The following is a 451,986-nucleotide window of genomic DNA, read 5'->3' as shown; positions in this document are numbered from 1 at the left end:
CTATTTTCCTAGCTGCCCATCTCGCGCTGCTGATCGGCCTCGCGACGCCGGAGAAGTTCGTCTTTGACGAGGTGCACTACGTGCCGGCGGCGCGGCAGATGCTGGCCCCGGCGATGTCGCAGCCGATGCTCAATCCGATGCATCCGCCGCTGGCCAAGGAGCTGATCGCGGCGTCGATCGCGGCCTTCGGCGACAACGCGCTCGGCTGGCGTTATCCCGCAACATTGTTCGGCGCATTGGCGATCGTCGCGATCTATCTGTGCGGGCTCGCGCTGTTCTCCGCGCAAGGGCCCGCGATCGCCGCGGCGCTGATCGCCGCCTTGAACCAGATGCTCTACGTGCAGGCGCGCATCGCCATGCTCGACATCTTTGCGCTCGGCTTCGGTCTGCTCGCGACCGCCGCCTTCATGCATGGTTTTCGACGAGAGCGGCCGCAGGCGCTGTTCGCGCTCGCCGGCAGCCTGTTCGGTCTGGCCGCTTCCTGCAAATGGAGTGGCCTGTTTCCACTCGGCGTCTGCATCGTCATCGTCGCGGTGATCCGCCTGATGCAGGGCTGGCGCACGCTGTTCGCCGACGCGAAGCCGGACGACTGGTACCGGCCGGACCTCTGGCCCGGCCTGAGGCTGCATCATGTCGCGCTCTGCTTCGCCATCCTCCCGGCGATGACGTATCTTGCGGCTTTCGTTCCGCTCTACGGCGTGTCGTTGCCGGATCTGATCGAGGCGCAGCGCCGGATCTTCGCCGACAACACCACGACCGCGATCGCCGGACACACTTATATGAGCGCGTGGCCATCCTGGCCGCTGCTCGCGCGCCCGGTGTGGTTCCTGTTCGACAAGAGCGCGGAGGACAACGTCTCCGCAATCGTCTTCCTCGGCAATCCGCTGGTGTTGTGGCCGGCTCTGCTCGCACTCGCGCTCGTGCTGCGCGATTTCATCGTGCTGCGCCGCTGGGATGCGTTCCTGATCGCGGCGTTCTATTTCGGTCCCTGGCTCGCCTGGGCATTGCTGCCGCGCACGCTCGGGTTCATCTACTACTATCTGCCGTCCGCCACCGCGGCGTCGCTCGCGCTGGTCTATGTGCTGCGCCGGGACGGCCTGCCGCGCTGGCTGCTGTGGGCCTATGTCGGTGTCGCCGCGATCGGCTTTGCGGTCATGCTGCCCATCTCTGCGGCCTTCATCGGCACGTCGATGCGGAGTTTTGGCCGGCTGATGCTGTTCCAGAGCTGGATATGACATCGCCGCCTGCCGGGGCGGCAGGCGGCGAGCCTTCTGTCGCGATCAAATCGAGATCATTTCGACGCGGTCTTGGTGTCCATGTTCACGACCTGGACGCGGCGGTTGACCGGGTCGGCGCCGTGGGCGGCATCCTTCAGCTTGGTCTTGCCGTAGCCGACGGTGACGAGATCGGTGCCGTTCAGGCCGTAGTTCTGCACCAGGTACTTCTTGATGGTGTCGGCGCGGCGCTCGGAGAGGCCTTGATTGTACTCTTCACCACCGACCGCGTCGGTGTGGCCGGCGACCACGAAGGTCGAGCCCTTCAGCGCCGGATCGGACAGCGCCTTGCCGAGCGCCTGCACCGAGGGCACCGAGGTCTTGGCGATGTCGGCCGAGTTGTAGTCGAACTGGATTTCCAGATCGATCTTCGGCTTGGTCGCGGCGAGTTCGGCAATCTGCTCGCGCTCACCCGTCGAGAGCGAACGGGTCGAGCGGTTGCGCACGGTGTTGAGGAATGTCGATTCCTTGGCCTGCGCCGCCGGATCGGCCTGCGGACCGGCGGACAGGCCACGGGTCGCCGGCTTCGGCTTCAGTGCATCCAGGATCTGGCCTGTGGAGACATTGTTGTCACCGGCTACAGCCAGGCCCGCCGTCATCGACAGCGCGGCGGAAAGAGCTATCGCCTTCAGTCCAAAGAACTTATCAAAACGGGTCATTGTCGTATCCTCGCTGTTACGCCTGATAGCGATTTGATGCTGCGAGCATAAGGCAGGTTCAAAGGTCCTGATGTGATCTTGGTCACGGTGGCTACAGCCGGTTCCGGGCCCATCCTAGCTCATTCCGGGTGTTTCGGGCATCGGACCGGCACGTTTCGCGATGGCCCCGGGGACAAGGGCCGATCGGACCAATAGCAGTCGTCGCACGCGCCGCGGCGTGGGTTCAAGCAGCGGCAATCCCCGGTGTGATTGGAATCACCTTGCGAGCGCATGCTCATTCCCCTCCGTACCGTGGGAGGTGGCTGACCAAGGGTTCCGGCGCTGGCGAGGGCCGGCAGACTCGGCGGCGGTGCACACCGATCGTCGCAAAGCCGTCGCCGCACGGCCCGGCCGTGAACAAGAAATCGGCCAGATGCGCGCCTAGCAGGACGTTGTCCCCGCCAATCTCCGAATGAAGGAGCCGAGTTCCGTCCAGTGCCGAGGCCAAGTGACTATCAGCGTGACTACTTCAATCGCAGCGGCCCGCCGGATCGGACAGTGTCCCTGAGCTCAATGTCCATCTATATCGGTGCGGCCATGATCGCGGTGGCCATCCTGCTGTCGACGCTGATCACCGGGCTGACCTCCCGCTATGTCGGACTCGAAGCGCCGACCGACGAGAACGTGTGGCTGGTCGACCGCCTCACCGGCAGCGTCTATCGCTGCCAGGCGGAGGGGCGCGGCAAGGCCCTGTGCGAGCCGGTTGTCGCCACCGGAAGCCTCGGGGACCGGCCCAAGACCCCGAAGGATGGCCGCTAGGCCCTCCGCCTTCGCACTGCAGCAAGAAAATTGTCTTCTCCGCGAAACGTCAGCGCGAGAGAATACGTAATTGCGAAGGCCGGCATGACGCCGGTTTTGTTTTACGGAGGAGACTTTTCGATGAAGATCTTGCTCACGTCTGCAGCCTTTGTCGCGTTTACCCTTTCGCTGTCCCCCGCATCTGCCGCGATGATGGCGTGCACCAAGGACAACATGATGAAATCCGCAGCCATGATGGGCGGCACGCCCGACACGCCGGCCAAGATGGCGGCGAACAAGGAAATGGCCATGGCCAACACGGACATGAGCAACGGCAAGATGAAGAGCGCCTGCATGCACTACATGAAGTCGCAGAAGGCGATGACGATGAAGTAGGCGCGAGGCGCGCCACCATCCGGCCGCGCTGTCAGCAGATGGCAGCGCGGTTTTTTTGACTGCTGCCTCGAGGTCTTCTTTTTCTTCTTCTTTTTCTTGGCGCGAATCCCGCTACATTCCTCCCCGCAATGTCACGCGCGCCAAAACCGCTCCACCTCACCACGACACAGGCCCGGCAGATCTGGCTGCATGCGCAGCGGCTGGATGAGCGCGCGCCGTTCGGCGACGGAGCTCGGGCCGTCGCGGACGCGGTGGCTCATCTCGGCTATGTGCAGATCGACACCATCAACGTCATCGAGCGCTGCCATCACCACATCCTGTTCAGCCGTATCCCGTCCTACCGCCGCGCCGATCTGCGCCACGCGCAGAGCGTCGACAGAAGCGTGTTCGAGTATTGGACGCACGCGCTCTCCTACGTACCCGCCGGCGACTTCCGCTTCTTCCTGCCGGCGATGCGCGAGCACCGCCGCGAAGGGCACAAATGGTTCGCCTCGGTGAAGCCTGCCGACACGCGCAAGGTGATGCGGCTGGTGCGCGCCGGGCCGCTGACGATCCGCGACATCGAGGACGACGTGCTCACCGAGAAGGAGCATCTGTGGCAGAGCCGCAAGCCCTCGAAGCGGGCGTTGCAGCTCGCCTTCTATACCGGCGCCGTGACCATCAGCGAGCGGCAGGGCATGCTCAAGACCTACGAGCTGATGACGCGGCATTTCGGCTGGGACACACTGCCCAGGCCAGCCTCAGCCAGGGAGATTACGACCTATCTGCTCGACCGCGCGCTGCGGTCGCAGGGCGTGGTGAGTCTGGATTCGATCTGCCACCTCGACGCGCCGCGCAAGAAGGCGGTGGTCGGCCTGATCGCCTCCCGCGTCCGCCGCGGCGAGCTCGTGCCTGTTGTGATCGACGGCGCCGGCAAGCAGGAGCATTGGGCGGCGCCGACCACGCTCGAGGCGAACGGTGAGGTAGTCTCGCCTGATCTCGTCCACATCCTCTCGCCGTTCGACCCGCTGATCATCCAGCGCAAGCGCACCAGTCTCATCTTCGGCTACAACCACCTGTTCGAGGCCTATGTGCCGAAAGCCAAACGCAAGCTCGGCTATTTTGCGCTGCCGGTGCTGGTCGGCGACGAGATCGTCGCCGCGCTCGATCTGAAGACCGACCGGCAGGCAAAGAAGCTGCTGATGCAGAAATGGACCTGGGTCGGGCAGGGCAAGAAGACGGCGGGGCGCAAGGAGCTCAAGCAAAAGATCGAGGACGAGCTCGATCGCTTCGAGCGGTTTCAATTGTCGGAGTGAACGCTGATCGGCGCGGCGCCGGTCTCGTAGGGTGGATTAGCGAAGCGTAATCCACCATTTCAGTTTCCGCGGATACAAACAGTGGCGGGTTACGCCTTCGGCTAACCCACCCTACGCAGCTGAACCAGCCGATCGATCCAGACGCCGAACTCAATCCCAACCGCATACGCCACCAAATTCCACAGCGAGAAGATGCGCCCGAGCAACAGCGCGCCGGCCGTCGTCAGCCGGAACGCATCGAGCCAGGGCGGATGCACCAGCCGGGAGAATTCCACCACGACCGCGATCACCGCTGCGATGGCTGCAATCTGTGTCCGCGTCAGCCGCGGTAGCAAAACTCCTCCCAGCAAGAACACCATCGTGGCCCACAACAGCGAGCCGCCATACTTCACGACGAAGGCGGGCAGGCCGAGCGGAAAGCCGTACCAGCGCAGCGACAGCCCGCAGACGATCATCGCGAGCGCGAGGGCGGCGCGGGTCAGCGATGTCTCTAACAGCGCAACAGGTTTATCCGGCTGCGTCCCGTGCATTGCTCGCTCCATTGACTCTTTGGCCGCGATGCTGAAAACCGCAACCAGCCCATAAAAGCAACAACCCTGGGGGAAGCCATGAGCCAGACCACGACCTATGCCGGTTCCGCCGGCGCGGCCAAGAACTTTAACAAGTCGGAAATCGAGACCTCGACGATCCGCGCCATCTCCTGGCGCCTGATCCCGTTCCTGGTGCTGGCCTACTTCTTCTCCTATCTCGACCGCGTCAATCTCGGTTTCGCCGCGCTGACCATGAACGCCGAGCTGAAGTTCACGCCTCTGATCTTCTCCTGGGGCGCGGGCATCTTCTTTTTCGGCTATTTCATCTTCGAGGTGCCGAGCAATCTGGCGCTGGAGAAGTTCGGCGCGAGCCGCTGGATCGCCCGCATCATGGTGACCTGGGGCATCATCTCGGCCCTGATGGCGCTCGTCAGCGGCGTCACGAGCTTCTATATCCTGCGCTTCCTGCTGGGCGTCGCCGAGGCCGGCTTCTTCCCGGGCATCATCCTCTATCTCACCTATTGGTATCCGGCCGAATATCGCGCCCGCTTCCTTGCGGCCTTCGCCATCGCCGTGCCGGTGTCGACCGTGATCGGTGCGCCGATCTCGGGCCTGCTGCTCGGGCTCGACGGTGCGATGGGCCTGAAGGGCTGGCAGTGGCTCTTCATCATCGAGGGCATTCCCTCGGTGCTGCTCGGCATCGTCACCTGGTTCTATCTCACCGACAAGCCGGAGAAGGCGGATTGGCTGTCGGCCGAGCAGAAGGCGTGGCTGAAGGCGAAGCTCGATTCGGAAATCGCCGCCAAGCAGGCGGTGAAGCATTTCTCGCTCGGAGAGGCGCTGTCTTCGCCCAAGGTGATCGCGCTCAGCCTGATCTATTTCGGCTTCGTCGGTGCGCTCTACGGCATGCAGTTCTGGCTGCCGCAGATCGTCAAGGCGTTCGGGCTGACCAACGCGCAGACCGGCTTCGTCACCGCGATCCCGTATCTGTTCGGCACCATCGCCATGATCCTGTGGGCGCGTCACTCCGATGCGACGCGCGAGCGCGTGAAGCATGTCGGTGCGCCGTTGCTGCTCACTGCCGTCGCGCTCGCCGTCTCCAGCTACCTCTCCGATCCCACCATGACGATGGTGGTGCTGACGGTCGCCGCGATCGGCGTGTTCTGCTGCTTTGGTGTGTTCTGGACCCTGCCGACCGCCTGGCTCTCCGGCACTGCTGCCGCCGGCGCCATCGCCCTGATCAACTCGATCGGCAACCTCGCCGGCTTCGGCGGGCCATACCTGATCGGCTGGGTCAAGGAAGCCACCGGCCAGACCTCGACCGGCTTGCTGGTGCTCGCTGTGCTGCCCCTGATCGCCGGCATCCTGGTGTTCGTCGGTGGCCACGACAGCACGCACGAGTTTGCCGAGCAGAACGAATAGAGCCGAGCAAACGGTTCCGTAGGGCGGGCAAAGCGGAAGTGTGCCCACCACCTCTCTCCGACCCAAACAGGTCGTGGGCACGGCGCTAGCGCGCCTTTGCCCACCCCACGGTGCCCAGCCTGAGGCGCCGGACCCGGGCTGTGAGCCTCAGCCCGCCCTGAAATTTCACCTTCCTGGCAACCCCTCTCAAACCTCACCACCCCCTAACGATCACGCATTCCTGATGACTGACGATTATTGACTTTTATCAGTGATTAGTCGACATTCCTCTCATTGAAGATGCAGGAGTGTCCTTTGATGTTCGTCCGGTCGGTTTTGTCGAGCTATTCCAGGCTGTTGGCAGGTGTGTCGTTGGCCCTGATGGCGGCTGGCCTTGCCGGGTGCAATGACACCGTCGCCGAGAAAGCCGAGCCGCCGCGGCCGGTTCTGGTCGCAACCGCACATTATGGTGCCGAAACCCCCGAGCGCAGCTTCGTCGGCACGGTCAGGCCCCGGATCGAGAGCGATCTCGGCTTCCGCGTCGCCGGCAAGGTCGCCAAGCGCCTCGTCGAGGTCGGCCAGACCGTCGAAATCGGCCAGCCGCTCGCGACTCTCGATGAGGTCGATCTGAAGCTCCAGGCCGAGCAATCCGTCGCCGAGCAGACCGCCGCGACCGGCGTGCTGGCCCAGGCCGCCGCTGCCGAGCAGCGCGCCAAGGATCTGAAGGCCAAGGGCTGGACCACCGACGCGCAGCTGGATTCGAGCCGGGCATCGGCCGATGAGGCCCGCGCGCGCCTCGATCGTGCGGTCCGCTCGGTCGAGCTGACCAAGAATTCCCTTTCCTACGCGACGCTCGTTGCCGACGCCCGAGGCGTCGTCACCGCAACGCTGATCGAGCCCGGCCAGGTGGTCTCCGCGGGCCAGGCTTCGATCCGTGTCGCCCGCTTTGCCGAAAAGGAAGCGGTCGTCGCGATCCCTGAGACGCTGGTCGGACGCGCCAAGTCGGGCGTCGCCAGCGTCACTCTTTGGTCGGAGCCGGACAAGAAGTATACGGCCAAGCTACGCGAGATCGCGCCGACGGCCGATCCGGCCACGCGCACTTATCTGGCAAAGTTCTCGCTGCCGGAGGCCGACGACAAGGTGGCGCTCGGCATGACCGCGACGCTGACGCTGTCGGACGCCGCGACCGAGCGCGTCGCGCGGCTGCCGCTGTCGGCCTTGTTCAACGAAGGCAACAAGCCCTCCTTCTACGTCGTCGACGACAACGGTGCGCTCACGCTGAAGCCGGTGGCGGTGAAGTCCTACGAGAGCAACGACGTCGTCATCACCGGCGGTGTGGAAGAGGGCGCCAAGATCGTCGCCCTCGGTGTGCAGAAGCTCGATCCGGCCCAGCGGGTGCGGGTCGTCTCGTCGCTGTCTTTCTAGTTCATTCCGGGATGGTCCGAAGGACCAGACCGCAGGTGCGCAATTGCGCACCGGGAATCTCGAGATTCCGGGTTCGCCCTGCGGGCACCCCGGAATGACAGGAGAAGTCGAGTTACGTCGTGTGAGGTGAGTTTCGGCCTTTGTCCCTAAGCAGAGGCTGAAGCGGCGAAGCGATCCAGAATCTGCCCAGCCCCCTGGATTGCTTCGCTGCCTCGCGATGACGGCCTGAACAGAGTGGCTGTCGTTTTTTGGCAACTGGATCGTCTTTTCGGAGAGAGCGATGAAGCGCTTCAACCTTTCGGCCTGGGCCGTCAGCCATCCGACGCTGGTTCTCTTCCTGATGCTCGTGCTCGGTGTCGCCGGCTTCTTCTCCTATGAGAAGCTCGGACGCGCCGAGGATCCGTTCTTCACGGTGAAGGTGGTCAACGTCTCCGTGATCTGGCCCGGCGCGACCGCGCAGGAGATGCAGACCCAGGTCGCTGATCCCATCGAGAAGAAGATCCAGGAACTGCCCTATTTCGAGAAGGTGCAGACTTATTCCAAGCCCGCCTTCACCGCGCTCCAGGTCACCTTCCGCGACTCTACCCCGCCGAAGGACGTGCCTTACCTGTTCTATCTTCTGCGCAAGAAGCTGGTCGACGTGCAGGGCCAGCTGCCCTCCGGCATCCTCGGTCCCGTCGTCAACGACGAGTTCTCCGACGTCGATTCCATCCTCTACATGATGACCGGCGACGGCGCCGACTATGCCCAGCTCAAGAAGGTCTCGGAAGGATTCCGCCAGCGCCTCCTGAAGGTGCCCGGCGTGACCAAGGTCGACGTCTACGGCAACCAGGATGAGCGCATCTTCGTCGAGTTCTCCCACGCCAAGCTCGCCACCCTCGGCATCACCCCGCAGGCGCTGTTCGATTCGCTCGCCAAGCAGAACAACGTCACGCCGGCCGGTACGGTCGAAACCTCCTCGCAACGCGTGCCGCTGCGCGTCACCGGCGCGCTCGACGGTGCCAAGGCCGTCGCCGAGACACCGGTCGAGAGCAACGGCCGCGTGTTCCGCCTCGGCGACATCGCCACCGTAACCCATGGCTATGTCGATCCGCCCAGCTTCGTCGTCCGTCAGGAAGGCAAGGCTGCGATCGGCATCGGTGTCGTCACCGCCAAGGGTGCCAACATCCTCGAGCTCGGCAAGGAGGTCGAGAAGGCGACGGCTGAGTTCATGAAGGCGGTGCCGCAGGGCGTCGACGTCAAGCTGATTGCCGACCAGCCCAAGGTGGTCGAGCACGCCGTCGGCGAGTTCGTGCACTCCTTCATGGAAGCCCTCGTCATCGTGCTGTTCGTGTCGTTCCTGGCCCTCGGCTGGCGCACCGGCATCGTGGTCGCGTTGTCGGTGCCGTTGGTGCTCGGCATCGTCTTCGTCGTCATGAACATGATGTCGCTCGACCTGCACCGCATCACGCTGGGCGCGCTGATCATCGCGCTCGGCCTGCTCGTCGACGACGCCATCATCGCGGTCGAGATGATGGTGGTGAAGATGGAGCAGGGCTGGGACCGCATGCGCGCGGCGTCTTTTGCCTGGGAATCTACCGCGTTTCCGATGCTCACGGGAACGCTGGTCACGGCCGCTGGCTTCCTCCCCATCGGCTTTGCCAATTCCGCGGTCGGCGAATATGCCGGCAGCATCTTCTGGATCGTGGCGATCGCGCTGGTCGCCTCCTGGTTCGTGGCGGTGATCTTCACGCCCTATATCGGCGTCAAGCTGCTGCCGGAGATGAAGGCGCACCACAACCACGATCCGCACGCGGTCTACGAGACCCGCATGTACCGGGGCCTGCGCGCCATCGTGCAATGGTGCGTCAATCACCGCATCACCGTGGTGGTCGCGACCGTCGGCGTCTTCATCGCCTCGGTCGTCGGCTTCGGCCATGTCCAGCAGCAGTTCTTCCCGCTGTCGGAGCGGCCCGAGCTGTTCTTCCAGCTGCGCCTGCCCGAGGGCACCGCCTTCAACGTCACCGAAAAGGCGGTGAAGAAGGCCGAGACGCTGCTCAAGGACGACAAGGACATCGAGACCTATACGTCCTATGTCGGCCAGGGCTCGCCGCGCTTCTGGCTCGGCCTCAATCCGCAGCTGCCCAACGAGGCCTTTGCCGAGATCGTCATCGTCGCCAAGGGCGTTGAGGGGCGCGAGCGCGTCAAGGCCAAGATCGAGAACGCGGTTGCGGACGGCATGCTGTCCGAGGCGCGCGTCCGCGTCGACCGCTTCAACTTCGGCCCGCCGGTCGGTTTCCCCGTGCAGTTCCGCGTGATCGGCCCCGACGCCAACAAGGTGCGCGAGATCGCCTACCAGGTCCGCGACGTCATGCGGCAAAACAAGAGCGTCAAGGATGTCCAGCTCGACTGGAACGAGCAGTCGCCCTACCTCAAGCTCGTCGTCGATCAGGACCGCGCCCGCGCCATGGGCCTGACCCCGCAGGACGTATCGCAGGCGCTCGCGATGCTGATCTCGGGCTCGCAGGTCACGACCGTGCGTGACGGCATCGAGAAGGTCGGCGTGGTCGCCCGTGCGATCCCGTCCGAGCGCCTCGACCTCGGCGGCGTCGGCGATCTCACCATCACCTCGCGCAACGGCGTCGCCGTGCCGCTGCAGCAGATTGCCAAGATCGAGTATGCCCATGAGGAGCCGATCATGTGGCGGCGCAACCGCGACATGGCCATCACCGTGCGCTCCGACGTCGTCGACGGTGTGCAGGCGCCCGACGTCACGGGCCAGATCACGCCGAAGCTGAAGGCGATCAAGGACCACCTCGAGCCGGCCTACCGCATCGAGCCGGGCGGCGCGTTCGAGGAATCCGCCAAGGGCAACGCCTCGATCTTCATCCTCTTCCCGCTGATGGTCATGGTGATGCTGACGCTGCTGATGATCCAGCTGCAGAGCTTCTCACGCCTGATCCTGGTGTTCCTGACCGCGCCGCTCGGCATCGTCGGCGCCTCCTTCGGACTCAACGTCGCCAACGCGCCGTTCGGCTTCGTGGCGCTGCTCGGCCTGATCGCGCTCGCCGGCATGATCATGCGCAACACGGTCATCCTGGTCGACCAGATCGAGACTGACGTCTCCCACGGCCTGACCCGGCGCGAGGCGATCGTGGAGGCCACCGTCCGCCGCGCCCGTCCGGTGGTGCTGACGGCGCTCGCCGCCATCCTCGCCATGATCCCGCTGTCGCGCTCGGCCTTCTGGGGCCCGATGGCGATCACGATCATGGGCGGTCTGTTCGTCGCGACCTTCCTGACGCTGCTGTACCTGCCGGGCCTCTACGCGCTGTGGTTCAGGAAGAGCCTGGACGAGGCGGGTACCCCCGAGCAGCCTGCCGCGCCGCAGCATGGGAGCAATGACCCGCACGCAATTCCGCTTGCTGAAGCGGCTGAATAAGTGAGATGAAGTGCTGATTGACGAGTCCTGACAGATGACACTGATTGCGGAACATATCGAAGGCGACACCCGGGATCGTATTCTCGAGGTGGCCGAGCGGCTGTTCCGCCAGATCGGCTACCAGAAGACCACGGTCGGGGACATCGCCAAGGAGCTCAGGATGAGCCCCGCCAACGTCTATCGCTTCTTCGAATCGAAGAAGGCGATCCATCAGGCGGTGGCCCGTTCGCTGATGGGCGAGGTCGAGCTGGAGGCGCAGCGGATCGTGGCGAGGCCCGGTCCGGTCAAGGAGCGTTTCCGGGAGCTGCTCACCACCATCCATCGCATGAACACCGAGCGCTATGTCGGCGACAACAAGCTGCACGAGATGGTCGCGATCGCGATGGAGGAGGACTGGGACGTCTGCGTCGCCCATATGGAGTGCATTGCCGGGGTGATCGGCCAGATGATCGCGCAAGGCGTTGCCTCCGGCGAGTTCGAGGCGCCGGACCTCCAGCTGGCCTCGCTGTGCGCCTGCACCGCGATGATACGCTTCTTCCACCCCCAGATGATCGCCCAGTGCGCCACCAAGCCGGGCCCGACCATCGACCAGATGATCGATTTCGTCATCGCGGGTCTGTCGCCGCGCCACTGACGGGCGGGGGCGTTTGCTCCTATAAGCACGATTGCCGTCATTCCGGGGCGGTCCGCAGGACCGAACCCGGAATCTCGAGATTCCGGGTTCGATGCTTTGCATCGCCCCGGAATGACGGATAGCGGAGAAGCAGCGCGTGACCGACAAAGACCTGTACTTCTACGAGCCCTCCAAGGGCCACGGCCTCAAGCATGATCCCTTCAACGCCATCATCGCGCCGCGGCCGATCGGCTGGATCTCCTCGCGCGATACCAAGGGTCACGTCAATCTCGCGCCCTACAGCTTCTTCAATGCGTTCTGTTACGTGCCGCCGATCATCGGCTTCTCCTCCACCAACTGGAAGGACTCGGTCGAGAACATCCAGCAGACCGGCGAGTTCGTCTGGAATCTCGCGACCATGGACCTCGCCAAACACATGAACGCGACCGCCGCGCATGTTGCCCCTGAGGTCGACGAATTCGAGATCGCCGGCCTCACCGCCGTACCCGGCAAGCTCGTCAACGTGCCACGCGTCGGCGAGAGCCCGGTCGCCTTCGAATGCAAGGTATCCGACATCGTCCGCCTCAAGGGCGCCGACGGCAAGGAGGCCGACGCCTGGCTGACGCTGGGCGAGGTCGTCGCCGTCCACATCGACAGGGCCATGATCAAGGACGGCGTCTACCAGACCGCCGCCGCCCGCCCGATCGTCCGCGCCGGCCGCCGCGGCGATTATTTCGAGATCAAGCCGGAAAACATGTTCGAGATGGTGCGGCCGGATTAGGCCAGGCTATCTCTCCGCCGTCATTCCGGGGCGACGCGTAGCGTCGAGCCCGGAATCCATAACCACCATCGGGAGTATGGATTCCGGGCTCGCGCCAAGAGGCGCGCCCCGGAATGACTGCCCCATTTTCCCCTCCCGGAACTGCCGCCGCACCCTGGCCGTTATGGTCCGGGGGCGCTTGGCCGCGTCAATGTCGCAGGCGAAGTCTTCACCGCCGCCGGCCGCTTTCCGCTAAAATGCCCGACAACCGCGCCGATGCATGAGGTCCGCCATGAGCTTCCGCCGCGACAAAATCACAAAGCCGATTTTTTCCTGGGCCCGCGGCGTGCTGCCGGCGATGTCCGATACCGAACGCGAGGCGCTGGAGGCGGGCGATGTCTGGTGGGATGCCGATCTGTTCACCGGAGACCCGGATTGGTCGAAGCTGCTCAAGGTTCCGCAGGCCGCGCTGACCGACGAGGAGCGGGCCTTCCTCGATGGCCCCGTCGACGAGCTCTGCGCCATGCTCGACGAATGGAAGATCTTCTGGGAATGGCGCGACCTGCCGCCGGATGTCTGGCACTTCGTCAAGCACGAAAAATTCTTCGGCATGATCATTCCGAAGGAGTTCGGCGGCCTCGGCTTCTCGCCTTATGCCCATTCGGAAGTGGTGCGCAAGATCTCGACCCGCTCGATCGCCGCTGCCGTCACAGTCATGGTGCCGAACTCGCTCGGGCCAGGCGAGCTCCTGATGCGGTTTGGCACGAAGGAGCAGCAGGCGCGCTGGCTGCCGCGCCTCGCCGACGGACGCGATATTCCCTGCTTCGGCCTCACCAGCCCGGAAGCCGGCTCCGACGCGGCTTCGATGGTCGACACCGGCATCATCTGCAAGGGCACATTCGAGGACCGCGAGGTCGTCGGCCTCAGGCTCAATTGGCACAAGCGCTACATCACGCTCGGCCCTGTCGCGACGCTGCTGGGCCTCGCCTTCAAGGCCTATGATCCCGACCACCTCGTGGGCGACCAGGAGGAGCTCGGCATCACCGTGGCACTGATCCCGACCGATCTGCCCGGCGTCGAGATCGGTCAACGCCATCTGCCGTCGATGCAGGTGTTTCAGAACGGCCCGAACCGTGGCCGCGACGTCTTCATTCCGCTCGACTACGTCATCGGCGGCAAGGAGCGGCTGGGGCAAGGCTGGAAGATGCTGATGACCGCGCTCGCTGCCGGCCGCGGCATCTCGCTGCCATCGCTCTCTGCTGCGGGGGCCGCCTATGCCGCGCGCACCACCGGTGCCTATGCCCGTATCCGCGAGCAGTTCGGCATCTCCATCTCCAAGTTCGAAGGCGTCGAGGAGCCGCTCGCGCGCATCGTCGCGACCGCCTACCAGCTCGATGCGGCGCGGCGGCTGACCTGCGCGGCGCTGAATGCCGGGGTTCATCCCGCCGTGATCTCAGGCATCATGAAGCTGCACGCCACCGATCGCATGCGCACCGCGATCGACGACGCCATGGACATCCATGGCGGCAAGGCCGTGATCGACGGTCCGCAAAACTATCTCGGTAATCTCCACCGCGCCGTGCCGGTCGGGATCACGGTCGAGGGCGCCAACATCCTGACCCGCAATCTCATCGTGTTCGGGCAGGGCGCCATCCGGGCGCATCCCTATCTGCTCGACGAGATGAATGCGCTGGCCGATATCGATCGCGAGCGTGGGCTCACCGCGTTCGACAAAGCGTTCTGGAAGCATGTCGGCCACAGCGTCCGGACCCTGTTCCGTGCCTTCGGCCGCAGCTGGACCTTTGGCGCTTTCGCAATGGCGCCGGACGCCGGCGATGCCACGCCGTTCTACCGCCAGCTCTCGCGCTACTCCGCGGCCTTCGCGCTCTGCGCCGACATGGCGCTGCTCACGCTCGGCGGCGCGCTCAAGCGCAGGGAGATGCTGTCGGCGCGCTTCGGCGATATCCTCTCCGAGCTGTATCTGCTCTCGGCCGCACTGAAGCGCTGGCAGGATGAGGGCCGGCAAAAGGAAGACTTTGCCGCGCTCGAATGGTGCATGGCGACGGGCTTCAAGACGATCGAGAACCGGCTGGCCGAAATCCTCGCCAATCTGCCCAACCGCTTTGTTGCCGGCTTCCTCAAGTTCCTGGTCCAGCCGTTCGGCGCCCGCGTGCTCGGCCCCTCCGACCGGGTCGTACACCAATGCGCTGCCATCGTGCTGGAGCCGTCGGCGGCGCGCGAGCGCCTCACGCCGGATCTCGCCCATGTCGACGACGACGGCGGCTTTGCCCGGCTGGAGCGCGCGTTCCTGCTGGTCGTAAGCACCGATGCCATCGCCAAGCGCATGCGCGCCGCGCATATCCGCGACTGGAAAGAGGCTGTTACAAAGGGCGTGATCACGCAGGTCGAAGGCGAGCAGCTGGCCGCGGCCCGCGAAGCCGTCACAAAGGTGATTGAAGTCGACGATTTTGCGCCGGAGGCGCTGTCGCCGATTTACAAGAAATCCGGCGACGTGCATCAGTTCTTCCAGGAACTCGGCGAACAGAGGGCAGCGAGCTGATGGCACGACCGGTTTTCATCGTCGACGGCAGCCGGACACCATTTCTGAAAGCGCGCTCGGGGCCGGGGCCGTTCACGCCGGTCGATCTCGCCGTGCAATGCGGACGGCCGCTCTTGGCGCGCCAGCCGTTTGCGGCTGATAGCTTCGACCAGGTCATCCTCGGCTGCGTCAACGTCATCGCGGACGAGATGAACCCCGCGCGCGTCGCCGCGCTCCGGCTCGGCATGGGCGAGGACATGGTCGCCTTCACCGTGCAGATCAATTGCGGCTCCGGCATGCAATCGATCGACACCGCCTACCGCTACATCCGCGAAGGCCATGCCGACTTGATCCTCGCCGGGGGCACCGAAGCGCTCAGTCATGCGCCGCTGGTTTGGCCTAACTCCGGCGTGCGCTGGTTCGCCGGCCTTGCCACCGCCAAGGGCGTGGCCGCCAAGCTCGCCGCCGCTTTCAAGCTGCGGCCGCGCGATCTCAAGCCGATCATCGGCCTCGAGCGTGGGCTGACCGATCCCGTCACCGATCTGAACATGGGCCAGACCGCCGAGGTCGTCGGCCATCTCTTCGGCATTACGCGCGCCGAGGCCGATGCCTATGCCGCCGAGAGCCATCGCCGGCTGGCGCATGCGCAAGGCACGGGTCATCTGAAGGGCGAAGTCGAGACCGCATTCTCTCGCGACGGCAAGTTCTTCGACCACGACGATGGCGTGCGTCCGGACTCCACGGCCGAGACGCTGGCAAAGCTCCGGCCGGTGTTCGAGCGCCCCTGGGGCCAGGTCACTGCCGGTAATTCCTCGCAGATCACCGACGGCGCGTCCTGGGTGATTTTGGCTTCCGACGCGGCTGTCGCAAAGCACAAGCTGACGCCGAAGGCTGCGATCGTCGACAGTAACTGGGCCGCGCTCGACCCCAGCATCATGGGCCTCGGTCCGGTGATGTCAGCGACGCCTCTGCTTCAGCGCAACGGCCTCACCATCAAGGACGTGGAGACCTGGGAGCTGAACGAGGCTTTTGCCACCCAGGTGCTCGGTTGTCTTGCGGCCTGGAACGACGAAAAGTTCTGCCGCGAGATTTTGGGCCTCGACGGCGCCGCCGGCGAGATCGACCGTGAGAGGCTGAATGTCGACGGCGGTGCGATCTCGCTCGGCCATCCCGTCGGCACCTCCGGCAATCGCATCGTGCTGCATCTGGTCAACGCGATGAAGCGGCTCGGGACGCGGCGCGGTGTGGCTACCGAGTGCATCGGCGGCGGGCTCGGCGGCGCCATGCTGATCGAGGCGGTGTGACCATGGACTCGAAGATCATGACCGTGCTCGGTGATCGCGTCCTGGCGCTCGGGCCCAGGCCAGCGACGGACAGTCCGTACAAAAACTTCAAGCTGACGCGCGACGAAGACGGCGTCGCCTGGCTTTTGTTCGACCGCGCTAATGCCAGCGCCAACACACTGTCCTCTGACGTGATGGAGGAGTTCGACGCCGTCCTCGCGGTGATCGAGACCGAACGCCCGGCCGGCCTCGTGATCCGCTCCGCCAAACCGTCGGGCTTCATCGCGGGCGCCGACGTCAACGAATTCCGCGGTGCCAGCGATCCCGACATGGTGGAGACGCGCATCCGCGCCGCGCATGCGGTGATCGACCATCTGGAGGCATTGAAGCTGCCGACGGTCGCTGTCATCCACGGCTTCTGCCTCGGCGGTGGGCTCGAGGTTGCGCTGGCCTGCCAATCGCGCATCGCCATCGACGGCGCGCGCTTCGGCTTCCCGGAGGTGATGCTCGGTCTGCATCCCGGCCTCGGCGGCACCGCGCGCTTCACCGCGCTGGTCAATCCCGCCCAGTCGATGGCGCTGATGCTGACCGGCCGCACCATTGACGCGCGCCGCGCCAGATCGCTCGGCCTCGTCGACACCGTGACGCAGGAGCGCCATGTCCGCGGCGCGGTGAAGGATGCACTGTTCGGCCGGCTGAAACGAGTCAAGCCTGGCCTGCTCACGCGTGCGGCCAATTTCGGCTTCGTGCGCGGTCTCCTGGCCAGGCGCATGCGCACGGAGGCGGCGAAGGCCGCGTCCCGCGAGCACTATCCCGCGCCTTACGCGCTGATCGACCTCTGGGAGACCCATGGCGGCAGCAGGGCCGCGATGCTGAAGGCGGAGCAGGCATCCTTCGCCAAGCTGATGGTGACGCCGACCGCCCAGAACCTGATCCGAGTCTTCTTCCTGCGCGAGCAGATGAAGAAGGCAGCCGGCAGCGGCAACACCATCAAGCACGTCCATGTCATCGGCGCCGGCGCCATGGGCGGCGACATCGCGGCGTGGGTAGCAGGGCAGGGGCTGCGCGTCTCGCTGGCCGACATGAAAGCCGAGCCGATCGCCGGCGCGGTGAAGCGCGCCGCCGAACTCTACGGCAAGATCATCCGCAAGCCGACCGAGGTGCGCGACGCGCTCGATCGTCTCATCCCTGACATGGACGGGGAGGGTGTTCGTAACGCCGATCTGATCATCGAGGCCGTGCCGGAGAAGCTCGAGCTCAAGCAGAAAGTCTATGCCAGCCTCGAGCCGCGCATGAAGCCGGGCGCGATCCTTGCCACCAACACGTCGAGCATCCCGCTTCAGGATCTGCGCACCACGCTGGCGCGACCAGAGCGGCTGGTCGGCCTGCATTTCTTCAATCCGGTGTCTCGGCTGCAATTGGTCGAGGTCGTCAGTCACGACGGCAGCGACCCGCAGGTGCTGAAGGACGCGCTCGCTTTCGTCGGCGCGATCGACCGGCTGCCGCTGCCCGTGAAGAGCTCGCCGGGCTTCCTCGTCAACCGCGCGCTGACGCCCTACATGCTCGAAGCCATGGTGATGCTGGACGAGAAGATCGACCAGCGGCTGATCGACGCCGCGGCGGAGCAGTTCGGCATGCCGATGGGGCCGATCGAGCTGGCCGATCAGGTCGGGCTCGACATCTGCCTCGACGTCGGTGACATGCTGCGCACCAAGTTCGGCGATTTCCTGCCGCCGACGCCGGCGTGGCTGCGCGACAAGGTCGCCAAGGGCGAGCTCGGCCGCAAGACCGGCAAGGGTTTCTACACCTGGAAGGACGGCAAGGCCGAGAAGGCACCGCTCCCCGAGACCGGCCCCCGCGTCACCGACCAGATGATCGACCGCCTGGTGCTGCCGATGTCCAATGTCTGCGTTGCTGCCCTTCGCGAGGGCATCGTCGACGACGCCGATGCGGTCGACGGCGCCATGATCTTCGGTACCGGCTATGCACCGTTCCGCGGCGGTCCTTTGAACTATGCCCGCACGCGCGGCGTGGAGAATGTGGTGTCCACCTTGCGCGGGCTCGCCGAGCGATTCGGCGGACGTTTCGCGCCGGATGCGGGCTGGGACAGTTTGCAATAGGGGGCTGTCGGTAAAAGGATGCTATCATGGGTGGTGGAGCCCGTGGGAGTATCGCCGATGCCGACGATCCCGTTCTTCAAGCACGCGACCCTGCGCGAGATCATCATCACGCGGCTGTGCTGCGGGGCCGATATCGTCGTGATCCTTTGTTGCGTAGGCTATCTCGTCGGACGTTATCCCGCGGTGGAATTGCGCTGGCCGTGGTTGATCGTGGCGCTCCTGGCCGGGTATTTTCTCGCTGACCTGTTTTCAGGGCTGGTGCATTGGGTGGTCGACACCTGGCTCGACGAGGGGATGCTCGGCCGCGGCATCGCGATCACGCGGGAGCATCACACTCACCCCGGCCACGTTTTGCTCTACGGATTCCTCGACCAGGCGTCTCTCGGTGCGGCGCCGAGCGCGGCAGTGGTCGGAGTCGCGGCCACCCTCACGGCGTTGTTTCCGGTTTCCGCGCTCACCTATGCGCTGATGATCGTCTGGTTCGTGATCGCGACCTGCATGCTGTTTGGCATGAGCTTTCACAATCTCGCGCACCGGCCGGTCCGCCCGCTGCTCCTGCGCATGGCGCAACGGCTGCATCTGGTCTGCTCACCCGAGCATCATTGGTGTCATCACCGTGACCACACCATCCGCTATTGTGTCATCAATGGATGGGCCAATTATCCGTGCGACCGTCTGCGGCTATGGAGCAGGCTGGAACTGTTGGTAACGGCAACGACCGGACGCGCGCCGCGGGCCGACGATGCGGAGTGGCAACGCAAACTGAACGATACCGGAATCTTCGTCGGGGCGCCGCGGCCGATTGGATAGCGCGAGCTTGCCTCGTGTCGATGTTGCGCAGGGCGCCGCGGCTTTGTATCCAGAGCCGAGAGCCGCGGGAGATCAACCATATGACCGACACGCACGTCCACGCCCCTATCAACTCCGACACCGGGCCGAGCGGCGATCTCTGCATCCGCACGCTGGCGATGCCCGCCGACACCAATGCGAATGGCGACATCTTCGGCGGCTGGCTGCTGAGCCAGATGGATGTCGGCGGCGGCGTGTTTGCGTCAAAGGCGGCGAAGTCGCGCACCGTGACGGTTGCGATCGAGGCAATGAACTTTCGCAAGGCGGTCTACGTCGGCGATCTCGTGTCGGTCTACGCCAATCTCGTACGCGTGGGCCGCACCTCGCTCACCGTGCATCTGGAAGCGTGGGCGCTGCGCCGCGGGGAGGAGCATCCCTTCCTCGTCACCGACGGCAACTTCACCTACGTCTCGATCGACGAGCACGGCCGCCCGCAAGCCGTTCGCTCGACCGACACGACGATCGCGACGTAATCGCGCGCGACGCTCTGCCTCATCTGGCGAACCCGTGCCGCGCTGCTTAACGTCGCGCGCGCGAGTCATTCTCGTGGCGGCTTCGCCAAGAACCAGTCAAGAACCAGTCATAAAACGGATGAGGTCTCGGCGTACTCAATTGCGTGTCGATTCGGGGTGGAAACGGCCTCAAAATGCCTGGGAACCTTTGGGCATGAGTGCCGTTATTTGCCCGCACTGAGGAAGCCACGGACCATGCCGGACAGCTACATCATCGAAGTCGATTCGCAGACCGCAGGTATCGTCGTTCGTTCTTCGGGAGGCTATTGCTTCTTTGCCTCGTCCCATCGATTCAACCGTCTCGAAGGCCAGCTCTTCCGCAACGCCCGCGAAGCCGAACGCGCCGCGCGCAAGCTGGTGAACGGTGATGTGAAGGAAGCGGCGTAAAGCGCCTGCTGGTGATTTCTGACACGCAATGCGTGGTCGGAATTTTTTGCAGCCCTTGATACTGCTGGTTTCTTCCTTCTCCCATTGCGGGAGAAGGTGGCGCGAAGAGCCGTACGCGTCATTCCGGGGCGCGCGAAGCGCGAGCCCGGAATCCATCTGCCACAGAGAATGCCGATGAATGGATTCTCAGATGCGCAATTGCGCACCTTGGCCCGCGCCTTTCGGCGCGAGCCAAAATGACGTCGTTGATCACAACTTCGTTGCTGCCCGCGACAGGAGCTTCCACTCGTCGCCCTGCTTCTGCCAGTTCATCAGGATGTGAAGGTTGGTCGATACTTTCTTCCCGTCGGCTGCCATCTCCTGTTCGCCCAGCCAGTGGAAGCGCACGATCGCTGCAGGACCGACGACCTTGATGGTGGGGTCCTTGTAGTCGATCGACAGGAATTTCGACTTGCCGTCGGTGGCGTTGGCGATGAACGTCGCCTTGTCCTCGACCTTGCCGCTGGAATGGCTGTAGCTGAGGTCGTCCCAGCACAGTGCGCCGAGCGCCTTCGGATCGGCCGCGATCTGGGCGAGGCGGAAGGCCTCGACCTTCTTCGCCACGGCGTCCTCGTCCGCCGAAGCGGCGAGCGCCGGTGTCGTGAGCGCAAGCGCGGAGACGGCAAGAGCTGAGACGGCCAGAGTCGAGAGAGCCAGATCGCGTCGGTTCATCGTCATCGTTTCCTCCTTTTTGATCTTGCGGCGAGTGTTGCAGCCGCGCGCGGCTTTGTCGAGTGTCACGTCGTCGTCATCTCCATGCGTCATTGCGCGGTCGAAGCCATATTGATACGTCTCGCGCATCAATGCGCCGTGGATTTGGGAAAGTACGGAAATGATCGAAGCCAAAACGGATGCGATGGGCAGGGCTTTGCTGTTCGACATCGACGGCACGCTGGCCGACACCGACCCGCTGCACTTGAAGGCGTTCAACCAGGTGCTCGGCCCTCGCGGCCACGTCTTCGATCACGCGCGCTTCTCCAGAGAGCTGCAAGGTTTCGCCAATGTCGCGATCGGTGAGCGATTCCTGCCTGACGAGGCGCCGGAACGGCGCGCCTCGATCCTCGATGAGAAGGAGGAGGTCTTCCGGACGCTCGTGGCCGGGCAGATCGAGCCGCTGCCGGGCCTGATGGCGCTGCTCGACCGGGCTGACGCTGCCGGCATTCCCATGGTCGCCGTGACCAACGCGCCGCGTCTCAATGCCGAGCTGCTGCTCTCCGGCCTCGGCATCTCTCATCGTTTCAAGGCGCTCGTGATCGGCGCCGAGCTGCCGCACGGCAAGCCGCATCCGCTGCCCTATCAGGAAGGGCTGCGTTTCGTCGGCGCGAGCGCAGAGGCCTCGATCGCATTCGAGGACTCCCGTACCGGCGTGCAATCGGCCACGGCGGCCGGCATTCCGACCATCGGCGTCCGGACCAGCCTCAGCCATGCTGACCTGGTTGCAGCCGGCGCAGTCGCGTCCGCCAGCGCCTTCGACGATCCGCAGCTGCTCGCGCGTCTCGCGAGCACCATGACCTGGTAAGAAATGGCGTGGTGACCGGCCGCATAAGTTAACCGTGATCGGCGCGCGCATTGACCGAAGGCGCGAACCGCAGCACCATGCATTCTCCTGATTTGAGGCCTTTGCCGTGACCGGATTGACCCATCGCCAAGCCGAAATCCTCAACATCGCACGGGCCTCGGGCCGCGTCATGGTCGAGGAGCTCGCGCGCCGCTTCGAAGTCTCGGCGCAGACCATCCGCAAGGATCTCAACGACCTCTGCGAGCGGAGATCGCTGACCCGCATCCATGGCGGCGCCATCATCGCCTCCGGCGTCGAAAACCTCGCCTATGAGGCAAGGCGCTTCGTCGCCGCCGACGAAAAGAAGGCGATCGGAGCCGCGGCCGCCTCGCTGATCCCGAACGGATGCTCGCTCTTCATCAATATCGGCACCACGACGGAGGAGGTCGCGAGCGCGCTGACTTCGCACGAGGATCTCCTCGTCATCACCAACAATCTCAACGTCGCGATGCTGCTCTACCGTCATCCCCGCATCGAGGTGGTGGTCGCCGGCGGCACGGTGCGGCGGGCCGACGGCGCCGTGGTCGGCTCCACCGCGACGCAGCTGATCGGCCAGTTCAAGGTCGACTACGCCATCATCGGCGCGTCCGCGATCGACGAGGAGGGCGCGCTGCTCGACTTCGACTATCGCGAGGTGCAGGTGGCCCAGGCCATCATCGCCAATGCCCGCAGCGTGATGCTGGTTGCCGATTCCACCAAGCTCCGCCGCAGCGCGCCGGTGCGCATCGCCCACATGACCCAGATCCAGACCTTCGTCACCGACCAGGAGCTTCCCGAGCGTCTCGCCACGATTTGCCACAGCAAGGGCATCGAGGTGATGGCGGCGATGCCCAAGGGCGCGGACATCGACGATGTGCCGGCCGATGCCCAGGAAGCCGCACCTGAAGCCGCGCCGGTGGTGCGGCTGAGATAGAGGCTTATACGTCGTCCCAAGGATTGAGCAGCGGGACGCCCGTAGGTTCAAAGTCCCCCACATTACGCGTAACGACGGTCAGGCCGTGGACAAGCGCGGTGGCTGCAATAAGGGCGTCGCGTTCGGCCCGCGGATTGGGAACGTGAAGTTGGGCACAACGCTGCGCCACGGCCGTATCGATAGCCAGGATCCGCCCTTCGAAGCGGGCCAGAATGTGATCGTCGATCCAGGCGCGCAGGACAGCACCTTGCACCGCGTCTTTGCGCTCGATCAGGCGCGCGCCAAGTTCAATTTCGAGAATCGAGATGACGGACATGAAGAAATTCGCCGCGGGCGCTGTATTGGCCCAAGCAAGCACGTTGCGATCAGCCTTATCAGGCCGCCTCAGTTCGGAAATGACGTTGGTGTCCAGCAGAAACATCAGTCGAGATCGGCTGGCCTGGAGATTCCGCCGGTGATGCGAGGCGGATCGAAATCGAAGTCCGCGTTCGCCTGTGCCAAAGCTTCGGCAAGGCTCATGTGCCCACCGCTCAGGCGCAGATAATCTTCGATGCTCAGCAGGACATGGGCTGGACGGCCGCGGTCGGTGATGAAGACGGGCCCCTTTGATGCTGCTTTCTTGGCGCCGCTCGTATCCTGATTGAACTCTCGGCTGGTCAGGGTGGTGACCATCGTTCGCGCCTCCTCGCCTGCAATGGGGTAAATTATATGTAGGTATGTTGCTACATTCAAGTTTTCGATCAGCTGAAGCGGTGCGGTGCACCCCCCGTGCCTCTAAACTTTGTCCGGTCTCCGCTGATTTCTCCGCCGTATTGGCGCTGAAAAAGTTTCGCTTTCACTTCCTTTCCTCCTCTCTTTCGTCTTGCTTTCGTTTTTCGGTGTGATCTAATCAAAAACGAAAGTAGCCGCTCGACGGAACGAGCGGTCGCCGGGGGATGCGTCTGTTGGAGCGTATTTTCGACCTCGCCATCATTGGAGGCGGTGTTAATGGCTGCGGCATCGCGCGCGACGCGGTGGGCCGCGGCAACACGGTTTTCCTGTGCGAAATGAACGATTTGGCGAGCGGGACGTCGTCCTGGTCGACCAAGCTGGTGCATGGCGGCCTGCGCTATCTCGAATATTACGAGTTTCGCCTCGTTCGCGAGGCGCTGATCGAGCGCGAGATCCTCTGGGGCATCGGGCCCCACATCATCCGCCCCTTGCGTTTCGTATTGCCGCATCACGCCGGTCTGCGCCCCGCCTGGCTGCTGCGGCTCGGCCTCTTCCTTTATGATCACATCGGCGGCCGTCATCTGTTGCCGGCGACCCGCTCGGTCGATCTGCGGCGTGACGAGGTCGGCAAGCCGCTGATCCCGAATCGCTACAGTCGCGCCTTTGAATACTCCGACTGTTTCGTCGATGACGCCCGCCTCGTCGTGCTCAATGCACGCGATGCCGCCGACAAGGGCGCCGAGATCCGCACCCGCACCCGCGCAACGGATATCAAGCAGTCCGACGGCCTCTGGACCGTGAGCATGGTCAACACGCTGACCGGTGAGCGCTCGCAGGTCCAGGCAAAGGCTCTGGTCAACGCCGGCGGCCCCTGGGTCGAGGACGTGCTTGGCCGCGGCGCCGGTGTCAACGCGAAAGCCAAGGTGCGCCTGGTGCAGGGCTCGCACATCGTGGTCAGGAAGCTCTACGACCACGACCGCGCCTACATGTTCCAGAACGCGGACGGCCGCATCATCTTCGTGATTCCGTACCAGGACGATTTTACGCTGATCGGCACCACGGATCGCGACTATGACGGCGATCCCGCCAAGGTGAAGGCGACAGCGGAGGAGATCCAGTATCTCTGCACCGCGGCGAGCGAATATCTGGCAAAGCCCGTGACCCCGGACGACGTGGTCTGGACCTATTCCGGCGTGCGGCCGCTCTATGACGACGGCGCCAGCGAAGCCAAGGCCGCGACGCGCGACTACGTGTTCGAGCTCGACACGCCCGGCGGCGTGCCGCTGCTGTCGATCTATGGCGGCAAGATCACGACCTATCGCCGCCTCGCCGAGGAAGCGCTGGAGCGGCTCGCGCCCTATCTTCGCAGCGCGAAAGCGCGGGAGGGGTGGACCGGCAAATGGCCGCTGCCCGGCGGCGACATGAATGTGTCCGACATCGACGGCCTGATCGCCGAGCTGCAGCGCGGTTATCCCTTCCTCAGCCACGAGCACGCCAGGCGGCTCGCGCGCGCCTATGGCACCAAGGCCATCAAGCTGCTCGGCGACGCCAAATCATCGGCCGATCTCGGCCAGGCCTTTGGCGCGACGCTGACCGAACGCGAGGTACGCTACCTCATGGCCAACGAATGGGCCGTGACCGCCGAGGACGTCGTCTGGCGCCGTTCCAAGCTCGGCCTGCGACTATCTGCCGATGAGATTGCTGCGCTTGACGACTGGATCAGGACCCACGCCGTGCCGCAAAGTCCTCTGCTGGAAGCGGGAGGACGCTCATGACCGTGACGCTCGATCACGTGACCCGAACCGTCGAGGGGGTCCAGCATATCCGCGACGTCTCGCTGACGCTCGAGAGCGGTACGCTGAACGTGCTGCTCGGGCCGACGCTGTCGGGCAAGACCTCGATCATGCGGCTGCTCGCCGGCCTCGACAAGCCGACCTCGGGCAAGGTGCTGGTCAACGGCAAGGACGTTACCGGCGCCGACGTGCGCCAGCGTTCGGTCGCGATGGTCTACCAGCAGTTCATCAACTACCCCTCGCTCACGGTCTACGAGAACATCGCCTCGCCCCTGCGCGTGCAGGGCAAGCCACGCGACGAGATCGAGACGCGGGTGGCGGAGGCCGCAAAACTGCTGCGGCTCGAGCCGTTTCTGAAGCGCACGCCGCTCCAGCTCTCCGGCGGCCAGCAGCAGCGCACCGCGATCGCGCGCGCGCTGGTCAAGGGCGCCGATCTCGTTCTGCTCGACGAGCCGCTCGCCAATCTCGACTACAAGCTGCGCGAGGAGCTGCGCGCCGAGCTGCCGCGCATCTTCGAGGCCTCGGGCGCGATCTTCGTCTATGCCACCACCGAGCCGACCGAGGCGTTGCTGCTCGGCGGCAACACGGTGTGCATGTGGGAAGGCCAGGCGCTCCAGATCGGCGAGACCGCCAATGTCTACCGCCGGCCGCAGACGCTGCGCGTTGCTCAGGTGTTTTCCGATCCGCCGCTCAATCTCGTCGGTATCGAGAAGAAGAACGGCTCCGTTCAATATGCCGGCGGCACTGCTTCGCCTGCCTCCGGCCTTTATTCAGGCCTTGCCGACGGCGCCTATCGCGTCGGTTTTCGCGCGCATCAGCTCGCGCTCGCCAATGGCGAGGCTGATCGTCATGCCTTCCATGCCACTGTCACGGTGACCGAGATCACCGGTTCGGAGAGTTTCGTGCATCTGACCCGCGAAGGATCGAACTGGGTGGCGGTGCTGCACGGCGTTCACGAGTTCGAGCCCGGCCAGATGCTCGATGCCGTGCTCGATCCGAATGATGTCTTCGTGTTCGACGCTGCCGACCGGCTGGTCGCAGCACCTGGATCGTAGGAGGGGATGCGCCATGGCCCGCATTGACCTCGTCGATCTCGCCCATTCCTACGGCGGCAATGATGCGCCGCAGGACAGCTTTGCGCTGAAGCCGGTGACCATGACCTGGCGGCAGGGCGGTGCGTATGCGCTGCTTGGTCCGTCCGGCTGCGGCAAGACCACGCTGCTCAACGTCATCTCCGGCATCATCACGCCGTCGCGGGGGCAAATCCTGTTCGACGGCAAGGACATCACACCTCTGTCAACCCAGAAGCGCAATATCGCGCAGGTGTTCCAGTTTCCGGTGATCTACGACACCATGACGGTCGGACAGAATTTGGCGTTTCCGCTGAAGAACCGTGGCGTGCCGAAGGCCGAAATCGACAAGCGCGTCGCCGAGATCGGCCGCCTGCTCGACCTCGAACCCTATCTAAACCGCAAGGCGACGCGGCTGACCGCTGACGCCAAGCAGAAGATCTCGCTCGGCCGTGGCCTCGTCCGCTCCGACGTCGCCGCCGTGCTGTTCGACGAGCCGCTGACGGTGATCGATCCCGAATTGAAATGGCAGCTCCGCTCCAAGCTGAAAGCGCTGCACCGTGAGCTCGACCTCACAATGATCTACGTCACCCACGACCAGACTGAGGCGCTGACCTTCGCCGACACCGTCGTCGTCATGCATGACGGCCGCGTGGTGCAGAGCGGTACGCCTGCCGAGCTGTTTGACAAGCCGGCGCACACCTTCGTCGGCTATTTCATCGGCTCGCCGGGCATGAACATCCTGCCGGCCGAGGTGAGGGGGCGCGAGGCGCGCATCGGCGGTCACGTCATCGCGCTGAACCGTGCCTACGACAATCTGCCTGTCGGCGCGAAGATCGAGATCGGCGTCCGTCCCGAATTCGTGGAGGTCGTGGCCCCCGCGCCCGGCCTGCTCACCGCGAAGATCGAGCGCCTCGACGATCTCGGCCGCATCCGTTTTGCGCGCGCTCGCTTGGGTGATGCAAAGCTCGCGGCGCGCGCGCCCGCGGGATTCACCAGCTCGGATGGCATGGCCGGACTGAAATTCGATCCGTCGCACGTCCACGTCTATGCCGACAGCCTTCTGGTGGAGGGGGCCGCCTGATGGACAAGACCGTCAACCAAAAAGCCTGGTTCCTGGTGCTGCCGGTGTTCCTGGTCGTCGCCTTCTCGGCGGTGCTGCCGCTGATGACGGTGGTGAACTATTCGATGCAGGACACCTTCGGCAACAACCAGTTCTTCTGGAACGGCGTCGGCTGGTTCAAGGAATTGCTCGATCCGTCGACCGATCTCGGCGGCCGCTTCCTTGCCTCGCTCGGACGCAATCTGTTCTTCTCGCTGGTGATCCTCGCGATCGAGGTGCCGCTCGGCATCGTCGTCGCGTTGTCGATGCCGCGCGAGGGCTGGACGGTGGCGGCCTGCCTCGTGATCCTCGCACTGCCGCTGCTGATTCCGTGGAACGTGGTCGGCACGATCTGGCAGATCTTCGGGCGTCCCGACATCGGGCTGCTCGGCTACGTCCTCAATGCCGCGGGCATCGACTACAATTACGTCTCCAACGACATCGACGCCTGGGTCACCGTCATCGTGATGGACGTCTGGCACTGGACCAGCCTCGTCGCGCTGCTCTGCTATGCCGGCCTGAAATCGATTCCCGAAGCCTATTACCAGGCCGCCCAGATCGACGGTGCCTCGCGCTGGGCCGTGTTCAAGGCGATCCAGCTGCCGAAGATGAACCGGGTGCTGTTGATCGCCGTGCTGCTCCGCTTCATGGACAGCTTCATGATCTACACCGAGCCGTTCGTGGTCACCGGCGGCGGGCCCGGCAACTCCACCACCTTCGTGTCGATCGAGCTCGTCAAGATCGCGCTCGGCCAGTTCGACCTCGGCAAGGCCGCGGCGCTGTCGCTGGTCTACAATCTGATCATCCTGATCGTCTGCTGGATCTTCTATACCGTCATGACCAATGCCGGCGCCGAGCGGAAGGTTCAGGCCGAAAGTGAGCCGGCGGCGGAGCCGAAGCCTGCGGCCGCGCTCAAGCCCGTGACCGCGCTCAAGCCAAAGGAAGGAGTGGCCTGATGCATTCGATTCCCGGCCGCCGCCTCATCATGGGGCTGTTCCTGATCTTCCTGCTGCTGCCGATCTACTGGCTCGTCAACATGAGCTTCAAGACCAACAGCGAGATCGTCTCGACGATGACGCTGTGGCCGCATACCCCGACGCTGCAGCACTACAAGCGCATCTTCACCGACGAGAGCTGGTATTCCGGCTACATCAACTCGCTGGAATATGTCGTTCTCAACACCATCATCTCGATCTCGGTGGCCTTGCCTGCGGCCTACGCCTTCTCGCGCTACCGCTTCCTCGGCGACAAGCATCTGTTCTTCTGGCTCTTGTCGAACCGCATGGCGCCGGCCGCGGTCTACGCGCTGCCGTTCTTCAACCTTTATTCGGCGATCGGCCTGTTCGATACGCCGTGGGCGGTCGCGCTCGCGCATTGCATCTTCAACGTGCCGCTGGCGGTGTGGATCCTCGAGGGCTTCGTCTCCGGCGTGCCGCGCGAGATTGACGAGACCGCCTTCCTCGACGGCTATTCCTTCCCGCGCTTCTTCATCAAGATCCTGGTGCCGTTGATCGCGAGCGGCATCGGTGTCGCCGCCTTCTTCTGCTTCATGTTCTCCTGGGTCGAGCTTCTGCTTGCGCGCACGCTGACCTCAGTGTCGGCCAAGCCGATCGCGGCGATCATGACCCGCACGGTATCGGCATCGGGCATGGATTGGGGCCTCTTGGCAGCGGCCGGCGTGCTCACCATCATCCCGGGCGCGCTCGTGATCTGGTTCGTCCGCAACTACATCGCGAGCGGTTTTGCGCTCGGTCGCGTGTAAGGAGGCATCAATGGAATCCATCGCATGGATGGCCTGGACGCTGCCGACGGCGATCTTCTTCGCCGCGCTCGCCTGCACGCTCGCCGTGATGACGTGGCTTGCGGCGGTCTATCCCGAAGCCGAGCGCGTCGGCGTGCTCCGAATTCCAACCACGCGCGGCGACCGCCTGTTCATCTCGCTGATATCGGCGGCGGTCATCCACCTTCTCTGGATCGGCTTCTTCGGCACCGATGCGATCGCAACGCTGCCGATCGGCGAGGAGGGCGTTGAAATCTCGCGCCTGTGGCTCGCAAGTGGAATTTCGCTGGTCACGGCCGTGCTCATTTTTCGCACGGTCTGAAGCTCGCGAAGGGACGGCCAGATCCGGGGGCAATCCGGGTCTGTATAAAAGTTTGTCGCTGCAACGGAGGAACAACATGCGACAGTTTAGGAGAAGGAAAGGTCCATTGGCCAAGAATAGCTTTCTGACCATGTCCAGCGCCGCCGCCATCATTGCGGTGTCGTTCGCCGTCTCGGCGCCGGTCCGCGCCGCCGACGACGCCGTGATCCAGAAGTGGATCGCGGAATTCACTCCCTCGACGCTGTCGAAGGAAGACCAGAAGAAGGAGCTGGAGTGGTTCGCCAAGGCCGCCGAGCCCTTCAAGGGCATGGAGATCAACGTCGTCTCCGAGACCATCACGACCCACGAATACGAGTCGCAGACGCTGGCCAAGGCGTTCTCCGAGCTCACCGGCATCAAGCTCAAGCACGACCTCATCCAGGAAGGTGACGTCGTCGAGAAGCTGCAGACCCAGATGCAGTCCGGCAAGAACGTCTATGACGGCTGGATCAACGATTCCGACCTGATCGGCACGCATTTCCGCTACGGCCAGACCGTCGTGCTCTCGGACTACATGACCGGCGAGGGCAAGGACGTCACCGATCCCATGCTCGACGTCAACGACTTCATCGGCAAGTCGTTCACCACGGGGCCGGACGGCAAGCTCTATCAGCTGCCCGACCAGCAGTTCGCCAACCTCTATTGGTTCCGCTACGACTGGTTCACCAACGCCGACTACAAGGCCAAGTTCAAGGCCAAGTATGGCTACGAGCTCGGCGTGCCCGTGAACTGGTCCGCCTATGAGGACATCGCCGAGTTCTTCACCAACGACATCAAGGAGATCAACGGCGTCAAGGTCTACGGCCATATGGACTATGGCAAGAAGGACCCCTCGCTCGGATGGCGCTTCACCGACGCCTGGCTGTCGATGGCCGGCAACGGTGACAAGGGCATTCCGAACGGCCTGCCTGTCGACGAATGGGGCATCCGCATGGAAGGCTGCCGTCCGGTCGGCTCCTCGGTGGAGCGTGGTGGCGACACCAACGGTCCCGCCGCGGTCTACTCGATCACCAAGTACCTCGAGTGGCTGAAGAAGTACGCGCCGCCGCAGGCGCAGGGCATGACGTTCTCCGAAGCAGGCCCGGTGCCGGCGCAGGGCAACATCGCCCAGCAGATGTTCTGGTACACCGCTTTCACCGCCGACATGGTGAAGCCGGGCATCGCCGTGATGAACGCGGACGGTACGCCGAAATGGCGTATGGCTCCCTCGCCGCACGGTTCGTACTGGAAGGAAGGCATGAAGCTCGGCTACCAGGACGCCGGCTCCGTGACGCTGCTGAAGTCGACCCCGGCGGATCGCCGCAAGGCGGCTTGGCTCTATCTCCAGTTCATCATCTCGAAGTCGGTGAGCTTGAAGAAGAGCCATGTCGGTCTCACCTTCATCCGTGAATCCGACATCTGGGACAAGTCGTTCACCGAGCGTGCGCCGAAGCTCGGCGGCCTGATCGAGTTCTACCGCTCGCCCGCGCGCGTGCAGTGGACCCCGACCGGCAACAACGTGCCCGACTACCCGAAGCTCGCGCAGCTGTGGTGGCAGAACATCGGCGATGCGTCGTCCGGTGCGAAGACCCCGCAGCAGGCGATGGACGCGCTGGCCGCCGCTCAGGACTCCGTCATGGAGCGCCTGGAGAAGTCCGGCGTGCAGGGCGCCTGCGGTCCCAAGCTGCACAAGAAGGAGACGGCCGAATACTGGTTCGCCAAGGCCCAGAAGGACGGCACGATTGCTCCGCAGCGCAAGCTCGCCAACGAGAAGCCGAAGGGCGAGACCGTCGACTACGACACCCTGATCAAGTCGTGGCCGGCCACCCCGCCCAAGCGCGCGGAAGCGAAGTGACGTCGTGAGACGTCATGGCCGGGCTGGACCCGGCCATCCATCAAAATCGAAAGGCCGGGAGCGATCCCGGCCTTTTTGTTGTGAGCCACTCTGTTCACCACACCGTCATTGCGAGCGCAGCGAAGCAATCCAGAATCTTCCGGCGGAGGCAGTCTGGATTGCTTCGTCGCCAGCGCAAAATTGCTTCGCAATTTTGTCGCCGGCTCCTCGCAATGACGGCGGAGAGCGCGAAGCCTTACTCCGCCGGCTCGGCCGCCAGCGTCGGGTAATCCGTGTAACCCTTCGCGCCGCCGCCGTAGAACGTGTTCTTGTCCCAGTCGTTCAGTGCTGCGCCCTGCTTCAGCCGCTCGACGAGGTCGGGGTTGGAGATGAAGGGCTTGCCGAAGGCGATGAGGTCGGCCGCATTGGTGTCCAGCACCTTGGTGGCGAGACCGAAATCGTAGCCGTTATTGGCGACATAGGCGCCGGCAAAGCGCTTGCGCAAGGATGCATAATCAAACGGCGCGATGTCGCGCGGGCCGCCGGTGGCGCCTTCGACGACATGGAGATAGACCAGCTTCAGCGCGCTGAGGCCGTCGACGATATGGTCATACAGGGCTTGCGGGTTGGAATCCGAGATATCGTTGGCCGGCGTCACCGGCGAGATGCGGATGCCGGTACGGTCGGCACCGGCCTCGGCCACCACGGCCTTGGACACCTCCAGCATCAGCCGCGCGCGGTTCTCGATCGAGCCACCATAGGCGTCGGTGCGCTTGTTGGCGCCGTCCTTGGCAAACTGCTCAAGTAAATAACCGTTGGCGCCGTGAATCTCGACGCCGTCGAAGCCGGCCTCCAGCGCGTTCTTCGTGGCGCGCTTGAAATCGTCGATAATCCCGGGGATTTCGGCGAGCTCGAGCGCGCGCGGTTCGGAGACGTCGGCGAAGCCGCCGTTCACGAAGGTCTTGCCCTTGGCGCGGATCGCGCTCGGTGCCACAGGGGCTGCGCCACCCGCCTGCAGATCGACATGCGAGATGCGGCCGACATGCCAGAGCTGGATGAAGATCTTGCCGCCGCGCGCGTGCACCTTGTCGGTGACCTTGCGCCAGCCGGCAACCTGGTCCTTGGAATAGATGCCGGGCGTGTCCTGGTAGCCCTGGCCCTGCTGCGAGATCTGGCTCGCTTCGGTGATCAGGAGCCCTGCGGAGGCGCGCTGGCCATAATAATCGGCGGCGAGCGCACCAGGCACGAATGTGCCGGGCACGGCTCGGTTGCGCGTCAGCGGCGCCATCACCAGGCGGTTGGCCAGCGTGATCGGGCCGAGCTTATAGGTCTCAAACAATTTGGTCGAACGGCTCATGGGGAATGCTTCCAGGGGTGTGAGGTCCCGAACACTTGTGCATCGCGACATCGGGCGCAAGGGAGAAGCCATACGGAAAGTGCAGGCGAGCTACGCGACGGGGCCCGCGTAGCATAATTCATGTGCGATTTTGGCCGTGACAGTGGATTACGACCGCCACGGCCGTGCAATTTCGCAAATCAGTTCGCGCCCATGAAATCCCGCTTGCCGATCTCGACGCCGTTGTGGCGCAAAATGCCGTGGGCGGTCGTGGCGTGGAAATAGAAGTTCGGCAGCGAGAACGCGCTGAGGAATTGCTGGCCCTTCATGGTGATGGATTTGTCGGGGCCGGCGGGGAAGGTGACGTCCTTGGTCTCGGCACCTTCGAACTGCTCGGGCTTGAACGACTTCACATAGTCGATGGTCTTGGCCAGCCGCTGCTTCAATTCCGCAAAGCTGGTCTCGGTGTCGGGTGTCGAGGGCACCTCGCTATGGGTCAGCCGGGCGCAGCCCTTGGCGGCGAAATCGCTGACGAGCTGGACCTGCTTCGACAGCGGCAGCATGTCCGGGAAGAGCCGCGAGCCGAGCAGGACGCTGGGATCGATCTTCCTGGCCGCGCAATGCGCCTCGGCTTTGGTGAGCAGGCCGGTGAGGCTGTTCAGCATTTGCAAATAGGCGGGGACGGCCGCGTCGTAGAGGGACATGTGATGCTCGCTTGTGAATGGGAAATCTCAGGAGAAAACCTGAGCTACTCACATGGGAGGCTCACGGAAAAATACAATCGCGGGAAGCCGCTTGTGCAGTGCGAAAATTCTACCTCACCATCCCCGCCGGCTGCGCCTGCGCCGTGGCGCCGCGCATGCGCGCCAGCAGGTCGGCGGTCGGCCAGGAATCGGCCGGCAGGCCGTGCTTGATCTGCATCGCCTTGACGGCCGCGCGGCTCTGCTGGCCCAGCACGCCGTCGACCTTGCCGACATTGAAGCCGGCACGCACGAGCAGTTGCTGCAATTCCTTGAGCTCGTTGAACGGCAGCTGCGCCACCGGCGCCATCAGCTTGCGCATCGGCGCGGCACCTGCAATGCGCGAGGCGAGATAGCCTGCGGTGGTCGAATAGATCAGCGAGTTATTCCACTCGGTGTAGGCCGCGAAATTCGGGTACGCCATGAAGGCCGGACCATTGCGTCCCATTGGCAGCAGCACGGAGGCTGCGAGATTGTCATTCGGCAGCGGCCGGCCGTCGGGATAGGTGACGCCAAGCTGCGCCCATTTCGAGCGCGGCTCTCGCACCGTGAGGTCGGTCTGCTCCCACGGCAGGTTTTGCGGCACCTTGATCTCTTCCAGCCACGGCTCGCCGCGCCGCCACTTCAGGCCGTTGGCAATGTAGTTCGCGGTCGAGCCGATCACGTCGGCTGGCGACCGCAACAGATCGCGCCGTCCGTCGCCGTCATAATCGACGGCGTAGTTGACGTAATGCACAGGCAGGAACTGGGTCTGCCCGAGCTCGCCGGCCCACGAGCCGATCATCTCGTCGGGATGCAGATCGCCGCGGTCGATGATCTTCAGCGCGGCGATGGTCTCGCCCACGAACATTTCCGAGCGCCGGCAGTCATAGGCCAGCGACACCAGCGATTTCAGCGTCGGCAGATTTCCCATGTTGGCGCCGAAGTCGCTCTCCAGCCCCCAGAACGCGGCGATCACCGCGGGCGGCACGCCATATTCCTTTTCGGCGCGTGCGAACGCGGCGGCGTATTGCTTGATGTGCTGCTGCCCGTTCTGCATGCGATAGGGCGCCGCCATGCGTCCGGCGAATTCGGTGAAGAGCTGGCCGAACACGCGCTGGCCGCGGTCGCGGTTGACGATGCCCTGGTCGTAGACGAGGTACGGCGAAGCCTCCGCGATCGTCCGCTGCGATACGCCGGCGGCCACAGCCTGTTGCTTCACGTCGGCGAGAAAGCGATCGAAGTTCGCACCGTTATGGCACGACGCCGCACGCGGCGAGGCTGCGGTGGTCCTGGGCGCCACGGGTTTGGCGGGCGGCGGCGCGAACTGGGCGGAGGCGGTGGCGGAGCATGCGAGGAGCGCGACGGCCGCGATCAGAAATCGGGTCTGGACCATTGGGGTTCCGGCGGGGAAGGGGCAGGCGTGGATTCGCCCGAAGTTTAGGTGAAGTGATGGCCTCAGGCCATCCTTTCCGTCCCATGCCAGCATACGGAATGCGAGTGGATGCCGGCCTAGCCGAACAGCCGCATCAGCAGCGCTTTCCCGACCGGGAGCGCCCTGACGCCCTGATAGGCGCGAACATACTCGCCAGCATAGAACGCCCTGATCGCATGCACGCGTGTATCCATGCCTTCCTCGAAACGCACCGCGAATCCATCCGCGGTCCGCCGCACCACGACCGCGGCGATCGGGCGGCCATAGATCCGGCATTCGATCGCGCTGCCGGGGTGCGGCGGATCGGGATCGATCAGGCGGGCGCCGGTGATCGAGATGTCGGCGAGCCGCGCGAGATGCGACTTGCCTTGCTGGCGCAGCAGCACCGTCTCATTGCGATCAAAACGCTCCGCCTTGCGCTTTCGCGGTTGCTCGATGCAGACGAAGCAGACCACTGTGAGGATGAACGCGTTGTAGAGGCTCCAGGTCAGAGCCAGCCCGCCGTAGGCGATGTTCTCGCCGCGCAGGTGCAGGATGAAGGCATAGGCGATGGCTGCGAGCGTGACGAGAAGCGCGGTGCCATAGAGCCGCAGCAGCGGCCATTCGACAAATCTCCTGTCCCGGTCCCCGCCTTTCGCCGTGACCTTGAACTTGTGTCCTTTCGGCCTCAGTAGACCGGTTGCCACCGCCCTCAGCACTGCGGGCGCGGCGATGAGTTGCGACACGTCCGTCATCATGGCCAGCGAGCGGCCGTGCGACAGCCAGGCCATGCTGAGGCTGTGCCAGACATAGAACGGCAGAAAGAACCGGAGCAACTCGGTCAGGTCGGCCCGGACCGCCTTGATGCCGAAGAGCAGGAACAGCCAGGGCACCACGAGGCCCGCCACCTTCGACGTGTAGACCGCGGACCAGCTCATGAAAGCATCGACCAGCGAGAGTCGGTCGATGAAGGAGAGCTTCGACTCCCTCGACAGCGGTCCGCTGCGGCCGCGCACGATTTGCATCAAGCCGAGGCACCAGCGGGCGCGCTGGGTGATGTATTCCTTCAACCCTTCCGGCGCGAGCCCGATCGTCAGCCGCTCGTTGAGATAGATCGTGTTGAGGCCGCGTTCCTTCAGGCGAAGGGTGACGAGATAGTCTTCCGTGACGGAATCGGTCGGAAATCCGCCGATCCGCACCAGTCCGTCGTAGCGAATGAGTGAGGAGGTGCCGCAGCAGAATGCGACGCCCCAGGCGTCCTTCGCCGGCAGCAGGATGTCGAAGAAGAAGCGTTGCTCGTCCGGCCAAACGTCGGTTGCAGCAAGGTTGCTCTGGATCGGGTCGGGATTGATGAAGTGCTGCGGCGTCTGCACCACCCCGACCGAAGCATCGTCCATGAGCGAGATGGTCCGCGCCAGGAAGTCGGGCCGCGGCACGAAGTCCGCATCGAGGATGGCCACGAATTGCGGCGGCTTCGGCATCGCACCGACATGTCGGAGCGCGTGATTGATATTGCCGGCCTTGGCGTGATGGTTGTCGGGCCGCGTGAGATAATGGCAGCCGAGTTCACCCGCGAGTCGCCGCAGCCAGGGCCGTCGGCCGTCGTCGAGCACCCAGACGCGGTAGTTGCCGTACGTCATGCCGGTCGCGCCGATGATCGTGCGCTCGAGGATCGATCGTTCCTCGTTGTAGGTGCAGATGAAGACGTCGATCAGCGGCGCGCCGGGATTGAAGGCGCGGCTATCGATCCTGGCTGATCTGGAACGATCGATTGTTCGGCTCAGGAACAGCAGAGACAACGTGACCGCGACGAGCGAGGCCGCTTCCAGCAGCATGAAGGGATAGCCGATCACGGCATCCGCGGTCAGATGCGGCGGCGGGAGAGTTGCTGTGACGCGCCAATGGAGATAGCGGAGCAGGAAAACGACTGACACGATGGCCAGGAACGAGCGTGCCATCGTGCTGTCGCGCCTGAGCAGCGGTACGATCGCCATGAAGGCGCCGAGCGCAATCAGGCCGGGCGTCAGCGCCGTCGTCACGGCGCGGTCTCTTGCCTTGCAAACACCACGCGGCCGGTGCGTCCCACCGTGCAGGCGTGGGCAGCGCCATCACCGAGCGCAACGGTCACGCGATAGGGCTCCTTGCTCAGCGCGTCGGGATTGATGGCGAGATTGGCGGGCGCGCCGGCGGCGCCGGTCAGGTTGACCACGGTGCCGGAAATCGCTGCGCCGCCGTCGTTCGGCTCGAAGGTAGCGTGGTCGCCGAGCTGCAAACGGTTGTAGACGCTCTCGGTGACGTTCGCGGTGATGACGGCGCCGCTGCAATCGAGCACCTTGAGCAGCGGTTGGCCGGCTTGCACGTCCTCGCCCGGCGAGGTCATCATCTCCCAGACGCGCCCTGTGACGGGTGTCGTGATGTTGGCTTCGGACAGATCGGCGAAGCGAATCTCTTCGGTGATGATCTCGCTGGCGAGCCAGGCGATCTCGGTGTCGGTGCGTGCGAGGTCAGCGTCGAGGTCGCCGGCACGCTGGCGCATCTCTTCCTCGCGCTGCACCGAGCTCGGCCGGTCGTTGTAGCTGTCGCCGAGGAAGGAGCCGTTCCGTGCCGCGGCAAGCTCGACCTTGGCCGCGTCCAGCCGCTTTCGCGCACCGAGCTCGGTCTGCTGCGATACGGAAAGCTCGCGCGTCAGCCGTGCCAGCTCGACGGTCGAGACGTTGCCGGATTTCGCCAGCGAGGATGCGCGCTCGACTGCGGCACTGGCTTCCTCCCGCCGCGCTGCCGCGGCCTCGATCGAGGTCTGGATCTCGGCGATCCGGGCCTCGAGCTGGAGCACGCGCCCGTCGCGGAATTGCGTCGCCTGCCGCGCCAGGTCCTTTTGCGCTGCCTGGGCCGAGGCAAGCTTGGCGGCAAGGCTCGGCCGCTCGTTCTCCAGGCGCGATTTCTGCCGCCGGAGATCGTCGAGCCGGGTGCGATCGCCGCGCGGGTTGACCACGCGCAGGACCACGGTCCCGGCGTCGAGCCTGGCCTGATCGGTCAAGCGCTGCGCGGCTGCCACACGGCCTCCGATCGGGGTGCGCAGGGTGACGAGGCGGGAATTCAACACGGCCTCGACGCTTGAATACTCCCAGACCGCGCGCAGCGGCAGCCAGCCGAAAATGGCGATGAGGGCAAGTCCGATCGCGATCTTCGCGCCGCGCCTCAGACGTGGCCAGCGCCGCTGCGATTCCGGCTGTGTCTGCGCATCGGGCGCGGGGCCGGGCTCGTCATTGGCGAACATCTGCTCGTACAACGCCTCCTGCAAACCCTTCGCGTCAGTCCTCGCGTCAGTCCTCGCGTCGATCTTGGCGTCAGTCTTGGCGTCGTGAGGGGAGGGAGCAGATGCGGGATCGACGGAGGCGGCGCTCGAGCGGTCCATCATGACGGTCACCTTGCTGACGGGGTGCCAACGGAACCGGTCAATGCGCCGCGACCGCGCGGCGTGCCCGGTTACCACGAATTAAGCCGCGATTGCGCTTTCCAGGTTGCTAAACTTATGCGGGTGTTTTTGCGCAAATCCCGCTCAAGCTTTAGCGGCACGGGAAAGGCTGACGCCGCAATGGATGTGCGGCCGGGCGACGCACGAACCTTGCGGTGGCAGGCAGCATTCATACCTCCGGGGTGCCGGCCAGAGGTTCGCCCGCGGCCGCCTTGGGAGACGGCCATGAACTATTTTCGTACCGCTATGCTGCTCGCAGGCCTCACCGCCCTGTTCATGGGCGTGGGCTATCTGATCGGGGGTGCCTCCGGCGCCATGATCGCGCTGGTCATCGCCGCGGCAACGAATCTCTTCACCTACTGGAACTCCGACCGCATGGTGCTCTCGATGTACGGTGCCCATGAGGTCGATCGTTCGACCGCCCCGGAGCTGGTCGGGTTGGTCGCGGAACTTGCGGGCCGGGCAGGCTTGCCGATGCCGCGCGTGTTCCTGATGGATGAGGTGCAGCCCAACGCGTTCGCGACCGGCCGCAACCCGCAAAACGCCGCCGTCGCCGTCACCACAGGCCTGATGCGCCAGCTCAGCCGCGAGGAGCTCGCCGGCGTGATCGCGCACGAGCTCGCCCATATCAAGAATCACGACACGCTGCTGATGACGATCACTGCGACCATTGCGGGCGCGATCTCCATGCTGGCGCAGTTCGGCATGTTCTTCGGCGGCAACCGCGAGAACAACAATGGTCTCGGCATCGTCGGCTCGATCCTGATGATGATCCTCGCCCCGCTCGGCGCCATGCTGGTGCAGATGGCGATCAGCCGCACCCGCGAATATGCCGCGGACAATCTCGGTGCGCGCATCGCGGGGCAGCCGATGTGGCTGGCTTCCGCCCTGGTGAAGATCGAGGGCGCCGCGCATCAGGTGCCGAACTATGAGGCCGAGCGAAACCCCGCGACCGCGCACATGTTCATCATCAATCCGCTGTCGGGCCATGGCGTGGACAATCTGTTCGCCACCCATCCCTCGACGCAGAACCGCATCGCGGCGCTTCAGCAGCTCGCGGCCGAGCTCGGCACGCGGCCGGCGCCGTCGGTTGGCGCCAACGAGAACTATCCCCCGCGCAGCCCATGGGGGCGCTCGTCCTCGCGTGGTCCTTCACGCGGCCCCTGGGGCTGATACGGAACCTGCGGCAATTTGCGGTCGGCTTTGTGACCTGGCGCACACAGGATCGTCGGAGCCGGTGTTAAGACCCCGGCGAGACACTTCCTTCGAAAGGGGATGCGTGACCGGCTCGCTGCCGGCCACCGTCGAAGATGACCAGAGCTGCCGTACCATTGCTGATCGTCCTGTGCGTGCTCGTCGGCCTGTCCACGCACATGGTCGTCAATTGCGGCGACGAGGACGATCCCGATATCTGCTCGGCCGTGATCGGCTTCTCGCCGCTGCGCGGCTCGCTGATCGCCTTTGCCTATGAGGGGCGCGGACGGATCGCGCTGCGCCATGGCGACTTCAGGCGGGCAGTCGCCGATTTCGACGAGGCCATTCACCTCAATCCCAATCGCGCCTCGCTCTATCGCGACCGCGCGCTCGCGCGCCGTCAGAACGGCGATCTTGAACTCGCCATCGCCGACTATGACGAGGCGATCGCGCATGATCCCAAGCGCGCTGCGCCCTATCACCAGCGCGGTCTCGCGCTCGCCGCCACGGGCGATCTCGACCGCGCGATTCTGAGCTACAACACGGCGGTCCGCCTCGACCCCTCGGATGCGCAGGCCCGCCTCGACCGTGGCCTTGCGTTCCTCGCCCGCGGCCAGGCCGACGATGCGCGCGCCGATTTCGAGGCGGCGCTGGCGCTGCCCGCCGGCAAGGACGGCCGCACCCGAGAAGCCGCGCGCGCCAGGCTCGCCGAACTCGCCAGCGCCGAGCCGACGCAGGTGTCAGTGCCGAGGCGGTGAGGGGGCTCTATCCACCGAATCCTGGAATCGTAGGGTGGGCAAAGGCGCCCTTGCGCCGTGCCCACGATCTCTACAATACGGCAACAGACGCGTGGGCACGCTTCGCTTTGCCCACCCTACGGCGCCGATTGTGCGGAGGGATACTCCTCATCCGCCTACTTCGCCTTCTTGGCTTTGGCCTTCTTCGCCTTCGCGGCCTTCTTCGCCGGCTTCTCTTCGTTCGCCTTCTTCTCGACCTTCGCCGCCACGGGGGTGCTGGCGGCAAGCCGCATTGACCGCGCGTAGCTGTCGGCGACGTTGTCGGCGGACATCTGCAGGCGCTTGGCGGCGGCGGTGGCCTGCTCCATGGTGGCCTTGGCCATCATCTTGAAGCGGTCGCCGGTCTCCTTGCCCTTGGCCTTGGCCGCCAGGCCGTTGAAGCGATCCCGCCGCTCCTTGGCGCGGGTCATCAGGCCCGTATGCAGCTGTCTGGCCAGTTGCCGGATCACGACATCCAGGTCGGCGTCCGCCATGTTGTTCTATCCTCTTCGAAAAATGGGTCTCGATGCGGGCGGGACTATGCAGATCGGGCCCCGCCTTGGCAATTCCCGCCTGGGCGTCATCCGCAGCTTCCGGCCTGCGAAACAAAAAAGCCGCGCATTTCGCGCGGCTCTTTGGCTGATCTGGCTGAGGCAGCTCTACGTTCGCTTCACTTCAGCGAGGCGACCGGGCCGTTTGCCGCCGCCGGCTCCGGGTCGAAGCCAAACACGCCGACCAGGTACTTGTAATAGTCCGGCATCTTCTCCTTGAGCGTCTCGCGCGACTTCGGATCGTGGAATTCGCTCTTTCCGGCCAGGAAGATGCTGGCGGTCACGGCGAAGAATTCCATGGGATTCTTCAACGCATAGGATTCCTTGGGGAGCAAGTCCTTGGACTTGGCAAGGGCGAAGTAGGCGATCACGCCCTTGTTGGCGTAGCCGTCCGGCAACAGCCGCGCGTGATAGGCGTGCAGGAGCTCGTGCAGCAGCACCGCCTCCTTTTCGTAGCGCATCATGTCCGGCCGCAGCATGATCACGCCGAGGCCCGAATCGACCGCGAGGTCGACGGCGTTCGGATTGGTCCAGCGCTGCTTGTCGTGGTCCCAGACCGTCAGCGTCCGCGGCACGCGGCGTTCGACGTTGGGGGCGACGCGGCCGTAGCAGGCGGTGGCGGCACCTTCGTCGAGGCAGGCGAGCTCGCTGGCGATGATCGGCACGGTGCGGAAGAAGCGCAGCACGCGCGGCGACAGGCCGGCCGCCTCGACCGCGTCGATCTGGCTCTTCAGATTGTCGGTGAGCTTGTCTACATCCTTGCGGTCGGAGTTCTCCGACAGGTCGAACATGTAGCCGCGATAGCTCTGGAAGCCCGGCGGCAGCGACTGCGCTGCATCGGCATCGAGCGATCCGGCTTGGGATGGATTGGCGAAGAGCGCGCCGACAATGGTTGCGGTCAGCAGCAACGCAATGCGCATGATGAACCCCCTGATGTCACTTCGCCCGGCAGAATAGGCCACCGTTGTTTGCGAAAAGTGAGTGGGGCAAGACTAAGGCACCGATGTTGAGGCGTGCTTAATCGGTGGTTGCAGATCGCTGCGGCAGATTAGTGCGGGGTTAACCAAGGAGGGTATCCGGGCCCGGCGCTTCGGCGTAACATCCGGTTCGGGCACAAAGCCCACATCAATAGCCGGGAGGAGGAAGTTATGTATGCCGCCATCCGTCAGGCCAAGGCAAAGAGCGGGAGCGCGGAAGAGCTGGCGCGCCGCATCAAGGACGGCGCCGTTCCGATCATCAGCGACGTCGACGGTTTCCGCGCCTATTACGTCGTCTATGCCGGCGACGACACGGTGACCGCGATCTCGATCTTCGACAAGTTCGAGCAGGCGGAGGAGGCGAACCGGCGCGCGATCGCCTGGATCGAGAAGGATCTCGGGCCGTTGCTTGCGGGCCATGCGAGCGCGGCTGCGGGGCCGGTGATCGTGCATACGCTGGCGTAGGGCCTTGTTTGCGATAGTGGCGAGCAGCGGCCGCATATTCGGTCGTCATGCCCGGGCTTGTCCCGGGCATCCACGTCTTTCCTCGCACGCTGAAGCGCGTGGATGGCCGGGTCAAGCCCGGCCATGACGGAGGAGAGAGTGCCCCTCACAACTCCCGCGCATTCGAGAACGCGAAGCTCGACACCCGCCGCGTCGTCTCGTCCAGGATGAGCGTGCGTGTGATCGGCGGCTCGGCGCGCTGGGCGCAGTTTTCGCGCTCGCACAGGCGGCAGTTGACGCCGATCGGCGTGCCTTCGGTTTTCTCCAGGTCGACGCCGGCGGCGTAGGTCAGGCGCGCGGCGTGACGGATCTCGCAGCCGAGCCCGATGGCGAAGCGCGGCTGCGGCAGCGGGTGCGGCGCAACGGGGCGGCGCACCATCTGCGCGATCGAGAAATAGCGCGTGCCGTCGGACAGCTCGATCACCTGCTTGAGCAGGCGATCGGGCGTATCGAAGGTCGAGTGCACGTTCCACAGCGGACAGGTGCCGCCGAATTTCGAGAACGGGAAGGTGCCGGAGGAAAAACGCTTGGAGACGTTGCCGGCATTGTCGACGCGGAGCAGGAAGAACGGGATGCCGCGCGCGTTCGGCCGCTGCAAAGTGGTGAGCCGGTGGCAGACCTGCTCGAAGCCGGAATTGAAGCGCTGCGCCAGCACGTGGATGTCGTAGTTGAGCGCCTCGGCAGCAGCGAGGAATGCCGGATAGGGCATCATGACAGCGGCGGCGAAGTAGTTGCCGAGCGTGATGCGGAACAGCCGGCGCGGGGCGTCCTCGAGCGGGCCGGCGCGGCCGATGATGGTCTCCAACTGCTGCGCGCATTCGCCGAGGCCCAGCTGGAAGGCCAGCTGGAAGGCGCGGCCGGGCGGGTCGACCAGCTCCGAGATCAGGAGCTGGCGGCGGTGGCGGTCGAAGCGCCGGAGCGTCTCGCGCATCACGTCGACAGGCATGATGCGGGTCTGGACCGAATGCTTTTCGCGCAAACGCGCGGCCAGCGCCGCATAGAGCCCTTCGGCCGGCACGTTCAGCTCGTCGCGCAAGGCTTCGGCGGCCTGCTCGAGCTCCGGAAAATAGTTGCGGTTGGCCTCGATCAGCTCGCGCACGCGCTCGACCGGATTGGTCTCGTAACGCGTGCCGACGTCGCGGTCGGCCATCTGGGCCGCGGCCAGCGTCTCGCCCTGGCGCGCCTCGGTATAGGCCGCGTAGAGCCGCTGCAGCGCATGGGTGACGCCGGGGCAGAGTTCGGCGAGGTCGCGCAGCTCCTGCTTGGGAACGTCGATCTGGCGGAATAGCGGATCGGAGAAGATCTCGTTCAGCTCGGCGAAGAATCGGTCCTCGTCGGCGGTCGCAAGGTCGCGCAAATCGAGGTCGTAGGTCTCGGCCAGCCGCAGCAGGATCTGGGCGGTCACCGGGCGCTGGTTCCGCTCGATCAGGTTGACGTAGCTCGGCGAGATCCCGAGGCCTTCGGCGATCTGGGTCTGGGACAGCCCCAATTGCTGCCGAATCCTTCGGAAGCGCGGGCCGACGAAGAGTTTCTTGCCGGATTCGGCGGCCATATCTCAGATCTCCGTGCACATGAAGGACAGCTTGACTGACCTATATTTTTTACAAACTTTACAAAATAACATCTGTTACATGTTCTGATGTTACATGACATCACCAATAAAAAACAAGCCATCTATACGAAGTTTCTGTTTTCGCGTTTAGCTCCTGACACGCATCTCGCAATGCATTGTCAAGAATGTCGATGGCCAGCCATCGGTCATCGTCAGCGAAAGGATAGGCACATGAATTACCAGCCCCGCGGCATCAACGCGCTTCAGCGCCCGGCCTCGTATCAAGACGAGATCAAGGCGGCCCAGGCGCTCCTCGAGACCCAGCCGACCTGGAACGGGGTGTCGGCCGAGGCCGTCGCACGCATGCGCCTGCAAAACCGCTTCAGGACCGGCCTCGACGTCGCCCGCTACACCGCGGCGCTGATGCGGGCCGACATGGCCGCCTATGACAACGACCCCACCAAGTACACCCAGTCGCTGGGCTGCTGGCACGGCTTCATCGCCCAGCAGAAGCTGATCTCGGTCAAGAAGCATTTCGGCGGCAAGACCGATCGCACCTATCTGTACCTCTCGGGGTGGATGATCGCGGCGCTGCGCTCCGAGTTCGGCCCGCTGCCCGACCAGTCCATGCACGAGAAGACCTCGGTGCCGGCGCTGATCGAAGAGCTCTACACCTTCCTGCGCCAAGCGGACTCGCGTGAGCTCAACGACATCTTCCGCCTCCTCGACAAGGCGCGCAAGGAAGGCGACAAGACCCGCGAGAAGGAGCTGATCGCGAAGATCGACGGCTTCCAGACCCACGTCGTACCCGTCATCGCCGACATCGACGCCGGCTTCGGTAACGCCGAGGCGACCTATCTGCTCGCCAAGAAGATGATCGAAGCGGGCGCCTGCGCGCTGCAGATCGAGAACCAGGTCTCGGACGAGAAGCAGTGCGGTCACCAGGACGGCAAGGTCACCGTGCCGCACGAAGTGTTCATCGCGAAGATCCGCGCCTGCCGCCATGCCTTCCTCGAGCTCGGCGTCGAAGACGGTGTCATCGTGACCCGCACCGACTCGCTCGGCGCCGGCCTGACGCAGCAGATCGCCGTCAGCCACAAGCCCGGTGACATCGGCGACCAGTACAACAGCTTCCTCGATTGCGAGGAAATCACCGCGGAGAACGCCCGCAATGGCGACGTCATCATCAACCGCAACGGCAAGATGATGCGTCCGAAGCGGCTGCCCTCCAATCTGTATCAGTTCCGCCCGGGTACCGGCGAAGACCGCTGCGTGCTAGACAGCATCACCTCGCTGCAGAACGGCGCGGACCTGCTCTGGATCGAGACCGAGAAGCCGCATATCGAGCAGATCGCCAAGATGGTCGATCGCATCCGCAAGGTCATTCCGAACGCGAAGCTGGCCTACAACAACTCGCCGTCCTTCAACTGGACGCTGAACTTCCGTTGGCAGGTCTACGACGCGATGAAGGAAGCCGGCAAGGACGTCAGCAAGTACAACCGTGCCGAGCTGATGAAGCCGGAATACGACGATACGCCGCTGGCGAAGGAAGCCGACGAGCGCATCCGTACCTTCCAGGCGGATTCGGCCAAGCGCGCCGGCATCTTCCATCACCTGATCACGTTGCCGACCTATCACACGGCGGCGCTCTCGACCGACAATCTGGCGAAGGAATATTTCGGCGACCAGGGCATGCTCGGCTACGTCAAGAACGTCCAGCGCCAGGAGATCCGTCAGGGCATCGCCTGCGCCAAGCATCAGAACATGGCCGGCTCCGACATCGGCGACGACCACAAGGAATACTTCGCCGGCGAGGCTGCCCTGAAGGCGGGCGGCGTCCACAACACGATGAACCAGTTCGGCTAACGCAGCACGCTATTGGACAGGAGACTGACAATGACCAAAGGCAGCAATTTCTGGGTGATCGGCGGCGAGTTCGGTTCGATGAACTTCCACAAGCTCGTGGAAGGCTCGGCCCAGGTGCAGGGTCCGTTCAAGACCCGCAAGGAGGCCGAGGACGCCTGGCGCACGGTCTCGGAAGAGAACCGCCACAAGGCCGGCGTCCGCTTCTCCATCGTGGAAGAGCCGTCGCGCGTCTCGGCCTAAGGGCTTGGCTGCCGACCTGAATTAAGAAGACGTCCAAGGACGGATGGTCCCATCCAGGCTCTGCCTGGGTGGGATCGTCTGTTTTTGGCACAGGTCAATCGCCTGTGGGCGCCGTAAGTATCTGGAATTATGGACCCTTTGCGGGCCTCAAGGTTGCTGATAGGTTAATGGAGAAAAGTCGAGGACGAGGCCGACCATGTCAGAGCCCGAGACCAGCGGGACCCATCCCGGCCAGCCGCGCCCGGTGCGGCTGCGCGATGCGCTGCTGCGCGCGCGGATCGAGGCCGCCGACCGAACTGGCGTCGTCGTCGATCTCCGGGACGCCGAGGTGGCGCGGCTCGAGATCCTCAACGACGCGCTCGATCCCCTGTTCGCGCAGGTGCCTGACAGGATCGATCTGTTCGATCGCGGCATCAGCCAGGGCGATACGCCCAGACTCTGGATCGACGTCGTCGCCCACATCGTGATGGGGCGCGACAAGCGGATGTACCGCTTCGTTCAGGACACACGCTTTGGCCGCATCGTGCTCGCCGAATCGCACGACACCACTGTGATCGTCGAGGCCGTCACCGACTATGTCGCGCGCCGCATGGTCGAGCGCGAGCATGCGATGGTGGTCCCGCCCGAACCGAAGCCCGCGGTCGCGCCTCCGCCGCGCCGCTCGCGCCTGTGGCCGTTCGTCTTCGGCTTCGTGCTCGGCGCCGCCGCCTTGTTCGGCCTCGCCGTGCTGGCGGCCTTGCGGAGCTGGTGAGGTATTCTCCGCCGTCATTCCGGGGCGCGCCAAAGGCGCGAGCCCGGAATCCATTCATCCACCAATTCTGCGGCCCGATGGATTCCGGGCTCGCGCATCGCGCGTCCCGGAATGACATCGAACTAGATCAGCCTCACATGCTTGATCTGCCCCATCTGAAATCCCGCCCCGAGGCTCCGTACCGTTTGCTCGCAGCGCCAGCCGGCATTGTCCTTCTCGATTCTGAAAAGATTATAGGCCGCCGCCGGGTAGCGCCCGTGCGCGAGCGCGGAGGCCGAGGGCACGCCGAGCGCGGGAATGTTGCCGTTGGGACCCTCGAACCACATCGTCGAATGAATGTGGTCGTGCCCGTGCAGGATCAGTTCGACGCCGTGGCGCTTGAGCAGCGCCAGCAGCGCGGCCGAATCTGTCATCCGCTTCTGCCGTGCATCGGACTTCAGGGGATGGTGCACCAGGAGCACGCGGAAGACGTCCTCGGCCGCGAGCCGTTCGAGCATTGCTGCAAGAGAGTCGAGTTGATCGCGCCCGAGCGTGCCCGTCGCCATCAGCGGCAGGGTCGGCACCGCCGTGGACAGGCTGATCAGCGCGAGCGGCCCGCGCCGGCGCACGGATGGAAAGCCGATGCCGCCGTCGTCGCCGGCGAGATAGGGCGCAAACGTCTCGCCGAAACGATGCGAGGTGGCGCGGACATAGGCGTCGTGATTGCCGGGAATCGCGGTGACGCGGTCGGGCGGGCCGACGCCCTCGAGCCAGGCGCGGGCAGGGGCGAACTCGGCTTCCAGCGCGAGGTTGACGAGATCGCCCGTCACCGCGATGTGGTCGGGCGCCTGCGCCTTCATGTCGGCGACCAGCGCATCGAGCACCTCGCGACGCTGGTACTTGTGGCGGTTGCGCGTCCAGTTGACGTAGCCGAGCACGCGCTTGCCGGCGAGCTCGATCAGCCGCGGTTTCGGCAAGGGCGCTAGATGCGGATCGGACAGATGGGCGAGCGTGAAGGGGGCCAGCGTGTTGGGAGTCATGGCGTGCGATTGCCTCGCTATTGCTCCGTTGTAATGGCAAGGTCGCGGGGACTGTGCAAGCGGGGCCGGGACAGCGGCCTCAAGGAAGCCTGATGGGAGATGGTCTGGACCGTATTCGACGAAAATTCGAGCCGCTGCTGCGGCGAGTCTTCCACGCCTATTTCCTCATCGTTCGCGGTATGACGCTCGGCGTCCGCGCCGTGGTGCTGGATGCCGAGAATCGGGTGTTTCTGGTCAGGCACAGCTACGTCAGCGGCTGGTACCTGCCCGGCGGCGGCGTCGACCACGGCGAGACCATGGAGCAGGCGATGCGGCGCGAGCTCAAGGAGGAGGGCGATATCGACCTCACTGGCGAGGCCGTGCTGCATGGCATCTTCCTCAACAGCCACGTTTCCCGCCGCGACCACGTCGCGGTCTACGTCGTCAGGCAGTTCAGGCAGGACCGCCTGCCCGAGGCCAACCGCGAGATCGTCGAATGCGGGTTCTTCGCTGTCACGGCGCTGCCCGACGGCACCACGCGAGGGACGCGGCTGCGGATCGCCGAAGTGCTGGACGGCCGGCCAATGGTTGCGACGTGGCGCTGAGGACGGCCTGTGCGAGTGCGTCAGAAGTTGGAGTTGAACGAATGCAAGCCGAGGGTTTCAGAACACCTCTCCCGTCGACCTTGAAAAGGAGCTGAGCGCCTTGTTGCCCGATGGACCGCGCTGCGTTCAGGTGCTATCCCGCGAATTGACATGACCGATCTCTCACTGACCATCCTCCCCGAGGCCGCTGGCGATGCCCAATCGATCGAGCGGCTGCACGAACGCACCTTCGGTCCCGGCCGCTTCGTGCTCAGCGCCTACAGGATCCGCGAGCACGTCGACCATCTGCTCGAATTGTCCTTCACCGCGCGCATCGGCACGCTGCTGGTCGGCTCGGTCAGGCAATTGCCGGTCCTGGTCGGCGAGACGTCGGCGCTGCTGCTCGGCCCGCTGACGGTCGAGCCGCCATTCCGCGGCCGCGGTGTCGGCCGTCTGCTGATGGAGCGCGCGCTAAAGGATGCGAAGGCGAAAGGTCACCGCCTCGTGCTGCTGGTCGGCGACGAGCCCTATTACAGCCGCGTCGGCTTCAAGCCGGTCCCGAAGGGCCGCGTCACCATGCCCGGCCCGGTCGACGCCGCCCGCATCCTGATGTTCGAGCTCGTCGACGGCGCCTTCGAAGGCGTGTCGGGCCCGGTCGGCCCGGACTGGAGCAAGGCGCGGAAGTAGTTCGGGTTACCACTCTGTGCACTACGAGACGACAGCGGCTCCGCAATGACGGGGTGAGAAAGCCGGTGTGCCGGGGCCCCCTGGCCCCGACGCACCCAAGATCAGAACTTGAAGTTCGCGAATGCGCGCACGCCGATGCCGGGCATCAGCACCTCGTCCTTGGTATAGGACACCGAGTTGCGGATGTTCTCGTTGAGGAGATTGTTGCCGACGATGCCGGCCATCATCTCGCGCGCGCCGAACCAGTTGCGGTCGAGCTTGGTCTTGTAGCTGACCTCGGCCTTCAACAGATTGTAGCCCGCCGTCGGCGTCTCCGCGATCAATGCGACGTTGTTCTGCGCGAAGGCGTGTAACAGGTTGACGCGCATCAGCCAGTTGTCGTCGCGCCAAAATACGCCGCCGCCCATTCGCATGGGGGGAATGCGCGGCACGTTGGTGCCGTCGCTGAAGGTGGCGCGGACGAAGTCGAGCTGATTCTCGATACCCCAGATGCCACCCTGGAACGCGCCGACGTCGAGCTGCGACTGGAATTCGCCGCCGCGGAAATTGGCATTGCGCTGCGAGTAGACCGCCTGGTTCAGCTCGGCGCCCGGCGTGCCGCAGGAGGCAAAGTCGTCATCGCAGGACACGCCGGTGAGGCGGCGATAGATGAAATTGTCGAAATGCGTGTAGTAAACGGTTGCCTCGAAGCGGAACGGCCCCGTCGCCCTGCGCACGCCGAGCTCGACCGATTTCGCGGTCTCGATGGTGAGGTTGGGATTGCCGATGTCGAAGGTCGCGGTCGCGTCATGGCCGCCGCGCGAGAACAGCTCGGCCGCCTTCGGCGCGCGCTCGACATATTGCGCGGTGATGCTGCCGACCATGCCGCCCGGCAGATCCTGCAGCAGGCCGATGCTGCCGCTCTTGGGCGTGAAGGACGGATTGCGCGCGATCGCCGCCTGCGGCGTGCCGTCGGGCAAATAATCGGCCGGGAAGTCCGGCGTCGTGCCGTGCAGCTCGACATGCTCGATGCGGCCGGCGATCTGCGCCCGCGTCGCCTCCGTGAACTTGACCTCGTTGAAGGCGTAGCCGGCGACGCGCGTGCTGTTGTTAGGGTCCCACAGGCCGTTGAACAGCGTGCCGGGATTGTCCGGGCTCGGCGCGCTCAATTCCTGATGCCCGACCTGGAAGCCCAGCGCCGTCGTCACTTCGGCGAAGCGCGCATTGAACGGCATCAGCTGCACCTCGGTGCGGATTTCCTGCTCCTTGTTGGTGAAGGTCTGCCTGATGCCGTCGCTGTTGAGGTCGGCGGGATCGGCAAGGCCGATCTCGTTGTGGCGGTAGTCGGTCGCGCCGGCCCAGAAGCGGACGGTGTCGATCGCGACGGCGTCGGGATGGTACTCGCCCTTGACGTTGATCTTGGTCTGGTGGCCGTCGATCCGCGTGCGGTGGTCGGCGCCGTCGATGCCGGGGATGTGGTAGAGCGAATCGTTCTGCGTGATCGACGCGCCGATATAGCCGCCCTGGAAGAAGTAGGAGCCGCCGATCGAGGCGCCGTCCGAGCGCGTCGCCGAGTTGGGCTGACGGCCGTTCACGGGGCGCGATTGATCGTTCAGATAGGGATAGCCCGGAATCGAATAGTCCGAGGTCGTGCGGCCATAGGCGTCGGCGTGGAACGCAAAATTGCCGCCGCCGGTGTCGAGCAGTACGCCGCTTTCCACGCCACGGTCGACCGAAGAGAACGCGGTACGGGTCTCGGCGGTGACGCAAGGCGATGTCGCTGCGCTCGCGAGCGGCGCCTTGGTCGGCAGGCCGTAAGCCTGGAATGACGGCGCGCAGTTCGGCACCGCATCCGGAATCCGGTTGTTGGTGGCGCTGACGACGCCGCCGATCAAGGTGGAGCCGTAGCGCAACGCGGCAGGCCCGCGCACCACTTCGATCTGGTTGGTCGCCAGCGGATCGATCGGAACGAAATGATCCTCGCCAAGATCGGACGCACCGCTCGAATTGGTGCCGTTCTCGACGATGCCGACGCGGTTGACGTCGAGACCCCGGATGATCGGCCGGCTGGAGGCGCCGGGCGCGAAGCTCGAGCCGGTGATGCCCGGCTTGGAGAACAGCAGATCGCCGAGCTGGCCGCCGCCCTCGCGGCGGATCTCCTCGTTCGGCACCACCGTGACCGTCGCGAACTGGTTGGTCACAATAGGCAGCACGCCCTGCTGAGGCGCGGCGGGCACGGCGGCTGCCGGCTCTGCTTCCGCCGCTTGTTGGCGGCTGCGCACCCGCGCGGTCCGCGTGCCGCGGCCGGGGTTGCGCGACGGCACCACCGCTCTGCGCACGATAGGGCTCGGCGCCGTCACGGTGACGGCGGGGATCTCGGTCGACGATTTGTCTTGCGCAGGCGTTTGGGCGAAAGCGGGCGTGGCGGCGGCGCCGAGCAGGAGCAGGCTCGCTCCGCCAAGACGCTGCGCGCGTCGCAATTTGAATGACATGGTCCTGATTCCAGTCAGGCGCCGTCCGCATGATTGTGTGCTGATCGGAGGCGGCCTGCCGTCGCGGCGCGACGGAATTCGACTTCAACGTCTCCCGGGCATTTGCCGATGCGCGGCGAGCCCGGGCGTGATCAAGCGATGTTGAAAGTCAGGACGCGGGAGGGGCGCGCGGTTGGAACGCCGTGCCGGCCGATTTCAGATGGAGAAATTCGGCATCAGTGGTGCGGTGGAGCAGCTCGATCGCCTGCGGCAGCAGCAGCACCGGCGGCGTCGCCGATATGACGGTGCCCGCCATCGCGACGACCGCGCAGATCGCGCAATTGTCCTCGCCTTGATGCTCGCGGTCGGGAGCGGCGGGCGATTGCTTCTGGACCGCGGCGCGGTCGACCGCAGCAACGCCGTTGGCGCCGTCGGTCTGCTGGAGCGAGGATTGGGTGAGCGGCGCGGCCTGCGCGAACCAGTGGCTGTGCCCGAACGTCAGCGCGAACTGCACCAGCATCGCGAACAACGCGAGCCGGGCGCAGTGCCTGATATTCGACCGGAACCACTTCATCTGGAAACGCCACCCCCACGTCGCGAGGCGCCAATCCCTGACGTCGCGATGTTATAATGTAACATCGCAGGAACGGTCAGCTTATGTCAACGGCGGTCGGGCGATCTCGCGCGGGTGGCCGCGCGATGTGTCGTTCGGGCAACTAGAGTGGGATGAGCTTTGGTTGAATGGTGCGCACCCAGAACTCGAAACACCTCTCCCCGTCGGGGGGAGGTGAACCGTAGCCGATTGGATCAACGCCCCTCGCGGACCCAGGTCGCCGCAAACGCGCCGAGCAGCAGCAGCAGGCCGATCAGGCCGGCGAAGATCGGCAGCACGCCGACGCCCTTGACGACGCTGGCGTCGCGCATCCGCACCCCCATCCAGCCGTCGCCGGCAAAGACGCTGGCCGAGCGCACCGGCAGGATGCGCGGCAGCTCGACGTCGGCGCCGCTCGCCACGCGCACGGCGTTGCCGCCGGTCGCCTGCGTCAGCGGCCTCAATGTATCGACGGTGGAGGTGACTTCCGAAAACTCCTTCGGATTGGTCGGGCCGACATTGATCAACGCCTTCAGCGTGCCGTCGGTAGCCTGCCACAGGCCGAGCTCGCTCGCGGGAAGGCTGGCGCGCCATTCGCCGGGATCGCCGGGGCTCAGCGTCAGATCCTGCGACGCGCCGGACGGCGAGGTTACGCTCACCGGCTGGACGCTGTCGGCCATGGTCTGACGCACCACGACGAGGTTCTTGCCCTGCACCTGCAGACGCAGCGCCTCCTCGTCGAGGTCCGGCTGCTTCATCAGCCAGTGCGACATCCGCCTGAGCAGGTCCAGGTGCGGGCCGCCGCCCTCATAGCCGCGCGCCCACAGCCAGATGTGGTCGGAAAGCAGAAGCGCGACGCGGCCCTCGCCGAAGCGCGACAGGAACAGAAGCGGCTTGCCGTCGGCCCCCGTCATCACCGGCGGGTTGACGGAATTGCGGGTGTCGACGGTGCGGAAGAAACGGCTCCAGCGCGGCGGCTCGCTGGCGGAGCCCTCCAGGGCGCGCGTGACGGGGTGGCGTTTGCCGATGTCGGACAGATGCGCATAGAACGGTTTTTCCGTCACGCCGACCGGCTCGGCCGGCAGCACCGAATCCAGCGGCGTGCGCCAGATGCTGGTGTTGGAGGCGTAGTCGGGGCCGGCCGAGACCAGCACCGCGCCGCCGCCGCGCACATAGCGCGCGATGTTGTCGAAATAGGCGATCGGCAGCACGCCCTGGCGGGCGTAGCGATCGAAGATGATCAGCTGGAATTCGTTGATCTTCTGCTGGAACAGCTCGCGGGTCGGAAACGCGATCAGCGACAATTCGTTGATCGGCGTGCCGTCCTGCTTCTCCGGCGGACGCAGAATGGTGAAATGCACGAGGTCGACGCTGGCGTCGGACTTGAGCAGATTGCGCCAGGTCCGCTCGCCCGAATGCGGCTCGCCCGAGACCAGCAGCACGCGCAGCTTGTCGCGCACGCCGTCGATGGCGACGACGGCGCGGTTGTTCACCGGCGTCAGCTCTCTCTCGAGCGGCGAGGCCTCGATCTCGACGATGTTCGGGCCGGCATGCTTGATGTCGACGTCGACGCTCGCAGCCTGGCCGCTCGAGAGCGTGCGCTCGTTGATGACCTCGCCGTCCCTGCGGATCGTGACCTTGGCGCGCTCGCCCGTGACGCCCTGGTCGTCGAGGCGGTAGCTGATGGTCTGGGTCTGGCCGACGATGCCAAAGCGCGGAGCGGCCGTGATCGCGATGCGGCGGTCGCGCTCGTCCTTCTGGCCGGTGATCAGCGCATGCACCGGCGCCTGGAAGCCAAGCGCCGTGGCGCTGGCCGGAATGTCGTGGACGCGGCCGTCGGTGATCAGGAACGCGCCGGCGACCCGGTCGACCGGCACGTCCGACAAGACCGAGGCGAGGGCGCCGAACAGCTTGGTGCCGTCGGTCTCGCCGTCGGCCTGTCCGGCCTCAACGACACGGACTTCGAGCCCCTTGACCTTCTTCAGGCTGTCGACCAGCGCTTCCTGCGCTTGCGCAGCCTCCCGATTGCGGTTGCCGAAATTCTGGCTCGGGCTCTTGTCGACGACGACAGCCGCGACCGAGGTGAGGGGATCACGGTCCTCGCGGGTGAAGGAGGGATTGGCGAGCGCGAGCAGGAACAGCGCCAGCGCGGCCACGCGCACGGCGGCGCCGCGCGCGCGCGCGACCAGCAGCACGATCGCGATGACGACGATCGCGGCGAGCGCGATCCACAGCACGATCGCGGGGACAAGCGGCGTGAATGCGATGCCGTAATTCATCTCAATCCTATTGCCCCAGCCGTTCGATCAGGGCCGGTGCGTGCACCTGGTCGGCCTTGTAGTTGCCGGTCAGCGTGTACATCACGATGTTGGCGCCGGCGCGGTAGGCGAATTCGCGCTGGCGGGTGTCGCCGCCGGTCACCGGCAGCATGGCCTGGCCGTCGGGCCGCACCGCCCAGGCGCCGGCAAGATCGTTCGAGGTGATGATGATCGGCGAGACGCCGTCGCCACCGCGCGCCGGCCGCTGCGCGCTGTCCTCGTCCTCGTCGCGCGGCAGGGTCTCGACCCAGGTCTGGCCGGTGACGAAGCGACCGGGGAAGTCGCGCAGCAGGTAGAAGGTCTTGGTCAGCACGTGCTCGCGCGGCACCGGCTCGAGTTCGGGCACGTCGAGCGACGACAGGATCTCGCGCAGCGTTTGCATGCCCGGGGTCTGCGCGGCGCCGTTGGCGCCCGGCGGCGCTTCGATCGCGTCGCGGGTGTCGAACAGCACGGTGCCGCCCTGCTTCATGTAGGCGTCGATCTTGTTGATGGCGTCCTGCGGCGGCTTGGGCGCGCCCGGCACGATCGGCCAGTAGATCAGCGGGAAGAAGGCGAGTTCGTCGCGCGCGGGGTCGATGCCGACGGGATCGCCGGCCTCGAGCGCAGTGCGCTGCGCCAGGAACAGCGTCAGTCCGGACATGCCGGCCCTGACGATGGAATCGACGTCGGCATTGCCTGTGACGACATAGGCGAGGCGGGTCTGCGACGTCGCCTTCATCGCGAAATCGTCCGCGGCGCTGTCGGCGCGTGACGGCGCGGGCGAGAGCGAGGCGAACAGCAGGCCAAGCACGATCATCGCGGGCGCGGCGCGGCGGCGCAGCAGCGCGGCGATCCCGCCGCCGAGCACCGCGACGATGATGGCGTCGATCAGGAACAGCGCGAGCGCCGTCGACAGCAGCCAGCCGCGCAGGTCCCGCGGCTCGGCATTGGTGTAGGTGGCGTGCCGGGCGCGCAGGCTCGTGGTGTTCAGCGCGGCGATGCGGTCGGCGCTGGCAAGCGTGTTCACGGCAAGCGGTCCTTCGGCCGGGCCATAGAAGCCCGGCGGATGATCCGACGTGGCGCGGTCGCGGTAATCCGCGGGCAGCGGCTTTGCGGTCGCCGGCGGCGGGCCGAAGGCGCCAAAACCGTCGAGAATGTGCAGCGGCGCCACCGTCTCGGTGGTCGCTTCGCTGGCAACGCCTGGGCCTGGCTTTGACGTGTAGCCCGACATGTCGACGACCCGCCGGAGCATTTCGACGAAGGTGCCCGACATCGGCAGATCCGACCAGCGCATGTCGGCGCTGACGTGGAACAGGCTGACGAGGCCCTTGCCGCGATGCTCGCCGGTGACCAGCGGCGTGCCGTCTTCCAGCGAGGCCCAGCTCTTGGTGGCGAGCACGGCATCGGGCTCGGCCAGCACCTGGCGGCTCACGGTGACATCCTTGGGAACGGCGACGCCGGCAAATGGGCCGTCGGCCGCGAAGGTCGCAAGATGCTGCGGCTTCTCCCAGGTCAGGCTGCCGCCGAGCGTGCGGCCGCCCTTGCGCAGCTTGACCGGCACGAGATCGTCCTCGGCCTGCGCCAGCCGGGGGCCGGCGAAGCGCACCAGCACGCCGCCCTGGTCGACCCAGGCATTGAGGCGCTCGCGCAGCTCCGGCGCGATGGTGCCGACATCAGCAAGGATGATCATCGGCAGTTTCTGGTCCAAAAATTGTGTGATGCCCTGCTGCGGCGAGCCCTTGTCGGCGAGCCTGACGTCGGCGAACGGCGCCAGCGCGCGGGTGAGATAGAAGGTCGGCGCCAGCAGCGGCTGCGCGGTCTCGCTGGTCGCACCCGAGACGATGCCGATGGCGCGGCGGCGCCAGCGCTTGTCGAGCAGCTGCACCGCGCCGGCGGAGCGCTCGCCCGAGATCTCGAGCCGCGTGATGTCGTTGCGCAGCTCGACCGGCAGATCGAACGCCGCGTCGGTCTCCTTGTCCTGCGGACCGAACGTATAGCGGGCCTCTCCGATCGGCGAGGCCTTCTGGTCCAGCGCGCGCACGGTGCCCATGGCGATGCCGCTGTCGGTGCGCAGCACCTTCACCGTCATCTTCGCCGCGGCGTTCTCGGCCGCGACCAGCGCCAGCGGCGAGGAGGTGCCGCCTTCGAACACGATCAGGCTGCGATCGCCGATGGTCTTGCCGAGGCCAGCGACGAAGTCCTCGCCGCGGCCGGTGTCGACGCCGTCGGACAGCCAGGCGATCTCGCAGTCGCCGGTGGCTTTCAGGAAGCGGTCGACCGCGGCCAGCGTCTCGACGCGGTCGATCGAATAGGGCTTTGGCGCGAGCTGCCGCAGCGCGACGCGCGCCGCGCCCGCCGGCATCAGGGTGATGTCGCGGTTCGGCTCGGATAGCGGCACCAGCGCGATGGCGCGGCGGTCGTTTTCGGCATTGGCGATCAGCTCGTCGGCGGCCCTGATCCTGACGTCCCAGTGCGACGCGGCGCTCCAGCCGTCGTCGAGCATGATCATCAGCGGCGCCTTGCTGTCGGCTGCGCCTGTTTGCGGATTCCAGATCGGGCCGGCGGCCGCGAAAATGACGAGAGCCGCAGCGAGGAGACGCAACGCGGTCAGCCACCACGGCGTCCGCGAGGGCGTCTCCTCCCGCGGCGCGATGTCGAACAGCAGGCGCGTCGGCGGAAACTCGATGCGGCGCGGCCGCGGCGGCATCACGCGTAAGAGCCACCACAGCACGGGCAGGCTGACGAGGCCGATCAGGAGCAGCGGTTCGGTGAAGGCGAGCGGCAGTCCCATCATGCGGCCGGCCCCACCTTGATCGTCGTGGTGCGGGCGCCCGACTTGCTCACCTGCATGCCGGCATGCAGGAACAGCAGCAGTTCGGCGGCGGAGCGGTCGGTGGCGTGCGTGGTGAACAGCCAGTCCAGCTTATTGGTCTCGGCGCGGATCTGGTCGCGGTGCAGCGCGAGCCGCGCGGTGTAATCCTGCGCCCAGCTCTCGGCGCGGCCGGCGGTGATCACGCCGAAGCCTTCCGGCTCGACGAACTCGACGCGGCCGGAATAGGGGAACGATTCTTCGGCGGGATCGACGATTTGCACCATGGCGCCATGCGCGCCGGAGCCGGAGAGGCCCGTGAGCGTCGTCTTGATCTCCGCGATCGGCGACCAGAAATCCGACAGCACGATGATCTCGGCCAGCGCCGCCGGCACAAAGGACGGTGGCAGGCTGAGGCGGTCGGCATCGTCATGCAGCATCGCCTGCGCCATCTTGTCGATCACGCTGCGGCTCGCGGTCGGCGCCATCAGGCCGGGAATGCCGACGCGCTCGCCGCCGGACACCAGCAGTTCGGCCAGCGCGAAGGCGACGATCAGCGTGCGCTCGAGCTTGGACTCGCGCGCGGTCTTCGAGGCGAACGCCATCGACGGCGAGCGGTCCGGCCAGATCCATACCGTGTGCGAGGCTTCCCATTCGAGCTCGCGGACATAGAGATGGTCGTCGCGCGCCGAGCGGCGCCAGTCGACGTTCTGCGCCGGCTCGCCGGAGACGAAGCGTCGGTATTGCCAGAAATTCTCGCCGGAGCCGGCGCGGCGGCGGCCGTGCAGGCCGTGGATGACGTTGGCGGCTATACGGCGGGCCTCGAGCACCAGGCGCGGCAAGGAAGCTGCGAGCGTGCGGCTTTCGCCATCGGCACGTCGGATCGCGATGATCTCCTTCGCTGTGTGCCCGTTCTCCGCTACCATCAACCGATCCGTGTCTTCAATTGCCGGATCACGTCCGGAATCGTGCGGCCCTCGGCGCGCGCCTGGAACGTCAGCGCCATGCGGTGCTTCAGCACGGGCTCGGCGAGGTCGAGCACGTCGTCGACCGACGGCGCCAGGCGTCCGTCGATCAGCGCGCGCGCGCGCACGGCCAGCATCAAGGATTGGCTGGCGCGCGGGCCGGGGCCCCAGGCGATGAACTTGCCGGCTTCGCCGGCGTCCGGACCGGGACGGGCCGAGCGCACCAGCGACAGGATCGCCTCGACGACGGAATCGCCGACCGGCAGGCGCCGGATCAGCCGCTGCGCCGTGATCAGCGCGTCCGCGGTCATCGAACCCCTCGCCAGCGTCTCCTCGGCGCCGGTGGTCTCGAACAGGATGCGGCGTTCGGCGTCGCGATCGGGATAGTCGACGTCGATCTCCATCAGGAAACGGTCGAGCTGCGCTTCGGGCAGCGGATAGGTGCCTTCCTGCTCCAGCGGGTTTTGCGTCGCGAGCACGTGGAAAGGCTTCGGCAGATCGTGGCGCGCGCCGGCCACGGTGATGTGCTGCTCCTGCATCGCCTGCAGCAGCGCCGATTGCGTGCGCGGGCTGGCGCGGTTGATCTCGTCCGCCATCAAGAGCTGCGCGAACACCGGACCTGCGATGAAGCGGAAGGCGCGCCTCCCCGCGGTGCTCTCATCCAGCACCTCGGCGCCGAGAATGTCCGACGGCATCAGATCGGGCGTGAACTGGATGCGCTTGGCATCGAGACCGAGCGTCACGCCGAGCGTCTCGACCAGCTTGGTTTTGGCAAGGCCGGGCACGCCGATCAGCAGCGCATGGCCGCCGGAGAGGATGGTGACCAGCGTGTTCTCGATCACGCGATCCTGGCCGAAGATGACGGACGCGATCGCATCCTTCGCCGCGCGAATCTGGCTCGACACCTGCTCGGCCGAACGAACGATCCCGTCCTCGAGTTTCTCGACACTCTCCGCCATCCGTTTAGCTCCTTCAGCCTGCCACGCGGCTTGCTTGCGCCGTCACGTCACCACGTCACGGATCATCACGTCAGATCATCACGTCAACTCATGGGCCTATGCTAGACTTGCAGGAAGGCCATGTATTCGTTGAATTAACCTATCCCCACCTTATCGGCTTCGGGTTATGTACGGCATCACGAAGTGGCGACCTCCCCCACCGGACTAATCCGGGGTGGAACCGTGCACCCGATTACAACGTAGACGTACAAGTCAGACTTGCACCAATCGTGCCAAAGGACAAAGTCAGGGCAAACCATGGCGAACCAAGGGCAGAGCGCCGATCGCGGTCTTGAGGGGCTGACTGCCGCCGCCAAAAGTGCTGCCAATGCCGAAGGCGCCAAGAGGGGGCTGCCTCCGGTGCATCTGTGGAATCCGCCGTTTTGCGGCGATCTCGACATCCGAATCGCCTCCGATGGTACTTGGTTCTACTTGGGGACGCCAATCGGGCGCCCCGCTCTGGTGCGGCTGTTCTCGACCATCCTCAAGCGCGAGGGCGACAAGCATTTCCTGGTCACGCCGGTGGAGAAGGTCGGCATCCGGGTCGACGACGCGCCCTTCATGGCGGTCGAGATGCAGAAGGACGGCGAGGGCAACCATCGCGTGCTGCGCTTCCGCACCAATGTCGACGACTGGGTCACCTGCGATGCCACGCACCGGCTGCGTTTCGAGCAGGCCAGGGACGGCGGGCTGACGCCGTATCTGCACGTTCGCGCCGAGCTCTGGGCCAAGGTCACAAGGGCGCTCTATTACGATCTGGTTGACATGGGCGAGGAGCGGATGGTCGATGGCCAGCCGATGTTCGGCGTCGAATCGGCTGGCGAATTCTTCGCCATGGCCGATGCGGAGCAGGTGAGGGCCGCGCTTTGAACAAGCCTATCTTGAAGAGCGATCCTGTCGCCGCCGGCGCGGCGGATTTCTTCGCCCGCTCCAGGGCGAAGCTCGGCTTCGACGTTCCGCTCGGCCTCTACGATCCGAACATCATTCCCGCCTCGGGCGATCCCGGCACCGACAAGATGCTCGAGATCGTCGCGCGCGAGCAGCCGGTGCGCCCCGCGGCGGTCCTGATCGCGGTGGTCGATCATCCCGAGCCGACCATCTTGCTGACGCAGCGCTCGGCGCATCTCAACGACCATGCCGGCCAGATCGCTTTCCCCGGCGGCAAGATCGACGCCACCGACGCCTCGCCGCTGGATGCGGCGCTGCGCGAGGCCGAGGAGGAGGTCGGGCTGTCCAGAGACTTCGTCGAGCCGATCGGTTATCTCGATCTCTACGGCACCGCCTTCGGCTTCCGCATCCTGCCGACGGTCGCCAGGGTCAGGCCCGGCTTCGAGCTCACCATCAACCATTCCGAGGTTGATGATGCGTTCGAGGTGCCGCTATCCTTCCTGATGAACCCGGTGAACCACCAGGTGCACAGCAAGGAATTCCGCGGCATGGAGCGGTTCTACTACGCGATGCCGTTCGCGGAACGCTACATCTGGGGTGCGACGGCCGGCATGCTGCGTGTGCTGTATGAGCGGATCTATTCATCATGATCCGGCCGGTTCTGACCGAGATCGGAATCTTCCTCATTCCCTTTGCCGTCTACGCGTTGTTCCTGGCCGCGACGCGGTCCGGCCTGTTCGCGCGTTCCTCCTGGCCGGTCGCGGTCGTCGCGCGTCTTGCGCTGGCGGCGATCGTGCTGGTCATTGCGGGCCTGATCGGACTTGCGCACTTCTCCGGCGCCGCTCCGGATTCGACTTACGTTCCCGCCCATATCGAGAACGGCCGGCTGGTGCCGGGCGTGGAAAAATAGGGGCCGCACGATGAGCGCGGAGCCGATCCTTGCCCCGATTCTTGCCGATGCGCCCTGGCTGACCGCAGGCGGGACCGCGCGCGTCCTGCAATTGCTCAACGTCGACGGCGAGGAAGCGCGCGTGGTCGGCGGCGCCGTACGCAACGCGCTGCTCGGTCTTCAGCCCGGCGACATCGACATCGCGACCACCGCGCGGCCGGAGGAGGTGATCCGGCGCGCCAAGGCCGCCGGCATCAAGAGCGTGCCGACCGGCATCGACCACGGCACCGTCACGTTGGTGATCGACAGCCACCCCTATGAAGTCACGACCCTGCGCGAGGACACCGAAACCTTCGGCCGCAAGGCCAAGGTCGCGTTCGGCCGCGACTGGGTCAAGGACGCCGAGCGGCGCGACTTCACCATGAACGGCCTGTCGGTCGATGCGCGCGGCGTCGTCTACGACCATGTCGGCGGCATCGCGGATGCCAAAGCGCGCCGCGTGCGCTTCATCGGCGATCCCGACCAGCGCATCACTGAAGATTATTTGCGCATCCTGCGCTTCTTCCGCATCCACGCCGCCTTTGGTGCCGGCGATCCCGACCGCGACGGCTATCTCGCCTGCATCCGGGGGCGTGCGGGTCTTGCCAGCCTCTCGGCCGAGCGGGTGCGCATGGAGATGCTGAAGCTGCTGGTGGCCGGCGGCGCATCCGCGGCCGTGCTGGCCATGGCCGAGGGCGGATTGCTGCAAGCGCTGATCGGCGGCGTTGCCTATACCGGGCCGCTGTCGGCGATGATCGCGATCGAGCACGAGCTCGGCCTCATCGCCAGCAGCACGCGGCGCCTCGCCGCGCTGACTGTCGCCGTGACCGAGGATGCCAAGCGCGTCGCCGCGCGTCTGCGGCTCTCCAATGCCGAGACCAAGGCACTGGATTCGATGGGCCACCGCTGGTGGCGCTTCGCCGCCAAGGATGAGGCCAATGCACGGCGGCTGCTCTATCGGCTCGGCCCCGAGCGCTATCACGATCGTGTGTTGCTCGGCTGGGCGCGCGCCGGTGGCGACGTCACCTCGATGCGCTGGCGCGCTCTCGCCGAGCTGCCGCAGCGCTGGATTGCGCCGAAATTTCCGCTGAAGGCCGCCGACTTCATCGCGCGCGGTCTGGCCGAAGGACCAGCGCTCGGACATGTGTTGACGCTCGCCGAGGACGCTTGGCTTGCGGCGGATTTTCCCCTAGAGGAAGCCGCACTTGCTTCCATCGCCGATCAAGCTGCGGCACGCATCAGCCGCGACGAGAGAACGTGACCATCGTCTCAGGCTTCGCCGACATCTCGATCTTTCAGCTCCTGCTGGTGGCGTTGATGGCGTTGTTTGCTTCGATCATCGGTGGTCTCGCCGGCTACGGCACCGGCGCCCTGATGCCGCTGGTGCTGGTGCCGCTGGTCGGCGCCGAGCCGGTGGTGCCGATCATCGCGATCTCCGCCATCTTCACCAATTCCAGCCGAGCCGTTGCTTACTTGCGCTACGCCGACCGCCGCCGCGCGCTGATCGTGCTCGCCTGCGCCGCGCTGACGACCGCACTCGGCGCCTACGGCTATACGCGTCTCACCAATGCCGGCGCGGCGCTCGTGATCGGCACCATGCTGATCCTGAGCGTGCCGCTGCGCCGCGTCCTCCGCCGCCGAAAGGTCAAGATCGGCGACAGCGGCCTTGCCGCCGGGTCGGTCGGCTACGGCGTGCTGGTCGGCGGCACCTCGGGCTCAGGCGTGATCCTGCTGTCGCTGCTGATGGCCGCAGGCCTCGAAGGCGCCGCCGTGATCGCAACAGACGCGATGATCTCGCTCGGCACCGGCCTCATCAAGATCTCGGTGTTCGGCCTCGCCGGTGCCGTGACCGCGCAGGTGCTCGCCTTCGCGCTGCTGATCGGAGCGATCGCGATCCCCGGCGCGTTCCTGGCAAAGGCCTTCGTGGAGCGGATGCCGGTGCACATCCACACCGTGATCCTCGATGTCGCCGTGATCACCGGAGGGCTGGTGATGATCTCGGCGGCGGTGAGGCAACTGATCGGGTAGCTGCTTCCTTCAGTGCCGAGGACCCGTCTGAATATCGTTGAAGCTTGAACGCAACACCTTTCGCTTCATTGCGTTGACTCTGGACTTTGGCGTCACAATCCTGGTGGCAGACCTGGTTGGTAGCCAAGTGCCAGACCTGGAGATTAGGCTATGCCCAAGCAGTACGAGACGCCGGAGCAGCGGGAGAAGCGTGAACTCGACGAGGAACTCGATCGACAATTGCAGCAGACGTTTCCAGCCAGTGATCCGCTGAAAATCACCCGGAGTCCGAACAAACGAACCGCACCAAGGTTGGCTGCCCGCGACGCCGAACGACGACGCCGCTAGGTTCGGCGCCCCTCTCGGCCCTGTGAACGGCACGGGGATGAGCCACGGCACGCCTCACGCCTTCGGTTCGGACGCGACTGCCTCCTTCGCCATCCCGAGCTTGGGGCTGGCGGGGGGGACGACCAGGACGTCCACGTTGAGCGAGCGCAGGACTTCCTCCGTTACGCTCCCGATCAACGCCCGAAGCAATCCGGATCGGCCGTGCGTACCCATCACGAGCATGTCGGGCCGCTTCTCCTCGACGGCACGGGTGATGATCTGCATGGGTCCGCCTTCGCCGACGCGAAGAGACCATCGTCGCGTGCCGAACTCGTTGGTCACCAGAAAACTGGTCAGTTCCTCCATTGCCCTGTGACGTTCGCTCTCGACATATCCGGTGATGACGGCCGAGCTAGCCCCAGAGCTGATCAATCGCGTCTTGGCCATCGGCGAGAAGGCGTGAAGAAGCGTCGCTCCGCCTTGTTCCAGAAGTCCGGTGGACAGGCCGATGCGGATTGCTTCAGCCGATGTTTCTGACATGTCGACCGGCACCAGAACCCGTTCATAGCGCCGCTGGGCCTCGTTGTTCACCATCAGCACGGGATATTTTCCACCGCGAATGACACGTTCGATGGTGGTCCCTGTAAAAATATCGCGCAAAAATTGCTTGCGATGGCCGCCCATCACGATGAGATCTGCGCCGACTGCTGCGGCCGCGCGCAATATCCCGTCGAAGGGATGGCCCTTGACGACGGTCGGATAGCAGCGAGCGTCATGCAGCTCGGGCATGGACCCGATCTGCTCCACCAGCACCCGCTGTGCCTCCCGCTCTTCCATGCGGACCAGATCGGCCGGCTGGTCTTCATCAACGACGTGAACAAGGTGCAGCTCGGCACGGCGGGAGCGAGCCAGAAGGCCAGCTTGCCGGAGCGCGCGATGGGAGCGCGTAGAGAAATCCGTCGCAGCGACGATGATCATGTCAGGACCCTCATATTGGCCAACGATGGCAAGTCGATTTCGTGCCAGCGGTGGAAATTCGATTGGCTTGGAAGCGGCTCATGCCCGCGAACGCGCGACGCGCCGCGAGAGGCGGAGCGCGGTAACGCGTCGCGGTAAAAAGCAAATGGTGTACACGGCGGCAGGGGGTGACAAAGCACCCTCCAAAGTCACCTTTTCGGATCGCGAGGAATCGGCGGCGGACGGCGCGCAAATGCCGCGCGGAATCCGTCGGGATCGCAAATCCAGATGAACATCATCCACGAGGTCAGGACGAGCAGCGCTGAAAATACCGACATGAGGAACTCCCGGCTTGGTTTGGAATCGTCGAGTTGCCGCACCCGGGCGATCCGCAATCGCCCGGGTCACCGGCCGATCTGCAGCCGGTTCCCCTGAATTCGATCTCGTGGCACTTTGGTCATCACGGCCTCTGTTTGGGATGCAGCCGATTTCCGAGCGGCATCCCGCATTGCTGGCGTGTCTGAAGCCTCGCCCCTCGGAAGCGCGGCGCGTGCCGAACGCGGAGCCAATTGCTCGGGTCGCACGGCCGGCTGAAGGTTGCGGCGAACTCGCGCGCAGCTCGGTATCATCCACGCGCTAGACGTAGGCATTCGCCGCGAGAATCAAATGCGACATTTAGCCGGCCTTGGCCGATCCGCAGAGCCGCCTGCAATCAGCGCGTGGTCGTTTGTGGCGCCGTGTGCTTTGTCCTAATTATTCTCTGGTTCGCGCGCTGGCGGACTTTGTTCGGCGGTATCGCGGAATCGGGCTGCGCCGACCAACACAGTCAGCGCGATAGGGGTGGTCACGACGCCAAGCCCTACAATCAGGATTTCGTGCAACACCGGTCTGCTCTGCAGGACCGAGAAGTAGACCATCGAAGCGGCCGCGATGAAGACGGTGCCGAGCGTCGTCCCCAGCGTCGGCGCATGGACCCGCTCGTAAAATGTGCCGAGACGCAACAGGCCGAGCGAACCGACAAGCGTGACGGCCGCGCCAGTGAGCAGAAGAACTGCCGTGAGAACCGCAGCCCAGGGCGGCAATTGTTCGATGCCGTTCATTCGATCACCTCGCCGCGGAGCAGAAACTTGGCCAGTGCAACCGTCGCGACGAAGCCGAACAGCGCCATGGCCAGAGCCGCCTCGAAATAAAGCGCTTCGCCGGATCGAATCCCGAACGTCAGAAGCAACAACATCGCGTTCACGGACAACGTGTCGAAGCCCAGGACGCGATCCTGTGCCCGCGGCCCTAGAAAGATGCGGAAGGCGCCGCAGCCGATCGCCAACCCGAGCAGCACTTGCGCGGCAACGAGCGAGTAGGTCAGCATGAGCTGGCTCATTCGAATATCTCCAGCAGATGGCGTTCGTAGCGGTCCTTGATCGTGCGGATCCACTCGTTTTCATCGACGAGGTCCAGAACATGGATCATCAACGAACCCTTCTGAGCGTCGAAATTCACCCACAGCGTTCCGGGGGTCGACGTGATGATGCAAGCCAATGAGGCCAACCCGTACGGGTTGCGCATGTCGAGGGGAATTTTCACGAAACCCGCCGTTCGCTGTCGGCGTCCAAAACCGAGAACGATTTGTCCAACCGCCAGATTGGAGCGGACGATGTCGACCGCGACCAGTCCCAACAGTCGCAGAATGACGCGGGGTCGTCTGACCAGCACGCTCGGTAACTCCAGCACGGTGAGAATCCGCCCGCCGACGAGCGCGACCATGCAGCCGAGGAGGATGTGCCCGAGCGTGGCTGCTTGATTGAGCAGCAGCCACAATGCGAGAAGGCAGAAGCTCACGATCGGAAAGGGCAGAAAGCGTGTCATTTGCCCTCCGCTTTTCGGCTGCCTTCGGGGGCGGCCTCCAGGACGTCGCTGACGTAGCCCGCCGGCGCGTGCAGAGATTGTGCCGTAGCCTGCATGAAACGGATCACGGGACCGGCCAGGACCGTTTGGGCGGCGCAGATGATCAGCAGGAACATGATCGGCGCCATCTCGATCACGCGCACGCGCGGCACGGTGCGATCGGGCGAGGCCCAGAAGATGCGGATTCCCGCGCGGGCGATCGCGACCAACGTCGCGAAACCAGAGAAGATCAGCACAACGAGGAGCGCCCATCCGCTGCCGGGAACGGCGCCGTTTTGATGCGTCTCTGTCGGATTGAGCGCCGCCGCGAGCAGCGCGAATTTAGCGATGAAGCCGGACAGCGGAGGCAGCCCGGCGATGACCAGCGCACAGCCGATGAAAGCGACGCCGAGTAAGCCCATCGTGGCTACGATGGCGGTGCCGACGTCCTCTTCCGCTTCGCCTGTCTCGTCCTCTTCTCCATAGGCTTCCCGGGTGACGGCGATCATGTCCGCTCCAGGTTCGCGGCCGCGTTCGATGAGCTCGACGAGAAGGAAGAAGGCGCTGATGCCGAGCGTCGAGCTGACCAGGTAAAAGAGCGCTGCACTGGTGATGCCGACCTGTCCCATCCCCGTGGCAGCGAGCACCGTTCCGGAGGATACGAGCACCGAAAAGCCGCCGAGGCGTGCGGTATCCTGCGATGCCAACGTGCCGATCGCTCCGAACAGGGTCGTCGCCAAGCCGCCCCACAATAACCAGTCGCTGCCGAAGCCGGCCGATGCGCCGGCGCCTTCGCCGAAAAGCAAAAGCGACAGACGCAGTAAGACATACACGCCGACCTTCGTCATGATCGCAAAGATCGACGCCACCGGCGGACTTGCGGCTGCGTAGGCCGTCGGGAGCCAGAAGCTCAGAGGCCACATTCCGGCCTTGAGCAGGAAGGCGACCGCCAGCACGCCCGCACCTGCTTCGAGCAAGCCCCGGCTCTCGGCGGCGATGGCGGGCACTCTTGCCGCGAGATCCGCCATGTTGAGCGTCCCGGTGACGCCGTAGATCAGGCTGACCCCGATCAGAAACAACAGCGACGCCGCCAGGTTCACGACGATGTAATGCAGCCCCGCCTTCACCCGTGCAATGCCGGAACCGTGCAGCAGAAGGCCGTATGATGCCGCCAGCAACAGCTCGAAGAACACGAACAGGTTGAAAAGATCGCCGGTGAGGAAGGCGCCGTTGAGGCCCATCAGCAGGAATTGAAACAGGGAATGGAAATGCGCGCCTGCCCGGTGCCAACGGGCAAGAGAGAACACCGCCGTGGCCAGCGCCAGGACGTTGGTCAGGAGCAGCATGAGGGCGGACAGCCGATCGAGAACGAGGACGATTCCGAACGGAGCAGGCCAATTGCCCAGACGGTAGACTTCCCTGGTTCCTGCACCGGACATTCCGAGCAAGATCACCGCGATGCAAACGAGTGCAACGGTTCCGGTGACATTGAGGCCTGCCACGATGGCTCGGTGTCTTTCTCCGTTGAGCAGCAGCATGCCGGCACCTGCCAGCAAAGGCAGGAGGATTGGCGCGATGACCAGACTTGCAGCGCCGCTCACGCTTCCGGCTCCTGACCGTCCACATGATCGGTCCGTGCCAGGCCGCGCGATGCGAGCAGAACCACCAGGAACAGAGCGGTGGTCGCGAAGCTGATGACGATTGCAGTCAGCACCAGCGCCTGCGGGAGCGGATCAGCATGCTTGGCGACATCGCCGATCTCCTTTGCGATAAGCACCGGAGCCCCGCTCCGCACCCGCCCCACGGCCACGATGAAGAGATTGACGGCGTAAGAGAGCAACGACAGCCCGATGATGACTTGAAACGTGCGCGGCCGGAGGATCAGCCACACGCCGGACGCCGCAAGCGTACCGATACCGATCGCCAGCACGAGCTCCATCAGACCAGTTCCTCCTTCGACCGCTCGCCGGGCAAGCGCTGGCCGGTCTGGAGTGGACCTCCGTAGCGACGCAACGATTGATGCGCGATTGCGATGAGCATCAGCACCGTGGCACCGACCACGAGCGAGAACACGCCGATGTCGAAAAGGAAGGCGCTGGCCATCGGGACACGGCCGACCAGAGGCAGCTCGGCATACGCAAAGTACGAGGTCAGGAAGGGGTATCCGAAGACGCAGGCGGCGGCTCCCGTGCCCCCCGCCAACAGAAGCCCGAAGCCCATCCAGCGCACGGGCATGACGTGAAGACGAGCTTCCACCCATGCCGTGCCGCGAGCCATGTACTGCAGGATGAACGCGGTCGCCATTGCGACGCCTGCCACGAAGCCTCCGCCTGGAAGGTCATGCCCGCGCAACAGGAGGAAGATCGCCACGACGCCGATCACCGGAAACAGCAGCCCCATCATCAGCGCCGCAGTCTCCGTTGTATCCTTGGCAGTGTCTCCCTTCTGTCGATCGGGATGCGCTTCGTCGTGGCTATCCTGCGCGTGCTGCTGTTCGGGAACGGGAATGCTCTCGGGCGCCGGACGGAAGCGGCGCAAGAGCGCGTAGACGGTCAGTGCAACGACCGCGAGCACCGTGATCTCGCCCATCGTATCGAATCCGCGGAAGTCCACCAGGATGACGTTGACCACGTTGGTTCCGCCACCTTTCGTGTACGCGTTTTCGACGAAGTATCGCGAGATGCTGTCCGTAGCCGGGTGCTGCATCACTGCCAGCGCGAGCGTGGCCAGCCCGACGCCGGCGAAGAGCGCGATAGCGAAGTCACGCACGCGGTGCCATCGAATCCTGCCGGCGGCCTGGCTCGCGCCGACCGGTGCGACGCGCTTCGGCAACCATCGCAAGCCGAGCAACAGGAGAACCGTCGTCACCGTCTCGACGACGATCTGCGTCAGCGCGACATCGGGAGCGGACAGCCACACGAAGCTGACGCAGGTCACGAGACCGGCAGTCCCGAGCAGGATCAGCGCGACGACGCGATGGAATTTAGCCTGGACCGCAGCGCCGATGGCGCAGGCAGCGCCCACCGCCCAGAGCAATGCAAAGGCGAGGTCAAACTTGGCCCCTAGGGGATTCGCCAGCATGATGCCACGTGAATAGAGTGGCAGCAGGGCAGCGACGAACGCCACGCCGGCCAGGATCCTCAACTGTGGCTGGAGATGTCTCGTCCCGAGCTTGCTCGCCAGCCAGCGTGCAAGTCGCCAGGATAACGTCACCATCATCCAGTCAAAGATCTGCTTGCCGCTGAAGCGGCCGAGCAAGGGCGGTCCCTCGTTGACGAGGAGGTAGGAGCGCAGCATCACATAGACGCCCACCCCACCCACCATCGCCAGGATGCTCATCAGCAGTTCGGGGGTAAAGCCATGCCATATTCTCAGGCTGTACTCCGGCATCCTGGAACCGAGAACTGCTCCAGCAGCGGTATCGAGGATAGGTGCAACGGTTAACGCGGGAGCGATGCCCACGACGATACATGCGAGCACGAGAAGCTCGGCCGGAAGTCGCATCAGGAGCGGAGGCTCGTGAGGCGTGCGCGGGAGGCCGACCGGGGCCGGGCCGAAGAACACGTCGCGAATGAACCGGAGCGAATAGGCCACGCTGAAAGTGCTCGCGGCGGTGACGATATAGGGAAGCGCTCGATCGACCAGCGAGTTGTCATGAATCTCGATCGTCTCGGCGAAGAACATCTCTTTCGAGAGGAATCCGTTCAGCAGCGGCACACCGGCCATCGACCCGGCGGCGACCATGGCCAGAGTCGCCGTGATCGGCATGAACGCCCAGAGACCGCTCAAGCGGCGAATGTCGCGAGTGCCGGTTTCGTGATCGATGATGCCCGCGGCCATGAACAGCGATGCCTTGAACGTGGCATGGTTCATGATGTGGAAGATCGCTGCGATCTGCCCGAACGGCGTATCCAGTCCGGTCAGGAGCGTGATCAAGCCGAGATGGCTGATCGTCGAGTAGGCCAGCAGCCCCTTCAAATCCTGCTGGAACACCGCGAGAAATGCGCCCAAGAGAAAGGTGATCAAACCAGCCGATCCCACCAGCCACAACCATTCGTTCGATCCGCCCAGGGCCGGCCAGAGCCTGACCAAAAGAAACACGCCGGCCTTCACCATCGTTGCCGAATGGAGATAAGCGGATACGGGGGTCGGAGCCGCCATCGCGTGCGGCAGCCAAAAATGGAACGGAAATTGGGCGCTCTTGGTCAGCGCGCCGAGCAGGACCAGCACGAGTGCAGGGACATAGAGCGCGTGCGAACGGATCGCGTCTCCGGAAGCGAGCACCTTGTCCAGGTCATAGCTGCCTACGATGTGACCGATCAGCAGCACGCCGGCGAAGAGGCAAAGTCCGCCGGTCGAAGTGATCACCAGCGCCATTCGTGCGCCGTCCCTTGCAGCCGAATTGTGATGCCAGTAGCTGATCAGCAAGAACGAAAACAGGCTGGTCAGTTCCCAGAAGAAAACCAGTTGCAACAGGTTGCCGGAGAATACGATCCCCAGCATTGCGCCCATGAACGCGAGCAGGAAGGAAAAGAAGCGCGGAACGGGATCGCTTGGCGACATATAGTAGCGGGCATACAGCACCACCAGAAAGCCAATTCCGGTGACCAGCATTGCGAAGGCCCATGCGAAGCCATCAAGTCTCAGCGCAAACGCGAGTCCGAGTTCGGGCACCCACTCCGTTCGCCACCCGATGACGCCACCATTCGCGACATCGGGATAAGCCGTGGCGATGAGGCCGAACGCGGCGAGTGCAACTCCTCCGGCGAGCCATGCCTCGGCGTTGCGCGCATTGACCTGCAACAGGGCGGCAATGAAGCTTCCGGCGAAAGGAAGGACGAGAACGGCAAGGAGGAACATTTGCGTTCATTGCCCCAAACTGCGAGGTGGCGAGAGGTCGTCCGCTGGTCCTCAATTGCTTAGCCGACGCGGGCGGATATCTCTACTGCTAGATTTTCGCGATGGTGCCGACTTGAGCGGGCGGAAATTGCGGCCGCGAGAGCGCCGCGCAGAGCATAGAAGCCCCGGGGCGCGATGTGCGCCAGCCACTCATCTCGACGTGGCGGAAATTCGGAACGGTGTCACGCTATCTGCCGGAACGTTCGTTGTTCCATCGCAGGTGCGCGTGGATGCTGCGTTCGACTATATCCACCGCGGTCCAAAATTGCGGCTCACAGTCGCGTCAAACTGTCGCCCCTGTCTGCTGGAGAGCGAATGATCGCCTTTAGCGACGCGCGCCCCAGCATGATTCGAAATCAGACGAGCTGTCTACAAAGGCCTTCATCGCAAGTCCCGCAATCATCTGGCGATGTCCGCTACCGCGCCGTTGTTGGCGGAGAAGCGGACATCACGAGCAGCCGGAGCGAAGCGCTCCGATCTAACGAGGATGCAGTCTTAGGTGTGCCTACTCCTCGTCTTCGTCGTCCTCGTCGTCATCATCCTCGTCCACTTCTTCCAGGCGCTCGAGCACGGCGAGCGGCAGCGTCTCGCGAAACAGGTCGCCTTCGACGCCCATCCAGAGACAGATCACGTCGTCGCCCTTCACGTTCGCGACGGTCAGCGGCTGGCCGCCGGATTTCAGCATGACGATATCGCCGGCTTTCAGTTCCATGGATGGTCCTTTCGGTTGATTGACTTAAGAAGCTAACAAGCCGGCATGACGCGCCGATCACGGGATGCGGGATCAGTGGATGTCCTGCGGCAGCGCGCATCCGCTGCCAGACTGCTGAAACGCCGATGATGGAGTGTCAAGCCGGAGCAGTCCCATTGCGAGAGGCAAAGGCGCTTCTCGGATGGGGTGCGCAGGGGGTACGTCCCGTGCGTCGCGATGATGGCATCATGCGCCTGTTTTGCCCGACAGGTCAAATCATTTCGTAAAATCAGAAATTCATTTTGCGCGTGCTGTAAGCCGTTGTAATTGCAGCAGCGCCCTACTGTGCATGGGGTTGTTTTCGATATTTTGTCTTCGGGCTCGGTTACGGCCGCTCCGGCACCAGCTCGGTCAGCGAGCGGATGATGCGGTCGGGCCTGACCGTCGAGCCTTCGGGCAGGCCGTCGCCGTGCACGTCGATCCAGATCGAATAGATGCCGAGGCGCTGCGGCGTCACCACTTCCCATTCCAGATTGTCGCCGATCATCCAGGTGTCCCTTGCGGAAACGCCCAGCGCCTCCATCGCGTGCAGATAGGCGCGCTCCTCCGGCTTGCCGAAACCGTGCTCACCCTCGATCTGGATATGGTCGAAGCGATGAGTCAACTCGAACCGCTCGACCTTGGCGCGCTGCATGTCGGCGGCGCCGTTGGTGACCAGCGCGAGCTTGATGCCGCGTGCCCTGAACGCGTCGATCGCATCATGCGCGCCGGGGAAGACGAAGATTGCTTCCTCGCGATAGGTGGTGAAGCGGTCGGCGATGCGATCGGCGAGATCGTCGGGCAGGGCGCGATGGCCGTTTGCGGCGAGCGCGGCGAAGCCGCCGCGCACGGTGAGCCTCCGCGCCTCGCCGAGCTTCATCCGCCAGATCGGCTCCGCAGTCGACCAGAACTGCCGCGCAAAGGCGAGCACCGCGGTTGCGACTTGCGCCGGCGGCAGCGGCGCCAGCTCTTCGGCAAACTCGTTCGCGATCGTGTTCCAGGCGATCTCGGGCCGGCCATAGGCCGACAGGATGGTGTCATCCATGTCGATCAGCATGGCGCGCGGCAGCGGCCTCGAAACAGTCATGGCCACTTCACCTCCGGCGGCATCGACGACAGGATCGAATCCACATTGCCGCCGGTCTTCAGCCCGAAGATGGTGCCGCGATCGTAGAGCAGGTTGAATTCGACATAGCGGCCGCGCCGGATCAATTGCTCCTCGCGGTCCGCGGCGGTCCAGCCTGCCGCGAAATTGCGCCTGACGATGTCGGGATAGATCTTCAGGAAGGCGCGGCCGACGTCCTTGGTGAAGGCGAGGTCGGCGTCCCAGTCACCGCTGTCGTGCCAGTCGTAGAAGATGCCGCCGATGCCGCGGGCCTCCTTGCGGTGCGGCAGGTAGAAATATTCGTCGCACCATTTCTTGTACTTGTCGTAGTCGGCAACGCCGTTCGGCTGGTTGCAGGCTTGCTTCATCGCGGCGTGGAAGGCGATGCTGTCGGCATCGTCCTGGGTGCGCCGTCGGTCGAGCACCGGTGTGAGATCGGCGCCGCCGCCGAACCAGGCTTTCGTGGTGACCACGAAGCGGGTGTTCATGTGCACGGCGGGCACGTTAGGATTGCGCATATGCGCGATCAGCGAGATGCCGGAGGCCCAGAATTTTGGATCGTCCGCGGCGCCGGGGATCTGGGCGCGAAATTCGGGCGCGAACTCGCCGTGCACGGTCGAGCAGTGCACGCCGACCTTCTCGAACAGGCGGCCGTGCATCATCGACATCACGCCGCCACCTCCAGCCGCGCCGGTATGGTCGGTGCGCTGCCAGGGCGTGCGCTTGAAGCGGCCGGCTTCGCCTGGATAAAGGCTTTGCGGGGCGTCGTCCTCGAGCCGCTCGAAGCTGGCGCAGATGTCGTCGCGCAAGGCTTCGAACCAGGTGCGGGCGCGGGTCTTGCGGTCGTCGATCGTCGACATGTCCATCTGCATTCCCAGTCGCGTCCTATCTGATGCCGAGCGATTTATGCGTCTGCACGCTGAGCCGCCATTGCGGATGATGCAGGCAATAGTCGATCGCGCGCGCGGTGTTCTCGATGACCTCCGGTCCGTCCATCGGCTGCAGCGAAAAGCGCTCGAAGGCGAGGCCCTCGAACGTCTCGGGCGCGGCGAGGGCCTGCGGATAGACCAGCTTCAGCTCGTGGCCCTGGCGCAGCACCAGCTCGCTGCCGCCCTTGGGACTGACGCAGATCCAGTCGAGCCCCTCCGGCGCTGCGATGGTGCCGTTGGTCTCGACGCCGATCTCGAAGCCGCGGGCGTGGAGCGCCTCGATCAGCGCGGCGTCGACCTGGAGCAGCGGCTCGCCTCCGGTCAGCACCACGTAGCGGTTGGCGGCGGCCGCAGTCCATTGCGCGGCGATGGTGTCGGCGAGCTCCGCGGCCGAGCCGTAGCGGCCGCCGAAGGTGCCGTCGGTTCCCACGAAATCCGTGTCGCAGAACTTGCAGGTGGCCTCAAGGCGGTCCGCCTCGCGGCCGCTCCAGAGGTTGCAGCCGGCAAAACGGCAGAACACGGACGCGCGCCCGGCATGGGCGCCTTCGCCTTGCAGGGTCAGGAAGATTTCCTTGACCGCGTAACTCAATCGTCTCTCCTCAATCTATCGGGCTTGCGGGTTCCGGATCTGCCGCAGCGCCTCGCCGGCGGCCATGGCCGCGGTCATGGCGACATTGAGCGACCGCAGCCCCGCCTTGATCGGGATCACCAGCCGGGCATCGGCGGCCTCGACCACCGCGTCCGTGACACCGGCGCTCTCGCGCCCGAATAGCAGGATGTCCGACGTCTGGTAACGGAAATCGCGGTAGTCGGTGGCAGCTTTCGTGGTGAACAGCAGCAGGCGGTAGCCATGTGCGGCGCGCCAGTCCTCGAATTTGGCCCAGGAGTCGTGTCTGATAAGGCTGACGTGGTCGAGGTAGTCCATTCCCGCCCGGCGGAACAGGCGGTCGGAGACGGGGAAGCCCGCCGGTTCGATGATATGGGCGGCGATGCCCAGGCAGGCGCAAAGCCTGAGAATCGTGCCGGTGTTCTGGGCGATGTCGGGTTGGAAAAGCGCTATCTGCATGGGCTGTGCGAGGGCTATATCGGGGGCGATGCGGGCCGGAAATGTCTCAATAAAACATCGCCTGCCCGGGAATTCGTGCATGGCACGCTCCCGCGCCGATAGCGGGCTTGCGCTCGCCCGGCAAGGGTGCCAATAGAACGATTCTGGACTGCTGTTTCACCCGTTTAGAGGTGAATGGGCGAAGTTCTGCCGCCGCGGGGGGCCGCGGGCGCCGGCAGACTGTTCCGGGGACCTTGGGGGCTCCTGGAGCGGTTCCACCGGTGGCGTAAGAAGAAAGGGTTGGAATCGTGACGACAGCGTCTTCGGCGGACCATCCGACACGCCGTGATTTCTTATTCGTTGCAACCGGGGCAGCTGCAGCAGTAGGGGGCGCAGCCGCGCTCTGGCCCTTCATCTCCCAAATGAATCCTGACGCTTCGACTATCGCCGCCGGTGCGCCGATCGAGGTCGATCTCAGTCCGGTCGCCGAAGGTCAGGACATCAAGGTGTTCTGGCGCGGCAAGCCGATCTACATCAGCCACCGCACCAAGAAGCAGATCGACGAGGCGCGCGCCGTCAACGTGGCGAGCCTGCCTGATCCCGAGACCGACGAGGCGCGGGTCAAGTCCGGCCATGATCAATGGCTGGTCGTGATCGGCATCTGCACCCATCTCGGCTGCATCCCGATCGCTCATGAAGGCAGCTACGACGGCTTCTTCTGCCCCTGCCATGGTTCGCAGTACGATTCGTCCGGCCGCATCCGCCAGGGGCCCGCGCCCGCTAACCTGCCGGTGCCGCCGTACCAGTTCGTTTCCGACACCAAAATCCAGATCGGCTGAGCCTCGGACCCTCGTCCGAAGCTTCGCGCCGTCTCGTCGTACTATTTCCTCAGGATCGCATCATGAGCGGACCATCCGACTACCAGCCGAGCAATCCGGCCCTGCAATGGATCGAGCGGCGCCTGCCGATCCTCGGCCTCATGCACTCCTCCTTCGTTGCCTATCCCACCCCGCGTAACCTGAACTATTGGTGGACCTTCGGCGCCATCCTCTCCTTCATGCTGGGGATGCAGATCCTGACCGGCGTGATCCTGGCGATGCACTATACGCCGCATGCCGATCTCGCCTTCAAGTCGGTCGAACTGATCGTCCGTGACGTGAACTACGGCTGGCTGCTGCGCAACATGCATGCGGTCGGCGCATCGATGTTCTTTGTCGCCGTCTATGTTCACATGTTCCGCGGCCTCTATTACGGGTCCTACAAGGAGCCGCGCGAGGTGCTGTGGATCCTCGGCGTCATCATCTACCTCTTGATGATGGCGACCGGCTTCATGGGCTACGTGCTGCCCTGGGGCCAGATGAGTTTCTGGGGCGCCACGGTCATCACCAACCTGTTCTCCGCCATTCCCTATGTCGGCGAGAGCATCGTGACGCTGCTGTGGGGCGGCTATTCGGTCGGCAATCCGACGCTCAACCGCTTCTTCTCGCTGCATTACCTGCTGCCGTTTCTGATCGCGGGCGTCGTCGTGCTCCACGTCTGGGCGCTGCACGTCGCCGGCCAGAACAATCCTGACGGCGTCGAGCCGAAGACGGAAAAGGATACGGTGCCGTTTACGCCGCACGCGACCATCAAGGACATGTTCGGCGTCGCCTGCTTCATGCTGCTCTACGCCTGGTTCATCTTCTACATGCCGAACTATCTCGGCGACGCCGATAACTACATTCCGGCGAACCCGGGCGTGACGCCGCCGCACATCGTGCCGGAATGGTATTACCTGCCGTTCTACGCGATCCTGCGCTCGATCCCGAACAAGCTCGCCGGCGTCATCGGGATGTTCGGTGCGATCATCATCCTGTGCTTCCTGCCCTGGCTGGACGCCGCGAAGACGAGGTCGTCGAAGTATCGCCCGCTGGCCAAGCAGTTCTTCTGGATCTTCGTCGTGGTCTGCATCCTGCTCGGCTATCTCGGGGCGCAGCCGCCGGAAGGCATCTACGTCATTGCCGGCCGGGTCCTGACGGTCTGCTACTTCGCCTACTTCCTGATCGTGCTGCCGCTGCTCTCGCGCATCGAGAAGCCGCGGCCGGTGCCGAACTCGATCTCGGATGCGGTGCTGGCCAAGACCGGCAGCCGATCGACGCCGATGGTTTCGACCGCGATCATGCTGGCGCTCGCCGGTTCGTTGTTCGCAGGCTCGGTCGACAGCGCGAAGGCGTCTGAAGGCAGCGATACGCCTCCGGGCAACAAATGGTCGTTCTCCGGCCCTTTCGGTAAGTTCGACCGCGGCGCGCTGCAGCGCGGCCTGAAGGTCTACAAGGAGGTTTGCGCCAGCTGCCACGGCCTGTCCTATGTGGCCTTCCGCAACCTCGCCGAGCCCGGTGGGCCCAGCTATTCGGTGGCGCAGGCGGCGGCCTTCGCGTCGGAATACAAGGTCAAGGACGGTCCGAACGATGCCGGCGACATGTTCGAGCGTGCGGGGCGTCCGGCGGACTATTTCCCCTCGCCGTTCCCGAACGAGCAGGCCGCTCGCGCGGCGAACGGTGGCGCGGCGCCGCCGGACCTCTCCCTGATCACCAAGGCGCGCTCCTATAAGCGCGGCTTCCCCTGGTTCATCTTCGACTTCTTCACCCAGTTCCAGGAGCAGGGCCCGGACTACGTCTCGGCATTGCTGCAGGGCTTCGAGGACAAGGTGCCGGAAGGCGTGACCATTCCGGAGGGCTCGTACTACAACAAGTACTTCCCGGGCCACGCCATCAAGATGCCGAAGCCGCTCAGCGACGGCCAGGTGACCTATGACGACGGCTCGCCGACCACGGTCGCGCAATATTCCAAGGACGTCACCACCTTCCTGATGTGGACCGCCGAGCCGCACATGGAAGCGCGCAAGCGCCTCGGATTCCAGGTCTTCGTGTTCCTGATCCTGTTCGCGGGGCTGATGTACTTCACCAAGAAGAAGGTCTGGGCCAGCTCCCACTGAGCGCTCTGATGCGACGAGAAATGAAGAAGCCCCCGCAAGGGGGCTTTTTTGTTGGGTCCGTGTCCCGGACGCGCGAAGCGCGAGCCGGGACCCAGAATGCTCGTAGCTGGACCCCCGGATCGGCGGCGCATCACGCCGCAAGGGGCGGCGCGCTGCGCTGCATCCGGGGCACGAGAGTTTGTTTGCGCGGTGATTGCGTCGTTCGCATGCACCCGCCAAAATGCAACCAACCGCTCCCCCAAGATCTCATCGGAGGACACCATGGGAACCGCCATCACCTTCAAGCGCCCGGACGGCAAGGACGCCTCGGGCTATCTCGCCAATGCCGCGCGCGGCAATGCGCCGGGCGTGGTCGTCATCCAGGAATGGTGGGGCCTGTCGGACCAGATCAAGGGCCTGTGCGACCGCTTCGCGTTGGCCGGTTTCGACGCGCTGGCACCCGATCTCTACAAGGGCAAGGTGGTGCCGTATCACGACACGGACAGCGCCAACAAGGAGATGAACTCGCTCGACTTCATGGACGCCACCACGCAGACCGTGCGCGGCGCCGCGCAATATCTGTCGCGTAACGGCGCCAAGGTCGGGCTGACCGGCTTCTGTCTCGGCGGCGCCGTCACCATCATCGGCTCGGTGCATGTGCCAGAGCTCGCGGCCGGCGTCGTGTTCTACGGCATCCCGCCGGAGCAGGCGGCCAAGCCCGCCGACGTCAAGATCCCGCTCCAGGCCCATTTCGCCAACAAGGACGATTGGTGCACACCGGAGCTGGTCAGCGGCTTCGAGAAGGCCATGAAGGCCGCCGGGAAGTCGCTGGAGTTGTTCCGCTATGACGCCGAGCACGCCTTCGTCAACGAGCAGCGCCAGGCCGTGCACGACCGCGAAGCCGCCGAACTCGCCTGGGGACGGGCGACGGAGTTTTTCAGGAAGCATCTGGGTTGAGATGGGAGCAATCGACCATGGGCAGCGAGGGAATGTCGACATCGTTTCTCACGCGCCGCGTGCTCGGCTCGATCGTTCGACCGGTGATCGTCCTTGGCGTCCTGCTGCTGACGGCAGCTCAGGCGCCGGGACAACAAGCCTTCGTCACGCTGAACGGTAATCTCAAAACGGAGGCCTGGTGGGTCATCGCGGAATTCCGACCCTTCACGGCGGAGGTTCGCGGTATCCCCGCGAACCAGATCCGCAAGAGCTGGTGCAAGGCGACTGAATTCCGCAAGGACCTGATCCCCAAAGAGCTGATGTTCGAGAACGGCACCGACGCGATGAAGGGCGCCGGCATGTCCTTTACCATCGAGGGGCGCTTCGACGGCGGCGCCACGAAGCAGATCGCCGTGGTCGGCGTGTTTCAGGAGTGTGCGGGTCCCAAGGGCAGGTTCATGCTGCTCCTCGATCAGGCGGACGGCGAGAAGCCGAAGATCCGCTTTGTCGACGCCATACGCACGAACCGCCAGTTCGCCGCTCTCTCGAAGGACAAGGGCGGCAAGCTCGTCCTTTGGGGATGCATGGAATGCGACGGCTATTCCGTCCTCAAATGGGATCGAAAGAAGAACCGGTTCGGCTGGGGGCCGCAGGCCGAGGAGCCCTGAGCCAAGCAGAAGCGGCAGCCGGACGCTGCGCGCCCGGTCGCGGGGAGTAGGTTTCTCACCTTGACGCCGCCCCCGCGCCATGGTGAGTATCCGCCCATGAGCACCGCAGCCTGCCCAGCCCGTCTTTGGTGGCGCACCTCCTAAGAGGTGGCCGGTGCGATTTACCTTTCCCAAATCGTCTGAGGTCGCCTGCACAGTGCGGCGGCCTTCTCGTTTGTCCTGTGTGGCGTTCCCTCGGCAAGTTTCGTAAGAGGACGACATGAACAGGACAGTCTTTGCCCTCCCGGCCAGAAGCGACTACGCGACCCGCGCGGGTCTGGCGATCACGCGCGTGGCGGAGCAGTTTACCGGCGGCGCCAACAGGCTCGACGACCTGATCAACCTGCTCGACCGCCGCCGCGGCGTGGTGCTGTCCTCGGGCACGACCGTGCCCGGCCGCTACGAGAGCTTTGATCTCGGCTTCTCTGATCCCCCGCTCAAGCTCGAGACATCTGGCGTCAATTTCAAGCTGGAGGCGCTGAACGCGCGCGGGCAGGTGCTGATCGCCTTCCTCGGCGATGTGCTGCGCGAGCCCTGCGTCGTGATCTCCGAGAAGAACGCCACGCGCCTTGCCGGCCACATCATCCGCGGCGATGCGCCGGTCGAGGAAGACCAGCGCACGCGGCGCGCCAGCGTGATGTCGCTGGTGCGCGATATCATTGCCGCCTTCTCGGCCAATGACGACGGGTTGCTCGGCCTGTTCGGCGCTTTCGCCTACGACCTCGTGTTCCAGATCGAGGACCTCGTGCAGAAGCGCGCACGAGAGAGCGACCAGCGTGACATCGTTCTCTACGTGCCCGATCGCCTGCTGGCCTATGACCGCGCCACCGGCCGCGGCGTGGTGCTGAGCTACGATTTTGCCTGGAAGGGCAAGTCGACCGAGGGCCTGCCGCGCGAGACCGCCGAGAGTCCGTATCTGAAGACGCCGCGGCAGGGGTTTGCCGATCACGCGCCCGGCGAATATCAGGCCACCGTCGAGACGGCGCGTGCTGCGTTTGCGCGCGGCGATCTGTTCGAGGCGGTGCCGGGCCAGCTGTTCGCCGAGCCCTGCGATCGCTCGCCTGCCGAAGTGTTCCAGCGGCTCTGCGTCATCAACCCGTCGCCCTACGGCGCGCTGATGAATCTGGGTGAGGGCGAATTCCTGGTGTCGGCCTCGCCGGAAATGTTCGTGCGCTCGGACGGACGTCGGGTCGAGACCTGCCCGATCTCAGGCACGATCGCGCGCGGCACCGACGCGATCGGCGATGCCGAGCAGATCCGCCAGCTCCTGAACTCGGAGAAGGACGAGTTCGAGCTCAACATGTGCACCGACGTCGACCGCAACGACAAGGCGCGCGTCTGCGTGCCCGGCACGATCAAGGTGCTGGCGCGGCGCCAGATCGAGACCTATTCAAAGCTCTTCCACACCGTCGATCATGTCGAGGGCATGCTGCGTCCCGGCTTCGACGCGCTCGACGCCTTCCTCACCCACGCGTGGGCCGTGACCGTCACCGGCGCACCCAAGCTGTGGGCGATGCAGTTCGTCGAGGATCACGAGCGCTCGCCGCGCCGCTGGTATGCCGGCGCGATCGGCGCAGTGAACTTCGACGGCAGCATCAACACCGGCCTCACCATCCGCACCATTCGCATGAAGGATGGTCTGGCTGAAGTGCGTGTCGGCGCCACCTGTCTGTTCGACTCGGATCCTGCCGCGGAAGACCGCGAATGCCAGGTCAAGGCCGCAGCCCTGTTCCAGGCGCTGCGCGGCGATCCGCCAAAGCCGCTGTCGACTTTTGCGCCGGATGCGACCGGTTCGGGCAAGCGGGTGCTGCTGATCGACCACGACGACAGCTTCGTGCACATGCTCGCCGATTATTTCCGCCAGGTCGGCGCCGACGTCACCGTGGTCCGCCATGTGCATGCACTCGACATGCTCAAGCGGAAGACATGGGATTTGCTGGTGCTGTCGCCGGGCCCCGGCAGACCGGAAGATTTCGGGATCAAGAAGACGATCGACGCGGCGCTGGAGCAGAAGCTGCCGGTGTTTGGCGTCTGCCTCGGCGTGCAGGCGATCGGCGAATATTTCGGCGGCGAGCTCGGCCAGCTCACCCATCCCGCGCACGGCCGTCCTTCGCGGGTGCAGGTGCGCGGCGGACGCTTGATGCGCAATTTGCCGAACGAGATCGTCATCGGCCGCTATCACTCGCTCTTTGTCGAGCGCGACAGCATGCCGGAGGTGTTGTCCGTCACCGCCAGCACCGAGGACGGCGTCGCCATGGCGCTGGAGCACAAGACGCTGCCGGTCGCCGGCGTGCAATTCCATCCGGAATCGCTGATGTCGCTCAGCAATGAGGTGGGACTACGTATTGTCGAGAATGCGTTCCGGCTGGATGCTGGGACGAATTGAGTGCAGGATATTTCACCTCGTCATTCCGGGATGGTGCGTCAGCACCAGATCCGGAATCTCGAGATTCCGGGTTCGATGCTGACGCATCGCCCCGGAATGACAACTGAGATGAGAACCGAATGACCTTTGACCACGACATCAAGGCGAGCGTCCGTACCATTCCCGACTATCCCAAGCCGGGGATCATGTTCCGCGATATCACGACCCTGCTCGCGGACGCGCGCGCGTTCCGCCGCGCGGTCGACGAGCTCGTCAACCCCTGGGCCGGCAACAAGATCGACAAGGTCGCCGGCATGGAGGCGAGGGGCTTCATCATCGGCGGTGCGGTGGCGCACCAACTCTCGGCCGGCTTCGTGCCGATCCGCAAGAAGGGCAAGCTGCCGCACACCACCGTGCGCATCGCTTATTCGCTCGAATACGGCATCGACGAGATGGAGATGCATGTCGACGCCATCCAGCCCGGCGAGCGCGTCATCCTGGTCGACGACCTCATCGCCACCGGCGGCACCGCGGAAGGCGCGGTGAAGCTGCTGCGCCAGATCGGCGCCAACGTCGTCGCCGCCTGCTTCATCATCGATCTGCCCGAGCTCGGCGGCGCCGCCAAGCTGCGCGCCATGGACGTGCCGGTGCGCACGCTGATGACGTTCGAGGGACACTGAGAGGTCGCCACGATCTTCAGATCGCCTCGGCCTTCAGTTCATCCCGCCAATGCAGCAGGCGCTCCTTCAGGAGCGCGTTCCTGACATAGGCGGTTTCCTCATCCTCCAGGCGCTCGCATTCGCCAAAGGTCAGGCCGGGCTCGCCATGCGCATTCCAGGCAGCCTGAAGGCTGCGGCAGGTGTGGCTGCCCTGGCGCAGCGAGAACCAGATGCGGTTCCGGATCGTCTCCAGGTTCGGCGCCTGGCCGACCCAGGCCTCGCCCGAGACCGCGCAACGCACGACGAAGATGCCCGCAATGGTCTTCCGCTCCTTGTAGGCGGCAATCGCTGCTTTCCGGTCGATGCTCACGGTGACGGGCCTTGCTGAGGGGGATATTGATGCCCGCCTCAATAAGCCCGCTCCAACCCGCAGTCAATATTATCCGGGTGAAATTATCTAGGATCGCTGAAGGATCAGGCTGAGCTCGAGCTCGCGGAAGGCAAAGTAATTCCGCCGGGTCCATTGGTGCAGCTCGGTGGAGGCGTCCTTCTCCTGGCGCAGATAGCCGGTGAAGGAGAAGTTCAGCCGGTCGACATAGGTCTTGAGGAAGCCGGGCAAGGCAGGCAGGCGGAACAGCCGGCCGCCGGCCATCGCGGCCGGCAGCTCACCGCGCACGACATATTCATTGTCCACGGTGATCAGGTTCATCCGCGGGATCTGCCCGCGCAGCATCTCGTGGGCGCGGGCGGAGGCGCGATCGGTGTCGGCGACGAACAGGATCTGAGGCGCGACATGGCGGCGGGCGGCCTCCTTCAAGAGGCCGATCTCGTCGGTCATCTTGAAGAACTCGTCGAAGGCGTGGAAGCCGAGGTCGATCACCTTGGCCATGCCATCATCGACGATGACGCGGTCCATCAGCTGCATCTTGCCGTAGGTGTCGATCACGTCGGCGGTCTCCGTGATCTTTGGCAGGTAGTCGAGCAGCGACGGTTCCTTCAGATTGACGTCGAAGGCCGCGACGTTGCCGTTCTTGAGCAGCAGAAATTCAGCGAGCAGCCGCGCCAGCAGTGTCTTGCCGACCTGCGGGCGGGGCGAGCAGATGATGTAGACGGGCGTGGCGGGCATCGGCAGCTATATCAGTCGAACCTGGCGACCAATCCAGCCGTATCAGCCCTGCTTGCGCAACTATTTTTCGCTGTTGCGGGTCGCGGGTTTCGAGCCGACGATGTCGGTCAGCCGGATCCGGTCGAACTCGCTCCAGACATTGGCCAGCCAGTGCCGGACATAGCCGCGCAGCACGAACGAATAGTTCGCGGCCTCGTCGCTGATGCCCTTGTTGGCGACGAATTTCAGGAACGGGACGGACGAAACCTCGACCTGCTCATAGGCCATTTCGTTGAGCTTGGGGATGGTCAGCTCGGTCGCGTCCTTGATGCGGTGGAAGTAGGAATTGTAGGTCGCCTGGTCCCATTGAAAGAACTGGGTGTCGTTGATGAAGTTCTTCACCAGGAAATATTTTGCGCCGGTCATGAAGCCCGCGGTTTCGGCGATCTCGTCCAGCGAGGCGATCGAGGGTCCGAGGATGTGGAACACCGCGAAGGTGATCTGGCCTGCCTTGGCGGCATCCAAGAAGCCGATGTCGCGCAGCGAGGCCAGCGCCGGCGAGAGCAGGCCGGCGCGGACGTCGATCACGGTGACCGACGGGCTGGTCGCGTTGAGCGTATCGAAGATCTTCATCTGATCGGCCGTCGTCGTCATGTCGACGATCTCGGTGATGTCGGGGTGGAAGCGCTTCAGGGTTCCGCGCGGCGATTCCGTGTCGAAGGCGCGCGTCGGCACGTTGTTGGCTGAGAAATAATCGAGCAAGGTGCGCGATACCGTGGTCTTGCCGACCCCGCCCTTGTCCGCGCCCACCACAACCACTGCCGGCTTTGCCATTGCTGTCCCCTAACGCGCGCCCCCGATCGCGAGGTCGCAATCGGCCGGGCCCCAAATCGATGTCCGAAGGATGTCCCAAGTCTGCTGTTGGGCGCGAACATGGCAGAAACAAGGGAGAATTCAATTCCTCGGCATGCCGATACGGCAATTCCCGAAGTTTTTCCCAATCGCGGCGAAACCCGCTGCGCGTGGCAGGACATCGCGTGCTTAATGACGGCCCCAGGGACCCATGAGATTGCCCGCCGGGTTGCTGCTCGCGGTCCCGGAGGGGCCGGGTGCGGGCAGGGGCGGCGGAGCGGCCGCATCGTCCCACGGGCCATGACGCAGCGGCGGTGGGGCGTCCTGCGGGTCAGCTTGCGCCTCGGGCTCGTCGGTTTCCTCGGTCGGCGGCAGCAGGCCCGGATCGTGGCCGCCGGCGAACTTGACGAGCGCGTCGACCCGGGATTGCACGGACGGGTGGGTCGCGAACAGATCGGCAAAGCCCTCGCGGGGATTGTCGACGCAGAGCTCCATCACGGCCGAGGTCGCGCCGGGCAGCTCGCCGCGATTCTCGATCTTGCGCAGCGCCGAGATCATCGCATCGGGGTCTTTCGTCAGCTCGACGGAGCCCGCGTCGGCGAGATATTCGCGCGAACGCGACAGTGCCAGCTTGACAACCTGGGACAGCAGCCAGGCCACCACGATCAGCACAATCGCGATGATGATGACGATCACCGCGCCGCCGCCGGAACTCTTGTTGTCGCTCGATGACGAGGACGACCGCGACGACGAGGAGGAGCCCGAGGACCATGAGCCGCCGGAGCCGGAGCTCCAATTGAAATTGGTGAACAGGCGGAAGAACAATTCGCCGAAGAAGCCGACCACGCCTGCGATGATGACGGCGACCACCATCAGCTGCACGTCGCCGTTCTTGATGTGGGTCAGCTCATGGCCCAGCACCGCCTCGATCTCCTTGTCATCAAGCGCATCGAGCAGCCCCGTGGTGACGGTGATCGAATATTGCCTGGGATTGAGGCCGGTCGCGAACGCGTTCAGCGCCGGGCTCTCCATGATCTTCAGCTTCGGCATGGTAATGCCGCGCGAGATGCAGAGGTTTTCCAGCAGATTGTAGAGCCGCGGCTCCTCCTGCCGGGTAACGTCGTGGCCGCCGGTCACCGCGTCGATCATCGACTGGTGGAAGAAATAGGCGATCACGACCCAGACCGCCGCCACGATTGTCGCAACCGGTGCGGCCACGATCAGATCGTGGAGGGCGCGCCTCAGGTAATAGACGACGGTCTCATTGCCGTTGATGACGACTTCGGCGACCAACGCGCCAGCATAGACCAGCACGTAGACCAGCATGAACAGGCCGGCGAGCAGCAGCATCGAACGAAACTTGTTCGAGGCGATGTGCGTGTAGAGACCATACGCGGCCATGACGCGGGTGCCCTGCCGGCCTATCGGCTCAAGATCAGAACTTCACCTGCGGCGCGGCCTCGACCTCGGTGCGGCTGGCACCGAGATCGAAGAAGTCCTTCCTGGTGAAGCCGAACATGCCGGCGAACAAAGCGGCGGGCAGCTGCTGGATGCCGGTGTTGTATTCCTGGACCGCGTTGTTGAAGAAGCGGCGGCTCGCCGCGATCTTGTTCTCGAGGTCGGAAAGCTCGGATGCGAGCTGCTGGAAATTGGCGTTGGCCTTGAGGTCGGGATAGGCCTCCGACAGCGCGATCAGCCGGCCGAGCGCGCCGGACAGCTGGTTCTCGGCCGCGGACACCTGCGCCGGCCCCTGCGCCGACATAGCCGAATTGCGTGCCTTGATGACGTCGTCGAGCGTGCCGCGCTCGTGCGAGGCGTAGCCCTTCACCGTCTCGACCAGGTTCGGGATCAGGTCGTGGCGCTGCTTGAGCTGCACGTCGATATCGGCAAAGGCCTGGCCGACGCGCTGGCTCAGCGCCACCAGGCGGTTGTAGGCGCTGAAGGCGAACAGCGCGAGGACGACGATGACGCCGAGAACGATCCAGCCGGTCGACATGGAGAACTCCTGAAGGGGGAAGAAGGCGGGCGCTAGCCTAGACCAAATTGGCGCAGGATGAGAGCCCGGCGCAGAGGAGAGGTAAGGCTTGGTCGAATGTGGAGCCGCCCGCGTTCAAGGCAAAAGTCTGGAACGAGGTTAACTTTCGGACAGAACGGCGTCGCCCCAGCGCCAGCGGCGTGCCCCGGCATAGGCGGCCTTGTCGCGACGAGGCACCCTCGTGATGGCGACGCCATCCTCGGTGCAGAGCTTGGCCGTGATCTCGGCCTTGCCGACATCCGGCGGCGCCAGCACGCGCGCGGCGCGCACGGCGGGCGGCGTGCGGGTCAGCGCGACGTAGATGAAGCGCTCGTCCTCGAATGGCACCTCCGCGCCCTTGATTTGCCGGTGTGCCTGCGAGCGCGGCAGGCGCTGGTTGAAATGGCACCAGTCGGGCGCGGTGAGCGGGCAGGGTTTTTCGTGCGGGCAGGGGGCGGCGACGAAGGCGCCGGCCGCGATCAATTGCTGGCGCAGCGCGAGGATGCGCGCGGTGCCGGCGGGTGTGCCGGGCTCGATCACGACCAGTGCGTGGCGCGCTTTCGCCCACATGGCCGCGGCGAGCGCGCGCTGCTCGCTTTCACTGAGCTCGCCGATGACATAGCTCGCAACCACGAGATCCGCTTGCGCGACCTCGGCGAGGTTGCCGCCGGCATCGCCCGGCAGATAGCGGCATTCCGCCAGCCGCGTGCTGTCGCGCGCGAGTTCGAGCGCGAGCCGGCTCAAAGTGGCATTGGCGTCGAGCAGCGTAAAATCCTGTAGCGAGGGAAAGGCCTCCGCGGCGGCCCAGCTCGCGGTGCCCGGACCTGCGCCGACGTCGAGCAGCGTTTCCGGAGCCAGATCCGGTGCGATCTCGGTCAGCGCATTCAGGCTTGCGGCGACGGCCGCGTAGGTCGCCGGCATGCGCGCGAGCGCATAGGCGAGCGCATCGGCGTCCGACTTGATCGTGCCGGAGCCGCCGCCGGCGCGGTAGCTGGTCGAGATTTTCTGCGAACGCTGTGCGGCGTCGGTACGGGAGAAGCCCTGCAGCCTGCCGTCAAGGGCGGCTTTCAATTCGGCGGGGAGGGTGGGTGAGATCATCATCAACCTCACATCATTCCGGGGCGCGCGAAGCGCGAGCCCGGAATCCAGAGATTGTGGTTCGAGATTCCGGGCTCGATGCTGCGCATCGCCCCGGAATGACGGTCAATCTTCTCAAGCCACGTTCTGGTCGAGAATGTCCACAGCCTCTGACAGGCTGACCGACACCAGCTGCGACACGCCGCGCTCGGCCATGGTGACGCCGAACAGCCGGTTCATCCGCGCCATCGTGATCGGATTGTGCGTGATGATGATGAAGCGCGTGTCGGTCGAGCCGGTCATTTCGTGGAGGAGGTTGCAGTACCGTTCGACGTTGTGGTCGTCGAGCGGCGCGTCGACTTCGTCCAGCACGCAGATCGGCGAAGGGTTAGTGAGGAACACCGCGAAGATCAGCGCCATCGCGGTCAGCGCCTGCTCGCCGCCCGACAGCAGCGACAGCGTCTGCGGCTTCTTGCCCGGCGGCTTGGCGATGATTTCGAGGCCGGCTTCCAGCGGGTCGTCGCTCTCGATCAGGTGCAGCGCGGCCTCGCCGCCGCCGAACAGCTCGACGAACAGGCGCTTGAAGTGGTTGTTGACGACCTCGAACGAGGTCAGGAGACGCTCGCGCGCTTCCTTGTTGAGGCTCTGGATGCCCTGGCGCAGCCGCTTGATGGCTTCGACGAGGTCGTCGCGCTCGGTGACCAGACCCGTGTGCTGGGTCTCGACCTCGCGCAGCTCTTCTTCAGCGCGGAGGTTGACGGCCCCTAGGCGCTCGCGGTCGCGGCGCATCTTTTCGAGGTCTTCCTCGATGTCGTGCAGCGGCGGCAGCTCCGCGCCGGGCTCGATCTCGGCGAGGCCGGCGACGGCCTGCGGCTCGACCTCAAGCATGTCGCGGATCTCGCGTTCGATGTCCTCGAGACGGCGCCGCGCGCCCTCCATGCGCTCCTCGGCGCGGGCGGTGGCCTCGCGCGAGCTGGAGAGGGCTTCGAGCGTCAGCTTGGCGACGCGATCGGTCTCCGCCATCGCGCTTTCCGCGGTGGCGAGCGCGTCGGCGGCCATGCGGCGGTCGTTCTCGGCATATTCGATCTCGGTGATCAGCGCGCTGCGCTTCTCGGCGAACACTTGCGGCGCGTTTTCGAGATCGCTGCGCTCGATCGTGAGTTCGGCAATGCGGGCCTGGATGGTGTCGATATGAGAGGCCGCGCTCTCCTTGCGGTTCGCCCACTCGGTGCGCTCGGCGAGGATCGCCTGGACGCGGCGGTCGGCAAGCTCGGCCTCGCGCGCCAGCGCCTGCGCCTCGGCGCGGACCTGCGCGGCCATGCGACGATGGCCTTCGATGTCGCTGCGGACCGCGGCCAGACGAGTCTCGGTATCCTCGCTCGACGGCAGCTCGGAGATGCCGGCTTCTGCGTATTCGTAGGCGGCCTCGGCCTCGGCGCGGTCGGCGGCGAGACGGCTGTGCGCTTCCGACAGCGTCGCCTTGCGCGCGGCGTGGCGGCTGATCTCGCGCTCGGCGGTGGCATGGCGTTCACGCGCGACGTTGAGCTCGCGCTGCGCGGCGCGCCAGGCTTCGCGGCTGGCGCCTTCGGTGCTCGCGGCCATCTGCAGCTCGGACTCGGCGTTCTCCAGCGCCTGACGCTTGATCTGCGCGTCGATGCGGGCCTGCTCCAGCTCGTTCTCGATGTCGACGAGACGGGCGCGCTCGGCGAGGCGGCGGGCTGCACCGGTCGGCGCATGCGCCGCCGCGACAAAGCCGTCCCAGCGCCAGACGTCGCCCTCGGGCGAGACCAGCCGCTGGCCGGTCTTGAGCTGCGAGACCAGCTCGGCACCGCGCTCGCGCGGAACCACGCCGATCTGGGCCAGACGGCGCGTCAGCTCGGCCGGCGCCTGCACATGATTGGCGAGCGGCACGGCGCCTTCCGGCAGCTCCGGATCGCCGTCGGTGTGTCCGACATTGGTCCAGCGCATCGGCGCCGACGGGTCGATCGGGGCATCGAGATCGTCGCCGAGCGCGGCGCCGATGGCCTTTTCAAAGCCCTTGTCGACGGTGATGCCGTCGATGATCGGCGGCCACAGATTCTTGGTCTCGCCGTTGAGGATCTTGGAGATCGTGCGCGCCTCGGTTTCGAGCCGCTGTGCGCGCTTGTCGGCCTCGACCAGCGGCGAGCGCGAGGATTCCAGCGTCTGGCGTGCCGCGACGTGGGCGGCTTCGCTCGCTTGCGCCGCGGCTTCCGAGGCGGCCAGCGTCTGCTCCGCGGTCTCGACCGTCGCGGTCAGCTCGTCGAGATCGCCAAAGCCGCCAGTCTCGGCGGCAAGCTTCTGCTCTTCCGCAGCGACGTTCGCGATCTCCTGGTCGAGCCGGGCCAGCTTGTCGCGGTGGGTGCGGACATTGGCCTCGAGCTGGTTGCGCTTGGCGGTGAGGTCGGCCAGCGCGGTGGTGAGCTCGGCGAACTGCTGTTCGGTTTCGGTCAGCACCGCCTCGGCTTCGCCGACGCGCTCGTCGACACCGGAGCGCTTCTCGACGCGCGACTTGATCTCTTCCTTCAGCTCGGAATCTTCGGTGTCGAGCCGCTGCAGCGCGACGTCGGCGTCCATGGTCTGCTGCTGGGCGCGGGAGATATCGCCTTCGAACTGGGCAAGGCGGCGCTCGAGCTCGGCGACGCGCTCCTTGGCGCGCTCCTCCTCGCGGTCGAGCAGCTCGCGAGCATTGGTCAGGCGCTGCAAGCCTGCGGCGGCGCGCGCCTCGGCATCGCGCAGCGCCGGCATTTCGGCGGCGCGGATCGCCTGGATGCGGGCGGCTTCGGCCTGGTGCTGGGTGCGCTCGGCCATCTCGCGCACCGCGAGATCGTGGGTCTGGCCGGATTCGTTGACGTCGGCATGGGCGCCGACCCAGCGCAGGTGGAACAGGGTTGCTTCGGCCTTGCGGACCTTGGCCGCGACCTCGCGGTAGCGCACGGCCTGGCGGGCCTGCTTCTTCAGGCCTTCCATTTGTCCTGCGAGCTGGCCGATCACGTCCTCGACGCGGGTGAGGTTGGTTTCGGCCGCCTTCAGCCGCAGCTCGGCCTCGTGGCGGCGGGCGTGCAGACCGGCGACGCCGGCAGCGTCTTCCAGCACGCGACGGCGCTGCTCGGGCTTGGCCTGGATGATCTCGCCGATCTTGCCTTGGTGGACGAGAGCCGGCGAACGCGCGCCGGTGGCGGCATCCGCAAACAGGATCTGCACGTCGCGGGCGCGCACGTCGCGGCCGTTGATGCGATAGACCGACCCCGCCTCGCGCTCGATGCGGCGGGAGATTTCGAGCAGCTGGCTGTCGTTCATCGCCGCCGGCGCGGTGCGATCGGCATTGTCGATCGTCATCGTCACTTCGGCGTGGTTGCGCGCGGGACGGTTGCCGGAGCCTGCGAAGATCACCGCGTCCATGTCGGCGGCGCGCAGCGACTTGTACGAGGTCTCACCCATCGCCCAGCGCAGCGCTTCGACGAGATTCGACTTGCCGCAGCCGTTGGGGCCGACCACGCCGGTCAGGCCGGGCTCGATGACGAAGTCCGTGGGCTCAACGAAGGACTTGAAACCGTGAAGGCGCAGGCGGGTGATTTTCATAAGCACGCATCTCTGTTGGCAGGCGCGAATCCCCCTGCCGGGACACTACCATGGAAGACAGTGTCGCTATCCGGGTGAGTCGCGCGAGGCGCCTCATGCGGCTGGACAATGGCCGCGGTGCCCCGCGAGGGCAACCGGCCAAAGCCGCTTTTCCCAAGGGATTTATGCCGGGAAAGATACGGATTTCGAGATGCGAATCAGAATCTTGACGAGCGAATCAGCTCTTCAGCAGCGGATTGATCTTCTTGGCGAATTCCTCGAACGAGGCCTCACCCTTGATCTTCTCGCCGTTGATGAAGAAGGTCGGCGTCGAATCCACCTTCAGAACGTCGCTGGCATATTTCTGGTCGGCGGCGATCTTGTCGAGCAGCGCCTGGTCCTTCAGGCAGGCCTCGACCTGCTGCTGGGTGAGGCCGGCCTGCTTGCCGATCCGCGTCAGGGTCTCGGTGGTGTTCTTCACCACCCAATCGTTCTGCTGGCGAAACAGCATGTCGGTGACGGCGAAGTATTTCGGCCCATCACCATTGGCGATGCAGCGCGACAGCATCGAGCCGGCGGCGGCTTTGATGTCGAGCGGGAACTCGCGGAAGATGTAACGCACCTTGCCGGTGTCGATGTATTCCTTCTTGATCTTCGGGAACACCTGCTCGTTGAAGGCGGCGCAGTGCGGGCAGGTCATCGAGGCGTATTCGGTGATGGTGACGGCGGCATCGTTCGGGCCGAGCGCCATGTCGGGCAGTGACACGGGCTTGGTGACGTCGGCGGCGGACTGAGCCGCGGCCTTCGAGATGAACCGCAGCGGCGACAGCCCGGCGAGCGCGGCAAGCCCGGTCAGCGACAGCATCGTGGTGAAGGCGCGGCGGGTGATGATCAAGGTCGGCTCCCGAATTGGCAAAAATGTCGCCCCAGGGGGTCTATGAGGTTCCCGCCCGGGCGGCCTGTCGCTAGCTTGAAACGTAGCTTGAGGCAATGGCGAGCGGTAGAGACGGGTCCAGATTGGCCGCGAAATAAGGCTCAATTTCGCTTGATGGCGGCCCCCAGCCGCGCCAGCGCCGTCTTCAGTTGTTCATCTTCGATATCGCCCAGGCTCTCCGCCACCTTGGCCACCGATTTGGGATCGGGCGGGCCGGGCCGGACCGGTCGGCGCGGGCGCGACAGTGGAGCCTGGCGGAAGGCGAGCTTGCCGACCGCGCTCCAGCCGAAGAAGCGGTTGACGCGCTCCAGGATCACGTCCGCGGAATGCTGGATCTCCAGCGCCATCGGCCCCTCGACCCGCAGCACCAGGGTCGCCGGCTCCTGCGGCTGGCCCTCCACCGGGCGCGGCCATTGCATCTTCAGCGGCTCGGCATGGGCCGCGATCTCGGGACCTGCAATCTGCGCCCACCGCGTCACCAGCTCACGCGCCGCAAAGCCCTGCTTGGCATAGGCCTCGGCAAAGACGTCGTTGAGCAGGATGCCCAGCGGCTTGGCGCTGATCGGACCGGGTTTGGGAGGGAATTTGGACATGGGTCCTTATAGCACTTCGGCGGGCGGGCCACAGACCCGCGGCGCGTCATGGCCGGGCTTAGCCGTCCGAAGGACGGCGTCGCTTCCGCTCGCCTATGTCCCGGCCATCCCGTTCTTCCCTCGAAGAAAGGCGTGGATGCCCGCGACGAGCGCGGGCATGACGTAGAGAGGCCGGTGCATTGCCGTTACAGTGCAGGAATGAGTTCCAGATCCGTCCGTAAGCCGAAGCCGGAACCTTCTCAGCCGGAGACATCATCACGCCCGGTGGCGTTGCTTGCCTGGTACGACCGCCACCGCCGCCGGTTGCCGTGGCGGGCCCCGCCCGGCGAGACGTCGGACCCATACCGCGTCTGGCTGTCGGAGATCATGCTGCAGCAGACCACGGTGAAGGCGGTCGGGCCCTATTTCGAAAAATTCGTCGCGCGCTGGCCGGATGTCACTGCGCTCGGACGGGCCTCGCAGGATGATGTGCTGCGGATGTGGGCCGGGCTAGGCTATTACTCGCGCGCGCGTAACCTGTACGCCTGCGCGGTCGCGGTGACGCGCGAGCATGGCGGCATCTTTCCCGACACCGAGGAGAGGCTGCGTGCGCTGCCGGGCATCGGGCCGTACACGGCGGCGGCGATCGCGGCGATCGCCTTCGATCGCCACACCATGCCGGTCGACGGCAATATCGAGCGCGTGGTGTCGCGGCTCTTTGCAGTTGAAGATCAGCTCCCGCAGGCGAAACCTCTGATCCAGCAACTAGCGGCGACGCTGCTTGCAAACTCCCGCGCCGGCGACAGCGCGCAGGCGCTGATGGATCTCGGCGCCTCGATCTGCACGCCGAAAAAGCCGGCCTGCTCGCTGTGTCCGCTGAACGAGGATTGCACGGCGCGCCTCCAAGGCACGCAGGAGACCTTTCCGCGCAAGGCGCCGAAGAAGAGCGGAACGTTGCGGCGCGGAGCGGCCTTCGTCGTCACACGAGGCGAGGATCTGCTGGTCCGCGGCCGGCCCGAAAAGGGCCTGCTCGGCGGCATGACCGAAGTGCCCGGCTCGGACTGGCTCGCCGGCCAGGACGACGCGGCGGCGAAGCTGCAGGCGCCGGCGCTGAAGGGGCTGTCGCGCTGGCAGCGCAAAATGGGCGTCGTCACCCACGTCTTCACCCATTTTCCGCTGGAGCTGGTGGTCTACACGGCGAAGGCCGCAGCCCGCACCCGTGCGCCCGAGGGCATGCGCTGGGTGCCGCTCGCCACCCTTGCGGACGAGGCGCTGCCCAATGTCATGCGCAAGGTGATTGCGCACGCGCTCAACCTTTCAGCGGGCTCGTCCTCCTGACAGCACGCTGGCAGCAGCGCTACGCTATCGGGGTGCGAAACGGAGGCTGCCAATGGTCAAGACCGCGCTCGACAATTTTCCCAGGCCACCCTCTGCGGAGCTCTTGGGATGGCGCCTGCTCGATGCCCGCCCCGAGGAGGGCTGGATCAAGCTCGGCTTCGAGGGCAAGCCGGAGTTCTGCAATCCGGCGGGCTTCATCCAGGGCGGCATGCTCTCGGCCATGCTCGACGACACCATGGGCCCGGCCGTGCTGGTGATGAGCGAGGGCCGGCTCTATACCACCACCATCAGCATGACCGTGAATTTCCTCAGCCCCGCCAAGCCCGGTCCGATCATCGGGGAGGCGACGGTGACGCAGCTCGGCAAGACGATTGCGTTCGTCGAGGCCAAGCTGATGGCGGAGAACGGCACGGTGCTGGCAACGGCAAGCGCGACCGAGCGGTTGCTGGAAGCGGCAAGGGTGGTGCGGTAGTCGTTACCGTCGGGGCCGTGTCGCGGAGTGCTGCGCGCAAGGCTTATACAGCGCCCGAAGTGCTTTGCCGCGCAGCAAGATGAGTTGCGGCCTCAACCCGCCGCGCGCCGCGATCCAACGCTGCACCGGCCCGGGATACATGGAGTATAGGTAATTGGTGGCGTCAGGGTCGGTAATCGTCCTTCCCTTCCGACCGAAATCCCAAGCAGCGTGGAAGCCGAGAGCGGCCTTCGAGGTTACACAGATTTTGTCAGCGGCAACTGCACCGAGAACGATGGTGCACGATGAGGCACAAAGTCCATCGATGATGACGGTCTCTCCGGAAGTGCGCAGGCGTTCATATCTGTCAACATAGGTGTCGATTAGCCCGCCACGATCGCCGGCGATCCGTATCGCCGCATGACTTGCGTGCATTTCGGCCAGCAAGATAGCCGCCGCAAGCAACCCCGCCCGGAACTTCATGATCGCAGCCTCGGTTATTCGCGTCTATCGAATGGACAAATTTCTCTCGCATCCAAGGATTGGCTTAGATCGAAGCGCACCAGCGGGCGGTTGCGGCCGCTCATGGTCTTCAGCCTCGGCCTGAAAGTGCTGGATCATCCCGGGTCTTTGAAACAGACAGGCGTTGATCTAGGTCAATCGGACATGCACGGCGCGCCAAATGATGGGGGCAAGTGCCTGTCCCGTTGACGGCATCACCCTGCGGATAGAACCGGCACTCCAATGACGGGAGGACGCCCATGTTTCGATATGCTCTGGTTGGCTTGGCCGCAGCCGCTCTTGTCGGCGCAAGCCTTGTTCCCGATGACGCACTCGCCCGCGGCGGCCGCGGAGGAGGTGGTGCCTATCGGGGAGGGGGATTTCACGGAGGAGGCGCGCATTACAGAGGCGGTGCCGTTCACGCTGGTCGCTACGGCGGCCGCGCTCACGTCTCCCGGCCGATAGCAGGGTACCCCGTAGCACGTACTGCGGCGCGTAGAGGCGTCTACCGGGGAGCCGCATACGGAGCCGCGGCAGTCGGAGTCGGAGCGGCGGCGGCTGGTGCATACGGCTACTACAACAACCGTTGCTACGATGCCTACGGCAACTGGGTGTGTTCCAGACAGTATGGATATTGATGGGCCGTGACGGACGCGGGGCGGTTGGACAACTCTTGCCGCCCCGCCTTCAGGCGCTCACGCGCTTCGCATCTCCACTGACGATCGGCGGCTTCGCGTTCAGCGCCTCGACCTGGAAGCCCGCAACGCGCTTGTAGTTGGCGGCGATGTCTTCCAGTTCCTTCTGCGACAGCACGTCGGTGACGACCTCAAAGCCGTCGGGCGCGCGCTCTTCGACCAGTTGCATGACCTGCTCGGGTCCGTTCTTGCGGTTGAGCAGGACGAGGTCGGTGGTCGCGGGGCGGCGCTCGGCCTCATAGGCGAGCAGCGCCGCGGTCGTCGGTCCATGCGCGAGAATCTCGCGGGTGATGGTGCGGGCATCGAGGATGGCCTGCGAGGCGCCGTTCGAGCCGATCGGGTACATCGGATGCGCGGCATCGCCCATTAGCGTGACCTTGCCGAAGGTCCATTGCGAGACCGGATCGCGGTCGACCAGCGGATATTCATAGGCGTGCGGGCAGTTCTTGATCAGGCCGGGCACGTCAAGCCAGTCGAACTGCCAGCTCTCGAACCAGGGCAGGAACTCCTCCAGCCGCGCGGTGCGGTTATAGTCCTCGCGCCGCCACTGATAGGTCGGCGGCATGTGGCGCTCGGCGACCCAGTTGATCAGATGTTTGCCCGCCGCGTCCGGCGCCTTGCTGATCGGATAGCAGACGAATTTCAGGATCTCATGGCCGGCCATGATCATGGTGCGGCCGGTCAGGAAGGCCTTGGAAGGCGTGACGCCGCGCCAGAGGATGCGGCCGTTCCAGATCGGCGGACCTTCATTGGGATAGAGCTTTTCGCGCGCGGCGGAATGGATGCCGTCGGCGGCGATCAGGATCGCGCCGTCGTAAGTCCCGGCGGCCTTGCCGGTTGCCCGGTCGATGAAGTCGGCGCGCACGCCATCTGCCGTCTCGGTCCAGCCGGTCAGATGGTGGCTGGTGAGGATGTTGTCGCGGCCGAGCCGCTCGATCGCGGTGTCGAGCAGGAGCTGTTGCAGCGTGCCGCGATGGATCGAGAATTGCGGCCATTTGTAGCCGGCCTCCAGCCCGCGAGGCTCGCTCCAGATCGGCTTGCCGTGCTTGGAGAAATAGGCGAGCTCGCGCGTCCGCACCCCGCTGGCGTCCAGTCTGTCCATCAGCCCGAGCTCGATCAGCTCGCGCACCGCATGCGGCAGCACGTTGATGCCGACGCCGAGCGGCTTCAGTTCCGCGACGCTTTCGAAGACTTTTGCGGGAACGCCGATCTGGTGCAGGCTGAGCGCAAGCGTCAGCCCGCCGATGCCGCCACCGGCGATGAGTACGGTCATGACAAAATCCCCCTCCGATTGACGGCGTCTTCGCACAGCCGGGCGGCGGTGGGCAACTGCGAAGAGGTCCCCTATGGACGGGGCGGCGGAGGGCCGTTAACCTCGGGCTTTCCCATGAGGTCCGACATGCTCAAGCTCTACTACGCCACCGGCACCTGCGCGCTCGCCACCTACATCACCCTGGAGGAGGCCGGCGCCGACTACGCGGCCGAGCGGCTGAGCTTCAAGGACAACCAGCAGAACAGCCCGGACTATCTCAAGATCAACCCGAAGGGGCGTGTGCCGGCGCTGGTGACGGATCGCGGCGTCCTCACCGAGACGCCGGCGATGCTGGCCTATCTCGCGCAGACCTTCCCCAAGGCGAAGCTCGCGCCGCTCGATGATCCCTTCGACTTCGCCCAGGTGCAGTCGTTCAACTCCTACCTCTGCTCGACCGTGCACATCAATCATGCCCACAAGATGCGCGGTCCTCGCTGGGCGACGCAGGAGAGCTCGTTCGCCGACATGAAGGCGATGGTCCCGAAGACCATGGCCGCCTGCTTCGCCCTGATCGAGCAGAAGATGTTTCGGGGGCCCTGGGTGATGGGCGATCAGTTCACGATCTGCGATCCGTATCTCTACACCCTCTCGACCTGGCTCGAAGGCGACAGCGTCGACATCAACGCGACCCCGAAGATCGCCGAGCATTTCAAGCGGATGTCTGACCGCCCCGCTGTGCGCAAGGTGATGGACGCGCAGAAGGCGTGACAAATACGCGGTGTCGTCCCGGGCAAGCGCAAGCGCAGACCCGGGACCCATACCGCGGAATCTATCGATTGCGATCGGTAGCAATCCCGAACGAGCAGTCTTCGCCAAACCGCATCCTGTGGTTATGGGTCCCGGATCAGCGCTCCGCTCCGCTGTGCTTGTCCGGGACGACACCGTGTCTGTTGAAGCTGCGTCCTACCCAGCCTTCCGCTTCTCCAGCTCCCGCCCCGTCTGCAGCATCAGTCGGCGCAGCCAGATCGAGCCGGGGTCCATCTGGGCGCGGGTCGGGTAGAACATGAACTGCTCGTCGATCCCGGGGTCGAGCGGTGGCGTCACGGTGACGAGGCCGAGCTGTTTCGACAGTGCCGCGATCAGCCGGCGCGGCACGAAGGCGACGAGATCGGTGCGGGCAGCGACGTGCAGCGCTTCGAGATAGCCTGACACGACCAGCGAAATGTGCCGCTCGATGCCCTTGGCGCGCAGCCAGGTGTCGATCAGATCCTCGTTGCTGCCTCGGATGATCACGCCGACATGGCGCGCGGCCAGGAACGTCTCGCGCCGCTTCAGCTTCGCCGCCAAGGGGTGGCCGCGCCGCACCGCCAGCGCGTCGCTGTCGACGTAGAGCAGCTGGCGGTGAAAGCCCTTGAAGGCGTTGCCGATCGAGATCACGAGGTCGATGGTGCGGGCGAACTCGGCGTGGAAGATCGCCGATCCCCGCCATGGCACGATGTCGATGCGGACGTTGGGCGCGGCCCGCGTCACCTTCTCCATCAGCGGCGGCATCAGCAGTTCGACTGCGAGATCCGGCATCATCAGGCGGAATTGCCGCTCGCTGCGTGCGGCGTCGAAGTCATCAGGCACGAACAGCCCGCGCACCTGATCGAGCGCCTGCGCCAGCGGCGCGCGCAGGGCCTGCGCCCGCGGCGTCAGCTCCATCCGCGCGCCCGTGCGCACCAGCAGCGGATCGCCGAGAATGTCGCGCAGGCGCTGCAGCGCGTGGCTGGCCGCCGGCTGCGACAGGCCCATCCGAAGCGCGGCGCGGCTCACGCTGGCCTCGCGCAGCAGGGCGTCGAGCGCGGTCAGCAGGTTGAGGTCAAGCGAATTCAAATTCATCAGGCGAATAGATATCATATTCTCTATCGATTTGAAGAATTCTGATGCTGCGGCGATCATCTCCGCGTTCCCACCAAACGGAGATGCCGCCATGAATGCGATCGCCAACAAGAAACTGATGCAGGATATTTTCGCCGCCGCCGCCAATCCCGATCCGAACGCGCGCGATCGAGCCCTGTTCGCTGCAAGCCTTGCCGAAGACGCCAAATGGGTCGTGACCGGCCAGTATTCCTGGTCGCGCACCTTCTCAGGCAAGGAGTCGATCCTCAACGATTTGCACGGCTATGTGCGCACCCGCCTGCGCGACCGCACGCGCACGGTCGCTCACCGCTTCATCGCCGACGGCGATGTGGTCGTCGTGGAGGCAAAGGGCGACAACGTCACGCCCGAAGGCGTGCGCTACGACAATGACTATTGCCTGGTGTTTCGTCTCGAGGACGGCAAGATCAAGGAGATCCGCGAGTACTGCGACTCGATCCTGACCGAGCGGGCGCTCGGTTCTTTTCCGCAGGCGCCGGTGAGGGCTGCGAGCTGAGTGGATTGCGCGTCGCGTCCGCCGGCGGGTTTCATCGGGCGGAGCCGGCGATGGTCGTGCGGGCGTGGCGGGCGCTGGTCGAAACGGTCCGTATCAGGCGCGAACGGTCCCGGGCCCGGGATCAACTCGCCGCCATGAGCGAGCGGGAGCTTCTGGACTGCGGGATGACCAGGGCGGAGATCGCGTACGAGCTGCACAAGCCCCGCCGGCGGAAATAAAGAGTCGAGGGTACGGTCCGCGCCTCTCCAGATATTCCAGTGCCGGCGGAACCTTCGGATTCCGCCGGCGTTTCCTTCGCTTCCGGGGCAATCGCGCCCCCGGCATTGCGCGCGTGTGGGAATTTCATGCTGGCTGGGGTTTCGGACGTCTCGACACAGGTGAACCCTGGCTTCCCTGGACTTCGTGAGCGACTGAGAGATGCGACTGCGGGTGCGCACCGGGAGCTCGATGCGCAACTTTCGTCGTTCGATCTCACCGTCTTGGCGGGCTATCGCCGCTTTCTTCAAGCCAGCGCCGGCGCGCTTCTTCCGCTCGAGGCCGCGCTCGTCGCGGCAGGCGTCGCCAGGATATTTCCGGACTGGCCGGAGCGGTCGCGCAGTGCCGCGATCGCGGCTGATCTCGGGCGGCTCGGCGGCGCCGCGCAATCCACCGTATCCGTGCCGCCGCTGACGCCCAGCGGCATGCTCGGTACGATGTACGTGCTGGAGGGCTCTCGGCTCGGGGCAAGATTCCTGCTGAAAGAGGTCGCGGAGGCCGCCGACCTGCGCATGACGGAGGCCACCAGCTATCTCAGCCATGGTGCCGGCAAGCGCCTGTGGCAGAGTTTCCTGTCGAAGCTTCAAGGCGAAGAGGCCTGCGACGAGGTCGAGGTGATCGCGGCGGCGCGGGTTGCCTTCGCCGCGTTCGAGCGGGCGGCGGAGCGGGCATGAACGAGGCGGTCAATCTCACCAATTGCGATCGCGAGCCGATCCACATTCCCGGCAGCGTGCAGCCGTTTGGCTTCATGCTCGCTGTGCTCTCGGATTTCACGATCTGCATGGCCTCGGACAATGTCGGCAGCTTTCTCGGAAGCGACGTCGCCGATCTGCTCCAGCAGCCGTTGACGAGCGCCATCTCCGAAGCCGCTGTCGAGACCATCCGCGGTCGCGTCGACTATTTGAGTGGGCCGGATGCGACCGAGCGCCTGTTCGGCGTCGAGCTCCAGGCCGGCAAACCGCTTTACGATCTCTCGATCCATTTCTCCGGCGTCTACCTCATCGTCGAGGCGGAGCCGAGCGTCCACGAGCCCGGCGTCAATTCCGGCGAGCTCGTCCGCCTGATGCTCGAACGGATCCGCAAGACGCGCGGCATGACCGAGCTCGCGCGGGAGGCCGCGCGTCAGCTCAAGGTGCTGACCGGATTCGATCGCGTCATGGTCTACCAGTTTCACCCGGACGGATCGGGCGAGGTGATCGCCGAGACCGCGGAAGCAGGGCTCGAATCCTTCCTCGGCCTGCGTTATCCTGCATCGGATATCCCAAGGCAGGCGCGCGCCCTCTACCAGCGCAACTGGCTGCGCATCATTGCCGACGTCAACGCCAGGTCGGCTGCCCTGATGTCGACCGCCACGCACAATGCGGGATTGCTCGACCTTTCGATGAGCGTGCTGCGCTCGGTCTCGCCGATCCATATCGAATATCTGCGCAACATGGGGGTGGCCGCCTCGATGTCGGTATCGATCCTGCGCGATGGCAAGCTGTGGGGTCTGTTCGCCTGTCATCATTATTCGCCGCGGTACATTTCGTTCGACAAGCGTACGGCCTCCGAGCTGTTCGGGCAGATGTTTTCCTGGATCGTCGAGGGACGCGAGCGCGAGGGCGATGTCGCCTATGAGGCGCGGGCCCATCAGGTCCAGGAGCGCTTGATCGAGATCGCTGCTTCGCACGACCACAGCCGCCGCGCGATCGTCGACTTTCTCGGCGACTACCGCAAGATGATCGACTGCGACGGCGTCGCGGTCTGGTCCGACAACAAGATCGCCCTCGAGGGAGACACGCCGACCGAAGACGAGGTGAAGGACCTCGTCGCCTTCATCAACCGGACCTCGCCGGGCCGGATCTTCGCCAGCGCCGAGATCGCCAAGGTCTATGCCGCCGGCCAGGCTTTTCGCGACCGCGCGGCGGGTTTTCTCGCCATTCCGATCTCACGGACCCCGCGCGACTGCCTGATCTTCTTCCGGCGCGAGGTCACGCGGGCGGTGAACTGGGCCGGCGCTCCCGACAAGATCTACGACGAAGGTCCGAACGGGCCGCGCCTGACGCCGCGCAAGAGCTTCGAGCTCTGGCAGGAGACCGTGGCGGGCCAGTCGAAACCGTGGTCGGCAGCGGACATCCGCATCGCCGAGAGTCTGCGCGTCACACTGCTGGAAGTGATCCTGCAATTGTCCGACCTCGCCGCGCGCGAGCGCCGCGGCGCGCAGGAGCGGCAGGAGCTGATGATCGCCGAGCTCAATCACCGCGTCCGCAACATCCTGAGCCTGGTCCGCGCGCTGGTAGCGCAGAGCAAGGACACGGCGATGAGCGTGGAGGAGTTTGCGAGCGTTCTCGGCGGTCGCATCCAGGCCCTGGCCCGCGCCCACGACCAGATCACCAATCTGAACTGGGCGCCGGTGGCGCTGCGGACCCTCCTCGAATCCGAAGCCGGCGCCTATCTCGGGGCGCGCGCAGGCCGGGTGAAGATGGGCGGGCCGGACGTCGCGCTCGATCCCAAGGCGTTTGCCACGCTGGCTCTCGTTGTCCACGAGATGATGACCAATTCCGCCAAATACGGCGCGCTCGCCGATTCCACCGGCAGCGTCGAGGTGGTCTGGCGCCTCGATCCCTCGTCGAGCCTCGTGATCGAATGGAAGGAAAGCGGCGGGCCACCGGTGCAGCCACCGTCGCGGCGTGGCTTCGGCACCACGATCATCGAACGCTCGGTGCCGTTCGATCTCAAGGGCGATGCCGAAATCCGCTTCGACCTTCTGGGCGTGCAGGCGACGTTCGTCATTCCCCCCAATTTCGTCGAGCTGGTGCCGTCGATAGCAGGAGCCGCCATGCGTCTTGAGGAACAGCAGTCCAGCCGACCCCGGATCTCCGAGACCGCGCTGATCGTCGAGGACAATCTGATCATCGCAATGGCGGCGGAGGTCATCCTGCTCGATCTCGGCGCGCGTCATGTCGACACCGCCGCGACCGTCGACCAGGCGCTGCGCTCGATCGAGCGGACCCGGCCGAGCTTTGCCCTGCTCGATCTCAACCTCGGGAGCGAGAGCAGCATCAAGGTGGCGCAGAAGCTGAAGGAGATCGGCGTGCCCTTCATCTTCGCAACCGGCTATGGCGAGCGCGCGCCGCTTCCGGTGGATCTGGCCTCGGCGCCGGTGGTTCAGAAGCCGTACACGCTGGAAGTGGTCGAGCACGCGCTCGGCAAATTGCAGCAGGCCGGCGCCCAATGGTCGTTCGTCCTGTGAACGCATGCAGCTCTGCGCATCCCGCTCGGGATTCGTACGCGAACTTTGCATAGCTGCTGACAAAAGCAGCAGTTTTCGCGCCCGCAGATCCAGATCGCGCGAAAAATTTGAAGGTTCAATTAACGAGTGTCCCCCATTGTGTCGCAGTGCAGCGTGGGTCGCAAAGACACGCGGCTGCCAGGGTGGTCGTGACGATTTGCCGGAATTGTTCGGCCGCTCGAAGTGAAATGCATCTGGGTGGACAGTGGGAATGCCGAAGTTTCGTTTGCGGATCAGGGGACGCCTGTACGCAGGCTTCATGGCCTTGGTGGTGGTTGGTCTCGTGATGGCGGTGGTTGCCGTCTGGAATTTGCGGGCGGTGCAGGATCAGGTCGCAAGACAATCCGCACTTTCGGACAGCACGGCGCGGGTTTTGGAGATATCGACCCAGCTTCAGGCGATCCAACGGGCCAATCTGCGTTACGTCTACGACGCCAACGAGCCCGCGATGAAGGAGGCGCAAGAGCGGGAAACCGCGGCGACCGAGCTGTTGCGGGTCGGCGCCAAGGGGACGCTCTCGGAGGATCGGCGAGTGCTCTACAACGGCCTCATCGACGACATTGCCAAGATGCGACGCCTGCGTGACAATCTCGGCGACGCCGTCAACGAGGCGAGAACGGGCAAGGCGACCTTGCTGCCGAGCGGCGAGGAGCTGGCCGTCAAGATGGGCAAGCTGGTCGATGCGGCGCGCGCCGCCGTCGACGAAGACACCGCGGCCCTCGTCGCCGACCTCGAATCCAGGATCCTCCTTGTTCGGGTCGCGAACTGGCGTTTCCTGGCGCTGCGCGACGCGCAGGGACCCGCGAATTTCAGGGCGAGCGTAGATAGGGCGGCGCAGCGGCTCGCGGCTCTCGAAAAGAGCCCGCAGGCGGCGGAATTGCGCTCCACGCTCGCGCCGGTGAAGACCTCGCTCGGAATCTACAAATCGGCGTTCGAGACGACCTCCGCCGCGATGCTTCAGGCCGACGAGATCTACCACAAGAGCCTCGCGCCCCTCATCGTCGACAGCGTCGGCAGGCTCAAGGCCGCGGAAGCGACCCTGAAGAAGGACTATCAGGAATCGCGTACGACCGCCGAAGCCGTGATCGCGGGCACCACGACCATTCAGGAGATCGCCGGTGGCCTCGCCGTCCTGTTCGGCTGCATCGTCGCCTTCCTGATCGCCCGCGGCATCGTCGGTCCGCTGGCCTCGATGACGCGCGCGATGGGGCTGATCGCGGGCGGCAATCTCGAGGTCGAGATCCCCGGCCGCGGCAAGGCCGACGAGATCGGCGACATGGCCAAGGCGATCCAGGTGTTCAAGGACAACATGGTCGAGACCGAGCGACTGCGCGCCGAGCAGACCGAGGTCGAGGCGCGGCAGGCGGAAAGCCGCAAGAAGGACATGGTCAGGCTCGCCGATCAGTTCGAGCAGGCGGTCGGCGAGATCGTGAACACCGTGTCGTCGGCATCGAACGAGCTCGAAGCCTCCGCCGGCACCTTGACCACGACCGCCTCGCGGGCCCAGGACCTGTCAACGGAGGTCGCCAGCGCCTCGCAGGAGGCCTCGGCCAATGTGCAGGCGGTTGCCTCGGCGACCGAGGAGCTGTCCTCCTCGGTGTCGGAGATCGCCCGCCAGGTGCAGGAATCCGCCCGTATCGCGGTCGAGGCCGTCGGTCAGGCGAGCAGGACCAATGACCGCGTCGGCGCGCTCTCCAAGGCCGCCGCGCGGATCGGCGACGTGGTCGAGCTGATCAGCACCATCGCCGGCCAGACCAACCTCCTGGCGCTGAACGCCACCATCGAGGCGGCGCGCGCGGGTGAAGCCGGCCGCGGCTTTGCCGTGGTCGCCTCCGAGGTCAAGGCGCTCGCGGAGCAGACTGCGAAGGCCACCGGCGAGATCGCCCAGCAGGTCTCCGGCATCCAGGCCGCGACGGAGGAATCGGTCGGCTCCATCAGGGAGATCAGTGGCACCATCGAGCGGCTGTCGGAGATTTCGTCGACGGTCGCGGCCGCCGTGGAGCAGCAGGGCGCGGCGACGCAGGAGATTTCCCGCAACGTCCAGCAGGCGGCCCATGGCACGCAGAGGGTGTCGTCCAACATCGGCGACGTGCAGCGTGGCGCCTCCGAAACCGGATCGGCCTCATCGCAGGTGCTGTCGGCGGCGCGCTCGCTGTCGGCCGACAGCAACCGCCTCAAGCTCGAAGTGGCCAAGTTCCTGAACTCGGTCCACGCCGCCTGAATCTCAAACGCAAAAGGCCACGCGCATGCGCGTGGCCTGAAAAGAACGGCGCGGTGCGATCAGGCGACCTTGGTCGCCATGTGCTTGAACATGTTGGCGCGGGCCTCGTCGTCCATCTCGGCCTTGAAGGTGAACTTGTCCTTCAGCGCGATCGCGCGTGCCGCCGCCGGCCGTGCCGAGATCTCGTCCACCAGCCGCTTCACGTTGGGGTAGCGCGCAAAGGCGTCGTCGCCGAGCTTGAACGGCAGCATCCGCGCCCAGCCCCACAGCGCCATGTCGACGATGGAATAGCTGTCGCCAACCATGTAGCTGCGCCCTTTGAGGTGACCGTCGAGAACCTTGTAGTGGCGATCCGTCTCGTACTGGTAGCGGTTATGGGCGTAATCGTGGTTCTGGTCCTTTGGCGCAAAATGCTTGAAGTGCACGGCCTGACCCGAATACGGCCCGACGCCGGTTGCGATGAACATCAGCCATGACAGCGTCTCGCCGCGCACGCTCGCGGCGGGCAGGAACTTGCCGGTCTTCTCGGCGAGATAGAGCAGGATGGCGTTGCTGTCGAACACGATGGTGCCGCCATCGTCGATCGCCGGGACCTTGGCATTCGGATTGATCTCGAGGAATTCGGCCGTGAACTGCTCGCCTTTGCGGGTGTCGATCTTCACCGGCTCGAAGGGCAGGCCGGACTCCTCCAGATAAAGCGCGACCTTGGTCGGGTTCGGCGATCCGTTGAAATAGAATTTGAGCATCGATCTCCCCAGTGTTTTTGCAAGGCGCGGACGCAGCGTCATTGCCGTGCGGCCTGTCTTGCCTGAACCCGTTGCGGGAGGGCAACCGGCGAGTTTGCCGGGCGGTATCTGCGCGCCACGCAGATCAGCCGGCGTAACAAAGGCCGATTGCCGCCGTAACGACCATCGCGGCGCCGACCGCTTCCAGCCGCAGCCCGAGCCGCGTGGCCAGATGCATGTCGGAGGCCCGCGCCGCGCGCTCCGATCCGCGCGCGTAGCCGTGAACGATGACGTCGTGATTGAAATTGTCGTGCGCCTCGTTGCTGCTGGCGAGCCCGACAGAGATCACGAGCACGCCGAACAGCGCGAGGCCGAAGAATCCGAGCAGGGCGATCAGGAACATCGGAAACATGCCGAGCAGGAAGATCGGCAGCAGCGGCACCAGCAGCAATGTCTCGGACTGTCGTCGCATGGGGCCCACCGTCAGGACGGGGCTGATCGGGCGAATCTAGTCCTGGCGGGGGCGACATTCAACCACCACTGCTGTCATTCCGGGGCGCGCCTCTTGCGCGAGCCCGGAATCCATTGGGCCGCATGTGCTGTGGTTGGGTGGATTCCGGGTTCTAGCTTCGCGAGCCCCGGAATGACGGCGGAGAGGATCACTCCGCCGCCATGCCGGCGCGGATTTCGGCGCGCAGCTCGTCGATCAGCTTGAGACCCTTCTTGGTCTCGATGTGCCAGAAGGTCCAGCCGTTGCAGGCCTGGGCGCCCTGCGCCACCGCGCCGATGCGGTGGATCGAGCCGACCTTGTCGCCGAACATGATGGCGCCGTCGGCACGGACCAGCGCGCCGAGCTTCTTCTTGGCGTCGAACAGCTTCGTGCCGGGCATGATCATGCCGCGCTCGATCAGTTCGGAGAACGCGACCCGCGGCGCTTCGCGCGCGGTCATGAACGGGGCAAGGCTTGCTTCCGGCAGCGGCTCGACCGCGGCGATGCGGGCTTCGGCAGCCTTGGCATACGTCTTGTCGCGCTCGAAACCGATATAGGAGCGGCCGAGGCGTTTGGCCACGGCGCCGGTGGTGCCCGTGCCGTTGAAGGGATCGATCACGAGATCGCCGGGCTTGGACGAAGACAGCAGCACGCGCGCGAGCAGGCCTTCCGGCTTCTGCGTCGGATGCACTTTCTTGCCGTCGGCGCCCTTGAGGCGCTCCTCGCCGGTACAGAGCGGGATCAGCCAGTCGGAACGTGCCTGCACGTCCTCGTTCGCGGCCTTCAGCGCCTCGTAATTGAACGTGTAGCCCTTGGCCTTTTCGTCGCGCGCGGCCCAGATCATGGTCTCGTGCGCGTTGGTGAAGCGGCGACCGCGGAAATTCGGCATCGGGTTCGACTTGCGCCAGACAATGTCGTTCAGGAGCCAGAAGCCGAGGTCCTGCATGATCGCGCCGACGCGGAAGATGTTGTGATAGGAGCCGATCACCCAGATCGTCGCCGACGGCTTCATCGCGCGGCGGGCGGCAAGCAGCCAGGCGCGGGTGAAATCGTCATAGGCGGAGAACGAATCGAACTTGTCCCAGTCGTCGTCGACGGCGTCGACATGGGATTCGTCGGGGCGCTTGAGGTCGCCCTTGAGCTGGAGATTGTAGGGCGGATCGGCGAACACGAGGTCGACCGAACCAGCCTGAAGCTTCGACATCTCGGCGACGCAATCACCGAGGATGATGCTGTGCGAAGCGGACTCAAAATTTGTGCGGGGCGCCCTTGCAGACGCCCCGCGACGCGACACTACCATGACTCAAGAACTCTGACTCAGGCGACGCTGTCGGCGACGCGGGACCAAACAACCGACTGACCGTTACAATGAAGCGGCAAAGTAAAAATCGACTTAACCCGCCGCTTTCGTGAGCAGGCCTCGCATCGCTCCCCGCGTGCGGTTCACTGCGCGCACTCGCCGTGTTTTGCAGTGTATTTCGCGTTTCGTCGCGTTGCGGGAGCGATCATGGCTCCAAAAAGGCGCCAAATTTCTCTCGGAAAAAATTGCTCGACCCTCGGAAAAAATTGCTGGCATCGGCATGCTGTCGCACTAGGCAATAATTGCCGAGCGGGATATTGATAAAAGCAACGGAAATTTTACGTGTGTGGCGCGTTGAGCTTTCGCGCTTCTGCGCCCAAATGATGCCAATCGAGGACTGAGGGAAACCCGCCATGCGCTACGATGATTTCCGCCGCAGCGACGACATCGAGGATCGTCGCGACGATGGTGGAGGCGGCGGTGGCGGAGGCGGGTTCGGCCTTCCGATGGGCGGCGGCGGGCTCGGCATCGGCACCATCATCGTGCTTGGCCTCGTCGGCTACGCCTTCGGCATCGATCCGCGCATCCTGATCGGCGGCGCCGAGATCCTCACCGGCGGCGGCCAGGCGCCGAGCTACCAGACCGATCGCCAGTCGTCTTCGACCGCCAAGCGCGGCGCCCCGACCGACGAGATGGGCAGCATGATCTCCGGCATTCTCGGCGAGATCGACGACCGCTGGAGCGAGATCTTCCAGGCCTCGGGCCAGTCCTACACCGGGCCGAAGGTCGTGCTGTTCCGCAACGTCACCAATGGCGGCCGCTGCGGCCGGGCAGAGTCGGCGATGGGGCCGTTCTATTGTCCGCCGGATCGTACCATCTTCCTCGACACCTCGTTCTTCCGCGAGGTCGAGACGCGCTTCCGCGGCTGCTCCGGCAAGTCCGCCTGCAACTTCACCACAGCCTACATAATCGCGCACGAAGCCGGCCATCACATCCAGAACCTGCTCGGCATCATTCCGCGCGTGACGCGGCTGCAGCAGCAGGCGGGCTCGAAGGCGGAGGCCAACGCGCTCCAGGTGAAGGTGGAATTGCAGGCCGATTGCCTGTCCGGCGTCTGGGTCAATCGCGAGTCGAAGAAGCGTCCGAACTTCCTGGAAGCCGGCGACATCGACGCCGCGCTGACCACGGCGAGCGCGATCGGCGACGATACGCTGCAGCGCCAGGCCACGGGACGCGTCGTGCCTGACTCCTTCACCCACGGCTCGGCGGCGCAACGCAAGCAGTGGTTCATGACCGGCTACCAGCAGGGCACGGTCCAGGCCTGCAACACGTTCGGCGGCGGGACGTAGTAGTCTCGCTGCCGTGCCCCGGACGCAGCGCAGCGCTACTTCAGCGGTGCGCTGCAGAGCCGGGGCCCACACCGCCGGTCTCCCAAGCCTCTAAATGGGTCCCGGCTCTGCGGCGCGGCGCTGTTGCGCCGCACCTAGTCCGGGACACGAGAGACGCATCATGGCCTCCATCGACGAAGCAAAACAGTTCATCCCGCTCGACATCGCGGTGCTCACCGTGTCCGACACCCGTGCGCTCGCGGATGACAAGTCCGGCCAGACGCTTGCCGACCGCCTAGCCGCGGCCGGCCATCGTCTCGCCGCGCGCGAGATCGTCACCGACGATGTCGAGGCGATCCGCGCCGTCGTTCGCCGCTGGATCGCAGATAGCGGCATCGACGTCGTCATCACGACCGGCGGCACCGGCTTCACCGGACGCGACGTCACGCCGGAGGCGATCGAGCCCTTGTTCGAGAAGCGCATGGACGGTTTTTCCATCGCCTTCCACATGCTGAGCCACGCCAAGATAGGGACATCGACGATCCAGAGCCGCGCCACCGCCGGCGTCGCGGGGGCGACCTACATCTTCTGCCTGCCGGGCTCGCCCGGCGCCTGCCGCGATGGCTGGGACGGCATCCTGGCCGCTCAGCTCGACTACCGCACACGCCCGTGCAATTTCGTCGAGATCATGCCGCGGCTGGACGAGCATCTGCGAAGGCCGAAGGCGCAAGGCGCGACGGTGTAAGGGCGGATCGTTCTCGGGGGGCTCTCCGCATCATCAGTATCGTAGGGTGGGCAAAGCGACTTGTCCGCCATAGCTCGAAGAGCGACGGCGGAAGCGTGCCCACGATCTCTGTCCGCAATGCAGGGGCCGTGGGCACGGCGCTCATGCGCCTTTGCCCACCCTACGATTCCCGACTTGTAGCGACAGCGCTACAGATCCCGCTCCCAGGTCTCGCCGACCAGATCGGCACCGAAGCTGTGGTGCTTCTCTTGCTTCACGAGCTTGAAGCCTGCGCTTTGATAGATGCCGCGTGCGGCAACCAGGATGCTCTGCGTCCACAGCGTCATCTTGCCGTAGCCCCGCTCGCGAGCGCCCTGGAGGCATTGCTCGACCAGCGCACGGCCGACACCGAGCCCGCGCGCTTTCTTCTCCACCTGCAACAGGCGCAGCTTGGCGATCTCGTCGGTGGCCTTGACCAGAAAGATCGAGCCGACGGGCTCGCCGCCCACTTCCGCGATCCAGCAGTGCTCGCGCGCGGCATCGTAGTTCTTGATGAACTGTGCGCAGATCTCGGCGACCAGCGCTTCGTAGCTGATGTCCCAGTTGTAGTCCGCGGCATAGGCGGCGGCCTGCTTGGAGATGACCCAGCCCATGTCGCCAACGCGATGGCTGCGCAGCATGAAAGCCGCAGGCTGGGTTCGACGTTGCTCCAGTAGGGCCTCGATGGTCGCCATGGCCTGCGTGAGCCGCGTTGCATCGCTGGCCGAAAGCTGAGCCAGCATTGCGGCGACCTCGTTTTGCGAGCTCAGGTTCAGCTTGGCGTAGGTCTGGCGGCCCTTGGCGGTGAGGCTGAGCTGGTATTGCCGGCGATCTGCGGGCAGGGGCCTGCGCGTGATCAGCCCCTTTTCGTCGAAGCTCTGCACGATGCGGCTGAGATAGCCGGGATCGAGGCCAAGCTCGATTCCGATCTCCTTTGCCGCCAGCTCGTCGCGATGCGCGAGTTCGTAGAGCACGCGGGCCTCGCTGAGCGAGAACGGGCTCTTCCCAAGATGCTGGTCGAGCACACCGAGCTTGCGGGTATAGAAGCGGTTGAAGGCGCGGACCGCTGCGATGCGATCGTCGGCGACCTGCTCGATTGCAAGGGGTAATGGGGAAGAGCTTGATGGCATGACGGCACCTCAATATTTGCCATTGTCAATTAATTATTTGACTTTGGCAAGTATCAGGTGACTTCAGCCGACCATGACGATCTGGCTGCGCAGCACGGTCCGGGACGAGCGGCCGAGCCGCCGGAGCAGCCGTGCCTCGGAACGGCGGGCCTGCGGCGGGTAGCCGCCGATCCGGTCGTAATGATCACGCGCAATCAAAAGGCCCTGATCGCCGAGCGGGCCGATCACCCTGCGCACCACGGCCCGGAGGATGTCGCGCAATCCGGTATCGGCGTAAGGCGAGCGCGCATAGCGGAACACGGCAGCACGGTCCCGTCCGCTGGTCGCGACGGCCTGGATGAACTGGGTGGTTTCCTCGATCCAGCCGGTTTCGAGCACGGCGCCTGCGGGCAGGAACATCAGCCACGGCGAGCGGGCCTGGAGCGCGCCGGCCGCGAGCGCGGCGCCTTGCGAGGATCCCTCGAAGCCGACGAAACGGCAGCCTGCGACGTCGGCAACCCGCTCGATGACGCCGTTGCGGGTGCCGTCGACCAGAAGCACCTCGCGGATGACGCCGGCGGCGGCCCCGGGGACCAGCGCGGCCAGAGTCGCCACCGCGGTCTGCTCGACGCCTTCGGTCGGAATGATGACGCTCAGCATGATTGAGGCTTCAATGTCTGCACTTCGGGAGAAGCGTAGCTTGTTATGATGTTGTCATAAACACGTGGCGTTGCCGAGTGCAACTTTCCGGCCGCGCTTCGGCGTGCGATGGTAAACTGCAGCCAGTCCTCGCAGCCAAATGTGTCACGCGCGGGTTGGCGATGTTGCCGAATGTTTCGGCACAAGCTCGTCCCGGGGGGATTGACCTGGAGTTTTACGGCGACATTGCGCGGCGCGCGGGTAGTTGGCTCCTGCAGGGACGGGGCGCCCTGCAAGAAAGGTTCGAACGGGACATGTGTGACTTTGGTGGCGGCGGAGGCTTCCTGTGAACGCCGATCAACTCGTTGTTGGCACGGCCTCGACATCGCCGAAGCCGGAGGCTGCGCCGACCTTGCGGATCCGCGCGCTGATGCTGGGCGATCGCATCAACGCCGCCGGTCTCGAGATCGGCACGCTGGTCTCGTCGACGCCCGCCGCCTTCCGTGTCCATGCCGGCCTCGCCGTGATCTTTCGTTACGGCGTCGTGGTGCTGATCGGGCTGCTCCCGTCCGAGGAGAAAGTGCTGATCGACAGCCTGAAGCCGCGGGTTATCGGCGAGCTCAGCCCGTATGAGGAAGAGATTGCGCAGGCACAGCTCTGCAAGGATGAAAGCACTGAAGCGATCCAGCCGGGCGGGCCGATCTGCCTCGCAAAGTTCTCCGACGACCGGCTGCTGCTTGTTGCGGACGCGCTCGCCAAGAGTACGTCGCTCGCGCGCGACGAGCGCCGCGTCGCCGCGGTCTTCGATGTGATCGAGCCGTTTGCGCGGGAGCTCGCCGAGCACGGACGCACGCCGCGCCGTCGCAAGGGCATCCTGCAACTGATCGGCAATGCACTGCTGGTGCAGCAGCGCGTCGCCGGGCGCGTCGCGATCGCCGAGAAGCCCGACGTGCTCTGGGAGAAGCCCGAGCTCGACCGGCTCTATTCGCGCCTCGAGGACGAGTACGAGCTGAAAGAACGCCTCGACACGCTCGAGCGCAAGCTCACCGCGGTGTCGGAGACCGCCAACGCGCTGACCGACATCATCGACACCCAGCGCTCGCTCCGCCTGGAGATCGCGGTCGTGGTCCTGATCGTGATCGAGGTCGCGATCGGGTGTTTTCAGATATGGTCGGGAACGCATTAGTTCGTGCGTGTCATTGTGCCCTCTTCTGTCCACACGAATCAGGAATCGTAGGTGGGCAAAGGCGCACTTGCGCCCTGCCCACCATCGACGCCACATTGACAGACGTGGTGGGCACGCTTCCGCCTTCGCTCTTCGAGCAACGGCGGACAAGTCGCTTTGTCCACGCTACGAGACTGACACGTTCTTTCAGTTGGGATGGCCTTGCTGCAGCAGCGCAGCGCAATGGCGCGCGATCGTCAGCTCTTCATTGGTTGCAATGACGAGCACATCGACCGCGCTATCGCTACCGCTGATCCGCTCACGTGTCTCCTCATTCGCCGCGGCATCGATGCGCACGCCCATCCATGCGAGACGTTCGCCGATCGCGCTGCGGATCTCCTTGGCGTGCTCGCCGATGCCGCCGGTGAAGACCAGACAGTCGAGGCCGCCAAGCGTGGTTGCCATCATCGCGACCTGCTGCGCCGCGCGGAAGGTGAAAAGATCGACCGCGTCTCGCGCGTCAATCTCGCCGCTCGCAAGCAGCGTGCGCATGTCCGCGGAGATGCCGGAGACGCCGAGCAGGCCCGACTGGTGATAGAGCAGGTGCTGGACATCCTCGATCGAGATCTTTTCGTGCTGCTGCAGATAGAGCAGCACGCCGGGATCGATCGTGCCGCAGCGTGTGCCCATCACGAGACCGTCGAGCGGCGTCAGCCCCATGGTGGTGTCGACGCTGCGGCCGTTGCGCAACGCGCACAGGCTGGCGCCGTTGCCGAGATGCGCGATGACGGTACGCTTGGCGATGAGCTCCGGCGCAATCTCGGCGAGGCGTCCCGCGACATACTCGAAGGAGAGGCCGTGAAATCCGTAGCGTCGGACGCCACGTTCCTCGTAGCGCCTCGGAATGGCGAAGCGGCTCGCCGGCGGCGCCAGGCCGTGATGGAACGCCGTATCGAAGCACGCGATCTGCCTCAGCGCTGGTCGAATCGCCGCGAGCGCACGAATTGGCGCGAGGCACCGCGGCTGGTGCAACGGCGCCAGCGGCGTCAGCGCCTTAAGCTTTCCGATCACGTCGTCGGTCAGCGCGACCGGGCCTGAATAATCCGGCCCGCCGTGAACAATGCGATGGCCGACGGCACGCAGGTGGTGTCCGCCGAACCGGTCGTCGATGAAGGCAAGCACATCGGCGAACAGATGGCCGCCGTCGGCGTCCGGCGCCTCGCTCCATGTCTCGAACAGGTCTTCGCCCGCGGGGCTCTTCACCACGAGCCGGGGTTTTGCCTCGTGCTCGTCGAGCAGTCCCTTGCAGAGCAGGCGGGGTTCAACAGCCGAGATCTCGAACAGGCCGAACTTGATGCTCGACGATCCCGAGTTGAGGACGAGGACCGTGTCCGACATGGCTAGTCGCCGGCTTCGGCCGGGGTATTGCCGCCGGAGCTGTTAGGCCAGACCCAGCCTTGGATCTCAGGCATGTCCTCGCCGTGCTCGCGCACATAGCGCGAATGCTCGATCAGCTTGTCACGGAATTGCTGCTTCGCTTGCGCAGCCTTGGCCGCGAGCCCGGGCACGCGTTCGATCGCCTCGATCGCGAGGTGGTAGCGGTCGAGCTCGTTGAGCACGACCATGTCGAACGGCGTCGTCGTGGTGCCTTCCTCGGCAAAGCCGCGCACATGCATGCCGGCATGATTGGTGCGGTTATAGGTCAGCCGATGGATCAGGTAGGGATAGCCGTGATAGGCGAAGATGACAGGCTTGTCGCGCGTGAACAGGCTGTCGAAGTCGCGGTCGGACAGGCCGTGCGGATGCTGGTCTTTCGGTTGCAGCGTCATGAGATCGACGACGTTGACGACGCGGATCTTCAAATCCGGCAGCGCCTTGCGCAACAGGTCGACGGCGGCGAGCGTCTCCAGCGTCGGTACGTCGCCGGCGCAGGCCATCACCACGTCGGGCTCCTGGCCCGCATCTTCCGTCCCCGCCCAGCTCCAGATGCCAATGCCGGCATCGCAATGCGTGGCAGCGTCCTGCATCGACAGCCATTGCGGCGCCGGCTGCTTGCCGGCGACGATGACATTGATGCGGTTGTAGGTCCGTAGGCAGTGATCTGCGATCCACAGCAGCGTGTTGGCATCGGGCGGGAAATAGATGCGGACGATGTCGGCCTTCTTGTTGGCGACGAGATCGACGAAGCCGGGATCCTGATGGCTGAAGCCGTTATGGTCCTGCCGCCAGACATGCGAGGTCAGGAGATAATTGAGCGAGGCGATCGGGCGCCGCCATGGCAGATCGCGCGTGACCTTCAGCCATTTGGCGTGCTGGTTGAACATGGAATCCACGATGTGGATGAAGGCCTCGTAGCAGGAGAAGAAACCATGGCGGCCGGTGAGCAGATAGCCCTCGAGCCAGCCCTGGCAGAGATGCTCGCTCAAGACTTCCATCACGCGGCCGTCTTGCGCGAGGTGCACGTCATAGGGCTCGATCGGCTCCATCCAGACCCGCTCGGTCTCCTCGAACACCGCGTCCAGCCGGTTTGACGCGGTTTCGTCCGGGCCCATGATGCGGAAATTGCGCTCCTTCGCATTGAGGCGGATGACGTCGCGCAGGAATTTGCCGAGCTCGCGCGTCGCTTCCCCGATGGCGCCGCCGGGCTGCGGCACCTCGATGGCAAAGCTGCGGAAGTCCGGCAGCCTCAGCTCCTTTTTGAGCAGGCCACCATTGGCATGCGGATTGGCGCCCATGCGGCGAATGCCTTCGGGCGCGAGCGCCTGAAGTTCTGGAATGAGCGCGCCGCTCTGGTCGAACAGCTTTTCGGGCTCGTAGCTGCGCATCCAGTCTTCGAGAACTTTGAGGTGCGCCGGGTTCTCGCGACAGCCCGCCACCGGGACTTGATGCGCGCGCCAAAAACCCTCGACCTTCTTGCCGTCGACCTCTTTCGGACCGGTCCAACCCTTCGGACTGCGCAGCACGATCATCGGCCAGCGCGGCCGCTCGACGCTTTTGCGCCCGTCCCGTGCGTGCTGCTGGATCGAGCGGATGCTGGCGAGCGCGACGTCGAGCGCGTCCGCCATGGCCTGGTGCATCAATTTGGGATCATCACCCTCGACGAACAGCGGCTCGTGGCCGAACCCGCGGAAGAGATCGCGGATCTCGCTGTTGGGCATTCGCCCGAGCACGGTCGGATTGGCGATCTTGTAGCCGTTCAGATGCAGGATCGGCAGCACCGCGCCGTCATGCGCGGGGTTCAGGAACTTGTTGGAGTGCCAGGACGCAGCTAACGGGCCGGTCTCGGCCTCGCCGTCGCCGACGACGCAGGCCACGATCAGATCGGGATTGTCCAACGCCGCGCCGTAGGCGTGCACCAGCGCGTAGCCGAGTTCGCCGCCTTCGTGGATCGAACCCGGCGTTTCCGGTGCCGCGTGGCTCGGAATGCCGCCTGGGAAGGAGAACTGCCTGAACAGCTCGCGCAATCCGTCCTTGTCGCGCGCGATGTCGGGATAGATCTCGCTGTAGCTGCCCTCCAGATAGGTGTTGGCGACCATGCCGGGACCGCCATGGCCGGGACCGCAGACATAGAGCACGCTGATATCGAGCGCGCGGATGACGCGGTTGAGATGGGCGTAGATGAAGTTCAGGCCGGGCGTCGTGCCCCAATGGCCGAGCAAGCGCGGCTTGATGTGCTCGGCCCGCAGGGGCTCGCGCAGCAGCGGATTGTCGAGCAGGTAGATTTGCCCGACGGAGAGATAGTTCGCGGCGCGCCAGTAGCGATCGAGGAGGTCGAGGTTGCTGCTTGCCGCGGCCGATTGTTGTTGATTTGCCATGTTCCTGCTGACCTTCACCCGGCGATCGTCACCAACATTGTTCCGCGACGATTGATCCCTGGCCGGCATCAAACGAAATCGTTGCGACGGGCATGTTGCGTGAGGTCAAAGGACCGCGCCCGAAATTTGGGCGGCTACTGTGCATGGGGTTGTTTTCCCATCTTTTGTTTGTGTTCTTGATTTGTTCCGTTGTCGTGCTATCCTGGCTTCATGAGTCCAGCAGCATCGTCTCATGCTCTCAAGCACCCGCCGGTCAAGGCGCCCTCCGAGCCGGCGGGTGTGGACTCTGACTTTCCAGAACTTGGCGTCGCCATCGACCGCGCGCGCAGGCGAGGGCGGGGCGCACAGTCCAATGCCAGCGGCCGCTATGAGGCCGAGGCGCGCGTCGCCTTCGACGACGGCTGGCAGAGCCTGGAAGAGCTGCCGCCGTTCAAGACCAGTGTCGGGGTCGACACCTCGCGGAAGGTGATCACCCGCAACGATTCCCCCGATATCGGCTTCGATCGCTCGATCAATCCCTATCGCGGCTGTGAGCATGGCTGCGTTTATTGCTTCGCGCGGCCGACCCATGCCTATCTCGGCCTGTCGCCGGGGCTCGACTTCGAGTCAAAACTGTTCGTCAAGCCCGAGGCGCCGGCGCTGCTGGAGAAGGAGCTCGCCGCGACCGGCTATGAGCCCCGGATGATCGCGATCGGCACCAACACCGATCCCTATCAGCCGATCGAGCGCGAGCGCAAAATCATGCGCGGCATCCTCGAGGTTCTCGAGCGTGCCGGCCATCCCGTCGGCATCGTCACCAAATCGGCGCTGGTGGTGCGCGACATCGATATTCTCGCGCGGATGGCCAAGCGCAACCTCGCCAAGGTCGCCATCTCGGTCACCTCGCTCGATCCGAAGCTGGCGCGCACCATGGAGCCGCGCGCCTCGACGCCGCCGAAGCGGCTGGAAGCGCTGAAGCAGCTCTCGGACGCCGGCATCCCGACCACCGTGATGGTCGCGCCCGTGATCCCCGCGCTGAACGATTCCGAGATCGAGCGCATCCTGGACGCGGCCGCCCATGCCGGCGTCAAGGAGGCCTCCTATGTGCTGCTGCGGCTGCCGCTGGAGGTGCGCGATCTCTTCCGCGAATGGCTGATGGCGAACTATCCGGACCGCTATCGCCACGTCTTTACGCTGATCCGCGACATGCGCGGCGGGCGCGACTACGATGCGAAATGGGGCGAGCGGATGAAGGGCACCGGACCGATGGCCTGGACCATCGGCCGCCGCTTCGAGATCGCCTGCGACAGGCTCGGCCTCAACAAAAGGCGCTCCAAGCTGACCACGGATCATTTTGCCCGGCCGAAGCGGAACGGCGATCAGCTGAGCCTGTTCTGAGCGGGAAGTGTGGAAGAGGTGTCGTATGAGTAAGCAAGTTTCGGCTCCGGTGCCGCGGCTCACCGTCATCACGCTCGGTGTCAGCGATATCCGCGCCAGCATCGCCTTTTACGACGCGCTCGGGTTCTCGCGCCGGCTAAAGGCGACCGGCGAGGCGGTGGCGTTCTACGATACCGGCGGTCCGGTGCTCGCGCTGTATCCTTGGGATCAGCTCGCGGCCGACGCGGCGTTGCCGGACCAGCCGAGGCCATCGACCTTCCGCGGCATCACGATCGCCTGGAACTGTCGGACCCGAGAGGAGGTCGATGCAGTGCTGGCCTTTGCCCTCGGCAAGGGGGCAAAGCTCGCGAAGGCCGCGCACGAGACCGATTACGGCGGCTATTCCGGTTATTTTGCCGATCCCGACGGCCATCCCTGGGAGGTCGTGGTCGCACCCGGCATCGAGGTCGGCGAGGACCGGCGGGTGCATCTGGCAGAATAGGGCGGCCTGAATAACGGGAATTGCGCCGGGTTCCCGGTTGCGCCGGCCGGGCCGCTTGCGCACGATCCCCGCCATGATTCGGGACAAGTCCGCCAAGACACCGGCCAAAGACGCGCCAAGGAAGGACGCTGCGAAAAAGGCAGCGCCCGCCAAGGCCGGCAAAGCGCCTGCGACCAAAACAACGACCGTTCCCGCAGGCAAGAAAGGCATCATCGCGGTCGCACCGCCGAGCTTCCGGCGCGAGCGCGCGCTGATCAAGTGCGGCGTCTGGCCGGTCGCCGGCTGCGACGAGGCCGGCCGCGGGCCGCTCGCCGGCCCCGTGGTGGCTGCAGCCGTGATTCTCGACCCCGACCGCATCCCGCGCGGCATCGACGATTCCAAGCGCCTGACGGCGGAGGAGCGCGAAAAACTGTTCGACAAGATCTGCGCCACCGCCCAGGTCTCGGTCGCCGTCGCCTCGCCCTCGCGAATCGACCGCGACAATATATTGCGCGCCTCATTGTGGGCGCTGAAGCGCGCCGTCGTGGCACTGCCGGAGGCGCCCAGGCACGTCTTCGTCGACGGCCGCGACCGGCTCGACACTCCTTGCGATTGCGAAGCCGTGATCGGCGGCGATGGCATCGTGCTGTCGATCGCGGCGGCCTCCATCATCGCCAAGGTGACGCGCGACCGCCTGATGTGCGCGCTGGCGCAGGACTGCCCCGGCTACGGCTTCGAGCAGCACAAGGGCTACGCCGTCCCCGAGCACCTCGACGCGCTCGACCGCCTCGGCCCCTCCGTCCATCACCGCCGCTTCTTCGCCCCGGTCGCGGCCGCACGCGCCAAGCACATGCCGTGGACCGTCGAGCCGGTGCCGGATCTGTTTGCGGTGACCGAGGTCGAGGTGCCGGTGGAAGCCAGCGTCGGAATCGACGCGTCGGCGAATCTCTAGAGTTAGCCAGGCGGGACAAGCCCGGGCATGACGAGGAAACCGTCGTTGCCACAACGCGCAGCGCCCCTTATCAAAGTGTTTGTGAGCGAATAGGGCCGGCTGGACGGGTTGGCTGCATCTTTCGGGCGTTGCATGCGGTTTACCTCCCTGGTCATCGAGCTCATTCGCGCCCGGCCGCGGCTGATCGTCTGGATCGCCGTGCTGCTGCAGGCCGCGATGTGGCTGTTCGTGGCGCTGGTGTTCTACCGCAGCCCGCCTGGCAGCCTTGCGACGCTCTTGGCTTTCGGACGCGAATACCAGGTCGGCACCGATCTCGGTCCGCCCTTGCCGGTCTGGCTCGCCGACATCGCCTATCGCGCCGCCGGCGGCCACATGTTCGGCGTCTATGTGCTCGCCGAGCTCTGCGAGATCGCGACGTTCATTGCGCTCTATCATCTCTCCCGCGCCGTGGTCGGCTCGCAGCAGGCGGTGCTCGCGGTGCTCTTGACCATGACGGTGCTCGCCTTCTCCTCGTCGGCGCTCGACTTCGGCCCGCTTGTCCTGGCCCGGCCGCTCTGGGCGCTGCTGCTGTTGCACTCCTGGCAGATCATCGGCCAGCGTCGCGGCAATGCCTGGTTCGCCTGGTCGATCGAGGCCGGTCTCCTGCTGCTGACGACGCCTGCGGCGATCTTCCTGCTGCTGCTGCTCGTCGTCTTCGCGGTCTCGACCGCCGGCGGCCGCCGGACGCTGCGCGCGCTCGATCCGCTGTTCGCGCTTGTTGTCGTCGCGGTACTGGCGCTGCCCTACGCGGTCTGGCTGATGCGCGCCGAGACGCTGGTGATGCCGGCCTTGCCGCAAGTTGCGGAGCTGGATGCCCGCGCCCTGCATGCGGCGTGGCTGTTCGGCGGCCTCGTGCTCGGGGCCGCTGCGATCCCGGCGCTGACCTTCCTCAACACCGGGCTGTTCGCCGGCAAGGGCGAGGAGCCGCCGATCATCTACCGACCACCGGTCGAGCCGATGGCGCGCAACTTCGTCTATTTCTTCGCGCTGGCGCCGGCGCTGGGCGCGGTGCTCATCTCCGGCCTGCTCGGGCTCGACTCCGTCGTCGGCGGCGCCGGCGTCGTGCTGGTTGTGTCCGGGCTTGCCGTGGTGGTCGCAGCCGGCGATCTCATCGCGATGCGCCGTGCGCGGATGCTGCGGACGGTCTGGGCCGCCGCCGTCGTGGCGCCGGCCGTCGGCGTCGTGCTCGCCGTCCTGCTGCTGCCCTGGACCGGCACGAACGAGATCGCGACCTCGATGCCGGCGCGCGCGATCTCGGACTTCTTCGACGAGAGCTTTGCCCGCCGCACCAACCATCGCCTGCGTGCGGTGGCCGGCGAGACCTCGCTTGCGAGCCTGATCACGCTGCATTCCGGCCGGCCGCATCTCTTCATCGACGCCGACCCTGCGCGCACGCCGTGGATCAATCAGGCCAAATTCAGCGAGACCGGCGGCGTCGTGGTCTGGCGCGCTTCCGATACCGCCGGCACGCCGCCGCCGGACATCCTCAAGCGCTTTCCCGGCATCGTCCCGGAAGTCCCGCGCGCCTTCGAATGGCTGGTGACCGGTCGCCAGCAGCTCCTGCGCGTCGGCTGGGCCATCGTGCGGCCGAAGGGGACGTGAGGACGTAGGTCTCGTGCCCCGGACGCTGCGCAGCGCCTCTTCGGCGGTGCGCTGCAGAGCCGGGGCCCATCTCGCCGCATCGTACTGTGTTGCTTTCTGGGTCCCGGCTCTGCGGAGCGTCACTGCGTGCCGCACCGCGTCCGGGACACGAGAGCTCGCTAGCCCGCCAGCACCTTGGCGATCGCGCGCAGATCCTGCCAGGCCAGCCGCTTGTAGGACGGCGAGCGGAGCAGATAGGCCGGATGGAACGTCGGCAGCGCGCGGATGGTGCGCGCCCCCGTCTCGTAGTCGAACCAGCGCCCGCGGGTGCGCATGATGCCCTCGCGCGTTCCGAGCAGCGTCTGCGTCGAGGGATTGCCGAGCGTCACCAGCACGTCGGGATTCACCAGTTCGATCTGGCGCTGGATGAAGGGCAGGCAGATTTGCGTCTCCTGCGGCGTCGGGGTGCGATTGCCGGGCGGCCGCCACGGAATCACGTTGGCGATGTAGGCCGTGCTGCGGTTGAGGCCGATCGCGCCGATCATGAGATCGAGCAGCTTGCCGCTGCGCCCGACGAAGGGCAGCCCCTCGATGTCCTCGTCGCGGCCCGGCGCCTCACCGACGAACATGATGCGCGCCTGCGGATTGCCGTCGGCAAATACCAATCGCGTCGCGGTGTGCTTCAGCGCGCAACCCTCGAAGCCTTGCATCAGCTCGCGTAGCGCGTCCAGCGTGGGCGCAGTGCGCGCAGCCTCGCGCGCCGAGGCAATCGCGATGTCGGGCGCAGGTGCGGCCTCGCCGCGCATCACCGCCGGCGCGGCGACCGGCCGCGGTGCCTCGACCGGAGGCGCCACGCGCGGGGCAGGCGGCGGGGCATCCAATTCCGTCAGGCGGTCGATCGGTTCCTCCGCGAGCGCGCAATCGACGCCGGCCTCCAGATAGAAGGCAAGAAGCTCGCGGACGGTGGGTGCGGGTTCGGGTATCATGGGAAAGTCTGACTATTATAGCATAGCGTTTTCGAGCGAAGTGGGCACCCGGTTCGCGTGAAGAAAACGCGTCAAAAAAGATGGGACTTCCCCGGTTCTGGCCTACCAGAACCGGGGAAGTCCAGTTTAGGGCGCCTTGCACCCCTTTGCACCCCGGCGAAACGCATTTCCGTGGTTGTCCTACCCGGAAAAATCGGAAACAAGAGGGCGCAAATGACCAAGGACCGTCTCAAGGGCTGAGATCAGATGAGCACCGAAGAACTTCCCCCGCGCGAATCCATGGAATTCGACGTCGTCATCGTCGGCGCCGGCCCCTCGGGCCTGTCGGCCGCGATCCGGCTGAAGCAGCTCAACGCCGATCTCAATGTCGTCGTGGTGGAGAAGGGCTCCGAGGTTGGTGCGCACATTCTTTCCGGCGCCGTGATCGACCCGGCCGGGCTCGACAAGCTCGTTCCAGACTGGCGCGAGGATTCCGACTGCCCGCTGAAAACGCAGGTGAAGGACGACCGCTTCTACTGGATGACGGCCGGCGGCGCGATCAAGCTGCCGAACTTCATGATGCCGCCGCTGATGGACAATCATCACTGCTACATCGGCTCGCTCGGCAATGTCTGCCGCTGGCTGGCGCGCAAGGCGGAAGCGCTCGGCGTCGAGATCTATCCGGGCTTCGCCGCGGCCGAGGTGCTCTATGACGACGCCGGCAACGTCAAGGGCATTGCCACCGGCGACATGGGCATCGGCCGGGACGGCAAGCCGAAGGACTCCTTCACCCGTGGCATGGAATTGCTCGGCAAGTACACGCTGTTCGCCGAAGGCGCCCGCGGCAGCCTGACCAAGCAGCTCATCGCCAAGTTCGCGCTCGACTCCAAGAGCGAGCCGGCGAAGTTCGGCATCGGCCTCAAGGAAGTCTGGCAGATCGATCCTGCCAAGCACCAGAAGGGCATGATCCAGCATTCCTTCGGCTGGCCGCTCGACCTGAAGACCGGCGGCGGCTCGTTCCTTTATCACTATGACGACAACCTCGTTGCCGTCGGCTTCGTCGTGCATCTGAACTACGACGATCCGTACCTGTCGCCGTTCGATGAATTCCAGCGCTTCAAGACCCATCCTTCGATCCGCGGCACCTTTGAAGGCGGCAAGCGTCTCGCCTATGGCGCGCGCGCCATTACCGAGGGCGGCTACCAGTCCGTGCCGAGGCTGAGCTTCCCCGGCGGCGCGCTGATCGGCTGCGCGGCCGGCTTCGTCAACGTGCCGCGCATCAAGGGCGTACACAATGCGATGGGCACCGGCATGCTCGCGGCTGAACATGTCGCGGCGGCGCTGGCCGCCGATCGCGCCAATGACGAACTCGTCGAATACGAAAATGCGTGGCGCTCGTCGTCGGTCGGCAAGGATCTGTTCCTGGTCCGCAACGTCAAGCCGCTGTGGTCGAAGTTCGGCACCGTGCTGGGCGTCGCACTCGGCGGCATCGACATGTGGTGCAACACGCTGTTCGGCGCTTCGCTGTTCGGCACCCAGGCGCACGCCAAACCCGATCGCGCCACGCTCGATCCGGCCAAGCAGCACACGCCGAAGAACTACCCGAAGCCGGACGGCAAGATCTCGTTCGACAAGCTGTCCTCGGTGTTCTTGTCCAATACCAATCATGAGGAGGACCAGCCGGTCCATCTCAAGGTCACCGACATGAACCTGCAAAAGACCTCTGAGCACGACGTGTTCGCCGGTCCCTCGAATCGCTATTGCCCGGCCGGCGTCTATGAATGGGTCGAGGAGGGCACGAGCCCGCGCTTCCAGATCAACGCCCAGAACTGCGTCCACTGCAAAACCTGCGACGTGAAGGACCCCAACGGTAACATCACCTGGGTTCCCCCCGAGGGCGGCGGCGGTCCGAACTACGAGGCGATGTAAGGGCCGGCCGAGCAAAAGGACCTGATCACGAGGGTGATCCGGCGCACGTTCGCGTGAGGACACCGCTGCGGCCACCGGTCGCGGCCACGATAAGGCCATACTGACAGCGTCTTGGGACCGCTCTTGGCCGGTCACTTGGCCGATTTAAGGCGTGCGGAGGGGATCGTCCGGCCCGAATCCTTGCGGCGAAGCGCCAAAAGCGGCATTGTCCGCCGGACGGTTCCGGGTCCCGATGCCACCGGCCGCGTTCGCATGCGATACGGCCCTCTGCTGCAAACCCAGGCACTACCAACTCAAGGCGAGCCCTGATGTTTTCAAATCGTTTCAACCGCTGGACTGTTGCTGCCATCGCCCTCATGGGCACAGCGATCGCGACCGTCCCCGGCAGCGTCCTGGCGCAGACGCCGGATCACCCGGAGAACACGGCGGCGCAGTTTCCGACCCGAAACGATCTGAAGTCGCTCACGGGTGCCGGTAGCTATCTCGCCGCCCGCCATGCCAGCGTCGAGCGCGACGCGGCCTCCGCCGCTGCGTTCTACCGCTCGGCCCTGCGCACCGATCCCAAGAACAACGAGCTGCTCGACCGCGCCTTCATCTCGTCGGTCGCCGACGGCGACATCGACGAAGCGGTCAAGCTCGCCGAGCGCGTCCTCACCATCGACAAGACCAACCGCGTCGCGCGTCTCGTCGTCGGCGTGCATGATCTCAAGGTGAAGAAGTACGCAGCCGCGCAGACCAACATCAACCAGTCGATCCGCGGTCCGATCACCGATCTCGTCGCCACGCTGCTGTCGGGTTGGGCCGCCTACGGTGCCGGGGACGCCAAGGGCGGTGTCGCCACCATCGACAAGCTGGCAGGTCCCGAATGGTACCCGCTGTTCAAGGACCTTCACGCCGGCATGATCCTCGAGCTCTCCGGCAAGGAGAAGGACGCCGGTACCCGCTTCGAGCGCGCCTACAAGCTCGACGATTCCATGCTGCGCGTGACCGAGGCCTATGCGCGCTGGCTGTCGCGCAACAAGGATTCCGCCGCCGCGACCACCGTCTATCAGGCCTTCGACAAGAAGCTCGCGCGCCATCCGCTGATCCAGGAAGGCCTGCGCGACACCAAGGCCGGCAAGAAAATGCCGCCGCTGGTCGATTCCGCCCAGGCCGGCGCCGCCGAGGCGCTCTACGGCATCGGCGCCACGCTGACCCGCCGCGGCGGCGAGGACCTGGCGCTGGTCTATCTCCAGCTCTCGCTCTACCTCCAGCCGACCCATCCGCTGGCGCTGCTCTCGCTCGCCGATCTCTACGAGTCCGTGAAGCGGCCGCAGATGGCGATCAAGGTCTATGAGCGCGTGCCGTCGACCTCGCCGCTCAAGCGCAACGCGCAGATCCAGCTTGCCATCGATCTGGATTCCGCCGACCGCACCGACGAGGCGATCAAGATCCTCAAGGGCGTTACATCGGAGGATGCCAAGGACCTCGAAGCGATCATGGCGCTCGGCAACATCGAGCGCGGCCGCAAGAGGTTCGGCGACTGCGGCGCGACCTATTCGCAAGGCGTCGACGTGCTGCCGCCCGGCAACGACAAGGCCAACAGCGTCTGGTACTATTATCGCGGTATCTGCGAGGAGCGCTCCAAGCAGTGGGCCAAGGCCGAGGCCGACATGAAGAAGGCGCTCGAGCTCCAGCCCGACCAGCCGCACGTCCTCAACTATCTCGGCTATTCCTGGATCGACCAGGGCGTGAACCTCGACGAAGGCATGAAGATGATCAAGCGCGCCGTCGAGCAGCGTCCCGACGACGGCTACATCGTCGATTCCCTGGGCTGGGCCTATTACCGCATCGGCAACTACGAAGAAGCGGTGAAGAACCTCGAGCGCGCGATCGACCTCAAGCCCGAGGATCCCACCATCAACGACCATCTCGGCGACGCCTATTGGCGGGTTGGCCGCACGCTGGAAGCCAAATTCCAGTGGTCGCACGCGCGCGATCTCAAGCCCGAGCCGGAAGAGCTGCCGAAGATCGAGGCCAAGATCGCCAATGGCCTCGCCGACGACAATTCGAACTCTTCGGCCGCGCAGGCGGAAAAGAGGAAGGACGACGGCAAGGGCGGCTAGTCTGGCGCATGATCCGGACCCGAAGGGCCGCGCTAGCGAAAAGTGTGTAGCGGTTTTCCGACGAGATCATGCACGACGAAGAACTGAAGTTGGGGGCGTGTCGCCAATGCCGGCGTTGATTGAAGAAGGACGGGCGAAGGTCAATCTCAGCCTTCGCGTCGTCGGCCGTCGTGCCGACGGCTATCATGATCTCGAAAGCGTGGTCGCGTTTGCCGATTGCGCCGACCGGCTTACGCTGGAGCCGGGCGGCGAGCTGAAGCTCGCCACCACCGGACCGCTTGCCGCGGCTTGCGGCGATACCGCGGACAATCTCGTGTTCAAGGCCGCCAAGCTTCTGGCCGACGCGGTGCCGAATCTGAAGCTCGGCGCCTTCGCGCTCGACAAGGTGCTGCCGGTTGCCGCCGGCATCGGTGGCGGCTCGGCCGATGCGGCAGCGGCGCTGCGGCTGTTGGCGCGTCTGAACAATCTGTCGCTCGACGATCCTCGCCTGCAGAAGGTCGCGCTCTCGACCGGCGCCGACGTGCCGGTGTGCCTGTTCTCGCGCGCCTGCGACATGACCGGCGTCGGCGAGCAGCTGCTGCCGCTCGCACTGCCGAGCATGCCCTGCGTGATGGTCAATCCGCGCGTGCCTGTGGCCACCAAGGATGTTTTCCAGCAGCTGGGTCTGCGCAACGGCGAGCTCCTGGTCGGCGCTACCTCGGTCTTCCGAGCTCCGGCCTGGCCGGAGGAGGGTGGGTCGATCGCCGATTGGGTCGACGTTCTCGAAAGCGTTCCCAACGATCTCGAAGCGCCTGCGCTGCGTATCGAACCTGTGATCGGCGACGTGCTGGAGGCCTTGCGCGACTCCGCCGGCGTCAAGCTGGCCCGCATGTCCGGCTCGGGTGCGACGTGCTTTGCGATCTACGGCTCGCCCGCCGATACCCATGCCGCGGCCGAAAAGATCCGGCGCGACCACCCCGGCTGGTGGGTGCATGCGGGGACGTTGAGCTGAGTCTCTCTCCGGGGACGGTGCCGTAGGGTGGGCAAAGGCGCTTTTGCGCCGTGCCCACCATCTTTCCGATACGGAGACGGAAGCGTGGGCACGCTTCGCTTTGCCCACCCTACGGCAGTGCGGCTAACCCGCGCTTTGCTCGGTCAGCTCGAGAAACTTTCGGATCTCGCCCAGCACTTCCTGCGGCTTGTCGTGCTGCAGCCAGTGTCCCGCCCCGGCGATGGTCTCGACGCGCGCTTGCGGGAAATAACGCTCCAGGCCTGCTGCTCTGGCACCGGCGAGAAAACTTTCGCCGGCGTTCAAGAGCAGCGTCGGGCAGGTGATGCGCGACCACAGCGCGATGTGGTCGTCCGGCCAGAGCCGGTGCGGCGCCGAGGCGCGCTGATAGGGATCGAACTTCCAGCTATAGGTACCGTCCTCATTCTGCCGTGCGCCGTGCGTGGCGAGATGCAGCGCGAGGTCGCGGGACAGGCGCCTGTTGTGAAGCACCATCTGCGCCGCTGTGTCCGCCAGGGTCGCATAGCGGCGCGGCGAGCGGTCGTGCAGCTTGTCGAGCTGGACCACCCATTTGCCGATGCGCTCATGCGCCGGCGGCTTTGGCGTGTCCGGCAGCATCGTCACGCCGTCGAGCACGACCAGCTTCGAGACCTGTTCAGGGAATGACCCTGAAAAGATCAGGCTCACCATGCCGCCCATCGAATGGCCGACGAGGGTCACCTGAGACGCTGCGATGGTGCGGATGAGCTGGGCGAGATCGTAGACATATTCGGTCAGTGCGTAGCTGCCGCCCCTGGTCCAGTCGGAATCGCCATGGCCGCGCAGGTCGGGCGCCACCACATGAAAATGCGGCTGCAATGACCGGGCGATGACGTCCCAGCTCCGGCAGTGATCGCGGCCGCCATGGACCAGGATGAGAGGCGGCGCGCCCTCATTGCCCCAATCGGCGTAATGCAGCCGTAGACCATGAGACTCGTAGAAGCGGCTTTGCGGGGCGGGCATCGGGGCGCTATCCATTCGCCGGCCGCCGCACCAGTGCCAGCGACAGGCCGAGGCCTGCAATGAAGACGCCGGAGCCCTGGGTGAGACGCCGCATCAGGTGCGGCCGTCCGATCAGCTGCGTGCGGGTAGCGGAGGCCATCAGCACCACGACGACGTCGGCAAGCGTGTTCAACGCCACCGAGATCGCACCCAGCATAATGAACTGCAGCGTGGGGCTCGGTCCCGCGGGATCGAGGAATTGCGGAATGAAGGCGAGGAAGAACGCGGCGGTCTTCGGGTTCAGCGCCTCGACCAGCACGCCGTCGCGGAATGCGCGCTTGTCACCGGCCGGCTCGCTCTCGAGCGACAGTGCGCGGCCGGCGCTGCGAAAGGTCTTGATGCCGAGCCAGACCAGGTAGAGCGCGCCGACGAATTTGACGGCGGCGAACAATTCGGCGCTGGCGAGGATGATGGCGGAGATGCCGAGGCTGCCCGCGACGACATGAACCAGTCCGCCCAGCGCCGTGCCTGCGGTCGATGCGAAGCCGCTGGCGCGTCCCTCCGACAAGGTCCGTGCCGCGACGTAGAAGATGCCGGGGCCGGGAACGGCGGCAATGAGACAGGCTGCGGCCAGGAACAGCCAGAAATTCGTTTCGATCATCCTGTTTTCGTAGCGCAGCGTGCCGCGATTGCAAGGCTCTCGTTTAGCCCGCGCGGCGGAAGATCACGCTGGCATTGACCCCGCCGAAGCCAAAGCCGTTGGAGATTGCGTGTTGCATCGGCATCGGCCGCGCGGCGCCGGCGACGATGTCGATGCCGTCAGCGCCCGCATCGGGGTTTTCGAGATTGAGCGTCGGCGGCGCGATCTGGTCGCGCAAAGCGAGCACGGTGAAGATCGCCTCGAGGCCGCCGGCGGCGCCGAGCAGATGGCCGGTGGCCGATTTGGTCGCGCTGACGGCGATGCCGCGGTTACGGCCGAACAGCGCGGCGATCGCGCCAAGCTCGCTCTCGTCGCCGGCGGGCGTCGATGTTGCGTGGGCGTTGAGGTGCTGCAGATCTGCCGGTGCAAGGCTCGCCTGCCGAAGCGCGATCTCCATGGCGCGGCGGGCGCCGTCGCCGTCGGGCGGACCGGACGTCATGTGATAGGCGTCCGCCGTCGTGCCGTATCCGATCACTTCTGCGATCGGCATGGCGCCACGCGCGAGCGCATGCTCCAGCTCCTCGATGACAAGAATGCCGGCGCCTTCGCCCATGACAAAGCCGTCGCGGTCCCGATCGAACGGGCGCGAGGCCCGCGCCGGCTCCGCGTTGAACCCGCTCGATAGCGCACGGGCCGCGGCAAAGCCGCCGAGGCTGACGATGTCGATGCAGGCCTCCGCGCCGCCGCAGATCGCGATGTCGACTTCGCCCGCATGGATCATGCGCGCGGCATCGCCGATCGCCTGGACGCCGGCGGCGCATGCGGTGACCGGTGTGCCGAGCGCGCCCTTGTAGCCGTATTTGATCGAGACGTGGCCGGCGGCGAGATTGGCCAGGAACGAGGGGATCGTGAACGGCGAGAGCCGGCGCACGCCGCGCTGCTCGGTGATGCGCACCGCCTCCGCCATCGCCGGGAAACCGCCGACGCCGGAGGCGATGATCGTCGCGGTGCGCTCCAGCGCGGCAGCATCCTGCGGCGTCCATTTCGCCTGCGCGATCGCCTCGGCGGCCGCGAGCAGCGCGAACAGGATGAAGCGATCCATCTTGCGCTGGTCTTTTGGTGCGGCGGCCTGCGCGGGATCGAAGCCGCCATCGGCATCGTCGGCCTTGTCGGGCACGAGTCCGGCAATGCGCGCCGGCAGCGCCTGCGCCCATTCGGGCAGCGGGCGCAGTCCGCTTTGACCGGCGAGCAGCCGGCGCCATGAGGTTTCGACACCGCAGCCGAGCGGCGACACCGCGCCCATTCCCGTCACGACGATACGACGCATATTACTCTCCAGCCGGCGCGACGGCCGGGTTCATGGCCTTGAGTGAAGCGATGCGCTTGCGCATGCCGCGGCTGGCGCGGGGACCGGCGACGACGACCGTATTGGCGAGCGTGATCGGCTGCATGTCGGTAGCGTCGACCACGACCGGATCGAACGGGCGAGCGTCGCTCCGGTTCGCCAGCAGAATGGATTCGCCCTTGGGCGCGAGATGCTTGTTGCCGAAGGCGAGCAGCGTAGCGATCACAGGAAAGAAATCCCGCGCCTTGTCGGTCAGAACGTATTCGTAACGCGGCGGCCGCTCATGATAGCGGCGCCGCACGAACATGCCACTCGCGGTGAGGTGAGCGAGGCGCCGCGACAGGATGTTCGGAGCGATCCCGAGGCTTTGCGAAAATTCGTCGAACTTCGTCGCACCCTGAAACGCATCCCGCAGGATCAGGATGCTCCACCATTCGCCGACCGTCTCGACGGCACGGCCGACCGGGCATTCCAGGATCGAGGGGGATTTGGGTTGCATGGCGGGAAGGTAGGTGAGTGACTTGCAAAATGCAAGTGACTAGGCAACCTCGTGCCCCGGACGCAGCGCAGCGCTTCTTCAGCGGTGCGCTGCAGAGCCGGGGCCCATGTTGCTGATGACTGCGGATGTCCCGTGGGTCCCGGCTCTGCAGCAGCAACGCGAAGGGCGTTGCAGCGCGTCCGGGACACGAGAGTGACTGTGTTGTTGCCCCGAACTCCGTCATTGCGAGCGAAGCGAAGCAATCCAGACCGTCTCCGCGGAGGGATTCTGGATTGCTCCGCCTTCGCCAAGGCTTCGGCGGACAAGTCGCTGCGTTCGCAATGACGATGTGGAGATAGTCCGGACCTATCTCACCGGTGTCGTCCCGGCGAACGCCGGGACCCATAACCACAGGGAGTGGTTTGGCGAAGATCGGATGTTATCGGTACTCGCACCGACACTGTATCGATGGATCACGCGGTATGGGTCCCTGCGTTCGCAGGGACGACACCGGATGTTTCGCTGGCGGTGCGCCGAAACGCAAAAGCCTAGTGCGACCTTGCCAGACAGAACGCCACCACCTGCTCCAGCGCGCTCTTCATCGGCGAGGAGGGGAACAGCGCCAGTGCGTCCACCGCCATGGCGCCGTAGTGCTGGGCGCGGCTGAGCGTGTCCTCGAGCGCGCGGTGCTTGTTCATGAGCCCGATGGCGTGATCGAGGTCGCTATCGCCGATCTCGCCGCGCTCGAGCGCCCGGATCCAGAACGCGCGCTCGGTGTCGTTGCCGCGGCGGAAGGCGAGCACGACGGGCAGGGTGATCTTGCCCTCGCGGAAATCGTCGCCGGTGTTCTTGCCGAGCTTTGCGCTCTTGCCGCCATAGTCGAGCACGTCGTCGACGAGCTGGAAGGCGATGCCGAGATTCATGCCGACCGAGCGGCAGGCGGTCTGCTCGGCCTTGGGGCGGTTGGCGATGACGGGGCCGACCTCGCAGGCGGCGGCGAACAGCTCGGCGGTCTTGCCGCGGATCACGGCGAGATATTCGTCCTCGGTGGTCGCGGTGTTCTTGGCGGCGGCCAGCTGCATCACCTCGCCCTCGGCGATGGTCGCGGCGGCCGCAGAGAGGATGTCGAGCGCGCGGAGCGAGCCGACCTCGACCATCATGCGGAAGGCCTGGCCGAGCAGGAAGTCGCCGACCAGCACGCTCGCCTCGTTGCCCCAGAGCATGCGGGCCGACAGCTTGCCGCGGCGCATCTCGCTCTCGTCGACGACGTCGTCGTGCAGAAGCGTGGCGGTATGCATGAACTCGACGGAGGCGGCGAGCTTGATATGGCCGTCGCCGGTGTAGCCGGCGAGGTTGGCCATGGCGAGCGTCAGCATCGGCCGCAGCCGCTTGCCGCCGGAGGAGATCAGATGGTTGGCGACCTCCGGGATCATGGTCACGTCCGAACCGGTCCGCGACAGGATCGTGGCGTTGACGCGCTCCATATCAGGGGCGACAAGGGCAACCAGCTCTTCGATCGACGCGCCGGGAGTTTCGAAAGGTACGATGACGGCCACGCCGGTCTCCAATATTTGCCCCGGAGGGGCTATTCTGACGGAAAGACAATAGAAACTGGCGGCGGATGCGGCAAGGCCCGCGGAACCATTGACATTTGCCGCTTTAGCCCCCTCTCAGGCAAGGAAACCTGCGTTTTGCGTGAACTGGTTCGGACCAACGATATGGTGCTGGTGTCGGCGATCGGCGCGCTGCTCGACGGCGCCAACATCCATCATCTGGTGCTGGACCAGAACATGAGCATCATCGAGGGCTCGCTCGGCATTTTGCCGCGGCGGATCCTGGTTCATGAGGACGACGCCCAGGAGGCGCGGGAGCTCCTCACCGAGGCCGGCCTCAGCCACGAACTGCGCGGCGATGAGTGAGGCCGCAGATATCACCGAGGACGCCTTTCTCGGCGGGCAATTGCGTCTGAGACAGAAGCGGAGTGGCCACAGAGCCGGGCACGACGCCATTCTGCTTGCGGCGGCGACGGAGGCCCGCCCCGGGGACCGCGTGGTCGATTTCGGCGCCGGGATCGGCACGGCCGGGCTGGCGCTGGCCCGGCGCGTCGCTGGTATCGGGCTGAGCCTGGTCGAGATCAATCCGGAGCTGGCCGAGCTCGCGCGCGCCAATGCAGCCGCGAATGCGCTTGCCGCCGAGATCATCCTGCTCGATGTCACCGCCGACGCCACGGCCTTTGCGGCAAACGGGCTGCCGCCCGACAGCGTCGACGCGGTGCTGATGAATCCGCCCTTCAACGATCCGGCCCGGCATCGCGGCTCGCCGGATCAGGCGCGTCACACCGCGCATGTGGCGACGGAGGAGACCCTGCATGCCTGGGTGCATGCAGCGCGGCGCATCCTCCGATCGAATGGTGTGCTGACATTGATCTGGCGCGCAGATGGCATCGCCGATGTCCTGGCGGCGCTGTCACGCGGCTTCGGGAGCCTTTCGATCCTGCCGGTTCACGGTGAGGCGGGGCGGCCCGCGATCCGCGTGCTGGTGCGTGCGGTCAAAGGCGGCCGGGCTCCGACGCGATTGCTGCCGGGCCTCATGCTCAACGACGAGTCAGGCGTGTCCAAAAAAGAGGTGACGGAGATTCTGGAGGGGAGAGCGGCCTTGCCGCTGATGGAACCGTGACGGCTTACTGCGGAAGCGATTCCGACTGCTGCTCTTGCGGGGACGTCAAGCGGATCGCCATGAACAGCGCACCGATCAGCAGCATCAGCAGATAGATTTTCATGGTGTTCTCCGCTGCCTCATTGCAGCCTCCCAACGGGAAATCTGCAAAACACGTTCCAGGCACTTCCAATGACAGTCGCGTGATAAGAAATGGTTAATCAGAGGTAACGGCATGGCCGAACAATTGAAAGATCGTGAGAGTTCCGGCCTGGCCGACAAGCTCATGCAATATCTGCCGGCGCGCTTCCGCCCCGGTACCGCGGTCGTACCGGTGGTGCGGCTGTCCGGTGTGATCGGTGCGGTGACGCCGCTGCGCCCGGGCATGACGCTGGCGGGCGTCGCGCGGGTGCTGGAGCGTGCGTTCTCGTACCGGCACGCCAAGGCGGTGGCGCTGGTGATCAACTCGCCCGGCGGCTCGCCGGTGCAGTCGCGCCAGATCTACCTGCGCATCAAGCAACTCGCGGCGGAGAAGAAGCTGCCGGTGCTCGTGTTCGTCGAGGACGTTGCGGCGTCCGGCGGCTACATGATCGCCTGCGCCGGCGACGAGATCATCTGCGATCCCTCTTCGATCCTCGGCTCGATCGGCGTGGTCGGCGGCAGCTTCGGTTTCCAGGAGGCGATCAAGCGGCTCGGCATCGAGCGGCGCCTCTACACGGCCGGCGCGCACAAGGCGATGCTCGATCCTTTCCTCCCCGAGAACCCCGACGACGTCGCCAAGCTGAAGGCGCTCCAGCGCGAAATCCATCAGATCTTCATTTCCCTGGTGAAGGAGAGCCGCGGCGCGCGCCTCAAGGGCGCGGACGACGCCCTGTTCACGGGCGAATACTGGGCCGGGGAGAGTTCGATCGCGCTGGGGCTCGCCGACAGCATCGGCGATCTCCGCTCAACTCTTCGTGCCCGCTATGGCGAGAAGGTTCTCACCCCCGTGATCGCGCAGCCGACCGGGCTGCTCTCCGGCTTTCTGGGCCGGAAATCGCCCGGCGCGGGGCAGCTTTCGGCCATGGAATCAATGGTCGGCCTGCCGGACGATCTGATCTCGGCGCTTGAGACGCGGGCGATCTGGGCGAAATTCGGGTTCTAGGCGCAGCCCTCCCGCGCCATTTGGCCTCTTGGCCTGCCGATTGCGGCGCAGCCCCGACTGCGCAACAATGTGCGTGGGGGCTGAGCACTCAACGAGGATCGACCGATGCCGCCGTTCGTCGCTTTCGCGGGCGTCCTGGGTGGGCTTGCCGTGGTCCGCTGGGCCTACAAGACTGCTGTCAGGATCAACCGGGAGCTGGAGGAGATGCGCCTCTCGCGCGTCGCCGAGGCCGCCCATATGGGGAACATCCAGACCCTGAAACGTGACCCCGTGACCGGAGCGTATCGGCCGGGTTAGGCGCGCCCCATGTAAGGTGCCCTAGGGTGGGCAAAGGCGCTCTTGCGCCGTGCCCACCATTCCCTTCGGCAATCGTGGCGACGATGGGGGGCACGCTTCGCTTTGCCCACCCTACGGCACCGTCACTCTACGGCGGCCGTTAAGCCCGAATCCGCCCCTTTGCCTTGATTCCCACTCCCGCCGTCGATACGGTCCCGCGCGATTCAAAACCCCCCGCGAGAGCCTGATCTGACGATGGACGCCTCATTGCCCGCCCATATGCGCCCGGAACGCTCGTTCCAGGGCTTCATCCTCGCGCTCCAGCGGTTCTGGGCCGAGCAGGGCTGCGTGATCCTGCAGCCCTACGACATGGAGATGGGCGCGGGTACCTTCCATCCGGCGACCACGTTGCGCGCGCTCGGGCCGAAGCCCTGGAACGCGGCCTATGTGCAGCCCTCGCGCCGGCCCAAGGACGGCCGCTATGGCGAGAACCCGAACCGGATGCAGCACTATTACCAGTTCCAGGTGATCATGAAGCCGTCGCCGCCGAACCTTCAGGAGCTGTACTTGAAGTCGCTGGCCGCGATCGGCATCGATTCCGCCGTGCACGACATCCGCTTCGTCGAGGACGATTGGGAGAGCCCGACGCTGGGCGCCTGGGGCCTCGGCTGGGAGTGCTGGTGCGACGGCATGGAAGTCAGCCAGTTCACTTACTTCCAGCAGGTCGCCGGCTTCGAATGCGCGCCGGTCGCGGGCGAGCTCACCTACGGGCTCGAGCGCCTCGCGATGTATGTGCAGGGCGTCGACCGCGTCTACGACCTGAACTTCAACGGCCGCGACGGCGATGCCAAAGTCACCTATGGCGACGTCTTCCTGCAGGCCGAGCGCGAATATTCGAAGCACAATTTTGAAGTCGCCGACACCGCGATGCTGTTCGAGCAGTTCAAGATGGCGGAGTCAGCCTGCCGGAAATATCTCGACGCCGGCTGGAAGGACGGCAAGCGCGAGGCGCATCTGATGGCGCTGCCCGCCTATGACCAGTGCATCAAGGCCAGTCACGTCTTCAACCTCCTGGACGCGCGCGGCGTGATCTCCGTGACCGAGCGGCAGAGCTACATTCTTCGCGTGCGTGAGCTGGCCAAGGCCTGCGGCGAGGCCTGGATCCATACTGAAGCGGGCGGAGCGGCCTGATGCCCGATCTTTTGCTTGAACTGTTCTCCGAAGAAATCCCCGCGCGCATGCAGGCGAAGGCGGCCGACGATCTGCGCCGCATGGTCACCGACAAGCTCGTCGCCGAAGGCCTGGTTTACGAGGGCGCGAAGGCGTTCGCGACGCCGCGCCGCCTCGCGCTGACCGTGCACGGCATCCCGGCGCGCCAGCCTGACCTCAAGACCGAACGCCGCGGGCCCAAAGTCGGCGCGCCCGACGCGGCTGTGCAGGGCTTCCTGAAGGCGACGGGATTGAAGTCGCTGGATGAAGCAAAAATCCAGCGCGACCCCAAGGGTGATTTCTACATCGGATTGATCGAGAAGCCTGGCCGCGACGCGATCGACGTGCTCGCGGAAATCCTGCCGGTCATCATCCGCACCTTCCCCTGGCCGAAATCGATGCGCTGGGGCGCGCGCTCGGGCAAGCCGGGCTCGCTTAATTGGGTGCGTCCGCTGCACGCGATCACCGCGACCTTCGGGCTCGAGACCGAAGAGCCTGATGTCGTGAAGTTCGAGGTCGACGGCATCGCGACCGGCCAGACCACCTACGGTCATCGCTTCATGGCGCCGGACGCGATTTCCGTGCGCCGTTTTGAAGATTACGAAGCGAAGTTGAAGGCCGCCAAGGTCATCCTCGATCCGCAGGCGCGCAAGGACATCATCTTCGCCGACGCCAAGGAGCTGACCTTCGCACAAGGCTTCGAACTGGTCGAAGATCAGGTGCTGCTGGACGAGGTCTCGGGCCTCGTCGAATGGCCCGTCGTCATGATGGGATCGTTCGAAGCGGAATATCTCGCGATTCCGGACGAGGTGATCCGCGCCACCATCCGCAACAACCAGAAGTGCTTTGTGGTCAAGGATCCCAAGACCGGGAAGCTGACCAACAAGTTCGTCCTCACCGCCAATATCGAGGCGTCCGATGGCGGCAAGGTCATCGTATCAGGCAACGAACGCGTGATCCGTCCCCGCCTGTCGGATGCGAAGTTCTTCTACGAGACAGACCTGAAGACGAAACTCGAAGATCGGCTGCCGAAGTTCGAGCAGATCGTGTTCCACGAGAAGCTCGGCACGCAGGCAGCGCGGATCAAGCGCATCGAGCGGCTCGCAGCCGAGATTGCGGCACTGGTCGGAGCCGATGTCGCGAAGGCGACGCGCGCGGCGCATCTGGCGAAGGCGGATTTGCTCACCGAGGTCGTCGGCGAATTCCCCGAAGTGCAGGGCCTGATGGGCAAGTACTATGCGCTGGCCCAGGGCGAGGACGCGTCCGTCGCCGCCGCCTGCGAGGAGCACTATAAGCCGCAAGGACCGACTGATCGCGTGCCGACCGATCCGGTCAGCGTTGCGGTCGCGCTTGCAGACAAGATCGATACCTTGGTCGGGTTCTGGGCCATCGACGAGAAGCCGACAGGCAGCAAGGACCCCTATGCGCTGCGTCGCGCGGCGCTGGGCGTGATCAGGTTGATCGCCGAGAACGCGCTGCGTCTGTCGCTCATGAAGGTGGCGACATCTGCGCTCACCGGTTTGTCGGTGAAGCCGGCCGATGCGCAGAAGCTGCCGAGCGACCTCCTCGCCTTCTTCGCTGATCGCCTGAAAGTACAGCTCCGTGAGCAGGGCGCGCGGCACGATCTCGTCGATGCCGTGTTTGCGCTCGGCGGCCAGGACGACCTGCTGATGATCGTCCGCCGCGTCGAGGCGCTCGGAAAGTTTCTCGAGAGCGACGACGGTAAGAACCTGCTGGCTGGCATCAAGCGTGCCAGCAATATCCTTGGCATCGAGGAGAAGAAGGACAAGCGCAGCTTCGAAGGCGCGCCCGACGTTGCGCTTTACAGCCTGGCCGAGGAAAAGGCGCTGGCAAAGGCGATAGGCGAAGTGCAGGCGGAAGCCAGCGCCGCCGTCGTCAGGGAAGACTTCGCGGCCGCGATGAGCGCGATGGCCAAGTTGCGTCCGCCGGTCGATGCGTTCTTCGACAAGGTCCGCGTCAACGACGACGATGCGAAGGTGCGCGAGAACCGCCTCAAGCTGCTGAACGAGATCCGCAGCGCCACGCGTGCGGTGGCGGATTTCTCGAAGATCCAGGATTGAGGTCGCGCTCGCGGGGCAAATACCGCTGTCATTCCGGGGCGTGCGAAGCACGAGCCCGGAATCCATAACCACCATCGTGAGTATGGATTCCGGGCTCGCGCCAAGTGGCGCGCCCCGGAATGACAGCGCAAAAAGCCCCGCCCGGCGGGGGGAAGACCGGGCGGGGCCTGATGTCCGATTACACTGCTCGCGCCAGCCTGATTGAAGTGACGCGCCGGACATCTAGTCGATCAGTGCCAACAGTCGATCCGTGCTAGTCCAGCACCTCGACGATGCGGCGCGAGCGCGGCTCGACCAAAACGGTTTCGCCGTTCACGACGGTGTAGCGGTAGGTGGTGGCGCCGAAGCGTTGCGGCACGTCATAATAGGTGACGCCTGCCTCGGGTAATGTCGTGCCGACGATGATGCGATCGGGAATGCTGAAGGCGGGCACACGCTGCTCGACGACGTACTCGCGGAAGGCCGGCCGCTGTTCGACTGCGATGGTTGGGCCGCTGTCGACCACGGCGGGCGCGCGTCCGACGGTGACACCGCTTTGCGCCTGCGCCGCAAGGGGCGAGCCGATCGCGGCCGCGAGCGCTACAAGAGCGAGAATCCTGTTCCGCATGGACAACTCCTTCGACGTGAATTTTATTTTCGGACGCGCCAATGGCGCGACCGGTTGGCCAATGCATGCACCCTTCGCAATGTTCCGGGAAAAGGCCCGCCGCATTCGCGGCAATTTCAGGCAGTTTTCGTGGGTGCCGGAACTCGCATCACGTCTTGCGCGTCTCTACTCGCGGAACCGGGAGGCCTATAATCCGCCCGCGATTCGCCCCCCTCCACAGAAAGAAAATTCATGCACATCACCGTCGCCCACATTTCGCCGATCCTGTCGTTGATTGCGGGCGTGCTCATCCTGATCATGCCGCGACTTCTCAACCTGATCGTCGCGATCTTCCTTATTGTGAACGGTGCGATCGGGCTTGGGCTCCTGAAATGGCTCCGCCTCTAGGGGTTCATTTTCCGGAACTGTCCGACTTGCGCGGGCCCGCCCAAAATGGTGTAAGGCCCGCGAATTCCCATTCCTCTCGCAGGTTGTGTGCAAGCTATGGCCAAAGCCGCCTCGAAGCCCAATAAAACTCCAGCGAAATCAAAGTCTTCCGCCAAGGCGAAAGCCGCGCCGGCAGCCCGCAAGACGCTTGCCAAGAGCGCGCCCAAGCCGGTCGCCAAAGCTGCCGCAAAGCCGGTCGCCAAAACTGCCGCAAAGGCTGCTGCCAAGCCGGCTGCGAAGGCTGTGACCAAGGCGGCTCTGCCGAAGGTCGCTGCGAAGCCTGCGCCGAAGAAGGCTGTATCAGCCAAGGCCGCGCCGGCCGCGGGCAAGGCCGGCAAATGGGTCTACACGTTCGGTGACGGCAAGGCCGAGGGCCGCACGGAGATGCGCGACCTGCTCGGCGGCAAGGGCGCGAACCTTGCCGAGATGGCCAATCTCGGGCTGCCGGTGCCTCCGGGCTTCACCCTCCCGACCTCGGTCTGCACCTATTTCTACGCCCACGACAAATCCTATCCGAAGGAGTTGCAGTCGCAGGTTGAGAAGGCGCTCGACTATGTCGGCAAGTTGACCGGCAAGATCTTCGGCGATGCCAAGAACCCGCTGCTCGTCTCCGTGCGCTCCGGCGCGCGCGCCTCGATGCCGGGCATGATGGACACCGTGCTCAACCTCGGCCTCAACGATCAGACCGTGGAAGCGCTGTCGGAATTGTCGGGTGACCGCCGCTTCGCCTACGACAGCTATCGCCGCTTCATCACCATGTATTCGGACGTGGTGCTCGGCTTCGAGCATCATCACTTCGAGGAAATCCTCGACACCTTCAAGGACGGCCAGGGCTATACCCTCGACACCGACCTCACCGCCGAGGACTGGGTCGAGCTGGTCGGCAAGTACAAGGACGCCGTCGCGCGCGAGACCGGCAAGGACTTCCCGCAGGACCCGCACGACCAGCTCTGGGGCGCGATCGGCGCGGTGTTCTCATCCTGGATGAATGCGCGCGCGGTGACCTACCGCAAGCTGCACGACATTCCGGAATCCTGGGGCACCGCGGTCAACGTGCAGGCCATGGTGTTCGGCAACATGGGCGAGACGTCGGCGACCGGCGTTGCCTTCACCCGCAACCCCTCGACCGGCGAGAGCAAGCTCTACGGCGAGTTCCTGATCAACGCGCAAGGCGAGGACGTGGTGGCGGGCATCCGCACGCCGCAGGACATCACCGAGGAGGCGCGCCAGGAATCGGGCTCCGACAAGGCGTCGATGGAAGCGGCGATGCCGGAGGCCTTCAAGGAGCTGACGCGGATCTACACGCAGCTCGAGAAGCACTACCGCGACATGCAGGACATGGAGTTCACCGTCGAGCGCGGCAAGCTGTGGATGCTGCAGACCCGCGGCGGCAAGCGCACCGCCAAGGCGGCGCTGCGCATCGCGGTCGAGCTCGCCAATGAAGGCCTGATCTCGAAGAAGGAAGCGGTGACGCGGATCGATCCGGCTTCGCTCGATCAGCTGCTGCATCCGACCATCGATCCCAACGCCAAGCGCGACGTGATTGCGACCGGCCTGCCGGCATCCCCGGGTGCTGCCTCCGGCGAGATCGTGTTCTCCTCGGACGAGGCCGCCAAGCTTCAGGCCGACGGGCGCAAGGTCATTCTGGTCCGCATCGAGACCAGCCCGGAAGACATCCACGGCATGCACGCCGCCGAAGGCATTTTGACCACGCGCGGCGGCATGACCTCGCACGCGGCGGTGGTCGCGCGCGGCATGGGCAAGCCCTGCGTCTCCGGCTGCGGCACCATCCGTGTCGATTACGGCCGCGGCACCATGAGCATCGGTTCGCGCACCTTCAAGACCGGCGACGTCATCACCATCGACGGCTCGCTCGGCCAGGTGCTCGCCGGCCGCATGCCGATGATCGAGCCGGAGCTGTCCGGCGAGTTCGGCACGCTGATGGCCTGGGCCGACCAGGTCCGCAAGATCGGCGTCCGCGTCAACGGCGACACGCCCGACGACGCGCGCACCGCGATCAAGTTCGGCGCCGAAGGCATCGGCCTGTGCCGCACCGAGCACATGTTCTTCGAAGAGACCCGCATCCGCACGGTTCGCGAGATGATCCTCTCCGAGGACGAGCAGTCCCGCCGCGCGGCGCTCGCAAAACTGCTGCCGATGCAGCGCGCCGACTTCGTCGAGCTGTTCGAGATCATGAAGGGCCTGCCCGTCACGATCCGTCTGCTCGACCCGCCGCTGCACGAGTTCCTGCCGCATACCCACGCCGAGGTCGAGGAAGTGGCACGCGCCATGAATACCGACCCGCGGCGCCTGGCTGACCGCGCGCGCGAGCTCTCGGAGTTCAATCCGATGCTCGGCTTCCGCGGCTGCCGCATCGCGATCGCCTATCCGGAGATCGCCGAGATGCAGGCGCGTGCGATCTTCGAGGCGGCGGTCGAAGCCGAGAAGCGCACCGGCAAGGCCGTCGGCCTCGAGGTGATGGTGCCGCTGATCGCGACCAAGATGGAGCTCGACCTCGTCAAGGCGCGGATCGATGCGACCGCGCAGGCGGTGATGCGCGACACCAACACCAAGCTGACCTATCAGGTCGGCACCATGATCGAGCTGCCGCGCGCCTGTCTGCTCGCGGCCGAGATCGCAGAGTCGGCGGAGTTCTTCTCGTTCGGCACCAACGACCTCACGCAGACCACCTACGGCATCAGCCGCGACGACGCGGCGAGCTTCCTCGGTCCCTACGTGGCGAAGGGCATCCTGTCGGTCGATCCCTTCGTCGCGCTGGACCAGGAAGGCGTTGGCGAGCTCGTCAAGATCGGCGTCGCGCGCGGCCGCAAGACCCGCCCGAAGCTCAAGGTCGGCATCTGCGGCGAGCACGGCGGCGATCCCGCTTCCGTCGCCTTCTGCCACAACATCGGCCTCGACTACGTCTCCTGCTCGCCCTACCGCGTGCCGATCGCCCGTCTCGCAGCGGCGCAAGCCGCACTCGGCAAGGCGATCGCCAGCCAGGCGTAAGCAGAACTAGAATGCTGGATGAAAGAGGCGGGGCCAAAACCCCGCCTCTTTTCGTTTTCTCGATGCTCTCGCCAACCCATCATTGCGAGCGCAGCGAAGCAATCCAGAATCTCTCCACGGCGGCAGCCCGGATTGCTTCGTCGCAACAGCTCCTCCAATGACGAGGCGGAAGTTCGGACAACAAGGAACCACACACGCGTCCCGTAATGATACGCGCCAGCAAGAGTTCCTTCACCATTCGCGTTGACCGGTTGTTTACCGCTTCGCGTGAGGACGGGTTTACCACCGTGCGCGATCACCCCGTGAAAACACCTGCAATCGCTTGAGTGTGCCGCACGCGCAACGCCGATTAACGCCCCGGCAACCTAAATTGGATACTTACGATAAAGATCGAATTGCACGGATGTACTGCGTTTCGATTTTTCTGGCGTAAGCGTAGCGTGAGCGTATCGATGTCTGTGTTGCGTAACCATCCGAAGGGCGCGCGGTTCGCGTCCTTCGGCATCGGTCTCTGCATCTTCGCATTGATGCCGAGAGAGACCGGCTATCAGGATATTGCCTCTCTGCTGGCGCGCCAACCCGGCGTCGCCGAGCGTTGGCAGAAGCAGGTGTTCTCCGCGGCGTCCTCGATCCAGCTCGCCACCTACAGTTTTTCCCGCCCCATCGGCACCTCGGTTCCGCAAAGCGCGATGGTTCGCCTGGCGAGCCTCGATGGCCGCGACGTCACCGGCGCGATCAGCCGCAATCCGGCGCTGCAGGCTGCGCCGCGCTACCAGGCTTCCGACTTTCCCAAGGTCGATCGCTCCATGAAGGGTGATCGCCTCGCGACCGTTGCGCCGACCGAGGCTCCCGAGGCGGCCGCGCCCGCTGCGGCACCGCCGCAGCAGGATCCCGCGACGTCGAACAGCTCGGTGTTCGGCGCCAAGACCGCGGCGCTGCCGCAGGCGATGTCGCCGGAATCCGCGGCCGCCCTCGATCCCGAACTCCAGGAAGCGCTCCGCGCGCCGCCGCTGCCGCAATATTCCAATCCACCGCGGGCCAGCGACGCCGCGCGCGCGTTCGCGGTGCAGCCGCTCGAGGCGCTTAAGCGGACCACTGCGCCGACGACGCCGGTGCGGGATCCCTTCAGCGTCAAGACCTCCAACCTGTTCTTCGGCAGTTCCTCGCTCGGCGGCAATCTCGAAAGCATCGAGAGCTGGCAGCCCGGCGCCGAGCCGCTGATCGTGATGCCCGATCCCGACATGAAGGTGACGGCCTCGCTATCGCCGCCGACGGTGGACATCGCCAAGGATATCGAGAGCGGCGAGAGCGTCGCGCCGAAGGGTGAGGTCAACGCCGACAACCAGCGCGCCAGATCGCCGGCGGAGCGTCTCGCGCTTGACGACAAGTCGCGCGCGAAGTCCGAGAAGTGCCTTGCGGAAGCCGTCTATTTCGAGTCGCGCGGCGAGGCCGTTCGCGGCCAGATGGCTGTGGCGCAGGTGGTGATGAACCGCGTGTTCTCGGGCAAATATCCCGACACCGTGTGCGGAGCGGTCTATCAGAACAAGCACCGCCATCTCGCCTGCCAGTTCACCTTCGCCTGCGACAACAACGCCGACGTGATCCGCGAGCCCGAGATGTGGGAGCGCGCCAAGAAGATCGCGAAGGCGATGCTCGACGGCCAGATCTGGTTGCCCGAGGTGGGCAAGTCCACGCATTATCACGCCTACTGGGTGCGCCCGTCCTGGGTCGCCGAGATGAAGAAGATGTACAAGACCGGCGTGCACACCTTCTATCGCCCGCGCGCCTGGGGCGACGGAAGCGAGGAACCGAGTTGGGGCACCCCGGCCCAGACCGCCGCGCTGTCAGCCGAGCTCGCGCAGGAAGCCAAGAGCTCTGCCGAGATGGGCGTGAGCGAGCGGCGCTGAGGCAATCAATCGTTGCCGCAGTGAAGGTATGCTCCCTCTCCCGCTTGCGGGGGAGGGCTGGGGAGGGGGTGTTTCCGCAGGCGAGACCCCCCGTGTGGAGAGAGCCCCCACCCGGCGCTTCGCGCCGACCTCCCCCGCAAGCGGGAGAGGTGCAGCCAGCCCTGGGCTCAGAGCGGTGATCTCACATCTCAATATCCAGCGCGCAATCAAAGTTCGGCGCCGAATGCGTCAGCGCGCCCGCCGAAGCGTAGTCGACGCCGGTTGCCGCGATGGCCGCGATCGAGTCCAGCGTGACGCCGCCGGACGCCTCCAGCTGGAGACGACCCTCGTTGATCCGCACGGCCTCGCGCAATGTCGCAAGGTCCATGTTGTCGAGCAGCACGGCGTCGGCAAGTCCGGTATCGAGCACCTCGCGCAACTGCGCCAGCGTATCGACCTCGATCTCGATCTTGACAAGATGGCCGGCATGGGCGCGGGCGCGCTCCAGCACCGCACAGATGCCGCCGGCGACCGCGATGTGGTTGTCCTTGATCAGGATCGCATCGTCGAGGCCGAAGCGGTGATTGAAGCCGCCGCCGCAGCGCACGGCGTATTTCTCCAGTGCGCGCAGCCCCGGCGTGGTCTTGCGCGTGCAGCAGATGCGCATCTTCGTGCCTTCGGTGCGGGCGACATAGTCGGCCGTGAGCGTCGCGACGCCCGACAGGCGGCCGACGAAATTCAGCGCCGTCCGCTCCGCTGTGAGAATGGCGCGCGCAGGCCCCGAGATCGTCAGCACCTGCTGTCCGCGGACAACGCGTGCGGCATCACGGACATGCGCGCGCACGTCGATGTCGGAGGAGAGTTTTTGCAATGTCGCGAGTGCCAGCGGCAATCCGGCGATCACGCCGGACTGGCGCGCCACCAGAATGGCTTGCGCCCTGGTCGCTTCCGGGATTGTCGCCAGCGAGGTGATGTCGCCGGCGCGGCCGAGGTCCTCGTCGAGCGCGCGCTGCACGGCTTCGCCGATCGCAAGCGGCGAGAGGAAGGCGTCGGGATAGAGCAGGGAGGTGGTGGTAATCATGGACAACTCCTTCAGGCAATCATGGATTGCGCAACGGGCGGCAGGGAGCTCAGGCTTTCCGCGATCTCGCGCGCCGCCGTGAGCGTCGTCATCGTTCGCTGCGCCTGCGCAGGGACGTCAGCCGGATGGTCGGAGCGGAAATGCGCGCCGCGGCTCTCGCGGCGGCTCCACGCCGAGGCGGCAACGAGCAGGGCAGACGTCGCCATGTTGCGCAGCGCGATGCTCGTTGCCTCGCGTTCGAGCGCAGCGAAGTGGTGCACGGCCTCGGAGAGGCCGTCGCTCTCGCGGATCACGCCGACATGCGCGCTCATCATCGCGCGCAGCCGCTTCCCGGCCAGAGCATCCGGCGTGCCGCCGCGCGACGCGACCGGTGCGTCGGGGAGGCGGGCAGGCGCGGGGATCGAGCAGCCGGCGATGTCGTCGGCGATGCGCGCGGCGTAGACCACCGCCTCCAGCAGCGAATTCGAGGCGAGCCGGTTGGCGCCGTGCGCGCCGGTCGACGATACCTCGCCACCGGCCCAGAGTCCGTCGATCGAGCTGCGGCCGCGTCCGTCCACCGCGATGCCGCCCATGTGATAGTGCGCGGCCGGGGCAATCGGGATGATCTGCGTGGCCGGATCGATGCCGGCGGCGATGCAGCTCGCATGCACGGTCGGAAATTTGTCCGCAAAGCGCGCGCCCAGCGCCTGGCGCGCATCGAGGAAGGCCCCGCGCCCGGCCGCAATCTCGGCGAATACGCCGCGGGCCACGATGTCGCGCGGCGCGAGCTCCGCGAGCGGGTGGCGCGCAACCATGAAGCGTTCACCGGCGCCATTGACCAGCGTCGCGCCTTCGCCGCGCAACGCTTCGGTGGCGAGCGGTGCCGGATCGCGGCCGACCATGATGGCGGTTGGATGGAACTGCACGAATTCCGGATCGGCGATTACGGCACCGGCACGCGCGGCGATGGCGAGGCCGGAGCCGCTGGCTTCCATTGGATTGGTCGTGACGGCGTAGAGATGTCCGATGCCGCCGGTGGCAAGCACCACCGCGCGCGAGGCGAGCAGGAACGGCTTCGCCTGGAAGTTGCCGGCCTCGCGCAATTGAAGACCGGCGACGGTGCCATCCTCAACCAGCAGCGCCTCGGCGACGAACCCCTCGACCAGGCGGATCGAGGGCGTGCGGCCCACCGCTTCGCTCAAGGCTGCGATGATCGCGGCACCGGCACCATCGCCTCGCACATGCACGATGCGCCGCGCAGAATGCGCTGCTTCGCGTCCCACGGCGAGCCTGCCTTCGAGGTCGCGATCGAACGGGACGCCATAGCTCAAGAGATCGTGGATGCGCGGCGCGGCCTGGCGCGCGATCCCAAGTGCGACCACCTCGTCGACGAGGCCGTCGCCGACCGCGATGGTATCGGCGGCATGGGCTTCCGGCGTGTCGCCCTCGGCCACCGCCGCGGCGATGCCGCCTTGCGCCCATGCGGAGGATGCGCCCTGTCCGAGCGGCGCGGCCGAGATCAAGGTCACCGGCCGCGGCGCCAGCTTCAGGGCGCAGAACAGTCCGGCAAGGCCGCCGCCGACGATGACGATGTCGTCGGTGCGGGTGAGGTTGTGGCTGGTGTTTGTCATAGTTCTTTCCTTTCACTCCACTGTCGTCCCCGCGAAGGCGGGGACCCATACGCCGCAGCAGAAATTGTTGCGCGAAACTGCGTGTTGCCTTCCTTCGCAACCACATCTTCCTGTGGTTATGGGTCCCGGATCTGCGCTCCGCTTCGCTGCGCTTGTCCGGGACGACAGTCGTGTGTGACGCGGTGTGTGTTGCCCTCAATTCTTCAGATTGATCATCCGCTCGACCGAGCGCCTTGCACGCAACGCCAGGGCGGGATCGATCGTCACCTCCTCGCGGAGCGTCAGCAGGCTGTCCAAAATGTTCGCGAGCGTGATGCGCTTCATGTGCGGGCAGAGATTGCAGGGGCGCAGCATCTCGACGTCGGGCAGCTCGGCGCGCACATTGTCGGCCATCGAGCATTCCGTGATCATCACCAGCCGCCGCGGCCGCTTTTCGCGCACCCAATTGATCATGTGCGCGGTCGAGCCGGTGAAGTCGGCTTCCGCCAGCACGTCCGGCGGGCACTCCGGATGCGCGATGATCTGCACGGACGGATCGGCCTCGCGAAAGGCGCGCAGCTCTTCGCCCTTGAAGCGCTCGTGCACCTCGCAGGCGCCCTTCCAGGCGATGATCTTCACGTCGGTCTTCGAGGCCACGTAAGTGGCGAGATAGCGATCGGGCAGGAAGATCACGCTTGGCGCGTTCAGGCTCTCGACCACCTGCACCGCGTTCGACGAGGTGCAGCAGATGTCGACCTCGGCCTTCACCTCTGCGGAGGTGTTGACGTAGGCGACGACAGGCACGCCCGGAAACTTTTCGCGGAGCAGGCGCACGTCGGCGCCAGTGATGCTGGCGGCCAGCGAGCAGCCGGCCCGCGAATCCGGGATCAGCACCGTCTTGTCGGGGTTGAGCAGTTTCGAGGTCTCCGCCATGAAGTGCACGCCGCACTGGACGATGACATTGGCCTCCATCTTGGTGGCTTCGACCGCGAGCTGGAGCGAGTCGCCGCCGATGTCGGCGACGCAGTGGAAGATCTCCGGCGCCTGGTAGTTATGGGCGAGGATCACCGCGCCCCGCGCGCGCTTCAGCTCATTGATCGCCTTGATCGTCGGCGCCATCAACGGCCACTCGATCGGAGGGATGACGTGCTTCACGCGCTCATAGAGCGGGGCGGTGGTGCGTTCGACCTCCGCCGTCCATTCCAGCGAGGGCGTCGGCAGCGCGCACGCTGTGGGCGCCGGTGCGGAGCGGGGAGAGGAGGCGAGATGGCCCTGCGGCCGGTTGGCAAAATCGTCTGGACCGTAGATTGCAGTGATCGGCATCAAAGCCTCCGTCGCATGTCACTTATACTCAATATGAGTATATGTAGGGCCTGAGTAATCCGGCCGAGGGGCCGGAGTGGGTTTCATCGAACCTCATATATGCTCAATATGAGTACATCGGAAATAGCACGCTCTGCCGAGGACGGCTAGGTCCTGCCGCACACAATCTCGTCAGATCGTCGTCCGACGCGTCGGGCGAGGCCAGATTGAAACGCAATGCTCCCGCGGCAGCCCCTCGTGGAATGCAACCGTTTTTGATTTGGGATTTTCATGCAAATGCATTAAATGAGGCGTTCGCGGCGCCTCTTTGCGAGTCCGCCAATGACAGACAGGGAATACCATGTCGACATCAGTGGGCGAACTCGCTCCGGCCTCACGTTCCTCCAGCTGGCGTACCCCCGCCGTCATCATTCTGTGCGGCTGTGCGATCGGCATGCTCGGCTTCGGTCCGCGCTCGGCGCTCGGCTTCTTCGTGCAGCCGATGAGTCATGAATTCTCCTGGGGCCGCGACGTGTTTGGCCTCGCCATCGCCTTTCAGAACTTGCTGTGGGGACTGGGCCAGCCCATCGCCGGCGCGGTCGCCGATCGCTTCGGGCTGTTCCGGGTGATGTGCGTCGGCGCGCTGCTCTATGCCGGCGGCCTCCTGCTGATGCGCTATTCCTCGACGCCGCTGTCGCTCAACATCGGCGCCGGCGTCATGGTCGGTTTTGGTCTTGCCGGCTGCTCGTTCAATCTGGTGCTGTCGGCGTTCACCAAGCTGCTGCCCGCCGAGAAGCGCGGCCTCGCGCTCGGCGCCGGCACGGCGGCGGGCTCGTTCGGCCAGTTCCTGTTCGCGCCGATCGGCGTCGCGTTGATCGACAATTTCGGCTGGCAGCAGGCGCTCTCCGTGTTCGGCTTCCTGATGTTGCTGATCATCCCGCTGTCACTGGCGCTCTCGACGCCGCCGGCTGCAACTGCGGCCAGTGCGACGCCGGCGGATGAGCAGACCATCACCAGGGCGCTCGCCGAAGCCTTCGGTCACCGCTCCTATGTGCTGCTGGTGCTCGGCTTCTTCACCTGCGGATTCCAGCTCGCCTTCATCACCGTGCATCTGCCGGCCTTCCTGGTCGATCGCGGCATCTCGACGCAAACCGGAGGCTGGGTGATCGCGGCGATCGGCCTGTTCAACATCATCGGCTCGCTCAGCGTCGGCTATCTCCAGAACTCGCTGCCCAAGCGCTACATCCTCTCGGCCATCTACTTCACGCGTGCGCTCGCAACCCTCGCCTTCATCTCGTTCCCCATCACGCCGTTCTCGGCGATCGCTTTCGGTGCGGTCTCCGGCCTGACCTGGCTGTCCACGGTGCCCCCGACCTCGGCGCTGGTGGCGCTGATGTTCGGCACGCGCTGGCTTGCGACGCTGTATGGCTTTGCCTTCGTCAGCCATCAGGTCGGCGGCTTCCTCGGCGTGTGGCTCGGGGGCATCGTCTTCGAGCGCTTCGGTTCCTATACGCCGATCTGGTGGCTCTCGATCCTGTTCGGCGTGCTTTCCGCGCTGATCAATCTTCCGATCGTGGAGAAACCTGTCGTTCGGGCGGTTGCGCAGCCTGTGTGATCGGCTAAACATCCCCGACAAACAAGTCAGGGAGTTCAGTCGTGGCCACATTTAAGGCGATCCGGATCGACAAGGCGGACAAGGGCACCACCGCCGCGCTGACGCAGTTCGATGAAGCCGAGCTGATGGACGGCGACGTCAGCGTCCGCGTGGAATGGTCGACGCTGAACTACAAGGACGGCCTCGCGCTCACCGGCAAGGCGCCGGTGGTGCGCCGTTTCCCGATGATCGCCGGCATCGACTTCGCCGGCACGGTCGAGCAATCCTCGCATCCGCAATGGAAAGCCGGCGACAAGGTCGTCTGCACCGGCTGGGGCATGGGCGAGACCCATCTCGGCGCCTATGCCGAGAAGGCGCGGGTGAAGGGCGACTGGCTGGTGGCCTTGCCGCAAGGCCTGTCGGCACGCGATGCCATGGCGATCGGCACCGCCGGCTTCACTGCGATGCTCTCGGTGCTGGCACTGGAGAAGCACGGTCTCTCGCCGAAGAGCGGCCCTGTGGTGGTGACGGGCGCCGCCGGCGGCGTCGGCTCGGTCGCGATCGCCGTGCTCTCCAAGCTCGGCTACCACGTCATCGCTTCGACCGGCCGCGCCTCGGAGGCTGACTATCTGAAGCAGCTGGGAGCAGCCGAGATCATCGACCGCAACGAATTGTCGGCGCCGGCCAAGCCGATCGCAAGGGAGCGCTGGGCGGGTGGCGTCGACAGCGTCGGCTCGACCACACTGGCGAATCTGCTGTCGATGACGAAATACGGCGGGGCGATCGCGGCCTGCGGCTTGGCCGCCGGCCTGGACCTGCCGTCGTCTGTCGCACCTTTCATTTTGCGCGGGGTGTGCCTTCTCGGCATCGATTCCGTGATGTGCCCGATCGAGCCGCGGAAAGCCGCGTGGCAGCGCCTGGCGTCAGATCTGGATCGGACCAAACTAACTGAAATCACTCACGAAATTCCTCTTGATGAGGTGCCGGAGTGGGGCGCGAAAATCCTGGCGGGCCAGGTCCGCGGTCGCATCGTGGTAAAAATTGTCTAACGGCGTTCAGACTTTACCAACCAAGCTGCTTCAATGTCGCCATGGTTGGTATGGTAAGCAGCGGGTAAAGAGATAAGGCATCGCCCGCTGCGGGGGTTGGTTCGGAGTTGAGCATGCTTGCGCGTATTGTGTTGGGGGCTGTCACGGCGGCAGCAACGTTTGCGCCGGCCCTTGCCGGAAGCATGAACGCCGACGAGGCGCGTCGCTTCGTGGCGGGCAAGGTCTTTGCCTTCACCTGTTTCGACGGCACCCGCGGCGCGGGCCGCATCCTGGACGATCTCGGCGCCGCCGGCGCGGTGCAGTTCTCCGGCGCGGGCCCGGTCAAGCATCTCCGCCTGCCCGGCAATACGCTCCAGATCCGTGGCCAGAACGTCTGCGCCTCGATCAAGGGCATTCCGTTCGAGCCGTGTTTCAACCTGGAAAAGACCGACGATCGCAGCTTCCGCGGCTCGGTGTCGGGGATGGGCTTCGCCTATTGCGACTTCCATCACCAGGGTGGCAACCAGATGCTGATGGCGCGCGCTGCGGCGCGTCCGCGCTCGCTGCACAGGACAGAGCACACCGGTTCCGTCAGTGCGACCAACACCGAAGTCGCCGCGCGCGTCGAGACGCCGCGTGTCGAGAGCAGCCGGCTCGAGCCGGTGAAGTCGGAGATCAAGTCGGAGCCCGCCAGGAACGAGGGCCCGCTGGAGCTGCGCCGTTCCACCCAGTGAGAGGGCTGCGCGGTCGGTTCCGCGCACTTTGTCGTTGAAGACGTCCATCGAACGCCGAGCCGCCGCGCCGTAGTCATACGGACGGCGGCTTTCATGCGTTGGTAGCTGTTCGCGCTCCAGTTTGCGGACGGCCGGGGGGCGCGGCCCGATAAAAGGGTTCAACGATGTCGCTGTACTTTTTCCGCATCAGCACCGGTCGCTATTCCGGCGCCGCCGACCAGCCGTACGAGTTCGAGGATCGCACTGCCGCCTGGACCGAGATGACCGAGGTCTGCGCCAATCTGCTCGGCGGCATCGCGCGCGGCCTGAAGCCGAACGCTGAGTGGTGCATGGAGCTGCTCGACGAGGACAAGAAGCCGGTCTTTCGCATCAGCCTCGTCGGCGAGAGCGTAACGCAGCAGAGCGGGGCTCCTATCACTGCGTGTGATTAACCTGTTAAGCGCGCATACCGTGCTGAAATTCAAGGGATTTTCCTACCGATTCAGTAGTTGCCCGGAGGTCGCGTTAACCAAATTGGAATGGCGAACGCATACTTTTCGGACAAGGGCGGTCAACGCCGAGGGCGGCTGGCAATGACTCGGCCGCGCATTCCCTAGGGGGGAAGCAAGCCCATGTTGAGCCTCGTTCAGAATTTGCGGATTGGGACCAAGCTGGCGATCTCATCGGCGCTCGGCATCCTCCTGGTCCTCGCGATGATCGCGGGTCAGGTGATCGGAAACGGCAACGTGCGCCGGTCCAGCCAGACGGCGTCCGAGCAGCAGGAGCTGGCGCGCGAGGCAGTCGAATCCAAGCTCGCGGCGCGCGCCATGCAGCTCGCCGCACGCGACATCCGCCTCGCCAATAATTCAGATGAACTGCAGAAGGCGCGCGACGCGCTGGTCGAACGCGCCGGTCATTTGGTGAAGGTTGCCGACGCAATGCTCACGCTCTCGCACGTGCCGGAAAACCGCGCGAGGATAGAAAAGCTCAAGGTCCTCACGGCGAACTATCTCAAGGGAGCTCAGCAGCTCGCATCCGTGCGCGGTGCCGCCCTGGCTCTCATGGGCGAGGATGCCGCTGCTCGCCTCGCCAAGCTCGTCGATGAGGGGACGCGTCTCGCCCGCGAGGTCACGTTGCCGATCGCAGGCGAGATGGACCAGGCAGCCAATCAGATTGCCGACGTCGCCAGGCACAGAAGCGAAGAGGAGGTTGCGGCCTCCGCGCGGGAGATGGCGTCCAGCGAGCATATCGCAATGGTCATTGGCGTTTTCACGGCGCTCGTCCTCCTCTGCTCCTGGCTGATGTCGTTCCTGACCATCGCACGGCCGATCCGCGCGCTCACGGTGGCCATGGACAAGCTCGCCGGCGGCGACTTTTCCGTGGTGCTGCCCGGTCTCGGCCGCAAGGACGAGGTCGGTGGTGTCGCGGCGGCTGTCGAGAAGTTCAAGATCGTGTCCGAACAGAAGGCCCGCGAGGAGGCCGAGGCCAAGATCAGGCAGGATCAGGCTGCAGCCGCGCAACGCAAGGCCGAGATGTCCAAGCTGGCCGATGGCTTCGAGGCGGCGATCGGCGAGATCGTCGACACCGTGTCATCGGCCGCGACTGAACTGGAAGCGTCTGCGTCGACGCTCACGTCGACTGCGGCGCGCGGACAGGAGCTCACCACCATGGTTGCTGCCGCCTCCGAAGAGGCGTCGACCAACGTGCAGTCGGTGGCGTCGGCGACCGAGGAGCTGTCGTCGTCGATCACGGAGATCAGCCGCCAGGTGCAGGAATCCGCGCGCGTCGCAAGCGAAGCGGTCAGCCAGGCCCGCACCACGACCGACCGCGTCGGCGAATTGTCGAAGGCGGCGGCGCGGATCGGCGACGTGGTCGAGCTGATCAACACCATCGCCGGCCAGACCAATCTCCTGGCGCTCAATGCGACCATCGAGGCCGCGCGCGCCGGCGAGGCGGGTCGCGGCTTTGCCGTTGTCGCCTCCGAGGTCAAGGCGCTCGCCGAGCAGACCGCGAAGGCGACCGGCGAGATCGGCCAGCAGATCGCCAGCATCCAGACCGCGACCGAGCATTCGGTCGGCGCCATCAGGGACATCAGCGACACCATCGAGAAACTGTCGGAGATTTCCTCGACCATCGCGGCTGCCGTCGAAGAGCAGGGCGCGGCGACGCAGGAGATTTCCCGCAACGTGCAGCAGGCGGCGGAGGGCACCCATCAGGTGTCGTCCAACATCACCGACGTGCAGCACGGCGCGAGCGAGACCGGCTCGGCGTCCTCGCAGGTGCTGGCGGCCGCGCAATCGCTGTCCGGCGACAGCAACCGCCTCAAGCTCGAGGTCGGCAAGTTTCTCGGCACCGTGCGCGCGGCCTGACGGTGGCGTCTTTCGGCAGGTTCTGCTTGCAACCATCACGCGTGAATGCGTGGCGGTTGCTCGCGCGCGTATCTCGACGCCGCGACCGATGCGCGCAGGGTTAACCTTCCGGAAAAGCGGCGCAGTCATGATGCCCGCAATATTTGGGGCGCTGAGTCGCCTTTCGCGTATTGCGTCTCAATCGTTGGAGCACTTTCATGAGCGGCATTTCCATTCGCCTCACTCACAAGGTCATGGCGATCGGACTGTTCGGCCTCATTGGGCTCGTCGCCTTCGGCACGATCTACCAGATTGGCAGCCTCTCTCAGGACACGTCCCGCGACGCTGCTGAAGACGCGCGCCGGCTGTCCGATCTGAACCAGCGGATCTCGCAGCAATTGCTCGAAGCGCGCCGGGCCGAGAAGGATTTCCAGCTCCGCCGCGATCAATCCTATGCGAAGCGTCACGCCGAACTTGCTTCCGACATTACCCGAAATCTTGATCGCCTCGGCAGCGCGGCGCGTGCGGCAGGGTACGCGGCGGTCGGAGAAAAGGCGTCACTGGTCCGCACCGGATTCGAGAGATACGTGAGCGAATTCGCGGCCGTCGAGCAGGCCGAGGTCAGGCTTGGATTGAACGAAACCCTCGGGCTGTCAGGCTCGTTGCGCACGGCGGTGCACGGCATCGAGACCAAGCTCAAGGAGGTCGACGATCCCAGGCTCACCAGCGGCATGCTGACGATGCGTCGTCACGAGAAAGACTTCATGTTGCGCCGCGACCCGAAATATCTCGACGCCCTGAAGAAGACGGCGACGGAATTCTCCGGGCAAGTCGAGGCTTCGGCGATCCCGCCGGCCGTCAAGGCCGATATCGGCAAGAAGCTCTCCAAATACCAGGACGACTTCGTGGCGTGGGCAGCCGGCGCGCAGGATCTGACCGCGCACGGCTCGGCAATGTCCAAGGAGTTCCGCACCATCGAGCCCGTCCTCGACGAGATCGAAAAGACCGTCAGTCAGCAATACGACGCTGCGCGGGCCGCCGAAGAGTCAATGCGGGCCTCGATCAAGCTCTGGATGTGGGTCGCACTCGGATGCTCCATCCTGCTGGTGGGGAGCGTGTCCTTCTTCACCGGCCGCTCGATCTCGACAGCGCTGATCGCCATGGTTCGCGCGATGACCGGTTTGGCGAAGGGCGACATGTCAGTCGCAATCCCCGGCGTTGGCCGCAAGGACGAGATCGGTGAGATGGCTGGTGCCGTCGAGGTGTTCAGGAGCAACATGGCCGAGGCCGACCGGCTGCGCGCCGAGCAGGCCGAAGCGGACGCGCGTCGGCGCGAGCAGCGCAAATTCGACATGCAACGGCTCGCCGATACGTTCGAAGGCGCGGTCGGCGAGATCATCGAGACGGTGTCGTCGGCGGCCACCGAGCTCGAAGCGTCGTCGAATACGCTGACCCACGCCGCCGAGCGCGGCAACAGCCTCGCCACCGCCGTGGCAGCGGCTTCGGAGGAGGCGTCCGCCAACGTGCAGTCGGTGTCGTCTGCAAGTGAAGAGCTGACCTCCTCAGTCTCCGAGATCAGCCGCCAGGTGCAGGAATCGGCGCGCGTCGCCGACGTCGCCGTCGGGCAGGCCCAGCGCACCAATGCGCGCGTCGCCGAGCTGACCAAGGCCGCTTCCCGCATCGGCGACGTCGTCGAACTGATCAACACCATCGCCGCGCAGACCAACCTGCTGGCGCTCAACGCGACGATCGAGGCGGCGCGGGCGGGCGAAGCCGGCAAGGGCTTTGCGGTGGTCGCGACCGAAGTGAAGGCTCTTGCAGAGCAGACCGCGAAAGCCACCGGCGAAATCGGTCAGCACATCGGCGCGATCCAGTCCGCGACAGACGAATCCGTCGGCGCGATCAAGGAGATCGGCGACACCATCGCGCGGATGTCGGAGATCTCGTCGACCATCGCTGCTGCGGTGGAGGAACAGGGCGCCGCCACGCAGGAGATCTCCCGCAACATCCAGCACGCCGCGCAAGGTACTTCCGCGGTTTCGTCGAACATCGCCGACGTCCAGCGCGGCTCCGGCGAGACCGGGGCTGCCTCGGCGCAGGTGCATTCGGCCGCGCAGTCGCTGTCGCAGGAGAGCAACCGGCTCAAGAGCGAGGTCGCGCGCTTCCTGGAATCGGTGCGGGCGGCCTGAGGCGGCCGCCGCCCGGTGAATGTGGCGGCGCGTCGTGTTTCGCGTCGCAGCACGAGGTGTCCGTGCAGTAACAAGAGACGGAGAAAATAGCGTCCGAAGAGGCCGACCCGTAGTTTTACGTAGGCTCCTGTTAACGCCTGCTTGCAATTATGGGGCGCAATCTTACGGGATAAGAACCAGCCAGCATTGTTGAACTGACCTCCGCCCGGTCGTCCGTCGTGACGCCTGCGGCGCGGGTGACGTGCGTGCTGCCAGGATATCATCGGGATTTGTGTGATGTCGAAGTTGTCGATCGTCTTCAAGCTTCTGGCCGTGTTATCGGTCCTCGTGCTGTCACTCGCCGGCGTCGGCGTGACGGCGATCGGCACCATGCAGAACATCAATGCTCATACCGTCGAGATCGCGGAGAGCTGGCTGCCGAGCGTGCGTGCGCTCGGCTCAATGCGCGCCGACATCAACGAGCTGCGCGTCGCGCTGCGTCTGCACCTGATGCAGGACACCGCCGAAGGCAAGGAAGCCGCCGAGAAGCGCCTCGGCTCGTTGCGTGAGCGCATCGAGAAGACGCGCAAGGTCTACGAGCCGCTGATCACGGCCGCCGAAGAGCGCGCGCTCTATGAGCAATGGAGCAAGGCGTGGGGCGAATATCTGAACGGCGTGCAGGAGACCATGGCGCTGTCGCGCAAGAGCGTCGGCCGCTTCCCGACCGACGCCAACGAGATGTTGCAGACCAAGGTCGCCAAGATGGCTCAGGCCGCCGATCCCCTGCTTCAGAAGGGCATCGAGCTCAATAACCAGGGCGCCGAGCTGGAGACCAAGCAGGCGGCCGACAGTTACGCCACGATCTTCCGCGTCCTGGTCGGCATCATCGTGCTCTCGGTCGTGATCGCGATCGGCGCCGCCTATTATCTCGTGCGCGACGTCTCTCGCGGCATCGCCTCGATCATTCGTCCGATGCAGTCGCTCGGCGAAGGAGACCTCTCGGCCGAAGTGCCGCATCGCGGCGAGAAGACCGAGATCGGCTCGATGGCGGATGCGCTTCAGATCTTCAAGGAGGCACTGATCGCCAAGAAGGCCGCCGATGAGGCGGCTGCTCGCGACGCCGAGGCCAAAATAGAACGCGGCCGCCGCGTCGATGCCATCACGCGCAATTTCGAGGCCATGATCGGCGAGGTCGTCGAGACCGTGTCGTCGGCCTCGACCGAGCTCGAGGCCTCCGCGGCCACGTTGAGCGGCACGGCGCAGCGCGGCCAGGAACTCGCAACCGTCGTTGCGGCAGCATCGGAGGAAGCCTCCACCAACGTCCAGGCGGTGGCGTCCGCCTCGGAAGAGCTGTCGTCCTCGATCACCGAGATCAGCCGCCGCGTGCAGGATTCGGCACGGATGGCCGCGGAAGCCGTCGAGCAGGCGGCGCGGACCAACGATCGCGTCAACGCGCTGTCGCAGGCGGCCTCCCGCATCGGCGACGTCGTCGAGCTCATCAACACCATCGCCGGCCAGACCAACCTCCTGGCGCTCAACGCGACCATCGAAGCGGCGCGCGCAGGCGAAGCCGGTCGCGGCTTTGCCGTCGTCGCCTCCGAGGTCAAGGCGTTGGCCGAGCAGACCGCGAAGGCCACCGGCGAGATCGGCGCGCAGGTTTCCGGCATCCAGTCGGCCACACAGGAATCCGTCAGCGCCATCCAGGAGATCGGCGGCACCATCGAGCGGTTGTCCGAGGTGTCCTCGGCCATCGCCGCCGCCGTCGAGGAGCAGGGCGCCGCGACGCAAGAGATTTCGCGCAACGTCCAGCAGGCCGCGCTCGGCACGCAGGAAGTCTCGTCCAACATCACCGACGTGCAGCGCGGCGCGATCGACACCGGCTCGGCCTCGGGCGAAGTGCTCTCGGCGGCGAAATCGCTGGCGACCGACAGCACCCGCTTGAAGGTCGAGGTCGCGCAGTTCCTGGAATCGGTCCGCGCGGCCTGATCTTCAGGAGCATGATCCGGAAAAGTGTGAAGCGGTTTTCCGAAAGGATCATGCTCAAGTTAGTTCAGCTGCTCGCCTGCGGAGCCGGCGGCGGTGCGACCTGCCGCCGGAACAGGATGCGCTGGTAGAGCCAGCCGATCGCGACCAGCACGACGCCGAGGCACATGAACGACAGCGCGCGGTAGACGCCTGTCAGTGTCGACATGTCGATGACGAAGGCCTTCAGGATCGTCAGTGCGATGACGGCAGCCGAGGCCAGCCGTGCACGCTCCGAGTTGACGAGAATGCCGACGCCCAGCAACAGCACGCCGAAGGCGAGCCAGCCGATCGAATAAGTGTATTGCTCGGCGCCCGTCGTCCCGCCGGTGGAGAGGATCGGGCCGTGATAGAAGCGGCGGATCTCCAGCGTGACATAGGCGAGCGCGAACACGAGCGCGCCACCGGCGATGGTGTTGGCGTAGACCTTGCCACGCTCGCCGACCACCGCATAGGACAGCAGCAGCATCAGCACCGCCGGCAGCGCATAGCCGAGCAGCAGCAGGTTGAACACGGCGCCGCCGACGTCGATGCGCCAGATCAGCGGGTTCTCCAGGATCAGGAGGCCGAACACGCTGATGAGCCCGCCGATCGCCGTCAGCACGACCGCGCCGACATTGTGCACGATGCTGCGGCTGCGCAGCCGCAAGCGCTCCAGCCCGATCGCCATCGCGAGCGTGACGCAGACTTGCAGTGCGAATTCGAGCAGCGACGGCGGCGAGGTCATCCGGCCGTTGGTCGCAAAGTGCCGGATCTCCATGAAGGCGAGCAGGGCGGTGAAGAGGATCGCCGCGGTCTCGACCATGCGCAGCGGCGCATCGTCGGCGCGGCGGCGCAGGAAGATGCTCGCGGCCCAGAACGAGGCCGCCGGTAGGCCGTAGCCCCAGAGCAGCCAGTTGAAGATCGGCGTGGTCCCGACGGCGTCGCCGACGATGCGCGGATCATAGCCGATGCGCGCGGTGACGATGCCGGCGAAGATGGCGGCGAGCCAGCGCAGGAACGGGATCGGCCGCTGCATCGAGATCCAGGCGGTGCCGAGCGACATCAGCGCCAGCGCGATCGTCAGCCAGCCCTTCTCCAGCGCGAAGGTCAGCGCCAGCGCCAGCGCGCCAAGGGTGCCGGTCGCGAACAGGGCCGTTGAGACGGCGACGCCCGGCCGGGTTTCGCGGCGCGTGAGCGCTTCGGTCGCAGCACCAAAGGCGGCTGCGAGCAGTACCGCGAGGATCGCGAACGGGATCGAGCGGTCGAGATGGGCGATGCGGGCGTAGAGCGCGATGAGGATCGCGATCGGCGTGGCGACGGCTGCGGCCGACCACACCACGGGAATGATTGCCGAGTTCGAGCGGCCCTGCGCGAGGAAGCCGGCAACGCCGAAGCCGATGGCGAAGATCGCGGCCATCACCAGATGCAGCGTCACGGAGCTGTCGATCGCGGTCGGTCCGATACCGGACATCGCGCCGCCCGGCAGCACCAGCATGTCGGGATTAGCGCGCACCGCCCATTCGGCGAACACGATGAAGACGGTCGCTGCCGCCGCGCCGAGCGCGCCGGTGGCCGCCGGTGCACGCCAGGCGACGAGAAGCGTCGCGCCAACGAGAAGCGTGAACGCGATCAGGGCCAGATCCGCATGTGCGCTCGACAGTACGATCAGCATGGCGCCGAACAGGTAGGCGCCGAGCGAGCTCGACGAGACCGGCTCGATCTCGCCGTCCTCGATGCTGGGGCCGAGCATGAAGCCGCAGACGACGAGCAGCGCGGCGAGCACGAAGCCTGCGATGACGTGGAAGGCATGCGGCGCGACTTGCAACTCTTCGCTATCCAGACCCGGGAAGATCCAGAGCACGGCAAAGGCGATCGTCGTGACCGCGAGCCAGCGCCACAGCCGGATGCGCGCGAGGCCGAAGCTCGCGGCGGTGACGATGGCGAGATAGATGTAGAGCGCCCAGTAGTCCGGCTTGCCGCTGGAGACGAGGAGCGGCGTCACGAAGGCGCCGACCACGCCGAGGCCGGCCAGCGCCGGTCCGTGCAGCAGCGCGGCGGCGAGCGTGCACATGGCCACGATGCCGAGCAGCACGAAGGCGGTCGCGGGCACGAGGAAGCCGTAGAGCGCATAGGCGGCATAGATGGTCGCGAACGCCACCGCCGTACCCGCGGCGGTGAGAATCGCCGGGATGTTGGCGATCGGCAGCGCCTGGATGTTGGAAATGCTCTCCTTGCGCCGCGACCACTCGCCGGCCCCGAGCAGCGCAGCTGCGAACAGGCCACCCAGGAACACGCGCACGCCGGGGCCGAGCAGGCCGGCCTCGATCGAATAGCGCACCATGAAGAAGCCGCCGAGCGCGAGCGCAAGGCCGCCGATCCACACCACCCAGCGGGTGCCGAGCTGCTCCTCGAAGCCGGGCGCAGCGGCCGGCACGGGAGGTGGTGCGGCAGCCGCAGGGCCCGCTTCGAGCGGCGGCGGTGAAAGCTCTTCGGTGACGAGTGGAGGCGGTGCCGCTTCGGCTTCGGGTGCAAGCGGCGGCGGCTCGGCGGCCGTCGTCGCGGGCGCAGGCGCTGGCTCCTGCACCGGCATGAGCGGCGGCGGCTGCACCTGCCGCTGCGCGTAGAACATCTCCTCGAGCGAATTCAGTCGCCGGCGCAGCTCGGCCGCCTGGCTGGAGGCCTTGATCGCGATCAGGAAGGCGGCGATCGCAATGATCCACGCAAAGACGTCAAACGGGCCGTCGAACATAAAGCCTCCAGGCGACCGGCGGGCAGGGGCCGGTCACGTAGTATGTCGGGTTAGCGCCGGGAGCGCACGCGCAAGCCCGGCGCGGGCCGCTCCTGGAGCACGTCGCGCCGGAAGCGATAGAGTGCCGCCGGCCGTCCGCCCGTCTGTGTCGACATCACCCCGGTCGGTTCGACCAGGGCTTCCATTTCGACCAGGCGGCGGAAATTCTGCTTGTGCAGGTGCCGGCCGGAGATTGCCTCGACCGTATGCTGCAGTTCGGTAAGTGTGAATTCGGGCGGCAAAAGTTCAAAGACGACAGGACGATACTTCAGTTTTGCACGCAGCCGCGCGATCGCCGTGGCGAGAATCCGGCGGTGATCGAACTGCATCGAGGTCCCGAGCGGGGGAAGCGTCTTGCGCGCTAATGCCGCAGGGCGGCCGTCGCGCCGCGCCTCCTCGACCAGCCCGGCCTCATACAACAGCTCGTAGCGGTCGAGCACGCGCTCCTCGTCCCAGGCCGCCCCGTCGAGGCCGAAATAGAACCGCACGCGATCCTTGCGCGGGAGTGCGCGCGTCGTGTCCGGGGTCTCCTCCGCCGCCCATTCGGTCAGCGCCGGAATGATGTCGCGGGCGATGATTGCGGGCGGCTCCTCGCGCCGGTCTTCCCAGGGAAAGAAGCGATACCATGGCGCGAAGCTCGCCGCATTGGCTGCAAGCTCGCCGTCCACCGCGCGCGTCAAGGCGAGATAGCCGATCGACACCATATGCGCGCCGGTGTCGCTGGCCTCGGCATGGCGGCCGCGATCGCCGAATGTGTAGAGCTGCTCGACATAGCCGAGCCGCAAGCCCGCCTGTTCCTCGACCCAGGCGCGCAGGCCGATGTCGAAGGTGCGATGCGCGAGCGCGTCGAACGGGCCGAACGGCAGACCGGCAAGCCCGTCACTGCCGCGCGCGGTGAGGATGAGGGGCTCATGCCCCTCGATCGCGACGATCGCCGCGGTCAGGCCGATCTCGATCGGCGTGAGGAGCGTGTCGCTCATGCGATGATGATCGAGGAAGTTGCCACAAACTCGTCATGCCCGGGCTTGTCCCGGGCATCCACGTTCTTCGTGTCGCGAGAAAGTTCGTGGATGGCAGGGACAAGCCCGGCCATGACGACGTGGATGCGCCTGCGCATCAAAGTGAGCGCGGCGTTGCGGCTGCTATCCGACTCTCGCCTCATTCGAGCTCGATCACGAAGGGACGGCCTTCGACCATCATCGCGCCCGGGCCGATCTCGTCGAGCGCGCGCAGCATGCGGCCGTTGCGTCCCAGGGCGCGGTCGGCAAGGCCGACGATGCGCCGGTTCGGCGAGGCGATCGGCGAGGCCGCGCGGATCTTCCTGGCGATCTCGAGCTCGTCGCGGTTCGGATTGAGCGCGCAGACCGCCGCGAACGCGCTCGCGGTGGAGCGGCTGATGCCGGCATAGCAATGCACCACCAGCGGCGCGCTACGGTCCCAGCCGCGCACGAAGTTCAGCACCTGATCGATATGGGTCTCGGACGGTGCGGTAAAACCATCCATCTCCTCGGTGATGTCGTCCATCGACACCTTGAGATGGTTGGCGGGCAGCACGGACACCGGCCGCGCCACCTGCTCGACATTGGCCATCACGGTCAGCACGTGGCTGGCCCTGGTGAGGCGGACGGTTTCGGGAAGCGCGGCGAGGGAGCAGACGTGGATCATGGCGGACCTTTTTGCCGCGATTATAGCCGGTGCCGTAGGGTGGGCAAAGCGAAGCCTCACCGTCGTCCCGGACAAGCGCAGCGAAGCGGAGCGCTGATCCGGGACCCATAACCCCCAGGAGCGATTTGACGAAGACTCGTGGTTGCCAGTTTTGCGCCGCAACCGCACCCCGTGGTTATGGGTCCCTGCTTTCGCAGGGACGACACCGGAGTTACGGGCGCCACCGATTCTCGACAATGCCTACGCAAACACCGCGCCAAACCGCTCCAGAAACTGCTTCTCGGCTCGCGCCGCCGTCCACGGCGTCAGATAGTCGCGCCGGACGCTGTCGGAGAGGCCGGGATCCTTGCCGAACAGGCGCCGCGCCTCGCTCTCGCTGAAGCCGGCAAGCTCGGTCGCTTCCAGATAGGCTGCCCCGCGATCGGCGGCCTTGATCGCCAGCGTGACCTCCTCAGGCAGTACCGGCGGCAGGCCGAAGCGGATGTGGATGGCGCCGAGCAGGCGTTTCTCCACCGCCTTGTAATGGCCGTCGAGCACCGCCTTGAACGGCGAGATCATGTCGCCGATGACATATTCGGGCGCATCATGCAGCAGCGCTGCGAGCCGCATGCGCTGGTCGACCCGCGGCATCTCGTGCCGCATGACGGTCTCCACCAGCAGCGTGTGCTGCGCGACCGAGAAGATGTGCGTGCCAATGGTCTGCCCGTTCCAGCGCGCGACGCGCGCCAGCCCGTGCGCGATGTCGGCGATCTCGACGTCGAGCGGGGAGGGATCGAGCAGATCGAGCCGCCGGCCCGACAGCATGCGCTGCCAGGCGCGGGATGCCACGTCGCGTGCAGTCTTCTTGGCCGTCATTTGACCTTGAGGCGCGGCTTGCGCTGCGTCTTGCTGCAGCTGGCGTGACAGTGGCAGTCGACGAGGTGGTCGTTGACCATGCCCGTCGCCTGCATGAAGGCATAGACGATAGTCGGGCCGACGAACTTGAAGCCGCGCGAGGACAGCTCCTTCGAGATTTGCACCGACAATGGCGTCGAGGCCGGCACGCTCGCGGTGGTCTTGAAATGATTGACGAGCGGCTTTCCGCCCATGAAGTCCCACAGCAGCTGCGAGAAGCCCGGGCCTTTCTCCATGATATCGAGATAAGACTTCGCGCTCGCGATCGTGCCGTCGATCTTGGCGCGGTTGCGCACGATGCCGGCATCGTTCATCAGCGCGTGGACCTTCTTGGCATTGTAGCGCGCGATCTTTTCCGGCTGGAAATCGTCGAAGGCTTTGCGGAAATTGTCGCGCTTGCGCAGGATGGTGATCCAGGACAGGCCGGCCTGGAAACCGTCGAGGATCAGCTTTTCGTACAGCGCGCGGTCGTCATATTCCGGAACGCCCCATTCGGTGTCGTGATAGGCAACGTAGAACGGGTCATCGCCCGGCCAGGGGCAGCGGGTCTTTCCGTCGGGATGCAGGCGCGGAGCGCGGCTCATGCGGTGGGCTGCTTCGCAGGAATACGGACGACGTCAGGTTCTGCCAGCTTCAAGGCGAGGCCGCCTGCGGTGAGGGGTTGGCCGGCATCGAGCGCGTCGGCGACACGGTCGATCCGCACCAGGGCAATGCCCTTGCCGCCGGATGTCGAGCCGATGGTGCCGACCGGCTTGTCGCCGGCGAGAATGGTCGCGCCGGCTTCGGGCGAGGGGCCATCGAGCAGTACCTTCACGCTGCGGGTGCGCGCGGTGCCGCGATGCTGCATGCGCGAGACGACCTCCTGGCCGACATAGCAACCCTTGTCGAAATCGACGCCGGCAAGGCGGTCCATGTTGGTCTCGTGCGGGAATGCATCGCTGTACATGAAATCGAGCCCGCCGCGCGGCACGCCGAGCGCGATGCGGTGCGCCTCGTAGTCGGCCGCATCGACCAGCTCGGCGCCGATGAGGTCGGAGAGCTTCTGCTTGAGATCTTCGGGGATCAGGATGCGATAGCCGAGCGTTTCGTTGCGTGGATCGGCGAAGGCAAGATCGGGCTGCGCCGCAGGCTGGCCGTCCCAGGCGGCGAGCACGCCGAGATCGAGGTTTTCCACCGTGACCTTGGCGCGCAGCTTGTAGAATTTTAGCTTGGTGGCGAAGCTCTCGGCCAGCGCCTTCGGGCAGTCGATCAGGAACCCGCCGCCGTGACCCGCGGGGACTTCCGTGATCAGGAAATCCACGATGATCTTGCCCTGCGGCGTCAGCAACGCGCCGAATCGCCCCAGCCCCGGTTTCAGCCTGTCGAGGTCGGTCGTGACCAGGCCGTTGAGGAAGTTGCGCGCATCCTCGCCCGCGACCTTGACCACGCCCCGGTCGGGAAGAAACGCTGATTTCATGCGAAAATCTCTTGCGACATGTTGCTCCGGAACGTAAGCCCGCGAGGCATAAACGACAAGACCTCGAGCCCTGCGCTTGGGGATGACAAGGGCCTTCAGCCATGACCCAGCGTTTCGATGTGATCCTCAAAGGCGGCACCGTCGTCAACCAGGACGGCGGGAATGTTCGCGATATCGGCATCACCGGCGGCCGCATCGCCGAGCTGGGGCCGTTGTCGCAGGCCTCGGCCGCGGAGGTCATCGACTGCAAGGGCCTGCACATCCTGCCCGGCGTGATGGACACGCAGGTGCATTTCCGCGAGCCCGGGCTGGAGCAGAAGGAAGACCTCGAGACCGGTTCGCGCAGCGCCGTGATGGGCGGCGTCACCGCCGTGTTCGAGATGCCGAACACCTCGCCGCTCACCGTGACTGAAGCCACCTTCACCGACAAGGTAAAGCGCGCCCATCACCGCATGCATTGCGATTTCGCCTTCTTCATCGGTGGCACCCGTGAGAACGTGCAGGACCTTCCGGTGCTGGAGCGCGCGCCGGGCTGTGCCGGCGTCAAGGTGTTCATCGGCTCCTCGACCGGCGCGCTGCTGGTGGAGGACGATGAAAGCCTGCGCCGCATCTTCCAGGTGATTCGCCGCCGCGCGGCCTTCCATGCCGAGGACGAATACCGCCTCAACGACCGCAAGTCGCATCGCATCGAAGGCGACCCGCGCTCGCATCCGGTGTGGCGCGACGAGACCGCGGCGCTGATGGCGACGCAGCGCCTCGTCAAGCTCGCCCACGAGACCGGCAAGCGCATCCATGTGCTGCACATCTCGACCAAGGAAGAGATCGAGTTTTTGCGCGATCACAAGGACGTCGCTTCCTGCGAAGCGACGCCGCACCACCTCACGCTCGCAGCCCCCGAATGCTACGAGCGGCTCGGCACGCTGGCGCAGATGAACCCGCCGGTGCGCGGCGCCGATCACCGCGCCGGCATCTGGCGCGGCATCGAGCAGGGTATCATCGACGTGCTCGGCTCCGACCACGCCCCGCATACGCTGGAGGAGAAGCAGAAGACCTACCCGGCTTCGCCCTCCGGCATGACCGGCGTGCAGACGCTGGTGCCCCTGATGCTCGATCACGTCAATGCGGGCCGGCTTTCTCTGGCACGCTTCGTCGATCTCACCAGCGCCGGCCCCGCGCGCCTCTACAACATGGCCTGCAAGGGCCGCATCGCCGCGGGCTACGATGCCGATTTCACCATCGTCGACTTGAAGCGCAGCGAGACCATCACCAACAAATGGGTGGCGTCGAAAGCCGGCTGGACGCCTTATGACGGCGTCCGAGTCACCGGCTGGCCCGTCGGCACCTTCATCCGCGGCCGCCGCGTGATGTGGCAGGGCGAGCTGGTGACGGCCTCGCAGGGCGAGCCGGTGCGGTTTCTGGAGACGCTGAAGCAGTAGGAGTAGGTCAAGCCTCTCCCTCTGCTGTCATGCCCCGGCTTGACCGGGGCATCAAGTACTCCGCGGCGATAGTTGGCTGATACGGCTGCTGCCTCTGGAACACTGGATTGCCCGCCTTCGCGGGAAATGACAGTGTGCCACGACGCACTAGCTCAAATTGGGAGAGGTCCAATGTCCCAGCCAGCCGCTCTCATATCGACCGAGCAGCTCGCCGCCATGCTCGGCGATCCCAACCTGCGCCTCTACGACTGCACGACCTACAACGAGCCTGTTCCGCCCGGCAGCGACGTGCCGTACCGCGCAGTCCCCGGCGACAAGACGTTCGCGGCCGGCCACATTCCGGGCGCCGATTTCCTCGACCTGCAGGGCGAGTTCTCAGACGCTTCAGCGCAGCAGTTCTTCATGATGCCCGATGTCGCCCAGCTGGAGGCCGCCTTCGGCCGCCACGGCCTCGATGCGAGCAAGACCATCGTGCTCTACAGCATCGGCACGATGATGTGGGCGACGCGGTTCTGGTGGATGCTGCGCTCGCTCGGCGTCGATGCCCATGTGCTCGACGGCGGTCTCGACAAATGGAAGGAAGAGGGGCGGCCGATTGAGACAGGCGCGCCGAGGGGATATCCGGCCACCATCTTCAAGGCCGCGCCGCGCGCGGGCTTCTTCGTCGACAAGACGACTGTGAAGGCGCGGATCGGCGATCCCTCGACGGTCATCGTCAACGCGCTCGGGCCGCAGTTTCATCGCGGCCTCGAGCCGAGCCGCTACGGCCGGCCCGGCCGCGTTCCCGGCAGCGTCAACGTATCAGCCGCAACGCTCGTCAACGCCGACAAGACGCTGACCAGCCTGGCGGACGCCGAAGCGAAATTCACGGCCCAGGGTGTCACGCGCGACAAGAATGTAATCTGCTATTGCGGCGGCGGCATCTCGGCGACGATCGACCTGTTCCTGCTGACGCAGCTCGGCTACGACAGACTGACGCTCTACGACGCCTCGATGGGCGAATGGGCGAGGGATCCGGCGCTGCCGATCGAAACGGACTAGGTTAAAAAGTCTGGAACCTTTTCCCCCGGCCGGCATCCAATGTCCGGAACCAATGGAGATAAGGTGCCCGCCATGCCAGGGACCGCAGCCGGCCTGTCCGCCGGCCTCAGGACGTCGGAATCCGAGCTGATCGAGCGCGCGCGGCGCCGTGACGAGGCCGCGCTCCGCGAGATCATGCAGGCCAACAACCGCAGGCTCTATCGCCTCGCCCGCGGCATCCTGCGCAGCGACAGCGAGGCCGAGGACGTGGTGCAGGAAACCTACGTCCGCGCCTTCACACATCTCGACGGTTTTCTGGGTGAAGCCGCGCTGTCGACCTGGTTGTCGCGCATTGCGATCAACGACGCGCTCGGACGCTTGCGCAGTCGGAAGCCGCAGGTCGAGCTGGGATCGGTGCCGGAGGCAACGCTGGAAGCACAGATCATCCAGTTTCCCCTTTCGTCCGCCGCAACCGATCCGGAAAAATCCATGGCCCAACGCGAGATCCAGCGCGTCGTCGAACACGCGGTCGATGAATTGCCCGACGTCTACCGCATGGTCTTCATCGCGCGGGTGATGGAGGCCATGAGCATGGAGGAGACGGCCGGGCTGCTCGGCATCAAGCCGGAGACCGTCAAGACGCGGCTGCATCGTGCGCGCACCCTGCTGCGCGAGAACGTCGAGAAGAAGATCGGCCCCGTCGTGATGGACGCGTTTCCGTTCGCCGGACAGCGCTGCGAGCGCCTCACCGAGGCGGTGCTCAGGCGCCTTGGCGTCGGGGCGTAATTTTTCGGGGAACGTTTGCTCGAAACTCGCATCCAATCCCTGTGAAGCAACGCGCCGGCCAGCGTCCGGCACCACAGGAGTATCGAGCCATGTTCACCCGACGGAGCGCGGCGATCGCCGCGGCAATTCTGTTGTCTGGCCCCGCGCTGCTGCAAAGCGCCGGCGCAGCCGACAAGCCCACCGATCCCCAGATCGCCCACATCGCCTACACCGCCGGCGTGATCGACATCAACGCCGCCAAGCAGGCGCAGAAGAAGGCACAGAACAAGGACGTCAAGGCGTTTGCCGAGGACATGCTGCGCGACCACGAGGCGGTCAACAAGCAGGCGCTCGCGCTGGTCAAGAAGCTGAACGTCACGCCTGAAGACAACGACACCAGCAAGTCGCTGTCGAAGCAGGCGAGCGACAAGTTGGCCGAGCTCGACAAGCTCAGTGGCGCCGCCTTCGACAAGGCCTATGTCGCCAACGAGGTCGCCTACCACAAGGCGGTCAACGGCGCGCTGGAGACCCAGCTGATTCCGTCGGCGAACAATGCGGAGCTGAAGAGCCTGCTGCAGACCGGCCTGAAGATCTTCCAGGGCCATCAGCAACACGCCGAGCACGTTGCGGCAGAGCTGAAATAGGGGAGGCAATGATGCCGGAGCGACTGGCTTCGATCGCCATAGCACTTGTCCTTGCGGCGATGGTCGCCCCGGCGCGCGCCGCGACCATCGAGATCACGATGGAGAACCTCGAGATATCTCCGGCCGATGTGTCGGCCAAGGTCGGCGACACCATCAATTGGATCAACAAGGACGTCTTCGCCCACACCGCCACGGCGAAGAATGGCGATTTCGACGTGACATTGCCGCCGAAGAAGTCGGCGACATCGGTTCTGAAGAAGGCGGGAGTGATCGACTATTACTGCCGCTATCATCCCAACATGAAAGCGACGCTCAAGGTCGAGCCGTGAGGGGAGGGAGCAGGTTCCTGATCGCCGCGGGAACATCTCCCGGCCGCCGCGAGACTAATGCTTGTCCGCGGCAAGCGGCTTCCGTGCGATAAACGCGGCAGACTTCGCGAAGGCTTTCGCCAAATCCGTTCGCAAAGTCATTCATCCGTTGACTGGCCCCGCCCGCGTGGCGGGGTCATTTTCGTGACGAGGGATTACTGCCTTGCGAGCGTGACCGAGAACTCGCCGTTGCGGATGCGGCCGGGAAAACCCTCGACGAACTTGGCGACCGCGTCCTCGCCGTAGGTGCCGACGAGTTCGGCGAAGGCCGCAAACAGGCTCGCCTGTGCCAGGCAGTCGCCGTCGACGCCCTCATGGCGCGCTTCGGCCCAGGCCTCGTTGAGATAACTCAGTGCGGCCTGCTTCTGCTCGTGATCGGGCAGCGGCGCGCGGTCGGGGGCGTAGGAAATCGGCTGGCTCATGAAACTCGATCGGGGCTGGGGCGCGATCCACGGCGATGCGCTGTGCGAGAGGTGTAGCACGCGCATTAACGACCGCTAGGCCACATCTTTAAGAACGGTTAACGGCTGTGTACAAAGTCGATGACAGGGTTCCAGCCACGCTGTCATTCCGGGGCGCGCGTAGCGCGAACCCGGAATCCATCGGGCCGCAGACACTGCCGCGAAATGGATTCCGGGCTCTCGCTACGCGAGCCCCGGAATGACAGTGGAGAGAACCTAGTTCGCGTAGCGCGCCGTGAGATCCCGCGAGATCTTCGAGCCTTCCTCGATGTAGCGGCGGATCGCGACGGTGGCGGCGGGCGTGCAGCTCCGATAGGTCTGCTGAAAGCCGTTATAGCCGCGGTTGAAGCCGGCGATCATGCGGGTGCGGCGCTCCCCGGAGGGGGTTTCGGCATCGATCAGCGCCTGCATCTCGTTGCGCCATTTGTTGCCCTCGTTGGACCCGCAGATGCCGCGCAGATAGTGCAGGCCGCCGAGAATCTCGGCCAGCCGCTGCAAATCGGCGTCGAACGGCGCCGCCACGTCCTGGGCCCTCGTGGGCCCGGAGGCGCAGGCGAGAATCAGGGCAAAAATGGCCAGAAATCGCGTCGACATCGGCGGGGTGTATGCCCCGTCGGGGCCGGGGAAGCAAGGTGAGCCACACGGGCGGTGCACTCCCTCCCCCGCTCGCGGGAGAGGTGGAGCTCGCGGCGCCAGCTAGGCGCCAATCAGCCGCGCAGCGGACTGAATGACCTCATCCAGTCCTCCGGTCAGCTTGAGGTCTCCGAGGCCCGCCAGGGCATCCGGGGCGATCCAGCGGTAGTCGTCGAGCTCGTCGTTCAGGACCGGCTCCCGCCCCACCCAGCGGGCGGCAAACGACATGATCAGGTAATGGCCGGCACCGGGCGCGGCGGGCAGCACCTCGCGCCAGCCGGCGAGGCCGACGATCGCGATGTCGAGCCCGGTCTCCTCGTCGACTTCGCGGCTCAGGGCCTGGTGCAGCGATTCGCCGAATTCGACCCGGCCGCCCGGTAGCGAATAGAAGCCCTTGGCGGGCGAACGGGCGCGGCGGGTCAGCAGCACCTTGCCGTCGCGGAAAATGGCGGCGCTGACGGCGAGCTGGGGATGGGTGGGCTGGACGACGGCAACCACAGCTCAGTTCGCCATGATGGTGTCGACGTCGGCTTCCGCCCCGCCATTGATGATGCCGCCGCAGGCGGCGATCAGCGGCTTGACCCAGAGCGTGGCCTGCTCGGCGAGGCGGACGCGGGTCGTGTCCTTTTCGACCTCGCGCATGGCCGAGCCGACCGCCGTCAGGATCGAGGTCATGGTATCGGTGATGTGGTCGAACTGGGCGCGCACGTTGGGGTTGGCCTTCTCATAGGCCTCGATGGCCAGGTCCCGCGCCTTGAAGTTCGATGCCGTGAAATGCTCGGCATAGGACAGCGGCGACCAGGTCAAGAAATCTTCCGCGCATTCCGGCATGTCCGGAACCATTTCCAGCAGCATCACGGCTTCATTGAAATGGTTGAGATAGTCGGTGGCAAGCCCGGTCCGCGGGTTGATATTGGCCACGCGCAGCCGCTCGGCCCAGTCGGCGGCCTCGGGGCCCGTCTGTGCATGCGTCCGCGCGGGTTGGGGGGCCGTTGAGCTCATCTGCCGCAGTGTTAACGTTCGGGGTTAAAAGGACCTGAACGGACCCTATATAGACACCTTGGGATGTGTGGACGCTTCGTCATAACTTCGGCCCCCGCGGCTTTGCGGCAACTGTTTGGCTACATCGAGCAGCCGAATTTCCCGCCCCGGTACAATGTGGCCCCGACACAACCGATTCCGGTCGTTCTGGCCGAGAACGGCGCGCGGCATTTTCGCCTGATGCGCTGGGGCCTGTTGCCGGGCTGGGTCAAGGACCCCAAGGGCTTTACGCTTTTGATCAATGCGCGCTCCGAGACGGTGCTGGAGAAGCCCGCCTTCAAACGCGCGATTCGCCGGCGGCGCGGCCTGATCCCGGCCGATGGCTATTACGAATGGAAGGTGGCGGACGGCCGCAAGCAGCCCTTCTTCATCCACCGCGCCGACGGTGCGCCGCTCGGCTTTGCCGCATTGTTCGAGACCTGGGCCGGGCCGAACGGTGAGGAACTGGACACGGTCGCGATCGTCACGGCCGCGGCGGGCGAGGATCTCGCCGCCCTGCATGACCGCGTGCCCGTCACCATCAGCCCGCGCGATTTCGAGCGCTGGCTCGACATCAGGGGCGACGAGGTCGATGCGATCCTGCCGCTGATGACGGCGCCGCGCATCGGCGAATTCGCCTGGCACCCGGTCTCCACCCGCGTCAACCGCGTCGCCAATGACGACGATCAGTTGCTGCTGCCGATCAGCGCGGAGGAGATGGCGGCGGAAGCAGAGGCGGCGAAGCCAAAGAACGCGGCGCGGAAAGCGGCGGCGTCATCTGATGACGGGCAGGGGTCGTTGTTCTAGCCAAGCTGGCGCCATTCACTCCGCCGTCGTCCCGGACAAGCGCGCCCAAAGCGCGCGCAGATCCGGGAACCATAACCCCAGGGAGAAGTTGTGGCGCGGGCTGATAACCACGAGTCTTCGCCAAACCCAATCCTGTGGCTATGGGTCCCGGATCTGCGCTGACGCTTGTCCGGGACGACGGCCGAGTTTTTTTGTTGGAGCGTCACACAATCTCCCGTGCCTTAAGCGCCGCGATCTCCGCCGCATCAAACCCCAGCTCGCCCAGCACCGCATCGGTATCGGCGCCGAGCTCCGGTGCCATCCGGTCCAGCCTGCCGCCGCCATGGGCGAGCTTGAAGCCGCTGCCGGCAAAGCGCAGCTGTCCGTAGGGCGTATCCAGCTGCTGAATCGCGCCGCGCGCCTTGATTTGCGGATGGTCGATCACCTCCTCGACCTTCCAGATGCTGGCGCAAGGCGCGCCGGCGTCCTCCAGGATCGTTTCCCATTCGCGCGCCGGTTTTGCCGCCAGCGCCGCTTCGATGATGGCGCGCAGCGCGGGTTCGTTCTCGTTGCGGGAAAACCAGTCGGCAAAGCGCGGATCTGACAGCGTGTCCTCGCGGCCAAGCGCAGCCATCAGCGCGCGGTACTGCTTCTCATTGTTGACGGCGAGCAGGATGTGGCCGTCGCCGCACTTGAACAAATTCGCCGTGGTCCTGCGGCTCACCGCCTGATTGCCCGAGAGCTGTTGGCGATGGCCGGCAACCGACCAGTCCGCGATCTGTCCCGACAGAAACGCCATCGTCGCCTCCAGCATGGAGACATCGACGAACTGCCCCTTGCCGGTGCGGTCGCGCTGATATAGCGCGCTCGACACGCCGAACGCGGCGGTGGCGCCCGACAGCACGTCGCACACCGCAAAGCCCGCGCGCGTCGGCCCCGTCTCGGGATGGCCGGTGATGGCCATGATGCCTGACAGCGCCTGCATCTTGCCGTCATAGCCAGGCCGCAGGCGATCCGGGCCGGTCTGGCCGAAGCCGGACACCGCGCAATAGATCAGTTTTGGATTGATCGCGGACAGCGCTTCATAGCCGATGCTGAGCTTGTCCATCACGCCGGGGCGGAAATTCTCCATGACGACGTCGACGGTCGCTGCGAGCTTCTTCACGATCGCGATCGCCTCCGGCTTCTGCAGATCGAGCGTCAGGCTGCGCTTGTTGCCATTGACGGCCTGGAATGCGGGGGCGAGCCCGCGCTCGGCCCATTCGCGTGACAGCGGCGTGCGGCGCATGTCCTCGCCCTCGCGCCGCTCGACCTTGACGACATCGGCTCCCAGCAGCGCGAGCTGGTAGCTCGCATAGGGGCCGGCCAGCACTTGCGTGAAGTCCAAAATCTTCACGCCCTCGAACGGTCGCGTCACGTCGCTCTCCCCTTTTTGATTATCGTTATCGGAGGACGTCAGGCGGCGCGGTTGCCGCGCGCGATCTCCTTCTGCTTGTCGAATTCGGCGCGGCGGCGCGCCAGCTCTTCCGGCGAAAGCTGGGCGACGTTGTTGTAGTCGAGCTTCCAGGAGGCGTCCTCGCTCCAGCGCAGCGGCGACTGCATCGTGGTCTGCGGACCGCTCGCGCTCTCCAGCAGCTTGAGCGCCAGCTCGAGCGTCTGCGCCTGCGAGGCGACGTCGTGCGGCTTGCCGGCGGAATTGCCGAGCGGGAAGTCGGAGAACAGGAAGCGCGGAACGGCGGCGTGCTCGATGATGTCCTTGGCGCAGCCCATGATCACGGTCGGGATGCCGTTCCGCTCCAGATGCCGCGCCACCAGCGCGGTGGTCTGGTGGCAGACCGGGCAGTTCGGCACCAGCACCGCGACGTCAACCTTGTCCGCAAGGCAGCGCGCCAGGATGTCCGGTGCATCCGTGTCAAGCGTGACGCGATGGCTGCGGTTGGTCGGGGCGCCGAAGAAGCGCGGGGCGACCTCGCCGATGCGGCCGGCGGCGGACGCCTTCAAGAGCTGCGGCAACGGAAACCAGGTGCCGTTGTCGGTGGCCGAGGTGTGCTTGCGGTCGTAGCCGATATGCGAGATGCGCAGATCGTGCTCTTTCGATGTGTCGCCGTCATAGACCTGGTAGAACTTGGCGCCGCCATTATACGCCGCGCCCGGCCCCTGATCGCCCTTGCTGGGATCATACGGCGCAGCGGTCGTGATGATGGTCACGCGCGACTTTGCCAGCGGCTTCTTCAGCGGCTGAAACGGCGCCTCGGTGTAATGCGCCCAGCGATACGCGGTGGTGTAGCCGATCGCCGCGTAATAATCGCGGGTGCGCTGCATGTAGGGGACGGGGGAATCATAGTCGGGCGCAAAGCCGAATTCGTCGTCGCGCGGCGCGGACATGGGCGCGTCTCCTGGTTCTCGGTTAGCGACAGACTAGAGATAGTTTTGTGGTTGCTCAACGGGGGCAAGGGGGGCGCAGGCCTGAATTGCAGAATGAGGTGGGGCGGCGCCTCTGACCCTTCACTGGAGGGGGAGGGTAAGCAAGCTCACCTGAACACGTGCAGCGCCACATATTGCAGCAGCATGATCGCCTTGGCGTCGATGATGCGGCCGTCGGCGATCATCGCCAGGGCCTCGTCGATCGAAAGCTCCAGCACCTCGATGTCCTCGCCCTCGTGCTCCAGGCCGCCGCCGTCGCTGACCCGCATCGAAGGCTCGTACTCGGCGACGAAGAAATGCAGCTTCTCGGTGATGGCGCCGGGGCTCATGAAGGCCTCGAACACCTTGTGGACGTGGTGCAGGCGATAGCCGGTCTCCTCCTCGGCCTCGGCGCGGATGCGCTCTTCGGGCTCGGCGTTGTCGAGCACGCCGGCGGCGGCCTCGATCAGGAGATCGTTGTAGCCGCGGATGAAGGCCGGCAGGCGGAACTGGCGCACCAGGATCACGGTACGCCCAGCGCGGTTATAGGGCAGCACGGCGGCGGCGTTGTCGCGCTCATAGGTCTCGCGGTGCTGCGTCTGCCACTCGCCGCTGGCGCGCCGGTACTCGAACGTGGTGGTCTTCAGCGTGGTCCAGCCGTCCGAGAGCACGCGGACGTCCTTGATGCGGACGCGGTCGGAAATGGTCATTTGCCTGATCTCAGTTGCTTGGCGTGGCGGAGCGGCCGTCGAGCCACTTCTGGAACATCACGGATGTTGATAGCTCGAAGCCCAGCGAGCCGTAGAACGCATTGGCCTGCGCGTTCTCGCGGCGGACGAGGAGCTGCAGCTTCGAAATTCCGGCGGCGCGCAGCCAGTCCTCGGCCGCGGCCATGATGACGCGGCCACGGCCGCGCTTGCGGCCGTCGGGGTCGACCGCGACGTAATAAACCCAGCCGCGGTGGCCGTCATGGCCGACCATGACGGTCGCAACGATCGCGCCGGCGTCGCGCCCGACCAGCACGGTCGAGTTATCGCGCCGCCGTGCCAGTGCGATGTCGGCATGCGGGTCGTTCCAGGGCCGCGTCAGGCCGCAGCGCTGCCACAGCGCGACGACCTCTTCGACATCGGCATCCCCGATGGCGTCGATCGCAAGCGGAGCCGGCGAGAACGACGCGCTCACAGCACCTTCCCCGGATTCATGATGCCAAGCGGATCGAGCATCGCCTTGATGGCGCGCATCAGCTCGATCGCGGTCTTGTCCTTGACGTCGGGCAGCTCGTCGCGCTTGAGCACGCCGATGCCGTGCTCGGCCGAGATCGATCCGCCCATGCGCAGCACGATCTCGAACACGACGGCGTTCATGTCGTGCCAGCGCGCCAGAAAATCCGCGGTATCGGCCCCGATCGGCTGGCTGACATTGTAATGCAGATTGCCGTCGCCGAGATGGCCGAACGGCACCGGCCGCGCGCCCGGGATCAGCTTCACCACGGCGGCGTTGGCTTCCGCGATGAATTCAGGCACCGCGGCGATCGGCACCGAGATGTCGTGCTTGATCGAGCCGCCCTCCGGCTTCTGCGCCGACGACATCTCCTCGCGCAGCTTCCAGAAATTGTTGCGCTGGCTGAGGTTGGCCGCGATCACGGCGTCGTCGACGATGTCCTCTTCCATGGCGCGGGCGAGGATCGTCTCCAGCGGCGTGCGGGCGTCGTCGCCGGGGGAGGACAACTCCATCAGCACGTACCAGGGATGCTTCTCGCTGAGCGGATCGCGCACGTCGATGCCGTGCCGCACCGAGAAATCGACCGCCATCTCCGACAATAGTTCAAAACTCGTCAGCGCATTGGCGGCCTCGCTCTGCGCGATGGTCAGCAGCTTCAAGGCCGCCGCCGGCGATTTCAGCCCGACATAGGCGGTCTCGACCGCCCGCGGCTTCGGAAACAGCCTCAAGGTCGCCGCCGTGATGATGCCGAGCGTGCCTTCGGCGCCGATGAAGAGATTGTGCAGATTGTAGCCGGTGTTGTCCTTTTTCAGCTTCGACAGCACGCCCAGCACGCGCCCGTCGGCGAGCACGACTTCCAGCCCCAGCGCCATCTCGCGCGCCACGCCATAGGCGAGCGCAGCGGTGCCGCCGGCATTGGTGGAGAGATTGCCGCCGATGGTGCAGCTGCCTTCGGCGCCGAGCGAGAGCGGAAACAGCCGGTCGACGTCGGACGCCTTCGCTTGCGCGATCTGCAGCACCACGCCGGCTTCGACCGTCATGGTGTTGGAGGCGGTGTCGACTTCGCGGATCTTGTCGAGCCGCCGCAGCGACACCACCACCTCGCCATTATGCGGCGTCTGCCCGCCGACGAGCCCGGTGTTGCCGCCCTGCGGCACCAGCGCGATCTTGTGTTCTGAGGCGAGCCTGCAGATTGCGGAGACCTCCGCCGTCGAGCCCGGACGCAGCACCAGCGGCGAGCGGCCGTGGAACAGATTGCGCTCCTCCGTGACGTAAGGCTCGATGTCGGTTGCATCGGTGATCGCGTGCTTGTCGCCGACGATCTTGCGGAATTGGTCGATCAGTTCGGGCGCAAGTGGAGGGATCGCAGGCTTATTGATGTTCATTGTCTCGTCTCTACTTCGCTCTTGATCTTTTGCGCATGATCTTATCGGAAAAACCGCTACACACTTTTCGCCAACGCGGCCTTTCGGGTCCGGATCATGCGCTATCTCGCCACCGCAGCCCGGCGCAGCCGGTCATTGATCGCTTCGCCCAGATCGTCTTCGGGGATCGTCATCACCGCGATGGCCCGTGGCCCCTTCGCATCGAGGGCGCGAAGATAGCCGAACAGATTTGCGGCGGCTTCATCGAGATCACCGGTGGGCGACAAATTCATGACAGCGACGGCCGCATCGACGCCAGGCAGGCGCTCAGAGCCGAACGCCAGCAGCGCTTCGCCGGGCGCAACGTCCTGCGCGCGAAGCCGCACGCTGGCGCGCGGCGCGTAATGCGAGGCCAGCATGCCCGGTGCCAGCGGCTGGCTGTCGTCGCTCTCGGCCTCCACCGGCAGCCGCGCCAGGGGGGCGCCCAGCACCGCCTCGATCCGCTCGCGCGACAGCCCGCCGGGGCGCAGCAGCATCGGTGCCTCGAGGCAGCCGACAATGGTCGATTCGACGCCGACCGTTACAGGCCCGCCGTCCACGATCAGGTCGATCCGCCCCGACAAGTCGCTCTCGACATGGGCCGCCAGCGTCGGCGAGACGTGGCCGGAGATGTTGGCGGACGGCGCCACCACGGCGCCGCCGAAGGCGCGGAGGATCGCCTGCGCCACCTTGTGCGCGGGAATGCGAATCGCGACCGTGTCGAGGCCCGCGGTGGCGAGCTCGGCCACCGGGCAGCCCTCCGTCTTCGGCACCACCAGCGTCAGCGGTCCCGGCCAGAACGCTTCCGCGAGCCTCAACGCGCGCGCGTCGAACCGGCCGATCCGCCGCGCGGCGGCAATGTCCGCCACATGGGCGATCAGCGGATTGAAGGCCGGCCGCCCCTTGGCGGCGTAGAGATGGGCGATCGCGGCGGCATTGGCCGCATCCGCCCCGAGCCCGTAGACGGTCTCGGTCGGAAACGCGACCAGCCCGCCGGCGGCCAGCGTGCGGGCCGCAGCCTCGGCGCCGGCCTCGCCGGCCGGTAAAATCAGCGTTTCAAGACCCGTTTTCACAGGGACAAAATTCCTCATGCCGGCCGCTTGCAGTGCGCCGAACCCGCCGCTATAAGCCGCCTTCTTGTCGGAGTGTGGCTCAGCCCGGTAGAGCACTGCGTTCGGGACGCAGGGGTCGCAGGTTCGAATCCTGCCACTCCGACCATTCTTCCAAAAGTCGACGTTTTCCAGAGGCTTGGCGGACCGGCCGCCGGCGCCTCGGAACGCCTTTTTGCAACGATTTCGGGATCGGGTCCACGGCCGATTTGGCCGGGCAGGGCGGTCTGTTACGGCGGCATGGCTTGTTGCGGCCCATGGGCCGGACCCGACCGACCGGACGGCTCGGCATTCCCCCAGCAGCCCCTTTTCCGCGCGGCGGTCCCCTCGGGCGCCGGTCGCGCGATATGCTACCTAGCGATATCGTCCCGGTCCGGAGCCCAGATGCAAACTCCTCGTCCAGCTCTGCTGCGGCACACGCTGACGGGCGCTCTCGCGCTTGCGGCGATCGCGGCGGTGGGCTGGCTGGCCTACGTTCTCGCGCTGGATGCAGGGTTTGCGCGCATGCAGCGGGAGGGCAATGACCGGCTTGCGCTGATTGCAAGCACCTTCGACGCGACCGTCGCGCGCTATCGCTATTTGCCGGCGGTTCTGTCGCTCGCCGATCCCATCCGCGAGCTCTACCGCGATCCCCATGACGCATCGGCGACCGCCGCCGCGAATCGCTACCTCAAATCGCTCAACCAGGGAGCTCGATCGGCCGAGCTGTATGTCCTCGACAGCACCGGTCTCGCTCTGGCGGCGAGCAATTTCGACCAGGATTCGAGTTTCGTCGGGCACAATTACGCGTTCCGCGCCTATTTCGTGGACGCCATGCGCGCCGGCGAGGGCCATTACTACGCCGTCGGCGCCACCACGGGACAGCCCGGCTATTTCCTGTCGCATCGGATCGTGGAGGGCGGCAAAACCCTCGGTGTCGCCGTGGTCAAGATCGATCTCGGTTCGCTCGAGTCCGACTGGGCGCGGGCGGGCGACCTCGTGGCGATGGAGGACGAGAACGGCGTGATCTTCCTCGCCAGCCGCGAGGACTGGAAATATCGTCCGCTGCTCCCGGTGCCGGCGGAGCGGCTCGCAGAGCTGAACGCCGCACAGCAATTCGGTCAGGCGATCGACGCCGCTCCAATCTTCGTGCCCGAGCGCGATCGGCAGCGCATCCAGATCGGTCGCGCGCGCGGTCGCGGTAATGCCGAGCTCGGGGAATACGCCCTTCAGGTCCATCCGCACGACCAGGGCTGGAAGCTGCTCCTGTTCTCGGACGTCGCGGATGCCAAGCGCAGTGCGGCGACCGTCGCGATCGCGAGCGTCCTGGCTCTCGTCGCCGCGCTGCTGGTCGTGCTGGTTGCCTGGCAGCGGCGGCAGGCCATCAGGGCGAAGCTCGAGGCGCATGACGTTCTCGAGCGGCGCGTGGCCGAGCGCACGGAAGAGCTGCGCCGGACCATGGAAAGCCTGGTGCAGAGCGCCAAGCTCGCGAGCCTCGGCCAGGCGCTTGCCGGCGTCGCGCACGAGATCAACCAGCCGCTCGCGGCGCTGATCACCTATGTCGCGAGCAGTCGCGTCCTGCTCCGCCGCAACGAGGTCGATCGCGCGGCCGCCAACCTCGACCTGATGTCTTCGATCGCCGAGCGCATGATGGCACTGATCGATCACCTGCGCATGTTCGCGCGCAAGGAGACCGGGACGCGCAGCGCCGTAGAGCTCGCGCCTGTCATCGACAATGCGGTCCGCCTGCTGCAATACCGCATCGACCACGAGCATATCGAGGTGGTGCGCGAGGCGCCTGCCGAGCCGCTCCATAGCCTTGCCAATCCGATCCGGCTCGAGCAGGTCGTCGTCAATCTGCTGTCGAATGCGATCGATGCGATGCGCGATTGCGAGCGGCGGGTGCTCCAGGTCCGGCTCGGCCGCCGCGACGACAGCGCTGTGATCGAGGTCGGCGACACCGGCGCCGGCATCGTACCCGAGCACCTCAAATCGCTGTTCGACCCGTTCTTCACCACCAAGGAGATCGGCGAGGGGCTTGGCCTCGGGCTTTCGATTTCGTACGGAATCGTCAGGGAGTTCGGAGGAGATATCTTGGTGGAGAGCGCGCCGGGCAAAGGCTCGACTTTCAAGGTCGTCATTCCGGTCGTGGATGTCGCGCCGGTTTTCCAGCAATCGGAACTGCAGGCATGAGCGGGTCCTTGCTCGTCGTCGACGACGAGGAGATCGTCCGCAATTCGGTGCGGCAGTGGCTGGAGCTGGGCGGGTTCACGGTCCGGGTTGCCGCGGGCGCGGACGAGGCCATGCGCCTCGTGAAGGAAACTCCGCCCGACGCCGTGCTGACCGATTTTCGCATGCCGCAGCGATCCGGGCTCGAGTTGATGCGCGACATTCGCCGCGCCGATCCTGATATTCCCGTCGTGCTCCTGACCGCGCATGGCGACGTGCCTCTGGCGGTCGCTGCGATGCGCGAGGGCGCCTACGATTTCCTGCAGAAGCCTCATGATCCCGAGCTGCTCTCGGCAGTCATGACCCGCGCGATCGAGCGGCGACAGTTGAAATTGCAGCTTCGCCAGCTCTCGGATCGCCTCGCCGCGCCCGGCGAGATCGATGCCCGCCTGATCGGCCTGTCGAAGCCGATGGTCGCGGTGCGCGCCAGCGTGCTCGAGCTCGCCGGTCACGATCGCGACGTTATCGTCACCGGCGAGACCGGAACCGGCAAGGAGGTGGTGGCGCGGGCCCTGCACGATTTCGGTCCGCGCGCGAAGGCGCCTTTCGTTGCCGTGAACTGCGCCGCGATCCCGGCCGAATTGTTCGAAAGCGAATTGTTCGGCCATGAGGCCGGCGCCTTCACCGGCGCACGTGGCGCCCGCATCGGAAAGTTCGAGCACGCGAGCGGCGGCACGCTGTTGCTCGACGAGATCGAAAGCATGCCGCTTCCGTTCCAGGCCAAGATCCTGCGGGCGCTGCAGGAGCGCGCGATCGAGCGGGTCGGGTCCAACAAGCTGCTGCCGGTCGACGTTCGCGTCATCGCGGCAGCCAAGGGTGATCTCGCGGCCGACAGCCGCCAGGGGCGCTTCCGCTCCGACCTTTACTTCCGTCTTGCGGCGGCGGAGGTCCACCTGCCGGCGCTGCGCGAGCGCGGCAATGACGTTCTGCTGCTGTTCGAGCATTTTGCCGCCGCTGCCGCCCAGGGCGCGGGCCGCACGATGTCGCCGCTGCGGGCGGACGATCTCGATGCGCTGCTCGCCCATGACTGGCCTGGCAATGTGCGCGAGCTGAAGAACGTCGCCGAACGCTATGCGCTGGGACTGGTCGCGACCGGTCGCAGCGTCGCCGAGATCCTTCGACGCGGCGAACCGGGAGCGCCGCAGCGGTCGCTCGCCGACCGCGTTGCGGCCTACGAGCGTGCGCTGATCGAGGCCGCCTTGCGCGAGCATGACTGGTCGATTGCCGCCGTCACCGAGGAGCTCGGCGTGCCGCGCCGGACGCTGAACGAGAAGATGGCGAAATACGCGCTGGCGCGGCCCGGCCGCAAGGAGCCCTGAGCCGGCGATTGATCGGCGGAAATCCGCCGATGTCGACATTCGCATCGGCGGATTCTTGCCGACGCTCCCGCCCTCGCGTGGTCGTCCTCCTCAAAAACTGCTCAATTTACGGCAATTCCCGCCGTTTTCGCGTGCCGCTCCCGATTGGCACGGCCGTTGCTGAAGCAGCGCCGAAACCATCCGGTTTTCCAATAAATCTGCGGAGGACGTCGTGAGTTCACAGGAAGCCACAATTCAGACTGTCGGAGCGCCCGTCACGGAGCAGCGTGCCGATATCACCGACATGAAGCGCCGGTTGCGCGCGATCTTCGTCGGCTCGGTCGGCAATCTCGTCGAGTGGTACGATTTCTACGCCTATGCGGCGTTCTCCCTGTATTTCGCCAAGGCGTTCTTCCCTGATGGCGACGAGGTGGTGCAGCAGCTCAATGCGGCGCTGCTGTTTGCTGCGGGCTTCCTGGTGCGCCCGCTCGGCGGCTGGATGTTCGGCCATCTGGCCGATCGCTATGGCCGGCGCAACGCGCTGACGCTGTCCGTCGTGATGATGTGCTTCGGGTCGCTGATCATTGCGGTGACACCGACTTATGCTTCGATCGGTCTGGCCGCTCCCGTCATCCTCGGCCTCGCGCGGGTCCTGCAGGGGCTGAGCCTCGGCGGCGAATACGGCACCAGCGCCACCTATCTCAGTGAGGTCGCCGACGAGAAGAATCGCGGCTTCTACTCCAGCTTCCAGTACGTGACCCTGATCGGCGGGCAGCTCTGCGCCATCCTCGTGCTGCTTCTCCTGCAGAAGGTGTTTCTCTCGACTGAGGAGATCCGGGCCTGGGGCTGGCGCGTGCCGTTTGCGTTCGGTGCCGTGCTCGCGGTCGTCGCGGCCTTGATGCGGAGCAATCTGCACGAAACCGACGCCTTCAAGAGCAGCCAGGCCGCGGTGAAGAAATCCAGCTCGATCCGCGCGCTGCTGAACTACCCGCGTGAGCTAATGCTCGTGGTGGGGCTGACCATGGGCGGCACGGCGGCGTTCTACACCTACACCACCTATATGCAGAAATTCCTCCGCCTGTCGGTGAAGCTGACCGACGACCAGACCACCATGGTGACAGCGGGAAGCCTCGTCTTCGCGATGGTGCTGCAACCGGTCTACGGTGCGATCTCCGACCGCATCGGGCGCAAATGGCTGCTGATCGGCTTCGGCGTATCCGGCACGTTGTTCACCATTCCCTTGCTGACGACGCTGCAGGCCACGCACGATGCATTTTCCGCCTTCCTGCTGATCGCCGCCGCCTGGATGATCGTGTCGGGCTATACCGCGATCAATGCGGTGGTGAAGGCGGAACTGTTTCCGACCAGCGTACGCGCAACGGGCGTCGGGGTGCCCTATGCGCTGACCGTCTCGATCTTCGGCGGTACCGCCGAATCGATCGCGTTATGGTTCAAGTCGATCGGCCACGAAAGCTGGTTCTACTGGTATCTGACCGGCTGCATCGCGGTTTCGCTGCTGGTCTATCTGACGATGCGCGACACCAAGGCGACCTCCGCGATGGATCGTCACGAATAGGTCGGGGTCCCCGGGCGGGCGGTGGGGTTCCTCACCGCCTTGCCACCACCACCCCCACCAGAAACGCCACCAGCAGCGCCGGCAGCGGCGCTTCGCGCACCATGCCGCGAACGATGTCGGGCCAGTGCTGTTCGGGGACGAGTCTTGGGGACCTGACTTCAGGCGTCGCAGGTATGTCCCAGCTCGACGCGAGTTCGGCGATCTCGCTTTGCGCGAGACGCACGCCGTCACGCACCCGGAAGATCGCAGCCTCCGATTGCTCCCGCGGCGCGAGCGCCGTCAGCGTCGCGATCGCCGTGCGTAGCGTCATCTCGCCAAAACCTTGCAGCCTCACCTGCTCCTCGGGATCGGACGTCATGCGAAATCCCTTACAGCGCGAAATGGCGCGCGAGGGCGAAGGCCGCCGTCGCGCACAGGACCAGCGTGGATACCGCGCCGGCCACGCCGCGCGCGAGATGGGTTCGCGTCAGGTGCCTGGTCATGATCGTGCTCCATGCTCTCATGGAAATGACGGCGAGAGAGGTTGGTTCCTCGCGCGACTGAGAGGGAGCGACGGGTTTCGCTGGCGCCAACGCCGAATCGCCAGGGGTGACTACTTCCGCAGCAACTCGCTCAATGCCGCCGTCGCCTCGGCGCAGCGGATGTCGTCGATCTCGCGGGACAGGCTGAGCGCGCTCGCTCTCAGTTCCTCGAGTTTCCAGCTCTCCGGATGCTGGTTTTCGAGTTGACCGAGACGCTTGTTCAGATCGTCCAGTCTCGACTGGAGCTGCCCGATGCTGGCATCTCCATTCACTTTCCAAACGCGTTGTGCACGCATCGTCGTTCCCCTGCTAGTCTCACGGCCTTGTGAGAGCGGTTCGTGGCCGGAATGGGAGTTTGTTTTGTCCGGCTTCAGATCGCGGGGAACCGTTGCAGATTCGCAACGTTTTGATGCGCGGGCGCCGGCCGCTGCACAATGATACCCGTAGGCATGGAATTTGATTGTGCCTCATCGCGACGATGGGTCGAGCCGGCCTGTGCGCGCGGTGCGCTGCTAGATAGGCTCAGGCCCGATGCACTCCGGAAGACGAGGGAATGAGGCGTGGCGAGATCCGTAACTATCGCAGCCGGCCAGCTTGGCCCGATCGCAAGGACCGCGAGCAGGACGGAAGTTGTCGCCCGGCTGATGGCCTTGATGCGCGAGGCGAAAGCCTGCGGCTGCGATCTGATCGTCTATCCCGAGCTTGCGCTGACGACGTTTTTTCCGCGCTGGTATTTTGAGGATCAGGCCGAGATCGACAGTTTTTTCGAGCGCGAGATGCCGGGGCCGGAGACGCGTGCCCTGTTCGATCTCGCCCGCGAGATCGGTATCGGCTTCTATCTCGGCTATGCCGAACTGACGGTCGAGGCCGATGTCGTCAGGCGCTACAACACGTCCATTCTGGTCGACAAGAGCGGCGCGATCGTCTCGAAGTATCGCAAAGTCCATCTGCCCGGCCATGCCGAGCCCGAGCCGTGGCGGAAATTTCAGCATCTGGAAAAGCGCTACTTCGAGCCGGGCAGCGGTTTTGGCGTGACCGAGGCCTTCGGCGGCGTGATGGGCATGGCGATCTGCAACGACCGTCGCTGGAGCGAGACCTACCGGGTGGTGGGCCTGCAGGGCGTCGAGATGGTGCTGATCGGCTACAACACGCCGGTGCACAATCCGCCCGCGCCCGAGCATGACGATCTCTCGCTGTTCCACAACCATCTGGTGATGCAGGCCGGCGCCTACCAGAACGGCACTTTCGTGGTCGGCGTCGCCAAGGCCGGCGTCGAGGAGGGCGTGGATCACATCGGCGGCAGCTGCATCATCGCGCCCTCGGGCGAGATCATCGCGCGATGCACGACCAAGGGCGACGAGATCGCGCTGGCGCGCTGCGATCTCGACCTCTGCAACTCCTACAAGCGCACCACCTTCAATTTCGACCTTCACCGCCAGCCGCAGGCTTATGGGATGATCGTGGAACGGAAGGGCGTGACGACGACGGCGCATGGGATGCCGGTGTTGCGGAAGGGGTGATCTCCATCCTGACGACCGTGCAGGATGACGGAGCGGTAGAGGGCTGTGTCGCCCTCTGTCAATGCGCCTCGCCAAAAATATTCCACTTTACCGAAATTCGGTTTCGGCGTATGTTTCGCCCATCCCGGCTTGACCTTGAGGGGCGATCGCGCGTCGTCACGTTTCGCGAGCCGGGTTGCGGTGGACGCGGCAGCGTCGGCACGAGATGGTAGCGGGCAGGGCGGGTAGTCCCTGTGAGCCCGAAACCGCGTGCGGACGAGCGACGCTGAACGCGTACGGCAAAACCGTGTGGTCCTGGCCGTCGTTGCTACGGTCAAGTCCTGCGAAGGTGCGAGCGAGCCCAACCGGGCAGACTGCATCATCCAATTCGCGGGAGCGAGGGAGGCCAGAAGGAAAGTTCGGCTCCCGGGAGATCACGGCATAAGCCGTCCGACCATCGCGCAGGGAAGGCCGAGTGATCGGCACCACCTGTATGCTGCTGTGCGGTTCTTCCTGCGTGTGCATTTCGCGCAGCGGACCGCGGGTGCGAACCGGCACCCGGCCTTCCCTGCGCCCTCTTGGATTGGAGGGTGGAGAGTTGAAGCAAAGCTCGGGCGAAATCCGCCGCGAGGACGCGAAGGCGTGTCTGTGAGCTGAGCTGCGTGCCACAAACTCGATATCGTAGGGTGGGCAAAGCGCAGCGTGCCCACGTCTTGTTGCTTATGGAGAGAGATCGTGGGCACGGCGCTATGCGCCTTTGCCCACCCTACGGCACTGCGCACTTGGAGAACGAGCCATCGCCTCATACACCGTCATTGCTTCGTCGCTAGAGCTCGTCGCGATGACGGTGGAGAGGGCGATCGCCGCACTCCGCTCGCGTGCCCCGGACGCAGCGCAGCGCTCGGGCGATGCGAAGCATCGTCCGGGGCGGTGCGCTGCAGAGCCGGGGCCCATCCATCCGCATCGCGCCCTGTCGCCTTCTGGGTCCCGGCGCTGCGCCGCAACGCTTCGCGTTGCTGCTTGTCCGGGACACGAGGCCCGGGGCCTGCTTATCCGACCACCCGATCTCCCCCATCACAACCAATTGTCTTTATTAGGAAACAATCATTCCCTATTATCCCGCAATGCAAAAAGCCGCCCGCCGATCGCCGTCTGCCGCCCGTCCGCCCGGTCGTCCCCGGGAATTCGACATGGATACGGCGCTGGACCGCGCCGTGCGGGTGTTTCGTGAGCGCGGCTATCATGCGACCTCCATCGGCGACCTTACCGCGGCGATGCGGCTGGCGACGGGGAGCATCTACAAGGCGTTTCGCGACAAGCATGCGGTGTTCCTGGCTGCCTTCGAGCGCTATACGGCGCTGCGCCAAGAGCAGACCCGCAGCGCCGCCCGGCGCGGCACAAACGGCCGCGATCGGGTCCGCAATTTGCTGCTGTCCTATGTGGAGCAGTCCCAGGGCGCCGAGGGACGGCGCGGCTGCCTCGTGGTCGGCAGCGCGGTCGAATTGTCGGCGGTCGATTCCGTCGTCGCCGCCCGCGTCGCCGCGCAGCTCGAGACCAACGAAGATTTCATCGCCGGCCTCATTCGCGAGGGGCAGGCCGACGGCTCGATTCCCGGTCATGTCGCGGCCGACGACACCGCGCGGCTGATGATCTGCATCACGCAGGGCCTGCGTGTCGTCGGCAAGGCGCGCCTGCCGCTCGACGGAGCCCGCCTCGTCGGCGTCGCGATGAAACTGCTCGCCTGAATTTGTGTCCTATTAGGGAACGATCATTCCCGATTCTCGGAGACTATGCGTCATGACGATGAATGCCACGATCGAGACCGCGCCCGAACCGGATGCGGTGTCGCAGCGCCTGACCTTCGTGCTTGCCGCGGCCTGCGGCATGATCGCGGCCAACATCTACTACGCGCAGCCGCTGATCGCCCCGATCAGCGCCGCGCTCGGCCTGTCGCACGCAGCTAGCGGGCTGATCGTCACCATGACGCAGATCGGCTACGGCACCGGGCTGCTGCTGATCGTGCCGCTCGGCGATCTCGTCGAGAACCGTATCCTGATCTGCTCCGTCATCACGCTCGGCGCGGCGGCCCTGCTCGCCGCCGCGTTCGCCACCCATGCGTTGCCGTTCCTGATCGCCGCGCTGTTCATCGGCCTCGGTTCGGTCGCGGTTCAGATCATCATTCCCTATGCCGCGCATCTGGCGCCGGAAGCCATCCGCGGCCGTGTCGTCGGCAACGTCTCGACCGGCCTGATGCTCGGCATCATGCTGGCGCGTCCGGTGTCGAGCTTCGTCACCTCGGCGCTGTCGTGGCACGCGGTGTTCTTCGCCTCCGCCGCGCTGATGATCGTGCTGACGGCCGTGCTCTGGATGACGCTGCCGAACCGCAAGCCGGTGACGCGGATGCACTATGGCGAACTGTTGCTGTCGATGCCGCATCTGGTGCGGGCGACGCCGCTGCTGCGGCGCCGGGCGCTCTACCAGGCCAGCCTGTTCGGCTGCTTCACCCTGTTCTGGACGGTGGCACCGCTCCAGCTCGCCGACGCGTTCGGCTTCACCCAGCGCGGCATCGCGCTGTTTGCGCTGGCCGGCGTGGCCGGCGTGTTCGCGGCGCCCATCGCCGGACGGCTCGCCGATCGCGGCCATAGCCGCATCGCGACGCTGGTCGCGATGCTGCTCGCGGCCGGGGGCTTCCTCGTGACCTATCTCGGCGCGCCCGGCTCGATGCTGAACCTGGTCTGTCTGGTCGCGGCGGCAATTGCCATCGACGTCGGCGTCCAGGGCAATGTCGTGCTCGGCTTCCGCGCCATCTTCGCGCTCGGGCACGAGCACCGCAGCCGCCTCAACGGCCTCTACATGGCGACGTTCTTCACCGCCGGCGCGGCCGGCTCCGCGGTCGGCGCCTGGGCTTTCGCGCAAGGCGGCTGGACGCTCGCATCGGCCATCGGCCTCGCTCTGCCCGTCATCGGCTTGCTCTATGCGGCGACCGAATAGCCGCCGGCCACAGCAATTGTGCGATGCGGCCGTTTACCGGGCCGCGGGAGGCAGCCGGGTGATGCAATTTGCATCTCGCGATTCCGGTGCTGCTGTAGTACTTTGGTCTCAAGCAGGCCCGGTTAATGGGCGGCAGGGGGAGGCTGATGAGGCGTGCGGGGCTGTTTGGCGTACCGCGGGTACGGCCATGGTCGTGGCAGGCGTTTCTGCTCGGATGCGTCGTTGTCGCCATGTCGGCTGCGTTTCAGGGCATTTGCGTTGCGCTCGGCGCAAAGCTCTATTTTGCAGCGTTCCTGCCCGGCCTGTTCATACTCGGCATCGTTGCGGGCACGCCGGCGGCGGGGTTTGCCGCGCTGTTCACCATTCCCCTGGTGTGGTGGGCGTTCATTCCGCCCTTCTTCGAGTTCAACGCGCTGAGCAACGCAAATACCGATTCCATCAACCTGTTCTGCCTGCTCGCGGTGCTGCTGATTGGCCTCGCCGATCTCTGCCGCGAGACCATGAGGATCGTCAGCCAGGGCGGGTTGAAGTCCCCGGGCGAGAGCGCGGCAACGAATCCGCAATAATTCGCCTTTGCCCGGCCGTGCACGTTGCGTCCGCGCAACAGTCCGGCAACCATCCGCAAGCTTGCCGCGCGCCGCTAACTTTTCGAAAAAGATTTGGCCGCAGTTTCTCCCCCGGGAATGACGAGGGAGTTTTCGGACATGAACGGTCAAGCCATCTTGGAGAATGTGCGCCGCTATCGCGGCATCGCATCGCTTTATCGCCAGACCGCTGCGTTCCGCCCGGGCCAGAGCTGGTCGCTGCTGGAGCAGGCGAGCGATTGGGAAGCGCGGGCGTTGTCGGAGCTGGAAGCCTATTTCGCGTTGCGCGCGGACTACGCCGCTCCGCTCGCAGCCTGATTGTTAACCATCGCTCACGATATGATGGTCAGATCGGGTGCGGGCACCACGAATCGTCCGCCCCAGGCGCGAACTTCCGCCAGCTGGGCGATGATCTCGTCCTTCAGATTCCAGGGCAGGATGAAGACGTAATCGGGCCTGGCCGCGATCAGGGCGGCGGGATCGCGGATCGGCAGATGCGATCCCGGAAGCAGCAGGCCCTGCTTATGCGGATTGCGGTCCACGGTGAACGGAATCAGCTCGCGCGTGATGCCGCAATAATTGAGCAGCGTGTTGCCCTTCGCGGGCGCGCCATAGGCCAGCACCGACTTGCCCGCGCGCCGCGCCGCGACGAGAAAGTCGCGGATCGTCTCGCGCTTGGCCGCCACCTTGGCCTGGAAATCACGATAGCTCGCCGGCTGGTCGAGCCCTGCCAGGGTCTCGCGCCGGCGCAAGCTCTCGAGTGTGGGCGAAGGGCTCTGAGGCGCAGCCTCGGCGCAGACATGCAGGCGCAGCGAGCCACCATGGGTCGGCAACTCGTCCACGTCGAAGACGCGCAACGCGTGTGCGCGAAACACCCTCTCGAGGGTCGCGAGCGAGAAGTATGACAGATGCTCGTGATAGATCGTGTCGAACTGGATGCCTTCGATCAGGTGCAGCAGATGCGGAAGCTCCAGCGTCGCGCGCCCGGTCTCGGGCAGGAGAATCCGCAGGCCCGCAACGAAATCGTTGATGTCGGGGACGTGCGGCAACACGTTGTTGGCAACGATCAGCTCGGGCCTGTGGCCTTCCGTGCGCAGCGCGGTCGCGACGTCGCGGCCGAAATAGCAGATCCGGGTCGGAATCCCCTTGGCGATCGCAGCGGCCGCCGGACCGCTGGCCGGCTCGATTCCGAGCGCACGGATGCCGGCGCGCAGGAAATATTGCAGCAGATATCCGTCGTTGCTGGCGATCTCGATCACCTCGGACGCTGCGCCGAGCTTCGCACGGACGATCATCTCGGCGGCATAGCTCTCCGCATGAAGCAGCCAGCTCTCGGAATAGGACGAATAATAGAGATACTGCTCGAAGATGTTGGCCGCCGGCTCGAATTGTGGAAGCTGGACCAGTCCGCAGGCGCGGCACACACGGGCATGCAGCGGATAGGTCGGCTCGGCGGGATCGGCCCGCTCGGGCGGCAGATAAGAATTCGCCAAAGGCGACAGGCCGAGATCGACGAAGGTCTCGTCGAGCTCCCGCGCGCAAAAGCGGCATCGGTGCCTGTCCATGAACGGATCGTCCCGTTGTGCCGTCGTGCCGCGGCTGTTAGTGAATTCTCTCAAGCCACGGAAATTCCGACAACGTTGCGCATGATGCAACCCAAAAGGCGTTTCGGTGAACCGACGTTCGCAACGGCGGCGTCGCGGTGCGGGGGCCCGGGATGAAGTTCACTGCATTGGCGCTGCCAGGCGTGGTTGAAATCGGCATCGAACCGGAGACCGACGCGCGCGGATTCTTCGCCCGGCTGTTCGATGCTGAGGCCTTCGCGGCGCAGGGCCTGCCGACGCATTTCGCGCAACACAGCCTCTCGCATAACGAGCGCGCCGGCACGTTGCGCGGCCTGCACTACCAGGCCGGCCGGCCGGAGGCCAAGCTGGTGCGGTGCGTTGCCGGCCGCGCCTTCGACGTGATCGTCGATCTGCGCCGGTCGCTGCCGACCTACGGACAATGGTGCTCGGTCGAGCTCGCCGCCGATCGCCGCAATGCCGTGTTCATCCCCGCCGGATGCGCGCACGGCTTCCAGACGCTCACTGAGGGCACCGAGCTGATGTATTGCATCGATGTGCCCTATGACGCGCAAGGCGCGGCCGGCATTCGCTGGGACGATCCATCGCTCGCGATCGACTGGCCGCTTGCCGATCCTATTCTGTCCGCGCGCGACCGCGCGCTGCCGTGTCTCGCATGAGGCGGGTGTTGGTCACGGGCGCGTCCGGCTTCGTCGGTCGTGCGCTGTTGCCTGTGCTGACTGGTCGCGGCTTCGAGGTGCACGGCGTCGCGCGCGCGACTCAATCGGCGGTGGCCGGTGTGACATGGCATGCGGCCGATCTCCTCACCGAAGCCGGCCGCGTACATGCGCTGTCGGCATCGCGGCCGACGCATCTCGTTCATCTCGCATGGGAGGTGCGGCCGGGCCGCTATCGCGAGGATCCCGTCAACCGGTTGTGGGCCGAGGCGAGCATTGACCTGTTGTCACGTGCGCGAGCCCGCGGCACCCAGCGCATCCTCGGCATCGGAAGCTGCCTCGAATACGGACCGCAGAGCGGCCCGTGCGAGGAGCAGGTGAGTCAATGCCGTCCCACGACACTGTACGGACAAGCCAAGCTCGCGACGGCCGAAGCCTATATCGCGGCAGGCGCCGCCTGGGGCCGCGTGTTTGTCCCGTTCGGGCCGCACGAGCCCGAGGCGCGCCTGATCCCCTCGCTGATCCGGCGCCTTCGCGCGGGACAGCATTTCGATTGCTCGCATGGCGGGCAGCTTCGCGATTTCGTCTATGTCGATGACCTCGCGCAGATGATCGCCGCCGTGCTCGACAGCGAGCTCTCCGGCGTCGTCAATCTCGCCAGTGGCGAGACGCGCAGCCTGCGCAGCGTGATCGAGCATGTCGCAGGTCTCCTCGAAGCACGCCATCTGGCCAGGTTCGGCGCCGTCGATGCAACGGGCATCGACGCCGAGCCGATCATTGCCGCCGACGTCCGCCGCCTCCGCGGCGTGACTGCAGGCGTGCCGGTCGTCGGATTCCAGGAGGGCGCCGCGCGCGATGTTGCGTGGTGGATCGACCGTCAGCCGGGGAGGGGATGACGTGCGGTCTCCTCGCAACAGGCCGGCGGCAAGCGGCACCTGTGGCAATTACGGAGTTGTCTGGCTGCCCGCCTGTGCTAGCAACGGGCCGACCGAAATCTCCCTCACGTCGGCCGGGGCAAGCGATGATCACGTTCAACCGCATCTTCACGACGGAGCGTCTGCTCCAGATCATCGTGATTCTGGCGGCGACGGTTGCCATGAAGCTGATGAGCTGAGCGCGGGCGGATCATCGTCCGCCGAACTCGGGCACGTCGGGCAGATAGTTCGACCCTTCCGAGCCCAGAAAATCGAACATCGCCTGCGCCGGCGGCAGCAGCACCTTGTCGCTGCGGCGGATCACGTACCATTGCCGCACGATCGGCAGGCCCGCGACGTCGAGCACGATGAGTCGGCCCTCGGTCAGCTCATGCGCCACGGTGTGGGCCGAGATGAAGGCGATGCCGAGCCCGGCGATCACGGCCTGCTTGATGGTCTCGTTGCTGCTCATCTCCATGCCGATGATCGGCTCGAGGTCGGACTTCTGGAACATGCCCTCCATCAGCGTCCGCGTGCCCGAGCCGGGCTCGCGAGTGAGGAAGGTCTCGTGGACGAGGTCGGTCAGGTTGAGGCCGGAATCGTTCTCCAGCCAGTGCCCCTTGCGCGCGACGATGATGTGCGGATTGCGCCCGAGCTGGCGGACGTCGACCGTGACGTCGGCCGGTGGCCGACCCATCACCGCGAAATCGAGGTCATAGCCGTGCATGGCCTCGCGGATCTCCTCGCGGTTGCCGATGGTGAGCTTGATCTCGATCTTGGGGTACCGCTTGGAGAACGCCGCGATCGCGTGCGGCACGAAATATTTCGCGGTCGAGACCGCGCCGAGATGCACGGTGCCGCCGGTCCGCCCGGCGAGCAGGTCGAGCGCGCCCTGGCAGTCCATGATGGCGGCCTCGACCCGCTCGGCCAGCGTCAAGACCTCCTTGCCCGCCTCCGTCAGCAGCATGCCGTCGCCGGTCCGCTGCACCAGCGGCAGGCCGGCGAGATCCTGAAGCTGGCGGAGTTGCTGGGTCACGGCCGGCTGGGTCAGCCCGAGATGCCCGGACGCCGCCGTCACGCTGCCTTTGGCCGAGAGCGCCGCAAGCGAGCGCAGCTGCCGGATCGTCAGATGCCGGAGCTGGGCCGCCGCATGGCTGGGGCCATTATAAGAAAATTCTTTGACGCTCATTATGAATAGAAATTTTCCTTATTAAGCCGCCCCTGTCAATCTCCTGATGCCGGGACCGACCGTACCGACCTCCAGAGGGGAGGGAACTGGATACGGCGCCGGCAAAGGGGATGCGCAGATGACCGGGCAATTGAGGCTGGACGACCACCTTCAACGGTATTCGGAGACCGCACCTCATGCGCTCGCCGTGGCGGCCGCGGTCGATGCCATCGCGGCAGCGGCCATCGAGATCGCCGACCTGATCGCCACCGGAGATCTCGCGGACGCCTCCGGCCTGACCACCGGCCGCAACAGCGACGGCGACGTCCAGCGCGATCTCGACGTGCAGGCGGACGCGATCCTGCGCCGCTGCCTCAGCAAGCTGCCGGTCGCCGCGCTCGCCTCGGAAGAAATGCGCGAGGCCCAGATCGGCGATCGTGAGGCGAAGATCTGCATCGCGATCGATCCGCTCGACGGCTCCTCCAACATCGACATCAACATGACGGTCGGCACGATCTTCTCGATCCTGCCCGCGCCCGACGACCTCTCGCTTGCCTTCCATCAGCGCGGCTCGGCGCAGCTCGCGGCGGGCTTCGTCACCTACGGGCCGCAGACCTCCCTGGTGCTGACGCTCGGCGAAGGCGTCGACATCTTCACGCTCGATCGCAAGGCGGGTTGCTTCCGCCTCGCGCGCAGCGGCGCGCAGATCGCCGAGGCCTGCGAGGAGTTCGCGATCAACGCGTCGAATCGCCGGCACTGGGATTCGCCGGTGCGTGCCTTCGTCGACGAGTGCCTCGCCGGCGTCGACGGGCCAGCCAATCACGATTTCAACATGCGCTGGGTCGGCTCGCTGGTCGCCGAGGCCTATCGCATCCTCACCCGTGGCGGCATCTTCCTCTATCCCTCGGACGCGCGTGCCGGCTATGGCGACGGCCGCCTGCGTCTGACTTACGAAGCGCATCCGATGGCCATGATCATCGAGCAGGCCGGCGGCTCCGCCACGACGGGGCGCGAGCGCATCCTCGATCTCTCGGCGCAGAGCCTGCATCAGCGCGTGCCGCTGATCATGGGCTCGAGCAACGAGGTGCGCCGCGTCGAGGAACTGCATTGCGATCCGCTGCTGGTTGCCAGTGTCTCAGCGCCGCTGTTCGCGCGGCGCGGATTCTTCCGGCTGTAAGGAGGGCATCCGATGTCCAGGAAGCATCCGATCATCTCCATCACCGGCTCCTCCGGCGCCGGCACCACCTCGGTCAAGAAGACCTTCGAGCAGATATTTTTCCGCGAGAAGGTCAACGCGGCCTACATCGAGGGTGACGCCTTCCATCGCTACGACCGCGCCGAGATGCGCGCGCAGATGGCGAAGGAGGCCGATCGCGGCAACAAGCATTTCAGCCATTTCAGCCCCGAGACCAACCTGTTCGAGGAGCTGGAGCGCGCGTTCCGCGATTATGGCGAGACCGGCACCGCGACGACACGGCACTACGTGCATGACGCCGAGGAGTCCGCGCTGCATGGCGCGGCGCCCGGCACCTTCACCGACTGGAAGCGGCTGCCGGAGAATTCGGACCTGTTGTTCTACGAGGGCCTGCATGGCGCCGTCGTCACCGACAAGGTCAATGTCGCGCGCTATGCCGACCTCAAGATCGGCGTCGTGCCGGTCATCAATCTCGAATGGATCCAGAAGCTGCACCGCGACCGCAGTGCGCGGGGTTATTCGACCGAGGCCGTCACCGACACCATCCTGCGGCGGATGCCCGACTACATCCACTACATCTGCCCGCAATTCACCGAGACCGACATCAACTTCCAGCGCGTGCCGACGGTGGACACCTCCAATCCGTTCATCGCGCGCTGGATCCCGACGCCGGACGAGTCGATGGTGGTGATTCGCTTCAAGAACCCGCGCGGCATCGACTTCCCCTATCTGCTCTCGATGCTGCCGCAGAGCTGGATGTCGCGCGCGAACTCGATCGTGTGCCCCGGCGCTAAGCTCGATCTCGCGATGCAGCTGATCCTGACGCCGCTGATCATGCAGCTGATCGAGCGCAAGCGCAGCTTGAAGTGAACGAGGAGAGAATCCAATGAACATCTCGGTTCATGCCGAAGCCGACCTCACGGCGGTCACGCACAACGATCTCGCCAATGCCGTCCGCTTCCTCGCGGTCGACGCCATCGAGACCTCGCAGTCGGGTCATCCCGGCCTGCCCATGGGCATGGCGGATGTCGCAACCGTGCTGTTCTCGCGGTTCCTGAAGTTCGACTCGGCGCACCCCAACTGGCCGGACCGCGACCGCTTCGTGCTGTCGGCGGGCCATGGCTCGATGTTGCTCTATGCGTTGCTGCATCTGACCGGCGGCGACGTCAGCCTCGACGACATCAAGGCATTCCGGCAATGGGGCTCGAAGACGCCGGGCCATCCGGAATATGGTCACACGCCGGGCGTCGAGATGACGACGGGGCCACTGGGGCAGGGGATCGCAACCGCGGTCGGCATGGCGCTCGCCGAGCGGATGGCCAACGCGCGACATGGCGACGGCCTCGTCGATCATTTCACCTATGTGATCGCGGGTGACGGCTGCCTGATGGAGGGCCTCAGCCAGGAAGCGCTCTCGCTCGCCGGGCATCTCGGGCTTGGCCGCCTGATCGTGCTGTTCGACGACAACGGGATCTCGATCGACGGGCCCACCTCGCTGGCGACGTCCGACGACCAGCTCGCGCGTTTCGCCGCCTCCGGCTGGTCGGTGCGCAGCATCGACGGCCACGATCCCGAAGCGATCGCGCAGGCGATCGCAGAGGAGCGAGAGACCGCAAAGCCGTCGCTGATCGCCTGTCGCACCATCATCGGCTACGGCGCGCCTGATCGGCAGGGCACGGAGAAAGCCCATGGTGCGCCGCTCGGCACCGAGCAGACCGCGGCCGCGCGCCGGACGCTGGGTTGGGATTATCAGCCCTTCGTGGTGCCTGTCACGGTCCAGAAGGCGTGGCGGATGATCGGGCAACGCGGCCAGGTCGATCGGCTCGCCTGGCTCGATCGCTATGAATGCGCGACGGCCGAGCAGCGCGACATGTTCGTCGAAGGCAAGGCGGTTGCCCTGCCGGCCGCCTACGCGCTGGCCGCGGCGAAGTTGCGCGAACGCTTTGCGTCCGAGCGTCCGAAGCTCGCGACGCGGCAGGCCTCGCAACAGGTGCTCGACGGCATCGCCGGGACGATTGCCGGCCTGGTCGGCGGCTCCGCTGACCTGACGCATTCGAACCTCACGCACGCCAAGCTGCAAGTCCCCGTCAAGCGCGGGACGTTCGCCGGCGACTACATCCACTACGGCATTCGCGAGCACGGCATGGCCGCCGCGATGAACGGCCTCGCTCTGCATGGCGGCTTCATCCCGTACGGTGGCACGTTCCTCGCGTTCTCCGATTATAGCCGGCCCGCGATCCGCCTTGCGGCCCTGATGCGGCTGCGCGTCATCCATGTGATGACCCACGATTCCATCGGCCTCGGCGAGGACGGCCCGACGCACCAGCCTGTCGAGCATCTTGCCGCGTTGCGGGTGATCCCGAACCTGCTGGTGTTCCGTCCCGCCGACGCGGTGGAAACGCTGGAAGCCTGGGATTGCGCACTCAATTCCGAAGACCGCCCCTCCGTGCTGTGCCTGTCGCGGCAGGCGTTGCCGACCTTCCGTAGCGATGCGCGTGGCAGAAACCGCGTCGCACACGGCGCCTATCTCGTCGTCTCGCCGGACGGCGGACGCGACGTGACGCTGATCGCAACCGGTTCGGAAGTGTCGATTGCACTGGAAGCCGCCCGCCTGCTTGCGACCGAGCACATTCGTGCGGCCGTGGTGTCCGCGCCTTGCTTCGCCCTGTTTGAGGAGCAGCCGAACGACTACCGCGCCACCGTGCTCGGTACCGCGCCGCGTGTCGGAATCGAGGCTGCCGTGCAGGGCGATTGGGCGCGCTGGCTCGGCGCTGAGGGCGAATTCGTCGGCATGCGCGGCTTCGGCGCCTCGGCGCCGGCGCCGGTGCTGTACCGCGAATTCGGCATCACACCGCAAAGCATTGCGGAAGCCGCCCGCCGGGCGGTCGCTCGCAAGCGACAATAAGGAGGACTTCTCGTGGCCCGTATCACACTTCGCCAACTGCTCGACCACGCGGCCAGCCATGGCTATGCGGTGCCGGCGTTCAACATCAACAATATGGAGCAGGGCATCGCGATCATGCAGGCGGCGGCCGAGGTCGACGCGCCCGTGATCATCCAGGCCTCGCGCGGCGCGCGCAGCTACGCCGGCGATCTCATGCTCTCGCACATGATCGACGCGCTGGAGCGGACCTATCCGGACATCCCGCTTTGCATGCACCAGGACCACGGCAATGACGAAGCGACCTGCGCCTCCGCCATCGCCCATGGCTTCACCTCCGTCATGATGGACGGCTCGCTCAAGGCCGACGCCAAGACGGCGGCCGATTACGATTACAACGTCGCGATCACCCGCCGCGTCGTCGATCTCGCCCACTGGGTCGGCGCCTCCGTCGAAGGCGAGCTCGGCGTGCTCGGCTCGCTCGAGCACGGCGGTGGCGAGCAGGAGGATGGCCACGGCGTCGAGGGTACGGTCAGCCACGACCAGCTCCTGACCGATCCCGACCAGGCGGTCGACTTCGTTCGTGCCACCAAGGTCGATGCGCTCGCCATCGCGATGGGCACCTCGCACGGCGCCTACAAGTTCAGCCGCAAGCCGGATGGCGACATCCTGGCGATGCGCGTGGTCGAGGAGATCCATCGCCGCTTGCCTAACACGCATCTGGTGATGCACGGCTCCTCGTCGGTGCCGCAGCCGCTGCAGGACATGTTCAACCAGTTCGGCGGCGAGATGCCGCAGACCTGGGGCGTGCCGGTCGAGGAGATCGTCCGCGGCATCAAGAGCGGCGTGCGCAAGGTCAATATCGACACCGACTGCCGCCTCGCGATGACGGCCGTGTTCCGCAAGGTCGCCGCGCAAACGCGTTCCGAGTTCGACCCGCGCAAATTCCTCAAACCGGCGATGGACGCGATGCGCGAGCTCTGTCGCGACCGTTTCGAGCAGTTCGGGACCGCGGGCCATGCCAGCAAGATCAAGGTCATTCCCTTGAGCGAGATGGCGCGGCGCTATCGCGCCGGCGAGCTCGATCCGCGCGTCGATGCCCGCGAGCCCGTTGCGGCCTAGTCAATCGGAAACAACAGAGAAAACAGCAGGAGAGAGACATGAACGCACATACCGGCACGGTCCGCGGCAAAGAGCGCTATCGCTCGGGCGTCATGGAATACAAGCGCATGGGCTATTGGGAGCCCGACTACACGCCAAAGGACACCGACGTCATCGCGCTGTTTCGCGTCACGCCCCAGGAAGGCGTTGACCCGATCGAAGCGTCCGCGGCCGTCGCCGGTGAATCTTCGACCGCGACCTGGACCGTGGTGTGGACCGATCGCCTGACCGCGGCGGAGAAATATCGCGCAAAATGCTACCGCGTCGATCCGGTGCCGGGCACGCCGGGCTCGTATTTTGCCTACATCGCCTATGACCTCGACCTGTTCGAGCCGGGTTCGATCGCGAACCTCTCGGCCTCGATCATCGGCAACGTGTTCGGCTTCAAGCCGCTCAAGGCGCTGCGGCTGGAAGACATGCGTTTCCCTGTCGCCTATGTGAAGACCTTCCAGGGACCGGCGACCGGCATCGTGGTCGAGCGCGAGCGGCTCGACAAGTTCGGCCGGCCGCTGCTGGGCGCGACCGTGAAGCCGAAGCTCGGGCTTTCAGGCCGCAACTACGGCCGCGTGGTCTACGAGGCGCTGAAGGGCGGCCTCGACTTCACCAAGGACGACGAGAACATCAACTCGCAGCCCTTCATGCACTGGCGCGACCGTTTCCTCTACTGCATGGAGGCCGTGAACCGCGCGCAGGCGGCCTCCGGCGAAGTGAAGGGCACCTACCTGAACATCACCGCCGGCACGATGGAGGACATGTACGAGCGCGCCGAGTTCGCCAAGGAGCTCGGGTCGTGCATCGTCATGATCGACCTCGTGATCGGCTACACCGCGATCCAGTCGATGGCCAAATGGGCGCGGCGCAACGACATGATCCTGCATCTGCACCGCGCCGGTCACTCGACCTATACGCGGCAGAAGAGCCATGGCGTGTCGTTCCGCGTCATCGCCAAATGGATGCGGCTCGCGGGTGTCGATCACATCCATGCCGGCACGGTGGTCGGCAAGCTGGAAGGCGACCCCAACACCACGCGCGGCTATTACGACGTCTGCCGCGAGGACTTCAACCCGACCAAGCTCGAGCATGGCCTGTTCTTCGACCAGAACTGGGCGAGCCTGAACAAGATGATGCCGGTCGCCTCCGGCGGCATCCATGCCGGCCAGATGCATCAGCTGCTCGACCTGCTCGGCGAAGACGTCGTGTTGCAGTTCGGCGGCGGCACCATCGGCCATCCCATGGGCATTGCGGCCGGTGCGATCGCCAACCGCGTGGCGCTGGAAGCGATGATCCTCGCCCGTAACGAGGGGCGCGACTACGTCCACGAAGGTCCGGAGATCCTGGCCAGGGCGGCCGAGACCTGCACGCCGCTGAAGGCTGCGCTCGAGGTCTGGAAGGACGTGACGTTCAACTATCAATCCACCGACACGCCGGACTTCGTGCCGACCGCGCTCGAAACCGTTTGAGGAGACGCAGCATGAAACTCACTCAGGGTTGCTTTTCGTTCCTGCCGGATCTCACCGACGATCAGATCTATAAGCAGGTGCAATATTGCCTCGGCAACGGCTGGGCGGTGAATATCGAATTCACCGACGATCCTCATCCCCGCAACACCTATTGGGAGATGTGGGGCCTGCCGATGTTCGACCTCCAGGACGCCGCCGGCGTGATGATGGAGCTCGCGGAGTGCCGCAGGGTGTATGGCAACAAGTACATCCGCATCAGCGGCTTCGATTCAAGCCATGGCTGGGAATCGGTGCGGATCTCCTTCCTCGTCAATAGGCCTCCGCATGAGGCGGAGTTCGAGCTGGTGCGGCAGGAAGTCGGCGGCCGCGCGATCCGTTACACCACCGTGCGCCGGCCGGCTGCGCACGCGCCAACGTAAGCCATCCGCTTCCGCGCGGAGCTCTCCCTGCTCCGCATCCTTGGCGGACCACTGCTTCGCCGCTCCCCCGCGGCGAAGCTCCTTTTCTTCGAGGTAACGATGCTGGATGTTCCCCACGCAACGACGACTGAGCCCGGCGAGACCCAATTCGATCTCCGCAAGGAAGCGGAAGCGGCCGGGATCACCGACACGCTGCAGCAGCTCGAGCAGGAGCTGATCGGATTGAAGCCGGTGAAGAACCGCGTGCGCCAGATCGCCTCTCTGCTGCTGATCGAACGCATCCGGCAGCGCGCGGGCCTGGCATCGGCTCCGCCGACGCTGCACATGTCGTTCACCGGCAATCCCGGCACCGGCAAGACGACCGTCGCGCTGCGCATGGCCAAGATCCTGCACGGGCTCGGCTTCGTGCGGCGGGGGCAGGTGATCTCGGTGACGCGCGACGATCTCGTCGGGCAATATATCGGCCACACTGCGCCGAAGACCAAGGAGATCCTGAAGAAGGCGATGGGCGGCGTGCTGTTCATCGACGAAGCCTATTATCTGCATCGCCCCGACAACGAACGCGACTACGGTCAGGAGGCCATCGAGATCCTGCTCCAGGTGATGGAGAACCAGCGCGAAGACCTCGTCGTGATCCTCGCCGGCTATGGCGAGCGCATGACGAGCTTTTTCGCGTCCAACCCCGGCTTCCGCTCGCGCATCGCCCATCACATCGAATTCCCTGATTATGCCGAAGCCGAGCTGCTCGTCATTGCCGAGCTGATGCTGAAGGAGCGGGGCTATCGCTTCTCGGCTGCGGCCCGCGAGGCGTTCGAGAAATACATCGCGCTGCGCCGGACCCAGCCGTTCTTCTCCAATGGGCGTTCGATCCGCAACGCCGTCGACCGCATCCGCTTGCGCCAGGCCGATCGCCTGGTGTCCGACCTCGACCGTATGCTCGATGTCGACGATCTCGAAACCATCGATCCCATGGACGTCCTGGCGAGCCGTGTCTTCAGCGGCGGCGCCGATGCGCGGAGTGCAAAGCCATGACCAGAGAGATCATCATCGCTCCCTCGATCCTGGCCGCGGATTTCGCGCACCTCGGCGAGGAGATCGCCGCAATCGACACGGCCGGCGCCGACTGGATCCATTGCGACGTCATGGACGGACACTTCGTGCCGAACATCAGCTTCGGTGCCGATGTCATCAAGGCGATCCGCCCGACGACGAAGAAGATATTCGACGTGCATCTCATGATCGCGCCTGTCGATCCTTATCTCGAAGCGTTCGCGAAGGCCGGGGCTGACGTCATCACGATTCATGCCGAAGCCGGCGCCCATCTCGACCGCTCGCTGCAGGCGATCCGTGCGCTCGGCAAGAAGGCCGGTGTCAGCCTGTGTCCCGCGACTCCCGAGAGCGCGATCGCCTATGTGCTCGACCGCATCGATCTCGTGCTGGTGATGACGGTCAATCCGGGATTCGGCGGCCAGTCCTTCCTCGAATCCCAGCTCGAGAAGATCGAACGGATCAAAGCCATGATCGGCGACCGGCCGATCCGGCTCGAGGTTGACGGCGGTGTCACGCGCGACAATGCCGCTGCCGTGGCGGCAGCGGGCGCTGATACGCTGGTGGCGGGCTCCGCGGTGTTTCGCGGCAAGAGCGTTGCCGAATATGCCGCGAATATCCAGGCCATCCGCGTCGCCGCCGAGACGGGCCGGGTTCCAAAGCGGCAAGATAATGCCGTGCAGCCGATGCGCCTCGGCGAAGGCGCGCGCACCCGGTAGATTACGGGCGGTCTCACTTAGGTGATTACGCCGACGTGTCGATCGCTTGGAGGGAACCGAAATTTTCCCGCAGTCCTACGGAGAATCCGGCGCGAGTCGGCATTAGCTTTCATGCCGGGGTAACCAACGGTGTCGAAGTAGACGCGTGATTAACGGCGACGCAATGCGCCGCTCCACAATCTGTGGTTCAAGGACTGCAGAGAGCGTGGGATGCACATTCAATATCGTCACTGGAATGCTGCCCATGGTTGGCGCGGAGCGGATGCCCTGCGCGAGCCGCCCCAGCTCGTGCTCTATTTCGGCAGCCGCGAGCAACTGGTGGACGGCAAACGTTATCGCGAGCTGCGCGGTCTTTATCCCGAGAGCCATATCGTCGGCTGCAGCACCGGCGGCCAGATCCACGGCGACGACATCTGCGATGACGAAGTCATCGCGGTCGCCTTGCGCTTCGCCCATACGCAAGTGCGGTTGGTGCAGGAGGTCGTCGAGACCCGCGATGCGTCGCGGGCCTGCGGTGCGCGCCTTGCCCGCCAGGCGCTGGCGGCCGATCTGGCGGGTCTGTTTGTCCTGTCCGACGGATTGGCGGTGAACGGCGGCGAACTGCTTGCCGGAATCACCGAGGTTCTGGGGCCGGATTTGCCGGTCACCGGCGGGCTCGCCGGCGACGGCACCCGATTTGAACAGACGATCGTCGGAGCCGACGCCGAGCCGTCGCCGAACCGCGTTGCCGCAATCGCATTCTACGGCGCCTCGTTCCGGCTCGCGCATGGCTGTGCCGGCGGCTGGGACGTGTTCGGCCCGCGTCGCAAGGTGACGAAGTCGGAAGGATCCGTGGTCGTGGAACTCGACGGGGAGCCGCCGCTCGACCTCTACACCCGCTATCTCGGGGAGGAAGAAGCCGAGGCGATGCCGGGTTCGGGTCTGGCATTCCCCTTGCGCATTCACGACGAGGCCGAGCCGGACCGGCAGATCGTGCGCTCGGTGTTCGCGGTGGATCGCAATGCCCGCACGCTGACATTCGCCGCCGACATTCCGGAAGGATGCACCGCGCAATTGATGCGCGCCAATTTCGACAGTCTTGCCGCCGGCGCCGGCGAGGCCGGCCGGCAGGCGCGCAGTGCACTTGCGGAGGGCGTTGACGGCGACAAGCTTGCCATCCTGGTGAGCTGTACCGGCCGCCGCAGGGTGATGGGGCAGCGCACGCAGGACGAGCTGGATGCCGTTGCCGCCGAGCTCGGCGAGGACGTCGTCCGGATCGGGTTCTACTCCTATGGCGAGATCGCTCCGCCGGCCGCGTCCGGCCGCTGCGAGCTGCACAACCAGACCATGACCGTCACCGTCATCGCGGAGGCGGCAGCTTGACCATGCACCGGCTGCTCGCAAGACAGATCCGCCAGTCGACGGACGAGTCCGGACAGGTCGACCTGACCAAGCTCTGCGAGCTCGTCGGTGCGGCCTACGAGGAGGGCGATCGCGATCGCCGCCGCACCGACCGTGCAATGAAGCTGATGATCGAGGAACTCGAACAGACGCACAAGCGCGCCGAACAGGATCTGCTGCGGGCGCGCGAATTCCTCGACAGCATCATCGAGAGCATCCCGATCGCGGTGTTTGCCAAGGATGCGAAGGATTCCCGCTACGTCCTGCTCAATCGCGCCGGCGAAGAGTATTACGGAATGCCGCGCGAGGCGATGCTGGGCAAGACTCCGCAGCAGATCTTTCCGGACCATATCGCCCGCGTCGTCAACGAGCAGGATCGCCGCGTCGTCGACAGCGGCGCGCCGATGTTCCTGGAGGGGCATCTGCTCGAGGTCGGCGTGAAGGGCCGCGATCGTCTCGTCAATTCGCGCAAGCTGCTGGTCAGGGACGGCAGCGGCGCGCCGCAATACCTGGTCGGCGTGATCGAGGACGTCACCGAGAGGATCACCAACGAGGCGCGGATCAGCCATCTTGCGCATCATGATGCGTTGACCGACCTGCCGAACCGCAGCGCCTTCAACGCCGTGCTCGGCGAACGGCTGGAGCGGGCGCAGGAGGCGGCGACCAGTTTTGCCGTGCTCAGCCTCGATCTCGACCGCTTCAAGGAAGTCAACGACGTGTTCGGCCACCCCGTCGGCGATCTGCTGATGCGGGCGGCGGCGGACCGGCTTGCCGAGGAAGCCGACGGCGCCTTCGTCGCCCGTATCGGCGGCGACGAATTCATGATCCTGATGCCCGACGACATCAGCCGCGATGACGTTCTGGCGCTCGCCGAACGCCTGGTCGAGACCATCGGCCAGGAGCTGGAGGTCGACGACTATCTCTCCCATGTCGGCCTCAGCGTCGGCATCGCGTTTTATCCGGACGACGGCGTGAATGCCGCCACGCTGCTCGCCAACGCCGACTCGGCGCTCTACCGTGCCAAGCGCGAGGGCAGGGGCCGGGTGCGCTTCTTCGAATCCGAGATGGACCAGGAGCTGCGCGACCGCAGGCTGTTGCAGCACGACCTGCGACTGGCGCTGGAGCAGAACCAGTTCCTGGTCTACTTCCAGCCGCAGGCGCGGGTGGATGGCGAGGTCATCGGCTTCGAGGCTCTGCTGCGCTGGAACCATCCGACCCGCGGCTTCGTGCCGCCGGACCAGTTCATTCCGCTCGCCGAGGAGAACGGGCTGATCGTCCAGATCGGCGAATGGGTCTTGCGCGAAGCGTGCCGCGAGGCGGCTTCCTGGCCGCGGCCGCTGCAGGTGGCCGTCAACCTGTCGCCGATCCAGTTCCAGGCCGGCGATCTCGAACGTTCGATCCACCAGATCCTGCTGGAGACGGGGCTGACGCCGACGCGGCTCGAGGTCGAGATCACCGAGGGCGTGCTGATCGGCGATTTCACCCGCGCGCTCAATCTGCTGCGGCGGCTGAAGGCGCTCGGCATCCGCATCGCGATGGACGATTTCGGCACCGGCTATTCCTCGCTGTCCTATCTCCAGTCGTTCCCGTTCGACAAGATCAAGATCGATCGCAGCTTCATCTCCAATCTCGAGGCGACGCCGCAATCGGCCGAGATCGTCCGCGCGGTCCTGAGTCTCGCGCACGCCCTGCGTATCCCGGTCATTGCCGAGGGGGTGGAGACGGAAGCGCAGCGTGCCTTCCTGGCGCGGGAGGCCTGCGAGGAGATGCAGGGCTATCTGGTCGGTCGGCCCGCCCTGATCGAGCGCTATCTTGACCTGGTCGGCGTGACCGTGGAGCGCCGGCTCTACGCCTAGCCTTCGGGTCCAAGGCGCGGTTCATTTGGAACTTTGGCCCGGACATATATTTCCTAGCAGCGAGCCGAGGCTAGGCGCAGCAAATCTTTTGCACAACCGCCATCGGCCTGACGCAAATCGGGGCAATAAGCCCAGTGAATGCGAGGGAGGGTCTCATGGAGAACGTACGTCGCTACCGGGCGCTGGCGTCCCTCTGTCGTCAGCAGGCGGCCTACCGGCCGCTTCAGAACTGGGAACTCCTCGGCCAGGCCGAACATTTCGAATATCTCGCCGAGGTCGAGCTCAAGGCGCATTTCGACGCGTGCAATGTGCAGCACGACGAGGGCGACGCCGTACCCGCGACGTGGGAGACCCCGGTCGCGGCGTGATGGCGCCGGGCCGGCCCGGCTCAATGCGACATCAGCGTCGGGACCGTCATGGCCTGCAGCATGGCGCGGGTGACGCCGCCGAGAACGCGCTCCTGCAACCGCGAATGGCCGTAGCCGCCCATCACCAGGAGATCGAGGCCCTCGTCGGCCGCCAGCGACAGGATGGTCGGCTGGATGTCGGCGCGCGTCGCCGACAGGCCGACCGTGCGGGTCGACAGTCCGCGCCGGCCGAGATGTCTTGCCAGACCGTTCGCTGAAGCTTCGTCGGAGACCGCATCGGCCTCGTTGATGGTGATGATCACGATCTCATCGGCGCGCGCCAGGAACGGTGCGGCATCGTGCACGGCGCGGGCCGCGAGGCGGCTGCCGTCCCAGCAGATGCCGATCCGGTTCGCCTTGAAAGCTCCATGGAAGGTGTAGGGCAGGAACAGCACCGGGCCGCCGGCCTGGAACAGGATCTCGCGCGGCACGTCGTTGTCGAACGAGCCCTGCGCCGGATCTGGCTGAAGCACGACGCTGAGGTCGTGCAACCGTGCCATCTCGCCGAGCGAGCCGGCCGCGTCTACCGGGATCGCGCCGAGCGCGCGGCAGCCGTAGGAGATGCCGGCGTTCGCCGCTTCGATGCCAAACACCGCCAGCGCGGCCTCGGCCCGCTCTACCGCGCGCTCGCGTTCCAGTTCGAACACGGCCGCGACCGCAGCGCCGCCCTCCATCACGTAAGCCGCACTGGTCGCGACATAGCCGATCGCGACTGCGTCGAGATGGGCGTTGAACCGCGCCGCGAGCGAAATCGAGCCTTCGATCGCGCAGCGCATGGGGCGTTCGGTGGGGATGTGGACGAGAATGTCTTTGTACATGGCGCGCCTCCGATGAACATCATCCAATGGTCGCATTTTTTCACTGTCCGAAGGACCCGCGTTGAGCTGCATCAAATGCGCAGGGGACGACTTTCCCGGGGGCCCGCGCATTCTTTGCGAAGATTTAATCGGATGGACGGGACGTCGTAAGGTGACGATGGCCATGTTGGAGGCAAGGCGACACCTTATCCAACATGGACATTTCGACATGAACGATCGCGTCAATTCCGACACCACGTCCCGCAAGATCCTGAGGCCGCGCCGGCTTGCGCTGCTCGGCACCGTGGCCGCGCTCGGCGTGGCCGTGCTGGCGGCTGCTCCCGGCTCTTCGCCGTTCGGTCCGAGCTCCTTCATTACCCCGGCCCAGGCCGCCGAATCCGCCGCGACGCCGCCGGGCTTTGGTGACCTCGTCAGTAAGGTCAAACCCGCCGTCATCTCGGTGCGGGTCAAGATCGACCAGGACAACGACAAGAGCGCGATGCTGCAGCAGAACCGGATGGATCAGGACGAGGACACCCCGTTCGACCAGTTCTCGCGGCAGTTCGGCTTCCGTGGCCCGGGCGGCATGAACGGCATGCCGCGCCAGCGCCATCAGATGATCACGGGCGAAGGCTCCGGCTTCTTCATCTCCGCCGACGGCTATGCCGTGACCAACAACCACGTCGTCGACCACGCCGAGTCGGTGCAGGTGACCATGGATGACGGCACGAGCTACACCGCCAAGGTCGTCGGCACCGATCCGAAGACCGATCTCGCGCTGATCAAGGTCGACGGCAAGAAGGACTTCCCGTTCGTCAAATTCTCCGACCAGAAGCCGCGCATCGGCGACTGGGTGGTCGCGGTCGGCAACCCCTTCGGCCTCGGCGGCACCGTGACTGCCGGCATCGTCTCGGCCAGTGGCCGCGACATCGGCAACGGCCCCTATGACGACTTCATCCAGATCGATGCGCCCATCAACAAGGGCAATTCCGGCGGCCCGGCCTTCGACATGAGCGGCAACGTGATCGGCGTGAACACTGCGATCTTCTCGCCCTCCGGCGGCTCGGTCGGCATCGGCTTCGACATTCCGGCCTCGACCGCAAAGCTCGTCGTCGCGCAGCTGAAGGACAAGGGCGCGGTGACCCGTGGCTGGCTCGGCGTGCAAGTGCAGCCGGTCACCGCCGAGATTGCCGACAGCCTCGGACTGAAGGAGGCGCGCGGTGCGATCGTCGACAATCCGCAGGATGGCAGCCCGGCGGCCAAGGCCGGCATCGAGGCGGGCGATGTCATCACCGCCGTCAACGGCACCGCGATCAAGGACTCCCGCGACCTCGCCCGCACGATCGCGACTCTTGCGCCTGGCAGCTCAGTGAAGCTCGACGTCTTCCACAAAGGCGACAGCAAAACGGTGACGCTCGCGCTCGGCGAACTGCCGAACGAACGGCAGGCCAAGGCCGATGTTGGCAAGGACCAGCCGGGCTCCGGCACGCCGCGCCTCGGTCTTGCTTTGGCTCCGGCCGGTGACGTCCAGGGCGCTGGCCAGAAGGGCGTTGTCGTCACCGAAGTCGATCCGCAAGGGCCGGCGGCGCAGCGGGGCATCCAGACCGGCGACGTCATCCTCAACGTCGGCGGCAAGGCCGTCGCCAATGTCGGCGACGTCCGCTCGGAGTTGGCGCAGGCCAAATCGTCCGGCAAGCGCAGCGTGCTGTTGCAGGTCAGAAGCGCGCAGGCGACCCGCTTCGTCGCGGTACCACTCGCCTGAGGCGAACGCCGATCGGCATGGATCAAGAAAGGCGGCCTCGAGGCCGCCTTTTTCGTTCGCCTTCAGGACTCCCGGGAGGCGATCGATAACATTCTCGTTAACGGCAGCGACGATGACGCGGTTCGTCCGAAAAAGCCGTGTTCGCTCATCAAAGTTCCGACTCGTGCAGGTCGCCGGCGGCAACGATGCCACCGGGACCAGTTGCAAGCGTGGAACTTCGAACTTGCCGCCGGTTTCCGGAACTGGCCGCTGGTTCGCATTTGATCGGTGCCGACATGGATCGATTGAAGCTCTCGCTGAGGAGGGCGCTACTCGTGGCGCCATTCGTGCTCTGGGGCGGAAACGCTCTCGGGCGGGACGACGGCCGCTACGCGGACTCACCCCTGAAGCCATGGTTCGACAGCCTGCGCAGCCACCTTGGTCCGTGCTGTTCGGATGCGGATGGTTTTGCCGTCGCCGATCCCGACTGGGAGTCGCATAACGGGCATTATCGCGTGCGTCTCGACGGCGAGTGGATCGAGGTGCCGGACGAAGCCGTCATCACCGAGCCGAACCGCGCCGGCCGCACCATGGTGTGGCCGGTGAAGACCGCGTTCGGCGTTTCGATCCGCTGCTTCATGCCGGGCAGCATGATCTGACACAGGCCAACGGTCAGCGCTTGCTGGATTTGCGCTTCGACGATTTCTTGGTTGTCCTCTTCTTGGTCGTCCTCTTCTTGGAGGTCTTCTTGGACGTCTTCTTGGAGGTCTTCTTGGCGGCCTTCTTCGGGACCTTCTTCCCCTTCTTGCGTGCCTTCGACAGTCCGATCGCGATCGCCTGCTTGCGACTCTTCACACGTCCGCCACGGCCTTTGCGACCGCTCTTGGCGGTGCCCTTCTTGTAGCGGCGCATCTCGCTCTCGACATCGCTGCCGGCGCTGCGCGAGTAGCTGCGCTTCTTTGCCTTGCGTGCCATGCATGTTCTCCCTTGGCCGGGGAGAACCATTCGACACGGGCATGGTTCCGAAGGACGCGGACAGTGTTCCAGGCGCAGCCTAGAAGGAATTCGCCAGCTCGATCTCGGCTTCCAGCACCTGGATACGACGTGCGGCCTCGCTGAAGGACAGATCGCGCGCATATTGCGCGGGCTGATACGCTTCTTCGCTCAGCCGTTTCAACCTCAGCCCCTGCGTCCGTGTCATCTGCTCGGCGAGGAAAACCCTGGCGTCGTATTTGCCCTGAACCTGCATGTCGCTTCTCCGTCCTGAAATCGTGACTTGACTATATGTTCTTATTTTGTTCTAACAAGCCATGGACAACAGAATTAATGAAATTCGACGTAAAATCAGCGCCTTGAGGGTTGAGATGGCCGGCGTCGAGGCCTCCGTGCGGTATCTCATCAACGGCGACCGCGATTGCGTCCAGCAAGCCCTGGTGCAGATGGATTTGCGCCGGAAGGTCAATTTGCTGATCGGCGAATGGAAGGCTGCTGGCGGCGGCGATGTCCTGCCTGACGTTCGCGACCGGGTGCGCCTTCGTCTCGTGAAGACAGCCGTCGGTCCCGAGCGCGCGAGCACGCGGCGCTGACACCTTTTGGGGGGGCGCCGTGGAGGAGGACCCGGACACTTACCGGATCTTGAGGTTGCGCGCCGAGATTCTCGAATTGGGCTCGGCCATCCGGCAATTGCAGCGTGCGGGGCTCGACGATGCTGCGGCCCAACTTCTGATCGGACGCAAGCGGGCGCAGCTCGAGCAACTCGTGAAGACGAATGCTGCGAGCCGCCCGCTCAACTCTGAAACGCGTCGCCCGTAACGAGCTGACGCCGGCGCTCGACGATGTGGCGCTCGATTGCCGATCCCGCATCAAGAAAAAAAGCCCCGCGTCGCCGCGGGGCTTTTGATGTCATGTCGGCCTGAGCTCACTTGGTATTGCTCATGCCCTTGCTGCTCTTGTTCGTCATGGTGCCGCCCTGGTCCGAGCCGGGACCGGAGCCGCCCTGGCCGGAAGGATCCGCGCCCTTCGAGGCCTTGGTGTTGGCGCCCGTGGTCTGCGAGGACGACATCGATGATCCGTGTTTGGCCTTGTGCGACTTGGCCTGTGCGGCGAGCGGCGCGGCGGCGAGGCCGGTGGCCAGCATTGCGGTGAGAACGAGTTTTGCCGTTGTCATGCGGGGAACTCCCTGAGTTAAATTGACGCAGGCAGCCAACCGCCATTTGCCGAAGGAGTTCCCGACAAACGCATCTGCCGGGCCGCACGCACGCTTCAAGATTGCTTGTCCTCTGCGAGGATGAACACGACGCCGGTGAGTGTCGCGCCGATCGCGAACGTCGTCACCAATGTGAGGGCGAAGACGATTGCGGCCTGGCTTCCGCCATGATCGAGCAGCTTGGCGACGGCGGGATTGGACAGGATCAGCGTGAGGCTGAAGGCGAGGCCGAGGGCTGCGCCCATCATCGCATGCGTCATCAGCTTGATGAGGCCGGTGGGAGAGATCAGGTCCGACGACTTTTTTGCGCGCATGGGAACCGCATCCCGAACTGACATGCAAACGCGGGCCATATTCGCCGGTTCCAAACGCATGAAGGAATTGTCATCACCGGCTTCATCCGACGTTCATGCCGGGCCTGCGAGGATGAGGGTCAGTAAAACGGGAACATTCGATATGGGTAAGGTAGTCTTTCTTTACCGCTCGCTGGCCTATCGCAACGCGGCTGCGGACATGCTGCGCAAGGCCCGCAAACTGCCGCGCGGTGCGGAGCGAAGTGCGGCCCGCCGCTACGCGAGGGCGCTACGCGATCTCGCTCAGACGGAAGCCTGGCTCGAAGGACGCCTCGCCGAGGAAGCGCGGCCGCCGCGGCAAACCAGGATGGCGGCGTCGGGCTAAAGCACGATCCGGAAAAGTGCGCAGCGGTTTTCCGAAAAGATCATGCTCAAACAACAAACCAAAGCGCGATGACGCTTCATTCTGATCGCATCGCGCTTTAGCCCGAGGCGCGTTGCAATTCGGCTGAGCTGGGGGCGTCGAATTTTCCGGGGGCGGCCGTCGCCGTCTTGCGTGTCAGCGGCACCTTGAGGCGGCACAACAGTCCTTCGGCTCGCCAATCGAATTGCGCCTGTCCACCGAGTTGGGACTCGACGCTCGCTAGCAGGCTCCGCGTGCCGAAGCCGCGCGATTTCGGCGTCATGACGAGCGGACCGCCGGATTCCTCCCAGCTCAGCGTCAGCAGCTGGTCCTCGACCTGCCAGCCGATCGTGAGCCGTCCCGACCTGGTCGAGAGTGCGCCATACTTGGCCGAGTTGGTGAAGAGCTCGTGCAGCGCGAGCGCCAGCGTCTGGGCCGTCGCCGGCAGCAACTGGACCTCCGGACCCGCCAATATGATCTGGCCGCCGAGCGAATAGGGCGCAAGCTCCTCGTCGATCAGCTTGGAGAGCTCCGCGCCCTGCCAGCTCGACAGCGACAGGATGGTGTGCACGCGCGCCAGCGCATTGATGCGTCCTTCGACGGCGCTGACATAGGCCTTGACCTCGTCGGCGCGGGTGAGGCGGACGATCGACTGCGCCAGCGCCAGAGCATTCTTGGCGCGGTGATCGACTTCCCGCGCCAGCAAATTCTGCCGTTCCTCGGCTCGCTTGCGTTCGGTGATGTCCACGGTGACACCGCTCACGCGCACGACGCGACCGCTGTCGTCGACCGTCGCGGCCGCCGTGCCGACGCACCAGCGCACCTCGCCGTCGGGCCGCACAATGCGGAACTCGGTCTCATAGGCACGCGTGCCCTTGTTGAATTCGGCGATCGCCTTGCGCAACTGATCGACGTCGTCGGGATGCAACAGCGCCTGGACGTTGGCCGGATTGACCTCGAAGCTCTCCGGGCCGACGCCAAAGATGCGATATTGCCCCTCGTCCCACATCCAGTCGCCGCTGATCCAGTCCCAATCCCAGGAACCCATCTTGCCGGCGGCGATGGCCATGCTGCGCCGCTGCTCGCTTTCGCGCAGCTTCGCGGTGGAGTTCTCCAGTTCCGCCGTGCGTGCGCGGACGCGATCCTCGAGCTCCTGATTCAGCCGTTCCAGCTCGCGGGTCTTGCGGTAGAGCTCGGCAAACACCTTGATCTTGGCGCGCAGCACCTCCGGCACGACCGGGACCGGCACGTAGTCGACCGCCCCCATCTCGTAGCCGCGCAGCCGGTCGATGTCGCTGACCTGGATGGCGGAGATGAAGATCATCGCGGTCTTCTGGAAGCGCGGATGCTCGCGGATCATCGCGGCAAGCTCGAAGCCGTCGAGCTCGGGCATGCAGACGTCGACCAGGATCACCGCGATCTCGGTCTTGAGCAGCACCTCCAGCGCCTCGCGTCCGGACGAAGCGACCACGAGGTTCTCGCCGAGTTCCTTCAGGATCACCTCATAGGCGAGCAGCTTGGCCGGCTGGTCGTCGACGAGGAGGATGTTGACCTTTTCGTGGTCCATTCGCGGATCCAAACTCATCGGTGCAGCCACATGCGGATCGCAAGCAGCAATTGATCGGTGTTGACGGGTTTGGCGAGATAGTCGGACGCGCCGGCCTCCAGGCATTTTTCCCGGTCACCCTTCATCGCCTTGGCGGTCAGCGCGATGATCGGAAGGCGGGCGAAGGCCTGGTTTTCGCGAATGACGCCGATGGTCTGGTAGCCATCCATCTGCGGCATCATGATGTCCATCAGAACGATGGCGATCTCCGGATTGGATTCGACCAGGGTGACGGCTTCACGGCCGGTCGTGGCGGTCAGCACCTTCATGCCGCGCCGTTCCAGCACGCTCGACAGCGCGAAGATGTTGCGGGCGTCGTCGTCGACGAGCAGCGCGGTCTTGCCGATCAAATCCTCGTCGGAACTGTTCAGCTTCTCCAGCATGCGCTGCTTCTCGACCGGAAGCTCCGTGATCACGCGGTGCAGGAACAATGCGGTCTCGTCGAGCAGGCGCTCCGGCGATTCCACGCCCTTGACCACGATGCTGCGCGCCATGGTGTGGAGTTCCGCATCCTCCTCCGCCGAAAGCTCGCGGCCGGTGAAGACGACGACCGGGACGTTGGACAGCGCCTCGTCGTTGCGGATCTGGTCCAGCACCTCGAAACCGCTCATGTCGGGCAGCCTGAGGTCGAGCACCACGCAATCGCAGGGCGCCTCCCGCAGCGTCGAGAGCGCGCCGGCGCCGGTGTCCGTCGTCACGATCTCGATGTCGTCGTGGTGCAGCAGCTCGCGGATCGAAAGCTGCTCCGCCTCGTTGTCCTCGACGATCAGGAGCCGTTTGCGCCGCGGCCGTGCATACTCCTTGATCTGCGTCAGCGCGGCCGAGACGCCCTCGGTCGTCGTCGGCTTGTTGACGAAGGAGAACGCGCCACGCGCCAGCGCATGCTGGCGGTCCTCGTCGAGCGTGATGATCTGCACGGGGATGTGGCGGGTCAGCGGATTGTGCTTGAGCTGGCTCAGCACGGTCCAGCCGAGCATATCGGGCAGGAACACGTCGAGCGAGACTGCTCTCGGCTGGTATTGCTTGGCAAGCTCCAGCGCCTCCGCACCGCGGGCGGCGACCAGGACCTTGAATCCCTTGTCGCGCGCAAGGTCGACCAGTACACGCGCGTAATGCGGGTCGTCCTCGACGATCAGAAGGATGCTGTCGCCAGGCTCGAGGTTGAGCCGGTCGTCGGGAAGTTGCTCGATGACGCGCTGCTGCTCCGGCGCGGCGGCGGGCTGCAGCGCAGGCGGCTGATTGTTTTGCTGCGGCGCGGGTGCGGCGCGCGGTGCGAGCGTCGGACCGGAATATTTGAGTGGCAGATACAGCGTGAACGACGAGCCCTTGCCCGGCGAGCTGCGCAGATGAATTTCGCCGCCGAGCAGGCTTGCCAATTCGCGACTGATCGCAAGCCCAAGGCCGGTGCCGCCATATTTCCGGCTGGTGCCGGCATCGGCCTGCTGGAACGCCTCGAAGATCAGCTTCTGTTTTTCCACGGGAATGCCGATGCCGGTGTCGGACACTTCGAGCGCGATCACCGCCGGCGCGGAGTTCAGCACCGGATGATCCGTTCCCCAGCCGCCGACCGCGGCGGTGACATTCAGGCGCACCTCGCCTTCGGCGGTGAACTTGAAGGCGTTGGAGAGCAGGTTTTTCAGGACCTGTTGCAGGCGCTTGGAGTCGGTGACGATGCTGCGTGGGAGGTTCGGATCGACGTCGATCTTGAACGAGAGATTGCGGTTGTCCGCCTCGTGCCGGAACGGCCGTCCGACGGTCTCCAGCAGGTTCGCGGTGAGGATTTCCTCGGCGTCGACCGTCACCGTGCCGGATTCGATCTTGGATAGATCCAGGATGTCGCTGATGAGATTGAGCAGATCGGTGCCGGCGCCGTGGATGGTGCGGGCGAATTCGACCTGCTTGGCCGAGAGGTTGCCGTCCGGATTGTCGGTGAGCTGCTGCCCCAGGATCAGGATCGAGTTCAGCGGCGTGCGCAGCTCGTGGCTCATATTGGCGAGGAATTCGGACTTGTACTTCGAGGTCAGCGCAAGCTCGGTCGCCTTTTCCTCCAGCGCGCGGCGGGCCTGCTCGATCTCCTGGTTCTTGCGTTCGACCTCGACGTTGCGCTCGGCGAGCTGCTGCGCCTTCTGCTCGAGCTGGTCGTTGGTCTGCTGCAATTCGCGCTGCTGGGTCTGGAGCTCGCCGGCAAGCTGCTGCGACTGCTTGAGCAGGCCTTCGGTCTGCATCGTCGCTTCGATCGAATTGAGCACGATGCCGATGGAGTCGGTGAGCTGCTCCAGGAAGGTCATCTGCGAGGTCGTGAAGGAGACGAGCGAGGCGAGCTCGATCACGGCCTTGACCTGGCCCTCGAACAGCACCGGCAGCACGACGAGGTTCTTCGGTGCGACGCGGAACAGCGCCGAGTTGATCGGCACCACGTCGGACGGAATGTCGGCGACCACGCGCGGCCGCTTGTCGAGCGCGCACTGGCCGATCAGGCCGTCGCCGAACTGCAGCACGCGCTGATACGGATAGATGCCGTCGCTGGCGTAGGAGGCGAGCAGCAGGAGCTGCGGATTGTCCTCGCTCTCGATCTGGTAGATCACGCCGGTATGGGCGTTCACCAGCGGCGACAGCTCGGTGAGCAAGAGCCGGCCGACGGTGGTGAGGTCGCGCTGGCCCTGCAGCATGTTGGTGAATTTGGCGAGGTTGGTCTTCAGCCAGTCCTGCTCGGTGTTCACGTCCGTCGTGAGACGGAGATTCGTGATCATCGTGTTGATGTTGTCTTTCAGCTCGGCGACTTCGCCGCGGGCATCGACCTGGATCGATCGCGTCAGGTCGCCCTTGGTGACGGCGGTCGCGACTTCGGCGATCGCGCGCACCTGCGAGGTGAGGTTGGCCGCCAGGAGGTTCACGTTGCCGGTGAGGTCCTTCCAGGTGCCGGCCGCGCCCGGCACGTTGGCCTGACCGCCGAGCCGGCCTTCGACGCCGACCTCGCGTGCCACCGACGTCACCTGGTCGGCGAAGGTGGCGAGCGTCTCGGTCATGTTGTTGATGGTGTCGGCGAGCGCAGCGACCTCGCCCTTCGATTTCACGGTGAGGTTCTGCTTGAGGTCGCCATTGGCGACCGCGGTCACCACCTTGACGATGCCGCGCACCTGCTCGGTCAGGTTTGCCGCCATGAAGTTGACGGTGTCGGTGAGATCCTTCCAGGTGCCGGCGACACCGGGCACCTGCGCCTGGCCGCCGAGCTTGCCCTCGGTGCCGACCTCGCGCGCCACGCGCGTGACTTCGCCGGCGAAGGCGTTGAGCTGGTCCACCATGGTGTTGATGGTGTTCTTCAGCTCGAGGATTTCGCCCTTCACGTCGACGGTGATCTTGCGCGACAGGTCGCCGCGCGCGACCGCCGTGGTCACTTCGGCGATGTTGCGGACCTGGGTGGTGAGGTTCGCGGCCAAGAGGTTGACGTTGTCGGTCAGATCCTTCCAGGTGCCGCCGACGCCGGGCACGACGGCCTGACCGCCGAGCCGGCCCTCGGTGCCGACCTCGCGGGCGACGCGCGTCACTTCGGCGGCGAAGGAGCGCAGCTGCTCGACCATGGTGTTCAAGGTGTCCTTGAGCAGCAGGATCTCGCCGCGCACGTCCACCGTGATCTTCTTCGACAGGTCGCCGCCTGCGATCGCGGTCGCGACCTCGGCGATGTTGCGGACCTGGGCCGTCAGGTTCGAGGCCATGAAGTTGACGTTGTCGGTGAGGTCCTTCCAGGTGCCGGCGACGCCGGGCACCTCGGCCTGTCCGCCGAGCTTGCCTTCGGTGCCGACCTCGCGCGCCACGCGCGTCACTTCGCCGGCGAAGCCGTTGAGCTGATCGACCATCGTATTGATGGTGTTCTTGAGCTCGAGGATTTCGCCCTTCACGTCGACGGTGATCTTGCGCGACAAGTCGCCGCGCGCGACGGCGGTGGTCACTTCGGCGATGTTGCGGACCTGGGCGGTGAGGTTGCCCGCCATCGAGTTCACGCTGTCGGTGAGATCCTTCCAGGTGCCGGCGACGCCCGGCACGTTGGCCTGACCGCCGAGGCGGCCTTCAGTGCCGACCTCGCGCGCCACGCGCGTCACCTCGCCCGCGAAGCGGTTGAGCTGGTCGACCATCGTGTTCAGCGTGTCCTTGAGCTGCAGGATCTCGCCGCGCACGTCCACGGTGATCTTGCGCGACAAGTCGCCGCCCGCGATCGCGGTCGCGACCTCGGCGATGTTGCGGACCTGGGCGGTGAGGTTGCCCGCCATCGAGTTCACGGAGTCGGTCAAGTCCTTCCAGGTGCCGGCGACGCCGGGCACGCCGGCCTGGCCGCCGAGCTTGCCGTCGGTGCCGACCTCGCGGGCGACGCGCGTGACTTCGCCGGCGAAGGCGTTGAGCTGGTCGACCATGGTGTTGAGCGTTTCCTTCAGCTGAAGGATTTCGCCCGACACGTTCACTGTGATCTTCTTCGACAAATCGCCCTTGGCGACCGCGGTCGCGACCTCGGCGATGTTGCGGACCTGGCCGGTGAGGTTCGAGGCCATCGAGTTGACGCTGTCGGTGAGGTCCTTCCAGGTGCCGCCGACGCCGCGCACGACGGCCTGGCCGCCGAGCTTGCCTTCGGTGCCGACCTCGCGCGCGACGCGCGTGACTTCGCCGGCGAAGGCGTTGAGCTGGTCCACCATGGTGTTGATGGTGTCCTTCAGCTCCAGGATCTCGCCGCGCACGTCCACCGTGATCTTCTTCGACAGATCGCCGCCGGCGACCGCGGTGGTCACCTCGGCGATGTTGCGAACCTGCGCGGTCAGGTTCGACGCCATCGAGTTGACGCTCTCGGTGAGGTCCTTCCAGGTGCCGGCGACGCCGAGCACGTTGGCCTGGCCGCCGAGCCGGCCCTCGGTGCCGACTTCGCGCGCCACGCGGGTCACTTCGCCGGCAAACGCGTTGAGCTGGTCGACCATGGTGTTGAGCGTCTCCTTCAGCTGAAGGATTTCGCCCGAGACGTTCACCGTGATCTTCTTCGAGAGGTCGCCGCTCGCGATGGCGGTGGCGACGTCGGCGATGTTGCGGACCTGCGCCGTCAGGTTCGAGGCCATGAAGTTGACGTTGTCGGTGAGATCCTTCCATGTGCCGGCAACGCCAGGCACCTGCGCCTGTCCGCCAAGCTTGCCTTCGGTGCCGACCTCGCGCGCGACGCGCGTCACTTCCGAGGCGAACGAGTTGAGCTGGTCCACCATGGTGTTGATGGTGTCCTTCAGCTCCAGGATCTCGCCGCGCACGTCCACCGTGATCTTGCGCGACAGGTCGCCGCGCGCCACGGCGGTGGTGACGTTGGCGATGTTGCGCACCTGTGCGGTCAGGTTGCCGCACATCGCGTTGACGGAGTCGGTGAGGTCCTTCCAGGTGCCGGCGACGCCGGGCACGATCGCCTGGCCGCCGAGCTTGCCGTCGGTGCCGACCTCGCGCGCCACGCGCGTCACTTCTGAGGCGAAGGAGCGGAGCTGGTCCACCATCGTGTTGATGGCTTCCTTGAGCTGAAGGATCTCGCCGCGGACGTCGACCGTGATCTTCTTGGAGAGGTCGCCGTTGGCGACCGCGATCGTCACCTCGGCGATGTTGCGAACCTGATTGGTCAGGTTGTTCGCCATCGAGTTGACGCTCTCGGTGAGGTCCTTCCAGACGCCGGTCACTTCCGGCACCTGGGCCTGGCCGCCGAGCTTGCCCTCGGTGCCGACCTCGCGCGCCACGCGCGTCACCTCGGAGGTGAACACGCCGAGCTGCTTGATCATGGTGTTGACGATGGTCGCCGACTGCAGGAATTCGCCCCGGAGTGGACGGCCGTCGACGTCGAGCTTGACGGTCTGGAGCAGGTCGCCTTGCGCCACCGCCGCGACCGCACGCGTCACCTCGCGGGTCGGCCACAGCAGGTCGTCGATCAGCGTGTTGACGGAGCCTTCCATGTCGGCCCAGGAGCCCGAGGCGAGGCCGAACTTCACGCGCTGGCGCGTTTTGCCTTCGCGGCCGACCACCTGGCCGACCAGTTCGAGCTGCTGCGCCATGCGCTGGTTGGCGGCGATGATTTCATTAAAAGTGTCGGCGATCTTGCCGTCGATGCCGAGATAGTCGCCGCTCATGCGGACGGAGAAATCGCCGCTGCGCATGGCCTGCAGGGCGAGCAGCAATTCGGCCCGGGAATCCGGATCCGATACACCGTTGGGCTTTGGCTTTGGGACGCGACGACCGGACCGTGATGCAGATCCGGGATCGAGGTCGCTCATACTGATTCCCCCGCAGGTGTCGGCCGAATCTATGGCCAGACGCGATTGGTCAACATAGAGCGTCAGCCAAATTCGAAATCAAGCGCCAACCTTGCGGCGCCAGCAAATGGAACCTGCTTTGCTCAGCCCGGCAAATATAACCACGATCCGCCGAATTGGTTCCATCCGAATTCGAAAAGGGCTGGCGTCCGCGATCCTGCGGCCCGCTCGTTCGTCCCCGCCACCCTTCGGAACGAGCGCCAACCCTCGCGGTTAGCCCGCAAAGACATGGAGAACGGATATGAAAGCAGGACTTGCCGCGATCGTCGTCGTGCTGTTTGCCGGGTCGGCCTTGGCGCAGGGCGGAGCGCCCAGCGGCCGCGGGGCGGTGACCGGCGATCCCGCCGCGAGCTCCGCCAGCCCGAGGGCGGATACTCCGACGACGGGGGCGGCGACCCGGTCGAACCCGAGCGGCAGCGGCACCTCGTCTTCGGGCGGCAAGGACGACAATGGGGATGCGGGCCGGGACCGGATGCCGGAGAGCGACCGCACCGTGCGACCGCAGAGCCAGCAACATCATCCGAACGACAAATAAATAGAGGGGGCTACTTGTCCGCCATGGTGCGCCCGGCGTCCTTGACCTGTGCGCGCAGCATCGGGAGCTGCTCGCGCGCAAACGTTGCGAGCGCCGCGTTATCGGGCGCCTTCAAATAGCGTTCGAGCAGGTCAATGGCCGATTCATATTCGGGAATCTGCGAGGCATAGAAGCTTCGGACGTAAGTCGGTCCGTCGGACGTTTCGGGCTCGACCAGGCCCGCGCTGACCGACGTCGTCTTGCCGATGCGCGGCTCCGCGCCGATCGCCTCCTGGATCTGCTTCAGCGCCTTGTCGCGCTTGGCCGCTTCCTCGGCACGCAAGGCGGCGAGGTTCTTGACCTCGGCGTTGCCCTTCAGATCGGTGCTCTCCAGGAGGCCCTGCTGGAAGCGGCTGAAATCATAAAGGCCGCTGATGACGTCGGTTGCGCTCGGAGGGCGGCCGCCAGACTTTCGTTCACCGGTGCTGTCGGCAAGCGCTGCGGTGCTGATGAATGCCAGGATGATCGCGACAAGAACTCGCATCGATATCAAACAGCCAATGGCGTGCGGAGTTCCCTGAACATTACGATCCGGCAAGCGGGTTGCGACCCGAGAGTTCCGTCCCCACGTCTTCAATATGAAACAGTCTGACATCTTCAGGGATAATGCCGACAACTGTCTTCAGCTCGCCGAGCGCGCCGAGGGACAACCCGCCCACAAGCGCTTTTCGCGCATGGCGGACGCCTGGACGGCGCTCGCCCACGAGCAGGATTGGCTCGACGGGGAAATTCCGCCTCTCGTAGTCCGTTTCCCTCAAAAGCGGGATGCGTGAGGGCTCTGCTTTTCGTGAATCCGCGTGTGAGACCGCTCACGGAATGCAAGCGACCAATCCAGGATGATCAGGGGACAGTCGATCGCGTTGGTTTTCGCTTCCAGAAGGAGGTTTTGTGATGGCTCCACGTCTGGCTCTTCTTTCACTCATTCTCGCCTTTGGTGTCTCGGTCGCGTTCGCGACGGTGACGACGGTGCGCCAGGTTCATCTGGGGAATGCGTCGGCTGCGGTCCACGCGGCGCACAGCTAGCGCCTCGCCGGAACATTCGACGCCGCAGTGCGTAAGCGCTTCGACACATCAGGAGAGGTGAAAGCACATCATGGCCCATTCCGACCACGGCATCGTCAAGGACAAACGGGCGGAGGAACAGCCGCGCGACAAGCAGCGCGCACAGTCCGTGCACAAGACGGATCCGCAAAAGACGGGTTCGAAAGGCTCGCCGTCGCGGGAGGCGACGCGCGATCCCAAGCTCAACGACAACAGCAAGACGCCGGGCTCCGGCATGACGCCGGACGATTCCGGCGACGCGCCGAGCGGCTAGACGCAACGGTCAGCGCGAGGAACGAATCCTCGCGCGACGCGTCGACAGGTTGCTCCCGGTTGTCACGCCCCCGGTGCGCCGGAAGCAATCTCCAAGACGGCCCTGGCACGCCCCGTGCCGGGGTCGTTTGCTTATGAACGGCTCCTGTGGGTCAGCCCCCGGTGCCGTTCTCGGGATCCTCCTGCGTATGCCCGTCGGGCCCGCGGCCGAAAACGCCGAAGCTGCTCGACTTCACACCCGCAGCCGCGTCGACGCCGACGGCGGCCAATCCGAACTTGAGCAGTTCGCGGACCGCTGCCGCCCGCGTCGGCATGCGATGTTTGAACCGGAAATCGTCAACGGCGGCCAACTCTTCCGGCGTGAGCATGACCTGTAGGCGCTCGGCGCGAAGGTCGTTCATGGTCGATCACACAAATTGAGCAGGTTGAGTAGGTTACTCAACGAACCAACTTGGCGGGAGTTCCACAAGAGTCGAGAAAGACGCCGAATGAGTAAGAAAATATAACAAAATCAATGATTTATTATTGAAACGACTCCGGCGGTGGCGCATTCTCATGGAAAGGGAGAGAAGCCATGACGGACGAAGTCAGGTTGCCTCGCAAGCTTTCCGAAGAGCCGGAAGCCCCCAAGCCGGTGCGTCCCAGCCACCAGAAGGTCATCGAACAAGTCGAGCGCTGGGCCAACAGCCCGGGACTGCAGCCACCGAGGACGGAAGATGCGAAGACGATCTGAGCCACATACATTCGAACAGCGTCTCGGGGCGCAGAAGCTGCGGCTCGAGCATGAACTGTCGGGCCTGCCGGACGGCCGCCAGCGCGAAATTGTTCTTGCGCGCATCGATCAGCTTCAGACGGCCGCCGAGATGTACGGCTTTCTGATGCTACGGGAAGAGGCCGCGGCCCCTCGCTGATGGCCCCATGCGTTTGGTCTGCACGGTCCTCGAGGTGATGCGAAGCTTTCGCCGCAGCCACCAAGCCGACACCGACACGGCCGCCCATACCAGGATGGCGGCGACGAATGCGCCGATCACGGTTGTCGAAACCACGAGATAAAAGACTGCAGCGAACGCTGCGAGACCGATGCTCCCAAGGCCGGCACCGGCGGCATCGAGCGCTGCGGCCTGCTGCCCGCGTCTGTCTCCGCTGAGGCCGGCCTTTTCCTTGGCGCGGCGCTCATGGCTTTCGATCAGCGTTGCACTGGCGCAGAAGATGGCGGGGAGCGCGAGGAAGAGGCCGCCGACGGAGACGCCGAAACCTGTGGTCACGGCTCCCGCGAGGACCGTCGCCAGTCCGCCGAGCAGAAAGCGGATACCGTACTCGTACCACCGAGTCTGTTTCAGCGCCGATGCAGACATCTTGACCAGCATCAGGCAGCACCTCCGAAACCCGCGAGCAGAGCGAAGGCGACGACGAGCCATGCGGCAAAAGCGAGAATGGTGGCTGGCAGTGCGGAGAAATGAAACCTCATCAGGAGATGGCAGACGACGATGCTGTAGCAGCCGAGTGCGATGGCACCATAGATCATCGTCCAGCTTTCGGCGGCGACATATTGCGGGCCGTGCTGGACGACGGCGATGCTGAGGGTGGCCAGAGCGACCGACGGCGCCGCGCCGAGCAGGCCGGCAAAGCTCTTCGGCCGCAGCATGTCGCCCAGGATGGAGAAGGCAGAGACGATCAGGCCGCCGGCGATGAAGCGCAGGAGGTATTCGGTCATGGCCGTATCCGTGAGGCCTTGGACCGCCGCTTCGCCAGCGTGAACGGCCTGAACAGTCGCTCGACGGCGACGCCGAGCGCGAAACCGGCCACCACGTCGCTGGCCCAATGCGCCAGCACCACGATGCGCGTCAACGACAGCGCCACGGCAACGAAGCGGACCGCCTGACGCCGGGCAGGCGGCAACAGGTCGGCCGCCGAGGCGAGGGCGCCCATGTGCACGGCGTGACCGGAGGGAAATGCGTCGCGTGATCGCCCCGAGAAGGGGACGCCGCGCCAGTGGCCGGCCACCGTCAGCCGGTCCGGCCTGGTCTGATCGAACACGGATTTGAGAACATGCGGCAGCACGGCTGTCGCCAGCGAGACCATGAGAATGTGATCTGCAACGCGACGCTGCTGCGGTTGCCGCAGCCGGGTGTAGAGCCATCCCGCGGCGGCGAGCGCGATGAGCACATGCTCGTCGGCGCCCCAGGTCAATGTCTGGGCCGCATGCTCGAGGCCGGAGTTGGTGTGGTGCGCGATCTCGTTCGCGATCGCCGTATCGATCCGGGTGGGTTTGACTGTTACGAGCGCCATCGGTCCGCAGGCGAGATGTTCTTCATGACAAATTTGTAAAGCCCGGAATCAACGAAGGTTCCTGAGTTCGGCCGCGTCGGCACCAGGCCCGCGGGGCGCCGGCCAAGCCGGCGCCCTCGTTCGAGGTTTACTTCGCCTGGCCGACGCTCGGCGCCTTGCCGAGCTCCTTGGCCATGTCGAGATGGTGCTTGAGCGCCGGCAGAGTCTTGCCGGCCCAATCCTTCAGCGCCGAATTGTCGCCGCCCTTGGCGTAGCGCTCGAACAGCGACACGGCATCCTCATGGGCGCTCACCTGGTAGGAATTGTAGTCCGAGCTGAAGTCCTTGCCATTCGCGCTCTTGAGCTTGTCGAGCTTGCTCTGGTGCGAGCTGTCGAGCGCCGTCGGAAGGGTCGCCTGCACCTTGCCGTCACCGACGAGACCCTTGAGCTCGGTGCTGGTCTTGGTGTGGTCGGTCACCATCTGCTGCGCGAAGCTCTTCTCCTGCGCGTTGCCCTTTTGCGTAGCGAGCTTGCTCGACTCGATCTCGAACATGTCGCTGATGGCGACCTGCTTGACGAAGTCGGTAGTCGTTGGCGCGACACCGAGCGCCGAATTGACGCCGGTCTTCTCGCCAAGAGATTGGGCGAGCGCGGGCCCTGCGACAAGCACGCAGGCAAGGGCGATGATGGTACGTTTCATGTTCGGTCCCTCCGAGTGGGCGCGCGGCCTCTTGCCGCGCGATATTGCGCCGATCAACACGTCGTATGCGCCGAGGTTCCTAACGACTAATCCGCCGGATTCCGCCCGGTGCGCGGATTGATGGGATCGGTCGGCTTGCGTCGCAGCCGCTCGGGGAGAAACGGCTCGGCGGCGACGGCCGTGGCTTCGGCACGCACATCGGCATGGCGCTGCGCGCGCTCGTGCGGAGTCTTGTTGTCGTTGAAATGGTACTTCACATCGACGCCATCGACGGGATCGTTGACGCCGTGCTGGATGTCGCGAAAGTCGCTCATGGTTGACCTCATTGCTTTCCGGGCAGGATCGTTTCGAGCACCTGCCGCGCTGCTCCCTTGATCATCCCGCTCTCGTTCGGATCGCCCTTCAAGAGGGCGAGCGAGAAGTTCTTGGCCTGCTGAAGCGTGATATGCGGCGGCAGCGGCGGCACTTCGGGATCGGTCTTCACCTCCAGCACGACGGGCATCTCGCTTGCCAGCGCCTGCTCCCAGGCCGAGCCGAGCAGCTGTGGGGTGTCGACGAAGATGCCGCGCAGGCCGATGAGCTCGGCGAAGCGTGAATAGGAGACGTCGGGAATGCGCTGCGAGGCTTCGAATTTGGGGTCGCCGTTGATGATGCGCTGCTCCCAGGTCACCTGGTTGAGGTCCTCGTTGTTGAAGACGCAGACGACGAAGCGCGGGTCGCGCCAGGAGCGCCAGTATTTCGCGGCGGTGATCAATTCGGCCATGTTGTTCATCTGCATCGCGCCGTCGCCGACCAGCGCGATCACCGGACGGTCCGGATGGGCGTATTTGGCGGCGAGCGCATAGGGCACCGCGGCGCCCATCGAGGCGAGGCCGCCGGAGAGCGAGGCCGTCATGCCGCGGCGCATCTTCAGGTCGCGGGCGAACCAATTGGCGCAAGAGCCGGAATCGCTGGTGATGATCGCACGGTCGGGCAGGCGCGGGGACAATTCCCAGGCGACGAGCTGCGGATTGACGGGCGCCGCCGGCTGATGTGCCCGGCCATCCAGCGTCTTCCACCATGTCGCGACGTCAGCTTCGATACTTTGGCGCCAGGCGCCGTCGCTCTTGGGCTTCAGCCGCGGCAACAGAGCGCGCAGCGTCTCGGCGGCATCGCCCACGAGGCCGACCTCCATGGGAAAGCGGATCGACATCATGCCGGCGTCGATGTCGATCTGCACGCCGCGGGCCGCGCCTTCCTTCGGCAGGAACTCGGCATAGGGGAAGGCAGAGCCGACCATCAGCAGCGTGTCGCACTCCATCATCATGTTGTAGCTGGGCTCGGTGCCGAGCAGGCCGATCGAGCCGGTGACCCACGGCAGGTCGTCGGGCAGCGCGGCCTTGCCGAGCAGCGCCTTGGCGCAGCCGGCCGAGAGCCGGTCAGAGACGGCGATCACCTCGTCGGTTGCGCCAAGGGCGCCGGCGCCGACGAGCATCGCGACCTTCTTGCCGGCATTGAGCACTTCCGCGGCGCGATCGAGATCGGCCTCACGTGGCATGATGCTGGGCGCGCTATAACCAATGCCGGAATGCAGCGTGCCGTGTGCACGTGGCGGGCTCTCGAAAGCTTCTTCCTGCAGGTCGTTGGGCAGGATGATCACGGTCGGGGCCCGCCGCGCCAGCGCGATCCGCACGGCTCGGTCGATCAAGTGTCGCACTTGCGCAGGCGAGGATGCCTGCATGACGTAGGCACCGGCGACGTCCTTGAACATGGAGAGAAGGTCGATCTCCTGCTGATAGTGCCCGCCGAGAGCGTTGCGGGCCTGCTGGCCGACAATCGCCAGCACCGGCTGGTGATCGAGCAGCGCATCGTAGAGCCCGGTGATGAGATGCGAGGCACCCGGGCCCGAGGTCGCGATGCAGACGCCGAGCTGCCCTGAGAATTTTGCGTAGGCGCTGGCCATGAATGCCGCCATCTCCTCGTGCCGCGCCTGCACGAAGCCGATCTCGCCTTCCTTGCCTTGGGCCCGGTTCATCGCGCCGAACACGCCGTTGATGCCGTCGCCGGGATAGCCAAAGATGTGCCGCACGCCCCATTGATGCAGACGCTGGACGATGAAGTCGGAGACGGTCTGGGACATCGCGCGTGGCTCTCGGTTGTGCGTGAAGTTCAGAGAACGGCTCCTTCCCTGCGATGTTCCTGGTCCACTTCCGGGAACATCGGCGCCGGAACGATCGCTTGCTCATCCGGTTGATTCACATTGGCTGAGTGGAGGATTGAGATGCTGAATCAAGGCGAGCTGGGCCGCAGCGAGATGGGACGGCTGATCGGCAGCGACAAGGTCGAGGGAACGTCGGTTTACGGCGCCGACCGCAACCGGATCGGTTCGATCGAACGCGTGATGATCGACAAGGTCAGCGGCAGGGTGTCCTACGCCGTGCTTGGCTTCGGCGGATTCCTGGGCCTCGGCAACGACCACTACCCGTTGCCCTGGCAGTCGCTGAAATACGACACGGAGCTTGGCGGGTATGTCACCGGCATCACCACCAAGGAACTGGAAGGGGCGCCGAAATATGGCGAACGAAGCGATTGGAACTGGGGTGATGATGCCGCGGTGCGCGGCATCAACTCCTATTATGGTGTTCCCTTTGCTTGACGTTCACGGAAAGGGAGATCGATGAGCAAGGAACGGCCTAACGACGATCCCCGGCAGCAGAACGACTGGGGTTCGCACCGGCAGACGGACAAGCCCTGGAAGGGCAATCCGGAGAAGGAGCAGGGATCGGACGAGGAGAAGCCCGATCTCGAGAAATGGCACGAGACGAAGACGCACTGAGACAGGCGGGCTTCCCGTGAGACGTCAGAGACGAGCGCGGCACGCACTGTGCCGCGCTTCTTTTTGAGCCGTCGTTCACGACTGGCAGCGGGGCTCTCACGAGGTGTGGGCCTCGCGGACCCTCAAAATGGAGATCCCCCTTCGGAGAGAAATGGTGACCGCGGCGCAAAAGTCCGGCTAGACTGAACCCGATCTGAGCAAATTCCGGGAGGCGAATTAAGTGAAGACCGCGATCACCGAGCTGTTCGGCATCGAGCACCCCATCATCCAGGGCGGCATGCATTTCGTCGGCTTTGCCGAGCTGGCTGCTGCCGTTTCCAATGCCGGCGGGCTCGGCATCATCACCGGCCTGACGCAGAAGACACCGGAATTGCTCGCCAAGGAGATCGCGCGCTGCCGCGACATGACCGACAAGCCGTTCGGCGTGAACCTCACCTTCCTGCCGACCTTCGCGGCGCCGCCCTATCCGGAATACATCGCGGCCATCGTCGAGGGTGGCATCAAGGCGGTGGAGACGGCCGGCCGCAGCCCCGAACAATACATGCCGGCGCTGAAGGCGGCGGGCATCAAGGTCATCCACAAATGCACCTCGGTGCGTCACTCACTCAAGGCCGAGCGGATCGGCTGCGATGCCGTCAGCGTCGACGGCTTCGAGTGCGGCGGTCATCCCGGCGAGGACGACATTCCCAACATGATCCTGCTGCCGCGCGCGGCGGAGGAATTGAAGATCCCCTTCGTCGCCTCCGGCGGCATGGCGGACGGGCGCAGCCTCGTCGCGGCATTGTCGCTGGGTGCCGCCGGCATGAACATGGGCACGCGCTTCATCGCCACCAAGGAAGCGCCCGTGCATCAGAACGTGAAGAATGCGCTGGTCGCCGCGACCGAGCTCGACACCCGCCTGATCATGCGCAGCCTGCGCAACACCGAGCGCGTGCTGAGGAACGCCAATGTCGATCGCCTGATCGAGATCGAGCGCGAGAAGGGCGACAAGCTGAAGATCGACGACATCCACGATCAGGTCGCGGGCGTCTATCCCAGGATCATGCTGGAGGGACAGATGGACGCCGGCGCGTGGAGCTGCGGCATGGTCGCCGGCCTGATCCACGACATCCCCTCCTGCAAGGAACTCGTCGATCGGATCATGACCGAGGCGGAACAGATCATCCGTAGCCGTTTGATGGGGTTCCTGGATGGGACGGCGGCGACGCGAAAGGTCGCTTGACACCGCTAAACTTCTTAACCACGGCGGCACTTGGCCGCTGGAATCGCAAGCGAGGCCTCCTAAATAAGGATAAAATATCCCTTTCAAAATCAATTTCAGGAGGCGTCCGTGGTCCTGAAAAGCGTTCCTTTTGCAGTTGCCGTTGCCCTCGTGATCGCATGGGGCGGCTTCGCGCGCGCTGACGACTACAAGCCAGACGAATATCTCGGCCTCGATCTCTCCAAGGCCGTGCTGTCGCCGAAACGTCTCGGGCCCGAGACGCACTTCGCTCCGGTTGCGCTGGAAGCGCGAGGCGGCAATGAGGCGCAGGCCCGCGCCGCACCCGTCGACACGCCGAAGAAGGTTGCGGCCGAACGCGTCCGTGCGGCCGAGCCGAAGGTTGCGCACGCCAGGCCTGCCCAGCCGCGCGGCGCAGCCCGGACCAAACTCGCGCATCGCCACGGCAATCCGCTGGATGCGCAGGCGAGGGATACCCGCATCCAGACCTGGCCGTGCCGCTCCGGCGGCATCTGCAACTGGCAGCGTTAACCCGGTCTGAGCGCGTCATCGGCGCGTCGCAAAACCGTAGGCGCGGGGTCAAGAAACCGTAAGGGTAGGAGTCAAGGAGCGCAGGCACCTTCCGTCGCGATTCGACGAAGGTTTCCTGAATGGCAACGCTCCGCGCTTCGCGCGCATGGACCCGGCGGCAATTCCTGGTCCGCTCGACCTCCAGCCTCGCCGTCGCCTCGCTCGGCACGCTCGCAACGCCACACCTCAGCCGCGCCGCCGATCGGCCGCAGATCGCGGGCGGTATCCAGTCCGGCGACGTCTCTGGGGACTCCGCCGTGATCTGGGCGCGCGCCGACCGCCCCGCGCGGATGCAGGTGGAATGCTCGACCGTCGAGAGCTTCGAGACCATCATCGCGTCAGCTTCGCGCGACGCTCTGCTTGATGCGGATTTCACCGCAAAGCTGCTGCTGAACGATCTGCCGCCCGGCCAGGATATCTTCTACCGCGTGCGCTTCGACGACATCGCGGCCGGCATTGCCGGCGAAAGCCGCGTCGGCCATTTCCGCACCGCGCCGGCCGCGGGCCGGTCGATCTCGTTCGTGTGGTCCGGGGATGTCGCGGGGCAGGGCTGGGGTATCGACGTTTCGCGCGGCGGCTATCGCAGCTATCGCACCATGCTCGATAACCGTCCGGATTTCTTCATCCACTCCGGAGATCACATCTACGCCGACTGCACGGTTCCTTCCGAGCAGAGGCTGCCGAACGGCGAGATCTGGCGCAACCTCGTGACCGAGGAAAAGTCCGAGGTCGCGCACACACTGGGGCAGTTTCGCGGCAATTACAGATACAACCATCTCGACGAGAATTTTCGCGCCTTCCACGCCGAGGTGCCGATGTTCGCGCAATGGGACGACCACGAGGTCACCAACGACTGGTCACCGGCCGGCAGCCATGACGAGTCCGGTTATGAGGACGACGGCACCCCGCGCCTGGTCGCGCACGCCCGCCGCGCCTTCTTCGACTTCATGCCGATCCGCGATATCGGCGCGCGGCAAGGCCGGGTCTATCGCAAGATCGCCTACGGCCCGCTGCTGGACGTCTTCATGATCGACATGCGCAGCTATCGCGACGACAGCTGGAACAAGGGCGGCGATCACCGCGGCTGGATTTTGGGTGCCGAGCAGATCGCCTGGCTGAAGCGCGAGCTCGCGGCCTCGCGCGCGACCTGGAAGGTGATTGCGGCCGATTTGCCGATCGGCCTGGTCAGCCTGGATGCCGTCGCGCTTGGTGATGGGCCGCCCGACCGGCGCGAGCACGAGATCGCCGACCTTCTGGCCTCCATCAAGCGCGCCGGCGTGCGCAACATCGTCTGGCTGACCGCCGACATGCATTACACCGCCGCGCATTATTACGATCCCGCCAAGGCGCAGTTTCAAGACTTCGAGCCGTTCTGGGAGTTCGTCTCCGGCCCGCTGCACGCCGGCACCTGGGGCCCGGGCGAGCTCGACAACACCTTTGGTCCGGTCGCGATGTACCAGAACGGCTGTAGCGCGGCGCAGGGCGAGAATTTGGCGCCGTGTTTCGGACTGCAATTCTTCGGCCGAGTCGACATCGACGGTGCCAGCGGCGTGATGACTGTGACCTTGAAAGACGTGGACAATCGCGACCTCTGGTCGGTCGACATCGTGCCGCAGCCGCAGGCGCGACCTGCCGTGGTGGCACAGCATTCGTGAGGGGCGGGGCGACTATGAGCCCAGTTGTCATGGCCGGGCTCGTCCCGGACATGACGGCTGAGAGGAATGGTGCGTGCAATGCTAACCCGATCTTGATTGGCAGCGCTGCCCATGCCGGGCTATGCTCCTCACTCCCGCCACCTCTTTTCCATCACCGAAGAGTCTGCCCACGCGGCAACGCCGCGTGCATCCAGCGGGTTGAACGACGTCAGGAGCCTGTTCATGGACAATCTGAAGACCCAGGGCATCAGCATGCCCAAGCTCGGCCTCGGCACCTTCCGCATGCAGGGCGATGCCTGCCGCGCCGCAGTCGAGAGCGCGCTGTCGATCGGCTATCGCCACATCGACACCGCCGAGATGTACGCCAACGAAGAATCCATCGGCGCCGCCCTTGCCGCGGCTCGCCTGCCGCGCGGCGAACTGCACGTCACGACCAAGGTCTGGCATGAGAACCTCAGCCCCGACGCGATCCGCCGCGCCTTCGATGCGAGCCTGAACAAGCTCAGGCTCGATCATGTCGATCTCTATCTCGTGCACTGGCCGTCGAAGGCGGCGAACTGGGGTGCGGTGTTCGAGACATTGATGAAGCTGAAGCAGGAGGGGCGCACGCGGGCGATTGGCGTTGCCAATTTCACCACGGCGCTGCTCAAGACCGTGGTCGAGGACATCAGGGCGCCGATCGCCTGCAACCAGATCGAATATCACGCAATGCTCGATCAATCGAAGGTGCTGGCCTATCTCGCCGCGAAGTCGATCCCGCTGGTGGCCTATTGTCCCCTCGCGCAAGGGCGCATTGCCTCGGAGCCGGTGCTGGCCGAGATCGGCGCCAGGCACAACGCAACCGCTGCGCAGGTGGCGCTGAAATGGCTGCTCGACCAGGACGGCGTCGCCGCGATTCCGAAGGCCTCGCGCCGGGAGAGCCAGCAAGCCAATCTCGATGCGCTGAAGATCACGCTCGACGATGCCGACCGCAACAAGATCGCGGCGCTGCCCAAGGACCGCCGCTGCGTCAATCCGGGCTTCGCGCCGGCGTGGGATTAGCTTCGTCAACACGCCCTGCGAACGCAGAATAATCGTAGGGTGGGCAAAGGCGCCCTTGCGCCGTGCCCACCACTTCTCCTTGATCACTACGGAAGCGGTGGGCACGCTTCCGCCGTCGCTCTTCGAGCTATGGCGGACAAGTCGCTTTGCCCACCCTACAAGACTGCGCGCAAGAGAAATGGCCCCGTGAGGGGCCATTTCCATATGCGCTCTGCATTAGTCCCAGTTGTGATGGCGATGGCTGCGCTTGATCACCACGACCTTGTCGCGATTGTGCCAGCCACGATGCCAACCATGGTCGCGATGGCCGCGGAATTCGGCGCGAGCGCCGTACGGCCCGTGATGATGATGGTGGTAGCCGCCGCGCTTGATCACCACCGTCTCCGCGCTCGCCAGCGTCGGCGCCGCGATCACGAGCGCACCCAGGGCCGCAACCACATAACCAAGCTTCTTCATGATGTCCTCCTCCAATCGAATGCACAATTAAACCGCGCATTCGCGCGAACGTTCCGGAGGAAACGCGGGAGAATTCTGAACAGCTGTTCAGCTGACTAATCGCAGCGTTGCTGCGCCGGCGTCGGCGCGCCGGTGGCGACGTACTTGCCGTCCCTGATCGTGTACTCGCCACGCTCGCTGCGATTGTAGATCGCGCGCAGGCTGCTGCCGTCCTTCGCCAGCAGCAGCCCGAACTCACGGGCCTGGTGCAGCGAGGGGAAGTACACCATCACATTGAGCAGGCCCTCGGCGCTGACCCTGGCCGACACCACCTCGTTCTCGTCCCTGGCCTCGCCGAAATTGCGCCGGTACATCACCCGGCCGTCCTTCCGGATTTCGTAAGTCAGGAGCGCGCCCTTGTCGCGGTCAGGCCCGGTTGCGCAATCGACCGCCCACGAGCCGAGCAGGCCCCATTGCTCGACCGTCGCGGTCAGTGTCTCGGCACCTGCCGTGGAGGTGATCGCCGCCCACAGCATCGCAGCCGCGATCCAGCGGCTCAAACAACGCGTCATGTCCTGAAGAAACCCCGCCTCGAAGAATTCCAAAGTGTAGCATCCCGTCCGCTTCCGTCCATGGCTGCCGCCGATCGCTCGCGAATTTGATCCGCGTCAATGAGGCCGGTCTTTTCCGGCGTAGGATGGCGCTTCCCGAAGGCGAACCTGGATAGACCAATGCTGAATCAAGTCATGGATTTTGCGGGCGAAGTGCTGCCGGGGAGCTGCGCCGTGCCGCCTTATTCCGAGACCGCGTTTCTGACCGAGCTGGGCGATCGCTTGCGGTCCTCGCGCATGCGCTGCGACCTGTCGCGCCGCGAGCTGGCCCGCCGTTCCGGGATTTCCGAGCGCTATATCGCCCAGATCGAGGCCGGCAAGGGCAACGTCTCGATCGTCCTCTTGCTGAGGCTGGCCTCCGCGATCCACGGCAGCCAGCCACAGGCGGCCTGACGCTTCGGGGTGACCGCCATGGGGCAACTCGTACTCGCGGCCAAGGTCACCCACGTTCCATCGCTGATGCTGTCGGAGCAACCCGGCAGCCCGTTACGCGATGCGCGCGAGCCGGCGGTCAGGTCTTTGCGCGAGCTCGGCCGGCGGGCGAAGGAGCGCGGCGTGACCTGCTTTGTGGTGTTCGACACCCACTGGCTCTCCAATTTCGGCTACCACATCAATGCCAATGCGCGGCATTGCGGCTCGTTCACGAGCCACGAGGCGCCGCAGATGATCCAGGATCTGCGCTACGATTTGCCGGGCGACACGCGCCTGGCCGAAGCCATCGCTGATAGGGCCGGGGACGCCGGCCTGAACGTGATCGCCCATCAGGTGGCCAGCCTCGGGCTCGAATACGGCACCGTCGTGCCGATGCACTACCTGAACCGGGACGGCTTCGCGAAGGCCGTCTCGGTCGCCTCGCCGCTATTCACCTCCTTCGAGGAGAGCCGGATCCTCGGTGAAGCGACCCGCCGCGCGATCGATGAATCCGGTGAACGCGTCGCAATCATCGCCAGCGGTTCGCTCTCGCATCGGCTCTGGCCGAACAAGAAGCTGGGCCCCGAGGCCTGGACGTCGGTCGCCAGCGAGTTCAACCGTCAGGTCGATCTGCGCGTGCTCGAGCTGTGGCAGAGCCGCCGCTATCGCGAATTCCTCGACATGCTTCCGGATTACGCCACCAAGTGCAACGGCGAAGGCGGCATGGCCGACACCATCATGCTGTTCGCCGCGCTTGGCTGGTACGACTACCGCGGCGCCGCCGAGCAGCTCTGCGACTATTTTCCGTCCTCCGGGAGCGGCCAAGTCAACGTGGAGTTTCACGTCGAGGCGTGAGGCCGCGGCCTCAGGCCCGCTTCTCAACATTGGCACTCCGGGCCGGCACCCCGAATTCCTTGCGGCAGACCTCGGCCAGCACGGCGACGCCCTCGCGGATCTGCTGGTGCGTCGGACTCGCAAAACACAGCCTGAGGCGCGAGCTGGCATGGCTCTTGTTGGTCGACCATTCCGGCCCCGGATTGATCGAGACGCCGGCGGTGAGAGCGGCCTGATAGAGTTTCAGCGTATCGACCTGGTCGGGCAGCTTCACCCAGAGGAAGATGCCGCCCTTGGGCTCCTCGAACTCGGCGGCCGTCCCGAACTGCTCGTTCAGCGCCTCCATCAGCGTGTCGAGCTTGGTGCGCAGCGCCTTGGTCAGGGCCGGCACGTGGCTCGCGAAATGCGGCTTGCAATAGGCGGCGAGCACCATCTGCTCCAGCGCGCCGGAGCCGGCATCCGTCTTCAGCGCCAGCATCCGCGACATCACCTCCCAGGGCGCCACGATGAAGCCGACGCGCAGCGCCGGCGCGATCGACTTGGAGAACGAGCCGATATGAATCACGCCGCCGTTCGGGCTCATCGCATGAATCGCCGGCGGCCGCTGCCCCGACCAGACGAGATCGGCATAGCAATCGTCCTCGAAGATCGGCACGCCATACTCGGTCGCGAGCCGTACCAGCTCGGTGCGGCGGCTCTCGGGCATGATGCTGCCGGTCGGATTCTGCACCGTCGGAATGGTGTAGATGTATTTCGGCCGGATCCCGCGGCTCTTCAGGTCGGCCAGCGTCGCGGCCAGCACGTCCATGCGCATGCCGTCCTTGTCGAGGGGGACGCCGACCACATTGACGCCGAGCCGTGCCAGGCGGGTCAGCGAGCCCTGATAGCTGTCCTGCTCGAAGATCACGGTGTCGCCGCGGGTCAGCAGCGTCGCGTTGACGAGGTCGAGCGCCTGGAGCGAGCCGGACACGATCAGGAGATCGTCGACGGTGCAGTTGATGCCGGCATCGCGCTTGAGCTTGGTCACCAGGAATTCGCGCAAGGGCAGGTAGCCCTGCGGCCCATGCGCCAGCCCGTAAGTGGCGAGCGACCGGCCCTCTCGCCGCAGCACCGTGTTGGTCGCTTCGATCAACTCGTCGAGCGGCACCTGTTCGGAATCGTTATTGCCGCCCACAAAACTGTATTTGGCGAGGCCGGTCCAGCGCGCAGAAGGGGCCGGCAGCCCTGCCGGAAACAGGGGTGCGAAATCGAAGCTGGACGTCATGGGCGTTCCTCGTTTTGTTCTTGTTGAGCCAGCCGGCGTTGCGCCGGCCAGCCTTGTGTCTTGCCGGCCGTCCGGGTCGGACGGCCTTACTTCTTGCTAGCCGTCCGGGTCGGACGGACTCACTTCTTTGTGGCCGTCCTAGTCGGACGGCCCTGGCTGATGAAAGCGTAATGCGCATTGGCGACGCCGCCAACCATCAGGGCCTCGACCACGGGCTCGGCGATCTCGCCTGTCGCGGCCCAGTCGACGAGGAAATTGGCCCCGGTCCCGCCGCGCACGTCGTCGGTCGGAATGAAGATCGAGACGGTGGCCAGCGGCCTCACGGCCACCGGCGCCTTCAGATAACTCTCGACCTGCTTGCCTGCGGTGTCGAAATAAGCGATGCGTTTGATCACCAGCGGCTGGGTCTCGGAGGCGTTGTGAACACTCAAGGTCACCGAGAAGTCGACGCGCAGCTTGCCCTGGCTCATTGCGACGCTGGAATAGGCAGGCACGTAGAATCCACCGGAGATTGCGAGTTCCTCCTTCGGCAGCGCGGTGAGGGAATCGGCAAAGTTCTGTTCAATATTGACCTTGGATTGTGCGACGGCGGGCACGGCAAAGGCGAGGGGACATAGCAGCATTGCTGCGAACAGCCCTTTTCGCATGTGACGAATTGCTCGCTTGCCGCGCCGCAACCCGCCTCTAGGGTGCGGCAAAACGGACCAATTTGGCATGCATGAGCTCATTCGCGACATCACTCTCTGTATTCTGTTTGCCTGGATGCTGGGCCTGCTCGCCCATTTCTCCCGACAGCCGCTCATTCTGGCCTATCTTATCGCCGGCTTTTGCATAGGTCCATTCGGCGCGGGCTGGGTCCATTCGCAGGAATCGATCGGCGTCATCTCCGAGCTCGGCCTGATCTTCATGCTGTTCATGATCGGCCTGGAGATCGATCTGAAGAAGATCGTGCGGGCGGGAAAGGTGATCCTGTTCGCGGCGGGCGGCCAGCTCCTCGGCGGCTGCCTGCTCGGGGTCCTGTTCTTCGTCGGCATCGGCCTGTCACTCGGGGGCGGGCACTTCGATGCGGTCTATCTCTGCGTCGCCTGCGCGCTGTCGAGCACCGTCATCATCGTCAAGGTGCTCTACGAGAAACGCGAGCTCGACACGCTGCCAGGACGCATCACGCTCGGCGTGCTGGTGCTCCAGGACATCTTCGCCATCCTGTTTCTGGCGGTGCAGCCGAGCCTTGCCAATCTGCAGGCCAGCGTCATCCTGCTCTCGATCGGCCGTGTCGCGGTGCTGGTCGCCGCAGCTCTGCTGGTCAGCCGCTACGTGCTGCCGCGGCTGTTCCACCAGATCGCCCGGCGGCCCGAGCTGATCCTGCTCGGCGCGCTGGCCTGGTGCTTTCTCGTCGCCGAGACCGCCGAGCGGCTGTCGCTGTCGCGCGAGATGGGCGCCCTGATCGCCGGCGTCTCGCTCTCGACCTTTCCCTACGCGCTCGACGTCACCGCCAAGGTCACCACGCTGCGCGACTTCTTCATCACCCTGTTCTTCGTCGCACTCGGCATGACCATTCCCGTCCCCGGCCTCTCCGTGATCGGGCTGGCGCTGATGATCGCGGCTTTCACGGTGGTGAGCCGCCTCGTCACCACCTTCACGCCGCTCTATCTGATGAAGCAGGGCTTGCGCGCCAGCCTGTTGCCGGCGCTGAACCTCGCGCAGATCTCCGAGTTCTCGCTGGTGGTGATCCAGACCGGCGTCGCCGATCACCATATCGCAGCGCAGACGGCGAATGCCGCCTCCTTCGCCTTCGTGGTGCTCGCGGTGCTCTCGACCTTTGCGATGAGCCGCAGCGACGAGATCACCCGCTGGGCGATCGGCCCCCTGAAGCGGATCGGCCTGCGCGACCTCGATCACGGCAACGGCCATGCCGAGGAGGGGCACGAGGGCGGCCATGGCGAGGCCCGCCGTATCGTCATCCTCGGTTTTTTCCGTGCGGCGAGCGCGTTGCTGGCCGAGATCGAACGGCAGACGCCGGTGCTGCTCGAGCAGATCACCGTGGTCGATTTCAACCCCAATGTGTACCAGACGTTGCTGTCGCGCGGCCTGCACGTGATCTATGGCGACATCAGCAGCGCGGATACGCTGCTCCATGCCGGCGTCGGCAAGTCCGAGATGATCATCCTCAGCGTGCCGGATTCGCTGCTGAAGGGCGCCAGCAACGAGAAGCTGGTCCGCCACGTCCGCGCGCTCAATCCGACCGCCCTGATCGTGGCCACGGCCGATCTCCTGTCGGACGTGGACGAGCTCTATGCGGCCGGCGCAAGCTACGTCACCGTGACCCGGCTCAGCGACGCTCATGAGCTGTTCACGGTCATTGAGGCCGCGCAGGCCGGCCTTCTGGCCGACAAGCGCGCCGAGCTCGACCAGCGGCTCGGCGAACGCCGCGAAGTGCTGCCCTGACGGCGCTCGGCCACCTTCCGCTCCGGCCGTCTGCGCCTATATCCCTGGTATCTTCGGTGCAAGGCTGGGGTGCAAGGCTGGCCTCCGATGGCCCGCTGCCCGGAATATGCGGTTGCGTCCAGGACACTAGCGCCCCGGCTCAAGTCCGGCTAAGCCTCCCGGCATAACCGATAGAGATTGGGACATGCCCGATAGCGTTCAGGAAGTCTTGCAGGCCTTTGCCCGGGGTGAGCTCGTGGTCGTCACCGACGACGAGGACCGTGAGGGTGAGGGCGATCTGATCGTCGCCGCCTCGCTCTGCACCGCCGAGAAGATGGCGTTCATCATCCGCCATACGTCAGGCATCGTCTGCGCGCCGGTGACGACCGAGGACGCGCGCCGCCTGCGGCTCGATCCGATGGTGGCCCACAACGATTCCGCGCACACCACCGCCTTCACGGTGTCGATCGACTACAAGCCTGATGGCGGCACCGGCATCTCCGCCGAGGAGCGCGCCTCCTGCTGCCGCGCGCTGTCCAATCCCAATGTCGGCGCCAACGATTTCGCCCGGCCCGGCCACATCTTCCCGCTGATCGCCAAGGATGGCGGCGTGCTGCTGCGCTCGGGTCATACCGAGGCCGCCGTCGATCTCTGCAAGCTCTCCGGCCTGCCGCCGGTCGGCGTCATCAGCGAATTGATGAACGACGACGGCAGCGTGATGAAGGGCGAGCAGGTCGCGCAGTTCGCGGCCAAGCACAAGCTGAAGCACGTCACCATCGCGGACATGATCGCCTACCGTCAGGCGCGCGAGAAGCTGATCGAGCGGGTCTCGACCTTCGTCACCGAAAGCCCGATCGGACCCTTGCAAGGCTATGCCTACCGTTCGCCGTTCGATTCCATCGCCCACGTCGCTTTCGTCTATAACGGCGTCGGTGACGGCAAGAACGTGCTGACGCGCTTTCACAAGCCGAACATCGTCAAGGACACTTTCACGGGCCACAAGCGCATGGCGACGGTGCTCGAGCACTTCAAGAAATCCGGCCGTGGCGTTCTGGTTTATCTGCGCGACGGCGCTGCCGGTGTCCCCGTCGCCCCGCTGCCCGACGAGAGCGCGACGGAGGCAGACCGCAACCGCCAGTGGCGCGAGGTCGGCGTCGGCGCGCAGATCTTGCGCGACCTCGGCGTCACCTCGATCCGGCATCTCACCTCCTCGGTGCACGACTACAAGGGCCTGTCGGGCTTCGGCATCGAGATCGTCGCCAACGAACAGCTCGAGAGCTGACGACGCCGTTGCTGGGTTCGCGCCGTTGCGCGACCCGGAATGACCGAACCAGGATGCAATTGCACTTGTTGCCGCGGCGCTTTAGTTTGTCGGGCAATTTCTGACGGAACCAGACGAAAGGACGTTTCATGAGCGTGCGCCCTCAGGCCAAGGACAAGCCGGCTGCGGCTTCTTTCCAATGGGACGATCCGTTCCTGCTCGACGAGCAACTCACCGAAGACGAGCGCATGGTGCGAGACACTGCCCGCGCCTATGCCCAGGACAAGCTGCTGCCGCGCGTCTCCAAGGCCTATCTCGAAGAGACGACCGATCGCGAGATCTTCAACGAAATGGGCGAGCTCGGCCTGATCGGCATTACGCTGCCGGAGGAATATGGCTGCGCCAATGCGAGCTACGTCGCCTATGGCCTCGTCGCGCGCGAGATCGAGCGGGTCGATTCCGGCTATCGTTCGATGAACTCGGTGCAGTCATCGCTGGTGATGTATCCGATCTACGCCTATGGCGACGAGAACCAGCGCAAGAAGTATCTGCCGAAGCTCGCCAGCGGCGAGTGGGTCGGCTGCTTCGGCCTGACCGAGCCTGATGCCGGCTCCGATCCGGCCGGCATGAAGACGCGCGCCGAGAAGGTCGCGGACGGCTACCGCCTCACGGGCAGCAAGATGTGGATCTCCAACGCGCCGATCGCTGACGTGTTCGTGGTGTGGGCCAAATCGGCCGCGCACGACAACCAGATCCGCGGCTTCGTGCTGGAGAAGGGCATGAAGGGCCTCTCCGCGCCGAAGATCGGCGGCAAGCTCTCGCTTCGCGCCTCCATCACCGGCGAGGTCGTGATGGACGGCGTCGTGGTTCCCGAAGACGCGCTGCTGCCCAACGTCTCCGGCCTCAAGGGGCCGTTCGGCTGCCTCAACCGCGCCCGCTACGGCATCTCCTGGGGCGCGCTCGGCGCGGCCGAGGACTGCATGCATCGCGCGCGCCAGTACACGCTCGACCGCAAGCAGTTCGGCAAGCCGCTCGCCGCGACCCAGCTCGTGCAGAAGAAGCTCGCCGACATGGAGACCGAGATCGCGCTCGGCCTGCAGGGCTCGCTTCGCGTCGGCCGCCTGATGGACGAGGGCAAGTTCGCGCCCGAGATGATCTCGATCATGAAGCGCAACAATTGCGGCAAGGCCCTCGACATCGCCCGTGTCGCGCGCGACATGCACGGCGGCAACGGCATCTCGATCGAGTACCATGTGATGCGCCACGTCCATAACCTCGAGACGGTCAACACCTACGAGGGCACCCACGACGTCCACGCCCTGATCCTCGGCCGCGCCATCACGGGCATTCAGGCGTTCTTCTGAGCTCGTAAGGTTAAGCGGCAGGAAACTCTTCGACGTCATGGCCGGGCAAAAGCGCGAAGCGCGTCTTCGCGCGAGACGACCCGGCCATCGACGTCTTAGGCCGCGCGAAGAACGTGGATGCCCGGCACAAGGCCGGGCATGACGAAGTCAGCAAGGTATGAGCAAGCCATGTCCGACAATGACGACGTCCCGTTCAACCGCAACTTTCCGCTCAAAGCCGGCATCGTCGAGGAAGTCCGACCCGGCGTGCGCCGCGTGCTCTGCAACAATCCGAGCCCGTTCACCTTCACCGGCACGGTCAGCTACATCGTCGGCAAGGGCAATGTCGCGATCATCGATCCCGGTCCGGACGATGCGGCCCATGCGGCTGCGCTGCTCGATGCCGTGCGCGGCGAGACGGTGAGCCATATCTTCGTCACCCACACCCATCGCGACCATTCACCGAACACCGCGCGGATCAAGCAGGCGACCGGCGCGCCGGTTTATGCCGAGGGCCCGCACCGGGCCTCGCGCCCGCGTTTCGAGAGCGAGAAGCACAATCCGGAATCCGGCGCCGACCGCGATTTTGCACCGGACGTCAAGGTCGCCCATGGCGATGTCGTCGAAGGCGACGGCTGGCGGCTCGAGGCCGTGGCGACGCCGGGGCACACCGCCAATCATCTGGCATTCGCCTGGCCGGAGCGAAAGTTCAACTTCGTCGGCGATCACGTGATGGGCTGGTCGACTTCGATCGTGGCGCCGCCCGACGGCTCGATGATCGACTACATGGACTCGCTCGACCGGCTCGCCGCACGCGAGGAGGATCTCTACTTCTCCGGCCATGGCCCCGAGATCCCCGACGGCCAGCGCTTCGTGCGCTTCCTGATCCGTCATCGCAAGGCGCGCGAGGCCTCGATCCTGCACCGCCTCGCCAAGGGCGAGACCGACATCCCGACCATGGTCCGCGCGATCTATATCGGCATCGATCCGAGGCTGACGACGGCCGCCGGCTATTCCGTGCTGGCGCACCTGGAAGATCTGGTCGCCCGCGGCGTGGTCGCGACCGAGGGCGATCCCGTGATTGGCGGGACGTATCGGATGGCTGGCGCGTAGCCTTCGCCGTCATTCCGGGGCTCGCGAAGCGAGAGCCCGGAATCCATTCATCGACAAACTCCGCCGCCCGATGGATTCCGGGTTCGTGCTTCGCACGCCCCGGATGACAGCCAGCTATTTCTTCACCGTCTTTGCCGGCGCCTTCGGCGGCGCCACCGGCGTCTTCTTCACCGGCTTGAGCGCGTCGGCATCGGCGGCGGTGTTGAGATCGTCGATGAATTTCTTGACGCGCGCGGCATTGCTGCCGAGATCGCTGTCGAAATTGCGCGAGGCAGAGCGGATGTCGACGCGGGAATCATCGCCGTCCGGCACGAACCTTATCGAAATGTCCTCGCGAAAACCCATGATCGGCGTGCGCGCCACCGCCTCGATACGGCCGATGCGGCGCGGCGGCTGCGGTGCGCGCTCGTCGATGACGATCCATTTGCGCTTGTTGACGAGTTGCAGCGCGATCGCATAGGCGCGGTCGACGGAAATCTCGAGCTCGACGGGCTCGATATCAGGGTAGAAATGGCGCTGCTGCTCCGCCGAATAGAGCCCGGCATACACCGCGGTGTTGGTGCCCTCGCCGGTGCGCAGGCGCGCCAGCGCGTCGAAACGCGGCGGATCGATCGGGTCGGTGGTGATGTCGTAGATCGCCGGCAGCTTGCGATATTGCAAGGCCAGATAGGCGGGATAGGCGAGGATCGCCCCGTCGATGAGCAAAGCGAGCAGGATGCGCGCCATGCCGCGCGAGCCGTTCTGCCAGATCGCGGCAAAGCCGGCGAGCCCGAACAGGATCGACAGGCCTGATATCGCGAGCCCGCCGAAGAAGGTCGCGAGCGCCGGCTTCGGCTCCAGGAAATCGAAGCGGACGATGATGATCGAGACCACCACCGCCACCACCGCGAACACGGCCAGATTGCGCGCCCAGCTCGCGAGGCTGGACACGGGCTCCGACTGATAGGGAGCGGAAAACCTGCGGGCCATCGAGTGAGCTCTGCCGGGGTTGGCGATGCCGGCCGATCTGGCGCGACGATGGGCCGTTGAGACCACGGCGCGGGGGCAAATTCAAGGGACTTACCCTCCCCTGGAGGGGGAGGGTCGATCGCGCGGAGCGCGAGCGGGGTGGGGTGACAGTGTCTCCATTTGAGGCGGTGACCGTGTGGAGAGATCACCCCACCCCGTCTCACATTGCGCTTCGCTTCATGTGAGCCGACCCACGGGCGAGCTCCGCTCGTCCCGGACCCTCCAGGGGAGGGTGGCCCCGAGCGAGCTCACGCCGCCGCGTTCGGGAAGCGATAATCCTTGAACTGGTCGCGCAGCGCCGTCTTCAGGATCTTGCCAGTGGCGGTGTGCGGAATACCTTCGACGAAGGCGACGTCGTCGGGCATCCACCATTTGGCGATCTTGCCGTCCATGTATTTGAGGATCTCCTCGCGGGTGGCCTGCTGACCCTGCTTGAGCTGCACGATCAGGAGCGGCCGCTCGTCCCATTTGGGGTGGAACACGCCGATCACGGCGGCTTCCGCCACGGCCGGATGACCGACCGCGAGGTTTTCGAGGTCGATCGAGGAGATCCACTCGCCGCCGGACTTGATCACGTCCTTGGAGCGGTCGGTGATCCGCATGTAGCCGTCCTCGTCGATGGTCGAGACATCGCCGGTATCGAAGAAGCCGTCCTCGTCGAGGATGTTGCTCTCGACACGGTAATAGGCCTTGGCGACGGCAGGGCCGGAGACCTTGAGGCGGCCGAAGGTCTTGCCGTCCCAGGGCAGCTCCTTGCCGGCATCGTCGGTGATCTTCATCTCGACCGCGAAGGGCGCATAGCCCTGCATCTGCAGCACGTCGAGCCGCGCATCCCCGGTGGCGTTCTGGAACGGTGGCTTCAGCGCCGCGACGCTGCCGATCGGGCTCATCTCGGTCATGCCCCAGGCGTGACGCACGTTCGAGCCCATGTCGAGGAAGGCCTTGATCATCGAGCGCGGCATCGCCGAGCCGCCGCAGATCACCATCTTCAGGTCCGGCAGCTTGAGATTATTGGCGGTCATGTGCTGGAGCAGCATCAGCCACACGGTGGGCACGCCGGCGGTGTGCGTCACCTTCTCGGTCGAGAGCAGCTCGTAGACCGAGGCGCCGTCGAGCTTGGCGCCGGGCATGACCAGCTTGGTGCCCTGCGAGGGCGCGGAGAAGGCGATGCCCCAGCTATTGGCATGGAACAGCGGAACCACCGGCAGCATCGTCTCGGACGCACTGGTGCCGAGCGCGTCGACATTGTTGGCCATCAGCGCATGCAGCACGTTGGAGCGATGCGAATACAGCACACCCTTCGGGTCACCGGTCGTGCCCGACGTGTAACACATCGCCGCTGCCGTGTTCTCGTCAAAGTCCTTCCATTTGAATTTGCCGTCGGCCTCCGCAATCCAGTCCTCGTAGGCGACCACATTCTTCAGCGTCGTCTGCGGCATGTGCGCCTTGTCGGTGAGCACGACGTAGCGTTCCACGCTCGTCAGCTTGTCGGCGATCTTCTCCAGGACCGGAACGAAGGTGATGTCGGTCATCACGATGCGGTCCTGCGCATGGTTGATGATCCAGGCGATCTGCTCGGGGAAAAGGCGGGGATTGACGGTATGGCAGATGGCGCCGATCCCCATGATGCCGTACCACACCTCGAGATGGCGCCAGGTGTTCCAGGCGATCGTTGCGACACGGTCGCCGAGCTTGATGCCGTCGCGCTCCAGCATCTGCGAGACCTTGAGCGCGCGCTTGTGGATCTCGGCGTAATTGGTGCGATGGATCGGTCCCTCGACCGAGCGAGTAACCACCTCCTGCTTGCCATGAATTTTGGCGGCGTGTTCGATGATCCGGTGGCAGAGCAGGGGCCAATCTTGCATCAAACCAAGCATTCCGACGTTCCTCCGAGAAGTCGCTGGGCGCGTTGTCGCTCTCAGCGTTGGGCCAAAGAATTGTCATGAGTTTTAGCCTGCCGGACTTTCGCCGCAAATGGTCTTGTCGCGGCTATATGTCCGCTGGCGCGGCAATGGTTACCGCTGTGCTCGGGCTGTCGCTCGTGCTCGCCGAGAGGGCAGAGGCGCGAAAATATACGTCCCCGCTGGATATCTTCGGTATCGCCGCACCACGGCCGCGCCCCGCGGTTCATTCCGCCAGGATCCCGCTGCCGCGACCGCGCCCCGAGGAGGCGCCCAAGGCATCGGACGAGGCCCCGCCGGAGGCGGACGGCAAGCCTTCGGCGGACAAGCCCGGCGCCGACAAGCCCGCCGAGGCTGCGGTACCGGCCCAGAAGCCGGTCTCGGCCTGCCGTCTCGCGCTGACCGAGGAGATCGCGATCGCACCCTCGATTCCGGATATCCGCGGCCCCGGCGCCTGTGGCGGCGAGGATCTGGTCCGGCTGGAAGCCGTCGTCCTGCCGGACAAGCGCAAGGTGACGGTCAAGCCGGCCGCGATCCTTCGCTGCACCATGGCGTCGGCGATCGCCGATTGGCTGCGCAAGGACATGGCGCCGCTGGCCACCAGCCTCGGCTCGACCATTGGCGAACTCGACAATTTCGATTCGTTCGAGTGCCGCGGACGCAACCGCGTCGTCGGCGCGCTGCTGTCTGAGCACGGCAAGGCCAACGCCCTCGACGTCCGTGGCATCAAGCTGGCCAATGGGCAGTCGATCGGCCTCACCGACCGCACCATGTCGCGCGAGGTGCGCGAGCGCGTGCTGCACTCGGTCTGCGCGCGGTTTTCCACCGTGCTCGGCCCGGGCTCGGACTGGTACCATGAGGACCATATCCATCTGGATTTGGCGCAGCGGCGCAACGACTACCGGATCTGCCAGTGGAACGTCTGGGATCCCCTGCCGCAGGTCGCCCCGCTGCTGCCGGCGGAACGCCCCGAGGAGGCGCCACCGCGCGAGGTCGCGGCCAAGCCCGAGGTCAAGCCCGAGGTCAAGCCCGAGGCCAAGCCTGAAGAAAAGGAAGGAACTGACGACGAGGCGGTCCAGAAGTCCGCGGCGCCTGCGAAAAAGCCGGCGGCCGAAGGCAGCAAGTCCCAGCCGCGCAAGCCGGCAACAAAAAAGCGCCGGTGAAACCGGCGCTTTTGGTCTCAGAGATCAGCAGGCGATCAGTAGCTGCCCGCCTGGCCGGTCTGGCTGCCGCCGAGCGCCAGCCGCGAATTGTAGGGCGAATCGCCGTGCTTCGGCTCGAGCACCACGACGAGGGTGCCGAGCTTGACGCGGTCATAGAGATCGATCGCGTCCTCGTTGGTCAGGCGGATGCAGCCCGACGAGATCGAGGCGCCGATATATTCCGGCTGGTTGGTGCCGTGGATGCGGAACAACGTGTCTTTCCCGCCGGAATAGAGGTAAATCGCGCGAGAGCCCATCGGATTGTCCGGGCCAGGTGCGACATAGGTCGGCACGCCCAGGCGCGAAATTTCGCCGGGGGTGGGGTGCCAGGCCGGCCACTCGGTCTTGCTGCCCACCTTGGCGATGCCCGACCAGGCCATGGCCTCTTCGCCAACGGTGATGCCGTAACGGATCGCCTTGCCGCCATCCAGCACGTAATAGAGGTAGTGATTGTCGGAATCGACCACGATCGAGCCGGGCGATTCCTTGCGGTGGTATTGGACGATGGCGCGACGGAACGGCTCCGCAACCGGGGTGTTCTCGTACCGAACCTTGGCGAGCAGTTCCTTGTCCTTCGGCTTGAAGGCTTTGGTGTCGGTCGCCTCGAAATGCGTGGCCTGCATGCAGCCCGACAGCATCAGGCCGGCGGCCAGAATTCCCAACTTAACTTTCAGCGACGACATGATTTGGTTCCAATCAAAACAATACCGTGCGGAAGGCCTGAGCTTACCGCCCAAGTTCCTCGACTCCGTTAATCCCATTATCGTTGAAATCTGCCACAATTCCAGCACTGAAGGCCTTATCCCGCGCTGCGAGACCCAAGCTGTGGCTTTTCTGCCGCAAGTTTTGCGGCCCCGTGAAGATTTTTGGGCCAAAGGGGGCCGGACTGTCGATTCCGTGCCACAGTTGAGCCATGGCACCGCCACAAATGCCAACGCTCCGTTAATGTGGTTGTCATCGTGAACTTGTCAGAATCGCGCTAAGGGCTGTCGTCTGTCGCAGGTTCTCTGGAGTCGTGCATGTTTTCGGTGTTTGTTCCCTCAGAGTCCGTCCTGAAGAAGGTTGTCATCGAAGATCTTACCGCGTTGCCAGAAAGCGCGGTCTGGATCGATCTCGTCAACCCGAGCGCGGCCGAGGACAAGGCGGTGGAGCGGCTCGCCGGCATCGCCATCCCGACCCGGGAAGACATGCAGGAGATCGAGATCTCCAGCCGTCTCTATATCGAGAACGGCGCCCGCTACATGACCGCGACGCTGATGTGCCACTCCGATACCGACATGCCCCGGACTACGGCGGTGACCTTCATCCTCGGCGACCACCGCCTGGTGACGGTGCGCTACGACCTGCCGAAGCCGTTCGCCCTGGTCGAGGCCAAGCTCGCCCGCTCCTGCACGCCCTCCATTACCGGCGAGATGGTGCTGATGGAACTGCTGGACGCCGTGATCGACCGCTGCGCCGACATCCTGGAGCGCTGCGGCGCCGAGATCGACCAGGTCAGCCACGACATCTTCGAGCCCGAGAGCGAGCGCCACGGTCACGCCAAGCAGTATTCCCAGATCCTGATCTCGATCGGCCGCAAAGGCGATCTGACCTCGAAGGTTCGCGAGAGCCTGGTGTCGATCGGCCGCGTCGTCACCTTCCTTTCGGCGGTGGTGGAGGGCGTGAAATGGTCGAAGGACATGCGCGAGCAGCTCAAGACCATGCAGCGTGACGTTTCCTCGCTGACCGACCACGCCTCCTATCTCTCCAGCAAGATCACCTTCGTGCTCGATGCCATGCTCGGCGTCGTCAATCTCGAGCAGAACAACATCATCAAGCTGTTCTCGGTCATGGCCGTCGTGCTGATGCCGCCGACGCTGATCGCCTCGATCTACGGCATGAACTTCAAGATGATGCCGGAACTCGAATGGGCGCACGGCTATCCGATGGCGCTGGTGATGATGCTTGTCGCCGCGATTCTTCCGTACTGGCTCTTCAAGTGGAAGAAGTGGCTCTGATCTCGTCGCGCTCGGAAAATAGCTACCGAGACCTTACGCCGGTCGTACAGACACGGTGAATCGTGTCGCAGAATAGATCGGGATTGAGGCCGCGCCGTGATGTGTTCGCCGTGCCGCAATTCCTCCGGTAAAATTTGAGCGGTGGGCTGAACGTTTGCGCGAAACTTGTCTGCGATAAGCAGTGCGTAGCCGCGAGGAACAACCATGGTTGAAAAACACATAACGTCGCCCCGCAACGTCATCGACCTGGCGAACTATCGTCAGGTCCTGGCGAGCGGCAAGGCGTCGTCGATGTCGGCACGCATGTGCCGGCACTGTGGTGCTCCGCTGCTCGACGGTGAGAACGACGACGACTGCTCGACCGCATTCAGCACGGCCGCTCCGCGGCCGCGCGACAGGTCACGTCGGATTCGAATCGATTGAGGAACGGAAGGCGAGGGCGATCCAGGTCTTGCGGCGGCGTTGTCTGGATCGCCTTGCTTCCCTTTCTCTTCAGGGCAATCGGCTGTGACGTCCGATTGGCGGGTGCGCTGGAGAGCGACTGAACCGCCCATCCAGCCGAAAGCGGGACCTGTGTCGCGCTCTGTCAATCCTCGTCGCCGAAAATATTCCACTTTACCGAAATTCGGTTTCGGCGTATGTGTCGTCCATCCCGGCTCACCAAGAGGGGCGATCATGTGTCGTCACGCATCGCGAGCCGGGCTTGCGGTGGACGCGGCAGCGTCGGCACGAGAGGCGCGGGCAGGGCGGGGTGTCCCTGTGAGCCCGAGGCTTCGTGCGACGAGCGGCGCTGTCAGGCTTCGTCTCGTCTGTAAGTTTCCGGCTTTGTCGACAGGGCTCGGGAACTGCGGCGAAATGGCGGGCCGTGCGTACGGCAAAACCGTGTGGTCCTGGCCGTCGTTGCTACGGTCAAGTCCTGCGAAGGTGCGAGCGAGCCCAACCGGGCAGACTGCATCATCAATTCGCGGGGCGAGGGTGGCCAGAATGAATGGTCGGCTCCCGGGAGATCACGGCATAAGCCGTCCAGCCACTGCGCAGGGAAGGCCGAGTGATTGGCCACACCTGTATGCTGCTGTGCGGTTCTTCTGCGTGTGCCTATTGCGCAGCAGACCGCGGGTGCGAGCTGGGCACCCGGCCTTCCCTGCGCCCTCTTGGATTTAGAGGGTAGCGAGACCAGGCAAAGCTCGGGCGAATTGCGCCGCGAGGCCGCGATGCCGTGTCTGCTACTTGAGCTGCGTGCCACAAACTCGATATCGTAGGGTGGGCAAAGCGCAGCGTGCCCACGTTCTTCTATCGTGATGTTGGAGAAATTGGTGGGCACGGCGCCATGCGCCTTTGCCCTACGGCACCGCCGCTGGGATGTGCGCTGGAGCATCGCAATGTGCGCCACACTCCGTTCTCGTGCCCCGGACGCAGCGCAGCGTCATCCCGGCGATGCGAAGCATCGTCCGGGTGGACGGTGCGCTGCAGAGTCGGGACCCACCTCGCCGCGTGCCGAGCCGCCCCTGGATCCCGGCTCTGCGCAGCGTCACTGCGTGCCGCAACGCGTCCGGGACACGAGAGAGCGAGGTTGTCGCCCTTGTTGCGTCACTGCAATGACGCGAACGGACTACACGTGCTGGCCGCCGTTGATGTGGATCTCGGCGCCGTTGACGTAGGACGAGGTGTCCGTGCACAGCACGTAGATGATCTTGGCCACTTCGTCGGGCGTGCCGAGCCGGTGCATCGGGATCTGCTGCTCGACGATCTTCTCGGTGCCGGGCGACAGGATCGAGGTGTCGATCTCGCCCGGTGCGATGGCGTTGACGCGGACGCCGACGCGGCCGAAATCGGAGGCCATCTCGCGCGTCAGCGATGCGAGCGCGGCCTTCGACGTGGCGTAGGCGGCGCCCGCAAACGGGTGCACGCGCGAGCCCGCGATCGAGGTGACGTTCACGACCGAGCCCTTGGCCGCCTTCAATTCCTCGATCAGCCCGCGCGCCATCATGATCGGCGCGAAGAAGTTGACATGGAAGACGTGCGTCCAGGTGTCGAGATCGGTGTCGACCGAGCCGAGCCTGGAGCCGCCCGCGCCCTTCGGCGAGATCGCGGCATTGTTGACCAGCGCATGCAGCGTGCCGCCTTCGAGCCGGTTGCGGATGTCGGAAATCGCGCGCGTGGTATCCGCGGGGTCGGCGAGGTCGACCTGGATGTGGTCCTCGGGCCCCGCGTCCCACGGGCAGTCCTCCGGAAACGGATGCCGCGAGCAGGTGATGACGCGCCAGCCCGCCGAGGAGAAGCGGATCACGGTGGCGTGGCCGATGCCGCGGCTTGCTCCGGTCAGGAGCAGTGTGCGGCGCGGCGCATTGGACGAATGCGGCATGGACATCTTTCAGGTCGGCCTAAAGCTTAGGGGTACATCCGCGTCTTGGACCACTTCTGGCCCGCCGCGTCACGGCGAAATTCGATGCGGTCGTGCAAGCGGAACGGGCGGTCGTGCCAGAACTCGATCCGCGAGGGCGTGATGCGCCAGCCGCTCCAGCCCGGCGGCCGCGGCACTTCGCCGATGACGTATCTGGCCGCGACCTTCGCGATCGCCTGCTCGAAGGCGAAGCGGCTTTCCAGCTCCTGCGACTGCTTGCTCGCCCAGGCGCCGATCTGGGCCTGCTTGGGCCGGGTGGCGAAATAGGCGTCGGCCTCGGCCTCGGTCACCGGCGTCACGTTGCCGCGGATGCGGACCTGACGGCGCAGCGACTTCCAGTGAAAAAGTAACGCTGCCTTAGGATTTGCGGCGAGTTCGCGGCCCTTCTGGCTGGCGATGTGGCTGTAGAAGACAAAACCCTCGGTATCGAAGCCTTTCATCAGCACCATGCGCACGTCAGGCAAGCCGTCGGGGTCGACGGTTGCGAGCGCCATGGCGTTCGGATCGTTCGGCTCGCTCTTGATCGCCTCGTTCAGCCAGGCCTCGAACAATGCAAATGGCTCGTCGGCGGCGGTGAAATCACCGGATGTTAAGGGTGTCTGGTGTTTCATCGAGGTCGTGTCGGTCATGTCTGGAGTCCGAGTTGCGTCCCGCGGCCCAAAACGCGTTGTCGTCCGCTACCGCCCTATATAGGGCATGGGGACGCGTTGGCCTATCGGCGATCCGGCCGTCCGGCTTTGTCATGACGATCATTCTCATCGGGCTCGGTGCCGGAGGATGCAGCTTTTCCCGCAATGACAAGAGTGCCTACGCCAGGGCCGACGACAGCGACCTCACCGGTTCGATCGCGCGGCCGGCGAAGGACGCCCCGCCCACCGAGACCGATCTCGCCTTCGCCCGCAACGCCGCCTCCGACGTCCTCAGCAAGGGCGACAGGGATTCCAGCCAGCATTGGGAGAATCCGGAGACCGGCGCGCGCGGTTCGGTGACGCCGATCGCGCAGTCCTATGCCGCCGAGGACGGCCGCAAATGCCGCGATTTCCTGGCGAGCTACGTCAACGGGGCGACCGAAAGCTGGCTCCAGGGCGCCGGCTGCCAAAGCACCCGTGGCCGTTGGGAGATTCATACGCTAAAGCCGTGGCGGAGCTAGGATTCGGCGCGCGCCCCTAGTTGCAAAAATGCCACTCTCTCCCCACATGGATTGCAGGTGGGGCGGGGAGCCCTTTGAACAATTCGATTTCTTGAAGGAGACGTGACGGATGCGCGACCCCTATGAGGTCTTGGGGGTGCCGCGGAGCGCCAGCGCTGCCGCGATCAAGAGCGCCTATCGCAAGCTTGCCAAGAAGCATCATCCCGACAGCAACAAGGACGACCCCAAGGCCGCCGAACGCTTCTCCGAGATCAACTCGGCGAACGAGATCATCGGCGACGAGGACAAGCGCAAGCAGTTCGACCGCGGCGAGATCGACGCCGACGGCAAGCCGCGCTTCCAGGGTTTTCCGGGCGGTGGCGGGCCGCGCGGCCGCGCCGGCCCCGGCGGGTTCGAAAGCTATACGTTCCGCTCCGGCGGCGGCCCCGGCCAGGGCGGCGGCGCGTTCGAGGATATCCTCAACAGCATGTTCGGCGGCGGGATGCGCGGCGCCCGGCCTGGGGCCGGCGGCGCCGGGCAGTTCGAATTCGACACCGGCGGCGTCGGGCTCGATCTCGACGTGAATGTCGCCATGTCCGTCTCGCTGGAAGAGTCGGTCAAGGGCGGCGAGAAGCGCGTCCGGCTGCCGACAGGCAAGGAGCTCAACGTCAAGATTCCGGCCGGCGTCACTGAGGGCCAGCAGATCCGGCTCCGGGGACAGGGCGAGTCCGCGCAGGGCCATCCGCCCGGCGATCTCCTGATCACCATCAACATCGCGCCGCACGCCCACTTCAAGGTCGAGGGCGCCGACTTGCGGATCGATCTGCCGGTGACGCTCTACGAGGCGGTGCTCGGAGCCAAGGTCCGCGTGCCCACCCTCGGCAATGCCGTGGAGCTTTCGGTTCCGAAAAATACCTCCAGTGGCCGGACCTTCCGCCTCAAAGGTAAGGGATTGCCGAAATCTGGCGGAACCGGGGATCTCTTCGTCACCATCAGGATTATGCTACCGGACGGGAACGACGCCGAGCTTGAAGCATTGATGGAGAAGTGGCGGGACCAACACCCCTACAATCCACGTAGCGGGCTCGGCTAGGGCGCTAGCCGAGTCATCCCGACGATCGGAGCATTCTCTTCCCAAAAGGATGATGCTCAACATACGCCTGAAGCGCGGCTCGCGCTTCGACGCTGACGTTCGAGACGTGTCGGTTGCCCGGCGGGGCAGCCGATAAAAAGGTGCGGCCTCGAGAGGGGGACCAGCGCGGTACCAAAAACCCCAATCGAGGCCGCCCGCGTCGATCGGCGGATCGAACGCTGCTCATTTTCGCGTGATCATCCGGTGCGATAATGAGACGCGCCGATGTCTTCATTCCAAATTTTCAATGACGGAATCTAGGCACCGCCCTCGAGCGGCTGTCTAGGTGCCGTTTTTCTCGGCCTGATCATACACCGCCTGCGCCACCCGGGTCAGCCGGTCGCGATCACCGCCGCCGCTGACGACGTAGCCGACGCCGCGCTCGGCCCAGAACAGCGCGCCGTCCTTGTCCGTTTTGGCGTAGCGCATTTGCGTCGCACCATTCTCGGTCTTGGCGGTGTAGATCGTGTAGCGCTCGCCCGAGGCGCCCTCATACATCAGGAACGAGGCCGGACCGTTCGGTCCCGGCAACAGCCGGCCGCCGACGAGCTTCAGTCCGCTCGCCTCCAGGTTCGGCGCGAACACGGTCCAGCCGCAGCGCCGGGTCAGCCAGGCCTGCAGGTGGTCGCGCTCATTGCCGCCGACCTCGACGGGGTGGCGGACCTCCACGACATAGAGGCGGTGGGCGTCGAGCGCGTCCGCGGTAAAGCTCCGGAAGGTGGAGGGGGCATTGGCGGCGCCATGCCCGACCCAGCCGGCGGCGCCGCCGGCGACGAAGGCGACCAGCACGGCCGCCGCGGCGCCATAGAGCCATTGCCGCGGGCGGCGTTCCAGCCGCTCGAGCTCCAGCCGGGCCGGCACCGGCTCCTGGGCGACGGCATCGTAGCGGGCGTGCAGCATCTCCGCCATGGCGCGCCAGGACTGCACGCGCTCGGCCTCTTCAGGATGGGCGGCGAGCCAGGCCTCGACGTCGGCGCGGCGCTCGGCCGGCAGCTCGCCGTCGACATAGGCGTGCAGTTCGTCCTCGGTCACTGGGATATTGCGGTCGTTCATATCAATCGTCTCTGGCTCTGTGGCCTTAAATGTCGTTCAAAGCTCGACGTCGCGTAGCTCATCTTCATGCTGCTGGCGGATGACACGCGATGCATCAACCCTGCCATCATTTCACCCGCCTGAGCGTCGGGCGCTCGCCCTCCAGCGAGGCCTTGACGTGGGCGCGGGCACGGGCGAGGCGCGACATCACGGTGCCGATCGGCACGCCCTGGATGTCGGCGACCTCGCGGTAGCTCATGCCTTCCAGCATCACGAGGAGCAACACCGAGCGTTGCTCCTCGACGAGCGTCGCCAGCGCCCTCTCGATGTCGCGTCCTTCGGCTTCGGTGCCGCTGGCATCCGGGTTGTTCTCCGTCAGCTGCATGAACTGCGGCCGCCTCGCCAGCGAGCGCCGCCGGTTCTTGTTGAGGTTGGTCAGGATCGTGTAGAGCCAGCTCCTGACGTCGCCTCCGAGAAACAATCGCTCCGAACGCAGTGCTCGCACCAGCGTGTCCTGCACCAGATCGTCGGCCGCGTCCGCGTCGCGCGTGAGCGCGCGGGCGTAGCGGCGCAACGCCGGGATCATGGCTTCCACACTCTGGCGAAACGCACTCATTGCGGTCTTGACGTCCTGGTATCAGGCGCGAGCGCCTATAGCGATCATAACACCCGAACGGAACGGCTATTCCGGCGCTCGAAACAGCGTTAACGCGGCGTATTAGGGCTGTACCGCAGGGGAGGGCTGGTGTACCTCCAGACCTCACCAAGAGTTCGACGGGACGTTCAAAAATGGCGCAGAATTCGGGTCTGATGCAAGGAAAGCGCGGAGTGGTCCTCGGCGTTGCCAACAACCGCTCGATCGCCTGGGGCATCGCCAAGGCATGCCACGCCGCCGGCGCCGAGCTCGCCTTTACCTATCAGGGCGATGCGCTGAAGAAGCGCGTCGAGCCGCTCGCCGCCGAGATCGATGGTCTCGTGCTCGGCCATTGCGACGTCACGGATGCGGCGACCATCGACGCGGCCTTCGCGGTGCTGAAGGAGAAGTGGGGCAAGATCGACTTTCTGGTGCACGCGATCGCCTATGGCGAGCAGCTCGACGGCCGCTACGTCGACACCACGCAGGAGAATTTCTCCAAGTCGATGCTGATCTCCTGCTACTCGTTCACGGCCGTGGCGCAGCGCGCCGAGAAGCTGATGACCGACGGCGGCTCGCTGATCACGCTCAGCTATTACGGCGCCGAGAAGTGGATGCCGCATTACAACGTGATGGGCGTCGCCAAGGCGGCGCTGGAGGCCAGCGTGCGCTATCTCGCCGCCGACCTCGGCGAGAAGAACATCCGCGTCAATGCGATCTCGGCAGGTCCGATCAAGACGCTCGCGGCGTCCGGCATCGGCGACTTCCGCTATATCCTGAAGTGGAACGAGGCCAACGCGCCGATGCGGCGCAACGTGTCGACCGAGGACGTCGGCGGCAGTGCGCTGTATTTCCTCTCCGACCTCTCGCGCGGCGTCACCGGCGAAGTGCATCACGTCGATTCCGGCTATCACGTGCTCGGCATGAAGCGCCCGGACGCGCCGGACATCTCGTTCGGCGGCAAGGACTAGCCTCAAATCCGGAATGCCCGTGCCCACGATCTATTACCTTCGCCATGGTGAGACCGAGTGGAATGCGCTCGGGAGGCTTCAGGGCACCAAGGACGTTCCGCTGAACGCGCGTGGACGCGGTCAGGCCGTGCAGGCCGGCAGCATTCTCGCCGATCTGTTCAAGCGCGAGGGCCGCGACAAGGCGGCGTTACCCTATGTGTCGAGCCCGCTCGGCCGTGCGCGCCAGACCATGGAACTCGCGCGCGCCAAGTTAGAGCTGCCGGTGGCGGATTACGCGCTCGACGATCGCCTGCGCGAGATCGGCTATGGCGTCTGGGAAGGTCTGACGTTGGCCGAGAGCGAGGCGAAGGATCCCGGCGTCTATGCCAGACGCCTCGCCGACAAATGGACGGTCGGCCCCGACGGCGGGGAGACCTATGCCGACGTGCAGGTCCGCGTTCGCGCCTGGTACGACCAGCTGCGGACCGACATCGTCGCGGTCGCCCATGGCGGGACCTGCCGGGCCCTGATGGTGTCACTCGGCCTGGAGACCCCCGTCAGTGCCGCCGAGCTCTATATCGAGCAGGGCGCCGTCTACGTGTTCCGCGACGGCCGGCTGGAGAAGCATAGCTAACGGTGCCGCCCCAATCTCCGCCGTCATGCCCGGGCTTGTCCCGGGCATCCACGGACTTTCGCGCTCGCGGCAGCTAGAACGTGGATGGCCGGGACAAGCCCGGCCATGACGAATGTGGTACGCATTTGACCCTCCATCGAGGGCGCGTTACCACACGCCGGAACCGAGCCAGCGAGCAGCGATGTCCTTCAACACCTTCGGCCACATGTTCCGCGTCACCACTTTCGGCGAGAGCCATGGGGTGGCAATCGGCTGCGTGGTCGACGGCTGTCCGCCCATGATCCCGCTCACCGAGGCCGACATCCAGCAGGACCTCGATCGCCGCCGGCCGGGCCAGTCGCGCTTCACCACCCAGCGCCAGGAGCCGGACCAGGTCAAGATCCTCTCCGGCGTGATGGCGCATCCGGAGACCGGCGTGCAGGTGACGACCGGCACGCCGATCGGGCTCCTGATCGAGAACACCGACCAGCGCTCCAAGGACTATTCCGAGATCAAGGACAAGTTTCGGCCCGGTCACGCCGACTTCACCTATGAGGCCAAATACGGCCTGCGCGATTATCGCGGCGGCGGCCGCTCCTCGGCGCGCGAGACCGCGACGCGCGTTGCCGCCGGTGCCATCGCGCGCAAGGTGCTGCCCGACGTGAAGGTGCGCGGCGCGCTGGTGCAGATCGGCCCGCACAAGATCGACCGTGCGAAGTGGGACTGGGACGAGATCGCAAGAAACCCGTTCTTCTGCCCGGACAAGGACAAGGCCGCGTTCTTCGAGACCTATCTCGACGGCATCCGCAAGAGCGGCTCCTCGATCGGCGCGGTGATCGAGGTGGTCGCCGAAGGCGTGCCGGCCGGCCTTGGCGCGCCGATCTACGCCAAGCTCGATTCCGATCTGGCGGGCGCGATGATGACCATCAACGCGGTGAAGGGCGTCGAGATCGGCGCCGGTTTCGGCGCGGCGGAATTGACCGGCGAGGAGAATGCCGACGAGATGCGCACCGGCAATGACGGCACGCGCTTTTTGTCCAACCATGCCGGCGGCGTGCTGGGCGGCATCTCCACGGGGCAGCCGGTGGTGGTGCGTTTCGCGGTGAAGCCGACCTCGTCGATCCTGCAGCCGCGTCTCACCGTCGATCGCAAGGGGGCCGAGACCGAAATCTTCACGAAAGGCCGTCACGACCCCTGCGTCGGCATCCGCGCCGTCCCCGTCGGCGAAGCCATGATGGCCTGCGTGCTCGCCGACCACTTTTTGCGCGATCGCGGGCAGGTGGGGCGTTGATGTCGCGGTACTAGCCCACCGCGCAGCTTGACGGCGCTACAACTTCGTCCGCAAATGCGGGCATGCAAAGCTCCGAGCTCCAGCGCATCACCAACTGGCTGATCGACGGCGCGCGGTCGTCAGGCACCCCGGCCGAGATGATCGCGGACGTCTGCGAGCATCTGGTCGACGCCGGCCTGCCGCTGTGGCGGTTCGGCATCTTCATCCGCACGCTGCATCCGGAGATCTTCGGCCGCAACTTCATCTGGCGGCAGGGCGAGGAGGTCGAGGTCGGCACCGTCGATTTCGAGATCCTCGATACGCCCGAATTCGCCGCGAGCCCGCTCCGCATCGTGTTCGAGCAGGGGATCGAGGTCAGGGGGCGCATCGGCGATCCCGACAACAAGCGGTTTCCGATCCTCGACGACCTGCGCGCCGAAGGAGCGACCGACTACATCGCGGTGCCGATGCCGTTTCTCGACGGCTCGGTCCACGCGACGAGCTGGGTGACACGGCATCCCGGCGGCTTCACCGACGACCACATCGCGGCGATCCGCTCCATCGTGACGCCGCTGGCGCGCGTCAGCGAGATCATCAGCCTGCGCCGCACCGCCGAGATGCTGCTCGACACCTATGTCGGCAACCGCGCCGGCGCGCGCATCCTCGGCGGCCAGATCCGCCGCGGTCACAATGACACCATGCAGGCCGCGATCTGGCTGTCGGATCTGCGCGGCTTCACCGCGCTGTCGGACCGGCTGCCGGCCGAGACCGTGGTCGAGATCCTCAATCACTATTTCGACTGTCAGGTCACTGCGATCCGCGGCCATGGCGGCGAAGTGCTGAAATTCATGGGCGACGGCCTGCTCGCTGTGTTCCCGATCGACGAATATGTCGGCGATGCCGCCCATGTCTGCACGCGCGTGCTGGAAGCGGCGCGCGAGTCCCGCGCCAGCGTCGAGGCGCTGGCCTTTCCGGTTGGCGAGGCCGTCGAGCGCTTCCGCTTCGGCGTCGCGCTGCACGTCGGCAACATCCTCTACGGCAATATCGGCGGCGGCAACCGCCTCGACTTCACCTGCATTGGTCCCGCCGTGAACCTTGCCGCAAGGCTCGAGAAGATCACGGGCCGCCTGGGGCGGACCGTCGTTGCCTCGGAAGGTTTTGCCAATGTCTGCCGCCACGACTGGCGCGAGCTCGGCGAATTTCCGATCGCGGGATTTTCCAAGGCGCAGCGCGTGTACGGGCTCGGCGAGGAGACACCGGTTGTGATGGCGTGAAATACCGGGAGGACGGGAGGAGAAGCGAAGGCTGCAGCTTCCGGAGTTCAGCAAGGTCTTTGGAAATTTGAAGTAGCTGGCGGCCAGATCATGGGAGCCGCGTGCCCTATTCCTCCGGCTCCGTCGTGAACAGCAGCGGATAGCCCTTGGCGCGGCCGGCGTCGGTGGCGCGGGTGGCCTTGGTCTCGGCGACGTCCCTGGTGAACACGGCGACGACGCAGGCGCCGAGCTTGTGGGCGGTGATCATCACCTTGTAGGCCTGATCCTCGGTCATGCGGAATTCGGCCTTCAGGATCATGGTGACGAATTCGCGCGGCGTGTAGTCGTCGTTGATCAGGATGACCTTGTGCAGCTTCGGCCGCTCGACCTTGGTCCTGGTCCGCGGCTTCGGCTTGGTGACAGTGTTGTTCATTCCGCCTCCCGGACACGGCGGGCTCGGGTTCCCCGCCGCAGCGATCAGCCTGCGGCCTTCGCACCATATTGCAGGACCTGCACCTTCTCCAAGGTGATCAGCCCGCTCGACATCATGCCATCCAGGATGGGCAGGAATGCGTTGATGTTGTCCTCGCTGTCGACGATCTCGATCAAGAGCGGTAAATCTTCAGAAAGCCGCAGGATCTTCGACGTATGCAGCCGGCTCGATTTGCCGAAGCCCATGGGGCCGCGCAGCACGGTGGCGCCGGCAAGGTGCCGCTCGCGCGCGGTCATCACGATCGCTTCATAAAGCGGCTTGCCGTCGAAATGGTCGCTCTCGCCGATGAAGATCCGGAGCGAAACTGCCTGATTGGGGATTTGCATGGTCAGTTCCTCGTCAAGCGGTTGTACCGGCTCGCCATCATATGGCCTGCCCACACCGACACCAGCCAGCAGATCACCGACGCCGCGATATAGGCGAGCGCGGTGTATCTCATGCCGCCGTGGAACAGGCGGAAGGTCTCCAGGCTGAAGGTCGAAAAGGTGGTGTAGCCGCCGCAGAACCCGGTCATGACGAATTGCCGGTGCTCGGGCCGCGCCAGCAGACGGCCGTCGGGGCCGGTCAACGTCGCGTAGAAGCCGATGATCAGCGAGCCCGTTGCGTTGATGAACAGTGTCGCGAAGGGAAAGCCCGGCCCGGTGTCGAGCGCGAGCCCGACGAGATAGCGCGTCAGCCCGCCGACGATGCTGCCGGCGGCAACCCAGCCGTAAAGCATCGCAGTGCGCCAGCGCTCGGCGGGAGAGTTCATCGGCCTCTAGCCCTTCTCCCTCTCCCCGCGCGCGGGGAGAGGGTCGGGGTGAGGGGGGCTCTCCACGAGGGAGGTGGCAGTTGGACTCGCGGAGAGTCCCCCTCGCCCGGAATCTGCGTTTCACGCAGATTCCGACCTCTCCCCGCAAGCGGGGCGAGGTGAAGCCGCGGCCTGGCCAACGCTTCGACAAATGCCATCGCGTTAGCCTCCCAGACCGTCCGCAAGGAGGAAACCGCAGCTGACGGCGGCAAGGCAGAGCCCGACCGAGAACACGACATTGCCGAGCGCATGCATCGGTTCGCCGCTCCGCACGAGCGTCAGCGTCTGCAGGCTGAACGAGGACACCGTGGTGTAGCAGCCGAGAAATCCCGTCACCGCGAACAGCCACGGATTGGGCGCGGCGAAGGCCGAGCCGGGATGGGTCGCCAGCGCGCCGAAAATGCCGATCAGGAAGGCACCGGTGACGTTAATGGTCATGGTGCCCCACGGAAACGTCTCGCCCAGCCGCCGCGCGATCACGCCGGAAACGAAATAGCGTGCGCAGCCGCCGAGCACGCTGCCGACCATGATCGCGATTGCTCCGCTCAGCACGACGAACGACCTCTCATCCTCATTTGTCCTCCGCTGCCAGACCGTTGCCGACGGCCAATAGTCCCACGAGCGAGACCAGCGCGAAGCCGAGCCCCGCAAAGAACGTTCCTGCCGGACCATAGGCGTCCCACAGCGCGCCGGCGATCACGCTCGCGGCCAGCAAGGCAAGGCCGGTGAACAGGTTGAAATAGCCGAACGCGGTGCCGCGCAGGCTGGGCGGCGCGGCGTCGGCGACGAGGGCCGAGAGCAGGCCTTGCGTCAGTCCCATATGCAGCCCCCACAGCGCGACGCCGAGTGCGAGTCCGCCAAGGCTCGGCAGCAGCGCCAGCGCAAGATCGGCACACGCGAGGAAAACGAGCCCGAGCGCGAGCAGGCCGGTCCGGTTGATCCGGTCCGAGAGCACGCCGGCCGGATAGGCCGACAGCGCGTAGACGATGTTCATCAGCACCAGCACCGCCGGCACCCACATCGCATTGAGCCCGATATTCTGTGCCCGCAGGATCAAAAAAGCCTCGCTGAAGCGCGCGAGGGTGAAGACGACGCCGACGGCCACGACGCGCCAATAAACCGTGCCGAGCTGCCGCATCGCGGCGAGATTGAGCGGATTCCCTGCAGGCTCCCGGCTCGGATCCGGCTCCGGCTCGCTCACCGCGAACGCGATCAAGCCGAACGACAAGAAGGCCGGCAGCACCGCCACCCAGAACACCGCGGTAAAATTGTCAGCGGTCCACCACATCAGGCCGATCGCCACGAGCGGTCCGACGAAGGCGCCGATGGTGTCGAGCGATTGCCGCAGGCCAAAGCTCGCCCCGCGCAGGCCGCGAGGCGCGATATCGGCGATCAGCGCATCGCGCGGCGCGCCGCGAATGCCCTTGCCGACGCGGTCGATGAAGCGCGCCGCCACCAGCCATCCGACGCTGGGGGCAAGCGGGAACAGCGGTTTGGTGAAGGCCGCGAGCCCGTAGCCGAGCGCTGCGAGCAGCTTGCGCCGGCCGAGCCAGTCGGACAATGCGCCGGAAAAGATCTTGGTGATCGAGGCCGTCGCCTCCGCGATGCCCTCGATGAAGCCGACGGTGAGCGTGGAAGCGCCGAGCACGGTGACGAGATAGACCGGCAGGAGCGCGTGGATCATCTCGGAGGAGATGTCCATCAGCATCGAGACGAAGCCGAGCACCCAGATCCCCCTGGGTAGGGCGCTACGTGCAGCATTCGGTGTCGTCGTCGTCACGTCTTCGCCTTCTCCCGGCTTTCGTCGCCAGACAACAAAAAACCCGCCATCGGCGGGTTTGTCCATGCTCCCGCCGAAGGCAGAGGCCCAAAGTTTGCCCCTCCTCAAGCAGGAGTCATCAGCCCACCACGGTCATCGACCGGCGGGCGGTTATCGGGGGACTCCATCCCCATCTGTATGGCCAACCTAGCATGGAAATCGGGCCGGACAAGTAGGTGGGGCGCTCTCTCCCGCGGCTCGTCGTTCCGGCTTTGCGCAACGCGAGCCCCGATGATGCGAGCAATCTGGCGCGTTCCATCGGCGCGAGCGCGGCAACACGGCGGCAGCTTCGCGCAAGGGCGTGCACAGTCCCGACCCGCAGCTTCCTAACTCGAATGTGAAGCGCAAGCGATCTTCGCCCTTTGCGGCTCGGCGATTGCATGTCACCATCGCGTCATACGACGGGAGACTGCGATGCGTTTGCTGTTCTCGATCGGGGCTGTGCTGGTTGCCGGCATGTTTGCCGGAGGGGACGTCGCGGGCATCGCGGCACCAGGACCAAAATTTGAACCGCCAAAGAACCAGCCGCAGCGGTTTGCGGCCGACAGGGACGCGCAGACGGTCGACGTCGAGCTGATCCTCGCGGTCGACGTGTCCTACTCCATGGACATGGACGAGCTCGCGATCCAGCGCGAAGGCTATGCGCAGGCGATCCAGTCGAAGGAATTTCTTCAGGCGCTGAAGCTCGGACCGAACGGCCGGATCGCGGTGACCTATTTCGAGTGGGCCGCCTCGAGCGACCAGAAGATCATCATTCCCTGGCGGCTGATCGACGGCCCGGAGACGGCGGATGCAGTCGCCGCCGAGATCATGAAGACGCCGATCCGGCGCGCCTCGCGCACCTCGATCTCCGGTGCGATCACGTTCGCGATGCCGCTGTTCGACGAGGATCCCTATCGGGGCCTGCGCCGTGTGATCGACATTTCCGGCGACGGCCCCAACAACAATGGCGGTCCGGTCACGGTGGCGCGCGACGCCGCGCTGGAGAAGGGCGTCGTCATCAACGGCCTGCCGATCATGGTCAAGGAGCCGTCCTATTCGACCATGGATATCGACAATCTCGATTTCTACTACGAGGACTGCGTCATCGGCGGTCCGGGCTCCTTCGTCATCACGATCAAGGACCGCGACAAGTTCAAGGAGGCGATCCGCACCAAGCTGCTGATGGAGGTCGCCGGCCGCACGCCGGAGCGCCCCGTGATGCCCGTCGCCGACAAGGAGCCGCGCGTCAACTGCCTGATCGGCGAGAAGATCTGGTCGGACCGCTGGGGGCGCTGAGCGGCGTGCTACGTCGCCAATGCTCGCTGCCGTCTCGTGGCGACGATCGCGATGACGGTAGCGTCGCAGTCGGCTTTGTGGCGGATTAGCCACAACCCGGGCGAGCCGCGTTCGACCCGGTTCCAACTCGATTGCCGGCCGTTGCAAAGCAACCTAAGAGTTGAGTGTTCGTTTCTCTTCGTTTCCCATCTCGCACACGCAATTGCCGCATCATTCCCAGCACACATGGCTTCGAAAATTGGCGCCGTAGCAGCACGCTGCGTGGCGATCGCCGCCGCCTGCGCTTCCGTCTCGATGCTGCTGACGGCACGGGCCGAAGCCGCATGCACGCCCGCGGCCGGGAACGATGTGTCGGCCGTCTGCACTGGCGCGACGGCGGGCGGCTACGGCGGTGCCGGCTTCACCAATCTGAACGTCACCGTGGACACCGGCGCCACGGTCACGGCGGGTGCCGCGAGCATCACCTTCAATACCGGGAGCCTGCTGAATCGCGGCACGGTGAGCGGCGTCACGTCCGGCGTTCTCGGCGCCACGGCCACGATCACCAATTCCGCCCTGATCTTCGCGAGCGGAGGCACCGCCATCGATCTCAGCGGCAGCCTGACGTTGACCAATTCGGGATCCGTGCAAGGCAGCCAGAACGGTGTCCGCGCGGCGACTGCGACCATTGCCAATTCCGGCTTGATCGTCGGCACGTCCGGCCAGGCGATCAGCCTGAGCGGCTTTGGCGACATCATCAACAGCGGCAACATTTCCGGCAATTACGGCATTCTCTCGTTTTCCACCGTCAAGCTCGCGAACCGCGGATTGGTGTATGGCGACAATGCCGCCTTGTCGGTGAACGGCGCGACGATCGACAATAGCGGCACGATCCTGTCCGGCGGCACCGCCGTCGATTCCGCGGGCGCAACGATCGCCAATCGCGGCACGATCAGTGGCGCCAGCATCGGCATCGGGACCTCCGGCTTCACCTTGAACCTCGACAATTCCGGCAGCGTTTCGGGCCAGTTCGGCATCTTCACCAACGTTGGCAACATCGTCAATTCGGGCACGATCAGCGGCACCGGCGGCACCGCCATCGATGCATTCGTCAACCTCGCGCTGGTCAATTCGGGCGTGATCAGCGGGCAGACGACGGCGATCTTCGCACCGACCGCCGCCATCACCAATTCGGGCTCGATCGCCGCGGCCACCGCGGCGGCGATCGATGTTACGGCCCTCACCTTGGCCAATTCCGGATCGATCAGCGGCGTGACGTCAGGTGTTCACGGCGCCACGGCCACCATCGCCAACTCCGGCTCCATCACCGCCACCGGCGGCCCCGGCATCGATCTCAGCGGCAGCCTGAAGCTGACGAATTCAGGCTTGGTGCGCGGCAATTCCGACGGCCTCAGTGCCGCGAGCGCGACCATCGTCAACTCCGGCTCGATCGTCGGGAATTTGCGGGCCATCAACCTCGTCGGGGCCGGCGACATCACCAACAGCGGCAGCATTTCCGGCGGCTCCTACGGCATCGCTTCGTTTTCTGGCGTCAAGCTCGTCAATAGCGGCACCGTCTCGGGAAGCGTCTCCGCCGTTTCGGTGAGCTCGGCGACTATCGACAATTCCGGCGCGATCCTCTCCAACGCGGTTGCGATCGATGCCGGGATCGCCGCGATCAACAATTCCGGCACGATCGCGGGGCGGGGCATTGCGATCACAACCGTCGATCTCACGCTCTTCAACACCGGCACGGTGTCGGTCAGCGATCCCGGCGCTTCGGCGATCTATGCGTTGAGGGCCGATATCAGCAATGCCGGCCTGATAGCGGCGGCGAATATCAGCAGCCTGGCGATTTCCTTAAGTTCTGCGGCCGATACGCTCACTTCGTTCGCCGGCTCCCGGATCATCGGCCGCATCGATCTCGGCGGCGGCGCCGATCGGGTGGATTTCCGCGGTGGCAACTTCAATTACACTTTCAACTCGCTCGCGGGCGTGACCGTCACTTCGGCGGGGCCTTACATCGTGCAGGGATCGCGGGTCGTCACGGTCGATCCCACGCCTTTCGCGGCGACCAACCGCAACATCCTGGCGTTCTCCGCGGCGGTGACGTCGGCGCTGCCGCTGGCGGAGCCGCCTCCGCCCGCTGCGAGACCGGCGATGAGCTACGCCACGGGGGTCAGACCGGCGCAGGGCGCGCGCGAGGCCTTCGCCGCGGTGATGACGCCGCAGGGGCCGACGGCCGTCTATGGCGGCGGAGTGAGCATGTGGGCGCGCGGCTTCGCCGGCGAGCGAGATCAATCGGCAACAGGCCCGCTGCTCCACACCGTCAATCGCTTCCAGGGCGGTTTCATCGGCGGAGACTGGCAGGCCAATCCGTTCTTTCGTCTCGGCGCGTTCGTCGGCGCGGGCGCCATGCGGAGCACGGAGGATCTCAATCTCAACGGCGTCAGCTCGGATGTCGCGTTCGGCGGCGCCTTCGCCCGCGGCACGTTCGGCGACACCTTCCTCGACATGATGATCCAGCTCGGCCGCTTGTCAGGACATAGCTCCCGCGTGGTCAGCAACAATCTGGCGCCGACCGGGATCGAGACTGCCCTGGGCGACTACGCCGGCTTGTACGCGATCCCCGAACTCGGTCTCGGGCGTCACATCGAGCTGGGCGAGATGGGCGGCACGACGTGGCGGCTGACCCCGGTGGGACGCATCCGCTATCTCGCCGGCAACCTCGGCGGCTACAACGAGAGCGCTTCGACGGCGAGTCTGACGGTGGGCGGACGCCGGCTGTCGGAGCTCGAGGAGCGCGCTGAGCTGAAATTATCGGGAACGATCCGTAGCGCCGACTTTGCGGTGATCACCGGGAGCCTCCGCGTTGGCGTGCTCGGCGCGCAACGGGTGGGCGGTGCGGCGGTGAACGCCACGCTGCTCGGCCAGGCCATTCCGTTCGCAACGCCGGGCGCCGACACGATCTGGGGTGTTCTGGGCGGAGGCGGCCTCGAGCTCAGCCGAGGCGCGGCCAGCTTCTTCGTCTCTGGCGACTACCTGAAGGCGTCGGACTCGAGTGTGGTTTATGGCGGGCGCGGCGGGTTGAGGCTCGCCTTCTAGAACTCGGGTTGTCCGGACGATGCCCGCGCCTACCGAAGATGAGATCATTTGCCCCACCGCACCCGGCAGTTGAAATTAATCGATCGTTAACCGGCGCGTGTCCCTAATCGCGTGGTTTCTGTCCGTTTCGAGCCAGCACCCTGACATCTGCTGAGGCGAACGAAAGCGGGTTTGTCAGACCTGTCTCCGAGCAGTCCAATGGCCACCGTCACATCGAGCACCAACCAGATTTCGCCCGCCAACGAGCGGCTGTATCACCAGAGTGCTCTGGTCGGCGACTGGAAGGGCAATTGGGTGGGCAACAACCAGCCCGTCGGCTTCAAGGTCGTGAACATCCGCGGCGCCCGGGCGCAGGTCGAGTACACCCATAACGGGCACACCGAGCGCGGCTTTGCCGAGGTTCAGGGCACACTTATCACTTTTGGCGGGGTCACGGTCGGCACCAAGGACGGCAAGAACATGGTGATGCTGTTCTCCTTCGGGGGCGCCGGCAAGCAGACCGCGAATCTCGAGAAGCAGGCCCCGCCGGCTTCCGACAGTCGCCTCATGGGAAGCTGGGGCGGCTATTCCAGCGCCAACGGCAAGAGCGCGAGCTTCAAGGTGCTCGCGGTCAATGGCAAGGAAGCGCAGGTCAGCGTCACCACCGACGGCGTCACGCGCCAGGGCACCGGCTACGTCTACAAGAACGTCATCATGTTCGGGCAGACGCAGATCGCGACCGATGACGGGCAGAACGGCAAGGTCATCTACCAGGTCGGCACGAAATCCTTCATGGTGCCGGTGACGAAATATCCGCCGGCCGACACGTCGTCCTCCGTCGACAGGACCGCCTGAACGCGCGGCGCCCCGACACGCGCGGGGCCTGCTGTCCTCACCATTTCGGCGTCCGCTTCTCCACGAACGCCCTCAAGCCCTCCTGCGCCTCATCCGACGTCGCGACGTTGCAGAAATCGTCCACGGCGCTTGCAATGCTGCGGCGATAGTCGAGATCGATCTGGCGCATGAAGGCCGCGCGGCCCATGCGCAGCACCGCGGCTGATTTGCCGGTGAACTGCGCAGCGAGCTTCGCGATCTCGGCCTCGAGCTCCGCATCCGCGATGACGCGATTCACCACGCCGAGATCGCGTGCTTCCATGGCGCTGAAGACCCGGCCGGTGAACAGCAGCTCGAAGGCGCGGTGTCGTCCGACGATGCGCGGCAGATGCGCGTAGTGGATCGCGGGAATGACGCCGACGTCGATCTCGGGATAGCCGAACGTCGCGCTCTCGGCTGCCAGCACCACGTCGCAGGACACCGCCATGGTCATGCCGCCGCCCCGCGCCGCACCGCCGACCGCGGCGATCGAGGGCTTTCCGAGCCCGTACTGGGCATCGTAAAGGTCGATATAGAGCGCCTGGAGGAATTCCCGGATCTCGGCGCCGGATCTGCCAAGCAGGATGTCGAGGTCGAGGCCCGCCGAAAAACGTTTTGCAATTGCGCTCGCCAGCACGACCACGCGTGCGCCGTCGTCGTCCGCAGCGCGGCGGAAGGCGGCAACAACTGCGCGGATCATCTCGAGGCTCAGCGCATTGACGGGCGAGCGGCGCAGCGTGATGCGGGCGATGTTGCCAACGCATTCGTAGGCGACGGGATTGTCAGAGGTCACCGAGTTCTCCATGCTTCATTGGGGCAGCGCCTTCAACTGCCCCTCGATCTTGCGCAAGACTTCGCGGGCGGCCGCAAGGGCCCATCGCCGATCAGCCGCCAGACATCGTCAGTCCGTTCCGTCAGATGCGGCATCGTCAGCGGCAAGAGGGCCCGCTTCATGACCAGCTTACGTTGCGGCGCGACCCGTGCAAGACCTCGGGCGCGCATGCTAGGCTGCGTGCGGGAGATTGCTCGCGACTTGGAGAGGACAGATGACCGACGAACATCCCATGATGGCCGGCTCCGCCACCGTTTTCGTCGTCTCCGACATCGCCGCGAGCCTCGCCTATTACCGCGACGTGCTCGGGTTCGAGGTCACCTTCGAATATGGTGCGCCCTTGTCCTATGCCTGCCTCTGCCGCGACGTTGTCGCTCTGCATCTGCTTGCAGCGGCCAGGACGAAACGATTGCCCGGGCAGGGCGGCCTCTGCATTTTCGTCCGCGACGTCGACCAGCTCTATGCCGAATTGTCCGGCCGTGGCGCCAGGCCCATCAACCAGCCGGAGGATCGCGATTACGGCATGCGCGATTTCGACATCGTTGATGCCGATGGCAATCAGCTCACCTTCGGCATGGGTATCCCGGAACCCGGCTGAGGCGATGCCGGCGCAGCCTCGCTGGCATTCCTCATCGCCGGAGGGTATGATTTGCGAGGTTTTCGAAGGTTACCTGAATGTCCCGCCTTGCAACTTCATGCGGTCTTGCAGCCATCTTCGCCGTGCTCTGGCTCGGCGGCACCTCCGTTGATGCGCAAGTTGCACCGCTGAGGTATGTCATACCGGGCGGACCGTTTGGCTTTGGCGGCAGCGATGGCCAGAGCTCGGATCCTTACGGCAATTTTCCAAGCTTCAATGCCGGTGACGCAGGCGGGCGCACTAATTTTGCGAATGGCTTCTTCGTCGGCAGCCAGCGCGGCAACCTCAATTGGAGCGGGCTCAGTCAGACCGGGCTTAGTCAGAGCGGACTTGCCGGCAATTTCAGCGCGCTCTCCTATGACAGCACGCAGTTCGGCTACACCACCAAGTCAGCTGGCGGCTTGCCCGTGACGTTCTTTGCCGGCTTCGAGACGTTGAAATATGGCAATGGCATCGGCAGCTCGGTGGCGCCGCTGACGTCGGGCGCGGCACCCGGCACCAGCGCATTTGCGGGCGTCGAGTTCAAACCGACCTCCAACCTCAGTCTGTCGTTCGGCGCCGGTTTCATCCAGCCGGACTCGGGTCGCATGGACAGCGATATCAGATCGAACATGCTGCCCGGCGAGTCGCCGGTCCTGGGCGGCCTTCGGCGTTAGGATCGCATCACGAGCTCCGGCGGACGCCGCTGCGATTTCGGCAGGTTTGAGCCGTACCCGAAACGCATCACGATATCGGGACGCCGCTCGCCGAGTCCGATTGAGGCCGCGAATTGCGGCCTCAGCGCCGCCACCTCGACCGGCTGGTTGACGAAGGAATATTTGAGCCCGAGCGCGGTCGCCTGCAAGCCGAAGCGCTGGCAGGCGCGGCCGACCGCAATCCAGTGAGATTTGTCGCTGCGATCGGCCGCGAGCACGACGATGCCCGCAGAGCTGGCGAGCTGTTCCCGGTACTTCTTGTTTTCGCTGCGCTCCGTGAAGAAGAACTTCAGCAGCGGCCGTGCCAGCCATGACGGCAGAGACGGGTTTCCCGAGGCGGGCGAGAACAACCCGTCCATGGTCGCGAGCGCCTCCGTCTCGTTGAAGCGAATCCAACTCACGAGCTCGCGCATGAAGGCCTTGTCGCGCATTTGCACGGAGTTGCCTTCGAGCACATAGTCGGTGACCCCGGCGATCGCGGCGCGCTCGGTCATCAGGATGGCCGCGACATCAGGTTCGCGGCAGGCGCTTTCGAGCTGGCGCAAGGACTCGGTTGCGGCCGGCCTGCCGTCGAACGCCGCGCGGGTGCATTGCCTGACCGGAATCGCGGCCGCCAACGCCGATGCGGCCGGCGGGGCCTGCTCAAGCGCGATCACGATCCGGTCGCCGTCAATGACCGGATCGGCACGCCAGCCCAGCGTGGATGCGGCGAGGATGAGGTTTTCGGCGGCGCAGCCGAGACTGACGAAGAGGTGATGATCGTCCGGATCGACGGCCGGGCAGCGGCGCGTGAAGTCCGGTGCAATCGCGATCTCGTTGCCGCGAGCGGAGAAGATCCACGGCTGGGTGTTGTGGCTGTTGGCGGCGAGGATGGCAAAGCGCACGAGCTCGCGATCCCTCGGCACGGCCTGCAGCGGAGCCCGAGACGTCGTCACTGCCTCGTCATAGGTCATCGTTGCCCCTGCGGCAGGGAAGCCGCCGATCGCAGCCGCGGGCAACCCGAGCGCGGCCCCGATGAACTGTCGCCGGTCAACCACAAACGTCCGCTCCATGCCCTTGCACAGCAAGCCTCTAGCACCAACGGGCGCCAGAACGATTGAGCGGAATCAAGATCGGATGGCGGGTCCAGGGAATCCTGGCTTGAGCATCACGACAAGCCCGCCACCAGGGGCCGCTGCAGGTGCTTGGCCATCAGTTCCGCCGCTTCGGCATAACGCCCGGTTTCCAGAATGTCGAGCAGGCGCAGATGCTCGCGCACGTGACGCCGCATGCCGTCGCGGTCGGCGAAGCTGCGATAGGCGAACAGGCGTCTGATCGAGTTCACGCGCCTGAGCGCTTCGAGAAAAAAGGGATTGCCGGCGCCGCGGATGATGTCTTCGTGGAATTCGCAGCCGGAGTGAAAGATCTCGCCGATCGTCATCTTCTCGAGCTCGCCTTCGAAGACGCGCAGCTGGCGCTCGCGCAGACGTACGATCACTTCCTGCGGCAGGGCAAAGCCCGGCTGCGCGATTGCCGCCGGCTCGATCACCGCACGAAACGCCTTGGCCTGTGCTTGAGATTCGGGACTCGAGACCGTCTCTGCGAAACGCCAGCCATAGCCCGGCAGGCGTGCGATCCAGCCCTCGGCAGCGATCCGGTCCAGCAGCCGCTGCAGCTCGGCCCGCGTGACGTCATAGCGGCGCTTCAGCTCCGCCTCGGTAACGTCGGTCGGCAGCCGGCTCGCGAGCACGTCGCCTGCGACGGACGCATAAACCTGCTCGTTGCGCCTGACTGCGGCGAGCGCCGGTTGGGCTGCGCCGCTTGTGGGATTCTTGGCCAGCACAAAGCCGCGATGCGGCTCGCCGCGCGCCAACCCCGCGGCCTCCAGAGCCTTGAGGCCGAGCCGGATCGGCGCGCGTGAAAGGTCCAGCGCGTCGGCAAGCCTTTGTTCGATCAAGCGGTCGCCGGCCTTCATGCCTTCGCGCCGGGCGAACGCCATGATGAGGCCGGCGAGGTGCTCGGCGCGTTCGGAACCGTCGGTTCGGGTGCCGCGCTGTCGGGAACTGTCGGATGCAGTCATTGCAGTGCACGCAAAGTTTAGGGCTTGACAGACTGTCCCATGGATTGTTCTTTTACGCAACAATATACAATCGATCCAGGGAGAGCCCGATGGCACGCGCGCCGGATGTCCATATTTGCGAGGTCGCTCCCCGCGATGGTCTGCAGAATCTCGACATCTTCGTTCCGACCGAAGCCAAATGCGCCTTGATCGACACGATCGCTGCTGCCGGCGTGCGCGAGATCGATGCCGGCTCGTTCGTGCCGCCAAAGGTCGTGCCGCAATTCGCCGATGTCGATACGGTGATGGCGCACGCGCTCACGCACAGGTCGGCAACCATCGGTGCGCTGGTGCCGAACGTGAAGGGCGCCGAGCGTGCCATCGCCGCCGGTGTCGACGTCATCTATTTCGTCATCTCGGCGAGCGAGACGCACAACCAGGCCAATGTGCGCCGGACTGTCGATGAGCAGATCGAGGGATTTCGCGCGGTTCGCGCCGCGATCGACGCCCGGCCCGTGGGGCAGCGTCTGCAACTGATGGGCGCGATATCCACCTCCTTCGGCTGCTCGCTCGAAGGCGAGGTCAGTGAAGCGGCGGTGTGCCGGGTGGCGCGCGCCTTTGCCGAGGCCCGTGCCGACGAGATCGGGCTTGCCGACACCGTTGGTTACGCCACCCCAAAGCTGATCGGCCAGATCGTTGCAGCCGTGCGACGCGAGGTCGGGCCGCAAATGACGTTGCGGCTGCATCTGCACGATACGCTCGGCGCCGGCCTTGCCAACGCCGTCGCCGGTCTCGAAGCCGGCATTCGCCGCTTCGACGCCGCCGTGTCAGGCCTCGGTGGCTGCCCCTTTGCCCCCGGTGCGCGCGGCAACATCGTCACCGAGGACCTCGTGTTCATGCTGGAGCGCATGGGCCTCTCCACTGGCATCGACCTCGACCGTCTGATGCAGACGCGCGAGATTCTCGCCCGACATATCCCGGCAAAACACTTGTCGGGGCATCTGCACGAGGCCGGCATTCCCAAAGTCCTGCGGAGCGCGGCATGACGCCGGTTGCGCGTGAGACGGCATCGGAGCTTCGCCCGCTCGCCGGCATTCGTGTCATCGAGTTCAGTCAGATGGTGATGGGGCCGAGCTGCGGCTTGATCCTCGCCGATCTCGGTGCCGACGTGATCAAGGTCGAGCCGCCCAAGGGCGACCGCACCCGCACTTTCAAGGGCCCAGCCGCCGGTTTCTTCGCCACCTACAGCCGCAACAAGCGCAGCATCGCGCTGGATACGTCGACCGCGGAAGGCCAGGACGTCGCACGCAGGCTGATCGAGAGCAGCGACGTCATGATCGAGAATTTCAGGCCGGGCTTGTTGAAGCGGATCGGCCTCGACTACGAGAGCGTCGCGGCCTTCGCGCCGCGCCTGATCTATTGCTCGCTCAAGGGGTATCTGCCTGGACCCTATGAGAACCGCCTCGCGCTCGACGAGGTGGTGCAGATGATGGGGGGCCTTGCCTACATGACCGGCCTGCCTGACCGCCCGATGCGTGCCGGGGCCTCGGTCAACGATGTCATGGGCGGCATGTTCGGCGTGATCGCGATCCAGGCTGCGCTGGCCGAGCGGCAGCGGACCGGCCGGGGGCGCTACATCCAGAGCGCGCTGTACGAGAACAACGTGTTCCTGATGGCGCAGGCCATGATGTGCGAAGTGGTCAGCGGCCAGCCGTCGATCCCGTATTCGATCAAGGACAGCCCATGGCCGGTCTACGATCTCTTCGACACCAGGGACGGCTCGAAGCTGTTCGTCACCATCGTCGGTGAAGAGCAATGGGAGGCGTTCTGCCGCGCCTTCGATCGTGAAGCCTGGCTCGTTGATCCGCGCTTTGCAACGAGCAACGACCGCGTCGATCATCGCGGCTGGCTGATCCCCGAGATCGCGAAGATCTTCAAGCCGTGGGACAAGGCCGATCTTGCCGCGCGCCTCGAGCAGCTCGATCTTCCCTATGCGCCGGTCAACAAGCCCGGCGATCTCTTCGATGATCCGCATCTCAACCAGTCCGGCGGCCTGACCGCCATTCGGCTGCCCGACGGTAACGAGGCCAAGACGCCGTTGTTGCCGATTTCCATGGACGGAAGGCGGCTGCCCAACCGCTATGATCCCCCTGGGATCGGCGAGCATAGCAGCGAGATACTGAGCGAGATCGGCATGTCTCCGGACGATATCGACACGCTGCGACAGGCAGGGACGATCAAGGTCGCGCCGTCCTGACCGATCGGCGTATCGGACAAGAAACAAGGGAGGAGGAGCATATGAGCATTACCAGGCGCCAGGCGCTGATCGCGGGCTCCGCATTGGCCGGAGCATCGCTGTTGCCGGAGCGATTGCTTGCGCAAAGCAAGCAGGTCTCGCTCGCCTTCGGACCGGTGTCGCCTGTCTACGCCATCGGCATGATTGCGGAGCTGAAGGGGTACTTCAAGGACGAGGGGCTCGATTCAAAGCTCATCACCGGCAATGCCGGGACGTTCGGACGCCAGACGCTGGCGGCGGGGCAGGCACTGTTCGCGCACGGCGATGCCAGCCACCCGCTTCAGCTCGGCGCCCGCGGCAAGCCCTGCAAGATCCTGCTCGCCACCGAGATGGTGTGCTCCTACGCCAACATCATGGTCCGGCAGGACCTCTACGACAGCGGGATCAATTCGGTCGAGAAGCTTGCCGACTACAAGCGGCCTGACGGTGCCAAGCCGATCGTTGCCGCCACCGCCATCGGCTCCGGCACCTGGGTGTTCGGCACCTATGTGTTCGAGGCGCGCGGGCTCGGTGATAGGGTGAACTGGGTCGCGGGCGGGGGGCCCAACACGATGTTCCCCTCGCTCCAGACCAAGCAGTTCGACGCCATCATGGCGCCGCCGAGCTGGATCGTCGAGGTCGAAAAGAAGGGCTTTGGCAGGACGATCTACGACACGTCCAAGCCGGGCGTGTTCGAGAAGGATTTCGGCGGCGCGCTGCCCGTGCTCGTGATCTACACGCTCCAGGACACGGTCGAGCAGGACAAGGCGTTGGTGCAGGCCTATGTCAATGCGATCTACCGCGCCATGGCGTTCGTGAAAGCTGCGCCGCTCGCGGAGGTGCAGGCGCTGGTCACGCCGAAGTATTTCTCGGGCATCGACCCCGATGCGGTCAGCGCCGAGCTCGGTTTCGACAAGTCGACCTGGGCCTATGACGGTGTCATCGACAAGCCCGCGTTCGAACGCGGCGCCAAGCCCTGGTACCGCAAGGGCACGGATATTCCCGAGACCAAATACGAGGATGTCGTCGACATGAGCTTCCTCCAGGCAGCCAGGGCGAAGTACAAATGATCGCCGCGCCGGGCCAGGGTCTTGCGCTCGCGCGCGACGAGGATGAAGCGACAGCGGCACGCACCCGCATCGCCGTGCAGGGACTTGCCAAGCGCTTCAACGCGTCCGGCCACGAGTTCGTGGCAGTGGATGACGTCTCCTTCGAGGTCAAGCAGGGCGAGTTCGTCGCGCTGCTCGGCCCGTCCGGCTGCGGCAAGAGCACCATTCTCAACATGGTGGCGGGGCTGTTGCCGCGCTCGGGTGGACGTATCCTGATCGATCAGGACACCGTCGAGACCGGCAAGGTCAACCCCAGGGTCGGTTATGTCTTCCAGCGCGATACGCTGTTTCCCTGGCGAACCGTGGAGCAGAACATCGGCTATGGGCTGGAGATCGCGGGATTGCCGAAGGCCGAGCGCGCCGGGCGCGTCGCTGCGGCGGTCGAGAAGGCGGGGCTCTCGGGCTTTGCGCAGAGCTTTCCACGCATGCTGTCCGGCGGCATGCGTCAGCGCGTCGCCTTGATGCGCACGCTGATTTTGGAGCCTGAGATCCTGCTGATGGACGAGCCGTTCGGCGCGCTCGACACCCACACCAAGCTGGAGATGCACAAGACGCTGCTGGAGATCTGGGAGCGCGAGCGGCAGACCGTGCTGTTCGTGACGCACGATCTCGGCGAGGCCTTGACGCTGGCGAGCCGCATCATCCTGCTTTCGGCGCGGCCCGGGCGCCTGAAGGAGGACTTCGACGTCGCCATCCCGCGGCCGCGCGATCCCGTTTCCGTGCGCGAGAGCGCCGAATTCGGCCGCCTCTATTCTCACATCTGGCACTCCCTCGGCGAAGAATTCCGCCGCACCAGGGCCGACTGACCATGTCCAACAGCCGCACCGTAATCCTGTTCTGGCAATTGGCCATTCTCGCGGCCGTGCTCGTCATCTGGCAGTGGGGCTTTGAATGGAGCAAGGCGCTGCTGCCGAGGGCTTACGTGCCCAAAATCCTCGATCCCTATTTCGTCGCCAAGCCGTCGCTGATCTGGCAGAGCTTTCTGCGGCTCGGCTGCTTCTCTGACGCCGGCGGCTTTGCCGCCTGCATCAGGGGCAACGACAACAATCTGTGGCTCGCCACGCTCGTCACGCTGAAGAATACCTGGTGGGGCTTTCTGTTCGGCTCAGCGAGCGGCATCGCGGCCGGCCTGATCCTCGGCCGTTCGGACTTCCTTGCCCGCGTGTTCGGGCCCTACATCGTGGCGCTCAACTCGATACCGCGCATTGCGCTGGTGCCGCTCGTCATCCTGATCTTCGGCCTCGGCGACCTCTCCAAGATCGCGACCGCATGGCTCGTCGTTTTCTTCGTGGTGTTCTTCAACACGTTCGAGGGAACGCGGGCGGTCGACCGCGACCAGATCGCGGCCGCCCGTCTGCTCGGCGCCAGCGAATTCACCGTGCTGCGTACCGTCGTGATCCCGTCCGCGCTTGCCTGGGTGTTCGCTTCGCTTTTGCCGGCGGTGTCCTTCGCGCTGATCGGTGTCATCGTCGGCGAGTTCATCGGCGCCGAGCGCGGCCTCGGCAAGCTCATCATCGAAGCGGAGGCGCGCGCCAATGCCAGCGAGATGATGGTCGCGATCTTCGTCATGATGTTCGTCGGCATCCTGCTGGCGATCGCGGTGCGCTCGCTGCAGTCCTATTTGTTGCGATGGCAGCCGCAATTCGAGCCGTCAGCATAGCGGCCCGGACGAGGGTGAGCGGGCGCGTGCAACGTCACCGGCTGAACCGCGCCACCAGCTCCACATGTGGCGTGTGCCGGAACTGATCGACCGGCACTACGGCGTCGATCTTGTAACCGCCGTCGATCAGCAGCCGCGCGTCGCGGGCAAAGGTTGCGACGTTGCAGGACACCGCGACCACGACGGGTACCTTGCTCGCGGCGAGCTTCAGCGCCTGCGCCTGCGCGCCCTGGCGCGGCGGGTCGAATACCACGGCGTCGAAGTCGCGCAGCTCCGGCGGCACCAGGGGGCGGCGGAACAGATCGCGCGGCTCGGCCTTGATCGGCTTCAGGCCCGGCGTGCGCGCTGCTTTTGCCAGCGCTGCGACAGCGCCGGCGTCGTTGTCATAGGCGGTGACGCGCGCTTTTTCGGCGAGCCGCAAGGCGAACGGCCCGACGCCGCAGAAGAGGTCGAGAACCTCCTTGGCCTTGCCGATGCGTTCCGCGACGAGCGCTGCCAGCGTCTCTTCGGCCGCGACGGTCGCCTGCAGGAACGAGCCCGGCGGCAGCGTCACCTCTGCGCGGCCCATCTTTATTGTCGGCGCCAGGCGTTGCAGCACCAATTCGCCATGCCGCGTCAGCCGCGCCAGGCGGTGCTGCTCGGCGACGCGCGACAGCGCGGTGACGAGCGGCGTCGGCAGCGGGCCGGAGCCACGCACGTCGACATCGAGGCCGTTGGCGGTGGCGGTGACCTGAATGTCCAGCGGCTTGGTCACCGGCATCCTGGACGTCAGCGGCTCCGCCAGCGCCCAGGCGGCGTCGAGCGCGCCGTCGAGTGCGGGATCGAGGATCGGGCAGCGATGGATCGGGATGACGTCGTGTGAGCTCGTCGCGGAGAAACCGACCTTGAGGATATCATGCGTGCCGAAGCGGCCGTGCAGCGTGACGCGCCGGCGCCCGGCGCCATGAGCATCGACCAGCGGCGCCACCTCGCAATCGATGCCGGCCTGCGCCAGCGTCTCCACCACGATGCCGCGCTTCCAGGCGTGGTATGGCTCGGTCGACCAGTGCTGGATGGCGCAGCCGCCGCAAACGCCGAAATGCGGACAGAACGGCTCGATGCGCTCCCGGCTTGCGACGTCGACCGCGAGCAGCTTGCGGCGGTCGGGATGGTTGCCTACGACGTGATCGACCTCAACGGTCTCGCCGCCCAGCGTGTAGGGCACGTAGATCGCTTCGCCGGCGTCGAGGCAGACGCCGTCGCCGCGATGGCCGACATGGTCGATGGTGAGACGCTCAACCACGGCGCGCGCCCAGGAAGAATTCGATATTGCCGTCGCCGCCCGTGATCGGCGAGGGGAAGATCTCGATGTCGGTGCAGCCGAGCGAAGCGGCAAAGGCGGCAATGTCGTCGCAGATCTCCCGGTGCACGGCGGCGTCGCGGACGATGCCCTTCTTGTTGTGCTTCCTGTCAGCCTCGAATTGCGGCTTGATCAGCGCCAGCAGGCTCATTGGTGCTGCGGCCAGCGACAGCGCCACGGGCAGCACGGTCTTCAGGGAGATGAAGCTGACGTCGATGACGACGACATCGGGCCGTGCCGGCAGCCGCTTGCCGTCATAGCTGCGGATGTCGGTCGCCTCCATCGACACGATCTTGGGATGGTCGCGCAGCGAGGCATGCAGCTGGCTGGTGCCGACGTCAATGGCGAACACCAGGCTCGCGCCGTTCGCCAGCAGCACCTCGGTGAAGCCGCCGGTGGAGGCGCCGACGTCGAGGCAGACATGATCCTCGATCTCGATGGGATACCGCTCCAGCGCGCCGGCGAGCTTGACGCCGCCGCGGGAGACGTAGGGGTGCGCGGGCTCGGCCTGGATCACGGCGTCCTCGGCAATCGTCTCCGACGGTTTGGCGACCGGCTTGTCGTCGGCGGTGACGAGGCCCGCCTCGATCGCCGCGCGCGCCCGCGCCCGGCTCTCGAACAGGCCGCGCTCGACCAGCAATACATCTGCGCGCTTGCGGGCAGGGGACAATCGACTCTCCAGGACAGGGCTTGTCGCTTATGTAGCGATCAATCGCGCGGCCGCCATCCGGACGCAAGTCTCGAACGCGGCCAGATCGTGCCAGACGTCGATTGGCATCGCGGCCGGCGTCACCAGCGGGCAGCCGTGCAGCTCCAGGGCATGGATCATCATGAGGTTGTCGACGTGGCCGAAATCCTCGACCGTCAGCCCCTGCGCATCGACCAGCCGCCCGTCCTCGGAGGTGACCTCCATGAAGCGACCGAGGCGGTCGGCATAGGCGGCGCCGTCGTTGGAATAGGCCAGGCACAATTTGCGGCGGCCGGCCATGTAGCCGAGCTCGTAGACGGTGCCGGGATCGGCGCCTGCGCCGCGGAACGGGGTGAGATTGGCGATGATGGCGTCAGCCGCATCCATCATCGCCTCGTTGCCGCAAAAGATCTGCCGTGCGGCATCGGGCGCGGTGAGGTCGATGGCGTTGTCGAGCGGATAGAGGCCGGTGAGCCCGTAGCGACCGCAGATCGCGACCTTCTGCCGGCCGATCTCGATTGCATCCGGCAGGAACACGTCGGGGCCTGCCAGATAGATCTTCATGACTGACTGCTTCGGAGAAATTCAGGCAAGCTTCGAATCGCGGCGAAACTGCGCTTCCCCACCCGCGCCTTTGTCGCGACCTCTCCCGCAAGCGGGAGAGGTGAAGAAAGCCACGATCAAGCCAGCTTGACCGTCTCGGCCTTGACGTCCTTGCCGAGCGCCTCGAACACCTTGGCGACGATGCCCTTGGCGTCGAGACCGGCGCGGCCGTACATCGCGGCCGGGGTGTCGTGGTCCTGGAACACGTCGGGCAGCACCATCGAGCGGAACTTGACCATGCCGGTGTCGAGCACACCCTGATCGGTCAGGTACTGCGCGACATGCGAGCCGAAGCCGCCGACCGAGCCTTCCTCGATCGTGATCAGGATCTCGTGGTCGCGGGCAAGCTTGAGCACCAGCTCGGTATCCAGCGGCTTCATGAAGCGCGCGTCGGCGATCGTGGTCGACAGGCCGTGGGCTGCGAGCTCATCGGCCGCCTTCTCGCATTCGGCGAGGCGCGTGCCGAAGGAGAGCAGGGCGATCTTGCTGCCCTGGCGAATCACGCGGCCCTTGCCGACCTCGAGCGGAATGCCGACCTCGGGCATCTCGATGCCGCGGCCTTCGCCGCGCGGATAGCGCAGCGAGCTCGGACGGTCGTCGATCGCGACCTGGGTCGCCACCATGTGCACGAGCTCGGCTTCGTCGGCCGCCGCCATGATCACCATGTTCGGCAGGCAGCCGAGATAGGCGTTGTCGAACGAGCCGGCATGCGTGGCGCCGTCGGCGCCGACGAGGCCGGCACGGTCGATGGCGAAGCGGACGGGCAGGTTCTGGATCGCGACGTCATGCACGATCTGGTCGTAGCCGCGCTGCAGGAAGGTCGAGTAGATCGCGCAGAACGGCTTGTAGCCTTCGCTGGCAAGACCGGCGGCGAAGGTCACAGCGTGCTGCTCGGCGATGCCGACGTCGAAGGTGCGGTCGGGGAAGGCCTTGTTGAAGATGTCGACACCGGTGCCCGACGGCATCGCCGCGGTGATGGCGACGATCTTGTCGTCCTTCTGCGCTTCCTTGACGAGGCTCTGGCCGAACACGTTCTGGTAGGCCGGCGCATTCGGCTTGGCCTTGGCCTGGGTGCCGGTCGCGACGTCGAACTTGACGACGGCATGGTACTTGTCGGCGGAGGCTTCAGCCGGGCCGTAGCCCTTGCCCTTCTGCGTCACGACGTGGACCAGGATCGGGCCGGTCTCCATGTCGCGGACGTTCTTCAGGACGGGCAGCAGATGGTCGAGATTGTGGCCGTCGATCGGGCCGACATAGTAGAAGCCGAGCTCCTCGAACAGCGTGCCGCCGTCCATCATGAAGCCGCGGGAATATTCCTCGACGCGGTTGGCGCGGTTGGCGATGATCTTGGGCAGGCGCTTGTTGATCTGCTTGGCCGCATCGCGCAGCGTGCGATAGGTCTTGCCGGAGTAGAGCCGCGACAGATAGGCGCTCATGGCGCCGACCGGCGGCGCGATCGACATGTCGTTGTCGTTGAGGATGACGATCAGGCGCGAGTTCATCGCACCCGCGTTGTTCATGGCCTCATAGGCCATGCCGGCCGACATCGCGCCGTCACCGATCACGGCGATAACGTTGTTCTTGCCGCCGGAGAGGTCGCGCGCCACCGCCATGCCGAGGCCGGCGGAGATCGAGGTCGAGGAATGCGCCGCGCCGAACGGATCGTAATCGCTCTCGCTGCGCTTGGTGAAGCCGGACAGGCCGCCGCCGGTGCGCAGCGTGCGGATGCGGTCGCGCCGGCCGGTGAGGATCTTGTGCGGATAGGCCTGATGGCCGACGTCCCAGATCAGCCGGTCGCGCGGCGTGTCGAAGACGTAATGAATCGCGGTGGTCAGCTCGACCACGCCGAGGCCCGCGCCGAAGTGACCGCCGGTCACCGAGACGGCATCGATGGTCTCCTGCCGCAGCTCGTCGGCGACTTGGCGAACCTGCTCGATCTTGAGCTTGCGCAGGTCGTCCGGCGTCCGGATGGTGTCGAGAAGCGGCGTTTTACTGTATGCGTTCACGGCGATTTCCAATTTGTCAGCGCCGGAAGGTCATTCCGGTGCGCGATGGGTTTGCACAATATCGGCGCAGCGCGAGTCCTCAAACCGTCGGAGCCACCTGCATGGGGCAAGGCCCCGTCTTCAAGCTTAGGTAAGCTTAAGTGCGCTCCGGTTCAGTCTCTGTGATCCCTGTCACTTAGATCGGCTTCGTCCGTCCCAGCCAATTTCATTAGCAGTTTGAAGCGCTTGTCGTCGGAATTCTCTGCCCACGCAAGGCTTGCAAAAAGCCACACTCCGCGCAGCTTTACACCAAAGCTTGGGCCAAAGCCAACCCGCAGGACCGATTGGGGGTATGCAGATGCAACCGGCGGGCCAGAGTGGTTAACCGTGGCCCGGGACAATGGGTTCCAGCCTTGCCGGGTCCCCTGGCAGGCTTTTTCGCCTGAATGAGATCTTTTTTTGGTCCTGAAGGACCGATTTCCGGAAGGGGCGGCATCCGATCCGCCTGCACGGAACCGCGGCGCTCAGCGGGATAGCGCCGTGCGATCGTGAAATCGATGCGGGCGGCCACGTGATGACGTTTCGGGGCTGCCATCAGAAGACTGAGCGGGAAAGTCTCGGCTTTCCTACTGCACGTCCAGCGGCGCGGTGCCGGTGGCCTGGCCGCTGGCATCGGTGGTGATCTTGTCGACGCGCGCCTCGGCCTGGCGCAGCAATTCCTCGCAGCGGCGCTTCAGCGCCTCGCCGCGCTCGTAGATCGTCACGGATTCCTCGAGCGGCACCTTGCCGTCCTCGAGCCGCTTCACGATCGTTTCGAGTTCCTCGATCGCGCGCTCGAAGGTAAGCCTGGAGACGTCGACTTGAGTATTTTCGGCCATATCCGTTTCCGATTGCCCGATTCGCTTTCCTTGCAGTGAAGGCGGGTTTTGCGGGCTTAATGTGGCGGGCGTCGTCAGGCGCCCATCAGGGCGCCGACATGCGCCGTAACAGATTCTTTCAGTCCTTGCAGGTCATAGCCGCCCTCGAGCACCGAAACAACGCGCCCCCCCGCGGACTTGTCGGCGAGATCCATCAGCTTGCGCGTCACCCAGGCATAATCCTCCGCGCGCAAATTCAGCGAAGCCAGCGGATCGCGATAATGCGCGTCGAAGCCGGCGGAGATGACGACAAGCTCGGGGCTGAATTTTTCGAGCTGCGGCAGAATCAAATTCTCGAACGCGGAGCGGAATTCCGGCCCGCCGTCCTCGGAGGCGAGCGGTGCGTTGACGATGGTGTCGTGGTCGCCGCGCTCGCCCGTGGCGCCGGTGCCCGGAAACAGCGGCATCTGGTGCGTCGAGCAGTACATCACGGTCGGGTCCGACCAGAAGATGTCCTGCGTGCCGTTGCCGTGATGCACGTCGAAATCGACGATGGCCGCGCGCTTGATGCCGTATTTGCGCTGCGCGTGGCGGGCGGCGATGGCGACGTTGTCGAAGAAGCAGAAGCCCATCGGCTTGCCGATCTCGGCGTGATGGCCGGGCGGGCGCACCGCGACGAAGGCGTTGCGATGCTCGCCCGCCATCACCGCTTCGGTCGCCGCCACCGCGCCGCCGACGCCGCGCATCACCGCTTCCCACGTGCCAGGGGACATCGAGGTGTCGCCGTCGATATAGACCTGCCCGCTGCTCGGTGCGATGTGGCGCAGCTCGGTGACGTAGTGCTCGTTGTGGCACAGCGTGACGAGATCGAGATCGCCCTCCGGCGCCTGGTCGCGTACCAGGAACTGGAAGCGCTCATGCGACAGCGCTTCCTCCACCGCACGCAGGCGATCCGGCCTTTCAGGGTGTCCCGGCGGCGTGACATGGTCGAGGCAGGCCTTGTGGGAAAGGAGAAGCGTGCTCATCAGGTCGGCCTCATGGATGCGGGCTTTCGACGTCGCTTGGCGCATCCGGCGCCAAAACGCAATGCAAATCCCAATCTATGCGTTTGAACGGGAATGGCAAAGGGTCGTCCCATTCTGGCCCGTTTGATCCGGATCAATTCACCCGCAGGATGCGGCTCAGCGGCAGCGGGCCGATCGGTCCGTGCGCCCGGAAGAACGCGAACAGCGCGTCCGCGTCGTAGCCGCCATATTGCGGCGCCGTGCCTTGTTTGGCGACGGTAAAACCATCGCCGCCGACTGCGAGGTAATCGTTGAGGGTGACGCGGTAGCCGCTGGCCTGCTCGATCGGCTTGCCGTTGAGCATCATCTTGTCGGCGATCACGCGCTCGCCGAATGACTTCGACGCATCCCAGGAATAGCTGAACCCGTTCGACACCTGGAGAATTCGCGGCCGCTTCGGGTCCAGCCATTGCTGCTCGAGCATGTCCTTGAGCTGGTTGCCGGTCAGGGTCATCGTGACGAGGCGGTTGCGGAACGGCTGGCTGGCGAAAACATCGCCGAAGGAGATCGCGCCGTTCTCCTTCGGGACGATGTCGGTGCGGATGCCGCCCGGATTGGTGAGTGCGATGACAGCGCTGCCATCCTTGGCGTCCCTGGTCGCAGCAAGCTGCGCGTCCGCGATGACGTTGCCGAGCGCGCTTTCACCGGCCTCGTTCGGCACGCGTGACAACGTCTGCGTCACCGATCCGGCCGGCCGGTTGGCGATCGGCGCCGAGAGCCGGTCATAGGCCTCGATCAGCGCGGTCTGCTCCGTGTCCTTCGCCAGCGAGGCATTGGCGACGATGACGTTCTCGGCTTTGGCATTGACGATGTCGCGGGTTACGGGATCGAGCTTGAGATCGATCGCGGTGACCAGCGTGCCGTATTTGTCGCCGCTGGTGACGAGCCGCCCGTCGATGTCGCAGACATAGGCGCGGTGGGTGTGGCCGCTGACGACGACGTCGACGGCGCGGTCGAATTTTTTGACGATGTCGACGATCGGCCCGGTAATGGCAGGGCATTCATTGTAGTCGCCGGCGGGCTCGCCGCCCTGGTGGATCAGCACCACGATCGCCTCGACGCCGCGCGCCCTCAGCTGCGGCACCAGCGCATTCACCGTCGCGGCTTCGTCGCGGAATTCGAGCCCGGCGATGCCGGATGGCGAGACGATGCCCGCGGTCTCCTTCAAGGTCAGCCCGATGAAGGCGATCGGGATGCCGTCGAATTCCCGGATATCGTAGGGCGGCAGCACGCTGTTGCCCGTCGCGGTCTCGATGGTGGACGCGGCGAGATAGCGGAATTTGGCGCCCGTGAACGGATGCGGCCCCTGGCAGCCGTCGACCGGATGGCAGCCGCCGTTCTGCATCCTGAGCAGCTCGGTCTTGCCCTCGTCGAACTCGTGATTGCCGACCGAGCTGATCGCTAGACCCATCAGCGAAAGCGCCTCGACCGAAGGCTCGTCGTGAAACATCGCCGACAGGAACGGGCTCGCACCGATCAGGTCGCCGGCGGCGACGAAGATCGTGTTCTTGTGCCCCTCGCGCAGCTGCTTCACCAGCGTCGCCATGTATTCGGCGCCGCCGGCCGCCACCATCACCTTCCTGGCTCCGTCCTCGGGATCGGCGATGCGGATGCCGCCCGGCGGCGGCCGCAGATTGCCGTGAAAATCGTTGATCGCGAGCACGCGCAGCTCGACCGGCGCGGCGGTCTGGGCCGAGGCGGGGAGGGCGAAGGCGAGAGTGAGGGCGGCGAGGATGGATCGGTATCGCATGGAACAAGATTAGTCGGTCCGCGCGAAGATTTCACGAAGGATTGTCGTGAACGTGCAGGCCTTCTTCCGACCTCAGTATCGTAGGGTGGGCAAAGCGAAGCGTGCCCACGGCCTCTCGTGACTTCGGGATTGATGGTGGGCACGGCGCAAGTGCGCCTTTGCCCACCCTACGGTGCCGAACTCGCGGAGACAGACCATCGCCCGTCTCGCACAAGGGGAAGAGCGCCGCTACTTCTTCTTCCGGTTCGCAAACGCATTGAACGCCGCCACCGCTTCCTCCGACTTGAGCCGCTCGCCGAACAGATGGCCTTCCTGGTCGATGCGGCGGGTGAGCTCTTCGGCGGGCGCGCGCAGCAATTTGCGGGAGGTTGCGACCGCCTCGGCCGGCAGCCGGCAGATTTCGCGCGCCACCTTGCGCGCCTCGACCTCGGTATGTCCGGGCGACACCACGGCGTTGACGAAGCCTGCCGCGTGAGCCTCCGCGGCGGAAAAAGTTCGCCCCATCACCAGCATCGCGAAGGCGCGCTGATATCCCATCGTGTTCGGCATCAAGAGGCTGGCGGCACCGACCGGCACCAGGCCGAGATGGATGTAGGGCGCGGAGAAGGTCGCAGCGTTCGAGGCCAGCACGTAGTCGCAGTGAAACAGCATCACGGTGCCCATGCCGATCGAGGCGCCGTCGACGGCGGCGATGATCGGCTTGACGTTGAGGGCGAGCGAATAGAGAAACTTGGCGCCTTCCGACAACGTCTCGGGGCGCGCGGTGTCGGCGCGCATGAAATCGTCGATATCATCGCCTGCGGTGAACACGCCTGAGCCGCCGGTGATGATCATGCAGCGGATGTCGGGGTTGTTCTGCGCGGTGTCGATCGCGTGGCTCATCTCCCGGTACATGTCCTGGGTGATCGCGTTCTTCTTGCCCGGGCGGCGCAGGGTGATGACACGCGTTCCGCGCTCTTCGGTGACGACGATATTGCCATTCGGCATGAGAGCCCCCTGCGCTCGCCGCGATGCTCGCCGCTTCGCGAGTCTCGCCGAGCATCAGCCTACATGATCCCGCAGGCGTGCCAATGCGCTGAGTCAACCTTTTCGGCGCCAACGCGCCGCAACAATTGGCTACAATGTTTCATTTGAAAAACCGGTGGTTGTGGTGCACGATCCCGCGCGGTTCCATGTGACCGATTGCCCGATTGATGATTGCCACAACCCGCGTCGACGAATCCTCGCTGCACTACCGCGGCTGGCGCGTCGTGCTGGCCTGCTTCCTGATGGCCTTCTTCATGTTCGGCTTCGGCCTGTATGGCCAGGGCGTCTATCTCGCCGAGCTGCAGCGCGCCCATGGCTGGCCGGGCACGCTGGTCTCCGCGGCCAGCACCTTCTCGTTTCTCCTGACCTCCGTCCTCGTCATCTTCACCGACGATCTGCTCGCCCGCATCGGCTTGCGGTCGCTGATCCTGTGCGGCCTGGCGGCGCTCGGCGCCTCGACGGTGCTGCTGGCGCTGATGCAGACGCCCTGGCAGCTGTATCTCGCCTATGCGCTGATGTCGGTCGGCTGGACCGGCATGGGCACCGTGGTGATCGCGACCGTGTTGAATTCCTGGTTCGAACGCCGGCGCGGGCTCGCGCTCAGCCTCGCGTTCAACGGCGCGACCTGCGGCGGCATCATCCTCGTTCCGCTGCTGCTGTCGTTGACCGGCAGCATCGGATTTCGCTCCGCCATGCTGGCGGCCACGCTCGCGATGATGGTGCTGGTGCTGCCGGTGGTCGTGACCTTCATCGGCTGGCCTGCCGGGAGGTCGCCGGCTTCGGGCGGACGCCCTTCCGGCGAGAGCGCGGCCGCGCCAAGCCATTCCCGCAAAGCGCTGCTCGCCAACGCGGCGTTCTGGACCATGGTGCTGCCGATCGCGATCGCACTGCTGGCGCAGATGGGATTCATCATCCACCAGGTGAGTTTTCTCGAGCCGCTGATCGGCCGCCCGGCCGCAGGCGGCGCGGTCACCATCATGGCGGCGATGGCGGTGGTCGGCCGCCTGTCGCTCGGCCTGTTCGTCGACCGGCTCGATCCCAGGCTCGCCTGCGCGGCGTCGATGACGAGCCAGGCGGCGGCGTTGTTCGTTCTCGTGCAGAGCACGAGCCCCACCGTGCTGCTGGTGTGCTGCGCCGTCTACGGCTTCTCGATCGGCAACATGATCACGTTTCCGCCCTTGATCATCCAGCGCGAGATCGGCGCCGCCGCCTTCGCTGCCGCAATGGGACTGGGCACCTCGATCAGCGGCGTCGTCAGCGCCTTCGGTCCGGGCATCGTCGGCCTCGTGCGCAGCTTCACCGGCAACTACACGATGGCGTTTGCGATGTGCGTCGTGCTTGATCTCGTGGCGGCGGGCATCGTGTTGTGGCGGCCGGGGAGAACGGCAAAGCTCGCAGCTTCGTAGGCAGCGCAGGTTTGCACTCTCGTGCCCCGGACGCAGCGCAACGCTCCTTCAGCGGTGCGCTGCAGAGCCGGGGCCCATGTCACCGCGATCGCTTCCTTGGGTTGGGTCCCAGCTCTGCGCAGCAACGCTACGCGTTGCAGCGCGTCCGGGACACGAGCGGCCAACTTACCCCAGCAGCACCGCATCCGCCGCCGCGACCGATTCCGCGCTCTCGGTCACGGTGCGCTCGAGCGCGCCGGCCTGCACACTGATGTTCTCGGCGAAGAAGCGTGCCAGCGAGACGTAGCGCGCGGCGTCCGTGTTGCCGTCGGCCTTGGCGGCGAGCGCCTCGGAGGCGAGCAGGCAGCCGCCGAGCGTTGAGCCGAACTGCTGCAGATAGGGTGTCGCGCCGGCAAGCGCCTCGTTCGGCGCGGACGTCACGCGCTCCAGCAGCCATTTGCTGGTGCGCGTCAAGGCCTCCAGCGCTTCGCGCAGCTTGACGCCCGTGGTGCCAAAAGCCGGATCGTTCGACGCTTCGACTTTCTTCACCGTCGCTGCGAGCTCGTCGAGCAGCGCCCAGACGGCAGCGCCGCCATTGGCCGCGAGCTTGCGCGTGACGAGGTCGATCGCCTGAATGCCGTTGGTGCCTTCGTAGATCGCGGTGATGCGGGCATCGCGATAATGCTGGGCCGCACCGGTCTCCTCGATGAAGCCCATGCCGCCATGCACCTGCACGCCGAGATAGGCGACCTCGTTGCCGATGTCGGTGGAATAGCCCTTGGCCATCGGCGTCAGCAGCGCCGCGCGCGCGGCGGCATCTGCACGCACCTTGGGGTCCCTGGCGCGCGTCGAGACGTCGATCGCGACCGCGGTCGCGTAGCAGATGGTGCGCGCGGCGGCGGTCTGCGCCCGCATCCGCATCAGCATGCGCTTGACGTCGGGATGCACGAAGATCGCGTCCGAGCCGTCGCTCTTGCTGCCGACGGCGCGGCCCTGCTTGCGCTCCTGCGCATACGACAAAGCCTGCTGATAGGCGCGATCGGCGACGCCGACGCCCTCCAGGCCGACGCCGAGCCGCGCCTGATTCATCATCGTGAACATGCAGCGCATGCCCTGGTTCTCTTCGCCGATGAGGAAGCCGATGGCGCCGCCATGATCGCCCATGGTCATGGTGCAGGTGGGGGAGGCATGCATGCCGAGCTTGTGCTCGACGCCGCTCGCATAGATGTCGTTGCGCTGCCCCAGCGAGCCGTCTGCATTGACCATGAACTTGGGCACGAGGAACAGCGAGATGCCTTTGGTGCCGGCGGGCGCATCGGGCAGACGCGCCAGCACGAAATGCACGATGTTGTCGGTCATGTCGTGCTCGCCATAGGTGATGAAGATCTTCGTCCCCTTGATGCGATAGGTGCCGTCGGCTTGCTTTTCGGCGCGGGTGCGCAGCGCGCCGACGTCGGAGCCGGCCTGCGGCTCGGTGAGCTGCATCGTGCCGGTCCATTCGCCGGAGACGAGCTTTTCGAGATAGATCTTCTTCAGCTCACTGCTGCCATGCGCGTCCAGCGCCTCCATCGCCGACGCCGTCAGCAGCGGGCAGAGGCCGAAGGCGAGGTTCGAGGCGCTCCAGATCTCGGTACACGCAGCATTGATCGCGATCGGCAGGCCCTGGCCGCCGAAATCCTCCGGGCCGGACACCGCGTTCCAGCCGCCCTCGGTCCAGCGCTTGTAGGCGTCCGGCCAGCCCGGCGCGGTCGTCACCTTGCCGTCGCTGAGCTTGATGCCGTGCTCGTCGCCGACCTTGTTGAGCGGGGCCAGGACGTCGGCTGCGAACTTGCCGGCTTCCTCCAGCACGGCCGCGGCGATGTCGGCGTCGAAATCGCCGTAATGACCGGCCTCCACCGCAGCCTTGAGGCCGGCGCCGTGATTGAGCGACAGCAGCATGTCAGAAATCGGCGCGCGGTAGGTCATGGCTCACTCCCGTGGACAGGTCTTGGCGCCCTATTCCCATGAAATGGGGGAGGTCTCAATGGGGCGGGAGGGGCCGGACGGTGGCGGTCAGAACGGGGCCGTCGCGGGCCCATAAAGAGAGTGTAGCGCGGCCGATCCCGGGGCTGTGGTATTTTGCCCCTCCAGGCGGTTGAAATGCTGCGCCGCTCCCTATAGACCGGCTGCGACCAAGGGAATCTGCGGTAGCCAGTTCTTCCGCCGGCCCCAGGTCGCCTGTTGGGGCGTAGCCAAGCGGTAAGGCAGCGGATTTTGATTCCGCCATTCGGAGGTTCGATCCCTCCCGCCCCAGCCAGTTGATGTTGCTCGATTAATTGCCGTCGCCGTTGCTCCATTTGGAAAGGGTGGATTCCGCCGTCCGTTGGAGACCTCGCTATCTTTGTTCGCCACGATTCACTCACAACATCTTCCAGAAACTCGAAATCGGTCACCGGACGGTGTCCGCGATTTTCGCACAACGATCGCTCGGTCCCTGAGGACGAGCTGATCACCTGTTGGATTGAGCGCAGTACGCGTGACGGTCGTAGCTTGTGAAAGGATCGCACCAAGGGCCGCCGCCCTGACATTCAGCTCGTTAGTCATTTCATCGGAGCCAACTCGCTGTTGGCTTGAGTCGATGGCGCGGGTCCGCCGAGGGGGACTACCATTGAATAACTATTCAGCGACGATCAACAGGCCGAAAAAGATCGGCAGCAATACCGGAGGTACGAGCCACCCACTAACACTGAATCTATCGATATTCGACATTTGGAACCGCCTTTTCAAAACGGCGGGAGCGCAACACTCTCAGTCACCGATAATAGCCAGGGACGCTCTGTGATATGAGGGATATGGTGACGCTCCGCCGAATAGCGAGGCCGGTCGTAACTTAATGTCGTGGGCAGGTTGTAGTCCGATTCCAGAGTAGCCATTTACAGCTTAGCGCAGCCTGATCGCTTTCGACATCTTTTGCCCTTGCGCGGACTTGATCGGACCCACCATGATCGAGTTTCCAAATTATAGTCGTTCATATGACCGAACGCGGCATGCCGTGCGTTTTTGGGGATACGATAGCGCGCTAGAGGCATCGTTTTTCATAGAGGAAGACGCGCTGAGGCGACTTCAACCGGACGCTCACCCCAATGAAACGGGTTTCCTGAACGCATTCGATTCCAACCGTGATGTGATCTGTGCCGCCGCTGCCAGGGTGTACGTCCGCGGCAGCAGGGGTTCTTACGATCTGATCGCCGCTAATTTTTGAAATGAAGACTGACGTCTTGATGGACGCGGAAGACTCCGGTTACGAGCACGTAGCTCGTTACGACTGCCAATCCAGAAACAATCAAAAAAGCCAGGGAGAATCGCATGAAATTCCGTCCGCTCCATGACCGTGTCGTGGTCAAGCGCATTGAGGCCGAAGACAAGACCGCTGGTGGCGTCATCATTCCGGACACCGCCAAGGAGAAGCCCTCCCAGGGCGAAGTCACCGCCGTCGGCCGCGGCGGCCGCGACGAAGCCGGCAAGCTGATCCCGATCGACGTGCAGGTCGGCGACCGCGTGCTGTTCGGCAAGTGGTCGGGCACCGAGGTCACGATCGACGGCCAGGAGCTGTTGATCATGAAGGAGAGCGACATCATGGGCGTTCTCACTGATCTGCCCGCTGCCAAGAAGAAGGCCGCGTAAGCGCCAGTCAGTTTTCCTTACCCTGGGATTCGGCGTAGCCGGGTTCTCGAAGGATGAGGCCCGCAATTCAAATCTCATCCCTCGAGAGCTCGCCAGTTGCGCGGGTCTTTGGGATCTGACCGGTTAAAAACGGAGACCACTATGTCAGCCAAAGAAGTCAAATTCGGCGTCGATGCCCGTGACCGCATGTTGCGCGGCGTCGAAATTCTCAACAACGCGGTAAAGGTAACGCTCGGTCCGAAGGGCCGCAACGTGGTCCTCGACAAGTCGTTCGGTGCTCCCCGGATCACCAAGGACGGCGTCACCGTCGCCAAGGAAATCGAGCTCGAAGAGAAGTTCGAGAACATGGGCGCACAGATGGTGCGTGAAGTGGCCTCGAAGGCGGCCGACGCCGCAGGCGACGGTACCACCACCGCGACCGTGTTGGCCGCAGCCATCGTGCGCGAGGGCGCCAAGGCGGTTGCCGCGGGCATGAATCCGATGGATCTCAAGCGCGGTATCGACTTGGCAGTCGACGCCGTGGTCGCCGACCTCGTCAAGAACTCCAAGAAGGTCACCTCGAACGAGGAGATCGCCCAGGTCGGCACCATCTCGGCCAACGGCGATGCGGAGATCGGCAAGTTCCTCTCCGACGCCATGAAGAAGGTCGGCAACGAGGGTGTCATCACCGTCGAGGAAGCCAAATCGCTCGAGACCGAACTCGAGGTCGTCGAGGGCATGCAGTTCGACCGCGGCTACATCTCGCCCTACTTCGTCACCAACGCCGACAAGATGCGCGTTGAAATGGACGACGCCTATATCCTGATCTACGAGAAAAAGCTCTCCAGCCTGAACGAACTGCTTCCGCTCCTGGAAGCAATCGTACAGAGCGGCAAGCCGCTTATTATCATCGCAGAAGACGTCGAAGGCGAGGCGCTTGCCACCCTCGTCGTGAACCGCCTCCGTGGCGGCCTGAAGGTCGCGGCCGTCAAGGCTCCGGGCTTCGGCGATCGCCGCAAGGCCATGCTGCAGGACATCGCGATCCTGACCGGCGGCCAGGCGATCTCGGAAGATCTCGGCATCAAGCTCCAGAACGTCACGCTCAACATGCTCGGTCGCGCCAAGAAGGTGATGATCGACAAGGAGAACACCACGATCGTCAACGGCGCCGTCAAGAAGGCCGACATCGAGGCGCGCGTGGCCCAGATCAAGGCGCAGATCGAGGAGACCACCTCGGATTACGACCGTGAGAAGCTCCAGGAGCGTCTTGCCAAGCTCGCTGGCGGCGGCGCGGTGATCCGCGTCGGCGGCGCGACCGAGGTCGAGGTGAAGGAGCGCAAGGATCGCGTTGATGACGCGATGCATGCGACCCGGGCTGCGGTCGAGGAAGGCATCGTGCCGGGCGGCGGCGTCGCCTTGCTGCGTGCCTCCGAGCATCTCAAGGGGCTGCGCACAAAGAACGATGACCAGAAGACCGGCGTCGAGATCGTGCGCAAGGCGCTGTCCGCGCCGGCCCGCCAGATCGCGATCAACGCCGGTGAAGACGGCTCGGTCATCGTCGGCAAGATCCTGGAAAAGGAGCAGTACTCCTACGGCTTCGACTCGCAGACTGGTGAGTACGGCAACCTGGTCGCCAAGGGCATCATCGACCCGACCAAGGTGGTTCGCGTGGCGATCCAGAACGCGGCCTCGGTCGCGGCTCTGTTGATCACCACTGAAGCCATGGTGGCCGAGGTACCGAAGAGGAACGCCGGCGGCGGCGTGCCCGCGGGTGGCGGCGGCATGGGAGGCATGGGCGGTATGGATTTCTAAGTGCAGCGTTCAAAGAAAAAGAAAGGTCCGGCAGCGATGCCGGCCTTTCTGCATTTTCTTGCGCCTGGTCGCGGTTGCCCTGCTCAATTTGCCAGAGGCCGCAATACTGACACGTCAGTACGGCTTTCAGCCTGAGCTCGTACCAGCCCTCCGAGAACTTGGAATTGCCGAGCTTGCGATGGGAATAGCCGATCAGATTGCCCACGTTCGGGTGATCGTCGTGGCCAAACGCCTTTAGCTCTGCGTCCGGCACCGAGTTGAATTGCCAATCTCAAGGTCAAGTCTCCTAACTTGAATTGGCCAGGAGTCAAATTAGCTCTGGACGAGGATTGTCGTCCCACTTGGAGGACCAAGGTGTGGGTAAAGATCAATCAATGTCGTTTTGGACGCCTCAAAAACTGGACGAAAAAGCTAAAGAAGACGCTGAGAAGGACAACTACAGTCCACCACATTCATGGTGGCCCGGCCGATACAGCATTGGTACCGAAGCCCGCGACAGGTACGATCGAGCTTTCAACCTTCATCACAGCGACAAGGACGAGTACTAGGCCGCCCCAGTTGGCGGCCTCTTTCATTTCATAACGTCTGGCGGAGGCGGCAACCCCGAGCCTTTCGAATATTCAGTCCAGTCCTGGTCAGGACACTCAATATTTCAAATGGACGGAACGATTGACCTTGGGAGTTCTTGGTCCTCAGCAATCGGTGACTTATCTCCGAAAGCAAAGCCGGCCGACCGGTCGACATTTTGCCCAATGCCCGGCGGAAGGTTTCAAGCGGCCTCAGATGCCACCCGCACTGAGGCCGTTTCCTAGGACCCGCGGAACCGGAAATTAGGGCGCCCCCTTGAACAAAGCGGGCGAAAATGTTGGGCACCGCCGCGCTCAACTGCAAAGAGCCGGGAATCTCACAAAGGCCGTGTAGCTCCGGCGCATCGCGTGACAGATACTCGCCACATAGGGCGCCAGCCGCAGGCGCTGACTGCAGCGAACCGACCGGATTAGATGCATCCAGGCCATCCAACGAGTGTCCGCACGCGCTGTGTGAGCAATTTGGTACAGACGCCGATCGCTCGACGTGTCTAGCCTCCTTAACGGGTGAAGCTCAACATACCTCTGACTCAAGGTGAAAATCATGGAAATCTCCAGGGAGACAAAAGCTGCCGTGCGGCCGGCACTGTGGGGAACTGTGACCGGAGCGATTGCTCTGGCAATCGTGGGGTTCGGCTGGGGCGGCTGGGTGACGGGTGGGTCCGCCGAGACCATCGCGAAGAATAGTGCTGCTACGGCTGTCGTCGCAGCTCTCACACCCATCTGCGTTGAGAAGTTTCGACAAGCCGCTGATGCGTCGGCGAACCTGGTCGAAATGAAGAAGGCGACCTATGCATGGGATCAGAGCAAGTTCGTCGAAAAAGGCGGTTGGGCCACGATGCCGGGAAGCACTGAGCCAAACTCGGCGGTTGCAAAGGCTTGTGCCGAATCGCTTGGTAGCAACAAAGCTGTGGAGCTGCGTGGATAGTCAGGCAAGTCGCGCGGCGGAAATCTGCGCAGTGACGCGCCCGCCTCTAGCAAAATCGATTTCGAAATTTGGCAAAGGTCAGAACGTGTTCGCGCAGGGAGATGTCGCGGACGCGGTATTCTATATTCAAGAGGGAAAGATCAAGCTAACGGTCGTTTCGGACCAAGGTAAGGAAGCGTCGTCGGGATTCTGGAGCCGGGACAATTCTTTGGCGAGGGCTGCCTCAATGGTCATCCATTGCGTATTGCCACTACCACGGCAACGGAGGCCTGTGTCATCACGAGAATATCGAAGACGGCGATGATTGCAGCGCTCGAAGGCAAGCCGAAGTTCTCTCAATTGTTCATGGCTTATTTGCTCGCGCGCAATAGCCGGATTGAAGAAGACCTGATCGACCAACTCTTCAATTCGAGCGAGAAACGCTTGGCGCGCCTGTTGCTTCTGCTGGCCAATTTCGGCAAGGAAGCCAGCTCTCAGCCCATTGGCGTCAACATCAGCCAGGAAACGCTGGCCGAGATGATCGGTGCGACCCGATCACGGGTTAGCTTCTTCATGAACACGTTCCGCAAGCTCGGCTTCATCAGCTACAATGGAAAGATCGAGGTTCATAGCGCGCTTCTGAACGCGGTTCTGCGCGACAAATCCGAGATAGACCGGAAGGACTGATCCCGCGCGGCCAAACCAAGCGCCGGGGCCAAACGCGTGACATCAGCCCACTTGATATCACGACCGAGTCCTGTTCGGCGGTGCTTTTTTTTCGCGGCAAGCTCGCGGTGCAGATCTCAAGTCAGCCTGTGAAATGCCGGCAAAACCTCTCGCACGAACTCACTTAGATCTAAGGCCTCGCCACTTTCCGCAATGTCCGAGAACAGAACCTCGATAAAAGGATGTTGCCGGTTGAACGCGCCGAGTCCTCCAACTTTTCCGCGTTTAGTCACGTCGGCAGTTCGTCGCGAACTGAGCCTCCCTCGTTCTCCCACCGCGACAGAGCGGCGGCGCCCGATCTCGCATTGCTAGGCGTATCCTTTGCTGAAGGCAGCTCGTTGCGACCGACTTCATTCTTGTGCCCGTGCGCCGTCAACAAGACGAAGCCGGCACGCCAGCTCTTGAATTTGTGGCTTTCCTCAGCGCTGGTCGAACCCTTGACGAGTTCGCCGGACGCGGTTGTTCTTGCGCGATGCTGCTGAGATTTGAACATATGCAGAGCCCTTTCGTTGGAAGTCTCCGCGCGCTCCGGCCAATCTCGACGGCTGACCAGGGTAGACTTGGATATATGGGGATCGAAGGGCCGAACAACGAGCCTCAGGCATAAATAAGATTGCCAAAGCAGTGCGCGGACAGGCTTTGCCCTGCGTCCAACCGACCCGCCTGGGTGCTGACAGACAGAACCACGGCAATCGCGGCTCGGCGCTGGTTCCGTTCTGTCGATCCATGGGATTCGCTGCGGGATGGTAAGACAGGCTGTCCGTCTGAGATCCTGTCGCCGAGGAGGCTGCCGCTCTTCCGCGCGTTGAGCGAGAGAGCAGGAGACGATGGGACGGTGCTCGCCTGCCCGATCGAACTCGAGCAGGCATCTCGTCAATGATTCGACAAGCCCGAGAATGGGATAGCAATTCGAGTAAAAGAGGCGCACCGTTCATGCAAGCTTGATTGACGTCGGCGGTACGCGGGCGGCGATCGAAGCAGTGTCGTCCGCAGCGCTGACCGGCACCTGCGCGCCGCCGCTCTGCGGCTCTTCGAGATGGTAACAATCAGTTCGATCGATCCATCTGATGCTCAGGAAGCGACGCGATGGCGTCCAGAGAATGATGCACGTGTCGACCTTGAGGGGGATGTGGCCGCGCCGAGCGCCTACACGCGGCGGATGACGGTGGAGATCGAAAGCGCGGCGTTCTGCTGGCGCCTGCCAGCCACATCGCCCTGTCCAGCATCTCCGATGAGCTAGCGATGCAGATCGCGCTCAGCCTCGCTGGCATTCTGGTGATTGTCGCGGCTGCATTGGTGCTGATCTCGATCGAGATCAAGCCGAGGCGGCGACCATGGCGGCAGGAAGAACTGGCCCGTGGCAAGTGATATTTCATATGGAAGGATCGATCAAAGTCGACCCGGTGAGGCAATGGGCAAATTCAAGATAAGCGTCGCACGCATCGAGATGATTTCGCCGAACGAACGAGCCGAGGACATCCGTTTGACGTTTCAATTCGAAAGCGATCAGACCAGTTTTGCCTTGCCAATCTTCCTGAACTCTCGCGACTTCGACGACACCGAAATCGTCAAGGTCGCTCGAAGCAAGTTATATGACGTCTTCTGGCAGCTCTGCGGTCAGTGCGAGGATTGGCAGTTGTCGGACGCCGAGCGTCGCGAACTTGCAAAGATCAACGTGCGGCCTGCCCGACAAGGTCGACGAGTCCGCGAATCAAAGAGCTAGCCGCCGGTTTGCCCACTCCGTCTGTTTGGGATGTCGGTAATTGTAGCATCTGCAGCCACTGCTCTCCTGCTCGCCGTCGTCCCGACAAAGGGAGAATCTGCTGCCTCAGGTTTTTCGGGACTGATCCTCCCTGTGAAGGTTGCTTCCTTATTTGGAAACGTCCGCCAAGTTATTGGAATTGCTAGAGGCGTTTTGGCCATTTTTTCCAAACGCGCCTTGAAACCGTTAGATAATCAAACTGAGTTTGATTCCGCCATTCGGAGGTTCGATCCCTCCCGCCCCAGCCAGAAGCTCCGCTTCCCTGAAATTGGCGAAGCCGGCCTTGTACAGATCCTTTGGCTGGTCTCGATTACGGCGTTGCGGCGGCCCAGGGCCGCCGCAGCCGCATCGGGACGCCGCCGCCGGGCGGCGGGTCGTCGTCGTCATCGAGCTTGCGCAGCGCGGTGAGGATGTCCGCAAGCCGGATCGGCCGATCCATGCCGGGAATCTCGCGCAGCGCGGGATGGGATTCGACGGCGTACATGTCCGAAGCCCACGATGACAATATGATCCGCTTCTCCGCTGTCGAGAGCTTGCCATCGTCGAGGACGGCGCTCGGCGAAGCATAATGCGCAGCGGGATGGAACAGCGCGCCGACACCGCCGGTGGTCGCATTGGCATTGGTCATCACTTGTCTCCCTCTACACTCCTTTCGAAGGGATGGTCCGATCGGCGGATGGCGATCCGGTCGCCATCCGCCATGGTGGTCGCTGTCGAACGCGTTCGACCGGCCTAAGCCGCTTTCTTCTGCTCGATCTGCGGTGACGCAGCACCCGCGATCTGGATCCGGCGCGGCTTCATGGCCTCCGGAATCTCGCGCAGGAGATCGATGACCAGGAGACCGTCCTGGAAAACGGCCTGCTTGACCTGGACGTAGTCGGCGAGATTGAACACGCGGCGGAACGGACGCGCGGCGATACCCTGATAGAGATATTCGCGCGTGGCGCTGTCCGGCTTCCGGCCCTCGATGGTGAGCGCGTTCTGTTCGGCGGTCACGCTGATGTCGTTGACGCCAAAGCCCGCCACGGCCAGCGTGATCCGGTATTGGTCTTCGCCGGAGCGCTCGATGTTGTAGGGGGGATAATTGTCCTCGCCCGCCTGGCGCAGCGTGCTGTCGACGAGGTCGGCCAGATGATCGAAGCCGATGGTGGAGCGCCACAGCGGCGCGAAGTCAAAGGTGGTCCTCATACCAAGTCCTCCAAAGAGCAAGATGGATACGAAGGAGCGCCGTTAGGGAATCGGAAACGGATCCGAAGGCCCCGACCCGGCGCCCGCGCCGGACCCATCGGGCATCCGGCACACCGCTCTCGCGGCGAAAAACGACTTAGAGTGCCACAAGTCCCTTGCAAGAGGGACGCGCAAAATTTTTTTCGGGGACCCCGGCGGCGTCAAGGAAGCGGCGAAAGAGGATCTTGACAGCAAAACAAGCCTGAATATTTTTTGCGCCGGAAGATGCTTCTTCCGACACCGCTAATTCGAAAAGGACCGTGAAAGACCGTCAGGAGTGACGACGATGCTCGATCAGGATTTCGCCCGCATCCGCGCGCACCGCAACAACCTCTCTCGTTATCGACATTTGCTCAAGACTGAGCTGTCGGACATTGAGCGCCAGTTTATCGAACGACGCCTCGCCGAGGAGCAGACCGCGCTCGAGGCTCTCGCCGCCGATGCCTTCCCGGCCGCATTCACCGTTCCAAACGCGCCATCGGCGATTGGCACGACCGGAGTGGAACGATGAGTGACGTCCGCAACCTCCTCATCAGCGGCAGTGAGAAGGTGATCGGGCACTATCGCGTGTTGCTGGCCGGTGCCAGAAGCGAGAGCGAACGCGAGCTCTATCGCGCCCGGATCGAGCGCGAGCAGCGCCTGCTTGACGCTCTGCGGGGCGGCCTGCCGGATCGATCGGCGGCGTGAACAGGCGCGCATGTGTCATTCCGGAAATTTTTTCATTCCGGAAATTTGCTGGCGAGCACGCGGCCTTCCTGCACCAGCATGGCCACGAACGCCGTGATCTTCGGCGGCCGGAACCGGGCCGCGGGATACACGGCATGGATCCCGCCGGCCGGCAAGCTCCAGGATGGCAGGACATGGACCAGCCGGCGGGACTTGAAATGCTCCGCGACCAGGTAGTCGGGCAGCACGCAGAGTCCGCCGCCGGCGAGGGCTGCGCCCAGCACCGCAGGCGTCGTGTTGATCGAGATCGACTGCCGCATGCGGATCGTGCGGCTGTCGATATCGCGTCTGGTGAAGCGCCAGACCAGCGGCTCGTCGAGCGCGCCGTTGGCAATGAACGGCAGAGCCGCAAGCTCGTCGGGCGTCTTGCTCCGGAACGCCGCTGCCACGTCCGGTGCGGCCACCAGCAATTGCCGAAACGATCCGATCCGCCTGGCCTGCTGACTTGAATCGTTCAGCCAGCCGACCCGGATCGACAGGTCGATCTGGTTGGCGAGGAGGTCCGTTCGCGTGTCCGACAGGATCAGCTCGACACTGCAAGCGGGATATTTTCGCGCAAACTTCGCCGCCAGCGGCGCGATCATCGTTGCGCCATAGTCGTTCGGCGCGGCGACCCGCAGCATGCCCATCGGCTCGGCATTGGTCTGCGCGAGCTCGTCGACGGCATCTTCCGCCGTGCGCAGGATCATGACGCAACGGGCATGCAGCAACCGGCCGGCTTCGGTCGGCTCGACCCTCCTGGTGGTCCGCAGCAGCAAAGCCGTTTTCAATTCTGCTTCGAGCCGTGCCACCTGCTGGCTGACGACGGTCTTGGTGATGCCGAGGCGCTCGGCAGCGCGTGTGAACGAGCCGGCATCGACCACGGCTGCGAAATAAGCGAGGCGGTTGAGGTTGATCGCTTCCATGCGGTCGTCGCCATTGTTAGCTAATAACAAACAATATGTACCATTATCTGATATTTATCAAATAATGATCGGCCGCTAGGTTTCTCTGCATCGAACATTGGCGGCCCGAAATCATGCAAATCACCTATCTCTTCGACCCTCTCTGCGGCTGGTGCTACGGCGCCTCGCCGGTGCTGGAGCAGCTTGCCGCGCACGGCGATGCCACCCTGGTGCTGGCACCGACCGGCCTGTTTGCGGGCCCTGCGGCGCGGACCATGGACCAGCATTTTGCCGCCTATGCCTGGCAGAACGACCAGCGCATCGCACGCTTGACCGGCCAGCCGTTCAGTGAGGCCTATCGCACCGGCATTCTCGGCAATACCGGCAGCCTGTTCGACTCGGCGGCAGCGACCCTTGGCGTCGTCGCCGTGGGCCTGGGTGGTCCGGCCCGTGAGCTCGAGGCGCTCAAGCTCTTGCAGCGCGCCCGCTACGTCGATGGCCGCGACAATTCCAGCCTTCAAGTCGTCGCCGACGTGCTCGAGGGCGCGCAACTGGCCGATGCGGCACGCCGCGTGCGGGCGCCTGACGATGCATTGATCGCGGCTTACCAGGCGCGGATCGCGGCCGCGCGCGCCGACATGACGCGATTTGGGGCCGGTGGCGTGCCGGCTCTGGTGGTCGGCGAGGGCGCCGGGCGGAGGCTGCTCGACGGCAGCATGCTGTTCGGGCGGTTCGATCTGCTGGCCGCACAACTTCGTGCCGCCTGATCACCCAAACCGATTTTCCCTGCAGAGTTCAATGGAGAGAGCCATGTTGTCGAGGAGACAGATCATGAGGACCAGCCTTGCCGCGGGTGCCGCCGCATTGTTCGCGGCCGCCGACGTCGGCCGTGCCGCGGAGGCCAAGCTGAGCTGGAAACATTTTCCCGCAGGCCCCAATGGATTTTTTCGTGCGCCCGTCCTGCTTTCCGGTCCGACCGAGGCGGTGCTGATCGACGGCGGCTTCTCCTATCCGGACGGACGCGCGCTCGTCGAGGCGATCAAGGCGAGTGGCAAGAAGCTCACCACCATCTATATCAGCCAATCCGATCCCGACTATTATTTCAGCCTGAAGCCGGTGCGCGAGGCTTTCCCGAATGCCAAGGTGCTGGCGGCGTCCGCGACGCTCGCGGCCATCAAGGCGAATGTGGAGAAGAAACTCGCCGTCTGGGGACCGCAGCTCAAGGAGAACGGTCCGCAGACGCTCGCCGATGTCGTTCTGCCGGAAGCGTCCGATGGGGCTTCTCTTGCGATTGACGGCGAGGCGATCGAAATCGTCAACGCCGAAGGTCTCGCCAACCGCCGCTATCTCTTCGTTCCGTCCTTGAATGCCGTGTTCGGCGGCGTGATGCTCTTCTCCGGCGTGCATGTCTGGACCGCCGATACGCCGACCAAGGAGCAGCGCGCAGCCTGGGTCGCCAACCTCGACAAGATCGCGGCCCGCAAGCCGTCCCTGGTCGTGCCGGGTCACATGGCGGCGGGCGTCGCCGTCGATCTTTCCGCTGTCGAGCACACCAGGACGTATCTGCTCGCGTTCGACGAAGAGTTGGCGAAGGCGGCTGACAGCGCTGCGCTGAAGGCTGCCATGGAAGCCCGCTTCCCGAATCTCGGCATGGGCGTCGCGCTCGATATCGGCTCCAAGGTTGCCAAGGGCGAGATGAAGTGGGGCTGAGCGGGAGAAGCTACGCCAGCGCGGCCGACAATTTGCGCATCACCCGGTCGAGCACCGCCACTTCTTCGGCGGTCAGCTCCCCAAGCAGCTTCGTCTCCCGCGCCAGCGCGTAAGGCACGATCTTGCGATAAAGCTCGCGACCGGCTGGGGTCAGCGAGACTATCAGCTCGCGCCGATCGTCGGGATGGTGCTTGCGGCCGGCGATGCCGCGCGCCTCCAGGCCCTGCACGGCGCGGCTGACCTGCATCTTGTCGAGCGTCGTCAGCGGGCCGATCTCCTTGGTCGCAATCTCCGGGCGCATGCCGAGGATGGCGAGCACGCGCCATTCCTGCCGTGTCAACGCAAAGCGCTCGGAATAGACCTCGGCAACCGCCAGAGACACCTGCTCGGCGAGGCGTGCCAGCCGGTACGGAAAATATCGCTGCAGGTCCAGCTCGACGCCATCCTGCGCCGCTGCGACTTTGGCCGCTTCCCCGCGTGCCACGCTCGAACGTCCCATCACGCGATTCCCGTCCGCCGATCCACCCGAAAAATTCCTCGAAGTGGATTGATCCAGATCAAATTCAGGAAATAGTAACATCTGATACTAATTTCGCAACCGCAAGTCCAGGGAGCGAAACGCCATGAAAATCGAGAAGATCCATCACGTCGCCTATCGCTGCGTCGACGCCAAGGCCACTGTCGAGTTCTACAAGACCGTCATGAACATGGATCTTCTCGGCGCCATTGCCGAGGATCGGGTGCCTTCGACCAAGGCGCCCGATCCCTACATGCACATCTTTCTCGATGCCGGGAACGGCAACATCCTCGCTTTCTTCGAGCTGCCGAATTCGCCGCCGATGGGCCGCGATCCCAACACGCCGGAGTGGACCCAGCACATCGCCTTCCAGGTCAAGGACCTCGCCGAGCTGGAAGAGGCCAAGGCGCGCGCGGAGGCCGCCGGCCTCGACGTCGTCGGCGTCACCGACCACACCATCTTCAAGTCGATCTATTTCCGTGACCCGAGCGGCCATCGCCTGGAAATCGCGGCCTGGACCGCGACGCCCGAGCAGATCGACCGCATGAAGTCGGTCGCGCACGAGATGGTCGAGGAATGGTCGCGCACCAAGCGCCCGCCGCGCCACACCGCCTGGATGCACGAGAAGGAATTCGCGGACGCGCATTGATCCCAGGCACGCGCATCAGGAAGCGAACATGGCGAGCTACATCTATCCGAAGTTCGGTTACCGGCGCTCTCTGGAGCAGGCCGAGGGGATCGTGAAGCGGCATCCGATCGTGGTGATCGGCGCGGGTCCCATCGGCCTGACCGCGGCGCTCGACTGCGCCGCGCGCGGCCAGCCGGTCGTGTTGCTCGACGACAACGACACCGTCTCGATCGGCTCGCGCGCGGTCTGCTACGCCAAGCGTCCGCTCGAGATCTGGGACCGCCTCGACTGCGCGGCGCCCATGGTCGACCGCGGGGTGAGCTGGAATGTCGGGAGGGTCTTCTTCCAGGACCAGCTGTCCTACGAGTTCGATCTGTTGCCCGAGGCGGACCACCAATGGCCGGCCATGATCAATCTGCAGCAATATCATCTGGAGGAGATCCTCGTCGCCAAATGCAGGGCCAATCCGCTGATCGAGCTGCGCTGGAAGCACCGGCTGATCAGCCTGAAGCAGGCCGCCGACCATGCGACGCTGGCGGTGGAAACGCCCGACGGCATCTTCACCATGGAGGCGCAATGGGTCATCGCCTGCGACGGGGCCAATTCCGACGTGCGCAAGATGGTCGGCGCCGAGTTCACGGGACAGTTCTTCCAGGACCGCTTCCTGATCGCCGACGTCGCCATGAAGGCGGATTTCCCGACCGAGCGCTGGTTCTGGTTCGATCCGCCGTTCCACCGCGGCCAGTCCGTGCTGCTGCACCGGCAGGCGGACAAGATCTGGCGCATCGACTTCCAGCTCGGCTGGGACGCCGATCCCGATGAGGAAAAGAGGCCGGAGCGGGTGATCCCGCGCATCCGCGCCATGCTTGGCGAGGAGACCGAGTTCGCGCTCGAATGGGTCTCGATCTATCAGTTCGCCTGCCGGCGCATCGACAATTTCCGCCAGGGCCGGGTGCTGTTCGCCGGCGACGCCGCGCATCAGGTCTCGCCGTTCGGCGCGCGCGGCGCCAACACCGGCGTCCAGGACATCGACAATCTCGCCTGGAAGCTCGCGATGGTGCTGCGCGGCGAAGCGTCGGAAGCACTGCTCGACAGCTATCACGAGGAGCGCGCCTATGCCGCGGACGACAACATCCTGAACTCGACGCGGGCCACCGACTTCATCACGCCGAAGACGAGAGTGAGCCGCTATTTCCGTGACGCGGTGCTGGAGCTCGCCCGCCATCACGGCTTTGCGCGCCCGCTGGTCAACAGCGGCCGGCTCTCGACGCCGACGCCCTATGCGACGTCGGCGCTCAATACGCCTGACGGCAATGCGATGATGGGCGGCGTGCGGCCCGGCACCAATGCGGCCGATGCGCCGATCACGGTGGATGGCAAGCCCGCCTGGTTCCTCCATTGTCTCGGCGATGGCTTCACGGTCGTGGCCTTTGGCAAGGAGACCGACAAGACCGAGATCGCGGTGGGGCCGCTCAAAGCGAAGCTCATTGTCGTCGGCCGCGACATCGCCGATCCCTCCGGCCTGCTTGCCGCGCGCTACGGCGCTTCGCCCGGAACCACCTACCTGTTCCGCCCCGATCAATACGTCGCCGCACGCTGGACCGGATTCGACGAGGCAAGCATCGCGGATGCGATGTTGCGGGCCTCCGGGCACGACACCACCGGACGGAAGGAGCTGGCAGCATGACGCTCAATTTGTCACCCAACATCGCCGATCCCGACGACTTCTACGCCGAACTGATCAACAGTCAGCGCGACCTCGACGAGGAGCAGGCGCTGCGGATGAACGCACGGCTGATCCTGCTGCTCGCCAATCACATCGGCGACCGCAAGGTCCTAACGGAGGCGATTGGCTGCGCCCGCAGGGGCGGCAGCTAGGCCGCGGGAACTCCGCCTCGGGATCGGGAGATCGCAGAAAGCAGCCGGCAGAACCGGCGGCAGGTTCCGTTTTGGGCGATCTCGCCGGGTGAATGCGGCACCGAGGTCAGTCGCGCCGAAAAGCCATCTGGGCAGAAGCCGCTTTCTTGACTTGGCTCAAGGTAAAATCGGTGAAGTTCGACACTTTCTTAGGCCCCACACCAAGGCCGGAGGAAGCACCATGCTAGGTCGAACCATTGCTACAGCGTTGCTGTTCGTCACCTTGGGCCAGCCGGCGTTGGCTCAATCGCCGGCGGACCATCAGGGCCATCATCCCGGACAGGAGCAGACGCCTGCGTCGCCGCAATCGAGCTCTCCTGCCAGCCCGTCCGCCGAGCGGCAGAGTCCGATGCGCGGTGGAGATATGATGGGAATGATGGGGCGCGGAATGATGGGACAAGGAATGAAGGGGCATGGCACGGGCGGTGACGCCATGGAGCCGCCGGTCGTCTTCCGCATCATCTTCGCGCTGATGGATGCCGATGGTGACGGGACCCTCTCGTTGCCCGAGTTTCAAGTCGCTCACGAACGGATCTTCAAGGCAATGGATCGCGACAAGGACGGGAAGCTCACTTTCGAAGAGATGATGACGTTCATGCACAGGAGCAAGAGCTCCGTCCCGCAGCAATAGCGAGCGGATACCGGAGGGCGGGTGCGCCAAGCCATGTCGTTTGATCGGGTCTTGCGATGGGCTTTGGTTGCAATCGCAATCGCAGGGTTGACCGCGGGTATTCTCGCGCGAGCCGCGGGCCGACCTGATCTGGCCGATCTCGCCTGGGCGCTCGGCACGGCGCCCGTGATTGCAGGATTGGCGGCCTCGATCGTCCAGGACCTGCTGAGAGGCCGCGTCGGAGTGGACGCGATCGCGCTGCTGTCGATGAGTGCGGCGTTGGCGCTCGGACAGCCGCTCGCAGGCGCCGTGGTCGCGCTGATGTATTCCGGCGGCAATGTCCTGGAGGAGATCGCGATCGCACGGGCGGAGCATGATCTGAGATCCCTGGTTGATCGGGCGCCGCGGCAGGTCCATCGCAAGTCCGGCGAGCGGATCGAGGACGTTCCGATCGAGGACGTCGCGGTCGGCGACGAGCTTCTGGTTAAAGCCGGCGAGATCGTGCCGGTCGATGGTGTCGTTGCGTCGGCCTTCGCTGCGATCGACGAGTCCGCGGTGACTGGCGAGCCGATTCCGGTAGAGAAGACCCGCGGAAGCGCCGTTCTTTCCGGCTCTCTGAATGCGGGCGAGACCTTCCAATTGACCGTGACCGCGGCGGCCAGCGAGAGTACCTATGCGGGCATCGTGCGCATGGTGACTGTGGCGCAAACAGCGAGAGCTCCCTTTGTGCGGTTGGCCGACCGGTATGCGCTGATCTTCCTGCCGGTGACACTCGTCATGTCCTTCGTGGCATGGCACATCTCCGGCGACGTAACCCGCAGCCTTGCCGTGTTGGTGGCGGCGACGCCGTGTCCCTTGATTCTGGCCGCACCTGTCGCCTTCATCGCCGGGGTGGCGCAAGCGGCCCGCCGCGGCATCCTGGTCAAGGGCGGGAAGGCGCTGGAGGCGTTGGCCCATGCGCACACCGTGCTCTTCGACAAGACCGGTACCCTGACGGTGGGCGGAGCGCGGTTGCTGTCCGTAGAAGTCGCGCCGGGCGAGGATCCGGATGAGGTCCTCACGCTCGGGGCGTCGCTCGAGCAAGCTTCGCATCACGTGCTTGCGAAGGCCGTCGTCGCTGCGGCCCTCGCCAAGGGGCTCAAGCTGAAGCCGCCGGAACATGTCAAGGAGACCATGGGTTCCGGCCTCAGCGGCCAGATCGACGGACGCCAAGTCGTGGCGGGCTCGCGAGAGATGCTTCTCTCGCGAGCCGAGCTGTCGCCATGGGCGTTGCGGGCGATTCGACGTGCCTCGTGGCGCTCGGCGCTGATCGTCCTCGTCGCGGTGGACGGCCGCCTGATCGGCGCGCTGCTGCTGGCCGACGAATTGCGGGCCGACACGCCACGCGCGATCCGGCTGCTGCGCGACGCCGGCATCGCGCGGATGGTGATGGTCACGGGTGATCGCGCCGCGGCGGCGCAGGCCATCGGAGCGGCGCTCGATCTCGATGCCGTGCTGGCCGATCGCGTTCCCTCGGACAAGGTCGAAGCGGTGCGTAGCGAACAGCGGCTGCATCCGACCATCATGGTCGGCGATGGCATCAATGACGCCCCGGCGCTGGCCGTGGCTGACATGGGGATCGCGCTCGGTGCACGCGGTGCAAGCGCTTCCTCCGAGGCGGCAGATGTGGTGATTCTCACGGATCGGCTCGATCGGGTCGGCGAAGCGATCATCATCGCCCAGCGCGCGCGGCACATTGCCCTGCAAAGCATCTTCGTCGGGATGGGGTTGTCATTGGTAGCCATGGTCGCGGCCAGCCTTGGCTGGCTCGATCCCGTCCCCGCCGCGATCGTTCAGGAGGTGATCGATGTTGCCGTCATCCTGAACGCGCTGCGGGCGCTCAATCCGCCCCTCGTCAGGGGCGGTCCGCGCCTCACCGCGGAGCAGGGGCTGACGTTGCATCACGATCATCAGGCCCTGCTTAGGGATCTCGACCGCCTGCGGCAGATCGTCGATGCGCTGGACGATGCGGTGCCCGAATCCGCCGCGACTTTGATTGGCGAGGCCCACCGACTGGTCCAGGGCAGCGTCGTGATGCACGAACGCGAGGATGAAGACAGCGTCTATCCGAAGCTCAACGAGGTGCTGCGCGACCGCCACGGACTCTCTGCCATGAGCCGTGCGCATCGCGAGATACTGCATCTCGCGCGGCTGCTCGCCCGGATCGCGGAGGATCTGCCGTCAGAGAAGATCGACCGCTACCTCATTCGCGACGCTCAGCGCGTGATCGAGGCGATCGAAACGCTGGTGCGCATGCACACGGCCCAGGAGGAGGACATCTACGAGGCCGTGGCCGCATAGGCGGCAGCGGCAATCGACCTCAATGCTCCAGCGGTTGCCAGCCGGCATGGTCAAAATACTTGCCGTACTGAGCGAGCGCCCGCACGATCTTATTGGCTCCTTGATCGCGGCTGGTCCCGGCTTTCATCTTGGCCGCGCCGTCGATGATCTGCTCGAGGACAAGGTGAAGTTGCTGGTCGGCCTGCTCGGGCAGCTTGCAGTTTCCTACGACGTCATCGACCTGCGCCTGGATTCGCTTCGCCAGAGCCTCGTATTGCGCAGGCGTAAACACTTTGCCGTGAATGGGTGCCAGCGATTGCCTCATGGCAAGGCTGATGTCGTCCATGCCGCGGCGCAAGACGTCATCGGTCGGCCACTTCTTGCCGTGGTTGAGCACCGGCCCGGCGGTCGTGGTTGGTCCTTCATGCGTGTGTGGTCCGGCGGCGAGAGCAGACTGCCCCAGGACGAGACAGAGCGCGAGGGCTGCGGGTATGAGCGATTTGGTTGAGATGATCACGGGATTTCCTCCGAAGAGCTTCTTTGCTCTCAGGTGGGAGATTGCGGCATTCAGGAGTTTGCGCTGGAGCAAAGTCTTGAACGGAATGAGCTGCGGCCCCGCGACGCAGGATGCGTCGCGGGGCGGTTTCAGGCGGTCGTCAGGCGACGAGCTGAAAGAGAATCCTTCACGCTCAGCCTCGACCAGGCCCTGCAGCTCATCACGATCCGGCTTGAGTCAGCTCAATGCAACGCGGCGCGATCAGGTCAAGCCGGCGCCGTAACGTTGTGAGGCAACGACGGCATGGAGAAGCTCAAACGGGTATTTTGGGGCGGCCTGGCGGTTCTCGTCCTCCTGTGGCTGATTGCGGAGCCCCAGCCATTTGGGCCGGGCCCCTTCTTCCCACTTCGCGAGAGGATGGTGCAGCTGAGCGGCGTCCTGGCAATCGTTTGCATGAGCATGGCGATGATCCTCGCGCTGCGACCACGTTGGCCGGAGGCGTGGCTGGGTGGCCTCGACAAGATGTACCGCTTGCACAAATGGCTCGGTATCGCTGCCCTCGTGACTGCCATTATCCATTGGCTCTGGGCCAATGCCCCGAAATGGGCGGTCGGTTGGGGTTTGCTGACCCGACCGCAGCGTGGGGAAAGACCCGCCATCGAAAATCCGATTGAGGCCTTCTTTGCGGGCCTGCATGGACCGGCGGAGGGGCTGGGCGAGTGGGCCTTCTACGGCGCCGTCGTGCTGATTGCCTTGGCGCTCATTCAAATGTTCCCCTATCGGCTCTTCTACAAGACGCATCGGCTCCTCGCCGTCGCGTATCTGGTATTGGTGTTTCACGCCGTCACGCTGATGAAGTTCAGCTACTGGATGTCGCCGCTCGGCTGGATCGTGGGGGCGCTGCTTGCGTTCGGGACATGGGCGGCGGCTGTCGCGCTGTTGCGGCGCATTGGCGCCCGTCGCCAGGTCCAGGGCAGGATCACCGCGCTCAAATATTATCCCGGCGTCAGGGCAATCGAGACCGAGATCGAGGTGCCCCATGGATGGCCGGGCCATAGGCCGGGCCAGTTCGCCTTCGCCACGTCCGATGTCTCCGAGGGCGCGCATCCCTACACGATCGCATCGTGCTGGAATGCTGCAGAGCCCAGGATCATCTTCATCACCAAGGAACTCGGGGACCACACCAGCCGGCTGCGGGAGAAGCTCCGTGTCGGGCAGAAGGTGAAGGTGGAAGGGCCCTATGGCTGCTTCACCTTCGATGACGATTGCTCGCACCAGATCTGGATCGGCGGTGGTATCGGCATCACGCCCTTCGTTGCCCGCATGAAACAGATGGCCATGCCGAAGGATATTCCGGGTTGCTCCGTCGCGCAGGCGGTTGACCTCTTTCACACCACCACTGATGTGGATGAGGAAGCCCTCGGCAAGCTCGCAGCAGACGCGCGCTCGGCAAATGTTCGTCTCCACGTCCTCATCGACGCCCGTCACGGACGACTGACCGGCGAACGCATTCGCGAAACCGTGCCGCAATGGCGCGAAGCGAGCATCTGGTTCTGTGGTCCGGCGGGTTTCGGGGAAGCGCTCAGACGAGACCTTAGCGCGCACGGCTTCCCCGTCGAACAGCGGTTTCATCAGGAGCTGTTCGCGATGCGATGATGAAAGTCGCACGTGCATCCCGCTTCCCAACTTGCCCTCGCAGCCAGTCCCTGTAATCTGCAGAGAACAACGGGGAAGGGATCGATGGGAGGAGTTCTGGAGGGTGTGCGCGTGCTCGATTTCGGGCGCTATATCGCCGGGCCCTATTGCGCGACCTTGCTGGCCGAATTCGGTGCCGAGGTCATTCGCGTGGAGAAGCGCGAGGGCAGCGAGGATCGGTTCGTGGCGCCGGTCGGCGAAGGCGGCGAGGGCGCGCTGTTCCTCCAGGTCAACCGCAACAAGAAGTGCGTCACGCTCGATCCGATGAAGCCGGAGGGGCAGGAGGTGATGCGCCGGCTGGTTGCGACCGCGGACGTCGTCGTCGCCAATCTGCCGCCGCAGACCCTGCGCGCGATGAAGCTCGACTATGAGTCCTTGAAGGCGATCAAGCCCGACATCATCCTGACGACCGCAACCGCGTTCGGCGGCCCGGGACCCTGGTCCGACCGGGTCGGCTTCGACGGCGTCGGGCAGGTCATGTCGGGGTCGGTGTACATGACCGGCACTGGCGATCCGCCGTACCGCGCCGCGGTGAACTGGGTCGATTTCGGCACCGCGCTGCATTGTGCGTTCGGCACGCTCGCCGCGCTGATCGAGCGCGGCAAATCCGGGCGTGGGCAGATCGTCGAGGGCGCGCTGCTCGCAACCGCGTTGTCCTTCACCAACGCGACGCTGATCGAGCAGGCCGTGATCAACGTCAATCGCGTGCCGACGGGCAATCTCGGCCAGACCGCAGCGCCCGCCGACATCTACCGCACCCGGGACGGCTGGGTGCTGTGCCAGGTCACCGGGCATCCGCTGTTCAAGCGCTGGGCGCGGCTGATGGGCGAGGAGGAGGTGTGGCTGAACGATGCCCGCTTTGCCGACGACATCAGTCGCGGCAACAATGGCGCCATCATCAGCGAGCGGATGGCGCGCTGGTGCGCCGGGCGCACCACGCAGGAAGCCGTCGATGCGTTGGGCCAGGCCATGATTCCGACCGGGCCGGTCCTCTCACCGCAACAGGCGCTGGATCATCCGCACATCCGCGCCGCCGGCTTCCTGCAGGACGTCGACTATCCCGGCCTGCCGAAGCCCGCGCCGGTGACGCGTGCCGCCGTCCGGCTGTCGGAAACGCCGGGCGACATCACGAGCCGCCCGCCGACGCTCGGCGAGCACACCGATCGCGTCCTCGCCGAACTCGGCTATGACGCGGCTGCGATCGCGGCGCTTCGGCAAAGCGGTGTCATCTAGAGCAGCTGCTTCAACGCCTTGGCGTCCGCGGGCGCCGCGCTCTTCTGGTCGTTGTCGAAATAGACATAGACGTCGCAGCCCTGCCGCTTCCACGACTTGATGCGCTTCGCGCATTGCGCCAGCGTCGCCCTGGTATAGTGCCCGTGATAGCGCCCGCCCGGCCCGTGTCCGCGGACATAGACGAAATCCGCGGTGCGCTTCCAGGGCGCCGGCGCGTCGTGATGGTCGGACAGGCACAGCGAGATGTTCTCGTCCGCCAGCATTTTGAGGATGCGCGGCTGATACCAGCTCGGATGCCGGAATTCGAAGCTGTAACGCCGTTTCCGCGACAACAGCTTGAAGAAGGACGCGAGGCGGTCCGCATCCGCCTGGAATTGCGGCGGCAGCTGGAACAGGATCGGGCCGGCCTTGCCGCCGAGCCGAGAGATGCGGTCCTCCAGCAGCTCGAGGCTGTTGACGGAGCGCTCCGACAGGCGCTTCCAGTGCGTGATGAATTTCGACGCTTTCCAGGCAAAGACGAAATCGCGGCCGGTCTGCTCGCGCCAGCCTTTCACCGCGTCAGGCGTCGGCGTGCGGTAGAACACGCCGTTCAGCTCTGTCGTGTCGAACTGTCCGGCGTAGTAGCGCAGCTGCTGCTTCAGCGTTACGCCTTCTGGGAAGAACGGGCCGCGCCAGGAGTCGTAATGCCAGCCCGAAGTTCCGACCAGAACGCGCGCCATTGTTTCCGTGCCCTCCGTTGCCTTTGCCGGAGAGGAACGTCCAGGCAGCCGATACGTTGCTGGTGAACCCGCCAACGCAAGGACCGGAACCGATGTACGCGCTGTTCGAAGGCAACAAGCAGATCGGCGATCCCTTTCCGACCGAGAAGGAGGTGTGGGAAGCCGCCCTGATCGAGGGCCTCGTGACCGACGTTCCGGTCGCGGACGAGGAGGGCGGCCGGCTTCTCCCTGCCGGATATCACGTGGCGCCCGTCGAGGAGACGTTCGCACCGCGGTCGGATTGGAAGTTGCCCCGCGAGATCTCGTGAACTAGTTCGACGCCAGCGCCGTCTTGGCGACTTCCGCCATCCAGCTCGACGCCACCGGCAGGATCGCGTCATTGAAATCGTAGCGCGGGCCGTGCAGCTCGGCGCCGTCGCGCAATTCGCCGTTGCCGATCCAGACGAAGGCGCCCGGCCGCTGCTGGAGATAGTGGGCAAAATCCTCGCCGGCCATGCTGGGCGCGAGGTCGCGCCGCACCTCGGCCTGCACCTTCTCGGCGGCGATCCGCGCAAGGCCCGCTTCAGCGGGCGTGTTGATCACCACACCCACACCCCAGACGATCTCGGGCGTCACCTTGACGCCAAAGCTGGTCGCGATGCCGGCGCAGGTCCGTTCGATGCCGTCGAGGATGGTGTCCTTGACCGCCTCGCGGTGGTACCGCAGCGTGCCGCGGATGGTGACGCGTCCGGCGATCTGGTTCGGCGCGGTGCCGCCTTCGATGGTGCAGAGCGACAGCACGGCGGTGTCGAGCGGATCGACGCTGCGCGAGACCACTGATTGCAGGGCCACGATCAGATGACCGGCCGCCATCACCGGATCGCGCGTCAGATGCGGCATGCCGGCGTGGCCGGCATGGCCTTCGATGGTGATGGTGATGCGTCCGCCGGAGGCCATGACGACGCCGTCATGCACGGCGATGGTGCCGGCGGCAAGGCCCGGCCAATTGTGAAAGCCGAACACCCGTTCCATCGGAAAGCGGTCGAACAGCCCGGCCGCGACCATCGCGCGCGAGCCACCGAAACCTTCCTCGGCCGGCTGGAAGATGAAATCGACCGTGCCGCTCCAGCTGCTGTCGGCGGCGAGCAGCGCAGCGGCGCCGAGCAGCGAGGCGGTGTGCCCGTCGTGACCGCAGGCATGCATCACGCCTGATGTCCCGGAGGCGTAGGCAAGCCCGGTATCTTCGGTGATCGGCAGTGCATCCATGTCAGCGCGCAAGCCGACGCGGCTGCGCGCGTGCCCGCGCGTCAAGGTCGCGACGATGCCGTGGCCGCCGATGCCCGCCTCGAAGGGAATCCCGAGCTCGGTGAGCTTGTCCTGCACGAAAGCGGCGGTCTCCTTCTCCTGAAGCGACAGCTCCGGGTGCGCGTGAAGGTGCCGGCGCCACGCGGTCAGTTTCTGGTGCAGCTCGGGTGTCAAGGCAGCGGTCTCTCGCAAAATTTCGGTTGCCGCCACCATAGCGGATAATCCGCGGCATGCATCAAGCGCGTTGGAATGCCTTGCGTGCAGCCACGCGCCGTCTCTCCCTCGTCATTCCGGGGCGCGCCTTTTGGCGCGAACCCGGAATCCATCGTGCAAGCAACCTCTGGGGCCGATGGATTCCGGGCTCGCGACTTCGTCGCGCCCCGGAATGACGGCCAATGGGTGTCACGCCAGCTTCGCCAGCCCCGACCAGTCGAAGCTGATGCCGTGCCCGGGCCGGTCCGGAGCCTGTGCCTTGCCCTCCTGCAGCACCAGCGGGTGCTCGATATATTTGTCGAGCCCGAAGCCGTGCGCCTCCAGATAGGATCGGTTCGGGCAGGCCGCGAGCAGGTGCACGGTAATGTCGTGCGCGCCGTGGCTGGTGACGGGCAGGTTGAATGCTTCCGCCAGCCGCGCGATCTTCATGAAGGCGCTGACGCCGCCGCAATTGGTCACGTCAGGCTCGGGATAGGACACCGCGCCACTGGCGATGTAGCTCTTGAACTCCCACAGCGAGCGCAAATTCTCGCCCGCCGCGATCGGCACGCCGCCCGCTTGCAAGATGCGCGCGTGGCCGGCGACGTCGTCGGGGATGATCGGCTCCTCGAGCCACGTGAGGTCGTAGGGAACGAAGGCCCGGGCGGCGCGGATCGCCTCCTCGACCGTCCATTTCATGTTGGCGTCCACCATCAGCGGAAAGCCGTCGCCGAGGTGCTGTCGCATCGCGGAGACCTTCGCGACGTCGGATTTGAGATCGGGCCGGCCGACCTTCATCTTGATGGCGCGAAAGCCCTTGGCGAGATTGCCGTCGGTCTGCTTGAGCAGCGCCTCCACGGAGAGATCGAGGTCGATGCCGCCGGCATAGCACGGCACGCGCGCGTCGAACCCGCCGAGCAATTGGTACAGCGGCAGCTTGGCGCGCCGCGCCTTCAAATCCCACAGCGCGATGTCGAGCGCGGAGAGCGCCAGCACCACGGGCCCGCCACGGCCGCCATAATGCAGCGCCCACCAGACGTGATGCCAGATCGCCTCGGTATCGTCGGCCTCGCGTCCCTCGATCAGCGCGGGGATCTCGCGCTTGAGGATGTCGGCGACAGCGCCGCCGTTGCGGCCCACGGTGTAGGTGTAGCCGACGCCCTCGGCGCCGTCGGCATCGCGGATGCGGCAGGTGATCAGCTCGAACGCGGCGATCTCGCCATGCGTGGAGTCGGAGAGCGTGACGGGGAGGGGGATCCGGTAGAGCCCGGTCTCGATATTTGCGATGTGCGGCATGTGGCCTCCCTTTTTGTTTTTGGTTCGTAGGGTGGGTTAGCCGAGCAGATGCGCAAAGCGCATGTGCTCGGCGTAACCCACCACTTGTGCTTCCACGGAGACGAACAGTGGTGGGTTACGCCTTCGGCTAACCCACCCTACAGACGGAAACTCACCGCATCGTCGCAAGTTGCACGGCCAGCGCGCAGGCGCGGTCGTATTCGTCGAGATTGATCCACTCGTCGATCGTGTGCGCCTCGTTCTGGCCGGCGCCGAAGGTCACGGTCGGAATGCCGTGGCGGACCATCCAGTTGGCATCGAGGCCGCCATTGGCGGTGCGGACGTTCGGAGTGCCGCCGACTGCGGAGACAGCCTCGACCGCGCGCTTGATGATGGGCTGGCTGTCCTTCATGCGGAACGGATAATAGTCGGTCTCGGCCTTGAACTTGACCCTGCCGGACTTGCCCTGCGCATTCGTCACTTTCTTTGCCGCCTTTTCGAACGCGGCCTTGTAGGCCTTGGTGATCTCCTTGAAGAACTTTCCGTCATGGCTGCGGCTCTCGCCCCGGACATGCACGTAGTCGGTGACGACGTTGGTGGCATCGCCCGCGGGGCGGCCCTCGCCGCCGGTGACGGGACCGACATTGCTGGTGCCTTGCCGCTTGCCCTTCACCACTTTGCCGAACCAGCCGCCGGCCTTCACCTCGGCGAGCGCGAGCGCCATGATCATGGTCGAGGAGATGCCGCGCTCCGGCGCGACGCCGGCATGCGAGGCGCGCCCCATGATCTCGACGGTCCAGCGATCGGCGCCGACCGCGCCGATCACGACGTTGGAGGCCGAGCCGCCGTCATAGTTGAAGGCCATCACGGGCGAGCCGAGCTCGTCCAGCTTGACGTGGCGCGCGCCATAGAGCCCGCTCTCCTCGCGCACGCAGAACAACAGCGTGATCGGCGGATGGTCGAGCTTATGCTTCTCGAGCTCGGCCGCCAGCGTCACCAGCACGCCGCAGCCGCAGCGATTGTCGCCGCCGAGCGCGGTCTTGGCGGAGTTGACGATTTTGCGGCCTGATTTCTTCGGCTTGGCCCCGGCACACAGCGGCACGGTATCCATGTGGGTCATGAACATGATGCGCGGCTGGTTGTGCAGCGCGCCGCGGCCGGGCAGGTCGACGATCAGGTTGCCGGTCTCGGTCGGCACGGGAATGCGGGTGTTGGCGTCGTCGAGCCGGATCGCCTTTGCCGGCACGCCGCTCTCCTTCAGCGCGGCCATGAGCTCACGCCCGATCGCCGCCTCCTGTCCGGTCACGCCCTCGACGGCGAGGAAGCGCATGAGGCGGTCGGTGGCGGCTTTGGTATCGACGGGCATGATTATTTCCTTTGGCAGACCGGCCCGCCATCCTACGAACGCGGCGAGGTGTAAGTCAAAAAGATCAGCACGCCGAATGCCAGCATGGCAGCCATGAACAGCAGCACCGCAGGCAGGCCGGCGAGTGCCGCCACCGCGCCCGTCACCGACTGCATCAGCGCCGCGCCGAGGAAGAAGGCGAGGTTCACCGCCGCCAGCGCTTTGCCCGCCACTTGCGCATCGACGAGTTGGCGGGACATGCCGAACAGCAGCGGCTGGGCGGAGGTCGCAAGGCCGATCAGCACGAACAGGACGAGGTCGTATTGCGGCGGCATCACGGGCACGCCGAACAAAACGGACACGGGGTAACGCGGCGCCCCGAGCGCCATCAGCGCCAGCAGCAGCGCCCCGGCCATATGCGTGACCGCGACCAGCGCGCGGCGACGACCGAGCCTGCGGTCGATCATGCCGATGCACAGGGGCCCTGCGATCATCGCCAGCGTGAACGCGCCGAGCTGATTGCCGGCCTCGACCCGCGACAAGCCCTTGACGTCCATCAGCCACGGTCCGCCCCACAGGCCGCGCAGCACCAGCGAAGTTGCCAGCGACACCAGCGCGAGCGCAATCAGCCCTCGCAACGGACGTGAAAGGCCGAGCCTGAGCACCTCGATCATCTGCGACAACGGCGAGGAATCGTCCTTGTGCTCGGCCGGCTGCTGCGGCACCAGCGCGAACACGGCGAGCGCGACTGCGACGCCGCCAGCCGCGGACATCCAGAACCCGGCGCGCCAGCCGTAAGCGTCGACCACGAAGGCGAGTGGGCTCGACGATAACAGCATGCCGATATTGCCGATCGAGAGGATCGCGCCCGACCACAGGCCGAAGCGCGCCGCCGACAATTGCTTGGCCGCCAGCGTCATCGGGCACATCAGCATGCCCGACGTGGCAACGCCCAGCATGAACTGCCCGACCGCAAAGCTCGCAGCCCCCGTGGCAAAGCCCGACGCCATCGCGCCGACCACGGTCCCCGCGAGCAGGCTCAGCGAGACCGGCCGCACGCCAAACCGGTCCATCGCCGCCCCGACTGGGATCTGAGCCGCGGCAAAGGCAAAGGGATAGATCGAGGTGAGGCTCGCCAGCGCCTGCGGCTCGATATGGAAATCGGCCGCCATGAGGTCGAGGCTGACCGCCGGAATGGTGCGCAGCAAGGTGGAGAGCATGTGGCCGCAGGCGAGGGCGAGCAGCGCGAAGATCAGCGCGCGGGTGGCGTTGCCCGCGTCGTCGTTGGTGGCCATGGGCGTCCCGTCCCGAGGGGGTTTCGGGTGGGGATACATGATGGCGGGGCGGGCGCCAATGGCGGCAGCGCGCCCCCCTCATTCCGGATTGTGGCTTCAGCCGGCAATCAGCACGGCGTTTGCCGCCTGTCTGCGGGCCGACACGACGACGCGACTGATCGTATTGCCGGCCTCAGGCGGCGGTTATGAACCAGGACGGCCGCCAGACGTTGTCCTTGGGGAAACGTGGCGTCCTGCCAGGACGCGCCTTCACCTGCGGCCAGCGGCGGCAATGTCTTCATCCGAGAGTACAAGTCAAACGGCCAGCGAGGCGGCCCGCCGAGAGCGGAGGAGGAGCAATTCCTTGCTCTTGGTTCTCGCCGTGGGATTCCTTGTCTTTGGCGCCGCGGCGGGCGCTCTCTATTATACGTTGCGGCCGGACACCCTCCGCATTGCCGTTGGACCACCAGGCAGCGACGACTACAAAGTCATTCAGGCGATGGCCGATGCGTTCGGCGACGAAAGTCGGACGATCAGGCTGCTTCCGATCGAGACCAACGGAGCGGTGGAGGCTCTCGCGCTGCTTGGGGCTGGCAAGACCGACCTCGCCGTCGGCCGGGGCGACCTGGACATGCCTGCCGAGGCGCAGACCGTCGCCGTCGTGCGCAAGAACTTCGTCGTGCTGTGGGCTCCGTCTGGATCTGCGGGCAAGGGCTCGAAGAGAAAGCTCGCGCCGAGAATCAAGGAGGTCGCCGATCTCGCAGGGCGCCGCGTCGGCGTGATCGGCCGGACCCCGGTGAACGCCGCGTTGCTACGCGTCATCCTGAGCGCCTCCGGAGTCGAAGCGGACAAGGTGGTCGTGACACACGTCGGCACGGACCAGACTGAGGAGCTGGCACGCGATCTTACCATCGATGCATTCATGGCGGTCGGGCCGCTCGACAGCAAAGTCACGTCCGATGCCGTGGCTGCAACGGCGCGCCTGCGCGGCGAGCCGAAATTTCTCGCCATCGAGACGTCGGAAGCGATCGCCCTGAAGCATCCACGGTATGAATCGGAGGAAATTCCGCCCAGCGTCTTCAATGCGGATCCGGCCTGGCCGGGCGACAAGGTTGAAACGGTCAGCGTCAGCCACCTCATCGTCGCGAGAAAGTCTCTGCCTGAAACGACAGTCGCTGCCTTTTTCCGTCAGCTCTTTGCCGTTCGCCAGGCGATTGCAAGGCAGGTCCCGGGCGCTGCGCACATCACCAAGCCTGATGTCGACAAGGACACGGAGCTGCCGGTGCATCGGGGAGCGGCGGCTGTCATCGATGGAAACGAACGTACTTTCCTCGACCGATACGGCGATTACTTCTGGTTCGGGCTCCTGCTTCTCTCCGGGATCGGCTCGGCCGCTGCCTGGTTGCGTCGCTATTTGAATCGCGACGAAAGAGAGGAGACCACCGACCACCGTAAGAGAATCCTGGCCATGGTGTCCAGCGCGCGAACCGCGGGATCGAGCCAGGAGCTTCTGGTTCTGCAGCGCGAGGCCGACGCCATCATAGCTGAAACGCTCGAATGCTACGACGACGGCGCTATCGAGGAAGAAGAGCTCGCAGCATTCGGTCTGGTGCTCGGCCTGTTGAGCAACGCCATCGCGGAGAGACGAGCCGCGCTGCAGCCCGCCAACTTCGAAACCGTTCGAGGCGGGGCGAGCGCGCCGCGAGGTTGAGACGACCGGCGCTGCGACGCAATTAGTCTACAATGCCAAGGCGGGACCGAGGTCGTAGCCGGGAAGATCAACTTACGCTTGTGAGACCCGCTGTCGACGCGGTCGAAGTTCTCTGCGCCGACACGCATCCCTTGTCTATCGCGCCTCCTATCGTCGTCGTCTCGTCTATTCCGTCATTCAGTACGCGTGGTCTGATGAAGATTCGGAACAAAAGAGACGTCACCGCTCTTACCTTGGTCAGGAGACCTGCTCATGCTGTGCTCAAGGCCGCCACGGGTCATTCGCACGACGCTTGATCTTGCGAACGCAAAGCAGGTCAAGTCCGTTCGAAAGCGCCTCAAGATCTCCGATGCCGATCTGGTCAGGATCGTCGAAAAGATCGGCAACTCCCTGACGGCCATAGAGAAGGAAGTTCAGCTCGAAAAGCTCGAGCTCGTGGAGCAGAGCAGCGCCAAGGGTGGACTCACGTCCCCCGGATAGATTCGGTTACCCCATCGAAAAGGAGAACTCCGATGAACGGCCTGATTTACCTCATAGGATTAGTCGTCGTGATCGCAGCCATTCTGTCGTTCTTTGGTCTGCGTTGACCGCTCTTCCTGTGCGTTCGCGATGCGCCACCTCTTCCGGGTGAATCCGTTCGCAACTTCGCGTGCATCAAATGGATGATTTGCACCAGGTGAATACCATCATCGCCACGACCATTTGCGCGTTCTTCAAGGGACACCCCGACACGCAGATCGGGACCGAAGAGGCCAAGCTGCTGGCGAAGCAGATTGCCCAGGCGCTGGATGAGGCAGGGCTGCAGATTTCCGCTGTCGATCCGGCGAACGCGCCGCGCTAGCTTTTCGGCTGGCACCCGGTGATGTGGCCCGGCGCTGCAGCACTTCGCGCGGGCGAATGCGTCCTGGAATTGTCGTGGGCAAGGGGCGCGGCGGTGTCGCTCATGTCCTTCTGAACGATCTGTCGCCTCGACGCTTCCGATCTACCTGCTTTCCTTTTAGTCCGGATCCAGCTCCCCCAGCAGCTTCCCCGCCTCGTCCAACAGCTCTCGGATCGTCCTTCGTTCCGCGATCCGCTCCTGCGTGAAGGCGCCATGCTTCTGGGCATTGCGGTTTCCCCATGGCGCGCCCGATCCGGGCGCGCCGCCGTGCATGCGGCAGCGGAGCTTGCCGCGCACCGCCGGCGCGCGGCAGGCGAGGCCGCCGCGCGTGCTGGCGCCGCAGCGCGCGCTCGCCGACATCGCGCGCGTGTTGCGGATGCGATCGGCACTCATGCGGTGATGCCTTGCATGGCCTCGGCCCGTTCGCGCTCGCCGGCGTTGCCGGACGGCACCGGTCCCGCCTCTATCGCGGTGCCCGGCTCGGGAGCGATGAGATGCGCATGCTGCGCGACATTCCCCACGATCGCGCTGCCGCCGTCCTGTACCGACAGGTTCTGCACCGTGATCGGACGCTCGCCGTTGCCGCGGTGGCGGTTGAGGGCCTCCATTTGGGCTGCGAAGGTGCGGGCCAGCCGGGTCAATGTGCGCGAAATGCCCTCCTGCTGCGGGATGCCTTCGGCGAAGGCGAGACGGCAGGCAAAGCGCATGGTCGCGACGTGGACGGACACCATCTGCCCCGTCAGCATGGTCTCGAGAGAATTCCGCGGCGCGATGCCTTTCATCATCGAGATCATGAAGGCGAGATTGTCCTCATCGGGCTTCTGCAGGATCACGCTGGCTTTCGTCAATTGCTTGAGGATGCCATGCAGAGCGTCTTGATCGACGGCACCGAGCGCCTCGCCCATCAAGTGCTCGCCGGTCTCCGCGTCCGGATGCTGAATTGCGATCCGTTGTCCGGTGAGCTTGACCCGCGGGGTGGGCCTGCTGCCGTACCTGACGATTGGCGTCGTGCTGTTGCGTGTCATGGCTGTTGTCATGTCGATGTCTCCTTCGAGCCCACGGCATGCGCGAGCCGGCCCCTCTGGTGCGAGCCGACCCTCTCGGTTGCCGTGCGGCGATTGCGTTTTGAAATGTCGATGCTGGGCTTGTGCGCGATCGAAGCGAGGCCCACATGATCGTGGAGGCCGGGTGCTGACGCGGATCGCGATGATGGCATTATGCCCCTGTTTTGCCCGACGAGTCAAAATCGTTTCGTAACATCCGAAGCTCGCGGCCTGGCGTAAGTCCTTGTTCCGACAGGGGCCGTCTACTGTGCATGGGGTTGTTTTCGCATTTTTTGCTTGGAGGCGGCGCGCACGTGCCGTGCGGCGGAATGCGGGCGCCCGAACACGATTGCGAAATCCGGCGTGACCGCTATTCATGATCTTCACATGCGTCGCACCAACAAGCCTGCACAAGCGGCGCTGCTGATGTCTGGGGAGAGAACCAATGCAACGAACCGCCCGCCTGCTGGCCGTCATCGCCGGATTGTGCGCCGCTGCGCTGTCGACGCAGGCCTCGGCGCAGAAATATCCGGTGCGGCCGGTCAAAATCATGGTCGGCTTCAGCGCCGGTGGGCCGGTCGACGTCGTCGCGCGCATCATCGGCGATCGCCTAGGCAACAAGCTCGGGCAGCCCTTCGTGGTCGAGAACCGCGCCGGCGCCAACGGCATGATTGCAGCCGAAGGTGTCGCGCATGCGGAAGGCGACGGCTACACCATGCTCGCTTGCAACTCCTCCACCATCACGCTCAACAAGACGCTATTCAAGGATATCCGCTACGATCCGGAAAAGGACTTCGCGCCGCTCACCACCGTCGTCTCGGCGCCGCTCGTGCTCGTGGTCAATCCGGAGAATCCCAAGACGGCGAACGTCAAGACCGTCGCCGATCTCGTCGCCGCGGCAAAGTCCGCACCCGGTGCGCTGGCTTACGGCTCGGGCGGCAACGGCAATCTTGCGCATCTCGCCATGGAGCTGCTCAGCCAGAAGGCCGGCATCAAGCTGATCCACGTGCCCTATCGCGGCGGTTCGGCCGCTGAGGTCGGCATCCTCGCCCAGGAGGTGCTGGCCGTGTTCGATCCGCTCTCCGCCGTGCCGCTGGTCAAGGCCGGAAAGTTGCGCGCGCTCGCGGTGTCGTCGGCCGAGCGGCTGCCGGCGCTGCCCGATGTGCCGACCGTCGCGGAAGCCGGCTTCCCCGGCTTCGACATCTCGTTCTGGGTCGGCTTCTTCATGCCGAAGTCGACGCCGGCGCCGATCCTGGAGACGCTGCACCGGGAGATCGCCGCGGCCGCGAAGGATCCGGCGGTCGCTGAGAAGCTCGGTTCGCAGGGCGTGGTCAGCGTGCTGACCCCGGCCGAGTACGCCGCGAAGATCGCGAAGGAGACCAAGGAGCTCGCCGAGGTCGTCGCTGCCGCGGACATCAAGACGGAGTAGGGAGCGCACCTGTTTCCATCGCTATTCACCGCCGGCCAGCTGCGCCAGCCGATCGAGCAGCGGGCGTTGTCCTGCGTTGATCTTCTCCCGCGCCTCTTCGAGCGTGAACCATTCGGCACGGTCGACCTCCGGGAAGACTTGCCGTTTGCTGCTGCGCGGCGGCCATTCCATCTCGAACGTGTTGCTGTGGATGCTGTGCACGTCGATATCGAGCTCGGCGGCGAACGCGGTGACGAGCTTGCCGCCGCGCTGCTTGACCTCGCCAAGCGCGATCAGCGGCACGGACAGCTCGAATCCCAGCTCCTCGGCAAATTCCCGTCGCGCGGCGGCCTCCGCATCATCTTCGTCCGCATACTCGCCCTTGGGGATCGACCAGGCGCCGAGATCCTTGTTGCGCCAGAACGGCCCGCCGGGATGAACGAGAAGGATCTCGATCGCCCGGCGTTTGCGATAGGCGATGATCCCGGCACTCTTCGATGGCATCGCAGGTTCCGTGCAGAAGCGGTCCGCTTTGTCTCGGGAAAAAGTGGAACCGGCCGTTTTAGCGCAGGTTAGTAGCCAACGTTCGTTTGATAAAAGGGAGTGAACCATGATCCGCCTGTTGGCAACCACCGCATTAGGGCTGGTGCTGGCGAACGCCGCCTTCGCGCAATCGCCGAGCACGACCACGAAGTCTGAGCAGATGCCGCAATCCCAATCAAGTTCCACGGCGCCAGCGACGACCTCGCCATCCGGCGCGGCCGGCACGCCGCAGACCACATCGCAGCCGCAGCAATCACCGTCGACAGGAACCTCGGCACAGACGACGCAGAGCACCGCGCCGTCCTCCGGGGCTGCCAATTCCGGATCGGGCACGTCCAATGCTGCGAACAGCACGGACACCTCGCGGCCGCAGAGCGGCACGGCAAGCTCGAACACGACCGGCAACCAGCCCGCGACCCAGCAGGGCGCCAACCCGCCGCCGGCAAACACGAACCAGGCGCAGGATCGGTCCAATCCGCCGCCGGCCAATAGCAATCAGGCGCAGCAGGCGCCCGCTGCATCCGGGACCAACCAGGCTCAGCAGGCACCGACGGCGCCAACCGGCAATCAGGCGCAGGGCGAGCGGTCTGGGACCAACTCTCAGGCGGCTGCGCAGACCAACGTCAATCTGAACCGCCAGCAGGAGACGAAGATCAGCGCCTCGATCTCGCATCTGAACGTCCGGCCGCTGACCAGCGTCAATTTCTCGCTGAATGTCGGCACGGTGGTGCCGCGCGATGTGCACCTCTCGACCCTTCCGCCTGATGTCGTCGAGATCGTGCCGCAGTATCGCGGCTACAGCTTCGCGCTGGTGAAGGATGAGATCGTCGTGGTGGATCCTGCGACCTACAAGATCGTGACGGTGCTGCCGTATTCGGGGAAATCCACGGCAACGACGACGTCGACCGCCCGCGAGCGCAGCGCCAGCAAGTTCTCTGACCGCGATCGCGATGCGATCCGCAAGCATGCGAAAGCTCGTCCCGAGGGCCGGAGCGAACGGCAGACCACCGGAAGCACCGCACGCACCGAGATCCATGTCGGCGATCGCGTCCCTGATAGCGTCGAGGTCGAGGAATTTCCGAGCACGGTCTACCGTGATGCGCCCGACCTGCGGGAGTACCGCTACATCCATCGCGATACCCGGACTTATGTCATCGAGCCTCGCGAACGACGCGTGATCGAGGAGATCGATTAGTTCTTCGCCGTCGGAAGCCGCCCACCGGGCGGCTTCTCGATTTGTGCGTCAGATCGCCGAACGTTCGCGTGCCGCGATACGGATGGCGCGAGCCTTGGTGCCCTTCGCCGCGCGGGCCGCAATCATGCTCCTCGCCTTGCCACGGGCCGAGGCGCTTTTGTGGAGCAGGGATACGAACCGCTTGCGCGCGCGGTTTGTCGACAGGCGCGCCGCAAGCTGTTCGGCCTTGCGAATGATGGTCGCGACCGAGGGTGTCAGGTTCACCGGGACCCAGGCGACATCCTTGGCCTTGGAGAGGCTGCCGATGCCTTCGCACGGCGCCTCGCGCGGCAGGTCGATCCTGATCGCGAGCGCCTCCGACCGCTCGGTCCAGTCCTCAGCCTTGGTGCCGGTGATGATGCGGACATAGTCGCGCGTCTCACGGGGCAGCTCGCTCTCCTTGGCGAGCCACTTCTGAACGCGGCCGGGACCGGCATTATACGCAGCCGCGGCGAGTCCGAGATTGCCGAAATCGTCGCGAAGCTTGCGCAGGAATTTTGCCGATGCGGGCAGCGCCTTCATGGGATCGAAGGGATCGTCGAGCCCGACTTCGGCGGCCGTCCCAGGCATGAACTGCGCCACGCCCTGGGCGCCGGCCTGGCTCACCTCGTTGGACTTGAAGCGGCTCTCCTGCCAGAGCAGGCGGGCAAAGAATGGCACGGGAATGCCGCTGGCCTCGGCGGCCTCGCGAAGCGCGTGGCAAAATCGCTCGGTCGGGGAAACCGGCGCCTGTAGGGCTGGCTCGTCCGCGCGGGGCGGCTCGATCACCTGCTCATAGGCGGCACGCGCGTTGGCGAGCTCGATGGCCTGCACACTTGCGAGGAAGAGTTCGACCACCGGAACAAGTGGGGAGGCCCGATTGTTCTGAATAACGGCGCGGTCGAAAGTTGATGTTTGCCGGGACGCCGACGGATCGAGGTCGCACATCAGAATCAAGAACGCGGCGCAAGCCGCGATGACAAATCGCATTTGCGGAGACAACCTCGAACTGTGGGATGAACGGCCAGCGGTGCGCCGGCGATAAGAAGTTATTAACCGTCCGATTGCGGCAAAGCTGCGGTCTCGTCGGTTCCTTCGGTGTTACTACGGTGTTCCCAAACAGAAACGTCCCGCGGTTTCGCGGACCTCTATTTTTCGAATTGGACGAGCGATCATGATGCGATGGATGCTTGGCGCGGTGATGTCGCTGTGGCTCATCTGCCCGGTGCTCGCGGGCAATCTCGATGCAAAAGCGGTGAATGATGCCGCGCGGCCCGCAAAACAGCCGGCCACCGACAAGCTCAACGCATCGGTGGTGAAGCTTCAGGTCCTGCTCGATCGTGCGCAATTCTCGCCCGGCGAGATCGACGGCAAGCTTGGCGAGAACGCGCAGAAGGCGCTGAAGGCATTTGCCGAGCAGAACGGTATCGCATCCGAGAAGGGAATTGCGCCCGAACTCTGGGACAAGCTGACGGTAGCGAGCGAGGGAGCCATTGTCGTCGACTACAAGATCGACGAGGCCGATGTAAAAGGACCTTTCCTGAAGGAGCTGCCGGCCAGGCTCGAGCAGATGAGGTCGCTGAAGGCGCTGAGCTACACCAGCGCGATCGAGGGGCTCGCCGAGAAATTCCACATGAGCGCGGATCTGCTCAAGATGCTCAATCCGGGAAAATCCTTTGACAAGGCCGGCGAGACGATCGTCGTTGCGAATGTTTCCGCGCGAAAAGAGCTGCCTCGCATTGCACGGCTCGAGGTCGACAAGAAACAGGGGACGCTCAAAGCGTTCGACGGGAGTGGTGCTCTGCTCGCGTTCTACCCGGCTTCAATCGGTAGCCCGGATCGTCCGACGCCGAGTGGCACACTCAAGGTCACAAGCACCAACGAGAAGCCGACCTACCACTACAATCCCGAGTACAAGTTCAAGAGCGTAAAATCCAGGGAGCCGTTCGACATCAAGCCAGGCCCGAACAATCCGGTGGGATCGTACTGGATCGGGCTGTCGGCGCAGGGCTATGGCATCCACGGGACGGCGGAGCCCGACAGGGTCGGCAAGTCGGCGTCCCACGGCTGCGTCAGGCTGACCAATTGGGACGCCCGCACGCTCGGCGACAACACCAAGCGTGGTACGCCCGTCGTCTTCCTCGATGCGCCGACGGAATCTTCCTCGAAGCAGAAGGACAAGACGCCCGGCAGGCGCGCCGCGAATTAGTTCTTGCTAGTCCTTCGGGAAATCCTTGCGCATCGCCATCTCGGCGGCATCGCCCGGCGACAGCACGGTCTGATCGAAGGCCGCTTGCGGCTTCGTCATGATGTCGTAGAGCGAGATGCCCTTGATCGGCTTGCCCATGAGCTCGCGGACGCAGTCGGCGAGCGTGCCGTTGTAGACGAGATAGGGCGGACCTCGGTCCTTCTGCCTCTCGCCCTTCAGCGACGGCCACTTCTTCAATTCGGCCGGGGCGTCATAGGCGATCGGCGATCCCTCTTTGAACATGCGTCGGGTCCCGGTGGCTTGGATTGCAGGGAATCCTAGAGCCGCCGGGTAAACACGCGTTAAAGAATTAGTTCAAATCAGGCGGCAATGAAGGCGAGCAGGGTGCCGTTGGCCTTGGCCGGCGGCACACAGAGCGCAGCCCCGCTGCGCACGGCGGCGGACCCCAGCGCCTTCTCGGTCGCGGCCAGATCGCCGCTGACGAGCACCAGCGCAGCGCCGCCGCGGTCGGAAAGGCCCGCGAGCGGCACGCCGGGATAGCGTTTGGCGAGCTGGTCCAGCGTCAGATAGACGAAGTCGGCCCGATCGCCGCCGGAGGGCACCGTGACCGCGCCGTCGGCCTCGGCCGTCGGTTCGCGGTCGATCAGCCTGCCGAGATGCGCGGCGTCCTTTGCCGGCTCCGGCGTTGCGATCAGCGTCTGCCTGATCCGCTTCGCCGCATTGGCGTGCTTCATCAATTCGGGAATCCAAACCGTGTCACGCGTCTTGTGCTGGCAGGCGAAGATGCGTACCCCGCCGGGCGCTTCCGCTGTCGGCCACATGAAAGTGCGGAATTTGGCCGCCGAGACCGTGCCGTTGGGCAAGGTTACCGGACGCTCGAAATCGGTCGGGCCGATCGGCGTCAAGCCTCGTGCGCGGATCTCCTCCGCGCCTTCAGCGGAATCGACCGCGGTGAAGGCGATACGCTCGATGCCTTCGCCGCGCTTGTCGAGGAAGGCGCGCGCCGGCACATTGTGCTCGGTCGCGACGAGCACGCCGAGCAGCTCCATATAATCGGGGTCGAACATGATGGTGTAATTGCCGGTGCCCATATGCGCGCTGTGGGTGCCGCGCGGCGACACGGTGAAGCCGAGCTGGCGGTAGTTCTCGGCAGCCTTGTCGAGGTCCTGAACCATGACCACGGCGTGGTCGATACCGATGATGTTCTTGAGGGCCACTGTTCTTTCCCCGCGCATGCAAATGACTTTGGGCCGCGTCGGCGGCCGCTGGTCCTGTCTACGCCGGATAGGCGGTCAAGTCATTTTCAATTCAGTAGGAGATGCGGAATTTCATTCCGCGGATCTGTCGACGCACGGCAGCATCAGCGAGCCTGCTCGAGATAGGCGGCAAGGATCGCACGTTCCTGGCTGGTCATCTCGGTGATGTTGCCCGGTGGCATCGCGCTGGACCAGGCCGCGACCCGGCCGATCAGGCGGATGTTGCGATGGATGTGCTCGGGCGCATCGAGCAGGATGCCCTTCGGCGCGGTCACGATGCCGGCCCAGACCGGCTCGGCGGCATGGCACATGCTGCAACGGGACATCACGATCTCCTCGACCGCGGCAAGGGTCGGCTGTGTCGGCAGTGCGCCCGACTTGACCTCGCGCGGTCCTGCGGCGGAGAGGAAGAGGATCGCAATCACGCCGATTGCTGCGACGCCCCACACCCACCATGGCGATTTCCGCCCCGCGTGGCGCTCGTTGAAGAAGTGGCGGATCACGGGGCCCAGCGCCAGGATGATCGCGACGATGATCCAGTTGAAGCGCGTGGCGTAGAGCAGGGGATAGTGGTTGCTGATCATCAGCACGACCACGGGCAGCGTCAGGTAGTTGTTGTGGACCGAGCGCTCCTTGCTGGCTTTGCCGAGCCTTGGATCCGGCACCTGTCCCGCGATCAGGCTGGCCACGATCTTCTTCTGATTCGGGATGATCAGCGCGAAGACGTTGGCGACCATGATGGTACCGATGATGGCGCCGATCTGGTTGAAGGCGCCACGGCCGCTCAGCACATGGGTGAAGGCATAGGTCAGTGCGACCAGGAACAGATAGCCGCCGATGGCGAAGGGCAGCTCGCGCTGGGCAAGGCCGGTACGGCAGGCGGCTTCATAGAGCAGCCACGCCAGTGCCAGGCTCGCAAGGCTGAACAGGCCGGCCTGGAACCGCGTGAGGTGGAGGATCGATTTGTCGACCAGGAACAGATCGGCCTCGAGATAATAAACCACCACCATCAGCGCGAAGCCGGACAGCCAGGTGGTGTAAGCCTCCCATTTGAACCAGGTGAGCTCGTCCGGCATCTGGGAGGGTGCGACCAGATATTTCATGATCCGGTAGAAGCCGCCGCCATGGACCTGCCAGGCTTCGCCCTGGACGCCGTCGGGCAGGTCACTCGTTCGGTTGCCCTTGGGCCTGAGGCTGAGGTCGAGGGCGATGAAATAGAAGGAACTGCCGATCCAGGCGATCGCCGCCACCACGTGGAGCCAGCGCAGCAGCAGGCTCGCCCATTCCGATATGATGGATCCCCACATGATCATCCCGTCAATTGCGACAGCGATGCCGCAGCTTTGATGACCGCAACCCCCGCCCTTACAATGTGTCGCACCTATCCGCGGTGTTTTCCAGTACGATGGGCGCAGCTGATGCACATCGTGCGGGCATCAGGTGACGTGGGATGCGGCAGAGCTTCGACGTGTCGCGGTGGTATCGATGTTCGAGAGATTGCAGGCCGGGAGGACAATTTGAAGAGCAGAATTTTGTCCGTCGCGATATCCGCGGGGCTACTGATTGCTACCGGTGCGCAGGCCGAGCCGGTGTTGCAGGGCAAGGACGCTTATGGTGATTGGCAAGCCGACAAGCCAGGCACGGTCAGGCTGATCCGGCCGCAGGATCTGGTCAGGCCCGGCGCCACGCGCTCGGTTGCGAGCTCGTCACGCGTGGTGCCGCGCCCGGCCGAGGCTGCGCTTCAGGTGCCGGCGGGGTTCAAGATCGAGCTGTTTGCCGAAGGCCTGCGCGCGCCGCGCATCGTGCGGGTGGCGCCGAACGGCGACGTCTTTGTCGCGGAGACGCGGGCCGGCACCATTCGCGTGCTTCGTGCCGGGGAGGGCAACAAGATCGCGACCAATGAAGTGTTCGCCAGCGGACTGAGGCAGCCATTCGGCATCGCCTTCTTCCCGAACGGTGACAATCCGCAATGGGTCTATGTCGCCAACACCGACAGCGTCGTCCGCTTTCCCTATCAGGCCGGCGATCTCAAGGCGCGCGGCAAGGCCGAGACGATCGTGCCGAGCCTGCCGCATGACGGCGGCCATTCCACCCGCGACATCGTCTTCACGCCTGACAACAAGCGCATGCTGGTCTCCGTCGGCTCGCTCAGCAACGTTGCGGAAGGTTTGGGCACGCCGCCGGGCGGGATGGAGGCGTGGTCGAAAACGCAACCGCTCGGCGCGGCCTGGGCAAGTGAGACCGAACGCGCGGCGGTGCTGGCTTTCAATCCCGATGGCAAGGAGCGGAAGATCTACGCCACCGGCATCCGCAATTGCGTTGGTCTCGCAATTCAGCCGCAAACCGGTCTGCCCTGGTGCTCGACCAACGAGCGGGACGGCCTCGGTGACGATCTCGTCCCCGACTATGTGACCAGCGTGAAGGAAGGCGCATTCTACGGCTGGCCCTGGTTCTATATCGGCGCCAACGAGGACCCGCGCCATGCCGGTGCGCGGCCGGACATCAAGGACAAGGTGACGGTCCCCGACGTGCTGGTGCAGCCGCACTCGGCCTCGCTCGGCATGGCCTTCTATCAGGGCACGCAGTTTCCGCCCGAGTATCAGAGCGACGCCTTCGCGGCCGAGCATGGCTCCTGGAACCGGTCGAAGCGCACCGGCTACAAGGTGATCCGCATCCGGATCAAGGACGGCAAGCCGACGGGTGAGTACGAGGATTTCGTCACGGGTTTTGTCGTGAGCGACACGGAGGTGTGGGGCAGGCCGGTGGGAGTAGCCGTGGCGAAGGATGGATCGCTGCTGGTGTCGGAGGACGGCAACGGCACGATCTGGCGGGTGACGCACGCGCCGCAGTGACGGTGCACCCCTCCAGGGGAGGGTAAGAAAGGCGCTCGCCTGACCTACCCCCGTCTCACGCTGGCTCCACCATCCACCGGCAGCGTCACGCCCGTAATGAAGTTCGCCTCATCCGACGCCAGAAACAGCGCGGCGTTGGCGACATCCCATCCGGTGCCCATCTTCCGACGCAGCGGCACCTTGCCGTCGCGTTCGGCTTCGACCTCGGCGCGGGTCTTGTGCCATTCACGGGCGCGGGTGTCGACGGCCATCGGTGTGTTCATCAGGCCAGGCAGGATGACGTTGGCGCGGATGCCGAATTCGGCGTTCTGGTAGGCGAGCTGTTCGGTGAAGGCGATCATCGCCGACTTCGTCGCCTTGTAGGCGACATAGGGATAATTCGTGATCGCCGCCATAGAGGAGATGTTGATGATGGCGCCGCTGCCCTGCGCGCGCATGATCGGGATCACCTCTTTCGCCGCCAGAATGCAGCTCTTCAGATTGATGGCGACGACGCGGTCGAACGCTTCCTCGGTCAATTGCAGCAGCTCGGCATCGCCGCCGGACAGGCTGACGCCGACATTGTTGTGCAGCACGTCGATCCGCCCCCAGCGCGACTGCGCGTCCTTAACCATCGCCTTGATGTCGGCCGACTTCGTGACGTCGGCCTTGAAGGCCGCGGCGGTGCCATGTTTCGCGGTGATCAACGCCACCGTTTCCTCCGCCGATTCCAGATGATGATCGACGCACAAGACCTTTGCGCCCTCGCGCGCGAAGGTCAGCGCGGTGGCGCGGCCATTGCCCATGCCTTCGCCGGGGCTCTGTCCGGCCCCGACGACGATGGCGACCTTGTCCTTCAAGCGCATCTCGGTTCACTCCCTGATCCGGACTTCCCATTATTTTCGTGCAGATTAGCAATCGCCCCGACCGGAGAGAAGGGCGCGGCTTTTGCGTTCATGTCATTGACATCGCATGGATTTGCATGTTGCGCCGGCCCAACGCGCATGGCTGGCCCTCGCGGTTCAGGAACCGTTCTGAGGTCGCCGCGTTTGTTGCGGAGCCTTTCCCGCGCTAGGCTCTGTCTTGGGGCTTCCCAACCGCCAGTGGCTTGCCGATGAATCTGCTCGACCCACAAGGGCCCGTGGCTGCGGCTAACAGCACGATTCTGGTCGATTCCGTCTTCATCATGCTCGTGATCGTGGTGCCGACCATTTTCGCGATTCTCGGTTTTGCGTTCTGGTTTCGCGCCTCGAATCCAAAAGCGCGCTACCAGCCTGACTTCGTCTATTCCGGCCGCGTCGAGATGGTGGTGTGGGCGATCCCTGCGCTCACCGTCATCCTGCTCGGCGGCGTCGCCTGGATCGGCTCGCATCAACTCGATCCCGCAGCACCGGTGCCGGGGACTGGAAGCCCGGTGCGCATTCAAGCGGTCTCGCTCGACTGGAAATGGCTGTTCATCTATCCGGACCAGCGCATCGCCACCGTCAACACGCTGACGGTGCCGGCCGGCGCCGAGCTGAACTTTCAGCTGACGTCGTCGAGCGTGATGAACACGTTCTTCATCCCGCAGCTCGGCAGCATGATCTACACCATGAACGGCATGGTGACGAAGCTGAACCTGCGCGCCGACAACGAAGGCAAGCTGCAGGGGTTGTCCGCGCATTTCTCCGGCGACGGCTTTCCCGACATGATGTTCGACGTCAACGTGGTCTCGCCGCTCGCCTTTCCGGAATGGGTGGCGACCACGGCGAAGACCGATGCCGTGCTGAATGAGGACAGCTACAAGAAGCTGATGCAGCAGGGCGTCGAGAAGGGCAGGCCGACCTACCGTCTCGACGATCCCCGGCTGTTCGATCTGATCGCAACCCAGCACATTCCGCCGGGACCGGGGCCGGAACTGCTCTCCGATGCAGGCCGTCCGCACAGTGGAGGCCACGATGCTCGGTAAGCTCGATTGGTCGGCCATTCCGTTCGATCAGCCCATCCCGCTGGTCGCGGGCGCAGTGGTGCTGGTCGCGATCCTGGGCGTGCTGATCTGGGTCGTGGTGAAGGGGCATCTGCCCTATCTCTGGAGCGAATGGATCACCAGCGTCGATCACAAGCGCATCGGCGTGATGTACATCCTGCTGGCCTCGGTGATGCTGCTGCGCGGTGGCAGCGACGCCATCATGATGCGGATCCAGCAGGCCGTCGCCTACCAGTCGCAGGGCTATCTGCCGCCGGAGCACTACAACCAGATCTTCTCGGCGCACGGTACCATCATGATCTTCTTCGTGGCGATGCCGTTCGTGATCGGGCTGATGAACCTGATCGTGCCGCTGCAGCTCGGCGTGCGCGACGTCGCTTTCCCGACGCTCAACTCGGTCGGGTTCTGGCTGACCGCGACCGGTGCGCTGCTGGTCAATCTCTCGCTCGTGGTCGGCGAGTTCGCGCGCACCGGGTGGCTCGCCTTTCCGCCGCTGTCGGAGCTGTCCTATTCGCCGGGCGTCGGCGTCGACTATTACGCCTGGTCGCTGCAGATATCCGGCGTCGGCACGCTGGTGGCCGGCATCAACCTCGTCACCACGGTGCTGAAGCTACGCACCAAGGGCATGAATTACCTGCGCATGCCGATGTTCTGCTGGACCACGCTGGCCTCGAACCTCCTCATCGTTGCAGCTTTTCCGATCCTTACCGCCACGCTCGCGATGCTGCTGCTCGACCGCTACCTCGGCTTCCACTTCTTCACCAACGAGGCCGGCGGCAACGTCATGATGTTCATGAACCTGATCTGGGCCTGGGGACATCCGGAGGTCTACATCCTCGTGCTGCCGGCCTTCGGCATCTTCTCCGAGGTGGTCTCGACCTTCTCCGGCAAGGGGCTGTTCGGCTATCGCTCGATGGTGCTTGCGACCATGGCGATCTGCGTCATTTCCTTCATGGTCTGGCTGCATCATTTCTTCACGATGGGCGCGGGGCCGGACGTCAATGCCATCTTCGGCATCGCCAGCATGATCATCGCGGTGCCGACGGGCGTGAAGATCTACAATTGGCTGTTCACGATGTATGGCGGCCGCATCCGCTTCGCGACGCCCATGCTGTGGGCGGTCGGCTTCATGGTGACCTTCATCGTCGGCGGATTGACGGGCGTCCTGCTCGCGGTGCCGCCGGCCGACTTCATGCTTCACAACAGCATGTTCCTGGTGGCGCATTTCCACAACGTCATCATCGGCGGCGTGCTGTTCGGCGCCTTTGCCGGCTTCGAATACTGGTTTCCGAAGGCGTTTGGTTTTCGTCTCGACGAACGCTGGGGCAAGCTGGCGTTCTGGTTCACCTTCCTCGGCTTCTTCATCACTTTCATCCCGCTCTACATTGCCGGCATGCTCGGCATGACCCGGCGCATGCAGCATTACGACGTCGCGGCGTGGCGGCCCTGGATGATCGTTGCAGCAATTGGCATGGCCGTGCTGACGATCGGGGTGATCTGCCAGATCGTGCAACTCGTGGTCAGCATCCGCAACCGCGAGTCGCTGCGCGACCGCACCGGCGATCCCTGGGACGGCCGTTCGCTGGAATGGGCGACCTCGTCGCCGCCGCCGGTGTTCAACTTCGCCTTCAATCCCGACGTGCGCGGCGAGGACGCCTATTGGGACATGAAAGTCCATGCCCAGCAGCAATCGCTCGAACGCGACAGGCCGGAATACCAGGACATCGAGATGCCCCGGAATTCCCCGACCGGCTTCGTCTGCGCGTTCTTCGCCACCGTCATGGGCTTTGCGCTGATCTGGCATATCTGGTGGATGGTGATCCTGGGCGGGATCGGCGCGTTCGCGACCTTCGTCGTGTTCGCCTGGCGCGACCACGACGAATACGTCATTCCCGCGCAGGAGGTCGCCGCGATTGACCGCATCAATCTCGAGGAACGACGCAGCCTCGTCAGCATGGCGGGGCCGGTCTGATGGCGATGACCGCGACCGCCGGCCATGCGCATGCCGATCCCCATCACATCGGGCTCGTCATCGAGCATCCCGGACCCGCTTCGAAGCGGATCGTGACCGCCTACGGCTTCTGGGTCTTCCTGCTGTCCGACATCGTGATGTTCTCCTGCTTCTTCGCGGCCTATGCGGTGCTGTCTGGGCAGACGGCCGGCGGCCCGAAGGGCTCTGAGATCTTCGAGCAGAGGAATGTCGCGATCGAGACGGTCTGCCTGCTGTTGTCGAGTTTTACCTGCGGCATGGCCAGCATTGCCGCCGATGTGCGCAACCGGTTCTGGTTCTATCTCGGCATGGCCGTGACTTGTCTGTTGGGACTCATATTCCTGACAATCGAATTCCGCGAATTCGCCGATCTCATCGCGCGCGGCTATGGCCCGTCGCGCAGCGCGTTCCTGACCGCGTTTTTCTCGCTGGTCGGCTGCCACGGCCTGCATGTCTCGGCCGGCGTGCTGTGGCTCCTCACCATGATGGCCCAGGTGTTCGCGAAAGGCTTTCGCGCCGACGTCCTGCGCCGGATGATGTGCTTTGCGCTGTTCTGGCACGCGCTCGACATCGTCTGGGTCGGGGTGTTCTCCGTCGTCTATTTGCTTGGGAGTGCCGCATGAGCGATCAGAGCCACGCGCGGAGCGACCACGACCTCGCGCCGGGCGAGGAAGAGCAACACAGTGTCGGCACCCGTATTCTCGGCTACGTCGTCGGCCTTGTCCTGGCGCTGCTGCTCACGGCGATGTCGTTCTTCATCGCCGGCACCGATCTGGTCTGGCAGCCCTCCATCCCGGTTGCGTTGATCGTGCTGGCGATCGCGCAGATGGGGGTCCATCTGGTGTTCTTCCTGCACATCACGACCGGTCCCGACAACACCAACAACGTGCTGGCGCTGGCCTTCGGCCTGCTGGTGGTCTTCCTGGTGGTGGGCGGCACGGTCTGGATCATGGCGCATCTGAATGCGAACATGCCGCCGATGGACCAGATCATGCGGATGCAGTGATAGAGCCGCCCAAGAAAGAAGAGCCGCTTGTTGTGACAAGCGGCCCAAGTCTAGGGAGGAAACGCCCAAGCAGGGCAATCGGGCCGGAGCCGGATTGCTGCCAAGGAAACGCTCGCGCAAGCGCTTGCGTTACCTTTATGAGTGCAGCAACTCGCAAAGGAGTTCAATTCCGGATCAATACGGTCCCGGACTACTACTCACGGATGCGTGAGGGAATTATTCACTTCGGCCGACGGCAGTTATAGGCCTTGCGGAAGCCGGCCGCCTGGGCGTCGTCCTCCGAACAGAACCAGCGGTCCGGCTTGGTGGTCGCCGGGTAGCTCGGGCAACCCCGCAAATGATAGATGCCGATATTGCCGGTGACGCGTGCGCGCACCGCGAGCTTTCCCTTGATGCTGCAACTCGGCGGCATCGTCAGCTCCTCCGGGAACAGCACGGCACGAATTTCCTTGTCGCGGTCCGGGCGGCAGGCGGCGCCCAGCAGTGCGCCGTCCTTCTTGCCCGCGCGGAAGTCTTGCGGTGCAACAAAACAGCCCTTCCAGATCCCGGCGGCAGCTGACTTGGCCTCGGCCACGGCCGGCTTGACGTTCGCCTTGATCGGCTCCCGCGCAACGGCAAAGCCGAGCTTGACCAGCTGTTCGTTCAAGCTGGCCTTGTCGCCCTCGGCCGTGCAGATCGCCCGGTGCCGTTTGCCAAAACTCTTCTCCGGCCCGACATCGTCACAGCGCACGGAGCGCTTGTTGATCAGCTTCGCCAGCTGGTCGCGAGCCTCGATGCCGCAGGTCCAGGGATCGGCGTGGTCGTCGATGCAGACCTGGTCGAGCTCGGGCGCGTCGACGCCGTCGAGCCGGTAGGTAACGTCGCCAAGCTGGATGGAGTTGCCGTCGCGGACTGTCGCGGCGGCGGTCAGCGCGGAAGCCGGCTCGGAAGACGCCAGAACTCCGGACAAGGCGAAAAAGAAAACGAGCGCAAAGGCGCGGGCGGCGGCAAAGACATTTCGGAAGGACATACGGTCTCGCTATCGATTGCTCGTGCGCCTGTTCCTAGCATCCGGATGTGGCGATACCAATGGTCTGCACCCTGCGAAGTGCGACATTCCGGCCCCGCGGCTTTACTCCCCGCCCGCTCTGACCCTATCGTTCGCGGGCCTTGCGGACCGTGCAGGCCGAATCGCCCGGGAAGCGGCGAGGGCGGGAGGAAAAGGTTGCGATGAAAGACCCCGTGGACGTGCTGATCATCGGCGCCGGCGCTTCGGGCGCGGCGGTGGCGTGGTCGCTGGCCGAGACCAAGATGCACATTCTCTGCCTGGAGCAGGGCGGCTGGATGAACCCGGCGGAATATCCCAGCACCGGCCGCGACTGGGAAGCCAAGTTCTACGGCGAGTGGTCGTCGAGCCCGAATATCCGCGGCCGGCCCGAGGACTATCCGATCAACGACGACAATTCGCCGATCAAGGTCGTGAACTACAATGCGGTCGGCGGCTCCACGGTGATGTACACCGCGCACTGGCCGCGGCTGCATCCCTCCGATTTCAAGGTGCGGACGCTGGACGGCGTCGCAGACGACTGGCCGATCGACTACGACACGCTGACCCCGTTCTTCGAGGAGAACGACCGGATCATGGGCACGTCGGGCTTGTCAGGCGATCCGCTCTCGCCGCTGACGCATCCGCCGATGCCGCAACAGCCGCTCGGATTGTCCGGCGCCATCATCGGCAAGGCCATGAACAAGCTCGGCTGGCACTGGTGGCCGTCAGACACGACGGTCGCGACGATGGATTATGAGGGCCGGGCGCGATGCATCAATCTCGGCCATTGCACGCCGGCCTGCGCGCAGGGCGCGAAATCCTCCACCGACATCACCTATTGGCCGCAGGCGATTCGCGCCGGCGTCGAGCTGCGCACTCATTGCCGGGTGCGCGAGATCACCACCGACGAGAACGGTATGGCTTCGGGCGCGGTCTATTACGACAAGGACGGCATCGAGCAGTTCCAACCCGCGCATGTCGTCATCATTGCCTGCAACGGCGTCGGCACGCCGCGGCTATTGCTGAATTCAGCGTCTTCGCGCTTTCCGAACGGCCTTGCCAATTCGTCGGGCCTCGTCGGCAAGAACTTGATGTTCCATCCTTACGCGCAGATCTACGGCTATGTAAAAGAACCGACCGATAGCAACCGCGCGCCGCCGACCTGCCTGTGGAGCAAGGAGTGGTACGACACGGACCCCTCGCGTGGCTTCGTGCGCGGATATGGCGTTCAGTTCGTGCGCGGGGCAGGGCCGGTGTTCGAGGCTGTCGTCAGCGAGCAAAAGGGCATTCTGCCCTGGGGCGAAGATCATCACCGCGTCTTCCGCAAGCTGAACGGCCACCGGCTCGGATTTTCCGCGATCTGTGAGGATCTGCCGGAGGAGCATAATCGCGTCACGCTCGATCCCGTCCTGAAAGACAGCCACGGCATTCCCGCGCCGAAGATCGACTACACCATCAGCGAGAACAGCCGGAAGATGATGGAACATGCGCTGGCGCGTGGCCGGGAGGTTTTGGAGACCGCGGGCGCCACCGATATCTGCATCAACTCGCCGATCCCCTGGGGCGGTTGGCACCTGCTCGGCACCGCGCGGATGGGGACCGATCCCAAGAGCTCCGTGGTCAATGAATGGGGCCGCACGCACGACGTCAAGAATCTCTTCATCGTCGACGGCAGCATTTTTGTCACGTCAGGCGGCGTGAACCCGACCTCCACCATCCAAGCCCTCGCGCTCTACATCGCCGACCAGATGAAGCAGCGCCTCGCCAATTTGTTTGATTAAGGCCGCCATGTCCGCAGACAATCTCACGCGCACCCAACGCGACGACCTCCGCAGCATCGCCGCGATGATCGTTCCCGCCAGCGACGAGTACAAGGTGCCCGGCGCCGACGATCCCGCGATCCAGGCAGATATGCTCGCAACGCTTGGCCGCGATACCAAATTGGTCGCGGCCGCGCTGGATGATCTGGCGCGGCTGGCAGGAGCGCCGCTCGCCGAGCTCGATGCCGCCAGGCGCGATGCGGTGGCGCAGGAGTTTCGCAAACACGGCGGCGTCGCCGCCGCGACGCTCGTCCGCGTCGTGCTGCAATGCTACTACCGCGACGACCGCGTGCTGGGTGCGCTGGGGATCGAACTGCGGGCGCCATTCCCGAAGGGCCATGTGCTTCCGGATGGAGACTGGTCGCTGCTCGACCCGGTGAAGGCGAGGGCCGGTACGCTCAGGCGGGCGCCCTAGCCATCTGGGCAGTCCAGCCCTGCGCGCCCGGCTGGCACCTTGCGCGGCCGGGCACAGGCCACCATCTGTGTGAGCCTTCAAGGACTCTTGCCATGCTGGATTTCACCTCAGATATCGTCGATGACGCCGCGTCATCGCGAACGACGGCATCTGCGCCGGCCGATGACCGGGCGTTGCTGGACGCCTATTCCAATGCCGTGATCGATGTGACCGACCGGGTCGGCCCCGCGGTCGTGCGTGTCGAGACCGGGCCAAAAGTGCCGAACGGCCGTGAGCGCGGCGGACTCGGCTCGGGCATCGTGATCTCACCTGATGGCCTCGTCCTCACCAACAGCCACGTGGTCGGCACGTCGAAGGAGATCCGGCTGCGCGACGTCGAGGGCCATGTCGGCGAGGCCCAGGTGCTCGGCGTCGATCCCGACACCGACCTCGCGTTGCTGCGCGCCAATGGCGTGCGCGACTTACCCTATGCCGCGCTCGGCAACTCCAAGACCTTGCGCCGCGGGCAGCTCGTGATCGCGATCGGCAATCCGCTCGGCTTCGAATCGACCGTGACTGCCGGCGTGGTCTCGGCGCTCGGCCGCTCGATCCGCTCGGTCAGCGGCCGCACCATCGAGGACGTGATCCAGACCGATGCCGCGCTCAACCCCGGCAATTCCGGCGGCCCGCTGCTGTCGTCGAATGCCGAGGTGATCGGCATCAACACCGCCATCATCAACGGCGCGCAAGGCATCTGCTTCGCGGTTGCCAGCAATACCGCGCAATTCGTGCTGTCGGAGATCATCCGCCACGGCTATGTCCGCCGCGCCTATATCGGCGTCGCCGGACAGACCGCGCCGGTGCCGCGGCGGCATGCGGTGCTGGCCGGCATCGAAAACAAGATGGGCGCGCTGCTCGCGCAGATCGAGCCGGACGGTCCGGCGGCGAAGGCGGGACTGTTGCCCGGCGACGTCGTGATCAGGCTCGACGGCGTCGAGATCAACGGCGTCGACGATCTGATCCGCGTGCTCGATCGCGACCGGATCGGCCGGCGCCTCGCCTTGGACGTGCTGCGGCTCGGCCGCCTGCGGGCGATCGACATCGATCCGATCGAGCGTAAGCCGCAGCGCTAGCGTCGGCCCCTCCGGGCGAGGTATGACGGTGTCATGCCTCGTCCCCGGAAACCCGCCGCATGATGCCGGCGCATGAGACCTACGACGTCATTGTCATCGGCGCCGGTGCCGGTGGCATGACGGCGGCGGCCGTTGCCGCTGCGCAGGGCCTGCGCGTGCTGGTGATCGAGAAGACCGCGTTCGTCGGCGGCACCACCGCGTGGTCCGGCGGCATGGTCTGGATCCCCGCCAATGCTAAGATGAAGGAGGCCGGGCTCTCCGACAGCGTCGCGGATGCCGTCCAATATCTGTCGAGCACGGTGCCCGAGCCCGCCAATGCCGGCCTGCGTGCCGCCTTCCTCGCGCGCGGGCCCGAGGCGATCGCCTATCTCGAAGCCAACACGGAAGTTCGTCTCCAGCCGGTGAAGACCTGTCCGGATTGTTATCCGGAGCGGCTGGGCGCAACGTCTGGCGGCCGCGTGCTGGAGCCGGTCGGTTTCGCTGGCACGCGGCTCGGCGCCGCTTTTGCGCGATTGCGGCCACCGCTGCCGGAGTTCACCCTGTTCGGCGGGATGATGGTCAATCCTCTCGACGTTCCGCATTTGCGCAGCGTTGGAAAATCGCTGCGCTCGACCATGCGCGCGGCGCGGCTGGTCTCTCGATATGCGCTGCAGCGGCTGCGCAGCCCGCGCGGAACGTCGCTGCATCTCGGCAACGCACTTGCCGCGCAGCTCTATGCTTCGCTGCTGGCGCGGCAGGTCGAAGTTCTCTTCAGCGCCGACGTCGAAGACCTCTCGATGCAGGGCGAACGCGTCAGCGGCGTGGTGATCCGTCATGGCTCCCGCGATCGGCCCATCGCAGCGCGCCGCGGCGTGGTGCTGGCGACCGGCGGCTTTTCGCACGATTCGAGCTTGCGCAAGCGCTTCTTCCCGGCGGCGGCTGGATTTGTCTCGGCGACCAACCCCTCCAGCACCGGCGACGGACTTCGGCTCGCGGCAACGACTGGTGCCGCGCTCAATACGGACGCGACCAGCCCGGCCTATTGGGTGCCGGCCTCGCTGTTCCGCCGCGCCGACGGCAGCCGCGGCGTGTTCCCGCACCTTGTGACCGACCGCGCCAAGCCCGGTGTGATCGCCGTCAACGCAGCGGGCCGGCGTTTCGTCAACGAGGCGCTGTCCCACCACGAGTTCGTGCTCGCCATGCTCCGTCATGGCGATGGCGAGCCGGACCGGCCGTTCTATTTGATCTGCGACCGCCGGTTCCTGTGGGCTTACGGCCTCGGCCGCATCAAGCCGTTCACGCGCAGCTATCGGCGCTATGTGGCGAGCGGCGAGTTGGTCGAGGCGCCTGATATCGCGGGGCTCGCGGCGAAGATCGGCGTCCAGCCGCCGGTGCTGGCGGCGACGGTCGCGAGCTACAACGAAGGCGCGAAGGAGGGGCGCGATGGCGAATTCGGCCGCGGCAGCACCATCTACCAGCGCCATCTCGGCGATATCAGCCACAAGCCCAATCCCTGCGTTGCGCCGATCGTCCGCGCGCCGTTGTTCGCGATGCGCATCCATCCGGCTGATCTCGGCACGGCCATCGGCATGAAGGTCGATGCGCAAGCCCGTGTGCTGCGCGAGGACGGCACGCCGATCGCCGGCCTCTACGCCTGCGGCAACGACATGGGCTCGATCATGAACGGCAATTATCCGGCGCCGGGGATCACGTTAGGGCCGGCGCTGACGTTCGGGTATATTGCGGGGCGGCACCTGGCGGAGGGGGCGATGATAGCGCCGAGTGCTGCGAAGGCGGTTGTCTGAGGAGCGCACCCGCTATATCCGCGCCATTGCGAGCGTAGCGACTTGTCCGCCGAAGCCTTGGCGATGGCGGAAGCAATCCAGAATCCTTCGTGGAGGCAGTCTGGATTGCTTCGTCGCATCAGCGCAAAATTGCTGCGCAATTTTGTCGCGAGCTCCTCGCAATGACGCGTGGAGAGAGCTTGCGTCCTCACCGCTACTCCGCCGCCGCCGCAAAACGGCTGTTCTCCAGCTCCGCCTCCAGCCGCGCCGTCTCGGCCGCTGCCAGCTTGATATTGGCCTCCTTGACGTGGCCGAAGCCTCGGATCGTCTCGGGCACCCTCGCGAGCCTTGCCAGCAGCGGGATCTGCTCTGCCTTCAAACCCGCGATCCGCTGATCGATCATGCCGAGATAATCTTCAACCAGCTTCCGCTCCTTCCGGCGCTCCTCGGTGCGGCCGAACGGATCGAGCGCGCTGCCACGCAGGAATTTAAGCTTGGCGAGAACGCGGAAGGCATGGATCATCCAGCCGCCGAACTCCTGCTTCTGCAGCCGGCCTGTCGTCTTGTCGCGCTTCGCGAAGATCGGCGGCGCCAAATGGTATTTCAGGGTGAAGTCGCCGTCGAATTTTTCGGACACCTTGTTAGCAAAGCTGCCGTCGGTGTAGAGCCGCGCGACCTCGTACTCATCCTTGTAGGACATCAGCTTGAACAGGTTTTTCGCGACGGCCTCGGTCAGCTCGGTTGACGCTGGCGAAGCCGCACTCTCGGCTTGGCGCACCTTGGCAACAGCCGCGAGGTAGCGGCCGGCATAGGCTTTGTCCTGATAGCTGGTCAAGAACGCCGCGCGGGTGGCGATGATGTCGTCGAGCGACTTCACAGGCGCGGATGCACGGCTCTTGAACTGGAGCACGCTGCGCACCCGCGACATGTCGTGGGCGGCCATGCGCCCCCAGGTGAAGGCGAGCTTGTTCATCTCGATCGCGGCGCCGTTGATTTCGATGGCGCGCAGCAGTGCTTCCAGCGACAGCGGGATCGCGCCCTTCTGGAAGGCAAAGCCGAGCATGAAGGGGTTGGTCGCGATGCTGTCGCCCAACAGCGCGGCGGCAATGCCGGTGGCATCGATGATATCGAGGTTCTTGTCGCCGACGGCGTCGCGCAGCACCGTCTGCATCGTGCCCATCTCGAAGTCGAGATCGGGATTTTGCACGAAGCTCGCGGTCGGCTGCAGGTCGGCGTTGATATAGGCTTTGGTCACGCCACGTTCGGCGCGGCTGAGCGCGGTGGGGCCGGCCGAGACGATCATGTCGCAGCCGAGGATGACGTCGGCGCCGCCCGTGGTGATGCGGACCGCGGAGATATCCTCCGGCCTCCGTGCGATGCGGACATGGCTCATCACGGCACCGTTCTTTTGCGACAGGCCGGTGAAGTCGAGCGCCGAGCAGCCGCGGCCGTCGACATGGGCGGCCATGCCGAGCAGCGCGCCGATGGTGATGACGCCGGTGCCGCCGATGCCGGTGACGAGGATGTTGTAGGGCGCGTCCAGCTCGCGTGCGGGCGGCAGCGGCAGGTCGGCGAAGAGCTGGCCTGAATCGACGGCCGAAGTCTTCATGCGCTTGAGCGAACCGCCATGGACGGTCACGAAACTTGGGCAGAAACCCTCGACGCAGGAAAAGTCCTTGTTGCAGTTCGACTGGTCGATCTGGCGCTTGCGGCCGAACTCGGTCTCGAGCGGTTGCACCGAGACGCAGTTGGAGGCCTGCGAACAGTCGCCGCAGCCTTCGCAGACCAGCTCATTGATGAAGGCGCGCTTGGCGGGATCGGGATAGAGCCCGCGCTTGCGGCGGCGGCGCTTTTCCGCCGCGCAGGTCTGGTCGTAGATGATGACCGTGAGACCCTTGATGTCGCGCAGGTCGCGCTGCACGGCATCGAGTTCGCGGCGATGGTGGATGGTCGCGCCTTGCGGGAAGTAGTTTCCTTGCGGGTACTTGCCCGGATCGTCCGAGACGATCGCCAGGCGCTTGACGCCCTCGGCCCAGACCTGATGCGCGATCTGCGCGACATTGAAGGCGCCTTCGGCGGGCTGGCCGCCGGTCATCGCGACGGCGTCGTTGTAGAGGATCTTGTAGGTGATGTTGATGCCGGCGGCGGAGGCGGCGCGAAGCGCAAGCAGGCCGGAATGGGTGTAGGTGCCGTCGCCGAGATTCTGGAAGATGTGCTTCTCGCTCGTGAAGGGCGACTGGCCGATCCAGTTCACGCCCTCGGCGCCCATATGCGAGATCAGATCGGTGCGGCGGGTCGGCATGCTCAGGGCCATGCCGTGGCAGCCGATGCCGGCCATGGCGCGGCTGCCTTCGGGCACGCGCGTCGAAGTGTTGTGCGGGCAGCCCGAGCAGAAGAACGGCGTGCGCGCGAGCTTGATCTGCGTGTTGGCGGTGACCGGATTGTCGAAGGCCTCCAGCCGCGCGAGCCGCTGCTCCAGCACCGGGCTGTGATGGCCGAGCTTGCGCAGCCGTGCCACCAGCGCGCCCGCGACGATGGTCGGCGTCAGTTCGCCTTCGCTCGGCAGCAGTGGCGCGCCGCGCTCGTCGCGTTTTCCAGTGACGGTCGGGCGTCTGGACGCATCGATATTGTAGAGGATGCGCATCAGCTGGTCTTCAATGAATCCGCGCTTCTCCTCGACCACGAGCACGTCTTGCAGACCCTCGGCGAAACGCTTGGCGCCGCTCTCCTCCAGCGGCCAGGTCAGCGCGACCTTGTAGATGCGAAGGCCCAGATCCTGCGCGTCCTTGTCGGTGATGCCGAGATCAGCCAGCGCCTGGCGCAGATCGAGATAGGCCTTGCCGGTCGCGACGATGCCGAGCCGCGCCGGCTTTGAATCGAGCACGATGCGGTCGAGCTGGTTGGCGCGCGCGAAGGCCTGCACTGCGGCCATTTTCGGGCCGAACAGGCGCCGCTCCGCCTCCAGCGGCGGATCGGGCCAGCGGATGTTGAGGCCGCCGGGTGGCATCTCGAAATCGTCGGGTAGCACGATCCTGATGCGTTCAGGGTCGCTGTCGATCGACGCCGAGCTTTCCACGGTCTCGCTGATGGCCTTGAAGCCGACCCAGCAGCCGGAGAAGCGCGACAGCGCGAACCCATAGAGACCGAGATCGAGATAATCCTGCAGCGTCGCCGGATTGATTACGGGGATCAGCGCGGCCGCGAACACCTGCTCGCTCTGATGCGCCAGCGTCGAGGACTGGCAGCCATGGTCGTCGCCGGCCAGCGCGAGCACTCCGCCATTGAGTGACGTGCCGGCCGCATTGGCGTGCTTGAGCGCATCGACCGAGCGATCGACGCCGGGGCCCTTGCCGTACCAGATGCCGAACACGCCATCGACCTTGGCGCCGGGAAACAGCCCGACCTGCTGGCTGCCCCAGACCGCGGTTGCAGCCAGATCCTCGTTCAGGCCAGGGACGAAGGCGATGTCGTGCTGCTGGAGGTGCGACTTCGCGCGCCACAACGCGTGGTCGTACATGCCGAGCGGGGAGCCGCGATAGCCGGAGATGAATCCGCCGGTGTTGAGACCCTGGAGCCGGTCGCGTTCGCGCTGCAACATCGGCAAGCGAACCAGAGCCTGTGTACCGGACAGGAAGATCCGCTTCGATTCGAGCCGGTATTTGTCGTCCAGCTCGACCTGCAACAGCGTCATGTCGGGGATCCTTGTTGTCCTGGTCCGGCGAGGGATTTTGCGCCGCGGGAGATTTGCGGCCTTGCGAAGCGGAAGCTCGCAGTCAAGAGCATGGGCCGGCGAAGTCAATATCGCTGGCCGCATCCGTGGCGCTCCTGCTAGTCATGGCTTCCAGTGGAGAACATCATGGCTGCAAAGGCATTCGACACCGAGATCACAGCGACGGCCGAGGCGCTGATCGGGCCGTGGCGCCAGCCGCGTCAGATGCTGCAAGCGCAAACCTACGACGCGCACGCGTCCATTCACGACGACGCCACCGCGCAGAAGCTCGGCTTCAAGGGCGGTACCATCGAGGGCCCGACGCATTTCAGCCAGTTCGCCCCGCTCGGCGCGCAGCTGTGGGGACGCGTCTGGTTCGAGACCGGCTGCCTGTCCGCGCATTATCGCAGCGTCTGCTATGAGGGTGAGGAGGTGCAAGCTATCCTGTCGAAGCCACTGCCCGGGACGAGCCAGTGCCAGATTCAAATGGTCAAGCGCGATGGCACGGAGGTGCTGCGCGGCACGGCCTCCGTCGGCGAACCGCACGCCGCGACCGCGCTGGAGGCGCGCCTCGCCGAGCTCAAGCCGCTCGCCGATCCCGTCATCCTGCGCGACGTCAAGGTGGCACAGACCGGCAAGCGGCAGACGGTCCGCATGGCGTTTGATCAAACCATGGGCGACCTTTATCCCTTCTCGCTGCGGCAGAAGCTCGCCGTCATCACCGAAAACTCGCCGTACTATTCGGGCGTCGACAACCCCTGGGGCAGACCGATCATCCCGATGGAGATGCTGAGCGTGCTGTTCCAGTATCGCTCGAAGGACGATCCGCTGCCTGCCAAGGGGCCGGCAGTCGGCTTGTTCGCCGACCAGGAGATCAGGCTGGTGAAGGGGCCGCTCTTCGTCGACGAGGACTACGAAGTCGAGCGCGAGATCGTCGCGCTTTCCGGCAGCCGCCGCACCGAAAGCGCCTGGGCCAGGACGCGCGTGTTCGACACGGCGGGCACGATGGTGGCCACCATGCTGCTGAACATGGCGACGATGAAGGACTCCTATGCGCCGTACGAGGAAGAGTATCGGCAGCTGTATGGGGCGGGACGGTAGCGCCACTCCTGTCATTCCGGGGCGCGCGTAGCGCGAGTCCGGAATCCATCTCACCTCGCGTACTGCCGCCCAGTGGATTCCGGGCTCGACGCTTCGCGTCGCCCCGGAATGACGGCGGAGGCCGCCCATCCTCTAGGCAAATGCCCGCCGCGAAGCCGTCGCACAGGGAATATGCAGACGCCGATCGCCGACGTAACCTTCTGACCACACAACGAATTCCCTCGCGTCCGGCGCGCCATCGCAATTGTACACAATGGCACGGCGCTTGCAGAACTCCGGCAAAGAGAGTTCTCGCGAGGGGCGGGCGTCATGCTGGACTCGAGCAAGCCGACATTGGGCGTCATCAACGCAGAGCCTGAGCCGATCAAGCTCGACTGGCCGAGCACCGCGCTTCTCATCATCGACATGCAGCGCGACTTCATGGAGCCCGGCGGCTTTGGCGAGACGCTCGGCAACGACGTCAGCCAGCTCGCGCGCGCGGTGAAGCCGATCGGCGCGGTGCTGACGGCGGCGCGGGACACCGGCATGCTGGTGATCCACACCCGCGAGGGCCATCTGCCCGATCTCTCCGACGCGCCGCCGGCGAAAGTCGAGCGCGGCGCGCCGAGCCTGCGCATCGGCGATCCCGGCCCGATGGGCCGCATCCTCATCCGCGGCGAAGCGGGCCACGACATCATTCCTGAGCTCTACCCGCTCGACAGCGAGATCGTGATCGACAAGCCCGGCAAGGGCGCGTTCTACGCCACCGAGCTTGGCGACGTGCTGGAGAAATACGGCATCGAGAATCTGCTGGTGTGCGGCGTCACCACTGAAGTGTGCGTCAACACCACGGTGCGCGAAGCCAATGACCGCGGCTACCGCTGCGTCGTCATGTCGGACGGCTGCGCGTCCTACTTCCCCGAGTTTCACGAGATGGGCCTGAAGATGATCAAGGCCCAGGGCGGCATCTTCGGCTGGGTCGCAACCTCGGCCGCGGTTCTGGAGGCAATGAAGGTTTCGACCACATAGGGGTATTGTCATGAGCATATTGACGGGGACGGCCGGCAAGTCTGAGTTCAATACGTCTGAGTACAAGCCGGCACTATGGACATCGGGCGACTGGAATGCGTTTTTCGGCTTCGGCACCAACATCCTCGTCAACATGCTGGTGCTCACGGGCCTGTTGCGCTTCGTCCTGAAGATGCCTGATAGTCTGGTGTTCGGCCGCATCCTCCCCGCGCTCGGGCTGATGATGTGCCTCTCGACCTTCTACTACGCCTACCTCGCCTACCGTCTGGCGCAGAAGACCGGCCGTAACGACGTCTGCGCGTTGCCCTCGGGCGTCAGCGTGCCGCACATGTTCATCGTCACCTTCGTGATCATGCTGCCGATCACGCTGAAGACCGGCGATCCGCTCAAGGGCTGGTCCGCCGGCCTCGTCTGGGTATTCTTCCAAAGCTTCATCCTCATGATCGGCGGCTTCATCGCGCCGTTCATCCGCAAGATCACGCCGCGCGCGGCGCTGCTCGGCACGCTCGCCGGCGTCTCCGTGACCTTCATCTCGATGCGCCCGGCGCTGGAGATGTACATGACGCCGCAGATCGGTCTCGTCTGCTTCGCCATCATTTTGGTGAGCTGGTTTGGCGGCGTGAAATATCCGCGCGGTATTCCCGCCGGTCTTGTCGCGATTGCCGTCGGCATGATCATCGCATGGGGCTCGAACCTGTTCGGGCTCGGTCTCGGTGGACTAAGCGTCAAGGGTGTCGGCGATGCCTTTGCCAATTTCGGCTTCTCGGTGCCGCTCCCCGCCGTAGGCTACGTCTTTTCCGGCTTCGAATTCCTTGGCATCATCCTCGTCACCGCCATTCCGTTCGGCATCTACGACCTCGTCGAAGCCATGGACAATGTCGAGAGCGCGGAAGCCGCCGGCGACGAATATCCGACCACGCGGGTGCTCACGGCCGACGGCGTCGTCAGCCTGATCGGTTGCCTGATGGGCAATCCCTTCATCAACGCCGTCTATATCGGCCATCCCGGCTGGAAGGCGATGGGCGGCCGCATCGGTTACTCCGCCGCAACCGGCATCATGGTGATCGTGCTGGCCTGGTTCGGCATCATCTCGGTGCTGCTGGCGCTCGTGCCCGTGGTCGCGATCTCGCCGATCCTGCTCTACATCGGCATGCTCATCGGCGCGCAGGCGTTCCAGACCACGCCGGTCAAGCACGCGCCCGCGATCGTGCTGGCGCTGACGCCGCATCTGGCCGCCTGGGCCAAGCTGCAGATCGACACGATGCTCGGCTCGACCATGAATGCGGCGGCAACCGTCGGCGGCATGGCCGCCGACAAGGCGGACGCGGTGAAGGCTGCCGCGATCGCAGCGTTGCCGCAGCAGGGCGTGTTCTACCACGGGCTCGAAGTCATGGGCGGCGGCTCCATCCTCGGCGGCCTCATCCTGGGCGCGATCGGCGTCTTCATCATCGAGCGCGACTTCGAGAAGGCATCAGGCTTCGCGCTGGTCGGTGCGGTCCTGACCTATTTCGGCTTCATGCATGGCGAGGCCGTCGGCATTGGCGGTGGATTCGGTGTCACGCCCGCTGTCGCGCTGGCCTACGCTGCGATGGCCGCCGGCCTGTTCGCGGCCAGCAAGCTCGGCGCCAGCGAACACTATGCCGCACATCCGGAGATGTCGGCCGCGCCGGCGGAGTAGGTAACGGCGCGGACTTCCGTAAGGCGGCCGGCCTATGCCGGCCGCTTTTGTTTCAGGGCCGCACGGCCGGCGTTTCCATCGGCAAGCCGCGCGCCCGCGACATCAGATAAAGCTCGAGCGCGACCAGCTCGGGCGAGCCGTAATCATAGGCCTGGGCGCGGACGCCGCTCATGCAGCTGCGCAGCCGCCGCTCCAGCGATCCCAGCGTTTGCCATTCGAGGCGGTAGAGCGGATAGCCGGTCGGCTGTCCTTGCGTGATCGGCGCGCCCGCAAGGCGCTTGTCGAAATTGTCGTCGTGGCAATTGGTGCAGGCGAGGTTGAGTTGGCCCTCCCGCTGCATGAAGAGGTCGCGGCCTTGCGCCACGAAGGGCTTTGCTTGCGGATCGTCGCCGGCGGTGATCGCGACACCGCGCGATTGATGGGCAACGAAGGCGGACAGCGCCAGGAGGTCGCGGCTCTCGTAAGGCAGTGGCGACGCCTGCTGATGATTGGCGCGGCAGAGATTGATGCGCTGGTCGAGCGTGACGGGGCGACTGAGCGTCTTGTCGATGGCCGGATAGCGCGCAGCGACGCCCTTCATGCTGCTGTGCGCATCGCCATGGCAATCCGCGCAGGCTTTCTCCGCGCTGCCGGACTTCTTCGTCCAGAGCTGTTCGCCGTCGAGCACGAATAGCATGCCAGGATTGGAGGTGTCGTCATCCTGCATGGAGCGCGTGTCCGGGCCCATGAACGAGTAGCCGGACCGGCGCACATCGGGCGGGATTTCACCGGCGAGCAGGGCAGGGGCTGCGGCGAACAAGGCCGCTGCTGCTATCGCGTGCCAAACGCTCATTCGACGGTGATCGATGCCGACGCGGTTGACGCATAGCCGTTGTCGCCGATCCATTCAAACTCGAACTTGCCGCTTTCCCTGGCGACCGTGAAGAACGACAGATAAGGATTGGCCGCGATCGCCGGAAACAGATCGGCGCGAAAGATCTCGGCGCCGTTGTAACGGCAGGTGAAGCTCGTGATGATGTCGCGCGGCACCAGCTTGCCGTCCACGGTGTGGCGGAAGCCCGTCTCCATGATGTGCGAGGTCAGCGTGCGGATCTCGATGACGTCGCCGCGCTTGGCCTTCGCGGGAACGTTGATGAGCGCGGCCATCAGTTCATCTCCTCGGTGCAGGCGGCCAGCGTCACGACCACGTCGACGGCGACCTGCCAGAACGTGTCGTCGGACAGGCGCGCGATCGCAACCACCTTCTGGGTGTCTGCGAGGCGGATGCGGGTCGCGACCTGGGCGCGGCCGCAGGAGGGGCCGAGATAGAAATTGCCGATGTTCGGCTGCGGGTTCTTCTCGTTGAAGATGTGGATGCTCTTGACGTGGTCGTCAGCGGTCATCGGGCTTGCAACGCTCACCATCATCGGCACGGTGTTGCCGTTCTCGACCAGCGGCGGAATGTCGAGCTTCACCCTGCCGGTGCGAATCGGCGCTTCGCCGACGACGTTGCGGATCGCGGTATTGAGCATCGCTGGGGTCGCGTGAAGCGGACGCAGGGTGACGATCGGGATCGTGCCGGCGGCAGTGACGCCTCCGGCGAGGCTCAAGAATTGTCGTCGCGTGGTTGGCATGAACAGTCCTAGTCGCGAAGCGTTGCAAGAAAAGCCACGATGTCCTCGATCTCCGCCGCCGACAATATCGGCTTGCCGGTGAAGTTGCGCCCGACCCGCACGAAGCCGTCAATGCGATAATAGGACGGCATGATGGTCTCCGGGTTGAAGCGGGCCGCATCGACCAGCCGAAGCCGCAACTGGCTCACCGACCAGCGGTTCCCGGCGCCTGTGAGGTCAGGTGCGAGATCGCCCTGGAACCGCGTTTCCGGGAAGGGACCGGAATGGCAGAGGATGCAGGTCGTGGTGCGCGCCAGCACCAGCGCGCGGCCGCGCACGGCATCGCCTGGCGTGCCCGTGAGCGATTCCACTATGCCGTCGCCGGCTACCTTGTAGGAGGCGAGTTCGTCCGCGCGCGCAACGCTGACGAAGGCGAGACTGGCGGCGATCAGCGCCACGCCATGGAAGGAGGATTTAGCCAAAGGTGTCCGCCGTGATGGTTTGAAACCAGCGCTCGGCTTCGGTCGCCTCGCGGGCGCGCAATTCGCGCGGGGCATCGACCGGGCTCGTCGCGCCGCCTTCGACCTCGGCGAAGATGTCGCCTTTCGGCTGGTAGTTGCCGGCGAGGGAGAAGCCGTAACCGGGTGCCACGGTATTGTAGCAGACGCCTGTCAGCCGCGGCATTTCCGGCGCGCGGCCCGCGAGCAAAGGGACGATGGCAGCGGCGCAAGCCTTGCCTTGCCCGCTTGCGGCCGAGGCCGATTTGGGAATGCCGCCGCCGAGACAGGCGTCGCCGATGACGTGGATGTTCTTGACGAGCTTCGACTCGAAGGTCACGGGGTCGATCGGGCACCAGCCGGTCGCATCCGTAGCGCCCGCGATCGCGGCAATACGACCCGCGCGCTGCGGCGGGATGACGTTGGCGACATCGGGCGTGTAGTTGCCGAACTCCGTGATGATGGTTCTGGTTGCAGGATCGACCGAGGTCACGCGGCCGCCTTGCGACAGCGCGACGCGCTCGATCATGTCGCCGTAGAGCTCCTTCCACGCCTTCTCGAACAGCCGCTGCTGGGAGAAACCGTCCTTGGCGTCGAGCACCAGCACTTTTGAGCGTGGCTTGTTCGTCTTCAGATAATGCGCGATCAGGCTGGCACGCTCGTAAGGTGCGGGCGGGCAGCGCGAGGGATTGGCCGGGATTGCAATGGCGACCGTGCCGCCGTCAGCCATTGCCTCCAGCTGCCTGCGCAGCAACAGCGTTTGCGCGCCGGCCTTCCAGGCGTGCGGCATCTTCTCCGATGCGGCGTCGTCATAGCCGGGCAGAGCTTCAAAGTGGAAGTCGATGCCGGGCGAGAGCACGAGGCGGTCATAGGCAAACGTGGCGCCATCGGCGGCCGTCACGCTGCGCTTTTGCGCGTCGACGGCCGTCGCGGCCTGAGCGGCGACGGTGATGCCCTCGGCGGCGAGCCTGTCATAGCCGAACTGCTGCGCGTCGATCTCGCGCAGGCCGGCGATCACCTCGTTGCTGAAGGGGCACGACGTGAAGGTCTTGTTCGGCTCGATCAGCGTCACCTGCAAGCCCGCCTGCGCGCGCTTGAGCGCCCGCGCGCAGGCCGCGCCGCCAAAACCGCCGCCGATCACGACGATGCGGCCTGCCGATTGCGCGCGCAGGATGGAGGGGACGGCGAACGATGTAGCCGCGGCGGTGATGCCGAGAACGGCATTCCGCCGTGTCACCGGCGCATTCATGAATTTTGTCCGCAAAATGCCGCGGCGGTCGATAGGGCCGCCGCGGCTGCTCTTAGGCGAAGGTGATATTCTGGTCCCGCAGCGGCACCGAGCGGATGCGCTTGCCGGTCGCGGCGAAGTACGCATTGAGCACCGCCGGCGCGGCGACGCCGATGGTCGGCTCGCCGACACCGCCCCAGAACCCGCCGCTCGGCACCATCACCGATTCCACCTTCGGCATCTCGTTGATGCGCATCGAATTATAGGTGTCGAAGTTGGTTTGCTCGATCTTGCCGTCCTTGACGGTGCAGCCGCCGTAGAACAGCGCGGAGAGGCCATAGACGAAGGAGCCCGCGATCTGCCGCTCGACCTGCGCCGGATTGACAACGTAGCCGGGGTCGGTGGAGGCGACGATGCGATGCACCTTGATCTTGCTGCCGTCGGTCACCGAGATCTCTGCGGCGCCGGCGACATAGCTGCCATAGCCCATGACCTGGGCGATGCCGCGATAAACGCCCTGCGGCGCGGGTGTGGTCCAGCCGATCTTCTCGGCGACCGCATTGAGCACCGCCAGATGCTTGGGATGGTTGCCCATCAGCTTGCGGCGGAATTCGAGCGGGTCCTGGCCTGCGGCCTGGGCCAGCTCGTCCATGAAGCATTCCATATAGATCGCGTTGTGATTGACGTTGACGCCGCGCCAGAACCCCGGCGGGACGTGCGGATTGCGCATCGCGTGCTCGACCAGCAGGTTCGGCACCGAATAGCCGAACGCGGCTTCGCCGGATTGGGCGACGCCCTGGAAGGCGGCCGGATCCATGCCGTTCTGCAGCGCTTCGGGGCGCAGCGAGAACAGGATCGATTGCCCGGACAGGCGGTAGTGCAGCGCGACCAGATTGTTATCGGCGTCGAACGCGCCGGTCATCTTGCACTGGGTGATCGGGTGATACCGGCCGTGCGCCATGTCCTCTTCGCGCGACCACAACAGCTTGACCGGCGTGCCCGGCATCTCTTTGGCGATCATCACGGCCTGGCGGACATAGTCGGTCTGGCCGCGCCGGCCGAAACCGCCTCCTAACATCACCTTGTGCACGTCGCACTTGTCGGCCGGCAGGCCGGAAGCCTCCAGCACCGCTGCGAACGCCGCCTCGCCATTCTGCGTGCCGCACCAGACCTCGCATTTGTCCGCCGTGTAGAGCGCGGTGGCGTTCATCGGCTCCATCGTGGCGTGGTTCTGGTAGGGATAGGAGTAGACGGCCTCGACCTTCTTTGCCGCACTCGCAATCGCCGCCTTGGCGTCGCCGTTCTTGTTGCCGACATAGGCCGGCTGGTCGTTGTTGAGGCCTTCGGCCAGCCACTTCGCAATCGACTCGCTGGAGACTTTTGCGTTGTCGCCCTCGTCCCAGACGATCGGCAACGCCTCCAGCGCGGTCTTGGCGTGCCACCAGGTGTCGGCAACGACCGCGACCGCGGTATCGCCGACCTTGACGACTTTCTTGACGCCTTTCATGCTGGCGATCTTGGCTTCGTCAAAGCTCTTCAGCTTGCCGCCGAACACGGGGCAATCCTTGATCGCGGCATTCAGCATGCCCGGCAGCTTGATGTCGGCGCCGTAGATCATGGCGCCGGTGGTCTTGTCGACGGTGTCGAGCCGCTTCACGCCCTTGCCGATCAGCTTCCAGTCCTTCGGATCCTTCAGCTTGACGTCCGCCGGCGGCGTCAGCTTGGCGGCGGCTTCGGCTACCTTGCCGTAGGTCGTGGTCTTGCCCGATGGCGTATGGGTGATGACGCTGTTCGCGGCCGCGCATTCGGAGGCCGGCACCTTCCATGCGTCGGCGGCGGCCTGGATCAGCATCACGCGCGCGGTGGCGCCGCCCTTGCGGACATAGTCCTGCGAGGAGCGGATGCCGCGGCTGCCGCCGGTCGAGAAATCGCCCCAGACACGCTTGCGGGCAACGCTCTGGCCGGGTGTCGGATATTCGGTCGTGACCTTGGTCCAGTCGCATTCGAGTTCCTCGGCGACGAGCTGGGCGAGACCGGTGAGCGAGCCCTGGCCCATCTCGGAGCGGGCGATGCGGATCACGACGGTGTCGTCGGGCCTGACCACGACCCAGGCGCCGATCTCGGGCGAGCCGTCGGCCGCACGGACCACGGCGGGCCCGCCGAAGGGGAGGTCGAGGCCGATGGCAAGGCCGGCGCCGAGCGTGGCGCTGCCGATGACGAAGGCGCGGCGGTTGAGCCGCGGCGAGATATGCTTATTCATGTGGGGATTTCCTTACGCGCTTGCGATCGTGTGGATCGCTTCGCGCACCTGCTGGAAGGTGCCGCAGCGGCAGATATTGGTGATTGCCTCGTCGATATCGGCGTCGGTGGGCTTCGGCTTCTCGTTCAGCAGCGCCGCCACCGCCATGATCATGCCGCTCTGGCAATAGCCGCATTGCGGCACGTCCTGGGCGATCCAGGCCTCCTGTACCTTGTGCAGCGTATCCCCGGAGGCGAGCCCCTCGATGGTGGTGATCTTCTTGCCCTCGGCTTCGCTGACCGAGACGCCGCAGGAGCGGGTGGCGACGCCTTCGATGTGCACGGTACAGGCGCCGCATTGTGCAATGCCGCAACCATATTTGGTGCCCGTCAGGCCGGCATTCTCGCGAATCGCCCAGAGCAGCGGCGTATCCGGCTCGACGTCGAGTGTGAAGGTTTTTCCGTTGATTGTTAGGTTTGCCATCGCAGTCCCCTGATTGGCCCAATCCACCGATTGAACTCAGGGGCGCAATGTGTCCGGCAAACTGGAACTGTTCAAATCAACAGTCCGAGGGGTGAAATGCGAAGAATTACGCCTCCGAGGGAAGATTGTGGGGAGGGTGGTGTTTTGTCTCGCCCTCCATCATGGTTGATTCGGTCGACCTTCCGCGGGCGCCAATCCATGGGTCTGAGGCGACGCCCGGCTGTGAAGGCCGGTTCCATGGCCGGTCGAGGCCACGGCGACAGTTTGTCCCTTTTGCCGGGGTGCAAGACGCAGGCGCTTTGGTACACTGCGCCGACGCCAGAAGGAGTTCCATGAACGTGCCGAGTCCCAACGTACTGATGCTGTACCCGCTGTTCTCGGCAGAGTCCTTCTGGACCTTTGGCGAATCCTGCAAGGTATTGGGCGTAAAGCGCCCGGCCGCTCCTTTGGGCCTGATCACCGTTGCCGCAATGCTGCCCGAAAGCTGGACGGTCCGGCTGATCGATTGCAACACGGCGTCCTTCAACGACGAGGATCTCGCCTGGGCCGACGTCGTCTTCACCGGCGGGATGATGCCGCAGCAGGCCGACACGCTGCGTCTGATCGAGCTCTGCCGCGCGGCCGGCAAGCCGGTGGTCGTGGGCGGTCCCGATCCGACTTCAAGCCCCCACATCTATGAGCGGGCCGACTTCCGGGTGCTCGGCGAGGCCGAGAGCGTCATCGACGAATTCATTGCGGCCTGGGAGGGTGGCGCGCGGAGCGGCGTCTTCACCGCACCGAAATTCCAGGCGGACGTGACCAAGACGCCGGTGCCGCGTTTCGACTTGCTCAAGTTCGAGGACTATCTCTATCTCGGGGTGCAATATTCGCGCGGCTGTCCCTTCACCTGCGAGTTCTGCGACATCATCGAGCTCTATGGCCGCGTGCCGCGGACCAAGACGATCGAGCAGATGTTCGTCGAGCTCGAGAGGCTCTATCAGATGGGTTACCGCGGCCATCTCGACTTCGTCGACGACAATTTCATCGGCAACAAGAAGTCGCTGCGGCAGTTCCTGCCGAAACTCGCAGAATGGCAGCGTACCCACGGCTATCCTTTCGAATTGTCCACCGAGGCCTCGGTCAATCTCGCCGACGATCCCGAACTGCTGGACCTGATGGGGGCGGCCAATTTCTTCGCCATCTTCGTCGGCATCGAAAGTCCGGATCCGGCGACGCTGGTCGCGATGCGGAAGAAGCAGAACACGCGGCGCAACATCGCCGAGAGCATCCACAAGATCTACGCCGCCGGCATGCTCGTCACCGCGGGCTTCATCGTCGGCTTCGACAACGAGAAGGTCTCCATGGCGGACGCCATGATCGACTTCATCGAGGAAGCGGCGATTCCCGTCAGCATGGTCGGACTGCTCTATGCCTTGCCGAACACGCAACTGACGCGCCGCCTGGAGCGCGAAGGCCGGCTCCACGCGGGCCACGATGTGGCGCCGACCATCGGCGCCGATCAGTGCACGGCCGGGATCAATTTCGATCCGGTGCGCCCGCTGCGCGACATCCTGACGGACTACAAGCGCGTGCTGGAGCACGTCTACAGCCCGGCCGCCTATGCGGGACGGGTCGATCGCTTGATGACGCTGCTCGACCGTTCGCGGCAGCGCCACGAACTCGCGGAAGGGGATATCCGCGCCAAGCTCGGTGCGATGGAGACCGTGCATCGTGTCGTCTCCGCGCTTCCCGAAGCGCGCGGGCCGCTGTGGCAGACGTTCATGAACTGCGCCAAGCGCGACACGTCATCGGCGCGCATTGCGGTCCAGATGATCGCCGCCTATGCCCATCTCGGACCGTTCTCGCGCAAGGTCATCGCCGCCATCGATGAGCGGCTGGCGGCGCTGGACGAACAGATTCCGAGTCCAGCCGTGGCTGCAGGCGCGATCGAGGCTCGACATCTGGCCTGACATCCGGAGAGTCGATGGAACCGTCGACCCTTTGATGCTCTGCCCGGCGTGCCGTCCGGGGCGCAAACTGGCTGTCATGTGTGAGATCCCGGCTTGACAGCATGACAACCTCAAGCTGATCGTCATCAGGTCGACACCGCGCCTGCCGCGATTTCGGCGTCTGGACGTTCCGCGGGCATTTGAATTGGCCCGCAAGGCTCAGTGCTCGTCTGCCGTTGCGACCGACGTCATTGCCGGAAAAGCTTTAGCGGGGTTGGGCCATGTTCAGGAAGGTGATCCGCTGGTCGGTTGCGCTGATTGTCGTGGCGGTGCTGGTCCTCGCGTATCTGCCTTCCTTCATCGCCGATTCCATCTACAAGAACGTCGACGACATCACCGATGGTGAGATGCCCGCCACCGTCACGGCCTTTCAATCGGGGCCGGACGTCGTCAGTACCTTCGGTGGCAGCGGCGAGGGCTTGAACTGCAGCCTGCCGCCCTGGGCCAACATATTTTTCGACGGCGGCAGGGATTCCAACCAAAAGCGCCATCTCGTCCTGCAGCGCTTCAGGCAGGCATGCGTCTTTCACGATCTGTGCTATCGCCATGGCCTTGCGACCTATGGCTATAACCAGAACGATTGCGACCGCATTCTGCAGAACGCGGCTTTTCGACTCTGTCTCTACATACGAAACGGCAGCCAGGAGAGCAGCGCGGCGCGCTGTCAGACCGACTCCAAGATGGTTCTGGCAGGCGTGAGCCTCGGCGGATACGACGCCTATCGCGGCTGGGACCGATCGACCTATTTCGAATTCGATTCGGACCCGTCGCGGTCGAACGGATTTCTGGTCAGCCGTGTGGTGGATCATCCGTTCAAGGCGGTCGCGCCGGCGAAATACGGCAGCGACCCCGATCAGGTCATTCTCATGTTCGAGAACGTCCGGTCCAATCTTGCGGTGACCTGCATCACCTGCGCGAGTGTTCCCGTTCTCGACTGGACGACCGATCCCAACGCCGTCAGCGCCGAGTTGCGCTCGGTCGGTGTGATGCGCTTGCCGGAAGCGCTGCTCAAGCGCGAGCCCATGCTGTCCGAAACCATGCCGGTCTGGTTGCCGCCGCGCCGTCGACACGCGGCGCCGCATCTCCTCGTCGACGGAGCGGGCAAGGACCATCTGATCTGGATGAGCCGGAACAACCCGCAGGACAGCATGTCCTGCATCGTCGGCGCCGATCCGGCGCGTCTCCTCACCAATACCCTGCCGGCCCGGGATCTCTGCTCGGTCGATGCCGGCCCGTCGCTCAGCAGGGTGGAGGTCGACATGTTCGCGACCTCTCCGCTTCCGATGGAAGTGCCCGGAAGTCCGGATTTCGTCTACGCGACGTCGATCAGCACACAGAAGACAAAGGAGCAGCATCTGAGCTTCTGCTCCCGCTCTGCGTCCAGGAAGGTCGAGGACTCCGGAGGCGACGACCAGTCCAAATGCGTCACCTTCCCCGAACCGGAGGTTCGCAAGGGCGCGGCGCTCGGTGCATTTCAGAACTTTCCGCTGGTTCGCGCCGGACAGCAGATCTATTTCGCGCGGGACATCGATCAGCGGACGGATTCGCTGCTGACTGCCGCCTGGCAGCGCGCCTTCGGCAACAGCTTTTCGCCCGACGGTGCCCTGCTCGTGATCGACGTGGCGCCACCGCTCGCCGCCAAAGGGCCCCTTGCGGCCAAGCTGAAGAAGATCGTCCGGTTCAACATCGACGATCGCTTTGATCCGATGATGCCGATCACGCGCAAGGTGGACGATTTGAGATTCCTGAGCCTGGAGGCGTCGAAGTCGAGTGTACACCTTCGCACGATCGATTTCGCCAGGGACAACCCTTCCATTGGCAATGCGCGGCTGACGATGGGCAATGGTGACGTGGAGCTGGACCGCTCGTGGGCGGTGAGGCCCGTGCTGGTGCTGGAGACCAGGGAGGCGCGACCGAGGACCAAGCTGGTGTTCTCGCGTGGGGAGATAGCGGTCGAACCGGGCAGGCCCGACGTGTCCCGCGCGACGACCGAAGTGTTGACGCTGCAGACCCTGGTTTTCGAACGCGATGCGGCCGCGCCGTCGGATGCGCCATTCGTGAAATCGGCTGGCGCGGCATGCCGGATCGTCTATGAGTTCGAAGCGAACCACACCGATTGGCCGTGCTATCGCGCGTTCGACCCCGACCGTACGATGCGGGCCTCGCCGGCGACGCGGATGCAGGCTTCCCAGACGCTGGTTGGACGGTTCAGCCAAGGCGGCGGCCATGGCCTCGCATTTCCCGATCTCTGCCTGAAGTCGGAGCCGATCATCCTGACGCCGCAAGGGGGCACGTTTGTGCCCCTGAGCGAGACTGCGGGCTGGAACGGTCCGCCAAGGCTGATGCGGACGATCAAATGCGAGCCGCTCGATGCCGCGGCAATCGTGAGCCGTCCCATCGCGCAGAAGGCTCCGTGAAGGCGGGCCGGCCGATTGAGGCGCGGACGCGCGTTCGGGCTACTTCACCGCCAGCCGCAGGAAGCTCATCACGCTGCCAAGTGCGGCAAAGCCGGCGCCGAGCGCCAGCGCGACGGTTGCGCCGTCGTGGCCGGCGAGCGCGAAGCAGAGTGCCGCGAGGGCCGCCCCCGTCGTCTGTCCCGTCAGGCGCGCGGTCGCGACGATGCCCGAGGCGCTGCCGCTGCGATGCGGCGGCGCGCTTGACATCACCGCCTTCATGTTTGGCGCCTGGAAGAAGCCGAAGCCCATGCCGCAGATCACCATCCGCCAGATGATGTCGGCAATGGCGGGGTTGGCCGGAAGCGTCGCAAGCAGCGCCATGCCGAGGCCGAGCAGCACCAGGCCGATGCCGCCGAGCAGGCCGACCGCGTGGCGGTCGGACAGGCGTCCAGCGATCGGCGCCATGATGCCGACCACCAGTGGCCACGGCGTCATGAAGAAGCCGGTCTCGACCTGCGAGCGGCCGAGCACGTCCTCGAAATAGAACGGCAGCGAGACGAAGGCGAGCCCCTGCACGGCGAAGGAGCACACCGCGGTCGCGGCCGACAGCGCGAACATCGGCCGACTGAACAGGTCGATCGGCAGCATCGGCGCCGGGTGGTCGGCGTGGCGGCGCGTCAGGATGACGCCGAGCGCGAGGGCCGTGACCAACTCGATGCCCACGACGACCGGCGACAGATTATGGGCGGCACTGCCGATGCCGGTGATGAACAGGCCGAGGCAGGCCGACGCCAGCACCGCGCCGAGGAAATCAAAGCCGTGATCGGCGCGCGGCGTCTTCGGCAGCATCGCAAAGCCGATGCCGATGGCGACGAGGCCGAACGGGATGTTGACGGCGAACAGCCACGGCCATGGGCCGATGGCCAGGATGGCGGAGGCGATCGTGGGCCCGAATGTGAAGGCGGTCGCGACCACCAGCGCGTTGTGCCCAAAACCGCGGCCCAGCATCCGGCCGGGATAGACGAAGCGCACCAGCGCGGTGTTGACGCTCATGATGCCGCTGGCACCCAGCCCCTGCAGCGTGCGCGCGACCAGCAGGCTCTCCAGCGACCACGCCACCGCGCAGAGCAGCGAGGCGATGGTGAACAGGATGAGGCCGCCGAGATAAATGCGCTGGTGCCCGACGATCTCGCCGAGCGCGCCCAACGGCAGCAGCGTCGCCACCAGCGCGATCTGGTAGACATTGACCACCCAGACCGACTGCTCCGGCGAGACATGCAGATCGGCGGCAATGGCGGGCAGGGCGATGTTGGCGATGGCGGTGTCGAGCGAGGCCATCGCCAGCGCGGTGAAGATCGCGGCGATCGCCCATCGCCGCTGCGCGGCGGGGAGGCCGTCAGACGTGGTGTGGTCGGGCTCGCGCGCGGCGGCAGGTAACGTGATCGTCATTGCGTTGGCGCGTGGCTCCGGCGGCGCGGCTCAAATCGGTCATTTCGCATGTACTACGGTGGGGCCGCGTTCCACAGGCATATGCTTGCATGCTGTGTATGCGTGAAGGTGGGGCGATGCCGCCTCGCGCTGCCGTATGATCGCGCCGCTGCTGCAGAAATCAGGGGATCGCCATGCAAATCGTCGTTCTGCCCGGTGACGGCATTGGACCTGAGATCACGACCGCGACAACGGGTGTGTTGCGCGCCGCCTCCGAGCGCTTCCAGCTCAATTTGCGCCTGGAGGAGCACGCGGTCGGGCATGCGAGCCTGAAGCTATCAGGCACGACCGTGCGCCCCGAGATGCTCGACATCGTCCGCGCCGCTGACGGCCTGATCCTGGGCCCGACTGCGACGTTCGACTTCAAGGACGAGGCGCGTGGCGAGATCAATCCGTCGAGGTACTTCCGCAAGAACCTCGACCTCTACGCCAATATCAGGCCCGCGCGCACCTATGCGGGGCGGCCCGGCCGCCTCGGTGATTTCGACCTCGTCGTGGTTCGCGAGAATACCGAGGGGTTCTACGCCGACCGCAATCTGGAGCAGGGCAATGGCGAAATGCTGGTCACGCCCGACGTGGTGATCTCGCTGCGAAGGATCACACGCCTATGCTGCGAGCGCATCGCGCATGCCGCATGCCGGCTCGCCATGAAGCGGCAGAGGCACCTCACGATCGTGCACAAGGCCAATGTGCTCAAGATCGGCGACGGCATGTTTCTCGAGATCTGCCGCGCGACGGCGAAGGCCTATCCGGGACTGAGCGTCGACGACATCCTGATCGATGCCATGATGGCGCATGTGGTGCGCAGTCCCGATCGTTTCGACGTCATCGTGTCCACCAACATGTTCGGCGACATCCTGTCCGATCTTACCGCCGAACTTTCGGGGAGCCTCGGCCTCGGCGGCTCGCTCAATGTCGGTGAGCGCTACGCGATGGCGCAGGCCGCGCACGGCTCGGCGCCCGACATTGCCGGACAGGACGTCGCCAATCCCGTCTCGTTGATCCTGTCGACCGCGCTGCTGCTGGCCTGGCACGGCGAGAAGACTGGTGCGGTCCGCTATGAAGAGGCTGGGCACGCGATCGAGGCGGCGGTGGCGAAGGCGATTGGCGAGGGCAGGGCGACGCGGGACGTCGGCGGCAAGCTCGGCACGATCGCGGCGGGGGCGGCGATTGCGGAGATCCTGCAGGCGGAGTGAGCGGTGCTTGCACATTTTTCTCGGGGCCCAAGACAAAAGTCCGAAAAACAACCCCGTGCACAGTAGAAGTCCCCTTGATTGACAAGGGATTTTCGAACCGCATTGCGACGGCAGTCGCGGCTGCGATCAGGTTGACCCGTCGGGCAAAAACGCTGGCCCAGCGATCCTGAAAAAGACTTGGATGCCGGTGAACGTGCGACGCCTATCAAGGCGGGTCACTTATCGGCTTGGCAAGCGCTGACCTACGATATCGGGCCAATCGCGGTGCCGCTGCCCGGCCAGCCCGCCAAGGCTCTTGACCTCGTGATCGCCGAAAGTTTTCTGATCGGCGCCGATCAGGTGATGGACTGAAGTACGTGGGTTCACGGCAGAAGTGTCATGAACTCATAGACGACTACGGCAGCGCCGAGACAGCGCCGCCAGGGATTCACGCCGCGGAAGACCTCGTCGGCGCCCCAGACGACGAGTCCGCCCTTCACGACGATCGTCAAGCCGACGCTGACGTTGCCTGCGGAAGGCCAGATCCAAAGCAGAAGGCCCGCAACGATAACGATCCAAAGAAGAAGATTCGGCCACTGCGCGATGGTGATGGCACCTGTTTCGCGGCTCCGGAAGAACCAATCAACGAATCGCCGCACCGTCACGGAGCCGATCAGAGCGCAACTTGACCCTCTTCACGGCCCTTCCAATAAGTTATGCGGTTGGCTTTGACCCTGATCAGCACGATGCCCGGCGTATCGATGCCGTGGTCGAACCATTTGTCGAGATCGCTCGTCCAGTGCTGCTGGAAAGCCGCCTTGTCCCGGATCAGTTCGGCCGTCCCCTCGACGGCGACGTAGATCCCCTTCGAGAAGAGGCCCGCTTCCGACGAAAACCCGAGCGCGACTTTCGGATTTCGTTGGATGTCCGATACGGTGCGGGTCTGTTCATAGGCGAAGTAATAAGACGTGCCGTCGTAGGCGACATCGCCGTTGTTGCTCATGGGACGGTTGGCGATTTCGCCGTTCTCGGTGTGGGTCGAAAGAATGGCGATGTCGATGTCGGCCATTTCCTTCGCGATCTCGGCGAGCGATGTCTTGGACATGAACTTTCCTCCAGTGGGGCTGGAGCAACGGCGGGATGCAGGCCGTGTTCCCTGATGAATAGAGCGGGGGTCCATGCCCACCGGCCATTACTTCGCTGATGCAGGCTTGGCGGGTTTGAAGGAAAGGGCCGTCAGCGGGTCTGATTGACGCACTCTTTCTACCTCGAAATAAAACCGCCCCCGACATCAGCCGGGGGCGGTTTGGATGAGATCGTATCAGTGGCCGGTGCCGGGCTTGGTGGTCTTCGGGGGCTTGCCGTCTTCCATGCGGCCCTCATTGCGAAGATCGCGTCCCTCTTGAGCCTTGCGCTGGCTCTCGGGACCCTTGCCGTGCTCGTTCATCTCTTCCTTGATGTAACCGGCGCCTTCCTTGATCTTGCCTTCAACGCTCATGATTTTCTCCTTCGATATAGGAGATAAACGCGTTGGCGGACTCGGCGTTCCGGCATCAGAACGGCGCAGATTTGCGGGGAACCGAGTTGTGCCTTCCCGAGCGTCTAACGCGCAGAATGGCAGAGCATTTGCGAAACTCATCGTGCTGAGTGCTGAACGGTCGTCGATGGGCTTCGCTGCGCGTTCATGGCGTGGCTCGGACTTTCCGAGCTGTGGCGGTGGTGCACGACAGGCGCGCTGCTCACTTATTCCCGCGGTATGGATCACGTCACCAGATGGCAGCTCATCACATGCGAGAGCCATTTCGTTTCGCTCTTCATCATCTACGGAGTGGTTGCTGCCACGGGAGTGACGATTTGCACCATGCAGTGCCTGTTGATCCGCAGGTGGGGGTTGAAGAAGCTGGCGGCGGGTCAGTGATCGTGCGCGCGCCTCTCGCGAGCACGATTGACCGCATTTGAAGGCCAGGAAGATGCTCGGCGCGCTATCGCCGACATTGTTCCGGCGCGAGGTCGCGGCAAGACGGCTGGTAAGAAGCCAGCGGGCCAAGTGACGTGGAGATCAACGCTCGTTGTGGAAAACCGTCACTCGAATACAAGCCCTAACGCCAACCAGGTCGCAAGAGACAAGCAGACGCCAATTCCCAAATAGGGCAATGCAAGGCGCATCGGTCACTCCTCAGCTCCGAGACGCTGCGAAAACGCCGTCAGCTTCGCATGTTCGCCGTGCCCTGCCCATATTCCATACGATGTACGAGCTTTGGTTCACCGTGGACGGCAACGTACCCGACTGCACAATGAAGACGATGCGCCTGATTTGACGTCCCCTTTGCCGTACCAGGCTGATTTAATTTGACTTCGCATTTGGTTCAAAATATATAATTTATTTAATTATTTAATTGTGGGTATGGTGCCATGCCGAACTGCGAAACAGGCGGAGCAATCGCGCCGTTCTAGCTGTTATCTAAAGAGGCGTGATCGATGCGCCGACCGATTGATACTGCACCCAGGGACGGAGACGACATCTGGGTGGAAGATGCGACCGGGGTTGTTGACGTCGCTCGCTGGTCGCCTCAAGCAGGCAAATGGGTCTCCAAAGACGGCGCTCCAATCAACGCCGAGCCGACCCATTGGTCTCCCGAAACTGAGGACATTGACCCAGAGGGCGGGCCATTGGGCATTCCGCTCGCAGCGGCTGTCATTTTGCTTCCCGCGATCCTGATTGGAGCGGCCTTACTGGGTGTGTTCGACACTTTCGGCGCACGAGCAATTCCGGAAACGACGCAAATCGGCGGCGAGAGTGCCCTCAGCTTCGAGCAACGGCCGGAGATAGGGGCGGGGTCGCAGGCGCTCCTTCAGCGCGAAGCGGGCGGAGCCCTGACGTACACGGTGCCGGCAGGCATGGTGCAGCCTGAGCCATGGCCGGATCGAGATGCTTTGCAAGCTAATGCGCGCGCCAGTGAACTGGACGGGGCGCGCAGGGAACTTGACGAGGCGGTCCAGCACGCGCACGCGGCAAAAATTGCGGCGGACGAGTTGCGGCAGTCGCTGCAACAGGAGCAAGCGCGCAACGCTGCGCTTGCGAACGAAGTCGCCGAATTTCGCCGCGAGATCGATGCCCGCGACGCAGGATCGCGGAAGGCGGAGGATGTGGCCGCGCAGCAGAGAGAGGCGGCGCAGCGGGAGATCGCAGAACTAGAGCAGTCCCTGCAGCGCGAGCGGGAAAATAGCGCCGTCCGCGCAAGGCAGGTGAACGCCGCACAGGCAGCAGCGGCGAGCGCTGAGCAGGAACGCCACGAGGCGCAGTCGCGCGCCGCCGCGCTCGCGAGCGAACTTGCCGGAATGCCTCGCCGCTTGCCTATGACGGAAGCTGCGACCGCGGAGCAAAGCCAGGCGGCGGGGCTGGAGATTGCGGAACTGCGGCAGTCCCTGCAGCAAGAGCAGGAAAAGAACGCCGTTCTCGTCACGGAAGCCAAAGCAGCACAGGCAGCAGCTGCCGATGCCGATCAACAACGCCGCGCTCTGGAAAAGGCTCAGGCGCACGCCGCTGCGCTGGAGAGCGAACTTGCCGAAGTGCGCCGGGAGATCGAAGCACGCAACGTGCAACTGCGCGAGGCCGAAAATGCGACCTGGCAGCAGGGCCAGGCAGCGAAACAAGAGATCAGCGAACTGCGACAGTCGCTGAAACAGGAGCTGAGCAAAACCGAGGCCAGGGAGAGAGAACTTGCACCGGGGTGGCGCTCGACCCATGAGCGCGTCCTCGCCGAGCAAGCAAATGACGCCCCGGTCTTGCCGGCGACGCGGAGCGTGGAAGTGGCGGAGCCACCGACCGCTGCCGCCCAGAACGAGGCGGAGGCCCGTTTGATCCCGCGTGCCAGGGCGCTCCTCGATCAGGGGAATATCGGTGCAGCACGCATTGTACTCGAGCTCGCGGCTGAGAGGGACGTTGCGCAGGCAAGTTTCATGCTCGCCGAGACCTACGATCCGGCGGTTCTATCCGCCTGGGGTACTTATGGAACTCGCGGCGAAGCGGCCAAGGCGCGCGAGCTCTACGCGAAGGCACACAGGGCCGGTATTCGCGAAGCGAAGGAACGGCTGGATGCCTTGCGACCCTGAGAATGGGCTTCTTGCAGTCCGAGAGACGAAAGCTTGCGGTGGCTGAGCCGGAAGGGAACGACATGAAGAAGGCGCCAAAGTTACGCTCATTGCTCCTGCTCACTTGGTTGGTGCCGGTCGCTATGATGCTTCAAACGGCCTGCCTGGATGCGCAAACGGCGAAAAATGCCAAGGCCGATGCACAGCTCGACCGACGGCCGCTTCCGAAAGAGAACGAAAAGGACCGGATGAACGCCTGGACGGTCGGGCTCGCCGGGGGCCTGCTCGAGGGCGCGCCGATCCGCCTCGCCGCAGAAATGGCTCGCGTCGTCGACGACGGAGCAGACCTGCATCTCCTGCCGATCGTCACCCGCGGGGCCACCGACAATCTGAATGCGCTGCTCTATTTGCGCGGCGTCGATACTGCCATCATCAATTCCGACGCGCTCGAGGAGTATAAGATTCAGGCACCGCAGATCCGAAGCCGCATCACCTATCTGCTCAATCTCTTCCCATCCGAGCTGCACATTTTTGTGCGGCCTGAAATCACAAGCCTGCAGGATCTTGTCGGCAAGAAGGTGAACTTCAACACCCTGGGCACCGCGGCCGCCTATTCAGGACCACTGATCTTCAGCCGTCTCGGGATCGATGTCGAAAAGACATTCATCCCGCATCAGGTTGCCCTGGAACAGATGCGCAAAGGCGAAATGTCGGCCGTGGTGTTCATCACGTCGAAACCCGTCGACGCCTTCGTAAAGGGCCGTTGGGAGGCTGGATTCAAGTTCCTCCCGATCCGTTACGACAAGAAGTTCGAGGACTATTATCTGCCCGCGACCTTGGACGCCAATGAGTATCCAAATCTGATCAAGCAGGGTGAGCGGGTCTCGACCATCGCGGTCCCGACAGCGCTTGTCGCTTTCAACTGGCCGCTCGGCTCCAATCGCTACCAACGCGTGGCTCGCCTTGTCGAGTACCTGTTCTCGCGCATCGACCGCCTGCAGGCACCAGGCTTCGATCCGAAATGGCAGTCGATCAATCTTGCGGCATCGGTCCCGGGTCTCACCCGCTTCCAAGCCGCGCAGGAATGGCTGGATCGCAAAGCGCGTAGCGTACAGGCGAGGCCATGAAGACTGCCGCTCCTCCGCTCGCTGTCGCCTTCAACGTCGCCTGCGGTATCGCCTACGCGCAAAGTACGAGCGATCCCATGGAAACACTTAGGGCTTGTTCGGCGATGGAGGGACAAGCCCGGCTGGAATGTCTGCAAGACTTGTCGCGCAAGATTCCACCGTCCAGTCGGGGCAGCCGGGATGCTGGCTGGATCGTCAGCGAGACGACTTCGCCAGTCGATTATCTGCCGGTCGTCACCGCCACCGCCACTTCTGTCGGCAACTCGGATGGCGCCGCGATGCAGCTCGCAATCCACTGCCGCAGAGGCCGCACGGAAGTCATAGTCGCCGGACCGGCGCTGTCACGCAGCGCTAACGAATACGTCATCTCCTTTCGGCTGAATGCGGATACGCCAATGCAACTCGCAGCAGCGTCGCCGTCATTCGGATCCGGCGTCGCTTTCGGGGGCGACGTCGTAAAGTTGTTGAGCTCACTACCCGACGACGGCCACATCGTCGTGAGCCTTTTCACCCGCACTGGCCCGGTGCAAGGCGGACAATTCCTGCTCAGCGGATTCGAGAACGTGCGCAAGAAAATGGCGGCTGCATGCAAATGGCCACATGCCATCGCCAGACCGGGTAGGTGATGGTCAGGAAATGGGAGACACGAGATGATCAATCCAAAGTTGGCGATGGCACTCATCGGAGGCTTGACGATACTGCTTCTGGTCGGACCAGGCGCGCAGGCGCAGCAGGACAACCAGTGGATCCCGCAGGCGCGCGAGAAGAGCCAAGCGAGCAACGCGAAGCATCCGGGTGGACAGAAGCAGGTGAGCAAGCCGCGGCAGAACCACGCGATCAGGCAGGATCCTCCGAACAGCACGAAGATGGCTCAGGCTACAAAAACCGAGAGCGCGAAAAAGTCGCACCGGCTGGTGCTGCAGGTTAATTCCAACGACCCTGCGATGATGAACCTCACGCTCAACAATGCGAGCAACGTCGCGCAGTACTATCGCGATCTCGGTGAACCGGTGTCGATCGAGGTCGTCACCTTTGGTCCTGGCCTTCACATGCTGCGCGACGACACCTCGCCGGTAAAGCCGCGCATCGAGGTGCTCGCGATGAGCTATCCCGAAATCTCGTTTAAGGCTTGCGGCAACACGCAGGAAAACATGCGCAAGGCGGAGAACAGGGACATAACCCTGATTCCACAGGCCACGATCGTCAAATCCGGCGTCGTCCGCGTCATGGAGCTGCAAGAGCAGGGCTGGAGCTACGTCAAGCCGTGAGGTCCGGCGGCAAACCGGACGTGGCGTGCGTTCGCGGGCCGTGGATTCAGGAGGCCAACCCTAGAACTGATACCGCCGCAGCCCGCCATCCACCGGGATCACCGTGCCCGTGATGTAGCGCGCCACAGGTGAGGCCAGAAATACTGCCAGTGCCGCCAGATCTTCCGGCTCGCCCCAATAGCCGACCGGAATCTCTTCCTCCGCAAAGCGCTCGCGATAATCAGGCGCGTAGTTGCGGCGGATCTGCTCGCTCATGATGCGGCCGGGCGGGATGCAGTTGATGGTGATGCCGTGCTTGCCGATCTCGCGCGACAGGCCCTTGGCCCAGGCGTGCACGGCGGCCTTGGCGGCGAACGCCGCGTTGAGGCCTTCCGGCTCGGACTTGCCGGTGATGTTGACGATGCGGCCCCATTTGCGTTCGATCATCTGCGGCAGCAACGCATGCGCGATGCGGCGGTAGCTGGTGAAATTCAGCGCGATCGCCTCGTCCCATTTGCTGTCGGGGGCATCGACCGGCAGCGGCCGGCTGCCGCCGGCATTGTTGATGAGGATGTCGACATGGCCGAGCTCCTTCACCGCAAAGGCCGCGATCCGCTCCGCCGCGTCCTTGGCCATGACGTCCTGTTCGAGCGGCGTGATCAGCCCGGAGCCTTCCTCCTTCACCAGCTCGGCGAGAAGATCGGTGCGCCGCGCCACGCCGACGACGCGCACGCCCTCGGCGGCGAGGCCCTTGGCGATCGCGCGGCCGATGCCGATGCTCGCGCCGGTGACGACAGCGGTTTTCGATTTGAGCCCGAGGTCCATGGTGACACGCTCTCTTGTTTGGTTCTTGCTTATTGCTGTGCGTTTCCTGTCCGTCCCGCGCGCCTTGCGAATTGCCTGAGCGGGACGAGCAGTGGTAACCAAGAGCGACGTTGAAGGAAACACGAAAAAGGAAAAGGCGTTGAGACGATGGTCTGGGATCCGCAGCAATACTTAAAATTCTCCGGCCACCGGCTCCGGCCCGCCGTTGACCTCTTGATGCGGATTCCGGATTTTGGCCCCCGCGAGATTGCCGATCTCGGCGCCGGCGCCGGCAACGTGACAAAACTCATCAAGGAGCGCTGGCCGGAGGCGAGCGTGACCGGCGTCGAGGGCTCCGCCGAGATGGTTGCCGCCGGCCGCAAGGCTGCACCCGATGTGGAATGGTCCCACGAGGACCTCGGCCATTGGCGCCCCGCCGGGCAGTACGACTTGATCTATTCCAATGCCGCACTGCACTGGCTGCCCAATCATGCGGCGCTGTTTCCATCGGTCATGGAGAAGGTGAGGCCTGGCGGCATGCTCGCGGTGCAGATGCCGCGCAACTTTCTGGCGCCGTCGCATGTGCTGATCGGCGAGACGGCGCTTGATGGTCCGTGGCGGTCCAAGGTCGAGCATCTCGTGACGCCGCCGCCGGTCGAGGGCCCGGCATTCTATCACGATCTTCTTGCGCCGATGTCGGCCAACATCGACATCTGGGAGACCGAATATCTGCAAGTGCTGGAAGGCGAGAACCCCGTCAAGGAATGGACCAAGGGGACTTGGCTGACGCGCTATCTCGACGTGCTCGCAGGCGAGGAGAAGATCGCATTCGAAGCCGCCTATGGCGCGCGGGTTGCGAGGGCCTATCCGAAGAATGCGGCGGGGCAGACCCTGTTCCCGTTCCGCCGTCTCTTCATGGTCGCCCAGCGCAAGAGCTAATGCACTGCCGCAATGCGACATAAGCGCTCGTTCCCCTGGATGGAAGCAGGTGCCGGGTTGCGTAGACAGCGCTCGTCAAGATAGCTTGGCTGCGGCAAATTGGGCTTAGGTCTAGTTGTTCGGCCTGCGGATTGCTGCCACTACTCAAACCGGAAAACAAAAAAAGCACCCGGTTTGTCGAGGTTGTTGGGAGGTCTTCATGCGCAAACTGCTTCTCGCGGTCGCGGCGGCCGCGCTCGTTTTGGCCCCCGTTGTTGCGCAGGCCCAAACTCCGATCGTCATCAAGTTCAGCCACGTCGTCGCCAACGACACGCCGAAGGGGAAGGGCGCGCTGAAGTTCAAGGAGCTCGCCGAGAACTACACCGACGGCAAGGTCAAGGTCGAAGTCTACCCGAACTCCACACTCTATAAGGACAAAGAGGAGATCGAGGCGCTGCAGCTCGGCTCGGTGCACATGCTTGCCCCTTCGACCGCCAAATTCGCGCCCCTTGGTATCAAGGAGTTCGAGGCGCTCGATCTGCCCTGGCTATTCAAGGACGATCAAACCTATTCCAGCGCGATCAAGGGCACCATCGGCAAGTGGCTATTCCAGAAGCTCGAGACCAAGGGCATTACCGGCCTCGCTTACTGGGACAACGGCTTCCACATGGTCTCCTCGAATCGTCCGCTGATAAAGCCGACGGATTTCCAGGGCCTCAAGTTCCGCATCTCGGGATCCAAGGTCGCCGACCAGTATTTCCGCCTGGTCGGCACCATCCCTCAGATCATGGCGTTCTCCGAGGTCTACCAGGCTTTGCAGACCGGCGTGGTCGACGGCTGCGAGAACACCGCGTCCAACTACTTGACGCAGAAGTTCTACGAGGTGCAGAAAGACATCACCGTTTCCTATCACGCGCATCTGCAATATGCGGTCATCGTCAATTCGAAGTTCTGGTCGGGCCTGCCGCCCGATATCCGCACCCAACTCGACAAGGCGATGGCGGAGGCATCCGACTACACCAACTCGATCGCGCGCCAGGAGAACGAGGACGCGCTGGCCGAGATCAAGAAGACAGGCAAGACCAATCTGCATTACCTGACCGATGCCGATCGCAAGGCGTGGCAGGACGCGATGCAGCCGACTTATAAATGGGCAAAGGGCCGGGTCGGGCAGGAAGTGCTCGATCTCGTCGCCAAGGAACTCGACGTCAAGATGAACTGACGGCCGCGCCCTGACAAGAACAATAGCAACGGTCGGGGGTGATCGCACTCCCGGCCGTTTCGCTCTTGAATGGACGAGCCAATGCTGGGGGGACGAAGTTGCTGCGTGTGCTGAATCGTGTGCTCGATCATCTCGAAGAATGGCTGATCGCGACGATGATCGCGGCTGCGACGTCGCTCATCTTCGTCGCCGTGCTGCACCGCTACGGCGCCGGCCTGTCGATCGACATCGCCAAATGGGCGGAAGCCCGTAACCTGACCTTCCTCGCCGTCCCGGCGCGCGCTGCATTCGTCTGGCTTGCCGCGCTTGATTTGTCCTGGGCGCAGGAACTCTGCATCTACATGTTCATCTGGATGGCGAAGTTCGGTGCCGCCTACGGCGTGCGGACCGGCATCCATGTCGGCGTCGACGTGCTGGTCAACATCCTGCCCGGCGGATCGCGCCGTCGCGTCATCACCTTCGGTCTGTTGTGCGGCGCTCTCTTCACCGCCATCGTCGCCTATTTCGGCGCCGCGTTCGTGGGGCAGATGTGGCAGACCGGCCAGCAATCCAACGATTTGGAAGCACCGATGTGGATGGTGTATCTCACCATCCCGCTCGGCTCCGGCTTGATGTGCTTCCGCTTCCTGCAGGTAGCCTGGTCGTTCCATCGCACCGGCGAGCTGCCGCATCACGACATGGCGGGTGTCGAGGGCGTCGAGGCGGATCCGGTGCATCCGGCGCCGGTCACGCATAGTCAGGTCGTCCGCGACGAGCGCAGCCCGCTCGGCTGGATCCTGATGCTGCTGCCGGTCCTGATCGTCGCGCTGTGCTTCGCGCATGCGGGCCATGTCATCACGCTGCCGCAGGGCTTGCGCGTCCTCATCGTGTTCGCGCTTCTGCTCTCCTTGATGCTGACGGGTATGCCGATCTCGATCGCGCTCGGTCTCACCGTGCTCAGCTTCATGTTCACCTTGACCGACGTGCGCACGGAATCGGTAGCGCTGAAGCTGTTCACCGGCATCGAGAACTTCGAGATCATGGCGATCCCGTTCTTCATCCTCGCCGGCAACTTCCTGACCCATGGCGGGGTGGCGCGGCGGATGATCACCTTCGCGACCTCGCTGGTCGGCCATTGGTACGGCGGTCTCGCGCTGTCGGGGGTGGTCGCCTGCGCGCTGTTTGCCGCCATTTCCGGCTCGTCGCCGGCGACCGTGGTGGCGATCGGCTCGGTGATCCTGCCGGCGATGGTCGCGCAAGGCTTCCCGAAGCGGTTCGGCGCGGGCGTGATCACGACGTCGGGCTCGCTTGGAATTCTCATTCCGCCGTCGATCCCCATGGTTCTCTACGCCGTCTCCACCAACAGCTCGGTCGGCAAGCTCTTCATCGCCGGCATCGTGCCGGGATTGGTCCTGGCCTCGCTTCTCGGCGCCACGACGTTCTATCGGGCCTGGCGCAACGACTATCCGCGGATGCCGAAGGCAACGCTGTTCGAGCGCTTCGATGCCTTCCGCAAGTCGATCTGGGGCATCCTGCTGATCGTGATCGTGATCGGCGGCATCTACAGCGGCCTGTTCACGCCGACCGAAGCTGCCGCCGTCAGTGCGGTCTACGCCTTCATCGTCGCCGTGTTCATCTATAAAGACCTGAAGCTGAGCGACGTGCCGCGGGTGCTGCTGTCGTCGGCGAATCTCTCGGCGATGCTGCTTTACATCATCACCAACGCCGTCCTGTTCTCGTTCCTGATGACTTACGAGAATGTGCCGCAAGCGCTGGCGCAATGGATGATCGACCAGGGCCTGGGGTGGATCGGCTTCCTGCTCCTCGTCAACCTGCTGCTGCTGCTGGCGGGCAACGTGATGGAGCCGTCCTCGATCATCCTGATCATGGCCCCGATCCTGTTTCCGGTCGCGATCAAGCTCGGCATCGACCCGATCCATTTCGGCATCCTGATGACAGTCAACATGGAGGTTGGCCTCTGCCATCCGCCTGTCGGCCTCAACCTCTACGTCGCCTCCGGCATCGCCAAGATGGGCATCACCGAGCTCACGGTCGCGGTGTGGCCGTGGCTGTTGACGATGCTGGGATTCCTGGTGGTGGTGACGTATTGGCCCGGGCTGTCGCTGTGGCTGCCGCGATTGCTGGGGATGTAGCGATAGGAGCTGCACGAAGCGACCTCCCCCTCCAGGGGAGAGTGAACCCGGCTGCGCTTAGCTCCCTTAATGGCAAACGGCTGTGAGATGCGGTTAGATGGCTCTCACCAGATCAGGGGAGCCATCTCGATGACGGACATTTCGAACAGCGAGCCGAAGGACGCGACGCCGTCCGTCATCGCGCAGCAAACAACGATGCTGAACGCGCTGCCGTTTTCCGACACGCGGGATTTCGACGACGCCGCGCGTGGCTTCCTCGGAACGATCGAGAACGCGACGATCACGAACCCGCAAGGGAGGACGGTCTGGAGCCTCGAGCCTTACGGCTTTCTGTCCACCGATCAGGCGCCGCCTACGGTCAATCCGAGCCTGTGGCGGCAGTCGCGTCTCAACATGCAGCACGGCCTGTTCGAGGTCGTGCCCGGTGTCTACCAGGTACGCGGGCTCGACATCGCCAACATGACGCTGATCGAGGGCGACGGCGGCGTCATCGTCGTCGACACTCTGACCTCGATCGAAGGCGCCCGCGCCGCGCTCGATCTTTACTTTAGGCATCGCGGCCTGAAGCCCGTTGCTGCCGTGATCTTCACCCACACCCACACCGATCATTGGGGCGGCGCGCGCGGCGTGCTGGAGGACGACGCGCTCGCCACCGGCCGCGTGCCGATCATCGCTCCGAACCTGTTCATGGAGCACGCTGTCTCCGAGAATATCATCGCAGGCCCCGCGATGCTGCGCCGGGCGCAGTATCAGTTCGGGCCGCTGCTCGCCAAGGGGACGCGGGGGCAGGTCGATTGCGGGCTCGGCAAGTCGATGGCGGCAGGATCAGTTGCGCTGCTACGCCCGACCGATTTGATCATGGCGACCGGCGACAGGCGCGTCATCGACGGCGTCGAGTTCGAATTCCAGATGGCGCCGAACAGCGAAGCACCGGCGGAGATGCATTTCTTCATCCCGCGCTACAGGCTGTTGAACCTCGCCGAGAACTGCACTCATAATTTCCACAATCTGTTGCCGTTCCGCGGTGCCGACGTGCGCGACGCGCTGGCCTGGTCAAAATATCTGGGCGAGGCCTTGCAGCTCTGGGACGGCAAGGCGGAGGCGATGTGCGGCCAGCATCATTGGCCGGTGTGGGGAGCTGAGCGCATCGGCACGATGATCCGGCAGCAGCGCGACCTCTACAAATTTGCGCATGACCAGACCATCCGCCTGATGAATCACGGCCTCACCGCGGCCGAGATCGCCGAGACGATCCAGCTGCCCAAGAGCCTGGAAGGCGCCTGGCACGGCCGCGGCTATTACGGCCACATCCGGCACAATGTGAAGGCGATCTACCAGAAATATCTCGGCTGGTACGACGCCAACCCGGTCAATCTCGATCCGCTGCCGCCGGTGGAGTCAGGCAGGAAGTACGTCGAGTATATGGGCGGGGCGGATGCGATCCTCGCGCGGGCGCGTGCGGATTTCGATAAGGGGGAATTCCGCTTTGTCGCCCAAGTGCTCGGCCATCTCGTCTTCGCCGAGCCCGACCATGCGGCAGCGCGCGCGTTGCTCGCCGACACGCTGGAGCAGCTCGGCTACGCCGCCGAAAGCGCGACCTGGCGCAACGCCTATCTGTTCGGCGCGCAGGAATTGCGCCAGGGCATGCCGAAGGTGCCGGCGCGCCCGCCGATGCCGCGCGAGACGCTGGCTGCGCTGCGCACCAGCCAGCTCTGGGACGTGCTCGGCATCCGCCTCAACGGTCCCAACGCCGAGGGCAAGCGCATCGTGCTGAACTGGAGTTTTTCCGATACCGGCGAGACCTTCGTGCTCAATCTGGAGAACTGCGCGCTGACCTATAGCGAGGGCGTGCAGGCAGAGGGCGCCGATGCCAGCTTCACGCTGGCGCGCGCAACGCTCGACGAGGTGATCGCCAAGCTGACGAGCTTTCCGGAGGCGGTGGCTGCGGGCAAGGTCAAGCTGTCGGGCAACCCGATGAAGCTCGCCGAGCTGATGGGCCTGATGGACGAGTTTCCGCGCATGTTCGAGATCGTGGAGCCGAAGCGGGCGGTGGTGAGGTAGGTGCTTTCGCAACAATACCAGTGTCGTCCCGGCGAAAGCCGGGACCCATGACCACAGGATTGCGTTTTTGCGCGAGCTGGCAACTCCGAGTCTTCGCAAAACTAATGCTGCGGAGTATGGGTCCCGGATCGGCGCGCGCTTAGGGCGCGCTTGTCCGGGACGACAGTTGTGATTGTGGCTAGCCTACTCCGCGCTGCTCACCAGCTTGATCCGCGGCGACTGTTCCTCGGCGAGGCTGCGATAGGCGGCGAGGTAATCCAGTGCCATTCGCCGCGCCGTGAAACGCGCCTCGAACTGCTTGCGGATCGCAGTGCGGTCAAGTTGCGGAAGGCGATTGACGACGCCGGCTGCACTCAGGACGTCCTCGACGACGAAGCCGGTCAGCCCCTCGTCGATGATCTCCGGCACCGAGCCGCGGTTGAAGGCGACCACCGGCGTTCCGCAGGCCATGGCTTCGATCATCACAAGGCCGAACGGTTCCGGCCAGTCGATCGGCAGCAGAAGGCCGAGCGCGCCGCTCAAAAAGTCCGACTTCTCGTGATCGCTGATCTCGCCGATGAACTCCACCAGCGGATTGTTCTCGATCATCGGCCGGATCAGCTCGTCGTAGTAATCCTGGTCGGCACGATCGACCTTGGCCGCGATCTTCAGCGGAATGCCGCAATGGGTCGCGATCTTGATGGCGCGGTCGACGCCCTTCTCGGGCGCGATGCGGCCGAGCACGGCGAGATATTCCTGTTTCGCCGGCTTCGGCGTCAGCAAGTTCTCCGGAAGACCGTGATGAATCGTGGTCACCCAGTTCGCCTGCGGCACCGGCCGTCGCTGCGCATTGGAGATCGAAATGACGGGCATCTTCGAGAAGGTGTTGAACACCGGCTGATGCTCCGGCAGGTCGAGCCGGCCGTGCAGCGTGGTCAGGAATGGCGTCGGCTGGCGGTGGAACAACGACCACGGATAATAGTCGAGATGGAAGTGGAGGAAGTCGAACTCCTCGTCGTCACATTTTTGCCGCACACGCTCCAGCAGCACCATGTGCAGTGCATTGGGGTCACGTACGGAACCGTCGAGACGGAGCGCCTTGGGCCACAGCGCATCCAGCTTGGCTGATGTCTGCGAGTCGCCGCTGGCAAATAGCGTCACGTCGTGCCCGAGGGCCACCAGCTCTTCCGTCAACCAATGCACCACCCGCTCGGTGCCGCCATACAGCTTGGGTGGAACAGCCTCCGTCAACGGAGCAACCTGCGCGATGCGCATCTCACCATCTCCTTTGTGCGATCATGATCGTAGAAAGCCCCCGCTTGTCGGCACCGGCAATGCCAGCCAAGGGAACGTTCCCGCACTTGCGAAGTTCCTTCCTCCAAAGGTTACTTATTCGACACGTCCGGTGTTCGTCGCGATGCTGCCATCACATCTTCGCAGATCGTCCGCATCCGCATGTCGTGATGAGGTTGCCCGGGAACCGAGGCGAACTGGTCGATGTTCAGTCGATCAGTAACAAAATGAAGACCAGCAAACGGGGCGATAGCCAAATGGATCATCTTTCTGGATACGCGCGCAGGCCATTTGCCTTTGTCTTGCGCTATCTTCGGATGCGAATGGCATCGCATCTGGTGATCCTGGCCGCGGTCGTTGCGGCGGTTGCCTGCTCCGTAGGCACCCAATACGGGGTCAAATCCCTTGTCGACGCCTTGTCTGCGGGTCCTTCGCAAGGCGGCGGCGTATGGCTGGCATTCATTTTACTCATGTCGCTGATCGCCGCTGACAACTTCCTGTGGCGGATCGCGAGCTGGACGGCGAGCTTCACCTTCGTTCGTGTCACGGGAGACTTACGACGTGACATATTTCGTCATCTGACCGGACACGCGCCGAGCTACTTCTCGGACCGGATGCCCGGCATGTTGACGAGCCGTATCACCGCGACGTCGAACGCGGTGTTCACGGTTGAGAACATGTTCGTCTGGAACGTTTTGCCGCCCTGCATTGCCACAATTGCGGCAATCGCCCTGATTGGAACCGTCAGTCCTTACATGGCGCTTGGCCTGATCGTGATTGCCGGCGGCATGGTGGTTGCGATGTTCCGCCTCGCCGCCGCGGGCAAGCCGCTGCATGACGATTTCGCCGACAAGGCCGCCGTCGTCGACGGCGAGATGATCGACGTCATCAGCAACATGCCCCTGGTGCGGGCCTTCTGCGGTATCGGCCACGAGCACGAGCGGTTCGACGCGACCGTGAGCCGGGAACTGACCGCGCGAAGCCGCAGCCTGCGTTATCTGGAAAAGCTGCGGCTGCTGCATGCCGCTGTGACCGTGCTTCTGACGATCGCGCTGATGGCCTGGGCAGTCACGCTCTGGCAGCAGGGCGAGGCGACCACCGGCGACGTGGTGCTGGTCTGTACGCTCGGTATCTCCATCCTGAGCGCGACGCGCGACCTTGCGGTGGCGCTGGTCGACGTAACCCAGCACGTTGCGCGGCTGACCGAGGCGATCGCCACGCTGCTGGTGCCGCACGAATTGCGTGATCATCCCGAGGCGGAGCCTCTGGTCAAGAGCGGCGCCGCGATCGCGTACAATAACGTCACCTTCGGCTATCCCGGCGGCGAGAAGATCTTCGAGCGCTTCAGCCTGCGGCTCCAGCCCGGCCAGCGCGTCGGCCTGGTCGGCCAATCCGGCGGCGGCAAGTCCACACTGTTCACGCTGCTGCAGCGCTTCTACGATACCGACGAGGGCAGCATCACGATCGACGGCCAGGACATTTCGAAGGTCACGCAGCAGAGCCTGCGCGAGGCGATCTCCGTGGTGCCCCAGGACATTTCCCTGTTCCACCGTTCCATCCGCGAGAATATCCGCTATGGTCGGCCGAATGCGACCGATGACGAGGTGCTGCGCGCGGCGATCGCAGCACGCTGCGATTTCGTCGAGAGCCTGCCCGATGGCCTCGACACCATGGTCGGCGACCGCGGCGTCAAGATGTCCGGCGGCCAGCGCCAGCGCATCGCGATCGCGCGCGCCTTCCTGAAGGATGCGCCGATCCTGCTGCTGGACGAGGCGACCGCCGCGCTCGACAGCGAGTCCGAGGAAGCGATCCGCGAGGCGCTATCGCGCCTTATGCGCGGCCGGACCGTCATCGCGATCGCGCACCGGTTGGCGACGCTGCGCAATTTCGACCGCGTGGTGGTGCTGAAGCATGGTAAGATCATCGAGGACGGTTCGCCGGAGCGTCTGATGCAGGGCCACGGGCCATATCGTGAGCTGGTCACGCGGGAAATGAGCCGGCTCGCGCAAGCCGCCGCGTAAACCCACAGTCGCGTTCTCGAGTCGGTTGCGTTTCGAAACAAGCGCAGGGGAGCAGCTCATGTCGGCCGAAGCCGTAGCCCAATTCGTCTCCGTGACGCGCACCTCCGAACAGGTTGCGGAACAGCCTTTCTACATTCCCATGACCGGGCCGTCGGCCCGGCCGCGGCGGTCCCTAAAGCACGACGACACCTTCATCGTGCTCGACAGCCATGGCGACATCGGCGCCTCCGCCGGCGGGCCGGACGGTCTGTTTCACTACGACACCCGCTATCTGGCACGGCTGGAGCTCGTGCTCGACGACCTCCAGCCGCTGCTGCTCGGCTCCAATCTGCGCGACGATAATTCGTCGCTCACCGTCGATCTCACCAATCCCGACATCTACCGTCAGGGCCGCCTCGTCTTCCAGAAGGACCTGCTGCACATCGTGCGCACGATCTTCCTGTGGCGCGGCACGGCCTATCAGCGCATCGGCGTGCAGAACCACGGCGACGGGCGGGCCAGTTTCGAGCTGACGTTGCTGTTCGACAACGATTTTGCCGATCTGTTCGAGGTCCGCGGCGAGCGCCGCCCGCGCCGCGGGACCGGCACGAGCAAATTGCTCGGGCCGACCGACGTCCTGTTCGAATATCGCGGCCTCGACGACACCGAGCGCACCACCGGCCTGCATTTCGACCCGCGTCCGACGCGGCTGTCGGTGAATGCCGCGACCTGGCAGATCGAGCTGGACCCGCATGAATCCAAATCGCTGTTCGTCGCTGTATCCTGCAACCGGCCGGTCGCGGAGAAGCCCGCACGCTTCTTCAGGGGCCTGCTCGCCCATCGCCGCGAGATGCGCCGGTCCACGATGGGCGCCGCCAGCATCGAGACCTCGAACAACATCTTCAACGAGGTGCTGTGCCAGGCCATGGCCGACCTCAACATGCTGATGACGGAGACGCCGCAGGGGCGTTATCCCTATGCCGGCATTCCCTGGTACTCGACGACGTTCGGCCGAGATGGCCTGATCACCGCGCTCCAGATGCTGTGGGTCGATCCGCGCGTCGCCAAGGGCGTGTTGCGCCGGCTCGCGCATTTCCAGGCCAAGGCGACAGATCCGCTCGCCGATGCCGCGCCCGGCAAGATCCTGCATGAGATGCGCGGCGGCGAGATGGCGGCGCTGCGCGAGGTGCCGTTCGCGCAATATTATGGCAGCGTCGATTCGACCGCGCTGTTCGTGCTGCTCGCCGGGAGCTATTTCGAGCGGACCGGGGACGAGAAGACCTTGATCGAGCTATGGCCGGCGATCGAGGCGGGGCTGGCCTGGATCGACGGTCCCGGCGATCCGGACCAGGACGGCTTCGTCGAATACCAGCGCGCGACCGAGAAGGGGCTCGCCAACCAGGGCTGGAAGGACTCGTACGATGCGATCTTCCATGCCGACGGCCAGCTTGCGGAAGGCAATATCGCGCTCGCCGAAGTCCAGGGCTACGTCTACGCAGCCAAGCTGCTCGCTGCGCGTTGCGCGCTGAGGCTCGGCAAGCCGGACCGTGCGCGTAAGCTCGAGGCCGAAGCCAGGACGCTGGCTGAGCGCTTCGAGAAGGCGTTCTGGTGCGAGGAGCTCGGCAGCTACGCTCCCGCCCTCGACGGCAAGAAGCGGCCCTGCAAGGTGCGGACCTCGAACGCCGGCCAGGTGCTGTTCAGCGGCATGATCCGCGAGGACCGTGCCCGCCTCGTCGCCGCCGATTTGATGCGGCCGCATTTCTTCTCGGGTTGGGGCATCCGCACGGTCGCCGTCGGTGAGGTGCGCTACAACCCGATGTCCTATCATGACGGGTCGATCTGGCCGCACGACAACGCGCTGATCGCGCTCGGGCTCGCGCGCTACGGCCTCAAGCATTCGGTCGCGCATGTCTTCAAGGGGCTGTTCGACGCCGCCACCTATATGGACCTGCGCCGGTTGCCCGAATTGTTCTGCGGCTTCCGGCGCGAGAAGCGCCGCGGCCCGACGCTCTATCCGGTCGCCTGCGCGCCGCAGGCCTGGGCCAGCGCGACGCCGTTCACGCTGCTGGAGGCGGCGCTCGGCATCGAGTTCGACGTGGCGCGCAGCGAGATTCGCCTGCGCAACCCGCATCTGCCGGCGTTCCTCAACGAGGTGATCCTGCGCGATCTCAGGCTCGGCGAATCCAGTGTCGATCTTCGTGTCAGCCGACACGGCGACGACGTGGCGCTGGAAGTCTTGCGCACGCGCGGCCAGATCCAGGTGTCGATCGTGCTGGCGCGCTAGCGGCGCGCAGGGAGAGTGTCATGCGTGCGATCGGAGCGTTGATCCTTGGCATAGCCATCGTCGCGGGCCTGGCGGTGGCCACGTCGCGCGCCGCAGAGGAGCCGCCTGCAGGGCAGAGCGAGGCGAAAGCGCCGACGGCAGCGTCGCCGACCTCGGCCGTCCCGGTCACGCCGAAGGACGCCGCGCCGCCGCCGTCGGTGACCATCATCGGCGCGAGCGAGGCCCATGGCGTGCTCGGCCGCGACGTGCGTAGCGCCGCGGATGAGGACATGGGTCGCATCGTCGACGTCATCGTCGACCGCGGCGGCCATGTCCGCGCCGCGGCCATCGATTTCGGCGGATTTCTCGGGGTCGGCAGCCGCAAGATCGTGGTGGATTGGAACGCATTGCGCTTCGGCAAGATTGCCAACAAGAAGGACAGCATCACGCTGGAACTGACCAAGGCGCAGGTCGCGGCCGCGCCGGAATACAAGGAAGACACGCCGATCGTCGTGCTCGGCGCGTCCGGCAGCCTTCAACCGCTGCAAGCGATCCAGTGAGGTGCCGGGAGGGCTGACCGCCTGTGCTGTTGTCGAGGAAGCCGAACCATGCGGATCGTGACGGCCGCGCCGAGCAGGACAACGTCACCGCGCCATCGGCCGCGGGCATTCCTGCGCCGTCGCGCCAGAGCCTGCGTGGCCTCGACTGGTTCATCTTCTTCCTCGCCGACGTGCAGACCGGATTCGGTCCCTTCATCGCAGTCTATCTGACGACCCAGAAATGGACCCAGGTCGAGATCGGCCTCGTGCTGTCGATCGGCGGTATCGTCGCGTTGATCGGGCAGATGCCGGGCGGGGCGATCATCGATGCCGCCAAATCGGAGCGACTGGTCGCCGCCCTTGCGATCGCCACCATCGGCGCTTGCGCGCTGGCCTATGCCGCGATGCCGATCTTTCCGGTGGTGGTGGCCGCGGCCACCCTGCATGCGGCGGCGAGCTGCGTGCTGGGGCCGGCGATTGCGGCGATCAGCCTTGGCCTCGTCGGCCCGCTCGCGATCGGCGAGCGGCTCGGCCGCAACGCGCGCTTTGCCTCGCTCGGCAACGGCGTAGCGGCGGCGGTGATGGGCACCGCGGGCTATCTGCTGTCGAGCCGCTCGGTCTTCCTGGTCACATTCCTACTCGCGATTCCGACCCTGATCGCCCTCTCGCGCATCCGCGAGCACGAGGTCGACATTGCGCGCTGCCACGGCGAGATGCCGCGCGAAGCGGCGGACCGTGGCGACACCAATATCTGGCACCTGATCCGGCAGCGGCCGCTCATCGTCTTCGCCCTCAGCGTGCTGTTGTTGCAGCTGGCGAATGCCGCGATGATGCCGCTGATGGCGAGCGCTGTGACGGCGCGGTCCGCCCAATGGGCGACGGTGCTCGTCGCCTTTTGCATCGTCGTTCCGCAAGCGATCGTGGCGCTGCTGTCGCCGACGGTCGGGCGCAAGGCGCAAGCGTGGGGCCGGCGGCCGTTGCTCCTGATCGGATTCGGCGCGCTGACGATTCGCGGCCTGCTGTTTGCGACCGTGCGTGATCCGTATCTGCTGGTCGCAGTGCAGGTGTTCGACGGCCTCACTGCGGCGGTGTTCGCGGTGATGATTCCGCTGATCGTGGCCGATGTCGCCTTCGGCAGCGGCCATTTCAACCTGGCGCAGGGCATCGTCGGCACTGCGATCGGCATCGGCGCGTCCTTAAGCACTGCGCTCGGAGGCTATGTCAGCGACAAGTTCGGCAATGCGACCGCCTTCATCGGGCTGTCCGGCGTTGCCGCGACCGGGCTCTTGCTGATTCTGTTCGTGATGCCGGAGACGCGGCGCACGGCATGATTCGAGGCCCAAAGAAAATGGCCGGCCGAAACGCGTTCGGCCGGCCAAGTGGGTAGGGAGGAGGAAGATCAGGCGTCGAGATGTTGCAGGCGCTGGCGGTTGCGCAGCACGATCTGGCGGGCGCCGGAGAAGCCCAGAATCCCCTGGGCGTGAAGCAGCGACAGCGCGCGCGACACGGTTTCGAGGGTGAGGCCGAGATAGTCGCCGATGTCGCGGCGGCACATCGGCAGCGCCATCATGCCGGCAACGGCGAGGCGGCGGTCCATTTCGAGCAGGAAGGTCGCAACGCGCTCCATCGCGGTCTTGCGGCCCAGCAGCAGCATGTGATCCTCGGCATGGCGAAGCTCCGAGGCGGTCATGGCCCAGAGCTTGCGGGCGACCTGGACGTCGATGCCGGCGGCCTTCTCGAGGCTGGCGCGCTTCACGAGGCGCACGGTGGTGTCGATGATGGCTTCGGCAGCAAGGCGGTGAGCCGGACCGGATTCGAGGCCGAACACGTCGCCGGGAAGATGGAAGGCGCCGATCTGGCGGCGGCCGTCGGACAGGAGCTTGTAGCTGCTCACTGCGCCGGACACGACCTGGTAGACATATTCGGCCGGCTCGTCCTCGCCATAGATCTCCTCGTCCTTGCGGTAGGAGAACTCGGTGGCGACGAGGCCGACATGGCCGGTGATGGCGCCGAACTGGTCGGTAACGGGATGGCCTGGGGCGATCTTGCCAACAATCTGGGTGTTGATCGCCTGGGTGTTGAGGGTCTGGGTGAGCATCTGCGCCATCTCCGTTGTGATGACGCTTTGGTACGCGGTATCGGGGGCTTCGAAAATTTCGAGCGATATCTTAAGGGGGTCTACCTACGTAGAATCCCGTAGGTCACGCGCGGGGGCGGTCCTGAATGGCCCGGCGGATGCGCTTGATCAGGTTTTCGTCGAGAAGCGGCTTCAAAACCACGTCTTTGACGCCCGCCGCGGCCGCCCGGGTCGAGATGTTCTCGTCCGGATAGCCGGTGATCAGGATCACGGGGGCGCCGCGGTCGGCCTCGCGCAGGCGGCCCGCCAACTCGATGCCGTTGATGTCGGGCATCTTGTAGTCGATCACGTAGCAGTCCGCCCCGCGCGCGCCGCCGGCGTTGAGCAGCGCGGTGCCGCTCCTGAAGGTCCGCACGGCAAAGCCGTCGGTTTCCAGCAGGAACCGCAGAGAGCCCAGGACGGCGGCATCATCATCGACCACGTAGACGGTGGGGAGCGCTGAGGACGACGGCCGCTCATGATGTGAACCGACCTCGATCATGCTGCTTGGCTAGCACGGCGCCGGGAAGGGGCCTTGACTTGCCTCAATCCCGTTTGCCCCTATCCGACTTGCCTCAATCGTTGAGCATGCCGGCGCGCATTGCGAGGCGGACCAGCTCCGACAGGCTGTTGGCCTGCATCTTGGTCATGACGTTGGCGCGGTAGACCTCGATGGTGCGCGGGCTGATGTCGTATTCGCGGGCGATCAGCTTGTTGGACAGGCCCGCGATCAGCCCCTCCATGACTTGGCGCTCCCGGGGACTCAAGGAGGCGACGCGGGCGGCGATGTCCTGCGTGACGGCCTCGCTCCTGGCGGCGGGCTCGGCCTGGCGGATCGCCGATTCGATCATCGTGGTGAGGCGGTCGTCCTCGAACGGCTTTTCCAGGAAGTCGACCGCCCCCAGCTTCATCGCCTCGACTGCGAGCGGCACGTCGCCATGACCGGTCATGATCAGGATCGGAAACGGGCTTTGCTGCGCCTTCATCCGCTTGAGCAGCTCGATCCCGTCGAGTCCCGGCATGCGCACGTCGGAGACGACGCAGCCGAAGGCGAGGCCGGGCAGGGCGTCGATGAAGCTCTGCGCACTGTCGAACAGCGTGACGCCGAAGCCGGCGGAATCCAGCAGGAAGTTCAGCGAATCCCGCATCGCCGCATCGTCGTCGATGACGTAGACATGTCCCTTGGTCGTCATGAATCGGTTCTCGTCAGTCAGTTCTCGGCGGTCGCCGGCAAGGTGAAGCGGAATGTCGCGCCGCCCGATGCATTGCTCTCGGCCCACATGCGGCCGCCGTGAGCCTCGATGATCGAGCGGCTGATGGACAGTCCCACGCCCATGCCGGTTTCCTTGGTGGTGAAGAAGGTTTGAAACAGGTTTGGAATGACGTCGCCCTGGAAGCCGGAGCCGGTGTCGGAGACCTCCACCTCGATCATGTCGTCGGCGACGCGGGTGTTGGCGACGACGAGCTCGCGGCGCGGCGACTGCGCCATCGCCTCCAGCGCGTTGCGGAACAGATTGACCAGCACCTGCTGGATCTGCACCCGGTCGGCGAGGACGAGATCGGCGTCGGGATCGAGGCTGAAGCGGAGCTGTACGTTCTGCTCGCGCGCGCCGGCAAGCCCGAGCGCGCCGGCCTCCTCGATCAGCTTGGACAGGCTCTCGACCCGCTTCTCCGACTCGCCGCGCGAGACGAAGTCGCGCAGGCGCCGGATGATCTGGCCGGCGCGCAAGGCCTGCTCCGCCGCGCGATCCAGCGCGCTTTCGATCTTCGGCGTGTTCGCGTCGGTGCTGCCGGCGAGCAGCCGCCGCGATCCCTTCATGTAGTTGCTGATCGCGGCCAGTGGCTGATTGAGCTCGTGGGCGAGCGCGGAGGCCATTTCGCCCATCGCAGTCAGTCGCGAGACGTGGACGAGCTCGGATTGCAATTCCTGGAGCCGGGCCTGGGTCTGCTGGTGCTCGGTGAGGTCGCGGACGAATCCGGTGAAATAGGGCTCGCCGGCGGATTCCATCTCTCCGATCGACAGGTGCATCGGAAATGTCGTGCCGTCGCGGCGCTTGCCGGTCACGATGCGGCCGATGCCGATGATGTGCGGATCGTTCGTGGAGCGGTAGCGGGCGATGTAGCCGTCGTGGCGGGTGCGATCAGGCTCCGGCATCAGAATGCTGACGTTCTGACCGATCGCCTCGTGCTCGGACCAGCCGAACAGGCGCTCCGCAGCCGTGCTGAACAGCTGCATGATGCCGTGGCCGTCGATGACGATCATGGCGTCGGGAATAGTATGAAGAATCGAGCGGAGGTGGGTCTCGCGCGTGCGCAGCGCCTCCTCCACCTGCTTTTCCTCGTCGATGTCGAGAAAGATGCCGCTGAGATGACGCGCCGTGCCGGCTTCGTCCCGAATGAGTCCGGCTCGGGCGCGAATCCATTGCCCGTTGCCTGAGGGGTGCGCGACCTTGAAAGACACGTCAAAGCTGCCGCCACGCTCGGAAACGCGCTTGATTGCGCTCTCGACCCGCTCCCTATCGGTCGGTTGAAGCCGCGACAGGAAGAGATCGTAGCTCGCCGGCTGACCCGGTTCGGCGCCGAGCAGAGCCCTGGCGGTATCGGACCAGTCCAATTCCCGTGTCGCGAGGTCGAGGTCCCAGGTGCCGACGCCGAACCCCTCGATCCGAACGCGAAATCGTTCGCCCCGACCGTCGTCCTGCGAGTGCGTTACGCGGGTCGGCGACAAATGATGCTCCTCATCCTGATGCGGCGGCTCCGGACGCGGTTACCGCTCCCCTAATGTCGCCTAAGGCCGGGCCGGAGGCAAGTTCTGTCGGTTTGCCGATTGACGGCAAGTCGAGCGCCGGCGCCCTCCTTGATCTATCTCATCCCGATGTGCGGAGGCAGGCGTAAATTTCACCAAAGTCTTTGCACTGGAGAATTCCGATGACATACGCGACGGTGATGGTCAGCCTGGCGCTCGACCAGTCCAACGAAGCGCGTCTTCAGGTCGCGGGCGAGCTCGCCGAACGATTCGAGGCTGATATCGTCGGGGTCGCCGCGGCCCAGTTCGCGCCGCCGCTCTATTTCACCGACGGCGCCGAGGCGCAAGCGCTGATCGACGAGGGCGAAGCTTCGGTCAAGCGGCGGCTGGCTGGCCTCGAGGCGCAGTTCCGCGCCGCCACCAGGAATCGCGGCGGATATGCGGAGTGGCGCAGCGCCATGGACTTTCCGGCGCGATTCGTCCTGGCGCAGGCGCGCTGCGCCGACATCGTGGTCAGCGGCGGGCAGAGCCCGGCCTTCTCCGATGCGTTCGCGCTCGCGAGCCCCAAGGACCTGGTGATGCAGGCCGGCCGTCCGCTTCTCGTCGTCCCCGATCGGGTCAATTGGCTCGATCTGCGGAATGTGCTGGTGGCGTGGAAGGACACGCCGGAGGCCCGGCGGGCCGTGTCCGACGCGCTGCCGATGCTGCGTAAGGCGAGGGACGTCACCATCACCACAATTCCGGAGCGCGACGACGACCGTTCGGTCGTGATGGCCGGCGTCACCGACGTTGCCGCCTGGCTCGCCCGCCACGGCGTCACCGCGACCGCGCGCATCTACGAAGGCGCCCGGAACGAAACCGCCGCCGCGCAATTGGAGAAAGTCGCCGGCGACGTCGATGCCGGCCTGATCGTTGCGGGCGCCTATGGTCATTCGAGATTTCGTGAACTGATCCTGGGAGGCGTCACCCAATATCTGGTCACGCAGACCGCCCGCAGCGTGCTGCTGTCGCACTGACGGCCGGCCAGAATCGAATCGAGGAGGACGCGCCGTGTACAGATTTCTTGAACAAACCGTCGACGGCTACATGACGCGCAACGTCAAGGCGGTGCAGCGCGACCGTGACCTGCTCGAGCTCAGCGAGATGTTCGAGACCGATGATTTCAACTCCTATCCGGTCGAGGACGACGGGCAGGTGGTCGGCATCGTCACCAAATTCGACATCCTGAAGTGCTTCGCCTTCACGCCGAGCCAGATGCTGCCCCGCTATCACGACCTGATGAGCCGCAAGATCGGCGACGTCATGACGCCCGAGTTCATCTATGTCAGCCCCGACACGCGGCTGACGCGCGTGCTCCAGATCATGGTGGAGCACCGCATCAGGAGCATCATCGTGCTCGACGGTGCGCAGAAGCTGGTCGGAATCATCGCCCGCGAGGATGTCATCGCGGCGCTGAAGGCGACCGCGCGCGACTGACGGACTATCCCTGATCGATTTCATTGTCGCCTCCGTGATTATACGGAGGCTATTCCCGTTTGCGCGTCACGCCGGGTGCTCGCGGGTCGAGATTTCAAGGGGAACCAAAAGGATCATCGCCGGCTACGTAGAACTTAAATGCCTGTCTTGATTTCAATCAATTCCGAGTGAGGGTGAATGTGGTTTCTGGCGCTGTGTTCTTTCAGAGAGAATCCGCATGAGCCAGCCCTCCATTTCCAAATCCATGTCCATCGGTGAAAGCGGCCTGGCTGTCGTGTTCGCAGTCACCGCCTTCCTCTGCGTGATCGCCTCGGCCAAGGCGCTGGATGCGCCGTTCGCCTTCCATGCCGCGCTCAGTGCGGCAGCGAGCCTTGCCGCAGTGTTCGTCATCGTCAATCGCTACCTCGACCGGCCGGCTACGCTGCCGCCGGCGGAGATCAACGGCCGCCCCAACTACAACATGGGGCCGATCAAGTTCACCGCCTTCATGGCGATGTTCTGGGGCATCGCGGGCTTCCTCGTCGGCCTCATCATCGCCTCTCAGCTGGCCTGGCCCGCGCTGAATTTCGATCTGCCCTGGACCAGCTTCGGCCGGCTGCGGCCGCTGCACACCTCCGCCGTGATCTTCGCCTTCGGCGGCAATGTGCTGATCGGCACATCGTTCTACGTGGTGCAGAAGTCCTGCCGCGCGCGCCTCGCCGGCGACCTCGCGCCCTGGTTCGTCGTGGTGGGCTACAATTTCTTCATTCTCGTCGCCGGCACCGGCTATCTGCTCGGCGTCACCCAGTCGAAGGAATATGCCGAGCCGGAATGGTATGCCGATTTGTGGCTGACGATCGTCTGGGTGACCTATCTGCTCGTCTTCCTCGGCACGGTCATCAAGCGCAAGGAACCGCACATCTTCGTCGCGAACTGGTTCTATCTCGCCTTCATCGTGACGATCGCGGTGCTGCATCTCGGCAACAACCCGGCGCTTCCCGTCTCGGTGTTCGGCTCGAAGTCCTACGTCGCCTGGGGCGGCATCCAGGACGCCATGTTCCAGTGGTGGTACGGCCACAACGCGGTCGGCTTCTTCCTGACCGCCGGCTTCCTCGCCATCATGTACTACTTCATCCCGAAACGCGCCGAACGGCCGATCTATTCCTACCGGCTGTCGATCATCCACTTCTGGGCACTGATCTTCCTCTACATCTGGGCAGGTCCCCACCATCTGCACTACACGGCGCTGCCCGACTGGACGCAGACGCTCGGCATGACCTTCTCGATCATGCTGTGGATGCCCTCCTGGGGTGGCATGATCAACGGTCTGATGACGCTGTCGGGTGCCTGGGACAAGCTGCGCACCGATCCCGTGCTGCGCATGCTCGTCGTCTCCGTCGCCTTCTACGGCATGTCGACCTTCGAAGGTCCGATGATGTCGATCAAGGTGGTCAACTCGCTCAGCCACTACACCGACTGGACCATCGGCCACGTGCACTCCGGCGCGCTCGGCTGGGTCGGCTTCGTGTCCTTCGGCGCGCTCTACTGCCTGGTGCCGTGGGCCTGGAATCGCAAGGGGCTCTACAGCCTGAAGCTCGTCAACTGGCACTTCTGGGTCGCGACCCTCGGTATCGTCCTCTACATCTCGGCGATGTGGGTGTCCGGCATCCTCCAGGGTCTGATGTGGCGCGCCTACACTTCGCTCGGCTTCCTCGAATATTCCTTCATCGAGACGGTCGAGGCGATGCATCCCTTCTACATCATCCGCGCCGCCGGCGGCGGGCTGTTCCTGATCGGCTCGTTGATCATGGCCTATAACCTCTGGATGACCGTTCGCGTCGGCGAGGCGGAAGTCCAGATGCCCGTCGCTCTTCAGCCGGCGGAATGAGGAGCTCCACCATGTCGTTCTGGACACGCCACCAAATCTTCGAAAAGAACTCGATCATCCTGATCGTCGGCATCCTGCTGGTGATCGCGATCGGCGGTCTCGTCGAGATCACCCCGCTGTTCTACCTCAAGAGCACGATCGAGAAGGTCGACGGGGTCAGGCCCTACACGCCGCTGGAGCTGGCGGGCCGCAACGTCTACGTTCGCGAGGGCTGCTATCTCTGTCACTCGCAGATGGTCCGCCCGCTGCGCGACGAGGTCGAGCGCTACGGCCACTTCTCGCTCGCCGCCGAGAGCATGTACGACCATCCGTTCCAGTGGGGCTCGAAGCGCACCGGTCCAGACCTTGCCCGAGTTGGCGCAAAGTATTCCGACGACTGGCACGTCACCCATCTGACCAACCCGCGCGCGATCGTGCCGCAGTCGGTGATGCCGGGCTATCCGTTCCTCAGCCAGACCGAGGTCGACCCGGACACGATCGCCGACCACATGCGCACGCTGAAGGCCGTCGGCACGCCGTACACGGACGACCAGATCGCCAACGCGGGCGCCGACATGAAGGCCCAGGCCGACCCGGACAATTCCGGCGGCGACGCCTTCAACAAGCGCTACGCCAAAGCCGTCGTGCGCAATTTCGACGGCAAGGCCGGCACGCCGACCGAGATGGACGCGCTGGTTGCGTACCTGCAGATGCTCGGCACGCTGGTCGACTTCAAGATCTACAACGAGAAAGCCAATCTTCGCTGAGAAGGCATGAACGATGAAAGCTATCCTGTCAGTCCATAATCTAGCGTCCGAGCTCGTGACGACGATCTGGACCCCGGTGTTCGTCGCGATCTTTCTCGCGATCATCGCCTACGCATTTTGGCCCCGTAACAAGGCTGTCTTCGACGAAGCAGCGCACCTGCCGTTGCGGGAGGAGTGAGAGACCATGACCGATCATCATAGCGACATCGATTCCGTCTCCGGCAAGTCCACGACCGGACACGAGTGGGACGGTATCAAGGAGCTCAACACACCGCTGCCGCGCTGGTGGGTGATCTCGTTCTACCTCACCATCATCTGGTCGATCGGCTACTGGATCGTCTATCCGGCCTGGCCGCTGATCCAAAGCAATACTACGGGCATGTTCGGCTACTCCTCGCGCGCCGACGTCGCGGTCGAGCTCGCCAACCTCGAGAAGATCCGCGGTGACAAGATGGCGGCGCTGGGCGCAGCCTCGCTCGCCGACATCGAGAAGGATCCGGCCTTGCTGGCGCTCGCCCGCGCCAAGGGCAAGACCGTGTTCGGCGACAATTGCGCGCCCTGCCACGGCTCCGGCGCCGCCGGCGCCAAGGGCTATCCGAACCTGAACGACGACGACTGGCTGTGGGGCGGCACGCTCGACCAGATCATGCAGACCATCCAGTTCGGCGCGCGCTCCGGTCATGCCAAGACCCATGAGGGCCAGATGCTCGCCTTCGGCAAGGACGGTGTGCTGAAGTCCGACGAGATCGTCACGGTCGCCAACTACGTGCGGTCGCTGGCGGGCCTTTCGACCCGTAACGGCTTCGATGCCGCCAAGGGCGAGAAGATCTTTGCGGAGAATTGCGTCGCCTGCCACGGCGACGGCGGCAAGGGCAACCAGGAGATGGGGGCCCCGAACCTGACCGACAAGATCTGGCTCTACGGCTCCGACGAGGCGGCCCTGATCGAGACCATCAGCCAGGGCCGTGCCGGCGTCATGCCGGCCTGGGAAGGGCGGCTCGATCCCGCCACCATCAAGGCAATGGCGGTCTACGTTCATTCGCTGGGCGGTGGAAAATAGCAGATCTCGCTGCAGACGGGGGTGAACAAAAGTGCCCCCGTTTGAGCTGGATCAACTGACGCGGCGGTGTCGGGTCTAGGTTCAATCGCACCTTTTCGAGAAGCTCCAGGCGATGAACAAGACCGTGAACCCCAAAGACCTCACATTGGATGATGACAACGGGCCGCTCTACGCAGCCCACAAGAAGGTCTATCCCCAGAGCGTCTCCGGCACGTTCCGCCGGATCAAATGGAGCCTGATGGCGATCTGCCTCGGCGTCTATTATTTCCTGCCGTTCGTGCGCTGGAACCGCGGCCTCGGCGCCCCCAGCCAGGCGGTGCTGATCGATCTTCCCAACAGCCGCTTCTACTTCTTCTTCATCGAGCTGTGGCCGCAGGAGGTCTACTACTTCACCGGCCTGTTGATCGTGGCCGCGGTGGCGCTATTCCTGATGAACTCGGTCGGCGGCCGCATCTGGTGCGGCTATCTCTGTCCGCAGACGGTGTGGACCGACCTGTTCTATGCCGTCGAGCGTCTGATCGAAGGTGACCGGCGCGAGCGGATGAAGAAGGACAAATCGTCCGACCCGCTGAAGCTCGAGCGGATCTCCGAGATCGTGCTCAAGCATTCGATCTGGCTCATGATCGCCTGGTGGACCGGTGGCGCCTGGGTGCTCTACTTCAACGACGCACCGACCCTGGTGAAGGAGCTCGTCACCTTCCAGGGGCCGATGATCGCCTATATCTGGATCGGCATTCTCACGGCCTCGACCTATCTGCTCGCCGGCTACATGCGCGAGCAGGTCTGCACCTATATGTGCCCGTGGCCGCGCATCCAGGCCGCGCTCACCGACGAATGGGCGCTGAACGTCACCTACCGCTACGACCGCGGCGAGAAGCGTACCTCGGTCAAGAAGGCCGCCGAGCTGCGCGCGCTCGGCGAGCAGGTTGGCGATTGCGTCGATTGCTACCAGTGCGTCGCGGTTTGCCCGACCGGAATCGACATTCGCAACGGACCGCAGATGGAATGCATCCAGTGCGGCCTTTGCATCGACGCCTGCGACAACGTGATGACGAAGATCGGCCGGCCGAAGCGCTTGATCGGCTACGACAACGACATCAACATCCATCGACGCCAGGAGGGCAAGGCGCCGATCTACCGGATCGTCCGGGCACGCACCATCGTCTACAGCGCGATCATCGCGGCGATCGGCGGCTTCATGGTCTATACGCTCGCGACCCGCAGCCTGCTCGACGTCAACGTGCTGCATGACCGCAATCCGGTCGCGGTCAAGCTCAGCGACGGCTCGATCCGCAACGCCTATACGGTGCGGCTGCTGAACAAGAGCGGCTACGACCGCGCCATCGCCATCGACGTGGAGGGGCCAGCCAATCCCACGATGCACGTCGTCGGCGTCGATTCGGTGACGCCGGATCGGCCGATCATCGTGATCCCGCGCGACTCCACCAGCGAGCTGCGGTTGCTCGTCACCGCGCCGGCCGAAAACAATCCGGAGAAGTCGATTCCGGTCCGCTTCCACGTCATGGATATCGGACTGGGTGTCGCCGCGAGCGCCACCGACAATTTCGTCGCGCCGTAAATCCAGGAGACCGTCATGTCATCCAAGCCGCTGACCGGAACCAAGGTCTTCCTGATGCTGGTCGCCTTCTTCGGCCTCGTGATCGGCGTCAACGTCACGATGATGAAGCTGGCGATCGCGACGCTGCCCGGCACCGAGGTCGACAGCCCCTATGCCGCGGGCCTGACCTACGACCGCGAGATTTCGGCGGCGCAGGACCAGGCCGCGCGCAAATGGAAGGTCAACGCCCATATCGAACGCCGCAACGACGGCGGCGCGGTGGTTCAGGTCGAGGCGCGCGATGCCGGCGGCCAGCCGATCGCCGGACTGAAATTCGGCGGCCGGCTGGAGCGGCCGACTGACAAGCGCGCCGATTTCGCCGTCGAGCTCACCGAAGCCGGCATCGGCCTCTATCGCGGCGATGCCGCGTCCGTCGCGCCGGGCCAGTGGGACCTGGTGATCGAGGGCGAGGCGCGGGGAACGCGCGTGTTCCTGTCGCGCAACCGCGTGATCCTGAACTGAAGGACTTCGACATGCACGTCACGCGGGATTTCTCGCACTACGTCCGGACCGCGGGCGAGGGCGTCCAGCATATCGATCTCGCGGTCGAAGGCGTTCACTGCGCCGGCTGCATGGCCAAGATCGAACGCGGCCTGTCCGCCATCCCCGACGTCACGCTGGCGCGCGTCAACCTCACCGATCGCCGCGTCGCGCTGGAATGGAAGGCGGGTACGCTCGACCCCGGCCGTTTCATCGATCGCCTCGAGGAGCTCGGCTACAAGGCCTATCCGTTCGAGACCGAGAGCGCGGAGGTGGCGGAGGTCGCCGAATCGCGCTTCCTGCTGCGCTGCCTCGGTGTCGCGGCGTTCGCCACGATGAACGTGATGATGCTGTCGATCCCGGTGTGGTCGGGCAACGTCTCGGACATGCTGCCCGAGCAGCGCGACTTCTTCCACTGGCTGTCGGCGCTGATCGCATTGCCGGCGGCGGCTTATGCCGGCCAGCCGTTCTTCCGCTCGGCCTGGCGTGCGCTGTCGGCGAAGACGACCAACATGGACGTGCCGATCTCGATCGGCGTGATCCTGGCGCTCGGCATGTCCGTGGTCGAGACCTTCCACCACGCCGAACACGCCTATTTCGACGCAGCGATCATGCTGTTGACCTTCCTGCTCGTCGGCCGCTTCCTCGACCAGAACATGCGGCGGCGCACCCGCGCAGTCGCCGGCAATCTCGCCGCGCTGAAGGCGGAGACGGCGGCCAAGTTCATCGGTCCCGACGAGATATCGCAGGTGCCGGTGGCCGCGATTAATCCCGGCGACATCGTGCTGCTCCGGCCCGGCGAGCGTTGCGCGGTCGATGGCACCGTGATCGAGGGCCGTTCCGAGATCGACCAGAGCCTGATCACCGGCGAGACGCTCTACGTCACGGCCGAGCAGGGCACGCCGGTCTATGCGGGCTCCATGAACATCTCCGGCACGCTGCGGGTGCGGGTTTCAGCCGCGTCCGAGGCGACGCTGCTCGCCGAGATCACGCGGCTGCTCGACAACGCGCTCCAGGCGCGCTCGCGCTATATGCGCCTCGCCGACCGCGCCTCGCGGCTGTATGCGCCGGTGGTGCATGCGACCGCGTTCATCACCATCCTCGGTTGGGTCATTGCCGGCGCGTCCTGGCATGATGCGATCGTGACGGGCGTCGCCGTGCTGATCATCACCTGTCCCTGCGCGCTGGGGCTTGCCATTCCGACCGTGCAGACCATCGCCTCCGGCGCAATGTTCAAGTCCGGCGTGCTGCTGAATTCCGGCGACGCGATCGAGCGGCTGGCCGAAGCCGACCATGTCATCTTCGACAAGACGGGCACGCTGACGCTGCCCGATCTCGAAGTGATGAATGCCGCCAACATCCCCGCCGACATCTTCGAGCTCGCCGGCCGGCTCGCGCTGTCGAGCCATCATCCGGTGGCCGCCGCCGTGGCGCAGGCCGCCGCCGCCAAATCGCCTGTTGTCGGTGCGGTCGAAGAGGCCGGGCAGGGCGTCCGTGCGACCGTGGACGGCGTCGAGCTTCGCCTTGGCCGACCCTCCTTCTGCGGCGCGGAGGCGCTGGTTGGCAGCACCGTCGTCGATCCCGAAGCCTCCATCGTCGCGTTCAGCAAGGGCAGCGAGAGGTTCGTGCTCTCGGTCCGCCAGGGCCTGCGTCCGGACGCGCAAGCTGTGATCGCGGCGCTGAAGGCGCGCAATATCGGCATCGAGATTCTCTCCGGCGACCGCGAGCCGGCGGTGAAGGCCGCGGCTCACGCGCTCGAAATCCCCGAATGGCGCGCCGGCGTCACGCCGGCCGACAAGATCGCACGGATCGAGGAATTGAAGCAGCGCGGCGCCAAGGTGCTGATGGTGGGCGACGGCATGAACGACGCGCCTTCGCTCGCGGCAGCCCATGTCTCGATGTCGCCGATCTCGGCCGCGCATCTGAGCCAGGCCACCGCCGATCTCGTCTTCCTCGGCCGGCCGCTGGCTCCGGTGGTTGCGGCCATCGACGCCTCGCGCAAGGCGCTGCATTTGATGCGGCAAAACCTCTGGCTTGCGATCGGCTACAATGTGCTCGCGGTGCCGGTTGCGATCAGTGGCGTCGTGACGCCCCTGATCGCGGCTGCGGCCATGAGCGGATCCTCGATCCTGGTCATGCTGAATTCGCTGCGGGCGCGCAGCACCTCGCGGGAGATCGTGTAATGGAGATTCTGGTCATTTTGGTCCCGCTGGCGTTGATGCTCGGCGGCGCCGGTCTCGTCGCCTTTCTCTGGTCGCTCCGGAGCGGCCAGTACGACGATCTCGATGGTGCCGCCTGGCGCGCCATCGCCGATGACGAGCCGCCGCAGGAAGCCCCAGTCAAGCGCTAGCGCTTCAAGTTCAGCGCGAGCAGGCCAGCGGCCGCAAGGGCTATGCCCACGCCCGTCACGCAAGCGTGCCAGCCGAAGGCATCGAACAGTCGGCCGAGAACGGCTGTGCCGACGAGCCCTCCACAGAAATAGCACGCAAGATAGGTGCCGCTGGCGACCCCACGGTTCTCGGTCGCCGTCTGCCCGACGAAGCCGGTGGCCGCCGCCTGTGCAAAGAAGGTTCCGACCGCGACGAGCACCATTCCGGTGAGCACTTCAGGCAGCCGCGCAGTCAGCATCAGCGGCAGGCCGATGCCGGCAACGGCGAGCGAGCCCCAGATCGTCGGGCGCGCTCCGATGCGTGAGGCGACCCGTCCCGCCAGCAAGGTCGTGACGACCGAGGGCAGGAACACCAGATAGACAAGGCCAAGATCCATCATGCCGAGCGACAGCGGCGGTCGGACCAGGACGAAATTGACGAAGGTGAAGGTACCGATGAAGGCGAACAGGATGCAGAAGCCGATGCCGTAGGCCGCACGCAATCGCGGATTGCGCCAATGCGCGATGGTGGCTTTGAGCGGCGAAGCAGTCGGCATCATCGCATGCATCGGCTGCAGGCGTCGAATCGTGAAGTAGACCAGCACCGCGCCGGCCAGATTGAGAGCTGCGAACAGATAGAAGTTCCAGGCAAGGCCCAGGCCGTCTGCAACGGCGGCCGAGATCACCCGGCCGACGAGATTGCTCGCGACATTGCCGGTGATGTAGGCGGCAAAGGCGCCGCCGGCGTCCATCGCGCTGCATTGCTCGCCGAGATAGGCGAGGGTGAGCGCGAAGGCGGAGGCCATGCACAGGCCCTGTGCGACGCGCAGGACGGTGAACACGGCGAGATTTGGCGCGATCGCCAGCAGGCTGGTCGGGAGTGCGAGCAGCATCAAGCTGAGCAGGATGCCGGTCCGGCGGTCGATATGCGGGCTGAGAAAGCCAACCACGAGGCTGGCTGTGGCCATGCCGAACGTGCTGGCGTTGACGGCAAAGCCCATCGCTGCGGGCGTGACGCCGTAATGGCGGGTCAGCGAGGGCAGGATCGCCTGCGTTGCGAAGAGATCGACAACGGTCAGGAACGCGGTGAGGCCGATCACGAGCGAGCGTAGCGCCAGACCCGGCGAGTGCGCCTCCATCGTCATCGCGGCCGGTTGATCGGTGCGGAAAGATCGGTCATGGCGTGATTGTCCTGTGAGGATTTGGCGCCCGGCATGGGGATCGCGGGCGCCTCATCCATAACGGTGCGCTGGGGCTGGAATGCGCTCGTTACATGTGGCGATCGTTGGGATCCTTGCGGATGTCGCCGACATAGAGAATGACGGTCTCCTTGCCGAGGTTCTTCCACCAATGCGAGGTGCCGTACACCTCCGGGCGGATGTCGCCGGCCCTGTGCACGATCGGGTCGACACAGTTGGAGACGTATTCGACGATTTCGCCCTGCTGCACGAAGATCAACGCGGGGCGGTCGTCATGGCTGTGCCAGGGCACGATGCCGCCGGGCTCGATCGTGAGCTTGCGGAAGCGCAGCTCGCGGCCCTCGATATGCGCCGGCTGCTTGCCGAGATCGATCGCCCCGAGCGTGACGTCGATAACGCCGACGGGTTTGTGATCGACCATCTGCTGGGCGTTCGGCTTGATCTTACCGGCCGGGCACTCGCCGGCAACGACCGGCTGCGCCGAGAGTGCGAGCGCGCCGGCAATGGCAAGGCCTGGCCAGATCGGACGCGACAGGGCGTGGCTCCTAGACATGGAAGGGTCTCCTGCGTTGGCCGCGACCCCGCTGGTCGGCGGCTATGACGGGAGCTTCATCGAGATCGCGTCGATCCTGAAATGCCGGCTTGCTCTCGATGCGATAGCGCGGTGCTATGTTGATGCGCGGCGGCTATCGATCCGATTGGGCAACGGCATTTCCGCTTCCGGCGTATCCGGCGTCCGATGGCACGGCGCCCGATTGGCGGGCGTTCACGTCAATTCGGAGGAGCACTCATGCCGAAATTGTCCAAGACCCTGATTACCACCGCCGCGTTTGCGGTCATCGCCACCTCGGCCTTCTCGGAGGCCGCCTGGGACTTCAAGGCCGGCATGGCCTATGTCTATGGCGGCCCCGGCAAGATGTCGGCGATGGCCATGGGTCCGGCCGAGAAGAACCACGAGGCGATGATGAAGAACGCCAAGAAGGTGCCCGACAACACCGTCTTCTTCATGCGCAACGGATCGCTGTACTCCGCCTCGGGACGGCTCGATCCGACCGGCAATTTCTACGTGAACTGAGCCGGCCTGGCATCGCGGCCGCCCCTTGCGGGCGGCCGAACCGGGAAACTAATATTCGCTGAAGGGAATGCCGGAGCAGAAGATGACATCTCTCTCGCCAGCCGATGCCGAACAGCTCAGGCTTGCTTTCCAGCGCTGCCGCGACATGGACGGCACGCTGAACGAACAGCTCCGCGCCTATGCCGATGCCAGCCGTGCGGTCTTTCCGGCCTATGGCGAGGCCGTTGATCGCCTGGTGGCGAGATTGGGCGGGAACGGCGGTGGCGAGACCGCGCCTCACCCGGGCGATGCGATGCCGGCGTTCATGCTGCCGGACGAGGCCGGGCGTCTCGTCACGCTGCCTTCGCTGCTGCAGCGCGGCCCGCTCGCCGTGATGTTCTTCCGCGGCCATTGGTGTCCCTATTGCCGGCTCAATGTCCGTGCCGTGGTCCAGGCGTTCGATCGCATCGAGGCCATGGGTGCGCAGATTGTTGCGGTCGTGCCGGAGACGCTGGAATTTACCCGCCAGCTCAAGGCTGAATCCGGCGCGCCGTTTCCGGTCCTGACCGATCTCGACAACGGCTATGCGCTGTCGCTCAATCTCGCGATCTGGCTCGGTGCCGAGATCCAGCGCCTGTTGTCCTATCAGGACATGGCGAAATTCCACGGCAATGATGGCTGGATGCTGCCGATCCCGGCCGTGTTCGTGGTCGGCCGCGACGGCATCGTGAAGGCCCGCTTCGTCGATCCCGATTTCCGCAAACGCATGGAGATCGACGATCTGCTCGCCGCGCTGGAGAGCGCGGGCAGGGAGAACTAGGTTCTCCCCTTATCGAAGACCGTTCTCGCTACCCCGCGATCTCGCGCCAGTCGGCGCCGCGCAGCATGCGCATCACGGCGCTGGCGACCGCCGTGCGCTGCCGGCCGGCCACGCCGTAAAGGCTGACGGTGCGGCGGGCGTCAAGGCCGGCGACGGCGGCACGCGTCAGTGTCTGCGGCAGGGGCGAGGTGTGCGGCATCATGGCGACGCCGATGTCGGCCTCGACCAGCTCGATCAGGTCGCGCTCGCTCGAAATCTCGTGGCCATGCTCGATGCCGTGCTCGCGCAGGCTCGCGGAGATGCGGCGCGAATGCTCGCAGAACGTCCGGCTCAACAGTTGCTCCGAGCGCAGATCGTCCAGTTCGATGCTGCTGCGGCCGGCCAGCCGATGTCCGTCGCCAAAGACGAGCTCGAAGCTCTCGGTGAACAGCGGCCAGGCGTCGAGCCGTTCCCAGGCCTCATCGATCTCGGCGGCGATGCCGAGCTCGGCTTCACCTTTCTTCAAGAACTCGCCGACCTCGCGGCTCGTCCCGCGCAGGAAGCGGAATTCGAGCTGGTTGAATTGCCGCCTGATCTCGTTGAGATGCGGAATGAGCAGCGCTAGGTCGATCGAATGCGTCAAGGCAACGCGCAACGCGCCGACCTCTCCGCTTTTGAACGAGGAGGCGAGCGAGCGCGCGCCGGCGGCAGCGTCAAAACACTGCTTCAGGAGCGGATGCATGCGCTGGCCGAGCTCGGTCAATTGCGCCGCCGGCCGCTCGCGGCGGAACAGGTCGCCGCCAAGCTCGGCCTCGAGTTGCTTGATCGCGCGTGTCAGCGAGGGCTGTGTAACGTTGCACTCCTCGGCCGCGCGCGTGAAATTGAGCAGCTGCGCCACCGCGAGGAAATAGCGGACCTGGTGCATTTCCATGGATCGGCTCCCAGCGAAATCGACCTCAAATCTAGCCGATCGGAACCAGAAATGACATCCCACGCGCGATAGCACGGACGTATGGACTTGGAAGCCAACTGGCATTTCAAAAGATCCCGCCATCTCTTAAAATGATCGCGGGTAACAATGCCGCCGCGTGCGACGAAAATTCGGCCGGTGCAGGCTCACCAGGAGCGAACCATGAACGGCATGAAGGGCAAAGGTGCGGATATCCCGGGTCAGGTCGTGCTGGTGCTTCAGGGCGGCGGTGCGCTTGGCTCCTATCAGGCGGGTGTCTACCAGGCGCTGCACGAGGCCGGCATCGAGCCGGACTGGGTCATCGGCACCTCGATCGGCGCCATCAATGCGAGCCTGATTGCCGGCAACGTGCCGGAGCAACGGCTTGCGCGCCTGAAGGAATTCTGGAAGCGGATGGAGCAGGCCCCGGTCTGGACCCTGGGCGGCGCCTTTCCCGACTTCAACGAGAGGCTCGCTTATTGGTCGACGGTCACCGGCGGCATTCGCGGCTTCTTCCGGCCCAATCCACTGGCGCATGCGGGCGATTCCTATCCGCTCGGTGCCGACAACGCGGGCTATTATTCGACCGCGCCGCTGGAGAAGACGCTGAGCGAGCTCGTCGATTTCGATCTCGCCAATCGCTGCGCGCCGCGCCTGACGGTCGGTGCGGCTCATGTCGGCACCAGTGAAATGCGCTATTTCGACAGCCGCGACAGTGAACTGACGGTGAAGCACATAATGGCGTCGGGCGCGCTGCCGCCGGCTTTCCCGGCGGTGCGCATCGACGGCGAGCTCTATTGGGACGGCGGCATCCTGTCGAACACGCCGACGGAAGCGGTGTTCGACGACAATCCGCGCAGGGATTCGCTGATCTTCTCCGTGCATTTGTGGAATCCCGTCGGACCCGAGCCGAACACGATCGCGGAGGTGCTGAACCGGCACAAGGACGTGCAATATTCCAGCCGCATTTCGAGCCAGATTGCGCGCCAGCAGCAGGCCCATCGCCTGCGCCATGTCATCAACCAGCTCGCGGCACGGCTTCCGGAGAGCGAGCGCAGCGATCCCGCGGTGAGAGAGTTGACGAGCTATGGCTGTCCGACCCGCATGCATGTGGTACGGCTGCTGGCGCCGCAGCTTGAGCGCGAGACCCATACCAAGGATATCGACTTCAGTCCGTCGGGGATCACACGGCGTTGGCACGCTGGTTACGCTCACACGCGATCGGTCCTGGCACGCAAGCCCTGGATCGGCGAATTCGATCCGCTCGCCGGGGTGGTGCTGCACGAGCATATGGAGGAGATGCCGATTGCGGCGGAGTGAGGGCTTTACGCGTGATTGTCTTGCGCAGTGGCGATTTCCCGAGGGCTAGGTCTGGGCTATTGTTGCCCCGTGTTCGTCGCGAGGCTTGCAATTGGTCGCTGAGAAAGATCTGGAGGCAACGCTCGATCTGGTCCGCGCCAACGCGGCGGGGCCGGTAGCGGGCGTGTTCGGTCCTGATACGCTGACCTGGCGGATCGACCGGGAGGCGGTCATCTTTCTCGGTGCCGGCCGCGCGTTGTTGCTGCAACTGGCGTATCCCTGGGTCGCCGCCGCCATCGCCGAGCATTCGAAAACCCTGGCCGATCCGATTGGCCGCTTCCATCGCACCTTCGACATCGTCTTTGCCATGGTGTTCGGCTCGCTCGACCGTGCCTTGCTGTCCTCCCGGCAGCTGCACCGACGACACAGCATGATCGTCGGAGAGATGCCGGAGACGGTCGGTCCCTTTGCGGCAGGCTCGCGCTACTGCGCCAACGATATCCCCTCGCTGCGTTGGGTCCATGCGACGCTGGTCGAGACGGCGCTGATGGCGCACGAGCTGGTTCTGCCGCCATTCTCCGTGGAGGAGCGCGAGCGCTACTGGAGCGAGAGTCGGACGTTCGGTGCATTGTTCGGATTGACGGCGGATGATCTGCCCGCGGACTGGTCGGGCTTTACGTCCTACACCGCGGCGATGGTGCAGACGGACACGCTGACCGTGAGCCCGGCGGCGCGCGAGATCGCGGCGCAGATTTTTAGCGGCGCGCGTCCGTGGTTGCGGCCGCCACGATGGTATCGCTCGCTCACGGCGAGCCTGCTGCCGGAACGCTTGCGCGCCGGCTTCGGGTTCGAGCTCGGCGAGCGGGAGCTCAGATCGGCCGACAACGCGCTGCGATGGATCCGGCGCATCTATCCGACATTGCCGGATCGGCTGCGCTATGTCGGGCCCTACCAGGAAGCGCAGGCGCGGCTGCGGGGCGAGCCGCAGCCCGACTGGATGACGCGCTGCCTCAACAGGGCGTGGATCGGGCGGCCGCAAATGGATGTGCGCGGAAAGGGGTAAAGGCCCGATCTCTCGGATTGCTTCGCTGCGCTCGCAACGGCGGAGAACAGAGATACGCCTCTGCCTCACACCGAAGCCAGCTTCCGGTAGAGCGCGCTGTAGGTCCCCGCCGAGATGCTCCAGGAGAAGGACCGTCCCATGGCGCTGCGGCGCATGGTGTCGAGCTGGTCTTGCGCCATGAAGGCCGAGAAGGCGCGGCGGACGCCGCCAAGGAAGGACTCGCGCGAGGGCCTCGAGAAGAGGAAGCCGGTCTCACCGTCGGTGATGGTTTCGGCAAGGCCGCCGGTCTGGTGACCGATTGGCAGCGAGCCGAAGCGCTGGGCGTACATCTGGCTGAGCCCGCACGGCTCGAAGCGCGACGGCATCAGGGTGAAATCGCTGCCCGCAAAGATGCGGCGGGCCTGGGCATCGTTGAAGCCGATCACAACTCCGATCGCGTCGGGGCGGCGGCGATGCGCGTCGATCAAGGCCTGCTCCAGCGCCGGCTCGCCGGAGCCGGTGACCACGATCTGTCCGCCGGCATCGACGATCTCGTCGGCCGCCGACAGCACGAGATCGATGCCCTTCTGGTGCACGAGACGCGCGACGATGCCGAACATCGGGCCGCGCGAGACCGCTAAGCCAAACTGCTTGCGGACGTAGTCCGCATTGGCCCTCTTGCCGACCCAGTCGCCGGCGCCGAACTGCTGGGCGAGCTGGGCGCAGGAGCGCGGGTCCCAGCTCTCGTCGATGCCGTTGAGGATGCCGGTGAGCTCGGACGCGTCCGAGCGCAGGCGGAGCAGGCCCTCCAGGCCGCAGCCGAATTCGGCCGTGGTGATCTCGCGCGCATAGGTGCCGCTGACGGTGGTGAGGTGCGAGGCGTAGACGAGGCCCGCCTTGAGGAAGGACAGCTGGTCGTAGAACTCGACACCGTCGATGTGGAAAGAGCTCTCCGGTGCGCCGATCCGCCGCAGCGAGTCCTTCGGAAAGAGGCCCTGATAGGCAAGATTGTGAATGGTCAGGATCGACGGTAGCTTGGAGCCGCGCCAGGCGAGATAGGCCGGCACGAGCGAGGCCTGCCAGTCATTGGCATGGATCAGGTCAGCTGCCCAATTCTTGTCCAGCTTGCCCATGGCCAGCTCAGCGGCGGCAGAGGCAAAGCGCGCGAAGCGGATGTCATTGTCGGGCCAGTCGCGCCCGGACTCGTCGCCATAGGGGTTACCGGGCCGGTCGTAAAGTTGCGAGCACAACAGCACGTAGACCGGCAGGCCGTCCTTGGTCGCTGCCCGTCCGAGCGAGCAGGCCGGCATCTCTGCAAAGGCCGGGCTGCGGCCAACGATCTGAATATGGGTGAGTTGCTCGATGATGTCGCGATAGCCGGGCAGCATGATCCGGATATCGGTAAAGGAGCGAAGGGCGCGGGGCAGCGCAGCGGACACGGCTCCAAGGCCGCCGACGCGGACGAAGTCGTCCATCTCCGTGGTGACGAACAAGACCCTCAAGAACAGCTGCCCTCTGTCGATCCCGTTCGCTACTATGCAAGAACGGGTCCAGTTGTCCGGGAATTCTTAAAGCCCACCCACGCGGCGTGTCGGTTCGGTAAACACTTTCCTACTCGGCCGCCGCCCTCTAGGGTCGCCGCATCAACAACAGAGAACTTCGAGAGTTCCTAAGACCCAAGGACGTGAGCAGGCATGCAGCTAGCAGATAAGCATGAGGGGACGACGACAAAAGCCTTCGCCGGGCTGAGGGTCCTGGATTTTTCCACCACCATCGCCGGTCCTCACTGCGCGCGGATGCTTGCCGACATGGGCGCTGAGGTCATCAAGATCGAGACCGACGGCGGGGAGACCATGCGGACCCGGCCGCCGCTGCGCAAGGGGTGCAGCACCGCGTTCGGCCAGCTCAATGTCGGCAAGAAGAGCGTCGTGCTCGACCTCAAGTCCGAGGACGGCAAGGAGGCGGTGCGCCGGCTGGCCGCGGCATCAGACATCCTGGTCGAGAACTTTCGCCCCGGCGTGATGCATCGGCTGCGGCTCGACTACGACAGGCTGCGCACCGTCAACCCGAAGCTGATCTATTGCTCGATCTCGGGCTACGGCCAGACCGGCCCCTCGGCCGAGCTGCCGGCCTATGCGCCGGTGATCCATGCCGCCTCCGGCTATGATATGGCCCATCTGGCCTACCAGCCCGGCCGCAATCGCCCTGATTATTGCGGCATCTATCACGCCGACGTCGTCACCGGCACCTACGGCTTCGGGGCGATCGCGTCCGCACTCTATCAGCGGACCGTGACCGGCCTTGGCCAGCACATCGACGTGTCGATGCTGGAATCGATGCTGTCACTGACGCTGACCGAATTGCAGAGCGCACAATTTGCCGTGAAGCCACCGCCGCGCCCGATGTTCGGCCCGACCGAGACGGCAAGCGGCTATGTCATGATCACGGTCGCCAGCGAGAAGACGTTCCAGGGATTGATGGGCGTGATCGGTCACCCCGAATGGATCTCCGATCCGCGCTTTGCGACCTATGCCGCGCGCCGCGAGAATTGGGCCGAGGTGATGGACGGCGTCGAGGCCTGGTCGCGGCAGTTCACGACCGATGCGTGTCTCGCAGCGCTAGGGGCTGCCGGCGTGCCGGCTTCGGCCTATCGCACCGTGTCCGAGGCGCTGGCCGATCCGCAAATTGCGCACCGGCAGGCGCTCTCCGAGGTGCGGGACGAGGGCGGCTCCTTTCAGGTGCTCAACCTGCCATTCCGGATGTCGGGTGCCGATACCACGCCGGCCAAGACGATGGCCGTGCTCGGCGAGCATACGGATGCGCTGCGCGAAGAGATCAGCCTCGCCGATGATGCATCAATTCCGACAGGCAAAACTGCCGCGACAGGCTGAGCACCATTACGCCGCACGTGCGGCGTGTGATCTGTCACGCGTTCCTCTTGCCGTGGCGAGCTTTTGTCGCCAATCTCGTCCCCAGTCATTCGACGATCCGAAACATCGGACGAGGGATCCCGGGAGGAACCATGACGAACATTGCTGCCGCGGCGCGCAAGCACGCGCCGATTTTCCTTGTTGCGGCATTTGCCCTCCTTCCGCTGGCCGGGCCGGTGCAAGCGCAGAAGCCGGGCGGCAGCATCACCGTCGGCCAGGAGCTGGAGATTGCGGGCTTCGATCCGCTCAAGGTCGGCGTCTACGACACCTCGACCTTCACCGCGGCCGCAGCGATCTTTGATACGCTGACCACGCTCGACGACAAGGGCGAAGCCGCGCCGAAGCTCGCGATGTCCTGGACCCATTCCGACGATTACAAGAGCTGGACCTTCAAGCTGCGCCAGGGCGTGACATTCCACGACGGCACGCCGTTCAATGCGCAGGCCTTCAAGGAGAATTTTGACCGGCAGAAGGACCCGGCCAACAAATGCCGCTGCGCCTTCTACATCACCAACGTCAAGGAAGTGCTGGCGCCGGACGAAACCACCGTTGTCTTCAATCTGACCGATCCCTCGGTGAACTGGCCGGCGGTGATCACAATCCAGAGCTCCAACAACGTCATTCATTCGCCGACCGCGTGGAAGACCAAGGGTGACGACTACAATCGCAATCCCGTCGGCACTGGTCCCTACATCCTGAAATCATGGACCGCAGGCGACCGGATGGTGCTGGAGAAAAACCCCAACTACTGGGACAAGGGCCGTCCCTATCTCGACCGCATCATCTTAAAGCCGCTGCCCGATGCGCAGTCGCGCTTCGCCTCGCTGCAATCGGGCGAGGCCGACATCATCTGGGACGACGAGAACGACGCCGACAACATCATGAAGGCGCAGAAGGACTCCAAGCTCACGGTGCACACCTACAAGGGCTCGGGCGCGCAGGTCTACGCCTTCAACACCAAGGTCGCGCCGTTCGACGATGTCCGCGTGCGTCAGGCGCTGGTGATGGCGCTCGACCGCCCGAAAATGTCGCAGGCGATCAGCAACGGCCTGAGCCGGCCCGCGACCAATCCCTATGGCGATGGCTCCTGGGTCAAATGCAAGGATGACGGCGCGCTGCCGTTCGATGTCGAGAAGGCCAAGGCGCTGATCAAGGATTACGGCAAGCCGGTCGAGTTCAAGATGCTGGTGACCGCAACCCCGCGCGGCCGCATGATCGGCCAGGTGCTTCAGCAATTCTGGAAGCGCGCCGGCGCCAGCATGGAGATCGAGCAGGTCGATCAGGCGACCATTCCGTCACGCGCCTTCACCCGCCAGTTCCAGATGACGCCGTGGCGCATCGTCGATCTCGCCGATCCCGACCCGCAGATGTACGCGAATTTCCGCAGCGGCAGCCCGCTGGCATTGGCCGGATACTCAAACCCGGAGCTCGACAAGCTGCTGGACCACGCGCGCGTCACCGCCGACCTCGGCCAACGCACCGAGGATTACTGCGCCATCAGCCGCCTGATCAACAAGGAGGCAATCTGGTTCTGGACCTTCCAGAACACTTATTACGCGCTGTCGAGCGCCAAGCTGAAAGGCTTCCCCAAGATCTACAACGGCGTGATCGACGTTTCGACGACCTGGCTGGAATGATGGCGCGATGCTGAACTTCGTCGTTCGGCGGCTGCTTGGCATGCTGCCGGTGTTGTTCGCCGTGTCGCTGTTGACCTTCCTGATCGCCTCGCTGCTGCCGGGCGATCTCGCTCTCGTCATCCTCGGCGATCAGGCGACGCCGGAGAATGTTGCGGCGCTGCGCCGTGACATGGGGCTCGATCAGCCGCTGTGGTGGCGTTACCTGAGCTGGCTCGGTCACGTCCTGCAGGGCGATCTCGGCCGCTCGTTCCGCACCGGGCAGACGGTGTTGCAGGCGGTCGCCGAGCGCATTCCGGTCTCGCTCCAACTGATGCTGATGGCCGAGTTCATCGGACTGTTGATCGGCGTCCCGGTTGCGATCGCCTGTGCCGCGCGTGCCGGCGGCGCGTTCGACCGTTTCATGACCGGCAGCGCGTTCGCGATGCTGTCGATGCCGTCGTTCCTGGTGGCGATCCTGCTGATCTATCTGTTCGCGGTCGAGCTGCACTGGCTGCCGGCGACGGGCTATGTGCCGTTCACCGAGGCGCCGCTGGCGAATTTACGCTTCTTCGTGCTGCCGGCACTGACGCTGGCGCTGGCGGAATGGCCGGGAATCATGCGCGTGCTGCGCTCCGACATGATCGCGACCTTGCAGGAGGATTATATCGCGCTCGCCAAGGCCAAGGGTCTCAAGCCCGCGCGTATCCTGTTCGTGCATGCGCTCAAGCCCTCGTCGCTGACGCTGGTGACGGTCACAGGCATCAATATCGGCCGCCTGCTCGGCGGCACCCTGATCGTGGAATCGATCTTTGCGCTGCCCGGCATCGGCCGGCTGCTGGTCGGGGCGATCTACACCCGCGACCTCGTCATCCTCCAGGGCGTCGTGCTGCTGGTTGCCTGCGGCTTCGTCATCGTGAATTTCATCGTCGACATGCTCTACGCCGTGCTCGACCCCAGGATCCGCCATGGCCACGCTTGAGCTCTCGATGCAGGACGAGGCGGCGCCCGTGCCGGTCGGCCGCAAGCGCAGGCTCGGCCTGCTGTTCTGGATCGCGAGCGCCTGGCTCGCGATCATCCTTGCGCTCGCGATCCTTGCGCCGGTGCTGCCGCTGCAGAACCCCGTAGACATGGACATGCTGGAGCGCCGCGCGGCATTCTCCACCGAGCACTGGCTCGGCACCGACGGGCTCGGCCGCGACGAGCTCGCCCGCCTGATTTTTGGCGCGCGCGTGTCGTTGACCGTCGGGCTGATCGCGCCGATGATCGGCCTTACGCTCGGCGGCGCGCTCGGCCTGCTCGCCGGTTATTTCCGCGGCCGGTTCGAGACGCTGGTGGTCGGCAGCATGGACGTGCTGCTCGCCTTTCCGCCGCTGATCTTCGCGCTCGCGGTGACGGCTTATCTCGGTCAGTCCGTCCCCAACCTCACCCTGATCCTCGGCGTGCTCGGCGTTCCCGCCTTCATGCGTGTGGCGCGGGCCGCGACGCTGACGCTGGCGCGGCGGGAATTCGTGATCGCGGCCGAGGCGTTAGGTGCCAGCCATGCGCGCATCCTGCTGCGCGAGCTATTGCCGAACGTGATCCTGCCGCTGCTGGCCTTCTTCCTGCTCGGCGTTGCCGTCACCATCGTGGTCGAGGGGGCGCTGTCCTTCCTCGGTCTCGGCGTTCCGCCGCCGATGGCGAGCTGGGGCAGCATGATCGGCGAAGGGCGCGACAGCCTCGACGTCGCGCCGCGGCTGGCGTTCCTGCCGGCGACCGGATTGTTTCTCACCGTGCTGGCCTTCAATCTGGTCGGCGATACCTTGCGGGCGCTGACCGACCCGCGTCAGGGGGCGCTGTGAGCGCTCCGCTCTTGATCATCGAGGACGTTGCAGTCGAGCTACCGACGCCGCGCGGTAATCTGCGCGCCGTGGATCATGTCGACCTGTCGCTGGAGGCGGGCTGCACGCTCGGCATCGTCGGCGAGTCCGGCTGCGGCAAGACCATGCTCTCGCGCGCGGTGCTTCAGCTGCTACCGAAAAAAGCAAAGCTCACGGGCCGCGTGATGTTCGACGGCCAGGATCTGGTGCGGCTCGATGCGGAACCCTTGCGTCGCTTGCGCGGGCGCGATCTCGCAGTCGTGTTTCAGGACCCCATGACCTCGCTAAACCCGGTGCTGACCATCGGCACGCAGCTGATGGAGACGATCCAGGAGCATCTCGAGCTCGATGCCCCCGCAGCACGGAAGCGCAGCATCGAGCTGCTGGCGGCTGTCGGAATCCCGGCGCCTGAGCAGCGGCTCGCGCAATATCCGCATCAATGTTCCGGCGGCATGCGCCAGCGCATCGCGATTGCGATCGCGTTGTCCTGCGAACCGAAGCTGCTGATCGCGGACGAGCCGACCACCGCGCTCGACGTCACCATCCAGGCACAGATCCTCGATCTGCTCGCGCGCGAGCAGCGCCGCCGCCACATGGCGATGATCATCATCACCCACGATCTCGGCGTGGTCGCGGGCCGTGCCGACGAGGTCGCCGTGATGTATGCGGGCAGGGTGGTGGAGCGCGCCCCGACCCAGGCGCTGTTCAAGCGCATGCACATGCCCTACACGGAAGCGTTGCTGGCGGCGATCCCGAAGCTGGAGACCGCGCCCCATACCCCGCTGCCCGCGATCTCCGGCCGTCCGCCCGATCCGACACGACCGCTAAAGGGCTGCTCCTTCGCGCCTCGCTGCCGCTATGCCGCTAGCCGTTGTCATGAGGCCAAGCCCGACCTGAAGAGCGCCGAGATGCCCGATCATCTCTATGCCTGCTTCCACCCGATCCAGATGGCGGAGGGAGTTGGCGCATGATGCAGCTTGCCGCGCGCGCTGAGCCGCTGCTGAACGTCGACAATCTCGTCGTCGAATATGGTCTCGGCAACAAGACGGTGCATGCGGTGTCCGGTGTCAGCCTTGCGGTCGCGCGCGGCGAGACGTTGGGGCTGGTCGGAGAATCCGGCTGCGGCAAGTCGACGCTGGGGCGCGCGGTGCTGCAATTGCGACGTGCCAAATCCGGCCGGGTGTTGTTCGACGGCGAAGATCTCACCGCAATGGAGGGCGAGGCGTTGCGCAAGATGCGCCGCCGCGTGCAGTTGATCTTCCAGGATCCGATCGCCTCGCTCAATCCGCGCCGTCGCATCGGCGACATCGTGGCCGAGCCGCTCATCATTGCCGGCGTCAAGGATGCCGCCGAGCGCAAGCGCAGGGTTCACGAGGTGCTCAGCGCGGTCGGGCTCGATCCTGATCTCGTCGCGGGCCGCCTGCCGCATGAATTCTCCGGCGGGCAGTGCCAGCGCATCTGTATCGCGCGGTCGCTCGTCCTCAATCCGGAATTCATCGTCTGCGACGAACCGGTCTCGGCGCTGGACGTCTCGATCCGCGCACAGATCCTCAATTTGCTGGAGGAGATGAAAGCACGCTTCGGCCTGACGCTGTTGTTCATCGCGCATGATCTCGCAGTGGTCAAAGCGGTCAGCGACCGCGTCGCGGTGATGTATCTCGGCCGGCTCTGCGAGGTCGGTCCGTCGGAGCAATTGTTCGCAAATCCTGCGCATCCCTATACCGGGCTCTTGTTGCAGGCGATCCCGGTGCCCGATCCGGATGTGCGTCCCGCCGAGAGTGTGGCGGCGGGTGAGCCACCATCGCCGATTGCGCCGCCGTCCGGCTGCCGCTTCCGCACCCGCTGCCCACGCGCCGATAAGCGATGCAGCGCGGAGATACCGGAGTTGCGCGAAATCGGGCCTCGCCAGTTCGCGGCTTGCCATCATCCGCTGACCTGAACTAAGACCGGTTTGTCTCGCCTCGCCGGCCATGGCATGGTGGCGCGACAACGAGAAGCATGCCGGGAGAACGCCGATGAAGAGTTTCAAGGTCGCCGATTTCAAGGCGCCGCTGCAGGAGTTCGACGAGGCGACGCCGCAGCCTTCGGGCACGCAGGTCCTGATCAAGGTGAAGGCCGCCGGCGTCTGCCACAGCGACCTCCACATCTGGGAGGGCGGCTACGATCTCGGCCATGGCCGCAAGCCGCTCTCGCTGAAGGACCGCGGCATCAATCTGCCGCTGACCATGGGTCACGAGACGGTCGGCGAAATCCTGGCCTTCGGCCCCGACGTGAAACCGACCGACCAGGGCGACCTCAAGCTCGGCGATGTCGGGCTGGTCTATCCCTGGATTGGCTGCGGCAAGTGCGCGACGTGCCTCGCCGGTGACGAGAACATGTGCCTGACGCCGCGCTCGCTCGGCGTCTATTGCGACGGCGGCTATTCCGATCACATGCTGGTGCCGCATCCGCGCTATCTGCTCAATCTCAGGGGACTCGATCCCGCAACGACCGCGCCCTATGCCTGCTCGGGCGTCACCACCTACAGCGCGCTGAAAAAGGTTGAGCAGCATTTCGACACGCCGATCGTGATGTTCGGCGCCGGCGGGCTCGGCCTGATGGCGCTGTCGCTCTTGAAAGCCATGGGCGGCAAGGGCGCGATCATGGTCGATATCGATGCCAGGAAGCGCGAAGCGGCGGAGAAGGCCGGCGCGCTCGCCACCGTCGACCCGAAGGCGCCGGATGCGCTGGAGCAACTCGCCAAGAAGGCGGGCGGGCCGATCCGTGCCGTGATCGACCTCGTCGGGAATGCCGCGACGACGCAACTTGGATTCGACTGCCTGACCAAGGGCGGCAAACTCGTGATCGTCGGCCTGTTCGGCGGCGGCGCAACCTGGGCGCTGCCGCTGATTCCGATCAAGGCGGTGACGATCCAGGGCAGCTACGTCGGAAACCTGCGCGAGACGCAGGAATTGCTCGACCTCGTCCGCACCAAGAAGGTGCCGCCGATCCCGGTGACCACGGCGCCGCTCGCCAAGGCCAACGATGCGCTGGTGCAATTGCAGCAGGGCGCGGTGGTCGGGCGCACGGTGCTGACGCCGTAGCGAACACTCTCTCCTCCGTCATTGCGAGCGCAGGGAAGCAATCCGGAAATCCCTCCGCGGACACAGTCTGGATTGCTTCGTCGCAAGAGTTCTTCGCAATGACGACTTGGCTAGCTCCTTTCCTTGAGGCCTTAAATGTCCGCAAACAACGCCTTCCACATTGCCGTGCTCGCCGGTGACGGCATCGGTCCCGAAGTCATGGCGCCGGCCGTCGAGGTGCTGCGCAAGATCGAGCAGAAATCGGATTTGCGCTTCCGTTTCACTGAAGCACCCGCCGGCGCCAACAATTATCTTGCCACCGGCAAGTCGATGCCTGACTCGACCATCAAGCTGTGCGAGGAGGCGGACGCAATCCTGCTCGGCGCCTGCGGCCTGCCGTCGGTGCGCTACCCCGACAATACCGAGATCGCGCCGCAGATCGAGCTGCGTTTCATCTTCGATCTCTATGCCGGCGTGCGACCGGCGCGCCTTATTCCGGGCGTGCCGAGCCCGATCGTCGGCGCTGATGAGCGCGGCATCGATCTCGTCGTGATCCGGGAATCGACCGAAGGCCTGTTCGCCTCGATGGGCAAGGGCGTCGTCACCCATGAGGACGCGCGCGAGACCATGGTGATCACACGCAGGACATCCGAGCGCCTGTTCGATTTCTCGTTTCGCCTCGCCGAGCGGCGCAAGGCGCGCGGCAAGCCCGGCGCGCTTGCCTGCGTCGACAAGGCGAACGTGTTCAAGGCGTTCGCGTTCTTTCGCGGCATTTTCGATGAGATCGCCAAGAAGCACCCCGACGTGAAGACCGATCGGCTCTATGTCGATGCCTGCTCGGCCATGCTGGTGAAGCGTCCCTGGGATTTCGACGTGATGGTGATGGAGAACATGTTCGGCGACATCGTCTCCGACATCACTGCGAGCCTGATCGGCGGCCTCGGAATGGCGCCGTCGGCGGACATCGGCGACAAATATGCCGTGTTCCAGCCCTGCCACGGCACCGCGCCCGACATCATGGGGCAGGGCAAGGCCAATCCCACTGGCATGATCCTGTCGGCGGCGATGATGCTGGACTGGCTCGCCGACAAGCACGGCGTCGAGAGCGCGGCGGAGGCCGGCGAGACGATCGAGCGTGCGGTGGATCAGGTCTATGCCGGCGGCATCAAGCCGATGGAATTCGGCGGCAGCAACGGGACTGCCGACATCACCAAAGCGGTGCTGGCGGCGCTCTGAGAAGCAGCCGAGCCGCGGCGCCGGTTCATCTCAAAAGAAAAGGGGCCTCGCGGCCCCTTTGTCGTTCACCAGCGGCGCCAATGGTGGTGGCGATGGCCCCAGCCCCACGGGCGCGGGCCGTAGAAGCGTCGCGGGCCGCCGTAATAGCCGTAGGCGCCGTAATAGTTCGGACGCCAGAAGCAGCGGCCCCAGGGGTTGCACACCCAGCGCACCTGATCCACGTCAGCGGCCGGACCGCTTGCAATCTTGTCCGCCTGCGGGATGCCATTCGGCATGGCTGCGAGCGCCTCGCCCGACGCGAGCGCTACACCGCCGATGGCAGCCAGAGCAAGAACAGCAGATTTCAGTGTCATCGCGATCTCCCTCGTTGTGGCGGGAGAACTTTCGTCAGATCAACTAGTTGCTACCGCGCGGAGCTGCACGAGGAATTTAATCTTCCTGAACGTCGGTTCAGCTTCAACGCCCCTGGAACTGTGGCTTGCGCTTTTCCATGAAGGCTTGCCGGCCCTCGCGAAAGTCTGCGCTGTCCATACAGGCATTGCCGATCGCCTTGATCGCGTCCATGTCGCGCTGACTCTCATCCTTCAGCACCTGCGCGATGGTGATCTTGGCGGCCTTGATCGCGAGCGGGGCGTTCTGCGAGATCGTCTCGGCAATCGTCATGGTCTCGCCCCAGAGCTCGTCGACCGGGAACACGCGCTCGATAAGGCCAATGCGCAGCGCTTCGGCGGAATCGATGCGCATGCCCGTGTACATCAGAAGCCGCGCCCAGGACGGGCCGACCAGCGAAACCAGGTGCCGCAGGCCGTCAAAGCCATAGGCGATGCCGAGCTTGGCCGCGGGAATGCCGAACTGGCTGTCGTGCGCGGCGATGCGGATATCGGCGAGCATCGCGACCTGCATGCCGCCGCCGAGGCAAAAACCGTCGATGCAGGCAATCGTCGGCTTGGGATAGTCTGCGAGCAGTGCGCGCTGGGCGGCGCTGCGCCTGGCATATTCCTCGGACGCTGCCGCGTTGTGGCGAGTCTTCTCGAATTGGCTGATGTCGGCGCCGGAGACGAAGGCCTTACCGCCGGCTCCGCGCAGGACCACGACGCGCACCGTCTCGTCGTCGCGCAGGCTCGTCAAGGCCTCGCCAAATCCCTCCCACATCTCCAGCGACATCGCGTTGCGCTTGTCGGGATTGTTGAAGGTGATCACGCCGACGCCGTCGGTGGTGTGCTGGAGAATCTTGCCGTCCGCGTAGGGTGTACCGGTCGTGCTGAATATGTCGGACATCGCTTGCTCGCTCGTCATGTGCGAGGGGCAATGTGCTGCGCTGGCGCTTCCGGGGTCAACCGCGGCAGGGTGGGCGAGTCTGCATCCGCCTGTAGCGGGATTGCATGGCGCGTCGTCCCGAGTGTCGCGCGCGCAAAGAAAAGGGGCGGTCGTGCCGCCCCGCAAAGGCCGCGCGCAAGCGCGCGAGCCGGAATATGATCGTTCAATCCGGCCGCGTCCCCGCGACGCGGCGGATTGAAGATCGGCCGCAAAGGCCAGACCGTCGACCGGTCTCAGCTCTCGTTCGCCGCGATCGATTCCATCAGCGAGACCAACTGACGCTGCACGGTCTGGTCCTTGATCTTGCTGTAGGCGCGCAGCAGGCGGAGGCTGAAGGCCGAATCGAGGAACAGCAGGCTCTCGACTTCGCGCGCCTTGTTGTCACCGTCGTAGAAGAAGGTCACGGGCACGTCGAGGGCGGAAGCGATCTGCTGCAGACGAGCCGCGCCGACGCGATTGACGCCCTTCTCGTATTTCTGGACCTGCTGGAAGCTGACGCCAAGCTTCTCGCCGAGCTCGGCCTGCGAGATCTTCATCTCGACGCGCCGCAGACGAATCCGCTTGCCAAGCTCGATGTCCGGCTTGCCAGCACTGCGCTGCTTCATTCTTTTCGCCGCTGCTTTCATCTTCGTTTTCACCTTTGTTCTTCGGTTGAAAATCCCCCGAAGAGCTGGGTCAGGGGTTCGCCCATATACGAGTCCTTGAATTCATGCGGATGCACGAACTCTTCCTTAAACCACGGGAAGCGAGCCGGACTGAAAGCTTCGATCAGCCAATCAATCATGTGCCGCACGCGCGGAATTCGGCCGCTACCGGGATGGTAGGACAACCAGATATCCAGCGGTCGGTTCAACTCGACCTCCAGTGGAATCAACCTCCCGCCAAGCGCAATGGCGTAGCTCGGGAAGACGCCGATGCCGGCGCCATTCGCGACCGCCCAGTAGTTGGCGCTTGAGACGTTGGTCTTCATGACCAGAAGGTCACGTTCCGATACGCCCGGGAAGAAGCTCTCGAAGGATTCCTTGGCGGCAAGCTGGTCGGCGAATTGCAGCACCAGGCGATGCTTGATCAATTCCGCCGCCGAGCGCGGCGCGCCATGCTTCTCGATGTATTTCTCGGAGGCCCAGAACATCAGATGCATGCGACCGAGCCGCACTAGCTTGATGTCGAGCGCCGAGGGACGCGACAGATGGATGGCGACGTCGGCTTCGTGGCGCGAGACGTCGGCCGAGCGCATCGCGCAATGCAGGTCGACCAGGATCTTCGGATAGGCCTGCTGGAATTCAACCAGGCGCGGGGCGAGCCAGAACGTGCCGAGCCCCTCAGTAACGGCGACTCGCACCTCGCCGGACAGGGCGTTGGCCATCGAATCGCTGGCGCGCAGTACGTCGAAGGTGGCGGCCTCCATGCGCTCGACGGCGGAGACCACCAGCGCGCCCTCATCGGTGAGATGGGTGCCATGGACGTCGCGGGTGAAGAGTGTGGTGCCGGTCTGGCGTTCGAAATCGTCGATTCGCCGGCGCACGGCGTTGATCGACAGCGACAGGCGCTCGGCCGCCGATCGGAAACTCCCGCATCGGACGACTTCAAGGAATATGCGGGCGGCATCCCAATCAGAGAGGCCGCTGAGATTTGTCTTTGGGCGTTCCGCCACAGGAACGCCCCTTTCCGCCAAGGAGTGCATACAAGTCCCTTCGGTTAGCTAAACTGGCAGAATCTGGCGCAAACCACAACCACTGCGGGTTGGGGGATGATGAGTTTTGAACGTCATCCTTACTACCTCGTGGGTGGTATCTGAATGCTGCCAAGGGTTGGGAATCGGGCAGGCCATTGCCCGGATGAGGGGTGTGGCGTGAGTGCCGTTGCGAGCCGTGAAATGGCTGCGGGATTGCAGGCGCTGTCGGCAATGAGTGTGCTTGCGCGAAAGCCGGCGCCATCTCTCTCAATGGATCAATCACAGGGCGCGGGGCGTTTGCTCTCGGACCGTTTCGACCATGGCCAACGGAGCAGCGCGGCGATGTTAGCCGGAACCGCAGTTCCGCGGCAGAAACCCACTGAAATCAGGTTCAGAGGCGCTGTGGCCTCGTGCTATCCTCCGTATTCCATGGGGGCCGAAGGGGTCGTCACCAACACGTCTCGCAGGCCGAATTAACGGAAAGAACGCCGGTGTCGCATTCAGACGAACAGTTGCAGTCGGTGCTGGAAACGCTCGAGGGGTGCCGCAGGGTTCTCAACGCGTGCGACAGCCGTGAGTCGGCCGAGCTGCTGTCCATTGTCATCCTCGACGTCAGGATGAAACTCAAAGGAATTGACAGTGCCGATCTCAAGGCACTGTGCGACGAAATGCTGCGGAGCGCTGCGAGCGAGCCGCCGTCCCCTTCCAAGCAGACGCAGGACCAGCCCCGGCGTCCGCTGCTCCGCGTGGTGAAGTAGCCGCGCCGCCGAATCTCGCTTTTTGGCGAGGTTTGTGCGCGTCCCGATGCCGCACCTGTGATCGCAGGCGGCATCGGGAGGAGCCCTGGTTTGATGCGCCTCTGTTGCGCATTCTCCGGCATCGGTTACACCAGAGCCGGTTCGGCTCCGGGCCGCGCGCATTCCCGGCGCGCCGCACCGGGGCCTGAGATGGCTCAGACGGCATCATGCAAAATGTTTCGATCCCGGCGGCGCTGATTGCAGGCCTCGTCAGCTTCCTTTCGCCTTGCGTCCTGCCCCTGGTCCCGCCCTATCTGATCTATCTTACGGGCGCCACGATCGAGCATGTCGAGAGCGACGAGCCGGGCTCGGCCTCCAAGCGCGCGATCATGATGTCGGCGCTCCTGTTCGTGCTCGGCTTCTCCACGGTGTTCGTCGCGCTCGGCGCCAGCGCCTCGCTGGTCGGTGGGCTGATCCGCGCCTGGTCGGCGGAGTTGTCGATCCTCGCCGGCATCGTCATCATCATCATGGGCCTGCACTTTCTCGGATTGACGCGCATCGGCCTGTTGATGCGCGAGGGACGGCTGCCGATCCCCAAACCGGTCGGCCTCTGGGGCGCCTACATCATGGGGCTCGCCTTCGCCTTCGGCTGGACGCCCTGTATCGGCCCGATCCTCGCCGCGATCCTTTCGATCGCGGCCGCTGAGGCTACGGTGACGAAGGGCGCGGGGCTGCTCGCGGTCTATTCGGCCGGTCTCGGCATTCCCTTCCTGATCGCCGCGCTGATGATCGAGCAGTTCTCGGCACTGTTCGCGCGGATGAAGGGACATCTCGTCAATGTCGAGCGCGCCATGGGCGTCCTGATGGTGATCACCGGCATCGGCTTTCTCACCGGCGCGGTCTCGAATGTGAGCATCTGGCTGCTGGAGACGTTCCCGGCGCTGCAGACCATCGGGTAGGGCTTGATCCGGAAAATGCCGGCGCGCTGATCGCGCCGGCGTCCCCGTGTGCAGTTGCTCAGGGTTTGAACACGTAGCCCGGCGAGATCGCCGCCGTCTCCGGGATCGGCGGCAGGTCGGTGAACAGTTCGGGACGATCCTTCATGACCTTGAGAATGTGCTTCGGCTCGATATGCGCATTGACGTCAAAGGTCGATTTGAGGATGCCGAGGCGGGAGAGCCGATCCTCGGCGCTCCACAGCGCACGGTAATTGTTCGCCGACAGCCGACGGTCCGCCTGCTGGATGTTAAACTGCATCGCAGCCTCGGCGACGTCCTGCTTGAGGCCGGGAATCCAGCGTGTGGCGACTTGCGCCGCCTGCTTCGGATTCTTGCGCATCCATTGATCGGCCTCGGAGACGGCAGCGAGGAATTTCTCGATGGTCTCGCCGTTGGCCTGCACCCAGGGACGAAGCGCGACGTTGAAGCCGATATAGGAGATCACGTCGCCGCCTCTGATGATCTCGACCGCGCCGGGCACATCCTTGCCTGCAACGATCGGCCAGGGATCCCAGCCCGAGAACGCGTCGATACCCTTGGCGAGCAGGGCGACGGTCATGTCCGGCGGCGGCGTGTTGACCAGCGTCACGTCATCGGGCTTCAGCCCGGCCTTCTCCAGCGTCGCCAGGATGTAGAGATGATTGATCGTGCCGAAGGAGGCCGCGATCTTCTTGCCCTTGAGCGTCGACAGGTCACCCTTGACGATGCCTGAACCTTCACGCGCGATGATCGCCATGGTGGCATCGGAGCCGGCCTTGGTGGCGTTGCCGCTGTAATTGCCGAGTGCGACAAGATCCATGCCGCGCAGCACGGCGCCGATCATGGGCACGCCGACCTGCACGATCTCGCTCTCGCCGGCTTGCAGTGCGTTCAGCGCGTCGACGCCGGTCGCGTAGGGGCGTGCGATCGTGACATCGAGCCCGTACTTCTCGAAGAAGCCGCGCTCGAGTGCGATCGGCAGGCCGATCTGGTCGATGCCGGTGACCATGCCGGCCTTCAGTTTCGTCGGGGTCTGGGCGCTCGCCGGCACCATGCCGGCCAAGAGCGCGATTCCGAGCAGCAAGAGTCGTTTCATATTCTCAGCCTCCCTCTTTTATCGGCCCCACCGCCGTCACCCAATAGGGGCGGGCGACGGCGTTGAGGTCCGTTCGTTTGACGCCGCGTAGCTCGATCGAATGCTCATCCGTTCCCGAGACGCGTCCATATTGCTGGAATGCGAGCACGTGGAAGCGCTCCGGCGTGAACGGCAGCTCGATCTGCACGTTCACTTTTTCCGATGTGCCCGTGAGCTCCGGCGAGATCTTTCCCGGCGCGGCAACCGTCAACCAGAGTTGAAACAGCGCCCATGCGGCAATGGCGCCGAGCACGATGCGGCCCTTGGGCGAGCGCAGGACGTCGGAGGCGATGCTCATGCCGCGCGCACCATCTGGAGCACCCGCGCCGAGAGCTGCTTGAAGTGGTCGTCCTTGACGAGGTCGTCCCAGACGCGAGGCCGCGGCAGGTCCACCGCGATCTCGTCGAGCACGCGTCCCTTCGACAGCACGACCACGCGGTTGGCGAGAAACACCGCTTCGGGCACGTCATGGGTGATGAAGATCACCGTCGGCTTGCGCTCCTGCCAGATCCGGGTCAGCTCCTCCTGGAGCGTCATGCGCGTCTGCGCGTCGACGCTGGCGAACGGCTCGTCCATCAGCAGGACGTCGGGATTGTTGGCGAGTGCGCGCACCACGCCGACGCGCTGCTGCATGCCGCCGGAGAGCTCGTTTGGATAGCGGTGCGCCGCGTGCGACAGCCCCGCGAGCGCGAGATATTCGCGCGCGATGCGGTCGCGCTCGGCCTTCGGCACGCCGCGCATCTTCGGGCCGAAGCCGACATTGTCGAGCACCGTCTTCCAGGGAAACAGCGCGAACGATTGGAACACGACGCCACGCTCGGGGCCGGGTCCGTGCACCGGCTTTCCGTCGAGCAGGATGTCCCCCTTCGAATAGGGGATGAAGCCGGCGATCATGTTGAGGATTGTCGTCTTGCCGCAGCCGGACGGGCCGACCACGGAGATGAACTCGCCGGGCTCGACGTCCAGCGAGACGTCGTGAACGGCGGTGACATGCGCGCCTGCGTAAGGATCGAAATAGGTCTTGCCGAGATTGCGCAGCGAAAGCGTCTTCATGATGTCACCAATCCCCAGCGTTGGCCGGTCACGCGCTCGAGCGGCGCGAGGACCCAGGCGTCCACGATGTACCAGAGCAATCCGAGAATGATCATGCCGAGCAGAATCTCCACGGTAGAGCCGGCGCGGCGGGCATCGAACATCATGAAGCCGATGCCCGATGTGCCGACGATCATCTCGACCGCGATCAGCGCGCGCCAGCCATAACCGAGGCCGTTGCGCAGGCCCGTGATGATGTTGGGCAGCGCTCCCGGCAGCGTCACCTCCCAGAGCACCCGCGCGCGCGAGGCACCGAGGCTGAGGGCGGCGCGCGCGAGGTCGCGCGGCACGGATTCAACCCCGAGCACGGTGTTGAGCACGACCGGGAACAGCACGGTGTAGACGATGACGAAAGTCATCGTCGTCAGTCCGAAGCCGAACCAGATCAAGAGGATCGGCAGCCAGGCAATGTCGCCGATGGCCTGGAAGAACAGCAGCACCGGCCAGCAGATCCGGTGTGCCCAGCGGCTCGTGCCGATCAGGATGCCCAAGGGAATGCCGAGCGCCATGCCGACGGCGGCGCCGGTTGCGAGCCGGATCAGGCTGTCCTGAAGATAGTCGGGCAGGATCCCCTTGTAGGTGAGCGTGAAGAACGCGCGCAGCACATCGGCGGGGCCGGGGAAGAACGCTCGCGGAAACACCCCGGCCTCGCTGACCGCCGTCCACAACGCCAGCACCGGGATGAACGGAATGATGGCGGCGACCCCGGGCCAGCGCCGGGTCAGGCGGGTATAGTCGCCCCAGATTTGCAGCAGCAGGTTCATGCGCGCCTCACCAAGCCCCAGCGTTCGATGGTCGCGCGTTCCAGCGGGACCAGCAGCAGACGGTCGATCAATAGCCAGAGCACGCCGATCACGATCATGCCGAACACGATCACTTCGGTGCGGTAGAAATCGCGTGCGACGAACAGCATGTAGCCGAGCCCGACATTGGTCGCGATCATCTCGGCGGCGATCAGCCCGCGCCAGGCAAAGCCCAGGCCGGTGCGGATGCCAGTGACGATGTTGGGCAGCGCGCCCGGCAGCAATACTTCGGTCAGCAGCGCCCAGCGGCCGGCGCCGAGCGAGGCGGCAGCATTGCGCAGCGTGTGCGGAATGGTCCTGACGCCGAGCAGGGTGTTGTAGGCGACGACGAAGAACACGGCGTTGAAGATCACGAAGACGATCGCGCCGAAGCCGTAGCCGAACCATAAGGTCGCGATCGGGATCCAGGCGATGCCGGCGAGCACCGAGAAGAAGCGGAACAGCGGCGTGAGAAAGGCCGCCACCGTCGGGCTCACGCCCATGGCGATACCGAGCGGCACGGCGGTGGCGATGCCGATCAGCGTGCCGAGGCCGACGCGCAAAAGGCTGGCGCCGACATGGGCGAACAGCGTGCCGTCGCGGATCGACTCCATGGCGGCCGCGCCGACCGCACCGACCGATGGAAACACGCGCGGATTGACGTTGAACAGCGGGACGACGATCGCCCAGATCGCCACCAGCGCAAGCAGCGGCGCGACGAACATCGCAGCGCCCGCCAGCGAATTGACGCTGCGGATCAATCGCGACGATCGACCTTTCAGACTGCCCGTCACCTGCATTTGACCTCCCTGACGCTCAGCTATGCCTGTGCCGGCATTTCACGCTGATCATTCCTGACATCGTCACCGTGTCTCGCGCGATCGCGGCTGGCCGTCGGTTGCCACGACCGCGATCCCGGGCGGAGCGTGGATGTGGGGCGAGCCCTTCCTGTCACGGTCCACGACGTTTCCTTCTGCTCTTGACGCTCGACGTCCTGGCCGCGCGCACGGCTGACCCGTTGCGAGTTGCCGCGGCGATGACCGTCTTCCGGTTCGAGAGCTTCAATCGGGTATAGCCGAGCAGGCGTTCCATCGCGGCGCGCGCCTTCTCGGGGTTGGCGCTCTCGATAGCCCGCGCCGCCGCCACGTGGTTCGGCAAATTATCCTTGAACCAGCCCCCGGGGCTCCCGACGGCGACGGTGAAGACGGTGCTCAGGATGGTGTCGATCGCGCTGCGAAAGCCCTGCAACACCGGGTTATGGGTCGCATCCAGGATGGCAAGATGAAAGGCCTTGTCGGCGGCGAGGGCGCTGGCCTGGTCCTTTGCGGTCTGCATCGCGGCCAAGGCCGTATCGATCCGCCAGCGATCGTTCCTTGTCGCGCGTTCGGCCGCAAGCGCTGCGGCTGCAGGCTCGATGATCGAGCGCACCTCCTGGATTGCCAGCAGGAGGTCGCGATCCGGTTCGTCCTGGCCGACGAGCCAGCTCAGCACGTCGCGATCGAGCAGGCTCCATTCGTGGCGCGGCAGCACTTGCGTGCCGTGGCGCGGTCGCACGCTGACGAGGCCCTTCGCGGCGAGCGTCTTGATCGCCTCGCGCACCACGCCGCGCCCTACGCCGAAACGGGCTTCGAGTTCCGGCTCCGGCGGCAGGGTGGTATCGACGGGAATGAGATCCTGGGCGATCTCGCGGCCGAGCGTCGTCAGCACGGCGCGGATGCGGCCGGGCTTGATCAGTTTGTCGGCTGGGCTCGGCCGCGCTCTTGCCACCGGTTTGTTTCTCCCCGCCGGCCTGTCGCGGCCGGTTCATTTGTATTGGCCGCCCGCCGGCAGCTTCACAATCATCCGATGTTTAACATCGGATGATTGCCTGGGGCGAGCGCAATTGTCGCAGGAAAGGCTGTATTGCGCTGCGATATGGCGCCAGGCCCGGAGCGGCTACCGCGCCTCGTCCAGCGTACAGACCACCGTGCAGACCACGCCGCGCGGCAGGAAGTCGACGGTGGCCTCGCCGCCGAGCTGGTCGCGTGCGCTGCGCTCGATCAGGCGCGAGCCGAAGCCGCGCTGTACCGGCGCGGTCACCGGCGGTCCGCCGATCTCGGTCCAGATCAGGCGCAGCCGCGGTTTCGGAGCATCGGCGATGATCTCCCAGTCCAGCGTCACCCGGCCGGTCTCGTTGGACAGCGCTCCGTATTTCGCGGCGTTGGTGGCGATCTCGTGCACGATCATCGACAGCACCACGGCGAGCCGCGGCGACAGCGGCACGGCGGGTCCGGCCATGCGGATGCGGTCAGGACTGTTCATCAGGAACGGCTGTAGCGCACGGGCGATCACCTCCCGCAGCTCGGAGCCCGCCCATTTCTCCTGGCTCAGCAGATTATGCGCTTCGGCCAGTGCGCCGAGCCGTCCCTCGAATTTCGTCCGCTCGTCCCGGCTGGCGCTGCGGAAGGTCTGCACCGCGATCGCCTGCATCAAGGCCAGCGTGTTCTTGACGCGATGGTTGAGCTCGTCGATCAGGAGATTGTGCAGCATCTCGCCGCGCGCGATCGTGGTTGCCATCCTGACCGCGAAGGTCAGGCCGGTCAGCAGCAGGATGCCGCCGATCAGGCTGGTGATCGCGATGTTGCGCCAGAGCGGCGCGATCAGGGAGCTTTCGTCGACGCCGGCGGCGATCGTCCAGCCCGTCAGCCGCGATCGTGTGTAGGCCGCGGCCAGAGCGATGCCGTCGAGCGACACCGTCGGGAGCGATGCCTCGCTGCGGCGGAACATCTCGGCATAGAGCGAGGGCGAGGCGCGTTTGCCGAAGGTCTCGCTGGGGTTCGGCGCGCGTGCAAACACGATGCCCTTGGTGTCGAGCAGAGTCACCGTCCAGAGCCGGTCGGGCCGCTGCTTCTCCACCAGTTCCTGAAAGATGCTGATCGGTGGGCTGAAGCAGAGGTCGTAGATCACCTCGCCGTCGCGGAACACCGGAACCTCGACGGTGAGCACCTGCCGCCCGTTGATCGCGCCGGTGAACAGGTCGGAATATTGCGGCGACCTGGTCGCAAAGACTTTTTCGACGATCTCGAGATGGCCGCGTGGCGGCAGGCTTGCGGTGCCTTCCGTTGCGGAGGAAAACAGCAGCCGGCCCTTGCGATCGGAGATCAGCACCAGCCCGCCCTTGCCATATTGGTCGAGGAAGCCGAGCGCGATGCGGCGGAAGTTCTGGAAGTCGTCGTTACGAAGCGAATTCGTCAGTGCAAGCACTTGCAAGCCGCCGGTCATCCGCTGCACCTCGGAGTCGAGCACGAGGCGCATGCTGCGCACGTTCTCCAGCACTCGGCGGGTCGCGTCGCTTCGATCCTGCTTGTAATTGTAGAACACAATGCCAACCGCAAAGACGATCAGCGGCAACATCGTTCCCGTCACCAGAAGAGCGAGCCGGACCGGCAGGGTGAGCTTTGACAAACGCGGGCGTCCCGGTTCCGGCGCAGCGGCGCCGGATTATGATTTTGGGCAGACCATACGTGCGAGACTTGCGTGGCGCCATGTTTTTCGCAGATGGCGAGCGGTTCGGAAACGAGATGTTGCAGCGCAGTCCGGGATGTCCGCGCCTGCAGCGTTGATGCTAACTGCATTGTCCCTGCCCGCGTTCGCAGCCGACGAGTTCTACGTCGTGCAGGACGTCAAGACGAAGAAGTGCACCGTCGTCGACAAGAAGCCGACGGACATGACGATGACCGTCGTCAGCCCGTCGGGTACGATCTACAAACCGCGGACCGAAGCTGAAAGCGGCATGAAGACCGTGAAGGTCTGCACGTCTAACTGAGGAGCAAACTGAGGAGGATGACAAATGCCGGTAATGATCTTGTGGGCCGTGCCGGCCGTGCTGGTGATCGGCGGCGGCATCTATCTGATCGGGCATATGCACTAGGCCAGCAGTAACGGGCGAGCGGGTCCGTGCGTGCAGCGCACAGGTCCGCTCGTGGTCCGCCTCCTACGAGAGTGCGACTGCGCCCATACGGACTGGCCGCGCCGGCAGGAGCGCGAGTTGCAGTGCAGCAGGTGTGCCGGGCGTAACCCTGCGACGAAGAGTACCTCCAGCGCACGCGAAATGACTTCCGTCCGGCCGACGTTTTTCATACGCTTCCATTTCGCAAGCCGCATACCGGCTGCGCTCACGGCCCGGCTACAGGGCCGGAGCATCAAAGGGAGGGGAGACGATGAAGCGAAGGTCATTTCTCGCTGGTATCGGTGCGACCACTGCGGCGGCCACGATTGGGATGCCGTCGATCCTCAGGGCGCAAGCGCCGATCTCGCTGAACGGCGCGGTCCAGTTCAACGACGACCACGCCTTCAACCGGGCACTGCTCCGGTTCGAGGAGCTGGTGAAGAAGTACTACGGCAAGCCCGTCAACTTCACCCTGCACAGGAACTCCTCGCTCGGCCTCGAGAAGCAGTATTTCGAGTACATGTCGCAGGGCAAGGCGGTCGATTACGGCATCGTCTCGCCGGCTCACATGTCGACCTTCGCCAAGGCTGCCCCCTTCATCGACGCGCCCTTCGTGTTCAAGGGCATCGAGCACATGAACAAGGTCGTCGAAGCCAATATCCTGGCGCCGATCGCCGACGAGGTCGCGGCGAAGGCCGAGGTCGTCCTGATCGGCTATTCCGGCGGCGGCATCCGCAACATCTTCGCCAACAAGCCACTCAAGAATCTCGCCGATCTCAAGGGACTCAAGGTTCGCGTGCAGGGCGCGCCGATCTGGTCGAAGACCTTTGCGGCGGTCGGCATGAGCCCGACGGTGATCGCCTATAATGAGATCTACAACGCGATCCAGAACGGTGTGATATCGGCCGGCGAAAACGAGGCGGCCGGCGTCGAGGCGATGAAGTTCTACGAAGTCGCTCCGCATCTCAACCTGACCCAGCACGCCGTGTCGATCCGGCCGATCTGCTTCTCGGTGAAGACGCTGAAGACCCTGCCGAAGGAGCTGCAGGACGCGATCATGAAGGCCGGCAAGGAGGCCGGCGACTACGGCCGTCAGCTCGAGTCGAGCGAAGAGGTCGTCAAGCTCGACACGCTCGAGAAGGCCGGCAAGCTCAAGCGCGTTCCCTTCGAGGAGCGGGACGCCATGAAGAAGCTTGCCGACCCCGTGATGGCCACCTACGCCAAGGAAATCGGTGCGGAGGGCATTTTCGAGAAGATCAACGTCGTCTGAGGTCTTTGCGTCCGCCGACAGCACGTCCGGGCAAGCCCCGCTTCTTGCCCGGAGCTGGCGGATGAGCTGCTGCACGGAGCCCCAATGTCTGAAATGCCCGTCCCGTCCACACCGTCGCTGTGGCGCCGCGTATCGGCGGCCTATGCGAAGCTGCTGGAATTCCTGCTGGCCACCTACGTCGGCGTCCTGGTTGTTCCGGTCACGCTGCAAATCATCTCACGCTACACGCCCTTCATTCCGTCCTACATCTGGACGGAGGAGATGGCGCGCTTCCTGTTCGTCTGGACGATCATGATCGGCGCCATGGTCGGCGTGCGCGAAGCGCAGCATTTCGAGGTCGATGTGTGGCCTGACCTGTCGCGGCGGTCGGAGGCCGCGGTGCGAATCCTCGCGCGGCTCGGCATACTGGCGCTGGCGCTGGTGTTCGTATCGGCCGGCCTCGAGTTCACCCGCTTTGCCTGGAACAGGACTTCAGAGCTGGCCGATCTGCCGCTTTGGCTGATTCACGTCGCCTGGCCTGTGACCGGCGTGACGTGGATCATCTTTGCGGGTGAACAGATCATCGATGAAATGCGCATTCTGGTTGGGGCAGGGCGATGAGCGGCAATGTACTCTCCGCCGGACAGGCCGCGATGGTGCTGTTCGGGGTTTTCATCGGCCTGCTCATCGTGCGCGTGCCGGTCGCCTTCGCGCTCGGCCTTGCCTGCGTGCCGATTCTGCTGATCGAGCCTCATCTCTCGATGATGATGCTCGCGCAGGAAACCTTCAACGCCTACAATTCATTCATCCTGCTCGCGGTGCCGTTCTTCCTGCTGACGGCCAACCTGATGAGCATCGGCGGCATCACCGATCGCCTGGTGGCGCTGTCGCGCTCGATGGTCGGGCACTGGCCCGGATCGCTGGCGCAGATCAATGTCGTGCTGTCGGTATTCTTTGCCGGCATCTCGGGCTCCTCCACCGCTGATGCAGCGAGCCAGTCAAAGATCTTCATCGATGCACAGACCAAGGAGGGCTACGATCTCTCGTTCTCGATTGCCATCACCGCGGTGTCAGCGGTCCTGGCGGTCATCATCCCGCCGTCGATCCTCATGATCGTGTGGGGCGGGCTGATCTCGACCTCGATTGCGGCGATGTATCTGGCCGGCATCGTGCCGGGTTTGCTGATCGCGGGCGCGCAGATGGCGACGGTGCACGTCTATGCAGTGCGCCGCGGCTACCCGACCTATCCGAAGGCAAGCTGGGTCGAGATGCGATGCGCCATCTGGAAGTCAATTCCGGCGCTGATGACGCCCTTCATCATCGTTGGGGGCATTCTGCTCGGCTGTTCACCGCAACCGAGTCCGCCTGCGTCGCGGTGCTATATTCCGTCGCGCTGTCGGCGTTCTTCTATCGGGAGACAGGCATACGGGAATTGTACAAGGCCCTGCTCGACACCGGGCGCCTTGCCGGCGTGGCTCTGTTCTGCGTCGGCACCGCAAGTGCGTTCGGCTGGCTGCTCGCCTACTACAAGATCCCTCAGGAGCTGCTGGCCAACGTCTCGACATGGGGCATGGGCACTGTCTCAGCCGGCTTCTTCATCGCCTTCTGCTTTCTGGTGGTGGGCTGCTTCCTCGACGCCATCCCGGCGATCGTCATCGTCGGCACCGTGCTGGAACCACTGGCCAGGTCCGTCGATCTCCATCCGGTCCAGTTCGCGATCATTTCCATCGTGTCGCTGGCGTTCGGACTGGTGACGCCGCCCTACGGCCTGTGTCTGATGATCGCCTGTTCGATCGCCGGCGTGCGGCTGCGCTATGCTCTGAAGGACACGGTGATCATGCTGATCCCGATGCTGCTCGTGCTCGCGGCCGTCATCGTCTGGCCAAGCGTGTCGCTGTTCCTGCCGCGCCTGATCGTGCCGGAGATGCTCAAATGAGCGTCTGATGGCGCGATCCCGCGGCGGTGGGCCGCGGGATCGGCTGGATTGGTTACAGATTGCTCTCGGTGATCGCGGCGTAGACCATGCTGCGCAGCTCGCGCCGGATCGGGTAGGCGCTCGACGGCAGCACCTGCGTCATGAAGATCGCGATCAGCTCTTCGGCCGGATCGATCCAGAACGAGGTCGTGGCCGCGCCGCCCCAATTGTATTCGCCGGGGCTGCCGGCGATCAGCGTCTCTTCGGGGCGCATGGTCACCGCGAAGCCGAGACCGAAGCCGATGCCGTTATAGGCGGCCTCGGAGAACAGCGAGCGCGACACTTCGGGCAGGGCGCGGCCGCCCGGAATGTGGTTGCTGGTCATCAGGGCCAGCGTTTTCGGTCCGATCAGCCTGATGCCGCCGAGCTCGCCGCCGTTGAGCAGTGCGCGGCAGAAGGTGAGATAGTCTGCGACCGTCGAGCAGAGGCCGCCGCCGCCGGAGATGAAGGAGGGCGGGGTGAGGAACGAGCTCGTTGTCGGATCGTCCTGAAGTGTCAGGCCTTCGCGGCGCTGGCCGGCATGGAAGGTCATGCCGCCACCGGGATCTGCGGAATAGCAGGCCGCGAACCGATGCGCCTTGGAGGCCGGCACGTGGAAGTCGGTGTCGGTCATGCCGAGCGGGTCGAGGATGCGTTGCTTCAGGAATTGCTCGAAGGGGATTCCCGAGATCTTGCCGACGAGATAGCCGAGCACGTCGGTTGCGACCGAGTAGTTCCAGGCCTCGCCCGGCGAGAATTCCAGCGGGATCTTGGCCAGAGCCTCGATCATGGTCTGGAGCGTGCCCGACTTCTCGACCTCGCCGATCTTTTCGGTGCGGTAGGCGGCATCGACATTGGAGCGTTGCTGGAAGCCGTAGGTGAGGCCGGACGTGTGGCGCAGGAGGTCGACGATCAGCATCGGCCGGGACGGCGGCCGGGTCAGAAAGGCCGGCGAGTTGCCGGCGATGAACACGCCGAGATCCTTCCATTCCGGAATGTACTTGGCGACGGGCTCGTCGATCGCGACCAGGCCTTCCTCGACCAGCATCATGAAGGCGACGCTGGTGAGCGGCTTGGTCATGGAATAGATGCGGTAGATGGTGTCGTCCTTGACCGACAGCTTGCGCTCGACGTCGGCAAAGCCTTGAACCGAGCTGTGCGCGACCTTGCCGCGGCGGTAGACGAGAAGATGCGTGCCGGGGAAGCGGCCGGCATCGATGTACCGTTTCCTCAGATGCGCATCGATGCGGTCGAGCGCGGCCTTGGACATGCCGACGGATTCGGGCGAGGCGGGGGTGGGAGCGAGCATCAGTTCCTCCGGGCAGTTTTGTCGGTCCGTTGATAGCCAAATGACGGCCCCATTCCAAGCCGCTCGCGCTTAACGCGAGCGGGCCGACTGGTGTAGGCTGGCCCCTGGAACGCCTCCAAGCCCCCCGGGGCCAATGAGAAAACGCAGGGCAAACCATCATGACCCAGTTCAACGAGACTGATCTCACCCAGGCCGTCGTGAAAAGCTTCGACAGCACGCCCAATCCGCGCGCCAAATTCCTGCTCCAGGAACTGGTGAAGTCGCTGCACGATTACGTGAGCAAGACGGGTCTCACCTTCGAGGAATGGGACTACGCCATCGATTTCCTGACCCGCACCGGTCAGAAATGCACCGACACCCGCCAGGAGTTCATCCTGCTGTCCGACGTGCTCGGTGTCTCCATGCTGGTCGACGCGGTCAACCATCGCGACCGCGACGGCGCCACCCAGACCACCGTGCTCGGCCCGTTCTATGTCGGCGAGCACAAGGTGACCGCGCATGGCACCGACATCTCGCCGAACAATCAAACCGGCGAGCGGATGTTCGTGCAGAGCCGCGTCACCGACCTCCAGGGCAAGCCGCTGGCCAATGTCCCCGTCGACGTCTGGCATGCCGATGATGACGGCTTCTACGATTCCCAGAAGCCGAACTATGACGAGGTCGGCGCTTCGGCGCGGGCGCGCTTCATCACCGATAACGACGGCCGCTTCTTCTTCCGTACCATTTTGCCATGCAGCTATCCGATCCCGACCGACGGCCCGGTCGGCGAGATGATCGTGCAGACCAAGCGTCATCCGATGCGCCCGGCGCATGTGCACTTCCTGGTCAACGCGAGGGGATACGAGCCCCTGATCACGCACGTCTTCATGGACGGCGACAAATATCTGGATTCCGACGTGGTGTTCGGGGTCAAGGATGATCTCGTCGCCAAGGTCGAGCCGCGCAACGATCCCGCGATGCCTGACGGCTCCAAGGCGAACGGTCAGTGGCATCTGATGACCTACGAATTCCACCTCAAGCCCGGCGGCGGCATGGCGCCGACGCCGCTCGGGGTGAAGGCTGTGGAGCGGGCCTGATGGCCCGCCGGAATGCCGGGGCAGTGCGGACGCGTACGAGTTGGGCCATCCACGCAAGTCGTCAACCTACCAGCGATTAAACCTACACTTGGTCGACTGATCCCGATTCACCAACCCAAGTCTACCTAGGTATGGTCACTTCATACCTGCGCGCGATGGCGCCGACCAAGTGCTTGGTGTTACCGATGCATCCAGAGTGGAAAGCAACGGAACCGGCCCTGTGAGCCGGCAGTTGCGGGACAAGGCCGGCGGCGTAGCGCCCGCCGGCCCTTCTCCCGAACTAGCGGGCGCTTTGCCGCTCAATTGATGCTTATTGCCATGGTTGGTGCAGAGAGTACGCCATGAGAAACATCGCCGATCTCTTGATGCGGTTCTGGCAGGGAAGCCGACCCGCGTCCAATACTCAGATTGCGGCTATGGCTGAAAGCCAAGATCGATCCAGCATGGCTGATTTTGTCAGGATCCTGCAGGCCTACGATCAAGCCCCGTAGGGCCGACTGCGTCAGTCCGTGATACGGATGTCAGAGCAAGTCAAGACGCCGCCTCACCGCTAGACGGGCCCGTCAGCAACGGGCATCTTGAAGTCTCCGAATTCGGCCGGTGCGCGCACAATGCGTTGCGATCACCGGTCAGGGTTTGGGACCCATTCCTCCGCGGTTGCGTCCCAATGATGGGTGTCGTCGAAGTGCTTCCAGAGTGGCCGCCTCGACTTACTTTCACCGGTCTGTCGGTTTGCATTCGGTGCGCGGAGTTGGACGACGAGCGCCCCAGCCTTCATCACCCATTCGCGAGCGTTATATCGGGAGTTCCATCTGATTGCCGCGAGCATTGGATGCCTCCTTCAAAGTAAGAAGCCTTCGCCACTTTAGCCCGAGCCAAGAACCCAAGGATGTAAACCACTTCACAGTTGGTCAACATCTTCGGCATGGGTCACGTTGCCGCGCGATCAAAAGGCACGCGGCGAAACGCAGCATTGTGCTTGCGCGCGAAGGCGCGTCCTTTTGAGAAAGTGTAGTCTATCGCTGATGGGCGGCGCTCGATAGAGGCCAGCGCATGCTTGAGCTTTGGAACAGCTGGTACGACACCTTTGCCTCGGTGGAGGCGCTTGCCACGGTCATCATCATTGTCCTAGTGGCTGCAGGCGCTATTACGCTGGCAGATAGTCGGCGCCGATGAACGCGTCCGACAAAAGATTGATCTAGGGGGAGACCTCGATAGAATTTCCGCATTACCGCCAGAAGCTGACGCTTCGGCCCTAGCGCGCGTGCAGCAGCGCCAGCAGCACGACGACGGCGCAGGCGAGTGCCGCGGAGGTCAGCTTCCAGAACATCAGCGGGCTGCGCTCCAATAGCGGCGTGATCCGCGTGTCCAGATAGGCTGGATTGGGCGTGCGAAGCTCGAAGACGAATTCGGACAGGTCCTCGTGCCGCTTGTAGGGATCGGGATGCAGCGCGCGGCGGAGCGCGCCGTCGATCCAGGCCGGCACATTGCGGTCGTCGTCTGCGGAGCGATATTTGAGCCTCCGCACGTCCGCCTTGCGCCGGATCCTGGCAATCTGGGCGCCGTAGGGAAGCTTTCCGGTCAGCATCTGGTAGCAGATCACCGCAAGCGAAAACATGTCGGAGCGCGGTGAGCCGCCTTGCCCGAGAAAATACTCCGGCGCCGTATACTGGACCGTGCCCAGGATTTCGTCGGCCTCGTCCCGTGGCGCAGCCTCCGCGACGCCCGCAACCCTGACCGATCCGAAGTCGATGATCTTCGCGGTGCCGGTCTTGTCGATCAGGATATTTTCGGGCCTGAGATCCTGATGCAGCATCTCCATGCGGTGGAAGGCGCGCAGGCCCGCGGCGATCTGCTCAATGATGCCACGCACGGTTTCGAGATCGGGGCGCGGATTGTCGGTCATCCACTGCTTCAGGGTCTGCCCCTCGACGAATTCGGTCGCGACATAGAGATAATTGCGGCGCCGCGACTGCGACAGCGGCTTCAGCACGTGAGGGCTGTCGATCCGGCGCGCGATCCACTCCTCCATCAGGAAGCGCTTGAGATAGGCGGCGTTGTCGCGCAAATCGACCGACGGCAGCTTGAGCGCGACCGGCTCCTCGGTCTCGGCATCGACGGCGAGATAGATGTGGCTGCGGCTGCTGCCGTGGATCTCGCGGACGATGCGGTAGCCGTCGAACATCGCGCGCGGCTCAGGCAGCGGAGGCAGCGGCAATTGTGACGTCTGATTGAAGATGCCGGCCGGCTCGCGCTGCGGCACCGCGTCGATGCGGATAATCTGGACGGTGATGTTGTCGTCGCTGCCGCGCCGGTAGCCTTCCTCGACGATCGCCCTCGCCGCACCGTCGAGCTCGCCTGCGTGCTCGTTCAGCGCGCTCGTGATGAAGCGCGCGTCGACGAATTCGTAAGCGCCGTCGGTCGCCAGCAGGAACGTGTCGCCGGCCTCGACCTCGAACGCCAGGTAGTCGATCTCGAGCTGCGGATTGATGCCGAGCGCGCGGCCGAGATAGGTCTGCTCCGATGACACGATGATGCGGTGATCGTCGGTCAGCTGCTCGAGCGCCTTGCCGGCGACGCGGTAGATGCGGCAGTCGCCGACATGGAAGATGTGCGCGGTGGTCGCCTTGATGACCATGGCGCTGAGGGTGCAGACATAGCCCTTGTCGCGGTCATAGGCATATTGGCTCTTGCGCGTCTGCGCATGCAGCCAGGAATTGGTGGCGTCCAGCACGCGGCGGGCGGAGGTCTTCACCGTCCAGGATTCCGACGTGCAGTAATAGTCCATCAGGAAGCTCTTGACCGCCGACTCGCTGGCGATCTGGCTCACGCTGCTAGAGGAGATGCCGTCGGCGAGGACCGCCGAGATGCCCTTCAGGCCGAGCAGCGGCTCCTCTGGAATGAGGACGCCGTGAAAGTCCTGGTTGACGGGCTTGCGGCCCTTGTCGGAGTGCTGGCCGACCGAAATCAGGAGTCCGCGGGTCATCGTCATCACCAGGAGAGGGGAGCCTCACCCTGCTCGGGCGAGGCTCCCCTGTCGAGACGTATTCGATCAGGCGGCGACGCGGGGCTTTGCAGCCTTGTCGACCTGGCGCTTCGGCAGGGTCATGACGTGCGTGGCGTAGAGGGTCATGCCGGTGAAGGCGAGGCCGCCGACGAGGTTGCCGAGCACGGTCGGGATCTCGTTCCAGATCAGATAGTCGAGGATCGAGAACTTCGCGCCGAGCAGCAGGCCGGACGGGAACAGGAACATGTTCACGACGGAATGCTCGAACACCATGTAGAAGAACACCAGGATCGGCATCCACATCGCGATGACCTTGCCGGGGACCGAGGTCGAGATCATGGCGCCGACGACGCCGGTCGAGACCATCCAGTTGCAGAGCATGCCGCGCAGGAACAGCGTCGCCATGCCGGCCGCACCGTGCGCGGCGTAGCCGAGCGTCCGGCTTTCGCCGATGATTCCGATGGCGGTCCCGACCTTGTCCGGCGGCTGCGTGAAGCCGAAGGTGGTGACGAAGGCCATCATGAAGGCGACCGTGAACGCGCCGGCGAAATTACCGATGAACACGAGGCCCCAGTTGCGCAGCACGCCGCCGATCGTGACGCCAGGACGCTTGTCGATCAGGGCAAGCGGCGAGAGCACGAACACGCCGGTCAGGAGGTCGAAGCCGAGGAGGTACAGCATGACGAAGCCGACCGGAAACAAGAGCGCGCCGACCAGCGGCTGACCCGTGTTGACGTTGATCGTGACGGCGAACCATGCGGCGAGCGTGAGGATGGCGCCGGCCATGTAGGCGCGGATGATGGTATCCCGGGTGGACATGAAGATCTTGGACTCGCCCGCATCCACCATCTTGGTGACGAATTCCGAAGGCGCGAGATACGACATCAATGGTTCCTTTTGCTTCGTAAGAGAGGTCGACGCGCACCTGGCGAGAGCGCGGCTGAACATCTTTGGCCGTGCGGGCTGGCTTGCCGCGCACGAGCGGTATGGAGAGTTGGAAGCCGTGAGAATCGCGTCACGAGGACTGAGCCGGTGAGGGCCGCGAAGCAGTGAGCTTCCGGGATGCAGCCGCCAGAGGCTGCAACAATGCGGCGAGCCGCAGTCTTCGTTGACGGCCCAGGAGAAGCAAGTCGCGTGCCGTTCGGGCCAACGAGAAAGATCAAGCAATCTCAATACGATGTATTGCTGCTTGGTTGGCTGCCGACGTGCCCCGAGCCTTTTGCCTGGGCTGCTGCACAAGTTTTGTGCGACGCACAAGGATTGAGCAGGCCGCAAATTTCGCGTGCGGAGCGGGGGTGCGGCAGTCTGGCGCGGTCACCGTAACCCCTTCATTGTCCGCCATTTTTGGCGATGAAGGGCTTGGCATGAAGCTTGAATAGTTCCGTGCCGACGCCATTGAAGCCGTCCCGCGAGACTTCTCATCCGACTTGCCGACGCCACCAGACGGGGGTCTCCCCCGTCGTGCGTTCGCATGCGCCAAAGACGGCGCCGCCGGACGGACGGGCTGCTCGTGTGCACTGACGCCATCAATTCTGCAACGACGCAAAGGACGACATATGACCAAGCGCACCCGCAGGCCCTCGGACAATGGGCTCAGCCGCCGCCAATTGTTGAAGGCCGCAGGCTCTACCGCCGCACTGCTCGCCGCCGCCAAACTGAATTTTCCCGCCGGCGCCTTCGCGCAGGACGCTGGCCCCGAGGTCAAGGGCGCCAAGCTCGGCTTCATCGCGCTCTCCGATGCCGGCCCGCTCTTCGTCGCCAAGGACAAGGGTCTGTTCGCCAAATACGGCATGCCCGACGTCGACGTACAGAAGCAGGCCTCTTGGGGCACCACGCGCGACAATCTCGTGCTCGGCTCCGAGGGCAACGGCATCGACGGCGCGCATATCCTCACCCCGATGCCGTATCTGATCTCGGCCGGTAAGGTGACGCAGAACAACCAGCCGACGCCGATGTACATCCTGGCCCGGCTCAATCTCGATGCGCAGTGCATCTCGGTCGCCAAGGAATATGCCGACCTCAAGGTCGGCGTCGATGCCTCGCTGCTGAAGGCGGCATTCGAGAAGAAGAAGGCCGAGGGCAAGTCGGCCAAGGTCGCGATGACCTTTCCCGGCGGCACGCATGACCTCTGGGTTCGCTACTGGCTCGCCGCCGGCGGCATCGATCCGGACAAGGATGTCGAGACCATCACCGTGCCGCCTCCGCAGATGGTGGCCAACATGAAGGTCGGCACCATGGATGCGTTCTGTGTCGGTGAGCCCTGGCCCGGGCAGCTGGTGCACCAGGGCATCGGCTATACCGCCGTCACCACCGGCGAGATCTGGAGCAAGCATCCGGAAAAGTCACTCGGCATGCGCGCGGCCTGGGTCGACAAGAACCCGAAGGCTGCGAAAGCGATCCTGATGGCGGTGATGGAAGCCCAGCAATGGGCCGACAAGATGGAGAACAAGGAGGAGCTCGCCACCATCATGGCCAAGCGCCAGTGGATCAACTGCCCGGTCGAGGACATCGCCGATCGCGCCAAGGGCAAGTTCGATTACGGCCTTTCCGGCAAGGTGGTCGAGAACTCGCCGCACATCATGAAGTACTGGCGCGACCATGCCTCCTATCCATTCCAGAGCCACGACCTCTGGTTCATGACGGAGGACATTCGCTGGGGCAAATACGAGGCCGGCTTCGACAGCAAGGCGCTCATCGCCAAGGTCAACCGCGAGGACATGTGGAAGGATGCGGCCAAGACACTCGGCGTCGCGAGCTCCGACATCCCGACATCCACCTCGCGCGGCAAGGAGACCTTCTTCGACGGCAAGGTGTTCGATCCCGAAAATCCGGCAGCCTATCTGAAGTCGCTCGCGATCAAGCGCGTCGAAGTCTGATGGAGCCAGCGGCCGCCCATGGGCGGCCGCATCGTCCTTTGCAGCCGGAGAGATATTGCGATGAATATGCCTGCCACGAAGATTGAGGTCGAGACCGCGTCGCCTGCGGCCGTTGCCGCACCGGTCGTCGCGCTGACACCGAAGCGCCCGCCGCGCGCTGAAGCCTATGCGCGGATGGCGCGAGAAACTGCCGTGCGCGTGATCCCGCCGCTGGTCGTGATCGCGCTTTTGACGCTGGTGTGGGAGCTGGTCTGCCGTCGCGCCGGCTCGGCGCTGCCGCCGCCGTCACGTGTGTTCAAGGACACGAAGGAGCTGATCCTCGATCCGTTCTTCGACCATGGCGGCATCGACAAGGGCCTGTTCTGGCATCTCTCCGCCAGTCTCCAGCGCGTCGCCTTCGGCTATTCGCTCTCGGCGATCGCCGGCATCGCGCTCGGCGTGCTGGTGGGGCAGTCGGTCTGGGCGATGCGCGGGCTCGATCCGCTGTTCCAGGTGCTCCGCACCATTCCGCCGCTGGCCTGGCTCCCGCTGTCGCTCGCGGCCTTCCGCGACGGCCAGCCTTCGGCGATCTTCGTCATATTCATCACCTCGATCTGGCCGATCATCATCAATACCGCGGTCGGCATCCGCAACATCCCGCAAGATTATCGCAACGTCGCCGCGGTGGTGCAGCTCAACCCGCTCGAGTTCTTCGCCAAGATCATGATCCCGGCGGCGGCGCCTTACATCTTCACGGGCCTGCGCATCGGCATCGGGCTGTCCTGGCTCGCCATCATCGCCGCGGAAATGCTGATCGGCGGCGTCGGCATTGGCTTCTTCATCTGGGACGCATGGAACTCCTCGCATATCAGCGAGATCATCCTGGCGCTGTTCTATGTCGGCATCGTCGGCTTCGTGCTGGACCGCCTGATCGCGGGTCTCGGCAAGTTCGTCACCCGCGGCACCGCGCTGAACTGAGAGGAGAGGGCACATGACCGCTTATCTGAAGCTCGACCACATCGACAAGGTCTTTACCCGCGGTGCCGCCACCACGGAGGTGCTGAAGGAGATCAATCTCACGATCGAGAAGGGTCAATACGTCTCGATCATCGGCCATTCCGGCTGCGGTAAGTCGACCCTGCTCAACATCATCGCGGGGCTGACCAACGCCACCACCGGCGGGGTGCTGCTGGAAAACCGCGAGGTCAACTCGCCGGGGCCGGACCGCGCCGTGGTGTTCCAGAACCACAGCCTGTTGCCGTGGCTGACCGTCTACGAGAACGTCAGGCTCGGCGTCGACAAGGTCTTTGCCAGGACCAAGTCCCGCGCCGAGCGCGACGCCTGGGTCATGCACAATCTCAATCTCGTGCAGATGGCCCATGCCAAGGACAAGCGTCCTTCCGAAATCTCCGGCGGCATGAAACAGCGCGTCGGCATTGCGCGGGCGCTGGCGATGGAGCCGAAGGTGCTGCTGCTGGATGAGCCGTTCGGCGCGCTCGACGCGCTGACCCGCGCTCACTTGCAGGACTCGGTGATGGCGCTGCATCAGAAGCTCGGCAACACCATTTTAATGATCACTCACGACGTCGACGAGGCCGTGCTGCTGTCCGACCGCATCGTGATGATGACCAATGGGCCGAGCGCGCGGATCGGCGAGGTGCTGGAGGTGCCGCTGGTGCGCCCGCGCAAGCGGCTCGAGCTGGCCACCAACACCACCTATCTGAAGTGCCGCCAGCGCGTGCTCGAATTCCTCTACGAGCGTCATCGCTTCGTCGAGGCCGCGTAACGAAGAGTTAACGCAAGCGGATGCCTGCGCACAAATAATCGACATCTAGCTCAATCCTTGTGCGTCGCACAAGGATTGAGCGAATCGCAAATTTAGCGTGCGGAAAAGCCCTGCCAGAATTTCTGGCAATGCGAATAACGTCCTGAAATCCCTGTATTTCCAGTGTGCGCGCAACTGGCACGGAAATTGAAATGTCTTTGCGCGACGCCAACGACGACGTCCCTCAACATCATCAATCAGCATCGTGAACTCGCCACCGGGGTGAAGCCTCGGAGCGCGCCTCCATGTGAGGCGGAGCCTGCAACGACGCAGCGGTGAGCCTGGAAGGGATACTCAATGACGAAGAATCCTACTTGGATTTCAGACTGGCGCCCCGAAGATGAGGCGTTCTGGAATGCGACCGGCAAGACGATCGCGCGACGCAACCTGATCTGGTCGATCGTGGCCGAGCATATCGGCTTCTCGGTCTGGCTGATCTGGAGCATCGTCACTACCAAGCTGCCGCAGGCAGGCTTTCACTACACCACCGACCAGCTGTTTCAGCTCATCGCTGTGCCGGGGCTCATCGGCGCCCTGATACGCTTTCCCTATACGTTCGCGGTCACGACGTTCGGCGGCCGCAACTGGACCATCTTCAGCGCGGCGATCCTGTTCATCCCGACCTTGTCGCTTGCCTATTTCGTGAGCCAGCCTGATACGCCGTTCTGGCTGATGCTGCTGATCGCCTCGACCGCAGGTCTCGGCGGCGGCAATTTCGCCTCCAGCATGACCAACATCTCCTTCTTCTTCCCTGACCGGATGAAGGGCTGGGCGCTCGGCTTGAATGCAGCCGGCGGCAATATCGGCGTCTCCAGCGTGCAGCTGCTGACCCCGATCCTGATGACGCTCGCCGTCTTCAACCTGTTCCAGGCAACCCCCGTCGACGGCATCTTCCTGCAGAATGCTGGCCTGATGTGGGTGCTGCCGATCGCGATCGCGGTGTTCGGTGCCGTGTTCTTCATGAACAATCTGACTACGGCGAAGTCGTCGGTGAAGAACCAGCTTGCGATCGTCAAGCGCAAGCACACCTGGATCATGGCGTATCTCTACATCGGTACGTTCGGCTCCTTCATCGGCTATTCGGCTGCGTTTCCGCTGCTGATCAAGACCCAGTTCCCGCAAATCACGATTGCGATCGCGTTCCTGGGGCCGTTGGTCGGCTCGCTGTCGCGTCCGCTCGGCGGCTGGCTCGCCGACAAGATCGGTGGCTCCATCATCACCTTCTGGAACTTCATCGTGATGGCAGGCGCAACGGTCGGCGTGCTCTACTTCGTCGGGCAAAAGGATTTCATCGGCTTCCTGTCGATGTTCCTGTTCCTGTTCGTGACGACGGGCATCGGCAACGGGTCGACCTATCGCATGATCCCCTCGATCTTCCGCGAAGAGAACCTGTTTAGGGTGCGCGGCAAGGGCGAGGCAGCGCGCGCGCTCGCGCTGAAGACGGCGAGCATCGAGAGCGGTGCAGCGGTGGGCTTCATCGGCGCGATCGGTGCCGTCGGCGGCTACCTGATCCCGACCGGTTTCGGCAAGTCGATCGCCCTGACCGGCGGCCCGCAGCTCGCGCTCGCGATCTATCTCGCCTTCTACGCCAGCTGCCTCGGCTTGACCTGGTGGTTCTACCTGCGTCGCGGCCCGCAGGGTGAGGGCGCCTCAAGCCTCGCCGAGGCGCGGGTCTGACACTTGGCACGAATGTCGCTTCTCCCCGTACGCGGGGAGAAGACTCTCTGATGACGTTTGACCCATGAACCTTGTTCGCAACGAAGCGCACCAAGGCAAACCGAAACAGACAGGAGAACCACATGACGCTCGAACAGATCACTCTCATCCAGCAGAGCTTCGCCAAGGTCGCGCCGATTTCGGAAGCTGCCTCCGTGTTGTTCTACGACCGTCTGTTCGAGGTGGCGCCGTCCGTGCGCGCGATGTTCCCTGAAGATATGACCGAGCAGCGCAAGAAGCTGATGGGGATGCTCGCCGCCGTCGTCAGCGGCCTGTCGAACCTGGAGACGATTCTTCCCGCGGCCTCCGCGCTCGCCAAGCGTCACGTCGCTTACGGCGCCACGGCCGAGCACTATCCCGTGGTCGGTGCGACCTTGCTGTGGACCCTGGAGAAGGGTCTTGGCGAGGCCTGGACGCCCGAATTGGCAAAGGCCTGGACCGACGCCTACGGCGTTCTGTCCGGCTTCATGATGTCCGAGGCCTACGGCGCGCAAGCGCAGGCCGCTGAATAGGAGATGCCTCGTGAGTGAACCGCTGGTCATCGTCGGTAACGGTATGGCGGCCGCGCGTCTGGTCGACGAGCTCGCCAAGACCTCGCTCGGCCGCTACGCGGTCGCGGTGATCGGCGAAGAGCCGCGGCTCGCTTACAATCGCGTGCTGCTCTCCTCCGTGCTGGCCGGCGAGACCGGCTCGCACGAGATCGAGCTGCGGCCGGCCGACTGGTGGCGCCATCGTGGCGTCACGGTCCGCTATGGCTATCGCGTCACCGAGATCGACACCGGCCGCCGCGAGCTCAAGATCGAGGGCGAGGAGAGCATGGAGTATTCCAAGCTCGTGCTCGCCACCGGATCGACGCCGCTGCGGCTCAATTTGCCGGGCGCCGATCTCGCCGGCGTGCACACTTTTCGCGATACGCGCGACGTCGACCTTTTGCTGACGCTGGCCGCTGCGAAGAAGCGTGTCGTCGTGGTTGGCGGTGGCCTGCTCGGACTTGAGGCAGCCTACGGCCTTGCCAAGGCCGGCGCGCCGGTAACGCTGCTGCATCTGATGGACCGGCTGATGGAGCGTCAGCTCGATGGGCCGGCCGCCGACCTGCTCAAGATGCTGGTCGAGCGCAAGGGCATCCGCATCCTGCTCAGTGCCTCGACCGCCCGCATCCATGGCGATGGCCATGTCGAGGCCGTCGAGCTTGCCGATGGCAGCCGCATCGAGGCCGACGCGGTGATCTTCGCCGCCGGCATCAAGCCGAACGTGGCGCTTGCCAAAGACGCCGGCATCGCGGTCAACCGCGGCATCGTCGTCAACGATTTGATGCAGACGGCATCGCCCGACATCTTCGCGCTCGGCGAATGCGCCGAGCATCGCGGCACCTGCTATGGCCTGGTCGAGCCCGCCTATGAGCAGGCGCGGGTGCTGGCACGGCATCTGGCCGGCCGGCCCGCCGCCTACCAGGGCAGCGTGGTCTCGACCAATTTGAAGGTCTCCGGCGTCAGCGTGTTCTCCGCCGGCGACTTCATGGGCGGGGAGGGCAGCGAGAGCCTGGTGCTGACCGACCGCAGGCGCGGCACCTACAAGAAGCTCGTGATCGCCGACGGCCGGCTCACCGGCGCGGTGCTGATCGGCGATACCGTCGATGCGCTCTGGTATCTCGAGCTGATCCGCAATCGCGACAAGGTGGCGTCGATCCGGACCGACATGATGTTTGGTCGCGCGTTCGCGCGTTCTCCCAAGGCGGCTTGATAGAGCCGGCGTGACAGGGCAGCTTGATATGACGGTGATCGATCCCACGCTTCGTGCCACCAAGACGACCTGTCCCTATTGCGGCGTCGGCTGCGGCGTGCTGGCGACGCCGGACGGCATGGGCGGGGCGGCGATCGCTGGCGATCCTGACCATCCCGCCAATTTCGGCCGGCTGTGCTCGAAAGGCTCAGCGCTCGGCGAGACCGTTGGCCTCGAAAGCCGTCTGCTCTATCCGATGATCCGCTGCAAGGGCGTGCTCGAGCGCGTCGCCTGGAGCGATGCGCTCGATCATGTCGCCCATCGCATGCAGCACATCGTGGCGCGAGATGGCGCCGATGCGGTCGCGTTCTATCTCTCCGGCCAGCTCCTCACCGAGGATTATTACGTCGCCAACAAGCTGATGAAGGGCTTTGTCGGCACGGCGAATGTCGATACCAACTCGCGGCTCTGCATGTCGTCCTCGGTCGCCGGCCATCGCCGCGCCTTTGGCGCCGACACAGTCCCCGGCTGCTACGAGGATCTCGATCAGGCCGATCTGCTGGTGTTCGTCGGCTCGAACGCGGCCTGGTGCCATCCGGTGCTGTTCCAGCGCATGCTGAAGAACCGCGGGGAGCGTGGCGCGCGCATGATCGTGATCGATCCGCGCCGCACCGACACTGCAAGCGATGTCGATCTGTTCCTCGGTCTCAAGCCCGGCACCGATACCGCGCTGTTCTCCGGCCTGTTTGTCCATCTCGCCGACAGCGGCGCGCTGGACCAGGACTACATCGCGCAGAACACGAGCGGTTTCGACGACGCCTTGGCGCGTGCGCGCAGCATCGCCGGCAGCGTCACTGCGACGGCGCTCGCGACGGGCCTCTCGGAGCAGGATGTCGCCACCTTCTTCAAGATGTTCCGCGACACGGACCGCGTCGTCACGCTGTATTCGCAGGGCGTCAATCAGTCGGCACAGGGCACCGACAAGGTCAACGCGATCCTGAACTGCCACCTCGCGACGGGACGCATCGGCAAGCCCGGCGCCTCGCCGTTCTCGCTCACCGGCCAGCCCAACGCGATGGGCGGCCGCGAGGTCGGCGGTCTCGCCAATATGCTTGCCGCGCATATGGGCTTCACGCCGCCCGACATCGATCGTGTCAGGCGGTTCTGGAAGGCACCGCGCATCGCCACCCATGAGGGGCTGAAGGCGGTGCAGCTGTTCGAGGCCATCCATCGCGGCGAGGTCAAGGCGCTCTGGGTGATGGGCACCAATCCCGCGGTGTCGCTGCCCGATGCGGACTTCGTGCGCGAGGCGTTGAAGAAGCTCGAGCTGTTCGTGGTGTCCGAGAACGTGCTCTCCAACGACACGGTCGATGCCGGTCCGCATGTGCTGCTGCCGGCGCTCGCCTGGGGCGAGAAGTCGGGCACCGTGACCAATTCCGAGCGCCGCATCTCGCGCCAGCGCTCGTTCCTGCCGGCGCCGGGCGAGGCGCGCCCCGATTGGTGGATCCTCAGCGAGACCGCCAAGCGCCTCGGCTTCGGCGACAGCTTCAACTACAAATCCGCCGCCGAGATCTTCCGAGAGCACGCCGCGCTCTCGGCGTTCGAGAACGAGGGCAGCCGCGATTTCGATATCGGCGCGCTGACCTCGCTGTCCGACGACGCCTTCGATGCCTTGAAGCCGGTGCAGTGGCCGGTGCGCGAAGGCGAGGCGTCGAGCGAGCGTTTCTTTGCGAAGGGCGGCTTCTTCACCAATGACGGCAAGGGCCGGTTCATTGCGCCGGAGGTGCCGTCGCTGCGCGGCGAGACCGGTGCCTCGCGCCCCCTCAGGCTCAACACCGGACGCATCCGCGACCAATGGCACACCATGACGCGCACGGGGCTCAGCCAGCGCCTGGGCGCGCATCTGCCGGAGCCCTTCGTCGAGATCCATCCTGATGATGCCGGCAAATACGGCATCGTTCACGACGGCTTTGCCCGCGTGACCACCGACTACGGTCAGTGCATCCTGAAGGTCGTCGTCAGTGACGGCACTCAGCGTGGCACATTGTTCGCGCCGATCCATTGGAGCGCAATGAATGCCTCGCATGGCCGCGTCGGAGCGCTGGTGCAGTCCTTCACCGATCCGTTCTCGGGGCAGCCGGAATCCAAGGCGACGCCGGCCGCGATCGCGCCTTATGAATTCGTCTTCCGCGGCTTTGCGCTGTCGCGGAAGCAGCTCGATCTGCCGCCGAACCTGTTGTGGACCCGCGTCACGGTCACCGGCGGCTTCGGCTATCTCTTCGCCGACAACGCCGACCTTTCGCGCTGGCCGGCCTGGCTCGAGAGCGTCGCCGGCGAGGACGTCGCCGACTATCGCGACTTCGGCGGCGGGGTCTATCGTGCGGCGTCGTTCGCGGGCGATCGCATCGAGACCTGCCTGTTCGTCGGCCCCGCGCATGATGCGGGCGACTGGGAGGTGGTGAAGAGCCTGTTCGTGGCCGACCTCGTCACCGACGATCAGCGCCGCATGCTGCTGTCAGGCAAGTCCGGCGAAGGCGCCGCCTCGACCGGGCCGGTCGTCTGCGCCTGCTTCGGCGTCGGCCGCGGCACCATCTGCGAGACCATCGCGGCCGGCGCGCGCTCGGCTGCCGAGATCGGCGCCAAGCTCAAGGCCGGCACCAATTGCGGCTCCTGCATTCCGGAACTGAAGCGCCTGATCGCAGCGACGGACACGGCGCCGGTGAAGCAGGCGAAGGTCGCGGGCGCGGTGGGGTAGGCCTCGTGCCTCGGACGCAGCGCAGCGCGTAGCGGTGCGCTGCAGAGCCGAGGCCCATCTAGAAGCGAGTGTTTGGCCTTTCTGGGTCCCGGCTCTGCGCAGCAGCGTTTCACGCTGCAGCGCGTCCGGGACGCGAGGGTGGCGTGGACGCAGCCATTCCCCCGGCCCAATCGACGCGCCCTCGATTGTGCCCTATGGTGCCGCGGCTTCCCCCTCAACACGCCCAAAAACAACAATGATGTACCTGGAAACGCCGCCGCGCCTGATCGAGACGAGGCTTTTCTCCGCGATGCCCGAAAAGTTCCGCCGCAAGGGCGTGCGGACCGATTGGGCTGACGCCAACCGGCCGAATGTGCCGACCGACAGCTTCATCGAAGGACCGTCTTTCGACAGCGACGGCAATCTCTACATCGTCGACATTCCCTTCGGCCGCATCTTTCGTATCGCGCCTGATGGCGAATGGTCGCTCGTGATCGAATATGAGGGTTGGCCGAACGGACTGAAGATCGCATCTGATGGGCGCATCCTGGTGGCCGACTACAGGCACGGCATCATGGAGCTCGACCCCAACGCCGGTCGCATCAAGCCCGTCCTGACCGCGCGCAATTCAGAATCTTTCCGCGGTTGCAACGACCTGCATCTTGCTTCCAACGGCGACATCTATTTCACCGATCAGGGCCAGACCGGCCTGCACGACCCCAGCGGTCGCGTGTATCGTCTCGCATCGAACGGCCGGCTCGATTGCCTGATCGACACCGGCATCAGCCCGAATGGCCTGGTGCTCGATCTCACCGAAACCGTACTGTTCGTCGCGATGACGCGCGACAACGCGGTGTGGCGGTTGCCGTTCATGAAGGACGGCAGTGTGTCCAAGGTTGGCCGCTTCTGCTCGCTGTTCGGCACCAGCGGTCCCGATGGCTTGACCATGGACGCCAGGGGTCGCCTGTTCGTCGGCCATGCTTCGCTCGGCCACGTCTTCGTGTTCGCGCCGAACGGCGAATTGCTTGCGCGGATCAAGTCGTGCGAGGGGCCGAATTGCACCAATGTGGCGATCGGTGGCGAAAGCGGGAATCGGCTCTATATCACGGAGTCGTCGACTGGCAGCGTGCTGGTTGCGGATATCGGCGGACTGTGAGCTCTAACATGAACACAAAATTCTTCGGCAAAGCCGGCGCCAAAGTCTCCGTCATCGGGCAGGGCACCTGGTATCTCGACCATGGCGACCGCAAGCGCGCGATTGCGGCGCTTCAGCGCGGGCTCGATCTCGGCATGACCCACATCGACACCGCCGAGATGTATGGCGATGCCGAGCTCGTCATTGCCGATGCGATCACGGGCCGCCGTGATGAAGTGTTCCTCGTCTCCAAGGTGTTGCCGAGCAACGCGTCGCGCCGCGGCACCATCACCGCCTGCGAGCGTTCGCTGAAGCGGCTCAAGACCGATCATCTCGATTGCTATCTCCTGCACTGGCGCGGTTCCTATCCGCTCGAAGACACCGTCGCCGCGTTCGAGGAGCTGGTGAAATCAGGCAAGATCAAATCCTGGGGCGTGTCCAATTTCGATGCCGATGATCTCGACGAAATTCTCGACGTCGCGGGCGAAGGTCGTATCGCCTGCAATCAGGTGCTCTATCATCTGAAGGAACGCGCGATCGAGCATGCGGTGATCCCGTGGTGCGAGCAGCATGGCGTCGCCGTCGTCGCCTACTCGCCGTTCGGTCACGACGATTTTCCGGATGCGCGCAGCAAGGGCGGTGCCGTGCTGGAGCGCATCGCAGAGGCGCGTCGCGTGACGCCGCGTCAGGTCGCGCTCAGCTTCCTCACCCGTGCGACTACGGTGTTCGCGATTCCGAAGGCCTCGTCCCCCGAACATGCCGGCGAGAATGCGGCGGCCGGTGATCTCGCGCTAACGAAAGACGAGATTACGGCGCTCGATGCGGCGTTTCCGCGCGGGCCGAAGCCGCGCAGCCTGCCCATGCTGTAATGCACAAACGCCCATTATTAACGGAGCATTGACGCGCGCGGCGGCCTGCGCATATCGGCATCCTGTTTTCGGAAGTTGTGAACGCGGCGCATTTGTCGTTTTTTACCACCGTTCTCGATCGCATTTTCCCGGGTTCCAGCCGTGACACCGCCGCCCGCCGCAGCCGCAAGGCTCGACAGTATCCCCATGCCCGTGCCGGAGAAGAAGCAGACGGCTCGCCGCGCGCCCGCGCGTGTCGACCATCCCTTCAAGGGCATTGCGCTGGTGCTGCTGTCGACGATCTTCCTCGGCTGCTCCGACGTCACCGCGAAATATCTGTCGACCAGCCTGCCGTCGATCGAGATCACCTGGATCCGCTTCGTCACGTTCGCGCTGATGTTCACGCCGGTGATGCTGCCGGGCTCTCCGCTCCATGCGATGCGCACCGAGCGGCTCGGCCTGCAACTGATGCGCGGTGCCGCGCTGCTCGGCTCCTCGCTGTTCTTCATCACCGGCCTGCGCTTCCTTCCCATCGCGGAAGCCTCCGCGACGGGCTTCGTCTCGCCGCTGTTCGTCACCGCGCTCTCGATCGTCTTCCTCAGCGAGACGGTGGGCATGCGACGCTGGATCGCGACCGCGATCGGCCTGACGGGCGTGCTGATCATCCTGCGGCCGGGCTCGAGCGCGTTTCACGCCGCTGCGTTCTTCCCGATCGTCTCTGCGTTCTGCTGGGCCGCCGCGCTGATCCTGACGCGGATGATGAGCGGGCGTGAAGCCGTGCTCACCACGATGGCGTATTCCGCGCTGACGGGCGTTGCGATCCTTTCCGTGATGGTGCCGTTCGTCTGGGTCACGCCGACCTGGACCGCGATCGGGCTTGGCATCGTGATCGGCGTCGCCTCCACCGTCGGCCAGTGGATCATCGTGCTGGCCTATCGCTATGGCGATGCCTCGGTGCTGGCGCCGTTCTCCTACACCCAGTTGCTGTGGGTCAGCATTCTCGGCTTCTTCATCTTCGGCGAGGTCCCCGATCTCTGGACGGTCGTCGGCGCGGCCTTCATCGTCGCCAGCGGCCTCTACATCGCTCATCGCGAGCGTATCCGCCGCGCCCAGTTGCTGGTGCTGGAAGAGCGTTCCCCGAACCCCTGACGCAAGTTCGCGCGCCCTGTTACGTGCTATCAACGGCTCCAACAATGCGGGAGGAGCCGGATGCGCGCTGCGATTTTCAGGAACGGCGAGATTGTCGTCGACAGGATGGCCGATCCGAAGCCGGGCCCCGGCCAGGTGCTGGTCAAGACGCTCGCCTGCGGCATCTGCGGCTCCGACCTGCATGCGCGCCAGCATGCGCCGCGGATGGTGGAGATGGCCAGGAAGACCGGTCGCACGCCGATGGATCTGTCGCGTGACGTCGTGTTCGGTCACGAATTCTGCTGCGAGATCATCGATTACGCCCCCGGCACGGAACGCAAGTTCAAACCGGGGACGCATGTCTGCTCGCTGCCCGCGCTGGTGACGCCGGAGGGCATCAAGGGGATCGGCTACTCCAACGACTTCGTCGGTGGCTATGCGGAGCAGATGGTCTTGAGCGAGCCGCTCCTGCTCGAAGTGCCCAACGGTCTTGCGCCGGAACATGCGGCCTTGACCGAGCCGCTCGCAGTCGGCGTTCACGCCGTGGCGAAAGCCAACATCCGGGGCGGCGAGGTGCCGCTCGTCATCGGTTGCGGCCCTGTCGGGCTCGCGGTGATCGCGGCGCTGAAGATCAAGGGGCTGCACCCCATCGTCGCCGCCGACTATTCGCCGGCGCGCCGCGCGCTAGCGGCAAAGCTCGGCGCCGATATCGTCGTCGATCCCAGGGTGTCGCAGCCCTATGCGACCTGGGCCGAGCACGCGCAGGTGTCGGACGCCGAGAAGGCGGCGAGGCCACCGTTCCAGGCCATGCTGCCGGCGCTGAAGCCCGCGATCATCTTCGAATGCGTCGGCGTGCCCGGGCTGCTGCAGCAGGTTTTCGAAGGCGCACCGCGCGATGCCAGGATCGTCGTGGTCGGCGTCTGCATGGAGACCGACAAGAGCGAGCCCATGCTCGGCATCATGAAGGAGCTCAACGTCCAATACGTGCTCGGTTATACGCCGGACGAATTCGCAGGCTCACTTCGGCTGATCGCGGAAGGGCAGGTGGATGCGGCGGCGATGGTCACGGCCGAGGTCGGCATCGACGGCGTCGCCAGGGCCTTCGCCGATCTCGCCAACCCGGAAGTGCACACCAAGATCATCGTGCAGCCGTGGCGGTGACGGTCTCGTAGGGTGGGCAAAGGCGCAAAGCGCCGTGCCCACCATGCATCCGCGTTCCTGGTGAGATTGGTGGGCACGCTTCCGCCGTCCCTCTTCGAGCTATGGCGGACAAGCCGCTTGGACCACCCTACGAAACCTTCTCAATATTTCGCCGGCACGTACATCTCCGCCGGAATGGGCCCGCGGTGATAGTCGGGGTTGCGGACACGCGGCGGTAGAACCACCGGGACCCGCGCGACCTCCTGGTATGGCATCAGGCTCAGCAGATGCGCGATGCAGTTCAGCCGCGCGCGCTTCTTGTCGACGGCATCGACGATCCACCACGGTGAATCCGGAAGGTGCGTATGCTCCAGCATGGTCTCCTTGGCCTTGGTGTAGAGCTCCCAGCGGCTGCGGGCCTCGACGTCCATCGGGCTCAGCTTCCACTGCTTCAAGGGGTCCTTGATGCGCATGGTGAAGCGGAACTGCTGCTCGTCGTCGGTGATCGAGAACCAGTATTTGACCAAAATGATGCCGGAGCGGATCAGCATCCGCTCGAACTCCGGCACCGTCTGGAAGAACTCCTGGTATTGCTCGTCGGTGCAAAAGCCCATCACGCGCTCGACGCCGGCGCGGTTGTACCAGCTGCGATCGAACAGCACGATCTCGCCGCCGGCCGGCAGATGGGACACGTAGCGCTGAAAATACCATTGCGTGCGCTCGCGCTCGCTCGGTGCTGGCAGCGCGGCGACGCGGCAGATGCGCGGATTGAGGCGCTGGGTGATGCGCTTGATGACGCCGCCCTTGCCGGCGGAGTCGCGGCCCTCGAACAGCACCACGACCTTCTTCTTCTCGCTCTGGACCCAGTCCTGGAGCTTGACCAGCTCGCCCTGGAGCCGCAGCAACTCCCGGAAATAGAGCTTGCGGTCGACCGCCGGGCCCAGCGTATCGGTCTCCTCCAGGAGCTCGTCGAGACGCGCATCGTCGAGCTCCATCTCCAGCTCTTCGTCGAGATCGTCGGTCATTTCCCGAATAATGCGCTCGCGTTTGGCCATTTCAGGGGTGCGGTCGGATGCGGTCATGGGTCCTTCTCTCGGCTCGGGTGCCAGTCGCCGAGGACCATCGGTGGCGTTTATTGCACCCTTGTGACAGCCCGGAGCAGGACTGCGGGCATCACACCGGCAGCGCGATCGAATACTTCACCTGGCTCAGCGCAAAGCTCGACTCGATCGAGGCGATGCCGTCGAGCCGGGTCAGCTTGGTCTTGAGGAAGGTCTCGTAGGAGGCGAGGTCGGCTGCGACGACGCGAAGCAGGTAATCGCGGTTGCCGGTCATCAGATAACACTCCAGCACCTCGTCCCATTTCGAGATCGCGCGCGCGAAGCGGTTGAGATCCTCCTCCTTCTGCCGCGCCAGCTTGATCGAGATGAAGACGCTGACATGCAGGCCGAGCGCCTTCTGGTCCACGGTCGCAACGTAGCGGCTGATGACGCCGCGCTCCTCCAGCAGCTTGACCCGGCGATGGCAGGGCGAGACCGAGAGGCCGACCTTGTCGGCGAGTTCCTGCATGGTCAGCCGGCTGTCTGCCTGAAGCAGTGCGAGGATCTTTCGGTCGATGGCGTCTAGCTCTGGCATTGGGATAAAACCTGCATATTTTGGGTAGTTATTAGTATGATATCCCAATATCATCAGGTATTGCGCGAAAAATTGAGAAGTTTGGCGCCCCTCGCAGGCGTATCATCGCCCCACCTGTTTTCCGGGAGCCTTTGCCATGCCCGTCGATACCGCCCGCCTCGACACCTTGACCGCGCTTAGCCGCAAGGCGCTGTGGCTGTCGTCCTGGACCATCCACCACGCCAACCACATCCGCCCCAATGCCGACGGGTTGAAGGTCGGGGGACATCAGGCCTCGTCCGCCTCGCTCGCCACCATCATGTCGGCGCTGTATTTCCATGTGCTGCGCCCCGAGGACCGCGTGGCGGTGAAGCCGCATGCGAGCCCGGTGTTCCACGCCATTCAGTATCTGTTCGGCCGGCAGAGCCGCGAGAAGCTGGAGAACTTTCGCGGCTTCAAGGGCGCGCAGTCCTATCCCTCGCGCACCAAGGACGTCGACGACGTCGATTTCTCCACCGGCTCGGTCGGCCTCGGCGTCGCGCAGACGCTGTTCGCCTCGCTGGTGCAGGATTACGTCAAGGCGCATGGCTGGATGAAGGATCGCCGCGAAGGGCGGATGATTGCGCTGGTCGGCGACGCCGAGATGGACGAGGGCAACATCTGGGAGGCGCTTGCCGAAGGCTGGAAGCACGGCCTGCGCAACACCTGGTGGGTGGTCGACTACAACCGCCAGTCGCTCGATGCCGTCGTGCGCGAGGGGCTCTGGGAAAAGTTCGAGACCATGTTCCGCAATTTCGGCTGGGACGTCGTCATCGTGAAATACGGCCGCCTGATGCGCGAGGCCTTCGCCGAGCCCGGCGGCGAGGCGCTTAAAGCTTGGATCGACAATTGCCCGAATGCGCTTTACGCCGCGCTCTGCTTCCAGGGCGGCGCCGCGTTCCGAAAACATCTGCACGACGAGATCGGCGACCAGGGGCCGATCACGAAACTGATCGACAGCCGCAGTGACGAGGAATTGCTGGCGCTGATGTCGAACCTCGGCGGTCACGACATGGCGAGCATGCTGGACGCCTTCGAATCCATCGACCACGATCGCCCGGTCTGCTTCATCGCCTACACCATCAAGGGCGTCGGCCTGCCGTTCCAGGGCCACAAGGACAACCACGCCGGCCTGATGACGGTCGCGCAGATGGAGAAATATCGCGACAGCCAGAACATCCGGCCCGGGCATGAATGGGAGAAGTATGAAGGCCTCGCGCAATCCGCCGCCGAGCTCGATGCGTTCCTCGCGCGCGTGCCGTTCAACCAAGACGGCCGCCGGCTGACCGCGCCCGTCGTCGAGGTGCCCCAGCAGCTCGCGTTCAAGCCGTCGCCGCAGATGTCGACCCAGCAGGGCTTTGGTCTCGTGCTGAATGAGATCGCCCGCGGCGACAGCGAACTGGCCAAGCGCATCGTCACGACCTCGCCCGACGTCACGGTCTCGACCAATCTCGGTCCCTGGGTGAACCGGCGCGGCTTGTTCGCGCGCGCCGAGAAGGCGGACTTATTCCGCAGCGAGAAAATTCCCTCCACCTTCAACTGGGACTTTTCGCCCAAGGGCCAGCATCTCGAGCTTGGGATCGCCGAGATGAACCTGTTCATCATGCTCTCGGCGCTCGGGCTGTCGCACCAGATCAACGGCGAGCGGCTGCTGCCGGTCGGCACACTCTACGATCCCTTCATCGAGCGCGGGCTCGATGCGCTGAACTACGCCTGCTACCAGGACGCGCGCTTCATGGTGGCGGCGACGCCCTCAGGCATCACGCTCGCGCCCGAGGGCGGCGCGCACCAGTCGATCGCAACGCCCCTGATCGGCATGGCGCAGGACGGGCTCGCCTCGTTCGAGCCGGCTTTCGTCGACGAACTCGCCGTGATCATGGCTTTCGGTTTTGAGCACATGCAGCGCGATCCGGGCGAGGGCGGCTCGGTGTATTTGCGCCTCTCGACGCGCAGCATCGAGCAGGTGCAGCGGATCATGACGCCGGAGCTTGCGCAGGGCATCACCGACGGCGCCTATTGGCTGCGTAAGCCTGGCCCCAATGCCGAAGTCGTGATCGCCTATACCGGCGCGGTGGCGCCGGAAGCGATCGAGGCCACGGGCTTCGTCGGCGAGAGCCGGCGCGACATCGGCCTGCTCGCGATCACCTCGGCGGACCGCCTCCATGCGGGTTGGACCGCCGCACGGAAATTGCGGCGGGATCGCCGCGGCGTGCAGCATCTCAGCCACATCGAAAAACTGCTGGCGCCGCTGCCGCGCGACTGCGGCATCGTGACCGTCATCGACGGCCATCCGTCCGCGCTCGGCTGGCTCGGCAGCGTCCGCGGCCACCGCGTCGAGGCGCTCGGCGTCGAGCAATTCGGCCAGACCGGCACGATCGCGGACCTTTATCGGCACTACGGCATCGACGCGAACGCCATCATCGATGCGGCCGAAAGCCTCACCACCGGCGCGCCGGTGCTGCATCGGAAGATGGCGGTGTAACTGAAAAAAATCGGTTGTCATTCCGGGGCTCGCGCCAAGAGGGCGCGTCCCGGAATGACGACCGGACAGAGCCTTGCCTCGCCCCGTCTCTCCGCCCATATTCCGCGCGTCCGCCGCAACGCTGGCCCCGCATATGGCGGGTTCAATTGCCGGCGCTTTCGTGCAAGGATGCCTGCCGAAACGCCCCCACATGCCCCCAAGAAGAGGTTAACGATGGTCAATCGCATGCAATTCTACATCGACGGCGCCTGGGTCGATCCCGCCGTCAAGAAGTCCACCGCCGTGGTCAATCCCGCGACGGAAGAGGCGATGTACGAGGTTGCGCTGGGCTCCAAGGCCGACGTGGACAAGGCGGTTGCCGCCGCCAAGCGCGCCTTCGCAACCTTCTCCCAGACCAGCCGTGATGAGCGCGTCGCGCTCCTCACCAAGGTCATCGAGGTCTACAAGGGCCGCCTCAAGGAGATCGGCGCCGCCGTGTCCGACGAGATGGGCGCACCGCTGCCAATGGCAGAGAAGCTCCAGGCCGGCGCCGGCCTCGGCCATCTCATGACCACGCTCGACGTGCTCAAGAACTATCATTTCGAGGAGCCGGTCGGCACCGCCATGGTGCTGCGCGAGCCGATCGGCGTGGTCGGCATGATCACGCCCTGGAACTGGCCGCTCAACCAGATCGCCTGCAAGGTCGCGCCCGCGCTCGCCGCCGGCTGCACCATGATCCTGAAGCCGTCGGAGTTCACCCCGACCTCGGCGCTGATCTTCGCGGAGATCCTCCATGAAGCCGGCGTGCCCAAGGGCGTGTTCAACCTCGTCAACGGCCTCGGCCCCGAGGTCGGCGCCGCCATGAGCGAGCACCCCGACATCGACATGATCTCCTTCACCGGCTCGACCCGTGCCGGCATCGACGTGGCCAAGCGCGCCGCGCCGACCGTGAAGCGCGTCAGCCAGGAACTCGGCGGCAAGTCGCCGAACGTCATCCTCGAAGGCGCCGACCTCACGAAGGCGGTGACTGGCGGCGTGATGCACATGTTCAACAACTCCGGCCAGTCCTGCAACGCACCCTCGCGCATGATCGTGCCGCTGTCCAAGATGAAGGACGTCGCCGCGATCGCGAAGGCCGTCGCCGACAAGACCAAGGCCGGTGATCCCCGCGCCGAAGGCACCACGATTGGTCCAGTCGTCAACCGCGGCCAGTGGGATAAGATCCAGGGCCTGATCAAGAAGGGCATCGACGAGGGCGCAACGCTCGTCGCCGGCGGCCCGGGCCTGCCCGAAGGCGTCAACAAGGGCTTCTATGTCCGCCCGACCATCTTCGCCGACGTCACCCCCGACATGACGATCGCTCGTGAAGAAATCTTCGGACCGGTGCTGACCATCATCGGCGCCAAGGACGAAGCCGAAGCCGTGCAGATCGCCAACGACACGCCGTATGGCCTCGCTGGCTACGTCACGGGTGCCTCGGTCGAAGACGCCAAGCGCGTCGGCCGCCAGATCCGCGCCGGCAACGTCAACCTCCAGGGCGTGCCCAACGACCGCACCGCGCCGTTCGGCGGCTACAAGCAGTCGGGCAACGGACGTGAGTGGGGCAAGTACGGCCTCGAGGATTTCCTCGAAGTGAAGGCCGTCGCCGGCTTCAACGCGGCGTAAGTTTTTAGCGGTTGAACAAATGACGCCGGAGCGGGCAACCGCTCCGGCGTTTTTGTTTTGGGCGGCGTGTCGCGACACGGCGAGGTGCCGTAGGGTGGGCAAAGGAGCGAAGCGACGTGCCCACCATCTCTCTGTTGCAAGAAGTGCGTGGGCACGCTTTCGCTTTGCCCACCCTTGTATTAGCGCGCCGGATTAGAATGGCCTGGTTCCGTGAGGAATGGCCCAGCCCGGGTGGCCGCCCGGGCTGGGCCGCCGATCGATCGGATCGATGCCCACCGAAGCCTTGAGGGCTGCGTTTTGTAGCAAGATCGCGGTCGGCACTTCATCGGGACCCGCATGGTTGAACGAACTTCAGGTTCGCATCACAAGGGAGGGTCGAGGAAGATGGCCAAACGTAACACGATCTGTGCTGGAATCGATACCAGCAAAGATAAGCTCGACGTGGCGCTCGATGGCAGTTCGGAGGAGCTGCAGGTCAAGAACACGGCGGAAGCCACCAGGAGCTGGTGGAGTGGCTGAAGCGCCACAAGGTCAAGCGGGTTGGGATCGAGGCAAGCGGTGGTTACG

General features: G+C 64.9%; 424 protein-coding genes, 2 tRNA genes, 6 pseudogenes and 1 riboswitch (1 of these 433 only partly in view). Of the genes and pseudogenes, 247 read left to right on the top strand and 185 right to left on the bottom strand.

Features of this window, described 5'->3' with window-relative positions; translation table 11 throughout:
* A protein-coding gene (locus tag XH81_RS29125; protein ID WP_038974340.1) for a phospholipid carrier-dependent glycosyltransferase crosses the window boundary here: on the top strand, positions 1-1,235 show its 3' portion. It extends 196 nt beyond the left edge of the window; 1,235 of the gene's 1,431 nt are visible here — the last part of the coding sequence; the start codon falls outside the window, past its left edge; it ends in the stop codon at positions 1,233-1,235.
* Positions 1,236-1,291: 56 nt separating this feature from the next.
* Here XH81_RS29125 and XH81_RS29120 read toward each other — a convergent pair whose 3' ends face one another.
* Positions 1,292-1,933 (bottom strand): OmpA family protein, encoded by a 642-nt coding sequence (locus XH81_RS29120; RefSeq protein ID WP_028141760.1) that lies wholly within the window; start codon positions 1,931-1,933, stop codon positions 1,292-1,294.
* A gap of 552 nt (positions 1,934-2,485) precedes the next feature.
* Here XH81_RS29120 and XH81_RS29115 point away from each other — a divergent pair.
* The 3 genes from XH81_RS29115 to XH81_RS29105 all read left to right on the top strand — a co-directional run bounded on the left by XH81_RS29115 (position 2,486) and on the right by XH81_RS29105 (position 4,401).
* A complete protein-coding gene (locus tag XH81_RS29115) occupies positions 2,486-2,731 on the top strand; it encodes a hypothetical protein (protein ID WP_097668763.1) in 246 nt (81 codons plus the stop codon).
* A gap of 120 nt (positions 2,732-2,851) precedes the next feature.
* Entirely contained in the window at positions 2,852-3,106 is a 255-nt protein-coding gene (locus tag XH81_RS29110) for a hypothetical protein (RefSeq protein WP_028141758.1), read from the top strand.
* Positions 3,107-3,234: 128 nt separating this feature from the next.
* A complete protein-coding gene (locus XH81_RS29105; RefSeq protein WP_028141757.1) occupies positions 3,235-4,401 on the top strand; it encodes a winged helix-turn-helix domain-containing protein in 1,167 nt (388 codons plus the stop codon).
* Positions 4,402-4,502: 101 nt separating this feature from the next.
* Here XH81_RS29105 and XH81_RS29100 read toward each other — a convergent pair whose 3' ends face one another.
* The gene (locus XH81_RS29100) at positions 4,503-4,931 is read right to left on the bottom strand and encodes a ribosomal maturation YjgA family protein (protein ID WP_271596451.1); all 429 of its coding nucleotides are present in this window, start codon (positions 4,929-4,931) and stop codon (positions 4,503-4,505) included.
* A 78-nt stretch (positions 4,932-5,009) separates the two neighbouring features.
* Between XH81_RS29100 and XH81_RS29095 the strand changes: the two genes are divergently transcribed.
* From XH81_RS29095 to XH81_RS29045, 11 genes and pseudogenes are all read left to right on the top strand, one after another.
* A complete protein-coding gene (locus XH81_RS29095) occupies positions 5,010-6,353 on the top strand; it encodes an MFS transporter (protein ID WP_028141755.1) in 1,344 nt (447 codons plus the stop codon).
* Between the two features lie 297 nt (positions 6,354-6,650).
* Positions 6,651-7,757, top strand: coding sequence for an efflux RND transporter periplasmic adaptor subunit (locus XH81_RS29090; RefSeq protein ID WP_028141754.1), 1,107 nt, complete (start codon positions 6,651-6,653; stop codon positions 7,755-7,757).
* Positions 7,758-8,037: 280 nt separating this feature from the next.
* Positions 8,038-11,175 (top strand): efflux RND transporter permease subunit, encoded by a 3,138-nt coding sequence (locus XH81_RS29085; protein WP_028141753.1) that lies wholly within the window; start codon positions 8,038-8,040, stop codon positions 11,173-11,175.
* 34 nt (positions 11,176-11,209) lie between these two features.
* Positions 11,210-11,809: a TetR/AcrR family transcriptional regulator gene (locus XH81_RS29080; protein WP_028141752.1), complete on the top strand. Its 600-nt coding sequence runs from the start codon at positions 11,210-11,212 to the stop codon at positions 11,807-11,809.
* Positions 11,810-11,945: 136 nt separating this feature from the next.
* Complete coding sequence (locus tag XH81_RS29075; protein ID WP_028141751.1) at positions 11,946-12,569, top strand: flavin reductase family protein; 624 nt, start codon at positions 11,946-11,948, stop codon at positions 12,567-12,569.
* A 271-nt stretch (positions 12,570-12,840) separates the two neighbouring features.
* Positions 12,841-15,108 (top strand): acyl-CoA dehydrogenase, encoded by a 2,268-nt coding sequence (locus tag XH81_RS29070; protein ID WP_028141750.1) that lies wholly within the window; start codon positions 12,841-12,843, stop codon positions 15,106-15,108.
* Positions 15,108-16,391 (top strand): acetyl-CoA C-acetyltransferase, encoded by a 1,284-nt coding sequence (locus tag XH81_RS29065; protein WP_028141749.1) that lies wholly within the window; start codon positions 15,108-15,110, stop codon positions 16,389-16,391. The genes XH81_RS29070 and XH81_RS29065 overlap by 1 nt, the downstream gene beginning before the upstream one ends.
* Positions 16,392-16,393: 2 nt before the next feature.
* Positions 16,394-18,490, top strand: a complete 2,097-nt coding sequence (locus XH81_RS29060) for a 3-hydroxyacyl-CoA dehydrogenase NAD-binding domain-containing protein (RefSeq protein ID WP_271596450.1) — start codon at positions 16,394-16,396, stop codon at positions 18,488-18,490.
* A gap of 18 nt (positions 18,491-18,508) precedes the next feature.
* Positions 18,509-19,171: pseudogene (locus XH81_RS29055) on the top strand (fatty acid desaturase CarF family protein); the annotation flags it as partial.
* Between the two features lie 209 nt (positions 19,172-19,380).
* A complete protein-coding gene (locus XH81_RS29050; RefSeq protein WP_028141746.1) occupies positions 19,381-19,812 on the top strand; it encodes an acyl-CoA thioesterase in 432 nt (143 codons plus the stop codon).
* A 234-nt stretch (positions 19,813-20,046) separates the two neighbouring features.
* Positions 20,047-20,238 carry a hypothetical protein gene (locus tag XH81_RS29045; protein ID WP_018645288.1) on the top strand — a complete coding sequence of 64 codons (192 nt, stop codon included), beginning with the start codon at positions 20,047-20,049 and terminating at the stop codon, positions 20,236-20,238.
* A 249-nt stretch (positions 20,239-20,487) separates the two neighbouring features.
* Here XH81_RS29045 and XH81_RS29040 read toward each other — a convergent pair whose 3' ends face one another.
* Entirely contained in the window at positions 20,488-20,955 is a 468-nt protein-coding gene (locus tag XH81_RS29040; protein WP_028141745.1) for a nuclear transport factor 2 family protein, read from the bottom strand.
* Positions 20,956-21,109: 154 nt separating this feature from the next.
* Here XH81_RS29040 and XH81_RS29035 point away from each other — a divergent pair, with 154 nt between their 5' ends.
* Positions 21,110-21,796 carry an HAD family hydrolase gene (locus tag XH81_RS29035; protein WP_271594584.1) on the top strand — a complete coding sequence of 229 codons (687 nt, stop codon included), beginning with the start codon at positions 21,110-21,112 and terminating at the stop codon, positions 21,794-21,796.
* Positions 21,797-21,902: 106 nt separating this feature from the next.
* Positions 21,903-22,748, top strand: a complete 846-nt coding sequence (locus XH81_RS29030) for a DeoR/GlpR family DNA-binding transcription regulator (protein WP_028141743.1) — start codon at positions 21,903-21,905, stop codon at positions 22,746-22,748.
* A 4-nt stretch (positions 22,749-22,752) separates the two neighbouring features.
* On the opposite strand, the gene XH81_RS29025 is transcribed toward XH81_RS29030, so the two are convergent.
* Both XH81_RS29025 and XH81_RS29020 read right to left on the bottom strand, forming a co-directional pair.
* Positions 22,753-23,169, bottom strand: a complete 417-nt coding sequence (locus XH81_RS29025) for a type II toxin-antitoxin system VapC family toxin (protein ID WP_271596448.1) — start codon at positions 23,167-23,169, stop codon at positions 22,753-22,755.
* Positions 23,169-23,420, bottom strand: coding sequence for a type II toxin-antitoxin system Phd/YefM family antitoxin (locus XH81_RS29020; RefSeq protein WP_028141741.1), 252 nt, complete (start codon positions 23,418-23,420; stop codon positions 23,169-23,171). Before XH81_RS29020 ends, XH81_RS29025 begins: the two co-directional genes overlap by 1 nt.
* Before the next feature lie 263 nt (positions 23,421-23,683).
* Here XH81_RS29020 and glpD point away from each other — a divergent pair, with 263 nt between their 5' ends.
* The 7 genes from glpD to XH81_RS28985 all read left to right on the top strand — a co-directional run bounded on the left by glpD (position 23,684) and on the right by XH81_RS28985 (position 31,399).
* Positions 23,684-25,234, top strand: coding sequence for a glycerol-3-phosphate dehydrogenase (gene glpD / locus XH81_RS29015; RefSeq protein ID WP_179737145.1), 1,551 nt, complete (start codon positions 23,684-23,686; stop codon positions 25,232-25,234).
* Complete coding sequence (locus XH81_RS29010) at positions 25,231-26,307, top strand: ABC transporter ATP-binding protein (RefSeq protein WP_271596447.1); 1,077 nt, start codon at positions 25,231-25,233, stop codon at positions 26,305-26,307. The genes glpD and XH81_RS29010 overlap by 4 nt, the downstream gene beginning before the upstream one ends.
* Positions 26,308-26,320: 13 nt before the next feature.
* Positions 26,321-27,406 carry an ABC transporter ATP-binding protein gene (locus tag XH81_RS29005; protein ID WP_028141738.1) on the top strand — a complete coding sequence of 362 codons (1,086 nt, stop codon included), beginning with the start codon at positions 26,321-26,323 and terminating at the stop codon, positions 27,404-27,406.
* Positions 27,406-28,380, top strand: a complete 975-nt coding sequence (locus tag XH81_RS29000) for a carbohydrate ABC transporter permease (RefSeq protein WP_028141737.1) — start codon at positions 27,406-27,408, stop codon at positions 28,378-28,380. Before XH81_RS29005 ends, XH81_RS29000 begins: the two co-directional genes overlap by 1 nt.
* The gene (locus XH81_RS28995; protein ID WP_018323268.1) at positions 28,380-29,186 is read left to right on the top strand and encodes a carbohydrate ABC transporter permease; all 807 of its coding nucleotides are present in this window, start codon (positions 28,380-28,382) and stop codon (positions 29,184-29,186) included. Before XH81_RS29000 ends, XH81_RS28995 begins: the two co-directional genes overlap by 1 nt.
* 10 nt (positions 29,187-29,196) lie before the next feature.
* The gene (locus tag XH81_RS28990; RefSeq protein ID WP_018323269.1) at positions 29,197-29,526 is read left to right on the top strand and encodes a DUF2160 domain-containing protein; all 330 of its coding nucleotides are present in this window, start codon (positions 29,197-29,199) and stop codon (positions 29,524-29,526) included.
* Positions 29,527-29,656: 130 nt separating this feature from the next.
* On the top strand, positions 29,657-31,399 hold the full coding sequence (locus XH81_RS28985; RefSeq protein ID WP_026202903.1) for an ABC transporter substrate-binding protein: 1,743 nt from the start codon (positions 29,657-29,659) through the stop codon (positions 31,397-31,399).
* Positions 31,400-31,634: 235 nt separating this feature from the next.
* Here XH81_RS28985 and XH81_RS28980 read toward each other — a convergent pair whose 3' ends face one another.
* The 5 genes from XH81_RS28980 to XH81_RS28960 form a co-directional block, all read right to left on the bottom strand.
* A complete protein-coding gene (locus XH81_RS28980) occupies positions 31,635-32,735 on the bottom strand; it encodes an alkene reductase (protein WP_028141736.1) in 1,101 nt (366 codons plus the stop codon).
* A 179-nt stretch (positions 32,736-32,914) separates the two neighbouring features.
* Positions 32,915-33,418, bottom strand: a complete 504-nt coding sequence (locus tag XH81_RS28975) for a DUF1993 domain-containing protein (RefSeq protein WP_028141735.1) — start codon at positions 33,416-33,418, stop codon at positions 32,915-32,917.
* A 109-nt stretch (positions 33,419-33,527) separates the two neighbouring features.
* Positions 33,528-34,829 carry a lytic murein transglycosylase gene (locus XH81_RS28970; RefSeq protein WP_028141734.1) on the bottom strand — a complete coding sequence of 434 codons (1,302 nt, stop codon included), beginning with the start codon at positions 34,827-34,829 and terminating at the stop codon, positions 33,528-33,530.
* Positions 34,830-34,945: 116 nt separating this feature from the next.
* Positions 34,946-36,886 (bottom strand): glycosyltransferase, encoded by a 1,941-nt coding sequence (locus XH81_RS28965; RefSeq protein WP_028141733.1) that lies wholly within the window; start codon positions 36,884-36,886, stop codon positions 34,946-34,948.
* Positions 36,883-38,265: an HlyD family secretion protein gene (locus XH81_RS28960; RefSeq protein ID WP_097668767.1), complete on the bottom strand. Its 1,383-nt coding sequence runs from the start codon at positions 38,263-38,265 to the stop codon at positions 36,883-36,885. Before XH81_RS28960 ends, XH81_RS28965 begins: the two co-directional genes overlap by 4 nt.
* A 282-nt stretch (positions 38,266-38,547) precedes the next feature.
* Between XH81_RS28960 and htpX the strand changes: the two genes are divergently transcribed.
* Complete coding sequence (htpX, locus tag XH81_RS28955) at positions 38,548-39,495, top strand: zinc metalloprotease HtpX (protein WP_028141731.1); 948 nt, start codon at positions 38,548-38,550, stop codon at positions 39,493-39,495.
* 137 nt (positions 39,496-39,632) lie between these two features.
* Positions 39,633-40,274: a tetratricopeptide repeat protein gene (locus tag XH81_RS28950; protein WP_028141730.1), complete on the top strand. Its 642-nt coding sequence runs from the start codon at positions 39,633-39,635 to the stop codon at positions 40,272-40,274.
* 155 nt (positions 40,275-40,429) lie between these two features.
* Here XH81_RS28950 and XH81_RS28945 read toward each other — a convergent pair whose 3' ends face one another.
* Both XH81_RS28945 and XH81_RS28940 read right to left on the bottom strand, forming a co-directional pair.
* Positions 40,430-40,786: a hypothetical protein gene (locus tag XH81_RS28945; RefSeq protein ID WP_028141729.1), complete on the bottom strand. Its 357-nt coding sequence runs from the start codon at positions 40,784-40,786 to the stop codon at positions 40,430-40,432.
* A 176-nt stretch (positions 40,787-40,962) separates the two neighbouring features.
* On the bottom strand, positions 40,963-41,763 hold the full coding sequence (locus XH81_RS28940; RefSeq protein WP_026202904.1) for a hypothetical protein: 801 nt from the start codon (positions 41,761-41,763) through the stop codon (positions 40,963-40,965).
* 228 nt (positions 41,764-41,991) lie between these two features.
* On the opposite strand from XH81_RS28940, the gene XH81_RS28935 reads away from it, so the two are divergent.
* Entirely contained in the window at positions 41,992-42,285 is a 294-nt protein-coding gene (locus tag XH81_RS28935; RefSeq protein WP_014497428.1) for an antibiotic biosynthesis monooxygenase, read from the top strand.
* Positions 42,286-42,430: 145 nt separating this feature from the next.
* On the opposite strand, the gene XH81_RS28930 is transcribed toward XH81_RS28935, so the two are convergent.
* Positions 42,431-43,876: a helix-turn-helix domain-containing protein gene (locus XH81_RS28930; RefSeq protein WP_028141728.1), complete on the bottom strand. Its 1,446-nt coding sequence runs from the start codon at positions 43,874-43,876 to the stop codon at positions 42,431-42,433.
* A 231-nt stretch (positions 43,877-44,107) separates the two neighbouring features.
* Here XH81_RS28930 and XH81_RS28925 point away from each other — a divergent pair, with 231 nt between their 5' ends.
* The 3 genes from XH81_RS28925 (at position 44,108) to XH81_RS28915 (ending at position 46,733) form a co-directional block, all read left to right on the top strand.
* Positions 44,108-45,742, top strand: a complete 1,635-nt coding sequence (locus XH81_RS28925) for an isocitrate lyase (RefSeq protein WP_028141727.1) — start codon at positions 44,108-44,110, stop codon at positions 45,740-45,742.
* A 30-nt stretch (positions 45,743-45,772) separates the two neighbouring features.
* Complete coding sequence (locus tag XH81_RS28920; protein WP_018323282.1) at positions 45,773-45,982, top strand: DUF4170 domain-containing protein; 210 nt, start codon at positions 45,773-45,775, stop codon at positions 45,980-45,982.
* A gap of 196 nt (positions 45,983-46,178) precedes the next feature.
* Positions 46,179-46,733, top strand: a complete 555-nt coding sequence (locus tag XH81_RS28915; protein WP_028141726.1) for a hypothetical protein — start codon at positions 46,179-46,181, stop codon at positions 46,731-46,733.
* A gap of 122 nt (positions 46,734-46,855) precedes the next feature.
* Here the strand turns inward: XH81_RS28915 and XH81_RS28910 are convergent, their stop codons facing one another.
* Entirely contained in the window at positions 46,856-47,737 is an 882-nt protein-coding gene (locus tag XH81_RS28910) for a metallophosphoesterase family protein (RefSeq protein WP_028141725.1), read from the bottom strand.
* Between the two features lie 107 nt (positions 47,738-47,844).
* On the opposite strand from XH81_RS28910, the gene XH81_RS28905 reads away from it, so the two are divergent.
* Positions 47,845-48,336: an NUDIX domain-containing protein gene (locus XH81_RS28905; protein WP_028141724.1), complete on the top strand. Its 492-nt coding sequence runs from the start codon at positions 47,845-47,847 to the stop codon at positions 48,334-48,336.
* A gap of 150 nt (positions 48,337-48,486) precedes the next feature.
* A complete protein-coding gene (locus XH81_RS28900) occupies positions 48,487-49,002 on the top strand; it encodes a GNAT family N-acetyltransferase (RefSeq protein ID WP_028141723.1) in 516 nt (171 codons plus the stop codon).
* A 101-nt stretch (positions 49,003-49,103) separates the two neighbouring features.
* On the opposite strand, the gene XH81_RS28895 is transcribed toward XH81_RS28900, so the two are convergent.
* From XH81_RS28895 to XH81_RS28870, 6 genes are all read right to left on the bottom strand, one after another.
* On the bottom strand, positions 49,104-51,473 hold the full coding sequence (locus XH81_RS28895) for a TonB-dependent receptor (protein ID WP_028141722.1): 2,370 nt from the start codon (positions 51,471-51,473) through the stop codon (positions 49,104-49,106).
* Positions 51,474-51,621: 148 nt separating this feature from the next.
* Entirely contained in the window at positions 51,622-52,026 is a 405-nt protein-coding gene (locus tag XH81_RS28890; protein ID WP_028141721.1) for a DUF2946 family protein, read from the bottom strand.
* Between the two features lie 233 nt (positions 52,027-52,259).
* Positions 52,260-54,323: a membrane protein gene (locus XH81_RS28885; RefSeq protein WP_028141720.1), complete on the bottom strand. Its 2,064-nt coding sequence runs from the start codon at positions 54,321-54,323 to the stop codon at positions 52,260-52,262.
* 7 nt (positions 54,324-54,330) lie between these two features.
* The gene (locus tag XH81_RS28880) at positions 54,331-57,135 is read right to left on the bottom strand and encodes a DUF4159 domain-containing protein (protein ID WP_028141719.1); all 2,805 of its coding nucleotides are present in this window, start codon (positions 57,133-57,135) and stop codon (positions 54,331-54,333) included.
* A complete protein-coding gene (locus XH81_RS28875; protein ID WP_028141718.1) occupies positions 57,132-58,076 on the bottom strand; it encodes a DUF58 domain-containing protein in 945 nt (314 codons plus the stop codon). Before XH81_RS28875 ends, XH81_RS28880 begins: the two co-directional genes overlap by 4 nt.
* Positions 58,076-59,074, bottom strand: coding sequence for an AAA family ATPase (locus tag XH81_RS28870; RefSeq protein ID WP_018323293.1), 999 nt, complete (start codon positions 59,072-59,074; stop codon positions 58,076-58,078). The genes XH81_RS28875 and XH81_RS28870 overlap by 1 nt, the downstream gene beginning before the upstream one ends.
* A 297-nt stretch (positions 59,075-59,371) precedes the next feature.
* On the opposite strand from XH81_RS28870, the gene XH81_RS28865 reads away from it, so the two are divergent.
* The 6 genes from XH81_RS28865 (at position 59,372) to XH81_RS28840 (ending at position 63,284) form a co-directional block, all read left to right on the top strand.
* Complete coding sequence (locus XH81_RS28865; protein ID WP_028141717.1) at positions 59,372-59,983, top strand: DUF1285 domain-containing protein; 612 nt, start codon at positions 59,372-59,374, stop codon at positions 59,981-59,983.
* Positions 59,980-60,651, top strand: coding sequence for a CoA pyrophosphatase (locus tag XH81_RS28860; RefSeq protein WP_028141716.1), 672 nt, complete (start codon positions 59,980-59,982; stop codon positions 60,649-60,651). The genes XH81_RS28865 and XH81_RS28860 overlap by 4 nt, the downstream gene beginning before the upstream one ends.
* Positions 60,648-60,911, top strand: coding sequence for a DUF6111 family protein (locus XH81_RS28855; RefSeq protein ID WP_028141715.1), 264 nt, complete (start codon positions 60,648-60,650; stop codon positions 60,909-60,911). Before XH81_RS28860 ends, XH81_RS28855 begins: the two co-directional genes overlap by 4 nt.
* 10 nt (positions 60,912-60,921) lie before the next feature.
* On the top strand, positions 60,922-62,190 hold the full coding sequence (locus XH81_RS28850; RefSeq protein ID WP_028141714.1) for a CCA tRNA nucleotidyltransferase: 1,269 nt from the start codon (positions 60,922-60,924) through the stop codon (positions 62,188-62,190).
* Positions 62,187-62,957 (top strand): sulfite exporter TauE/SafE family protein, encoded by a 771-nt coding sequence (locus tag XH81_RS28845; protein ID WP_097668761.1) that lies wholly within the window; start codon positions 62,187-62,189, stop codon positions 62,955-62,957. Before XH81_RS28850 ends, XH81_RS28845 begins: the two co-directional genes overlap by 4 nt.
* 150 nt (positions 62,958-63,107) lie before the next feature.
* Positions 63,108-63,284 carry a hypothetical protein gene (locus XH81_RS28840; protein ID WP_162832244.1) on the top strand — a complete coding sequence of 59 codons (177 nt, stop codon included), beginning with the start codon at positions 63,108-63,110 and terminating at the stop codon, positions 63,282-63,284.
* A gap of 54 nt (positions 63,285-63,338) precedes the next feature.
* Here the strand turns inward: XH81_RS28840 and XH81_RS28835 are convergent, their stop codons facing one another.
* From XH81_RS28835 to XH81_RS28775, 13 genes are all read right to left on the bottom strand, one after another.
* Positions 63,339-64,241 (bottom strand): universal stress protein, encoded by a 903-nt coding sequence (locus tag XH81_RS28835; RefSeq protein ID WP_049801740.1) that lies wholly within the window; start codon positions 64,239-64,241, stop codon positions 63,339-63,341.
* A gap of 188 nt (positions 64,242-64,429) precedes the next feature.
* Entirely contained in the window at positions 64,430-64,600 is a 171-nt protein-coding gene (locus tag XH81_RS28830) for a hypothetical protein (protein WP_154694107.1), read from the bottom strand.
* A 369-nt stretch (positions 64,601-64,969) separates the two neighbouring features.
* Positions 64,970-65,320 carry a monovalent cation/H(+) antiporter subunit G gene (mnhG, locus tag XH81_RS28825; RefSeq protein WP_038948315.1) on the bottom strand — a complete coding sequence of 117 codons (351 nt, stop codon included), beginning with the start codon at positions 65,318-65,320 and terminating at the stop codon, positions 64,970-64,972.
* Positions 65,317-65,598, bottom strand: a complete 282-nt coding sequence (locus XH81_RS28820; RefSeq protein ID WP_028141712.1) for a K+/H+ antiporter subunit F — start codon at positions 65,596-65,598, stop codon at positions 65,317-65,319. Before XH81_RS28820 ends, mnhG begins: the two co-directional genes overlap by 4 nt.
* A complete protein-coding gene (locus tag XH81_RS28815; RefSeq protein ID WP_028141711.1) occupies positions 65,595-66,083 on the bottom strand; it encodes a Na+/H+ antiporter subunit E in 489 nt (162 codons plus the stop codon). Before XH81_RS28815 ends, XH81_RS28820 begins: the two co-directional genes overlap by 4 nt.
* Positions 66,080-67,702, bottom strand: coding sequence for a monovalent cation/H+ antiporter subunit D (locus tag XH81_RS28810; RefSeq protein WP_271596446.1), 1,623 nt, complete (start codon positions 67,700-67,702; stop codon positions 66,080-66,082). Before XH81_RS28810 ends, XH81_RS28815 begins: the two co-directional genes overlap by 4 nt.
* A complete protein-coding gene (locus XH81_RS28805) occupies positions 67,699-68,040 on the bottom strand; it encodes a Na+/H+ antiporter subunit C (RefSeq protein ID WP_028141709.1) in 342 nt (113 codons plus the stop codon). Before XH81_RS28805 ends, XH81_RS28810 begins: the two co-directional genes overlap by 4 nt.
* Positions 68,040-70,961 carry a monovalent cation/H+ antiporter subunit A gene (locus XH81_RS28800; RefSeq protein ID WP_038972156.1) on the bottom strand — a complete coding sequence of 974 codons (2,922 nt, stop codon included), beginning with the start codon at positions 70,959-70,961 and terminating at the stop codon, positions 68,040-68,042. Before XH81_RS28800 ends, XH81_RS28805 begins: the two co-directional genes overlap by 1 nt.
* 544 nt (positions 70,962-71,505) lie before the next feature.
* On the bottom strand, positions 71,506-71,712 hold the full coding sequence (locus XH81_RS28795) for a YodC family protein (protein ID WP_028141708.1): 207 nt from the start codon (positions 71,710-71,712) through the stop codon (positions 71,506-71,508).
* Between the two features lie 364 nt (positions 71,713-72,076).
* Entirely contained in the window at positions 72,077-72,817 is a 741-nt protein-coding gene (locus tag XH81_RS28790) for an HAD family hydrolase (RefSeq protein WP_038948312.1), read from the bottom strand.
* A complete protein-coding gene (gene hemF / locus XH81_RS28785; protein ID WP_028141706.1) occupies positions 72,814-73,701 on the bottom strand; it encodes an oxygen-dependent coproporphyrinogen oxidase in 888 nt (295 codons plus the stop codon). The genes XH81_RS28790 and hemF overlap by 4 nt, the downstream gene beginning before the upstream one ends.
* 19 nt (positions 73,702-73,720) lie before the next feature.
* On the bottom strand, positions 73,721-74,353 hold the full coding sequence (gene queE, locus XH81_RS28780) for a 7-carboxy-7-deazaguanine synthase (RefSeq protein ID WP_028141705.1): 633 nt from the start codon (positions 74,351-74,353) through the stop codon (positions 73,721-73,723).
* A gap of 15 nt (positions 74,354-74,368) precedes the next feature.
* Positions 74,369-74,830 carry a tRNA (cytidine(34)-2'-O)-methyltransferase gene (locus XH81_RS28775; RefSeq protein WP_028141704.1) on the bottom strand — a complete coding sequence of 154 codons (462 nt, stop codon included), beginning with the start codon at positions 74,828-74,830 and terminating at the stop codon, positions 74,369-74,371.
* Positions 74,831-75,117: 287 nt separating this feature from the next.
* On the opposite strand from XH81_RS28775, the gene petA reads away from it, so the two are divergent.
* The 6 genes from petA (at position 75,118) to XH81_RS28745 (ending at position 82,450) form a co-directional block, all read left to right on the top strand.
* On the top strand, positions 75,118-75,648 hold the full coding sequence (gene petA / locus XH81_RS28770; protein WP_028141703.1) for a ubiquinol-cytochrome c reductase iron-sulfur subunit: 531 nt from the start codon (positions 75,118-75,120) through the stop codon (positions 75,646-75,648).
* Positions 75,649-75,710: 62 nt separating this feature from the next.
* The gene (fbcH, locus tag XH81_RS28765) at positions 75,711-77,783 is read left to right on the top strand and encodes a cytochrome b/c1 (protein WP_095426908.1); all 2,073 of its coding nucleotides are present in this window, start codon (positions 75,711-75,713) and stop codon (positions 77,781-77,783) included.
* A gap of 261 nt (positions 77,784-78,044) precedes the next feature.
* Positions 78,045-78,719 (top strand): dienelactone hydrolase family protein, encoded by a 675-nt coding sequence (locus XH81_RS28760; protein WP_028141701.1) that lies wholly within the window; start codon positions 78,045-78,047, stop codon positions 78,717-78,719.
* Positions 78,720-78,751: 32 nt separating this feature from the next.
* Positions 78,752-79,366 (top strand): hypothetical protein, encoded by a 615-nt coding sequence (locus XH81_RS28755; RefSeq protein WP_245448813.1) that lies wholly within the window; start codon positions 78,752-78,754, stop codon positions 79,364-79,366.
* 259 nt (positions 79,367-79,625) lie between these two features.
* A complete protein-coding gene (locus XH81_RS28750) occupies positions 79,626-81,791 on the top strand; it encodes an anthranilate synthase component I (RefSeq protein WP_028141700.1) in 2,166 nt (721 codons plus the stop codon).
* A gap of 119 nt (positions 81,792-81,910) precedes the next feature.
* Entirely contained in the window at positions 81,911-82,450 is a 540-nt protein-coding gene (locus tag XH81_RS28745) for an adenine phosphoribosyltransferase (RefSeq protein ID WP_018323310.1), read from the top strand.
* Positions 82,451-82,466: 16 nt separating this feature from the next.
* On the opposite strand, the gene XH81_RS28740 is transcribed toward XH81_RS28745, so the two are convergent.
* From XH81_RS28740 to XH81_RS28700, 9 genes are all read right to left on the bottom strand, one after another.
* Positions 82,467-82,799: a GIY-YIG nuclease family protein gene (locus tag XH81_RS28740; protein WP_028141699.1), complete on the bottom strand. Its 333-nt coding sequence runs from the start codon at positions 82,797-82,799 to the stop codon at positions 82,467-82,469.
* Between the two features lie 87 nt (positions 82,800-82,886).
* Entirely contained in the window at positions 82,887-83,555 is a 669-nt protein-coding gene (locus tag XH81_RS28735; protein ID WP_028141698.1) for a hypothetical protein, read from the bottom strand.
* A 60-nt stretch (positions 83,556-83,615) separates the two neighbouring features.
* Positions 83,616-84,368, bottom strand: a complete 753-nt coding sequence (locus XH81_RS28730; protein WP_028141697.1) for a hypothetical protein — start codon at positions 84,366-84,368, stop codon at positions 83,616-83,618.
* A gap of 207 nt (positions 84,369-84,575) precedes the next feature.
* Positions 84,576-85,787, bottom strand: a complete 1,212-nt coding sequence (locus tag XH81_RS28725) for a M48 family metallopeptidase (RefSeq protein WP_028141696.1) — start codon at positions 85,785-85,787, stop codon at positions 84,576-84,578.
* Positions 85,788-85,821: 34 nt separating this feature from the next.
* Positions 85,822-86,382, bottom strand: coding sequence for a LemA family protein (locus tag XH81_RS28720; RefSeq protein WP_018323315.1), 561 nt, complete (start codon positions 86,380-86,382; stop codon positions 85,822-85,824).
* A gap of 138 nt (positions 86,383-86,520) precedes the next feature.
* The gene (locus tag XH81_RS28715; RefSeq protein ID WP_028141695.1) at positions 86,521-87,501 is read right to left on the bottom strand and encodes a small ribosomal subunit Rsm22 family protein; all 981 of its coding nucleotides are present in this window, start codon (positions 87,499-87,501) and stop codon (positions 86,521-86,523) included.
* 111 nt (positions 87,502-87,612) lie between these two features.
* Positions 87,613-91,077, bottom strand: a complete 3,465-nt coding sequence (gene smc, locus XH81_RS28710; RefSeq protein WP_028141694.1) for a chromosome segregation protein SMC — start codon at positions 91,075-91,077, stop codon at positions 87,613-87,615.
* 217 nt (positions 91,078-91,294) lie between these two features.
* Complete coding sequence (locus tag XH81_RS28705) at positions 91,295-91,951, bottom strand: DsbA family protein (RefSeq protein WP_028141693.1); 657 nt, start codon at positions 91,949-91,951, stop codon at positions 91,295-91,297.
* 140 nt (positions 91,952-92,091) lie between these two features.
* Positions 92,092-92,583, bottom strand: a complete 492-nt coding sequence (locus XH81_RS28700; protein ID WP_028141692.1) for a DUF721 domain-containing protein — start codon at positions 92,581-92,583, stop codon at positions 92,092-92,094.
* Between the two features lie 198 nt (positions 92,584-92,781).
* On the opposite strand from XH81_RS28700, the gene mutY reads away from it, so the two are divergent.
* Positions 92,782-93,900, top strand: a complete 1,119-nt coding sequence (mutY, locus tag XH81_RS28695; RefSeq protein ID WP_038948305.1) for an A/G-specific adenine glycosylase — start codon at positions 92,782-92,784, stop codon at positions 93,898-93,900.
* Positions 93,901-93,952: 52 nt separating this feature from the next.
* Complete coding sequence (locus tag XH81_RS28690) at positions 93,953-94,372, top strand: PaaI family thioesterase (RefSeq protein WP_028141690.1); 420 nt, start codon at positions 93,953-93,955, stop codon at positions 94,370-94,372.
* Between the two features lie 3 nt (positions 94,373-94,375).
* On the opposite strand, the gene XH81_RS28685 is transcribed toward XH81_RS28690, so the two are convergent.
* A complete protein-coding gene (locus tag XH81_RS28685; RefSeq protein WP_028141689.1) occupies positions 94,376-94,834 on the bottom strand; it encodes a hypothetical protein in 459 nt (152 codons plus the stop codon).
* A 705-nt stretch (positions 94,835-95,539) separates the two neighbouring features.
* Positions 95,540-96,820 carry a flavin-dependent oxidoreductase gene (locus XH81_RS28675; protein ID WP_038948303.1) on the bottom strand — a complete coding sequence of 427 codons (1,281 nt, stop codon included), beginning with the start codon at positions 96,818-96,820 and terminating at the stop codon, positions 95,540-95,542.
* A 126-nt stretch (positions 96,821-96,946) separates the two neighbouring features.
* On the opposite strand from XH81_RS28675, the gene XH81_RS28670 reads away from it, so the two are divergent.
* Positions 96,947-97,567: a glutathione S-transferase family protein gene (locus tag XH81_RS28670; RefSeq protein WP_028141686.1), complete on the top strand. Its 621-nt coding sequence runs from the start codon at positions 96,947-96,949 to the stop codon at positions 97,565-97,567.
* Positions 97,568-97,762: 195 nt separating this feature from the next.
* On the opposite strand, the gene XH81_RS28665 is transcribed toward XH81_RS28670, so the two are convergent.
* Positions 97,763-98,680: a LysR family transcriptional regulator gene (locus tag XH81_RS28665; protein WP_028141685.1), complete on the bottom strand. Its 918-nt coding sequence runs from the start codon at positions 98,678-98,680 to the stop codon at positions 97,763-97,765.
* Positions 98,681-98,771: 91 nt separating this feature from the next.
* Here XH81_RS28665 and XH81_RS28660 point away from each other — a divergent pair, with 91 nt between their 5' ends.
* The 5 genes from XH81_RS28660 to XH81_RS28640 all read left to right on the top strand — a co-directional run bounded on the left by XH81_RS28660 (position 98,772) and on the right by XH81_RS28640 (position 104,962).
* Positions 98,772-99,215, top strand: a complete 444-nt coding sequence (locus tag XH81_RS28660) for a nuclear transport factor 2 family protein (RefSeq protein WP_028141684.1) — start codon at positions 98,772-98,774, stop codon at positions 99,213-99,215.
* 50 nt (positions 99,216-99,265) lie between these two features.
* Positions 99,266-99,433 carry a DUF1127 domain-containing protein gene (locus XH81_RS28655; protein ID WP_080670146.1) on the top strand — a complete coding sequence of 56 codons (168 nt, stop codon included), beginning with the start codon at positions 99,266-99,268 and terminating at the stop codon, positions 99,431-99,433.
* Between the two features lie 126 nt (positions 99,434-99,559).
* Positions 99,560-100,144: a biliverdin-producing heme oxygenase gene (locus XH81_RS28650; protein WP_028141683.1), complete on the top strand. Its 585-nt coding sequence runs from the start codon at positions 99,560-99,562 to the stop codon at positions 100,142-100,144.
* Complete coding sequence (locus XH81_RS28645; protein WP_097668760.1) at positions 100,141-102,702, top strand: HWE histidine kinase domain-containing protein; 2,562 nt, start codon at positions 100,141-100,143, stop codon at positions 102,700-102,702. Before XH81_RS28650 ends, XH81_RS28645 begins: the two co-directional genes overlap by 4 nt.
* 250 nt (positions 102,703-102,952) lie before the next feature.
* Positions 102,953-104,962: a methyl-accepting chemotaxis protein gene (locus tag XH81_RS28640; protein ID WP_028141681.1), complete on the top strand. Its 2,010-nt coding sequence runs from the start codon at positions 102,953-102,955 to the stop codon at positions 104,960-104,962.
* Between the two features lie 59 nt (positions 104,963-105,021).
* On the opposite strand, the gene XH81_RS28635 is transcribed toward XH81_RS28640, so the two are convergent.
* The 3 genes from XH81_RS28635 to XH81_RS28625 all read right to left on the bottom strand — a co-directional run bounded on the left by XH81_RS28635 (position 105,022) and on the right by XH81_RS28625 (position 107,477).
* Positions 105,022-105,708 (bottom strand): glutathione S-transferase family protein, encoded by a 687-nt coding sequence (locus XH81_RS28635; RefSeq protein ID WP_028141680.1) that lies wholly within the window; start codon positions 105,706-105,708, stop codon positions 105,022-105,024.
* A 124-nt stretch (positions 105,709-105,832) separates the two neighbouring features.
* The gene (locus XH81_RS28630; protein ID WP_028141679.1) at positions 105,833-106,159 is read right to left on the bottom strand and encodes a hypothetical protein; all 327 of its coding nucleotides are present in this window, start codon (positions 106,157-106,159) and stop codon (positions 105,833-105,835) included.
* 187 nt (positions 106,160-106,346) lie between these two features.
* Complete coding sequence (locus tag XH81_RS28625) at positions 106,347-107,477, bottom strand: site-specific DNA-methyltransferase (RefSeq protein WP_028141678.1); 1,131 nt, start codon at positions 107,475-107,477, stop codon at positions 106,347-106,349.
* 413 nt (positions 107,478-107,890) lie between these two features.
* On the opposite strand from XH81_RS28625, the gene ypfJ reads away from it, so the two are divergent.
* Both ypfJ and moaB read left to right on the top strand, forming a co-directional pair.
* Positions 107,891-108,826: a KPN_02809 family neutral zinc metallopeptidase gene (gene ypfJ, locus XH81_RS28620; RefSeq protein ID WP_028141677.1), complete on the top strand. Its 936-nt coding sequence runs from the start codon at positions 107,891-107,893 to the stop codon at positions 108,824-108,826.
* Between the two features lie 160 nt (positions 108,827-108,986).
* Positions 108,987-109,550: a molybdenum cofactor biosynthesis protein B gene (moaB, locus tag XH81_RS28615; protein ID WP_028141676.1), complete on the top strand. Its 564-nt coding sequence runs from the start codon at positions 108,987-108,989 to the stop codon at positions 109,548-109,550.
* Positions 109,551-109,738: 188 nt separating this feature from the next.
* Here moaB and XH81_RS28610 read toward each other — a convergent pair whose 3' ends face one another.
* Positions 109,739-110,698, bottom strand: coding sequence for a bifunctional helix-turn-helix transcriptional regulator/GNAT family N-acetyltransferase (locus XH81_RS28610; RefSeq protein ID WP_049801738.1), 960 nt, complete (start codon positions 110,696-110,698; stop codon positions 109,739-109,741).
* A gap of 63 nt (positions 110,699-110,761) precedes the next feature.
* On the bottom strand, positions 110,762-111,337 hold the full coding sequence (locus XH81_RS28605; RefSeq protein WP_028141674.1) for a glycosyl transferase: 576 nt from the start codon (positions 111,335-111,337) through the stop codon (positions 110,762-110,764).
* Between the two features lie 325 nt (positions 111,338-111,662).
* Between XH81_RS28605 and XH81_RS28600 the strand changes: the two genes are divergently transcribed.
* Positions 111,663-112,502, top strand: coding sequence for an RMD1 family protein (locus XH81_RS28600; RefSeq protein WP_028141673.1), 840 nt, complete (start codon positions 111,663-111,665; stop codon positions 112,500-112,502).
* Positions 112,503-112,688: 186 nt separating this feature from the next.
* Here XH81_RS28600 and XH81_RS28595 read toward each other — a convergent pair whose 3' ends face one another.
* Both XH81_RS28595 and XH81_RS28590 read right to left on the bottom strand, forming a co-directional pair.
* Positions 112,689-113,879, bottom strand: a complete 1,191-nt coding sequence (locus tag XH81_RS28595; RefSeq protein WP_028141672.1) for an acetate/propionate family kinase — start codon at positions 113,877-113,879, stop codon at positions 112,689-112,691.
* 2 nt (positions 113,880-113,881) lie between these two features.
* On the bottom strand, positions 113,882-116,296 hold the full coding sequence (locus tag XH81_RS28590; RefSeq protein WP_028141671.1) for a phosphoketolase family protein: 2,415 nt from the start codon (positions 116,294-116,296) through the stop codon (positions 113,882-113,884).
* A gap of 210 nt (positions 116,297-116,506) precedes the next feature.
* Here XH81_RS28590 and XH81_RS28585 point away from each other — a divergent pair, with 210 nt between their 5' ends.
* The 4 genes from XH81_RS28585 to XH81_RS28570 all read left to right on the top strand — a co-directional run bounded on the left by XH81_RS28585 (position 116,507) and on the right by XH81_RS28570 (position 120,726).
* The gene (locus XH81_RS28585) at positions 116,507-117,673 is read left to right on the top strand and encodes a PA0069 family radical SAM protein (RefSeq protein WP_028141670.1); all 1,167 of its coding nucleotides are present in this window, start codon (positions 116,507-116,509) and stop codon (positions 117,671-117,673) included.
* Positions 117,674-117,698: 25 nt separating this feature from the next.
* A complete protein-coding gene (locus XH81_RS28580; protein ID WP_028141669.1) occupies positions 117,699-118,154 on the top strand; it encodes a VOC family protein in 456 nt (151 codons plus the stop codon).
* A gap of 73 nt (positions 118,155-118,227) precedes the next feature.
* The gene (locus tag XH81_RS28575; protein WP_028141668.1) at positions 118,228-119,085 is read left to right on the top strand and encodes a ribonuclease HII; all 858 of its coding nucleotides are present in this window, start codon (positions 118,228-118,230) and stop codon (positions 119,083-119,085) included.
* 132 nt (positions 119,086-119,217) lie between these two features.
* Positions 119,218-120,726: a glycosyltransferase family 39 protein gene (locus tag XH81_RS28570; RefSeq protein WP_028141667.1), complete on the top strand. Its 1,509-nt coding sequence runs from the start codon at positions 119,218-119,220 to the stop codon at positions 120,724-120,726.
* A gap of 158 nt (positions 120,727-120,884) precedes the next feature.
* Here XH81_RS28570 and XH81_RS28565 read toward each other — a convergent pair whose 3' ends face one another.
* Positions 120,885-121,691, bottom strand: coding sequence for a uracil-DNA glycosylase (locus XH81_RS28565; protein WP_028141666.1), 807 nt, complete (start codon positions 121,689-121,691; stop codon positions 120,885-120,887).
* A gap of 246 nt (positions 121,692-121,937) precedes the next feature.
* Between XH81_RS28565 and XH81_RS28560 the strand changes: the two genes are divergently transcribed.
* The 3 genes from XH81_RS28560 to XH81_RS28550 all read left to right on the top strand — a co-directional run bounded on the left by XH81_RS28560 (position 121,938) and on the right by XH81_RS28550 (position 126,695).
* Positions 121,938-123,599, top strand: a complete 1,662-nt coding sequence (locus XH81_RS28560) for an electron transfer flavoprotein-ubiquinone oxidoreductase (RefSeq protein ID WP_028141665.1) — start codon at positions 121,938-121,940, stop codon at positions 123,597-123,599.
* Between the two features lie 308 nt (positions 123,600-123,907).
* Positions 123,908-125,704 (top strand): tetratricopeptide repeat protein, encoded by a 1,797-nt coding sequence (locus XH81_RS28555; protein WP_028141664.1) that lies wholly within the window; start codon positions 123,908-123,910, stop codon positions 125,702-125,704.
* A 106-nt stretch (positions 125,705-125,810) separates the two neighbouring features.
* Entirely contained in the window at positions 125,811-126,695 is an 885-nt protein-coding gene (locus XH81_RS28550) for a 4-(cytidine 5'-diphospho)-2-C-methyl-D-erythritol kinase (protein WP_028141663.1), read from the top strand.
* A gap of 123 nt (positions 126,696-126,818) precedes the next feature.
* On the opposite strand, the gene XH81_RS28545 is transcribed toward XH81_RS28550, so the two are convergent.
* The 5 genes from XH81_RS28545 to XH81_RS28525 all read right to left on the bottom strand — a co-directional run bounded on the left by XH81_RS28545 (position 126,819) and on the right by XH81_RS28525 (position 131,692).
* On the bottom strand, positions 126,819-127,694 hold the full coding sequence (locus XH81_RS28545) for an alpha/beta fold hydrolase (RefSeq protein WP_049801736.1): 876 nt from the start codon (positions 127,692-127,694) through the stop codon (positions 126,819-126,821).
* A gap of 7 nt (positions 127,695-127,701) precedes the next feature.
* Positions 127,702-128,334 carry a LysE family translocator gene (locus tag XH81_RS28540; RefSeq protein WP_028141661.1) on the bottom strand — a complete coding sequence of 211 codons (633 nt, stop codon included), beginning with the start codon at positions 128,332-128,334 and terminating at the stop codon, positions 127,702-127,704.
* Positions 128,335-128,377: 43 nt separating this feature from the next.
* A complete protein-coding gene (gene fabF / locus XH81_RS28535) occupies positions 128,378-129,640 on the bottom strand; it encodes a beta-ketoacyl-ACP synthase II (RefSeq protein WP_028141660.1) in 1,263 nt (420 codons plus the stop codon).
* A gap of 1 nt (position 129,641) precedes the next feature.
* On the bottom strand, positions 129,642-130,157 hold the full coding sequence (locus tag XH81_RS28530; RefSeq protein ID WP_028141659.1) for a winged helix-turn-helix transcriptional regulator: 516 nt from the start codon (positions 130,155-130,157) through the stop codon (positions 129,642-129,644).
* Between the two features lie 527 nt (positions 130,158-130,684).
* A complete protein-coding gene (locus XH81_RS28525) occupies positions 130,685-131,692 on the bottom strand; it encodes a polyprenyl synthetase family protein (RefSeq protein WP_026202916.1) in 1,008 nt (335 codons plus the stop codon).
* Positions 131,693-131,827: 135 nt separating this feature from the next.
* On the opposite strand from XH81_RS28525, the gene XH81_RS28520 reads away from it, so the two are divergent.
* The 6 genes from XH81_RS28520 to glyS all read left to right on the top strand — a co-directional run bounded on the left by XH81_RS28520 (position 131,828) and on the right by glyS (position 137,501).
* Positions 131,828-132,055, top strand: coding sequence for a putative signal transducing protein (locus XH81_RS28520; RefSeq protein WP_018323354.1), 228 nt, complete (start codon positions 131,828-131,830; stop codon positions 132,053-132,055).
* Positions 132,048-132,812, top strand: coding sequence for a tRNA1(Val) (adenine(37)-N6)-methyltransferase (locus tag XH81_RS28515; RefSeq protein WP_028141658.1), 765 nt, complete (start codon positions 132,048-132,050; stop codon positions 132,810-132,812). Before XH81_RS28520 ends, XH81_RS28515 begins: the two co-directional genes overlap by 8 nt.
* Positions 132,813-133,026: 214 nt before the next feature.
* Entirely contained in the window at positions 133,027-133,935 is a 909-nt protein-coding gene (locus tag XH81_RS28510; protein WP_028141657.1) for a S49 family peptidase, read from the top strand.
* A 105-nt stretch (positions 133,936-134,040) separates the two neighbouring features.
* Entirely contained in the window at positions 134,041-134,232 is a 192-nt protein-coding gene (locus XH81_RS28505; protein WP_028141656.1) for a hypothetical protein, read from the top strand.
* Between the two features lie 234 nt (positions 134,233-134,466).
* Positions 134,467-135,402 (top strand): glycine--tRNA ligase subunit alpha, encoded by a 936-nt coding sequence (locus XH81_RS28500; protein ID WP_028141655.1) that lies wholly within the window; start codon positions 134,467-134,469, stop codon positions 135,400-135,402.
* Positions 135,402-137,501, top strand: a complete 2,100-nt coding sequence (glyS, locus tag XH81_RS28495) for a glycine--tRNA ligase subunit beta (protein ID WP_028141654.1) — start codon at positions 135,402-135,404, stop codon at positions 137,499-137,501. Before XH81_RS28500 ends, glyS begins: the two co-directional genes overlap by 1 nt.
* Before the next feature lie 253 nt (positions 137,502-137,754).
* Here the strand turns inward: glyS and XH81_RS28490 are convergent, their stop codons facing one another.
* Positions 137,755-138,108, bottom strand: coding sequence for a DUF1236 domain-containing protein (locus XH81_RS28490; RefSeq protein ID WP_028141653.1), 354 nt, complete (start codon positions 138,106-138,108; stop codon positions 137,755-137,757).
* A gap of 231 nt (positions 138,109-138,339) precedes the next feature.
* Between XH81_RS28490 and XH81_RS28485 the strand changes: the two genes are divergently transcribed.
* The 3 genes from XH81_RS28485 (at position 138,340) to XH81_RS28475 (ending at position 143,450) form a co-directional block, all read left to right on the top strand.
* Entirely contained in the window at positions 138,340-138,495 is a 156-nt protein-coding gene (locus XH81_RS28485) for a DUF3096 domain-containing protein (RefSeq protein ID WP_080670142.1), read from the top strand.
* 96 nt (positions 138,496-138,591) lie between these two features.
* Positions 138,592-141,543, top strand: coding sequence for a pyruvate, phosphate dikinase (gene ppdK / locus XH81_RS28480; RefSeq protein ID WP_028141652.1), 2,952 nt, complete (start codon positions 138,592-138,594; stop codon positions 141,541-141,543).
* A gap of 452 nt (positions 141,544-141,995) precedes the next feature.
* Positions 141,996-143,450: a cell wall hydrolase gene (locus tag XH81_RS28475; RefSeq protein WP_028141651.1), complete on the top strand. Its 1,455-nt coding sequence runs from the start codon at positions 141,996-141,998 to the stop codon at positions 143,448-143,450.
* Between the two features lie 181 nt (positions 143,451-143,631).
* Here XH81_RS28475 and nadC read toward each other — a convergent pair whose 3' ends face one another.
* From nadC to nadA, 3 genes are all read right to left on the bottom strand, one after another.
* Positions 143,632-144,510 carry a carboxylating nicotinate-nucleotide diphosphorylase gene (gene nadC, locus XH81_RS28470; RefSeq protein ID WP_028141650.1) on the bottom strand — a complete coding sequence of 293 codons (879 nt, stop codon included), beginning with the start codon at positions 144,508-144,510 and terminating at the stop codon, positions 143,632-143,634.
* 11 nt (positions 144,511-144,521) lie between these two features.
* Entirely contained in the window at positions 144,522-146,120 is a 1,599-nt protein-coding gene (locus XH81_RS28465; RefSeq protein ID WP_028141649.1) for an L-aspartate oxidase, read from the bottom strand.
* A gap of 195 nt (positions 146,121-146,315) precedes the next feature.
* Positions 146,316-147,422: a quinolinate synthase NadA gene (gene nadA / locus XH81_RS28460; RefSeq protein ID WP_271596445.1), complete on the bottom strand. Its 1,107-nt coding sequence runs from the start codon at positions 147,420-147,422 to the stop codon at positions 146,316-146,318.
* Between the two features lie 340 nt (positions 147,423-147,762).
* Here nadA and XH81_RS28455 point away from each other — a divergent pair, with 340 nt between their 5' ends.
* The 7 genes from XH81_RS28455 to XH81_RS28425 all read left to right on the top strand — a co-directional run bounded on the left by XH81_RS28455 (position 147,763) and on the right by XH81_RS28425 (position 157,238).
* Positions 147,763-149,016 (top strand): MFS transporter, encoded by a 1,254-nt coding sequence (locus XH81_RS28455; protein ID WP_028141647.1) that lies wholly within the window; start codon positions 147,763-147,765, stop codon positions 149,014-149,016.
* Positions 149,017-149,057: 41 nt separating this feature from the next.
* The gene (gene acuI / locus XH81_RS28450; RefSeq protein WP_028141646.1) at positions 149,058-150,044 is read left to right on the top strand and encodes an acrylyl-CoA reductase (NADPH); all 987 of its coding nucleotides are present in this window, start codon (positions 149,058-149,060) and stop codon (positions 150,042-150,044) included.
* Positions 150,045-150,157: 113 nt separating this feature from the next.
* Positions 150,158-150,757: a hypothetical protein gene (locus tag XH81_RS28445; RefSeq protein WP_028141645.1), complete on the top strand. Its 600-nt coding sequence runs from the start codon at positions 150,158-150,160 to the stop codon at positions 150,755-150,757.
* 164 nt (positions 150,758-150,921) lie between these two features.
* Positions 150,922-151,188 carry a DUF6894 family protein gene (locus tag XH81_RS28440; protein ID WP_028141644.1) on the top strand — a complete coding sequence of 89 codons (267 nt, stop codon included), beginning with the start codon at positions 150,922-150,924 and terminating at the stop codon, positions 151,186-151,188.
* Between the two features lie 180 nt (positions 151,189-151,368).
* On the top strand, positions 151,369-153,105 hold the full coding sequence (locus XH81_RS28435; RefSeq protein ID WP_271596444.1) for a methyl-accepting chemotaxis protein: 1,737 nt from the start codon (positions 151,369-151,371) through the stop codon (positions 153,103-153,105).
* Between the two features lie 197 nt (positions 153,106-153,302).
* Complete coding sequence (locus tag XH81_RS28430; RefSeq protein WP_028141642.1) at positions 153,303-155,273, top strand: methyl-accepting chemotaxis protein; 1,971 nt, start codon at positions 153,303-153,305, stop codon at positions 155,271-155,273.
* Between the two features lie 276 nt (positions 155,274-155,549).
* On the top strand, positions 155,550-157,238 hold the full coding sequence (locus XH81_RS28425) for a methyl-accepting chemotaxis protein (RefSeq protein WP_028141641.1): 1,689 nt from the start codon (positions 155,550-155,552) through the stop codon (positions 157,236-157,238).
* Positions 157,239-157,302: 64 nt separating this feature from the next.
* On the opposite strand, the gene XH81_RS28420 is transcribed toward XH81_RS28425, so the two are convergent.
* The 6 genes from XH81_RS28420 to ygfZ all read right to left on the bottom strand — a co-directional run bounded on the left by XH81_RS28420 (position 157,303) and on the right by ygfZ (position 164,059).
* Complete coding sequence (locus tag XH81_RS28420) at positions 157,303-160,005, bottom strand: DUF2339 domain-containing protein (protein WP_271596443.1); 2,703 nt, start codon at positions 160,003-160,005, stop codon at positions 157,303-157,305.
* 50 nt (positions 160,006-160,055) lie between these two features.
* Entirely contained in the window at positions 160,056-161,024 is a 969-nt protein-coding gene (locus tag XH81_RS28415) for an NUDIX hydrolase (protein ID WP_028141639.1), read from the bottom strand.
* A 178-nt stretch (positions 161,025-161,202) separates the two neighbouring features.
* Positions 161,203-161,709, bottom strand: a complete 507-nt coding sequence (locus XH81_RS28410) for a tyrosine phosphatase family protein (RefSeq protein WP_028141638.1) — start codon at positions 161,707-161,709, stop codon at positions 161,203-161,205.
* A 240-nt stretch (positions 161,710-161,949) separates the two neighbouring features.
* Positions 161,950-162,564: a YfbR-like 5'-deoxynucleotidase gene (locus tag XH81_RS28405; protein WP_038951208.1), complete on the bottom strand. Its 615-nt coding sequence runs from the start codon at positions 162,562-162,564 to the stop codon at positions 161,950-161,952.
* Positions 162,561-163,187: a DNA-3-methyladenine glycosylase I gene (locus XH81_RS28400; protein WP_028141636.1), complete on the bottom strand. Its 627-nt coding sequence runs from the start codon at positions 163,185-163,187 to the stop codon at positions 162,561-162,563. Before XH81_RS28400 ends, XH81_RS28405 begins: the two co-directional genes overlap by 4 nt.
* Positions 163,184-164,059: a CAF17-like 4Fe-4S cluster assembly/insertion protein YgfZ gene (gene ygfZ / locus XH81_RS28395; protein WP_028141635.1), complete on the bottom strand. Its 876-nt coding sequence runs from the start codon at positions 164,057-164,059 to the stop codon at positions 163,184-163,186. The genes XH81_RS28400 and ygfZ overlap by 4 nt, the downstream gene beginning before the upstream one ends.
* Before the next feature lie 101 nt (positions 164,060-164,160).
* Here ygfZ and XH81_RS28390 point away from each other — a divergent pair, with 101 nt between their 5' ends.
* The 5 genes from XH81_RS28390 to XH81_RS28370 all read left to right on the top strand — a co-directional run bounded on the left by XH81_RS28390 (position 164,161) and on the right by XH81_RS28370 (position 168,253).
* A complete protein-coding gene (locus tag XH81_RS28390; RefSeq protein ID WP_038951207.1) occupies positions 164,161-165,495 on the top strand; it encodes a dihydroorotase in 1,335 nt (444 codons plus the stop codon).
* 171 nt (positions 165,496-165,666) lie between these two features.
* A complete protein-coding gene (locus XH81_RS28385; RefSeq protein ID WP_028141633.1) occupies positions 165,667-166,536 on the top strand; it encodes a sulfurtransferase in 870 nt (289 codons plus the stop codon).
* Positions 166,537-166,608: 72 nt separating this feature from the next.
* Positions 166,609-167,301 (top strand): RNA polymerase sigma factor, encoded by a 693-nt coding sequence (locus tag XH81_RS28380; protein WP_028141632.1) that lies wholly within the window; start codon positions 166,609-166,611, stop codon positions 167,299-167,301.
* A gap of 89 nt (positions 167,302-167,390) precedes the next feature.
* Complete coding sequence (locus tag XH81_RS28375; protein ID WP_028141631.1) at positions 167,391-167,924, top strand: DUF4142 domain-containing protein; 534 nt, start codon at positions 167,391-167,393, stop codon at positions 167,922-167,924.
* Positions 167,925-167,932: 8 nt separating this feature from the next.
* On the top strand, positions 167,933-168,253 hold the full coding sequence (locus XH81_RS28370) for a cupredoxin domain-containing protein (RefSeq protein ID WP_028141630.1): 321 nt from the start codon (positions 167,933-167,935) through the stop codon (positions 168,251-168,253).
* Between the two features lie 194 nt (positions 168,254-168,447).
* On the opposite strand, the gene XH81_RS28365 is transcribed toward XH81_RS28370, so the two are convergent.
* The 4 genes from XH81_RS28365 to XH81_RS28350 form a co-directional block, all read right to left on the bottom strand.
* A complete protein-coding gene (locus XH81_RS28365; protein WP_018323382.1) occupies positions 168,448-168,714 on the bottom strand; it encodes a hypothetical protein in 267 nt (88 codons plus the stop codon).
* A gap of 255 nt (positions 168,715-168,969) precedes the next feature.
* Complete coding sequence (locus tag XH81_RS28360) at positions 168,970-169,347, bottom strand: TIGR02301 family protein (RefSeq protein ID WP_028141629.1); 378 nt, start codon at positions 169,345-169,347, stop codon at positions 168,970-168,972.
* 102 nt (positions 169,348-169,449) lie between these two features.
* Positions 169,450-169,884, bottom strand: coding sequence for an NUDIX hydrolase (locus tag XH81_RS28355; protein ID WP_028141628.1), 435 nt, complete (start codon positions 169,882-169,884; stop codon positions 169,450-169,452).
* Positions 169,885-169,887: 3 nt separating this feature from the next.
* Positions 169,888-170,388 carry a hypothetical protein gene (locus XH81_RS28350; protein WP_028141627.1) on the bottom strand — a complete coding sequence of 167 codons (501 nt, stop codon included), beginning with the start codon at positions 170,386-170,388 and terminating at the stop codon, positions 169,888-169,890.
* A 63-nt stretch (positions 170,389-170,451) separates the two neighbouring features.
* Between XH81_RS28350 and XH81_RS28345 the strand changes: the two genes are divergently transcribed.
* The gene (locus tag XH81_RS28345) at positions 170,452-171,213 is read left to right on the top strand and encodes an SOS response-associated peptidase (RefSeq protein ID WP_028141626.1); all 762 of its coding nucleotides are present in this window, start codon (positions 170,452-170,454) and stop codon (positions 171,211-171,213) included.
* A gap of 202 nt (positions 171,214-171,415) precedes the next feature.
* Here XH81_RS28345 and XH81_RS28340 read toward each other — a convergent pair whose 3' ends face one another.
* The 6 genes from XH81_RS28340 to XH81_RS28315 all read right to left on the bottom strand — a co-directional run bounded on the left by XH81_RS28340 (position 171,416) and on the right by XH81_RS28315 (position 177,292).
* Positions 171,416-172,609, bottom strand: coding sequence for a CaiB/BaiF CoA transferase family protein (locus XH81_RS28340; RefSeq protein WP_028141625.1), 1,194 nt, complete (start codon positions 172,607-172,609; stop codon positions 171,416-171,418).
* A 38-nt stretch (positions 172,610-172,647) separates the two neighbouring features.
* Complete coding sequence (locus XH81_RS28335; protein ID WP_028141624.1) at positions 172,648-173,577, bottom strand: glycine reductase; 930 nt, start codon at positions 173,575-173,577, stop codon at positions 172,648-172,650.
* A 146-nt stretch (positions 173,578-173,723) separates the two neighbouring features.
* Positions 173,724-174,305: an NUDIX domain-containing protein gene (locus XH81_RS28330; RefSeq protein WP_028141623.1), complete on the bottom strand. Its 582-nt coding sequence runs from the start codon at positions 174,303-174,305 to the stop codon at positions 173,724-173,726.
* Positions 174,306-174,315: 10 nt separating this feature from the next.
* The gene (locus tag XH81_RS28325; protein ID WP_028141622.1) at positions 174,316-174,777 is read right to left on the bottom strand and encodes a GNAT family acetyltransferase; all 462 of its coding nucleotides are present in this window, start codon (positions 174,775-174,777) and stop codon (positions 174,316-174,318) included.
* The gene (locus XH81_RS28320; RefSeq protein WP_028141621.1) at positions 174,774-176,201 is read right to left on the bottom strand and encodes an FAD-binding oxidoreductase; all 1,428 of its coding nucleotides are present in this window, start codon (positions 176,199-176,201) and stop codon (positions 174,774-174,776) included. The genes XH81_RS28325 and XH81_RS28320 overlap by 4 nt, the downstream gene beginning before the upstream one ends.
* A 101-nt stretch (positions 176,202-176,302) precedes the next feature.
* Positions 176,303-177,292 carry an L-threonylcarbamoyladenylate synthase gene (locus XH81_RS28315; RefSeq protein ID WP_028141620.1) on the bottom strand — a complete coding sequence of 330 codons (990 nt, stop codon included), beginning with the start codon at positions 177,290-177,292 and terminating at the stop codon, positions 176,303-176,305.
* Between the two features lie 68 nt (positions 177,293-177,360).
* Here XH81_RS28315 and XH81_RS28310 point away from each other — a divergent pair.
* The 4 genes from XH81_RS28310 (at position 177,361) to XH81_RS28295 (ending at position 182,410) form a co-directional block, all read left to right on the top strand.
* Positions 177,361-177,437 (top strand) — tRNA-Pro (locus XH81_RS28310).
* 275 nt (positions 177,438-177,712) lie between these two features.
* Complete coding sequence (locus tag XH81_RS28305) at positions 177,713-179,500, top strand: ATP-binding protein (protein ID WP_049801734.1); 1,788 nt, start codon at positions 177,713-177,715, stop codon at positions 179,498-179,500.
* Positions 179,497-180,855 (top strand): sigma-54-dependent transcriptional regulator, encoded by a 1,359-nt coding sequence (locus tag XH81_RS28300; protein WP_028141619.1) that lies wholly within the window; start codon positions 179,497-179,499, stop codon positions 180,853-180,855. Before XH81_RS28305 ends, XH81_RS28300 begins: the two co-directional genes overlap by 4 nt.
* 283 nt (positions 180,856-181,138) lie before the next feature.
* On the top strand, positions 181,139-182,410 hold the full coding sequence (locus tag XH81_RS28295) for an MFS transporter (RefSeq protein WP_028141618.1): 1,272 nt from the start codon (positions 181,139-181,141) through the stop codon (positions 182,408-182,410).
* Positions 182,411-182,441: 31 nt separating this feature from the next.
* Here the strand turns inward: XH81_RS28295 and XH81_RS28290 are convergent, their stop codons facing one another.
* A complete protein-coding gene (locus XH81_RS28290; protein WP_028141617.1) occupies positions 182,442-182,768 on the bottom strand; it encodes a hypothetical protein in 327 nt (108 codons plus the stop codon).
* Between the two features lie 234 nt (positions 182,769-183,002).
* A complete protein-coding gene (locus tag XH81_RS28285; RefSeq protein WP_028141616.1) occupies positions 183,003-183,227 on the bottom strand; it encodes a hypothetical protein in 225 nt (74 codons plus the stop codon).
* Between the two features lie 264 nt (positions 183,228-183,491).
* Between XH81_RS28285 and XH81_RS28280 the strand changes: the two genes are divergently transcribed.
* The 5 genes from XH81_RS28280 to XH81_RS28260 all read left to right on the top strand — a co-directional run bounded on the left by XH81_RS28280 (position 183,492) and on the right by XH81_RS28260 (position 188,323).
* Positions 183,492-184,451 carry an N-carbamoyl-D-amino-acid hydrolase gene (locus tag XH81_RS28280; protein WP_028141615.1) on the top strand — a complete coding sequence of 320 codons (960 nt, stop codon included), beginning with the start codon at positions 183,492-183,494 and terminating at the stop codon, positions 184,449-184,451.
* 1,103 nt (positions 184,452-185,554) lie between these two features.
* Entirely contained in the window at positions 185,555-186,175 is a 621-nt protein-coding gene (locus XH81_RS28275; protein ID WP_038972646.1) for a TetR/AcrR family transcriptional regulator, read from the top strand.
* 52 nt (positions 186,176-186,227) lie between these two features.
* A complete protein-coding gene (locus tag XH81_RS28270; RefSeq protein ID WP_028144075.1) occupies positions 186,228-187,421 on the top strand; it encodes an MFS transporter in 1,194 nt (397 codons plus the stop codon).
* A gap of 146 nt (positions 187,422-187,567) precedes the next feature.
* Positions 187,568-187,987, top strand: coding sequence for a hypothetical protein (locus XH81_RS28265; protein ID WP_028144074.1), 420 nt, complete (start codon positions 187,568-187,570; stop codon positions 187,985-187,987).
* A gap of 138 nt (positions 187,988-188,125) precedes the next feature.
* A complete protein-coding gene (locus XH81_RS28260) occupies positions 188,126-188,323 on the top strand; it encodes a hypothetical protein (RefSeq protein WP_028144073.1) in 198 nt (65 codons plus the stop codon).
* A 14-nt stretch (positions 188,324-188,337) separates the two neighbouring features.
* On the opposite strand, the gene XH81_RS28255 is transcribed toward XH81_RS28260, so the two are convergent.
* A complete protein-coding gene (locus XH81_RS28255) occupies positions 188,338-189,570 on the bottom strand; it encodes a class I SAM-dependent methyltransferase (protein WP_271596442.1) in 1,233 nt (410 codons plus the stop codon).
* A gap of 152 nt (positions 189,571-189,722) precedes the next feature.
* Here XH81_RS28255 and rfbC point away from each other — a divergent pair, with 152 nt between their 5' ends.
* Together rfbC and XH81_RS28245 are read left to right on the top strand one after the other, a co-directional pair.
* Positions 189,723-190,247, top strand: a complete 525-nt coding sequence (gene rfbC, locus XH81_RS28250) for a dTDP-4-dehydrorhamnose 3,5-epimerase (protein ID WP_271596441.1) — start codon at positions 189,723-189,725, stop codon at positions 190,245-190,247.
* Positions 190,244-191,140, top strand: coding sequence for an NAD-dependent epimerase/dehydratase family protein (locus tag XH81_RS28245; RefSeq protein ID WP_271596440.1), 897 nt, complete (start codon positions 190,244-190,246; stop codon positions 191,138-191,140). The genes rfbC and XH81_RS28245 overlap by 4 nt, the downstream gene beginning before the upstream one ends.
* A 229-nt stretch (positions 191,141-191,369) precedes the next feature.
* On the opposite strand, the gene XH81_RS28240 is transcribed toward XH81_RS28245, so the two are convergent.
* Positions 191,370-192,347, bottom strand: coding sequence for a LysR family transcriptional regulator (locus tag XH81_RS28240; protein ID WP_028144069.1), 978 nt, complete (start codon positions 192,345-192,347; stop codon positions 191,370-191,372).
* Positions 192,348-192,465: 118 nt separating this feature from the next.
* Here XH81_RS28240 and XH81_RS28235 point away from each other — a divergent pair, with 118 nt between their 5' ends.
* From XH81_RS28235 to XH81_RS28185, 11 genes are all read left to right on the top strand, one after another.
* Positions 192,466-193,503 (top strand): class 1 fructose-bisphosphatase, encoded by a 1,038-nt coding sequence (locus XH81_RS28235; protein WP_038972649.1) that lies wholly within the window; start codon positions 192,466-192,468, stop codon positions 193,501-193,503.
* A 12-nt stretch (positions 193,504-193,515) separates the two neighbouring features.
* A complete protein-coding gene (locus XH81_RS28230; protein WP_018321765.1) occupies positions 193,516-194,391 on the top strand; it encodes a phosphoribulokinase in 876 nt (291 codons plus the stop codon).
* Between the two features lie 16 nt (positions 194,392-194,407).
* Positions 194,408-196,426 carry a transketolase gene (tkt, locus tag XH81_RS28225; RefSeq protein ID WP_097668742.1) on the top strand — a complete coding sequence of 673 codons (2,019 nt, stop codon included), beginning with the start codon at positions 194,408-194,410 and terminating at the stop codon, positions 196,424-196,426.
* Between the two features lie 12 nt (positions 196,427-196,438).
* On the top strand, positions 196,439-197,524 hold the full coding sequence (gene fba / locus XH81_RS28220; protein WP_028144066.1) for a class II fructose-bisphosphate aldolase: 1,086 nt from the start codon (positions 196,439-196,441) through the stop codon (positions 197,522-197,524).
* A 38-nt stretch (positions 197,525-197,562) separates the two neighbouring features.
* Complete coding sequence (locus XH81_RS28215; protein WP_028144065.1) at positions 197,563-199,023, top strand: form I ribulose bisphosphate carboxylase large subunit; 1,461 nt, start codon at positions 197,563-197,565, stop codon at positions 199,021-199,023.
* An 11-nt stretch (positions 199,024-199,034) separates the two neighbouring features.
* Positions 199,035-199,442 (top strand): ribulose bisphosphate carboxylase small subunit, encoded by a 408-nt coding sequence (locus tag XH81_RS28210; RefSeq protein ID WP_028144064.1) that lies wholly within the window; start codon positions 199,035-199,037, stop codon positions 199,440-199,442.
* Between the two features lie 99 nt (positions 199,443-199,541).
* A complete protein-coding gene (gene cbbX / locus XH81_RS28205) occupies positions 199,542-200,474 on the top strand; it encodes a CbbX protein (protein WP_097668741.1) in 933 nt (310 codons plus the stop codon).
* Positions 200,471-201,208, top strand: a complete 738-nt coding sequence (rpe, locus tag XH81_RS28200; RefSeq protein ID WP_038972651.1) for a ribulose-phosphate 3-epimerase — start codon at positions 200,471-200,473, stop codon at positions 201,206-201,208. Before cbbX ends, rpe begins: the two co-directional genes overlap by 4 nt.
* A gap of 210 nt (positions 201,209-201,418) precedes the next feature.
* The gene (locus XH81_RS28195) at positions 201,419-202,570 is read left to right on the top strand and encodes an FIST signal transduction protein (protein ID WP_028144061.1); all 1,152 of its coding nucleotides are present in this window, start codon (positions 201,419-201,421) and stop codon (positions 202,568-202,570) included.
* A gap of 2 nt (positions 202,571-202,572) precedes the next feature.
* Positions 202,573-204,444, top strand: coding sequence for a putative bifunctional diguanylate cyclase/phosphodiesterase (locus tag XH81_RS28190; RefSeq protein WP_240536467.1), 1,872 nt, complete (start codon positions 202,573-202,575; stop codon positions 204,442-204,444).
* Positions 204,445-204,599: 155 nt separating this feature from the next.
* On the top strand, positions 204,600-204,812 hold the full coding sequence (locus tag XH81_RS28185) for a hypothetical protein (protein ID WP_038951145.1): 213 nt from the start codon (positions 204,600-204,602) through the stop codon (positions 204,810-204,812).
* Between the two features lie 20 nt (positions 204,813-204,832).
* Here XH81_RS28185 and XH81_RS28180 read toward each other — a convergent pair whose 3' ends face one another.
* Positions 204,833-205,669, bottom strand: a complete 837-nt coding sequence (locus tag XH81_RS28180) for a universal stress protein (RefSeq protein ID WP_028144058.1) — start codon at positions 205,667-205,669, stop codon at positions 204,833-204,835.
* A 208-nt stretch (positions 205,670-205,877) separates the two neighbouring features.
* Between XH81_RS28180 and XH81_RS28175 the strand changes: the two genes are divergently transcribed.
* A complete protein-coding gene (locus XH81_RS28175; protein WP_212476655.1) occupies positions 205,878-207,410 on the top strand; it encodes a Do family serine endopeptidase in 1,533 nt (510 codons plus the stop codon).
* A gap of 275 nt (positions 207,411-207,685) precedes the next feature.
* Positions 207,686-208,048 (top strand): hypothetical protein, encoded by a 363-nt coding sequence (locus XH81_RS28170; RefSeq protein WP_028144056.1) that lies wholly within the window; start codon positions 207,686-207,688, stop codon positions 208,046-208,048.
* Between the two features lie 13 nt (positions 208,049-208,061).
* On the opposite strand, the gene XH81_RS28165 is transcribed toward XH81_RS28170, so the two are convergent.
* Positions 208,062-208,364: a DUF6496 domain-containing protein gene (locus tag XH81_RS28165; RefSeq protein ID WP_028144055.1), complete on the bottom strand. Its 303-nt coding sequence runs from the start codon at positions 208,362-208,364 to the stop codon at positions 208,062-208,064.
* 79 nt (positions 208,365-208,443) lie between these two features.
* Positions 208,444-208,638 carry a DUF3072 domain-containing protein gene (locus tag XH81_RS28160; RefSeq protein WP_018321749.1) on the bottom strand — a complete coding sequence of 65 codons (195 nt, stop codon included), beginning with the start codon at positions 208,636-208,638 and terminating at the stop codon, positions 208,444-208,446.
* Positions 208,639-208,753: 115 nt separating this feature from the next.
* Here XH81_RS28160 and XH81_RS28155 point away from each other — a divergent pair, with 115 nt between their 5' ends.
* On the top strand, positions 208,754-208,975 hold the full coding sequence (locus XH81_RS28155) for a hypothetical protein (RefSeq protein WP_271596439.1): 222 nt from the start codon (positions 208,754-208,756) through the stop codon (positions 208,973-208,975).
* Between the two features lie 19 nt (positions 208,976-208,994).
* A complete protein-coding gene (locus XH81_RS28150) occupies positions 208,995-209,201 on the top strand; it encodes a hypothetical protein (protein WP_028144052.1) in 207 nt (68 codons plus the stop codon).
* Positions 209,202-209,307: 106 nt separating this feature from the next.
* Here XH81_RS28150 and XH81_RS28145 read toward each other — a convergent pair whose 3' ends face one another.
* Positions 209,308-209,556, bottom strand: a complete 249-nt coding sequence (locus XH81_RS28145; protein ID WP_038972655.1) for a hypothetical protein — start codon at positions 209,554-209,556, stop codon at positions 209,308-209,310.
* Positions 209,557-209,651: 95 nt separating this feature from the next.
* Positions 209,652-209,909, bottom strand: coding sequence for a hypothetical protein (locus XH81_RS28140; RefSeq protein WP_038972656.1), 258 nt, complete (start codon positions 209,907-209,909; stop codon positions 209,652-209,654).
* A gap of 142 nt (positions 209,910-210,051) precedes the next feature.
* Between XH81_RS28140 and XH81_RS28135 the strand changes: the two genes are divergently transcribed.
* The gene (locus tag XH81_RS28135) at positions 210,052-210,273 is read left to right on the top strand and encodes a hypothetical protein (RefSeq protein WP_028144049.1); all 222 of its coding nucleotides are present in this window, start codon (positions 210,052-210,054) and stop codon (positions 210,271-210,273) included.
* A gap of 97 nt (positions 210,274-210,370) precedes the next feature.
* Here the strand turns inward: XH81_RS28135 and XH81_RS28130 are convergent, their stop codons facing one another.
* Together XH81_RS28130 and XH81_RS28125 are read right to left on the bottom strand one after the other, a co-directional pair.
* Positions 210,371-211,858 (bottom strand): HWE histidine kinase domain-containing protein, encoded by a 1,488-nt coding sequence (locus tag XH81_RS28130; RefSeq protein WP_028144048.1) that lies wholly within the window; start codon positions 211,856-211,858, stop codon positions 210,371-210,373.
* A gap of 14 nt (positions 211,859-211,872) precedes the next feature.
* The gene (locus tag XH81_RS28125) at positions 211,873-218,172 is read right to left on the bottom strand and encodes a HAMP domain-containing protein (RefSeq protein ID WP_028144047.1); all 6,300 of its coding nucleotides are present in this window, start codon (positions 218,170-218,172) and stop codon (positions 211,873-211,875) included.
* Positions 218,173-218,452: 280 nt separating this feature from the next.
* Between XH81_RS28125 and XH81_RS28120 the strand changes: the two genes are divergently transcribed.
* Positions 218,453-218,746 (top strand): hypothetical protein, encoded by a 294-nt coding sequence (locus tag XH81_RS28120; RefSeq protein WP_028144046.1) that lies wholly within the window; start codon positions 218,453-218,455, stop codon positions 218,744-218,746.
* A gap of 10 nt (positions 218,747-218,756) precedes the next feature.
* Here the strand turns inward: XH81_RS28120 and XH81_RS28115 are convergent, their stop codons facing one another.
* The gene (locus XH81_RS28115; RefSeq protein ID WP_038950583.1) at positions 218,757-219,269 is read right to left on the bottom strand and encodes a DUF4142 domain-containing protein; all 513 of its coding nucleotides are present in this window, start codon (positions 219,267-219,269) and stop codon (positions 218,757-218,759) included.
* 94 nt (positions 219,270-219,363) lie between these two features.
* Here XH81_RS28115 and XH81_RS28110 point away from each other — a divergent pair, with 94 nt between their 5' ends.
* From XH81_RS28110 to XH81_RS28100, 3 genes are all read left to right on the top strand, one after another.
* On the top strand, positions 219,364-219,558 hold the full coding sequence (locus tag XH81_RS28110; RefSeq protein WP_028144044.1) for a hypothetical protein: 195 nt from the start codon (positions 219,364-219,366) through the stop codon (positions 219,556-219,558).
* A gap of 118 nt (positions 219,559-219,676) precedes the next feature.
* On the top strand, positions 219,677-219,808 hold the full coding sequence (locus XH81_RS28105; RefSeq protein ID WP_256379439.1) for a hypothetical protein: 132 nt from the start codon (positions 219,677-219,679) through the stop codon (positions 219,806-219,808).
* Between the two features lie 70 nt (positions 219,809-219,878).
* On the top strand, positions 219,879-220,100 hold the full coding sequence (locus XH81_RS28100) for a hypothetical protein (protein WP_028144043.1): 222 nt from the start codon (positions 219,879-219,881) through the stop codon (positions 220,098-220,100).
* Positions 220,101-220,251: 151 nt separating this feature from the next.
* Here the strand turns inward: XH81_RS28100 and XH81_RS28095 are convergent, their stop codons facing one another.
* Positions 220,252-220,500 (bottom strand): hypothetical protein, encoded by a 249-nt coding sequence (locus tag XH81_RS28095; RefSeq protein WP_028144042.1) that lies wholly within the window; start codon positions 220,498-220,500, stop codon positions 220,252-220,254.
* Positions 220,501-220,673: 173 nt separating this feature from the next.
* Here XH81_RS28095 and XH81_RS28090 point away from each other — a divergent pair, with 173 nt between their 5' ends.
* Complete coding sequence (locus XH81_RS28090; protein WP_018321736.1) at positions 220,674-220,832, top strand: hypothetical protein; 159 nt, start codon at positions 220,674-220,676, stop codon at positions 220,830-220,832.
* A complete protein-coding gene (locus XH81_RS28085; RefSeq protein ID WP_038972658.1) occupies positions 220,816-221,010 on the top strand; it encodes a hypothetical protein in 195 nt (64 codons plus the stop codon). The genes XH81_RS28090 and XH81_RS28085 overlap by 17 nt, the downstream gene beginning before the upstream one ends.
* Here XH81_RS28085 and XH81_RS28080 read toward each other — a convergent pair.
* From XH81_RS28080 to XH81_RS28055, 6 genes are all read right to left on the bottom strand, one after another.
* Positions 220,981-221,466, bottom strand: a complete 486-nt coding sequence (locus tag XH81_RS28080) for a hypothetical protein (RefSeq protein ID WP_038972659.1) — start codon at positions 221,464-221,466, stop codon at positions 220,981-220,983. The two genes, XH81_RS28085 and XH81_RS28080, sit on opposite strands and share 30 nt — an antisense overlap.
* Positions 221,466-221,813 (bottom strand): DUF3147 family protein, encoded by a 348-nt coding sequence (locus XH81_RS28075; RefSeq protein ID WP_028144041.1) that lies wholly within the window; start codon positions 221,811-221,813, stop codon positions 221,466-221,468. Before XH81_RS28075 ends, XH81_RS28080 begins: the two co-directional genes overlap by 1 nt.
* A complete protein-coding gene (locus XH81_RS28070) occupies positions 221,810-222,388 on the bottom strand; it encodes a phosphatase PAP2 family protein (protein WP_095426966.1) in 579 nt (192 codons plus the stop codon). Before XH81_RS28070 ends, XH81_RS28075 begins: the two co-directional genes overlap by 4 nt.
* A 127-nt stretch (positions 222,389-222,515) precedes the next feature.
* Complete coding sequence (locus tag XH81_RS28065) at positions 222,516-223,067, bottom strand: DUF4142 domain-containing protein (RefSeq protein ID WP_028144039.1); 552 nt, start codon at positions 223,065-223,067, stop codon at positions 222,516-222,518.
* An 86-nt stretch (positions 223,068-223,153) separates the two neighbouring features.
* The gene (locus XH81_RS28060) at positions 223,154-223,381 is read right to left on the bottom strand and encodes a hypothetical protein (RefSeq protein ID WP_028144038.1); all 228 of its coding nucleotides are present in this window, start codon (positions 223,379-223,381) and stop codon (positions 223,154-223,156) included.
* Between the two features lie 8 nt (positions 223,382-223,389).
* Positions 223,390-225,186 carry a thiamine pyrophosphate-requiring protein gene (locus XH81_RS28055; RefSeq protein WP_152103356.1) on the bottom strand — a complete coding sequence of 599 codons (1,797 nt, stop codon included), beginning with the start codon at positions 225,184-225,186 and terminating at the stop codon, positions 223,390-223,392.
* A gap of 141 nt (positions 225,187-225,327) precedes the next feature.
* Between XH81_RS28055 and XH81_RS28050 the strand changes: the two genes are divergently transcribed.
* From XH81_RS28050 to XH81_RS28025, 6 genes are all read left to right on the top strand, one after another.
* Positions 225,328-225,702 carry a PRC-barrel domain-containing protein gene (locus tag XH81_RS28050; RefSeq protein WP_028144036.1) on the top strand — a complete coding sequence of 125 codons (375 nt, stop codon included), beginning with the start codon at positions 225,328-225,330 and terminating at the stop codon, positions 225,700-225,702.
* Between the two features lie 21 nt (positions 225,703-225,723).
* Entirely contained in the window at positions 225,724-225,882 is a 159-nt protein-coding gene (locus tag XH81_RS28045; RefSeq protein ID WP_018321727.1) for a hypothetical protein, read from the top strand.
* A gap of 220 nt (positions 225,883-226,102) precedes the next feature.
* Positions 226,103-227,104 (top strand): NAD(P)H-dependent flavin oxidoreductase, encoded by a 1,002-nt coding sequence (locus XH81_RS28040; protein WP_028144035.1) that lies wholly within the window; start codon positions 226,103-226,105, stop codon positions 227,102-227,104.
* Positions 227,105-227,212: 108 nt separating this feature from the next.
* Positions 227,213-227,632 (top strand): hypothetical protein, encoded by a 420-nt coding sequence (locus XH81_RS28035; protein ID WP_028144034.1) that lies wholly within the window; start codon positions 227,213-227,215, stop codon positions 227,630-227,632.
* Between the two features lie 119 nt (positions 227,633-227,751).
* A complete protein-coding gene (locus tag XH81_RS28030; protein WP_028144033.1) occupies positions 227,752-229,326 on the top strand; it encodes an alkaline phosphatase D family protein in 1,575 nt (524 codons plus the stop codon).
* 222 nt (positions 229,327-229,548) lie between these two features.
* On the top strand, positions 229,549-230,367 hold the full coding sequence (locus XH81_RS28025) for an aldo/keto reductase (protein WP_028144032.1): 819 nt from the start codon (positions 229,549-229,551) through the stop codon (positions 230,365-230,367).
* A 216-nt stretch (positions 230,368-230,583) separates the two neighbouring features.
* On the opposite strand, the gene XH81_RS28020 is transcribed toward XH81_RS28025, so the two are convergent.
* Positions 230,584-230,823, bottom strand: a complete 240-nt coding sequence (locus XH81_RS28020) for a hypothetical protein (protein ID WP_028144031.1) — start codon at positions 230,821-230,823, stop codon at positions 230,584-230,586.
* Between the two features lie 95 nt (positions 230,824-230,918).
* Positions 230,919-231,374: a hypothetical protein gene (locus XH81_RS28015; RefSeq protein ID WP_028144030.1), complete on the bottom strand. Its 456-nt coding sequence runs from the start codon at positions 231,372-231,374 to the stop codon at positions 230,919-230,921.
* 159 nt (positions 231,375-231,533) lie between these two features.
* Here XH81_RS28015 and XH81_RS28010 point away from each other — a divergent pair, with 159 nt between their 5' ends.
* On the top strand, positions 231,534-231,806 hold the full coding sequence (locus XH81_RS28010) for a helix-turn-helix domain-containing protein (RefSeq protein ID WP_026202606.1): 273 nt from the start codon (positions 231,534-231,536) through the stop codon (positions 231,804-231,806).
* Between the two features lie 18 nt (positions 231,807-231,824).
* Entirely contained in the window at positions 231,825-232,679 is an 855-nt protein-coding gene (gene hpaD, locus XH81_RS28005) for a 3,4-dihydroxyphenylacetate 2,3-dioxygenase (protein ID WP_028144029.1), read from the top strand.
* Positions 232,680-232,689: 10 nt separating this feature from the next.
* Here the strand turns inward: hpaD and XH81_RS28000 are convergent, their stop codons facing one another.
* Positions 232,690-233,922: an aminotransferase-like domain-containing protein gene (locus tag XH81_RS28000; protein ID WP_028144028.1), complete on the bottom strand. Its 1,233-nt coding sequence runs from the start codon at positions 233,920-233,922 to the stop codon at positions 232,690-232,692.
* Positions 233,923-234,041: 119 nt separating this feature from the next.
* Positions 234,042-234,569: a DUF3124 domain-containing protein gene (locus XH81_RS27995; RefSeq protein WP_028144027.1), complete on the bottom strand. Its 528-nt coding sequence runs from the start codon at positions 234,567-234,569 to the stop codon at positions 234,042-234,044.
* 67 nt (positions 234,570-234,636) lie between these two features.
* On the opposite strand from XH81_RS27995, the gene XH81_RS27990 reads away from it, so the two are divergent.
* The 4 genes from XH81_RS27990 to XH81_RS27975 all read left to right on the top strand — a co-directional run bounded on the left by XH81_RS27990 (position 234,637) and on the right by XH81_RS27975 (position 240,063).
* Positions 234,637-236,367 (top strand): cation:proton antiporter, encoded by a 1,731-nt coding sequence (locus XH81_RS27990; RefSeq protein WP_028144026.1) that lies wholly within the window; start codon positions 234,637-234,639, stop codon positions 236,365-236,367.
* A gap of 184 nt (positions 236,368-236,551) precedes the next feature.
* Entirely contained in the window at positions 236,552-237,628 is a 1,077-nt protein-coding gene (gene ribB / locus XH81_RS27985; RefSeq protein WP_028144025.1) for a 3,4-dihydroxy-2-butanone-4-phosphate synthase, read from the top strand.
* Positions 237,629-237,756: 128 nt separating this feature from the next.
* On the top strand, positions 237,757-238,971 hold the full coding sequence (locus XH81_RS27980) for an acyl-CoA dehydrogenase (RefSeq protein WP_028144024.1): 1,215 nt from the start codon (positions 237,757-237,759) through the stop codon (positions 238,969-238,971).
* 168 nt (positions 238,972-239,139) lie between these two features.
* Positions 239,140-240,063, top strand: coding sequence for an MBL fold metallo-hydrolase (locus XH81_RS27975; protein WP_028144023.1), 924 nt, complete (start codon positions 239,140-239,142; stop codon positions 240,061-240,063).
* Between the two features lie 114 nt (positions 240,064-240,177).
* Here XH81_RS27975 and XH81_RS27970 read toward each other — a convergent pair whose 3' ends face one another.
* Complete coding sequence (locus tag XH81_RS27970; protein WP_028144022.1) at positions 240,178-241,032, bottom strand: DUF1499 domain-containing protein; 855 nt, start codon at positions 241,030-241,032, stop codon at positions 240,178-240,180.
* 287 nt (positions 241,033-241,319) lie between these two features.
* Positions 241,320-242,948 (bottom strand): fatty-acid--CoA ligase, encoded by a 1,629-nt coding sequence (locus XH81_RS27965; protein WP_028144021.1) that lies wholly within the window; start codon positions 242,946-242,948, stop codon positions 241,320-241,322.
* 65 nt (positions 242,949-243,013) lie between these two features.
* Between XH81_RS27965 and XH81_RS27960 the strand changes: the two genes are divergently transcribed.
* The gene (locus tag XH81_RS27960; RefSeq protein WP_028144020.1) at positions 243,014-244,135 is read left to right on the top strand and encodes an extensin family protein; all 1,122 of its coding nucleotides are present in this window, start codon (positions 243,014-243,016) and stop codon (positions 244,133-244,135) included.
* A gap of 35 nt (positions 244,136-244,170) precedes the next feature.
* Here the strand turns inward: XH81_RS27960 and XH81_RS27955 are convergent, their stop codons facing one another.
* Positions 244,171-244,857 (bottom strand): L,D-transpeptidase, encoded by a 687-nt coding sequence (locus tag XH81_RS27955; protein WP_018321707.1) that lies wholly within the window; start codon positions 244,855-244,857, stop codon positions 244,171-244,173.
* A gap of 336 nt (positions 244,858-245,193) precedes the next feature.
* On the opposite strand from XH81_RS27955, the gene XH81_RS27950 reads away from it, so the two are divergent.
* Positions 245,194-246,171, top strand: coding sequence for a magnesium transporter CorA family protein (locus tag XH81_RS27950; RefSeq protein WP_028144018.1), 978 nt, complete (start codon positions 245,194-245,196; stop codon positions 246,169-246,171).
* Positions 246,172-246,375: 204 nt separating this feature from the next.
* Positions 246,376-246,594 carry a hypothetical protein gene (locus XH81_RS27945; RefSeq protein WP_038972668.1) on the top strand — a complete coding sequence of 73 codons (219 nt, stop codon included), beginning with the start codon at positions 246,376-246,378 and terminating at the stop codon, positions 246,592-246,594.
* A 1,186-nt stretch (positions 246,595-247,780) separates the two neighbouring features.
* Here the strand turns inward: XH81_RS27945 and XH81_RS27940 are convergent.
* The gene (locus XH81_RS27940) at positions 247,781-248,533 is read right to left on the bottom strand and encodes an SDR family NAD(P)-dependent oxidoreductase (protein ID WP_028144182.1); all 753 of its coding nucleotides are present in this window, start codon (positions 248,531-248,533) and stop codon (positions 247,781-247,783) included.
* Between the two features lie 26 nt (positions 248,534-248,559).
* Positions 248,560-249,201 carry a pyridoxamine 5'-phosphate oxidase gene (pdxH, locus tag XH81_RS27935; RefSeq protein WP_018322567.1) on the bottom strand — a complete coding sequence of 214 codons (642 nt, stop codon included), beginning with the start codon at positions 249,199-249,201 and terminating at the stop codon, positions 248,560-248,562.
* Between the two features lie 113 nt (positions 249,202-249,314).
* Here pdxH and XH81_RS27930 point away from each other — a divergent pair, with 113 nt between their 5' ends.
* Together XH81_RS27930 and XH81_RS27925 are read left to right on the top strand one after the other, a co-directional pair.
* Positions 249,315-249,722 carry an RT0821/Lpp0805 family surface protein gene (locus tag XH81_RS27930; RefSeq protein ID WP_028144183.1) on the top strand — a complete coding sequence of 136 codons (408 nt, stop codon included), beginning with the start codon at positions 249,315-249,317 and terminating at the stop codon, positions 249,720-249,722.
* Between the two features lie 109 nt (positions 249,723-249,831).
* A complete protein-coding gene (locus tag XH81_RS27925) occupies positions 249,832-250,794 on the top strand; it encodes a DnaJ C-terminal domain-containing protein (protein WP_028144184.1) in 963 nt (320 codons plus the stop codon).
* 321 nt (positions 250,795-251,115) lie between these two features.
* On the opposite strand, the gene XH81_RS27920 is transcribed toward XH81_RS27925, so the two are convergent.
* Positions 251,116-251,886: an anti-sigma factor family protein gene (locus XH81_RS27920; RefSeq protein ID WP_028144185.1), complete on the bottom strand. Its 771-nt coding sequence runs from the start codon at positions 251,884-251,886 to the stop codon at positions 251,116-251,118.
* Positions 251,887-251,992: 106 nt separating this feature from the next.
* Complete coding sequence (locus XH81_RS27915; protein WP_028144186.1) at positions 251,993-252,481, bottom strand: RNA polymerase sigma factor; 489 nt, start codon at positions 252,479-252,481, stop codon at positions 251,993-251,995.
* A 173-nt stretch (positions 252,482-252,654) separates the two neighbouring features.
* Between XH81_RS27915 and fabI the strand changes: the two genes are divergently transcribed.
* The 4 genes from fabI to XH81_RS27895 all read left to right on the top strand — a co-directional run bounded on the left by fabI (position 252,655) and on the right by XH81_RS27895 (position 256,606).
* A complete protein-coding gene (gene fabI / locus XH81_RS27910) occupies positions 252,655-253,470 on the top strand; it encodes an enoyl-ACP reductase FabI (protein ID WP_028144187.1) in 816 nt (271 codons plus the stop codon).
* 13 nt (positions 253,471-253,483) lie between these two features.
* Positions 253,484-254,083 carry a histidine phosphatase family protein gene (locus XH81_RS27905; protein WP_028144188.1) on the top strand — a complete coding sequence of 200 codons (600 nt, stop codon included), beginning with the start codon at positions 253,484-253,486 and terminating at the stop codon, positions 254,081-254,083.
* Between the two features lie 181 nt (positions 254,084-254,264).
* Positions 254,265-255,353 carry a chorismate synthase gene (gene aroC, locus XH81_RS27900; RefSeq protein ID WP_028144189.1) on the top strand — a complete coding sequence of 363 codons (1,089 nt, stop codon included), beginning with the start codon at positions 254,265-254,267 and terminating at the stop codon, positions 255,351-255,353.
* 62 nt (positions 255,354-255,415) lie between these two features.
* Positions 255,416-256,606, top strand: coding sequence for an adenylate/guanylate cyclase domain-containing protein (locus tag XH81_RS27895; protein WP_028144190.1), 1,191 nt, complete (start codon positions 255,416-255,418; stop codon positions 256,604-256,606).
* Positions 256,607-256,712: 106 nt separating this feature from the next.
* Here XH81_RS27895 and clpS read toward each other — a convergent pair whose 3' ends face one another.
* The 5 genes from clpS to XH81_RS27870 all read right to left on the bottom strand — a co-directional run bounded on the left by clpS (position 256,713) and on the right by XH81_RS27870 (position 259,648).
* A complete protein-coding gene (gene clpS / locus XH81_RS27890) occupies positions 256,713-257,018 on the bottom strand; it encodes an ATP-dependent Clp protease adapter ClpS (RefSeq protein ID WP_028144191.1) in 306 nt (101 codons plus the stop codon).
* A gap of 44 nt (positions 257,019-257,062) precedes the next feature.
* Complete coding sequence (locus tag XH81_RS27885) at positions 257,063-257,404, bottom strand: DUF190 domain-containing protein (RefSeq protein ID WP_028144192.1); 342 nt, start codon at positions 257,402-257,404, stop codon at positions 257,063-257,065.
* Positions 257,405-257,406: 2 nt separating this feature from the next.
* Positions 257,407-257,829 carry a fluoride efflux transporter CrcB gene (gene crcB / locus XH81_RS27880; RefSeq protein WP_028144193.1) on the bottom strand — a complete coding sequence of 141 codons (423 nt, stop codon included), beginning with the start codon at positions 257,827-257,829 and terminating at the stop codon, positions 257,407-257,409.
* A 201-nt stretch (positions 257,830-258,030) separates the two neighbouring features.
* Entirely contained in the window at positions 258,031-258,420 is a 390-nt protein-coding gene (gene crcB / locus XH81_RS27875) for a fluoride efflux transporter CrcB (protein ID WP_028144194.1), read from the bottom strand.
* 19 nt (positions 258,421-258,439) lie between these two features.
* Positions 258,440-259,648 carry an MFS transporter gene (locus tag XH81_RS27870; RefSeq protein ID WP_028144195.1) on the bottom strand — a complete coding sequence of 403 codons (1,209 nt, stop codon included), beginning with the start codon at positions 259,646-259,648 and terminating at the stop codon, positions 258,440-258,442.
* A 102-nt stretch (positions 259,649-259,750) separates the two neighbouring features.
* Positions 259,751-259,828: riboswitch (Fluoride riboswitch) on the bottom strand.
* 273 nt (positions 259,829-260,101) lie between these two features.
* Between XH81_RS27870 and XH81_RS27865 the strand changes: the two genes are divergently transcribed.
* The 3 genes from XH81_RS27865 to XH81_RS27855 all read left to right on the top strand — a co-directional run bounded on the left by XH81_RS27865 (position 260,102) and on the right by XH81_RS27855 (position 264,883).
* Positions 260,102-260,965, top strand: coding sequence for a DUF1194 domain-containing protein (locus tag XH81_RS27865; protein WP_028144196.1), 864 nt, complete (start codon positions 260,102-260,104; stop codon positions 260,963-260,965).
* A gap of 225 nt (positions 260,966-261,190) precedes the next feature.
* Positions 261,191-264,049, top strand: a complete 2,859-nt coding sequence (locus XH81_RS27860) for an autotransporter outer membrane beta-barrel domain-containing protein (RefSeq protein WP_028144197.1) — start codon at positions 261,191-261,193, stop codon at positions 264,047-264,049.
* A 198-nt stretch (positions 264,050-264,247) separates the two neighbouring features.
* Positions 264,248-264,883, top strand: a complete 636-nt coding sequence (locus tag XH81_RS27855) for a hypothetical protein (protein WP_028144198.1) — start codon at positions 264,248-264,250, stop codon at positions 264,881-264,883.
* A gap of 37 nt (positions 264,884-264,920) precedes the next feature.
* Here XH81_RS27855 and XH81_RS27850 read toward each other — a convergent pair whose 3' ends face one another.
* Positions 264,921-265,694, bottom strand: a complete 774-nt coding sequence (locus XH81_RS27850; protein ID WP_028144199.1) for an enoyl-CoA hydratase/isomerase family protein — start codon at positions 265,692-265,694, stop codon at positions 264,921-264,923.
* Between the two features lie 253 nt (positions 265,695-265,947).
* Here XH81_RS27850 and XH81_RS27845 point away from each other — a divergent pair, with 253 nt between their 5' ends.
* Both XH81_RS27845 and XH81_RS27840 read left to right on the top strand, forming a co-directional pair.
* Complete coding sequence (locus XH81_RS27845) at positions 265,948-266,331, top strand: bleomycin resistance protein (protein WP_028144200.1); 384 nt, start codon at positions 265,948-265,950, stop codon at positions 266,329-266,331.
* A 77-nt stretch (positions 266,332-266,408) separates the two neighbouring features.
* Positions 266,409-267,026, top strand: coding sequence for a hypothetical protein (locus XH81_RS27840; RefSeq protein WP_028144201.1), 618 nt, complete (start codon positions 266,409-266,411; stop codon positions 267,024-267,026).
* On the opposite strand, the gene XH81_RS27835 is transcribed toward XH81_RS27840, so the two are convergent.
* Complete coding sequence (locus XH81_RS27835) at positions 267,023-268,117, bottom strand: Acg family FMN-binding oxidoreductase (protein ID WP_028144202.1); 1,095 nt, start codon at positions 268,115-268,117, stop codon at positions 267,023-267,025. The genes XH81_RS27840 and XH81_RS27835 overlap by 4 nt on opposite strands.
* 95 nt (positions 268,118-268,212) lie before the next feature.
* Positions 268,213-269,124 (bottom strand): GntR family transcriptional regulator, encoded by a 912-nt coding sequence (locus XH81_RS27830; RefSeq protein WP_028144203.1) that lies wholly within the window; start codon positions 269,122-269,124, stop codon positions 268,213-268,215.
* 89 nt (positions 269,125-269,213) lie between these two features.
* Between XH81_RS27830 and XH81_RS27825 the strand changes: the two genes are divergently transcribed.
* From XH81_RS27825 to XH81_RS27805, 5 genes are read left to right on the top strand one after another with little or no spacing between them, the layout of a single operon-like run.
* A complete protein-coding gene (locus tag XH81_RS27825) occupies positions 269,214-270,149 on the top strand; it encodes a hydroxymethylglutaryl-CoA lyase (protein WP_028144204.1) in 936 nt (311 codons plus the stop codon).
* Positions 270,146-271,360, top strand: a complete 1,215-nt coding sequence (locus XH81_RS27820) for a CaiB/BaiF CoA transferase family protein (protein WP_028144205.1) — start codon at positions 270,146-270,148, stop codon at positions 271,358-271,360. Before XH81_RS27825 ends, XH81_RS27820 begins: the two co-directional genes overlap by 4 nt.
* Before the next feature lie 41 nt (positions 271,361-271,401).
* Positions 271,402-272,448: an ABC transporter substrate-binding protein gene (locus tag XH81_RS27815; RefSeq protein ID WP_028144206.1), complete on the top strand. Its 1,047-nt coding sequence runs from the start codon at positions 271,402-271,404 to the stop codon at positions 272,446-272,448.
* Positions 272,445-273,293, top strand: coding sequence for an ABC transporter ATP-binding protein (locus tag XH81_RS27810; RefSeq protein ID WP_028144207.1), 849 nt, complete (start codon positions 272,445-272,447; stop codon positions 273,291-273,293). Before XH81_RS27815 ends, XH81_RS27810 begins: the two co-directional genes overlap by 4 nt.
* A gap of 2 nt (positions 273,294-273,295) precedes the next feature.
* On the top strand, positions 273,296-274,147 hold the full coding sequence (locus XH81_RS27805) for an ABC transporter permease (RefSeq protein ID WP_028144208.1): 852 nt from the start codon (positions 273,296-273,298) through the stop codon (positions 274,145-274,147).
* A gap of 34 nt (positions 274,148-274,181) precedes the next feature.
* Here the strand turns inward: XH81_RS27805 and XH81_RS27800 are convergent, their stop codons facing one another.
* The 8 genes from XH81_RS27800 to XH81_RS27765 form a co-directional block, all read right to left on the bottom strand.
* Positions 274,182-275,429: a class I SAM-dependent RNA methyltransferase gene (locus tag XH81_RS27800; RefSeq protein ID WP_028144209.1), complete on the bottom strand. Its 1,248-nt coding sequence runs from the start codon at positions 275,427-275,429 to the stop codon at positions 274,182-274,184.
* Positions 275,422-276,156 (bottom strand): TlyA family RNA methyltransferase, encoded by a 735-nt coding sequence (locus tag XH81_RS27795; protein ID WP_028144210.1) that lies wholly within the window; start codon positions 276,154-276,156, stop codon positions 275,422-275,424. Before XH81_RS27795 ends, XH81_RS27800 begins: the two co-directional genes overlap by 8 nt.
* A 27-nt stretch (positions 276,157-276,183) precedes the next feature.
* On the bottom strand, positions 276,184-276,738 hold the full coding sequence (locus XH81_RS27790; RefSeq protein WP_028144211.1) for a nucleoside 2-deoxyribosyltransferase: 555 nt from the start codon (positions 276,736-276,738) through the stop codon (positions 276,184-276,186).
* 116 nt (positions 276,739-276,854) lie between these two features.
* Positions 276,855-278,783, bottom strand: a complete 1,929-nt coding sequence (gene dxs / locus XH81_RS27785; protein ID WP_028144212.1) for a 1-deoxy-D-xylulose-5-phosphate synthase — start codon at positions 278,781-278,783, stop codon at positions 276,855-276,857.
* 605 nt (positions 278,784-279,388) lie between these two features.
* Positions 279,389-279,640, bottom strand: a complete 252-nt coding sequence (locus XH81_RS27780; protein WP_008132970.1) for an exodeoxyribonuclease VII small subunit — start codon at positions 279,638-279,640, stop codon at positions 279,389-279,391.
* 74 nt (positions 279,641-279,714) lie between these two features.
* Positions 279,715-280,644, bottom strand: a complete 930-nt coding sequence (locus XH81_RS27775; protein WP_028144213.1) for a histone deacetylase family protein — start codon at positions 280,642-280,644, stop codon at positions 279,715-279,717.
* 133 nt (positions 280,645-280,777) lie between these two features.
* Positions 280,778-282,433, bottom strand: a complete 1,656-nt coding sequence (locus XH81_RS27770) for a bifunctional metallophosphatase/5'-nucleotidase (RefSeq protein WP_028144214.1) — start codon at positions 282,431-282,433, stop codon at positions 280,778-280,780.
* A gap of 228 nt (positions 282,434-282,661) precedes the next feature.
* The gene (locus XH81_RS27765; protein ID WP_028144215.1) at positions 282,662-283,420 is read right to left on the bottom strand and encodes an enoyl-CoA hydratase-related protein; all 759 of its coding nucleotides are present in this window, start codon (positions 283,418-283,420) and stop codon (positions 282,662-282,664) included.
* A 206-nt stretch (positions 283,421-283,626) separates the two neighbouring features.
* Between XH81_RS27765 and XH81_RS27760 the strand changes: the two genes are divergently transcribed.
* Positions 283,627-284,865 carry an MFS transporter gene (locus XH81_RS27760; RefSeq protein WP_028144216.1) on the top strand — a complete coding sequence of 413 codons (1,239 nt, stop codon included), beginning with the start codon at positions 283,627-283,629 and terminating at the stop codon, positions 284,863-284,865.
* A 165-nt stretch (positions 284,866-285,030) separates the two neighbouring features.
* On the opposite strand, the gene XH81_RS27755 is transcribed toward XH81_RS27760, so the two are convergent.
* Complete coding sequence (locus tag XH81_RS27755) at positions 285,031-286,809, bottom strand: acyl-CoA dehydrogenase (protein ID WP_038950534.1); 1,779 nt, start codon at positions 286,807-286,809, stop codon at positions 285,031-285,033.
* A 256-nt stretch (positions 286,810-287,065) separates the two neighbouring features.
* Here XH81_RS27755 and XH81_RS27750 point away from each other — a divergent pair.
* The 6 genes and pseudogenes from XH81_RS27750 to XH81_RS27720 all read left to right on the top strand — a co-directional run bounded on the left by XH81_RS27750 (position 287,066) and on the right by XH81_RS27720 (position 292,479).
* Positions 287,066-287,140: transfer RNA gene (locus XH81_RS27750), tRNA-Gln, on the top strand.
* Between the two features lie 684 nt (positions 287,141-287,824).
* A complete protein-coding gene (locus tag XH81_RS27745) occupies positions 287,825-288,085 on the top strand; it encodes a DUF1488 domain-containing protein (protein WP_080670259.1) in 261 nt (86 codons plus the stop codon).
* A 104-nt stretch (positions 288,086-288,189) separates the two neighbouring features.
* The gene (locus XH81_RS27740; protein ID WP_028144218.1) at positions 288,190-288,507 is read left to right on the top strand and encodes a co-chaperone GroES; all 318 of its coding nucleotides are present in this window, start codon (positions 288,190-288,192) and stop codon (positions 288,505-288,507) included.
* A gap of 141 nt (positions 288,508-288,648) precedes the next feature.
* On the top strand, positions 288,649-290,298 hold the full coding sequence (gene groL, locus XH81_RS27735; RefSeq protein ID WP_271596438.1) for a chaperonin GroEL: 1,650 nt from the start codon (positions 288,649-288,651) through the stop codon (positions 290,296-290,298).
* Between the two features lie 1,131 nt (positions 290,299-291,429).
* On the top strand, positions 291,430-291,813 hold the full coding sequence (locus XH81_RS27725) for a hypothetical protein (RefSeq protein ID WP_271596437.1): 384 nt from the start codon (positions 291,430-291,432) through the stop codon (positions 291,811-291,813).
* Between the two features lie 31 nt (positions 291,814-291,844).
* Positions 291,845-292,479 (top strand): annotated as a pseudogene (locus XH81_RS27720) (Crp/Fnr family transcriptional regulator).
* Positions 292,480-292,595: 116 nt separating this feature from the next.
* Here the strand turns inward: XH81_RS27720 and XH81_RS27715 are convergent.
* Both XH81_RS27715 and XH81_RS27710 read right to left on the bottom strand, forming a co-directional pair.
* Positions 292,596-292,718, bottom strand: a pseudogene (locus tag XH81_RS27715) (signal transduction histidine kinase); the annotation flags it as partial.
* Between the two features lie 29 nt (positions 292,719-292,747).
* Positions 292,748-293,011 (bottom strand): hypothetical protein, encoded by a 264-nt coding sequence (locus XH81_RS27710; protein WP_028143166.1) that lies wholly within the window; start codon positions 293,009-293,011, stop codon positions 292,748-292,750.
* A gap of 749 nt (positions 293,012-293,760) precedes the next feature.
* On the opposite strand from XH81_RS27710, the gene XH81_RS27705 reads away from it, so the two are divergent.
* Both XH81_RS27705 and XH81_RS27700 read left to right on the top strand, forming a co-directional pair.
* The gene (locus XH81_RS27705) at positions 293,761-293,886 is read left to right on the top strand and encodes a hypothetical protein (protein ID WP_256379438.1); all 126 of its coding nucleotides are present in this window, start codon (positions 293,761-293,763) and stop codon (positions 293,884-293,886) included.
* Positions 293,887-293,929: 43 nt separating this feature from the next.
* Positions 293,930-294,241 carry a hypothetical protein gene (locus XH81_RS27700; protein ID WP_028143165.1) on the top strand — a complete coding sequence of 104 codons (312 nt, stop codon included), beginning with the start codon at positions 293,930-293,932 and terminating at the stop codon, positions 294,239-294,241.
* Between the two features lie 349 nt (positions 294,242-294,590).
* Here XH81_RS27700 and XH81_RS27695 read toward each other — a convergent pair whose 3' ends face one another.
* Positions 294,591-294,908 (bottom strand): hypothetical protein, encoded by a 318-nt coding sequence (locus tag XH81_RS27695; protein WP_038946913.1) that lies wholly within the window; start codon positions 294,906-294,908, stop codon positions 294,591-294,593.
* Positions 294,909-295,012: 104 nt separating this feature from the next.
* Positions 295,013-295,468 carry an Hsp20 family protein gene (locus tag XH81_RS27690; RefSeq protein ID WP_038971791.1) on the bottom strand — a complete coding sequence of 152 codons (456 nt, stop codon included), beginning with the start codon at positions 295,466-295,468 and terminating at the stop codon, positions 295,013-295,015.
* A 325-nt stretch (positions 295,469-295,793) separates the two neighbouring features.
* Between XH81_RS27690 and XH81_RS27685 the strand changes: the two genes are divergently transcribed.
* Positions 295,794-296,018: a hypothetical protein gene (locus XH81_RS27685; RefSeq protein ID WP_271596436.1), complete on the top strand. Its 225-nt coding sequence runs from the start codon at positions 295,794-295,796 to the stop codon at positions 296,016-296,018.
* Complete coding sequence (locus XH81_RS27680; protein ID WP_028143162.1) at positions 296,015-296,194, top strand: hypothetical protein; 180 nt, start codon at positions 296,015-296,017, stop codon at positions 296,192-296,194. The genes XH81_RS27685 and XH81_RS27680 overlap by 4 nt, the downstream gene beginning before the upstream one ends.
* 32 nt (positions 296,195-296,226) lie before the next feature.
* Here the strand turns inward: XH81_RS27680 and XH81_RS27675 are convergent, their stop codons facing one another.
* Positions 296,227-297,138, bottom strand: coding sequence for a LysR family transcriptional regulator (locus tag XH81_RS27675; protein WP_038946915.1), 912 nt, complete (start codon positions 297,136-297,138; stop codon positions 296,227-296,229).
* Positions 297,139-297,251: 113 nt separating this feature from the next.
* Here XH81_RS27675 and XH81_RS27670 point away from each other — a divergent pair, with 113 nt between their 5' ends.
* Entirely contained in the window at positions 297,252-297,884 is a 633-nt protein-coding gene (locus tag XH81_RS27670) for a DsbA family protein (RefSeq protein WP_038971792.1), read from the top strand.
* Positions 297,885-297,927: 43 nt separating this feature from the next.
* Complete coding sequence (locus tag XH81_RS27665; protein WP_038946917.1) at positions 297,928-298,827, top strand: MBL fold metallo-hydrolase; 900 nt, start codon at positions 297,928-297,930, stop codon at positions 298,825-298,827.
* A 10-nt stretch (positions 298,828-298,837) separates the two neighbouring features.
* On the opposite strand, the gene XH81_RS27660 is transcribed toward XH81_RS27665, so the two are convergent.
* Complete coding sequence (locus XH81_RS27660) at positions 298,838-299,326, bottom strand: MarR family winged helix-turn-helix transcriptional regulator (RefSeq protein WP_212476187.1); 489 nt, start codon at positions 299,324-299,326, stop codon at positions 298,838-298,840.
* 124 nt (positions 299,327-299,450) lie between these two features.
* Here XH81_RS27660 and XH81_RS27655 point away from each other — a divergent pair, with 124 nt between their 5' ends.
* From XH81_RS27655 to XH81_RS27635, 5 genes are all read left to right on the top strand, one after another.
* Complete coding sequence (locus XH81_RS27655; protein WP_028143158.1) at positions 299,451-299,993, top strand: VOC family protein; 543 nt, start codon at positions 299,451-299,453, stop codon at positions 299,991-299,993.
* A 28-nt stretch (positions 299,994-300,021) separates the two neighbouring features.
* Positions 300,022-301,659 carry an FAD-dependent oxidoreductase gene (locus XH81_RS27650; protein ID WP_271596435.1) on the top strand — a complete coding sequence of 546 codons (1,638 nt, stop codon included), beginning with the start codon at positions 300,022-300,024 and terminating at the stop codon, positions 301,657-301,659.
* A complete protein-coding gene (locus XH81_RS27645; protein ID WP_028143156.1) occupies positions 301,656-301,850 on the top strand; it encodes a DUF2783 domain-containing protein in 195 nt (64 codons plus the stop codon). Before XH81_RS27650 ends, XH81_RS27645 begins: the two co-directional genes overlap by 4 nt.
* 220 nt (positions 301,851-302,070) lie before the next feature.
* Positions 302,071-302,520 (top strand): EF-hand domain-containing protein, encoded by a 450-nt coding sequence (locus tag XH81_RS27640; RefSeq protein WP_038974306.1) that lies wholly within the window; start codon positions 302,071-302,073, stop codon positions 302,518-302,520.
* Between the two features lie 33 nt (positions 302,521-302,553).
* Positions 302,554-304,839, top strand: coding sequence for a heavy metal translocating P-type ATPase (locus XH81_RS27635; protein ID WP_028143154.1), 2,286 nt, complete (start codon positions 302,554-302,556; stop codon positions 304,837-304,839).
* Positions 304,840-304,858: 19 nt separating this feature from the next.
* On the opposite strand, the gene XH81_RS27630 is transcribed toward XH81_RS27635, so the two are convergent.
* Positions 304,859-305,335 (bottom strand): hypothetical protein, encoded by a 477-nt coding sequence (locus tag XH81_RS27630; RefSeq protein ID WP_244429084.1) that lies wholly within the window; start codon positions 305,333-305,335, stop codon positions 304,859-304,861.
* 282 nt (positions 305,336-305,617) lie between these two features.
* Between XH81_RS27630 and XH81_RS27625 the strand changes: the two genes are divergently transcribed.
* Both XH81_RS27625 and XH81_RS27620 read left to right on the top strand, forming a co-directional pair.
* On the top strand, positions 305,618-306,970 hold the full coding sequence (locus tag XH81_RS27625) for a ferredoxin reductase family protein (protein ID WP_028143152.1): 1,353 nt from the start codon (positions 305,618-305,620) through the stop codon (positions 306,968-306,970).
* Between the two features lie 84 nt (positions 306,971-307,054).
* Positions 307,055-308,242, top strand: coding sequence for a CaiB/BaiF CoA transferase family protein (locus tag XH81_RS27620; RefSeq protein WP_028143151.1), 1,188 nt, complete (start codon positions 307,055-307,057; stop codon positions 308,240-308,242).
* Here the strand turns inward: XH81_RS27620 and XH81_RS27615 are convergent.
* Entirely contained in the window at positions 308,239-308,961 is a 723-nt protein-coding gene (locus XH81_RS27615) for a DUF72 domain-containing protein (protein WP_028143150.1), read from the bottom strand. The genes XH81_RS27620 and XH81_RS27615 overlap by 4 nt on opposite strands.
* A gap of 92 nt (positions 308,962-309,053) precedes the next feature.
* Between XH81_RS27615 and XH81_RS27610 the strand changes: the two genes are divergently transcribed.
* Positions 309,054-309,269: a hypothetical protein gene (locus tag XH81_RS27610; RefSeq protein ID WP_018322666.1), complete on the top strand. Its 216-nt coding sequence runs from the start codon at positions 309,054-309,056 to the stop codon at positions 309,267-309,269.
* Position 309,270: 1 nt separating this feature from the next.
* Here XH81_RS27610 and XH81_RS27605 read toward each other — a convergent pair whose 3' ends face one another.
* From XH81_RS27605 to XH81_RS27590, 4 genes are all read right to left on the bottom strand, one after another.
* The gene (locus XH81_RS27605; protein ID WP_028143149.1) at positions 309,271-310,419 is read right to left on the bottom strand and encodes an amidohydrolase; all 1,149 of its coding nucleotides are present in this window, start codon (positions 310,417-310,419) and stop codon (positions 309,271-309,273) included.
* 228 nt (positions 310,420-310,647) lie between these two features.
* Complete coding sequence (locus tag XH81_RS27600) at positions 310,648-311,733, bottom strand: mandelate racemase/muconate lactonizing enzyme family protein (RefSeq protein WP_028143148.1); 1,086 nt, start codon at positions 311,731-311,733, stop codon at positions 310,648-310,650.
* Between the two features lie 151 nt (positions 311,734-311,884).
* Positions 311,885-313,078, bottom strand: coding sequence for a M20/M25/M40 family metallo-hydrolase (locus tag XH81_RS27595; RefSeq protein ID WP_038971797.1), 1,194 nt, complete (start codon positions 313,076-313,078; stop codon positions 311,885-311,887).
* A 32-nt stretch (positions 313,079-313,110) separates the two neighbouring features.
* Positions 313,111-314,352, bottom strand: a complete 1,242-nt coding sequence (locus XH81_RS27590) for an MFS transporter (protein ID WP_271596434.1) — start codon at positions 314,350-314,352, stop codon at positions 313,111-313,113.
* A 271-nt stretch (positions 314,353-314,623) separates the two neighbouring features.
* Between XH81_RS27590 and XH81_RS27585 the strand changes: the two genes are divergently transcribed.
* From XH81_RS27585 to XH81_RS27575, 3 genes are all read left to right on the top strand, one after another.
* Entirely contained in the window at positions 314,624-316,042 is a 1,419-nt protein-coding gene (locus XH81_RS27585; RefSeq protein ID WP_271596433.1) for a TAXI family TRAP transporter solute-binding subunit, read from the top strand.
* 252 nt (positions 316,043-316,294) lie between these two features.
* Entirely contained in the window at positions 316,295-316,522 is a 228-nt protein-coding gene (locus XH81_RS27580; protein WP_271596432.1) for a hypothetical protein, read from the top strand.
* Between the two features lie 196 nt (positions 316,523-316,718).
* Entirely contained in the window at positions 316,719-316,883 is a 165-nt protein-coding gene (locus XH81_RS27575; protein ID WP_240536421.1) for a hypothetical protein, read from the top strand.
* Between the two features lie 156 nt (positions 316,884-317,039).
* Here the strand turns inward: XH81_RS27575 and XH81_RS27570 are convergent, their stop codons facing one another.
* Both XH81_RS27570 and XH81_RS27565 read right to left on the bottom strand, forming a co-directional pair.
* Positions 317,040-317,315 (bottom strand): HGGxSTG domain-containing protein, encoded by a 276-nt coding sequence (locus XH81_RS27570; protein ID WP_095426418.1) that lies wholly within the window; start codon positions 317,313-317,315, stop codon positions 317,040-317,042.
* Positions 317,312-317,959: a hypothetical protein gene (locus tag XH81_RS27565; protein WP_271596431.1), complete on the bottom strand. Its 648-nt coding sequence runs from the start codon at positions 317,957-317,959 to the stop codon at positions 317,312-317,314. Before XH81_RS27565 ends, XH81_RS27570 begins: the two co-directional genes overlap by 4 nt.
* 451 nt (positions 317,960-318,410) lie before the next feature.
* Here XH81_RS27565 and XH81_RS27560 point away from each other — a divergent pair, with 451 nt between their 5' ends.
* Positions 318,411-319,394: a Bug family tripartite tricarboxylate transporter substrate binding protein gene (locus XH81_RS27560; protein ID WP_097669003.1), complete on the top strand. Its 984-nt coding sequence runs from the start codon at positions 318,411-318,413 to the stop codon at positions 319,392-319,394.
* Between the two features lie 21 nt (positions 319,395-319,415).
* Here the strand turns inward: XH81_RS27560 and XH81_RS27555 are convergent, their stop codons facing one another.
* On the bottom strand, positions 319,416-319,877 hold the full coding sequence (locus XH81_RS27555) for an NUDIX domain-containing protein (protein ID WP_097669002.1): 462 nt from the start codon (positions 319,875-319,877) through the stop codon (positions 319,416-319,418).
* A gap of 106 nt (positions 319,878-319,983) precedes the next feature.
* Here XH81_RS27555 and XH81_RS27550 point away from each other — a divergent pair, with 106 nt between their 5' ends.
* Positions 319,984-321,111: a DUF1236 domain-containing protein gene (locus XH81_RS27550; protein WP_095426415.1), complete on the top strand. Its 1,128-nt coding sequence runs from the start codon at positions 319,984-319,986 to the stop codon at positions 321,109-321,111.
* A gap of 48 nt (positions 321,112-321,159) precedes the next feature.
* Here XH81_RS27550 and XH81_RS27545 read toward each other — a convergent pair whose 3' ends face one another.
* Entirely contained in the window at positions 321,160-322,119 is a 960-nt protein-coding gene (locus tag XH81_RS27545; protein ID WP_038946938.1) for a lytic transglycosylase domain-containing protein, read from the bottom strand.
* A gap of 184 nt (positions 322,120-322,303) precedes the next feature.
* Between XH81_RS27545 and XH81_RS27540 the strand changes: the two genes are divergently transcribed.
* Positions 322,304-323,338, top strand: coding sequence for a L,D-transpeptidase family protein (locus tag XH81_RS27540; RefSeq protein WP_028143138.1), 1,035 nt, complete (start codon positions 322,304-322,306; stop codon positions 323,336-323,338).
* Positions 323,339-323,344: 6 nt separating this feature from the next.
* Here XH81_RS27540 and XH81_RS27535 read toward each other — a convergent pair whose 3' ends face one another.
* The 3 genes from XH81_RS27535 to XH81_RS27525 all read right to left on the bottom strand — a co-directional run bounded on the left by XH81_RS27535 (position 323,345) and on the right by XH81_RS27525 (position 325,901).
* Positions 323,345-323,620: a hypothetical protein gene (locus XH81_RS27535; RefSeq protein WP_018322685.1), complete on the bottom strand. Its 276-nt coding sequence runs from the start codon at positions 323,618-323,620 to the stop codon at positions 323,345-323,347.
* A 77-nt stretch (positions 323,621-323,697) separates the two neighbouring features.
* Positions 323,698-324,555: a VOC family protein gene (locus XH81_RS27530; protein ID WP_028143137.1), complete on the bottom strand. Its 858-nt coding sequence runs from the start codon at positions 324,553-324,555 to the stop codon at positions 323,698-323,700.
* Positions 324,556-324,698: 143 nt separating this feature from the next.
* Positions 324,699-325,901 carry a urate hydroxylase PuuD gene (locus tag XH81_RS27525; protein ID WP_028143136.1) on the bottom strand — a complete coding sequence of 401 codons (1,203 nt, stop codon included), beginning with the start codon at positions 325,899-325,901 and terminating at the stop codon, positions 324,699-324,701.
* Positions 325,902-326,111: 210 nt separating this feature from the next.
* On the opposite strand from XH81_RS27525, the gene XH81_RS27520 reads away from it, so the two are divergent.
* On the top strand, positions 326,112-327,446 hold the full coding sequence (locus XH81_RS27520) for a PQQ-dependent sugar dehydrogenase (RefSeq protein ID WP_028143135.1): 1,335 nt from the start codon (positions 326,112-326,114) through the stop codon (positions 327,444-327,446).
* Positions 327,447-327,490: 44 nt separating this feature from the next.
* On the opposite strand, the gene XH81_RS27515 is transcribed toward XH81_RS27520, so the two are convergent.
* Positions 327,491-328,291, bottom strand: a complete 801-nt coding sequence (locus tag XH81_RS27515) for an SDR family NAD(P)-dependent oxidoreductase (RefSeq protein WP_028143134.1) — start codon at positions 328,289-328,291, stop codon at positions 327,491-327,493.
* A gap of 248 nt (positions 328,292-328,539) precedes the next feature.
* On the opposite strand from XH81_RS27515, the gene XH81_RS27510 reads away from it, so the two are divergent.
* The 4 genes from XH81_RS27510 to cyoD are packed head-to-tail and all read left to right on the top strand — an operon-like array spanning position 328,540 to position 332,387.
* Positions 328,540-329,373, top strand: a complete 834-nt coding sequence (locus XH81_RS27510; protein ID WP_028143133.1) for a ubiquinol oxidase subunit II — start codon at positions 328,540-328,542, stop codon at positions 329,371-329,373.
* Positions 329,363-331,363, top strand: a complete 2,001-nt coding sequence (gene cyoB / locus XH81_RS27505) for a cytochrome o ubiquinol oxidase subunit I (protein ID WP_028143132.1) — start codon at positions 329,363-329,365, stop codon at positions 331,361-331,363. The genes XH81_RS27510 and cyoB overlap by 11 nt, the downstream gene beginning before the upstream one ends.
* On the top strand, positions 331,363-332,004 hold the full coding sequence (locus XH81_RS27500) for a cytochrome (ubi)quinol oxidase subunit III (RefSeq protein WP_028143131.1): 642 nt from the start codon (positions 331,363-331,365) through the stop codon (positions 332,002-332,004). The genes cyoB and XH81_RS27500 overlap by 1 nt, the downstream gene beginning before the upstream one ends.
* Positions 332,001-332,387, top strand: a complete 387-nt coding sequence (gene cyoD, locus XH81_RS27495; RefSeq protein WP_028143130.1) for a cytochrome o ubiquinol oxidase subunit IV — start codon at positions 332,001-332,003, stop codon at positions 332,385-332,387. Before XH81_RS27500 ends, cyoD begins: the two co-directional genes overlap by 4 nt.
* Positions 332,388-332,607: 220 nt before the next feature.
* On the opposite strand, the gene XH81_RS27490 is transcribed toward cyoD, so the two are convergent.
* Entirely contained in the window at positions 332,608-333,396 is a 789-nt protein-coding gene (locus XH81_RS27490) for a thermonuclease family protein (RefSeq protein WP_028143129.1), read from the bottom strand.
* Positions 333,397-333,596: 200 nt separating this feature from the next.
* Here XH81_RS27490 and XH81_RS27485 point away from each other — a divergent pair, with 200 nt between their 5' ends.
* The 4 genes from XH81_RS27485 to XH81_RS27470 all read left to right on the top strand — a co-directional run bounded on the left by XH81_RS27485 (position 333,597) and on the right by XH81_RS27470 (position 338,545).
* Positions 333,597-335,195 (top strand): GMC family oxidoreductase, encoded by a 1,599-nt coding sequence (locus tag XH81_RS27485; protein WP_028143128.1) that lies wholly within the window; start codon positions 333,597-333,599, stop codon positions 335,193-335,195.
* Positions 335,196-335,202: 7 nt separating this feature from the next.
* Entirely contained in the window at positions 335,203-335,649 is a 447-nt protein-coding gene (locus tag XH81_RS27480; RefSeq protein ID WP_028143127.1) for a hypothetical protein, read from the top strand.
* Between the two features lie 92 nt (positions 335,650-335,741).
* Positions 335,742-336,761 (top strand): S1C family serine protease, encoded by a 1,020-nt coding sequence (locus XH81_RS27475; protein WP_028143126.1) that lies wholly within the window; start codon positions 335,742-335,744, stop codon positions 336,759-336,761.
* Between the two features lie 59 nt (positions 336,762-336,820).
* Complete coding sequence (locus tag XH81_RS27470) at positions 336,821-338,545, top strand: FAD-dependent oxidoreductase (protein WP_028143125.1); 1,725 nt, start codon at positions 336,821-336,823, stop codon at positions 338,543-338,545.
* 193 nt (positions 338,546-338,738) lie between these two features.
* Here the strand turns inward: XH81_RS27470 and XH81_RS27465 are convergent, their stop codons facing one another.
* The gene (locus XH81_RS27465) at positions 338,739-342,215 is read right to left on the bottom strand and encodes an indolepyruvate ferredoxin oxidoreductase family protein (RefSeq protein WP_097668998.1); all 3,477 of its coding nucleotides are present in this window, start codon (positions 342,213-342,215) and stop codon (positions 338,739-338,741) included.
* Positions 342,216-342,380: 165 nt separating this feature from the next.
* Here XH81_RS27465 and XH81_RS27460 point away from each other — a divergent pair, with 165 nt between their 5' ends.
* The 3 genes from XH81_RS27460 (at position 342,381) to XH81_RS27450 (ending at position 346,020) form a co-directional block, all read left to right on the top strand.
* Complete coding sequence (locus XH81_RS27460; RefSeq protein ID WP_028143123.1) at positions 342,381-343,334, top strand: hypothetical protein; 954 nt, start codon at positions 342,381-342,383, stop codon at positions 343,332-343,334.
* Between the two features lie 309 nt (positions 343,335-343,643).
* Positions 343,644-344,342 carry a cysteine hydrolase family protein gene (locus XH81_RS27455; RefSeq protein ID WP_028143122.1) on the top strand — a complete coding sequence of 233 codons (699 nt, stop codon included), beginning with the start codon at positions 343,644-343,646 and terminating at the stop codon, positions 344,340-344,342.
* A gap of 10 nt (positions 344,343-344,352) precedes the next feature.
* Positions 344,353-346,020, top strand: a complete 1,668-nt coding sequence (locus tag XH81_RS27450; protein WP_028143121.1) for a hypothetical protein — start codon at positions 344,353-344,355, stop codon at positions 346,018-346,020.
* Between the two features lie 52 nt (positions 346,021-346,072).
* Here the strand turns inward: XH81_RS27450 and soxA are convergent, their stop codons facing one another.
* The 7 genes from soxA to XH81_RS27415 are packed head-to-tail and all read right to left on the bottom strand — an operon-like array spanning position 346,073 to position 352,059.
* Entirely contained in the window at positions 346,073-346,852 is a 780-nt protein-coding gene (gene soxA / locus XH81_RS27445) for a sulfur oxidation c-type cytochrome SoxA (protein WP_028143120.1), read from the bottom strand.
* Positions 346,849-347,166, bottom strand: coding sequence for a thiosulfate oxidation carrier complex protein SoxZ (soxZ, locus tag XH81_RS27440; RefSeq protein ID WP_028143119.1), 318 nt, complete (start codon positions 347,164-347,166; stop codon positions 346,849-346,851). The genes soxA and soxZ overlap by 4 nt, the downstream gene beginning before the upstream one ends.
* Positions 347,166-347,633, bottom strand: a complete 468-nt coding sequence (locus XH81_RS27435) for a SoxY-related AACIE arm protein (RefSeq protein ID WP_028143118.1) — start codon at positions 347,631-347,633, stop codon at positions 347,166-347,168. The genes soxZ and XH81_RS27435 overlap by 1 nt, the downstream gene beginning before the upstream one ends.
* A gap of 8 nt (positions 347,634-347,641) precedes the next feature.
* The gene (gene soxX, locus XH81_RS27430) at positions 347,642-348,094 is read right to left on the bottom strand and encodes a sulfur oxidation c-type cytochrome SoxX (protein WP_028143117.1); all 453 of its coding nucleotides are present in this window, start codon (positions 348,092-348,094) and stop codon (positions 347,642-347,644) included.
* On the bottom strand, positions 348,087-349,358 hold the full coding sequence (locus tag XH81_RS27425; protein ID WP_028143116.1) for an NAD(P)/FAD-dependent oxidoreductase: 1,272 nt from the start codon (positions 349,356-349,358) through the stop codon (positions 348,087-348,089). The genes soxX and XH81_RS27425 overlap by 8 nt, the downstream gene beginning before the upstream one ends.
* Before the next feature lie 52 nt (positions 349,359-349,410).
* On the bottom strand, positions 349,411-351,597 hold the full coding sequence (locus XH81_RS27420) for a xanthine dehydrogenase family protein molybdopterin-binding subunit (protein WP_028143115.1): 2,187 nt from the start codon (positions 351,595-351,597) through the stop codon (positions 349,411-349,413).
* A gap of 12 nt (positions 351,598-351,609) precedes the next feature.
* Positions 351,610-352,059, bottom strand: a complete 450-nt coding sequence (locus tag XH81_RS27415; RefSeq protein ID WP_028135089.1) for a (2Fe-2S)-binding protein — start codon at positions 352,057-352,059, stop codon at positions 351,610-351,612.
* Positions 352,060-352,391: 332 nt separating this feature from the next.
* On the opposite strand from XH81_RS27415, the gene XH81_RS27410 reads away from it, so the two are divergent.
* Positions 352,392-354,008 carry a B12-binding domain-containing radical SAM protein gene (locus XH81_RS27410; RefSeq protein WP_028143113.1) on the top strand — a complete coding sequence of 539 codons (1,617 nt, stop codon included), beginning with the start codon at positions 352,392-352,394 and terminating at the stop codon, positions 354,006-354,008.
* Positions 354,009-354,268: 260 nt separating this feature from the next.
* A complete protein-coding gene (locus XH81_RS27405) occupies positions 354,269-356,464 on the top strand; it encodes a hypothetical protein (protein WP_028143112.1) in 2,196 nt (731 codons plus the stop codon).
* A 39-nt stretch (positions 356,465-356,503) separates the two neighbouring features.
* Here XH81_RS27405 and XH81_RS27400 read toward each other — a convergent pair whose 3' ends face one another.
* A complete protein-coding gene (locus tag XH81_RS27400) occupies positions 356,504-357,892 on the bottom strand; it encodes an MFS transporter (RefSeq protein WP_028143111.1) in 1,389 nt (462 codons plus the stop codon).
* A 173-nt stretch (positions 357,893-358,065) separates the two neighbouring features.
* Between XH81_RS27400 and XH81_RS27395 the strand changes: the two genes are divergently transcribed.
* Complete coding sequence (locus tag XH81_RS27395) at positions 358,066-359,127, top strand: isocitrate/isopropylmalate dehydrogenase family protein (RefSeq protein WP_028143110.1); 1,062 nt, start codon at positions 358,066-358,068, stop codon at positions 359,125-359,127.
* Between the two features lie 177 nt (positions 359,128-359,304).
* Positions 359,305-359,478, top strand: a complete 174-nt coding sequence (locus XH81_RS27390; protein ID WP_157158376.1) for a hypothetical protein — start codon at positions 359,305-359,307, stop codon at positions 359,476-359,478.
* Positions 359,479-359,489: 11 nt separating this feature from the next.
* Here the strand turns inward: XH81_RS27390 and XH81_RS27385 are convergent, their stop codons facing one another.
* From XH81_RS27385 to XH81_RS27375, 3 genes are all read right to left on the bottom strand, one after another.
* A complete protein-coding gene (locus XH81_RS27385; protein WP_028143109.1) occupies positions 359,490-359,765 on the bottom strand; it encodes a hypothetical protein in 276 nt (91 codons plus the stop codon).
* A gap of 14 nt (positions 359,766-359,779) precedes the next feature.
* Entirely contained in the window at positions 359,780-360,211 is a 432-nt protein-coding gene (locus tag XH81_RS27380) for a pyridoxamine 5'-phosphate oxidase family protein (RefSeq protein WP_028143108.1), read from the bottom strand.
* 216 nt (positions 360,212-360,427) lie between these two features.
* Positions 360,428-360,604, bottom strand: coding sequence for a hypothetical protein (locus XH81_RS27375; protein WP_162832242.1), 177 nt, complete (start codon positions 360,602-360,604; stop codon positions 360,428-360,430).
* A 1,028-nt stretch (positions 360,605-361,632) separates the two neighbouring features.
* On the opposite strand from XH81_RS27375, the gene XH81_RS27370 reads away from it, so the two are divergent.
* From XH81_RS27370 to XH81_RS27355, 4 genes are all read left to right on the top strand, one after another.
* A complete protein-coding gene (locus XH81_RS27370; protein WP_131233120.1) occupies positions 361,633-363,219 on the top strand; it encodes a hypothetical protein in 1,587 nt (528 codons plus the stop codon).
* Between the two features lie 62 nt (positions 363,220-363,281).
* Positions 363,282-364,325, top strand: coding sequence for a TAXI family TRAP transporter solute-binding subunit (locus XH81_RS27365; RefSeq protein WP_038946970.1), 1,044 nt, complete (start codon positions 363,282-363,284; stop codon positions 364,323-364,325).
* A complete protein-coding gene (locus XH81_RS27360; RefSeq protein ID WP_028143104.1) occupies positions 364,322-364,951 on the top strand; it encodes a hypothetical protein in 630 nt (209 codons plus the stop codon). The genes XH81_RS27365 and XH81_RS27360 overlap by 4 nt, the downstream gene beginning before the upstream one ends.
* Positions 364,952-364,975: 24 nt before the next feature.
* Entirely contained in the window at positions 364,976-365,593 is a 618-nt protein-coding gene (locus tag XH81_RS27355; protein WP_244439134.1) for a DsrE family protein, read from the top strand.
* A 60-nt stretch (positions 365,594-365,653) separates the two neighbouring features.
* Here XH81_RS27355 and XH81_RS27350 read toward each other — a convergent pair whose 3' ends face one another.
* Entirely contained in the window at positions 365,654-366,397 is a 744-nt protein-coding gene (locus XH81_RS27350; protein WP_028143102.1) for an SDR family NAD(P)-dependent oxidoreductase, read from the bottom strand.
* A gap of 147 nt (positions 366,398-366,544) precedes the next feature.
* Here XH81_RS27350 and XH81_RS27345 point away from each other — a divergent pair, with 147 nt between their 5' ends.
* From XH81_RS27345 to XH81_RS27330, 5 genes and pseudogenes are all read left to right on the top strand, one after another.
* Positions 366,545-367,315, top strand: coding sequence for a methyltransferase domain-containing protein (locus XH81_RS27345; RefSeq protein WP_028143101.1), 771 nt, complete (start codon positions 366,545-366,547; stop codon positions 367,313-367,315).
* Positions 367,316-367,514: 199 nt separating this feature from the next.
* The gene (locus XH81_RS27340; protein WP_028143100.1) at positions 367,515-368,516 is read left to right on the top strand and encodes a DctP family TRAP transporter solute-binding subunit; all 1,002 of its coding nucleotides are present in this window, start codon (positions 367,515-367,517) and stop codon (positions 368,514-368,516) included.
* Positions 368,517-368,671: 155 nt separating this feature from the next.
* Positions 368,672-369,148, top strand: a pseudogene (locus XH81_RS38605) (TRAP transporter small permease); the annotation flags it as partial.
* 219 nt (positions 369,149-369,367) lie between these two features.
* Positions 369,368-370,648, top strand: coding sequence for a TRAP transporter large permease (locus XH81_RS38600; RefSeq protein ID WP_038971836.1), 1,281 nt, complete (start codon positions 369,368-369,370; stop codon positions 370,646-370,648).
* A gap of 129 nt (positions 370,649-370,777) precedes the next feature.
* Positions 370,778-372,709 carry an alkyl/aryl-sulfatase gene (locus tag XH81_RS27330; protein ID WP_028143098.1) on the top strand — a complete coding sequence of 644 codons (1,932 nt, stop codon included), beginning with the start codon at positions 370,778-370,780 and terminating at the stop codon, positions 372,707-372,709.
* 183 nt (positions 372,710-372,892) lie between these two features.
* On the opposite strand, the gene XH81_RS27325 is transcribed toward XH81_RS27330, so the two are convergent.
* Complete coding sequence (locus XH81_RS27325; RefSeq protein ID WP_028143097.1) at positions 372,893-373,963, bottom strand: glycosyltransferase family 4 protein; 1,071 nt, start codon at positions 373,961-373,963, stop codon at positions 372,893-372,895.
* 275 nt (positions 373,964-374,238) lie between these two features.
* On the opposite strand from XH81_RS27325, the gene XH81_RS27320 reads away from it, so the two are divergent.
* The 4 genes from XH81_RS27320 to XH81_RS27305 are packed head-to-tail and all read left to right on the top strand — an operon-like array spanning position 374,239 to position 380,114.
* Positions 374,239-376,002, top strand: a complete 1,764-nt coding sequence (locus tag XH81_RS27320) for an ABC transporter ATP-binding protein (protein WP_028143096.1) — start codon at positions 374,239-374,241, stop codon at positions 376,000-376,002.
* 58 nt (positions 376,003-376,060) lie between these two features.
* The gene (locus tag XH81_RS27315; protein WP_028143095.1) at positions 376,061-378,265 is read left to right on the top strand and encodes an amylo-alpha-1,6-glucosidase; all 2,205 of its coding nucleotides are present in this window, start codon (positions 376,061-376,063) and stop codon (positions 378,263-378,265) included.
* Positions 378,266-378,285: 20 nt separating this feature from the next.
* Positions 378,286-378,804, top strand: coding sequence for a PRC-barrel domain-containing protein (locus XH81_RS27310; protein WP_028143094.1), 519 nt, complete (start codon positions 378,286-378,288; stop codon positions 378,802-378,804).
* A 23-nt stretch (positions 378,805-378,827) separates the two neighbouring features.
* Positions 378,828-380,114: an MFS transporter gene (locus tag XH81_RS27305; protein WP_028143093.1), complete on the top strand. Its 1,287-nt coding sequence runs from the start codon at positions 378,828-378,830 to the stop codon at positions 380,112-380,114.
* 68 nt (positions 380,115-380,182) lie between these two features.
* Here XH81_RS27305 and XH81_RS27300 read toward each other — a convergent pair whose 3' ends face one another.
* The 4 genes from XH81_RS27300 to fixL form a co-directional block, all read right to left on the bottom strand.
* The gene (locus XH81_RS27300) at positions 380,183-380,881 is read right to left on the bottom strand and encodes a helix-turn-helix domain-containing protein (protein ID WP_028143092.1); all 699 of its coding nucleotides are present in this window, start codon (positions 380,879-380,881) and stop codon (positions 380,183-380,185) included.
* A gap of 103 nt (positions 380,882-380,984) precedes the next feature.
* Positions 380,985-381,401, bottom strand: a complete 417-nt coding sequence (locus XH81_RS27295; RefSeq protein WP_028143091.1) for a response regulator transcription factor — start codon at positions 381,399-381,401, stop codon at positions 380,985-380,987.
* 73 nt (positions 381,402-381,474) lie between these two features.
* Positions 381,475-382,092 (bottom strand): response regulator FixJ, encoded by a 618-nt coding sequence (gene fixJ, locus XH81_RS27290; protein WP_028143090.1) that lies wholly within the window; start codon positions 382,090-382,092, stop codon positions 381,475-381,477.
* Positions 382,093-382,109: 17 nt separating this feature from the next.
* Complete coding sequence (fixL, locus tag XH81_RS27285) at positions 382,110-383,627, bottom strand: sensor protein FixL (RefSeq protein WP_028143089.1); 1,518 nt, start codon at positions 383,625-383,627, stop codon at positions 382,110-382,112.
* A gap of 200 nt (positions 383,628-383,827) precedes the next feature.
* Between fixL and XH81_RS27280 the strand changes: the two genes are divergently transcribed.
* The 10 genes from XH81_RS27280 (at position 383,828) to ccoS (ending at position 393,242) form a co-directional block, all read left to right on the top strand.
* Positions 383,828-384,661, top strand: coding sequence for a universal stress protein (locus tag XH81_RS27280; protein ID WP_028143088.1), 834 nt, complete (start codon positions 383,828-383,830; stop codon positions 384,659-384,661).
* A gap of 34 nt (positions 384,662-384,695) precedes the next feature.
* On the top strand, positions 384,696-385,121 hold the full coding sequence (locus tag XH81_RS27275) for a CBS domain-containing protein (protein WP_028143087.1): 426 nt from the start codon (positions 384,696-384,698) through the stop codon (positions 385,119-385,121).
* A gap of 217 nt (positions 385,122-385,338) precedes the next feature.
* On the top strand, positions 385,339-386,988 hold the full coding sequence (gene ccoN / locus XH81_RS27270; protein ID WP_028143086.1) for a cytochrome-c oxidase, cbb3-type subunit I: 1,650 nt from the start codon (positions 385,339-385,341) through the stop codon (positions 386,986-386,988).
* A gap of 11 nt (positions 386,989-386,999) precedes the next feature.
* Positions 387,000-387,734: a cytochrome-c oxidase, cbb3-type subunit II gene (gene ccoO, locus XH81_RS27265; RefSeq protein ID WP_018322741.1), complete on the top strand. Its 735-nt coding sequence runs from the start codon at positions 387,000-387,002 to the stop codon at positions 387,732-387,734.
* Between the two features lie 13 nt (positions 387,735-387,747).
* The gene (locus XH81_RS27260) at positions 387,748-387,912 is read left to right on the top strand and encodes a cbb3-type cytochrome oxidase subunit 3 (protein ID WP_018322742.1); all 165 of its coding nucleotides are present in this window, start codon (positions 387,748-387,750) and stop codon (positions 387,910-387,912) included.
* A 6-nt stretch (positions 387,913-387,918) separates the two neighbouring features.
* The gene (ccoP, locus tag XH81_RS27255) at positions 387,919-388,794 is read left to right on the top strand and encodes a cytochrome-c oxidase, cbb3-type subunit III (protein WP_028143085.1); all 876 of its coding nucleotides are present in this window, start codon (positions 387,919-387,921) and stop codon (positions 388,792-388,794) included.
* Between the two features lie 112 nt (positions 388,795-388,906).
* On the top strand, positions 388,907-390,373 hold the full coding sequence (ccoG, locus tag XH81_RS27250; RefSeq protein ID WP_028143084.1) for a cytochrome c oxidase accessory protein CcoG: 1,467 nt from the start codon (positions 388,907-388,909) through the stop codon (positions 390,371-390,373).
* Between the two features lie 15 nt (positions 390,374-390,388).
* The gene (locus tag XH81_RS27245) at positions 390,389-390,874 is read left to right on the top strand and encodes a FixH family protein (RefSeq protein WP_028143083.1); all 486 of its coding nucleotides are present in this window, start codon (positions 390,389-390,391) and stop codon (positions 390,872-390,874) included.
* 11 nt (positions 390,875-390,885) lie between these two features.
* Entirely contained in the window at positions 390,886-393,075 is a 2,190-nt protein-coding gene (locus XH81_RS27240) for a cation-translocating P-type ATPase (protein WP_028143082.1), read from the top strand.
* Entirely contained in the window at positions 393,075-393,242 is a 168-nt protein-coding gene (ccoS, locus tag XH81_RS27235; protein ID WP_008138466.1) for a cbb3-type cytochrome oxidase assembly protein CcoS, read from the top strand. Before XH81_RS27240 ends, ccoS begins: the two co-directional genes overlap by 1 nt.
* Here the strand turns inward: ccoS and XH81_RS27230 are convergent.
* Both XH81_RS27230 and XH81_RS27225 read right to left on the bottom strand, forming a co-directional pair.
* Positions 393,239-394,440: pseudogene (locus XH81_RS27230) on the bottom strand (MFS transporter). The gene ccoS and the pseudogene XH81_RS27230 sit on opposite strands and share 4 nt — an antisense overlap.
* An 89-nt stretch (positions 394,441-394,529) precedes the next feature.
* Positions 394,530-395,012: a cupin domain-containing protein gene (locus XH81_RS27225; protein WP_028143081.1), complete on the bottom strand. Its 483-nt coding sequence runs from the start codon at positions 395,010-395,012 to the stop codon at positions 394,530-394,532.
* A gap of 237 nt (positions 395,013-395,249) precedes the next feature.
* Here XH81_RS27225 and XH81_RS27220 point away from each other — a divergent pair, with 237 nt between their 5' ends.
* Both XH81_RS27220 and XH81_RS27215 read left to right on the top strand, forming a co-directional pair.
* A complete protein-coding gene (locus tag XH81_RS27220) occupies positions 395,250-395,534 on the top strand; it encodes a hypothetical protein (RefSeq protein ID WP_028143080.1) in 285 nt (94 codons plus the stop codon).
* An 82-nt stretch (positions 395,535-395,616) separates the two neighbouring features.
* Positions 395,617-396,333: a peroxiredoxin-like family protein gene (locus tag XH81_RS27215; RefSeq protein WP_028143079.1), complete on the top strand. Its 717-nt coding sequence runs from the start codon at positions 395,617-395,619 to the stop codon at positions 396,331-396,333.
* A 28-nt stretch (positions 396,334-396,361) separates the two neighbouring features.
* On the opposite strand, the gene XH81_RS27210 is transcribed toward XH81_RS27215, so the two are convergent.
* The gene (locus tag XH81_RS27210) at positions 396,362-397,243 is read right to left on the bottom strand and encodes a LysR family transcriptional regulator (protein WP_028143078.1); all 882 of its coding nucleotides are present in this window, start codon (positions 397,241-397,243) and stop codon (positions 396,362-396,364) included.
* Positions 397,244-397,444: 201 nt separating this feature from the next.
* Here XH81_RS27210 and XH81_RS27205 point away from each other — a divergent pair, with 201 nt between their 5' ends.
* Positions 397,445-398,581: a DUF3734 domain-containing protein gene (locus XH81_RS27205; protein ID WP_028143077.1), complete on the top strand. Its 1,137-nt coding sequence runs from the start codon at positions 397,445-397,447 to the stop codon at positions 398,579-398,581.
* A gap of 91 nt (positions 398,582-398,672) precedes the next feature.
* On the top strand, positions 398,673-399,623 hold the full coding sequence (locus XH81_RS27200; RefSeq protein ID WP_028143076.1) for an oxygenase MpaB family protein: 951 nt from the start codon (positions 398,673-398,675) through the stop codon (positions 399,621-399,623).
* Positions 399,624-399,688: 65 nt separating this feature from the next.
* Here XH81_RS27200 and glgA read toward each other — a convergent pair whose 3' ends face one another.
* The gene (gene glgA / locus XH81_RS27195) at positions 399,689-401,104 is read right to left on the bottom strand and encodes a glycogen synthase GlgA (protein WP_038971841.1); all 1,416 of its coding nucleotides are present in this window, start codon (positions 401,102-401,104) and stop codon (positions 399,689-399,691) included.
* A gap of 192 nt (positions 401,105-401,296) precedes the next feature.
* On the opposite strand from glgA, the gene XH81_RS27190 reads away from it, so the two are divergent.
* The 8 genes from XH81_RS27190 to XH81_RS27155 all read left to right on the top strand — a co-directional run bounded on the left by XH81_RS27190 (position 401,297) and on the right by XH81_RS27155 (position 410,302).
* Entirely contained in the window at positions 401,297-402,493 is a 1,197-nt protein-coding gene (locus tag XH81_RS27190) for a CaiB/BaiF CoA transferase family protein (RefSeq protein WP_028143074.1), read from the top strand.
* A 131-nt stretch (positions 402,494-402,624) separates the two neighbouring features.
* Positions 402,625-404,169 (top strand): ABC transporter substrate-binding protein, encoded by a 1,545-nt coding sequence (locus XH81_RS27185; protein ID WP_028143073.1) that lies wholly within the window; start codon positions 402,625-402,627, stop codon positions 404,167-404,169.
* Between the two features lie 7 nt (positions 404,170-404,176).
* A complete protein-coding gene (locus XH81_RS27180) occupies positions 404,177-405,127 on the top strand; it encodes an ABC transporter permease (protein WP_028143072.1) in 951 nt (316 codons plus the stop codon).
* Positions 405,114-405,986 (top strand): ABC transporter permease, encoded by an 873-nt coding sequence (locus tag XH81_RS27175; protein ID WP_097668994.1) that lies wholly within the window; start codon positions 405,114-405,116, stop codon positions 405,984-405,986. The genes XH81_RS27180 and XH81_RS27175 overlap by 14 nt, the downstream gene beginning before the upstream one ends.
* On the top strand, positions 405,983-406,975 hold the full coding sequence (locus XH81_RS27170) for an ABC transporter ATP-binding protein (RefSeq protein WP_028143070.1): 993 nt from the start codon (positions 405,983-405,985) through the stop codon (positions 406,973-406,975). The genes XH81_RS27175 and XH81_RS27170 overlap by 4 nt, the downstream gene beginning before the upstream one ends.
* Positions 406,972-407,943: an ABC transporter ATP-binding protein gene (locus XH81_RS27165; protein WP_028143069.1), complete on the top strand. Its 972-nt coding sequence runs from the start codon at positions 406,972-406,974 to the stop codon at positions 407,941-407,943. The genes XH81_RS27170 and XH81_RS27165 overlap by 4 nt, the downstream gene beginning before the upstream one ends.
* 76 nt (positions 407,944-408,019) lie before the next feature.
* Positions 408,020-409,087, top strand: a complete 1,068-nt coding sequence (locus XH81_RS27160) for an alcohol dehydrogenase (RefSeq protein WP_028143068.1) — start codon at positions 408,020-408,022, stop codon at positions 409,085-409,087.
* 135 nt (positions 409,088-409,222) lie between these two features.
* Positions 409,223-410,302, top strand: a complete 1,080-nt coding sequence (locus XH81_RS27155; protein ID WP_028143067.1) for an isocitrate/isopropylmalate dehydrogenase family protein — start codon at positions 409,223-409,225, stop codon at positions 410,300-410,302.
* Between the two features lie 65 nt (positions 410,303-410,367).
* Here the strand turns inward: XH81_RS27155 and XH81_RS27150 are convergent, their stop codons facing one another.
* From XH81_RS27150 to XH81_RS27135, 4 genes are all read right to left on the bottom strand, one after another.
* Positions 410,368-410,655, bottom strand: a complete 288-nt coding sequence (locus XH81_RS27150; RefSeq protein ID WP_028143066.1) for a hypothetical protein — start codon at positions 410,653-410,655, stop codon at positions 410,368-410,370.
* 103 nt (positions 410,656-410,758) lie between these two features.
* Positions 410,759-411,580 (bottom strand): enoyl-CoA hydratase, encoded by an 822-nt coding sequence (locus XH81_RS27145; protein WP_028143065.1) that lies wholly within the window; start codon positions 411,578-411,580, stop codon positions 410,759-410,761.
* A gap of 272 nt (positions 411,581-411,852) precedes the next feature.
* Positions 411,853-412,224, bottom strand: coding sequence for a helix-turn-helix domain-containing protein (locus tag XH81_RS27140; protein ID WP_020608151.1), 372 nt, complete (start codon positions 412,222-412,224; stop codon positions 411,853-411,855).
* A gap of 29 nt (positions 412,225-412,253) precedes the next feature.
* On the bottom strand, positions 412,254-413,303 hold the full coding sequence (locus XH81_RS27135) for a LysR family transcriptional regulator (RefSeq protein WP_028143064.1): 1,050 nt from the start codon (positions 413,301-413,303) through the stop codon (positions 412,254-412,256).
* A 482-nt stretch (positions 413,304-413,785) separates the two neighbouring features.
* Here XH81_RS27135 and XH81_RS27130 point away from each other — a divergent pair, with 482 nt between their 5' ends.
* Complete coding sequence (locus XH81_RS27130; RefSeq protein ID WP_028143063.1) at positions 413,786-414,052, top strand: hypothetical protein; 267 nt, start codon at positions 413,786-413,788, stop codon at positions 414,050-414,052.
* A gap of 206 nt (positions 414,053-414,258) precedes the next feature.
* The gene (locus XH81_RS27125) at positions 414,259-414,990 is read left to right on the top strand and encodes a cytochrome c biogenesis CcdA family protein (protein WP_038947000.1); all 732 of its coding nucleotides are present in this window, start codon (positions 414,259-414,261) and stop codon (positions 414,988-414,990) included.
* A 58-nt stretch (positions 414,991-415,048) separates the two neighbouring features.
* Here XH81_RS27125 and XH81_RS27120 read toward each other — a convergent pair whose 3' ends face one another.
* The 7 genes from XH81_RS27120 to XH81_RS27090 form a co-directional block, all read right to left on the bottom strand.
* Positions 415,049-416,104: an ABC transporter substrate-binding protein gene (locus XH81_RS27120; protein ID WP_028143061.1), complete on the bottom strand. Its 1,056-nt coding sequence runs from the start codon at positions 416,102-416,104 to the stop codon at positions 415,049-415,051.
* Between the two features lie 4 nt (positions 416,105-416,108).
* Positions 416,109-416,441: a hypothetical protein gene (locus tag XH81_RS27115; protein ID WP_028143060.1), complete on the bottom strand. Its 333-nt coding sequence runs from the start codon at positions 416,439-416,441 to the stop codon at positions 416,109-416,111.
* On the bottom strand, positions 416,438-417,196 hold the full coding sequence (locus tag XH81_RS27110; protein ID WP_028143059.1) for an ABC transporter ATP-binding protein: 759 nt from the start codon (positions 417,194-417,196) through the stop codon (positions 416,438-416,440). The genes XH81_RS27115 and XH81_RS27110 overlap by 4 nt, the downstream gene beginning before the upstream one ends.
* Complete coding sequence (locus XH81_RS27105; RefSeq protein ID WP_028143058.1) at positions 417,193-417,999, bottom strand: ABC transporter permease; 807 nt, start codon at positions 417,997-417,999, stop codon at positions 417,193-417,195. Before XH81_RS27105 ends, XH81_RS27110 begins: the two co-directional genes overlap by 4 nt.
* The gene (locus tag XH81_RS27100; RefSeq protein ID WP_038947001.1) at positions 417,996-418,817 is read right to left on the bottom strand and encodes an ABC transporter permease; all 822 of its coding nucleotides are present in this window, start codon (positions 418,815-418,817) and stop codon (positions 417,996-417,998) included. Before XH81_RS27100 ends, XH81_RS27105 begins: the two co-directional genes overlap by 4 nt.
* A gap of 151 nt (positions 418,818-418,968) precedes the next feature.
* Positions 418,969-419,784: a FadR/GntR family transcriptional regulator gene (locus tag XH81_RS27095; RefSeq protein ID WP_028143057.1), complete on the bottom strand. Its 816-nt coding sequence runs from the start codon at positions 419,782-419,784 to the stop codon at positions 418,969-418,971.
* 168 nt (positions 419,785-419,952) lie between these two features.
* Complete coding sequence (locus XH81_RS27090; protein ID WP_049801725.1) at positions 419,953-421,410, bottom strand: sensor histidine kinase; 1,458 nt, start codon at positions 421,408-421,410, stop codon at positions 419,953-419,955.
* A 187-nt stretch (positions 421,411-421,597) separates the two neighbouring features.
* On the opposite strand from XH81_RS27090, the gene XH81_RS27085 reads away from it, so the two are divergent.
* The 4 genes and pseudogenes from XH81_RS27085 to XH81_RS38595 all read left to right on the top strand — a co-directional run bounded on the left by XH81_RS27085 (position 421,598) and on the right by XH81_RS38595 (position 425,130).
* Positions 421,598-421,822, top strand: a complete 225-nt coding sequence (locus XH81_RS27085; protein ID WP_038947004.1) for a hypothetical protein — start codon at positions 421,598-421,600, stop codon at positions 421,820-421,822.
* 394 nt (positions 421,823-422,216) lie between these two features.
* Positions 422,217-423,215 carry a TRAP transporter substrate-binding protein gene (locus XH81_RS27080; RefSeq protein ID WP_018322778.1) on the top strand — a complete coding sequence of 333 codons (999 nt, stop codon included), beginning with the start codon at positions 422,217-422,219 and terminating at the stop codon, positions 423,213-423,215.
* Between the two features lie 84 nt (positions 423,216-423,299).
* Positions 423,300-423,815 (top strand): TRAP transporter small permease, encoded by a 516-nt coding sequence (locus tag XH81_RS27075; protein ID WP_271596430.1) that lies wholly within the window; start codon positions 423,300-423,302, stop codon positions 423,813-423,815.
* Positions 423,812-425,130 (top strand): annotated as a pseudogene (locus XH81_RS38595) (TRAP transporter large permease). Before XH81_RS27075 ends, XH81_RS38595 begins: the two are co-directional and overlap by 4 nt.
* A 52-nt stretch (positions 425,131-425,182) precedes the next feature.
* Here the strand turns inward: XH81_RS38595 and XH81_RS27060 are convergent.
* On the bottom strand, positions 425,183-426,457 hold the full coding sequence (locus XH81_RS27060; protein ID WP_028143052.1) for a serine hydrolase domain-containing protein: 1,275 nt from the start codon (positions 426,455-426,457) through the stop codon (positions 425,183-425,185).
* Between the two features lie 158 nt (positions 426,458-426,615).
* Between XH81_RS27060 and XH81_RS27055 the strand changes: the two genes are divergently transcribed.
* Positions 426,616-427,533 carry a dioxygenase family protein gene (locus XH81_RS27055; RefSeq protein ID WP_028143051.1) on the top strand — a complete coding sequence of 306 codons (918 nt, stop codon included), beginning with the start codon at positions 426,616-426,618 and terminating at the stop codon, positions 427,531-427,533.
* Positions 427,534-427,874: 341 nt separating this feature from the next.
* Entirely contained in the window at positions 427,875-428,024 is a 150-nt protein-coding gene (locus XH81_RS27050; protein ID WP_168772738.1) for a hypothetical protein, read from the top strand.
* Between the two features lie 764 nt (positions 428,025-428,788).
* Here XH81_RS27050 and XH81_RS27045 read toward each other — a convergent pair.
* Positions 428,789-430,525 (bottom strand): bifunctional protein-serine/threonine kinase/phosphatase, encoded by a 1,737-nt coding sequence (locus tag XH81_RS27045; protein WP_271596512.1) that lies wholly within the window; start codon positions 430,523-430,525, stop codon positions 428,789-428,791.
* A 60-nt stretch (positions 430,526-430,585) separates the two neighbouring features.
* Complete coding sequence (locus tag XH81_RS27040; protein ID WP_028144315.1) at positions 430,586-431,425, bottom strand: formate/nitrite transporter family protein; 840 nt, start codon at positions 431,423-431,425, stop codon at positions 430,586-430,588.
* A gap of 671 nt (positions 431,426-432,096) precedes the next feature.
* On the opposite strand from XH81_RS27040, the gene XH81_RS27035 reads away from it, so the two are divergent.
* The 11 genes from XH81_RS27035 (at position 432,097) to XH81_RS26985 (ending at position 445,661) form a co-directional block, all read left to right on the top strand.
* Complete coding sequence (locus XH81_RS27035; protein ID WP_028144314.1) at positions 432,097-433,416, top strand: CmpA/NrtA family ABC transporter substrate-binding protein; 1,320 nt, start codon at positions 432,097-432,099, stop codon at positions 433,414-433,416.
* 60 nt (positions 433,417-433,476) lie between these two features.
* Positions 433,477-434,373: a nitrate ABC transporter permease gene (gene ntrB / locus XH81_RS27030; RefSeq protein ID WP_028144313.1), complete on the top strand. Its 897-nt coding sequence runs from the start codon at positions 433,477-433,479 to the stop codon at positions 434,371-434,373.
* Positions 434,374-434,386: 13 nt separating this feature from the next.
* Positions 434,387-435,181, top strand: a complete 795-nt coding sequence (locus XH81_RS27025) for an ABC transporter ATP-binding protein (protein ID WP_028144312.1) — start codon at positions 434,387-434,389, stop codon at positions 435,179-435,181.
* A gap of 336 nt (positions 435,182-435,517) precedes the next feature.
* Entirely contained in the window at positions 435,518-436,897 is a 1,380-nt protein-coding gene (locus XH81_RS27020) for an MFS transporter (RefSeq protein WP_028144311.1), read from the top strand.
* Between the two features lie 122 nt (positions 436,898-437,019).
* Positions 437,020-437,448 (top strand): globin family protein, encoded by a 429-nt coding sequence (locus XH81_RS27015; RefSeq protein WP_271596429.1) that lies wholly within the window; start codon positions 437,020-437,022, stop codon positions 437,446-437,448.
* A 10-nt stretch (positions 437,449-437,458) separates the two neighbouring features.
* Positions 437,459-438,676: an NAD(P)/FAD-dependent oxidoreductase gene (locus XH81_RS27010; protein WP_271596428.1), complete on the top strand. Its 1,218-nt coding sequence runs from the start codon at positions 437,459-437,461 to the stop codon at positions 438,674-438,676.
* A 28-nt stretch (positions 438,677-438,704) separates the two neighbouring features.
* A complete protein-coding gene (locus XH81_RS27005) occupies positions 438,705-441,410 on the top strand; it encodes a nitrate reductase (protein WP_038971854.1) in 2,706 nt (901 codons plus the stop codon).
* Between the two features lie 238 nt (positions 441,411-441,648).
* Positions 441,649-442,545 carry an SMP-30/gluconolactonase/LRE family protein gene (locus XH81_RS27000; protein WP_095426380.1) on the top strand — a complete coding sequence of 299 codons (897 nt, stop codon included), beginning with the start codon at positions 441,649-441,651 and terminating at the stop codon, positions 442,543-442,545.
* Between the two features lie 8 nt (positions 442,546-442,553).
* Positions 442,554-443,393 (top strand): aldo/keto reductase, encoded by an 840-nt coding sequence (locus tag XH81_RS26995; protein WP_028144307.1) that lies wholly within the window; start codon positions 442,554-442,556, stop codon positions 443,391-443,393.
* A gap of 186 nt (positions 443,394-443,579) precedes the next feature.
* Positions 443,580-444,521 (top strand): DMT family transporter, encoded by a 942-nt coding sequence (locus tag XH81_RS26990; RefSeq protein WP_271596511.1) that lies wholly within the window; start codon positions 443,580-443,582, stop codon positions 444,519-444,521.
* A 60-nt stretch (positions 444,522-444,581) separates the two neighbouring features.
* The gene (locus XH81_RS26985) at positions 444,582-445,661 is read left to right on the top strand and encodes a zinc-binding dehydrogenase (RefSeq protein ID WP_028144305.1); all 1,080 of its coding nucleotides are present in this window, start codon (positions 444,582-444,584) and stop codon (positions 445,659-445,661) included.
* 140 nt (positions 445,662-445,801) lie between these two features.
* Here the strand turns inward: XH81_RS26985 and ppk2 are convergent, their stop codons facing one another.
* Both ppk2 and XH81_RS26975 read right to left on the bottom strand, forming a co-directional pair.
* A complete protein-coding gene (ppk2, locus tag XH81_RS26980; RefSeq protein WP_028144304.1) occupies positions 445,802-446,722 on the bottom strand; it encodes a polyphosphate kinase 2 in 921 nt (306 codons plus the stop codon).
* Positions 446,723-446,813: 91 nt separating this feature from the next.
* Positions 446,814-447,275 (bottom strand): Lrp/AsnC family transcriptional regulator, encoded by a 462-nt coding sequence (locus tag XH81_RS26975; RefSeq protein WP_028144303.1) that lies wholly within the window; start codon positions 447,273-447,275, stop codon positions 446,814-446,816.
* A gap of 136 nt (positions 447,276-447,411) precedes the next feature.
* Between XH81_RS26975 and XH81_RS26970 the strand changes: the two genes are divergently transcribed.
* Together XH81_RS26970 and XH81_RS26965 are read left to right on the top strand one after the other, a co-directional pair.
* Positions 447,412-449,775 (top strand): transketolase, encoded by a 2,364-nt coding sequence (locus tag XH81_RS26970; RefSeq protein ID WP_028144302.1) that lies wholly within the window; start codon positions 447,412-447,414, stop codon positions 449,773-449,775.
* A 213-nt stretch (positions 449,776-449,988) separates the two neighbouring features.
* Positions 449,989-451,419 carry an aldehyde dehydrogenase family protein gene (locus XH81_RS26965; protein WP_028144301.1) on the top strand — a complete coding sequence of 477 codons (1,431 nt, stop codon included), beginning with the start codon at positions 449,989-449,991 and terminating at the stop codon, positions 451,417-451,419.
* A 362-nt stretch (positions 451,420-451,781) separates the two neighbouring features.
* On the opposite strand, the gene XH81_RS26960 is transcribed toward XH81_RS26965, so the two are convergent.
* Positions 451,782-451,986, bottom strand: a 205-nt coding sequence (locus XH81_RS26960; RefSeq protein WP_271596427.1) for a hypothetical protein, incomplete at its 5' end; no start/stop codon positions are given.

The organism is Bradyrhizobium sp. CCBAU 25360 (assembly GCF_028128695.1).
In the GTDB taxonomy this organism is placed as follows: domain Bacteria; phylum Pseudomonadota; class Alphaproteobacteria; order Rhizobiales; family Xanthobacteraceae; genus Bradyrhizobium; species Bradyrhizobium ottawaense.
Note: the sequence above shows the minus strand (reverse complement) of the source record. Positions and strands in the feature narration are given on the sequence as shown.

Excerpts from the sequence above, each read along its gene's own strand:
- XH81_RS27635 (WP_028143154.1), top strand. The coding sequence starts at position 302,554 with ATGTCGTTTGATCGGGTCTTGCGATGGGCTTTGGTTGCAATCGCAATC.
- XH81_RS27100 (WP_038947001.1), bottom strand. The coding sequence starts at position 418,817 with ATGCAGGTGACGGGCAGTCTGAAAGGTCGATCGTCGCGATTGATCCGC.
- XH81_RS27600 (WP_028143148.1), bottom strand. The coding sequence starts at position 311,733 with ATGCCGCACATCGCAAATATCGAGACCGGGCTCTACCGGATCCCCCTC.
- XH81_RS28690 (WP_028141690.1), top strand. The coding sequence starts at position 93,953 with ATGGTCAAGACCGCGCTCGACAATTTTCCCAGGCCACCCTCTGCGGAG.
- XH81_RS28870 (WP_018323293.1), bottom strand. The coding sequence starts at position 59,074 with ATGGCGGAGAGTGTCGAGAAACTCGAGGACGGGATCGTTCGTTCGGCC.
- XH81_RS27300 (WP_028143092.1), bottom strand. The coding sequence starts at position 380,881 with ATGCTCACCCAGACCCTCAACACCCAGGCGATCAACACCCAGATTGTT.
- XH81_RS28885 (WP_028141720.1), bottom strand. The coding sequence starts at position 54,323 with ATGAATTACGGCATCGCATTCACGCCGCTTGTCCCCGCGATCGTGCTG.
- XH81_RS28580 (WP_028141669.1), top strand. The coding sequence starts at position 117,699 with ATGAGTAAGCAAGTTTCGGCTCCGGTGCCGCGGCTCACCGTCATCACG.
- XH81_RS27780 (WP_008132970.1), bottom strand. The coding sequence starts at position 279,640 with ATGGCCGAAAATACTCAAGTCGACGTCTCCAGGCTTACCTTCGAGCGC.
- XH81_RS28155 (WP_271596439.1), top strand. The coding sequence starts at position 208,754 with ATGGCCGGCGTCGAGGCCTCCGTGCGGTATCTCATCAACGGCGACCGC.
- XH81_RS28065 (WP_028144039.1), bottom strand. The coding sequence starts at position 223,067 with ATGAAACGTACCATCATCGCCCTTGCCTGCGTGCTTGTCGCAGGGCCC.
- nadC (WP_028141650.1), bottom strand. The coding sequence starts at position 144,510 with ATGATTACCACCACCTCCCTGCTCTATCCCGACGCCTTCCTCTCGCCG.
- XH81_RS27240 (WP_028143082.1), top strand. The coding sequence starts at position 390,886 with ATGCACGTCACGCGGGATTTCTCGCACTACGTCCGGACCGCGGGCGAG.
- XH81_RS27770 (WP_028144214.1), bottom strand. The coding sequence starts at position 282,433 with ATGCGATACCGATCCATCCTCGCCGCCCTCACTCTCGCCTTCGCCCTC.
- XH81_RS28840 (WP_162832244.1), top strand. The coding sequence starts at position 63,108 with ATGCCCAAGCAGTACGAGACGCCGGAGCAGCGGGAGAAGCGTGAACTC.
- XH81_RS27740 (WP_028144218.1), top strand. The coding sequence starts at position 288,190 with ATGAAATTCCGTCCGCTCCATGACCGTGTCGTGGTCAAGCGCATTGAG.
- XH81_RS27345 (WP_028143101.1), top strand. The coding sequence starts at position 366,545 with ATGGTCTGGGATCCGCAGCAATACTTAAAATTCTCCGGCCACCGGCTC.
- XH81_RS28195 (WP_028144061.1), top strand. The coding sequence starts at position 201,419 with ATGCACATTCAATATCGTCACTGGAATGCTGCCCATGGTTGGCGCGGA.
- XH81_RS28575 (WP_028141668.1), top strand. The coding sequence starts at position 118,228 with ATGATTCGGGACAAGTCCGCCAAGACACCGGCCAAAGACGCGCCAAGG.
- XH81_RS27460 (WP_028143123.1), top strand. The coding sequence starts at position 342,381 with ATGGCTGCAAAGGCATTCGACACCGAGATCACAGCGACGGCCGAGGCG.
- ypfJ (WP_028141677.1), top strand. The coding sequence starts at position 107,891 with ATGCGCTACGATGATTTCCGCCGCAGCGACGACATCGAGGATCGTCGC.
- XH81_RS28795 (WP_028141708.1), bottom strand. The coding sequence starts at position 71,712 with ATGGAACTGAAAGCCGGCGATATCGTCATGCTGAAATCCGGCGGCCAG.
- XH81_RS28130 (WP_028144048.1), bottom strand. The coding sequence starts at position 211,858 with ATGGACCACGAAAAGGTCAACATCCTCCTCGTCGACGACCAGCCGGCC.
- XH81_RS28160 (WP_018321749.1), bottom strand. The coding sequence starts at position 208,638 with ATGCAGGTTCAGGGCAAATACGACGCCAGGGTTTTCCTCGCCGAGCAG.
- mnhG (WP_038948315.1), bottom strand. The coding sequence starts at position 65,320 with ATGAACGGCATCGAACAATTGCCGCCCTGGGCTGCGGTTCTCACGGCA.
- XH81_RS28235 (WP_038972649.1), top strand. The coding sequence starts at position 192,466 with ATGACCGGGCAATTGAGGCTGGACGACCACCTTCAACGGTATTCGGAG.
- XH81_RS28345 (WP_028141626.1), top strand. The coding sequence starts at position 170,452 with ATGTGTGGACGCTTCGTCATAACTTCGGCCCCCGCGGCTTTGCGGCAA.
- XH81_RS28465 (WP_028141649.1), bottom strand. The coding sequence starts at position 146,120 with ATGACAAACACCAGCCACAACCTCACCCGCACCGACGACATCGTCATC.
- XH81_RS27115 (WP_028143060.1), bottom strand. The coding sequence starts at position 416,441 with ATGAGCATCGCCTCCGACGTCCTGCGCTCGCCCAAGGGCCGCATCGTG.
- XH81_RS27965 (WP_028144021.1), bottom strand. The coding sequence starts at position 242,948 with ATGCTTGGTTTGATGCAAGATTGGCCCCTGCTCTGCCACCGGATCATC.
- hemF (WP_028141706.1), bottom strand. The coding sequence starts at position 73,701 with ATGGACATGTCGACGATCGACGACCGCAAGACCCGCGCCCGCACCTGG.
- XH81_RS26970 (WP_028144302.1), top strand. The coding sequence starts at position 447,412 with ATGCCCGTCGATACCGCCCGCCTCGACACCTTGACCGCGCTTAGCCGC.
- XH81_RS27625 (WP_028143152.1), top strand. The coding sequence starts at position 305,618 with ATGGAGAAGCTCAAACGGGTATTTTGGGGCGGCCTGGCGGTTCTCGTC.
- XH81_RS27610 (WP_018322666.1), top strand. The coding sequence starts at position 309,054 with ATGTACGCGCTGTTCGAAGGCAACAAGCAGATCGGCGATCCCTTTCCG.
- XH81_RS27810 (WP_028144207.1), top strand. The coding sequence starts at position 272,445 with ATGATCGCCGCGCCGGGCCAGGGTCTTGCGCTCGCGCGCGACGAGGAT.
- XH81_RS27840 (WP_028144201.1), top strand. The coding sequence starts at position 266,409 with ATGTCCCGCCTTGCAACTTCATGCGGTCTTGCAGCCATCTTCGCCGTG.
- fabI (WP_028144187.1), top strand. The coding sequence starts at position 252,655 with ATGGCGCAGAATTCGGGTCTGATGCAAGGAAAGCGCGGAGTGGTCCTC.
- XH81_RS28760 (WP_028141701.1), top strand. The coding sequence starts at position 78,045 with ATGGGAACCGCCATCACCTTCAAGCGCCCGGACGGCAAGGACGCCTCG.
- XH81_RS29025 (WP_271596448.1), bottom strand. The coding sequence starts at position 23,169 with ATGTTTCTGCTGGACACCAACGTCATTTCCGAACTGAGGCGGCCTGAT.
- XH81_RS29100 (WP_271596451.1), bottom strand. The coding sequence starts at position 4,931 with ATGCACGGGACGCAGCCGGATAAACCTGTTGCGCTGTTAGAGACATCG.
- XH81_RS28285 (WP_028141616.1), bottom strand. The coding sequence starts at position 183,227 with ATGCGTGCACAACGCGTTTGGAAAGTGAATGGAGATGCCAGCATCGGG.
- XH81_RS28175 (WP_212476655.1), top strand. The coding sequence starts at position 205,878 with ATGAACGATCGCGTCAATTCCGACACCACGTCCCGCAAGATCCTGAGG.
- XH81_RS27085 (WP_038947004.1), top strand. The coding sequence starts at position 421,598 with ATGTCCGCGCCTGCAGCGTTGATGCTAACTGCATTGTCCCTGCCCGCG.
- XH81_RS28865 (WP_028141717.1), top strand. The coding sequence starts at position 59,372 with ATGGCGAACCAAGGGCAGAGCGCCGATCGCGGTCTTGAGGGGCTGACT.
- XH81_RS27545 (WP_038946938.1), bottom strand. The coding sequence starts at position 322,119 with ATGCGATTTGTCATCGCGGCTTGCGCCGCGTTCTTGATTCTGATGTGC.
- soxZ (WP_028143119.1), bottom strand. The coding sequence starts at position 347,166 with ATGGCCGCGCTCATCAACGTTCCCGCGAAGGCCAAGCGCGGCGACGTC.
- XH81_RS27620 (WP_028143151.1), top strand. The coding sequence starts at position 307,055 with ATGGGAGGAGTTCTGGAGGGTGTGCGCGTGCTCGATTTCGGGCGCTAT.
- XH81_RS28105 (WP_256379439.1), top strand. The coding sequence starts at position 219,677 with ATGGCTCCACGTCTGGCTCTTCTTTCACTCATTCTCGCCTTTGGTGTC.
- mutY (WP_038948305.1), top strand. The coding sequence starts at position 92,782 with ATGAGTTCCAGATCCGTCCGTAAGCCGAAGCCGGAACCTTCTCAGCCG.
- XH81_RS27655 (WP_028143158.1), top strand. The coding sequence starts at position 299,451 with ATGAAAATCGAGAAGATCCATCACGTCGCCTATCGCTGCGTCGACGCC.
- XH81_RS27695 (WP_038946913.1), bottom strand. The coding sequence starts at position 294,908 with ATGACCAATGCCAATGCGACCACCGGCGGTGTCGGCGCGCTGTTCCAT.
- XH81_RS27905 (WP_028144188.1), top strand. The coding sequence starts at position 253,484 with ATGCCCGTGCCCACGATCTATTACCTTCGCCATGGTGAGACCGAGTGG.
- XH81_RS28530 (WP_028141659.1), bottom strand. The coding sequence starts at position 130,157 with ATGCAACCCAAATCCCCCTCGATCCTGGAATGCCCGGTCGGCCGTGCC.
- XH81_RS28670 (WP_028141686.1), top strand. The coding sequence starts at position 96,947 with ATGCTCAAGCTCTACTACGCCACCGGCACCTGCGCGCTCGCCACCTAC.
- XH81_RS28515 (WP_028141658.1), top strand. The coding sequence starts at position 132,048 with ATGAGTGAGGCCGCAGATATCACCGAGGACGCCTTTCTCGGCGGGCAA.
- XH81_RS28275 (WP_038972646.1), top strand. The coding sequence starts at position 185,555 with ATGCAAAAAGCCGCCCGCCGATCGCCGTCTGCCGCCCGTCCGCCCGGT.
- XH81_RS28110 (WP_028144044.1), top strand. The coding sequence starts at position 219,364 with ATGAAACAGTCTGACATCTTCAGGGATAATGCCGACAACTGTCTTCAG.
- XH81_RS26965 (WP_028144301.1), top strand. The coding sequence starts at position 449,989 with ATGGTCAATCGCATGCAATTCTACATCGACGGCGCCTGGGTCGATCCC.
- fbcH (WP_095426908.1), top strand. The coding sequence starts at position 75,711 with ATGAGCGGACCATCCGACTACCAGCCGAGCAATCCGGCCCTGCAATGG.
- XH81_RS27320 (WP_028143096.1), top strand. The coding sequence starts at position 374,239 with ATGGATCATCTTTCTGGATACGCGCGCAGGCCATTTGCCTTTGTCTTG.
- XH81_RS28300 (WP_028141619.1), top strand. The coding sequence starts at position 179,497 with ATGAGCGGGTCCTTGCTCGTCGTCGACGACGAGGAGATCGTCCGCAAT.
- XH81_RS27665 (WP_038946917.1), top strand. The coding sequence starts at position 297,928 with ATGTTGTCGAGGAGACAGATCATGAGGACCAGCCTTGCCGCGGGTGCC.
- XH81_RS27585 (WP_271596433.1), top strand. The coding sequence starts at position 314,624 with ATGTCTTCATCCGAGAGTACAAGTCAAACGGCCAGCGAGGCGGCCCGC.
- XH81_RS28920 (WP_018323282.1), top strand. The coding sequence starts at position 45,773 with ATGACCAAAGGCAGCAATTTCTGGGTGATCGGCGGCGAGTTCGGTTCG.
- XH81_RS28590 (WP_028141671.1), bottom strand. The coding sequence starts at position 116,296 with ATGGCAAATCAACAACAATCGGCCGCGGCAAGCAGCAACCTCGACCTC.
- XH81_RS28895 (WP_028141722.1), bottom strand. The coding sequence starts at position 51,473 with ATGTCATTCAAATTGCGACGCGCGCAGCGTCTTGGCGGAGCGAGCCTG.
- XH81_RS27725 (WP_271596437.1), top strand. The coding sequence starts at position 291,430 with ATGGAAATCTCCAGGGAGACAAAAGCTGCCGTGCGGCCGGCACTGTGG.
- XH81_RS27475 (WP_028143126.1), top strand. The coding sequence starts at position 335,742 with ATGCTGGATTTCACCTCAGATATCGTCGATGACGCCGCGTCATCGCGA.
- XH81_RS28290 (WP_028141617.1), bottom strand. The coding sequence starts at position 182,768 with ATGACGTCCGATCCCGAGGAGCAGGTGAGGCTGCAAGGTTTTGGCGAG.
- XH81_RS29000 (WP_028141737.1), top strand. The coding sequence starts at position 27,406 with ATGGACAAGACCGTCAACCAAAAAGCCTGGTTCCTGGTGCTGCCGGTG.
- XH81_RS28625 (WP_028141678.1), bottom strand. The coding sequence starts at position 107,477 with ATGGTAGTGTCGCGTCGCGGGGCGTCTGCAAGGGCGCCCCGCACAAAT.
- XH81_RS27510 (WP_028143133.1), top strand. The coding sequence starts at position 328,540 with ATGAATCTGCTCGACCCACAAGGGCCCGTGGCTGCGGCTAACAGCACG.
- XH81_RS28995 (WP_018323268.1), top strand. The coding sequence starts at position 28,380 with ATGCATTCGATTCCCGGCCGCCGCCTCATCATGGGGCTGTTCCTGATC.
- XH81_RS28405 (WP_038951208.1), bottom strand. The coding sequence starts at position 162,564 with ATGACGGCCAAGAAGACTGCACGCGACGTGGCATCCCGCGCCTGGCAG.
- XH81_RS28010 (WP_026202606.1), top strand. The coding sequence starts at position 231,534 with ATGCTGAATCAAGTCATGGATTTTGCGGGCGAAGTGCTGCCGGGGAGC.
- XH81_RS28510 (WP_028141657.1), top strand. The coding sequence starts at position 133,027 with ATGGCCGAACAATTGAAAGATCGTGAGAGTTCCGGCCTGGCCGACAAG.
- XH81_RS27050 (WP_168772738.1), top strand. The coding sequence starts at position 427,875 with ATGAGAAACATCGCCGATCTCTTGATGCGGTTCTGGCAGGGAAGCCGA.
- XH81_RS27455 (WP_028143122.1), top strand. The coding sequence starts at position 343,644 with ATGCTGGACTCGAGCAAGCCGACATTGGGCGTCATCAACGCAGAGCCT.
- XH81_RS27175 (WP_097668994.1), top strand. The coding sequence starts at position 405,114 with ATGGCCACGCTTGAGCTCTCGATGCAGGACGAGGCGGCGCCCGTGCCG.
- XH81_RS26975 (WP_028144303.1), bottom strand. The coding sequence starts at position 447,275 with ATGCCAGAGCTAGACGCCATCGACCGAAAGATCCTCGCACTGCTTCAG.
- XH81_RS27570 (WP_095426418.1), bottom strand. The coding sequence starts at position 317,315 with ATGAGTGCCGATCGCATCCGCAACACGCGCGCGATGTCGGCGAGCGCG.
- clpS (WP_028144191.1), bottom strand. The coding sequence starts at position 257,018 with ATGAACAACACTGTCACCAAGCCGAAGCCGCGGACCAGGACCAAGGTC.
- XH81_RS28455 (WP_028141647.1), top strand. The coding sequence starts at position 147,763 with ATGTCGACATCAGTGGGCGAACTCGCTCCGGCCTCACGTTCCTCCAGC.
- XH81_RS27835 (WP_028144202.1), bottom strand. The coding sequence starts at position 268,117 with ATGGAGCGGACGTTTGTGGTTGACCGGCGACAGTTCATCGGGGCCGCG.
- XH81_RS27315 (WP_028143095.1), top strand. The coding sequence starts at position 376,061 with ATGTCGGCCGAAGCCGTAGCCCAATTCGTCTCCGTGACGCGCACCTCC.
- XH81_RS27760 (WP_028144216.1), top strand. The coding sequence starts at position 283,627 with ATGATTGCCACAACCCGCGTCGACGAATCCTCGCTGCACTACCGCGGC.
- XH81_RS29105 (WP_028141757.1), top strand. The coding sequence starts at position 3,235 with ATGTCACGCGCGCCAAAACCGCTCCACCTCACCACGACACAGGCCCGG.
- XH81_RS27425 (WP_028143116.1), bottom strand. The coding sequence starts at position 349,358 with ATGAATGCGCCGGTGACACGGCGGAATGCCGTTCTCGGCATCACCGCC.
- XH81_RS28305 (WP_049801734.1), top strand. The coding sequence starts at position 177,713 with ATGCAAACTCCTCGTCCAGCTCTGCTGCGGCACACGCTGACGGGCGCT.
- XH81_RS28385 (WP_028141633.1), top strand. The coding sequence starts at position 165,667 with ATGTCCCAGCCAGCCGCTCTCATATCGACCGAGCAGCTCGCCGCCATG.
- XH81_RS27035 (WP_028144314.1), top strand. The coding sequence starts at position 432,097 with ATGACCAAGCGCACCCGCAGGCCCTCGGACAATGGGCTCAGCCGCCGC.
- XH81_RS28970 (WP_028141734.1), bottom strand. The coding sequence starts at position 34,829 with ATGGTCCAGACCCGATTTCTGATCGCGGCCGTCGCGCTCCTCGCATGC.
- XH81_RS28560 (WP_028141665.1), top strand. The coding sequence starts at position 121,938 with ATGAGCACCGAAGAACTTCCCCCGCGCGAATCCATGGAATTCGACGTC.
- XH81_RS27805 (WP_028144208.1), top strand. The coding sequence starts at position 273,296 with ATGTCCAACAGCCGCACCGTAATCCTGTTCTGGCAATTGGCCATTCTC.
- XH81_RS27280 (WP_028143088.1), top strand. The coding sequence starts at position 383,828 with ATGACATACGCGACGGTGATGGTCAGCCTGGCGCTCGACCAGTCCAAC.
- XH81_RS28675 (WP_038948303.1), bottom strand. The coding sequence starts at position 96,820 with ATGACCGTACTCATCGCCGGTGGCGGCATCGGCGGGCTGACGCTTGCG.
- XH81_RS28320 (WP_028141621.1), bottom strand. The coding sequence starts at position 176,201 with ATGAACATCAATAAGCCTGCGATCCCTCCACTTGCGCCCGAACTGATC.
- XH81_RS27225 (WP_028143081.1), bottom strand. The coding sequence starts at position 395,012 with ATGTCTAGGAGCCACGCCCTGTCGCGTCCGATCTGGCCAGGCCTTGCC.
- XH81_RS27145 (WP_028143065.1), bottom strand. The coding sequence starts at position 411,580 with ATGTCCGACATATTCAGCACGACCGGTACACCCTACGCGGACGGCAAG.
- XH81_RS28055 (WP_152103356.1), bottom strand. The coding sequence starts at position 225,186 with ATGTCCCAGACCGTCTCCGACTTCATCGTCCAGCGTCTGCATCAATGG.
- XH81_RS28215 (WP_028144065.1), top strand. The coding sequence starts at position 197,563 with ATGAACGCACATACCGGCACGGTCCGCGGCAAAGAGCGCTATCGCTCG.
- ppdK (WP_028141652.1), top strand. The coding sequence starts at position 138,592 with ATGGCCAAAGCCGCCTCGAAGCCCAATAAAACTCCAGCGAAATCAAAG.
- XH81_RS28265 (WP_028144074.1), top strand. The coding sequence starts at position 187,568 with ATGAGGCGTGCGGGGCTGTTTGGCGTACCGCGGGTACGGCCATGGTCG.
- XH81_RS28210 (WP_028144064.1), top strand. The coding sequence starts at position 199,035 with ATGAAACTCACTCAGGGTTGCTTTTCGTTCCTGCCGGATCTCACCGAC.
- XH81_RS27090 (WP_049801725.1), bottom strand. The coding sequence starts at position 421,410 with ATGTTGCCGCTGATCGTCTTTGCGGTTGGCATTGTGTTCTACAATTAC.
- XH81_RS28165 (WP_028144055.1), bottom strand. The coding sequence starts at position 208,364 with ATGGCACGCAAGGCAAAGAAGCGCAGCTACTCGCGCAGCGCCGGCAGC.
- XH81_RS27120 (WP_028143061.1), bottom strand. The coding sequence starts at position 416,104 with ATGAAACGACTCTTGCTGCTCGGAATCGCGCTCTTGGCCGGCATGGTG.
- XH81_RS29045 (WP_018645288.1), top strand. The coding sequence starts at position 20,047 with ATGCCGGACAGCTACATCATCGAAGTCGATTCGCAGACCGCAGGTATC.
- fabF (WP_028141660.1), bottom strand. The coding sequence starts at position 129,640 with ATGCGTCGTATCGTCGTGACGGGAATGGGCGCGGTGTCGCCGCTCGGC.
- XH81_RS27515 (WP_028143134.1), bottom strand. The coding sequence starts at position 328,291 with ATGCGCTTGAAGGACAAGGTCGCCATCGTCGTCGGGGCCGGACAGAGC.
- XH81_RS28555 (WP_028141664.1), top strand. The coding sequence starts at position 123,908 with ATGTTTTCAAATCGTTTCAACCGCTGGACTGTTGCTGCCATCGCCCTC.
- htpX (WP_028141731.1), top strand. The coding sequence starts at position 38,548 with ATGAACTATTTTCGTACCGCTATGCTGCTCGCAGGCCTCACCGCCCTG.
- XH81_RS27365 (WP_038946970.1), top strand. The coding sequence starts at position 363,282 with ATGAAGAAGGCGCCAAAGTTACGCTCATTGCTCCTGCTCACTTGGTTG.
- XH81_RS28685 (WP_028141689.1), bottom strand. The coding sequence starts at position 94,834 with ATGAAGTTCCGGGCGGGGTTGCTTGCGGCGGCTATCTTGCTGGCCGAA.
- ppk2 (WP_028144304.1), bottom strand. The coding sequence starts at position 446,722 with ATGACCGCATCCGACCGCACCCCTGAAATGGCCAAACGCGAGCGCATT.
- XH81_RS28725 (WP_028141696.1), bottom strand. The coding sequence starts at position 85,787 with ATGGCCGCGTATGGTCTCTACACGCACATCGCCTCGAACAAGTTTCGT.
- XH81_RS27895 (WP_028144190.1), top strand. The coding sequence starts at position 255,416 with ATGCAAAGCTCCGAGCTCCAGCGCATCACCAACTGGCTGATCGACGGC.
- XH81_RS27210 (WP_028143078.1), bottom strand. The coding sequence starts at position 397,243 with ATGGAAATGCACCAGGTCCGCTATTTCCTCGCGGTGGCGCAGCTGCTC.
- XH81_RS28835 (WP_049801740.1), bottom strand. The coding sequence starts at position 64,241 with ATGATCATCGTCGCTGCGACGGATTTCTCTACGCGCTCCCATCGCGCG.
- XH81_RS28400 (WP_028141636.1), bottom strand. The coding sequence starts at position 163,187 with ATGAGCCGCGCTCCGCGCCTGCATCCCGACGGAAAGACCCGCTGCCCC.
- XH81_RS28630 (WP_028141679.1), bottom strand. The coding sequence starts at position 106,159 with ATGCGACGACAGTCCGAGACATTGCTGCTGGTGCCGCTGCTGCCGATC.
- XH81_RS28565 (WP_028141666.1), bottom strand. The coding sequence starts at position 121,691 with ATGATACCCGAACCCGCACCCACCGTCCGCGAGCTTCTTGCCTTCTAT.
- XH81_RS28985 (WP_026202903.1), top strand. The coding sequence starts at position 29,657 with ATGTCCAGCGCCGCCGCCATCATTGCGGTGTCGTTCGCCGTCTCGGCG.
- XH81_RS27190 (WP_028143074.1), top strand. The coding sequence starts at position 401,297 with ATGCAGCTAGCAGATAAGCATGAGGGGACGACGACAAAAGCCTTCGCC.
- XH81_RS28335 (WP_028141624.1), bottom strand. The coding sequence starts at position 173,577 with ATGTCCGCGCCGCGCGACGACGAATTCGGCTTTGCGCCCGACTATGAT.
- soxA (WP_028143120.1), bottom strand. The coding sequence starts at position 346,852 with ATGAGCGTTTGGCACGCGATAGCAGCAGCGGCCTTGTTCGCCGCAGCC.
- XH81_RS27925 (WP_028144184.1), top strand. The coding sequence starts at position 249,832 with ATGCGCGACCCCTATGAGGTCTTGGGGGTGCCGCGGAGCGCCAGCGCT.
- XH81_RS26985 (WP_028144305.1), top strand. The coding sequence starts at position 444,582 with ATGCGCGCTGCGATTTTCAGGAACGGCGAGATTGTCGTCGACAGGATG.
- XH81_RS28855 (WP_028141715.1), top strand. The coding sequence starts at position 60,648 with ATGATCCGGCCGGTTCTGACCGAGATCGGAATCTTCCTCATTCCCTTT.
- XH81_RS28755 (WP_245448813.1), top strand. The coding sequence starts at position 78,752 with ATGTCGACATCGTTTCTCACGCGCCGCGTGCTCGGCTCGATCGTTCGA.
- XH81_RS29110 (WP_028141758.1), top strand. The coding sequence starts at position 2,852 with ATGAAGATCTTGCTCACGTCTGCAGCCTTTGTCGCGTTTACCCTTTCG.
- ccoN (WP_028143086.1), top strand. The coding sequence starts at position 385,339 with ATGAGCCAGCCCTCCATTTCCAAATCCATGTCCATCGGTGAAAGCGGC.
- XH81_RS27310 (WP_028143094.1), top strand. The coding sequence starts at position 378,286 with ATGCGTGCGATCGGAGCGTTGATCCTTGGCATAGCCATCGTCGCGGGC.
- XH81_RS27995 (WP_028144027.1), bottom strand. The coding sequence starts at position 234,569 with ATGCGAAAAGGGCTGTTCGCAGCAATGCTGCTATGTCCCCTCGCCTTT.
- ccoS (WP_008138466.1), top strand. The coding sequence starts at position 393,075 with ATGGAGATTCTGGTCATTTTGGTCCCGCTGGCGTTGATGCTCGGCGGC.
- XH81_RS28085 (WP_038972658.1), top strand. The coding sequence starts at position 220,816 with ATGCGAAGACGATCTGAGCCACATACATTCGAACAGCGTCTCGGGGCG.
- XH81_RS27820 (WP_028144205.1), top strand. The coding sequence starts at position 270,146 with ATGACGCCGGTTGCGCGTGAGACGGCATCGGAGCTTCGCCCGCTCGCC.
- XH81_RS28060 (WP_028144038.1), bottom strand. The coding sequence starts at position 223,381 with ATGAGCGACTTTCGCGACATCCAGCACGGCGTCAACGATCCCGTCGAT.
- XH81_RS27540 (WP_028143138.1), top strand. The coding sequence starts at position 322,304 with ATGATGCGATGGATGCTTGGCGCGGTGATGTCGCTGTGGCTCATCTGC.
- rfbC (WP_271596441.1), top strand. The coding sequence starts at position 189,723 with ATGAAGTTCACTGCATTGGCGCTGCCAGGCGTGGTTGAAATCGGCATC.
- XH81_RS27660 (WP_212476187.1), bottom strand. The coding sequence starts at position 299,326 with ATGGGACGTTCGAGCGTGGCACGCGGGGAAGCGGCCAAAGTCGCAGCG.
- XH81_RS27640 (WP_038974306.1), top strand. The coding sequence starts at position 302,071 with ATGCTAGGTCGAACCATTGCTACAGCGTTGCTGTTCGTCACCTTGGGC.
- XH81_RS27295 (WP_028143091.1), bottom strand. The coding sequence starts at position 381,401 with ATGATCGAGGTCGGTTCACATCATGAGCGGCCGTCGTCCTCAGCGCTC.
- XH81_RS29050 (WP_028141746.1), top strand. The coding sequence starts at position 19,381 with ATGACCGACACGCACGTCCACGCCCCTATCAACTCCGACACCGGGCCG.
- XH81_RS28660 (WP_028141684.1), top strand. The coding sequence starts at position 98,772 with ATGAATGCGATCGCCAACAAGAAACTGATGCAGGATATTTTCGCCGCC.
- XH81_RS28145 (WP_038972655.1), bottom strand. The coding sequence starts at position 209,556 with ATGACAACGGCAAAACTCGTTCTCACCGCAATGCTGGCCACCGGCCTC.
- XH81_RS28820 (WP_028141712.1), bottom strand. The coding sequence starts at position 65,598 with ATGAGCCAGCTCATGCTGACCTACTCGCTCGTTGCCGCGCAAGTGCTG.
- XH81_RS28440 (WP_028141644.1), top strand. The coding sequence starts at position 150,922 with ATGTCGCTGTACTTTTTCCGCATCAGCACCGGTCGCTATTCCGGCGCC.
- XH81_RS29040 (WP_028141745.1), bottom strand. The coding sequence starts at position 20,955 with ATGACGATGAACCGACGCGATCTGGCTCTCTCGACTCTGGCCGTCTCA.
- XH81_RS27465 (WP_097668998.1), bottom strand. The coding sequence starts at position 342,215 with ATGACGCTGTTGCAGGTCGAGCTGGACGACAAATACCGGCTCGAATCG.
- XH81_RS27485 (WP_028143128.1), top strand. The coding sequence starts at position 333,597 with ATGAAAGACCCCGTGGACGTGCTGATCATCGGCGCCGGCGCTTCGGGC.
- XH81_RS27765 (WP_028144215.1), bottom strand. The coding sequence starts at position 283,420 with ATGCCGAATGGCAATATCGTCGTCACCGAAGAGCGCGGAACGCGTGTC.
- XH81_RS28295 (WP_028141618.1), top strand. The coding sequence starts at position 181,139 with ATGAAGCGCCGGTTGCGCGCGATCTTCGTCGGCTCGGTCGGCAATCTC.
- XH81_RS27340 (WP_028143100.1), top strand. The coding sequence starts at position 367,515 with ATGCGCAAACTGCTTCTCGCGGTCGCGGCGGCCGCGCTCGTTTTGGCC.
- XH81_RS27135 (WP_028143064.1), bottom strand. The coding sequence starts at position 413,303 with ATGCACTCCTTGGCGGAAAGGGGCGTTCCTGTGGCGGAACGCCCAAAG.
- XH81_RS27330 (WP_028143098.1), top strand. The coding sequence starts at position 370,778 with ATGACGGACATTTCGAACAGCGAGCCGAAGGACGCGACGCCGTCCGTC.
- cbbX (WP_097668741.1), top strand. The coding sequence starts at position 199,542 with ATGCTGGATGTTCCCCACGCAACGACGACTGAGCCCGGCGAGACCCAA.
- XH81_RS27975 (WP_028144023.1), top strand. The coding sequence starts at position 239,140 with ATGTCCGACAATGACGACGTCCCGTTCAACCGCAACTTTCCGCTCAAA.
- XH81_RS27670 (WP_038971792.1), top strand. The coding sequence starts at position 297,252 with ATGCAAATCACCTATCTCTTCGACCCTCTCTGCGGCTGGTGCTACGGC.
- XH81_RS27940 (WP_028144182.1), bottom strand. The coding sequence starts at position 248,533 with ATGCCGCATTCGTCCAATGCGCCGCGCCGCACACTGCTCCTGACCGGA.
- XH81_RS28610 (WP_049801738.1), bottom strand. The coding sequence starts at position 110,698 with ATGCCATCAAGCTCTTCCCCATTACCCCTTGCAATCGAGCAGGTCGCC.
- XH81_RS27500 (WP_028143131.1), top strand. The coding sequence starts at position 331,363 with ATGGCGATGACCGCGACCGCCGGCCATGCGCATGCCGATCCCCATCAC.
- XH81_RS28505 (WP_028141656.1), top strand. The coding sequence starts at position 134,041 with ATGCCGCCGTTCGTCGCTTTCGCGGGCGTCCTGGGTGGGCTTGCCGTG.
- XH81_RS27025 (WP_028144312.1), top strand. The coding sequence starts at position 434,387 with ATGACCGCTTATCTGAAGCTCGACCACATCGACAAGGTCTTTACCCGC.
- XH81_RS27560 (WP_097669003.1), top strand. The coding sequence starts at position 318,411 with ATGCAACGAACCGCCCGCCTGCTGGCCGTCATCGCCGGATTGTGCGCC.
- XH81_RS27970 (WP_028144022.1), bottom strand. The coding sequence starts at position 241,032 with ATGGCCCGCAGGTTTTCCGCTCCCTATCAGTCGGAGCCCGTGTCCAGC.
- XH81_RS27415 (WP_028135089.1), bottom strand. The coding sequence starts at position 352,059 with ATGGCAAACCTAACAATCAACGGAAAAACCTTCACACTCGACGTCGAG.
- XH81_RS28585 (WP_028141670.1), top strand. The coding sequence starts at position 116,507 with ATGAGTCCAGCAGCATCGTCTCATGCTCTCAAGCACCCGCCGGTCAAG.
- XH81_RS28075 (WP_028144041.1), bottom strand. The coding sequence starts at position 221,813 with ATGACCGAATACCTCCTGCGCTTCATCGCCGGCGGCCTGATCGTCTCT.
- XH81_RS28350 (WP_028141627.1), bottom strand. The coding sequence starts at position 170,388 with ATGAGCTCAACGGCCCCCCAACCCGCGCGGACGCATGCACAGACGGGC.
- XH81_RS28045 (WP_018321727.1), top strand. The coding sequence starts at position 225,724 with ATGAGCAAGGAACGGCCTAACGACGATCCCCGGCAGCAGAACGACTGG.
- XH81_RS27885 (WP_028144192.1), bottom strand. The coding sequence starts at position 257,404 with ATGCAAATCCCCAATCAGGCAGTTTCGCTCCGGATCTTCATCGGCGAG.
- XH81_RS27700 (WP_028143165.1), top strand. The coding sequence starts at position 293,930 with ATGGGCAAATTCAAGATAAGCGTCGCACGCATCGAGATGATTTCGCCG.
- XH81_RS28190 (WP_240536467.1), top strand. The coding sequence starts at position 202,573 with ATGCACCGGCTGCTCGCAAGACAGATCCGCCAGTCGACGGACGAGTCC.
- XH81_RS27125 (WP_038947000.1), top strand. The coding sequence starts at position 414,259 with ATGCAAAATGTTTCGATCCCGGCGGCGCTGATTGCAGGCCTCGTCAGC.
- XH81_RS29120 (WP_028141760.1), bottom strand. The coding sequence starts at position 1,933 with ATGACCCGTTTTGATAAGTTCTTTGGACTGAAGGCGATAGCTCTTTCC.
- XH81_RS28545 (WP_049801736.1), bottom strand. The coding sequence starts at position 127,694 with ATGCCCGCCCCGCAAAGCCGCTTCTACGAGTCTCATGGTCTACGGCTG.
- XH81_RS27165 (WP_028143069.1), top strand. The coding sequence starts at position 406,972 with ATGATGCAGCTTGCCGCGCGCGCTGAGCCGCTGCTGAACGTCGACAAT.
- XH81_RS27185 (WP_028143073.1), top strand. The coding sequence starts at position 402,625 with ATGACGAACATTGCTGCCGCGGCGCGCAAGCACGCGCCGATTTTCCTT.
- XH81_RS27825 (WP_028144204.1), top strand. The coding sequence starts at position 269,214 with ATGGCACGCGCGCCGGATGTCCATATTTGCGAGGTCGCTCCCCGCGAT.
- XH81_RS28730 (WP_028141697.1), bottom strand. The coding sequence starts at position 84,368 with ATGGCAAAGCCGGCAGTGGTTGTGGTGGGCGCGGACAAGGGCGGGGTC.
- XH81_RS27000 (WP_095426380.1), top strand. The coding sequence starts at position 441,649 with ATGTACCTGGAAACGCCGCCGCGCCTGATCGAGACGAGGCTTTTCTCC.
- XH81_RS28015 (WP_028144030.1), bottom strand. The coding sequence starts at position 231,374 with ATGACGCGTTGTTTGAGCCGCTGGATCGCGGCTGCGATGCTGTGGGCG.
- XH81_RS27920 (WP_028144185.1), bottom strand. The coding sequence starts at position 251,886 with ATGAACGACCGCAATATCCCAGTGACCGAGGACGAACTGCACGCCTAT.
- XH81_RS28410 (WP_028141638.1), bottom strand. The coding sequence starts at position 161,709 with ATGATCCACGTCTGCTCCCTCGCCGCGCTTCCCGAAACCGTCCGCCTC.
- XH81_RS28940 (WP_026202904.1), bottom strand. The coding sequence starts at position 41,763 with ATGCGCATTGCGTTGCTGCTGACCGCAACCATTGTCGGCGCGCTCTTC.
- XH81_RS28990 (WP_018323269.1), top strand. The coding sequence starts at position 29,197 with ATGGAATCCATCGCATGGATGGCCTGGACGCTGCCGACGGCGATCTTC.
- XH81_RS27865 (WP_028144196.1), top strand. The coding sequence starts at position 260,102 with ATGCGTTTGCTGTTCTCGATCGGGGCTGTGCTGGTTGCCGGCATGTTT.
- XH81_RS28490 (WP_028141653.1), bottom strand. The coding sequence starts at position 138,108 with ATGCGGAACAGGATTCTCGCTCTTGTAGCGCTCGCGGCCGCGATCGGC.
- XH81_RS27525 (WP_028143136.1), bottom strand. The coding sequence starts at position 325,901 with ATGTGGGGATCCATCATATCGGAATGGGCGAGCCTGCTGCTGCGCTGG.
- XH81_RS29095 (WP_028141755.1), top strand. The coding sequence starts at position 5,010 with ATGAGCCAGACCACGACCTATGCCGGTTCCGCCGGCGCGGCCAAGAAC.
- nadA (WP_271596445.1), bottom strand. The coding sequence starts at position 147,422 with ATGCCGATCACTGCAATCTACGGTCCAGACGATTTTGCCAACCGGCCG.
- XH81_RS27325 (WP_028143097.1), bottom strand. The coding sequence starts at position 373,963 with ATGCGCATCGCGCAGGTTGCTCCGTTGACGGAGGCTGTTCCACCCAAG.
- XH81_RS29070 (WP_028141750.1), top strand. The coding sequence starts at position 12,841 with ATGAGCTTCCGCCGCGACAAAATCACAAAGCCGATTTTTTCCTGGGCC.
- XH81_RS28950 (WP_028141730.1), top strand. The coding sequence starts at position 39,633 with ATGACCAGAGCTGCCGTACCATTGCTGATCGTCCTGTGCGTGCTCGTC.
- XH81_RS28170 (WP_028144056.1), top strand. The coding sequence starts at position 207,686 with ATGGATCGATTGAAGCTCTCGCTGAGGAGGGCGCTACTCGTGGCGCCA.
- XH81_RS28020 (WP_028144031.1), bottom strand. The coding sequence starts at position 230,823 with ATGAAGAAGCTTGGTTATGTGGTTGCGGCCCTGGGTGCGCTCGTGATC.
- XH81_RS27815 (WP_028144206.1), top strand. The coding sequence starts at position 271,402 with ATGAGCATTACCAGGCGCCAGGCGCTGATCGCGGGCTCCGCATTGGCC.
- XH81_RS28930 (WP_028141728.1), bottom strand. The coding sequence starts at position 43,876 with ATGGCCGCCGAATCCGGCAAGAAACTCTTCGTCGGCCCGCGCTTCCGA.
- XH81_RS28270 (WP_028144075.1), top strand. The coding sequence starts at position 186,228 with ATGACGATGAATGCCACGATCGAGACCGCGCCCGAACCGGATGCGGTG.
- XH81_RS29090 (WP_028141754.1), top strand. The coding sequence starts at position 6,651 with ATGTTCGTCCGGTCGGTTTTGTCGAGCTATTCCAGGCTGTTGGCAGGT.
- XH81_RS28435 (WP_271596444.1), top strand. The coding sequence starts at position 151,369 with ATGTTGAGCCTCGTTCAGAATTTGCGGATTGGGACCAAGCTGGCGATC.
- XH81_RS28365 (WP_018323382.1), bottom strand. The coding sequence starts at position 168,714 with ATGAGCCAGCCGATTTCCTACGCCCCCGACCGCGCGCCGCTGCCCGAT.
- XH81_RS27930 (WP_028144183.1), top strand. The coding sequence starts at position 249,315 with ATGACGATCATTCTCATCGGGCTCGGTGCCGGAGGATGCAGCTTTTCC.
- XH81_RS27060 (WP_028143052.1), bottom strand. The coding sequence starts at position 426,457 with ATGCTCGCTCCCACCCCCGCCTCGCCCGAATCCGTCGGCATGTCCAAG.
- XH81_RS28720 (WP_018323315.1), bottom strand. The coding sequence starts at position 86,382 with ATGTCGACCGGCTGGATCGTTCTCGGCGTCATCGTCGTCCTCGCGCTG.
- XH81_RS28745 (WP_018323310.1), top strand. The coding sequence starts at position 81,911 with ATGACCTTTGACCACGACATCAAGGCGAGCGTCCGTACCATTCCCGAC.
- XH81_RS28425 (WP_028141641.1), top strand. The coding sequence starts at position 155,550 with ATGTCGAAGTTGTCGATCGTCTTCAAGCTTCTGGCCGTGTTATCGGTC.
- XH81_RS28125 (WP_028144047.1), bottom strand. The coding sequence starts at position 218,172 with ATGAGCGACCTCGATCCCGGATCTGCATCACGGTCCGGTCGTCGCGTC.
- XH81_RS29115 (WP_097668763.1), top strand. The coding sequence starts at position 2,486 with ATGTCCATCTATATCGGTGCGGCCATGATCGCGGTGGCCATCCTGCTG.
- XH81_RS27535 (WP_018322685.1), bottom strand. The coding sequence starts at position 323,620 with ATGTTCAAAGAGGGATCGCCGATCGCCTATGACGCCCCGGCCGAATTG.
- XH81_RS27595 (WP_038971797.1), bottom strand. The coding sequence starts at position 313,078 with ATGCCCGTCGATACCAAAGCCGCCACCGACCGCCTCATGCGCTTCCTC.
- cyoB (WP_028143132.1), top strand. The coding sequence starts at position 329,363 with ATGCTCGGTAAGCTCGATTGGTCGGCCATTCCGTTCGATCAGCCCATC.
- XH81_RS28645 (WP_097668760.1), top strand. The coding sequence starts at position 100,141 with ATGAACGAGGCGGTCAATCTCACCAATTGCGATCGCGAGCCGATCCAC.
- XH81_RS28750 (WP_028141700.1), top strand. The coding sequence starts at position 79,626 with ATGAACAGGACAGTCTTTGCCCTCCCGGCCAGAAGCGACTACGCGACC.
- XH81_RS27155 (WP_028143067.1), top strand. The coding sequence starts at position 409,223 with ATGTCCGCAAACAACGCCTTCCACATTGCCGTGCTCGCCGGTGACGGC.
- XH81_RS27045 (WP_271596512.1), bottom strand. The coding sequence starts at position 430,525 with ATGACGATGACCCGCGGACTCCTGATTTCGGTCGGCCAGCACTCCGAC.
- XH81_RS27470 (WP_028143125.1), top strand. The coding sequence starts at position 336,821 with ATGATGCCGGCGCATGAGACCTACGACGTCATTGTCATCGGCGCCGGT.
- XH81_RS29035 (WP_271594584.1), top strand. The coding sequence starts at position 21,110 with ATGATCGAAGCCAAAACGGATGCGATGGGCAGGGCTTTGCTGTTCGAC.
- XH81_RS28100 (WP_028144043.1), top strand. The coding sequence starts at position 219,879 with ATGGCCCATTCCGACCACGGCATCGTCAAGGACAAACGGGCGGAGGAA.
- XH81_RS28880 (WP_028141719.1), bottom strand. The coding sequence starts at position 57,135 with ATGATGGGACTGCCGCTCGCCTTCACCGAACCGCTGCTCCTGATCGGC.
- moaB (WP_028141676.1), top strand. The coding sequence starts at position 108,987 with ATGGCCTCCATCGACGAAGCAAAACAGTTCATCCCGCTCGACATCGCG.
- XH81_RS27245 (WP_028143083.1), top strand. The coding sequence starts at position 390,389 with ATGTCATCCAAGCCGCTGACCGGAACCAAGGTCTTCCTGATGCTGGTC.
- ccoG (WP_028143084.1), top strand. The coding sequence starts at position 388,907 with ATGAACAAGACCGTGAACCCCAAAGACCTCACATTGGATGATGACAAC.
- XH81_RS27490 (WP_028143129.1), bottom strand. The coding sequence starts at position 333,396 with ATGTCCTTCCGAAATGTCTTTGCCGCCGCCCGCGCCTTTGCGCTCGTT.
- XH81_RS28120 (WP_028144046.1), top strand. The coding sequence starts at position 218,453 with ATGAAAGCAGGACTTGCCGCGATCGTCGTCGTGCTGTTTGCCGGGTCG.
- ntrB (WP_028144313.1), top strand. The coding sequence starts at position 433,477 with ATGAATATGCCTGCCACGAAGATTGAGGTCGAGACCGCGTCGCCTGCG.
- XH81_RS28050 (WP_028144036.1), top strand. The coding sequence starts at position 225,328 with ATGCTGAATCAAGGCGAGCTGGGCCGCAGCGAGATGGGACGGCTGATC.
- XH81_RS28240 (WP_028144069.1), bottom strand. The coding sequence starts at position 192,347 with ATGAGCGTCAAAGAATTTTCTTATAATGGCCCCAGCCATGCGGCGGCC.
- XH81_RS27745 (WP_080670259.1), top strand. The coding sequence starts at position 287,825 with ATGATCGAGTTTCCAAATTATAGTCGTTCATATGACCGAACGCGGCAT.
- XH81_RS27945 (WP_038972668.1), top strand. The coding sequence starts at position 246,376 with ATGGTTGAAAAACACATAACGTCGCCCCGCAACGTCATCGACCTGGCG.
- XH81_RS27160 (WP_028143068.1), top strand. The coding sequence starts at position 408,020 with ATGAAGAGTTTCAAGGTCGCCGATTTCAAGGCGCCGCTGCAGGAGTTC.
- XH81_RS27755 (WP_038950534.1), bottom strand. The coding sequence starts at position 286,809 with ATGACCTACCGCGCGCCGATTTCTGACATGCTGCTGTCGCTCAATCAC.
- XH81_RS27005 (WP_038971854.1), top strand. The coding sequence starts at position 438,705 with ATGACGGTGATCGATCCCACGCTTCGTGCCACCAAGACGACCTGTCCC.
- XH81_RS28430 (WP_028141642.1), top strand. The coding sequence starts at position 153,303 with ATGAGCGGCATTTCCATTCGCCTCACTCACAAGGTCATGGCGATCGGA.
- XH81_RS28080 (WP_038972659.1), bottom strand. The coding sequence starts at position 221,466 with ATGCTGGTCAAGATGTCTGCATCGGCGCTGAAACAGACTCGGTGGTAC.
- XH81_RS28815 (WP_028141711.1), bottom strand. The coding sequence starts at position 66,083 with ATGACACGCTTTCTGCCCTTTCCGATCGTGAGCTTCTGCCTTCTCGCA.
- XH81_RS28230 (WP_018321765.1), top strand. The coding sequence starts at position 193,516 with ATGTCCAGGAAGCATCCGATCATCTCCATCACCGGCTCCTCCGGCGCC.
- XH81_RS28875 (WP_028141718.1), bottom strand. The coding sequence starts at position 58,076 with ATGGTAGCGGAGAACGGGCACACAGCGAAGGAGATCATCGCGATCCGA.
- aroC (WP_028144189.1), top strand. The coding sequence starts at position 254,265 with ATGTCCTTCAACACCTTCGGCCACATGTTCCGCGTCACCACTTTCGGC.
- XH81_RS27410 (WP_028143113.1), top strand. The coding sequence starts at position 352,392 with ATGAACGTGCCGAGTCCCAACGTACTGATGCTGTACCCGCTGTTCTCG.
- XH81_RS28850 (WP_028141714.1), top strand. The coding sequence starts at position 60,922 with ATGAGCGCGGAGCCGATCCTTGCCCCGATTCTTGCCGATGCGCCCTGG.
- XH81_RS27405 (WP_028143112.1), top strand. The coding sequence starts at position 354,269 with ATGTTCAGGAAGGTGATCCGCTGGTCGGTTGCGCTGATTGTCGTGGCG.
- XH81_RS29005 (WP_028141738.1), top strand. The coding sequence starts at position 26,321 with ATGGCCCGCATTGACCTCGTCGATCTCGCCCATTCCTACGGCGGCAAT.
- XH81_RS27915 (WP_028144186.1), bottom strand. The coding sequence starts at position 252,481 with ATGAGTGCGTTTCGCCAGAGTGTGGAAGCCATGATCCCGGCGTTGCGC.
- XH81_RS28245 (WP_271596440.1), top strand. The coding sequence starts at position 190,244 with ATGAGGCGGGTGTTGGTCACGGGCGCGTCCGGCTTCGTCGGTCGTGCG.
- XH81_RS27775 (WP_028144213.1), bottom strand. The coding sequence starts at position 280,644 with ATGAGCACGCTTCTCCTTTCCCACAAGGCCTGCCTCGACCATGTCACG.
- XH81_RS28095 (WP_028144042.1), bottom strand. The coding sequence starts at position 220,500 with ATGAACGACCTTCGCGCCGAGCGCCTACAGGTCATGCTCACGCCGGAA.
- XH81_RS29010 (WP_271596447.1), top strand. The coding sequence starts at position 25,231 with ATGACCGTGACGCTCGATCACGTGACCCGAACCGTCGAGGGGGTCCAG.
- XH81_RS28500 (WP_028141655.1), top strand. The coding sequence starts at position 134,467 with ATGGACGCCTCATTGCCCGCCCATATGCGCCCGGAACGCTCGTTCCAG.
- XH81_RS28415 (WP_028141639.1), bottom strand. The coding sequence starts at position 161,024 with ATGAGCGACACGCTCCTCACGCCGATCGAGATCGGCCTGACCGCGGCG.
- XH81_RS28445 (WP_028141645.1), top strand. The coding sequence starts at position 150,158 with ATGCTTGCGCGTATTGTGTTGGGGGCTGTCACGGCGGCAGCAACGTTT.
- XH81_RS27685 (WP_271596436.1), top strand. The coding sequence starts at position 295,794 with ATGCTCGATCAGGATTTCGCCCGCATCCGCGCGCACCGCAACAACCTC.
- XH81_RS28925 (WP_028141727.1), top strand. The coding sequence starts at position 44,108 with ATGAATTACCAGCCCCGCGGCATCAACGCGCTTCAGCGCCCGGCCTCG.
- XH81_RS28025 (WP_028144032.1), top strand. The coding sequence starts at position 229,549 with ATGGACAATCTGAAGACCCAGGGCATCAGCATGCCCAAGCTCGGCCTC.
- XH81_RS28655 (WP_080670146.1), top strand. The coding sequence starts at position 99,266 with ATGGTCGTGCGGGCGTGGCGGGCGCTGGTCGAAACGGTCCGTATCAGG.
- XH81_RS27205 (WP_028143077.1), top strand. The coding sequence starts at position 397,445 with ATGAACGGCATGAAGGGCAAAGGTGCGGATATCCCGGGTCAGGTCGTG.
- XH81_RS29080 (WP_028141752.1), top strand. The coding sequence starts at position 11,210 with ATGACACTGATTGCGGAACATATCGAAGGCGACACCCGGGATCGTATT.
- XH81_RS29020 (WP_028141741.1), bottom strand. The coding sequence starts at position 23,420 with ATGGTCACCACCCTGACCAGCCGAGAGTTCAATCAGGATACGAGCGGC.
- XH81_RS28915 (WP_028141726.1), top strand. The coding sequence starts at position 46,179 with ATGTCAGAGCCCGAGACCAGCGGGACCCATCCCGGCCAGCCGCGCCCG.
- pdxH (WP_018322567.1), bottom strand. The coding sequence starts at position 249,201 with ATGACCGACACGACCTCGATGAAACACCAGACACCCTTAACATCCGGT.
- XH81_RS27830 (WP_028144203.1), bottom strand. The coding sequence starts at position 269,124 with ATGACTGCATCCGACAGTTCCCGACAGCGCGGCACCCGAACCGACGGT.
- glpD (WP_179737145.1), top strand. The coding sequence starts at position 23,684 with ATGCGTCTGTTGGAGCGTATTTTCGACCTCGCCATCATTGGAGGCGGT.
- smc (WP_028141694.1), bottom strand. The coding sequence starts at position 91,077 with ATGAAAATCACCCGCCTGCGCCTTCACGGTTTCAAGTCCTTCGTTGAG.
- XH81_RS27140 (WP_020608151.1), bottom strand. The coding sequence starts at position 412,224 with ATGAAGCAGCGCAGTGCTGGCAAGCCGGACATCGAGCTTGGCAAGCGG.
- XH81_RS28595 (WP_028141672.1), bottom strand. The coding sequence starts at position 113,879 with ATGTCGGACACGGTCCTCGTCCTCAACTCGGGATCGTCGAGCATCAAG.
- XH81_RS27990 (WP_028144026.1), top strand. The coding sequence starts at position 234,637 with ATGCATGAGCTCATTCGCGACATCACTCTCTGTATTCTGTTTGCCTGG.
- XH81_RS28185 (WP_038951145.1), top strand. The coding sequence starts at position 204,600 with ATGGAGAACGTACGTCGCTACCGGGCGCTGGCGTCCCTCTGTCGTCAG.
- XH81_RS27680 (WP_028143162.1), top strand. The coding sequence starts at position 296,015 with ATGAGTGACGTCCGCAACCTCCTCATCAGCGGCAGTGAGAAGGTGATC.
- XH81_RS29085 (WP_028141753.1), top strand. The coding sequence starts at position 8,038 with ATGAAGCGCTTCAACCTTTCGGCCTGGGCCGTCAGCCATCCGACGCTG.
- XH81_RS28570 (WP_028141667.1), top strand. The coding sequence starts at position 119,218 with ATGCGGTTTACCTCCCTGGTCATCGAGCTCATTCGCGCCCGGCCGCGG.
- XH81_RS27180 (WP_028143072.1), top strand. The coding sequence starts at position 404,177 with ATGCTGAACTTCGTCGTTCGGCGGCTGCTTGGCATGCTGCCGGTGTTG.
- XH81_RS27350 (WP_028143102.1), bottom strand. The coding sequence starts at position 366,397 with ATGGACCTCGGGCTCAAATCGAAAACCGCTGTCGTCACCGGCGCGAGC.
- XH81_RS28115 (WP_038950583.1), bottom strand. The coding sequence starts at position 219,269 with ATGCGAGTTCTTGTCGCGATCATCCTGGCATTCATCAGCACCGCAGCG.
- XH81_RS28255 (WP_271596442.1), bottom strand. The coding sequence starts at position 189,570 with ATGGACAGGCACCGATGCCGCTTTTGCGCGCGGGAGCTCGACGAGACC.
- XH81_RS27960 (WP_028144020.1), top strand. The coding sequence starts at position 243,014 with ATGAGTTTTAGCCTGCCGGACTTTCGCCGCAAATGGTCTTGTCGCGGC.
- XH81_RS28390 (WP_038951207.1), top strand. The coding sequence starts at position 164,161 with ATGACCCAGCGTTTCGATGTGATCCTCAAAGGCGGCACCGTCGTCAAC.
- XH81_RS28030 (WP_028144033.1), top strand. The coding sequence starts at position 227,752 with ATGGCAACGCTCCGCGCTTCGCGCGCATGGACCCGGCGGCAATTCCTG.
- XH81_RS28980 (WP_028141736.1), bottom strand. The coding sequence starts at position 32,735 with ATGAGCCGTTCGACCAAATTGTTTGAGACCTATAAGCTCGGCCCGATC.
- XH81_RS29060 (WP_271596450.1), top strand. The coding sequence starts at position 16,394 with ATGGACTCGAAGATCATGACCGTGCTCGGTGATCGCGTCCTGGCGCTC.
- XH81_RS28605 (WP_028141674.1), bottom strand. The coding sequence starts at position 111,337 with ATGCTGAGCGTCATCATTCCGACCGAAGGCGTCGAGCAGACCGCGGTG.
- XH81_RS27375 (WP_162832242.1), bottom strand. The coding sequence starts at position 360,604 with ATGAGCGTTGAAGGCAAGATCAAGGAAGGCGCCGGTTACATCAAGGAA.
- XH81_RS28945 (WP_028141729.1), bottom strand. The coding sequence starts at position 40,786 with ATGGCGGACGCCGACCTGGATGTCGTGATCCGGCAACTGGCCAGACAG.
- ccoO (WP_018322741.1), top strand. The coding sequence starts at position 387,000 with ATGTCGTTCTGGACACGCCACCAAATCTTCGAAAAGAACTCGATCATC.
- XH81_RS28260 (WP_028144073.1), top strand. The coding sequence starts at position 188,126 with ATGAACGGTCAAGCCATCTTGGAGAATGTGCGCCGCTATCGCGGCATC.
- XH81_RS27260 (WP_018322742.1), top strand. The coding sequence starts at position 387,748 with ATGAAAGCTATCCTGTCAGTCCATAATCTAGCGTCCGAGCTCGTGACG.
- XH81_RS28905 (WP_028141724.1), top strand. The coding sequence starts at position 47,845 with ATGGGAGATGGTCTGGACCGTATTCGACGAAAATTCGAGCCGCTGCTG.
- XH81_RS27360 (WP_028143104.1), top strand. The coding sequence starts at position 364,322 with ATGAAGACTGCCGCTCCTCCGCTCGCTGTCGCCTTCAACGTCGCCTGC.
- XH81_RS27355 (WP_244439134.1), top strand. The coding sequence starts at position 364,976 with ATGATCAATCCAAAGTTGGCGATGGCACTCATCGGAGGCTTGACGATA.
- XH81_RS27675 (WP_038946915.1), bottom strand. The coding sequence starts at position 297,138 with ATGGAAGCGATCAACCTCAACCGCCTCGCTTATTTCGCAGCCGTGGTC.
- XH81_RS27450 (WP_028143121.1), top strand. The coding sequence starts at position 344,353 with ATGAGCATATTGACGGGGACGGCCGGCAAGTCTGAGTTCAATACGTCT.
- XH81_RS28070 (WP_095426966.1), bottom strand. The coding sequence starts at position 222,388 with ATGGCGCTCGTAACAGTCAAACCCACCCGGATCGATACGGCGATCGCG.
- XH81_RS27395 (WP_028143110.1), top strand. The coding sequence starts at position 358,066 with ATGCAAATCGTCGTTCTGCCCGGTGACGGCATTGGACCTGAGATCACG.
- XH81_RS27105 (WP_028143058.1), bottom strand. The coding sequence starts at position 417,999 with ATGAACCTGCTGCTGCAAATCTGGGGCGACTATACCCGCCTGACCCGG.
- ccoP (WP_028143085.1), top strand. The coding sequence starts at position 387,919 with ATGACCGATCATCATAGCGACATCGATTCCGTCTCCGGCAAGTCCACG.
- XH81_RS28360 (WP_028141629.1), bottom strand. The coding sequence starts at position 169,347 with ATGTCGACGCGATTTCTGGCCATTTTTGCCCTGATTCTCGCCTGCGCC.
- ygfZ (WP_028141635.1), bottom strand. The coding sequence starts at position 164,059 with ATGAAATCAGCGTTTCTTCCCGACCGGGGCGTGGTCAAGGTCGCGGGC.
- XH81_RS27020 (WP_028144311.1), top strand. The coding sequence starts at position 435,518 with ATGACGAAGAATCCTACTTGGATTTCAGACTGGCGCCCCGAAGATGAG.
- XH81_RS28090 (WP_018321736.1), top strand. The coding sequence starts at position 220,674 with ATGACGGACGAAGTCAGGTTGCCTCGCAAGCTTTCCGAAGAGCCGGAA.
- XH81_RS28900 (WP_028141723.1), top strand. The coding sequence starts at position 48,487 with ATGACCGATCTCTCACTGACCATCCTCCCCGAGGCCGCTGGCGATGCC.
- XH81_RS26990 (WP_271596511.1), top strand. The coding sequence starts at position 443,580 with ATGCCCGTGCCGGAGAAGAAGCAGACGGCTCGCCGCGCGCCCGCGCGT.
- XH81_RS27075 (WP_271596430.1), top strand. The coding sequence starts at position 423,300 with ATGTCTGAAATGCCCGTCCCGTCCACACCGTCGCTGTGGCGCCGCGTA.
- hpaD (WP_028144029.1), top strand. The coding sequence starts at position 231,825 with ATGGGGCAACTCGTACTCGCGGCCAAGGTCACCCACGTTCCATCGCTG.
- XH81_RS27400 (WP_028143111.1), bottom strand. The coding sequence starts at position 357,892 with ATGACGATCACGTTACCTGCCGCCGCGCGCGAGCCCGACCACACCACG.
- XH81_RS28775 (WP_028141704.1), bottom strand. The coding sequence starts at position 74,830 with ATGCAGATAGCGCTTTTCCAACCCGACATCGCCCAGAACACCGGCACG.
- XH81_RS28890 (WP_028141721.1), bottom strand. The coding sequence starts at position 52,026 with ATGAAGTGGTTCCGGTCGAATATCAGGCACTGCGCCCGGCTCGCGTTG.
- XH81_RS27950 (WP_028144018.1), top strand. The coding sequence starts at position 245,194 with ATGTTTTCGGTGTTTGTTCCCTCAGAGTCCGTCCTGAAGAAGGTTGTC.
- XH81_RS27215 (WP_028143079.1), top strand. The coding sequence starts at position 395,617 with ATGACATCTCTCTCGCCAGCCGATGCCGAACAGCTCAGGCTTGCTTTC.
- XH81_RS28135 (WP_028144049.1), top strand. The coding sequence starts at position 210,052 with ATGGGTAAGGTAGTCTTTCTTTACCGCTCGCTGGCCTATCGCAACGCG.
- XH81_RS27855 (WP_028144198.1), top strand. The coding sequence starts at position 264,248 with ATGGCCACCGTCACATCGAGCACCAACCAGATTTCGCCCGCCAACGAG.
- XH81_RS28715 (WP_028141695.1), bottom strand. The coding sequence starts at position 87,501 with ATGATGATCTCACCCACCCTCCCCGCCGAATTGAAAGCCGCCCTTGAC.
- rpe (WP_038972651.1), top strand. The coding sequence starts at position 200,471 with ATGACCAGAGAGATCATCATCGCTCCCTCGATCCTGGCCGCGGATTTC.
- XH81_RS27015 (WP_271596429.1), top strand. The coding sequence starts at position 437,020 with ATGACGCTCGAACAGATCACTCTCATCCAGCAGAGCTTCGCCAAGGTC.
- XH81_RS29065 (WP_028141749.1), top strand. The coding sequence starts at position 15,108 with ATGGCACGACCGGTTTTCATCGTCGACGGCAGCCGGACACCATTTCTG.
- XH81_RS28800 (WP_038972156.1), bottom strand. The coding sequence starts at position 70,961 with ATGTTCCTCCTTGCCGTTCTCGTCCTTCCTTTCGCCGGAAGCTTCATT.
- XH81_RS28420 (WP_271596443.1), bottom strand. The coding sequence starts at position 160,005 with ATGTTCGACGGCCCGTTTGACGTCTTTGCGTGGATCATTGCGATCGCC.
- XH81_RS27980 (WP_028144024.1), top strand. The coding sequence starts at position 237,757 with ATGAGCGTGCGCCCTCAGGCCAAGGACAAGCCGGCTGCGGCTTCTTTC.
- fixJ (WP_028143090.1), bottom strand. The coding sequence starts at position 382,092 with ATGACGACCAAGGGACATGTCTACGTCATCGACGACGATGCGGCGATG.
- XH81_RS27550 (WP_095426415.1), top strand. The coding sequence starts at position 319,984 with ATGATCCGCCTGTTGGCAACCACCGCATTAGGGCTGGTGCTGGCGAAC.
- ribB (WP_028144025.1), top strand. The coding sequence starts at position 236,552 with ATGCCCGATAGCGTTCAGGAAGTCTTGCAGGCCTTTGCCCGGGGTGAG.
- XH81_RS28000 (WP_028144028.1), bottom strand. The coding sequence starts at position 233,922 with ATGACGTCCAGCTTCGATTTCGCACCCCTGTTTCCGGCAGGGCTGCCG.
- XH81_RS27955 (WP_018321707.1), bottom strand. The coding sequence starts at position 244,857 with ATGTCGTCGCTGAAAGTTAAGTTGGGAATTCTGGCCGCCGGCCTGATG.
- XH81_RS27615 (WP_028143150.1), bottom strand. The coding sequence starts at position 308,961 with ATGGCGCGCGTTCTGGTCGGAACTTCGGGCTGGCATTACGACTCCTGG.
- XH81_RS27860 (WP_028144197.1), top strand. The coding sequence starts at position 261,191 with ATGGCTTCGAAAATTGGCGCCGTAGCAGCACGCTGCGTGGCGATCGCC.
- XH81_RS27040 (WP_028144315.1), bottom strand. The coding sequence starts at position 431,425 with ATGTCGTATCTCGCGCCTTCGGAATTCGTCACCAAGATGGTGGATGCG.
- XH81_RS28665 (WP_028141685.1), bottom strand. The coding sequence starts at position 98,680 with ATGAATTTGAATTCGCTTGACCTCAACCTGCTGACCGCGCTCGACGCC.
- XH81_RS27555 (WP_097669002.1), bottom strand. The coding sequence starts at position 319,877 with ATGCCATCGAAGAGTGCCGGGATCATCGCCTATCGCAAACGCCGGGCG.
- groL (WP_271596438.1), top strand. The coding sequence starts at position 288,649 with ATGTCAGCCAAAGAAGTCAAATTCGGCGTCGATGCCCGTGACCGCATG.
- XH81_RS27110 (WP_028143059.1), bottom strand. The coding sequence starts at position 417,196 with ATGAAGACGCTTTCGCTGCGCAATCTCGGCAAGACCTATTTCGATCCT.
- XH81_RS28380 (WP_028141632.1), top strand. The coding sequence starts at position 166,609 with ATGCCAGGGACCGCAGCCGGCCTGTCCGCCGGCCTCAGGACGTCGGAA.
- XH81_RS28475 (WP_028141651.1), top strand. The coding sequence starts at position 141,996 with ATGTCTGTGTTGCGTAACCATCCGAAGGGCGCGCGGTTCGCGTCCTTC.
- tkt (WP_097668742.1), top strand. The coding sequence starts at position 194,408 with ATGAACATCTCGGTTCATGCCGAAGCCGACCTCACGGCGGTCACGCAC.
- XH81_RS27055 (WP_028143051.1), top strand. The coding sequence starts at position 426,616 with ATGACCCAGTTCAACGAGACTGATCTCACCCAGGCCGTCGTGAAAAGC.
- XH81_RS27580 (WP_271596432.1), top strand. The coding sequence starts at position 316,295 with ATGCTGTGCTCAAGGCCGCCACGGGTCATTCGCACGACGCTTGATCTT.
- XH81_RS27650 (WP_271596435.1), top strand. The coding sequence starts at position 300,022 with ATGGCGAGCTACATCTATCCGAAGTTCGGTTACCGGCGCTCTCTGGAG.
- XH81_RS28485 (WP_080670142.1), top strand. The coding sequence starts at position 138,340 with ATGCACATCACCGTCGCCCACATTTCGCCGATCCTGTCGTTGATTGCG.
- XH81_RS28960 (WP_097668767.1), bottom strand. The coding sequence starts at position 38,265 with ATGATGGACCGCTCGAGCGCCGCCTCCGTCGATCCCGCATCTGCTCCC.
- XH81_RS27480 (WP_028143127.1), top strand. The coding sequence starts at position 335,203 with ATGTCCGCAGACAATCTCACGCGCACCCAACGCGACGACCTCCGCAGC.
- XH81_RS27565 (WP_271596431.1), bottom strand. The coding sequence starts at position 317,959 with ATGACAACAGCCATGACACGCAACAGCACGACGCCAATCGTCAGGTAC.
- XH81_RS28805 (WP_028141709.1), bottom strand. The coding sequence starts at position 68,040 with ATGGAGCTCGTGCTGGCGATCGGTATCGGTACGCTTGCGGCGTCCGGC.
- XH81_RS28330 (WP_028141623.1), bottom strand. The coding sequence starts at position 174,305 with ATGACCATTTCCGACCGCGTCCGCATCAAGGACGTCCGCGTGCTCTCG.
- XH81_RS27710 (WP_028143166.1), bottom strand. The coding sequence starts at position 293,011 with ATGTTCAAATCTCAGCAGCATCGCGCAAGAACAACCGCGTCCGGCGAA.
- XH81_RS28140 (WP_038972656.1), bottom strand. The coding sequence starts at position 209,909 with ATGCGCGCAAAAAAGTCGTCGGACCTGATCTCTCCCACCGGCCTCATC.
- glyS (WP_028141654.1), top strand. The coding sequence starts at position 135,402 with ATGCCCGATCTTTTGCTTGAACTGTTCTCCGAAGAAATCCCCGCGCGC.
- XH81_RS28700 (WP_028141692.1), bottom strand. The coding sequence starts at position 92,583 with ATGTCCAAATTCCCTCCCAAACCCGGTCCGATCAGCGCCAAGCCGCTG.
- XH81_RS27435 (WP_028143118.1), bottom strand. The coding sequence starts at position 347,633 with ATGCCAACCACGCGACGACAATTCTTGAGCCTCGCCGGAGGCGTCACT.
- XH81_RS28550 (WP_028141663.1), top strand. The coding sequence starts at position 125,811 with ATGCCGGCGTTGATTGAAGAAGGACGGGCGAAGGTCAATCTCAGCCTT.
- XH81_RS27690 (WP_038971791.1), bottom strand. The coding sequence starts at position 295,468 with ATGAGGACCACCTTTGACTTCGCGCCGCTGTGGCGCTCCACCATCGGC.
- XH81_RS27080 (WP_018322778.1), top strand. The coding sequence starts at position 422,217 with ATGAAGCGAAGGTCATTTCTCGCTGGTATCGGTGCGACCACTGCGGCG.
- XH81_RS27420 (WP_028143115.1), bottom strand. The coding sequence starts at position 351,597 with ATGAATAAGCATATCTCGCCGCGGCTCAACCGCCGCGCCTTCGTCATC.
- crcB (WP_028144193.1), bottom strand. The coding sequence starts at position 257,829 with ATGAACTCTCCCGCCGAGCGCTGGCGCACTGCGATGCTTTACGGCTGG.
- XH81_RS28635 (WP_028141680.1), bottom strand. The coding sequence starts at position 105,708 with ATGCTCAAATTCTATTTCAACGGATCGCCGAACCCGACCAAGGTCGCG.
- XH81_RS27380 (WP_028143108.1), bottom strand. The coding sequence starts at position 360,211 with ATGTCCAAGACATCGCTCGCCGAGATCGCGAAGGAAATGGCCGACATC.
- XH81_RS27220 (WP_028143080.1), top strand. The coding sequence starts at position 395,250 with ATGCCGAAATTGTCCAAGACCCTGATTACCACCGCCGCGTTTGCGGTC.
- XH81_RS28975 (WP_028141735.1), bottom strand. The coding sequence starts at position 33,418 with ATGTCCCTCTACGACGCGGCCGTCCCCGCCTATTTGCAAATGCTGAAC.
- XH81_RS27150 (WP_028143066.1), bottom strand. The coding sequence starts at position 410,655 with ATGACACTGAAATCTGCTGTTCTTGCTCTGGCTGCCATCGGCGGTGTA.
- XH81_RS27705 (WP_256379438.1), top strand. The coding sequence starts at position 293,761 with ATGCAGATCGCGCTCAGCCTCGCTGGCATTCTGGTGATTGTCGCGGCT.
- XH81_RS28370 (WP_028141630.1), top strand. The coding sequence starts at position 167,933 with ATGATGCCGGAGCGACTGGCTTCGATCGCCATAGCACTTGTCCTTGCG.
- XH81_RS27790 (WP_028144211.1), bottom strand. The coding sequence starts at position 276,738 with ATGAAGATCTATCTGGCAGGCCCCGACGTGTTCCTGCCGGATGCAATC.
- XH81_RS27845 (WP_028144200.1), top strand. The coding sequence starts at position 265,948 with ATGACCGACGAACATCCCATGATGGCCGGCTCCGCCACCGTTTTCGTC.
- cyoD (WP_028143130.1), top strand. The coding sequence starts at position 332,001 with ATGAGCGATCAGAGCCACGCGCGGAGCGACCACGACCTCGCGCCGGGC.
- XH81_RS28735 (WP_028141698.1), bottom strand. The coding sequence starts at position 83,555 with ATGCCCGCCACGCCCGTCTACATCATCTGCTCGCCCCGCCCGCAGGTC.
- XH81_RS28375 (WP_028141631.1), top strand. The coding sequence starts at position 167,391 with ATGTTCACCCGACGGAGCGCGGCGATCGCCGCGGCAATTCTGTTGTCT.
- XH81_RS27645 (WP_028143156.1), top strand. The coding sequence starts at position 301,656 with ATGACGCTCAATTTGTCACCCAACATCGCCGATCCCGACGACTTCTAC.
- XH81_RS28650 (WP_028141683.1), top strand. The coding sequence starts at position 99,560 with ATGCTGGCTGGGGTTTCGGACGTCTCGACACAGGTGAACCCTGGCTTC.
- XH81_RS28180 (WP_028144058.1), bottom strand. The coding sequence starts at position 205,669 with ATGTACAAAGACATTCTCGTCCACATCCCCACCGAACGCCCCATGCGC.
- XH81_RS28935 (WP_014497428.1), top strand. The coding sequence starts at position 41,992 with ATGTATGCCGCCATCCGTCAGGCCAAGGCAAAGAGCGGGAGCGCGGAA.
- XH81_RS27590 (WP_271596434.1), bottom strand. The coding sequence starts at position 314,352 with ATGGCCACCAACGACGACGCGGGCAACGCCACCCGCGCGCTGATCTTC.
- XH81_RS28790 (WP_038948312.1), bottom strand. The coding sequence starts at position 72,817 with ATGACTGTTTCGAGGCCGCTGCCGCGCGCCATGCTGATCGACATGGAT.
- XH81_RS28540 (WP_028141661.1), bottom strand. The coding sequence starts at position 128,334 with ATGATCGAAACGAATTTCTGGCTGTTCCTGGCCGCAGCCTGTCTCATT.
- XH81_RS26995 (WP_028144307.1), top strand. The coding sequence starts at position 442,554 with ATGAACACAAAATTCTTCGGCAAAGCCGGCGCCAAAGTCTCCGTCATC.
- XH81_RS28640 (WP_028141681.1), top strand. The coding sequence starts at position 102,953 with ATGCCGAAGTTTCGTTTGCGGATCAGGGGACGCCTGTACGCAGGCTTC.